434 protein-coding genes, 1 tRNA gene, 1 other RNA gene, 10 pseudogenes and 1 riboswitch (2 of these 447 running past the window's edge) are annotated in these 452,501 nt (G+C 62.1%); of the genes and pseudogenes, 168 read left to right on the forward strand and 278 right to left on the reverse strand.

The features are described 5' to 3' along the window. A protein-coding gene (locus tag D5400_RS18205) for a peroxidase family protein (RefSeq protein ID WP_126011429.1) crosses the window boundary here: on the forward strand, window positions 1-2,112 show its final stretch. Its footprint begins 5,331 nt before the window's first position; the window shows 2,112 of its 7,443 coding nt (coding positions 5,332-7,443); its start codon lies off the left edge, out of view; the stop codon is at window positions 2,110-2,112. A gap of 255 nt (window positions 2,113-2,367) precedes the next feature. On the opposite strand, the gene D5400_RS18210 is transcribed toward D5400_RS18205, so the two are convergent. The 11 genes from D5400_RS18210 to D5400_RS18260 form a co-directional block, all read right to left on the reverse strand. Beyond that, complete coding sequence (locus tag D5400_RS18210; protein WP_126011431.1) at window positions 2,368-3,429, reverse strand: aldo/keto reductase; 1,062 nt, start codon at window positions 3,427-3,429, stop codon at window positions 2,368-2,370. 10 nt (window positions 3,430-3,439) lie between these two features. Continuing rightward, window positions 3,440-4,048 carry a DAK2 domain-containing protein gene (locus D5400_RS18215; RefSeq protein WP_126011433.1) on the reverse strand — a complete coding sequence of 203 codons (609 nt, stop codon included), beginning with the start codon at window positions 4,046-4,048 and terminating at the stop codon, window positions 3,440-3,442. A gap of 11 nt (window positions 4,049-4,059) precedes the next feature. After that, window positions 4,060-5,058 (reverse strand): dihydroxyacetone kinase subunit DhaK, encoded by a 999-nt coding sequence (locus tag D5400_RS18220; RefSeq protein WP_126011436.1) that lies wholly within the window; start codon window positions 5,056-5,058, stop codon window positions 4,060-4,062. Window positions 5,059-5,080: 22 nt separating this feature from the next. Beyond that, the gene (locus D5400_RS18225; RefSeq protein WP_126011438.1) at window positions 5,081-6,094 is read right to left on the reverse strand and encodes an ABC transporter permease; all 1,014 of its coding nucleotides are present in this window, start codon (window positions 6,092-6,094) and stop codon (window positions 5,081-5,083) included. Further along, window positions 6,091-7,581, reverse strand: coding sequence for a sugar ABC transporter ATP-binding protein (locus D5400_RS18230; RefSeq protein WP_126011440.1), 1,491 nt, complete (start codon window positions 7,579-7,581; stop codon window positions 6,091-6,093). Before D5400_RS18230 ends, D5400_RS18225 begins: the two co-directional genes overlap by 4 nt. Window positions 7,582-7,645: 64 nt before the next feature. Further along, entirely contained in the window at window positions 7,646-8,641 is a 996-nt protein-coding gene (locus tag D5400_RS18235) for an autoinducer 2 ABC transporter substrate-binding protein (RefSeq protein WP_126011442.1), read from the reverse strand. A gap of 44 nt (window positions 8,642-8,685) precedes the next feature. Further along, window positions 8,686-10,188 (reverse strand): FGGY-family carbohydrate kinase, encoded by a 1,503-nt coding sequence (locus tag D5400_RS18240; RefSeq protein ID WP_126011444.1) that lies wholly within the window; start codon window positions 10,186-10,188, stop codon window positions 8,686-8,688. Further along, window positions 10,185-11,285 (reverse strand): M42 family metallopeptidase, encoded by a 1,101-nt coding sequence (locus tag D5400_RS18245; protein WP_126011446.1) that lies wholly within the window; start codon window positions 11,283-11,285, stop codon window positions 10,185-10,187. Before D5400_RS18245 ends, D5400_RS18240 begins: the two co-directional genes overlap by 4 nt. Further along, on the reverse strand, window positions 11,282-12,265 hold the full coding sequence (locus tag D5400_RS18250) for an ABC transporter permease (RefSeq protein WP_126011448.1): 984 nt from the start codon (window positions 12,263-12,265) through the stop codon (window positions 11,282-11,284). The genes D5400_RS18245 and D5400_RS18250 overlap by 4 nt, the downstream gene beginning before the upstream one ends. A gap of 4 nt (window positions 12,266-12,269) precedes the next feature. Further along, window positions 12,270-13,079, reverse strand: a complete 810-nt coding sequence (locus tag D5400_RS18255; protein WP_126011450.1) for a BtpA/SgcQ family protein — start codon at window positions 13,077-13,079, stop codon at window positions 12,270-12,272. Continuing rightward, window positions 13,076-13,894: a DeoR/GlpR family DNA-binding transcription regulator gene (locus tag D5400_RS18260; RefSeq protein WP_164527949.1), complete on the reverse strand. Its 819-nt coding sequence runs from the start codon at window positions 13,892-13,894 to the stop codon at window positions 13,076-13,078. Before D5400_RS18260 ends, D5400_RS18255 begins: the two co-directional genes overlap by 4 nt. A 161-nt stretch (window positions 13,895-14,055) precedes the next feature. On the opposite strand from D5400_RS18260, the gene D5400_RS18265 reads away from it, so the two are divergent. From D5400_RS18265 to D5400_RS18290, 6 genes are all read left to right on the forward strand, one after another. Continuing rightward, window positions 14,056-14,796 (forward strand): FadR/GntR family transcriptional regulator, encoded by a 741-nt coding sequence (locus D5400_RS18265; protein ID WP_126011454.1) that lies wholly within the window; start codon window positions 14,056-14,058, stop codon window positions 14,794-14,796. Window positions 14,797-14,838: 42 nt separating this feature from the next. Then, entirely contained in the window at window positions 14,839-15,828 is a 990-nt protein-coding gene (locus D5400_RS18270; protein WP_126011456.1) for a TRAP transporter substrate-binding protein, read from the forward strand. Between the two features lie 73 nt (window positions 15,829-15,901). Then, window positions 15,902-16,369, forward strand: a complete 468-nt coding sequence (locus tag D5400_RS18275; protein ID WP_126011458.1) for a TRAP transporter small permease — start codon at window positions 15,902-15,904, stop codon at window positions 16,367-16,369. A gap of 5 nt (window positions 16,370-16,374) precedes the next feature. Beyond that, window positions 16,375-17,652 carry a TRAP transporter large permease gene (locus D5400_RS18280; protein ID WP_126011460.1) on the forward strand — a complete coding sequence of 426 codons (1,278 nt, stop codon included), beginning with the start codon at window positions 16,375-16,377 and terminating at the stop codon, window positions 17,650-17,652. 21 nt (window positions 17,653-17,673) lie between these two features. Beyond that, window positions 17,674-18,120 (forward strand): ribose 5-phosphate isomerase B, encoded by a 447-nt coding sequence (gene rpiB, locus D5400_RS18285; protein WP_126011462.1) that lies wholly within the window; start codon window positions 17,674-17,676, stop codon window positions 18,118-18,120. Window positions 18,121-18,290: 170 nt separating this feature from the next. Next, window positions 18,291-19,262, forward strand: a complete 972-nt coding sequence (locus tag D5400_RS18290; RefSeq protein WP_280988288.1) for an NAD(P)H-binding protein — start codon at window positions 18,291-18,293, stop codon at window positions 19,260-19,262. Here the strand turns inward: D5400_RS18290 and D5400_RS18295 are convergent, their stop codons facing one another. Next, window positions 19,263-19,874 carry a ferric reductase-like transmembrane domain-containing protein gene (locus D5400_RS18295; RefSeq protein ID WP_126011466.1) on the reverse strand — a complete coding sequence of 204 codons (612 nt, stop codon included), beginning with the start codon at window positions 19,872-19,874 and terminating at the stop codon, window positions 19,263-19,265. It lies immediately after the preceding gene. A 5-nt stretch (window positions 19,875-19,879) separates the two neighbouring features. Then, on the reverse strand, window positions 19,880-20,377 hold the full coding sequence (locus tag D5400_RS18300) for a peptidase associated/transthyretin-like domain-containing protein (protein ID WP_126011468.1): 498 nt from the start codon (window positions 20,375-20,377) through the stop codon (window positions 19,880-19,882). Window positions 20,378-20,673: 296 nt separating this feature from the next. On the opposite strand from D5400_RS18300, the gene D5400_RS18305 reads away from it, so the two are divergent. Beyond that, on the forward strand, window positions 20,674-20,943 hold the full coding sequence (locus tag D5400_RS18305; protein WP_126011470.1) for a DUF982 domain-containing protein: 270 nt from the start codon (window positions 20,674-20,676) through the stop codon (window positions 20,941-20,943). Between the two features lie 103 nt (window positions 20,944-21,046). Here the strand turns inward: D5400_RS18305 and D5400_RS21300 are convergent, their stop codons facing one another. The 11 genes from D5400_RS21300 to greA form a co-directional block, all read right to left on the reverse strand. After that, the gene (locus tag D5400_RS21300; RefSeq protein ID WP_164527950.1) at window positions 21,047-21,199 is read right to left on the reverse strand and encodes a hypothetical protein; all 153 of its coding nucleotides are present in this window, start codon (window positions 21,197-21,199) and stop codon (window positions 21,047-21,049) included. 211 nt (window positions 21,200-21,410) lie between these two features. Continuing rightward, window positions 21,411-21,557: a hypothetical protein gene (locus D5400_RS21305; RefSeq protein ID WP_164527951.1), complete on the reverse strand. Its 147-nt coding sequence runs from the start codon at window positions 21,555-21,557 to the stop codon at window positions 21,411-21,413. Then, complete coding sequence (locus D5400_RS18310) at window positions 21,550-21,846, reverse strand: hypothetical protein (RefSeq protein ID WP_126011472.1); 297 nt, start codon at window positions 21,844-21,846, stop codon at window positions 21,550-21,552. Before D5400_RS18310 ends, D5400_RS21305 begins: the two co-directional genes overlap by 8 nt. Continuing rightward, on the reverse strand, window positions 21,843-22,103 hold the full coding sequence (locus D5400_RS18315) for a hypothetical protein (RefSeq protein ID WP_126011474.1): 261 nt from the start codon (window positions 22,101-22,103) through the stop codon (window positions 21,843-21,845). Before D5400_RS18315 ends, D5400_RS18310 begins: the two co-directional genes overlap by 4 nt. Before the next feature lie 339 nt (window positions 22,104-22,442). Beyond that, window positions 22,443-23,729 carry an extracellular catalytic domain type 1 short-chain-length polyhydroxyalkanoate depolymerase gene (locus D5400_RS18320; protein WP_126011476.1) on the reverse strand — a complete coding sequence of 429 codons (1,287 nt, stop codon included), beginning with the start codon at window positions 23,727-23,729 and terminating at the stop codon, window positions 22,443-22,445. A gap of 36 nt (window positions 23,730-23,765) precedes the next feature. Next, window positions 23,766-24,185 carry a CopG family transcriptional regulator gene (locus D5400_RS18325; protein ID WP_126011478.1) on the reverse strand — a complete coding sequence of 140 codons (420 nt, stop codon included), beginning with the start codon at window positions 24,183-24,185 and terminating at the stop codon, window positions 23,766-23,768. Window positions 24,186-24,371: 186 nt separating this feature from the next. Further along, a complete protein-coding gene (locus tag D5400_RS18330) occupies window positions 24,372-24,752 on the reverse strand; it encodes a DUF6481 family protein (protein ID WP_126011480.1) in 381 nt (126 codons plus the stop codon). Window positions 24,753-24,788: 36 nt separating this feature from the next. Continuing rightward, window positions 24,789-25,013: a hypothetical protein gene (locus D5400_RS18335; RefSeq protein ID WP_126011482.1), complete on the reverse strand. Its 225-nt coding sequence runs from the start codon at window positions 25,011-25,013 to the stop codon at window positions 24,789-24,791. Window positions 25,014-25,142: 129 nt separating this feature from the next. Then, window positions 25,143-25,352 (reverse strand): cold-shock protein, encoded by a 210-nt coding sequence (locus D5400_RS18340; RefSeq protein ID WP_126011484.1) that lies wholly within the window; start codon window positions 25,350-25,352, stop codon window positions 25,143-25,145. 227 nt (window positions 25,353-25,579) lie between these two features. After that, window positions 25,580-26,053, reverse strand: coding sequence for a DUF427 domain-containing protein (locus D5400_RS18345; RefSeq protein ID WP_126011486.1), 474 nt, complete (start codon window positions 26,051-26,053; stop codon window positions 25,580-25,582). A 55-nt stretch (window positions 26,054-26,108) separates the two neighbouring features. Next, entirely contained in the window at window positions 26,109-26,591 is a 483-nt protein-coding gene (gene greA / locus D5400_RS18350; protein WP_126011488.1) for a transcription elongation factor GreA, read from the reverse strand. A gap of 254 nt (window positions 26,592-26,845) precedes the next feature. Between greA and D5400_RS18355 the strand changes: the two genes are divergently transcribed. Next, on the forward strand, window positions 26,846-27,313 hold the full coding sequence (locus tag D5400_RS18355; protein WP_425364937.1) for a fasciclin domain-containing protein: 468 nt from the start codon (window positions 26,846-26,848) through the stop codon (window positions 27,311-27,313). Window positions 27,314-27,389: 76 nt separating this feature from the next. On the opposite strand, the gene D5400_RS18360 is transcribed toward D5400_RS18355, so the two are convergent. From D5400_RS18360 to D5400_RS18395, 8 genes are all read right to left on the reverse strand, one after another. After that, the gene (locus D5400_RS18360; protein ID WP_126011492.1) at window positions 27,390-28,391 is read right to left on the reverse strand and encodes an acetamidase/formamidase family protein; all 1,002 of its coding nucleotides are present in this window, start codon (window positions 28,389-28,391) and stop codon (window positions 27,390-27,392) included. A 39-nt stretch (window positions 28,392-28,430) separates the two neighbouring features. Beyond that, on the reverse strand, window positions 28,431-29,147 hold the full coding sequence (locus tag D5400_RS18365; RefSeq protein ID WP_126011494.1) for an ABC transporter ATP-binding protein: 717 nt from the start codon (window positions 29,145-29,147) through the stop codon (window positions 28,431-28,433). Further along, on the reverse strand, window positions 29,140-29,859 hold the full coding sequence (locus D5400_RS18370) for an ABC transporter ATP-binding protein (RefSeq protein ID WP_126011496.1): 720 nt from the start codon (window positions 29,857-29,859) through the stop codon (window positions 29,140-29,142). Before D5400_RS18370 ends, D5400_RS18365 begins: the two co-directional genes overlap by 8 nt. Continuing rightward, a complete protein-coding gene (locus tag D5400_RS18375; protein WP_126011498.1) occupies window positions 29,859-30,956 on the reverse strand; it encodes an ABC transporter permease subunit in 1,098 nt (365 codons plus the stop codon). Before D5400_RS18375 ends, D5400_RS18370 begins: the two co-directional genes overlap by 1 nt. Continuing rightward, a complete protein-coding gene (locus D5400_RS18380) occupies window positions 30,956-31,828 on the reverse strand; it encodes an ABC transporter permease subunit (protein ID WP_126011500.1) in 873 nt (290 codons plus the stop codon). The genes D5400_RS18375 and D5400_RS18380 overlap by 1 nt, the downstream gene beginning before the upstream one ends. Window positions 31,829-31,902: 74 nt before the next feature. Further along, on the reverse strand, window positions 31,903-33,147 hold the full coding sequence (locus D5400_RS18385) for an urea ABC transporter substrate-binding protein (protein ID WP_425364938.1): 1,245 nt from the start codon (window positions 33,145-33,147) through the stop codon (window positions 31,903-31,905). Between the two features lie 33 nt (window positions 33,148-33,180). After that, entirely contained in the window at window positions 33,181-33,834 is a 654-nt protein-coding gene (locus tag D5400_RS18390; RefSeq protein WP_126011504.1) for an ANTAR domain-containing response regulator, read from the reverse strand. Then, a complete protein-coding gene (locus D5400_RS18395) occupies window positions 33,831-35,033 on the reverse strand; it encodes a transporter substrate-binding domain-containing protein (RefSeq protein ID WP_126011506.1) in 1,203 nt (400 codons plus the stop codon). The genes D5400_RS18390 and D5400_RS18395 overlap by 4 nt, the downstream gene beginning before the upstream one ends. Window positions 35,034-35,393: 360 nt before the next feature. Between D5400_RS18395 and D5400_RS18400 the strand changes: the two genes are divergently transcribed. Beyond that, window positions 35,394-36,155: an SDR family NAD(P)-dependent oxidoreductase gene (locus D5400_RS18400; RefSeq protein WP_126011508.1), complete on the forward strand. Its 762-nt coding sequence runs from the start codon at window positions 35,394-35,396 to the stop codon at window positions 36,153-36,155. Window positions 36,156-36,426: 271 nt separating this feature from the next. Then, a complete protein-coding gene (locus D5400_RS18405; protein WP_126011510.1) occupies window positions 36,427-37,818 on the forward strand; it encodes an NAD-dependent succinate-semialdehyde dehydrogenase in 1,392 nt (463 codons plus the stop codon). Window positions 37,819-37,899: 81 nt separating this feature from the next. Here the strand turns inward: D5400_RS18405 and D5400_RS18410 are convergent, their stop codons facing one another. The 9 genes and pseudogenes from D5400_RS18410 to D5400_RS18450 all read right to left on the reverse strand — a co-directional run bounded on the left by D5400_RS18410 (window position 37,900) and on the right by D5400_RS18450 (window position 46,690). Beyond that, window positions 37,900-38,193, reverse strand: coding sequence for a YgaP family membrane protein (locus D5400_RS18410; protein ID WP_245451353.1), 294 nt, complete (start codon window positions 38,191-38,193; stop codon window positions 37,900-37,902). A 16-nt stretch (window positions 38,194-38,209) separates the two neighbouring features. Then, the gene (locus tag D5400_RS18415; protein ID WP_126011512.1) at window positions 38,210-39,067 is read right to left on the reverse strand and encodes an intradiol ring-cleavage dioxygenase; all 858 of its coding nucleotides are present in this window, start codon (window positions 39,065-39,067) and stop codon (window positions 38,210-38,212) included. Between the two features lie 5 nt (window positions 39,068-39,072). Beyond that, entirely contained in the window at window positions 39,073-40,857 is a 1,785-nt protein-coding gene (locus D5400_RS18420) for an FAD-dependent oxidoreductase (protein WP_126011514.1), read from the reverse strand. A 2-nt stretch (window positions 40,858-40,859) separates the two neighbouring features. Then, entirely contained in the window at window positions 40,860-41,948 is a 1,089-nt protein-coding gene (locus D5400_RS18425) for a branched-chain amino acid ABC transporter permease (RefSeq protein ID WP_126011516.1), read from the reverse strand. An 11-nt stretch (window positions 41,949-41,959) separates the two neighbouring features. After that, window positions 41,960-42,822 (reverse strand): annotated as a pseudogene (locus D5400_RS18430) (branched-chain amino acid ABC transporter permease). Then, a complete protein-coding gene (locus D5400_RS18435) occupies window positions 42,819-43,529 on the reverse strand; it encodes an ABC transporter ATP-binding protein (RefSeq protein WP_126011518.1) in 711 nt (236 codons plus the stop codon). Before D5400_RS18435 ends, D5400_RS18430 begins: the two are co-directional and overlap by 4 nt. Continuing rightward, window positions 43,529-44,248, reverse strand: a complete 720-nt coding sequence (locus D5400_RS18440; RefSeq protein WP_126011520.1) for an ABC transporter ATP-binding protein — start codon at window positions 44,246-44,248, stop codon at window positions 43,529-43,531. The genes D5400_RS18435 and D5400_RS18440 overlap by 1 nt, the downstream gene beginning before the upstream one ends. A gap of 53 nt (window positions 44,249-44,301) precedes the next feature. Next, the gene (locus D5400_RS18445) at window positions 44,302-45,576 is read right to left on the reverse strand and encodes an ABC transporter substrate-binding protein (RefSeq protein WP_126011522.1); all 1,275 of its coding nucleotides are present in this window, start codon (window positions 45,574-45,576) and stop codon (window positions 44,302-44,304) included. 43 nt (window positions 45,577-45,619) lie between these two features. Continuing rightward, on the reverse strand, window positions 45,620-46,690 hold the full coding sequence (locus D5400_RS18450) for a maleylacetate reductase (RefSeq protein WP_126011524.1): 1,071 nt from the start codon (window positions 46,688-46,690) through the stop codon (window positions 45,620-45,622). 103 nt (window positions 46,691-46,793) lie between these two features. Between D5400_RS18450 and D5400_RS18455 the strand changes: the two genes are divergently transcribed. Continuing rightward, window positions 46,794-47,744, forward strand: coding sequence for a LysR family transcriptional regulator (locus D5400_RS18455; RefSeq protein ID WP_126011526.1), 951 nt, complete (start codon window positions 46,794-46,796; stop codon window positions 47,742-47,744). Window positions 47,745-47,781: 37 nt separating this feature from the next. Here D5400_RS18455 and D5400_RS21655 read toward each other — a convergent pair whose 3' ends face one another. Further along, window positions 47,782-48,429 (reverse strand): BA14K family protein, encoded by a 648-nt coding sequence (locus D5400_RS21655; RefSeq protein ID WP_245451354.1) that lies wholly within the window; start codon window positions 48,427-48,429, stop codon window positions 47,782-47,784. 182 nt (window positions 48,430-48,611) lie between these two features. Here D5400_RS21655 and D5400_RS18465 point away from each other — a divergent pair, with 182 nt between their 5' ends. From D5400_RS18465 to D5400_RS18475, 3 genes are all read left to right on the forward strand, one after another. Beyond that, a complete protein-coding gene (locus tag D5400_RS18465; RefSeq protein ID WP_126011528.1) occupies window positions 48,612-49,064 on the forward strand; it encodes a DUF3429 domain-containing protein in 453 nt (150 codons plus the stop codon). Further along, window positions 49,061-50,038, forward strand: coding sequence for an NAD(P)/FAD-dependent oxidoreductase (locus tag D5400_RS18470; protein WP_126011530.1), 978 nt, complete (start codon window positions 49,061-49,063; stop codon window positions 50,036-50,038). Before D5400_RS18465 ends, D5400_RS18470 begins: the two co-directional genes overlap by 4 nt. Window positions 50,039-50,130: 92 nt before the next feature. Next, on the forward strand, window positions 50,131-51,306 hold the full coding sequence (locus D5400_RS18475) for an acetyl-CoA C-acyltransferase (protein ID WP_126011532.1): 1,176 nt from the start codon (window positions 50,131-50,133) through the stop codon (window positions 51,304-51,306). Window positions 51,307-51,501: 195 nt separating this feature from the next. On the opposite strand, the gene D5400_RS18480 is transcribed toward D5400_RS18475, so the two are convergent. The 17 genes from D5400_RS18480 to D5400_RS18555 all read right to left on the reverse strand — a co-directional run bounded on the left by D5400_RS18480 (window position 51,502) and on the right by D5400_RS18555 (window position 67,420). Then, a complete protein-coding gene (locus D5400_RS18480) occupies window positions 51,502-52,464 on the reverse strand; it encodes a 2-hydroxyacid dehydrogenase (protein ID WP_126011534.1) in 963 nt (320 codons plus the stop codon). After that, the gene (locus tag D5400_RS21310; RefSeq protein WP_164527952.1) at window positions 52,461-52,619 is read right to left on the reverse strand and encodes a hypothetical protein; all 159 of its coding nucleotides are present in this window, start codon (window positions 52,617-52,619) and stop codon (window positions 52,461-52,463) included. The genes D5400_RS18480 and D5400_RS21310 overlap by 4 nt, the downstream gene beginning before the upstream one ends. 25 nt (window positions 52,620-52,644) lie before the next feature. Next, window positions 52,645-54,006: an amidase gene (locus D5400_RS18485; protein WP_126011536.1), complete on the reverse strand. Its 1,362-nt coding sequence runs from the start codon at window positions 54,004-54,006 to the stop codon at window positions 52,645-52,647. Further along, window positions 53,999-55,414, reverse strand: a complete 1,416-nt coding sequence (locus D5400_RS18490) for a TRAP transporter large permease (RefSeq protein ID WP_126011538.1) — start codon at window positions 55,412-55,414, stop codon at window positions 53,999-54,001. Before D5400_RS18490 ends, D5400_RS18485 begins: the two co-directional genes overlap by 8 nt. Beyond that, window positions 55,411-56,028 carry a TRAP transporter small permease subunit gene (locus D5400_RS18495; protein ID WP_126011540.1) on the reverse strand — a complete coding sequence of 206 codons (618 nt, stop codon included), beginning with the start codon at window positions 56,026-56,028 and terminating at the stop codon, window positions 55,411-55,413. Before D5400_RS18495 ends, D5400_RS18490 begins: the two co-directional genes overlap by 4 nt. Before the next feature lie 84 nt (window positions 56,029-56,112). Continuing rightward, the gene (locus D5400_RS18500; protein WP_126011542.1) at window positions 56,113-57,249 is read right to left on the reverse strand and encodes a TRAP transporter substrate-binding protein; all 1,137 of its coding nucleotides are present in this window, start codon (window positions 57,247-57,249) and stop codon (window positions 56,113-56,115) included. A 367-nt stretch (window positions 57,250-57,616) separates the two neighbouring features. Then, window positions 57,617-57,808, reverse strand: coding sequence for a hypothetical protein (locus tag D5400_RS18505; protein WP_126011544.1), 192 nt, complete (start codon window positions 57,806-57,808; stop codon window positions 57,617-57,619). A gap of 152 nt (window positions 57,809-57,960) precedes the next feature. After that, complete coding sequence (locus D5400_RS18510) at window positions 57,961-58,971, reverse strand: formate dehydrogenase subunit gamma (protein ID WP_210210785.1); 1,011 nt, start codon at window positions 58,969-58,971, stop codon at window positions 57,961-57,963. A gap of 67 nt (window positions 58,972-59,038) precedes the next feature. After that, a complete protein-coding gene (gene fdh3B, locus D5400_RS18515; RefSeq protein ID WP_126011546.1) occupies window positions 59,039-59,635 on the reverse strand; it encodes a formate dehydrogenase FDH3 subunit beta in 597 nt (198 codons plus the stop codon). A gap of 15 nt (window positions 59,636-59,650) precedes the next feature. Next, window positions 59,651-62,602, reverse strand: a complete 2,952-nt coding sequence (locus D5400_RS18520) for a formate dehydrogenase subunit alpha (protein ID WP_126011548.1) — start codon at window positions 62,600-62,602, stop codon at window positions 59,651-59,653. Between the two features lie 12 nt (window positions 62,603-62,614). Further along, window positions 62,615-62,821: a hypothetical protein gene (locus D5400_RS18525; RefSeq protein WP_126011550.1), complete on the reverse strand. Its 207-nt coding sequence runs from the start codon at window positions 62,819-62,821 to the stop codon at window positions 62,615-62,617. A 110-nt stretch (window positions 62,822-62,931) separates the two neighbouring features. Continuing rightward, window positions 62,932-63,546: a TorD/DmsD family molecular chaperone gene (locus D5400_RS18530; protein ID WP_245451355.1), complete on the reverse strand. Its 615-nt coding sequence runs from the start codon at window positions 63,544-63,546 to the stop codon at window positions 62,932-62,934. 283 nt (window positions 63,547-63,829) lie between these two features. Further along, window positions 63,830-64,549: a DUF3306 domain-containing protein gene (locus D5400_RS18535; protein ID WP_126011554.1), complete on the reverse strand. Its 720-nt coding sequence runs from the start codon at window positions 64,547-64,549 to the stop codon at window positions 63,830-63,832. A 16-nt stretch (window positions 64,550-64,565) separates the two neighbouring features. Then, window positions 64,566-65,069, reverse strand: coding sequence for a DUF3305 domain-containing protein (locus D5400_RS18540; protein WP_126011556.1), 504 nt, complete (start codon window positions 65,067-65,069; stop codon window positions 64,566-64,568). A 40-nt stretch (window positions 65,070-65,109) separates the two neighbouring features. Further along, window positions 65,110-66,114, reverse strand: coding sequence for a DUF6352 family protein (locus tag D5400_RS18545; RefSeq protein ID WP_126011558.1), 1,005 nt, complete (start codon window positions 66,112-66,114; stop codon window positions 65,110-65,112). A 5-nt stretch (window positions 66,115-66,119) separates the two neighbouring features. Further along, the gene (locus tag D5400_RS18550; RefSeq protein ID WP_126011560.1) at window positions 66,120-66,677 is read right to left on the reverse strand and encodes a DUF6505 family protein; all 558 of its coding nucleotides are present in this window, start codon (window positions 66,675-66,677) and stop codon (window positions 66,120-66,122) included. An 8-nt stretch (window positions 66,678-66,685) separates the two neighbouring features. After that, window positions 66,686-67,420, reverse strand: a complete 735-nt coding sequence (locus D5400_RS18555) for a biotin/lipoate--protein ligase family protein (protein ID WP_164527954.1) — start codon at window positions 67,418-67,420, stop codon at window positions 66,686-66,688. Between the two features lie 119 nt (window positions 67,421-67,539). Between D5400_RS18555 and D5400_RS18560 the strand changes: the two genes are divergently transcribed. Continuing rightward, window positions 67,540-69,588 (forward strand): 4Fe-4S binding protein, encoded by a 2,049-nt coding sequence (locus D5400_RS18560; RefSeq protein ID WP_245451356.1) that lies wholly within the window; start codon window positions 67,540-67,542, stop codon window positions 69,586-69,588. Window positions 69,589-69,592: 4 nt separating this feature from the next. On the opposite strand, the gene D5400_RS18565 is transcribed toward D5400_RS18560, so the two are convergent. The 8 genes from D5400_RS18565 to D5400_RS18600 all read right to left on the reverse strand — a co-directional run bounded on the left by D5400_RS18565 (window position 69,593) and on the right by D5400_RS18600 (window position 80,819). After that, on the reverse strand, window positions 69,593-70,858 hold the full coding sequence (locus D5400_RS18565) for a c-type cytochrome (RefSeq protein WP_126011564.1): 1,266 nt from the start codon (window positions 70,856-70,858) through the stop codon (window positions 69,593-69,595). Between the two features lie 77 nt (window positions 70,859-70,935). Beyond that, the gene (locus D5400_RS18570) at window positions 70,936-71,619 is read right to left on the reverse strand and encodes a response regulator transcription factor (protein ID WP_126011566.1); all 684 of its coding nucleotides are present in this window, start codon (window positions 71,617-71,619) and stop codon (window positions 70,936-70,938) included. Continuing rightward, complete coding sequence (locus tag D5400_RS18575) at window positions 71,616-73,820, reverse strand: sensor histidine kinase (RefSeq protein WP_126011568.1); 2,205 nt, start codon at window positions 73,818-73,820, stop codon at window positions 71,616-71,618. Before D5400_RS18575 ends, D5400_RS18570 begins: the two co-directional genes overlap by 4 nt. Window positions 73,821-73,883: 63 nt before the next feature. Further along, window positions 73,884-75,242, reverse strand: coding sequence for a surface lipoprotein assembly modifier (locus D5400_RS18580; protein WP_164527956.1), 1,359 nt, complete (start codon window positions 75,240-75,242; stop codon window positions 73,884-73,886). Window positions 75,243-75,329: 87 nt separating this feature from the next. Next, window positions 75,330-76,415 carry a transferrin-binding protein-like solute binding protein gene (locus D5400_RS18585; RefSeq protein ID WP_126011571.1) on the reverse strand — a complete coding sequence of 362 codons (1,086 nt, stop codon included), beginning with the start codon at window positions 76,413-76,415 and terminating at the stop codon, window positions 75,330-75,332. Window positions 76,416-76,598: 183 nt separating this feature from the next. After that, window positions 76,599-77,681 (reverse strand): lipocalin-like domain-containing protein, encoded by a 1,083-nt coding sequence (locus D5400_RS18590; RefSeq protein WP_126011573.1) that lies wholly within the window; start codon window positions 77,679-77,681, stop codon window positions 76,599-76,601. After that, entirely contained in the window at window positions 77,671-80,169 is a 2,499-nt protein-coding gene (locus D5400_RS18595) for an FtsX-like permease family protein (RefSeq protein WP_126011575.1), read from the reverse strand. The genes D5400_RS18590 and D5400_RS18595 overlap by 11 nt, the downstream gene beginning before the upstream one ends. Further along, window positions 80,166-80,819 carry an ABC transporter ATP-binding protein gene (locus D5400_RS18600; protein ID WP_126011577.1) on the reverse strand — a complete coding sequence of 218 codons (654 nt, stop codon included), beginning with the start codon at window positions 80,817-80,819 and terminating at the stop codon, window positions 80,166-80,168. Before D5400_RS18600 ends, D5400_RS18595 begins: the two co-directional genes overlap by 4 nt. Window positions 80,820-80,994: 175 nt before the next feature. Here D5400_RS18600 and D5400_RS18605 point away from each other — a divergent pair, with 175 nt between their 5' ends. From D5400_RS18605 to arsB, 3 genes are read left to right on the forward strand one after another with little or no spacing between them, the layout of a single operon-like run. Further along, a complete protein-coding gene (locus D5400_RS18605; protein WP_126011579.1) occupies window positions 80,995-81,327 on the forward strand; it encodes an ArsR/SmtB family transcription factor in 333 nt (110 codons plus the stop codon). A 9-nt stretch (window positions 81,328-81,336) separates the two neighbouring features. Continuing rightward, the gene (locus D5400_RS18610) at window positions 81,337-81,858 is read left to right on the forward strand and encodes an arsenate reductase ArsC (RefSeq protein WP_126011581.1); all 522 of its coding nucleotides are present in this window, start codon (window positions 81,337-81,339) and stop codon (window positions 81,856-81,858) included. Window positions 81,859-81,876: 18 nt separating this feature from the next. After that, entirely contained in the window at window positions 81,877-82,956 is a 1,080-nt protein-coding gene (gene arsB / locus D5400_RS18615) for an ACR3 family arsenite efflux transporter (protein ID WP_126011583.1), read from the forward strand. A gap of 21 nt (window positions 82,957-82,977) precedes the next feature. Here the strand turns inward: arsB and D5400_RS18620 are convergent, their stop codons facing one another. Then, the gene (locus D5400_RS18620) at window positions 82,978-84,564 is read right to left on the reverse strand and encodes a S8 family serine peptidase (protein ID WP_245451357.1); all 1,587 of its coding nucleotides are present in this window, start codon (window positions 84,562-84,564) and stop codon (window positions 82,978-82,980) included. Between the two features lie 179 nt (window positions 84,565-84,743). Here D5400_RS18620 and D5400_RS18625 point away from each other — a divergent pair, with 179 nt between their 5' ends. Beyond that, complete coding sequence (locus D5400_RS18625; RefSeq protein ID WP_126011585.1) at window positions 84,744-85,289, forward strand: RNA polymerase sigma factor; 546 nt, start codon at window positions 84,744-84,746, stop codon at window positions 85,287-85,289. Next, the gene (locus D5400_RS18630) at window positions 85,286-86,053 is read left to right on the forward strand and encodes an anti-sigma factor family protein (RefSeq protein ID WP_126011587.1); all 768 of its coding nucleotides are present in this window, start codon (window positions 85,286-85,288) and stop codon (window positions 86,051-86,053) included. The genes D5400_RS18625 and D5400_RS18630 overlap by 4 nt, the downstream gene beginning before the upstream one ends. A gap of 3 nt (window positions 86,054-86,056) precedes the next feature. Here the strand turns inward: D5400_RS18630 and D5400_RS18635 are convergent, their stop codons facing one another. The 11 genes from D5400_RS18635 to pcaD form a co-directional block, all read right to left on the reverse strand. Beyond that, window positions 86,057-86,869 carry a class I SAM-dependent methyltransferase gene (locus D5400_RS18635; protein WP_126011589.1) on the reverse strand — a complete coding sequence of 271 codons (813 nt, stop codon included), beginning with the start codon at window positions 86,867-86,869 and terminating at the stop codon, window positions 86,057-86,059. 99 nt (window positions 86,870-86,968) lie between these two features. Then, the gene (gene tsaA / locus D5400_RS18640; protein ID WP_342635449.1) at window positions 86,969-87,460 is read right to left on the reverse strand and encodes a tRNA (N6-threonylcarbamoyladenosine(37)-N6)-methyltransferase TrmO; all 492 of its coding nucleotides are present in this window, start codon (window positions 87,458-87,460) and stop codon (window positions 86,969-86,971) included. Beyond that, the gene (locus tag D5400_RS18645; RefSeq protein ID WP_126011591.1) at window positions 87,460-87,951 is read right to left on the reverse strand and encodes a hypothetical protein; all 492 of its coding nucleotides are present in this window, start codon (window positions 87,949-87,951) and stop codon (window positions 87,460-87,462) included. The genes tsaA and D5400_RS18645 overlap by 1 nt, the downstream gene beginning before the upstream one ends. A gap of 58 nt (window positions 87,952-88,009) precedes the next feature. Next, window positions 88,010-89,074 (reverse strand): 3-carboxy-cis,cis-muconate cycloisomerase, encoded by a 1,065-nt coding sequence (locus tag D5400_RS18650; protein WP_126011593.1) that lies wholly within the window; start codon window positions 89,072-89,074, stop codon window positions 88,010-88,012. Between the two features lie 85 nt (window positions 89,075-89,159). Continuing rightward, on the reverse strand, window positions 89,160-90,365 hold the full coding sequence (pcaF, locus tag D5400_RS18655; RefSeq protein WP_126011595.1) for a 3-oxoadipyl-CoA thiolase: 1,206 nt from the start codon (window positions 90,363-90,365) through the stop codon (window positions 89,160-89,162). After that, entirely contained in the window at window positions 90,358-91,173 is an 816-nt protein-coding gene (locus D5400_RS18660; RefSeq protein ID WP_126011597.1) for a CoA-transferase subunit beta, read from the reverse strand. Before D5400_RS18660 ends, pcaF begins: the two co-directional genes overlap by 8 nt. Continuing rightward, entirely contained in the window at window positions 91,170-92,027 is an 858-nt protein-coding gene (locus tag D5400_RS18665) for a CoA transferase subunit A (protein ID WP_126011599.1), read from the reverse strand. The genes D5400_RS18660 and D5400_RS18665 overlap by 4 nt, the downstream gene beginning before the upstream one ends. Window positions 92,028-92,051: 24 nt before the next feature. Continuing rightward, window positions 92,052-92,666, reverse strand: a complete 615-nt coding sequence (gene pcaG, locus D5400_RS18670) for a protocatechuate 3,4-dioxygenase subunit alpha (RefSeq protein WP_126011601.1) — start codon at window positions 92,664-92,666, stop codon at window positions 92,052-92,054. Continuing rightward, complete coding sequence (gene pcaH, locus D5400_RS18675; protein WP_126011603.1) at window positions 92,666-93,406, reverse strand: protocatechuate 3,4-dioxygenase subunit beta; 741 nt, start codon at window positions 93,404-93,406, stop codon at window positions 92,666-92,668. The genes pcaG and pcaH overlap by 1 nt, the downstream gene beginning before the upstream one ends. Before the next feature lie 9 nt (window positions 93,407-93,415). After that, entirely contained in the window at window positions 93,416-93,817 is a 402-nt protein-coding gene (pcaC, locus tag D5400_RS18680) for a 4-carboxymuconolactone decarboxylase (RefSeq protein ID WP_126011605.1), read from the reverse strand. Then, a complete protein-coding gene (gene pcaD / locus D5400_RS18685; RefSeq protein WP_126013570.1) occupies window positions 93,814-94,617 on the reverse strand; it encodes a 3-oxoadipate enol-lactonase in 804 nt (267 codons plus the stop codon). The genes pcaC and pcaD overlap by 4 nt, the downstream gene beginning before the upstream one ends. An 87-nt stretch (window positions 94,618-94,704) precedes the next feature. Here pcaD and pcaQ point away from each other — a divergent pair, with 87 nt between their 5' ends. Further along, on the forward strand, window positions 94,705-95,625 hold the full coding sequence (pcaQ, locus tag D5400_RS18690; protein ID WP_126011607.1) for a pca operon transcription factor PcaQ: 921 nt from the start codon (window positions 94,705-94,707) through the stop codon (window positions 95,623-95,625). Here the strand turns inward: pcaQ and D5400_RS18695 are convergent. Next, the gene (locus tag D5400_RS18695; protein WP_126011609.1) at window positions 95,622-96,353 is read right to left on the reverse strand and encodes a LuxR family transcriptional regulator; all 732 of its coding nucleotides are present in this window, start codon (window positions 96,351-96,353) and stop codon (window positions 95,622-95,624) included. The genes pcaQ and D5400_RS18695 overlap by 4 nt on opposite strands. Before the next feature lie 226 nt (window positions 96,354-96,579). Here D5400_RS18695 and D5400_RS18700 point away from each other — a divergent pair, with 226 nt between their 5' ends. Continuing rightward, window positions 96,580-98,208 (forward strand): long-chain-fatty-acid--CoA ligase, encoded by a 1,629-nt coding sequence (locus D5400_RS18700; protein ID WP_126011611.1) that lies wholly within the window; start codon window positions 96,580-96,582, stop codon window positions 98,206-98,208. A gap of 9 nt (window positions 98,209-98,217) precedes the next feature. Here D5400_RS18700 and D5400_RS18705 read toward each other — a convergent pair whose 3' ends face one another. The 7 genes from D5400_RS18705 to D5400_RS18735 form a co-directional block, all read right to left on the reverse strand. Beyond that, a complete protein-coding gene (locus D5400_RS18705; RefSeq protein WP_126011613.1) occupies window positions 98,218-99,075 on the reverse strand; it encodes a DMT family transporter in 858 nt (285 codons plus the stop codon). A 101-nt stretch (window positions 99,076-99,176) separates the two neighbouring features. Then, window positions 99,177-100,529: a putative bifunctional diguanylate cyclase/phosphodiesterase gene (locus D5400_RS18710; protein ID WP_126011615.1), complete on the reverse strand. Its 1,353-nt coding sequence runs from the start codon at window positions 100,527-100,529 to the stop codon at window positions 99,177-99,179. Between the two features lie 107 nt (window positions 100,530-100,636). After that, window positions 100,637-101,911: a glycerate kinase type-2 family protein gene (locus tag D5400_RS18715; protein WP_126013573.1), complete on the reverse strand. Its 1,275-nt coding sequence runs from the start codon at window positions 101,909-101,911 to the stop codon at window positions 100,637-100,639. Window positions 101,912-101,996: 85 nt separating this feature from the next. After that, window positions 101,997-102,908 carry a metal ABC transporter permease gene (locus D5400_RS18720; RefSeq protein ID WP_126011617.1) on the reverse strand — a complete coding sequence of 304 codons (912 nt, stop codon included), beginning with the start codon at window positions 102,906-102,908 and terminating at the stop codon, window positions 101,997-101,999. Continuing rightward, window positions 102,908-104,137, reverse strand: coding sequence for a metal ABC transporter permease (locus D5400_RS18725; protein ID WP_126011619.1), 1,230 nt, complete (start codon window positions 104,135-104,137; stop codon window positions 102,908-102,910). The genes D5400_RS18720 and D5400_RS18725 overlap by 1 nt, the downstream gene beginning before the upstream one ends. 5 nt (window positions 104,138-104,142) lie before the next feature. Next, entirely contained in the window at window positions 104,143-104,922 is a 780-nt protein-coding gene (locus D5400_RS18730; RefSeq protein ID WP_126011621.1) for a metal ABC transporter ATP-binding protein, read from the reverse strand. A 21-nt stretch (window positions 104,923-104,943) separates the two neighbouring features. Beyond that, window positions 104,944-105,942 carry a metal ABC transporter solute-binding protein, Zn/Mn family gene (locus D5400_RS18735; RefSeq protein WP_126011623.1) on the reverse strand — a complete coding sequence of 333 codons (999 nt, stop codon included), beginning with the start codon at window positions 105,940-105,942 and terminating at the stop codon, window positions 104,944-104,946. Window positions 105,943-106,092: 150 nt separating this feature from the next. Here D5400_RS18735 and mutL point away from each other — a divergent pair, with 150 nt between their 5' ends. Together mutL and D5400_RS18745 are read left to right on the forward strand one after the other, a co-directional pair. Continuing rightward, window positions 106,093-107,925, forward strand: a complete 1,833-nt coding sequence (mutL, locus tag D5400_RS18740) for a DNA mismatch repair endonuclease MutL (protein WP_126011625.1) — start codon at window positions 106,093-106,095, stop codon at window positions 107,923-107,925. A 195-nt stretch (window positions 107,926-108,120) separates the two neighbouring features. Further along, window positions 108,121-108,342 carry a DUF2093 domain-containing protein gene (locus D5400_RS18745; RefSeq protein WP_126011627.1) on the forward strand — a complete coding sequence of 74 codons (222 nt, stop codon included), beginning with the start codon at window positions 108,121-108,123 and terminating at the stop codon, window positions 108,340-108,342. A 16-nt stretch (window positions 108,343-108,358) separates the two neighbouring features. Here D5400_RS18745 and lpxK read toward each other — a convergent pair whose 3' ends face one another. The 6 genes from lpxK to D5400_RS18775 are packed head-to-tail and all read right to left on the reverse strand — an operon-like array spanning window position 108,359 to window position 113,990. Then, complete coding sequence (lpxK, locus tag D5400_RS18750; RefSeq protein ID WP_126011629.1) at window positions 108,359-109,396, reverse strand: tetraacyldisaccharide 4'-kinase; 1,038 nt, start codon at window positions 109,394-109,396, stop codon at window positions 108,359-108,361. Window positions 109,397-109,402: 6 nt separating this feature from the next. Then, window positions 109,403-110,728 (reverse strand): lipid IV(A) 3-deoxy-D-manno-octulosonic acid transferase, encoded by a 1,326-nt coding sequence (waaA, locus tag D5400_RS18755; protein ID WP_126011631.1) that lies wholly within the window; start codon window positions 110,726-110,728, stop codon window positions 109,403-109,405. Next, window positions 110,725-111,468: a lysophospholipid acyltransferase family protein gene (locus D5400_RS18760; protein WP_245451359.1), complete on the reverse strand. Its 744-nt coding sequence runs from the start codon at window positions 111,466-111,468 to the stop codon at window positions 110,725-110,727. The genes waaA and D5400_RS18760 overlap by 4 nt, the downstream gene beginning before the upstream one ends. A 46-nt stretch (window positions 111,469-111,514) precedes the next feature. Further along, complete coding sequence (locus D5400_RS18765; protein ID WP_126011633.1) at window positions 111,515-111,775, reverse strand: DUF4170 domain-containing protein; 261 nt, start codon at window positions 111,773-111,775, stop codon at window positions 111,515-111,517. A 60-nt stretch (window positions 111,776-111,835) separates the two neighbouring features. Continuing rightward, entirely contained in the window at window positions 111,836-112,666 is an 831-nt protein-coding gene (locus tag D5400_RS18770; protein ID WP_245451360.1) for a 3'(2'),5'-bisphosphate nucleotidase CysQ, read from the reverse strand. Continuing rightward, window positions 112,653-113,990 carry a TldD/PmbA family protein gene (locus D5400_RS18775; protein WP_126011635.1) on the reverse strand — a complete coding sequence of 446 codons (1,338 nt, stop codon included), beginning with the start codon at window positions 113,988-113,990 and terminating at the stop codon, window positions 112,653-112,655. Before D5400_RS18775 ends, D5400_RS18770 begins: the two co-directional genes overlap by 14 nt. 193 nt (window positions 113,991-114,183) lie before the next feature. Here D5400_RS18775 and D5400_RS18780 point away from each other — a divergent pair, with 193 nt between their 5' ends. Then, entirely contained in the window at window positions 114,184-114,609 is a 426-nt protein-coding gene (locus D5400_RS18780) for a VOC family protein (protein WP_126011637.1), read from the forward strand. 20 nt (window positions 114,610-114,629) lie between these two features. Here the strand turns inward: D5400_RS18780 and D5400_RS18785 are convergent, their stop codons facing one another. The 3 genes from D5400_RS18785 to D5400_RS18795 are packed head-to-tail and all read right to left on the reverse strand — an operon-like array spanning window position 114,630 to window position 117,938. Further along, window positions 114,630-115,535 (reverse strand): patatin-like phospholipase family protein, encoded by a 906-nt coding sequence (locus D5400_RS18785; protein WP_245451361.1) that lies wholly within the window; start codon window positions 115,533-115,535, stop codon window positions 114,630-114,632. Continuing rightward, window positions 115,532-116,104: a 16S rRNA (guanine(966)-N(2))-methyltransferase RsmD gene (gene rsmD, locus D5400_RS18790; protein WP_126011639.1), complete on the reverse strand. Its 573-nt coding sequence runs from the start codon at window positions 116,102-116,104 to the stop codon at window positions 115,532-115,534. Before rsmD ends, D5400_RS18785 begins: the two co-directional genes overlap by 4 nt. Then, window positions 116,085-117,938 carry a pseudouridine synthase gene (locus D5400_RS18795; protein ID WP_126011641.1) on the reverse strand — a complete coding sequence of 618 codons (1,854 nt, stop codon included), beginning with the start codon at window positions 117,936-117,938 and terminating at the stop codon, window positions 116,085-116,087. Before D5400_RS18795 ends, rsmD begins: the two co-directional genes overlap by 20 nt. Window positions 117,939-118,001: 63 nt before the next feature. Here D5400_RS18795 and D5400_RS18800 point away from each other — a divergent pair, with 63 nt between their 5' ends. Then, the gene (locus D5400_RS18800; RefSeq protein ID WP_126011643.1) at window positions 118,002-118,457 is read left to right on the forward strand and encodes a nucleoside deaminase; all 456 of its coding nucleotides are present in this window, start codon (window positions 118,002-118,004) and stop codon (window positions 118,455-118,457) included. 16 nt (window positions 118,458-118,473) lie between these two features. On the opposite strand, the gene D5400_RS18805 is transcribed toward D5400_RS18800, so the two are convergent. The 4 genes from D5400_RS18805 to D5400_RS18820 form a co-directional block, all read right to left on the reverse strand. Further along, the gene (locus D5400_RS18805) at window positions 118,474-119,103 is read right to left on the reverse strand and encodes a hypothetical protein (RefSeq protein WP_164527958.1); all 630 of its coding nucleotides are present in this window, start codon (window positions 119,101-119,103) and stop codon (window positions 118,474-118,476) included. Between the two features lie 160 nt (window positions 119,104-119,263). After that, on the reverse strand, window positions 119,264-122,281 hold the full coding sequence (gene ileS / locus D5400_RS18810) for an isoleucine--tRNA ligase (protein ID WP_126013585.1): 3,018 nt from the start codon (window positions 122,279-122,281) through the stop codon (window positions 119,264-119,266). 281 nt (window positions 122,282-122,562) lie between these two features. Further along, complete coding sequence (locus tag D5400_RS18815; protein ID WP_126011647.1) at window positions 122,563-123,567, reverse strand: bifunctional riboflavin kinase/FAD synthetase; 1,005 nt, start codon at window positions 123,565-123,567, stop codon at window positions 122,563-122,565. 10 nt (window positions 123,568-123,577) lie between these two features. Then, window positions 123,578-124,426, reverse strand: a complete 849-nt coding sequence (locus D5400_RS18820) for a TIGR01459 family HAD-type hydrolase (RefSeq protein ID WP_126011649.1) — start codon at window positions 124,424-124,426, stop codon at window positions 123,578-123,580. Window positions 124,427-124,681: 255 nt separating this feature from the next. On the opposite strand from D5400_RS18820, the gene groES reads away from it, so the two are divergent. Both groES and groL read left to right on the forward strand, forming a co-directional pair. Then, window positions 124,682-124,978 carry a co-chaperone GroES gene (gene groES / locus D5400_RS18825; RefSeq protein WP_126011651.1) on the forward strand — a complete coding sequence of 99 codons (297 nt, stop codon included), beginning with the start codon at window positions 124,682-124,684 and terminating at the stop codon, window positions 124,976-124,978. Between the two features lie 61 nt (window positions 124,979-125,039). Then, complete coding sequence (groL, locus tag D5400_RS18830) at window positions 125,040-126,686, forward strand: chaperonin GroEL (RefSeq protein WP_126011653.1); 1,647 nt, start codon at window positions 125,040-125,042, stop codon at window positions 126,684-126,686. Between the two features lie 85 nt (window positions 126,687-126,771). Here the strand turns inward: groL and D5400_RS18835 are convergent, their stop codons facing one another. Then, the gene (locus tag D5400_RS18835) at window positions 126,772-127,197 is read right to left on the reverse strand and encodes a winged helix-turn-helix transcriptional regulator (protein ID WP_126011655.1); all 426 of its coding nucleotides are present in this window, start codon (window positions 127,195-127,197) and stop codon (window positions 126,772-126,774) included. Between the two features lie 86 nt (window positions 127,198-127,283). Between D5400_RS18835 and D5400_RS18840 the strand changes: the two genes are divergently transcribed. Both D5400_RS18840 and D5400_RS18845 read left to right on the forward strand, forming a co-directional pair. Beyond that, a complete protein-coding gene (locus tag D5400_RS18840) occupies window positions 127,284-127,874 on the forward strand; it encodes an NADPH-dependent FMN reductase (RefSeq protein ID WP_126011657.1) in 591 nt (196 codons plus the stop codon). A gap of 162 nt (window positions 127,875-128,036) precedes the next feature. Beyond that, complete coding sequence (locus D5400_RS18845) at window positions 128,037-129,266, forward strand: NAD(P)/FAD-dependent oxidoreductase (RefSeq protein ID WP_126011659.1); 1,230 nt, start codon at window positions 128,037-128,039, stop codon at window positions 129,264-129,266. A 7-nt stretch (window positions 129,267-129,273) separates the two neighbouring features. Here D5400_RS18845 and D5400_RS18850 read toward each other — a convergent pair whose 3' ends face one another. Together D5400_RS18850 and D5400_RS18855 are read right to left on the reverse strand one after the other, a co-directional pair. After that, entirely contained in the window at window positions 129,274-130,419 is a 1,146-nt protein-coding gene (locus tag D5400_RS18850) for a GGDEF domain-containing protein (RefSeq protein ID WP_126011661.1), read from the reverse strand. Between the two features lie 129 nt (window positions 130,420-130,548). Next, window positions 130,549-131,253: a glutathione binding-like protein gene (locus tag D5400_RS18855; RefSeq protein WP_126011663.1), complete on the reverse strand. Its 705-nt coding sequence runs from the start codon at window positions 131,251-131,253 to the stop codon at window positions 130,549-130,551. A gap of 241 nt (window positions 131,254-131,494) precedes the next feature. Between D5400_RS18855 and D5400_RS18860 the strand changes: the two genes are divergently transcribed. The 3 genes from D5400_RS18860 (at window position 131,495) to D5400_RS18870 (ending at window position 134,246) form a co-directional block, all read left to right on the forward strand. Then, window positions 131,495-132,271, forward strand: coding sequence for a sulfite exporter TauE/SafE family protein (locus D5400_RS18860; RefSeq protein ID WP_126011665.1), 777 nt, complete (start codon window positions 131,495-131,497; stop codon window positions 132,269-132,271). A gap of 89 nt (window positions 132,272-132,360) precedes the next feature. Then, window positions 132,361-133,752 carry a class II fumarate hydratase gene (fumC, locus tag D5400_RS18865; protein ID WP_126011667.1) on the forward strand — a complete coding sequence of 464 codons (1,392 nt, stop codon included), beginning with the start codon at window positions 132,361-132,363 and terminating at the stop codon, window positions 133,750-133,752. Between the two features lie 107 nt (window positions 133,753-133,859). After that, a complete protein-coding gene (locus D5400_RS18870; RefSeq protein WP_126011669.1) occupies window positions 133,860-134,246 on the forward strand; it encodes a DoxX family protein in 387 nt (128 codons plus the stop codon). Window positions 134,247-134,429: 183 nt separating this feature from the next. Here the strand turns inward: D5400_RS18870 and hisG are convergent, their stop codons facing one another. The 4 genes from hisG to D5400_RS18890 form a co-directional block, all read right to left on the reverse strand. After that, on the reverse strand, window positions 134,430-135,119 hold the full coding sequence (gene hisG, locus D5400_RS18875) for an ATP phosphoribosyltransferase (protein ID WP_126011671.1): 690 nt from the start codon (window positions 135,117-135,119) through the stop codon (window positions 134,430-134,432). Then, window positions 135,116-136,252, reverse strand: a complete 1,137-nt coding sequence (locus tag D5400_RS18880) for an ATP phosphoribosyltransferase regulatory subunit (protein WP_126011673.1) — start codon at window positions 136,250-136,252, stop codon at window positions 135,116-135,118. Before D5400_RS18880 ends, hisG begins: the two co-directional genes overlap by 4 nt. Window positions 136,253-136,259: 7 nt before the next feature. After that, on the reverse strand, window positions 136,260-137,798 hold the full coding sequence (hisS, locus tag D5400_RS18885) for a histidine--tRNA ligase (protein ID WP_126011675.1): 1,539 nt from the start codon (window positions 137,796-137,798) through the stop codon (window positions 136,260-136,262). A gap of 104 nt (window positions 137,799-137,902) precedes the next feature. Beyond that, entirely contained in the window at window positions 137,903-138,361 is a 459-nt protein-coding gene (locus D5400_RS18890; protein WP_126011677.1) for an SRPBCC family protein, read from the reverse strand. 63 nt (window positions 138,362-138,424) lie between these two features. Here D5400_RS18890 and D5400_RS18895 point away from each other — a divergent pair, with 63 nt between their 5' ends. Beyond that, the gene (locus D5400_RS18895) at window positions 138,425-138,748 is read left to right on the forward strand and encodes an ArsR/SmtB family transcription factor (protein WP_126011679.1); all 324 of its coding nucleotides are present in this window, start codon (window positions 138,425-138,427) and stop codon (window positions 138,746-138,748) included. Between the two features lie 84 nt (window positions 138,749-138,832). After that, window positions 138,833-139,318, forward strand: a complete 486-nt coding sequence (locus D5400_RS18900) for a hypothetical protein (RefSeq protein ID WP_126011681.1) — start codon at window positions 138,833-138,835, stop codon at window positions 139,316-139,318. 7 nt (window positions 139,319-139,325) lie between these two features. On the opposite strand, the gene D5400_RS18905 is transcribed toward D5400_RS18900, so the two are convergent. Then, window positions 139,326-139,964 (reverse strand): DNA-3-methyladenine glycosylase I, encoded by a 639-nt coding sequence (locus tag D5400_RS18905; protein ID WP_126011683.1) that lies wholly within the window; start codon window positions 139,962-139,964, stop codon window positions 139,326-139,328. A 176-nt stretch (window positions 139,965-140,140) separates the two neighbouring features. Here D5400_RS18905 and D5400_RS18910 point away from each other — a divergent pair, with 176 nt between their 5' ends. Together D5400_RS18910 and D5400_RS18915 are read left to right on the forward strand one after the other, a co-directional pair. Then, window positions 140,141-140,911: a L,D-transpeptidase gene (locus D5400_RS18910; protein WP_126011685.1), complete on the forward strand. Its 771-nt coding sequence runs from the start codon at window positions 140,141-140,143 to the stop codon at window positions 140,909-140,911. Window positions 140,912-141,013: 102 nt separating this feature from the next. Next, window positions 141,014-141,712: a L,D-transpeptidase gene (locus D5400_RS18915; RefSeq protein ID WP_245451362.1), complete on the forward strand. Its 699-nt coding sequence runs from the start codon at window positions 141,014-141,016 to the stop codon at window positions 141,710-141,712. A 166-nt stretch (window positions 141,713-141,878) separates the two neighbouring features. On the opposite strand, the gene mnmA is transcribed toward D5400_RS18915, so the two are convergent. Then, window positions 141,879-143,063, reverse strand: coding sequence for a tRNA 2-thiouridine(34) synthase MnmA (gene mnmA / locus D5400_RS18920; protein ID WP_126011688.1), 1,185 nt, complete (start codon window positions 143,061-143,063; stop codon window positions 141,879-141,881). Window positions 143,064-143,317: 254 nt separating this feature from the next. Between mnmA and sciP the strand changes: the two genes are divergently transcribed. After that, the gene (gene sciP, locus D5400_RS18925; protein WP_126011690.1) at window positions 143,318-143,593 is read left to right on the forward strand and encodes a CtrA inhibitor SciP; all 276 of its coding nucleotides are present in this window, start codon (window positions 143,318-143,320) and stop codon (window positions 143,591-143,593) included. A gap of 208 nt (window positions 143,594-143,801) precedes the next feature. Continuing rightward, window positions 143,802-144,392, forward strand: coding sequence for an acyl-CoA synthetase family protein (locus D5400_RS18930; RefSeq protein WP_126011692.1), 591 nt, complete (start codon window positions 143,802-143,804; stop codon window positions 144,390-144,392). A 99-nt stretch (window positions 144,393-144,491) separates the two neighbouring features. On the opposite strand, the gene D5400_RS18935 is transcribed toward D5400_RS18930, so the two are convergent. Beyond that, window positions 144,492-144,848: a flagellar export protein FliJ gene (locus D5400_RS18935; RefSeq protein WP_126011694.1), complete on the reverse strand. Its 357-nt coding sequence runs from the start codon at window positions 144,846-144,848 to the stop codon at window positions 144,492-144,494. Between the two features lie 474 nt (window positions 144,849-145,322). Between D5400_RS18935 and ctrA the strand changes: the two genes are divergently transcribed. After that, window positions 145,323-146,024, forward strand: coding sequence for a response regulator transcription factor CtrA (gene ctrA / locus D5400_RS18940; protein ID WP_126011696.1), 702 nt, complete (start codon window positions 145,323-145,325; stop codon window positions 146,022-146,024). Window positions 146,025-146,090: 66 nt separating this feature from the next. Here ctrA and D5400_RS18945 read toward each other — a convergent pair whose 3' ends face one another. After that, a complete protein-coding gene (locus D5400_RS18945; protein ID WP_126011698.1) occupies window positions 146,091-146,456 on the reverse strand; it encodes a response regulator in 366 nt (121 codons plus the stop codon). A gap of 143 nt (window positions 146,457-146,599) precedes the next feature. Continuing rightward, entirely contained in the window at window positions 146,600-147,241 is a 642-nt protein-coding gene (gene chpT, locus D5400_RS18950; RefSeq protein ID WP_126011700.1) for a histidine phosphotransferase ChpT, read from the reverse strand. A gap of 241 nt (window positions 147,242-147,482) precedes the next feature. On the opposite strand from chpT, the gene D5400_RS18955 reads away from it, so the two are divergent. Both D5400_RS18955 and D5400_RS18960 read left to right on the forward strand, forming a co-directional pair. Next, a complete protein-coding gene (locus tag D5400_RS18955) occupies window positions 147,483-148,025 on the forward strand; it encodes a DUF1134 domain-containing protein (protein WP_245451581.1) in 543 nt (180 codons plus the stop codon). Window positions 148,026-148,276: 251 nt separating this feature from the next. Further along, on the forward strand, window positions 148,277-149,473 hold the full coding sequence (locus tag D5400_RS18960; RefSeq protein ID WP_126011702.1) for a coiled-coil domain-containing protein: 1,197 nt from the start codon (window positions 148,277-148,279) through the stop codon (window positions 149,471-149,473). Window positions 149,474-149,496: 23 nt separating this feature from the next. Here the strand turns inward: D5400_RS18960 and D5400_RS18965 are convergent, their stop codons facing one another. Continuing rightward, window positions 149,497-150,339, reverse strand: coding sequence for a TrmH family RNA methyltransferase (locus tag D5400_RS18965; protein WP_126011704.1), 843 nt, complete (start codon window positions 150,337-150,339; stop codon window positions 149,497-149,499). Continuing rightward, complete coding sequence (locus D5400_RS18970) at window positions 150,336-150,728, reverse strand: hypothetical protein (protein ID WP_126011706.1); 393 nt, start codon at window positions 150,726-150,728, stop codon at window positions 150,336-150,338. The genes D5400_RS18965 and D5400_RS18970 overlap by 4 nt, the downstream gene beginning before the upstream one ends. Window positions 150,729-150,770: 42 nt before the next feature. On the opposite strand from D5400_RS18970, the gene D5400_RS18975 reads away from it, so the two are divergent. Together D5400_RS18975 and rpoH are read left to right on the forward strand one after the other, a co-directional pair. Further along, window positions 150,771-151,808: an RluA family pseudouridine synthase gene (locus D5400_RS18975; protein WP_126011708.1), complete on the forward strand. Its 1,038-nt coding sequence runs from the start codon at window positions 150,771-150,773 to the stop codon at window positions 151,806-151,808. Between the two features lie 200 nt (window positions 151,809-152,008). Then, complete coding sequence (rpoH, locus tag D5400_RS18980; protein WP_126011710.1) at window positions 152,009-152,914, forward strand: RNA polymerase sigma factor RpoH; 906 nt, start codon at window positions 152,009-152,011, stop codon at window positions 152,912-152,914. Window positions 152,915-152,937: 23 nt separating this feature from the next. Here the strand turns inward: rpoH and D5400_RS18985 are convergent, their stop codons facing one another. The 4 genes from D5400_RS18985 to D5400_RS19000 form a co-directional block, all read right to left on the reverse strand. Then, on the reverse strand, window positions 152,938-153,525 hold the full coding sequence (locus tag D5400_RS18985) for a YceI family protein (RefSeq protein WP_126011712.1): 588 nt from the start codon (window positions 153,523-153,525) through the stop codon (window positions 152,938-152,940). 33 nt (window positions 153,526-153,558) lie between these two features. Beyond that, window positions 153,559-154,137: a cytochrome b gene (locus D5400_RS18990; protein ID WP_126011714.1), complete on the reverse strand. Its 579-nt coding sequence runs from the start codon at window positions 154,135-154,137 to the stop codon at window positions 153,559-153,561. Window positions 154,138-154,200: 63 nt separating this feature from the next. Beyond that, window positions 154,201-156,732 (reverse strand): procyclic acidic repetitive family protein, encoded by a 2,532-nt coding sequence (locus tag D5400_RS21410; protein ID WP_205665487.1) that lies wholly within the window; start codon window positions 156,730-156,732, stop codon window positions 154,201-154,203. A 69-nt stretch (window positions 156,733-156,801) separates the two neighbouring features. After that, the gene (locus D5400_RS19000; protein WP_126011716.1) at window positions 156,802-158,100 is read right to left on the reverse strand and encodes an adenylosuccinate synthase; all 1,299 of its coding nucleotides are present in this window, start codon (window positions 158,098-158,100) and stop codon (window positions 156,802-156,804) included. A gap of 214 nt (window positions 158,101-158,314) precedes the next feature. Between D5400_RS19000 and D5400_RS19005 the strand changes: the two genes are divergently transcribed. Beyond that, window positions 158,315-159,202, forward strand: coding sequence for a DMT family transporter (locus tag D5400_RS19005; protein ID WP_126011718.1), 888 nt, complete (start codon window positions 158,315-158,317; stop codon window positions 159,200-159,202). Window positions 159,203-159,212: 10 nt separating this feature from the next. Here the strand turns inward: D5400_RS19005 and D5400_RS19010 are convergent, their stop codons facing one another. Then, entirely contained in the window at window positions 159,213-159,710 is a 498-nt protein-coding gene (locus tag D5400_RS19010; protein WP_126011720.1) for a GNAT family N-acetyltransferase, read from the reverse strand. Between the two features lie 293 nt (window positions 159,711-160,003). On the opposite strand from D5400_RS19010, the pseudogene D5400_RS21940 reads away from it, so the two are divergent. Both D5400_RS21940 and D5400_RS19015 read left to right on the forward strand, forming a co-directional pair. Further along, a pseudogene (locus tag D5400_RS21940) lies at window positions 160,004-160,351 on the forward strand (cache domain-containing protein); the annotation flags it as partial. A 147-nt stretch (window positions 160,352-160,498) separates the two neighbouring features. Next, a pseudogene (locus D5400_RS19015) lies at window positions 160,499-161,851 on the forward strand (methyl-accepting chemotaxis protein); the annotation flags it as partial. 75 nt (window positions 161,852-161,926) lie between these two features. Here D5400_RS19015 and D5400_RS19020 read toward each other — a convergent pair. From D5400_RS19020 to D5400_RS19055, 7 genes are all read right to left on the reverse strand, one after another. Then, window positions 161,927-162,160, reverse strand: a complete 234-nt coding sequence (locus D5400_RS19020; RefSeq protein WP_126011722.1) for a hypervirulence associated TUDOR domain-containing protein — start codon at window positions 162,158-162,160, stop codon at window positions 161,927-161,929. 101 nt (window positions 162,161-162,261) lie between these two features. Continuing rightward, a complete protein-coding gene (locus D5400_RS19025) occupies window positions 162,262-162,699 on the reverse strand; it encodes an FKBP-type peptidyl-prolyl cis-trans isomerase (RefSeq protein WP_126011724.1) in 438 nt (145 codons plus the stop codon). 214 nt (window positions 162,700-162,913) lie between these two features. Further along, on the reverse strand, window positions 162,914-164,509 hold the full coding sequence (gene serA, locus D5400_RS19030; protein WP_126011726.1) for a phosphoglycerate dehydrogenase: 1,596 nt from the start codon (window positions 164,507-164,509) through the stop codon (window positions 162,914-162,916). A gap of 86 nt (window positions 164,510-164,595) precedes the next feature. Beyond that, window positions 164,596-165,771 carry a phosphoserine transaminase gene (locus D5400_RS19035; protein WP_126011728.1) on the reverse strand — a complete coding sequence of 392 codons (1,176 nt, stop codon included), beginning with the start codon at window positions 165,769-165,771 and terminating at the stop codon, window positions 164,596-164,598. Between the two features lie 164 nt (window positions 165,772-165,935). Further along, the gene (locus D5400_RS19040; RefSeq protein ID WP_126011730.1) at window positions 165,936-166,145 is read right to left on the reverse strand and encodes a hypothetical protein; all 210 of its coding nucleotides are present in this window, start codon (window positions 166,143-166,145) and stop codon (window positions 165,936-165,938) included. A gap of 83 nt (window positions 166,146-166,228) precedes the next feature. Next, window positions 166,229-166,438, reverse strand: a complete 210-nt coding sequence (locus D5400_RS19045; protein WP_126011732.1) for a hypothetical protein — start codon at window positions 166,436-166,438, stop codon at window positions 166,229-166,231. Between the two features lie 474 nt (window positions 166,439-166,912). Then, window positions 166,913-167,125, reverse strand: a complete 213-nt coding sequence (locus D5400_RS19055; protein ID WP_126011736.1) for a hypothetical protein — start codon at window positions 167,123-167,125, stop codon at window positions 166,913-166,915. A gap of 240 nt (window positions 167,126-167,365) precedes the next feature. Between D5400_RS19055 and D5400_RS19060 the strand changes: the two genes are divergently transcribed. Then, window positions 167,366-167,593: a hypothetical protein gene (locus tag D5400_RS19060; RefSeq protein ID WP_126011738.1), complete on the forward strand. Its 228-nt coding sequence runs from the start codon at window positions 167,366-167,368 to the stop codon at window positions 167,591-167,593. Window positions 167,594-167,672: 79 nt separating this feature from the next. Here D5400_RS19060 and D5400_RS19065 read toward each other — a convergent pair whose 3' ends face one another. The 11 genes from D5400_RS19065 to tolQ all read right to left on the reverse strand — a co-directional run bounded on the left by D5400_RS19065 (window position 167,673) and on the right by tolQ (window position 180,050). Then, window positions 167,673-168,371 carry an outer membrane protein gene (locus tag D5400_RS19065; RefSeq protein WP_126011740.1) on the reverse strand — a complete coding sequence of 233 codons (699 nt, stop codon included), beginning with the start codon at window positions 168,369-168,371 and terminating at the stop codon, window positions 167,673-167,675. Window positions 168,372-168,588: 217 nt separating this feature from the next. Beyond that, window positions 168,589-169,371: an outer membrane protein gene (locus D5400_RS19070; protein ID WP_126011742.1), complete on the reverse strand. Its 783-nt coding sequence runs from the start codon at window positions 169,369-169,371 to the stop codon at window positions 168,589-168,591. Between the two features lie 201 nt (window positions 169,372-169,572). Then, window positions 169,573-170,925, reverse strand: a complete 1,353-nt coding sequence (gene glmM, locus D5400_RS19075; RefSeq protein WP_126011744.1) for a phosphoglucosamine mutase — start codon at window positions 170,923-170,925, stop codon at window positions 169,573-169,575. 177 nt (window positions 170,926-171,102) lie between these two features. Next, window positions 171,103-173,034 carry an ATP-dependent zinc metalloprotease FtsH gene (gene ftsH, locus D5400_RS19080; RefSeq protein ID WP_126011746.1) on the reverse strand — a complete coding sequence of 644 codons (1,932 nt, stop codon included), beginning with the start codon at window positions 173,032-173,034 and terminating at the stop codon, window positions 171,103-171,105. A gap of 90 nt (window positions 173,035-173,124) precedes the next feature. After that, complete coding sequence (gene tilS / locus D5400_RS19085) at window positions 173,125-174,501, reverse strand: tRNA lysidine(34) synthetase TilS (RefSeq protein WP_126011748.1); 1,377 nt, start codon at window positions 174,499-174,501, stop codon at window positions 173,125-173,127. Next, the gene (gene ybgF, locus D5400_RS19090) at window positions 174,501-175,490 is read right to left on the reverse strand and encodes a tol-pal system protein YbgF (protein ID WP_126011750.1); all 990 of its coding nucleotides are present in this window, start codon (window positions 175,488-175,490) and stop codon (window positions 174,501-174,503) included. The genes tilS and ybgF overlap by 1 nt, the downstream gene beginning before the upstream one ends. Before the next feature lie 161 nt (window positions 175,491-175,651). Further along, the gene (pal, locus tag D5400_RS19095) at window positions 175,652-176,191 is read right to left on the reverse strand and encodes a peptidoglycan-associated lipoprotein Pal (protein WP_126011752.1); all 540 of its coding nucleotides are present in this window, start codon (window positions 176,189-176,191) and stop codon (window positions 175,652-175,654) included. A gap of 185 nt (window positions 176,192-176,376) precedes the next feature. Further along, on the reverse strand, window positions 176,377-177,705 hold the full coding sequence (tolB, locus tag D5400_RS19100; protein ID WP_126011754.1) for a Tol-Pal system beta propeller repeat protein TolB: 1,329 nt from the start codon (window positions 177,703-177,705) through the stop codon (window positions 176,377-176,379). Window positions 177,706-177,726: 21 nt separating this feature from the next. Further along, window positions 177,727-178,848 (reverse strand): cell envelope integrity protein TolA, encoded by a 1,122-nt coding sequence (locus D5400_RS19105; RefSeq protein WP_126011756.1) that lies wholly within the window; start codon window positions 178,846-178,848, stop codon window positions 177,727-177,729. Window positions 178,849-178,858: 10 nt separating this feature from the next. Beyond that, window positions 178,859-179,308, reverse strand: a complete 450-nt coding sequence (gene tolR / locus D5400_RS19110; RefSeq protein ID WP_126011758.1) for a protein TolR — start codon at window positions 179,306-179,308, stop codon at window positions 178,859-178,861. Window positions 179,309-179,333: 25 nt separating this feature from the next. Further along, on the reverse strand, window positions 179,334-180,050 hold the full coding sequence (tolQ, locus tag D5400_RS19115) for a protein TolQ (protein ID WP_126011760.1): 717 nt from the start codon (window positions 180,048-180,050) through the stop codon (window positions 179,334-179,336). Window positions 180,051-180,393: 343 nt separating this feature from the next. Here tolQ and D5400_RS19120 point away from each other — a divergent pair, with 343 nt between their 5' ends. Further along, entirely contained in the window at window positions 180,394-181,848 is a 1,455-nt protein-coding gene (locus D5400_RS19120; RefSeq protein ID WP_245451363.1) for a TrkH family potassium uptake protein, read from the forward strand. Window positions 181,849-181,864: 16 nt separating this feature from the next. Here D5400_RS19120 and ybgC read toward each other — a convergent pair whose 3' ends face one another. After that, the gene (gene ybgC / locus D5400_RS19125; RefSeq protein ID WP_425364891.1) at window positions 181,865-182,314 is read right to left on the reverse strand and encodes a tol-pal system-associated acyl-CoA thioesterase; all 450 of its coding nucleotides are present in this window, start codon (window positions 182,312-182,314) and stop codon (window positions 181,865-181,867) included. Between the two features lie 139 nt (window positions 182,315-182,453). Between ybgC and D5400_RS19130 the strand changes: the two genes are divergently transcribed. The 3 genes from D5400_RS19130 (at window position 182,454) to D5400_RS19140 (ending at window position 185,559) form a co-directional block, all read left to right on the forward strand. Further along, window positions 182,454-183,674, forward strand: coding sequence for an NAD-dependent epimerase/dehydratase family protein (locus D5400_RS19130; protein WP_126011762.1), 1,221 nt, complete (start codon window positions 182,454-182,456; stop codon window positions 183,672-183,674). Window positions 183,675-183,839: 165 nt separating this feature from the next. Next, a complete protein-coding gene (locus D5400_RS19135; RefSeq protein ID WP_126011764.1) occupies window positions 183,840-184,661 on the forward strand; it encodes a glycosyltransferase in 822 nt (273 codons plus the stop codon). Window position 184,662: 1 nt separating this feature from the next. After that, window positions 184,663-185,559: an NAD-dependent epimerase/dehydratase family protein gene (locus tag D5400_RS19140; RefSeq protein WP_126011766.1), complete on the forward strand. Its 897-nt coding sequence runs from the start codon at window positions 184,663-184,665 to the stop codon at window positions 185,557-185,559. 15 nt (window positions 185,560-185,574) lie between these two features. Here D5400_RS19140 and D5400_RS19145 read toward each other — a convergent pair whose 3' ends face one another. From D5400_RS19145 to ruvC, 4 genes are all read right to left on the reverse strand, one after another. Further along, complete coding sequence (locus D5400_RS19145) at window positions 185,575-185,895, reverse strand: hypothetical protein (RefSeq protein WP_126011768.1); 321 nt, start codon at window positions 185,893-185,895, stop codon at window positions 185,575-185,577. Window positions 185,896-185,954: 59 nt separating this feature from the next. Beyond that, window positions 185,955-186,995, reverse strand: coding sequence for a Holliday junction branch migration DNA helicase RuvB (gene ruvB, locus D5400_RS19150; RefSeq protein WP_126011770.1), 1,041 nt, complete (start codon window positions 186,993-186,995; stop codon window positions 185,955-185,957). Between the two features lie 78 nt (window positions 186,996-187,073). Then, window positions 187,074-187,688 (reverse strand): Holliday junction branch migration protein RuvA, encoded by a 615-nt coding sequence (gene ruvA, locus D5400_RS19155; protein WP_126011772.1) that lies wholly within the window; start codon window positions 187,686-187,688, stop codon window positions 187,074-187,076. A 19-nt stretch (window positions 187,689-187,707) separates the two neighbouring features. Then, window positions 187,708-188,220 carry a crossover junction endodeoxyribonuclease RuvC gene (gene ruvC / locus D5400_RS19160; RefSeq protein WP_126011774.1) on the reverse strand — a complete coding sequence of 171 codons (513 nt, stop codon included), beginning with the start codon at window positions 188,218-188,220 and terminating at the stop codon, window positions 187,708-187,710. 167 nt (window positions 188,221-188,387) lie between these two features. On the opposite strand from ruvC, the gene D5400_RS19165 reads away from it, so the two are divergent. Both D5400_RS19165 and D5400_RS19170 read left to right on the forward strand, forming a co-directional pair. Next, on the forward strand, window positions 188,388-189,392 hold the full coding sequence (locus D5400_RS19165; RefSeq protein ID WP_126011776.1) for an LLM class flavin-dependent oxidoreductase: 1,005 nt from the start codon (window positions 188,388-188,390) through the stop codon (window positions 189,390-189,392). A gap of 124 nt (window positions 189,393-189,516) precedes the next feature. After that, on the forward strand, window positions 189,517-190,164 hold the full coding sequence (locus D5400_RS19170) for an SH3 domain-containing protein (RefSeq protein ID WP_164527961.1): 648 nt from the start codon (window positions 189,517-189,519) through the stop codon (window positions 190,162-190,164). Between the two features lie 78 nt (window positions 190,165-190,242). Here D5400_RS19170 and D5400_RS19175 read toward each other — a convergent pair whose 3' ends face one another. Continuing rightward, a complete protein-coding gene (locus D5400_RS19175; RefSeq protein WP_126011780.1) occupies window positions 190,243-190,989 on the reverse strand; it encodes a YebC/PmpR family DNA-binding transcriptional regulator in 747 nt (248 codons plus the stop codon). Window positions 190,990-191,208: 219 nt separating this feature from the next. Here D5400_RS19175 and D5400_RS19180 point away from each other — a divergent pair, with 219 nt between their 5' ends. Then, window positions 191,209-192,048, forward strand: a complete 840-nt coding sequence (locus D5400_RS19180) for an MBL fold metallo-hydrolase (protein ID WP_126011782.1) — start codon at window positions 191,209-191,211, stop codon at window positions 192,046-192,048. Between the two features lie 65 nt (window positions 192,049-192,113). Beyond that, a complete protein-coding gene (locus D5400_RS19185; protein WP_126011784.1) occupies window positions 192,114-192,611 on the forward strand; it encodes a pyridoxamine 5'-phosphate oxidase family protein in 498 nt (165 codons plus the stop codon). A 112-nt stretch (window positions 192,612-192,723) separates the two neighbouring features. Here the strand turns inward: D5400_RS19185 and D5400_RS19190 are convergent, their stop codons facing one another. From D5400_RS19190 to D5400_RS19200, 3 genes are all read right to left on the reverse strand, one after another. After that, window positions 192,724-193,485 (reverse strand): TerC family protein, encoded by a 762-nt coding sequence (locus D5400_RS19190; RefSeq protein WP_126011786.1) that lies wholly within the window; start codon window positions 193,483-193,485, stop codon window positions 192,724-192,726. 83 nt (window positions 193,486-193,568) lie between these two features. Beyond that, on the reverse strand, window positions 193,569-194,396 hold the full coding sequence (locus D5400_RS19195; protein ID WP_126011787.1) for a TIGR00282 family metallophosphoesterase: 828 nt from the start codon (window positions 194,394-194,396) through the stop codon (window positions 193,569-193,571). Window positions 194,397-194,405: 9 nt separating this feature from the next. Then, the gene (locus D5400_RS19200) at window positions 194,406-194,999 is read right to left on the reverse strand and encodes a 5-formyltetrahydrofolate cyclo-ligase (RefSeq protein WP_245451364.1); all 594 of its coding nucleotides are present in this window, start codon (window positions 194,997-194,999) and stop codon (window positions 194,406-194,408) included. A gap of 110 nt (window positions 195,000-195,109) precedes the next feature. On the opposite strand from D5400_RS19200, the gene D5400_RS19205 reads away from it, so the two are divergent. Continuing rightward, window positions 195,110-195,439, forward strand: a complete 330-nt coding sequence (locus tag D5400_RS19205; protein ID WP_126011789.1) for a helix-turn-helix domain-containing protein — start codon at window positions 195,110-195,112, stop codon at window positions 195,437-195,439. Between the two features lie 26 nt (window positions 195,440-195,465). Here D5400_RS19205 and ssrS read toward each other — a convergent pair. The 3 genes from ssrS to D5400_RS19220 form a co-directional block, all read right to left on the reverse strand. After that, window positions 195,466-195,622: non-coding RNA, 6S RNA (gene ssrS / locus D5400_RS19210), on the reverse strand. 73 nt (window positions 195,623-195,695) lie between these two features. Continuing rightward, window positions 195,696-196,055 carry a cell division protein ZapA gene (locus tag D5400_RS19215; protein ID WP_126011791.1) on the reverse strand — a complete coding sequence of 120 codons (360 nt, stop codon included), beginning with the start codon at window positions 196,053-196,055 and terminating at the stop codon, window positions 195,696-195,698. Window positions 196,056-196,119: 64 nt separating this feature from the next. Then, a complete protein-coding gene (locus D5400_RS19220; RefSeq protein ID WP_126011793.1) occupies window positions 196,120-196,392 on the reverse strand; it encodes a DUF4164 domain-containing protein in 273 nt (90 codons plus the stop codon). Window positions 196,393-196,706: 314 nt separating this feature from the next. Here D5400_RS19220 and tkt point away from each other — a divergent pair, with 314 nt between their 5' ends. The 6 genes from tkt to D5400_RS19250 all read left to right on the forward strand — a co-directional run bounded on the left by tkt (window position 196,707) and on the right by D5400_RS19250 (window position 205,386). After that, window positions 196,707-198,698 (forward strand): transketolase, encoded by a 1,992-nt coding sequence (gene tkt, locus D5400_RS19225; RefSeq protein ID WP_126011795.1) that lies wholly within the window; start codon window positions 196,707-196,709, stop codon window positions 198,696-198,698. Between the two features lie 66 nt (window positions 198,699-198,764). After that, entirely contained in the window at window positions 198,765-199,766 is a 1,002-nt protein-coding gene (gene gap, locus D5400_RS19230) for a type I glyceraldehyde-3-phosphate dehydrogenase (protein ID WP_126011797.1), read from the forward strand. A 375-nt stretch (window positions 199,767-200,141) separates the two neighbouring features. Continuing rightward, the gene (locus tag D5400_RS19235; RefSeq protein ID WP_164527962.1) at window positions 200,142-202,055 is read left to right on the forward strand and encodes a potassium/proton antiporter; all 1,914 of its coding nucleotides are present in this window, start codon (window positions 200,142-200,144) and stop codon (window positions 202,053-202,055) included. 79 nt (window positions 202,056-202,134) lie between these two features. Next, entirely contained in the window at window positions 202,135-203,331 is a 1,197-nt protein-coding gene (locus D5400_RS19240; protein ID WP_126011799.1) for a phosphoglycerate kinase, read from the forward strand. Window positions 203,332-203,446: 115 nt separating this feature from the next. Then, window positions 203,447-204,472, forward strand: coding sequence for a class I fructose-bisphosphate aldolase (locus D5400_RS19245; RefSeq protein WP_126011801.1), 1,026 nt, complete (start codon window positions 203,447-203,449; stop codon window positions 204,470-204,472). A gap of 110 nt (window positions 204,473-204,582) precedes the next feature. Further along, a complete protein-coding gene (locus D5400_RS19250) occupies window positions 204,583-205,386 on the forward strand; it encodes an SGNH/GDSL hydrolase family protein (protein WP_126011803.1) in 804 nt (267 codons plus the stop codon). On the opposite strand, the gene D5400_RS21315 is transcribed toward D5400_RS19250, so the two are convergent. After that, complete coding sequence (locus D5400_RS21315; RefSeq protein ID WP_164527963.1) at window positions 205,370-205,528, reverse strand: hypothetical protein; 159 nt, start codon at window positions 205,526-205,528, stop codon at window positions 205,370-205,372. The genes D5400_RS19250 and D5400_RS21315 overlap by 17 nt on opposite strands. 241 nt (window positions 205,529-205,769) lie before the next feature. Here D5400_RS21315 and D5400_RS19255 point away from each other — a divergent pair, with 241 nt between their 5' ends. After that, a complete protein-coding gene (locus D5400_RS19255; RefSeq protein WP_126011805.1) occupies window positions 205,770-207,053 on the forward strand; it encodes an MFS transporter in 1,284 nt (427 codons plus the stop codon). Between the two features lie 3 nt (window positions 207,054-207,056). Here the strand turns inward: D5400_RS19255 and D5400_RS19260 are convergent, their stop codons facing one another. From D5400_RS19260 to D5400_RS19280, 5 genes are all read right to left on the reverse strand, one after another. Further along, window positions 207,057-207,704 carry a tetratricopeptide repeat protein gene (locus tag D5400_RS19260; RefSeq protein WP_245451365.1) on the reverse strand — a complete coding sequence of 216 codons (648 nt, stop codon included), beginning with the start codon at window positions 207,702-207,704 and terminating at the stop codon, window positions 207,057-207,059. Window positions 207,705-207,831: 127 nt separating this feature from the next. Then, window positions 207,832-207,957 (reverse strand): type B 50S ribosomal protein L36, encoded by a 126-nt coding sequence (gene ykgO / locus D5400_RS19265; protein ID WP_065998194.1) that lies wholly within the window; start codon window positions 207,955-207,957, stop codon window positions 207,832-207,834. Between the two features lie 163 nt (window positions 207,958-208,120). After that, entirely contained in the window at window positions 208,121-209,200 is a 1,080-nt protein-coding gene (locus D5400_RS19270) for a 5-(carboxyamino)imidazole ribonucleotide synthase (protein WP_126011807.1), read from the reverse strand. Continuing rightward, on the reverse strand, window positions 209,197-209,721 hold the full coding sequence (gene purE, locus D5400_RS19275) for a 5-(carboxyamino)imidazole ribonucleotide mutase (protein ID WP_126011809.1): 525 nt from the start codon (window positions 209,719-209,721) through the stop codon (window positions 209,197-209,199). The genes D5400_RS19270 and purE overlap by 4 nt, the downstream gene beginning before the upstream one ends. Before the next feature lie 10 nt (window positions 209,722-209,731). Next, the gene (locus D5400_RS19280) at window positions 209,732-209,935 is read right to left on the reverse strand and encodes a YdcH family protein (RefSeq protein ID WP_126011811.1); all 204 of its coding nucleotides are present in this window, start codon (window positions 209,933-209,935) and stop codon (window positions 209,732-209,734) included. A 218-nt stretch (window positions 209,936-210,153) separates the two neighbouring features. Here D5400_RS19280 and D5400_RS19285 point away from each other — a divergent pair, with 218 nt between their 5' ends. Continuing rightward, window positions 210,154-210,330, forward strand: coding sequence for a YdcH family protein (locus D5400_RS19285; protein ID WP_126011813.1), 177 nt, complete (start codon window positions 210,154-210,156; stop codon window positions 210,328-210,330). A 39-nt stretch (window positions 210,331-210,369) separates the two neighbouring features. Here the strand turns inward: D5400_RS19285 and D5400_RS19290 are convergent, their stop codons facing one another. From D5400_RS19290 to D5400_RS19300, 3 genes are all read right to left on the reverse strand, one after another. Then, window positions 210,370-210,630, reverse strand: coding sequence for an ArsR/SmtB family transcription factor (locus D5400_RS19290; protein ID WP_126011815.1), 261 nt, complete (start codon window positions 210,628-210,630; stop codon window positions 210,370-210,372). 105 nt (window positions 210,631-210,735) lie between these two features. Then, window positions 210,736-212,379, reverse strand: coding sequence for an acyl-CoA synthetase (locus D5400_RS19295; RefSeq protein WP_126011817.1), 1,644 nt, complete (start codon window positions 212,377-212,379; stop codon window positions 210,736-210,738). Window positions 212,380-212,451: 72 nt separating this feature from the next. Then, window positions 212,452-213,225 carry a sulfite exporter TauE/SafE family protein gene (locus tag D5400_RS19300; protein ID WP_126011819.1) on the reverse strand — a complete coding sequence of 258 codons (774 nt, stop codon included), beginning with the start codon at window positions 213,223-213,225 and terminating at the stop codon, window positions 212,452-212,454. Window positions 213,226-213,324: 99 nt separating this feature from the next. On the opposite strand from D5400_RS19300, the gene D5400_RS19305 reads away from it, so the two are divergent. The 6 genes from D5400_RS19305 to D5400_RS19330 all read left to right on the forward strand — a co-directional run bounded on the left by D5400_RS19305 (window position 213,325) and on the right by D5400_RS19330 (window position 218,871). Next, entirely contained in the window at window positions 213,325-213,984 is a 660-nt protein-coding gene (locus D5400_RS19305; RefSeq protein ID WP_126011821.1) for a thiamine phosphate synthase, read from the forward strand. Window positions 213,985-213,992: 8 nt separating this feature from the next. Continuing rightward, a complete protein-coding gene (locus tag D5400_RS19310) occupies window positions 213,993-215,144 on the forward strand; it encodes a tetratricopeptide repeat protein (RefSeq protein WP_126011823.1) in 1,152 nt (383 codons plus the stop codon). A 159-nt stretch (window positions 215,145-215,303) separates the two neighbouring features. Next, window positions 215,304-215,867: an elongation factor P gene (gene efp / locus D5400_RS19315; RefSeq protein WP_126011825.1), complete on the forward strand. Its 564-nt coding sequence runs from the start codon at window positions 215,304-215,306 to the stop codon at window positions 215,865-215,867. Between the two features lie 36 nt (window positions 215,868-215,903). Continuing rightward, the gene (locus tag D5400_RS19320) at window positions 215,904-216,710 is read left to right on the forward strand and encodes an inositol monophosphatase family protein (protein ID WP_126011827.1); all 807 of its coding nucleotides are present in this window, start codon (window positions 215,904-215,906) and stop codon (window positions 216,708-216,710) included. Between the two features lie 79 nt (window positions 216,711-216,789). Then, on the forward strand, window positions 216,790-217,836 hold the full coding sequence (locus D5400_RS19325) for a MotA/TolQ/ExbB proton channel family protein (RefSeq protein WP_126011829.1): 1,047 nt from the start codon (window positions 216,790-216,792) through the stop codon (window positions 217,834-217,836). Between the two features lie 3 nt (window positions 217,837-217,839). Further along, a complete protein-coding gene (locus D5400_RS19330; protein ID WP_126011831.1) occupies window positions 217,840-218,871 on the forward strand; it encodes a peptidoglycan -binding protein in 1,032 nt (343 codons plus the stop codon). Window positions 218,872-218,897: 26 nt separating this feature from the next. Here D5400_RS19330 and D5400_RS19335 read toward each other — a convergent pair whose 3' ends face one another. After that, complete coding sequence (locus D5400_RS19335) at window positions 218,898-220,697, reverse strand: ABC transporter transmembrane domain-containing protein (protein WP_126011833.1); 1,800 nt, start codon at window positions 220,695-220,697, stop codon at window positions 218,898-218,900. 198 nt (window positions 220,698-220,895) lie between these two features. Here D5400_RS19335 and rpmE point away from each other — a divergent pair, with 198 nt between their 5' ends. Then, entirely contained in the window at window positions 220,896-221,117 is a 222-nt protein-coding gene (rpmE, locus tag D5400_RS19340) for a 50S ribosomal protein L31 (protein WP_126011835.1), read from the forward strand. A 128-nt stretch (window positions 221,118-221,245) separates the two neighbouring features. On the opposite strand, the gene rcdA is transcribed toward rpmE, so the two are convergent. Then, window positions 221,246-221,761: a protease adaptor protein RcdA gene (rcdA, locus tag D5400_RS19345; protein ID WP_126011837.1), complete on the reverse strand. Its 516-nt coding sequence runs from the start codon at window positions 221,759-221,761 to the stop codon at window positions 221,246-221,248. A 446-nt stretch (window positions 221,762-222,207) separates the two neighbouring features. After that, complete coding sequence (locus D5400_RS19350) at window positions 222,208-222,396, reverse strand: DUF1192 domain-containing protein (RefSeq protein ID WP_126011839.1); 189 nt, start codon at window positions 222,394-222,396, stop codon at window positions 222,208-222,210. 108 nt (window positions 222,397-222,504) lie between these two features. On the opposite strand from D5400_RS19350, the gene D5400_RS19355 reads away from it, so the two are divergent. After that, a complete protein-coding gene (locus D5400_RS19355; protein WP_245451366.1) occupies window positions 222,505-223,500 on the forward strand; it encodes an NAD(P)H-quinone oxidoreductase in 996 nt (331 codons plus the stop codon). A 135-nt stretch (window positions 223,501-223,635) separates the two neighbouring features. Then, entirely contained in the window at window positions 223,636-224,646 is a 1,011-nt protein-coding gene (locus tag D5400_RS19360; protein ID WP_245451367.1) for an alpha/beta fold hydrolase, read from the forward strand. 103 nt (window positions 224,647-224,749) lie between these two features. Here the strand turns inward: D5400_RS19360 and pyk are convergent, their stop codons facing one another. Then, entirely contained in the window at window positions 224,750-226,189 is a 1,440-nt protein-coding gene (gene pyk, locus D5400_RS19365) for a pyruvate kinase (RefSeq protein WP_126011843.1), read from the reverse strand. Then, the gene (locus D5400_RS19370; protein WP_126013615.1) at window positions 226,186-226,653 is read right to left on the reverse strand and encodes a DUF1036 domain-containing protein; all 468 of its coding nucleotides are present in this window, start codon (window positions 226,651-226,653) and stop codon (window positions 226,186-226,188) included. Before D5400_RS19370 ends, pyk begins: the two co-directional genes overlap by 4 nt. Window positions 226,654-226,876: 223 nt before the next feature. On the opposite strand from D5400_RS19370, the gene D5400_RS19375 reads away from it, so the two are divergent. Continuing rightward, on the forward strand, window positions 226,877-227,200 hold the full coding sequence (locus tag D5400_RS19375; RefSeq protein ID WP_126011845.1) for a DUF1244 domain-containing protein: 324 nt from the start codon (window positions 226,877-226,879) through the stop codon (window positions 227,198-227,200). A gap of 128 nt (window positions 227,201-227,328) precedes the next feature. Then, a complete protein-coding gene (locus tag D5400_RS19380; protein WP_126011847.1) occupies window positions 227,329-227,589 on the forward strand; it encodes a DUF2312 domain-containing protein in 261 nt (86 codons plus the stop codon). 98 nt (window positions 227,590-227,687) lie between these two features. Here D5400_RS19380 and D5400_RS19385 read toward each other — a convergent pair whose 3' ends face one another. The 3 genes from D5400_RS19385 to D5400_RS19395 all read right to left on the reverse strand — a co-directional run bounded on the left by D5400_RS19385 (window position 227,688) and on the right by D5400_RS19395 (window position 232,153). Beyond that, complete coding sequence (locus tag D5400_RS19385; protein ID WP_126011849.1) at window positions 227,688-228,191, reverse strand: TIGR00645 family protein; 504 nt, start codon at window positions 228,189-228,191, stop codon at window positions 227,688-227,690. Window positions 228,192-228,379: 188 nt separating this feature from the next. Next, a complete protein-coding gene (locus D5400_RS19390; protein ID WP_126011851.1) occupies window positions 228,380-230,260 on the reverse strand; it encodes a peptidoglycan L,D-endopeptidase MepK in 1,881 nt (626 codons plus the stop codon). A gap of 330 nt (window positions 230,261-230,590) precedes the next feature. Further along, complete coding sequence (locus D5400_RS19395; RefSeq protein ID WP_126011853.1) at window positions 230,591-232,153, reverse strand: sigma-54-dependent transcriptional regulator; 1,563 nt, start codon at window positions 232,151-232,153, stop codon at window positions 230,591-230,593. 195 nt (window positions 232,154-232,348) lie between these two features. On the opposite strand from D5400_RS19395, the gene D5400_RS19400 reads away from it, so the two are divergent. The 8 genes from D5400_RS19400 (at window position 232,349) to hemH (ending at window position 241,527) form a co-directional block, all read left to right on the forward strand. Continuing rightward, window positions 232,349-234,184 (forward strand): M3 family oligoendopeptidase, encoded by a 1,836-nt coding sequence (locus D5400_RS19400; protein WP_245451582.1) that lies wholly within the window; start codon window positions 232,349-232,351, stop codon window positions 234,182-234,184. A gap of 52 nt (window positions 234,185-234,236) precedes the next feature. After that, window positions 234,237-234,527, forward strand: coding sequence for a CopG family ribbon-helix-helix protein (locus tag D5400_RS19405; protein ID WP_126011857.1), 291 nt, complete (start codon window positions 234,237-234,239; stop codon window positions 234,525-234,527). Window positions 234,528-234,530: 3 nt separating this feature from the next. Then, window positions 234,531-234,818 carry a type II toxin-antitoxin system RelE/ParE family toxin gene (locus D5400_RS21910; RefSeq protein WP_126011859.1) on the forward strand — a complete coding sequence of 96 codons (288 nt, stop codon included), beginning with the start codon at window positions 234,531-234,533 and terminating at the stop codon, window positions 234,816-234,818. Then, the gene (locus tag D5400_RS19415) at window positions 234,707-235,717 is read left to right on the forward strand and encodes a heme-dependent oxidative N-demethylase family protein (protein WP_126011861.1); all 1,011 of its coding nucleotides are present in this window, start codon (window positions 234,707-234,709) and stop codon (window positions 235,715-235,717) included. Before D5400_RS21910 ends, D5400_RS19415 begins: the two co-directional genes overlap by 112 nt. Window positions 235,718-235,824: 107 nt before the next feature. Next, on the forward strand, window positions 235,825-237,270 hold the full coding sequence (locus D5400_RS19420; protein ID WP_126011863.1) for a homospermidine synthase: 1,446 nt from the start codon (window positions 235,825-235,827) through the stop codon (window positions 237,268-237,270). Between the two features lie 194 nt (window positions 237,271-237,464). Next, window positions 237,465-237,848 (forward strand): outer membrane lipoprotein Omp10, encoded by a 384-nt coding sequence (gene omp10 / locus D5400_RS19425; protein ID WP_126011865.1) that lies wholly within the window; start codon window positions 237,465-237,467, stop codon window positions 237,846-237,848. A 195-nt stretch (window positions 237,849-238,043) separates the two neighbouring features. After that, window positions 238,044-240,296 (forward strand): 5'-nucleotidase C-terminal domain-containing protein, encoded by a 2,253-nt coding sequence (locus D5400_RS19430; RefSeq protein WP_126011867.1) that lies wholly within the window; start codon window positions 238,044-238,046, stop codon window positions 240,294-240,296. Window positions 240,297-240,507: 211 nt separating this feature from the next. Next, window positions 240,508-241,527 (forward strand): ferrochelatase, encoded by a 1,020-nt coding sequence (gene hemH, locus D5400_RS19435; protein ID WP_126013618.1) that lies wholly within the window; start codon window positions 240,508-240,510, stop codon window positions 241,525-241,527. Window positions 241,528-241,599: 72 nt separating this feature from the next. Here hemH and D5400_RS19440 read toward each other — a convergent pair whose 3' ends face one another. Further along, window positions 241,600-242,595, reverse strand: coding sequence for a KpsF/GutQ family sugar-phosphate isomerase (locus D5400_RS19440; protein WP_126011869.1), 996 nt, complete (start codon window positions 242,593-242,595; stop codon window positions 241,600-241,602). Window positions 242,596-242,750: 155 nt separating this feature from the next. On the opposite strand from D5400_RS19440, the gene D5400_RS19445 reads away from it, so the two are divergent. Next, window positions 242,751-244,190, forward strand: a complete 1,440-nt coding sequence (locus D5400_RS19445; protein WP_164527964.1) for an outer membrane beta-barrel protein — start codon at window positions 242,751-242,753, stop codon at window positions 244,188-244,190. Window positions 244,191-244,202: 12 nt separating this feature from the next. Here the strand turns inward: D5400_RS19445 and galU are convergent, their stop codons facing one another. Then, on the reverse strand, window positions 244,203-245,081 hold the full coding sequence (gene galU / locus D5400_RS19450; protein WP_126011873.1) for a UTP--glucose-1-phosphate uridylyltransferase GalU: 879 nt from the start codon (window positions 245,079-245,081) through the stop codon (window positions 244,203-244,205). Between the two features lie 266 nt (window positions 245,082-245,347). Between galU and D5400_RS19455 the strand changes: the two genes are divergently transcribed. After that, window positions 245,348-246,562: a lytic murein transglycosylase gene (locus D5400_RS19455; protein ID WP_126011875.1), complete on the forward strand. Its 1,215-nt coding sequence runs from the start codon at window positions 245,348-245,350 to the stop codon at window positions 246,560-246,562. 136 nt (window positions 246,563-246,698) lie between these two features. Beyond that, window positions 246,699-248,036: an SGNH/GDSL hydrolase family protein gene (locus D5400_RS19460; protein WP_245451368.1), complete on the forward strand. Its 1,338-nt coding sequence runs from the start codon at window positions 246,699-246,701 to the stop codon at window positions 248,034-248,036. A 66-nt stretch (window positions 248,037-248,102) separates the two neighbouring features. On the opposite strand, the gene D5400_RS19465 is transcribed toward D5400_RS19460, so the two are convergent. Both D5400_RS19465 and gltB read right to left on the reverse strand, forming a co-directional pair. Beyond that, a complete protein-coding gene (locus D5400_RS19465) occupies window positions 248,103-249,557 on the reverse strand; it encodes a glutamate synthase subunit beta (protein WP_126011877.1) in 1,455 nt (484 codons plus the stop codon). An 81-nt stretch (window positions 249,558-249,638) separates the two neighbouring features. Further along, complete coding sequence (gene gltB, locus D5400_RS19470) at window positions 249,639-254,381, reverse strand: glutamate synthase large subunit (RefSeq protein ID WP_126011879.1); 4,743 nt, start codon at window positions 254,379-254,381, stop codon at window positions 249,639-249,641. A gap of 518 nt (window positions 254,382-254,899) precedes the next feature. Here gltB and D5400_RS19475 point away from each other — a divergent pair. Together D5400_RS19475 and D5400_RS19480 are read left to right on the forward strand one after the other, a co-directional pair. Continuing rightward, entirely contained in the window at window positions 254,900-255,949 is a 1,050-nt protein-coding gene (locus tag D5400_RS19475) for a threonine aldolase family protein (RefSeq protein ID WP_126011881.1), read from the forward strand. A 101-nt stretch (window positions 255,950-256,050) separates the two neighbouring features. Next, a complete protein-coding gene (locus D5400_RS19480; RefSeq protein WP_126011883.1) occupies window positions 256,051-256,494 on the forward strand; it encodes a DoxX family protein in 444 nt (147 codons plus the stop codon). Between the two features lie 77 nt (window positions 256,495-256,571). Here D5400_RS19480 and D5400_RS19485 read toward each other — a convergent pair whose 3' ends face one another. Beyond that, window positions 256,572-257,033: an Hsp20 family protein gene (locus D5400_RS19485; protein ID WP_126011885.1), complete on the reverse strand. Its 462-nt coding sequence runs from the start codon at window positions 257,031-257,033 to the stop codon at window positions 256,572-256,574. Window positions 257,034-257,496: 463 nt separating this feature from the next. Between D5400_RS19485 and D5400_RS19490 the strand changes: the two genes are divergently transcribed. Beyond that, a complete protein-coding gene (locus tag D5400_RS19490) occupies window positions 257,497-258,483 on the forward strand; it encodes an alpha/beta fold hydrolase (RefSeq protein WP_126011887.1) in 987 nt (328 codons plus the stop codon). On the opposite strand, the gene hisN is transcribed toward D5400_RS19490, so the two are convergent. Next, entirely contained in the window at window positions 258,473-259,252 is a 780-nt protein-coding gene (gene hisN, locus D5400_RS19495) for a histidinol-phosphatase (RefSeq protein ID WP_126011889.1), read from the reverse strand. The two genes, D5400_RS19490 and hisN, sit on opposite strands and share 11 nt — an antisense overlap. Window positions 259,253-259,522: 270 nt before the next feature. Next, a complete protein-coding gene (locus D5400_RS19500; protein ID WP_126011891.1) occupies window positions 259,523-260,365 on the reverse strand; it encodes an N-formylglutamate amidohydrolase in 843 nt (280 codons plus the stop codon). 304 nt (window positions 260,366-260,669) lie between these two features. Here D5400_RS19500 and cpdR point away from each other — a divergent pair, with 304 nt between their 5' ends. Both cpdR and D5400_RS19510 read left to right on the forward strand, forming a co-directional pair. Next, window positions 260,670-261,029, forward strand: coding sequence for a cell cycle two-component system response regulator CpdR (cpdR, locus tag D5400_RS19505; protein WP_126011893.1), 360 nt, complete (start codon window positions 260,670-260,672; stop codon window positions 261,027-261,029). 93 nt (window positions 261,030-261,122) lie between these two features. Then, a tRNA-Val gene (locus tag D5400_RS19510) sits at window positions 261,123-261,197 on the forward strand. Window positions 261,198-261,763: 566 nt separating this feature from the next. Here the strand turns inward: D5400_RS19510 and D5400_RS19515 are convergent. Beyond that, on the reverse strand, window positions 261,764-262,135 hold the full coding sequence (locus tag D5400_RS19515; RefSeq protein ID WP_126011895.1) for a PRC-barrel domain-containing protein: 372 nt from the start codon (window positions 262,133-262,135) through the stop codon (window positions 261,764-261,766). A gap of 232 nt (window positions 262,136-262,367) precedes the next feature. Between D5400_RS19515 and D5400_RS19520 the strand changes: the two genes are divergently transcribed. Continuing rightward, window positions 262,368-262,685, forward strand: a complete 318-nt coding sequence (locus D5400_RS19520) for a DUF982 domain-containing protein (RefSeq protein WP_126011897.1) — start codon at window positions 262,368-262,370, stop codon at window positions 262,683-262,685. Beyond that, the gene (locus D5400_RS19525) at window positions 262,666-262,944 is read left to right on the forward strand and encodes a DUF982 domain-containing protein (RefSeq protein WP_164527965.1); all 279 of its coding nucleotides are present in this window, start codon (window positions 262,666-262,668) and stop codon (window positions 262,942-262,944) included. The genes D5400_RS19520 and D5400_RS19525 overlap by 20 nt, the downstream gene beginning before the upstream one ends. Before the next feature lie 110 nt (window positions 262,945-263,054). Here D5400_RS19525 and D5400_RS21320 read toward each other — a convergent pair whose 3' ends face one another. The 6 genes from D5400_RS21320 to D5400_RS19550 all read right to left on the reverse strand — a co-directional run bounded on the left by D5400_RS21320 (window position 263,055) and on the right by D5400_RS19550 (window position 268,309). Then, the gene (locus D5400_RS21320; protein WP_164527966.1) at window positions 263,055-263,231 is read right to left on the reverse strand and encodes a hypothetical protein; all 177 of its coding nucleotides are present in this window, start codon (window positions 263,229-263,231) and stop codon (window positions 263,055-263,057) included. 296 nt (window positions 263,232-263,527) lie between these two features. After that, window positions 263,528-264,457 carry a branched-chain amino acid ABC transporter permease gene (locus D5400_RS19530; RefSeq protein WP_425364939.1) on the reverse strand — a complete coding sequence of 310 codons (930 nt, stop codon included), beginning with the start codon at window positions 264,455-264,457 and terminating at the stop codon, window positions 263,528-263,530. A gap of 61 nt (window positions 264,458-264,518) precedes the next feature. After that, the gene (locus D5400_RS19535; RefSeq protein ID WP_126013624.1) at window positions 264,519-265,406 is read right to left on the reverse strand and encodes a branched-chain amino acid ABC transporter permease; all 888 of its coding nucleotides are present in this window, start codon (window positions 265,404-265,406) and stop codon (window positions 264,519-264,521) included. Between the two features lie 142 nt (window positions 265,407-265,548). After that, window positions 265,549-266,763, reverse strand: coding sequence for an ABC transporter substrate-binding protein (locus D5400_RS19540; RefSeq protein WP_126011903.1), 1,215 nt, complete (start codon window positions 266,761-266,763; stop codon window positions 265,549-265,551). Window positions 266,764-266,811: 48 nt separating this feature from the next. Then, window positions 266,812-267,561, reverse strand: coding sequence for an ABC transporter ATP-binding protein (locus D5400_RS19545; protein ID WP_126011905.1), 750 nt, complete (start codon window positions 267,559-267,561; stop codon window positions 266,812-266,814). Then, a complete protein-coding gene (locus tag D5400_RS19550; protein ID WP_126011907.1) occupies window positions 267,554-268,309 on the reverse strand; it encodes an ABC transporter ATP-binding protein in 756 nt (251 codons plus the stop codon). The genes D5400_RS19545 and D5400_RS19550 overlap by 8 nt, the downstream gene beginning before the upstream one ends. Window positions 268,310-268,450: 141 nt before the next feature. Between D5400_RS19550 and D5400_RS19555 the strand changes: the two genes are divergently transcribed. Both D5400_RS19555 and D5400_RS19560 read left to right on the forward strand, forming a co-directional pair. Beyond that, entirely contained in the window at window positions 268,451-269,200 is a 750-nt protein-coding gene (locus D5400_RS19555; protein WP_164527967.1) for an IclR family transcriptional regulator, read from the forward strand. 10 nt (window positions 269,201-269,210) lie between these two features. Beyond that, window positions 269,211-269,699, forward strand: coding sequence for a MaoC family dehydratase (locus tag D5400_RS19560; RefSeq protein WP_126013627.1), 489 nt, complete (start codon window positions 269,211-269,213; stop codon window positions 269,697-269,699). Window positions 269,700-269,704: 5 nt separating this feature from the next. On the opposite strand, the gene D5400_RS19565 is transcribed toward D5400_RS19560, so the two are convergent. Genes D5400_RS19565 through D5400_RS19580 form a run of 4 tightly spaced genes read right to left on the reverse strand, consistent with a single transcriptional unit; the run spans window position 269,705 to window position 274,882 of the window. Next, complete coding sequence (locus D5400_RS19565; protein ID WP_126011911.1) at window positions 269,705-270,277, reverse strand: sarcosine oxidase subunit gamma; 573 nt, start codon at window positions 270,275-270,277, stop codon at window positions 269,705-269,707. After that, window positions 270,270-273,287, reverse strand: coding sequence for a sarcosine oxidase subunit alpha (locus tag D5400_RS19570; RefSeq protein WP_126011913.1), 3,018 nt, complete (start codon window positions 273,285-273,287; stop codon window positions 270,270-270,272). Before D5400_RS19570 ends, D5400_RS19565 begins: the two co-directional genes overlap by 8 nt. Beyond that, complete coding sequence (locus tag D5400_RS19575) at window positions 273,284-273,607, reverse strand: sarcosine oxidase subunit delta (RefSeq protein ID WP_126011915.1); 324 nt, start codon at window positions 273,605-273,607, stop codon at window positions 273,284-273,286. Before D5400_RS19575 ends, D5400_RS19570 begins: the two co-directional genes overlap by 4 nt. A gap of 21 nt (window positions 273,608-273,628) precedes the next feature. Next, window positions 273,629-274,882, reverse strand: a complete 1,254-nt coding sequence (locus D5400_RS19580) for a sarcosine oxidase subunit beta family protein (protein WP_126011917.1) — start codon at window positions 274,880-274,882, stop codon at window positions 273,629-273,631. A 272-nt stretch (window positions 274,883-275,154) separates the two neighbouring features. Here D5400_RS19580 and rpsU point away from each other — a divergent pair, with 272 nt between their 5' ends. Together rpsU and D5400_RS19590 are read left to right on the forward strand one after the other, a co-directional pair. Further along, on the forward strand, window positions 275,155-275,445 hold the full coding sequence (gene rpsU / locus D5400_RS19585; RefSeq protein WP_342635451.1) for a 30S ribosomal protein S21: 291 nt from the start codon (window positions 275,155-275,157) through the stop codon (window positions 275,443-275,445). A gap of 177 nt (window positions 275,446-275,622) precedes the next feature. Continuing rightward, the gene (locus D5400_RS19590; RefSeq protein WP_425364892.1) at window positions 275,623-276,480 is read left to right on the forward strand and encodes a tetratricopeptide repeat protein; all 858 of its coding nucleotides are present in this window, start codon (window positions 275,623-275,625) and stop codon (window positions 276,478-276,480) included. Between the two features lie 107 nt (window positions 276,481-276,587). On the opposite strand, the gene D5400_RS19595 is transcribed toward D5400_RS19590, so the two are convergent. The 9 genes from D5400_RS19595 to D5400_RS19635 all read right to left on the reverse strand — a co-directional run bounded on the left by D5400_RS19595 (window position 276,588) and on the right by D5400_RS19635 (window position 288,968). Continuing rightward, window positions 276,588-277,988 carry an NAD(P)(+) transhydrogenase (Re/Si-specific) subunit beta gene (locus tag D5400_RS19595; RefSeq protein WP_126011921.1) on the reverse strand — a complete coding sequence of 467 codons (1,401 nt, stop codon included), beginning with the start codon at window positions 277,986-277,988 and terminating at the stop codon, window positions 276,588-276,590. A gap of 11 nt (window positions 277,989-277,999) precedes the next feature. Continuing rightward, window positions 278,000-278,413, reverse strand: a complete 414-nt coding sequence (locus D5400_RS19600) for an NAD(P) transhydrogenase subunit alpha part 2 (RefSeq protein ID WP_126011923.1) — start codon at window positions 278,411-278,413, stop codon at window positions 278,000-278,002. A 1-nt stretch (window position 278,414) separates the two neighbouring features. Next, window positions 278,415-279,614 carry a Re/Si-specific NAD(P)(+) transhydrogenase subunit alpha gene (locus D5400_RS19605; RefSeq protein WP_126011925.1) on the reverse strand — a complete coding sequence of 400 codons (1,200 nt, stop codon included), beginning with the start codon at window positions 279,612-279,614 and terminating at the stop codon, window positions 278,415-278,417. Window positions 279,615-279,715: 101 nt separating this feature from the next. Then, on the reverse strand, window positions 279,716-279,940 hold the full coding sequence (locus tag D5400_RS19610) for an aa3-type cytochrome c oxidase subunit IV (RefSeq protein ID WP_126011927.1): 225 nt from the start codon (window positions 279,938-279,940) through the stop codon (window positions 279,716-279,718). 130 nt (window positions 279,941-280,070) lie between these two features. Next, window positions 280,071-280,814, reverse strand: a complete 744-nt coding sequence (locus D5400_RS19615; protein ID WP_126011929.1) for an N-acyl amino acid synthase FeeM domain-containing protein — start codon at window positions 280,812-280,814, stop codon at window positions 280,071-280,073. A gap of 149 nt (window positions 280,815-280,963) precedes the next feature. Further along, window positions 280,964-283,321 carry a putative bifunctional diguanylate cyclase/phosphodiesterase gene (locus tag D5400_RS19620; protein WP_126011931.1) on the reverse strand — a complete coding sequence of 786 codons (2,358 nt, stop codon included), beginning with the start codon at window positions 283,319-283,321 and terminating at the stop codon, window positions 280,964-280,966. 113 nt (window positions 283,322-283,434) lie between these two features. Then, window positions 283,435-286,905, reverse strand: a complete 3,471-nt coding sequence (locus D5400_RS19625; protein WP_126011933.1) for an indolepyruvate ferredoxin oxidoreductase family protein — start codon at window positions 286,903-286,905, stop codon at window positions 283,435-283,437. 177 nt (window positions 286,906-287,082) lie between these two features. Beyond that, entirely contained in the window at window positions 287,083-287,883 is an 801-nt protein-coding gene (locus D5400_RS19630; RefSeq protein ID WP_126011935.1) for an SDR family NAD(P)-dependent oxidoreductase, read from the reverse strand. Then, window positions 287,883-288,968 carry a TRAP transporter substrate-binding protein gene (locus tag D5400_RS19635; RefSeq protein ID WP_126011937.1) on the reverse strand — a complete coding sequence of 362 codons (1,086 nt, stop codon included), beginning with the start codon at window positions 288,966-288,968 and terminating at the stop codon, window positions 287,883-287,885. The genes D5400_RS19630 and D5400_RS19635 overlap by 1 nt, the downstream gene beginning before the upstream one ends. Before the next feature lie 146 nt (window positions 288,969-289,114). On the opposite strand from D5400_RS19635, the gene D5400_RS19640 reads away from it, so the two are divergent. Then, window positions 289,115-289,885, forward strand: a complete 771-nt coding sequence (locus D5400_RS19640) for a gamma-glutamyl-gamma-aminobutyrate hydrolase family protein (protein ID WP_126013633.1) — start codon at window positions 289,115-289,117, stop codon at window positions 289,883-289,885. Here the strand turns inward: D5400_RS19640 and D5400_RS19645 are convergent. From D5400_RS19645 to D5400_RS19655, 3 genes are all read right to left on the reverse strand, one after another. Beyond that, window positions 289,882-290,862 (reverse strand): 2-hydroxyacid dehydrogenase, encoded by a 981-nt coding sequence (locus D5400_RS19645; RefSeq protein WP_164527968.1) that lies wholly within the window; start codon window positions 290,860-290,862, stop codon window positions 289,882-289,884. The genes D5400_RS19640 and D5400_RS19645 overlap by 4 nt on opposite strands. Window positions 290,863-290,887: 25 nt before the next feature. Then, window positions 290,888-291,907 (reverse strand): LacI family DNA-binding transcriptional regulator, encoded by a 1,020-nt coding sequence (locus D5400_RS19650; protein WP_126011939.1) that lies wholly within the window; start codon window positions 291,905-291,907, stop codon window positions 290,888-290,890. Window positions 291,908-291,994: 87 nt separating this feature from the next. Beyond that, window positions 291,995-292,486, reverse strand: coding sequence for a MarR family winged helix-turn-helix transcriptional regulator (locus D5400_RS19655; RefSeq protein ID WP_126011941.1), 492 nt, complete (start codon window positions 292,484-292,486; stop codon window positions 291,995-291,997). A gap of 114 nt (window positions 292,487-292,600) precedes the next feature. Here D5400_RS19655 and D5400_RS19660 point away from each other — a divergent pair, with 114 nt between their 5' ends. Next, on the forward strand, window positions 292,601-293,443 hold the full coding sequence (locus D5400_RS19660; protein ID WP_126011943.1) for a creatininase family protein: 843 nt from the start codon (window positions 292,601-292,603) through the stop codon (window positions 293,441-293,443). A 3-nt stretch (window positions 293,444-293,446) separates the two neighbouring features. Here D5400_RS19660 and D5400_RS19665 read toward each other — a convergent pair whose 3' ends face one another. Further along, complete coding sequence (locus tag D5400_RS19665) at window positions 293,447-294,652, reverse strand: FAD-binding domain-containing protein (RefSeq protein WP_126011945.1); 1,206 nt, start codon at window positions 294,650-294,652, stop codon at window positions 293,447-293,449. A 147-nt stretch (window positions 294,653-294,799) separates the two neighbouring features. Here D5400_RS19665 and D5400_RS19670 point away from each other — a divergent pair, with 147 nt between their 5' ends. The 4 genes from D5400_RS19670 to D5400_RS19685 all read left to right on the forward strand — a co-directional run bounded on the left by D5400_RS19670 (window position 294,800) and on the right by D5400_RS19685 (window position 299,849). After that, a complete protein-coding gene (locus D5400_RS19670) occupies window positions 294,800-295,927 on the forward strand; it encodes a CobW family GTP-binding protein (RefSeq protein ID WP_126011947.1) in 1,128 nt (375 codons plus the stop codon). A gap of 4 nt (window positions 295,928-295,931) precedes the next feature. Continuing rightward, complete coding sequence (locus D5400_RS19675; RefSeq protein WP_126011949.1) at window positions 295,932-296,906, forward strand: WD40 repeat domain-containing protein; 975 nt, start codon at window positions 295,932-295,934, stop codon at window positions 296,904-296,906. A gap of 244 nt (window positions 296,907-297,150) precedes the next feature. Then, window positions 297,151-298,386: a putative DNA modification/repair radical SAM protein gene (locus D5400_RS19680; RefSeq protein ID WP_126011951.1), complete on the forward strand. Its 1,236-nt coding sequence runs from the start codon at window positions 297,151-297,153 to the stop codon at window positions 298,384-298,386. Between the two features lie 2 nt (window positions 298,387-298,388). Further along, window positions 298,389-299,849 (forward strand): UdgX family uracil-DNA binding protein, encoded by a 1,461-nt coding sequence (locus D5400_RS19685; RefSeq protein WP_126011953.1) that lies wholly within the window; start codon window positions 298,389-298,391, stop codon window positions 299,847-299,849. Between the two features lie 66 nt (window positions 299,850-299,915). On the opposite strand, the gene D5400_RS19690 is transcribed toward D5400_RS19685, so the two are convergent. Together D5400_RS19690 and odc2 are read right to left on the reverse strand one after the other, a co-directional pair. Further along, window positions 299,916-300,491, reverse strand: a complete 576-nt coding sequence (locus tag D5400_RS19690; RefSeq protein WP_126011955.1) for a GNAT family N-acetyltransferase — start codon at window positions 300,489-300,491, stop codon at window positions 299,916-299,918. A gap of 109 nt (window positions 300,492-300,600) precedes the next feature. Further along, window positions 300,601-301,734, reverse strand: a complete 1,134-nt coding sequence (gene odc2 / locus D5400_RS19695; protein WP_126011957.1) for an ornithine/lysine decarboxylase — start codon at window positions 301,732-301,734, stop codon at window positions 300,601-300,603. Between the two features lie 563 nt (window positions 301,735-302,297). Here odc2 and D5400_RS19700 point away from each other — a divergent pair. From D5400_RS19700 to D5400_RS19710, 3 genes are all read left to right on the forward strand, one after another. Further along, the gene (locus D5400_RS19700) at window positions 302,298-303,197 is read left to right on the forward strand and encodes a LysR family transcriptional regulator (protein WP_126011959.1); all 900 of its coding nucleotides are present in this window, start codon (window positions 302,298-302,300) and stop codon (window positions 303,195-303,197) included. A 102-nt stretch (window positions 303,198-303,299) separates the two neighbouring features. After that, on the forward strand, window positions 303,300-303,959 hold the full coding sequence (locus D5400_RS19705) for a DUF1007 family protein (RefSeq protein ID WP_126011961.1): 660 nt from the start codon (window positions 303,300-303,302) through the stop codon (window positions 303,957-303,959). Continuing rightward, window positions 303,953-305,041 (forward strand): nickel/cobalt transporter, encoded by a 1,089-nt coding sequence (locus D5400_RS19710; RefSeq protein ID WP_126011963.1) that lies wholly within the window; start codon window positions 303,953-303,955, stop codon window positions 305,039-305,041. The genes D5400_RS19705 and D5400_RS19710 overlap by 7 nt, the downstream gene beginning before the upstream one ends. 39 nt (window positions 305,042-305,080) lie before the next feature. Here D5400_RS19710 and D5400_RS19715 read toward each other — a convergent pair whose 3' ends face one another. Both D5400_RS19715 and D5400_RS19720 read right to left on the reverse strand, forming a co-directional pair. Beyond that, on the reverse strand, window positions 305,081-305,302 hold the full coding sequence (locus D5400_RS19715; protein WP_126011965.1) for a hypothetical protein: 222 nt from the start codon (window positions 305,300-305,302) through the stop codon (window positions 305,081-305,083). Beyond that, window positions 305,299-305,997 carry a GNAT family N-acetyltransferase gene (locus D5400_RS19720; RefSeq protein ID WP_126011967.1) on the reverse strand — a complete coding sequence of 233 codons (699 nt, stop codon included), beginning with the start codon at window positions 305,995-305,997 and terminating at the stop codon, window positions 305,299-305,301. The genes D5400_RS19715 and D5400_RS19720 overlap by 4 nt, the downstream gene beginning before the upstream one ends. Window positions 305,998-306,091: 94 nt before the next feature. Between D5400_RS19720 and D5400_RS19725 the strand changes: the two genes are divergently transcribed. Beyond that, window positions 306,092-307,261, forward strand: coding sequence for a pyridoxal phosphate-dependent aminotransferase (locus D5400_RS19725; RefSeq protein ID WP_126011969.1), 1,170 nt, complete (start codon window positions 306,092-306,094; stop codon window positions 307,259-307,261). Here D5400_RS19725 and D5400_RS19730 read toward each other — a convergent pair whose 3' ends face one another. The 3 genes from D5400_RS19730 to D5400_RS19740 all read right to left on the reverse strand — a co-directional run bounded on the left by D5400_RS19730 (window position 307,262) and on the right by D5400_RS19740 (window position 310,426). Continuing rightward, entirely contained in the window at window positions 307,262-309,040 is a 1,779-nt protein-coding gene (locus tag D5400_RS19730) for an SLC13 family permease (RefSeq protein WP_126011971.1), read from the reverse strand. Window positions 309,041-309,135: 95 nt separating this feature from the next. After that, complete coding sequence (locus D5400_RS19735; protein ID WP_126011973.1) at window positions 309,136-309,984, reverse strand: hypothetical protein; 849 nt, start codon at window positions 309,982-309,984, stop codon at window positions 309,136-309,138. 10 nt (window positions 309,985-309,994) lie between these two features. Further along, window positions 309,995-310,426: an abscisic acid-deficient protein Aba4 family protein gene (locus D5400_RS19740; protein WP_126011975.1), complete on the reverse strand. Its 432-nt coding sequence runs from the start codon at window positions 310,424-310,426 to the stop codon at window positions 309,995-309,997. Between the two features lie 103 nt (window positions 310,427-310,529). On the opposite strand from D5400_RS19740, the gene D5400_RS19745 reads away from it, so the two are divergent. Beyond that, window positions 310,530-311,168, forward strand: coding sequence for a TetR/AcrR family transcriptional regulator (locus D5400_RS19745; RefSeq protein WP_164527969.1), 639 nt, complete (start codon window positions 310,530-310,532; stop codon window positions 311,166-311,168). Window positions 311,169-311,186: 18 nt separating this feature from the next. Here the strand turns inward: D5400_RS19745 and D5400_RS19750 are convergent, their stop codons facing one another. From D5400_RS19750 to D5400_RS19760, 3 genes are all read right to left on the reverse strand, one after another. After that, window positions 311,187-311,978, reverse strand: a complete 792-nt coding sequence (locus D5400_RS19750) for a tellurite resistance TerB family protein (RefSeq protein WP_126011979.1) — start codon at window positions 311,976-311,978, stop codon at window positions 311,187-311,189. Window positions 311,979-312,063: 85 nt separating this feature from the next. Further along, window positions 312,064-312,702: a 2-dehydro-3-deoxy-phosphogluconate aldolase gene (locus D5400_RS19755; protein ID WP_126011981.1), complete on the reverse strand. Its 639-nt coding sequence runs from the start codon at window positions 312,700-312,702 to the stop codon at window positions 312,064-312,066. A 108-nt stretch (window positions 312,703-312,810) separates the two neighbouring features. Beyond that, window positions 312,811-313,713 carry an N-acetylmuramidase domain-containing protein gene (locus D5400_RS19760; protein WP_126011983.1) on the reverse strand — a complete coding sequence of 301 codons (903 nt, stop codon included), beginning with the start codon at window positions 313,711-313,713 and terminating at the stop codon, window positions 312,811-312,813. 129 nt (window positions 313,714-313,842) lie between these two features. Between D5400_RS19760 and trhO the strand changes: the two genes are divergently transcribed. Then, window positions 313,843-314,796, forward strand: a complete 954-nt coding sequence (gene trhO / locus D5400_RS19765) for an oxygen-dependent tRNA uridine(34) hydroxylase TrhO (protein ID WP_126013639.1) — start codon at window positions 313,843-313,845, stop codon at window positions 314,794-314,796. A 9-nt stretch (window positions 314,797-314,805) separates the two neighbouring features. Here trhO and D5400_RS19770 read toward each other — a convergent pair whose 3' ends face one another. From D5400_RS19770 to D5400_RS19795, 6 genes are all read right to left on the reverse strand, one after another. Next, entirely contained in the window at window positions 314,806-316,167 is a 1,362-nt protein-coding gene (locus tag D5400_RS19770; protein ID WP_126011985.1) for a GH1 family beta-glucosidase, read from the reverse strand. A 151-nt stretch (window positions 316,168-316,318) separates the two neighbouring features. Further along, entirely contained in the window at window positions 316,319-317,278 is a 960-nt protein-coding gene (locus D5400_RS19775) for an ABC transporter substrate-binding protein (RefSeq protein ID WP_126011987.1), read from the reverse strand. A 45-nt stretch (window positions 317,279-317,323) separates the two neighbouring features. Then, the gene (locus D5400_RS19780; protein ID WP_126011989.1) at window positions 317,324-318,334 is read right to left on the reverse strand and encodes an ABC transporter permease; all 1,011 of its coding nucleotides are present in this window, start codon (window positions 318,332-318,334) and stop codon (window positions 317,324-317,326) included. Beyond that, entirely contained in the window at window positions 318,327-319,880 is a 1,554-nt protein-coding gene (locus D5400_RS19785; protein WP_126011991.1) for a sugar ABC transporter ATP-binding protein, read from the reverse strand. Before D5400_RS19785 ends, D5400_RS19780 begins: the two co-directional genes overlap by 8 nt. Then, window positions 319,877-321,043, reverse strand: a complete 1,167-nt coding sequence (locus tag D5400_RS19790) for a Gfo/Idh/MocA family protein (protein WP_126011993.1) — start codon at window positions 321,041-321,043, stop codon at window positions 319,877-319,879. The genes D5400_RS19785 and D5400_RS19790 overlap by 4 nt, the downstream gene beginning before the upstream one ends. Window positions 321,044-321,068: 25 nt before the next feature. Then, on the reverse strand, window positions 321,069-322,124 hold the full coding sequence (locus tag D5400_RS19795; protein WP_126011995.1) for a sugar phosphate isomerase/epimerase family protein: 1,056 nt from the start codon (window positions 322,122-322,124) through the stop codon (window positions 321,069-321,071). Between the two features lie 215 nt (window positions 322,125-322,339). Between D5400_RS19795 and D5400_RS19800 the strand changes: the two genes are divergently transcribed. Beyond that, complete coding sequence (locus tag D5400_RS19800) at window positions 322,340-323,377, forward strand: LacI family DNA-binding transcriptional regulator (protein ID WP_126011997.1); 1,038 nt, start codon at window positions 322,340-322,342, stop codon at window positions 323,375-323,377. A 31-nt stretch (window positions 323,378-323,408) separates the two neighbouring features. Here the strand turns inward: D5400_RS19800 and xylA are convergent, their stop codons facing one another. The 3 genes from xylA to D5400_RS19815 are packed head-to-tail and all read right to left on the reverse strand — an operon-like array spanning window position 323,409 to window position 327,248. Further along, entirely contained in the window at window positions 323,409-324,719 is a 1,311-nt protein-coding gene (gene xylA, locus D5400_RS19805) for a xylose isomerase (RefSeq protein ID WP_126011999.1), read from the reverse strand. After that, window positions 324,716-326,170, reverse strand: coding sequence for a xylulokinase (gene xylB, locus D5400_RS19810; protein ID WP_126012001.1), 1,455 nt, complete (start codon window positions 326,168-326,170; stop codon window positions 324,716-324,718). Before xylB ends, xylA begins: the two co-directional genes overlap by 4 nt. A gap of 52 nt (window positions 326,171-326,222) precedes the next feature. Further along, a complete protein-coding gene (locus D5400_RS19815) occupies window positions 326,223-327,248 on the reverse strand; it encodes a LacI family DNA-binding transcriptional regulator (protein WP_126012003.1) in 1,026 nt (341 codons plus the stop codon). 267 nt (window positions 327,249-327,515) lie between these two features. Here D5400_RS19815 and D5400_RS19820 point away from each other — a divergent pair, with 267 nt between their 5' ends. From D5400_RS19820 to D5400_RS19875, 12 genes are all read left to right on the forward strand, one after another. Beyond that, on the forward strand, window positions 327,516-328,472 hold the full coding sequence (locus tag D5400_RS19820) for a zinc-binding metallopeptidase family protein (RefSeq protein WP_164527970.1): 957 nt from the start codon (window positions 327,516-327,518) through the stop codon (window positions 328,470-328,472). A gap of 238 nt (window positions 328,473-328,710) precedes the next feature. Continuing rightward, window positions 328,711-329,577 carry an ectoine/hydroxyectoine ABC transporter substrate-binding protein EhuB gene (ehuB, locus tag D5400_RS19825; protein WP_126012007.1) on the forward strand — a complete coding sequence of 289 codons (867 nt, stop codon included), beginning with the start codon at window positions 328,711-328,713 and terminating at the stop codon, window positions 329,575-329,577. Between the two features lie 98 nt (window positions 329,578-329,675). Next, window positions 329,676-330,347 carry an ectoine/hydroxyectoine ABC transporter permease subunit EhuC gene (gene ehuC, locus D5400_RS19830; protein WP_126012009.1) on the forward strand — a complete coding sequence of 224 codons (672 nt, stop codon included), beginning with the start codon at window positions 329,676-329,678 and terminating at the stop codon, window positions 330,345-330,347. Between the two features lie 3 nt (window positions 330,348-330,350). Continuing rightward, complete coding sequence (gene ehuD, locus D5400_RS19835) at window positions 330,351-331,046, forward strand: ectoine/hydroxyectoine ABC transporter permease subunit EhuD (RefSeq protein ID WP_126012011.1); 696 nt, start codon at window positions 330,351-330,353, stop codon at window positions 331,044-331,046. Next, a complete protein-coding gene (ehuA, locus tag D5400_RS19840) occupies window positions 331,043-331,822 on the forward strand; it encodes an ectoine/hydroxyectoine ABC transporter ATP-binding protein EhuA (protein WP_126012013.1) in 780 nt (259 codons plus the stop codon). The genes ehuD and ehuA overlap by 4 nt, the downstream gene beginning before the upstream one ends. 169 nt (window positions 331,823-331,991) lie before the next feature. After that, window positions 331,992-332,450: a MarR family winged helix-turn-helix transcriptional regulator gene (locus tag D5400_RS19845; protein WP_126013643.1), complete on the forward strand. Its 459-nt coding sequence runs from the start codon at window positions 331,992-331,994 to the stop codon at window positions 332,448-332,450. 96 nt (window positions 332,451-332,546) lie between these two features. Next, complete coding sequence (locus D5400_RS19850; protein ID WP_126012015.1) at window positions 332,547-334,700, forward strand: thiamine pyrophosphate-dependent enzyme; 2,154 nt, start codon at window positions 332,547-332,549, stop codon at window positions 334,698-334,700. A 1-nt stretch (window position 334,701) separates the two neighbouring features. Next, window positions 334,702-336,255 (forward strand): indolepyruvate oxidoreductase subunit beta family protein, encoded by a 1,554-nt coding sequence (locus tag D5400_RS19855; RefSeq protein ID WP_126012017.1) that lies wholly within the window; start codon window positions 334,702-334,704, stop codon window positions 336,253-336,255. Window positions 336,256-336,324: 69 nt separating this feature from the next. Continuing rightward, a riboswitch (cobalamin riboswitch) is annotated at window positions 336,325-336,530 on the forward strand. 188 nt (window positions 336,531-336,718) lie between these two features. Next, window positions 336,719-338,677 (forward strand): TonB-dependent receptor plug domain-containing protein, encoded by a 1,959-nt coding sequence (locus D5400_RS19860; RefSeq protein WP_164527971.1) that lies wholly within the window; start codon window positions 336,719-336,721, stop codon window positions 338,675-338,677. A gap of 38 nt (window positions 338,678-338,715) precedes the next feature. Continuing rightward, window positions 338,716-339,528, forward strand: coding sequence for an ABC transporter substrate-binding protein (locus tag D5400_RS19865; protein ID WP_245451369.1), 813 nt, complete (start codon window positions 338,716-338,718; stop codon window positions 339,526-339,528). Then, window positions 339,525-340,526 (forward strand): FecCD family ABC transporter permease, encoded by a 1,002-nt coding sequence (locus D5400_RS19870; protein WP_126012021.1) that lies wholly within the window; start codon window positions 339,525-339,527, stop codon window positions 340,524-340,526. The genes D5400_RS19865 and D5400_RS19870 overlap by 4 nt, the downstream gene beginning before the upstream one ends. Continuing rightward, window positions 340,523-341,293 carry an ABC transporter ATP-binding protein gene (locus D5400_RS19875; protein WP_126012023.1) on the forward strand — a complete coding sequence of 257 codons (771 nt, stop codon included), beginning with the start codon at window positions 340,523-340,525 and terminating at the stop codon, window positions 341,291-341,293. Before D5400_RS19870 ends, D5400_RS19875 begins: the two co-directional genes overlap by 4 nt. A gap of 13 nt (window positions 341,294-341,306) precedes the next feature. Here the strand turns inward: D5400_RS19875 and D5400_RS19880 are convergent, their stop codons facing one another. From D5400_RS19880 to D5400_RS19890, 3 genes are all read right to left on the reverse strand, one after another. Next, entirely contained in the window at window positions 341,307-341,534 is a 228-nt protein-coding gene (locus tag D5400_RS19880) for a hypothetical protein (protein WP_126012025.1), read from the reverse strand. 20 nt (window positions 341,535-341,554) lie between these two features. Then, window positions 341,555-342,106, reverse strand: coding sequence for a DUF3320 domain-containing protein (locus tag D5400_RS19885; protein WP_164527972.1), 552 nt, complete (start codon window positions 342,104-342,106; stop codon window positions 341,555-341,557). A 105-nt stretch (window positions 342,107-342,211) separates the two neighbouring features. Further along, on the reverse strand, window positions 342,212-342,562 hold the full coding sequence (locus tag D5400_RS19890) for a hypothetical protein (RefSeq protein ID WP_126012029.1): 351 nt from the start codon (window positions 342,560-342,562) through the stop codon (window positions 342,212-342,214). A gap of 200 nt (window positions 342,563-342,762) precedes the next feature. Between D5400_RS19890 and D5400_RS19895 the strand changes: the two genes are divergently transcribed. The 4 genes from D5400_RS19895 (at window position 342,763) to D5400_RS19910 (ending at window position 345,148) form a co-directional block, all read left to right on the forward strand. Then, the gene (locus D5400_RS19895; RefSeq protein ID WP_126012031.1) at window positions 342,763-343,329 is read left to right on the forward strand and encodes a hypothetical protein; all 567 of its coding nucleotides are present in this window, start codon (window positions 342,763-342,765) and stop codon (window positions 343,327-343,329) included. Then, a complete protein-coding gene (locus D5400_RS19900) occupies window positions 343,326-343,721 on the forward strand; it encodes a phage holin family protein (protein WP_126012033.1) in 396 nt (131 codons plus the stop codon). The genes D5400_RS19895 and D5400_RS19900 overlap by 4 nt, the downstream gene beginning before the upstream one ends. Next, the gene (locus D5400_RS19905; RefSeq protein WP_126012035.1) at window positions 343,718-344,725 is read left to right on the forward strand and encodes a DUF3618 domain-containing protein; all 1,008 of its coding nucleotides are present in this window, start codon (window positions 343,718-343,720) and stop codon (window positions 344,723-344,725) included. The genes D5400_RS19900 and D5400_RS19905 overlap by 4 nt, the downstream gene beginning before the upstream one ends. Window positions 344,726-344,881: 156 nt before the next feature. Then, window positions 344,882-345,148, forward strand: coding sequence for a hypothetical protein (locus tag D5400_RS19910; protein WP_126012037.1), 267 nt, complete (start codon window positions 344,882-344,884; stop codon window positions 345,146-345,148). Here D5400_RS19910 and D5400_RS19915 read toward each other — a convergent pair. After that, a complete protein-coding gene (locus D5400_RS19915; RefSeq protein ID WP_126012039.1) occupies window positions 345,145-346,050 on the reverse strand; it encodes a hydrogen peroxide-inducible genes activator in 906 nt (301 codons plus the stop codon). The two genes, D5400_RS19910 and D5400_RS19915, sit on opposite strands and share 4 nt — an antisense overlap. Before the next feature lie 200 nt (window positions 346,051-346,250). On the opposite strand from D5400_RS19915, the gene katG reads away from it, so the two are divergent. Continuing rightward, window positions 346,251-348,479: a catalase/peroxidase HPI gene (katG, locus tag D5400_RS19920; protein ID WP_126012041.1), complete on the forward strand. Its 2,229-nt coding sequence runs from the start codon at window positions 346,251-346,253 to the stop codon at window positions 348,477-348,479. Window positions 348,480-348,538: 59 nt separating this feature from the next. Here katG and D5400_RS19925 read toward each other — a convergent pair whose 3' ends face one another. The 7 genes from D5400_RS19925 to glf form a co-directional block, all read right to left on the reverse strand. Further along, a complete protein-coding gene (locus D5400_RS19925) occupies window positions 348,539-349,138 on the reverse strand; it encodes a class I SAM-dependent DNA methyltransferase (RefSeq protein ID WP_126012043.1) in 600 nt (199 codons plus the stop codon). Further along, window positions 349,111-349,827 (reverse strand): PIG-L deacetylase family protein, encoded by a 717-nt coding sequence (locus D5400_RS19930; RefSeq protein ID WP_126012045.1) that lies wholly within the window; start codon window positions 349,825-349,827, stop codon window positions 349,111-349,113. The genes D5400_RS19925 and D5400_RS19930 overlap by 28 nt, the downstream gene beginning before the upstream one ends. Continuing rightward, the gene (locus D5400_RS19935) at window positions 349,824-350,879 is read right to left on the reverse strand and encodes an acyl-CoA dehydrogenase family protein (RefSeq protein WP_164527973.1); all 1,056 of its coding nucleotides are present in this window, start codon (window positions 350,877-350,879) and stop codon (window positions 349,824-349,826) included. The genes D5400_RS19930 and D5400_RS19935 overlap by 4 nt, the downstream gene beginning before the upstream one ends. Then, the gene (locus tag D5400_RS19940; RefSeq protein WP_126012049.1) at window positions 350,869-351,975 is read right to left on the reverse strand and encodes a glycosyltransferase family 2 protein; all 1,107 of its coding nucleotides are present in this window, start codon (window positions 351,973-351,975) and stop codon (window positions 350,869-350,871) included. Before D5400_RS19940 ends, D5400_RS19935 begins: the two co-directional genes overlap by 11 nt. A 117-nt stretch (window positions 351,976-352,092) precedes the next feature. Next, window positions 352,093-352,260: a hypothetical protein gene (locus tag D5400_RS21325; RefSeq protein WP_164527974.1), complete on the reverse strand. Its 168-nt coding sequence runs from the start codon at window positions 352,258-352,260 to the stop codon at window positions 352,093-352,095. A gap of 61 nt (window positions 352,261-352,321) precedes the next feature. Then, window positions 352,322-353,467, reverse strand: coding sequence for a glycoside hydrolase family 1 protein (locus tag D5400_RS19945; protein WP_126012051.1), 1,146 nt, complete (start codon window positions 353,465-353,467; stop codon window positions 352,322-352,324). After that, window positions 353,460-355,649: a UDP-galactopyranose mutase gene (glf, locus tag D5400_RS19950; protein ID WP_126013649.1), complete on the reverse strand. Its 2,190-nt coding sequence runs from the start codon at window positions 355,647-355,649 to the stop codon at window positions 353,460-353,462. The genes D5400_RS19945 and glf overlap by 8 nt, the downstream gene beginning before the upstream one ends. A 305-nt stretch (window positions 355,650-355,954) precedes the next feature. On the opposite strand from glf, the gene D5400_RS19955 reads away from it, so the two are divergent. From D5400_RS19955 to D5400_RS19985, 7 genes are all read left to right on the forward strand, one after another. Beyond that, a complete protein-coding gene (locus tag D5400_RS19955) occupies window positions 355,955-356,401 on the forward strand; it encodes an RrF2 family transcriptional regulator (RefSeq protein ID WP_126012053.1) in 447 nt (148 codons plus the stop codon). 102 nt (window positions 356,402-356,503) lie between these two features. Next, window positions 356,504-357,523, forward strand: coding sequence for a sulfate ABC transporter substrate-binding protein (locus D5400_RS19960; protein WP_126012055.1), 1,020 nt, complete (start codon window positions 356,504-356,506; stop codon window positions 357,521-357,523). A gap of 6 nt (window positions 357,524-357,529) precedes the next feature. Continuing rightward, entirely contained in the window at window positions 357,530-358,390 is an 861-nt protein-coding gene (gene cysT / locus D5400_RS19965; RefSeq protein ID WP_126012057.1) for a sulfate ABC transporter permease subunit CysT, read from the forward strand. Further along, window positions 358,380-359,255 carry a sulfate ABC transporter permease subunit CysW gene (gene cysW / locus D5400_RS19970; protein WP_126012059.1) on the forward strand — a complete coding sequence of 292 codons (876 nt, stop codon included), beginning with the start codon at window positions 358,380-358,382 and terminating at the stop codon, window positions 359,253-359,255. The genes cysT and cysW overlap by 11 nt, the downstream gene beginning before the upstream one ends. 28 nt (window positions 359,256-359,283) lie before the next feature. Beyond that, window positions 359,284-360,342 (forward strand): sulfate/molybdate ABC transporter ATP-binding protein, encoded by a 1,059-nt coding sequence (locus D5400_RS19975; RefSeq protein ID WP_126012061.1) that lies wholly within the window; start codon window positions 359,284-359,286, stop codon window positions 360,340-360,342. After that, window positions 360,320-361,732 carry an FAD/NAD(P)-binding protein gene (locus D5400_RS19980; protein WP_126012063.1) on the forward strand — a complete coding sequence of 471 codons (1,413 nt, stop codon included), beginning with the start codon at window positions 360,320-360,322 and terminating at the stop codon, window positions 361,730-361,732. Before D5400_RS19975 ends, D5400_RS19980 begins: the two co-directional genes overlap by 23 nt. A 56-nt stretch (window positions 361,733-361,788) precedes the next feature. Further along, window positions 361,789-363,525 (forward strand): SLC13 family permease, encoded by a 1,737-nt coding sequence (locus D5400_RS19985; RefSeq protein WP_126012065.1) that lies wholly within the window; start codon window positions 361,789-361,791, stop codon window positions 363,523-363,525. Between the two features lie 206 nt (window positions 363,526-363,731). On the opposite strand, the gene D5400_RS19990 is transcribed toward D5400_RS19985, so the two are convergent. The 5 genes from D5400_RS19990 to D5400_RS20010 form a co-directional block, all read right to left on the reverse strand. Beyond that, entirely contained in the window at window positions 363,732-365,462 is a 1,731-nt protein-coding gene (locus D5400_RS19990) for a recombinase family protein (RefSeq protein ID WP_126012067.1), read from the reverse strand. A 126-nt stretch (window positions 365,463-365,588) separates the two neighbouring features. Continuing rightward, complete coding sequence (locus D5400_RS19995) at window positions 365,589-366,002, reverse strand: type II toxin-antitoxin system VapC family toxin (RefSeq protein WP_126012069.1); 414 nt, start codon at window positions 366,000-366,002, stop codon at window positions 365,589-365,591. Next, window positions 365,999-366,271 (reverse strand): type II toxin-antitoxin system VapB family antitoxin, encoded by a 273-nt coding sequence (locus D5400_RS20000; RefSeq protein ID WP_126012071.1) that lies wholly within the window; start codon window positions 366,269-366,271, stop codon window positions 365,999-366,001. The genes D5400_RS19995 and D5400_RS20000 overlap by 4 nt, the downstream gene beginning before the upstream one ends. 104 nt (window positions 366,272-366,375) lie before the next feature. After that, window positions 366,376-366,663: a hypothetical protein gene (locus tag D5400_RS20005; RefSeq protein WP_126012072.1), complete on the reverse strand. Its 288-nt coding sequence runs from the start codon at window positions 366,661-366,663 to the stop codon at window positions 366,376-366,378. Next, window positions 366,650-366,868 (reverse strand): helix-turn-helix transcriptional regulator, encoded by a 219-nt coding sequence (locus D5400_RS20010; protein WP_126012074.1) that lies wholly within the window; start codon window positions 366,866-366,868, stop codon window positions 366,650-366,652. The genes D5400_RS20005 and D5400_RS20010 overlap by 14 nt, the downstream gene beginning before the upstream one ends. 460 nt (window positions 366,869-367,328) lie before the next feature. Here D5400_RS20010 and D5400_RS20015 point away from each other — a divergent pair, with 460 nt between their 5' ends. Continuing rightward, the gene (locus tag D5400_RS20015; protein ID WP_126012076.1) at window positions 367,329-367,646 is read left to right on the forward strand and encodes a PRC-barrel domain-containing protein; all 318 of its coding nucleotides are present in this window, start codon (window positions 367,329-367,331) and stop codon (window positions 367,644-367,646) included. A gap of 325 nt (window positions 367,647-367,971) precedes the next feature. Here D5400_RS20015 and istB read toward each other — a convergent pair. The 6 genes and pseudogenes from istB to D5400_RS21660 form a co-directional block, all read right to left on the reverse strand. Next, a pseudogene (gene istB, locus D5400_RS20020) lies at window positions 367,972-368,798 on the reverse strand (IS21-like element helper ATPase IstB); the annotation flags it as partial. Next, window positions 368,746-369,320, reverse strand: a pseudogene (locus D5400_RS20025) (hypothetical protein); the annotation flags it as partial. The pseudogenes istB and D5400_RS20025, both read right to left, overlap by 53 nt. Window positions 369,321-369,810: 490 nt before the next feature. Continuing rightward, window positions 369,811-370,404 (reverse strand): energy-coupling factor transporter transmembrane component T family protein, encoded by a 594-nt coding sequence (locus tag D5400_RS20030; protein ID WP_126012077.1) that lies wholly within the window; start codon window positions 370,402-370,404, stop codon window positions 369,811-369,813. Then, a complete protein-coding gene (locus tag D5400_RS20035; protein ID WP_126012079.1) occupies window positions 370,401-371,066 on the reverse strand; it encodes an energy-coupling factor ABC transporter ATP-binding protein in 666 nt (221 codons plus the stop codon). The genes D5400_RS20030 and D5400_RS20035 overlap by 4 nt, the downstream gene beginning before the upstream one ends. 16 nt (window positions 371,067-371,082) lie before the next feature. Beyond that, entirely contained in the window at window positions 371,083-371,652 is a 570-nt protein-coding gene (locus D5400_RS20040) for a biotin transporter BioY (RefSeq protein WP_126012081.1), read from the reverse strand. A 173-nt stretch (window positions 371,653-371,825) separates the two neighbouring features. Then, window positions 371,826-372,068: pseudogene (locus D5400_RS21660) on the reverse strand (integrase core domain-containing protein); the annotation flags it as partial. A gap of 231 nt (window positions 372,069-372,299) precedes the next feature. On the opposite strand from D5400_RS21660, the gene D5400_RS20050 reads away from it, so the two are divergent. The 5 genes from D5400_RS20050 to D5400_RS20070 all read left to right on the forward strand — a co-directional run bounded on the left by D5400_RS20050 (window position 372,300) and on the right by D5400_RS20070 (window position 379,419). Next, window positions 372,300-373,754, forward strand: coding sequence for an aldehyde dehydrogenase family protein (locus D5400_RS20050; protein WP_126012083.1), 1,455 nt, complete (start codon window positions 372,300-372,302; stop codon window positions 373,752-373,754). 11 nt (window positions 373,755-373,765) lie between these two features. Then, window positions 373,766-375,508: a thiamine pyrophosphate-binding protein gene (locus tag D5400_RS20055; protein ID WP_126012085.1), complete on the forward strand. Its 1,743-nt coding sequence runs from the start codon at window positions 373,766-373,768 to the stop codon at window positions 375,506-375,508. Window positions 375,509-375,711: 203 nt separating this feature from the next. Continuing rightward, window positions 375,712-376,458, forward strand: a complete 747-nt coding sequence (locus D5400_RS20060; protein WP_126012087.1) for a class II aldolase/adducin family protein — start codon at window positions 375,712-375,714, stop codon at window positions 376,456-376,458. A 119-nt stretch (window positions 376,459-376,577) separates the two neighbouring features. Further along, window positions 376,578-377,474 carry a TAXI family TRAP transporter solute-binding subunit gene (locus D5400_RS20065; RefSeq protein ID WP_245451588.1) on the forward strand — a complete coding sequence of 299 codons (897 nt, stop codon included), beginning with the start codon at window positions 376,578-376,580 and terminating at the stop codon, window positions 377,472-377,474. A gap of 31 nt (window positions 377,475-377,505) precedes the next feature. Continuing rightward, window positions 377,506-379,419 carry a TRAP transporter permease gene (locus D5400_RS20070; RefSeq protein WP_164527976.1) on the forward strand — a complete coding sequence of 638 codons (1,914 nt, stop codon included), beginning with the start codon at window positions 377,506-377,508 and terminating at the stop codon, window positions 379,417-379,419. Between the two features lie 65 nt (window positions 379,420-379,484). Here the strand turns inward: D5400_RS20070 and D5400_RS20075 are convergent, their stop codons facing one another. The 4 genes from D5400_RS20075 to D5400_RS20090 are packed head-to-tail and all read right to left on the reverse strand — an operon-like array spanning window position 379,485 to window position 382,812. Beyond that, window positions 379,485-379,922, reverse strand: coding sequence for a hypothetical protein (locus tag D5400_RS20075; protein WP_126012093.1), 438 nt, complete (start codon window positions 379,920-379,922; stop codon window positions 379,485-379,487). A 23-nt stretch (window positions 379,923-379,945) separates the two neighbouring features. Further along, window positions 379,946-380,935 carry an ABC transporter substrate-binding protein gene (locus D5400_RS20080; protein WP_205665492.1) on the reverse strand — a complete coding sequence of 330 codons (990 nt, stop codon included), beginning with the start codon at window positions 380,933-380,935 and terminating at the stop codon, window positions 379,946-379,948. Beyond that, window positions 380,922-382,124, reverse strand: coding sequence for a Gfo/Idh/MocA family protein (locus D5400_RS20085; protein ID WP_126012095.1), 1,203 nt, complete (start codon window positions 382,122-382,124; stop codon window positions 380,922-380,924). The genes D5400_RS20080 and D5400_RS20085 overlap by 14 nt, the downstream gene beginning before the upstream one ends. Continuing rightward, window positions 382,114-382,812 carry a PDR/VanB family oxidoreductase gene (locus D5400_RS20090; RefSeq protein WP_245451370.1) on the reverse strand — a complete coding sequence of 233 codons (699 nt, stop codon included), beginning with the start codon at window positions 382,810-382,812 and terminating at the stop codon, window positions 382,114-382,116. Before D5400_RS20090 ends, D5400_RS20085 begins: the two co-directional genes overlap by 11 nt. A 406-nt stretch (window positions 382,813-383,218) precedes the next feature. Here D5400_RS20090 and D5400_RS20095 point away from each other — a divergent pair, with 406 nt between their 5' ends. The 3 genes from D5400_RS20095 to D5400_RS20105 all read left to right on the forward strand — a co-directional run bounded on the left by D5400_RS20095 (window position 383,219) and on the right by D5400_RS20105 (window position 386,074). Then, window positions 383,219-384,502 carry a Rieske 2Fe-2S domain-containing protein gene (locus D5400_RS20095; RefSeq protein WP_126012099.1) on the forward strand — a complete coding sequence of 428 codons (1,284 nt, stop codon included), beginning with the start codon at window positions 383,219-383,221 and terminating at the stop codon, window positions 384,500-384,502. 106 nt (window positions 384,503-384,608) lie between these two features. Further along, window positions 384,609-385,532, forward strand: coding sequence for a DMT family transporter (locus tag D5400_RS20100; protein WP_164527977.1), 924 nt, complete (start codon window positions 384,609-384,611; stop codon window positions 385,530-385,532). An 8-nt stretch (window positions 385,533-385,540) separates the two neighbouring features. Then, entirely contained in the window at window positions 385,541-386,074 is a 534-nt protein-coding gene (locus D5400_RS20105; RefSeq protein WP_205665493.1) for a MarR family winged helix-turn-helix transcriptional regulator, read from the forward strand. Window positions 386,075-386,083: 9 nt separating this feature from the next. On the opposite strand, the gene D5400_RS20110 is transcribed toward D5400_RS20105, so the two are convergent. The 6 genes and pseudogenes from D5400_RS20110 to D5400_RS21675 all read right to left on the reverse strand — a co-directional run. Then, on the reverse strand, window positions 386,084-386,992 hold the full coding sequence (locus D5400_RS20110; protein ID WP_126012103.1) for a DMT family transporter: 909 nt from the start codon (window positions 386,990-386,992) through the stop codon (window positions 386,084-386,086). Between the two features lie 103 nt (window positions 386,993-387,095). Continuing rightward, window positions 387,096-389,006, reverse strand: a complete 1,911-nt coding sequence (locus tag D5400_RS20115; RefSeq protein ID WP_126012105.1) for a TRAP transporter permease — start codon at window positions 389,004-389,006, stop codon at window positions 387,096-387,098. Continuing rightward, complete coding sequence (locus tag D5400_RS20120; RefSeq protein WP_280988299.1) at window positions 389,003-389,998, reverse strand: TAXI family TRAP transporter solute-binding subunit; 996 nt, start codon at window positions 389,996-389,998, stop codon at window positions 389,003-389,005. The genes D5400_RS20115 and D5400_RS20120 overlap by 4 nt, the downstream gene beginning before the upstream one ends. A gap of 315 nt (window positions 389,999-390,313) precedes the next feature. Beyond that, a pseudogene (locus D5400_RS20125) lies at window positions 390,314-390,472 on the reverse strand (IS3 family transposase); the annotation flags it as partial. Further along, window positions 390,462-391,447 (reverse strand): annotated as a pseudogene (locus D5400_RS21915) (transposase). The pseudogenes D5400_RS20125 and D5400_RS21915, both read right to left, overlap by 11 nt. 229 nt (window positions 391,448-391,676) lie before the next feature. Next, window positions 391,677-391,913, reverse strand: a pseudogene (locus tag D5400_RS21675) (transposase); the annotation flags it as partial. Between the two features lie 225 nt (window positions 391,914-392,138). Here D5400_RS21675 and D5400_RS20140 point away from each other — a divergent pair. Continuing rightward, window positions 392,139-392,906 (forward strand): citryl-CoA lyase, encoded by a 768-nt coding sequence (locus D5400_RS20140; RefSeq protein WP_126012111.1) that lies wholly within the window; start codon window positions 392,139-392,141, stop codon window positions 392,904-392,906. Between the two features lie 11 nt (window positions 392,907-392,917). On the opposite strand, the gene D5400_RS20145 is transcribed toward D5400_RS20140, so the two are convergent. Next, window positions 392,918-393,745 (reverse strand): IclR family transcriptional regulator domain-containing protein, encoded by an 828-nt coding sequence (locus D5400_RS20145; RefSeq protein ID WP_126012113.1) that lies wholly within the window; start codon window positions 393,743-393,745, stop codon window positions 392,918-392,920. Window positions 393,746-393,889: 144 nt separating this feature from the next. On the opposite strand from D5400_RS20145, the gene D5400_RS20150 reads away from it, so the two are divergent. The 9 genes from D5400_RS20150 to D5400_RS20190 all read left to right on the forward strand — a co-directional run bounded on the left by D5400_RS20150 (window position 393,890) and on the right by D5400_RS20190 (window position 402,965). Continuing rightward, the gene (locus tag D5400_RS20150; RefSeq protein WP_126012115.1) at window positions 393,890-395,077 is read left to right on the forward strand and encodes a CaiB/BaiF CoA transferase family protein; all 1,188 of its coding nucleotides are present in this window, start codon (window positions 393,890-393,892) and stop codon (window positions 395,075-395,077) included. 42 nt (window positions 395,078-395,119) lie between these two features. Further along, window positions 395,120-395,659 (forward strand): acetyl-CoA carboxylase biotin carboxyl carrier protein, encoded by a 540-nt coding sequence (locus D5400_RS20155; protein WP_126012117.1) that lies wholly within the window; start codon window positions 395,120-395,122, stop codon window positions 395,657-395,659. Then, window positions 395,659-397,023 carry an acetyl-CoA carboxylase biotin carboxylase subunit gene (locus D5400_RS20160; protein WP_126012119.1) on the forward strand — a complete coding sequence of 455 codons (1,365 nt, stop codon included), beginning with the start codon at window positions 395,659-395,661 and terminating at the stop codon, window positions 397,021-397,023. The genes D5400_RS20155 and D5400_RS20160 overlap by 1 nt, the downstream gene beginning before the upstream one ends. A 17-nt stretch (window positions 397,024-397,040) precedes the next feature. Continuing rightward, a complete protein-coding gene (locus tag D5400_RS20165; protein ID WP_164527979.1) occupies window positions 397,041-398,504 on the forward strand; it encodes a biotin carboxyl carrier protein in 1,464 nt (487 codons plus the stop codon). Window positions 398,505-398,579: 75 nt separating this feature from the next. After that, the gene (gene dctP / locus D5400_RS20170) at window positions 398,580-399,566 is read left to right on the forward strand and encodes a TRAP transporter substrate-binding protein DctP (protein ID WP_126012123.1); all 987 of its coding nucleotides are present in this window, start codon (window positions 398,580-398,582) and stop codon (window positions 399,564-399,566) included. 96 nt (window positions 399,567-399,662) lie between these two features. Next, window positions 399,663-400,184, forward strand: coding sequence for a TRAP transporter small permease (locus tag D5400_RS20175; protein WP_126012125.1), 522 nt, complete (start codon window positions 399,663-399,665; stop codon window positions 400,182-400,184). Then, on the forward strand, window positions 400,177-401,487 hold the full coding sequence (locus D5400_RS20180; RefSeq protein WP_126012127.1) for a TRAP transporter large permease: 1,311 nt from the start codon (window positions 400,177-400,179) through the stop codon (window positions 401,485-401,487). The genes D5400_RS20175 and D5400_RS20180 overlap by 8 nt, the downstream gene beginning before the upstream one ends. An 11-nt stretch (window positions 401,488-401,498) precedes the next feature. After that, window positions 401,499-402,260 (forward strand): SDR family NAD(P)-dependent oxidoreductase, encoded by a 762-nt coding sequence (locus tag D5400_RS20185; protein WP_126012129.1) that lies wholly within the window; start codon window positions 401,499-401,501, stop codon window positions 402,258-402,260. Window positions 402,261-402,272: 12 nt separating this feature from the next. Continuing rightward, complete coding sequence (locus D5400_RS20190; protein WP_126012131.1) at window positions 402,273-402,965, forward strand: isochorismatase family protein; 693 nt, start codon at window positions 402,273-402,275, stop codon at window positions 402,963-402,965. On the opposite strand, the gene D5400_RS20195 is transcribed toward D5400_RS20190, so the two are convergent. The 16 genes from D5400_RS20195 to D5400_RS20270 all read right to left on the reverse strand — a co-directional run bounded on the left by D5400_RS20195 (window position 402,931) and on the right by D5400_RS20270 (window position 418,730). Continuing rightward, the gene (locus D5400_RS20195) at window positions 402,931-403,668 is read right to left on the reverse strand and encodes an SDR family NAD(P)-dependent oxidoreductase (protein ID WP_164527980.1); all 738 of its coding nucleotides are present in this window, start codon (window positions 403,666-403,668) and stop codon (window positions 402,931-402,933) included. The genes D5400_RS20190 and D5400_RS20195 overlap by 35 nt on opposite strands. After that, complete coding sequence (locus tag D5400_RS20200) at window positions 403,665-404,660, reverse strand: PdxA family dehydrogenase (protein ID WP_126012135.1); 996 nt, start codon at window positions 404,658-404,660, stop codon at window positions 403,665-403,667. Before D5400_RS20200 ends, D5400_RS20195 begins: the two co-directional genes overlap by 4 nt. Window positions 404,661-404,695: 35 nt before the next feature. Further along, window positions 404,696-405,538 carry an alpha/beta fold hydrolase gene (locus D5400_RS20205; RefSeq protein ID WP_245451373.1) on the reverse strand — a complete coding sequence of 281 codons (843 nt, stop codon included), beginning with the start codon at window positions 405,536-405,538 and terminating at the stop codon, window positions 404,696-404,698. A 165-nt stretch (window positions 405,539-405,703) separates the two neighbouring features. Then, window positions 405,704-406,744 (reverse strand): 4-hydroxy-2-oxovalerate aldolase, encoded by a 1,041-nt coding sequence (gene dmpG, locus D5400_RS20210; RefSeq protein WP_126012137.1) that lies wholly within the window; start codon window positions 406,742-406,744, stop codon window positions 405,704-405,706. A 1-nt stretch (window position 406,745) separates the two neighbouring features. Continuing rightward, window positions 406,746-407,672, reverse strand: a complete 927-nt coding sequence (locus D5400_RS20215; protein WP_126012139.1) for an acetaldehyde dehydrogenase (acetylating) — start codon at window positions 407,670-407,672, stop codon at window positions 406,746-406,748. Between the two features lies 1 nt (window position 407,673). Continuing rightward, on the reverse strand, window positions 407,674-408,477 hold the full coding sequence (locus D5400_RS20220) for a 2-keto-4-pentenoate hydratase (RefSeq protein WP_126012141.1): 804 nt from the start codon (window positions 408,475-408,477) through the stop codon (window positions 407,674-407,676). A 4-nt stretch (window positions 408,478-408,481) separates the two neighbouring features. After that, on the reverse strand, window positions 408,482-408,802 hold the full coding sequence (locus tag D5400_RS20225) for a Rieske 2Fe-2S domain-containing protein (protein WP_205665494.1): 321 nt from the start codon (window positions 408,800-408,802) through the stop codon (window positions 408,482-408,484). Between the two features lie 52 nt (window positions 408,803-408,854). After that, a complete protein-coding gene (locus D5400_RS20230; protein ID WP_126012144.1) occupies window positions 408,855-409,823 on the reverse strand; it encodes an amidohydrolase family protein in 969 nt (322 codons plus the stop codon). 80 nt (window positions 409,824-409,903) lie between these two features. Beyond that, entirely contained in the window at window positions 409,904-411,112 is a 1,209-nt protein-coding gene (locus tag D5400_RS20235; RefSeq protein WP_126012146.1) for an NAD(P)/FAD-dependent oxidoreductase, read from the reverse strand. Beyond that, window positions 411,105-411,860: a sulfite exporter TauE/SafE family protein gene (locus D5400_RS20240; protein ID WP_164527981.1), complete on the reverse strand. Its 756-nt coding sequence runs from the start codon at window positions 411,858-411,860 to the stop codon at window positions 411,105-411,107. Before D5400_RS20240 ends, D5400_RS20235 begins: the two co-directional genes overlap by 8 nt. 5 nt (window positions 411,861-411,865) lie before the next feature. Further along, complete coding sequence (locus D5400_RS20245) at window positions 411,866-413,821, reverse strand: TRAP transporter permease (RefSeq protein ID WP_126012150.1); 1,956 nt, start codon at window positions 413,819-413,821, stop codon at window positions 411,866-411,868. A gap of 133 nt (window positions 413,822-413,954) precedes the next feature. After that, window positions 413,955-414,971, reverse strand: a complete 1,017-nt coding sequence (locus D5400_RS20250) for a TAXI family TRAP transporter solute-binding subunit (RefSeq protein WP_126012152.1) — start codon at window positions 414,969-414,971, stop codon at window positions 413,955-413,957. A gap of 48 nt (window positions 414,972-415,019) precedes the next feature. After that, window positions 415,020-415,532, reverse strand: coding sequence for an aromatic-ring-hydroxylating dioxygenase subunit beta (locus tag D5400_RS20255; RefSeq protein ID WP_126012153.1), 513 nt, complete (start codon window positions 415,530-415,532; stop codon window positions 415,020-415,022). Between the two features lie 28 nt (window positions 415,533-415,560). Next, window positions 415,561-416,886, reverse strand: a complete 1,326-nt coding sequence (locus D5400_RS20260; protein WP_126012155.1) for an aromatic ring-hydroxylating oxygenase subunit alpha — start codon at window positions 416,884-416,886, stop codon at window positions 415,561-415,563. Between the two features lie 75 nt (window positions 416,887-416,961). Continuing rightward, window positions 416,962-417,816 (reverse strand): VOC family protein, encoded by an 855-nt coding sequence (locus D5400_RS20265; RefSeq protein ID WP_126012157.1) that lies wholly within the window; start codon window positions 417,814-417,816, stop codon window positions 416,962-416,964. Beyond that, on the reverse strand, window positions 417,813-418,730 hold the full coding sequence (locus tag D5400_RS20270; protein WP_126012159.1) for a VOC family protein: 918 nt from the start codon (window positions 418,728-418,730) through the stop codon (window positions 417,813-417,815). Before D5400_RS20270 ends, D5400_RS20265 begins: the two co-directional genes overlap by 4 nt. Before the next feature lie 143 nt (window positions 418,731-418,873). Here D5400_RS20270 and D5400_RS20275 point away from each other — a divergent pair, with 143 nt between their 5' ends. Next, complete coding sequence (locus D5400_RS20275; RefSeq protein ID WP_164527982.1) at window positions 418,874-419,647, forward strand: IclR family transcriptional regulator; 774 nt, start codon at window positions 418,874-418,876, stop codon at window positions 419,645-419,647. Between the two features lie 220 nt (window positions 419,648-419,867). Further along, window positions 419,868-421,125 (forward strand): annotated as a pseudogene (locus D5400_RS21920) (IS3 family transposase); the annotation flags it as partial. Window positions 421,126-421,378: 253 nt separating this feature from the next. Here the strand turns inward: D5400_RS21920 and traA are convergent. Then, window positions 421,379-424,546 (reverse strand): Ti-type conjugative transfer relaxase TraA, encoded by a 3,168-nt coding sequence (gene traA, locus D5400_RS20290; protein ID WP_126013661.1) that lies wholly within the window; start codon window positions 424,544-424,546, stop codon window positions 421,379-421,381. A 182-nt stretch (window positions 424,547-424,728) separates the two neighbouring features. On the opposite strand from traA, the gene D5400_RS20295 reads away from it, so the two are divergent. Further along, entirely contained in the window at window positions 424,729-425,079 is a 351-nt protein-coding gene (locus D5400_RS20295; RefSeq protein ID WP_205665600.1) for a conjugal transfer protein TraD, read from the forward strand. A 1-nt stretch (window position 425,080) separates the two neighbouring features. Further along, a complete protein-coding gene (locus D5400_RS20300; protein WP_126012167.1) occupies window positions 425,081-425,302 on the forward strand; it encodes a conjugal transfer protein TraD in 222 nt (73 codons plus the stop codon). A 124-nt stretch (window positions 425,303-425,426) separates the two neighbouring features. On the opposite strand, the gene D5400_RS20305 is transcribed toward D5400_RS20300, so the two are convergent. From D5400_RS20305 to D5400_RS20320, 4 genes are read right to left on the reverse strand one after another with little or no spacing between them, the layout of a single operon-like run. After that, the gene (locus tag D5400_RS20305) at window positions 425,427-426,404 is read right to left on the reverse strand and encodes a toll/interleukin-1 receptor domain-containing protein (RefSeq protein WP_126012169.1); all 978 of its coding nucleotides are present in this window, start codon (window positions 426,402-426,404) and stop codon (window positions 425,427-425,429) included. Beyond that, on the reverse strand, window positions 426,401-426,928 hold the full coding sequence (locus D5400_RS20310; RefSeq protein WP_126012171.1) for a hypothetical protein: 528 nt from the start codon (window positions 426,926-426,928) through the stop codon (window positions 426,401-426,403). Before D5400_RS20310 ends, D5400_RS20305 begins: the two co-directional genes overlap by 4 nt. Window positions 426,929-426,935: 7 nt before the next feature. After that, the gene (locus D5400_RS20315) at window positions 426,936-427,187 is read right to left on the reverse strand and encodes a DUF2188 domain-containing protein (RefSeq protein WP_126012173.1); all 252 of its coding nucleotides are present in this window, start codon (window positions 427,185-427,187) and stop codon (window positions 426,936-426,938) included. Window positions 427,188-427,203: 16 nt separating this feature from the next. Next, window positions 427,204-427,845 (reverse strand): PaeR7I family type II restriction endonuclease, encoded by a 642-nt coding sequence (locus tag D5400_RS20320; protein ID WP_280988302.1) that lies wholly within the window; start codon window positions 427,843-427,845, stop codon window positions 427,204-427,206. Between D5400_RS20320 and D5400_RS21755 the strand changes: the two genes are divergently transcribed. After that, window positions 427,738-427,962, forward strand: coding sequence for a hypothetical protein (locus D5400_RS21755; protein WP_280988311.1), 225 nt, complete (start codon window positions 427,738-427,740; stop codon window positions 427,960-427,962). The two genes, D5400_RS20320 and D5400_RS21755, sit on opposite strands and share 108 nt — an antisense overlap. On the opposite strand, the gene D5400_RS20325 is transcribed toward D5400_RS21755, so the two are convergent. The 3 genes from D5400_RS20325 to D5400_RS20335 all read right to left on the reverse strand — a co-directional run bounded on the left by D5400_RS20325 (window position 427,945) and on the right by D5400_RS20335 (window position 433,201). After that, the gene (locus tag D5400_RS20325; protein ID WP_205665495.1) at window positions 427,945-429,576 is read right to left on the reverse strand and encodes an Eco57I restriction-modification methylase domain-containing protein; all 1,632 of its coding nucleotides are present in this window, start codon (window positions 429,574-429,576) and stop codon (window positions 427,945-427,947) included. The genes D5400_RS21755 and D5400_RS20325 overlap by 18 nt on opposite strands. Before the next feature lie 226 nt (window positions 429,577-429,802). After that, complete coding sequence (locus D5400_RS20330) at window positions 429,803-430,738, reverse strand: ArdC family protein (RefSeq protein ID WP_126012177.1); 936 nt, start codon at window positions 430,736-430,738, stop codon at window positions 429,803-429,805. A 219-nt stretch (window positions 430,739-430,957) separates the two neighbouring features. Further along, window positions 430,958-433,201, reverse strand: a complete 2,244-nt coding sequence (locus tag D5400_RS20335) for an AAA family ATPase (RefSeq protein ID WP_164527983.1) — start codon at window positions 433,199-433,201, stop codon at window positions 430,958-430,960. A gap of 419 nt (window positions 433,202-433,620) precedes the next feature. Here D5400_RS20335 and D5400_RS20340 point away from each other — a divergent pair, with 419 nt between their 5' ends. Both D5400_RS20340 and D5400_RS20345 read left to right on the forward strand, forming a co-directional pair. Continuing rightward, window positions 433,621-434,814 (forward strand): Fic family protein, encoded by a 1,194-nt coding sequence (locus D5400_RS20340; protein ID WP_126012181.1) that lies wholly within the window; start codon window positions 433,621-433,623, stop codon window positions 434,812-434,814. Window positions 434,815-434,818: 4 nt separating this feature from the next. Continuing rightward, window positions 434,819-435,592: an integrase gene (locus D5400_RS20345; RefSeq protein ID WP_126012183.1), complete on the forward strand. Its 774-nt coding sequence runs from the start codon at window positions 434,819-434,821 to the stop codon at window positions 435,590-435,592. Between the two features lie 995 nt (window positions 435,593-436,587). On the opposite strand, the gene D5400_RS20350 is transcribed toward D5400_RS20345, so the two are convergent. The 4 genes from D5400_RS20350 to D5400_RS20365 form a co-directional block, all read right to left on the reverse strand. Continuing rightward, the gene (locus D5400_RS20350; RefSeq protein WP_126012185.1) at window positions 436,588-437,478 is read right to left on the reverse strand and encodes a hypothetical protein; all 891 of its coding nucleotides are present in this window, start codon (window positions 437,476-437,478) and stop codon (window positions 436,588-436,590) included. Window positions 437,479-437,566: 88 nt separating this feature from the next. After that, window positions 437,567-441,307 (reverse strand): anti-phage defense-associated sirtuin Dsr1, encoded by a 3,741-nt coding sequence (gene dsr1 / locus D5400_RS20355; RefSeq protein ID WP_126012187.1) that lies wholly within the window; start codon window positions 441,305-441,307, stop codon window positions 437,567-437,569. A gap of 94 nt (window positions 441,308-441,401) precedes the next feature. Beyond that, window positions 441,402-442,241 carry a hypothetical protein gene (locus tag D5400_RS20360; RefSeq protein WP_126012189.1) on the reverse strand — a complete coding sequence of 280 codons (840 nt, stop codon included), beginning with the start codon at window positions 442,239-442,241 and terminating at the stop codon, window positions 441,402-441,404. 46 nt (window positions 442,242-442,287) lie between these two features. Further along, complete coding sequence (locus D5400_RS20365; RefSeq protein ID WP_245451374.1) at window positions 442,288-443,262, reverse strand: DUF2971 domain-containing protein; 975 nt, start codon at window positions 443,260-443,262, stop codon at window positions 442,288-442,290. 256 nt (window positions 443,263-443,518) lie between these two features. On the opposite strand from D5400_RS20365, the gene D5400_RS20370 reads away from it, so the two are divergent. Continuing rightward, complete coding sequence (locus D5400_RS20370) at window positions 443,519-444,913, forward strand: nucleotidyl transferase AbiEii/AbiGii toxin family protein (RefSeq protein ID WP_126012191.1); 1,395 nt, start codon at window positions 443,519-443,521, stop codon at window positions 444,911-444,913. A gap of 38 nt (window positions 444,914-444,951) precedes the next feature. Next, entirely contained in the window at window positions 444,952-445,674 is a 723-nt protein-coding gene (locus D5400_RS20375) for a hypothetical protein (protein WP_126012193.1), read from the forward strand. 208 nt (window positions 445,675-445,882) lie between these two features. Here D5400_RS20375 and D5400_RS21680 read toward each other — a convergent pair whose 3' ends face one another. After that, window positions 445,883-446,092, reverse strand: coding sequence for a transcriptional regulator (locus D5400_RS21680; RefSeq protein ID WP_126012195.1), 210 nt, complete (start codon window positions 446,090-446,092; stop codon window positions 445,883-445,885). Between the two features lie 158 nt (window positions 446,093-446,250). Here D5400_RS21680 and D5400_RS20385 point away from each other — a divergent pair, with 158 nt between their 5' ends. The 4 genes from D5400_RS20385 to D5400_RS20400 all read left to right on the forward strand — a co-directional run. Next, on the forward strand, window positions 446,251-446,952 hold the full coding sequence (locus D5400_RS20385) for a hypothetical protein (RefSeq protein WP_126012197.1): 702 nt from the start codon (window positions 446,251-446,253) through the stop codon (window positions 446,950-446,952). A 306-nt stretch (window positions 446,953-447,258) separates the two neighbouring features. Next, the gene (locus D5400_RS20390; protein ID WP_126012203.1) at window positions 447,259-448,395 is read left to right on the forward strand and encodes a hypothetical protein; all 1,137 of its coding nucleotides are present in this window, start codon (window positions 447,259-447,261) and stop codon (window positions 448,393-448,395) included. Window positions 448,396-449,796: 1,401 nt separating this feature from the next. Further along, window positions 449,797-451,419 carry a peptide chain release factor 3 gene (locus D5400_RS20395; protein ID WP_126012205.1) on the forward strand — a complete coding sequence of 541 codons (1,623 nt, stop codon included), beginning with the start codon at window positions 449,797-449,799 and terminating at the stop codon, window positions 451,417-451,419. Further along, a protein-coding gene (locus tag D5400_RS20400) for a TCP-1/cpn60 chaperonin family protein (protein ID WP_126012207.1) crosses the window boundary here: on the forward strand, window positions 451,371-452,501 show its 5' portion. Its footprint extends 468 nt past the window's final position; 1,131 of the gene's 1,599 nt are visible here — the first part of the coding sequence; the start codon lies at window positions 451,371-451,373; the stop codon falls past the right edge of the window. The genes D5400_RS20395 and D5400_RS20400 overlap by 49 nt, the downstream gene beginning before the upstream one ends.

Genomic DNA, 452,501 nt, shown 5'->3' on the forward strand with positions numbered 1-452,501 from the left:
AGCGAGACGGTCTTCTCCGGACCGACGCAGGTCGTCGGTGATAACTGGACGGGCATCCCGCTGCTCAGCACAACCTTCAACGGCACTGCTGGCGATGACATCGCAAATGGCGCCGATGCCGGATTTTTGGCCAACGACACCATCAACGGCAATGGCGGCAACGACATCCTCAACGGACGTAACGGCAACGACACGATCAATGGTGGCGCCGGCGACGATGTCATCAATGGCGGGGCCGGCACCGATCGGATCAACCAGCTGAGCACCGACGGGCGCGATCGCATCGATGGCGGCGCCGGGACCGACACCTACGCACTGACCGGTGTGGCAGGAGCGGAAACCTTCCGGATCTACGCCATGACCGGCGGCCAGAACGCTGGTCTTGCTGGTTCGCTTGGGACGAGCTTTGCAGCAACGACGGAAATCGTGATCACCCGTACCGTGAGCGGCGTCGAGAGCGTCGTTGCCGAACTCGACAACATCGAGGAAATCATCGTCAACACGCTCAATGTGACGGCGAACAATGGCGGCGGTCTGGATACCGGAACCACTGGGGGCGACACGATCGCGGTTTTCGGCAATTTCAACACGACGAGCCTGAATTTCTCCACCATCACCATCGATGGCGGCACCGGCAACGACACGGTGGACATTTCAGCCCTCACTTCCGCCCACCGCATCGTGTTCCGCTCCAATGGCGGCAGCGACACGATCATCGGCGCACTCCGGCCGCAGGATGTGATCGAGCTGCCCGCAGGCACCACGATCGCCGACTTCGGTGTGGAGATCGACGAGAGCGGCGTCACGACCCTGACCGGTCCCGACGGGCGCTCGATCTCCTTCTCCGCTCCGAATGGCATGCCCGGCTTCACGGCCTTGCCGTCACACGACGATGAGGATGAAGACGAGGACGAGGATGATCACGGCCAGGGCAGCGGCGATGAAGACGACGACGATCAGGACGATGACGACGATCACGGCCAGCACGATGATGATCATGACGACGAGGATTGCGACGAAGACAGCGACGATGCCGGAGCCGGAACGGGTTCGGGGACTGGCGCGGGTACAGGAACGGGGACTGGTACCGACTCCGGATCGGGCAACGGCACAGGCAGCGGCGTAGGGGCTGGGTCGGGCAGCGGATCCGGAACCGGCACAGGAACAGGCACTGGCACCGTTACGCCTCCGCCTCCTCCGACCACGCCGAGCGTACCGCCTGTCGTTGTCATCGGCGGGACAAATCCCGGCGAGATCATCGGCACGGAAGGCGCCGATATCCTGGTGGGACGTCCGCAGGCCGATACGATCATCGCGCTTGGCGGCAACGACACCATCACGGCCGGCGACGGTGAAGATGCGATCTTCGGTGGCGATGGCGACGACATCATCCATGCCCATGGCAACCAGGACGACGTCTTCGGCGGCGCGGGCAACGACCGGATCGATGCTGGCTGGGGCCACGACACGGTCTATGGCGAGGATGGCGACGACGTTCTCATCGGTGCCGAAGGCAGCGACAAGCTCTTCGGCGGCGCGGGCAAGGACCTGTTCGTCGCGACCGTTGGGGATGATGCCGACATCTATTGGGGTGGCGAAGGCATCGACACGATCGACTACGCCGCACTCACCGAAGCCCTGACGATCAATCTCGGCAACGGTCTGAACGAGCGGGGCAGCGTGACGACGGCATCGGGTGTCCGCGACGTCATCTATTCCATCGAAAACGCGATTGGCGGGGGCGGCAACGACACCATCATCGCCAGCGACGCGATCAACGTGCTCGACGGTGGGGACGGAAGCGACACGTTCCGCTTCGTTTCGGCGAAAAGCGCCAATGGCGACACGATCGTCAATTTCCAGCCAGGCGATCGGATCGACATCTCGGCGATCGACGCGAATGTGATAGCCGGCGGCAAGCAGAACTTTTCGCTCACCAGCGGCACGACCTTTACCGCCGCCGGTCAGATAACCTTCGAGCACGTGATCCGCGACGACGGTGAATTCACGATCGTGCGTGGCAACATTGATGCCGACAACGCGGCTGAATTCGAGTTCGGCCTGAAGGGTCGGATCAACCTGACGGAGGACGACTTCATCGGGCTCAATTGAGCCCGCCGAGACTGCCTGCCGGCAAGAAGCGCCGGCAGGTCGATAGGCGGTATCACCGGCCTTGTGCGTGTGATTGGAGGAACTAGCCCTTCAGGCTGCGGCAGCGATAGGTCGCAGCGCTCCGGTTGCCACGCTTTCCCCCTGTCCGGTGATGCCGCCGCCCCGTTTCACATCGACTTGGCCGCAAGGCCAAGTTCGTGTTTTCAGGGCAGCGCAACGCCCGAAGCCTCCCCGTAGACCAGACGTCCCAAAAGCTCAGATCTTGCCCAGATCGCGATAGCTGTCGTGCAGCGCCCAATCGGCGGGGCTGAACCGGTCGGCTGCGAAATTGTGCTGGTGCCAGTAGGGATAGATGTAGGGCGGGCGGCTGACCTGGTTCAGGCGTTCCAGTTCCTCCGGTGTCAGTTCCACCGAGGCAGCGGCGATGTTTTCCTGAAACTGCTCCGGTGTCAGTCCGCCGGTGACGAGCGTTGCGATACCGGGACGCGACAGCGTCCATGCCAGCGATATCTGTGCTGCCGTCAGCGAACGCTCGGCGGCAATCTCGCGCAGAACGTCGACGATGGCCCAAAGGCGCTCCTGGTCGCGGATCGGCGGCTCGGACCAGCCTGCGGCCTGACGCGAATCCTGCGGGAACGTATCGCGGGTGAACGCGCCCGACAGGAGACCGGCCGCAAGCGGCGACCAGATCATCACGCCGACGCCCTGGTCCACCGCGATCGGCAGAAGCTCGTATTCGGCCTCGCGGGCTTCCAGCGTGTAGTGGATCTGCTGGGCCGCGAAACGCGGCAGGCCGTCTCGTTCAGCGATGCCGAGGGCCTTCATCAACTGCCAGCCGGCATAGTTCGAACAGCCGGCGTAGCGGATCTTGCCCTGCGCCTGCAGAGTTTCGAACGCTGAAAGTGTCTCTTCGAGTGGCGTGAGACCATCCCATTCATGCATCAGATAAAGATCGATGCGATCGGTGCGCAGGCGCTTCAGGCTGCGCTCGCACTCGCGGATGATGTGATAGCGCGAAGCGCCCTCGTCATTGATCCCAACGCCGATCTTCATGCGCGCCTTGGAGCAGATCAGCACCTCGTCGCGCTTGCCCTCCAGCACCTCGCCCAGGATCTCTTCGGAGCGCCCGAGTGAATACATGTTGGCGGTGTCGAAGAGATTGATGCCACCGTCGATGCAGGTGTCGACGAGACGACGCGCTTCCGCGACGCCCTGATTGGCGACCATGGCAAAGTCACCTTTGCCGCCGAAGGAGAACGTCCCCATCGCGATGGCGGAAACCTTCAGGCCCGAGCGGCCGAGCGTGCGATACTGCATGTGGTGTTTCCTATTTGGCCGCTGGAACGGCTGCTTCGACGATGCGAAGAAACGCCAGTTGGCCGGGGTCGTCGAGTTCGGCGCTCTTTTCGGTGAACATGCGGGCGCGGCCGAGCTTGCAGGGTTTGCCCTTGAAGTCCTGCAGCGTCTGGCGTGCGGCGGCGACGGCCTTGGTGCCCATCTCGGCGGAGTCGGCGCCTTCGATCGCCCTGACACAGGCATCGAGGCTGTCGAGCACCGACTTGGCGCCGAGCTCGCCCTTGCCGCGCGCCATCATCGCGTCCCGCGCTGCAGCGACCAGCGCCGGGATCGCGGAGGCATCAAGGCTTTCGGAGCCCTTTGCGCTCTTGGCAGCCGCCATGAAGCCGGTCGCGACCAGCGTGCCGTAGGAGGAGGACGACACGCGCTGGAAGGCTTTCGAGCATTCCAGGAAGGCCATGCCGAGATCGCTGGGAAGGTCAGCCTCCGCCGCCGCGGCGAAGCCCTTGGAGACCGTGATGCCGAGATCGCCGTCGCCGAGCTGGCCGTCGGCTGCATTGAGTTCGGCCGCAGCGGCTGCCGCGCCTTCCGCCACCCGCTGCAGGGCAGCCTTGAGACGTGCGCTATCAAGTGTCGCCATGCTCTTCGCCCTCACCCGACGCGCCAATAGGCACAGGCAGCCGGCGCCTTCAGGTAGCGTTCGAGCTCTTCATCCAGAGCGATTGTCGTGATTGTGGCGCCGGTCATCTCCATCGAGGTCGCGTAGCGCCCGACGAGCGGCATGACGATCTCGGCACCGATGTCGTCGAAGCGCTGCTTGACCTTGCGGTACATGATGTAGAGCTCTTCAAGCGGCGTGGCCCCGAGCGAATTGACGAGGACGGAGAGCCGGTCGCCCTTCGAAAAGGGATGATCGGCAAGGATGCGGTCGATCATCTCGTCGACGATCTGGTCGGCCGGGCGCAGCGCATCGCGCCAGATGCCGGGTTCGCCATGGATGCCCATGCCCATTTCCATCTCGTTCTCGCCGAGCTCGAAATTGGCCTTGCCGGCCTGCGGCACGATGCAGGGGGTCAGCGCCATGCCGATCGACCGACACGCATCGGCGGCCTTCTGCGCCACGCGCGTGACCTCATCGAGATCGGCTTTCGTGTCGGCACAGGCGCCGGCGATCTTGAACGCATAGATCATGCCGGCGACGCCGCGGCGCTTTTCCGCCTCGTCTTTGCCGGCGGACACGATGTCGTCGGCCAGAAGCACGGTCGTGGTGCGAATGTCGTTTTCCATGTCGACCATTTCGCCGGCCATGTCGAAATTCATGACGTCGCCGCCATAGTTTCCGTAAAGCCGCAGCACGCCGGCGCCGCCATCGGCATGGCGGATGGCGCTTGCCATCTGCTCGGCGGACGGGCTCGCGAACACGTCGCCGACGGCGCAGGCATCGAGGAAGCCCGGGCCGACATAGCCGGCGAAGACCGGCAAATGGCCCGATCCGCCGCCGCTCACGATACCGACCTTGCCGCTCGTCGCGCCCTCCGGCCGCGCGATCACCCGCCGCTCGGGCTGGGCGTAGAACTCCGGATGCGCGGCAACGAAGCCCTCCAGCATCTCCTCCACGTAATCAGCCGGATTGTTCAGAATCTTCTTCATGAGTTGGGCTCCTTCCCGAAATTCAGACCGCTGCCTGTGCCAGGCGCTCGCGGCGCTTGGCCAATCGATCGATGACGATCGGCAGGCCGGTGCCGATGATGATGAGCGCGCCGACGACGACGCGCTGCCAATAGGACGGCACGCCGGCGCTCAGCAGCGACGTGTTGATCATGGTGATCAGAAGCGCGCCGAGCAGTGTGCCCGTGACCGTGCCATGGCCGCCGGTGATCCGTGCGCCACCGAGCACGACGGCGGCGATGACGTTCAGTTCCATGCCTACGAGATCGAATGGGTTGGCCATGCGCGACAGCGTCATGTGGGTCATGCCGGCGAGGCCGGCGATCGCACCGACGATCACGTAGATGAGCACCTTGGTGCGGCCTACCTTGATGCCGATCCGTCGTGCGCCCTCCTCCGAGCCGCCGATCGCGTAGATGGCGCGGCCGAACTTCGTGAGATTCATGATGATCGCGACGAAGGCGGTGACGCCGACAAGCACGACGAAGGACAGCGGCAGCGAAGCGAGCTGGCCGACCGCGTTCTCCATGCGCACGATCATCGTGCGAGCGAACGAGATGACGTTGCGCGGCACGTTGGTGATGTAGGTCGTGCCGACGAATGTCAGAAGCGCGCCGCGAAACAGGCTGAGCGTGCCAAGCGTGACGATCAGCGTCGGCAGCCCAAGCCCGCCGATGAGGATGCCGTTGACCAAGCCCAGCGATGCGCCAATGGCGGCACTGACGACGAACAGCGCAATGATCGGCACGTCGAAATCAACACCGAGCACAAGCGACATCGTCGTGTACATGGCAAAGGCGCCGATCGCCGGAAACGAGACGTCGATGCCGCCCGAAGCCAGCACCATCATGACGCCGAGCGCGAAGATCGCCGTCACCAGCGAATTGCGCAGCAGATCGATAACGGTCGCCAGCGACAGGAAATTGGGATTGATGAAACCGACGACGAGCGCGAACAGCAAGGCTGCGATCAGCACCACGCTTTGCGGCGACATGAACATGCGTGTAGCGGCATTCATCGTGCCGGTGCCTCCTCGGTCACGGCAAGCGACAGCCGTTCCTCGTCAATCTCGTCGGCCGTGAACTCACCCGTGATCCGTCCGCGTACCATGACCAGGATGCGGTCGGAAAGCGCGAGCGCTTCGCCGAGATCGTCGGTAACGACGAGCACTGCGGTGCCGCTCTTGCGCAGATCCAGCAGAATTTCGTGGATCTCGCGCTTTGAGCCAATGTCGACGCCGACCGTGGGGCCGTTGAGGATCATCAATTCGGGGTTGCGTTCCATCCAGCGTGCGAGAACGACGCGCTGCTGGTTGCCGCCGGACAGGGTCGCGACCGAAGGTTCGATGCCGGGCGTCTTGATACGCAAGCGCTTGACGGCCTCGCGCGCACGCTCGCGCAGCGCTGAGCGATCCACGATGCCGGATTGCTTGAGGGACGCAACGGAGATGTTGTCGCCGATCGGCTGGTCGAGGAACAAGCCCTCCGTCAGGCGATCTTCGGGCACATAGGCGATACCGGCGTCCATCGCTTCCAGCGGTTCGCGGAAGCGGCGAACAGTGCCTTTGAACTCGATCGCGCCTTCGTCCGGCTCGATCTGGCCAAAGAGCGACAGAGCCAGTTCCGTGCGCCCGGAACCGAGCAGGCCGACAAGCGCGACGATCTCGCCCGGCGCGATCGATAGATCGACATCGGAATAGACGCCATGGCGCGTCAGGCCACGCGTCGCCATGATCGGTGCAGCGCGTGGCGCAAGTTCGCGCGGCAGACGATGGGTCTCGATATCGCGGCCGGTCATGTCGCGGCCGAGGCGATCGGCGTCGAATTCGGCCGCATTACCTTGAGAGACGACGCGGCCATCGCGCAGCACGGTGATGGTGTCGCAGAAGGCGAAGATCTCTTCTGTCTTGTGGCTGACGAAGAGGAAGGCGACCCCGTCCTTTTTCAGCGCCTCGATGATGCCCTGCAGGCGCTTCACTTCGCTGCGCGTCAAAGCGGTCGTCGGTTCGTCCATGACGATGATCCGTGCGTCATTGGCAAGCGCACGCGCGATGGCGATCAGCTGCTTGGAGGCGACCGGCAAAAACTCAACCGGCTGCGACGGATCGATGTCGACACCCATGCGCTTCAGCGTGTTGAGAGCAAGCTGCCGATCGCTGCCACGTTTGTGCCAGCGCTCCCCATGGGCGACATTGCGCAGGAACGCGATGTTCTCGGCCACGGTGAGATTGGGGAAGAGCGAGAAGTCCTGATAGATCACCGACAGTCCGGCATTGATCGCCGCCGCCGGATCATTGGAAAGCTCCTGGCCGGCGATGCGGACCGTCCCCGCATCCTTCGGCACCACGCCCGACATGATCTTGATCAGCGTCGACTTGCCGGATCCGTTTTCGCCGGCAAGGCAGCGCACTTCGCCCGCATGCAAGGTCAGCGCCACATCGGCGAGCACGCGAACGGGACCATAGGCCTTGTGAATGCCGTCGATCTGCAGAACGGGGTCGGACATCGGGGCTCCGAGTCAGATTGGTGGTACGGGGCCGCCGCGGATGCGGCAGCCCCTTGTTGTCCGCTTAGAAGTCGTATTCGTCGAGATTGTCGGCGTTCACGTCGACCCATGCCTGGCCGTAGATGACCTTACCGTCGACGCGGACTTCGTTGTAGCCTTCCACGCCGAGATCAGCCCCGGTTTCGATCGTCTCGCCGTTCAGGGCCTTTTCGGCCAGCACGTTCATTGCGTAGCCGGCAAGAGCCGGATCCCAGAACGAGATGAGATCGATTTCACCTGTTTCGACATACGGTCCCGCAACCGACGGCAAGCTGGTTCCGACGATCGAAACTTGGTCGGAGAGACCCGCTTCCTCGACGGCGAGTGCTGCGCCAACCACGTCTTCACCGGCCGAACCCTGCATGCCCTTCAGGTTGGGGTAAGTGCGCAGCAATTCGCGCATCTTCTGGTATGCGGTCTGCTGCTGCTCGGCAGATTCCTGCTTGCCGCCGACGAGCGTCATGTTCGGGTAATTTGCTTCCTGGTAGGCGATCGCGGCATCGACCCACTCATTGTGCGTCACCGATGTCAGATAACCGACAAATACGGCATACTCGCCCTCGCCGCCCATCTTCTGCGCCAGCGCCTCCATCAGGTGCTCACCATAGGCGGCATTGTCGAAGGCTTCGAGATCGTAGGTCACGTTCTGAAGCGTCGCGCCTTCATGGCCGATGACGACGATGTCGTTTTCAAGCGCACGCGCCAGAACCGGCTCGAGCGCCTGGGGCGAGTTCGGCACCACGGTGATCGCGTCGACGCCGCGGGCGATCAGATCTTCGATGAGCTGAACCTGAAGGGCGGCGTCAGCCGTTGCCGCACCGACCTGGGTGGCATTGTTGCCAGTCGCCTCGGCATATTGCTGCACACCCTCTTCCATACGATTGAACCATGCGATGCCCGACAGCTTCACGACGGTGACGATTTCGCGGGTGTCCTGCGCATTGGCAGTGATCGCAACGCCACCTGCCAGGACGGAAACGGCTGCCGCTCCCATCAGCAACTTCTTCAAACCAAACGCCATGTTCACTCTCCCTGTTGTGGCCTTTCGGGAAGGCCGTTCCCCATTCATGCGCTGCGCTCGGCGTGCATGAAGCTCCGCGTCGCCTCGTAGAGGCCACGATATGTCTTGAACCCGTCGTCATAGAGCGGCGCCAATGTGCGGTTCGCATCGATATGCCCGGCGGGTGGGTTCCATGTGTCGATGTCGCCCTCGCTGGCCGCGCCGGTGCCGATCGCTGCAAGGAAGGCGCTGCCGTAGCTCGCTCCGAAGCTTTCGCGGCGCAGCGTCTGCGCGCTGCCGGAAATGTCGGAGACAGCCTGCAGCCATACGGCGTTGCGCACACCGCCGCCGACAGCGGTGATCGCGGAAGGTGCGTTGCCGGTTCCGCCATAGGTTTCCAGCACGTGCCGGACGCCATAGGCGATCCCCTCGAGCACCGCGCGGTAGATGTCGCCGCGCTCATGCGTGAGATCGAGGCCGAAGATCATGCCCTTGGCATGGGGATCATGGATTGGCGTGCGTTCGCCCGAGAAATAGGGAAGCACGAAGAGCCCGTTGGCGCCTGCCGGCGTCGCGGCCGCCTCCTCGGCAAGCATTCGCATCGCGTCTTCAGCCGGCAGTTCCCGCGCAAAGCGATCGCGGAACCAGTGCGTCAGCGTTCCGCTCGTTGCCAGGCCGGACATGATGGCGTGGCGGCCCTCGAAAAGCCATGGTGCATACCACAGGCGTGCGTCCTGCGACGGCTTGTCGATGACCATGATGATGAAAATGGTGGAACCATACATCAGCATCATCTCACCGGGGCGCGAGACACCGACGCTCAAAGCCTCGGCAGCTGCATCGATCGTGCCCGCGATGACGGGCGTGCCCTCGGCCAGACCGGTTTCCTCGGCAGCCCATTTGGTGACGCGGCCGGCGATATCGGACGACCAGAGAAGCCGCGGCAGGCGCTCGCGCTCGACGATGCCGTCCATGAGATCGTCGGCCCAGTCGTTGGTCTCCACGTCATAAAGCGGCGAGAAGCTTGCCGCCGAATAATGATCCAGCACACGTTCGCCGGTCAGCCGCTCGACGAGGAAGGTGGAGGAATTCACGAAGCCGGCGGCCTTTTCGTAGATCTCCGGCCGGTTGCGCTTCAGCCACAGGATCTTCGGCCCCACCGACTGCGACGTCAGACCGTTGCCGGTGCGCCGCAGCAGCGTCTCTTCGCCGATCTTTGCGGTGAGATCTTCGATTTCGGCATGGGCACGCGTGTCGACGCCGTAGAGCACCGCGTTCATCAGCGGCGCGCCCTTCTCGTCCACCGGAAGCATGCAAGGTCCGATGCCGCTTGCCCCGACGCCTGCGATTGCTGATGCGGGAAGCCCGGACGCCGCGATCACCTCGCGCGCGATATCGCGAAATTCCTGCCACCAGGTCTCCTCGGCATCGTGTTCGGCCCAGCCGGCGCGCGGCACGATCATGCGATGTGCACGGCGGGCCGACGCCAGGATCACGCCCTCGTCCGACACGACTACGCCTTTGGTCTCGAAGGTCCCGATATCGATCCCGAGGAAGGCGCGGCTCATGTATAGCTGTCCCGGTCGAGATCGAAGCCGGTTCCCATGCGGATGATGGCCCCGGTGACCAGCGCGGTCAGCCCCTCGAGATCGCGCATGTCGCAGACCTCGAGCGAGGTGTGCGTGTAGCGGCTGGGGAAGCAGAGATCGACGCAGGCGACACCTTCGCCGACCAGCTGGACGTAGGAGGAATCGGTCAGCGCGCCGACATGGGCGGTATGCTGCAGCGGGATTCCGTCTTCGCTGGCCGTGCGTTGAACGGCGTCGACGACCGCCGGATGTGGGATCGTGCCGTTCAGCGTGCCACGTCCATGGAACGAGTAATGCGAGATCGCCGGGCCCTCGCCCATCACCACCTCGCCGCGATGGGCCATGTCCGGGGTATCCGACGTCAGCACGAGATCGAGCTGGATTGCGATATCGGGCTTCAGCGCCTGCGCTGCGACCATGGCGCCGCGCAGGTTGAATTCCTCAAGGACGGCGAAGACGAAATGAATAGTCGGGCGCGACGCTTCGTTCTTCAACCGGCGTGCGGCTTCAACGATGACGGCGCAGCCGGCCCGGTCGTCGACCGACGTGCCGGCAACGCGGTGCTCGCCGAGATCGAAGACGTTGGGCTCGTAAACGACCGCCGTGCCGATCTCGATGCCGAGCTTGCGCACGGAGTCGGCGCTTTCCGCGCCTATATCGATGAAGAGCTCGGCGTAGGGCGTGACCTTGTACTTCTCTTCCGGCGGGGTGGCGTGGTGGCTCTTGTTGGCGATGATCCCCTTCACGTCGCGGCCCTCACCGACGCAGAGAAGAACGCTCTGTGCCGGCAGCGCCTTCTCGGGAATGCCGCCGAGCCGCTCGACGCGGATCAGACCGCTCGCCTCGATCTTGCGCACCACAAAGCCCAGCTGATCGGTGTGAGCAAACAGCATCACGCTCGGCGCACCCTCGTCGCCATCGAGCGTCGCGATCAGGTTGCCGAGCGTATCGGTGCGGCAGTCGAAGCCTTCCTTTTCCATAAGGGCGCGCAGATGACGGCGAACCCGGTCCTCGTGGCCGGAAAGGCCCGGAATGAGCATCAGGTCGTGGAGGTCTTTGCGCAATTGCTGGGTCATGTCTGCCGTCTTGAGATGAGCGTCCTGAAATCGCCCAGCCGGCCTTCCGCTATGACGCGGATCGACATGATGGCGATGAGCAGGCCGCCGAAGAAAAGGTCACGGGTGAAGGCCGTGAAGGCGAGGAAGTTGAGGCCGGACGAAATGAGCTGCAGCGTGATCACCGCAAGCACGACGCCCATGGTGGACCCGACGCCGCCGAATGGGCTGACGCCGGCGAGAATGTTGATGAGGATGACCAGGAGCAGGTAGGACGCTCCGTAATCGGCGGTTGCCGAATTGGCGCGCGCCAGGATCACCAGACCGGCGATCGAAGCGATGACGCCGGCGGTCGCGTAGATCTTGATGACGAGCTTGCGCTCCTGAATGCCGACGAAGCGTGCCGCAAGCGGATTTGCGCCATAAAGCCTGGCGCGCATGCCGGTGGCGGAGAAGCGCAGGAAGAGGCCCATGCCGATTGCAACGATGGTGAAGACGATCAGGGGCACCGGCAAAAACCCGCCGATCGACCAAGTTCCCCAGGCGCTATACCAAGCAGGCAGGCCGGTGATCGATGGCCCGCCGGTGATGACGATCGCGATGCCGCCGAAGAGTTGCAGCGTACCGAGCGTCGCCAGGATCGGAGGCAATCGCAGATAGGCGATGAGGCAGCCGTTCAAGACCCCGCAAGCGAGGCCGGTGAGGAGTGCGGCGGGGATCGCCAGCAACGCGTATTCGGGCCCTGCCCTCAACAGGAGTGCCGCGACGATCGATGCCAGATTGGCAATCGCGACCACCGACAGATCGATGCCGCCGGTGATCATTGCCGGGAGCAGCCCAAGCGCCAGCAGGCCGAACTCCGGGAATTGCGAGCCCATCGAATTGAGATTGGCGCGCGAGAGAAAGTTGGGGGCGTAGAAGGTCAGCGTCACGAAGATCGCCAGCGCGAGAACGCCCAGGCCGATCGTGTATTGGGTCGTCGTGTCGCGCCTGGCATTCATGCCATCAGTCTCCCCGAGCAGCCTTGGCAAGCCGCATGAACTCGGCAGCCCGTGCGGCATCGACGGCTTTCCACGTGTCGCCGTCGACTTTCAAAGATGACCCGACGATGCAGCCATCCGCAACCTTGAAGACATCGGCAATGGTGGAATGTTTGACCCCGGTGTTGGCAAGAACCGGTGTGTCGGGAAGAACCCTCTTCACCGCGACGAGGTCGGCCATCTCGGCTGCTTCCCCGGTGATGGCGCCGGAAACGAGGATCGCATCAGGGATCGACGAGAAGACTGCGGAACGGGCCCGATCGGCGAGGTCGCGCCGGTCGAGCGAATAGGCAAATTCCGCCGAAACATTGGCGAGCATCACGAGATCGGACCGGTTCAGCCGATCGCGATAGCGCATGGCCTTGCCGGCATTGGGCGTCCAGGGCCCCATGTCGGACGCATAGGTGCCCGTCAGAATTTCGCGCATGAAGGATGCGCCGGTCGCGGTCGCAAGCGCGACGGACGCCATCGGGTCCCACAGGACGTTGACGCCGAACGGCTTCTGGATCTCCTTGCGCAACTGGCCGATCACGAAGGCCATCGTGGCGGTGGAGGCCGTGTCGACCTCGAGTTCATAGGGGCGATCGTTTTCGTTGCCGAACATCACCGCATCGACATCGGCATCCTGCAGTGCTTTGAGATCGCGGCGTGCGGCTTCGACGATCGCCTCGACACCGCCTTCGGCATCGTAAAGCGGCGTGCCCGGCATGGGGGCGAGATGTACCATGGCGATGACGGGTTTGGTGCCGCCGAACAGGGCGCTGAACTTTTTCATGCTTTTGTTTTTCCTTCTTTGCCCAGTCCAGGGCTGCACAATTCCACTCGGGTCGTTGCACCTGCAAAGGCTTGAGCGACGGCGCCTGAGTGGCGGTCAGTGATAAACAGGTCGATGGCGCTCCAGGCGCACACCTCTGCCGGCTCGCGCCGGTCGAGTTTGGTATGGTCGGCGATCAGGACCGTGCGTTTCGCATTGGCGATGGCCGCACGCTTCACGCGCGCCTCTTCGATGGTGACGTTGGACACACCGTTGCCGTCCACCGCGTCGGCGGAAAGAAGGAAGATGTCGGCCTTTGGCTGAGCAGCGATCGCGGCTGCGGTCTCCTCGCCGACGATGCCGAAATAGCCGTTGCGCACCATGCCGCCGGCAATGATGACTTCGGTCTCACCGGTGGCGGCCGCTTCTGCAGCCTTGATATCGGTAGCAATCATCCTGATGGCTCTGCCCGCCAGAAGCCGCGCCAGCGCCAGAGCCGTCGTACCGGAATCGAGCATGACCCGCATGCCGTCTTCGACCTGGCGCGCGGCCGCTTCTGCGATGCAAATCTTGGCTGCTTGCTGCCGGCGCAGCTTTTCCATGAAAAGCGGTTCCTGCCCCGCCGCCCTGTCCGACGCGGTGACGCCGCCATGGGTGCGCACCGCGATTCCGGCTCGCGCAAGAAAGTCGAGATCCCGACGCACCGTCGGCCCCGACACCGCAAATGTCTCGATGAGTTCGTCCACACTGATGTGGCCGCGCAGCGCAATGAGATCCGCCATCTTGCGATGACGTTCCTGCGGAAACCGAACCTCCCGTCTGCGCTCTTCCTCCATGTCATGATCATTAGTGATTGTTTTGGTCGCAGTCAATCGGCCGCTCTGTGGATCGTTCGGTCGATCTCGAAAGCGAAACATTCGTTGACTTGACAGAAGGGCAGGAGTTGAGGAATCAGTGGTCAGACCACAGTAAGGCCACTGGGAGGGGCTTGCGGGCGATGTCGACCATGCTGGCCGAAAACAGCGACGTTTCGGGTGCCGAAAAGGTGTTCGGCTTCTTCCGCGATGCGTTGCTCGACGGCTCGCTGAAGCCCGGCGAGCGTCTGCTCGGCGAGCGTGAACTCGCCCTGTCGCTCGGCATTTCGCGGCCGCTGCTGCGCGAAGCTTTGCGCTCGCTCGCCATGCTCGGCTTTCTCGATATTCGTCATGGCAAAGGTGCCTATGTCCGCCAGGCCGACATCACTGTGCTTTCGGACTTCTTCACCTTCAGCCTCGCCCAGCAGCCCGACATTCTCGACGATGTCATGCAGGCCCGCGTCGCGATCGAATGCCAGGCCATCCGGCTCGCCTGCTCGCGCGCGACCGAAACCGATCTCAAAGGCATCGGCTCCAAACTGAGCCGGCTGATGGACACGCTGCACGACCCGGTCGAGGGTGCTGCTGCCGACTTCGCGTTCCACCACGCGATCGTCGAGGCGAGCCACAGCGAGGCGTTGACCACGCTGTACGGCGCAATCGGCGAATTGCTGCGTCGCAGCCACGTGCAGCGGCGTGAGGTGACGATCTCGGAACCGGGCATCGTCGACTACCTGGTCGAGGCGCATCGGGAGGTATTTCTGTCCATCGTTGACAGGGATGCGGATGCGGCCGACCGCAAGCTCAGGGACCATTTCTCGATCGGCGACGAATTCCGGCGCCGCAGCCTCATCTCGGCCTTCACCAGAAGGCCGCAGACCTAAGCCGCTACTCAACTGGCATGAACGAATGGGAGGATTTTCACCATGCTACACAAGTCCATCATCAACCTTCTAACCGGCGCAGCCTTTGCGCTGACCTTGACCGGCGCCGCTTCTGCTGCCGAACTGCGCTATGCGCATGTGGGCGCCGAAGGCGACATCCAGACGATCTTCGCGGCCCAGGCGGCCGAGGGCATCGATGCTGCCACCAACAGTGAAGTGACCGTCTCGGTTTATCCGGCGAGCCAGCTCGGTGGCGTGGCCGAAATGGTCGACGGCGTGCGCATGGGCTCCATCTCCATGGGGCACCACGATTTTGCGTCGCTCGCTCGCCTCGTTCCCGAAGTGGCCGTGTTCAACGCGCCCTTCATCTACCGCGACGGCGCCCATGCGCTTGCCGCAACCGACCCGGAAACCTCACCTGCGCTGCAGGCCATCAATGAGCAGCTCGTTGCCCAGGGCGTGCGCATCATCGGCCGCATCTATCGCGGCGACCGGCACATTTCGTCCAACTTCGAAGTGAAGACGCCCGAAGACCTGTCCGGCAAGCCGTTCCGCGCCGTCCCGCTCGAGCTCTGGGTGTCGATGATCAAAGGCTTCGGCGCCATTCCGACGCCGGTAGAAGTCGCCGAACTGCCGACCGCTCTGATGACGGGCGTCGTCGTCGGCCAGGAAAACCCGCTGACCATGATCGCGTCGAACAACCTCAACGAGGTCCAGTCGCATGTCTCGATGACCGGCCACATGCGCGCCGTGCTGGCCGTCTTCGTCAACGAGGAAGTCTGGCAGGGCCTCACGGAAGAGCAGCGCACCGCCATCACCACGGTGCTCGATGAGGAAGCCGAAAAGTCATTGCAGATGGCGACCGAAGGCGAAGCCGAGCTCGTCGAGGAACTGAAGGGTCGCGGCATGACCATTCTCACGGAAGCCGATGGCCTCGACCTCGACGCGTTCCGTGAGGGCGTCAGCGCCCAGATCGCGCAGGACTTCCCGAACTTCACGCCGCTTATCGAGCAGATCCAGGCCGTCGAATAATCGGCTGATTTCTGACGGTCCCCAAAAATGCCTGGCGGCTACCCGTCGCCAGGCATCCGATGGAGCACGACCCATGCGTCTTCCCGAACGTATCCTCACCACCTTCGTGGTGATCATCATGGCCGGCCTAGTCCTGGTGCCCACGGCACAGGTGATCATGCGCGGCGTCTTCGTCCTGCCGTTCATCGGTGCGGAGGAATTCACACGCTTCCTGCTCATCTGCCTGATCTTCTGCGCCTATCCCCTGGTCGTGGAGCATGGCGAGAACATCGTCATGGGCGAGTTCAAGGCAGCACTTCCGGATCGTGCGCGGCGGATGCTCAATCTCTTCATCTCGCTTTGCGCCATCGGCGCGACCGGGTTCATGGGCTACGTGACGGCGACGAACATCTCGCGCAACCTCACCAACGCGACGCCGACGCTCGGCATCCCGTTCTGGATATTCCTTGGGGCAGCGCTCTTCGGCTTCGCCGGAGCCGCCATCGTCCACCTTTTGCACCTGCGCAAGCCGCCGCAGGCTGACACCAATATCGCGGTCTGATCATCATGGGTTTCATCGTCGTCATCGCCTTCCTGGCGCTCTTCATGATGGGCTTCCCGGTGGTCTACGCCATCCTGCTGCCATCGATCGCCTATGTCCTGATCGAAGGTCTGCCGCTTGGCCTCCTGGCACAGCGCGTCACCTATGCGCTGGATTCATTCCCGCTGGTGGCCGTGCCGCTCTTCATTTTCGTCGGCAATCTTATGAATTTGTCGGGCATCACCGACCGCATCTTCCGCTTCGCCTATACACTCGTCGGCCGCATCCCGGGCGGGCTCGCGCAGGTCAACGTCTTCGGCAGCCTGGTCTTTTCCGGCATGTCGGGCGCAGCACTCGCCGATATCGGCGGGCTTGGCCGCATCGAGATCGATGCCATGAAGAAGCGCGGCTTCGATCCCGCATTCGCCGGCGCGGTCACCGGCGCTTCGGCAACACTCGGCCCGATCTTCCCGCCCTCGATCCCGCTCATCGTCTATGGTTCGGTGACGAGCGTTTCGATCGTGCAACTGCTCGTCGCGGGCATCATGCCGGCGATCCTCTGCACCTTCCTGCTGATGCTGACCGTGTTCATCGTCGCGACGCGCCACAGGCACCCACGTGCGGAGCGCTGGCCAACCGCCGGCGAGGCGATCATGAGCTTCCTGCCGGCACTGCCCGCAATCGCTGCGCCGGCGCTGATGATCGCCGGCATGACCTACGGCGCCTTCACGCCCACCGAAGCGGCTGCGATGACGGCCGTCTACGTCATCCTGATCAGCGCGCTTCTCTATCGCGAACTGACGCTCCAGCACCTCTGGACGTCGGCCATCCTGACGGCGCGCAGTTCCTCGGCGATCCTGATCATCGTGGCTGCTGCAGCGCTCTTCGGCTGGATCCTCGCCGTCGAGCAGATCCCGCAGACCTTTGCGGCAGCGCTGCTGACGCTCTCGAGCGATCCGATCATGCTGCTGATCATCGCAAACCTGATCTTCTTCATCGCCGGCATGTTCCTCGATTCAACGACGGCGACGCTGCTTCTCGTTCCCATCATCGCGCCGCCGCTCGTCATGGCCGGTGTCGACCCCGTGCAGCTTGGCATCGTTACCATCTTCAACCTGATGCTCGGGCTTCTCACACCGCCGATGGGCCTGTCGCTCTTCCTCGTCGCCGACATCGCGAAGGTGTCGATCCGACAGCTGCTCAAGGCTCTTCTGCCCTTCTACATTCCGCTGCTGACCACACTTGCGATCCTCACCTTTGCGAAGGATTTCACGCTGTGGCTGCCCCGCATGATCGCTCAGTAACTTCCGGAGATCTTCCCCACAATGCGCATCGTCATCGGTTCCGACCACGCCGGCTTCCCGCTCAAGGCAACCATCATCGAACACATCAAGTCGCTCGGGCATGAAGTTCACGACGCCGGCTCCTACGATCCGGAGCCGGTCGATTTTCCCGATATTGCCAAGACCGTCACCTCCTCCATCATCGACGGCAAGGCCGACCGGGGCCTGATGGTCTGCGGCACCGGCGTCGGCGCCTCGATTGCGGCGAACAAGGTGAAGGGCATTCGCGCAGCCGTCTGCCACGACATCCATTCGGCGCACCAGTCTGTGGAACACGACGACGTCAACGTCATGTGCATCGGTGCCCAGATCGTCGGCGCCTGGCTCGCCAAGGATCTCGTAACGTCGTATCTCGAAGCCGAATTCTCGACTGACGAAGACTTTCGCCGCCGGGTGCGAAAGCTGGCCGAAATGGACGGCGAACGCTAATCAGACAAGCGCTGGAGAGGCCCGTCGCGTGCGGGCCTTTCCTGCACTGAGCGGAATTGAGCTCGTCTTCGGCAGCAGCTAGGATCGATGTCGTTCTTGGCGCTCGGGTGACGATGACCAACGCAATTCCGCCCTCGGCACCGATTTCCCCCAAACCGAAGCGCGTCATGGTGCTGGGTGCCACCGGCACGATCGGCCAGGCCACCGTGCCGGCACTGGTCGCTGCCGGCCACGACGTCGTCTGCTTCCTTCGACGCCCTGCCCACAACCCTAACCTGCTGCAGCCGATAAAGACGCTGACGGCCTTGCGTGGTGCGAGCCTGCGCTACGGCGACATCACCGACCCCCGGTCCATCGAGCAGGACGGATTCGCCGGAGAGCGGTTCGACGCCGTCGTCTCCTGCCTGGCTTCGCGAACCGGGGTTCCTAGGGACGCATGGGCGATCGACCACACGGCGAACGTTGACGCGCTTGCCGCCGCGCAGACATCCGGCGTCTCGCATTTCGTGCTTCTATCGGCCATCTGCGTGCAGAAGCCGCTGCTCGCGTTCCAGCAGGCGAAGCTCGCCTTCGAAACTTTGCTCATGCAATCCGGCATGACCTATTCGATCGCCCGCCCGACCGCGTTCTTCAAGTCGCTCTCCGGCCAGATCGATCGGCTGAAGAAGGGCAAGCCGTTCCTCCTCTTCGGCGATGGCAAACTGACTGCCTGCAAGCCGATCAGCGACGGCGATCTCGGCGCCTACCTTGCGCAGTGCCTCGACGACGAAAACCTGCATAATCGCGTGCTGCCGATCGGCGGGCCGGGCGAAGCCATCACGCCAAGGCAACAGGGCGAGCATCTCTTCATGCTGCTCGGCAAGGAACCGAAATTCAGCCACGTGCCGGTGGCGCTGCTCGATGCGATCATCAAGACTTTGAGCGTGTCCGGGCGCATCGTGCCGTCGCTCGCCGACAAGGCGGAGCTTGCCCGCATCGGTCGCTACTACGCGACGGAATCGATGCTCGTGCTGGATCCCGAGAGCGGGCGCTACGACGCGGCCAAGACCCCATCGACCGGGTCCGAAACATTGTTCGATTTCTATGGGCGAATCATCGCCGGTAAAGTTTCGGTCGAGCGCGGCGACCACGCGGTGTTCTGATCACCGCCTTGCGCGGGTGAGCAAGGTCCATGACCTGAGATCGAGAACCACTTTCAGCGTGGCGGCCAGCACGAGGGCGCACAGGAGCACTTTAGAGCCCGTGCCCATGGTGCCTTCGATCAACAGGGCGTGGACGACACTGCCAATCACGGTGACCACGGCAAGGCCCGTGTGCCCCAACCGCCAGATCCTGGGCGAGAGCCGCAGGCGGAGGCGCAAAGCGGCCAGAATGGCGGCCGCGAAAACTGCCCACATGGCGAGGACGCCCCAGACAGAAAACGGCGTCGGCGAGCGAAAGAGAAGCGCATCGACCACATCCGGTGGGCTGGTGATCCAAAGTCCGACCAGATGAACGAGAACCGCTGTCACGAGCAGCACCCCAACGAAGGAATGGACCCGCCTGCCCTTGCGGATCGACACTTCCGGAAGATAGCCGCCCGCAAGCAATGGCTGCGCAAACACCAGAGCCAGCGCGACAATCCCGGCAAAGCAGGCTGCGATATAGATCGGATCGCGCCATTGAAGCAACGGGCTCGCTGCCGCAACGGCGATCGGAACGGTCACGGCAAGCGCAACGCCAAGCCAGATCAGAACGGCACGCACTGAACCCACGCGGATCAAGCTGGCTGAAGAACGAAATCCGCGCTGAGGCTCGTATCGCTGGCGCTCGCCATCACGGGTCGCAGGAAGACCGTCTCGAACGTCTCGTCGTCATAGGCCAGATGGCCATGGGGCTGGCCGAACACCGGCACGATCTGCGGCATTTCCAGCCGGAACGTTCCGTCGGCGGCCGTCAGTGTGGCGCCATGGCTGTGCGGATCGTTCTCGCGGCCCTCCGTCGTGTGGGCCCAGATCTGGATGCGGATGCCTTCCAGAGGCGCACCATCGCCGGACCGGCGCACGGTGCCTGTCATCCAGAAGCCGCCGCCGCCAATGCGCTCGACGATCGGAGCGCCGGGCAAGTAATTGTTGGCACCACCGCGCATCGTCTGCGTCGGCGCAAGGCCTTGCGCGCGTGCCGGGACCGTCAAACCGGGCAACCCGGGCATCGCCATTGCACCAGCGGCAGCGCCAGCCAGAACGAGAGTGCGACGGGAGATGGGATACAGCGTCATCGAAGGTCTTCCTTCTCGGATCGTTGGGCTCCGTGAGCCAGGAAGCGCTTGGGCGTTGCCGGCAAAGGTAGTTTCTCACGCTGTCAGGAGCAATCACAGCGAAGGCAAACGCAGCCGCGATTTCGTGATGGCCGACATCACTACAGATGTTAGGTGAAGGGTAATGTCAGCGGTTCTGCGCGGGTCCTGACAATCTTTCCGCAACCGTGATCGTTTGAAAGCCCGGCCGCGCGGTGTCGCACGACACGCACGCCCTATTTCCTCGCTTATTGGCTCGGACTGCCGTAAGAGCGGCAATGCAAAAAGATCAATTCGACACCCCCATCATCGTCAAGGTGGATGCGGCGGGCACTTTGCTCACGCTCAAAACCGCCCGCGATACCTCCGAATTTCTGCTCAACCAATGGCCGGGCAAGCGCACCGAGAAGCATCGTGCCGCCATCCAGGCCTGCTCCGATGTGGTGAATGCCGGCAAACCTCCGATGGGCGCGCGTCGAGCATTTGTCGCCGCGGCCCGCGAAGCAGGCGTGTTCGTCGATCCGAAGACGATGCCCGCTTCGAGCTGAAGTTATCCCACTCTACGCCGAAGCGCTTAATCGCTTTCAGTTTTCTGACAGGGCACGTTCGTTCAATAGCGGTGAGGCGGTGTGCGCTTCACCTGGAAATGCTCTAGTCCTCGGATTGCTCGTCTGATCCGGTGGCAGTGCCGTCGCCATCCCGCGTCTTGGCGGCGGCCTTTGCAGCGAGCTTTTCCGCCTTCTTGTTCGCCTTCGCGCGGTCGCGTTCCTGACGTTCGTGATTGTAGTTTGGCGCTCTGGGCATTTCATCGTCTCCTTATAACGTCCTGCGCACGGTCATCTCGTAGGCAATGCAATGCGTGCGGGCATGCGAGCTGCAGTCATGGCCGGAAAGCCACTGCAGCGCGGGTATCTGCTCGTTCTGAAGCAAAGCCTCATCGCCATTCCTCACCTCGCACGACGACGACCCGCGGCATCAGCAGCGGGCTTGGCGTCGGCGGAAAAATGTTGGCGATCTAGCCTTTCGACTTCTTGGTGGTCGCACCAGCGCCGGAAGCCGTCTTCATCTGGCTGCCGAACGTGCTTTCGGTCTTCGGAGCAGCCGATTTGTCTTTCTTCGGCTTCCTGATTTCCTTGTTGCTCTTCATCTGTCCCTTAGCCATGTCCGAAGGTCCTTTCACTGAGCGTTGATGTGTTCTGCTGGTCGTCCGCCGCTTCGATATCGTCCTGCGTCACAACACGCTCATGGCGCTCTTCGTCGTTGCGAATGCGGTACTGCAGGGAATTTCCACGGGGCGGAAGCGTGGCGGTGACGTGATAGGTGGTGGCGGGCGTCTGCGAGCGAGCAAGGCCGCTCTTGATCTGAACGACTTGCCCGATCACGAAGCGATGCGCCGCGACCTGTCTTTGCACCTGACGGGCCTGTGGCCGCCCGATCGATGGAGTTGTCATGGTTGCTGATCCTTGTGTTGCATTGCTTCGAGGGCGGCCGGATCGACCGGGACCATTTGTTGTGTGGCCGCATTTACCCCGATAGCAGGGAGATGAATGAAAGCGCCGACACGGCGCCATGCAAGCCTGGAGCCCGCTTCGAGCAGTTCCTCGTCATAGTCGACACGGTACTGGCCGGCTGGCTGGACGGCATCGAAACCGGGCAGCCTGAAAGGCGCCTCGAAGCGGAAGACGGTCTGGCTGGTGCGCGTTGTCATGAAACCGTTCCTCCGCATTGGCACGCGTTTGCTGCCAAGTTTTCGCGCCGTACCTGTCATTCGCCGATAAGAATGCACCGGCGTTTCGCAAGGCTTCCGTAGCAACGGCGCACATGGCGACGTCTCACGGCGGAGCGCGCTTTAAGCTGTCGAAAATTCGGAGGAAATCGGCAGCCCAATGAGGTCGGCACTGCGGAAGCCAAAGTGGCCAAATCTGCGAAGCTTCACCATGCGCCTCTATTGCGTTTCAATCAAGGCGCATAGGCTAGCCGAAAGGGCGAAAACACGTGTTTTACAGGCAATTTCCGAGGCTGAGGGACGCGGAGAAAGCGTCGCCGGTCAGCGAGACGCATGCAGGAAGAACCGGACCATTTCGCGCGACGCATCAGGCCCCTTCGGATCGGCATAAGAACCCCTTGCATCGCCACCCGACCAGGCATGCCCGGCGCCATCGATCATCCAGCATTCCGCAACGGTCCGCCCTGCCCCGTCCTTCACTACCTTGCACTCGAAGCTTCGCCCGTCGCTGGAGCGACCGTGGGAAGCCTGAGCGTCTTGGCTTTCCATTCGCGATGTCGCCATGGCCATAATGCGTTCTGCATTGGACGCATGGACCGTGTGATCTGCCCGCCCTTGAAAGACGATGACGCGAACGAACTGCGTGGTCTGCGCGTGATTGCTGGCAACCGTCGGCGCTCGGCCGGCATCACCGCGCATCGCGGCGAAGGCTGAAACGACATCGTTTGCCGAACCATGGGCAAGGCCGGAATGAACGCCTATAGCCGCAAAAACATCGGGATAGGTCTCACCCATGATGGCGGCCATTGCGCCTCCGGCGGAAAGACCGGCGATGAAGGTGCGATCGCGCCCCACCCCGAATTCCTTGGCGAGCTCCTGCGTCAGGCCTCCGAGGATGGCAGGTTCGCCACGGTCCCGCATCTGGTCGCCCGGGCGGAACCAATTCCAGCAGGACGAGGCGTTATGGCTGGATGTCTGGCCGGGATAGACCACGATCAGGTCTTTCTCTTCCGCCAAAGCGTTCATACCGGTGCCGACGGCGAAATCATCGGGATCTTGCTTGCAGCCATGCAGCATCACGATCAGCCCGTTCGGCGCACCGGACAGCGAAGCGGGACGGTAGAGTTTGTAGGTCCGCGTGCCAGCCCGGCATGCAAACGACCGCGTCTCAAAAGCTTCACCAGCCGGAATATCCACCGAGACCTTCGCCTGACGTCCGAGCGGCGCGAATGCGCTGGAGAGGTCGGGAGCACCGAAGCCTGCTTTCCCGTCGCGCAACACGCGCAGCGTATCGGCAAGAGGCATTCTCATCCGCGGCGGCCTTGCGGCGGTCGGTGCTGCCGAGAGAGTATCTGCGGCGGCCGGTTGCGCAGGCTTGGGCGTCGATACCGCTTCAGGTTCGATGATTTCGGCGTTCGGATCGGCCTTGAATGGTGTGCGTGCGTTTTGAGTGGCGGCGGGGACGATGTCGGCTTTGGTCTCGTCACTGGTCGGACAGCTCGAGCGACCAGCAAGCGCCGCCTGGATGATGCGGGTCGCTTCAGTCAGATTGGCCGCCCGCGTGTGCTCTGTTGCCTGGCGCATGGCCGCGGCGAAATTCTCGTTCATGGTGCTGGCCTTTTTTTCCACGGTGGCGACGCGCGCCTACCGGATACGGTCCGCCAATGCGGCCTTGAGCTTGGCACTGGCTTGAAGAGCACCCAGTACCGTTATCGATCCGATCGTCGCCAAGGCGAGATCTGGGGTGACGTCATCGGCAATGCGAACCAGGCCGATGACCTTGATATGGAGCCGTTCCCCTTCGGCCCTCGCCGCTTCGAGCGCGGCCTTGTCGAAGACGCGCAGCCCGAGTTCCAGCGTGTGCCGCTCGATCGTCTGCGCCACGGTGCTGTGATGCACCTCGATCTGATTGCGGATCGCGGTGCGGATAAAATCGGCGCGGTTGGAATAGAAACCTTCTCGAACGAGGAGATCGATCCGCCCCAGGTCGACATAGCCCAGATTGACGGTGATCTTCTCCATCTCACCCGACTTCTCATTGGCAGTGCTGGCGCGCCTTGGCATCGTTCACATCCTTATGGATGGTATGTGGATGGTTTAGAGATGGTTTGCAAGGGGGCAGGCATTGCGCTGCGTCGGATTTTGATCGCGCCGCTTCCACACCGCTGGCGGTGATGTTCGGACATAAAAAAACACCCCAAGGCCGTTTGCTGGCCCCGGGGTGTTTCGAAAACTTGATGGAAGGTTGGTCTAGCGCTGGCGCGCCTTGCGGTTGGCATAGCGCCGGTCGCGCTCGGCCTTCCGTGCAGCCTCGTCTTCGAACACGCGCGAGATGCGATCCTTCTCGGCCTTCTCGCGGGCTTCGGCCTCTGCATTGGCCAGTGCCTCGGCTTCTGCCTGACGGGCGGCCGCTTCGGCTTCGATGCGTTCTTTTTCTTCGCGCTTCAAACGCTCACGCTCAGCCTTGCGCTCTTCGCGCGCGGCGGCGATCGCAAGCCGCTCGGCCTGCTTTTCCTGCAGGTTCGGCTCAGCTGCCGCCTTTATCGCGCGGTGTGCTTCGAGAAGGGCCGCCTTTGCCTTGTTGGCAGCCTCGCGGCGGTCTGCGAGATCATTGCTTCTGCTGTTCTTCAAAATCTTTGTTCCGTCGAATGTGTCGTTGTCGGCCGGTCAGGCCTTTTTGCCGCTCTTCTTGGAAGTTTCACTCGCTTCTGCGGCGAGATCCTGCATCTCTTTTTCCAAGCGGGCCTTCTTCAGTCGTGCCGTTTTCTGCTCGCGCGCCTCAGCGACGGTATCGAGCTCTTCTACGACGCGGGTCTTACCAAGCGAATGCGAACGCGCCTTGTCAAAGGCGATCTCGGCCTGTTGGCGAGACTTGGAGAAGATCTGGGTCATGATCGTCGAATTCCCGTGTGGCGGTCAATCAGCGGCACAAAAAAAGGCCAGGCAAATTGCCTGACCTCGTCGGTATCATGCTTTCAACAATGCCAGTACATCCGTGGTCAAAGGAAAGCGGACCCCGAATTAAGCAGCCTGCAGGTTGCAAGCCGACATCTTGCCCGACTTCTTGTCGCGCTCCAACTCGTAAGCCAGCTTCTGGCCTTCGACGATTTCGCGCATGCCGGCGCGCTCGACAGCCGAAATGTGGACGAACGCATCGGCGCCGCCATCGTCAGGCTGAATGAAGCCGAAGCCCTTGGTGGAATTGAACCATTTTACTGTGCCAGTGGTCATGATGAACCCTTTCATAGCGCATTGAGATACCGCAACGCAGATGCGGTGCGGAGGAGAACGATTTTTGAAAGGGAGATCCGTTGAGAACGCGGTGCCAATCGCGCGATAACCAAAGCTCGGCAAGCAAATATCGATGCCCGGAAGATAGACGACAGATCGTCGCTTGTCAACTTTTGGTTTTCAAGCCACCCGATCTGTAAATTCTGGTTGTACCATCGAAAGAATACCTACCAATGCGTTGTGCCGGGCGCGCCTTTGATCCGACCATCCAGGTTGGACGTGACCCAGCCACCATAGAAGCTGCCGGGCTGCGGCACGACGCGTTCCGATCCGACCCAGGCTTCATCCATCAGACCGGCATAGAAAGCGGCAAAGCCGGCGATGGCTTTGAAGCGGTCCGTCGGACGATCATAGGCCCAGGCGGCCTTCAGGGCGATCTTGTCGCCGGCGATGACGTCGAAATACCGGGCAGCCCCCTTCCACTCGCAGAAGCTTTGACCGGCAGCCGGTCGCAGCGTCGCTGTCACGTCGTCGGGCGGAATGTAATAGGTGGGCGCGTGGTGCGTTTCCAGCACGCGCATTGCCCGGTTCGTATCCGCAACGACTGCGCCGCCGAGGCGGATCAGGATCCGCTGGGGCACAGGCTGGAGGGCCGGAGGACGAGGATAGGATTGAACGTTTTCGCGCGGGAGATCGGTCATTCCGCCTATATTGGGCGGTGCGGCTTGCCATCAATGCCAGCGAGAACTCTCTCGGCTAGACGATCGCGATGATCTCGAGTTCATCCTTGCCCAATTGCACCACATCGCCGACGCCTTTGCCGAACATTGCCATCGCAACCGGCGACCCATGAGAGATTGTGCCTTTCGCAGGATCGGCCTCATCCTCGCCCACGATGCGGTAGGTTTGCGTGCGACCATCGTCGCGCTCGAAGGTCACGGTGTGACCGAAGGCCACCACATCAGCGTTCGCCGGTGGTGGTGTCAGCTGCGCGGTTCTCAGGCGTTCGGAGAAATACCGTAGATCGCGCGCAGGCACCGCCGTCTGCCTTCGGCGCTCATTGATGTCGTCGAGCGCGTTGGCCGTATCGAGAGCCTGTTGCGCTTCCGCATAGGCGTTCTGCAGCATCTTCAGACCTTCTTCGGTCACAAGATTGATGCGGTCCGAGATCGGCCGGGCGGGCAGCACGGTTTCCGATGCAGCCTCGGCACTTTCTTCCTTGACGAATGCGACGCTCATGACAGCACCTGAACCGGTTCGATTGAGTTGGGCTCATAACAGAGTTGATCGGCATAACCGACAGTATCCTCCGAAGTTCACTGCCCTCTCTGCAACTGCATGACATTTTTTTGGCAATCCGGATCAAAAACGGCTGACACAGACGTGATGGCGGATCGCAGTATCTGCCCAAACCAGCCCATTCAAAGGCTCGTAACGGTGGCCAGAGACGATCATGACGATCGCTCCCAACCACAGACGAGGACCTCGCTATGCTGAAGACCCTTCTCATTGCCGGTGCAAGCGCCATCACGATGACGACGTCGACCTTGGCCGCTGATATTGTCGACACCGCCGCCGAAGCCGGCACGTTCACGACGCTGATCGCCGCAGTCGAAGCAGCCGGCCTCGTCGATACCCTGAAGGGTGAAGGCCCGTTCACCGTGTTCGCCCCGACGGACGAAGCCTTCGCCGCCCTGCCCCAAGGCACGGTCGAAAACCTGCTGCTTGAGGAAAACCGCGACCAACTGGTGTCGATCCTGACCTATCACGTGGTCCCGGGCGCGGTTGCCTCGTCCGACCTGACGGAAGGCATGACCGCTGCAACCGTCGAAGGCAGCGATGTGACCTTCACGCTGGAAGGCGGCGCGAAAGTCAACGAAGCCAACATCACCCAGGCCGATATCGCAGCCGACAATGGCGTCATTCACGTGATCGACGCCGTGATCATGCCAGGCATGTAATCGCTCACGGCACGCGCACATCAAGCGGCCGGACCCGATTTAGACCAGGTCCGGCCGTTGTCTTTTCTGGCATTGCCTAGCCCTGATAAGGGCCGGCGATCGATTTGAGGATCGAGGCGCCCATCGTATATTTGGGGTCCACCATGTTGCCGAGGCGCATGCGGCCGCACTGGGTCAGCAGCATGTAGGCATCCAGCTCCTCGAAGCCGAAATCGGCTGCGAGCCAACGGGTGAGTTCACGGTAGGCCTGGCGTGCCGCGTCCTCGAGCGGGCGCGACGAACCGATGGTCATGTAGAACTGCTCGTTCTCAAGACGCGGGGTCTTGATCGTCCATCCCTTGATCAGGTCCACTTGGATCGTCGTCACGGTCGGGTGCTCGACCGCGACGCCGCACAACTCACCGTCGCCTTGGGCTGCATGGCAGTCACCGAGATAGAGATAAGCGCCCTTGGTGTTCACCGGCAAATAGACGACCGCACCGGGTGCGACATCCGGCAGATCCATGTTGCCGCCGTAATAGTCCGGGACGAGCGAGGAGATCGCTTCGATTTCGGGCGATGTGCCGATGGTTCCGATGAACGGCTCGTAGGGCAGCGTGATGCGGTCATTCCACTTCACGCCCTTCTCCGCATCGACGTAGAGCTTCTTCACGCGCTCCGGCAGAGGCGGGTTGAGCATGGCCGTGTCGCCCGTCGCGACCAGGCCACCGAATTCGGGCAGCAGCACGGTGGTGCCCGACGGCTGTTCGCCCCGCGGCTTGATCTCCCTGATGTAGACGGCGAGCGTGTCGCCCTTCTCGGCACCCTCGACGTAGATCGGCCCGTTCTGGGGGTTGAGATAGGGGAAGTTCAGAATTTCGGACGGCTTGTCGGTCTCATGCTTGATCTTGCCTTCGAATGCATCGTGCGTTTCCGCCGAGATGACGGCGCCTGGCTGGACGTGCAGCTTCGGCTCGACGAAAGCGCCGTAGACATAGTGATAGATGCCCTGCTCCGCCTCGGTGATGGTGTGGTGCTCACCGGGCTTCCCCTTGGCGACGGCCTTCCGTGCCATGATGGACTCGTCAAACCAGCTCATTGGCGTCCTCCTTCAGACTGCTTTTCTCGTTCAAATCGTTCACACCGCCAGATAGCGCCGCACCGTTTCGCGGCTATCCAGCATTTGGGGCGTCAGTTCGGCCGTGATGCGGCCCTTGTCCATGACGTAGCAGCGCTGCGCCATTGCTCGGATCATGTCGATGTTCTGTTCGACGAAGGCGATGGCGACGCCAGTCGACCGATTGAGTTCGACGGCGATGCGGGCAATGTCCTGCACGATGGATGGCTGGATGCCTTCCGACGGCTCGTCGAGCAGGACCAGCGACGGGCGCCCGACAAGCACCCGACCGATCGCCAATTGCTGCTGCTGGCCACCGGAAAGCGTTCCCGCGCGCTGGGTGCGACGTTCGGCCAGGATCGGGAAGTACTGGTAGATCTCGTCGTAGATCGCCGGGTCCACCTTCGCGCCCGGCGCGATCGACGCACCGACCTTCAGGTTTTCCTCCACCGTCATGCGCGGGAAGACATCGCGGCCCTGCGGCACGTAGCCGATGCCGAGGCGCGCACGCTTGTGCGCCGGCAGCTTGCGGATATCCGTATCCCCAAAGGTGATGCCGCCCTTGAAGCTCGGCAGCAAGCCGATCAGGCTCTTCATCAGCGTCGACTTGCCGACGCCGTTGCGACCGATGACGGCGACGATCTCGCCTTTGCCGATCGCAAGATCGACACCCTGCAGCACGGGCTTGCCGCCATATCCCGCCCAGAGGCTGTCGGTCTTCAGGAGAATGTCAGTCATGGTGGCCCTCGCCGAGATAGATCGCCGCGACGCGCTCATCGGCGACGATGTCGTCAATCGTGCCCTGGGCGAAGATGCGGCCGAAATGCAGGACCGTGACGCGCTGCGCGATCTGCCGAACGAACGCCATATCGTGTTCTACGGCGAGAACCGTCACGCCATCGGCGTTCAACCTCTGCACCATCTCGCCGGTTGCGAAGGTCTCGTCCGGCGTCATGCCGGCGGTTGGTTCGTCGAGCAGCAAAAGCTTTGGCTTGAGGCTGATCGCCATGCCGATCTCGAGCCACTGCTTCTGGCCGTGGCTGAGATTGCCGGCGAGCTGATCGGCAGCATCCGTCAGGTTGAGAAACTCGAGCAGACGATCGATTTCCTCACCGAGCGAATGGCCTTCGAGATGGTGCTGAAGGGCGATTTCCAGGTTCTGACGCACCTTCAGCGCCTTGAAGATACCGGGCACCTGGAACTTGACGCTGATGCCCTTGCGGATGCGCTGGAACGGCTTGGCCGTCGTGATGTCGGTGCCATCGTAGTGGATCGTGCCACTGGAGGGCAGATGCTCGCCGAGGATCAGGCGGAAGAGCGTCGACTTGCCTGCCCCGTTTGGTCCGATCAGGCAATGGATCTCGCCGGGCTGCAGATCGAAGTTTACGTCGTTGGTGACGTGCAGCCCGCCGAAATGCTTGTTGAGACCGCTGGTCTGCAGAAGCGCCATCAGACCGCCTCCCCTTTTTGCGACCGCGCCCTCAGCCGCGCCGGCAGCTTGGCGATGGCGGCGATGATGCCTTCCGGCGCAACGAGCACGGTCACGACCAGCAGCGCACCCATGACGATCAGCGCATATTGGCTGCCATAGATGGTCAGCGCCTGGAAGCCGCCGAGCACCACGAGCGTGCCGACCAGCGTCGCCGTCAGGTCGGAGCGACCGCCGACGGCGACCCACACGATCGGGAGTGCCGCTGCCGTAATGCTCATGCTGGAGGGCGTGATGTACTGCCCCCAGGCCGTGTAAAGCACACCGGACAGGCCGGCGAGCATCGCGCCGATGACGAAGGCGCCGAGCTGGTATTTGCGGATGTCATAGCCCAGCATCTCGGCCCTCTCGGGGTTCTCGCGGATTGCCACGAGCACATTGCCGAAGCGCGAATTCACCAGCATGCGCAGGCCGAGATAGACGAGAACGACGAGACCCAGCACCACGTAGTAGAGCGTGACGTCCGGATAGAGCACGATGTCGCCGGACGGCCATGGGATGGTGAGCGGCGGCATGCCGCTCATGCCGTTGTAGCCGTTGAGCCGGGCCGAGCCGATCGCCCATTGCGGGCCGGCCGTCTGCGCCATGAACCGCTCGAAGACGAGCGTGATGGAGAGCGTCACGATGCCGAGGAAGACGCCTGTGATGCGGCCGAAGAACAGGAAGTAGCCGATGAGCGCCGCCAGCGCCCCGGCAACCAGCATTGCAAGCAGAAGGGCGACGAGCGTGAAGCCGTATTCTGCACCGATATTAATGGTCAGTACGCCATAGGTGTAGCCGGCAAGACCGAAAAATGCCGTCTGTCCAAAGGAGAGCGCGCCGCCATATCCCCAGATCAGGCTAAGCCCCATGGCCATGAAGGTCCATGTGAAGAAGTAGACCGTGTTGCCGACGGTGTACCCGTCGGAAAAGAGCGGGTAGGCGGATGCCAGGGCGACCACGATGAGGAAGCCTGCCCAGAAGCCCGGGCCCCGCCCCATCGTCTGCGGGCCTTCCAGCCGGCTGAATGCGGCGGCAAGGCGTGAGCGCCGCCGGGGTTGCACGTCACTAAACGTCATCAGGCACGTTCCTTGAGAATGAAGCCGGAAATGCCGCGCGGCAGCAGCCGGATGACGATGACCACGGCAATGAGAAGCGCGATTTGTCCGAAGAGCTGGCCCTGCCAGGATGTCATGCCGGCTTTCACCACCGCGAGGACGACGGCGGCCGGAGCCGTGCCGAGGAAGACATCCGCGCCACCGACGACCACCGTCACGAAGGCTTCAACGATGAAGGTCGCGCCCATGGTGGGTACCATCGTCATGGTCGGCGCGTAGAGGCCGCCGGTCAGGCCCGCGAGTGCTGCGCCGAGACCGAAGGTCAGCGCGTAGACGTGCCGGGTGTTCACCCCGAGGCCTTCAGCCATGTGCGGCACCTGGATGGTCGCGCGGGCGAGGATGCCGAAGCGCGTCTTGTTGAACAGCAGGTAGAGCCCGCCCAGCACGGCCAGCGCTGCGAAAATGAGGACGATGCGGTAAGTCGAGAAGGACAGATTGCCGACGACGAACGAACCGAGCGGCGTTCCGACGCCCTGCATGGTGGATCCCAGCACGATGAGCGTGCCCTGCGTCGCGATCAGGCTGACGCCCCAGGTGGCCACGATCGTGTCGAGCGGACGGCCGTAGAGGTGGCGGATCACCAGGCGCTCCAGCGCCATGCCGATGATGCCTGCCACGAGCGACCCCAGAAGAATGGAAAGCGGCAAGGGTATGCCCGCGCGTGTCGCCATCACGGTCACATAGGCGCCGCACATGATGAACTCGCCATGGGCGAGATTGATGACGCCCATCATGCCGAAGATGATGGCGAGCCCGCAGGCCGACAGCACCAGAAAGGCGAAGGCGTCGCCGAACTGGTAGAAGGCGGCAAAGATTGAAGTGAAAAATTCCATGAACTGACACGTCCCAAACGGCCTGGAGGCAGGTCGCGGCCCGGCGATGGGATGCCGGGCCGCTTTTCAAGCGATCAGTTCGCGGCAGTCGGAGGGCTCGACGGCGTGTACTGCTCGCTCGGGTCGCTGACCGTCAGGTCGCAACCGGCATCGCCAAGCCAGTAGGGCTTGATGTCTTCCCACACGGTCGGGAAGGAGATCGAGTGATCCTCCTCGACCTTGGCCAGATAGATCGTGTGGGACATGTGCTGGCTCTTCGGGTCGATGCAGACATTGCCGGACGGACCGTCGAAGCAGACATCGCCTTCAGCGATCACAGAGCGCAGTTCTTCGCGATCGGTCGAGCCTTCGGCGCGTTCCACCATCTGCTTGTAGAGATTGAGCGCGATGTAGGAGTTGGCCGCTTCCTGGTTGATGTAGGGCTCATCCGGGAACTTGGCGCGGAAGCGCTCGAGGAAGTCCGCGCTTGCGGGTGTGTCGACTTCTTCGATGTAGTTCGTCGTCACGAACATGTTGGCGAGCGACGGCGGCGTGAAGCGCTTGTGCTCATAGCCCTGGCCCACGTTGACCGACGATGCCATCGGCAGGCCGAGATTGGCCGAAGCAGCCTGTTCGTAATAGGAGGCCTGCGCGGTGCCAACGAGCAGCGTCACGACGAAGTCCGGCTGAGCCGCCTGGATGTTCTGGATGGTCTGCGAGAACTGCGAGACGCCGAGCGGAATGAACTCTTCGCCTGCCATCGTGCCGCCGTTCTCGGCGACGATGTTGCGGACCCATTCGGCCGAGATCTGACCGAAATTGTAGTCGGCGGCGATCGTGTAGACGTTCGGGCCGAATTCTTCCATCATCCACGGAATGAGCGTCGAGAACTGCTGCTCGGGCACTGCGCCTGTGACCACCATGTTCGCGTCGCAGACACCGCCCTCATACTGGTTGTTGTAGAAGGCGAAGCCGTCGAACTGGTTGACGATCGGCCGGTAGGCCTCGCGCGAAGCGGACGAGAAGCCGGCGAAGACCACATCGACTTGGTCGCGCTGCAGCACGCGGCGCATGAATTCCTGGTAACGCGTGTTGTCGGACTGCGTGTCGTAGATGACCAGTTCGATCGGGCGGCCGGCAATGCCGCCGGCTTCGTTGATCTCTTCGGCGGCAAGTTCGATCGCGTGCACCTTGACCATCGTCGCGGCGGCAAAATCGCCCGACTGATCCTCGAGCACGCCGACCTTGATCGGCTCCCCTTCCTGGGCCAGCGCCGCGGTGGGCAAATGCCCTGAAATCAAGGCGAGCGAACCCGCCGCCGCGAATGCGACGTTTTTCATTCTTCCGTTCATTTACAGTCTCCTCTTGGGGTTTTACGTCGCGATCTCGCGCCTTCTGTCGGGGCTTGAATCGCGCGGGTTCACCATCGCCCGCATCCGGACGAAGTGTTCGCAGAAGTCTTCCACGCTCACGCGGTTGCGCATGCTCATCCGGCGAAGCCGCGCGTAGGCTTCGTCGTCGTCCACATTGTCGGACCGCATGATTTCGATGACCGCCTTGATGACGTAACGGCGCTGGCGCCGCCGCGTTTCGTGCGTTTCCAGGCACTGTTCGAGCGTCTGCTTGCGGTTGAACGCGTTTACGCCGAGCACCAGTGCGGAATAGACCGTCGCGCCATGGACAGGCTTGCGAAGATAGGCGCTGGCGCCCATCTGCACGAGCTGCCGCAGGCGGCTGGGCGCCTCGACGCCGATGAGACCAACCACCGGCACGATCGGGTTCTCTCCGACCGTGGTGACGGGAATATCGAGCGGGCTGTCGAGATCGCCATCGACGAAGAGAATGTCCCGCCCAGCTTCGAGCGTTTCCGCGCCGAGATTGGCCTTGTCGCCCTCCAGCACCGCATAGGAGACCGACAGGCCGAGCTTCATCAAAGTGCGTTCGAGCATGTCGAGCGCGCGGGCATCGCGCGATACGATGGTCGCCCGGCATTGACTGAAATTCTGCACGAAGCGGGGAGCGGTCATGGCACAATCCTCAAATGCGGCCTCAGATTGGGCCTTTGGGTGGGCCCTGTGGATCGTCCTTGAGGTGAAACGGCGGGAGCTTGCTGCAGGGGCTGCGACGCGCGCACCATGTAGGGGTCGGGCCGAACGGCCGCGCGCGCTTCGGCAACGATGTCGAAGGCGCCGTCGGCTCGCGACCGGCCGAGGCGTGGCGTGAGGAAGGCGTGGTGGGTCTCGCGGTCAATCGCGACCCGGCCCTGTGGCGCCTGCATGGCGAGACCTGCGACGGCGGCATAGACATCGCCACACGCCTCCGATCCGGCAATCGCAAGCGCCTTGGCGAGCAAATGGGTTGCGATATAGGCCGCCTCGCCTTCAGCAGAGATCGCCGGCCCTTGTGGGAACCGAGCGCGATAATTTTCGACGAAGCGCGTGTTTTCCGCGCTTTCAAGCGTGGCGAAATAGACGCTGGAGCTTAGATGGCCGTCACGGCAGTCGACGGCGATTTCCGACAGGTCGGGTTCGGAGAGATTGCAGCTGGCGACCGGGTAGCGGGCGACCTGGTCGATGCCGCGCTCGACGCAGGCACGGCGGAATTTCTCGAAGAACGCGTAGGCCGAGCCGCCGATCAATGTGTTGAACACGAAGTCCGGCTCGCTTTCGAAGATCATGTCGATCACCTGGTCGACATCGCATTCGCCGACAGCCAGATAGCGCTCCGCAATCGTTACGCCGCCCTTGGCGTGGATGCAGTCGCGCAGGATGCGGTTGCTTTCCCAGGCCCAGATGTAGTTCGAACCGACGCAGAACGCCCGGGCGCCGTGATTGTCGATCAGATAGTCCACCAGCGGCGACATATGGTGATTGGGTGCAGCACCGGTGTAGACGACGTTGGTCGAGCTCTCGAAGCCTTCGTAATGGGTCGGATACCAGAGCAGCGCATCGTGCTTCTCGACGAGCGGTATGACCTCCTTGCGGCTCGACGAGGTGTAGCAGCCGACGATATGGCGCATCCCTTCATCGATCATCGCCTGGGCCGCGTCCGCATAGGCTGCCGGCTGCCCGGCTGGATCGCGGTGCACAGGCTCGAGCCTGATGGCGCCGTCGGCATTCACTTCGGCGCAGGCGAGCAATGCGCCGTTCAGCATGGAGCGTCCGACGGTGCCATAGGTACCGGTCGTCGAAACGAGTATGCCAATCGGGTATGTCGGAACCGTCATTCGCAATCCCAAAACAAAAATAGCCCGCCAGCACATGTGCTGCGGGCGGCATCGCCATTATCCTGATGTGAAAGCTTTGGCGCAAAATTGAGCATCCTTGCTCTGCGCCTAATATTCAGCTTCTCGCAACATCGTGATCTTGTCAAGCAACCCTTGGGTAAGATTTGCAGCGAAAATGCGCGCCAGGCGACACTTGCTTCCATGGGCGATTTCGCGGACATTACCCGGATTGCGGCTGCGACTTGCATCCGTCATCGGCCCAACGCTGTGCCGTCCGCACCAGAGCCCGCGCCTCGCGTCGGCGCTCTCGATGCAGGAACCGAACCATCAAAATCAGAACATTTTCAGAGGGAGATCATCATGGATCTGGGCTTGAAGGGACTGCGCGCCATCGTCACCGGCGGCACCAAGGGCATTGGCAGGGCAATCGCCGAAACACTGGCAGCCGAAGGTGCCGACGTCGCAATCTGCGCGCGCAGCGCCGGCGACATCGATCCGACGGTTCAGGCGTTGAAAGCAAAGGGCGTTCGCGCGACAGGGTCGGCTGTCGACGTGTCGGACGGCCCTGCGCTTCGGGATTTCGTCGCTTCCGTCGCCTCAGAGTTGGGCGGCGTCGATATCGTCATCGCCAATGTGAGCGCGCTCTCCATCGGGCCGGATGAGGAAAGCTGGCGCAAGTCGTTCGAGACGGACATGCTCGGTACAGTCAATCTGGTCGATGCGGCAATGCCGTATCTCGAGCAGAGCGGCAAGGCATCGATCATCACGATTTCGAGTGTCTCGGGCCGCGAGATCGACTTTGCCGCTGGCCCCTACGGCACAATGAAAGCGGCGATCATCCACTATACGCAGGGGCTCGCCTATCAGCTCGCCGGCAAGATGATCCGCGCCAATTCGGTATCGCCCGGCAACACCTATTTCGAAGGCGGTATCTGGCAGCAGATCGAGACCGGCAATCCAGAGTTGTTCAAGACCGCGCTCGGCCTGAACCCGACAGGGCGGATGGCGACGGCGCAGGAAATCGCGAACGGCACCGCGTTCCTCGCCAGCCCCGCCGCGAGCTTCATCACCGGAACCAATCTGGTTATCGATGGGGCACTGACGCGCGGCGTCCAGTTCTAAGCCCACAGATCGCCGCGAATTGACTTCAACGAAATACGCCTTCTGAGGCCTACGAGACGGCGCGTTCGTGAAGAGCGCGCCGCTTCTCGTTGTTGAGGCTCCCTACCCCGCCCCGTGGCACCGCAAGCATTCGTGTACCCCGCATACGCGCAAAAGTGGTGGGCGAGCTTTGCTGGAACCGTTTGAAGCCCTTCGTGTTGCTCACCCACCCCGACACGAAGGACGGCCCGTCTGTGATTGCTTGCCGGCTGGTCGATACAATGGAGACTTCATGAACGACCGCACGATCAAAACCGTCAATCCGCTCACGGGCCAGGAAATCGACAGCTACACCTACATGACGGACCATGAGATGACTTCAGCGCTCGAAGCCTGTCATGCAGCATTCGACCAATGGCGCCTGCGGCCGCTGGCCGATCGCGCCAAGATCATCTCGGCCATTGCCGACCGGCTGGAGCAGTCGACCGACGCGCTCGCTCAGTTGATGACCGACGAGACCGGCAAGTTGCTGAAGGACAGCCGCGACGAGGTGGCGCTTTGCGCTGCGATCTGCCGCTGGACGGCAAAAAAGGGTCCGGAAGCGCTGGCCGACGAGGAACGCGCGCTCAACGACGGGCGTCGCGGTGTGGTCAACTACAGCCCGATCGGCGTCATCTACGGAATCCAGCCCTGGAACTTTCCGGCGTACCAAGTCGTGCGGTATGCGATCGCAAACCTCATGGCCGGCAACGGCGTGCTGCTCAAGCATGCCGAAATCTGCACGGGCTCGGGCCTGATGCTGCGCGACATTTTCGAGGACGCCGGCCTGCCCAAGGGGCTCTTCACCGTTATGATCATCGACCATGACCAGTCCAACACCCTGATCGAACAAAAGCTGGTTCGGGGCGTGACACTGACCGGCAGCGAGAAGGCCGGACGCGCGGTCGCCGAAAAGGCCGGCAGCGAGCTGAAAAAGACCGTGCTCGAGCTTGGATCGAACGATGCCTATGTGGTTCTGTCCGATGCCGATCTCGAACTCGCCGTCGAGACCTGCGTTCAGGGCCGCATCTACAACAACGGCCAGACCTGCGTGAACGCCAAGCGGTTTGTCGTGGTCGACGCGATCCACGATGCTTTCGTCGAACGTTATGTCGAGAAGATGAAGAGCATCGATCTCGGCGACCCGAACGAGAAAGCGACGGGTCTCGGGCCCATGTCGCGCGAAGATTTGCGCGATGAGCTGCACGAACAGGTCAAGAAGAGCATCGACAATGGCGCGCGCTGCCTTACCGGCGGCGAAGTGCCAAAGCAGGACGGCTTCTTCTATCCCGCGACGGTTCTCGTCGATGTTGCGCCCGGCCAGCCTGCCTATGATGACGAGCTGTTTGGACCGGTGGCTTCGATCATCCGCGCCAAGGATGACGAGGACGCGATGCGCATCGCCAATGACAGCCGTTATGGCCTAGGCGGCGGCATCTTCTCCAAGGATGAGGCTCGTGCGCTCGAGCTCGCCCGCGACCATTTCGACACGGGCATGGTGTTCATCAACAACTTCAACGTCGCGACGCCGGAAATGCCCTTCGGTGGCGTCAAGGCGTCCGGCTATGGCCGCGAGCACGGCGGCTTCGGCATGAAGGAATTCGTGAACATCAAGGCGATCACGCTGCCCGCGAAAGCAGCCTGATCCGATTGTCCAAACCTGCGGGGCCGGCGATTGAACCGGCCCTGCCTAATCTTCTCCGGATCCAGTCCGTTTCGCGATCGATCAAACTGTCCGTGACGTCTTGATGCCCAGCAGGCTGTAGAGTGGGCATGTGCCGACCAGCGCCGTTACTGCAAAAATCGTCGCGATGGCGATCGACACCCAGTAGACTCCTCCATCACCCAAAGACTGAGAAACAAGGGCCACATAGAAGAGCGCGGCTGCCACGATGAGGCGCAGCGTGCGGTCAATCGTTCCCATGTTGGTCGTCATGTCGGTCTCCCGTTCTAGCTGTTCGGAAGACAAGTCTGACACGACGCTTGTCTGCGGATGATGCGTCAGATCAATTTCGCTCATGCGAATTGGGCCTGCTTCAGGCCTGCCTCTCCATCACGAAATCAAAAGTCGATCGCCAGTCGGTGTCGCCCTGCGCATTTTTCTCGATCGCCGCGATGAGCGATGCCTTGACACCGAAGACGGCGTCCGATGTCAGCCATTCGTCCCCTTCGACAAAGGTGTGGGTGACGATCGTTTCGTATCCGGGCGCAGTCACGATGAAGTGCATGTGCGCCGGGCGATTGGGGTGGCGGCCAAGGGCCTTCAGCATCTGGCCGACTGGTCCGTCGTCGGGGATCGGATAGGAGACCGGGCGAATGCCGCGAAAGCTGTATGTGCCGTCCGCACCGGCCACGAAGATGCCGCGGTTGTTCCACTTTGGCTGGATATCGGGCTGCTGGACGTCGTAATAGCCCTCGGCATTGTCGGACCAGACATCGATCGTCGCACCTTCGATGGGCTTGCCATCGAGATCGACGACCCTGCCTTCGAACAGGCAGGTCTCGCCCTTGCCGTCGAGGCAGATATTCGCGCCCATGTCGTAGCGCGGCGCATCTGGAACATGGAACGGGCCAAGCACGGTGTTTTCCGTAGCGCCCGAGGCTCGGCGATGGTTGATCGCGTCGACCAGCATGGAGACGCCGAGCACATCGCTCAGCAGGATGAATTCCTGCCGGTTGCCGTCGCACATCTGGCCGGTCCGCGTCAGAAAGTCGATCGCGGTCGCCCATTCGCCCTGCGTCAATTCCACGTCCTTGGCAAAGGCGTGGAGGTGCTTGACGAGCGAGGTCATCACGGTCGCCAGGCGTGGATCGATGTCAGCTGCCATGCGGGTGTTGACGACCTCCACCGAACGGGCTTCGGTGAAATAGTCGATACCGGTTTCTTCGCTCATCGAAGTCACTCCGCTGCCTGGCGCATCGCGATGCTGTTTCGATCGAGGATGGTCGACAGCACCCGCGTCAGTTCGCCCGCCGGGTCGGCGACCATCTCCTCGGCCCGCCAGGCGACGTGGTGGTCTGGCCGCACGAGCACGCAGCCACTGTCGCCCACTTCACGGGCACGCGCCCACTCGCCTTCATGGTCGACGAAAGCCCGGCGCGGGCCGATGACGACTGTTGCGATGTCGATGCCAAGCGCCTTGCCGGCCTTGGCCGCTGCAACGGCCCAGCCTTCGCCGGAAATACCGGTGAGGATCGTGAAGCGGCCCTTGCCGGTGAGATCGAGCGTCGAGTGCTTCTTGCCGGCATGGTCGTAGATCCAGCAATGGGGAATGCGCGCACCCGGCCAGGTGGTCGGCTGGTAGTGCAGTTCGGAATCGAGTTCGAAGGCCGGCTCCATCTGGCCTTCCGTCACCGCCGCGCTCGATTTGTACCGCTGGTTCATCTCCACGCCGTGCGCATCGAACTCGTACTTCTTGAAGGCGATCGCCTGGCGGATCGCTTCGCGCTGCCGCTCGGCCTGGGGTGTCGCGTCGCAGCGCGCATCCATCGAGGCCTGGATCTTCTCGACGTCGGTGCCGCCGGTCATGCCGAGCGCCTCGAAGATCGGGCCGAACTCGCCGATCGACTGGTTGGCGCGCGTCACGATCTGCTTGGCAATTGGCGCGCGTTCAACGGAGAAGGTCTCGAGGAGGCCGGGACCCGCTTGGCCCTTGACCACGGCGGCGAGCTTCCAGGCCAGGTTGAAGCCGTCCTGGATCGAGGTGTTTGATCCCAGTCCGTTCGATGGCGGATGCCGGTGGGCGGCGTCACCCATGATGAAGACGCGGCCCTTCTGCATGTGGGTCGCGTACATGTTGTTGACGGTCCAGGTGTTGGCCGAGATCAGCTCGATCTCAAGCTCCGGATCGCCGACCAGCTGGCGCGCAACTTCGGTGGCAAAGGCGTCGTCGACCACCGGGGCGGGCTGGTTGATGTCGTAGCCCCAGACGATCAGCCACTCATTCCACGGCCGCACCATGCGCACGAGACCCATGCCGATGCCGCCGACATCGGCGCCGGGCTGCATGACCCAGTAGAGCACCGAAGGTCGGTGCGCGACATAGCGCGAGAGATCGGCGCGGAAAAGGATGTTCATCGATCCGCCGACGCCCATCTGGCCCTCGAAAGGCAGGCCGGCATGCTCGGCCACGCGCGAATTGCCGCCATCGGCGCCGACGAGATATTTCGAGCGGATGGTGATTTCCTTGCCCGTCAGCCGGTCGAGGCAAGTGGTCGTTACGCCGTCTGCATCCTGCTCGTGGCGCAGATATTCCGTCGACATGCGCGGCTGCGTGCCGCGCGAGCAAGCCGTCTTGAAGAGGATCGGCTCCATGTAGGTCTGCGGCAGGTCGTTCATCATGCAGGGCGAGGACAGCTGGTGCTCGGCGCGCGAGAGCGGGTGGTTGCCCCAGCTCTTCATGCGGCCGATCTCCTCGCCGGCGAGGCTCTCGCAGAAGATGTTCTCGCCCATCAGCTCCTGCTCGGTGCAGTGCAGATAGGCCTCCGCCTCGACCTCGCGGCCGAGATCGCGCAGCACTTCCATGGTGCGCTGGTTGGTGATGTGGGCGCGCGGCGTGTTGGCCAGCCAGCGATAGCGGTTTACCACCATGTTTTCGACGCCATAGGTCGAGAGCAGCGCCGCGGTCGCCGAGCCCGCCGGGCCGGTTCCGATCACGAGCACGTCGGTCCTGATGTCAGCCATGTCTATTCCTCCCTGGAGGCGGATGGTTTGGGTGCGATGTCGCCGACGACGAGGCGCCGGCGGATGGGAAAGAGCTGCAAGCCGGTGCGATCACTGATCAGGCCCCATATGCCGCGGGGCGCAAACAGCATCACGACGATGCCGATGGTGCCGAGCGCGATCAGGTACCAGGTACCGTGTTGGGCCAGCATCGACTGGAGCAGAAAGAATACGATGACGCCGATGATCGGCCCCTCGATCGTGCCGATGCCGCCGATGACGACGATGAAGATGACATAGGCCGTCCAGTCATTGACCGAGAAGGCGGCGTCCGGCGAAATACGCGCCTTCTGCAGGTAGATCAGCGCGCCGGAGAGGCCCGTGCCGAAGGCGGCTGTCAGGAACACGAACCATTTGATGGGCGCGGCATCGACACCGACGGAGCGCGCCGCTTCGGAATTGTCGCGGATGGCTGCGAGCGCAAGACCGCGCTTGGTGCGGAGCAGCCAGTAGATGCCGCCTATGGCTGCAACCGCGAGTGCCAGCGCCAGCCAGTAGGCGAGGATGTCGCGCGCTGCGGGGTCGCGCACGTCGAAGAGCGTCGCGATCGCGCCGACAAACGGGATGGCATCCGTTGCCTCGCGCGGCAGCGAGGTGCCGGTGCCGCCGCCGACCGCACGCCACTGCGCGACCGAGAGGCGGACGACTTCGGCGAGCACCCAGGTGCCGATGGCAAAATAGGCGCCGTTCAGGCGAAAGGCGAAAAAGGCGAAAGGCACGGCGAGCACGAGCGCGGCCACGCCGCCGATCAGGATCGCCGTCAGCGGATCAACCGCACCGAGGATGACGGAGCCGAACAGCGCGTAGGCGCCGATGCCGACGAAGGCCTGCTGGCCGATCGAAACCAGCCCCCCGTAGCCGGCAAGCAGGTTCCAGAACTGCGCGAGAGTCAGCATGGTCAGGATGAAGAAGAGCTCCTGAACGAGGCGGCGCGAGGCAAAGGCGGGAAGCACGATGGCGACCGCGATGATGAGGACAGCGACCACCAGGGCGATGGTGGATGCGCGGGTGCGGGTTTCGACGGTGTAGGCGGGCATTGCGTGCATGGTCATGATGCGGCCCCTCAATCCACCGCCCGTGGGAATAGCCCGCGCGGCTTGACGAGCAGCACCAGCAGGAAGGCAATGTGGCCTGCCAGGATTTGCCATTCCGGATTGATCGCCGCTCCTACCGTCTGCGCGACGCCGATGATGACGCCGCCCGCCAGCGTACCCCACAGCGAGCCGAGCCCCCGATGATGACCGCCTCGAAGGCGTAGATCAGACGCGCTGGACCGATCGACGGATCGAAATTCGCACGCATGCCGAGATAGAGCGCGGCGATCGTAACGATCACCAGCGCGATCCCCGTGGCCTGCGCAAAGATGCGCGACGGGCGGATGCCCATGAGGCTTGCCGTCGTCGCGTCGTCCGACGTGGCGCGGAAGGCGCGGCCGAGCGCGGTGCGATAGAATATCTGGTTGAGGACGACGATTACCAGGACGGCCGAGGCGAAGGTCAGGAGCGGCATGACTCCGACATTAAGGCCTGCGACCTGCAGCGAGGCGGTGCCCATCTCGCCCGGAGGCAGCCGGCGCGTGTCGGCCGAGAAAGCCTCCTGCATGGCGTTCTGCAGCACGACCGAGATGCCGAAGGTGACGAGTAGCGGCGGCAGGATGTCCTCGCCGAGCACGCGGTTCAGCACCACGCGCTGCAGCACGTAACCGATCGCAAACATCAGCGGCAGCGCGATGGCGACCGCAAGAAACGGAGAGATGCCGAGCACCGAGACGATGACGAGGATGAGATAGGCTGCGAGCACGATCAGGTCGCCATGGGCGAGATTGACCAGCCGCATGATGCCGAAGACGAGGCTCAAACCCGCGGCGAAGAGAGCATAAAGTCCGCCCAGCAGAACGCCCTGCACGATCGTGTCGAGCCAGTTCATGCGTGCTGCACCCCGAAATAGGCGACGTGGATCGCCTCGCGCGTCAGCTCCTCGGGGCGGCCGGTCAGTGTGACCCGGCCTTCAATCATGCAATAGACCCGGTCTGCAACCTTCAGGGCCTGGCCAATATCCTGCTCGACGATGATCATCGAGGCGCCGCTTTCGCGGATGAGCGGAACGGCCTTGTAGATGTCCTTGATGACGACCGGCGCGAGCCCGAGCGAGATTTCGTCGCAAAGAAGCACATCCGGGTTGGCCATCAGCGCGCGACCGATCGCGACCATCTGCTGCTGGCCGCCCGAGAGCGCCGTTCCGGGATTGCGACGGCGCTCGGCGAGTATCGGGAAGAGCGCGTAGATGCGCTCCAGTGTCCAATAGCCGGAGCCCTTTCGCACTTGCCCGCCGATCAGGAGGTTTTCCTCGACGGTCAGCGACGGAAAGAGCCGCCTGCCCTCCGGCACCATCGAGATGCCGCGCTTCATCACTTCGTCGGCGGGCAGCGCGCCGATCTCCTCGCCGCGCAGGCGCACGGAGGCCGGTGCGTTGCGCAGGACGCCGGAGATGGAGCGCATCAGCGTCGTCTTGCCCGCTCCATTCGAGCCGATGATCGCGACGCACTCGCCCTCCCCCAATTCAATATCGACGCCGAAAAGCGCCTGGAACTGGCCGTAATGGGCGGTGAGACCGTGGGTGGAGAGAAGTGCCATCAGACCTCGATCCCCAGATAGATTTCGCGCACTTCGGCCGACGCCATGATCGCCTCCGGCTTGCCGATGCCGATGACCTTGCCGAAATGCAGGACCAGCAGGCGCTCCACCACCGAATTCAGCGCATGGAGCACATGCTCGATCCAGATGATGGTGACGCCCTGCGCGTGGATCGCCTTGATCGTCTCCACGAGCTCACCGCATTCGCCTTCCGTCAGGCCGCCAGCGATCTCATCGAGAAGAAGCAGCTTCGGATCGGTCGCGAGCGCGCGGGCAAGTTCGAGCCGCTTGCGCTCCAGAAGCGAGAGCGAGCCCGCAACGGTGTTGGCCTTGGCGAGCAGCCCCGTCTTGCGCAGCACCTCGGCGCAATCCTGCGCAACGTCGGCCTCCGACCGGTTGCGCCCGAAGGCACCGGCGACCAGCAGGTTTTCGAACACCGTCAGCTTGGAAAAGGGCTGCGGAATCTGGAAGGAGCGGCCCATGCCGGCGATGCAGCGGCGCATGGCCGGCGTCTTCGTAACATCTTCGCCCATGAAGCGGATCGTGCCGCTATCGGGCGCGATGTTGCCCGCGATCAGATTGAAGAGCGTGGACTTGCCCGCGCCATTCGGGCCGATGATGCCCAAGGCTTCGCCTTCCGCGACGTCGAAGGTGACGCCGTCGGCAACGGTGAGCGCGCCGAAGCTTCGATTGACCCTGTCGAGCGAGATGAGTGCCATGATGCCCTTCCGGCCTGATGCCCGGACGCACGATGCGTCCGGGCGTCTGCAATTCAGCCGATCGCTTCCATCGTGCCGGCGGTCGGGATGTCCGTCTGGCCGGTGTTGTCGACGATGACGAGGTCGTAGCCACCGCCATCGCGCAGGCGCCACTGGCCACCGACAAGCGGGGTCTTCGACACGTTCGCCTGGGCAAAGGGCGGCAGGCCGGCCCCATCAAAAGCGATGCGGCCGACGATCGTCTGCAGGTCGGATGCGGCGATGGCCTCGGCGACCGCATCGCGATCGGCGACATCGCTCGTCCGGCCCATCGCGTCGACGGCAAGTTCCAGGAGCGCATGGACGAAGCCGATCGGCTGGGTCCACTGGCGGCTGGTCGCTTCCGTATAGGCGGCCGCGACCTCACCTGCGGACAGGCCGTTTAGCGAGGACTTGAACGGATGGTTCGGCGACCACCAGACTTCCGACGACAGATTGTGCCCGGCATCGCCCAGCGCCTCGACAGCCTGCGGGAAGAGGATCGCCTTGCCGATCGACGCTGCCTTCGGGTTGAAGCCCTGCTGGCGCGCCTGCGTCCAGAAGGTCGTGAAATCGGGAGGGATCGGCACGCCGGTGACGATCTCGACATTGCCCTGCCGGAACGCGTTGATCTGCGCCGAGAAATCGTCCGTCAAATTCTGGTAGCGGCCCGGATCGATGAGGGTGAAGCCCTGACTTGCCAGCACCGGCGGGAAGCCGTTCTGCGCATCGCCCCAGGCGTTCCCGTCACCGTCGTTCGGGAACAGACCGCCGACGGTCTTGTTGGTCTCGAGCTGGTTCCACATGGCCGTGAAGACAGAGATGACGTCTTCCAGACCCCAGAAGAAGTGGAAGCCGTAGTCGAAAGGCCGCCAGCTGTCCGGCGCACCGGGGTTTCCTTGCTGGCCGATGAACCAGGGCTGCCACGGCGCGACGGTCGAGATGACCGGAATGCCTTCGGCCTCGGCGGTCGTCGTCACCGGGTTCGTCGTTTCCGGCGTGGAGGCGACCAGCATCAGGTCGACCTCGTCGGAGATGATGAGTTCCTGGGCAACTTCGGCGGCACGGTTCGGGTTCGACTGCGAGTCGCGCACGATGATCTCGAAATCAGCGGCGGCCGCGCTTTCTGCGAAGTTCGCGAGGATGAAATTGTCAGCCTCGGCAAAAGCGGCAAGCGGGCCGGTCTGCGGGCTCACATAGCCGAGCTTGATGCGCGCCCCCTGCGCGATTGCGGGCATGGGAAAGCTGCTTGCCGCGGCAAGCAGGCCGGTCGTGGCCGACGCCTTCAACAATGTGCGACGCGTAATCATGGTTTGGTTCTCCTCCCAAAAATGACTTGCCAAAGATGTTCGGTCAGAAAGCTGGCGGGTCTCCTGCCCAGGCAGCCTCCAGCAATTTCAAGATCTCGTCGCGGCTCACGGGCTGCGGGTTCCAGTAGGGCTTGGCCGCAGCAAGATCGGCGGCGCGCGGGAGATCGGCCTCCTTCATGCCTATCTCGCGCAGGCCAAGCGGCGCACCGAGCGATTTGGCAAAATCATAGAGCGCCTGCCCCGGTCTATCGCCGCCGAAGATGCGCGACACGGGTTCCAGCTCGCGACCCGCGGCGCGCGCGTTGAAGCCTATCGCATGGGCCAGCACGACCGCGTGCGTTTCGGCGTGCGGCAGATCAAACGAACCGCCGAGCGTGTGGCAAAGCTTGTGATGCAGCGCCATGCCGACCTGGCCGAGCACGGTGCCGCAAAGCCAGGCCCCGTAAAGCGTCGCTCCGCGCGCTTCGAGATCGTGCGGGTTGCGCATGACGTCAGGCAGCGACGCCGCGAAGGCTTCGAGCCCTTCGATCGCCATCAGCGTCGAGACCGGGTTCCGGTTTTGCGCATAGAGACCTTCAACGGCATGGGCCATGGCATTGAGCGCGCTCGTCACTGTCATCGCGACGGGCAGGCTGCGCACCAGCTCGGCATCGTAAAGCACGACTTCAGGCCGCACCTTGGGATCGGTGATTGTGGTCTTCTCGCCCTTTTCCGTCTGGCCCAGGATCGCCGTGACCTCGGAACCGGCATAGGTGGTGGGGATCACGATCTGCGGGAGTTCGGTGCGCAGTGCGATGGCCTTGCCGAGACCGGTCGTCGAGCCGCCGCCGATCGCCACGACGCAATCGGCGCGTACGTAACGGGCATGCTGCACGGCTTCCTCGGTGATCGCGACCGGCGTGTGCATGGCCGCTTTGGTGAAGACGCCGACCGCCGCATCGCCGATTTCCTGCGCCATCTCCATGGCCGCATCCGCCTGCGGCGGGGTCGAGAGCACCAGTGCGCGCGAGCAGCCGAGACGAGCGATTTCCTCACCCGTGCACCGACGGACACCCGGCGCAAAGCGGACGCGCACCGGCTGGCCCTCGAAAGCGAATTCTGGCTGGAAATGCATCCGATCCTCCTGCGCCGGTCCTCCAACCAGCACATGGGTAAACATTAGCGTAAACTACATACCAGCTTGATCAGTTTGCCGGTACATAACATAACTCGTTGCTATGAAACTTGACCCTCGTCATCTCGAAATCATTGCTGCCATTGTCGATCAGGGCGGCCTGACTGAGGGCGCAACGGCGCTTGGGCGCACCCAACCCAGCGTCTCGCGCACCGTCGCGATGCTGGAACAGCGCATAGGCGCACCGCTCTTCGAAAAGGGTCGGCGGCCGCTCGTACCGACCGAACTCTGCCAGGCACTTGCCGTCGAGGGCCGCAAGATCGGCGGGGCGGGCAAAACCGCATCCGCGATCGTCGGAACTTACAAGGCCGGACACCGCGGCATTGTGCGCATCGGAGGAACGCCAGTCTTCATGGATGGGGTGGTGTCATCGATCATCGCAGAGTTCCAGCGCGCTTCCCCACAGGTGCGGATCGAGCAATCCTATGCCTATGCGGCCGAGCTGATGTCCCTGCTCGATGCCGGCACGTTGGATCTCGCCGTCTGTCCATTGAACCCCGCCGCGGTTCCTGCCGGATTTTCATTCCAGCCGGTCCTGCCGGGCCGCAATGTCATCGCCTGCGGCATCAACCATCCGCTCCTCATGAAGCGACCGTTGCGCCTGACCGACATCGCTCCCTATGCGTGGATCGCCCCGCCTGCTTCGAGCCCGCTTTACCAGGACATGCGCCATGTTCTGGGCGAGATCGGCGTCACGGATTTCAAGATTTCATTTTCGGGTGGGTCGTTGGCATCGATCACCAACATCCTGTCGCAGTCGGATGTCCTAACCGTTCTGCCCTATTCCGTCGTGTTCATGGCACGTCGGCAAAAAATGCTGGCTGCGCTGTCTGTGCGGATCGGACATCCCGAACGAAGCCTTGGAATACTGACGAAAGGCGATATGGAGGTGCGGCCAGCCATCCGGCGCTTCAAGCGTTTCGTCGAAAGCGAGTTTCGAAACCTTGCCCAGCTGATCATGCAGCAGGAGCAGAATTCGCTCTGGCGAAGTTGACGGTCCGAGCTTTACTGCCGACCCGTCAACCTCTGCATCAGCATTGACGGCGCGGGCCGCCACCATAGGGCTGATAGGAATTGTCGGAGACGCGATAGGAACGGTAACGGCTTTGGCAATCGCTGATATGGCTCGCACTCAGACCACTGGCTATCCCTGAGATGCTGGCCGATTGAATAGCCGCCTCGCCGGATCGGTCGCCGACCTGCTCGTCGGCATAGGGCGATACGCATGTCTGCTCACCACCGCTATACGGCCGGTAGGTGTTCGTTTCTTCGCGATAGGAGCGGTAGCGATTGGCGCACCAGGCAACGTGTGCAGCTGGCAGTGCGGTCGGCTCGGATTGCTCAAGCTCGACGTCGCCCGAAAGGCTCGCCATCTCGTAGGAGCCGTCAGCACTTCCGCCGTCGAGCGACGGTGAACTGGCATCCGTTAGCGTGCCGGTGCTGGCCATCGCCATCATCACCTCATCGGGAGCCGCAACCGGGTCACCGATCCGCTCGTAATCCTGAGAAGCTGTGTCGACGCGACGCGGCTCGAGGGTCCAGATTTCAGCAACGTCACCGGCACGGGCAGGTTCGGCGACTGGATCGACTGCGAGGAAATAGGTTGCGACGGCGAGACCACCAACAAACATGCCGAGCGAAACAGTAAATCCTCCGAATATCGCGAGTAGATTTTTCATGGCGCATTCCCCATCAGTTTTCTGGAGAATGCACGCCAAGCGGGTCCGTTCCGAAATTTTTGGACCAATTTTCGACCGGGAGAAGTGCGCTGCAGTCAGGCGGAATCCGGCGCCTTGCACGGTGACGATGAAAATTCGGTCAACCGACTGATCGACCTTGCACATCCCAGCGTAATGCGGCCATGCAGACAGGTTCAGCCAACCCTCCGCTCCACGACTCTCAAACCCGCCTCATTGCCGTCGGGCTCACGGCCGCCGGCGGGTTGCCTTATGCGGGGGGACTCTTGGATGTGCTGATCGGCGACAGCGCTTGGCTGATGACGGTGCAGATTTACGGTGCGGTCATCGCATCATTCGTTTCGGGCATACACTGGGGCGCGGCGCTGTTCGCTTCGCCGCGCATGGCACCGTCGCTGCTCGTGGCAAGCAATGTCACGGCGCTGCTGGCGTGGATCGGCGCCCTCGTTGCACCCCAGCTCGGCTTCATTCTCCTGGCCGCCGTCTTCATCACGCTGCTTCTGATCGACCGGTTGCTTTACCGCGACGGCATATTGCCTCCTTGGTTCTTCCGGCTTCGCGTCGCCATTACCGCTGCCGTCGCCACGGCGTGCATTCTGCTTGGAGTGACTGCATGAAACGCATCGCCATCGTTGGTGCCGGCATCGGCGGGCTGACGCTCGCCCATGCCCTCAAGGAGCATTTCGCCGTCACCGTGTTCGAGAAGGGTCGCGGCGCCGGCGGGCGGATGTCGACGCGGCGGGAAGGCCGGTATGCATTCGACCACGGGGCGCAGTCCTTCACCGTTCGCACCCGGGCATTCGCCGACTGGCTCGAGCCGCTGCGTCACCGCAATCTGGTCGAGGAGTGGCGAGGACCACTCGTGACGCTTTCCCACGGCAAGGTGCTTGGACCGCGCCGGTCGAACGAAACTCACTACGTTGCAGTGCCGGGCATGAATGCCATCGCCAAGGCGCTGGCCGATGGTGTCGACCTTAGAAGCGGCGTCGATGTCGCGCCCATCACCTCGCAGAGTGGTCCTCACACCCTTCTCGATACAGAGGGAACAGTGCTCGGCGACTTCGACCTCGTTGTCTCGGCATCGGTCGCCCGCCACGCCCGGATGCTTTTCCCGGCAGCAGGCAAGGACACGCCGTTCATGACGGACGTCGCCATGCGGCCATGCCATGCCTTGATGGTGGCCTTCGACCAACCATGGACCGAGGACTGGATCGCAGCGCGCATCATCGATGGCCCGCTCGACTGGCTGTCCGTCGACAGCACCAAGCCCGGCCGAGACCGTTCGGTCACCACGTTCGTGGCGCAGACGAAAAGCGACTGGTCGCGGCACCACGTCGACATCGCCGCCCCCAATCTTGCGCCGCTGCTCTATGCGGCGCTCAAGGCTTCGCTGCCCGTCGACCTCCCGGAGGCGGCGCTCCTGAAGGCGCATCGATGGGGTGCAGCCTTCACCGACATGCGACAGCGCAGCGGTCCATGGCTCGATACCACGCAAGGCTTGGCAGCCACCGGCGACTGGACGGCGACGAACCGGATCGAGGACATTTGCCTCTCGGCCCTGGCGCTCGCGGAGCGGATCAAGGCCGCCTGACCATCAACGATTGGCCCCGCCAGGCCATCTGGTCACTCGGCGCCGCCGCGTCTATCTTCTCAGCCAATGGGTAGCCTGTGCTTGGAGAAGACATGACTGCAGATCCGATCGTGATCGTTTCGCTGGCGCGCACGCCGATGGGTGGCTTCCAGGGCGAACTTTCAAGCGTTGCCGCACCGGCGCTCGGCGCGACTGCCATCCATGCGGCCGTCGAACGTGCAGGCCTGGAGCCTGCCGACATCGACGAGGTGCTGATGGGCAACGTTCTTTCAGCCGGCGTCGGCCAGGCGCCAGCGCGCCAGGCGTCGATCGGCGCTGGGCTTCCGGAGAGCACGCCGGCAACCACGATCAGCAAGGTCTGCGGGTCCGGCATGAAAAGCGTGATGCTCGGGCACGATCTGATTGTTGCCGGCAGCGCGAACATTGTGGTCGCTGGCGGCATGGAGAGCATGTCGAACGCGCCCTACCTGCTCGACAAGGCGCGCAGCGGCTACCGGCTCGGGCATGGCCGCATGGTCGACCACATGTTTCTGGACGGCCTGGAAGATGCTTATGATAAGGGCCGGCTGATGGGGACCTTTGCCGAGGATACGGCGGAGCACTATCAGTTCACCCGCAAGGCACAGGACGACTACGCGCTCGCGTCGCTGGAACGGGCGCAGGCTGCCATCCTGGCCGGGCGCTTCGACGGCGAGATCGTGCCCATCGAAACCAAAGCGGGCAACGTTGCGATCGACGAGCAGCCCGGCAAGGCCCGTCCCGACAAGATCCCGTCGCTCAAGCCGGCCTTCCGCAGCGACGGAACCGTAACCGCTGCCAATTCATCCTCGATTTCGGATGGTGGCGCGGCGCTCGTCTTGATGCGGCGGTCCGAGGCAGAGAAGCGTGGCGTCGCGCCGCTTGCGGTCATCGTCGGCCACGCGGGCCACGCACGCCAGCCTCAATGGTTCACGACGGCACCCGTGGGTGCCGTGCAGTCGCTGCTCGACAAGATCGGCTGGCAGGCGGGGGACGTCGACCTCTACGAGATCAACGAAGCGTTTGCCGTCGTCGCTTTGGCCGCGATGCACGAGCTCGACCTCCCTCACGAGAAGGTCAACATCCATGGCGGCGCCTGCGCTCTTGGGCACCCGATCGGCGCGTCCGGTGCGCGCATTCTCGTCACCTTGCTGGCCGCCCTCCAGACCCACGATCTGAAAAGGGGCGTGGCGACGCTCTGCATTGGCGGCGGCGAGGCAACGGCAATCGCGGTAGAGCGCGTTTCCTGATCGATCATGGTTACTGCCAGCTGAACGGGCGCACGCCGCATGTTGCAACTTTGCAGCTTTTGAACCAAATCGATCCCGTTGGGGTTTGAACCCATTGCTTTTGAGCCCGATCCGACAACATTGTTGCTCATCAGCTTGGGGGCTGGGCAGAGAGGCTGGGGGCGTCTTTGCTGAGGGTCGAGCCGGCAGGAAACGTCAAGCGACGCGATCTGCCGGCTCCCTTCCCGCAAAAAATGCATCGAGATTATCCAACGCACGGTTGCCCATCGCGTCACGCGTCTCGAATGTCGCCGAGCCGATATGAGGCAGCAGGAACACGTTGTCCAAGGCCGCAATCTCGGGGTTGCCGCCCGGTTCGTCCTTGAAAACGTCCAGTCCGGCCGCGAACAATTTGCCTGATTTCAGCGCCTCGACGAGCGCGCGCTCATCGACCAGCGCGCCACGTGCCGTATTGACCAGGATCGCGCCGTCCGGCAGCAGCGCCAAGCGTTCGGCGTTGATCAGATCGATGCTGTCCGGTGTCGTCGGGCAATGCAGCGACAGCACGTCGGCCACGGCCAGCAACGATTCCACGCTGTCGTGGAAGATCGCTCCCTTTTCCAGCTCGACCGGGAGCCGGCGGCGATTGTGGTAGTGAATCTCCATGCCGAAGCCACGGGCGCGCTCGGCAGCCACCTGCCCCACGCGCCCCATGCCGAGCACGGCAAAACGCTTGCCGGTGACCTGACGCCCCACCATGAAAGCCGGCGACCAGAAATTCCATTTGCCTTCACGCACCATGCGGTTGCCCTCGGCGCCACGCCGCGCGGCGCCCAGCATGCACAACATTGCGATTTCCGCCGTTGCGTCCGACAAAACGTCGGGCGTGTTCGTGACGACGATCCCGCGCTGTTTCGCTGCCTTCAGGTCGACATGGTCAGTCCCGACGGAATGGTTGGCAATGATCTTCAGGCGATCGGGCAGTTGCGCCAGCACGTCGGCGTCGAACCGCTCCGAGTGGCAGGGCAGCACCGCGTCCACGCTTTGGCAATGGTCGAGCAGTTCCTCGCGCGAGAAGACATGGTCGTCTGCGTTGAGCTGTACGTCGTAGTCACGCGCAGCACGCTTAAGCACGGCATCCGTCAGCCGCCGCGTGATGAGGAGCGATGGCTTGCTCACCGGGCGCGATTGGAAGGCTTGAAGAAATCGTAGACGGCCAAAATCAACGTGAAGACGATGAGAATACCGAGATCCAGACGCGGCACTTCAAACAGCAAGATGCCCAGAAAGGCGCAAAGCGCGACGATCGCTATGAGTGCCACCAGCTTGCTCATGAACTTCTTTCCCTTTTCTTCGACATCAGGCAGCATCTGCCTGTTTGACGTGCTCGACAAGCCAGCGCGCGGTCCTGAGCAGCCTGCCGTCTCCGTCGCGTGGTCCGACCAGCTGCAGGCCCATCGGGAGGCCGTTGCCGGCGGCAAAGATCGGTATGCTGACCGCAGGTGTGCCGCAAAGCGTCCACACGCTGTTGAAAATCGGATTGCCCGTCGTTTCAAAGCCCTTCGGCGCGGGGCCGGTGGCCGCCGGCATGATCATGGCGTCGCACCGTTCGAAGATTTCGCCGAGCGCACCGTTCAACAGCGCCGTCCAGTCAAGTGCGGCGATGTAGTCGCGCGCTGGCAGCGATTTGCCCTCGCTCATCAGCGTCTTCACGGAAGCCGGAAGATTATCTCCACCGCGCTTTTCATAGGGGTAATACCATTTGGCCATCTCGGCGGCGTAGATCGTGCGGTGTTGCTGGAGCGCTTCTTCGAATGCCCTCGGGAGCGCGACTTCGAAACACTGCTCGCCCAGGAACTCCACAAGCTCCACCACCGCCTCCTGCATTTCCGGCTCAGCCTGATCCCAGCCAAACGGCCGGACGAAGGCGAAGACCGGCTTTAGTGGCGGCTTGGCACTGGCTGTCTCGTAAAGGCGCGGCGAAGGGATCGGGCTTGTCGCAGGATCGAGAGGATCGTGCCCCGCCAGCACATCGGCGAGCAACGCGGCATCTTCGACCGAGTGGCCGTAAACTCCGATTGTATCGAGCGTTGGTGCAGACCGCAGGACGCCGGTACGCGGCACCATGCCGAAAGTCGGCTTGAACGCGGTGACGCCGCAATAGGAGCCGGGCCGGATGATCGAGCCACCGGTTTGCGTACCGATCGACAGCGGAACCATGTTGGCGGCAACGGCTGCGGCGGATCCGGACGACGACCCACCGGGTGTGTGCTCGGAATTGTGCGGGTTGGTCGTCTTGGCAGAGTTCAGGAAGGCAAGTTCGGTCGTGACCGTCTTGCCCATGATGACGGCGCCCGCCTGCTTCAGGCGCGCGACGATGAAGGCATCCTCCCGCGGAACCCGCCCACGATCAAGCGCCGTGCCGTTTTCCGTAGGGATCTTGGCCGTGTCGATGATGTCCTTCAGGCCAACCGGCAAGCCGTGAAGCGGCCCGATGGGACGCCCTTGTTTTCGCTTCAGATCGAGAGCTTCGGCTTGCTTCAAGACGTGGTCGGAGTCGAGCCAGGCCCAGGCCTGAACCTCCGGCTCACGCGCCGCAATTACTTCGAGGCAGGCAGAAGCCAGATCGACGGCCCGCAGAGCTCCGCTTGCCAGCCGATCTCGCAGGGCAACTGCTCCCAAAGCAATCAATGCTTCGGGAGCTGCTTTACGCTTAACCATAGACGAGACCCGGCAGCCAGAACACGATTTGCGGGAAGACGTAGACCAGCACCATCGCGATGATGACCATCACGAGATATGGCATGCATCCCTTGAAGATCTCCGTCAGCTTCACTTGAGCAGGCGCTATGCCTTTCAAGTAATAGGCGGACATGGCCATCGGTGGTGTCAGGAACGATGTCTGCAGGTTCAGAGCCACGAGAACGCCGAAGAAGAGTGGGTCCACGCCGAACTGATCCAGCAACGGCAGGAAGATCGGAACGAAGATGATGATGATTTCCGACCACTCCAGCGGCCAACCCAAAAGGAAGATGATGAGCTGCGCCAGGATGAGGAAGGTCACCGGGCTCAGGTCCAGACCTTCGACGAAGTGAGCGATCAGGTTTTCACCGCCGAGATAGGAGAACACCGACGAGAAGGTGTAGGAGCCGACGAACAGCCAGCACACCATCGCCGTCGTGCGGACGGTGAGGTAGACGGACTCCCGCAGTCTCTGCCATGTGAGCGCACGGTAGACGACGGCGAGAAACAGGCCACCCAAAGCACCGATGGATGCCGCTTCCGTCGGGGTCGCCAAGCCAAACAGGATGGAGCCCAACACCGACAGGATGAGGAAAGCCAGCGGCACGAATGACGTGAACACCATGACCAGAAGCTTGCCGAGCGGCACTTCCGGAATTTCACCGGGCGCAGGTTTCGGCGCGACATGCGGCTGGGCGATCGACCGGCTGACGACGTAGATCAGGTAAAGGCCCGTGAGCAGCAGACCAGGCAGAAGCGCGGCTGCATAAAGACGGACGATCGAGACACCAGATGCCGCCGCATAGACGATCAGCATGATCGATGGCGGAATAAGGATGCCGAGCGTTCCACCGGCGCAGATGATGCCCGATGCGAAGGAGTGGTCATAGCGGGCGCGCAACATGGCAGGCAGTGCGAGCAGGCCCATCAGCGTGACAACGGCGCCGACGATGCCCGTTGCAGTCGCGAAGAACATGCAGGTGATGAGCGCCGCGACGCCCAGCGACCCTGGAATATTCTTGGCTGCGATGTTCAGCGTGGTGAACAGCCGCTCGACGATATTCGCGCGCTCGACGATGTAGCCCATGAACAGGAACAGCGGGATCGCCGTGAGAACCTCGTTCGACATGACCGTATAAGTCTGGTTGACGAAGAGGTCGAAGATCCGGTTCGTGAAGAACCCGTCTATCCATAAGCGTATCTGCTCGAAGATGCTCGCATCTTCCGCAAGGCGATTATAGGTGCGCCACATGCGGGACGGATCGAAATAGGCGTAGTAGCCAAATCCGATGCCCATCGCCATAAGCGTGAAGGCGATTGGAAATCCAAGGAACACCAGGAAAATAAAAATTCCCAGCATCGCGATTGCAATTTGGGGGTCGGTCATCGAGCCGCTCCATCGGGGCCAACGCTTGGCGTTTTATCGACCGAAGTGAGATTCGGATTGGTTTCACGCGCGAGGAGTTGTTCGGTTTCCATCACGTCTTCTTCTGGCTCGCGCCAGTAGCCTTCCCGTCGGCACAAGATGCAACGGCAGACCTGAGCGATACCCTGAATGAACAGAAGGATGCCGGCTGCGACGATGATGGTCTTGAACTGGTAGATCGGGATACCGGCCGGGCTGTTGATGCTGACCTCGCCATAGCTCCACGAGCGCGAGGCGTATTTCCAACCGGCGAGAATGAGAGCCAGGATGCCCGGAAAGAAGAACAGGAAATAGAGAACGAGCTCGACCGTCGCCTGGGTCTTGGGCGTCCATGTCCGGTAGACGAAGTCGCCCCGCACGTGCCCGCCACGGGACAGTGTGTAGGCCCCGCCCATCATGAACAGCGCGCCATACATGATGAACGACACGTCGAAGGCCCAGGGCGTCGGGCTGTTGAACATGTATCGAACCAGAACTTCGTAGCCCATTCCGAATGACATCATGATGATCAGCCAGCCGAAAGCCTTGCCGAACCATGCAGATAACGCATCGGCGAAATTGATGAACCGAACCATGGGATTCCCCGGAAGGTGGGTTGAAGAAGCCCGGCAAGGTGCGAACACGATGCCGGGCTTCGATATCTTCAAGATTGCATTGAACTAGATGGCGAGCTTGCCCGGGAAGTAATGATCGTAGGCCAGACGATAGTCCGGCGCGTTCATCAGCTCGTAGTAGGTGACGCGCTCGACCCAATCGCGCTGGCTCTGCAGAACGCGCGCGATGAACTCGTCGGTCTCAAGCTGCTCTTCGATGACCCGATCCCAGCCGTCGAGCTGCGCCTGAAGGATTTCGCTCGAGGTGCGGTGAACGGTGACGCCGCCGGTCTGCAGTTCGGCAAGGTCGCGCGAGTAATTGTCGAGGGCCTTGGCGGTGTTGGCGGTGGCCGATGCTTCGACCGCATACTGAAGGATCGCCCGCAGATCCTCGTCGAGATCTTCGAAGAACGGACGGTTGATGATGAACTCGAACTGCTCGGCCGCCTGGTGATAGGAGGCGAGATAGTAGTTCTTGGCAACGTCCTGAGCGCCGAAGCGACGGTCAGACGTCGGGTTGTTGAATTCGAACGCGTCGATAACGCCACGCTCCATGGCGGGAACGATTTCGCCGCCCGGAAGCTGCGCGACGCTCATGCCCATGCCCTGCAGCAGATCGGCAGCCAAGCCCACGGTGCGGTATTTGAAGCCCTGGATGTCGCTGACGGTGTTCACTTCGTTCTTGAACCAGCCGAAGGGCTGCGCCGGCATCGGCATGCCGAGGAAGCCGACCACATCGAGACCGAGGATGTCCTGCGTCAGTTCGCGGTAGAGTTCGTCACCGCCACCGGCGTAGAACCAGGACAGCAGCGTGGTTGGGTTTCCGCCGAGAACCGGGCCCGTTCCGAACATGGAAGCACCCTTGTGCTTGCCGTACCAGTAGGCCGAAACCGAGTGTGCCATGTCGATGACACCGTCGGAAACACCGTCCATCACCTGGAAGGCGCCGACGACTGCGCCGGCTGGCAGAAGGTCGATCGAGAGACGACCACCGGACATGGCCTCGACGCGATCGGCGTAATCCTGGGCCATTTCCTGCCAGATGTCCGAGGATGGCCACGAGGTCTGCATGCGGACGACGAGCGGCGCCTGCGCGAGCACGGCCGGCGCAGCGAGCGTTGAACCGGCAGCTGCACCACCGATGACCGCAGTGCCCTTAAGGAACCGACGGCGCGATACGGTCTTTGAATCTGTTGAAGTCATTTCTCTCTCCCATTGAAGCAAGCAAGCTGTTCACGTTGTTCTTCTTGTTGGCGGCGATCATAGTCATCGCCCCTGATCAATCAACTATTTTCGCTGGCTTTTCCGCGCCAAACGCAGTGCAACCAAAGTCGTAGACACAAAGGCAGAGATCGCTGCACTGCACAAAATTCACGGCGAAGGCGATCATTTACTTCAACCGATTGAATCAACAATAAAGTCAGGAACGATTTTGTAGGAGAGAATATAGAAAGGAGCTTTGCTCGACTTTCGATGCGCGCCGCAGCATTGCAGAGCGTGAAATTTACTGCAGCGCAAAAGGGCCGCGCCCGCACCGCCTGTTTGGCGGTGCGGGCGTGATGAAGAAAACTTAGCTGTCCCGTTCGGATTCGGCCGCAGCAGGCCAGTCGGCGCCGACCAGATTTCCACCCGGATCTCCAACGCGCGCGCCGGAGGTCGTATAAGCGGTGGCCGACGTTGCCTGCCAGTTGCTGTTCAGGATGAAATTGGCGCCATAGGCCAGAACGCCAGCCGTAATCGCAGCCAAAAGGAATGTTTTCATGGTCTGTGTCCTCTCGCGGTCAATGAGGCACCGAAGCCTGGACTGACCGAACCCCCAAGATCGGTGCTGCACCCGCGCAACCGATACCATCACTGCGGAGGACCATCGCGCGACGGTCCTCCATTCATCAATAGACCATCGCCGCGGGCGACTTATTCCGCCGGAGCGACGTGTCCGCGCGGCTCACCTTCGACTGCAGTGTCACGCTCGGCGACCCAGAGCGAATGGTGTTCGCGCGCCCAGTTTACATCCACTTGCCCACTGCCCATCGCATCGAAAGCGCCTTCCATGCCGAGCGTACCGATATAGATGTGCGCCAGAATGACGGCCGTCATGACGGCTGCGATGATCGCATGCGCCAGCTGTGCCAGCTGCCAGTTGCCGGGCTCGCCCGCCAGCTGCGGAAAGAGGAGGAGCACGCCCGTGAAGGACAGGGCCGCTCCGCCGAGCACGACGGACCAGAAGATGATCTTTTGTCCGGCATTGAAGCGCTTGGCAGGCGGATGACCGCCACCCTTCAGCATACCGCCGCCGGCCTTGATCCAGTCGAGATCGATACGGCCGGGGATGTTGTCCTTGATCCAGACGACCAGCATGATCGCGATGCCGAGCATGAACGGCCAGGCGATGTAGTTGTGAACCACCTTGCCGAGTTGCGTCGCCGTGGCAAACGTGTCCGCGCCGAAAAGCGGGATCAGCACGTATCGGCCGAAGATCAGGTTGAGGCCGGTCAGAGCCAGCAGGATGAAGCACACGGCGGTCAGCCAGTGCGCAAAACGCTCGAACGAATTGAATCGCTTGATCGTGCGCCCGGCAAAGCCGTGCTCGAGGCGGATGCGTCCGCGCACGAAATAAAACACGGTCAGAAGAGCCAGCATGCCGAGAACGACGGCGGTCGTCGTCCAGTAGACCGTGCTATTGTGCGTGCCCGACCAGTTGCGGCCTTCCGGCTTGATCAGGTCGGCGGCACGCTGGTCGGGGATCGACACGCGGCCCGAGATGGCGTTACCACCCTGCAGCGCTTCCAGCAATTGCTGTTCCTGCACGGAGCGGGCCGTTGGATTGACGGGTTCCTGCGCGCCGGCCATCGGCGCTGCGAAAAAGAGAGCTGCCAGCATCGCAAGCGTGAGCGTGATGCGGGCGAAATAAGATTGAGCGACCATTTCCGGTCTCCTTACAGCCTTGCCTGGTGGCCGGTCGCGCGGGTGGCGCGGCCGGCACGCACGCGCCTTAGACGTTGATGCTTTCCTGGTAGGCCGTCTGCCAGCCCCAGGCGCCCGAACCGTAACCACGGGTGGTCACGCGCTCACGATAGATTTCGGCGATGATGTCGCCGTCGCCAGCGAGAAGCGCCTTGGTGGAGCACATCTCGGCGCACAGCGGCAGCTTGCCTTCCGCCAGACGGTTGGCACCGTATTTTTCATACTCAGCCATCGTCATGTCGGCTTCCGGACCACCGGCACAGTAGGTGCACTTGTCCATCTTGCCGCGCGACCCGAAGTTGCCGACCTTGGGATATTGCGGTGCGCCGAACGGGCAGGCGTAGAAGCAATAGCCGCAGCCGATGCACAGATCTTTGGAATGCAGAACGACGGCATCCGCAGTCGTGTAGAAGCAATCCACGGGGCAGACCGAGGCGCAGGGTGCATCGGTGCAGTGCATGCAGGCCATCGATACCGAGCGCTCGCCCGGCAGGCCGTCATTGATCGTCACGACGCGGCGGCGGTTGATCCCCCACGGCACTTCGTGTTCGTTTTTGCATGCGGTGACGCAGGCGTTGCATTCGATGCAGCGGTCCGCGTCGCAGAGAAATTTCATTCGTGCCATTTGTTCATCCTCCCCTTACGCGGCTTCGATCTGGCAAAGCGTCGCCTTGCCTTCGTGCATGCCGGTGACCGGGTCGTAACCGTAAGTCGTTATGGTGTTCACGCTTTCGCCAAGCACGATCGGGTCGGCCCCTTGCGGGTAGTTGCCGCGCTGATCTTCGCCCTGGAACCAGCCGGCGAAGTGGAACGGCATGAAGGCGACGCCCCGGCCGACACGTTCCGTCACCAGCGCCTTCATGCGGGCCCGGCTGTCGTTTTCAGGTCCCCTCACCCAAACCCAGCTTCCGTCGGCAATGCCGCGGTCGGAAGCGTCGGCCGGATTGATCTCGACGAACATGTCCTGCTGCAATTCGGCCAGCCAACGGTTCGAACGGGTTTCTTCGCCGCCGCCTTCATATTCGACCAGACGGCCGGAGGTGAGGACGATCGGGAAGGCCTGCGCGATGTTGCGGTCGACTGCTGCCTGCTGAAGCGTGCGGCCGATATTCGGCACGCGGAACTCGCGAGCGTCGTCGCGGGTCGGGAACTCGGCGACGAGATCGGGGCGCGGCGTGTAAATCGGCTCGCGGTGTTGTGGGACCGGATCGGGCAGGTTCCACGCTACAGCGCGGGCCTTGCCATTGCCGAATGGCACGCAGCCGTGAAGCATTGCCACACGTTGGATACCACCGGAGAGATCGGTCGACCAGGAAACGGCATCGACATTGGCGCCGCCCTGACGCTCGATCTGCGCCAGTTCCTCGGCTGTCAGATCAGCATCCCATCCAAGTTCGCGCAGAACTGCCATGGTGAACTCGGGGTAGCCGTCGTCGAGCTCGGCGCCCAGCGATGACGTGCCTTCCGCAAGGAGCGTCTGGCCTTCGTACTCCAGCCCGAAGCGCGGACGGAAGTTGCCGCCGCCATCCATGACGTGAAGGTTGGTGTTGTAGAGAATGTGCGTCCCGGGGTGGCGAACTTCCGGCGTCCCCCAGCAAGGCCAGGGCAGACCGTAATAGTCGCCGCCGACTTCCGGATCGTCCGCCGGCGCGCGCAGCGTCACCAGGTCGAACTTGTCCTGATTGGCCATGTGCGCCTTGAGCCTTTCCGGCGACTGGCCGCAATAGCCGGTCGACCAGCCACCGCGGTTGATTTCCCGCATGACGGATTCCGGCTGCGGCTCGGGGCCGAACTTGCCTTCGACCAGTTCGATGTTCTTGAACATCTCGTCGGCGACGCCGAGTTCCTGAGCCAGGCGATAGAGAATCCAGTAGTCGTTTGCCGATTCGAAGACCGGCTCCACGACCTTTTCGTACCACTGGATCGAGCGGTTCGAGCAGGTGCGCGAGCCCGAGCATTCGAACTGCGTCGCCGCCGGCAACAGATAGGTGTTGTCCGGCCGCGCATGCAGCGAAGCAAACGATGTCGGATGCGGGTCAACGACCACGAGAAGATCAAGAGCCTCAAGACCGGCCTTGACTTCGGCCTGGCGCGGCACGGTGTTGCCGCCATGGCCGAGAACCATCATTGCGCGAATGTTATCGCGCTGGTCGACCTGGTCCGGATCGATGGTCGCGGCGTCGAACCAGCGGGTCGAGGGAATGCCCGGCGTCTGCATGTTCTGCTCGCGCGTGCGACCCTCGCGGCCGTCTTTCGCCGGCACTTCGTCGAAGCGCGAGACGAAATACTCGTAAGGCACATCCCAGACGCGGGACCAGTGGCGCCAGCCACCCTCAGCCAAGCCGTAATAGAGCGGCAGGTTGGTGATATCGAGGCCGAGATCCGTCGCGCCCTGCACGTTGCAGTGGCCACGGAAGATGTTGGCGCCCATGCCGTTGCCGCCGACATTGCCCGTTGCCAGAAGCAGGTTGCAATAGGCGCGCACATTGGCCGTTCCGACCGTGTGCTGCGTGCCGCCCATGCACCAGATGAAGGTGGAGGGCTTCTGGGTCGCGAAGGTTTCAGCGACCCGGCGCAGCTGCTCGCCCGGGATGCCGGTCACGCGCTCGACGACTTCCGGGGTCCACTTGTCGCATTCGGCGCGGATCTGGTCCATGCCGTGGACACGGGCATCGATGAAGTCCTGGTCTTCCCAGCCATTGGCGAAGATGTGGTGCATGATGCCCCAGATCACCGCGATGTCGGTGCCGGAGCGCATGCGTACATATTCGGTTGCGTGAGCGGCGGTGCGCGTGAAGCGCGGATCGAGAACGATCACGTTCGCGCGCTGCTGTTCCTTGCCCGACAGAATGTGCTGCAACGAGACGGGGTGCGCCTCGGCGGCGTTGGAGCCCATGAAGATGATGGTCTTGGAATTGCGGATGTCGTTGTAAGAATTCGTCATCGCGCCGTAGCCCCAGGTGTTGGCAACACCTGCGACCGTGGTGGAGTGACAAATGCGCGCCTGGTGGTCGACCGAGTTGGTGCCCCAGAAGGCCGCCAGCTTGCGGCAGAGATAGGAGCCCTCGTTCGAGAACTTCGCCGAACCGAGCCAGTAGACGGAATCAGCACCAGACTCTTCGCGGATCTCGCCGAGCTTCGCGCCGATTTCGGAGAAGGCGTCATCCCAGGAGACGCGCACCCATTCGCCGTTCTGCTTCTTCATCGGATATTTGAGGCGGCGGTCGCCATGGACCAACTCGCGCACCGATGCACCCTTGGCGCAGTGGGTGCCGCGGTTGATCGGGCTTGCCCAGGATGGCTCCTGGCCCGTCCACACGCCGTTCTGCACCTCTGCCGTGACCGTGCAGCCGACCGAGCAGTGCGTGCAGATGTTCTTGCGGACTTCGATTTCCACGCCTTCCATCGTCGGGCCGGCTTGCGCCTTGCGGATCCCGCCCGCGCCGAGCGATCCGATGGCTGCAAGGCCGCCGACGGCGATGCCCGAGCGCTTCAGGAACGACCGTCGGTCGAGTGCGGCGGATGCGAGCCCGGCCACGACGGATTGCAGTTTGCTGCGCGAAGCTGCGCCGGCTTTACGTTTGACGAGCATGACGCCCTCCCCTCAGTAGCGGTTGGTGCGGTAGAAAGCCTTGACGTGGTCGGTTTCCTGATAGCGCGCCTTGCGCTTCTCATCGTCCGCTTCCTGTGCAGCGGCTTCCTGAACGCCACCGGTGCCAACGGCAACCGCGGCAGCAGCGGCACCCACACCGGCAAATGCGCCGAGGAAACCGCGGCGCCCGAGACCCTTCTGGTCGTCCTGGATCGTCATCTCAATCTCCCATCGGGGCTCTTGCCCCACAGTTCAAGTTCAGTCTTTTGGGCCGCTTTCGCGACCGGTCGAGTTCAGTCTTTTAGGCCGCATTCGCGGCCGGCACTCAATCAGGCGGCGTCCATGGCGAAGGCTTCGCGCTCCACGGCCATGAAGACAGATCCGACTTCCGCCACGTGACGGTAAAAGAATGCTGAAGGCGCGGTCTTCAGATCGGCGAAAAACTGATCAACCCACGGCGCCAGATGCCAGCGAAAGAAATCGACCTCGCTGACAGCATCGGCGGGGACGTCACCGGTCGCCAGCGCCGCCATCACGTCGCACAGCGTCGCGATGTGGTCTTCCGGGTCGAAGAGACCCTCAGCCCGCTCCAGGCCGAGCTTGGCCATGTCGTGGCGCACCGCGGCGAGCGGGCGCTCGTTCAGGAACCCGGTGAGATAGAACGACCCGTAGGGCAGAAGCTCGCCACGACCGACGCCGACGAAGAGCGAGAAGAACTCGCGGTCGACAGCAATAGGATCCGCCTCATTCGCAGCCGAAGCCAGCGCGGTATGGGCCGAACCGAGCGGCGTCTCGTCGCCGCGCAACTGCGAAAGGTCCGACAGCAGGTCGGCGCTGGGCGCACCACGCAAAAGCGCCGCGAGTAGCCGGTATTCCTGCGCGCGCAGAAAATCGACTTCGTCGGCTTTGACGTTACCCGCCCGTGTTCTTTCGACTGCGCTCAACGCGCCGCGCTCCTCTAACCCTGGAAGATCGGGATTCGATCCCAACCATTTCTTGTTGTTACAAAACATGAGGGAACGCAACGCCGCGTGCAACCATTGCGGCAATGCGTCAAGTCCGTGAAATTCCTGATAAAAACGCACAGGATTTAGGTCTTATACGATTGCTTCAGCGGAAAACGACATCGCATAATCCTGCAAACTCCTGCGATTCATCCGGTGTTTTCCTTAGAGCAGCGTTCGACGTAGAGCGTGCATGACCAGACATATCGCGAGTGTTCACTGATCAGCGCGGAATGGCGCTTCCATGTCGTCTCCGGGGGGCAATATCGCCTGGAGCGCTGTCAGTGTCCGGCACGGTCACCTCGGCATCTGCGACGAAAGTCGTATCCTGTGGATTATTGGTGACAGTGTCCGTTTCCGCCTGATCCTGTGGAAATTCAATGGTCGTTTCTATCTCTTCGGCTGCATCTTCGGCGACCTGCGGTGATTTTTCGCTCAGCGAAGGCTCATCCGCTGGTTCCGGCTTCTTCTGCAGGAACTTGTCGACCATTCGCAGTGCTTCGCCTGGCGACAGTGTTCCGGAGTTGCCCGGCACGCCGCCTGCGACATTCCAGTCATAGGCGTAGTCGCGAGCGACATCGAGATAGCCGGAAATCTTCGGATTGAGCATCCAGACCTTGCGCAAAGCGGCCTGCCGCAGAGCTTTGGGCACGCCCTTGCGCAGGAAGAGCTGCAATTCCTCACGCGATGTGACCGTGTCCAGCGGCGGAAGCGCCTCGATCTCTTCCTGGGTTAGGGTCTCTTCTGGAGCCACATCGCCGGCAAGTGGCGCATCAGCCTGCCCTTCGACCTGGCCCCGGATCACCGTACCATCCGTCTCGGCGCCGCCGGCGTCGTTCGACCCGACCTCAAGATCGGTGGCAGGCTCTTCCTCGACCGCTGCACCGCGCTTGCGGCGCGACCAGCGTGACAGGAAGCCGCCGTCCTCGTCCTTGCCGCTCATCGCCTCTTGCTCCCGGTCATGGCAGAAATTCGTCCTTGTCTAGCACGCGCTTGCCGCCGCGGGTCAGCGCATCGGGATCGGCGCGCTTGCGCTTGCGCTTCACGAAAACCTCTTCCTTGTAGTGGAGCGACATGAAGCCCTCCACCCACAGGGCGACGCTCGGCGGCATCGGCAATGCAGCAACGACGAGTGCTTCGTCACCAGCCCGGGCCTCGCCTTCGTAGGGATCGGCGGTCAGCATCACGACACCCTTCGGGTCGTCGGGGCGCATCGCCACCCACAAAGTCGGCTTGGCGAACAGATTGTCGCGATAATGCGCCGCTTCGCCCGAATAGAGCATCAGCTGAAAGTCGCCCGCATAATAGAGCTCGACGTCGCCGGGCGGGCTCAAGCGTTCGCCCGCTGGCGTCGCCGGCACGTCGGGAAGGACCGAGTGCGGGGCGAAGCCTCGCTTGCCCCATCGTGTCACCGGCTTCCTGGACACGGTGACGATGCCGAGACGACAGAAGAGCTTTGGCATGGGTCTCCTTTCCGACAGCGACGGTGTCGCTGTGTCATGTTCACGCGGCCGGCCGGTCCTCGGCGAGCGGCAGACCGGTGACGAGATTTTGAGGCTTCAGCCGCACGGTCTTATCCGGGCTCATCGTCATCAGAAGATAGACCGGCCCTTCCGACTGCCTTTGCTCCCCCTCGTCCTCGGCAAAATCCAGCCGGAACAGGCCGATCAGGCGCTCTGTCAGATCCGATGGTACCTCTTCGCCGCGCCAGAGCCGATTTCCAAGTGCCGTGGCATCCTGATCGAGACCGACGAACCAGCGGAAGTCCACTTCCTTGACGTCGATCAAAGGCTCGATCGTCACCTTCGTCCCGAGCAGATGGTGGATGAAGACGGTGAGTGCGACGGCAAGGCCCGTGCGGCTTTTCGGATCACCCCCGAAATTGAGCGCCATGGAGTGCGCGTCGGATCGGCTCCAATAGGTCCAGGCGTTGTCTTCGTCGAGCACGTCGAGTTCGCTTCCCGGCTCACCGGCGAACATCGCGGCCAGGGGCTTGTCGTGCTGCTCGCGCTCGCGCTCTTCGACCAGCTCCTGATCGGCCAGCAACAGTGCACCCTCCCGCACGGACGCGCGCTGCGGCCTGAACATCAGTTCGGCGGCGCGCAGCACGTAGGGGTCGCTACAGCCTTCCAGCGCATTGCGCAGGATGAGATGGACCAGCTGGTTCAGGAAGAGCGGCGGCACCGGCATGCGCTCCCTGACGATCGCCAGATAGGCGCCCTCGATGGTCTCCTCCCGAATGAGGAGGTCGCGGTAGGCGATGAGGAACTGCCAGTTCTCACGCGCATCGGCATCCGCGATGGAGGCGATCGTTGCGGCGTCGACTGCTGCGCGCGGTGAAGCCTTCAGCTGCTGATAAAGCGCGCGCTCCACCACGCACGCATCTTCCGGCGGCACGATCTCCGGCCGCGCCAGATAGGTCAGCAGCAACTCGTCGGTCACCGAAAGCCGCCCATCGTCGCGACGCCGCACCATGTGATGGCCGCTGGATACCCAAAATTCCCGCACGTACTCTATTCCTTTCCAAGCGACAGAAGATCGACTTGCTCTTCCGGCTGGTCTTCGTCGTCATCCGTTTCGATCACCAGGAAGGCGCGATCAAGACCCTTCAGCCCTGGCCCCGCCATCGTCGTTTCGGCGCGTGGACGCAAGGTGCGGAACCGCTCGCGGATCTGGCCGTCCTCTTCCGCGCGGTGAAGCGCCAGCAATGTGCCGATCGCATGGTCACGGCAGAGATCGGCTGCAAAAGCGATTTCTTCCCGCGCAGCCGGCAGCGCCACTTCCAGGCTCGGCGCCCCGCATTGGCTGACGAGTTGCGCGGCAAGGCTGTGGGTCGCCTCTTCCACCTCGTTGTCGACAACCTCCGAAACGACCGCAAGCGTCGAGTGGCCGAAGCTCTCGATCCCGAGAAAGCCCGCCCGAAAAGCGGTGCGCTGCTTGGGTCCAAGATCGGCGATCTTCGCGCCATGGAACAGAAACGTGCCCGCGACCGCCCATTCGCCGGGCTCCGCCGCCTTTGCGAACACGAAGGTATCGGACGGATCCATCCGGATCGTGCGGGGCAGCTTCATCGGTGCGCTCATAGAAGCGGCGCCTTGCGGACAGGGTCGTACCAGCGACAGGCGGCGAGGCCGTTCGACAGGCTTTGACGGGTCGGCGCAGCACCGGGCTCGCCACGCTGCAGGAGATCGCCGCGGCCGTCGATCATCCAGTCGCGGTCGGTATTGGCCTGCAGGCGCTCCAGATAGGCCGTCGTCACGGCGGACATGCCCTCGGTCGCCATTGCGTCGAAAGCGCGCATCAGGTGGCGCGTGAAGCTCTCGATGATCGCTTCCGGCGGATCGAACTCTTCTTCGACGAGCGATGTCGAGCCAGGATAGGCCCCCGGATCGGCAAGGCTCGGCCGGGCATGGATCAGTTCGACGGAAAAGACCATCCACTCCGGCACATCGTCATCACCGGTGCCTTCAGGCGCGGCGAGCCGCGCTCCACCCAAGCGGGCGAGGTCGAAGAGAAATTCATCCGGCCAGGCGAAAGCGACCTGCCGTTCGGGCACGCAATGGAAGGCAAGCGAATCACCCATCGCAGCCATGCCGGCGAAAAAGGCGAGGCGCGCAGCGACCAGCGGCTTGTCCGGTTCGAGCACGATAGCCAGTGCCACTGTTTCCTCCGAGATCGCATAAACCAGCGTTCCGGCGCCCGATTGCGCGGCAATTCGGCACGCATGGGCATGGACGTCGCTTGGATCAGCGATCAAAACGGCTTCGAAAAGCGGCGGGAGGACCAATGCACCCTCCCCGGCTGCACTCAGCATTCGTGACATTCCTCTGGGGCTAAGTTAGAACCGCTCAAAAGTAAGGGTGCCCGATGGGGCAATGCAAGGCCGGAACCGGCGTCATCGCACGCGGACGACTGGCCTGGAGGTTTGACGGAATGACAGAGACGAGGCGCCGCGCTTCAGAGCGCCGTGTATTCATCTGCTCGTGCGAAAAGACAATGGCGCTGGACGAAGGATCGATCGCGCGCGGATGCGCAGGCAGCTTCGAGCGCGCAGACCAGTTGTGCCGTCACGAGAGCACTCGGTTTGCTGCGGCTCTGCAAGATGGCGGTCCCATCACCGTCGCCTGCACACAGGAAGAGCCGCTCTTTGCCGAAATGGCCGAGGATGCCGGGTTCACCGGCGCATTGTCCTTCGTCAACATCCGCGAACAGGCGGGTTGGTCCGCCGAAGGACGCCAAGCAGGCCCCAAGATGGCAGCACTTCTCGCCGCTGCGGCGGTCGACATGCCGCCCATTTCGACGGTGTCGCTCGAATCGCAAGGGGTAACGCTCGTCCTTGGCCGCGACGAAACCGCGATCGAGGTGGCGGCACGGCTTGCCGATCATCTCGACATCACCGTGCTCCTCGTCGATCCGAAGGACGTGACGCCGCCGGCAAAAACGGTGTTTCCCGTGCTGAAGGGCCGGGTTCGCAATGCGTCGGGTCATCTCGGCGCGTTCGAGCTCACCATCGACGACTATGCGCTTCCGTCGCCCTCATCGCGCTCGAAGCTGATCTTTGGTGTCGCGCGCAATGGCGCGGAATCCAGCTGCGACCTCATCATCGATCTGACGGGCGACCGGCCTCTCCTTTCCGCGGACGACCTGCGTGACGGCTATCTCCGCGTCGATCCGCGCGACAATGCGGCCATCGAGCGGCTGATCCTCAAGGCATCGGGCCTTGTCGGCATCTTCGACAAGCCGCGTTACGTGACCTTCGATGCGTCGATCTGCGCCCATTCCCGCTCGACGATCACCGGATGCACCCGCTGCCTCGATCTTTGCCCGACCGGCGCGATCACGCCGGCCGGCGACCATGTCGCGATCGACGCAGCAATCTGCGCCGGATGCGGCCAGTGCGCCGGCGCCTGCCCGACCGGGGCCGTTTCCTACGCGCTGCCGCCTGTCGATGCCGTCACGGAGAAACTGCGCGTCATGCTCTCGGCCTATTTCAAGGCCGGCGGCACGAGGCCCGCGATCCTGCTGCATGATGGCGACCACGGCGCCCCGCTCATCGATGCGCTTGCGCGCTTCGGCCAGGGCTTGCCGGCGCGGGTGATCCCGCTGCTTGTCAACGAGATCACGCAGGCCGGTCCGGAACTTCTGGCTGCTGCCGTCGCCTATGGCGCAGACCGTGTGTTCCTCGCATCCCGGGCCAGGCCGAAGCACGATCTGTCGGGCCTGACGGCCATCCTGGCGATGACCAACCGCATCTTCTCCGAACTTGGATACGGCGATGATCTTGTCCAGCTGATCGAGACGGATGATCCGGACCAGCTTGGCGAGGCGCTTGCAGCCCCTGGTGCGATGCCCGCCCGCACGGCGGTGCCGGCGAGTTTCCTTCCGCCGCCGGAGAAGCGCGGGCTGCTCGAACTCGCTTTCCGCGAACTGCATCGCGCAGCGCCCTCACCAGTCGACGTGATCGCACTCGAGCGCGGTGCGCCTTTCGGCGGCATCGAGGTGGATGTCGATGGCTGCACGCTATGTCTCTCCTGTGTATCCGCCTGCCCCGCCAATGCGATCACCGACAATCCCGACCGTCCGACGCTGCGCTTTTCCGAAAGCCTCTGCGTCCAGTGCGGGCTTTGCGAAGCAACCTGCCCGGAAGATGTCATCACGCTTGCGCCGCGGCTCGATTTCACGGCCTGGGCAGAGCCCAAGCGGCTGCTGAAAGAGGAAGAACCGCATCACTGCATCGAATGCGGCAAGGCATTCGGCACGCGCTCGACGATCAATCGCGTGATCGAGAAGCTCGAAAGCCACTGGATGTTCTCAGGACCGGAGGGCGAACAGCGCCGTCGGGTTCTGGAAATGTGCGAGGACTGCCGCGTGGCAGTCGTCGTCAAGGAAAGCTTCGATCCGCACCAGGCCGAGACGCGTACGGTCCGCACCACGGACGACTATCTGCGCGAACGCGAAGAGCGGAACCAGAGCCGGCATTGAGAGGCTACCGGGTCCGCTCCTCCAGAAACTCCATGAGCGCTGCGCGATCGGCGGGATCGGTGATCCGCTGCTCGGGCATCTTGGTGCCGGGCGTGTAGTGGTTTGGGCCGACATCGAAGAGCTCGGACACCGTTTCTGGGGTCCAGACGATGTCCATGCCTTTGAGTGCTTCTGAATAGTTGTAGCCCTCGGCAGTGCCGATGCGGCGACCGAAAATGCCGTGCAGCGTGGGGCCGGCGCGATTGCCGGCATCCTCCGACAATGTGTGGCAGGCCTGGCAGGCGGCAAAGACCTGTGCGCCTCGGCTGCCGCCGAAATCCTCGGTCGTTTCGCCTGCTTCGGTCCGGTTCAGCCGCTCCCCGGTCGCCGCATCCCACTGGCGGATGACGCGGTCCCCGCCGCCTGCAAAAAGACTGCCGTCGCCGGGATCGAACGCCAGCGACCACACCGGGCTGTCGGCGCCCTGCAGCGTGAGGCGCACCGAGCCGCTTGCCCGGTCCACCAGCCAAATCGAGCCGTCGATCGCGGCGGAGGCGATCGTTGCCTCGTCCGGCGAAATGGCAAGTGCCGTTACGGGAACAGGCGTTGTCTCGATCTCGTGGAGCGCGCCGTCCAAGGTTCGGATCCGAAGCCGACCATCGACACCGGCGGCGACGATCGTTCCGTCATTTGAGATCGCGAGCGCATTCAGCGGTGCATTGACCGAGATCACTTCCGCAGGCCCATCCTGCATCGGCCATATCCGCAGTGTTGCATCATATCCCGCCGTCACCGCCCGGCCGTCGGGCAGGAAAGCGACTGCGTTCACGTTGCCTTGGTGACCGGTCAGCGAGCGATAAGCACTGCCGTCGAGTGGCGTGAGCCGCGCCGTTCCGTCCCACGACGCCGAGGCGACGATCCTGGAGTCTGCCGACAGGGCGAGGCTCGCCACCGGGCCATCATGCCGGCCAAGCTTGCGCGGTTCGCCATCGGCATTCCAGACGACGAGGCGGCCATCCTGGCCGCCGGTGACCATGCCGCCGCCGGGCAACAGCGCGACCGTGTTGACCGATTCGTCGTGGCTGCGGAGCACGGACACAGCGGCGCCTGTGTCGCGGTTCCATAAGATGGCGGTCGTATCGAACGAACCGGATAGGATCTGCGATCCATCGGTCGAGACGGCCAACGCTCGTATCGACCCGCCATGGCCGCGAAAATCGGCGGCCGCCGGCAAGGTCAGAAGCGGTGTTGCCAAAAAAACGGCCACAGCGGCCCCGACGATCCATCGCATTGCGCATATCTCTCCGAAAGACGGCATGTTGGCCGGCTGGCCGCGCGCGTCAACCCTGGGGCTGCCGCTACCTTCGGTCAGTGTTCGCGCTGAAGAAGGCCGCGGTCGCGAGCGGCGAGGGCTGCCTCGGCCCGCGTCTTGATGTTGAGCTTGCGATAGATGGACTTCACGTGGGTGGATGCGGTGTTTTGCGAAATCGTCAAAGTCTTCGCCACCGCGTTCAGCTGAAACCCCCGGCCCAGAAGGGTGAGCACCTCCTCCTCGCGCGCGGTCAGCGCTGCATCCGGCACCATGCGCGCGTTCAGGGATTGCAGCGCCGTCATGACGTGGCGCGCGACGGCGGGCGAAAGCGGCGGCTCGTCGTCGATGATGCGCTTCATCAGCTGGATGAACCGTTCGGTGTCATGGTGCTTCAAAAGGTAGCCCCGTGCACCGGCGGAAATCGCATCGAAGATCTGCTGCGCGTCATCGAAAATCGTGGTGATGACAGGCGCGCAGTGGCTGTCGCATGCGTTGATCTCCTCGATGAGATCGATGCCCGATCCATCCGGCAGGCCGATATCGATCAGGACGAGATCGAATGCTCCGGGAAGTCCATGCGCCCGCGCCCACGCCACGGCATTGCGCAGGCATCGCCGCGCATCTTCAAGACACGTCGCCTCGCTGACCTGCGCGCCTGGGAACCCGGCAGCGACACACTCCACCATCCATTGCCGGGCGCGGGCGTTGTCCTCGATGACCAAAACCCGCTCTACCTTCATGCGGCGACGGCTCCAACCGAGACCGGCAGGCTGATGGTCGCGATGAAGGCATTCGGCGTGACCTGATAGTCGAATTGGCCGCCGGTCTGGCGGGCGCGCGCGGCGATGTTTTCAAGGCCATTGCCGGAGAACGCCCGTCGGTTTTCCTGCGACGCCGCGCCCGGCAGCGTGTTTTCCACCGTGTGCACGAGACGATCGCCGAGAAGCTGCGTCGTCACGGCGATATCCGCGCCCGGCGCGTGCTTGATGACATTGGTCACAAGTTCGCGGTGCGCCGAGGTGAAGTTGCGGAACACCAGATAAGGCAGGACGAGACCCGAACGGTCGGCCTCGGACAGCGGCCATTCGACGGTGCCGTCATCCAGCCGTTCCATCGTCTCGGCGCGCAGTTCCGCGATGATGTTTGCCAGCGTCTCGCGTCGGTCCGAAAGGCCTCCGACGATTTCGCGGATGTCGCCAAGCGCATTGCGCACCATCTGGCGTGCATCCGTGTCGTCGGTGGCGCGCAGGCTCGACAGAAGCCGTGCACCGACACTGTCATGCAGATCGCGGCCGATGCGCCCGCGCTCTTCCTTCACGCCCCGATCATAGGCATCACGCTGTTCTTCCGCCGCTGCGACCAGCCGTGCAAAGTCCTCGACGACCGCAAGATGCGGCGCTCCGAAGAGGGCGCGGCCGCGCTTAGGGTGACGCAACCGCAGCGGAGGCGACCAGTCATAAGCCGGTAGGACGAGTGTCGCCCCGTCATCCCCGATGACAGGCCGTTGCCCGAGATCCTCCGGCGTATCCGCGTGCAGCGGCTCGAAATAATCGACCAGCGCCTGCCGCCACCGCTCGGCACGCGCTTCGCCCGAGGTCTGCAGCGCGATTTCCGTCGAGGCACGATAGAGCGCCAGCGGATCCAGTTCCTTGCGGGCCATGTACCGGGCCATAAGGAAATTGCGCACAGGCAGGTAAAGCAGTCCGACGAGCACCGCCGTGATGCCGAGCGATACCGCCGGCGTCAGCGCCAGCATGCCGATCAGGGTAAAGTCGATGGCGGCGAACAGAAACGCGGCGAGCACGTAGGTGAAGATCGAAAACGCCCAGCGATCGAGCTCGAAAAGCCGGTACCGCGTCAGCCCGAGCGCGACACCGAGATAGATCAGGACGAAAAACCCGAATGCGTAGCCTTGCGGCAGAACGACGTTCAGCCCCACGAGCAGCGGTACCGCGACGAGCAGAACGAAGGCACCAGCGCCCAGGATGACACTGACGCCCAGCCATGTGAGCGCACGGCGGGCCGGCAGATCGCGCCGCGTCGCGACATATTGCGCGCCGGTCAGAACGATGATCGCAATCATCTCGCACAGGATACCGAGGTAGCCGACCGTGCCGAGGCCGACGTCGTAGAAAATCCGCAGATGGGTCGCGAAGATCCACAGGACGAAGAGGCCGATCAGACCGTTGGTGAGACGCGCGATTTTCAGATCGACCGGATAGCGGGCGAAAAGCCCGATCATGCCGATGCCGAACGACATCGCGCCGATGTTGTTCAGGATGGTTAGGCTGCGAAAGACCGGTTCGGACAGCGCGATTTCACGGGTCGAATAGGCGGCCGCGCTGAAGACAGCCAGACCGACCCCATATCCGGCGAAGGCGAAGAAGCGGACTTTGCCGTCTCTCGGACTGAGGCACTGGACCCAGGCTCCGATGACGCAAATGATGACGGCGCAGGCGATCTGGTACCAGAAAGCGAACGGCAAAGCCGATATCGGTCGCCATGCGGTTGCCTGAACTGCGATCGATCGCTGTTCCTGACCCGGCTCGGCAACCGTTACGGCAACCGGTCCGGCGGACAGCACGCCATGCAGTTCACCCTGCCGATCGACGAAGCGATCATAGGTCGCATAATCGAGGGTGTCGGGCTCATCGATCAGGTCAAGCGGCTCGAGCAGGATCGCGGCCGCCGGATCGTCGACGGGTGCGATCGAAATCAGCCGCAAACCGGGTGAGATGCCTGCAACTGCGGCTGGATTGCTGGAGCCTGCAACCAACACGGCGCCGGCGTCGTCTTCCAATTCGAGAAGCAACCCGAGATACGGATTGCGCATGGCGACAAGCATTGTCAGCGCTGTCACCAGCGCGACGATCGTCAAGGCCAGTGAAAAGCGCTGAACCAGCGTCACAAGCGAAATACGGCGCCCCGGCACCGCCCCCAATCAATCCCCAATTCGAAGTCTAGAGCCAACACTTGCGACCACTCAACTGAATTCTCGCATTTTCTAAAATTCCTTGGTCAACGTAATGTCGAAGCCGAGCTTGTCGTAATCGTAGAAGACCACGTTGCTTGACTGGTCGTAGTAGCTGATGGCCAGTTGGGGGGTGAAACCGTGGAACTGCCAGTCCCGCTTCACGAAGCCGCTGCGCAGCTCGAAGTAGTCGTCCTTGCGCGGCTCGGTCATTCCGGGAAAATCGGCTTCATAGTCACGCTTGCCGACCTTGGCCTGCAGGGATGCGGTGATGCCGTAGGCAAACTGCCGGGTCGTACCGATTTCTACGAAGGCGCCGTCAAAGGCGTTGTGGGGCCGCCCGTCCACCTCTTCCCACTCGCCGCCGGCTCCCGCGAAGACCGAGAATGCGGCGCTTGAATAGTAGCTCAGCCTGCCGCTTGCCCGGACCGTCTCGGCTGCCGCAGATGGGATATCGTCATAGGTTCGATCGATGAAGAGCAACTCGCCGGACGCGATCAGCTTGGGCATCAGAGCCTGGCTGCCGAAGATGCGGCCGCCCATGCCGTAATCCGACGGTGTGGTCGAAAGCCAGCGCCGGTCGGCGATGAACTCCGCGCTCAACATGCGGCTTGCCGTGCGGTAGCGCATGCCGACGCGCAGATCGCCGACCAAAGTGTCGAAATCCTTGCCGGAATAATCCGAAAACACGGCCGATCCAGCGGTGTAGAGCGTGAACTGCTCGTTCAGCGCATGCGAGTAGCCGGCATTTAGACCGGCGCGAACGCCTATGCCTGACTGCGCCCGCCCGCCTTCATCGATCGTGAAGGGCAGGCCGCCGAGCATGACCTGCGTGCCCGAGCTTCCATTGTTGACATTGGTGCTGGGCGCAAAGGAGATGAACCCGCCCACAGTGAACGGCCGGTTTGCGTCCAGTGCGTCGATGAAGCTTTCGAACCGTTCGCGGGACGTGCGGTCGCTGCTGGATTCCGCAAGCAGGCGAAGATGATAGGTGGCCCCGGTCGCATTGCCCTGCCGCGCGAGAATGCGTGCAAGATGCATCCGAACGAGATCGAACTCCGGCCGTTCCGCGAGGATCGTCCGCGACAGCTGTTCCGCTTCGGCAAGTTCGCCTCGTCGCTCCAGAACGATCGTCTGAAGAAAGGCTGCCTGATAGCCGAGGTCGCCTTCATCGAAGCGGGAGTTGGCGAGCAGCAACTGCGCGGTATCCAAATCCCCCCGCTCGATAAAACCACGAATGGCCTGAATGCGCTCGGCCTGGGTGAGGTCGCCGTAGCGCGCGGCAGGCGAAGGCGAGGCGGTCGACCCGCCTTCGCCTGCCACTTCCCCCGGTGTCGCCAAAGCGAGCGGAATGGTGACGAACAGGACGATCAGCACCCAGATGCTGAGCATCCGGACGCTGCCGCGCGGCAGCGTCCTCGTTCTGCGCGGGCACGGTTTGTGAAGGGTGGCGGCCACGGCCATGGGCCCCGCTTGCCGCTACTGCTTCACCGCGCCGATCACGCCCTGGAAGACATAATCGCTCGCCCCACCCTCGAGCGTGGCATTGCCTTCGATGGACACCGCGGCCACCGTCTCGCGGCCGGCATTGCCGAAGAAGCTGCCAATGGCCTCGCCATTCGATACGGTGCCGACCGCCGCTCCCTGCGCATCGACGAGCCGCGCGGTGCCCGCATAATCGGCACCGGTGATCGTGGCGTCGATCGCCATGCCCGTGATCGTCGGCGCCACATCGACGACGTTCTGGCCGAGATTGGTGAAGGCCCGCAATTGGCCGCCGGTGATGCCGCCGGTCACCTTGCCGGCTGCGAAATCGGCAGCGAGCGCGACGGTGGCGTTGTTGTCGAAGCCGAAATTCTCGACCGAGCCATCCGGTCGCGTATAAACCGACTGGCCGCTTTCGAAAAAGCCCTTGTAGCTCGCCGTGCCTGAGGTCGGCATGTTGGTGGTGGCATTGCCGACATAGCCAACGCCGTAGTTCGCCGCCGTATCGCCAGCGTTGCCGTCGCGGTAGCGGATGGTGGTCGCGTCCGACAGCACAATCTGCTCGGTGGCGCTGACATTGTAGACGCTGACGCTGCTGATCGCCGCGTTGGCGCTTTCAACCTGCGGATCGCCAAAGTTACCATTCTCGAAATAGACGTTGCCCTTGGCATCGGTCAGGCCGATGATCGCTGCACCGCCGGCGAGGGTTCCGTCAGCCGATGCGGAAATCAGGGCCGGTGGTGCGATACCGGCGGCGCCCTGGTTGTTGTTGGGGCTCGGATCTTCTTTCGCAGAGCCCGAAATACCTACACCGCCAGCGGCGGTGCGATCGAGCGCCACGGCCGAGGTGGCAGGCGTATCGAGCTGCGGCAGCTGATTGAACGAGCTGACGGTCGAAGTGACATTGGCTGGAAGGCGCACGGCGAGCATGCGGCCTTGTGCCGTGATCGGCAGCGAGCCACCGGCGGATGCACCTCCGCCACCGCCTGCTCCCGCTCCACTGCTGCTGCCGGAACTACTGCATGCGGCCAATGCCGATGCCATCCCGAGAACCAAAAGTCTTGCCACTGGCTTGTTCATCCATCTGCTCCTGTTGATTGTTTCAAGCAGGTGGATTCATGCAATTTCCCCAGCCCCCTGCCCGGCTGCGCCTGCTCGACGATCTATCGAGGTCGGCGCTGCCATTGGCGGGAATACAATCACGGCGAAAATCGACCCGCTATCACCTGAACAGGTGAGGTCGGCGAGGAATGGCGCATCCGCTCAGTCGGCGTCGTACCCGGTCATTTCGAGGTAGCCCTTGCCTTCATGGGTGCCCGAGAACCGGATCGGGCCTTCCCAATAGGCAAACGTCGTCGCCATCCAGCTCTGCGGGTTGAGCGCCTCGGTGATGATTTCGAAATCGCGCGACGGAATTTCGAGACGCCATTGCGTCGGCACGATGCGCCCGTCGATACCGGTCGTACCGAGCGGCGTCATGGTGATCGCGTCATTGGCGAGCGGCGACGCGGTGCCATCCGGGGTGAACCAGGTGCCGGAATAGTAGCTCGATCCATCTTCCGACCGCACCTGAAACAGCATCAGCTTCTCATCGCCCGGCAAATGCAGCGAGAACCAGTCCCAGCCCTCCTGGTCGTCCGCCAGCGGCTGGCTCGACCATTCGCGGTCCAGCCACGCGGTGCCCGTGACGGGGATCTCTTCACCGTCTACGGTGATCGTCCCTTCGGCCCGATAGAATGGCTGGCTGTAATAATAGGATGCCTGGCCGGCATCGGATTTGACGCTGTACCCGGCCTCGCCTTGGAGAACCGGCGGGCGCTCGGTGCGCAGCGTCATTGCGTAGCTGAAATCGTCTCCGGTCGCATTGACCGAGACATTCGCCATCGTGTCGCCGTTTGGTGCCTGTTCGGCAGCAACATCTCCGGCGAGCGCCCAATCATCGATGAACGCCTCGAATGGAGCGGCAACGACACCGGCCTGGCCGATGCCGCCACGGGCAAATTTTTCGGCGCTGAAATGGCGCTCTCCGGTCGTCAAGCCAGCATGGCCCATCCAGAGCGCGCTGCTTTCCCAGCCCTCGCCCTCTTCGCCGGGCGCCAAGGCCTGGCGGAACAGGGTCCATTGCAGGCCGTAATCGTTACCGTCCGCATCCTCCAGATTGGCGGTGACGTACCACCATTCGATGCGAAAACCCTCATGTGGGCCGTGATCGGTCGGGAACGAGAAGGTGCGGCCGGGTTCGACGCTCCGGTAACCTGCCGCATCGGTGCCAAGCCCCGCAAAACCCTGCGCAAATGCGGGTGTGGAGAGAGCGAGCAGCATGACCAGCAAGGCTCTAACGTTCATCGGCGAACACCTTGAGCAGTTTCGTTGGCGGCATGCGGCGCAGGCTGAGGGCTGGCCATGCGGCGGCAGCGATTGCCGTGATCAGCGCCAGAACGATGAGCCGAAGCCATTGTTCTGGAAAGACGTAGACCGGCAACTGCCAGCCGAACGCTTCTACGTTGATGACATTGGTGAGGATCCAGGCCACCGCCAGACCGAGCGGGATGGCAAGCAGCGCCGTCAAAAGGGCGAGCGTCGCGGCCTTAACCAGTTCCATCCCCGCGAGCTTCCGCCTCGTAAGGCCCAGAGCCCAAAGCGGTGCAAGCTGCGGAAGCCGCGCATCGGCGAGCGTCAGCAGGCTGGCCAGAAGCGCGATGCCGGCAACGATCAGCGTCAGCGTATTGAGCGCGAGCGTGACGGCGAAGGTGCGATCGAAAATGCGCTGCGAGATATCCTTGATGGTGCGCTGGTCGACCACTTCCACCGAGCCCGCACCGAACGCCGCCGTCAGATCGTCCATGACGGCATCGACAGCCTCCGGCGCAACGCGCACGGCGAAATTGCCGCGCTCGGCGTCTGGAAAGCGGGCGACGAGTTCGTCCACCGCGATCATGATCTGACCGCGCGGATTGCCATAGTCCGAATAGATCGCCGCAACGGTGCCTGCCCAGTCGCCACCGGGCGCGGCAATGTCGATCGGGTCGCCGGGGGCCAGCGCAAAGCGGCGTGCCAGTTGTTCGCTGACAAGCACCGCCCGCCCGGCCTCCGCCTCGCTCCAGGCATCGGGAAGGCTCGCCAGTAGCGGCCAATGGTCGGAATAAGTCGGGTGGTTGGAGAAGCCGAAGACCTCGACAGGAAAGCCTCGGTAGCGTGTTTCCGCATCCCAGACGGGCAACACCGCATCGATGTCATCCCGCGCCTCGAGCCAGTCGGCAATGTTTGCGGCGCGGGCAGGGTCTCGTGCGCCGACATAGAGTTCGGCGGCAAGGCGCTGGTCCAGCCAGCCGGTGAAGGTCTGGCGGAAGCTGTCGACCATCGTGCCGACGCCGATATTCACCGCCAATGCCACCAGCAGCGCCATCAAGGCAAGCGACAGGCCCCCCGACTGCTGGCGGGCATCGGCAAAGAACCATTGCGCCACCGGCCCGCGCACAAGGCGCTGCGCGATGGCAAGCAGCCCGACCAGAGCCGAAGGCAGCAACAATGCAGCAGCGAGCAGTACGGCGCCCATCAGCACGAAGCCCGCCACCAGGCCCGAGCCCTTAAGCAGCACGCCGATCGCGGTCGCTGCGAGAAATACCGCCGCAGCCAGTTGCCAGCGGCGCGCCCGCGCTTCGGCACCGGCCCAGGCTTCCGGCTGTGCCGTGGCGAAGAGTGGCAGACGCCAGGCGCGATAGAGGCTCGATCCCGCGGCGACGAGAGCACCGATGACGCTAATCGCGACGCCGGCCAGCCACCAGCTCGGCTGCAGCGACAGTTCCCCCGCAACACGCGCCCCGTAAAGACCACGCAGGCTTGCCGCCACGTCCGGCAGCAAAGCCGAGGCGATGACATAACCGGCAACCGTGCCGATAATGCCGGCCAGTGCCGAGATCGTCGTCAGTTCCAGGAGCATCACGGATGTCAGCGCGCGCGCCGAGACGCCACACGCGCGCATGGTGCGCAGCATCGGCCGGCGCTGTTCGAAGGCGAGCCCGATCGCACCATGGACGATGAACAGGCCGACGAGAAATGACAGGAAGCCGAAAGCCGTGAGGTTTAGGTGAAAGCTGTCTGTCAGCCTTTCCAGATCGCCCTGGTCGTCCGGTTCGACCCGTTCCAGCGCGCCGCCGGTCAGGTCTGCCAGCGATTGGGAGCTCGTTTCAGGCGCAGCGGTCAGGATCAGGCGAGACAACCGCCCCGGCTGATCGAGGAGCGCCTGCGCCACGCCGACATCCGTCACCAGTGTCTCGGGCGGCAGGGAAGCGGCGACGACGAGCGGCGGCAGCTGTCCGCCATTTCCGAGCGTTGGTCGCGTATCCACGCCGCCCAGCGCCGCAACCGTCTCGGCATCCCCAAGCGCGAGAGACGGCGCCGTCAGCAGGCGCACGGCACGGCTCTCGCCGCTTCCGTCGGCAGTCTCGGGACCATCATCCAGCGCATCGCGCGTGATCGGGCCGGCACCCTGCGGCAGCGTGACCGGATCGATGCCGACAATGCGGATGCTTCTGTCGGCGATGCGCACATCGCCTTCGATGACAGGCGAAACATCCCAGCCGGCGCGCCGAAGCACGACGTAAAGGGCCTCGTCGAAGTTCGTCCCGTTGGTGGGCCTAAGGCTCGCGAACGCGTCGCCGCCGATCAGTCGTGCGGCCTGATCATAGCTTTGCCGTGCCTGCACGTTCAGCGCCTGCACGCCGCTCCACAGCGCTGTTGCGACCGCAAGCCCGATGACGAGCGTCATCAGTTGAAACGGACGCCTCCGCCAGTGCGACAGCAGAACCGCCAGGGTCCAGAGATGACGCTTCACGCGAGCCGGCCCGCGCTCAAGTGAATGCGCCGTCCAAGCAGGCCTGCCAGACGGGGGCTATGCGTTACCATCAGAAAGGCACTTCCGGTCTGCTCGACGAGATCGAGGCAGAGTTTCAGCACCGCATCGCTCGTCTCCTCATCGAGATTGCCCGTCGGCTCGTCTGCGAGAATGAGATCCGGTCGGCAGGCGAGCGTGCGGCCGATGGCGACGCGTTGCTGCTGGCCACCCGACAATTGCTCGGGATAACGGTCGACGAGTGTCGAAAGGCCAAGCTTCTGCGTCAGGCTCTCGACCCAGGCCGGGTCATGCCGGCCGGCGATGCGCGCCTGGAATGCGAGATTTTCACGCACCTTCAGGCTCGGCACCAGATTGAACTGCTGGAAGACGAGGCCGATGCGTTCGCGGCGCAACTGGGCACGCGCGCTGTCGCCCATGCCGACCAGGCTCTGGCCCGCAACGACGATCTCACCGCCATCGGCAGCGTCGAGCGCCGCGGCAAGGTGCAGAAGCGTACTCTTGCCGCTGCCGGATTCGCCGGTCAGCGCCAGCGTCTGCCCCGCCGGCAGATCAAGATCGATACCGCGCAGGACGTGAACGGGCCCCTGCGCCGATGGGTAGGCCTTTGAAACATTCCGGAGGGTCAGCATCTGGCTCTTTCGCATGCACATGTGAAAGATAGGGTGCGCCAGGCGCGAAGGCCATGGATTGCGGTGTCGCATGGCTCAGCCGACCGGCCGCGCCAAGCGCGGATCGGCAATGATCGTCACTTGCGTGTCACCGAACGACCTGCTATTTCACCAATAGTTCTAGAAAGCTGGATATATGGACAAGTCATCTGCACTCGTAGCACTTGCGGCACTCGGCCAGGAAACGCGGCTCGATGTGTTTCGCCTTCTGGTACGCGCCGGCGCCGAGGGGCTGCCGGCCGGTGAAATCGCTGCGCGGCTTGGTGCGGTTCAAAACACCTTGTCTGCCCATCTCAAGATTCTCGACCATGCCGGGCTGGTGACGGCGGAACGCCAGGGGCGTTCGATCCTCTATCGTGCGGATTTCACCGGCGTTCGCGATCTTCTGGCTTTCCTGATGGAGGACTGCTGTGCCGGATCGCCCGAACTCTGCCAGCCCGTCATCGAGGCCATCACCTGTCATTGCTGAGAGAGCGCCATGACCCACCGCAGCTTTAACGTTCTTTTCCTTTGCACCGCCAATTCCGCCCGCTCGATACTCGCCGAAGCGATCCTCAACAGGATCGGGAACGGGCGCTTCCGTGCCTTCTCAGCGGGATCGCAGCCGCGCGGAATGGTCCACCCCTACACCTTGTCGCTGCTGGAACACTCCGGCTTCGACACTGGCTTTGCCCGCTCCAAGAGCTGGGAGGAGTTTGCGGCCTCGGATGCTCCCGTAATGGATTTCGTATTCACGGTCTGCGACAACGCCGCGAACGAGCAGTGTCCCGTCTGGCCGGGCCAGCCGATGACCGCGCACTGGGGCGTGCCGGATCCGGCGGCCGCGACCGGAACGGATGCGGAAAGACACCTCGCTTTTGCAGACGCCTTCCGCATGCTGTCCAATCGCATTTCGGTGTTCACGGCCCTGCCCTTCGCGTCGCTCGACCGCCTGTCAATTCAGCGGCAGATCGAGGCCATCGGGCGCACTTCCGCCGACGACGCGCTGCGCGCATCCTGACCGCCTGAAGGCTTGCCCATGTCCATCAATACCCCTGCCGCGACGCCGGCTCCGACCGGCATCGGGCCGTTCGAGAAATGGCTTTCAGTCTGGGTCGGTGCCGCCATCCTCGCCGGGCTGCTGCTCGGCAATCTCGTTCCTGGACTTTTCCAGCGCCTGGCGGCGTTCGAATACGCCTCGGTCAACCTCGTGGTGGCCGTGCTGATCTGGGCGATGGTCTACCCGATGATGGTGGGCGTCGACTTCAAGAGTCTGCGCCAGGTCGGCGCCAAACCGAAGGGCCTCGTGGTGACGATCGTCGTCAACTGGCTCGTGAAGCCATTCACGATGGCAGCGCTCGGCGTTCTTTTCTTTGAGTATGTCTTCGCCGACCTAATCGCGCCGACCGATGCCGAGCAATATCTGGCCGGTCTGATCCTGCTCGGGGCAGCGCCGTGCACGGCCATGGTGTTCGTCTGGAGCCAGATGACCCGCGGCGACCCGAACTACACGCTCGTCCAGGTCTCGGTGAACGATGTCATCATGGTGTTCGCATTCGCCCCGATCGTCGCGATGCTGCTCGGTGTCACCGATCTCGTCGTGCCATGGATGACGCTGCTGCTCTCGGTCGGACTTTATATCGTCATCCCGCTGCTAGCCGGCGCGTTGACGCGCATGAAGCTTGGCCAGGGCACGCGAAGCAAGCTAGAGGAAGACGCAGCCGTTGCCCGCTTCAGTGCCCGCGTGAAACCGGCATCCGTCTTCGGGTTGCTGGTCACCGTCGTGCTGCTGTTCGGCTTCCAGGCAGAAGTCATTCTCGATCAGCCGCTGGTGATCCTTCTCATCGCCGTGCCGCTTCTCATCCAGTCCTACGGCATCTTCTTCGCCGCCTATTTCGCGGCACGGGCGTGGCGCCTGCCCTTCACCATCGCGGCTCCCTGCGCACTGATCGGCACCTCGAATTTCTTCGAACTCGCCGTTGCCGTCGCCATCAGCCTCTTCGGGCTGGGCTCGGGCGCCGCGCTTGCGACCGTGGTCGGCGTGCTCGTTGAGGTACCGGTGATGCTTTCGCTGGTCGCTTTCGCAAACCGCACGAAGCACTGGTTCCCGGCCGACTGAACGGTCCTCTTCCGGGGAGCTTTAGCGAACCCCGCTCGCCCTGCCGCCGGTTGCCGGACCGACATTGGGATCGGCGCCCGCAACCATATCGCCAGCACCCCCTTCCGACGCGGAGATCAGCAACGGCGCGTCGTCTTCCGCCTGCGTCGCGGTGACGGCGCGACACAGTGCGGGTGTGTTGAGCAGGCCCCAGCCGAAGACGGCGTCGCGGCCAGGATCACCGAGATCATCGGCGCTCGCTTCCAAATGATCCGCGATCATCGCCGCATCCATAGTGGGATCGATGGCCTTGGCGAGCGCGATCGCGGCCGTCACGAATGGCGCGGCGAAGGAGGTGCCTGTCTTCGGTCGGGCGCCTGAAATCGACGCAGCCGTCCATATCTCCACGCCAGGTGCGGCGATATCGATGTGGTCGCCCTGCCCCGCGCGTCGGTAGGGTCGCCGGCTGCGATCGACGGCTGTCACGGCGATTACATTCTCATAGGCTGCAGGATAGGCCGGTGGCGCACTCGGCCCATCGTTGCCCGCCGCTGCCACCAGGATGATTCCGTTTTCAGCAATGGCTGCAACGGTGCGCTCGAGCAGTTCGTTCGCCGGACCGGCGAGACTGAGATTGAGGACGGCGATCTCTTCGCGTGCGACCCGGTCGATGGCGCGCACGAGATCGTAGACGGTCGCCCTCGTATCGGCGCCTGCCGTCTGGAATGCATCGACCGCAACCAGGTCGGCGCCGGGAAGAAGGCCGGACGTGCGCTCTTGCTTCGATCCGACGAGAAGCGCTGCAACGGCGGTGCCGTGTTTCAGATCGGAGGTCTCCTCGGCCTGGCCGACACGATCGAGGACCGTGACAGAGCCGGCGGAGAATGCTTCATGGTCCGGGTTGATCCCGGTGTCGATCAGTCCGATCCGTGCCGGTACCACGCACGCGTCCTCGGTCGCCGCAAAGTGCCAGTCGATGAGCTCGGTCGCCGGGCAGTTCATGCCTTCGCAGTCTTCGAGCGGGCGGGCCTCGGGCCGGTAATAATGGTTGAAATCCACCGCCGATGTGGCGTTGAGGCCGACGACGGTGGCACGCGCATCGTCCAGCGACACGCCGTCCGGCGCAACGAGACGCACGAGTTCCCCACCGAGCAGTTCGATCAGCACCCGCTCGTCAACGGCAAAGCCCTGGGCCTCGAGTGCCGCCACGTCATCATCGTCCAGGCCGAGTGCCGTCAGTTCGCGTTCGGCACGGTCCGGCAAGGGTGCCGGCTGCGGTGCTGCCCGGCGGGCCTGCCTCGGCGGCGGCGATCCCTGATCGAACAGAGAGCGCAGCGTGCGCAATGGTCGCCGAATGAACTCGGGTGCCTGGCCGCTGCCGCCGCGAAACTGCCGGCTTTCGCCATCGCCGCCCGACCGTCCACCGCCGCTTGAGCCAGCACCACCGCCGCCACCGCCGTCATCGTCCCCGCCATCGTCACCGTCATCGCCTTCCTGAGCGAAAGCGGGAGCGGATGCGTGAACGAGGGCTGCGCCGGCAACCAGCGCGCCCGTGCCGACAGAGGCATTTGGCATGGCGGCTGTAACGGCCAGACCGCAAGCGGCAATGAACCTGACGATGCTGATCACAATCGAAAATCTCCGTTCGATGCGCTAATTGGCGTGGTTCATTCGGGCGGCAAGTTGATCTGCTTTTTATGCTTGCGTGACGCGAATTTCAGTTGCTGCTTTCAAAACCATATGCTGCATAACGGCCGCGGCGCCCACTTATTCCAGCTCCATCATGAACTTTTCAGGATCGATAACGCGTGACGGATGCGAAAGATGATATCGGGCGACAGCTCATCGGCTTCCTGCCCAATATGCGCCGGTTCGGCTATACGCTGACGCGCAACCAGGACACAGCAGACGACCTTGTGCAGGCCGCATGCGAGAAAGCGCTCGCCAACGCATCCGGCTTCACGCCAGGCACACGGTTCGATTCATGGGTGTTCCGCATCATGCGCAATCTCAGGATCGATCAGATCCGGAAGGGCAAGTCAGCCGGACAGGCCGAAGAGATCGACACGCAGATCGATCTCGTTGGCACGGACGGCGTGCGGGAAGCGCATGCACGCATGGATCTCGGCGACGTGTCGCGCGCCATCGCTGCGCTGCCTGACGACCAGCGCGAAATTCTGCTGCTCGTCTGCGCCGAAGACATGTCCTACAAGGAAGTGTCGGAGCTCCTCGGCATTCCGATCGGCACCGTGATGAGCCGGCTGGCACGAGCGCGCAAGAAACTTGTCGAGGGCGGTGGAATAAACGCCGACGCCCGACGTTCTCAGCCTGAAGAGGACGGGCATGGATCATGACGACACACGATTTCAGCGACGAGACATTGATGGCCTTCGCCGATGGCGAACTTGACGACGCCGAAATGGAGCGCGTCGAAGCTGCCATGAACGACGATCCGGCGCTTGCCGAGCGCGTTGCGCTCTTCATGGAAGCGCGCGAACTGGCCGAGGGCGTGTTTGCAAGCCAAGTCGCTCAGCCCGTGCCGCCATCGCTGCAGGGGGCAGTCGAGCGGATGATTGCCTCACCTGCTGCACCGGCGACCGTCCTGCCCTTCCGAGAGAAGGGTCGGGTCCCTGCAGCAGCCAACGAAAACCGGCGTGGCTTTGCGCGGTTTGCCATGGCTGCCGCCGCATCCGTCGCCATCGTCGCTGCCGGTCTTGCCGGCTACATGGCCGGCCAGGGCTCGGCGCCTGCCGGTTCCGCACAGGTCGCATTGATCGACGTTCCGGGGCTTGATGACGCGCTGCTGACGACGGCATCGGGCGACACGACCGAAATCGCGGGCGCCGGCACGCTGACGGCCGTCTCGACCTTCACAGATGGCGCAGACCGTGTCTGCCGCGAGTTCGAACTGGCTTCCGAGCAGGCATTCGTCGGCATCGCATGTCGCGCGACCGATAACTGGCAGCTCACCTTCGCCATGGGAACCGGCTCGGCCGACGGAACCGGCTATCAGCCGGCCTCCTCGCTCGACACGCTCGATGCCTACCTGACGGGCATCGAGGCCGGTGCGCCGCTTTCGCTCGAAGACGAAGCGGCGGCGCTCGCGGCTTTGCGCTGAAGTTCAGCTCTTGCGCGCAATGACCAGATGGCCGGGCACGGGCGTGCCCTGCTCGTGGCGCACGACGATCGGCTCGGCCAGCAGCCGATCGAAGCCATTCGCGGTGAGCAGGCGATCGATGTAGCTGAGCGGATGAGCGAAACGCTGATGCGGACCGACGGTAAAATCGGCTCCGCCAAAGGCCTCATCCGGCAGTGTCTCGCTGGAAAACGCGAGCAGGCCGGCAGTCGTCGTATGCTTCGCAATGCCTGAGAAGAAGCTTTCGAGCTTGCCCATATAGGGCAGCACGTCCGCAGCCACGACGAGATCGAAAGGCAGTGCTTCGCTCTCCTCGAGAAAAAGGCCGATCTCGGCGACATAAAGCTCGTCATAGACTTCGCGCTCGTCGGCGATCTCGATCATGCGTTCCGAGAGATCGACACCCACGGCATGGTCGACACTGTCGTAGAGGGCTTCGCCGACGAGGCCCGTGCCGCAGCCGAGGTCGAGCAGGCGGGCCGCACCGTCGGGCAGGAACGCCGGAAGTGCGTCGCCCAGCATCATCGGGACGGAATAGCCGAGCTGGTCGACGAGCACGCTGTCGAACACTTCCGCATGCTGGTCGAACAGGGTCATGACGTAGGCATCGGGCGCCTTGTCCGGCGCGGGCGCAAGGCCCATGGAAGCAAGCCGTACGGCAGCGCCTCCGTGATCATCGGGATCGAGCTCCAGCGCGCGCCGATAGAAGACTGCGGCCTCCTCGCGACGACCGGCCTTTTCAAGGTCCAGCCCGCGATTATAGGCCTCGGCCAGTGCATCCTCGTCGAAATCGCTCATCGCTTCAAACATCCCATCGGCTGATGACGGCGCTGGCCGCCTTTTCTCGCGCGGTCCTATCGGCAGGAACGCCGTGCGGCAAGGGTGCTGGGACGGCGATCAGGCGTGACAGGGTTTTCGCCCGCCGGTAAATTCCGGCTTGATGTCGATCAGCGGCGTGCCATCGACGCAGTCCAGCCCCCGCACCGTCAGCGTCGCGCCACCGATCCTGATCAGCCGAACGATAGAGAGCGCGATCGGGTTGGGGCGGACCGGCGAACGCAGCGCGAAGGTGCCAGCGAGTCCGCCATCGTGCTTGGGGTTCTGGACCAAAAGGTCGCGCCGCGCCTGGTCCATCCAGTAGAGCACGGCGATGTGTTCATAGGCATCCACGCCTCTCAGAGCGTCGACAAAGCGGGCGTCGAGCTCGATCGTACAGACGGGTCCCTGCTCCGGATCGCCCCTGCGCGGGCACTCCGCCCGCGTCTGGAACGGCGTGTGGATGCGACCGATGAAATAGACAGAGGCGTCAAACTGATCCGGCATCATCCCCTGGATCTCGCCTTCACGAATGCCGTCGTGTTTTTTGGAAGCCTCTGTCATGTCACTCATCACGCCAATATCAGAAAGATGAAAAATATCGGCCAGACGAAGACGAATATCAGCGGTATGTACGCTGCACGGACGGGAGATAGATCCCTTTTTCTGATCGGCTCGTTCAAGCCTTTCGGATGCGGATAGAAACTAATCTCCTTTGCATCCGCGAGATCGACACTCTTCATATCCCACAGCTTGCCGAGCGCGTCTAAATTATCTCTTGCTTGACCAAGCATCCTGTAACAAGCCAACCCCACGTAGACGCCGGTCAAAGGAATTAGAATAAAAGACACATAAAATATCGCGTCTCGCAGACCGGGACTTGTTGAGTACTTTGCCTGCAGTATCAATCCGAGTGTAGCGAATAAAAATGCTTGCATGGTGATAAGCCAGATAATTCGCTGATTATACAGCTCGTTCTCAGATCTGATCTGTTCTCGAACTTTGTCATAAAAAATCTCGATGGCGGCTTTCTTTTCAACCGATACAGACTCGACGATCGCCATTCACCACTCCCCAGCCAGTTGACACACTATTGTGCAGCTGGCGGAGCAATAAATCCACTCATTCCGCCGCGCCGAGACGTTCGATGGCATCGAAGAGTTCGGCGCCGAGACGTGTCGAGGCGCCGGCTGCCACCACCATCTGAGGCAAAATCATCCATTCCAGTGACCATGCGGCGCCGGAGCGTTCCTGTTCGTGGACGAGTGCGTGGTGGATGCCCGAGAGCTGGGTGGCGTTGAACCGGGCGAGCGCCACAAGTGTTTCGGCGCGCACCGGGTTCTGCTTGTGCGGCATGGCGGAGGAGCCGCCACCGCCCGTCATGGCGATTTCGCCGATTTCGTTCTGGGCCATCAGTGCGATGTCCTGGCCGATCTTGCCGAGTGCGCCGGAAATCAGCGACAGCCAGTTGGCGAAACGGGCGATGGAATCACGCTGCGTGTGCCAGTTCGTCTGCGGCACGTCGAGATCCAGCAGGAAACCGATGCGCGCCGCGACGCCGGCGGCGTCGTCGCCAAGCTTTTCCAGCGTGCCAGCGGCTCCACCGAACTGCAACTGCAGAAGTTCCGGACCGATGTCTTCCAGTTCGTCCAGCGCGCGCGACAGTGGCATCATCCAGGCGCGCAGCCGTGCGCCCACCGGGATGGGCATCGCCGCCTGCATGCGGGTGCGGCCGATCAGATGGTTGTGGCCGAAGCGCTCGTCGAGGTCCTGCAGGGCAGCGATCAGGTTTTCCAGTCGCGCCGCCAGCATGGGAAGCACCATCTTGAGCCTAAGGACGAGGCTCGTATCGATTACGTCCTGGCTGGTCGCGCCGAAATGCAGATGCGCCGCGTGGGGCTCCGGCACGGTCTTGCGTAATTCGCGGATGAGTTCGGGCACGATGAGCCCGTCGCGGGCGACGCCCTCGCGCAGCGCATCGAAATCCGGCGCGAAGTCCTCGCAGGCTTTTGCAATGGCAGCGGCGGCTTCCGGAGCGATCAAGCCTTCATGGGCCTCCGCTTCCGCCAGCGCCATTTCGAAGGTCAGCATGGTGGAGATTTCAGCTTCCAGCCGAAAATGGGCGGCGAGCGCGTCGTCCCCGAAATGTGCGGCGAGCACGGGGTGCTCAAAAAGCGACAGCGACATCGATACCTCCCGGCAGTCAAGATGGCCGCCTTATAACGCCAAAGGGCCGGCGATGACACCGGCCCTTTGAGCTAAGTTCGATGGCTCAGACGCGTTCAAGCGCTATCGCGATGCCCTGGCCGACGCCGATGCACATCATGGAGAGCGCGCGCCTTGCGTTGCGTTCGGCGAGTTCGAGCGCCGCCGTGCCGGTGATGCGCGCGCCCGACATGCCGAGCGGATGGCCAAGCGCGATGGCGCCGCCATTCGGGTTCACGCGCTCGTCGTCATCGGCGATGCCGAGATCGCGCAGCGTCGCCAAGCCCTGGCTCGCAAAGGCTTCGTTGAGCTCGATCACGTCGAAATCGCCGGCGCCAAGACCGAGGCGAGCGAAGAGCTTCTTTGCGGCCGGTGCAGGCCCAAAGCCCATGATGCGGGGCGCAACGCCCGCAGTCGCACCGCCGAGGATCCGGGCGATCGGGGTCAGCCCGTGTTTGCGGGCCGCTTCTTCCGATGCGACGATCAGCGCTGCCGCGCCATCGTTGACGCCGGAGGCATTGCCGGCCGTGACCGTGCCACCTTCGCGGAACGGGGTCGGCAGCTTGGCTAGCGCTTCCAGAGTGGTGTCGGGGCGCGGATGCTCGTCGCGATCGACGACGATCGGGTCCTTCTTGCGCTGCGGGATCGAGACCGGCGTGATTTCCTTTGCCAGCCTGCCGTTTTCCATGGCGCGGCCGGCTTTCTGCTGCGAGCGCACGGCGAACTTGTCCTGGTCCTCGCGGCTCACCTGCCAGTCGGCGGCGACATTTTCGCCGGTCTCCGGCATCGAGTCGACGCCGTATTGCTTCTTCATCAACGGATTGACGAAGCGCCAGCCGATCGTCGTGTCGTAAACCGCATTGTCGCGCGAAAAGGCGCTTGTCGCCTTCGGCATCACGAAGGGCGCGCGCGACATGGATTCCACGCCACCGGCAATCGCAATGTCGATCTCGCCGGCCTTGATGGCGCGGGCGGCGGCGATGACGGCATCCATGCCGGATCCGCAAAGCCGGTTCATGGTGGTGCCCGGCACTTCGACCGGCAGGCCGGCCAGAAGCGACGCCATGCGCGCGACGTTGCGGTTGTCCTCACCGGCCTGGTTGGCGCAACCATAGATGACTTCGTCGATCGCAGCCCAGTCGACAAACGCGTTGCGCTCTATTAGCGCTTTCAGCGGCACGGCGCCCAGATCGTCGGCACGCACGGACGAAAGCGCGCCCGCAAAGCGACCGATCGGCGTGCGGATGTAATCACAGATATAGGCTTCAGCCATCGCGCTGGCTCCCGAATTTGTTCTTGCCACGGCCGGTTCCTTCGTGGGCGGCCTTCGTTCTTGCCTGAAGATCGCGCAGCGTCTTCAGTTCCGTCTCGTCCGGCGCCGGCGTGACCTCGACCTGATCGGCGAACTTCACCGGCCAGCCGCAGGTTTCCTGCACCTGCTCGCGCGTCACGCCCGGATGCATCGAGACGACCGTAAATTCCTTGGTCTCGGAATCGGGCTTCCAGATCGCCAAATCGGTGATCAGCAGCGTCGGGCCCTTGGTCTTGATGCCGAGATTTTCACGGTCCTTGCCACCGGTTCCATGACCGAAGGACGTGAAGAAGTCGATCTTGTCGACCATGCCGCGTTTCGTCTGCTTCATGGTGATGTAAATCTCACCCGAAGACGAGGCGATTTCCGGCGCGCCGCCGCCGCCAGGCAGGCGGGTCTTCGGCGTCTCGTAGTCGCCGATGACGGTCGTGTTGATGTTGCCGAACTTGTCGAGCTGCGCGGCGCCAAGGAAACCGATCGTGACGCGACCGCCCTGCAGCCAGTAGCGGAACATCTCCGGCACCGACACCGTGGTGACGGCCGTGTCGCAGAGTTCGCCGTCGCCGATCGAGAGCGGCAGCACGTCCGGCGCCGTGCCGATCGTGCCGGATTCATAGATCAGAGTGATGTCCGGGGCATGCGTCAGCCGCGCAACGTTGCAGGCAGCCGATGGCGCACCGATGCCGACGAAGCACACGTCGTCGTTCTTCAGCGCGCGCGCCGCAGCAATCGTCATCACCTCATCGGGCGTAAAACCAAGATCGCTCATTTGGCGCTCCTCAAATGCTCGACGCGTCCAGCAAAGTCTTGTGGACCGGCGTTCAACACATTGTCCTGCATCCACGCCTGGAAACTATCCCGCTCCGCGGCGATCTTGTCCCAGTCGAGATAGCTCTTGTTGTCACGGTCGTAGTAGCCGTGCGCGTAGGAAGGATGAGCGCCGCCCGGCACTTCGCAGATCGCGCTGACCGTCCATCGGGGCAGGATGCAGGCGTTCGGATGCACATCGTCGAAATCCTCGACGATTTCCTCGACCGTCACCACGGCACGCTTGGCGGCAAGCACCGCTTCCTTCTGGATTCCGATGATGCCTTCGACGAGAACGTTGCCCTTCCGGTCCGCCTTCTGCGCGTGGATGAAGGTCACGTCCGGGCGCACCGACGGAACAGCCGCCAGCATTTCGCCGGTGAACGGGCATGCGACGCGCTTGATATTCGGATTAACCTGCTCGAGCCCGGCGCCGAGGTATCCGCGGAAGATTGCGCATGGCAGGCCGCTTGCGCCCGCCTCATAGGCATTGGCCATCGCCGCATGGCTGTGTTCTTCCACTTCCGGCCGGTTCGGCCAGCCGTTTTCAACCGCATCGCGCAGCCGGCGCAGAAGGCCAACGCCCGGGTTGCCGGCGTATGAGAAGACGAGCTTCTTCGCCATGCCCATGCCGATCATCTGGTCGTAGATGACATCCGGTGTCATGCGCACGAGCGTCAGGTCTTTCCGGCCCTGGCGGATCGCTTCGTGGGCCGCCGCATGCGGTATCAGATGGGTGAAGCCCTCGAAGGCCACCACATCGCCGTCATGGAGATTTTCCGCGACGGCGGTCTTCAAATCCTGGAACGTCGCCATGGATTTCCTGCCTGTTGGTTGTCGTCAGATATCGAGGAAGACGGTTTCGTCGTCGCCCTGCAGGTGAATGTCGAAGGTCACGACATCGCCGTCGCGCTGGCCGATGAGCGTTGCGACGCGGTGGCGGTGCTCGATCCGGTTGAGCAACGGATCGTCCGCATTGGCCTTCTCCTCGTCGGAAAAATACATGCGGGTGTGAAGGCCGATATTGATGCCGCGTGCGACAATCCAGAGCGTGACATGCGGTGCCTGCATCCGGCCATCAGGATAGGGAACCGGACCCGGCTTGATCGTCTCGAAGACAAACTCGCCGTTTGCCATATCGGTCGCGCAACGCCCGAAGCCGGTGAAATACGGATCGGCCGAACCGCGCATTTCGGAGGGCGAATTGAAAAGCCCTGCCGCATCCGGCTGCCAGATTTCGACCAGTGCATCCTTCAGCGGCGCGCCTGTTCCGTCAAAGATGTGTCCCTTGATGGTGATGCGTTCGCCACTGGCATCGTCAGTCAGCATGCGACTGCCAAGATCATCGGCATAGACTCCACCAATCTCCGCGAAATTCGGCGTCAGCCCAATATGCACATAAGGACCAGCCGTCTGTGACGCGGACTCCTTCAGGTGGTTCAGCGATTGCGGCATCAGTTCCCCTCCATCCGGTTCTCGAACATGGTCGAGCGGCGGCCGCGCAGGACGATGTCGAACTTGTAGGCGCTGGCGTCCATCGGGATCGTGTTCGCCATGTCGAGTGGCGCGATCAGGTCCTCGATCGCCTTTGGGTCGGCGATGGTCTTCACGATTGGGCAGAGCGGGATCAGCGGGTCGCCTTCGAAATACATCTGGGTGATCAGCCGCTGGGCGAATCCGTGGCCGAAGACGGAGAAATGGATGTGGGCCGGGCGCCAGTCATTCACCCCGTTCGGCCAGGGATACGGCCCCGGCTTGATGGTGCGGAACGAGTAATGGCCGTCCTCATCGGTGATGGTGCGCCCGCAGCCGCCGAAATTCGGATCGAGTGCGGCGACGTAGCCCTCCTTCTTGTGGCGGTAGCGGCCACCGGCATTCGCCTGCCAGAATTCGAGCAGCGCGCCGCCGACGCCCCTGCCCCGCTCGTCCATGACGCGGCCATGGACGATGATGCGCGGACCGATCGCGCTTTCACCGGGCTTGGCGAAATTGTGGATGAGGTCGTCATCGAGTTCGCCGAGGATGTCGTGGCCGAAGACCGGGCCGGTCATCTCCGACAGGGTGTTGTTGATGGACAGAAGCGCCTTTTGCGGCGAGCGGAGCACGCTCGTCTTGTACCACGGCGTATAAGCGTCCGGTTGCCAGGCGCGATCGCGCGGAAAGAAGGCACCGGTTTCGGGTTTCCTGTTCGACATCGTCGCTCCTCAGGCCGCCTCTTCGGCAGCCATCTCCTTCAACGTCTGCTTGGCGATCTTGAAGGCGTGATTGGCGGCCGGAACGCCGGCATAGATCGCCACATGCATCAGCGCCTCGCGGATATCGTCTTCGCTCGCGCCGGTATTGGCGGTGGCGCGCACATGCATCGCGACCTCGTCGTCATGGCCGAGTGCTGCAAGCAGCGCGATCGTGACAATAGAGCGCTCGCGCTTCGTCCAGTTCGGCCGCGACCAGACGGTCCCCCAGGCGCCCTCGGTGATCATCTCCTGAAAAGGCGCATCGAATTCCGACTTCGCCGCCTCTGCCCTGTCGACATGTGCATCGCCGAGCACCGAGCGGCGCGTCGCCATGCCTTCGATGTGGCGGGGAGATTTCGTCGTGGCGCTCATTTGCCTTCCTTCGTGATCTTTTCGACGAACAGCTTGATGGCGTCCGTCAGAACCACCGGCTGCTCGATGCAGGGCAGATGGCCAGCCTGCGGGATTTCTTGGTAAAGCGCACCGGGGATCAGCCGGGACAGCTCGCCTACGAGTTCTGGCGGTGTCGAGCCGTCTTCGGTGCCGACAACGCACATGGTCGGCACGTCGATCAGCTTCGCAGCTTCGGTGAAATCGGCGTCCCGGATCGCGGCGCAGGTGGCGGTGTAGCCATCGCGCGGCGTGCGGATCAGCATATTGCGGTAACCGGTGAACTCGGCGTTGTCGGGCTTGCGGTAATCGACGGTGAACCAGCGCTCGAGGATCAGGTCGGCGATCGCCTCGATGCCTTCTTCGTAGATCGCGCGGATGCGGGCATCCCACATTTCCGCCGTTCCGATCTTGTGGGCGGTGTCGCAAAGAACGAGGGCGCTTACCAGATCCGGGCGCTTGTGGACGAGGCCCTGCGCGATCAGCCCGCCGACCGAAAGCCCGCAGATGACAGCCTTGCGCACGCGCAGATGGTCGAGCAGGCCGGACAAGTCGTCGACGTGATCGTCGATTGTGTAAGGCGTCTCGCCGACATCGGACAGTCCGTGGCCGCGCTTGTCGTAGAGCACGATCGCGAACTCGCCGACGAGCCGGACGATGACATCACGCCAGATGCGGAAATCGGTGCCGAGGGAATTCGCGAAGACCAGCACAGGGCGCCCTTCGGGCGCGCCGATCAACTGATAATGCAGTGTGACGCCGTTGACCTTGTGAAACTGCATCGAATTCTCCCTCAGGCTTTCAAAGCAAATTGTATCGGTATGGTAAAATGATATTCTCGGCTTGATCCATAATCTTTTCGGTATGCGATGGACCAGCAGATCAAGTTTCGGCATCTCCAGACCTTCATGGAGGTAGCCCGCCAGAAGAGCGTGAGCAAGGCAGCGGACGTGCTGGCGCTGACACAGCCGGCGGTCACGCGCACGATCCGCGAGCTCGAAGACGCGCTCGGCGTGCGACTGTTCGAGAAAGATGGCCGCGGCATTCGCATCTCGCGCTTCGGCGAGGTGTTCCTGCGTCATGCGGGCTCGAGCGTTGCTGCGCTCAGGCAGGGCGTCGATTCCATCCAGCAGGCTTTACGCTCGGAAGGGCCGCCGGTCCGCATCGGTGCCCTGCCCACTGTTTCTGCACGGATCATGCCCGATGCGGTGGCGCAGTTCCTGAAGGAGAACACGGGAAGTCCAATCACGGTGGTGACAGGCGACAATTCCGTGCTTTTGGAACAGCTGCGCACCGGCGCGCTCGATCTCGTCGTCGGGCGCCTTGCGCCGCCGGAGATGATGATCGGCCTCTCCTTCGAGCCGCTCTACTCAGAGCACGTCATTTTTGCCGTTCGAACGGGCCACCCGCTGATGAGCAAGCCCAATTTTTCGCTCGGCGAATTGCGCGACTATACGATCCTGATGCCGACGCCGAACGCCGTCATCCGCCCCTTCGTCGATCGCTTCCTCGTCACCAACGGGATCGCCGAGCTGCCGGTGCGCATCGAGACCGTGTCAGACGCATTCGGGCGCGCTTACATCCGGGCACATGATGCGATCTGGATCATATCGGAGGGTGCTGTCGCCAACGACATTCGCGACGGGCGCGTCGCTCGCCTGCCGATCGATACGAGCGAGACCGTCGGCTCGGTCGGCCTGACGACGCGGGGGACCGGAGACCAGTCGCTGGCGCTCTCCATCTTCATGCAATCTGTCCGCGCCGTTGCACGGCAGACGGCGGACGGCTAGCGAATAAGGCTGCGGCGGAGCGCCTTTGCCACCGCCTGGGTGCGGTTGACCGTATCGAGCTTCTTGGTTGCGCGGTTCAGGTAGTGATTGACCGTGTGTTCGGAGAGTTCGAGGATCTGCGCGATGTCCGCGCTCGTCTTGCCCGCCGCCGTCCATGTCAGGCATTCGAGTTCGCGTTCGGTCAGCGGCTGCTCGAGTTTCGCCGAGCGCTGAGAGACTTCGCCCAAGCGCTGGAAGAGGTGAAGCGTCAGCAGCATCAATTGCGCGATCGCGTCGTTGTCGAGCGGCTCCCGTTCGCCGGCGAAGACGACGGCACAGCGGTCGCCTTCCACACTCTGGACCGGCAGGCAGATGCCATCGACCAGGCCGAACTCTTCATAGAGCTTGGCAGCCAGCAGCGCATCCTTTGCGCTTCTGCCGGCGACGAAGTCGGCATAGCGAAAGGAGAACGGCACGATGGACGTCCGCAAACGGGCGAACAAAGGGCTGCTGCGCATCAGCTTCTGGCGATCGAACGCGCCCAGAAATTCAGCCGGGAAATTGGTGATGATGGAGTTTTCGGCAAGGTCCAGTGAAGTGGGTGGCGGAAGGCGCAGCACCAGGAAGCACCGGTAGCCATACAGTTCCACAGTCTTCTTGAACTGGCGAAAGACCTCGAACTGAGTTTGAAGAGTCGTGATTTCCTTCAACTGGTCGAGAGGCGCGTCGCCGGATAGGCCTGACTTCATGATGGAGGCGCCCGGGTGGCTGAAGTGAGTCGATTCTTGGGTCTCGTTCGTGCCGTGAATCAATCCTTATAGGAGCCACTATCAGCAAACAAGAAACTTCCCTTGATGCGGATCAATGCTTGCCATCCACACCCTCGACGAAAGGCCCATCTTTCATAATGCGCCCCACCGCTCCATAGTCCGCCAAGAACACAGCGAGGAGGCTGTGGGGAACGGAGGAACGTGCATGCTGGGACTGATGCAGGAATGGCCGCTTCTCTGTCACAAGGTCATCGATCATGCGGCACACTATCACGGTGGCCGGCCTGTCATTTCCCGATCGGTGGAAGGCCCGATCCATCGCACGGACTACCTCACCGTTCGTAACCGCGCACTTAAATTAGCCAAGCGGTTGGACATGGAAGGCATCGCGCTCGGCGACCGGGTGGCGACGCTTGCCTGGAACACGTGGCGACACCTGGAGGTCTGGTACGGCACGCTCGGCATCGGCGCCATCTACCACACGCTCAATCCCCGGCTCTTTCCCGACCAGATCGCCTGGATCATGAACGATGCGGAGGACCGACTTCTCTTTGTCGACTTGACCTTCCTGCCCATCGTCAAGGCCATCGCACCCCAGGTGCCGAGCCTGAAGCGGATCGTCATTCTGACCGACGCAGCGCATATGCCCACTGATCTTCCCTTCCCTGCCGTCGCCTATGAAGACTGGCTTGCCGAAGCGGATGACGACTTCCGATGGAAGGACTTCGATGAGCGCACGGCCGCAGGCATGTGCTACACGTCGGGCACGACCGGCGACCCGAAAGGCGTCGTCTATTCGCACCGCTCGAACGTGCTGCATGCCATGACGGCGCTCCAGGCGGACATGCTGGGCATCGCCTCGCGCGACGTGATGATGCCGGTTGTTCCGATGTTCCACGCCAATGCGTGGTCGACAGCGTTCTCGACACCGATGGCCGGCGCGACGCTGGTCTTTCCGGGACCGGGCATGGACGGCAAGTCAATCTACGAGATGCTCACGAACGAGAAGGTGACGATCACGGCCGCGGTCCCGACGGTCTGGCTGATGCTGCTGCAGCATCTGGAAAAGGAACACGGACAGTTGCCCGATCTCGAACGCGTCGTCATCGGCGGCTCGGCCTGCCCGCGCGCGATCACTCAGGCCTTCCAGGACCGCTACGGCGTTCACGTGATGCACGCCTGGGGCATGACCGAGATGAGCCCGCTCGGGACGGTCTGCTCGATCAAGCCGGACTACGCGCATCTCACCGGGGAGGCCAAGCTCGACCTGCAGGTGAAGCAGGGCCATCCGCCCTTCGGCGTCGAAATGAAGATCGTCGACGACGAGGAACGCATCCTGCCCTGGGACGGCAAGACCTTCGGGCGCCTGAAGGTGCGTGGTCCCGCGGTGTCGTCCAGCTACTACAAGGGCCGCGGCGCCGAGCAGTTCGATGAAGACCTCTGGTTCGACACGGGCGATGTCGGCCATATGGACGCACACGGCTATCTGCAGATCACCGATCGGGCCAAGGACGTCATCAAATCGGGCGGCGAATGGATTTCGACCATCGATCTCGAAAACCTGGCCGTGGGTCATCCAGATGTTGCCGAAGCCGCCGTCATCGGCGTCGCTCATCCGAAATGGGACGAGCGGCCTCTGCTCGTCGTCGTGCTCAAGGAAGGCCGTCAGCCAGACAAACAGTCAATCCTCGATTTCATGTCGGGCAAGATCGCCAAGTGGTGGATGCCGGACGAGGTCGTCTTCACCGATGAAATTCCCCACACCGCAACGGGCAAGATCAAGAAGACCACGCTGCGCGAGCAGATGAAGGACTTCCGGTTCACAGACGGCTGACAGGGCAGCTCAGGCTTTTTGGCGGGCAGCGATCGCAAGGGCGAGGCCCGAGAGGATGAGCATGCCGGCGAAAACCAGTTCAATGGTTAGTGGCTCGGCCAGCAACAGCACGCCGGCGGCAGCAGTAATGACCGGCACGGACAGCTGAACGATCGCTGCGGCTATAGCCGCCAGATGCGGCAGAACGCGGTACCAGACCACGTAGCCGGCGGCGGATGCGAGAACGCCCGAGGCGACGGCCAGCCCTATGCCCCTGCCCGACAGTGTGCCCGCGGGATTGTCCTGGACCAAAATGGCGAAAGCCAGCAGAGCCAGGGCGAGTGGCATGGTGCGGATGAAGTTTCCTGCCGTATCGTCAATCGGATCGCGGCTGCCGCGACCTCGCAACGAATAGACGCCCCAAGCGCTGCCGGCCGTGATCATAAGCGTCGTCGCAACCGGATCCGGCCGCGTCAGGGCCGGCGAGACGAGATAGACGAAGCCTGCAAGCGCCATGACGATACCCGCCCACTGCATGACACGTGGTCGTTCGCCACGCACGATGCCCCAGCCGATCATCGTCAACTGCACCGAGACAAACAGGACGAGCGCGCCGGTCGCAGCGCCGAGCTGCACATAAGCAAAAGAGAAAGCGATCGCGTAGACAAAAAGTGCCAGCGCGGACAGCCAACTCCCTGGCACGACTTTTCCTTTGGCCGTCCGCCGCAGGGCAAGAACGAGCGCAAGCGCTACGGCGCCCGATGCGAGACGCAATCCGGTGAAAGCAGCAGCATCCATGGCGCCGTCTGCCAAAGCTTCACGCGCAAGGATCGAGTTCGCCGCGAAGGCAATCATGGCGATGGCGGTGAGAAACGCTGTCATTGGCATGAAGTCTGATCCAGCAACCGAATTTGGCCGACGGCGCAAGACTAGCCTCCGGGTGAGGCACTGCAACCACCCGGAAACCCGACAATGGTCTTGATTCTGGATCAGGCGATAGCGATAGCTTCCAGCGGCCGGGCGTTGGCAGCGATCAGGCGCAGGGTGTCGGATGCCTTGATCGGCTTTCCGTAGAGATAGCCCTGTCCAAGCCGGCAGCCGAGTTGGATCAGCTTTGCAGCCTGCTCCACCTCTTCGATGCCTTCGGCGATGACGGCGAGATCCATGCCCTCGCACATGGCCAGAATGGCCTTGATGATATGTTCCGACGGACGGTCGCGGGTGATTTCCGAGACGAAAGCACGGTCGATCTTCACCTTGTCGAAGGTGAAGTCGCGCAGGCGGCCGAGGCTCGATTGTCCCGTACCGAAATCGTCGAGCGCAATCTTGATGCCGACAGCGCGGAGTTCGGTGACGATCTTCTGCGCCATGTCGGGATCCGACATCATCGCAGTTTCGGTGATTTCCAGCTCGAGCCGGCGTGGGTCGAGGCCAGCGCGATTGAGGATGGCAAGGATCGACAGGCTCGTCATGGGATCGACGAGCTGCGCCGAGGACAGGTTGAAGGACAGGTACATGTCCTCCGGCCAGCGCAACGCCGTCGCGGCGGCCTTCTTCAGCAGCACTTCAGTCAGGAGGTCGATGAAGCCGCGTTCCTCGGCGAGCGTGATGAAGACGTTCGGCGGCACGAAGCCGAGTTCGGCATCATGCCAGCGCGCGAGCGCCTCGAACCCCATGATCTGGCCATCGGCCAGGCGCACGATCGGCTGGAAATGCACGGCGACATCGTCTGCGATGATCGCGCGGCGCAGCGCCTGTTCCAGCTCGGTCGCGCGGCGGAATTCCTCGGCGATCTCCTGCGAATAGACCGTGATCTGGCTGCGCCCGCGCCTTTTGGAGCGGTAGAGCGCTGTTTCGGCGCAGCTCATCAGACTGTCGAAATCGGTTCCGGCGAACGGATAGACCGAGAAGCCGAACGATGCGGTCAAACGCACCGTGCGGGCACCGAGATCGAAAGGTGCCGACAGAACATCCTTGATCAGGCGCGCCATCTTTTCGGCGCCGCGGGAATCGAACACCAGCGGCAGCACGAAGCCGAATTCGTCGTTGCCAAGTCGAACGACAGTCGCGCCATCGGGCATGCAGGCCTTCAGCCTGTGTGCAACCTGAGTGAGGATGACGTCGCCGGCGCCATGGCCGAAGAGGTCGTTGATGGGCTTGAAGCCGTCGAGATTGGCAAGACCGATGGTGAAGGGTGCCGGATCCTCGGCGCGCTCGGCTGCGAGGCCTTCAACCTTTTCGCGCATGCGCCTGCGGTTGCCGAGACCGGTCAGGGCGTCGGTGTGGGTCAACACGGCTTCGCGGGTGCTTTCCACCTCATCGGCGCCCAGCTGCGGCATCATCAGTCCAGTTCTGAAACATTCTGGCGAGTCATCAGAATGCAAGATGGGCGCTGGTTCCTTAACAATTCATCTTCAACGGCCTCAAGATACCGTAATCGGCGGTTCCCTCAGCCCTTAGGCGCGATCAGGATCAGCCGCAGATCGTTGACATTTGTCCGCGTCGGCCCGGTCACGATGAGGTCGCCGGAGGCTTCGAAGACGCTGTAGGCATCGTTGCGCTCCAGACATTTTGCTGGGTCGAGGCCGGAAGCGCTAGCCCGCGCGAGACTGTCCGGATCGATCACCGCACCGGCATTGTCCTCGCTGCCATCGATGCCGTCCGTGTCTGCCGCAAGCGCGTGGATGCGCAGATGTCCGTCGAGTTCCAGCGCAAGTGACAGGAGATATTCACCGTTGCGGCCGCCGCGCCCCGACCCGTCGCCGCGCACTGTCACCGTGGTCTCGCCGCCGGAAACGATCAGCAGCGGCGTGTCGCGGTGTTCCTCGGCCATCTGCAGAGCCAGGCGCGCATGCTCCCTGCCGATGTCGCGTGCCTCGCCTTCAATATCGGCACCGAGCGACATCACCTCGATGCCATGGCGTTTCGCTTCGGCGACGACCGCCTCGACCATGTCGGCGGGCCGCGATGCCATGCGGAATTCCGTGTTGGCGAAAATAGCATCGCCGGGCTTCGGCGTCTCGGAGCTGCTCTTCTCAAGGTGCGCCAGAACATGCGCTGCCGCGGTGATGTTGTAGCGCTCAAGAACGGCCTTGGCGTCGGCAAGCGTCGTTGCATCGGGAACCGTCGGCCCGGATGCGATCACCGACGGATCATCGCCCGGCACGTCCGAAATGCCGATCGTGACCACGCGCGCCGGGTAGGCGGCTTCGGCAAGCCTGCCTCCCTTGATCGCCGACAGGTGCTTGCGCACGGTGTTCATGGCACCGATGGGCGCACCGGATGCCAGGAGGCTCTTGTTGATGGCCTTCTTGTCGTCAAGAGTCAGGCCCTCGGCGGCAAGCGCAAGCAGCGCCGAGCCACCGCCTGAAATCAAACACAACACGAGATCGTCAGGGCCCAGGCCGCGAACGGTATCCATCAACCGGGCGGCTGCCTGCTCTCCCCGATCGTCCGGAACCGGATGGGCCGCCTCGATCACTTCGATCCTGCCCGCTTCGAGGCCATGCCCGTAGCGGGTCACGGCTATCCCCTCGAGCGGGCCTGACCAGTTTTCCTCGACCGCGCGCGCCATCGACCCAGCCGCCTTGCCGGCGGCGACGAGGATCGTACGCCCCTTGGGCAGTTCAGGCAGCAGGGGCGGCACGCATTCCGCGGGATCGGCACTTCGCACGCCGGCGTGAAACAGATCGATCAGAAAACGTCTTTCGCCGAGCACGCGCATCATCCATCAAGGTCAATCGGTGGTTGGATGCGGACCCTAAAGGCTCAGATGCGGCATTGGAAGCACCTGGCTTCCCTCAAGTTGTTCAGGCGCGTGCGCCGAGCCGCCGTGGCCCGAACAGCGCCGCGAGGGCGAGGATCAGGCCGGACACCGTCGCGATCATGCCGGCAGCAGAGACCGCGATACCGGAGACAAAGAGCGCCACGCCGGCACCGGCGGCGAGATATCCGAAGATTGCGGCGATCGCCGCGAAGACGACGCTCAACAGCAGTTGCCGCACCAGATCGTCGGTCATCAGCCGCGCGGCGGCTGGTGGGCAGATCAGCATCGCGATGGTGATGATCGCCCCCACTGCTTCGAAGGCGGTGACGGCAACGATGGCGACGAGCGCAATGAGGGCGCCATCCACCAGGCGCACCGGCACGCCGCTTGCCGCAGCAAAAACCGGATCGAAGGTCGCGATCACGAGCGGACGCCACGCGATGCACAGAAAAGCGATGACGACCACCAGCGCGGCGGTAACGCGCGGCAGTTGCGGCGGCAATTCGGCCAAAGCCGCGGGATCGGTGAGCGCACTCCATTCGAGGCCAGCGAGCCAGACGAGGCTTTCCAGATTGCCGTAGAGCGCATGCTCCACGTCAAAGTGGATCGCACCGGTGTCGGTCTGCTCCAGAAGCACGATGCCGAACGCGAAGAGTGCCGTGAACACCACCCCCATCGCAGCGCCCGGTTCGACTTTGCCGAGCACGCGGATGATCTCGATCAGCACCGCGGCGACAAGCGCGGAGATCGCAGCACCGATCAGCATCGGACCGGCATCCATCGAGCCGGTCGTGACGAAGGCGACGACGATGCCAGGAAGCACCACATGGCTGACGGCATCGCCCATCAGGCTCTGGCGCTTGAGCACGAGGAAGTTGCCAAGCAAGGCTGCCGCTACCGCTGCCAGCAGTCCGATCAGAATGGGAACAATCGTCAGGCCGAGATAGACCGCCATCAAGCCATCGCCTCCACCATCTGCCTGGTCGCCGCGTAATGCCTCAACCGCAGGGCGTTGATCTCGCCTGCACCGAGCCGTTCCTCGATCGGATCGAGCAGCATGCCATGGGCGCGGTGCAGCGAATCCGGATTTTCGCGCAGATAGAGCGACCAGAGCGCCTCTTCTTCCGCTGCCAGTTTCGCAGCGACGACACCCGGTGGGGTGATCGAGCCGTCGCGTCGCATGAAGCCTTCGGCAAGCAGCACGAAGATGGTCTTCCTATCATAGATCGCTTCGCCGCGATTGAGCGCGAGCAGGCCCTGACGGCGATGCACCTTCCAGGAGAAGGCGCGGGCGCGGTAGAGCCCGGAGAAAACGCCGCGAACGGGTGCAAAAAGCAGCGACACTGCAAACAGTCCGGTCGCGACGAGGACGATGATCGGTCCCGTCGGCAGATCGTCGATCGAAGCGGAAAGCGCAGTCCCGAGATACCCGGAAACCGCCCCGATTCCTGCCGAGATCAAGAGCATGTGGTCGACACGCTCCGTCCAGAACCGAGCGGCGACAGGCGGGATGATGACGAGCGCGATGATCAGCACCAGCCCGACGATCCGAAGACCCGTGACCGTAACGGCCAGCACCAGCAGCATCAGGAGGAGATCGCTGCGGCGAATGGAGATGCCGCGGGCGCGCGCAAAGGTTTCGTCGAAGGCGACGAGCGTCAGCGTCCGGCGCAGGAAGAAGACGGCCAGCGCCGTGCCGCCGGCGAGAATGGCAAGCGTGATCGCTTCCGAGCGCAGCATGCCGGAGGTGGAACCGAGCAGGAAGCTGCCGATCCCGGCCTGCTGGCCGATCTGGACGGACTGGATGACCGTCAGAAGCACGATGCCGAAGCCGAAGAAAACCGAAAGCACCGCGCCGATCGCGGCATCGGCCTGGAGCCGCGTGCGTCGCGTGATCCATTCGACGGTCGCCAATCCAGCAAGCGCGCTCAAGGCAGCGCCTAGAAGAAGGCCCGGAAGAAAGCGCCCCGTGCCGCCGAGCGACGCCATGACGAGAAATGCGATGCCGACGCCCGGCAAAGTCGCGTGGCTGAGGGCATCGGAGACGAGCGAGCGGCGGCGCAAGAGCAGGAACGTGCCGACCATGCCGCCTGCCCATCCGAGAAGGATCGCGCCGATCGTGACGATCGTGGTGTTGTAGCCGGCCTGGAACGTCAACGCGGAAAGAAATGCCTCGACGTCCATCGGTCTTACGCCTCGACCTTGGCGCCAGGTACCGGAGCCGGCAGGCCAGCTCCGACGAGGCGCCCGCCATAGGCATCGGCGAGCTTTTGCTCGGTGAAGGTGTCCACCACCGTGCCGTTTGCAACGGTTCGGACATCCATGATCAGGACATCGTCGTAATAATCGCGCACCGTCGAAAGATCGTGGTGAACCGTGATGATTGCCGAGCCTTCGCCGGCCAGCTTCTTCAGAAGCGTCACGATGGTGCGCTCCGTCGCGGCATCGACGCCTGCCAGCGGCTCGTCGAGGATCAGGAGATCGGCCTTCTGGGCGAGCGCACGGGCGATGAACACGCGTTGCTGCTGGCCGCCCGAGAGCTGTCCGATCTGGCGATCGGCCAAGGGCTCCAGATCAACCTCGCGCAGACAATCGCGCGCCTGGTCCCTGTGCTTTTTCGCGGCGAAGCGGAATGGGCCGAGTTCGCCGTAAAGACCCATCATCACCACATCGATGACCGAGGCCGGAAAATCCCAATCGACACTCGCCCGTTGGGGCACATAAGCGACGCGATTGCGGGCAGCCGCCAGCGGCAGGCCGAAAAACTCCACCTTTCCGGTGATCAGGGGCACCATACCCATGGCGGCCTTCAAAAGCGTGGACTTGCCGGCACCGTTCGGGCCGATCACCGCACTCATCCGGCCCTGGTGGAACACGGCATCGACGGCGGAAAGAGCCGGCTTGTCGCCATAGGCGACCGAAAGACCGGAGATCGACAAAGCCGGCGGTTGATCGACGCGGTTCAGCATGGCGTTCGGTCCGGCCTCTTCTCAGCTTTCGCCCAGCTGGCCGGCCATTCCGCCAGCGGGAGCGTTGCCGCCCAGGCTGCGCGTAATGGTGGTCACATTGGCGTCGATCATTCCGATATAGGTGCCGGCATAGGTTCCGGCAGGACCCATGGCATCGGAATAGAGCCGACCTCCGATGGTGACTTCCTGGCCGCGGGCAGCCGCACCCTCTATCAGCGCGCGCACGTTGCGTTCCGACACGGATGTTTCGACGAAGATCGCGTTGATATCGTGCTCGACGATGAGGAAGACCAATTGATCGACCTGCCGCAGGCCCGCCTCGCTCTCGGTCGACAAACCCTGGATGCCCAGCACTTCGAAGCCATACGCGCGACCGAAATAGCTGAAGGCGTCATGCGCGGTGATCAGCATGCGCTTGTCTTCGGGCACGGTGGCAAGGCTGGCTTGGGCGTAAGCCTCCAGTTCGGCCAGATCGGCGAGGCTTTGCTCGGCATTGGCCTGGTAGATCTCCGCACCTTCGGGGTCGAGTTCAATGAGCGCATCACGGGCACCTTCGACCACATAGCGCCAGAGCGAAGGATCCATCCAGATATGGGGATCATAGCGGTCGGCGTAATCGGCGTTGGCGATGCGCTTTTCGACAGGCACGTTTTCGCCGAGCGCGAAGACCGGTCGATGCCGGGACAGTTGCTCAAGAAATTCCTCAAGCTGTGCTTCGAGATAGAGCCCGTTCCAGAAGACGGCGTCTGCGCGGGCCATGGCGGCCACGTCCGCCTGGGTCTGGCGGTAGAGATGGGGATCGACCCCCTCACCCATCAGCGTCTGGACATCGGCGCGATCCCCGGCGACGGAACGAACGGCATCTCCGATCATCGACACCGTGGCGACGACCTGGAGCTTCTCGCGATCAGCGCCCTGGGCACTGGCGCCTACAGACAGCGCGAGGATCGCAACAGCGACCATCGCGCAAAGTTGGAGCAGCCCTCTGGATACAAGTGTCACGCGGGAAGCACCCGACATGTCGCCACCTTCAATTGCAACTCATTCTCATTTTAAGGTAGGAGCTCAACCCGTCGCTGTCAATTGCGAATGATTTGCAATAGCGATGATCGGGCGGGATAGCTGCCTGTCTGATCTTCCGCCACGCAGGCGAATCCGCGAGAGTGGGACATGGCCATCCACCAACTATCCGAAACGCTGATCAACCAGATCGCCGCCGGCGAAGTCGTCGAGCGTCCCGCCAGCGTGGTGAAGGAGCTGGTCGAGAATGCGGTCGATGCTGGCGCGACCCGCATCGAGATCGCCACGTCAGGCGGCGGTAAGACGCTGATCCGCGTGACCGACAATGGCTCCGGCATGGCGCCGGATGATCTGGCGCTGGCCGTGCGCCGGCATTGCACCTCGAAAATCACGGACGACCTCCTGGACATTCGCACGCTTGGTTTTCGTGGCGAGGCCCTACCGTCCATCGGCTCGGTCGCGAGGCTGAAGATCACGAGCCGGACGGCCGACGCCGACATGGGTCACGAGATCGTCGTCGAGGGCGGGCGCCACTGCGAAGCTCGGCCCGCCGCCGCAAACCGCGGGACCATCGTGGAAATGCGCGACCTCTTTTTCGCGACACCGGCGCGGCTGAAGTTCATGAAGTCCGAGCGCGCCGAAGCGAGCGCGATCACCGAAATCGTTCGCCGCATGGCGCTCGCCTTCCCGCATGTGCGCTTTCTCTTGAGCGGCACCGACCGGACGACGCTCGATTTTCCGGCGACCGGCGAAGACCGGCTGGCGCGCATCGCGCAAATCCTCGGCAAGGATTTCACCGAAAACGCTATTGCGCTCGACGCCTGGCGCGAAGGCGTGGAACTGACTGGCCATGCGGGCGTGCCGACCTTCAATCGCGGCAACGCGCTGCACCAATATGCCTTCGTGAACGGACGCCCCGTGCAGGACCGGCTGCTCGCATCGGCCCTGCGCGGCGCCTATGCCGAAACCGTCCCGCGAGGCCGCCATCCGGTTGCGGTGCTGTCGATCGCGCTCGATCCGGCGCTCGTCGACGTTAATGTTCACCCGGCGAAATCTGATGTGCGCTTCCGCGATCCGGGCCTCGTGCGCGGACTGATCGTCGGCGCGATCCGCGAAGCGCTTGCCATGGAAGGCGACCGCGCCTCCACCGTCGCGGCACGTTCGATGGCAGCCTCTTTCTCCATGGGTGCGCGTTCGACAAACGGGCATTCCGGTGCCTATGGCTATCGGCCCACTACCGCCGCCGCCAGCTATGATGTCGCCCACTCGCCCTACCGGCCGCTTGCGAGCGCGCCGCCCCAGGGTTTCTCCGCGGGCGAGCAAGCGCCGTTCGACGCTTTTTCCATGCCCTCCGCTCGGCCATCCGCACCCGTAACCGCTTCACCGAACGCGGCGGACCATCGGCTCGGCGCGGCGCGGGCGCAGGTGCATGCCAACTACATCGTATCCCAGACCGCCGATGGTCTCGTCATCGTCGACCAGCATGCCGCGCATGAACGGCTGGTCTTCGAGGCCTTCCGCAAGACGCTGCTTGCCGGCGACCAACCACTGGCTTCCCAGGGCCTGCTCATTCCCGAGATCGTCGACCTTCCCGAAGAGGATTGCGACCGGCTGATCCAGCATGCCGACGAACTGGCGAAGCTCGGCCTCGGCATCGAGCGCTTCGGACCCGGGGCGATCGCCATTCGCGAAACGCCGGCAATGCTTGGCGAGATCGATGCCGTGGCGCTGGTCCGCGACCTTGCGGACGAGATGGCGGAGTGGGACGATGCCAGCGGACTTGCCGCACGTCTCGATCATGTGGCGGCAACAATGGCCTGCTATGGCTCGGTCAGATCCGGCCGCGTCCTGCGGCCCGAGGAGATGAACGCGTTGCTCCGGCAGATGGAGGCGACGCCAGGCTCGGGCCAGTGCAACCACGGCCGGCCGACCTATATCGAACTGAAGCTTGCCGACATCGAGCGGCTGTTCGGGCGAAGCTGAAGCGTTTCCGGTTGAAGTGGATACCGGTTCATCGTTTGGAAGCGCGAAGCCGATCGAAAATGGACTGTCCGGAGCGAGGAGCCAGCCATCGCGAGGCGTGGAAGACCGGGACGCGGGCAAAGGACGGTTGTGCGCCGCTCCTCGGGCTTGCTATATCCCGTCATCGACAGGTCGAAAGCAGGAAGCCAGAACGTGATGAACCGCTTCGAGGGAGCGGGCGCCAGGCCCGCAAAGCTGCGCTATCTCGATGGCGACTTTCAGGTCGTCGTGCCCGGCACCTATGTGCTGTGTGCCATCACGGGCCAGCAAATTCCGATCGACGAGCTGAAATACTGGAGCGTCGCGCGCCAGGAAGCCTATGTGGACGTCATCGCGTCCGTCGAAGCCGAAAAGCGGGCCGGCACGCTGCCCGCCTGATCCGGCCATTGGCTTTTCAGCCGAACGGCGCCGACAGCCGCTTGTCCTTGAAGGTCGCGATTGCCTTTTCCACGATCGATGTCGGGATGCTCGGCTGGTCGAACACCATGTCGATCAGGAGCGCGTCGGTCTTGGCAAGAAGCTCTTCAGCGAGACCATGGTGGCCCTTGAGCCGCGTCACGTCCTTTTCCGTCGCCACCAGTTGCAGATCGTCCTTGGCGGCATCGGCGATCAGGTCGCGCATCTCTTCATCGGTGAAGGGATGGTGGTCGCCGAAGGAGCGCTTGCGCACGATCTCGGCCCCAGCCTCTTCCAGAGAGCGGAAAAAGCGATGCGGATCGCCGATGCCGGCATAGGCAAAAACGCGCTGGCTGCTGAACCGGCCCGGATCGCGCGGAACGATGCGCGCCTGATGGATTGGCTTGCCCGCGCGTGATGCACGCCGCACCATGTCGGAGGCGGCAGCACCGGAGCCGACCGTCAGGAGCGCGGTGGCATGGCGCAGCTGATCGATCACGGGCGCGCGCACGGGGCCGGCCGGGATGACATGGCCGTTGCCGAGGCCGCGGCCGGCATCGATCACCAGCAGCGCATAGTCGTTTTCGATCTGCGCACTTTGAAAGCCGTCATCCATGATGATCATGTCGACACCGCTTGCGATCAGCATCTCGGCGCCGCGGCGGCGGTCTCGCGAAATTACGGTCGGCGCGTGCGTCGCGAGAAGCATCGGCTCGTCACCGACATCCTTGGCGCGGTGGTGATGCGGGTCGACGAGAACCGGGCCGTCCATCGAGCCGCCATAGCCGCGCGACAGGATGCCGGGCTTTCGACCCTTGGCGACGGCCGCCTTCGCCAGCGCCATGGCCGTCGGCGTCTTGCCCGCACCGCCCACGGTGAAATTGCCGACGCAGATGACGGGGACGGGCAGCCGCAGACGCTGGCGGCGGTCCATGATGCGCCGCGCGATCGAGCCATAGGCCCAGGCGACCGGAGCGAGGCCCTTGGCGCGCCAATCCGCGTCATTCCACCAGAAGGGAGGTGCCTCGCTGACCATGGTCCGTCACTCCTCTTGTCGTTCCATCTCGTAGGTCTGCAGCCGCGCCTTGACCGCAAGCGGGCTGATATAGGGTTCCAGCGCCCGGATCGTGAGGGCGAGCGCTCCACGCATGTCATGGACCGTCCGCTGGCCGGCCTTGATCATGTCCTGGCGGACCTTGTCGTTGGTCAGAAGATAATGCACGGCCTTGGACAGCATGTCGCCGTCGCGAACGATGCGGCCGCCGCCATTCTTCAAAAGCTTCTGATAGGTTTCGCGGAAATTCTGCACGTTGCGACCGGACAGAACCGCCGCGCCCAGCATGGCCGGCTCGAGCGGGTTCTGCCCACCTTCGCCGGTCAAAGAACGTCCGACGAAGACGACTTCCGTCAGGCGGAGATAAAGCCCCATCTCGCCGATCGTGTCGCCGAGGAACACGTCCGTCGTCGCGTCGATGACGTCGCCGCGCGACCGACGCGCGACCTTGAGCCCCCGCTGAACCAGCATCGCCTCCACCGCGTCGCCGCGTTCAGGGTGCCGCGGCACGATGATCGTCAATGCATTGACGTGAGGACGCACAAACTCATGGGCATCGGCGGCGAGCGCCTCCTCGCCGTCAAATGTCGAGATCGCCGCCCACGTCGCCCGATCGCCGACCTGCGCCTGAACCTCGGCCAGTTCATTCGGATCATAGGGCGGGGCGTTCGTATCGACCTTCAGATTGCCCGAGATGGTAACAGGCCTGGCGCCGAGCTGGCGAAACCGTTCCGCATCGATGTCGGTGCGCGCGATCACGTGAGAGAAGTGCTCGAACAGCGCTTCGGCAAGCGAACTGCGGCGCTTCCAGCGCTCGAAGGATTTGTCGGACAACCGACCATTGACGAGGATCTGCGGGATCCGGCGCGCGCCAAGCTCCAGGATCGTCATGGGCCAGATCTCGGACTCGGCGAAGATCGCCACGTCCGGTCGCCAGTGATCGAGGAACCGGCGGATGGCCGGGCGCAGGTCGAGCGGCACATATTGGTGATGGATCGCCGGATCGAGCCGGTCGCGCGCGATGGTCGCCGACGTGACCGTGCCTGTCGTCAGGACGATGGAGATGCCGCGTTCGGCGACCGCTTCGATGAGCGGAATGACCGCCATGGTTTCGCCGACGCTCGCCGCATGGAACCAGACAAGTGGGCCTTCCGGACGGGGCGCACTGGCGTAGCCATAGCGTTCCCGGCGGCGCGAACGCTCTTCCTTGCCGCGCGCGGCGCGCATGGAGATATAGCCGCCGATGAAGGGATAAACGGCTGCACCGGCAAGGCGATAGCCGGTCAGCACGACACGTGCCCAGCCTCCGCTCATCTGCCTGCCTCCGCCGCTTCGTACGCCGCCGCCGTCACCCGGTTCAATTCGGCCGTCACTTTCTGGCGCGCGGCCTCCAACTCGTCCGGACCTGCATCCGGCCCCACATGGATGGGCGCGCCGATTCGCAGACAACGCCGTCCGAACGGCAGATTTATGGTCATCTTGTCCCAGGCCTTCTCGACCACATGATAGCGGCTCGTTGCCAGCGCCAGCGGAACAATCGGCCGACCGCTGACCTTGGCGAGCCGCACAACGCCCTCGCCCGCCTGGCGCGGGGCACCTTTCGAGATATCGGCGATCATCACCACGTGCCGCCCGCGCCGCAGCGCGTTGCGCAGCGCGATCAACGCCTGCGCTCCGCCCTTGCGGCTTGCTGCTTCGCGCTCGCGTCCGCCTGAACCGCGCACCACTTCGTTGCCGGCAAGCAGGATCACCCGCGCGTTGATTTCCGCATCGACGCTACGGGAGACGAGGCTCGCAACTTTCTCGTTTTCGGGACGCGTGAACTGCACGAGCGATTGCTGTCCGTGCCAAAGTGCGATGATCAGCGGACCGTCGCTTTTTGCGATCATCGCGAGATCTTCGGACGACGCCACGGGACGGTTGGTCTTGTAGATGAACCACAAGATGCCGTGCAGAACGCGCGCGGCGACCGCCTGGAAAACCGGCGAGGACAGGATCCGGCGACCGAGCCTTCGTTCAGGCGGCGTTACCCGCCTGCCGTTCCCAGAGGACACGGCAGGGTCCACGCGCTGATTGTCGGGAACCGGCAAGGTAACGGCTTCAGATCGTCGATTTGACTGCGGTGACGATATCGGTCTCCGGATCGAGCAGCCTGTGCATGTGCACGATGAAATAGCGCATGTGCGCGTTGTCGACCGTCAGCTGTGCCTTCGACTTCCAGGCAGCCAACGCCGACTGGTAGTCGGGGAAGATGCCGACGATGTCGAGCTTGTCGAGATCGCGGAACTTCACTTCCTTCAACGTGGCGAGTTCGCCGCCGAAAACCAGGTGGAGAAGCTGTTTCTGTCCTGCTTCAGACATTGGGCGGTTCCTTCGATAGATCGGAAATCCAAAGCGGTTTCGAACAATTCGCCGTAAAGGTCAATGCTCGGCGGCCGGCGCGTGGAGTGCAGCCACAGCATGCGCAAGGCCCGGCATCAGCGCTGCCTGACCTGCGACGAGGATGCCATGGTCGGTCTCGGCGCGATTATAGGCGATCGTTTCGGCCGAAAGCGTCATCACCTGACCGCCGACACGCGACAGAATGAGATCGGCCGCAGCGATATCCCAATCACGCGCCTTGGCGCTGACGAGCGTCGCATCCAGCCGGCCATCTGCCACCATGGCCAGACGATAAGCGAGCGAGGGGATGTGCGGCATGCGCGAAACGTTGCGCCCGAGGCGCTCTGACAGGCCCTCGACCAGCGGCTTGGGCGCAGCGAACCGCAAGGGTTGGCCTGCATCCACTGCAGTGCCGACCATCACCTGACCGTTCTTGCGCGCCTGGCCCGCCTGCGATGCGGAGTAGGTCTCCGCCAGCGCCGGTGCGACCAGAACGCCGGCCACCGGAGTGCCGTCGGACACGATCGCTATGGAGACGCACCAGGTATCCATGCCTTCGATGAAAGCGCGCGTGCCGTCGATCGGATCGACGACGAAGACGTTGCGATGCGTCAGTCGATCGGCGGCATCCACCGTTTCTTCCGACAGCCAGCCGTAATCGGGTCGTGCTCCAAGCAGTGCGTCCTTCAGAAAGCTGTCCACCGCCATGTCTGCGGCCGAAACCGGCGAGGTTCCGCCGTTCTTGTACCAGACATCCGGCGCATTGCGGAAATGGCGCATGGCGATGCGCCCCGCCTCCTCGGCCGCACCAAAGATCAGGTCGAGATCGGCCGTCCAGGTGGCGGCATCGCGGGCATCATCGGCCGGCAAGCGTCATTCCTTCGATTGCGATCGTGGGAGCGGCGGTCCCGAACTTGCGGTCGATGTCATTGGCGGGCGTCAGCCGCATGAACATGTCCTTCAGGTTCGAGGCGATGGTGACTTCCGCGACCGGATAAGCGATCTCGCCATTCTCGATCCAGAAGCCGCTGGCCCCGCGGCTATATTCGCCGGTCAGCATGTCGACGCCGTGGCCGATGAGTTCGGTGACGTAGAAGCCGGTGCCGATCTGGCGGATCATGTCTTCCGGCGACATGCCTCCTGGCTCCAGCGCAAGGTTTGTGGAGCCAGGGTTGACGATGCTGCCGCTGCGCACGCCGCGCCCGTTGGTCTTGAGGCCGAGTTCGCGTGCCGTCGAGCTGGAGAGAAACCAGTTTGCCAGCACGCCATCGTCGATCATCGTCATCCGTTGACCACGCACGCCCTCGCCGTCGAATGGCTGCGACGCAGGACCACGATGGATTAGTGGATCGTCCGTGATCACGGTACCGGCCTTCATGACCTGCTGGCCCATCTTGTCGCGCAGGAAGCTCGTCTTGCGCGCGACGGATGCGCCATTGATGGCGCTCGCCACATGACCAACGAAGCCTCGTGCCACACGCGGATCGAAGACGACGGTTATGTTGCGACCGGTCTCGGCCTGGCGCGGTCCCACTCGGCGAACAGTCCGCTCGCCGGCCCGCTTCCCGATGGTCTCGGGGCTATCAAGTTCGGCGGCGAAGAGCCGGCTGTCGAAATCGTAATCGCGCTCCATCTTGGTGCCTTCGCCGGCGATGACGCTGACGGAGCGGCCGAAGCGCGTGGCCATGAAGGAACCCGAGAACCCGTGCGAGGTGACGAGCACCATGCCGCCCATGCCGGCCGATGCACCGGCGCCGGACGAGTTGCTGACACCGTCAACGGCGAGTGCTGCCGCCTCCGCGGCCAGCGCCGCTTCGGTCAGTTCGCTCGCAGAGATTTCCGTCGGATCGAAGCGATCGAGATCAAGGATCTCATGGGCGAGGCTTTCAGGATCGGCGAGGCCCGCATAGGCATCTTCCGGCGACACGCGGGCCATGGCAACCGCGCGCTCGGCAAGTTCCGCCAGATCCGCACCAGGGCCTGCTGAGACGCTCGCGACCTTCTTGCCGACGAAGACCCGGAGCGAGAAATCGTCGCTTTCGGCAGCGTTCGTGCCCTCGACCTTGCCGAGCCTTACCGACACCGATTTTGAGCGTCCGCGCGCCACGACCGCGTCTGCCGCATCCGCACCGGCGCTCTTGGCCAGTTCGACCAGCCTTGCGGCTTCTCTTTCCAGCGCGCTGGTATCGATCATCGGAACTCCTGAAGCGTTGTGCGATCCCGGCAGCTTGTGTGCGGCAGGACTTGGCGGGCGGAAATGGCGGTACGGCGAACCGCCTCTCTCATGTATTGCGCCTGCTGCAACGCATCAAGGCGCCAGCTCCCTGTTCAACGCGCCACGAACCGCATAGACAGGCCGTCGGTTTTTCATCTCGAGGAGAGCATTCATGGCCGGGCCCTTTCATCTCGCCTTTCCGATCCGCGATATCGAGGAGACGCGCAGTTTCTATCGCGACGTGCTCGGCTGCGCGATCGGCCGCGAATCGGAGACCTGGATCGATTTCGATCTCTTCGGCCATCAGATGTCGGGCCATGTGCGTCCGTCGGCGCGCGACACCGGTGCCGAAGGCAGTGGCACGGTCGACGGCAAGGCTGTGCCCATCCCGCATTTCGGCGCCGTGCTGACGATGGACGAATGGCGGGCGCTCGCCGAGAGGCTGAAGGGCGCGGACGGCATCGACTGGCTCCTGGAGCCGCAGATCCGTTTCGAGGGCCAGCCGGGAGAACAGGCGACGCTTTTCATTCGTGACCCGTCGGGCAACGCGCTCGAATTCAAGGGCTTTGCCGACATGGACGCCGTGTTCGCCGCCTGAGGCGATCAGGCCTGCCGCGATCAATGGCCGCGGCGGGCCTTCGCATGGCTCTCGAAAGCCTCGTCGAGAGCAAATTTCAGCTGATCGCGCACCGGCGCCGAAGCGGCCAGTATCTCCGCGACCCGGGGGAAATCGAGCACACGGAACCGGCTGACATCAGGCCGCAGGAAGATATCCGGCGGGCAAGCCTTCAGTTTCATCGAGATGATCGACTGCATCATCAGCTGGTTTGCACCGAAAATCGCGTCGACACGCGACGGGATACGGGTTTCGTTGCCGCAAGGGCCACCCGTGACATCGATGGCAATGACGATGTCGGCAAGACCCAGCAGATGATCGTAGGGCACAGGATTGTAGATGCCGCCATCGATCAGCACGCGTCCGCCGCGTACGACCGGGCGAAAGACGGCGGGAATGGCAGCTGAGGCACCGATGGCATTGTAGAGATCACCGGTGTCGCAGATCCGCTCGCACTGGGCATAGTAGTCGGTAACAACGATCTTGGTCGGTATCTGCAGGTCGGCGAAATCCTGCGGGATCGCCTGCGGCAGGAAGCCATGGAGAATGCGCTCGATGTCGAACTGGCCGAACTGGCCACGCTTGCGGCGAAACATTTCGGCGATCGTCTGCGGGCGCATCTTCCACAGGCGGCTTGCCACTTCCGACCAGTTACCGACGGTGGCGAGCGCAAATTCGCTGATTTCGCGGCCACGCATACCGGCTGCCATGGCCGAACCAATGATCGCGCCGATCGATGCTCCGGAAATTGCGACCGGCTGAATGTCCAGGTCGTTCAGGGCCTGCACGACATGGATGTGCGCAATCCCACGCGCGCCACCACCGCCAAACGCGACGGCAACCGTCGGCTCGGAGGTCCGACGCCGCATGTCAAGCGTCATCGCTGATGGCTCGTTGACGATGCTCATGATCCGTTTCGTCCCGGCTCGTAACGATAGAAATGGATGCTCGTTTCTCCGAATACACGGGATTCAAGAGGAAAAAATGAACGAGCCAATTCGGGGCTCTGATCGGACCGTTCCTCGAGCAGCACGAGCGCACCGTCGGCGATCCATCCGTCCGCCGCCGCGCCGTTCAACGCGGCCTCCCCGAGCCCCTTGCCGTAGGGCGGATCGGCGAAGATGAAGCTGTAAGGCTCGAGGTTCCGGCAGGCGCCGAGCGCCGTGGCGTTGCGCCTGAAAATCTTGGTGCGGCCCATCAGGCCGAAGGCCTCGATGTTGGCCTGGATCAGGGCGCGGCCCTCGACCGATTGCTCCACGAAGATTGCTGATGACGCCCCGCGCGATAGGGCTTCGAGCCCGACGGCGCCGGTGCCTGCGAAGAGTTCCAGCACGCGCGCGCCTTCGACCGCGCCCGGATAGGCGTGGGCGAGAATGTTGAACAGGCTTTCACGGGTCCGGTCGCTGGTCGGGCGAATGGCGTCGGTACGGGGCGCCTTCAGTGCCCGGCCGCCGAATTCACCGCCGACGATCCGCATTGCCAGGTCCTTTCGATCCGCCCGCACCGCGTGGGCCACCACCCGGCTTGCCATCTCTCGGCTTGCCGCCCGGTCTCGTACCGCCCGGCTTGCCGTCTCTGGGCTTGCCATCTCGTGCTTTGTTGGCACCTGCAGGCCTGCCACCCGAAGGACGGCCACCAGCACCCGGCTTCTCCCCGAAGCTGCGACCAGCCCCTGCCGGCTTGCCTGGACCACCTGCAGGACGCGGACCACGCCCGGCTGGTTTTTCCGATGCACTGCTCGGTGCGCTGCGCCCCTGACTTCTCGGCCGGCCTTCGCCGGTCGATGGCGATCGGCTGCCTTCCGTACGGGCGCCTGCGCCTCTCGCGCCAGGGCCTCTGGCAGCGACCGATCCTTCCGGACGATCGGCACGGCGCGGGCGTTCGTCCCTGCGCGGACGTTCGCCATCGCGCGGCGCATCGCTTCGTGCGCGATCGGATCCGGCGAATGCGGGCTTCGCGCCTCGCGTGGGACGCGCACTCGCATCGCCGCTTTCGCGACGGGGGCGAGCGCCTGCCCGATCTCCACGCGACTCCCGCTTGGCGTCGCGCTCGGCCTGGCGGCGATCGGCATCTTCCTTCTCTGCGGCGCGCTTCGGGCCCATCGGCCGCGCGCCGGCCGCGATCCAGACATTGCTCGATCGACGCACCTGCGGCGTCACCGGCTTGCGCGGCCCATCCCTGCCGCCAGCGTCCTTGCCACGGGGACCATCCTTGCTGCGGGGCCCGTCTTTCCCACGGGGCCCATCTTTACTGCGGGAAGCGTCCCTGCTCCGCGATTCGTCCTTGCTCCAGGCGGGCGCCTCGCGCTTGGTGTCGAGACGGCCGCGCAGCCGCTCGTTCCGTTCCGCCGGCTTTTCGCCGAAGGGCTTCGGCTTCGCGCCTGCTTTCTGCCTGCTGTCGTCGGCTTCATCGGCACCATCGGTCTGGTGCACAATGGGTGCATCAAAATCCGCACCGGCTTCTTCGATGAGGCGCGGTCCAAGCTGATCGCGCAGCATGCGGCCGCGCACTTCCACGACCTGGCCTTCCGGCAGATCCTGCAACTGGAACGGGCCATAGGAGATGCGGATCAGGCGGTTGACATCGAGGCCGAGCGCGCCGAGCACGTTCTTGATCTCGCGATTTTTGCCCTCGCGCAGCCCCATCGTGATCCAGACATTGGCCCCCTGCTGGCGGTCGAGCGTCGCCTCGATCCCGCCGTAGAGCACGCCTTCCACGGCGATCCCGTCTTTCAGCGTGTCGAGCTTTTCCTGACTGATGTCGCCATGGGCGCGCACGCGGTAGCGGCGCAGCCAGCCGGTCGTCGGCAACTCCAGAACGCGGGCAAGACCGCCGTCATTGGTGAGCAGCAGCAGGCCTTCGGTGTTGATGTCGAGACGCCCGATGGACATGACCCGCGGCAGCGCCTTCGGGAGCCGTTCGAAAACGGTCGGACGGCCTTCCGGATCGCGATTGGTCGTCACGAGGCCGGCCGGCTTGTGGTAGAGCCAAAGCCGCGTGCGCTCGATGCCGTTGACGGCTTCGCCATCGACTTCGATCGCATCGGCGAAGGTGGCGTTGATCGCCGGCGTGTCGAGGACCTTGCCGTTCAGCCGAACGCGCCCCTCGGCAATCATGCGCTCCACATCACGCCGCGAGGCGATGCCGGCGCGGGCGAGAAGCTTGGAGATGCGCTCGGGTTCGGCAGGCGCAGTCGCTGCGCCCGTTTCGGCCACGCTTGCCGCTGCGGGCTTGGCTTTCCTGTCGCGAACCGGCGGCTTTGAACGGGGGGCCGCGCCGCCCTTGCCCTTGGGTTTGTCTTTGAAGCTCATTGTGAGATTTGCCTTTTGTCGGGCGCTTTCCTATCAGGTTGCCCGATCTGGATTAAGAGAAAAATGGCTGGACAAGAGCGCCCGACATTCATGGACCACGCGCTGGCTGCTGCGGAAGCGGCCGGTCAGCGCGGCGAAGTGCCGGTCGGCGCCGTTATCGTGCATGAAGGCACCATCGTCGCTCAGGAGGGCAATCGCACGCGCGAGTTGCGCGACGTGACGGCCCATGCCGAGATTGCCGCCATTCGCGCCGCTGCCCGTGTCCTCGACAGCGAACGGCTTTCAGACTGCGATCTCTACGTGACGCTCGAGCCTTGCGCCATGTGCGCAGCGGCGATTTCCTTCGCGCGCATCAGACGGCTCTATTTCGGCGCTTCAGATCCGAAAGGGGGCGCCGTGATCAGTGGCGGCCGCTTCTTCGACCAGCCGACCTGCCACCACGCTCCCGACGTTTATGCCGGGATCGGCGAAGCCAGCGCCGCACGCATCCTCAAGGAGTTCTTCGCGCTCAAGCGATAGCCTTACGGCGCTCCGATTAGAACGGCAGCCACCGCTGCCGCAGGGACTGCCCGCGCTGCGCTTCCTGCAGACGCCGGCGCTCCTTCGTCCGCTCCGATTCGCCCATATCGCCCACGGGGGCGGTCGCGATCGGCTGGCGATATTCGAGCGGCGGCTCAGACAGGAAGTTGCGCGTTGTGGGATCGGCAGAGCGCGCGATCTCCTGGCGGGCGCGGTAATCGGCCTGTGCTTCCGCACCCGAAAGCCCGCTCGGAAGTCCGACAGGGCCACCAACGGGGCCACGGCGAGGATTGGGCGCCTCACGCCCACGACCGCCGCCGACTTCGCGCTGGGCGAGTGGAGAACTGAAGCTGCCGGTACCGCCCGAGAGATCGGCTTCGGCCCGCAGGCGCGCGCGGGTTTCCTCGGGCGATTCCGGCCAGGCCTGGGTCCGCGACAGGGCAGTCTGCGGCGCCGGCAGCGCCGACGTGTCGGTCGGCTGCACCAGATCGGGCCTTGGCTGATAGGCGATATCGCCGCCCTGCTGGGGACGAATGGACGCAACGTCGCCGATATCGTTGAGAAACTGCGTGGTCGCATCCGTGCCGGTGCCGTAGGTCGGGCTGCCGAGACAGCCCGAAAGCGCCATGGCCACACCGCCCAGCATCGCGGCCCTCATGGCCAATCGCACATGCATTCCCATTGTCATCAGGATCTTTCCCCGCCTTATCGGCCGTGAAACTCAAAGCTCGCCCATGCGTCAAGAATCCGACCATTTCCGGGCACGGTCATAGCGAATAGTTAATGCTTGAGCAATCCGGCCGCCCCTAGAGGCGGCCGAGTTGCGCCAGTTCCTTCAGCGCCGCCGCATCGCGCGCCGACACATCCGGATAGGCAGGATCGGAACCGACATCGTCGGTGATGCGCCAGGAGCGCGCGCATTTGCGCCCGCTCGCCTCGCGCGGCACGACCGCAACGCTCGCCACATCATCCAGGCGGAACGCGTCGTCCGGTCCCTCACCTGCAACGAGCTCGATGCCCGACGTGATGCAGATCTCGGAGAAATCGAGGCCGTCGAGCGCGTTCAAAAGCGCGGGCTCGTCGACATAGACGACAGGTGCGGCTTCGAGCGACGAGCCGATGCGCTTCTCGCGGCGCTCCACTTCCAGTGCGCCGGTGACGACGCGGCGGACGGTGCGGATCTTCTTCCACTTGGCGGCAAGCACCTCGTTTTCCCAGTCGACGGCAAGCCGCGGGAACTGCTCCAGATGCACCGATGTCTTGGACGGATCGCGCGACAGCCACGCCTCTTCCATCGTGAAGGGCAGCATCGGCGCCATCCAGGTCACCAGGCAGTCGAAGATCTGGCGGATGACGTGCAGCGATGCCTTGCGGCGCAGGCTCGACGGCGCGTCGCAATAGAGCGCGTCCTTGCGGATGTCGAAATAGAAAGCCGACAGTTCCACATTGGCGAAATCGATCAGCGCGCGCGAGATGCGCTTGAAATCGAAATCGTCGTAGCCCTTGCGCACCACGCGATCGAGTTCCGTCAGCCGGTGCAACATCAACCGCTCCAGTTCCGGCATGTCGTGCAGCGCGACATCCTCGCTCTCGTCATGGGCGAGCGTGCCGAGCATCCAGCGGATGGAGTTGCGCAGCTTGCGGTAGGCATCGATGTTGGTCTGAATGATCGCCTTGCCGAGACGCTGGTCCTCGCCGTAATCCGTGGTCATCACCCAAAGCCGGAGAATATCGGCGCCCGACTGGCTCATCACCTCCTGCGGGGTGACGGTGTTGCCCTTCGACTTCGACATCTTCTCGCCCTTCTCGTCCATGGTAAAACCATGGGTGACGACGGTGTCGTAGGGGGCGCGACCACGCGTGGCGCAGCTTTCGAGCAGCGAGGAATGGAACCAGCCCCGGTGCTGGTCGGAACCTTCGAGATAGACATCGGCTGGCCACTTCAGATCCGGGCGATCCTCGAGCGTGAAGCTGTGGGTCGATCCGGAATCGAACCACACGTCGAGAATATCTTTCACGAGGTGCCAGCGGTCATGATCGTGATCGTTGCCGAGGAAGCGTTCCTTGGCGCCTTCGGCGAACCAGGCGTCGGCACCTTCCGCCTCGAAGGCTTCGAGGATGCGGGCGTTGACCTCATCGTCGACGAGGATTTCGCCCTGGTCGTCGGCGAAGATCGCGATCGGTACGCCCCAGGCGCGCTGACGGGATAGCACCCAGTCCGGACGATCCTCGATCATGGCGCGCAGGCGGTTCTGGCCGGCGCCCGGCACGAAACGGGTCTGGTCGATGGCGGAGACGGCACGGGTGCGCAGCGTCGAGCCATCCTCGTACGCTTTGTCCATGTGGACGAACCATTGCGGCGTGTTGCGGAAGATCACCGGCTTCTTGGAGCGCCAGGAATGCGGATAGGTGTGCTTCAGCCGGCCGCGCGCAAAAAGGTTGTTCGCGGCGATCAGCGCCTCGATCACGCGCTTGTTGGCATCGCCCTTCTTGCCCTTGTCGTCGATGACGCGGGCCGCGCCGCCTTCCGCTTCAGGCCCGAAGCCCGGTGCGTCAACCGTGTAGAAGCCGCCATCGTCGACGGTAAACGGGATCTTTGAGGAGATGCCGCGCGCTTCGAGTGCACGGGCGTGGTCCATCCACACGTCAAAGTCTTCGCGGCCATGGCCGGGGGCGGTGTGAACGAAGCCCGTACCCGCATCATCGGTGACGTGATCGCCGGCCAGAAGCGGCACGGCGAATTCATAACCACCGCCGAAGCCCTTCAGAGGATGTGCGCAGACCGTGCCTTCAAGCTCGGCGGCGGAGACCGGGCGCAGCTTCGTCAGGGTGATCTTTGCCTTGGCGGCGCAATCCTCGGCCAGCGTTTCGGCGAACACCACCTTGTCGCCCGGCTGCGGCCCGAAATCGTTCTCGGCTGCCGCCACTTCGTAAAGCGCATAGGCGACGCGCGACGAATAGGAGATTGCCCGGTTGCCGGGCATGGTCCAGGGCGTGGTGGTCCAGATGACGATTGCAGCGTCCAAGAGATCGGACGAGTCCGACGCGCGGTCGGCGATCTCGGCCTCGGACGGACCCTTCAGATGACCATCGGCGCCGACATCGACCGCCGTGCGGGCCGGTGCCGCTGCCTGCATGATCGGGAACTTCACCCAGACCGTGTCGCTCTCGTAGTCCTGGTATTCGACTTCCGCTTCTGCCAGCGCGGTGCGCTCGACGACCGACCACATGATCGGCTTGGAGCCCCGGTAAAGCTGGCCCGACTTCGCGATCTTCATCAGCTCGCCGGCGATGCGCGCTTCGGCGTGGAAGTTCATCGTCGTATAGGGCTGATCGAAATCGCCCTCGATGCCGAGGCGCTTGAACTCTTCCGTCTGAACCGCGATCCAGTGCGCAGCGAAATCACGGCATTCCTGGCGGAACTCGTTGACCGGCACCTTGTCCTTGTCGAGGCCCTTGGCGCGATATTGCTCCTCGATCTTCCACTCGATCGGCAGGCCATGGCAGTCCCAGCCGGGCACGTAGTTGGCATCGCGCCCGCGCATCTGAAACGAACGCGTGATCACGTCCTTCAGGATCTTGTTCAGCGCATGGCCGATATGGATGTTGCCGTTGGCATAGGGTGGGCCGTCATGCAGCACGAATTTGTCGCGCCCTGCGCCCGCTTCGCGAAGCTTGCGGTAAAGCTGCATCTCCTGCCAGCGCTTAACAAGTTCAGGCTCTTTCTGGGGAAGGCCCGCGCGCATGGGAAATTCGGTCTGCGGCAGATAGAGCGTCGTGGAATAGTCCATCGCTTCTGCGCTAGTCGTCGCCTGGTCGTTCATGATGTCCGCTTTTCGTGCGTTGCCGGTCGCCTGGATCCGGCTGTCCGTCTTTCGATCGAGACTGGGAAGATCGACGCCTGCCGCCATGGTGAAGGTGCTTCCCTTCAGGCAGAGACGCATGCCGCGCTACCCGGCCCTTCGGCGCTTCGCTTTTCAAGCGTGCGCGCGAAAAGCCGGGCCCGTAATTCGCAGCAATCTGTGCGCATTATCGCTCGACATGGCGCCGCTTCTATCAAGCGAAGCCCAGCGAATAAAGCGCTTTCTGAAAGAGGGTTACCGGCTCAAAAATTCAGAGCTTCGTCGATGATCCCGAGCGGTTGCACCGATGAAAGAAGCGCCCGCGCCTCTTCCTCGTCGCGGCGCATCTGCACCACCAGTTCGTCGAGCCCGTCGAATTTCAATTCCGGACGGAGATAGCCGAACAGCGTTACTGAGCAGGTCTCTCCATAGAGATCGCCTGAGAAATCGAAAACGTAGGTTTCCAGCAGCGGCTCGCCCGTCGACGTGACCGTTGGCCGGTACCCGTAGCTTGCAACACCATCGTAAAGCGTCCCGTCGGCTCGCCTGAACCGCACAGCATAAATGCCAGGCGCAAGCGTCGCCTCCGGCGGTAAGGCCATGTTGGCGGTCGGATAGCCGAGCGTGCGGCCAAGCTGCTTGCCGCCGATCACCGTTCCCTCCACCTGGAACCGATACCCGAGCAGGCCTGCAGCCAATGTCACGTCGCCTTCGGCCAGTGCCGATCGGATGCGGCTCGATGAAACGATGTCGCCGTTCTCATCCGCGAAGGCCTCGACGAGCGTGACACCGAAGCCAGCCCTGTCGCCGGCGCTTGCGAGAAAGGCCGGTCCACCTTGGCGGCCCTTGCCGAAATGGAAGTCGTGACCGGTGACCACATGGCGGGCGCCGAGTTGATCGACGAGGATTGTCTCGACGAATTCCTGCGCCGTTTGTGCTGCGAAGTCCTTGTCGAATGCGCATTCCACCACGCCGTCGCAGCCGGCGAGTTCCAGCAGCTTGGCGCGCAGCGGCGATGGCGTCAGCCGAAACACCGGCTCTGCCGGCTTGAAGAAACTGCGGGGATGCGGCTCGAAGGTCAGCACGATGGTCGCGCAACCCAGTTCGGCGCCCTTTTCGAGCGCTTCGCACAGCACCGCCTGATGACCCCGATGGACGCCATCGAAATTGCCGATCGCAACCACCGCGCCATGCAGCGCGGAGGCGACGGGCTCGCCCGGCCGCAGCACCGCCGTGACGAAGGCTCGTTCGTGACCGCTCCGGTTCATCCGCCCCACCTCATCCGAGCGCGGGCATCCAGTAGTGCGGTCGTGCGGAATTGTCTTCCAAGAATGAAGCGAGCCGGCCCGCATCGATGCGCCCGGCCTCGGCGTAGTCGCGCGCATGGATGCCGTTGGCGATATAGAGCAGGTCGAGGCCGTAATCCTGGGCGCCCTTCACATCGGTCGGCAGGCCATCGCCGATGGCGATCGCGCGCGGCGCGGCCACATCGGGCTTCAGTTCCGAAACGAATGCCAGCGCGGCATCGTACATGGCGGGATAAGGCTTGCCGGTGATGCGCGTCTCGCCGCCCATCTCGGCGTAGACGGCTGCGAGCGCTCCCGCACAGAGAACAAGCCTGTCGCCGCGTTCCACGATGAGGTCCGGATTGGCGCAGATGAACGGTACACCGCGCTCGATCCAAGGCGCAAACATGTCGCGATAGTCGTCAGGCTTGTCAGTCTCGTCGTCATAGGGGCCGGTGCAGACCACGGCCTGCGCCTCGTCCTTGTCTACGACTTCGACGCCAAGGCCCTCGAGCAGCGTCAGGTCGCGATCGAGACCGAGAAAGAAGACCTTCTTCGGACCGGCTTCGATGAGCTTTCGCGTGACATCGCCCGACGTCACGATGCGATCATAGGCGCCCCGCGGCACGCCGATGCCGTCCAGCTGCAGGATGACTTCCTTGTGCGGGCGCGGCGAGTTGGTGATCAATACGACCGAAAGCCCGTCCGCGCGCGCCCGGCTGAGTGCCTCGCAGGCATCAGGCCATGCCACGACGCCATTGTGCAGCACGCCCCACACATCCGACAAAACCGCATCATAGGCCTGATGCAGGCTCGCGAGATTTTCGATTTGCTGAACCATAGGGGCGATGATGCTCCGCAATGTGAACTCTGAGAAACGATGGGCTCGCGGGTGACATCGCGCAGACTGCACGGGAAAACAAGGGGGATCGGGGACGTGAAGTTCATACGTCGTGCCTCGGCAAATGCCTTGACAGTCCCTCAAGCCACGCCTATCTCCGCCTCCAGTTAGCACTCCCCGAGTGTGAGTGCTAACTCCCCAGCGCGGCCTCGCATGGGCTGCGCAATCTCATGTCATTCGACCGAGGGTAAGACAATGGCAAGCACCAATTTCCGTCCGCTGCACGACCGCGTCGTCGTCAAGCGCGTCGAATCCGAACAGAAGACTGCAGGCGGAATCATCATTCCGGACACCGCCAAGGAAAAGCCGCAGGAAGGCGAAATCGTCGCCGTCGGCTCCGGCGCTCGTGACGAAAGCGGCAAGCTCGTCGAGCTCGACGTCAAGGTTGGCGATCGCGTGCTCTTCGGCAAATGGTCGGGCACGGAAGTCAAGATCGGCGGCGAAGACCTTCTGATCATGAAGGAAGCCGACATTATGGGCATCATCGGCTGAGCCGACGTCCATTCGACCCCATTCAATGCATCCAATCAGGGCATAGCCCGGGAGTTCTACAATGGCTGCTAAGGAAGTAAAATTTGGCCGCAGCGCGCGTGAGCGCATGCTGCGCGGCGTCGACATCCTCGCTGATGCCGTCAAGGTCACGCTGGGTCCCAAGGGCCGCAACGTCGTCATCGAAAAGTCCTTCGGCGCACCGCGCATCACGAAGGACGGCGTGTCGGTCGCCAAGGAAATCGAACTTGAAGACAAGTTCGAGAACATGGGCGCCCAGATGGTCCGCGAAGTTGCTTCGAAGACCAACGACGTCGCCGGCGACGGCACCACGACTGCAACCGTTCTCGCTGCCGCCATCGTCAAGGAAGGCAACAAGGCCGTTGCCGCCGGCATGAACCCGATGGACCTGAAGCGCGGCATCGATCTCGCTGTCAAGGAAGTCGTCGAGAAGCTGGCAGCTGCTGCCAAGCCGATCAACACTTCGGCTGAAGTCGCACAGGTCGGCACCATCTCCGCCAATGGCGACAAGCAGGTCGGCGAAGACATCGCTGAAGCCATGCAGCGCGTCGGCAACGAAGGCGTCATCACCGTCGAAGAAGCCAAGACCGCCGAAACCGAACTCGAAGTCGTCGAAGGCATGCAGTTCGACCGCGGCTACCTGTCGCCTTACTTCGTGACCAACCCGGAAAAGATGGTCGCCGAACTCGACGACGCCTACATCCTTCTCCACGAAAAGAAGCTGTCCAACCTGCAGGCGATGCTTCCGGTTCTCGAAGCCGTCGTCCAGTCGGGCAAGCCGCTCGTCATCATCGCTGAAGACGTCGAAGGCGAAGCTCTTGCAACGCTCGTCGTCAACAAGCTGCGTGGCGGCCTCAAGATCGCTGCCGTCAAGGCGCCTGGCTTCGGCGACCGCCGCAAGGCCATGCTCGAAGACATCGCGATCCTGACCGGTGGCCAGGTGATCTCCGAAGACATCGGCATCAAGCTCGAGAATGTTACCCTCGACATGCTCGGCCGTGCCAAGAAGGTCTCGATCACCAAGGAAAACACGACGATCGTCGACGGTGCCGGCCAGAAGGCTGAAATCGAAGGCCGTGTTGCCCAGATCAAGCAGCAGATCGAAGAAACCTCTTCGGACTACGACCGCGAAAAGCTCCAGGAGCGCCTGGCCAAGCTCGCCGGTGGTGTTGCTGTCATCCGCGTCGGCGGCTCGACGGAAGTCGAAGTCAAGGAGCGCAAGGACCGCATCGACGACGCGCTGAACGCAACGCGTGCAGCTGTCCAGGAAGGCATCGTGCCTGGCGGTGGCGTCGCTCTCCTGCGCGCTTCGTCCACGCTCACGGTCAAGGGTCAGAACTCTGACCAGGACGCTGGCGTCAACATCGTTCGTCGCGCTCTGCAGGCTCCGGCCCGCCAGATCGTCGAGAACGCTGGTGAAGAAGCTTCCATCGTCGTCGGCAAGATCCTCGACAAGAACGACGACAACTATGGCTACAACGCCCAGACCGGCGAATATGGCGACATGATCGCCATGGGTATCGTCGACCCGGTCAAGGTCGTTCGCACCGCACTTCAGGACGCAGCCTCGGTTGCCGGCCTGCTCGTCACGACAGAAGCCATGATCGCCGAAGCTCCGAAGAAGGACTCCCACGGCGGTGGCGGCGGCATGCCGGACATGGGCGGAATGGGCGGCATGGGCATGATGTAAGACACGCTTTAAAGCGTGTCGGCATCACCTGCCGATCAATGGACAAGGGCGGCCTTCGGGTCGCCCTTTTTCGTTTGGCCCCGTGTCAGCCGAAACGGATCCTGGAGGCTTCGACATTCTCGGCATCGAAGCGCGCTTGCGCCGCCTCGACGCGCTCCCGGTTCGCAACCGCCCATTCGCCGAGCGCACGCAGCGGCACGAGCAGTTCGCGGCCGAGATCGGTGAGTGCGTAATCCACGCGCGGAGGGATCGTCGGCGTGACTGCTCGGGTCACGTAGCCATCGCGTTCGAGGCCACGAAGCGTCGTCGTCAGCATCTTCTGCGAGATCCCGTCGATTGCGCGCCTCAGTTCGGAAAACCGCATCGTCCCATTGCCGAGATAACTGACCACGAGCACGGACCACTTGTCGCCGATGCGGGAGAGGATCGCGTTCACCGGCCGGCAGGCATCCGATACTTCGAAAGGCGCCACGGCTTGCCCGCAGGTTACGTCCGGGTGAGCAGGTTTCATCAAAGTGCCTCCTTGAAGAATGGACCTCAGGTGACAGATATAGAGCTAGTCACCATTGGTTACCAGCGCACTTAAGGATACTGGAAATGAGCAAGCTCAAACTCGCCGTCGTCATCGGCAGCACACGCGAAGGCCGCTTCGCTGAAAAGCCGGCACACTGGATCGCGGACCTGGCGAAATCGGACGGCGCTTTCGAGGTGGAAGTGATCGACCTGAAGGATTATCCGATGGCCTTCTACGGCGATCCGGCAGCGACCACGGAACAGAGCGAAACGGCCGCCAGGTTCAAGGCGAAGGTTCAGGAATTCGACGCCTACATCTTCACCGCCGCCGAGTACAACCACGCTCCGACCGCGGTTCTGAAAAACGCGATCGACCACGGCGCGTGGGTCCGCAAGCCCGTCGCATTCGTCGGTTATGGCGGCGTTGGCGGTGCGCGCGCGGTCGAGCAGCTTCGCCAGATCGCCGTCGAGATGGAAATGGCGTCGGTCAAGACTGGCACGCATATTCTCTTCCCGGAATATCTCGCCATCGTCAAAGGCGAGAAGCAGATTTCGGATTTCGCGCACCTCGTCGATGCGGCCAAGACGATGCTCGGTCAACTCGCCTGGTGGGGCAAGGCGCTGAAATCCGCCCGTGACGAAGAGGCGAACGCCTCGCTCGCAAAGGCCTCCTGATCTACCCATAATTTCGTCCATCGCGGCACCGATAACGGTCGCCGCGATGGCCCATATCATGGGCGTGCATGCGCTCCCATTTTGCCGCAGGGACCTTCCGGAACCAAAAGCGGCTCGGGCCATTGTGGGCGATACTTCCTCATTCTCCCGGGCAACCTTTCCATGGCCGACGACACTCTGACGCGCCAACGCGATCTGCGCGAGGCCGAACCTTTGTGGGCGCAGACACCGCGCATCACGCTCATGTCGCGCAAGGCTGTGCCGGTGCGTCACTTCGATGTCGTCATCGTCGGGGCAGGCATCAGCGGCGCGCTGATGGCCGACGCACTCGCGGATGGAAAACGGTCGGTCCTGGTCATCGACCGCAGGCGCGCCGTCCACGGCAGCACGATGGCGTCCACCGCGATGATCCAACACGAGATCGACGTGCCGCTGCACAAACTGTCCGGCATGATCGGAACGGCGAAGGCAAACCGCGTCTGGCGCCGCTCGGCATCATCGGTGGATGCGCTGGCCGAGCGCGTGGAAGAACGCGGCATATCCTGCAGCATGAAGCGCAAGAAGACGCTTTATCTGTCAGGTGACGAATTCGATGCCGATGCGCTCGCCAAGGAGTACGACGCGCGCAAGAAAGCAGGCCTCGACGCGGAACTGCTCGACCGCGACGAGGTCGCGGCACAATTCGGTCTGGATCGCGAGGCCGGCATCGTCAGCGATGCATCCGCATCGGGCAATCCCGCACAAATGGCTGCGGGCTTTTTGCGTGAATCCTTCAAACGGGGTGCCGAGCTCGTCGAAGGCATCGAGATCACCGACCTGCGCGAAACGAGCGATGGTGTGGTGCTCGCCACCAGCGACGGTAGTTTGATCGAAGCCGGACACGCCATCTTCTGCACGGGATACGAATTCCTCGAAACGCTCGCCAGCCAGAACCACGACGTCGTGTCGACCTGGGCGCTCGCTTCCGCTCCCGGGCTGACGCTGCCGGACTGGCTGTCGGACCACCTCGTCTGGGAGGGCTCCGACCCCTACCTCTATTTTCGCTCCACCCGCGACCAGCGACTGATCGTGGGTGGGGAGGACGAAGACGACGGCGAAGCCTTCGCCGATCCCAAGAAACTCAAGACCAAGACCACCACAATCACCAAGAAGATCGAAGCCTTGCTCGGCATGAAGATCGGCGCACATGATGCCGCCTGGGCGGCGGCATTCGGCACGACGAAGGACGGCTTGCCACTCATCGGGCGCGTGCCGGAGATGAAGCACACCTTCGCGGTCATGGGGTTCGGCGGCAACGGGATCACATTTTCCAAGATCGCCGCCGAAATCGTTTCCGCCGAGATCGCCGGTCAACCGGATCCTGACGCCAAGCTCTTCGCATTCAGCCGTTGATCGGGCGTCAGGCGGCGAGCGTCTCGGCCCGATTGCGACCGTTGCTCTTGGCCTTGTAAAGCAGTCGGTCCGCTTGAGCGACGACCGTGTCGAAGTCGGCGGCACCGTCGCAATGGAGCATGCCGGCCGAGACGGTGACCCGGATCGCGCGTCCGCCGTAGCCCATCGTGCATTGGGCGATCGCTTCGATCAGGCGTGAGAGGCGCCGCTCGGCGTCACTTGTGTTCGCCCCCTCGAAGAAAAGCGCGAACTCCTCGCCCCCGACACGGGCAACGAGATCGCCTTCGCGCGCGTGGTCCCGGAAGATACGAGCGCAGGTGCGCAGTACCGCATCACCGGCCGCATGTCCGTGCTGGTCGTTGATCGCCTTGAAGTGATCGATATCCAGAAGCGCAAGCGCAAAGGGCTTCGCGACCCCGGCAGCGCAACGGGCACGCAACTTCTGCTCGAAAGCGCCGCGGTTGAGAAGCCCGGTCAGGAAATCGTGGGAAGCCGCCTTCTTCAGTTCGGCGGCATTGCGCTCATAGGCCAACGACAGAGCAAAGGTGCCGGATGCGGTGATGTAAACCGTGGAGACGATGAGGTGGGCGAGAAGAGCCAGATCCCGCGGCACGGTGTTGAGCATCGAACTGCCCTCGACGAGGCCTTGCACAACGCGCAAGCCGAAGGACAGGCTGATCAGGCAATAGGCGAATGCGAGACCATATCGAGACCACAGTCGGTCCTGATGATCGCGAAAGAATTCCCAGGCGGTGAGAACGGCAAGCGTCGTCAGCGCGATGTTCACCAGCGTGTAGACGATGCCGTAAGCATTGACGAAGGGCGGGAGAAGGCAAAGCAGGAGGAAACCTGCAGCCGGCCCGATCACGACGAGATTGGAAACGGCGCGGCCGGAGAATTCCCGCGCCGCCCGCCAGCGCAGACCAAACCCGAGAATGAGCATGAGGTTGGGAAGCAGAACCCCGATGCTTCGCGGCAGCAGATCCTGAACGATGAACGACGCAAGACCGACGCCGAGAATAAGGCTCGACAGCCACCAGGACGTCCAATAACGCTCCTGTTGCCTGAAGCCCGCTACGAAATAGACGGCGGCGAGCACCAACAGCATCGTCGCGTTGACACCGAAGATGACCTTGGCGATCAACTCAATCATAGGCTTTCGGCCCCCCAGAAGCCATGGGAGGGCAGCCCCACCTGCCCTCTCTCAGCTATCTGGCCTGCGCTTACCTACGATTGTGTTACCATGATTGTGTAAACCGGGCCGCAGACGCAAAACTCGGCGTCAGTCGGCAGCAGGGATCTTGAAGCCCGTTTGGCTGGCGGGGCGACTCATGCAGCGATCGAGCCACGCCATAACGGCCGGAAATTCCGCGAGTTTCAGATGATCCTTTGCCTCGTAGAAGAGGTCGAGGGTGCGGACCCAGGGAAAGAGTGCGATGTCGGCGATGGTGTAATCGTCGTCCATCATGAAGGTGCGGGACTGGAGCCGGGTTTCGAGCACCGACAACAGACGTCGCGCTTCGTTGCCGTAGCGCTCGACCGGATAAGGATCCTTCACCTTGTCGGCGGCGAATTTGTAGAAATGCCCGAACTGGCCGAACATCGGCCCAACGCCGCCCATCTGGAAGTAAACCCATTGCAGCGTCTCGATGCGCCTCGCGGGATCCTGCGGCAGGAGCTTCCCGGTCTTTTCGGCGAGATACTGAAGGATTGCGCCCGATTCAAAAAGCCCGATCGGCTCGCCGCCAGGGCCGTTCGGATCGATGATCGCGGGGATCTTGCCGTTGGGGTTGAGCGACAGGAATGCGTCCGTCTTCTGATCATCCTTTCCGATGCGAACCAGATGTGCCTCGTAAGGAAGCCCCAGTTCCTCCAATGCGATCGATACTTTGACGCCGTTGGGCGTGGCGAAGGAATAGAGTTGGATCGCATCGGGTTGCGTGGCCGGCCACCGCTCGGTGATCGGAAAATCTGAAAGCTGCCGCATCAGGTGAAGCTCCTTGCTTTTTTCATGGACGATCTGTCAGGCCATAGGTGGTCTCTCCTTGAGCCATTGCCAGACCCGGCAACGACAACGCGCCGTCCACGGCAAAGCGCCAGCCGCGATTGCGCAGGGAACGTCCATGGCGCAAAGCTGTTCGCCGCGATGCCGCGATGACGCAATTGTGGTGCTTTCGGGAAGCGGTCGGCAGCCCTAATGTCCGGCGACCTCAGGCTGGAGATACCAGGTGCTCGACTTTTTCACTTTCGCTCTCGTCGGCTTCCTCGCCCAGGCAGTCGATGGCGCGCTTGGTATGGCTTATGGTGTCATCTCCTCCACCGTGCTGCTCGGCGTTGGTCTGCCGCCTGCCCAGGTGTCCGCATCGGTCCACGCTGCAGAACTCTTCACCACCGCTGCGTCTGGCAGCGCACACCTCTATCACCGCAACATCGACTGGAAACTTTTTGCCCGGCTCGCTCCGTTCGGCATCATCGGCGGCGTGACCGGCGCCTATGTGCTGACCTCGATCGACGGATCGGCGATCAAGCCCTTCATCACCACCTATCTGGCCGCGCTGGGCGTCTGGATCTTCGTTCGCTCCTTCCGCAAGCTTCCGAGCAAGCCGGTCAGCGGCAAGCTGGTGGCGCCGCTTGGCCTCACGGGTGGCTTTCTCGATGCCTCGGGCGGTGGCGGCTGGGGGCCCATCGTGACGACCGGCCTTCTGGGAGCCGGCGGCGCGCCGCGCTATGTGATCGGCACCGTGAATGCGAGCGAGTTCCTGATCACCCTTTCGGTGTCGCTGGCCTTCCTCATCGCGCTCATCACCGGCCATTGGGAGGATGCTGGCGACCTTTCCAACCATCTTGCCTCCATCGCCGGGCTGATCGTCGGTGGCCTGATGGCAGCGCCGCTCGCCGGCTGGATGGTCCGCCACATTCCGGAGAAAGTCCTTCTGCGCGCCGTCGGCGTCGTCATCTGCACACTCGCCATCACGCAGACGATCCAGCAGCTTTTCGGCAGTTGAGCCGGCGTTCAGTAGCCTCTCCGGTTGTCATGCCTGTCGCCTGCCCCCATCTCCAGACAAGCCCACGTCATGAGCAACAAGGAGACGGCATGACCGCCACCCGCACGGAAACCGACACGTTTGGCGCCATCGACGTTGCCAATGACCGTTACTGGGGCGCGCAGACCGAACGCTCGCTCATGAACTTCAAGATCGGCGGGGAGCGGATGCCTGCGCCTCTCGTACACGCGCTCGGCACCGTCAAGCAGGCCGCGGCGGAGACGAACATGGCGCTTGGCCGGCTGGATCCGGCGATCGGCAAGACAATAGTGCGCGCCGCCGCCGAAGTCGCCGCCGGCAAGCTCGACGACGAATTTCCCCTGGTGGTCTGGCAGACCGGTTCCGGCACGCAGTCCAACATGAACGCCAATGAGGTGATCTCGAACCGGGCGATCGAACTGCTTGGCGGGACGCTTGGCTCGAAGACGCCGGTTCACCCGAACGACCACGTCAATATGAGCCAGTCGTCGAACGATACGTTTCCGACAGCCATGCACATCGCCGCCGCTGTGGAAACGCGCAAGGCGCTCATTCCCGCACTCGACCATCTCGCCGGAGCGATCGGTGCGAAGGCCGCCGAGTTCGACGATATCGTGAAGATCGGCCGCACCCATACGCAGGATGCGACGCCTCTGACGCTGGGCCAGGAATTCTCCGGCTACCATGCGGCACTCGTGCGTGCCCGCCACCAGATCGAGACATCGCTCAATGACGTGATGCTTCTGGCGCAAGGCGGCACCGCCGTCGGCACCGGTCTCAACGCACCGGAAGGGTTCGACACCCGTTTTGCCGCCGAGGTCGAAAAACTGACCGGCCTTCCGTTCCGGACCGCGCCGAACAAGTTCGAGGCGCTCGCATCCCACGGCGCGCTCGCCCATTTCCACGGCGCTCTGGCCGCGCTTGCCGGCGATCTCTTCAAGATCGCGAACGATATCCGTTTTTTGGGATCCGGCCCTCGGTCCGGTCTTGGCGAGCTCTCTCTGCCGGAGAACGAGCCGGGCTCGTCGATCATGCCGGGGAAGGTCAACCCAACCCAGGCCGAAGCGCTGACCATGGTGGCGGTGGAGATCCACGGCAACAATGCGGCTGTTGGTTTTGCCGCGAGCCAGGGCCATTTCGAACTCAACGTGTTCAAGCCCGTCATCGCCTTCAACGTTCTGCGCTCGATCCGGCTTTTGACGGATGCGATGCGTTCCTTCGCCGACAATTGCGTTGCCGGCATCACCGCCAACCGCGATCATATCGCCGATCTCGTCGGGCGTTCGCTCATGCTGGTCACGGCGCTTGCTCCAACCGTTGGGTATGACGCTGCTGCCGCGATCGCCAAAGCTGCGCACAAGAACGGAACGACGCTGAAAGAAGAAGCCATCAAGAGCGGCAAGGTCACGGCGGAAGATTATGACCGCCTGGTTCAGCCCGCCGACATGGTGCGCCCCGGCTAGTCCGGCCCATTGTTCACTTCAGGAATACGATCTGTCGTTGTTCGTTCATCTATGTTAGGATCTGAACTTCTGTCATTGGAGGCTGAACCGCATCTCAAGGACCTCCCATGCCCAACAGCACTCTCGTACTCGTCGCGCGCGTTTTCCTCGCGCTTCTTTTCATCGCCGGCGGCTATGGCAAGCTTGCTGGTGGCCCGGCCGGATTTGCCGGATATCTTGGTTCGCTCGGTTTCCCGGCACCGCTCTTGTTCGCCTGGGCAACGATCGCCGTTGAACTGATCGGCGGCATCTTCGTTCTCGTCGGTTTTCAGACACGCCTTGCTGCCTACGCCTTGGCTGCATTCTGCGTCGCCTCGGCCGTCGTCGCGCATTTCGACTTCGCCGATCAGAACCAGATGACGCAGTTCCTCAAGAATCTCGGTCTTGCTGGCGGCTTCCTGCTGCTCGCTGCAACCGGCCCCGGCACCCTTTCGGTCGACGGCCGTCGCCGATGATTTTTTCGGGGCGGGTCAGTGATCCGCTCCGATCAGGCCGCGTATTGATCATCAGAACGGCAGCCATCCTCCCCCGATCTCCAGCCGTTCCCTCCTGCCGGGCGTTCCCCGACAACCCGGCACCCAAAAGGCCGCCTCCCCCTCCCGGGAGTGCGGCCTTTTCTATTTCCGACAAGATTGATGTCAGGCGCCGAACCGCGCGGCGAGCGCCTCGGCGGCTTCTCTGCGGGTTGGGTCGGTGGTCAGGGCGCGCACGAGGCAGGCTTCTGAACGCAGGATGACGCCGTCTTCCAGTACCTTCAGATGGTTGGCCTTCAGCGTCGAGCCGGTCGAGGTGATGTCGACGATGATGTCGGCAGATCCCGCAGCCGGTGCCCCTTCCGTTGCGCCCAGGCTTTCGACGATCCGATAGAGCTGGATGCCGTGCTTGGCGGAGAAGAAATCGCGCGTGAGGCGCCAGTATTTCGTGGCGATCGCCAGCCTTCGGTTGTGGCGCTGGCGGAAATCGGCAGCGACGTCGCCGAGATCGGCCATGGTCTCCACATCGAGCCAGATCTCGGGCACGGCGACGATGACATCCGCATGGCCGAAGCCGAGACGTGGCCCGATCGCGACGCGCCGCGCGACGTCGGGGATCGTTTCGCGGACGAGATCTTCGCCCGTGATGCCGAGATCGACACCGCCATTGCCCAGCTCGCGAGCGATCTCAGATGCGGAAAGAAAGGCGACGTCGATGCCGTCATCGCCGACGACCCGGCCGCGATAGGAGCGCTCATTGCCCACCATCTCGATCGCAAGCCCGGCCTTGGCGCAGGCCGCCAGCGCATCGTCCTTCATCCGGCCCTTGGAGGGCAACGCAAGCGTGATCGTCATGCCGCACCCCCGGCTTTGCCATCGGCCTGGCGCACCGCGGTGATCCGATCGAGCCAAAGCGAGAAGCCGACGGCCGGAATGGGCTTCGCCGCGCCAAGAAGCGTCAGCATGCGGTCATAGCGCCCGCCGCCGGCAAGCACCTGGCCCGCAGCGCCGATTTCGAAGACGAGGCCCGTATAGTAATCGAGCGGCCGGCCAAAGGCGGCGCGATAGCGCATGGCCGAAACGTCGCCACTTCGGTTGCGGATCGCCGCCACGCGGTGGTCGAAGCGCGAGAGTGCGGCGCGCAGATCCAGCCCCGCGGCATCGGCGAAGCTGGCAAGGGCTGCAGGCGCTTGCGCCAGTTCAACGTCGAGCGCCAAGAATTCCGTTAGAACGGAGAAGGCATGAGCTTCGAGCCGCGCTTCCGACAGCTCATGCTTTTCCAGAAGCCGGTCGGCGATTTCTTCCGGCGTGCGGCTTGCATTGGAGGAATAGCCGGTCGCGTCCATGAGGTCGGCGATATGGGCGACGAGCCCTGCCCGGTCGTTGGCTTCCACGAGACGGCTTGCCTCGCTCGATCCATTGCCCGCCTCTCCGCGCGACAGGGACGACAGCATCGCGTCGAGAGCGGCACGATCGCCGAATGCGCGGACGAGACGCCGCTTCCAGCCCTCAGGCAGACCGAGCGCGGCGAGCACGGCCTCGAACACCGTCTGATCACCGATCGTCACCGCAAGGCCGGAATCTTTGGCGAGAAGTGCCCGCAGCACCTCCAGCGCATCCGACACGGCGCGCGCATCGGCTGCGGCCACGTCGTGATCGCCGAGATCCTCGATGCCCGCCTGATAGAATTCGTTCGGACCTTCGCGGCGTTGCCGGAAGACCTCGCCGAGATAGGCATAGCGCTTCGGCGTGCCGGCATTGCCCTCAATGTGGCCCATGCAGACGGGGATCGTGAATTCAGGCCGCAGGCACAGCGCTTCGCCCGTCTCGCTTTCCGTCGTGAAGATGCGCCGCCGCAGATCCTCCCCCGCCATATCGAGAAAGGGCGCAGCCGGCTGGATCACCGGGATCGTCACCAGTTCGGTGCGACGCCCGGCCAGATCCTTGAGCAGCGCATCGGTAAAATCCGGAAGGTTCAGAAGCGGCATGAAACCCTCATGCGCCGCCCATCCGGTCTTTGGCCCGGTCCTCATCCTGCGCGGCGAGCATTTCGCGCACTTTGGCGACAAGTTCGCTTTCGGGCACGGTCACCTGCGCGACGCGGGCTTCGCGCCACGCGGCATTGTCCTCGATGCCTTCCGAGGCACGCTTGCCCTCGATCAGGTCCTTGATCTGGATAACGCCCTGTTCCCGCTCGTCGCCGCCTTGAATGATCGCGATCGGACAATCGCGGCGGTCGGCGTATTTCAGCTGGTTGCCGAAATTCTTCGGGTTGCCCTGAAACATCTCGGCCCGGATGCCGGCATTGCGCAATTCCTGGGTGAAACGCTGATAACGGCCGAGCGCCTCGATGTCGCGGTCCATGACGGTGACCAGCACGGGCGCGGCGACTTGGTCCTGGCCGAGCTTGCCGAGGTTTTTCAGCGCCGTCATCAGGCGCGAAACGCCGATGGAGAAGCCTGTCGCCGGAACTGGCTGGCCCATGAAGCGCGAAACGAGCCCGTCATATCGCCCGCCGCCGCCGACCGAGCCGAAGCGCACAATCTCACCCTTCTCGTTGGGAATTTCGGCCAGCAGTTCCGCCTCGAAGACGGGGCCGGTGTAATATTCGAGGCCGCGGACGCAGGAGGGATCTATGCGGATGCGGTCCCCGCCGTACTGAGCACTGTAAAACAGAGTGCTCATATCCTTAAGTTCCTCCAGGCCTTCGAGGCCACGAGAACTTGAAGCAATCGTGGTCGCCTCAAGGTTTGCGAAAAATGTTTCGGTTCCGCCGTGCTGAGCCGCAACTATGAAGTCGACCAAACGCTGCTGCTGCTCCTCATCCAGCCCCGCACCTTTGGTGAAATCGCCGCTCTCGTCCTTGCGGCCTGCGCCCAGCAATTGCCGCACGCCTTCAACGCCGAACTTGTCCAGCTTGTCGATCGCACGCAGCACCGTCAGCCGGCGTTCGGCATTCTCGTCGCCGCCGAGACCGATGGCCTCCAGAACGCCATCCAGCACCTTGCGGTTGTTCACGCGGATCACGTAGTCGCCGCGCTTGATCCCCAGCGCTTCCATCACGTCGGCCATCATCATGCACATTTCGGCGTCGGCCTGAACGCCCGGAGCGCCCACCGTGTCGGCGTCGAACTGCATGAACTGGCGGAAACGGCCGGGGCCGGGCTTTTCGTTGCGGAACACCCAGCCGGCGCGGTAGGTGCGGTAGGGCAACTGGATGTCGTTGAAGTTCTCGGCCACGTGGCGGGCGAGCGGCGCGGTCAGGTCGTAGCGCAGGCTCATCCACTGCTCGTCGTCGTCCTGGAGCGAGAACACGCCCTCGTTCGGCCGGTCGCTGTCGGGCAGGAACTTGCCGAGTGCGTCGGTGTATTCGAACATCGGCGTTTCGACCGGATCGAAGCCGTAGCGCTCGTAGACGGCCTTGATCTTCGCCACCATCTCGTCGGTCGCGCGGATGTCGGCGGGAGAACGGTCGCCGAACCCGCGCGGCAGGCGGGCCTTCAGCTTCTGCGGCTTTTTCTTCTTATCGGACATGGGGAACCTGGCGACGAATGCGTCACGTTTGACTTCAGCTTTTCAGTCGCGGTTCCTAAAGGATCGGAATGGTTGCCGCAAGTTCGGCCGCCCGCATGGCAGCGCTACTTGAACATCCCGTCGCGCAGATTGATGCCGTGTTCGACATAGGCCTTCAGCGAGCACAGCATCTGCATCCAGCCGCCGCAATTGCTGTAGGAGTTCTTCACGCCTTCCGCCGTCTCGAGCCAGCCTTCCTCGGAAATGGTCACGAGCGTGCGGTCGCCATCGAGCGGTGCAAATGTCATCGTCACGGTCGTGTCATAGGGTCGGCCAGCCTCGTCCCTGTCGGCTGCCTCCCACCGCAGCACGATGCGTCGCGGCGCGTCCATTTCCTCCACCTTCACGGGGAACGCGCCGGGAAAATCCGCGAAATCCCAGGTTACCGTGGCGCCGGCCTCGAGGCGCCCCTTGGCGCCGCCTGTCGTGAAATAGCCCGACAGCTTGTCGGGGTTGGCGACGGCTTCGAACACGTCGTGGATCGGGCGCGCTATGCGGCCGGACACCTTGAATCTGAGATCCATCCTATCCTCCATCGGTCTTGGGATCCGCTTGTCGATCAATCCATTGTGTTATAAAAATATAACATGTCAAGCGAATCGAAATCCGACCTCGTTTTCAAGGCTCTGGCCGCCCCGGTTCGCCGTCAGATCTGCGACATGTTGAAGGACGACCCGAAGACCACGGGAGCGCTTTCCGAGCTTCTGCCGAAGCTCGACCGCTGCACGGTCATGCAGCACCTAAAAGTGCTCGAGGCGGCCGAGCTCATCATCGTTGAACGCCGAGGCCGGGAACGGTGGAATCACCTCAATCCGCTGCCGATCAAGCACATTCACGACCGCTGGATCGGTCCGCATGCAGCAAGCGCGGTCGAGCGGCTGGCACGGCTGAAATCGACGCTGGAAGCATGAGCGCGGGCGGCCGCGTTTAAGCAGCTTCTCAACTATCACGGGAAGGCGTATGATCGAGGAAGTCATCGAACAGGAGTAATATCCATGCTTTTCGGAATGACTGCCTTCACACTCTTTCACGTGGTTCTGAGCCTGGTCGGCATCCTCGCCGGCTTCGTCGTGTTGCATGGCTGGCTGACCGCACGGCGCCGCGAGCACTGGACCGAGGTGTTCCTGATCTCGACCGCCGCGACCGTGATCACCGGCTTCCTGTTTCCGATCGCCACGATCACACCAGCTGTCGGCGTCGGCATCGCATCCACCGTGGTGCTCGTGGTGGCGATCTTCGCCCGTTACTGGAAGCATGCGGCGGGGCACTGGCGCGAGACCTACATCGTCTCGGCGCTTATCGCGCTCTACCTCAACAGCTTCGTGCTGGTGGTCCAGGCTTTCCAGAAGGTGCCGGCCTTGAACGCGCTGGCCCCGACGGGCACGGAACAGCCTTTCGCGCTGGCGCAGGGCCTGCTCCTGGTGTTCTTCATCTTCGCGGGCTTCCGGTCGCTGCAGCGCTACCCGATGCTGCCGGCCTAGATTTGGATTACGCCGGACGGGCGAACGCCGCCCGTTCTCGCTCCACCTCGTCGCGCATGCAGCAGCCTTCGATATGGTCGTTGACGAGGCCCATGGCCTGCATGAAGGCATAGACGGTGGTCGGGCCGACAAAGGTCCAGCCGCGCTTTTTCAAATCCTTCGACAGGCGCTTGGAGGTCTCCGTCGTCGGGTTGGCGATCAGCGTAGCGTGGTCTAGCCGTGCCGGGCGGCTTGCCGCATCGGGCTCATGCGACCAGAAATAGGCGGCGAGCGACCCGAACTCGTCGCGCATCTCGATCGCGCGGGCGGCGTTGTTGATGGTCGAGACGATCTTTCCGCGGTGGCGCACGATGCCGGCATCGCCTAAGAGGCGCGCAATATCCCCGTCATCGAACCGGGCGACTTTGTCGAAATCGAAACCGGCGAAGGCGTTGCGGAAGTTTTCGCGCTTGCGCAGGATTGTCAGCCAGGACAGGCCCGACTGGAACCCCTCCAGGCAGATTTTCTCGAACAGGCGCTGGTCGTTGGCGACCGGCCTTCCCCACTCGGTATCGTGGTAATGGGTGTAGTCCGGCAGATTGCCGTGCCAGAAGCAGCGCGGGCGGCCGTCCTCGCCCTCAAGCAGTCCATCTCGCGCCGTTTCCATTCGTCGTCCTCTCTTTAACGCACCGCTAACCGCATCGCTCAACCCGGCGCTAACCGTCTTGCGCGATGGATCGAGCAAAGCCCGCTCGAACGCCACCCGATTTACCATTGGTCATCACGCCGGTGCCAGGATCGTTCCAGTTTTAGGCACTTTTCCTCCGGCTGGAGATATCACCGATGAAAACGACCGTCTGCCTGTTCGCGCTACTGGCCAGCGCTGCCGCCTGCCTGCCCGCCCAGGCGCAGGACCGCTACGCCACCCGGCCGCCCGTGGTTTTGAGCCCCGACCTTTCGGCACCCTGGGTCATGCAGTTGCACAGTGCGGGACCTGTCCACACCAATCGCGGCCTGTTCCAGCGCCGCCGCCTGCCCAATGCGGCAGCCGTCCAGATTCCGCGCGAACGCTCCGAGCCGCGCCGCTTGCGCGCCCAACCGCAGGTTCAGCAGGCGTCGGCAGCAGGCCAGGCCGTGCAGGCCCCGGTCGGCACGCTCGATCCGAAATTCCTGCCGCAGACGGTCGCCTATACCGGCGGCCATGCGCCCGGCACCATCGTCATCGATACGAGCCAGCGCTTTCTCTATCATGTGGAAGCAGGCGGCCAGGCGCGCCGCTACGGTGTGGGTGTCGGCAAGGAAGGTTTTTCCTGGCGCGGCAGCGAGAGGGTAACGCGCAAGGCCGAATGGCCGGGCTGGACGCCGCCGGCGCAGATGATCGCGCGCGAGCGTGCCAAGGGCCGCATCCTGCCGGCACACATGCCCGGCGGCCCGGAAAATCCGCTTGGAGCACGCGCACTCTATCTCGGCTCCACGCTCTATCGCATCCATGGCACGAACCAGCCCTACACGATCGGCCAGGCCGTTTCGTCCGGCTGCATCCGCATGCGCAACGAGGATGTCATGGAGCTTTACGAGCGCGTGTCGGTCGGTACCCGCGTGGTGGTTCTGTAGGCGAAAATAAACCATCACGCGGTATATTCGCGCGTCATGCAACTTGAACGCAGATCGTGCGTTCAAGTGCAGATGCTGCTCAAGAGGCTGGGGATACCGCCAATGTCGTTCACCATGAAGCTTACCCAATCGGTTGCCGTATTGGCGATCGGCGTGACGCTTGCTGCGCCGGCCGGCGCGTTCGTGCGCAGCCCCCATGCGGTTCCGGAACCGCAGCCCTATCAGGCGCGCGCCAGCCAGCCGAACATGCCGGCGCCGCAGTTCCAGCGTGCCCAGGTCGCGTTCCAGACCAGCGAGCGACCGGGCACGATCATCGTCGATACGTCGTCCAAATATCTCTACTTCGTCGAAGGCAACGGCATGGCGACGCGCTATGGCGTGGGCGTCGGCAAGGACGGCTTCGGCTGGTCGGGCACCGTCAGCATCGGCCGTAAAGCCGAGTGGCCAGGCTGGACGCCGCCGGCCGCCATGCGCGAGCGCGAGCGCGCCAAGGGCAACATTCTTCCGGCCTACATGGAAGGTGGCCCGAACAATCCGCTCGGTGCGCGCGCCATGTATCTCTACCGCGGCGGACAGGACACGATCTACCGCATCCACGGCACCAACCAGCCCTGGACGATCGGCCAGAACATGTCCTCCGGCTGCATCCGCATGATGAACGAAGACGTGACCGACCTCTACGCAAGAGCCGGCGTCGGCACCAAAGTCATCGTGACGGCAACCGGTGCCGGAAACCTCTATTCCGACCTCGGCACGCCGCAGACCAGCAGCAACACCGGCTTCGGCTTCTTCGGCGGCTGAACGTCGACCTCACGGCCAAGGCCTCGCGTCAAACTCGAATCACGCGAGGCTTGGGCTCAACCACGCACGATGCCCCGTGGGTCACCACCGGTAGATCCTCGGGACGAGCCCGAGGATGACGCGTAGGAGAGTTTGAGGTTTCGCCGCAGGCTTTCCCGTAATTGCTTCAGGCGAGCGCGTGCTCGCCTGGCATCAGGGCCTTCAGCATCGCTTCGGCGGCGGGTGAGCGTTCGCTGCGCTCGATGAAGCCGCCGCCGTAAACGCGCGCGTCATTACCCGGCGCCGAGTAGAGCACGCAGGCCTGCCCTGGGGCAACGCCGGTTTCACCATCAAGCAGATCCACCACCGCGCCGCCATTTTCCAGCGTCAGCCGAGCAGGCGCCGGCGGGCGGGTGGAGCGCACCTTGGCAAAGCACTCGAGGCCTTCCGCCGGGATCTCGGCAAGCGCGCCGTCGCCGAGCCAGTTCATATCCCGCAGGATGAGGCGGCGCGTTTCGAGCGCTTCGCGCGGGCCGACCACGACGCGGCGCGAGCGGGCGTCGAGGTGAACGACGAAGAGCGGCTCCCCTGTCGCCACGCCCAAGCCCCTGCGCTGACCGATCGTGTAGTTGATGATCCCGTCATGGCTGCCGAGCACGCGCCCGTCAACGTGCACGATGTCGCCGGCAAGGGCTGCATTCGGGCGCAGCTTCGCGATCACATCCGTATATTTGCCCTGCGGCACGAAGCAGATGTCCTGGCTGTCGGGCTTGGCGGCGATTTCGAGCCCCATTTCGGCCGCGAGCGTCCGTGTTTCCTGCTTGGACAGGCCGCCCAACGGAAAGCGCAGGTAATCGACCTGCTCCTGCGTCGTCGCAAACAGGAAATAGCTCTGGTCACGCTCCGCATCGACCGGACGGTGCAACGCGCGATGTGCGCCGTTCTGGCGCGAGCGGATATAGTGCCCGGTGGCCAGCGCATCGGCACCGAGGTCGCGCGCGGTTTCCAGCAGGTCGGCGAACTTGACCGTCTGGTTGCAGGCTACGCACGGGATCGGCGTTTCCCCCGCCACGTAGCTTTCCATGAACGGATTGATCACCGCGTCGCGGAAGCGCTTCTCATAGTCGAGCACGTAATAGGGAATGCCGAGCCGATCGGCGACGCGGCGCGCATCGGCAATGTCCTGACCGGCGCAGCAGGAACCGGCGCGCTTTACCGCGGCGCCGTGATCATAGAGCTGCAAGGTAATGCCGATGACGTCGTAGCCCTCGCGCTTGAGAAGGCCGGCCACCACGGAGGAATCCACGCCACCGGACATGGCGACGACGACCCGCGTATCGGCGGGCGCCTTTGGAAGGTCGAGGCTGTTCATATCCACAATCTTTCGCGTTCAAGGGCGTTCAAGGCGCCGATCAATGCGGGCTGCCCGCAGAAGCGTTCAAGCAGCCTTCAGCGGTCCTATAGGCACAAAACTGGCCCAAAACAAGCAATGGCGGGCTGCCACGAATCACCCAGGTCGCCAATCGTTTACAATTCCTAACGAATTGTTTCGTTTCGCTTAGGTAATTTTTAAACGTCGCGGTCTAGATTTGAATTTCAGGTCACGTGTGTGTGTAGAGAGTCCGAATGACCGATATGGTACGGCCCCGCGTCAAGTATGTCATCGGCCCCGACGGGTCGCCGCTGACGGTTGCCGATCTTCCACCCGCCAATACGCGGCGGTGGGTGATACGGCGCAAGGCTGAAGTCGTCGCTGCCGTTCGCGGCGGCCTGCTCAGCCTGGAAGAAGCGTGCGAGCGCTATACCTTGACGGTGGAAGAATTCCTGTCTTGGCAAGCTTCTATCAACGATCATGGCCTTGCCGGCCTGCGCACGACCCGCATCCAGCAATACCGCCACTAAGTCCAGTCAGCCTCGTCCGCTCCTCGATCACGGCCGCCCAATCATGCGTGGCCGTGACGACCGTTCGCAGCCAAAGCGAACCGGTGCGGCATGGGGCAACGTCTCTTCCTGACATCCTGAACGAAGCCTGAACCGCACCGTTCGCGGTCGATTCAGCGTGGCTTTGCTATCTCCCGATCATCGACACGATGAAACCAAGGAGATGGACATGACTGTTTCGAAGACGCGCAACCTGATCGCCATCGGCACCGCCCTCACCCTCGGTGCGAGCATTGCCGCCGCAACGCCGGCGCTGGCCCAGAGCGGCTGGTTCACAGGCGATCGCGATCAGATCACCCGGCAGATGAACGAGGTCGCGGCGCGCTACGACCTGCAGCCGGTCGCTTACATCGAAGCCGATGATGACGAGTTCGAGGCTTATACCCAGGACGCTCAGGGCAACCGTGCCAAGATCGAACTCGACCGCTACGGCAATGTCGACGAGGTCGAGATCAAGTTCGAGCGCCGCGCCAATTTCGTCGGCAATTATGCCAGCGAAAGCGAAGTGCGCCGGTCGATCGAGGATGCGGGCTACGAGTTCGTCGCGCTGGTCGATCGCAAGAAGCGCCACTACGAGATCATGGCACGCGGCGCCAATGACGAGATGGCCGAACTGCACGTCGATTTCGGCGGGGCGATCTCGAAGGTGAAGTATGAGCCTGCCAAATTCGGATCCGAACGGGGATGGGCCCCCGAGGGGCCGCGCGAACGCGCTGAGCGCCAAGGTGAACCTGCTGCTGGCTTTGCGCGAGGCAACTGATCAAGCTCAAACCTGATCGACACGACAATGGGCGCCCCGGCTCGGGGCGCCTTTTCCCATTTTCGACCGGCGACTTCGTGTCGCCGAACGGTCTATCCGTTACCCGGCCCGGCCGAGACGCTGCCCCGCGTCGCGCTCTTCCAGCGCAGCAGCCTTGGCATAATCGGCGTCGGCTTCCTCGACGGCCAGTTCAGCGGCATCCCGCTGGACCTTCAATTCCCGCAGCGATCCGAGAAGATTGTCCGCCCGTTTGCGCGCAGCCTTGGCGAAGGTCGGATAGGCGAAATGGTTGGTGTCGGTAATGCCCGCCTTCTTCTCTTCAGCAACGATCTGCTGCTCCAATTCCGCGCACATGCGCTCCAGCTCCCCCATCATGGTGCCAATCTGGGCCAGCTGGCGGCGTTTCTCGTTCAATTGAAATGCCTTCAAACGAACAAGACTCTCACGTGATTTCATGACGCAATACTCTCCGAACACGAGGCCTCTGCGCCAATGGCGCCACCGACCGAAAGTGCGCCGGTGCGGGTATTCCCCACCGCCCCCGATGCCACATCGCCCGCCGCCGAAAGAAATCTCCGAAATCTTAACAAAAACCTGACCTCGGTAACGTTTCGTTTACGGGCATCGTTAATCATAAGGACGACCATTTAAGGCTCGGTAAATGGCGGCGGCGAATGAGCGCCAGTTCGTCATTCACGAGTCGGTAGAGTCACTTAGCGCAATTCGCTCACATGAACGGTGAGCGGTCGCGGGAATATTTCCTATTAGAATTCAGTGCTCTGATGCTGAATTTTAACAGGCAGGAAACCGGTTGCCAGACTGAATCGGAATTTGTTAACCATTCGCTGGCAATCTTGGACACAGGCAACGACTGGATCCGTTCCGTCTCGGCTTGGCCAGGGCTGCGGGGCGGCGGAAAAGGGGATAAATATGCGGGTTCTACTCATCGAGGACGACAGCGCGACAGCGCAGAGTATCGAACTGATGCTGAAGTCCGAGAGCTTCAATGTTTACACGACCGATCTCGGCGAAGAGGGCGTCGACCTCGGCAAGCTGTATGATTACGACATCATCCTGCTTGACCTGAACCTGCCCGACATGTCCGGTTACGAGGTGCTGCGCACCCTGCGTCTGTCCAAGATCAAGACGCCGATCCTGATCCTTTCCGGCATGGCCGGCATCGAAGACAAGGTTCGCGGTCTCGGCTTCGGCGCTGACGACTACATGACCAAGCCGTTCCACAAGGACGAACTGGTTGCCCGTATCCACGCGATCGTGCGTCGCTCCAAGGGTCATGCACAGTCGGTCATCACGACCGGCGACCTGATCGTCAATCTCGATGCCAAGACCGTCGAAGTTGCGACCCAGCGCGTGCACCTGACGGGCAAGGAATACCAGATGCTGGAGCTGCTTTCGCTCCGCAAGGGCACGACGCTCACCAAGGAAATGTTCCTCAACCACCTTTATGGCGGGATGGACGAGCCGGAACTGAAGATCATCGACGTCTTCATCTGCAAGCTTCGCAAGAAGCTCGCGACTGCTGCCGGCGGCAAGAACTATATCGAGACTGTCTGGGGTCGCGGCTACGTGCTGCGCGAGCCGGATGACGCGGAAATCCGCGAAATCGCCTGATTTCTCCGCCGTCTCAATACATCGAAGCCGCCTTCGGGCGGCTTTTTTGCGTCGAGGGGACGGTGTTTAAGCGACGGCCTTGCTCAGATGTCCGAAAACGGATGTCAGGATGCGGCGATCGAACGGCTTGATCAGGAAGTCGTCGGCACCGGCGCGCTTGCCCTGCATCATCGACTTGAGATCGGCTTCGACGAGGCAATAGTAGATCCGAACGGCGGCGCCGCCGGGCAGCTGACGCACTGCGCCGATGATTTCCAGCGCATCGGGCATGGTTGCATCGACGATCAGGATATGGGGCAGCTGCGCCTGGCAGTGCATCAGGGCCTGGTGACCCGTATCAGCTTCGGACACGAGAAAATCGAGGCCGGAGAGAATGCGCTTGGCGACTTTCCGGATGACGGACGAATCATCGACGATCATGAGACGCTGCATGGCACGATCCCTTTCTGTCGGCTTTGGACCTGAACCGTCCAGCCGTTCTTGATGGATCGTACCTTAGCGCGCTCTTGCGAATATTCTCTCAACGTACAGGCTTAACGGTTGCTTGCCGTAGCGGGGCGAGCAACCGACCGGGTTCAGACCGGTTCGGCGACGAACGTGACCGCTTCGCCATCGGACGAGGCGCTGATTCGCATGCCGGCCTCGTCGGCGAGGAGAACAGTGTAATAGGGCTGGATCGAATGGGCATCGACCGGCTCGTCGAGTTCGCCGGAATGGATCTCCAGGAATTTCGGCGGCACGCGGACCATGCGGCCCTTCGAGATCAGACGGAAGCGCGGGGTCGTCTCGAGATCTTCCAAATGGATGTCGATGTTGCCACCACGCGGGATCGCGCCATAGGCCACGAGGAACAGGTTCAAGAGCAGCTTGACCTTGTTCTTGGGGATGATGGCACGCGGTCCGTTCCATGTGATCGTGGTCTTTGCGTCGGCGCCGACATAGTCTTCGGTCGCCTTCTGCGCTTCGCCGGTGTCGATTGAGGCACCGACAGAACCGGACGCGCCGAAGGCCAGGCGGGCAAATTTCAGGCGAACCGATGCATTGAGCGCGCTTTGGCGAATGAGATCCATCGCCTCGACATCGGCACCGCCCTCGTCGAGAAGTTCCAGGCCATTGTTGATCGCACCCACCGGCGAGATGATATCGTGGCACACCCGGCTGCAGAGAAGCGCGGCGAGATCCGGCCCGGCAAGTGTGAGATTCGGATTTCTAGACATATCTTCTCCATGCGGCGTGGCGACGATCAGATCGGGGCGCGGCCGAAACCTAGTGCGCGAAGCTGGTGCCAAGGTGACGCGTGGCGCTCTTCCCCGTCACCCCCTTTGATCCGATTTTAGGTAAACCGTTTCTTAATCTGACGCGACGAAAATGCCGCTTCGTCCCTTTCCGGGTCCATCGAAGGAGAGTTTGATGTCGAGGATGCTTCTCGTCGCCCGCCGGGTTCTGTTCGCCATCGCGATGATCGCCGGCGCGTTCGCTTATTCCTTGCCTGCCAACGCACAGCAGCAGCAAGATTCCGGTGAATACAGCATGCAGGAGATCGTCGACGCCGGTCACGATTTCTTCGGCTCGACCTCCGGTGGTCTCGCCAAGGTCATCGAGCAGGCGTTCCAGTCCTATGGCCTGCCCAATGGCTACGTGCTTGGCGAGGAAGCCGGCGGCGCCTTCATCGGCGGCCTGACCTATGGCGAAGGCCAGCTGCACACCAAGAACGCCGGCAGTCACAATCTCTTCTGGCAGGGCCCGTCCCTCGGTCTCGATTACGGCGGCCAGGGCGCTCGCACGATGATGCTCGTCTACGACCTGCCGAGCATCAACGGTGTCTACGGCCGCTTTGCCGGCGTCGGTGGGTCGGCTTTCGTGGTTGCGGGCGTCGGCATGCAGGTGATGCGCCGCGATCAGGTTCTGCTGGTTCCGATCCGCACCGGCGTCGGTGCGCGCCTCGGGCTGAACATCGGCTACCTGAAACTGACATCGTCGCCGACCTGGAATCCGTTCTGAGGCTTGGCTGTTTACCCGACGCTTACCATTGAAAGCGTTATGGCGGGACGGAGCGAGCCCGCGTGGGGCTCGCAGCTGCGCCAGTTGGCGTTGCAATTATTGCCTTGAAAACAGTGCGGTAGCGGTAAGCCGCTTGCCGGGTTGGGGATTAACCTAAACCGACCCTCACCTTTCTCGGTGATTTCTTTTGAAACCGTTTTGCGATAGACCAGTTTCGGGTAGGGACACCCTCTTATTGGTCTGACGCAACCATGGTCGAGTTTGTATTGCTCTTTGCATTGGGCTTCTTGTCAGCCCTGCTGCTCGGCCTCGTCCTGGCGCCGGCCGTGTTCGGCCGAGTCGTGCGCTACACCGAAAAACGCGTTTACGCGACCGTCCCGATCAGCAGCCGTGAACTCAAGGCCGCCCGCGACATGGAGCGCGCCGCGTTTGCGGTCGAGAACAGCCGCGTCTCCATTTCTCTTCGTAACGAGCGCGATCGGCGCGTGGGCGAATCTAAAAGAGCGGACGAGCTGGCGAGCAAAGTGGGGGCTATGCGCGGCGAGATTTCCGAGCTCACCCAGCAGATCAACTCCTTGAGCATCGACGCTGCCGATCTTCGGTCTTCCAACCGCCAGGAGCGTGAGCGCGCGGATGCGCTGCGGCTCGCGCTATCGGAGACGGAAGAGCGGCTTTCACGCGTGGAAGAAGAGCGACGCTCGCTCAGCAGCAGCACACGGCGCCTTTCAAGCGATCTGGAGGCAATGCGCATCGATCTTGCCACCCGCGAGACCGAAGTGGAGAGCCTCCGTTCCTCGCTCGATATGGCTGTCGAAGAGCGTCGGCGTCTGCGCGACGCGACAAATGCCGCTGAAACCCGCAGCAAGGATCTGCAGTTTCGCCTTGAGCGCGAAGAAGGCCGCAGCGCTGCGCTCGAGGCTCGTCTCACCGAAAACCTCGCGAAGATCGTCGATCAGGAAAGCACGATCGAGCGGCGCACTGCCGAGATCGCGCGCCTTCGCGACCGGCTCAAGACTGCGACGGCCGATCTGCGTGCACTCGAAAAAGCCGGCCAGAAGCTCAATGAGGAAAGCCGCGTGGCGCTGAACGGCACCGAACAATCAAAGGGCCTGCCGATGGAGATCAACGGACAGTCGAACGACGCTTCCAGCGAAGACAGCGCGCAGGCCTCCAAGATCGCCATCAGCCAGCGCGTCGAACGCCTGCGTGCACGCCACACGGCTCTCGTCGACCGGCTCGTCGCTGCGAACGATAGCGACGGCGACCAGGAACTGAGAAGCGAGATCAAGGAAATCGCGGCCAGCATGATCAGCCTGACGGCTGCCCGTGAAGGCGCGTCCTCTCCGATCTATGCGATCCTTGGCAATGTGGAAGCCGAACAGGGCGGGAATTTCGACGCTGCACGCCAGAGCCTTGCGACCCGGGCTGCGGCCCAGCTTCACGAATAATCCTCGAACGGCTTCCCGGTCGGCTAACCCAGCCGTCCCATCTTCAAAGCGAGATCGTGGAGCGCCAGCGCGGCTGCCGTCGCCAGATTGAGGCTGTCGACGCCCGGCGCCTGGCGAATGCGAACGCTCGACGTGCGACTTAGGAGCGCAGCCGGCAACCCCTCACCCTCGGTGCCGACGACGATCGCCATGCGCCTGGTTGACGCGACGGCCTCGATCGTCGTTTCCCCACGAGGAGACAGGGTGAGAATCGCGAAATTCTCCGCTGCCAGTTTTCCCAGCAAGGCCTCAGGCGTTTGCTCGCGCGCAAAAGGCACACGCAGCGCATGTCCGACCGATACGCGGATCGCCTTGCGGTAAAGCGGGTCGCAGCTTTGCCCATCCAGGAGCAGCGCGTCGGCGCCGAAGGCGGCAGCGTTGCGAAACAGTGCACCCATATTGTCGTGGTTCGAGATGCCGACCGCGACCAGCACCAACGCGCTTTCCGGCATTGCGGACAGGAGAGACGCGCCTGTGACCGGGTCAGGTACGCGTCCAAGTGCCAGGACGCCACGATGCATGGGAAATCCCGTTATTTCATCCATCACGGGGCGCGGAACGACCATCAGCGGCACGTCGTCTGGAAATCGGTCGAGCAGGCTCGCGATACCGGCGAGCCGGTTTTCAAGAACGAGCAGCATTTCAGCCGATGGCCGTCCGGGCTTGCCGTGGACATCCGCCAGCACGTTGAGCACCACGGTGCCTTCCGCCACGAAGCGCTGCTCGCGCCCGACCAAATCCCGTTCGCGGATATTGCGAAACGGCGCGACACGGGGGTCGTCGGCGTCCTCGATGCGGATCAGACGCCGGCCGATCGACGCGTTCATTGACCGATCGAGATCTCTGCCACGATGCGATCCTCGACGATGTCGAAGACATAGGCCATCGATGCGCCTTCCCCGCTCGTGCCGAAGAAGAGAATGCGGCTTCCGTCGAGCGAAACCGTGGAAACCGTGAAGCCATCCGGCAAGGTTGCTTCCGCTGTCGCGACCGCACCTTCGGCAGGGAAGATCGTGTCTCCGGACGACGGCATCGCCACCTCCGCCTCGTCCGTTTCGGAAATCCGATAGACAATGGCGACCAGCACGGCCATAACGCCGATGAACATGATGCCGATGGATACGGCAAGGAGGCGCACCATCTTGCGCCGAACCTTTTCAACCTCCGGATCGAGCGGCTGTTCTTCAAGCTCCGGCGGCGTTTCCATCTTCGACATCGTCAACCCTTCACGCGGCCAAGCCGCCTTTCAATCAGTGTCATGGCCGAACCCTTTAACGAAGCGACATCCGATAAGAAAGTGCTGACGGCGGGCGAAGAGGCCAGCGGACGGCTGGATGTCTGGCTTGCCGCCGAGTTCGGCGACGACCTTTCTCGCAGCCGCCTAAAGGCGCTGATCAAGGAAGGCGCGGTGACGCTGAACGGCCAGCCTGCCACCGATCCGCACAAGAAGATCAGACCCGGCGACACCGTCGTGGTCGACATCCCGCCGGCGGAAGATCCCGAGCCGCAGGGCGAAGCGATCCCGCTCGACATCCTCTACGAAGACGACGATCTCATCGTCATCATGAAGCCGGCGGGCCTCGTCGTTCATCCGGCGGCCGGCAACTGGACGGGCACTCTGGTCAATGCGCTGATCCATCACTGCGGCGACAGTCTTTCCGGCATTGGTGGCGTTCGCCGGCCAGGCATCGTGCATCGGCTGGACAAGGACACGACCGGCGTGATGGTGGTCGCCAAGAACGACGCCGCCCACAAGGGTCTCGCCGCACAGTTTGCAGACCACGGCCGCACGGGCAGCCTCGAGCGCGCCTATGTGGCGCTCGTCTGGGGTCAGCCGGACCGGATGGCGGGCACGATCGACGCGCCGCTCGGACGCAGCAATGACCGCGTGCGCCGCGCCGTGCGCAAGGATCTGAGCGGCGACGCCCAGGAAGCGATCACGCATTTCCGCGTCACCGATCGCTTCGGCGCCGCCAATGACGCCACCGCTCTGGCGAGCCTCGTCGAATGCCGCTTGGAAACTGGTCGCACACACCAGATTCGCGTGCACATGACCCATATCGGCCATCCGCTGATCGGTGACCAGGATTATGGCGCTGCGATGCGGACGAAGTCGAACCGGCTGCCAACAGATCTCAAGGTTAAGGTCGACAGCTTTCCCCGCCAGGCGCTCCACGCCTTCCTTCTGGCGTTCGAACATCCCGTGACGGGTGAGGACTTGCGGTTCGAAGCGCCCGTGCCCGCCGATCTCGCCGGGTTGATCGACGCGTTTCGGCAAATTCCGCGAGCCAGCTGAAACAAAGCACGCGATCGGCGGTTACCGTCACGACCATTGACGGAGCGTTCACGCATTTGCGTTTGCGGTAACACCGCTTGATCCGCGTTTCGGCCGTATTTATCTCTAAACTCAAAGCGTGTCGGTCGACAGACGACATGACATAATTGGCCTGCCCAAGCGTATGTGGGGGCCAAAAAACATTTGGAAAGGGTGCTCATATGGCCCGCAATACATTGCCATCCATTTCTTCCGGTGAAGGCGGCCTCAACCGCTACCTCGAAGAAATCCGCAAGTTCCCGATGCTGCAGCCGCAGGAAGAATACATGCTCGGCAAGCGCTATCAGGAGCATGGCGACCGCGAAGCTGCCCACCGATTGGTGACCAGCCACCTTCGTCTAGTGGCGAAGATCGCGATGGGCTACCGCGGTTATGGCCTGCCGATCGGCGAAGTCGTTTCCGAGGGCAATGTCGGCCTCATGCAGGCCGTCAAGAAGTTCGATCCGGAGCGTGGGTTCCGCCTGGCGACTTACGCCATGTGGTGGATCAAGGCGTCCATTCAGGAGTATATTCTGCGTTCGTGGTCGCTCGTGAAAATGGGCACGACCGCCAACCAGAAGCGGCTTTTCTTCAACCTGCGCAAGCTTAAGGGCAAGATGCAGGCACTGGAGGAAGGCGATCTGCGGCCTGACCAAGTTTCCCACATTGCGACGACGCTCAACGTCTCCGAGGACGAGGTCGTCTCGATGAACCGCCGTCTTTCGGGCGATGCGTCGCTCAACGCGCCGATCCGCGCAACAGAAGGCGAATCCGGTCAGTGGCAGGATTGGCTCGTTGACGACAGCGAAAGCCAGGAAGACATGCTGATCGAGCAGGACGAGCTCGACGATCGCCGCTCCATGCTCGCCGGCGCGCTCAACGTGCTGAACGAGCGCGAGCGTCGTATTTTCGAGGCCCGCCGGCTTTCGGAGAACCCGATCACGCTGGAAGACCTTTCCGGCGAGTTCGACATCAGCCGCGAACGCGTGCGCCAGATCGAAGTCCGTGCTTTCGAGAAGGTGCAGGAGGCGGTGAAGAAGACCGCCGCCGAGCGCGCCAAGGCTCTCCGCGTCGTCGAAGACGCTTAAACACCCACTAAGCGATGCGCCGCTCAGCGGCGCATCGTCTCCAGTTGCATGTCGAAGCGGACGACGTTCGAATAGATCGGCGTGCCGACTTCCATGCCGAAAGGCGACCGCATGATGTCGCCCGTTACCCGAAACTGCAGCGACCCCGGCCCCTCGCCTGTGAGCGCCACGTCGAAATCGGCTTCGGCGCTCTTGCCGCGTGCCGTGACGATGCCGTGGACGACCGCCGTATCTGGCCCGGTCAGCCTGACGTCGATCGATCGGAAACTCACGACGTCATAATTTGCGGTATCGAACACCGCAGCCGAGCGCAGAAAGTCATCGATACGCTGCTGGCCGGTCGACACACTTTCCGGATAGAGATCGAAGATCACGACCGAGCGGGATGGATCGGCGGCATTCAGTTGCAACGTTCCGGTGAATGTCGCGAACTCGCCGGCAATGCCGCCGCCGCCAACCTGGCCGACCGAGAACCGGATCTGCGAATTGTCGGCCACCCGGTAGCTGCCCGCTGCCTCTTCCAAAGTGATCGCGAATGACGGTGAGACGGCGGTAGGGCCGTATAGCGTCGCACCGGCGACAGCCATTGCTCCGATTACCCACGCACGCATGGCAGCATCCTCCAGAGCTCAATCCCGTTCGTTCTACCGGTCGTTTCCGGCAGATTGGCGGCACCGCGGCAGCATTCGCGCCATCGTGCCATCCCGCCACCGGAAATGATGCATGAGGGCGGCAGCGATGTGGATGGCGACGACGATCGCCGTGCCATAGGCGAGCCAGCGATGCACGGCGATCGCCCGCCTTTCCGCATCGTCGCCGGGAACGAGTGGCAGATGCGGCACGACGAAAAGGTTGAAGGCGAAGGTCGGGACGGCCAGCGGCGAAACCGACACGATGATCCATCCTGCAAACGCGATGAGGATCGGGGCAAAGAGCAGGGAGCGATGCACCACGTGTGCCGCCAGCACCGAACCGCGAACATTCAGGTTCACTGGCCTTGTTTCAACCAGCACCCAAACCAGTCGTAGCGCGCTCAAGAGAAGAAGCAGAAGGCCGAAGCTCTTGTGCCACTGATAGGCCCAGAACGTCGCGACAGCCGTTTCCGGCAAAATTCGCGTCATGACAACGCCGAGCAGGATCTGCGCCAGGAAAACGAGTGCGATCAGCCAGTGAAGGCCGATCGACACGCTGCCGTAACCCGCTCGGTCGTTCCGCAACCGCATGACGCACAGCCTTCAAGCACTGAAGCTCGTTCAGCGACCGGCCATGTCCAGGCGGTACCGGTCTTAGCCGGCGGAGCTGCCGGACCGGCGCTGCCAGATCTGGATGGCGCGATTGAAGACGTCGGCGCCGGCCGTGCCCTTGTCGAGCGTCAGCAAAGCACGGCGGCCATTGCCGTAGACAACCGGAATGTCGATCCACTCGCGCTCGCGCATGAGCTGCAGATTGGTCGCGACGGCCTCAGCATAGTCGTTCAGCGCCACCATGAAGAAGTCGTCGGTGATGCGTGCCGGAACGGCGATCAGTTCGTTGCCACGGTCCTGCTCAGACTCCTTGAAAGCAACGCGCTGGACCGACTCGATGCCACCGCCTTCGAAGGTGGCGGGCAGCGAGAAGACGAGTTCGATCAGGTGGCTCGCCGGCAGCGAAGGGTCCGCGTTGCGGCGAATGGTGATGAGCGCGGTCAGCTCTTTTTCGGGAACCGAAATCTCGCCGCGTATGGCTTCTTCCGGCTGTGCGTCACCGCCAGGTGATTCCGTCACGATGCTCCAGACGACGTTGCCCTCGAGTGCCGTCGGTCCGCGTTGGCCGATGCGCTCCTCGTAAAGAAACATGGACTGGCCGACGCTTGGTTGACCGTCGTTTTGCTGAGCCACTTCCTCTGCATCGCTTGGCTGCGTGGCGGCATCGGCAGCGGCATCGCTCTGGGCGACCTCCTCGGGTGAAATCTCGTCGGCAAGCGACTCCAGATTTTCCGGCGTGCTCGCTTCGGTCTGCAGCGCGACAGAGCGGCCTTCCGGCGTTTCCTCAGGCTCTCCGCCAGGGCCTTCCTGCCGCTCGCTGCCATCGGTCATCAGCCGCTGCGTGAACTTCTCCACGCCTACCGCCTGTGCCGGCTCTTCCTGGACTGGAGCAGGCGCGGTCGCGACTTCTTCCTCGGCGGGCGCCACTTCGGTCTCGGGATCGGTGGCGATTTCCGGCTCTGCGGGGGTCTCGGTCGTCTGGGTATCGCCGCCGTCGAAGAGCGCAACGAGAGCGTCGCGCTGAGTATATCCGGCAAAGGCCAGGCCCGCGACGATTAGAAGCGCGACCACGGCGATAATCAGTGGTCGCTTGCTGCCGCTTTTCGGAACGGCGCGATGGGCACGGCGCGGCTGGACGGGCGGCGTCGTCGGCGACGTCCGCTCCTCGCCTGCCGCGACGGTCAATTCCTCATCCAGCCTGGCAGCAGGCCGCAGCTCGGGCTTCGCGCCCGTTCGCGTCGGCTCACCGAGAGGCTCCTCGCCTTCGGCGCGCGCCTGCGCTTCCCATTCGGTCGCAAACAGGTCTTCGGCGGGCTGCTCGGTGTTGCGCGATGCGTTGTCCGGCCGGCCTGCCTCCGCTTCAAGCCACTGGTTCAGCACATCGTCCTGTGACTGGGCAGGCGTCCAGGCTGCGGCTGCCGCTGCGGCCACAACAGGAATGGCAGGAGCCGGGGATTCCGATTTTTCGTCTTCGATGGGTTCGTCAAGCCCCGTCTCGAAAACCGGCTCGGCAGGCGGCGGCGCAGCGATTTCGTCCGTCGACGCGGCTGTCACCTCGTCCACAGGCTCGATGGCGACGGGCTCGACGTGTTCCGGGATCGGCGGGGTCGCGTCGATCGGTTCAGGTGCAGCTTCGACGGCGACCTGCTCGACCGGTTGTTCCTCGTCCTTGCGCGCCGTGGGGAAACCGGACTGATAACGGCTCGGCCGGAAGCCACCTTCGTTCACCGGCTTCTCGGCAACCGGCTCGAACCCACGCGGCGGCATCGGAAATGTCGGCGCGCGCCCTATCGCGTAGCTGCCGAAGGGAACCGGCGTGGGCTGAACGGCTTTCGCCGTCTTCTCGCTCTCGACTGGAACCTGAGGAGCGGGCTGTGCAGGCTCTTCCGGAGCCGCATCGACTGGTGCGGCTGGCGCCTCGGAAACCGGTGTGTGCCATTTCTCCTCAGCCACCACGGCCGGCTCGTGCACCGGCTCCGGCTGATGCTCCTGCTCGACGACAACTGGTTCGGGTTCGACGGCAGCCACCGGCTCAGGCTCAGGCTCAGGCTCAGGCTCAGGCTCGGGCTCAGGCTCGGGCTCGGGCTCGGGCTCGGGCTCAGGCTCAGGCTCAGGCTCAGGCTCAGGCTCAGGCTCGGGCTCGGGCTCGGGCTCGGGCTCGGGCTCGGGCTCGGGCTCGGGCTCGGGCTCGGGCTCGGGCTCGGGCTCGGGCTCGGGCTCGGGCTCGGGCTCGGGCTCGGGCTCGGGCTCGGGCTCGGGCTCGGGCTCGGGAACCTCTTCCACTGCTGGCCCCGCCGCAAGCGGTTCCTGCGGCGCGTTCCAGTCCTCGTCGGTGAAGACCAGGTCTTCCTCGTTCAGGACCGGCTCGGCGTAGTCGGCTTCCACCTTTGCGACGGCATCTTCGAGCTTTGCAAGCTGGCTTTCAATCGCCTGATCGGAAGGCCGCGGCGACATGTTTTCGAGCTGCCGCCGAACAGCGGTTCTTGCCTTGTCATAGACACGCGCGCGCATGTCCGGCGACTTTTCCGCCAGACCGTCAACGGCACGTTTGATGACTGCTACGAAGTCCGCCATTCGGAAGCTCTGTCTTTCTTGTCGGCCGCCGGTAAATCCGTGCGACGCACTGCGTCCCTGGTCCGCAAACTAGTCTTCAAACGGATCGGTCACAAGTATCGTGTCATCGCGTTCCGGGCTGGTGGAAAGAAGAGCGACAGGTGCACCGATAAGTTCTTCGATGTGCCGCACGTATTTCACTGCCTGCGCAGGAAGATCGCTCCAGCGCCGTGCGCCGACCGTCGATTCTTTCCAGCCTTCGAGCGTCTCGTAGATCGGCTTGACCCGAGCCTGAAGGCCTTGGCTGGCCGGCAGGTAATCATAGGTTTCACCATCAAGCTCGTAGCCGACGCAGATCTTCAGTTCATCGAGACCATCGAGAACGTCGAGCTTGGTGAGCGCGATGCCGGAGATGCCGTTGGTCGCAACGGACTGGCGCACGAGCACGGCATCAAACCAGCCGCAGCGGCGCTTGCGCCCCGTGACGGTGCCGAACTCATGGCCGCGTTCGCCGAGAAAGTTGCCGATCTCGTTTTGCTGTTCGGTCGGGAACGGGCCCTCACCGACACGGGTCGTGTAGGCCTTGGTGATGCCGAGCACATAGCCGACGGATCCCGGCCCCATGCCCGATCCGGCAGCAGCCTGGCCGGCCACCGTGTTGGACGAGGTGACGAACGGATAGGTGCCGTGGTCGATGTCGAGCAGCGTTCCCTGCGCGCCTTCGAAAAGGATACGCGCGCCGCGGCGGCGCTCACGGTCGAGAAGCCGCCACACGGCTTCGCTATAGGGAAGCAAGCGCTCGGCGACAGTCTTCAGTTCGTCCAGGATGACATCCTGGCTCACTTCCGGCTGACCGAGGCCACGGCGCAGCGCATTGTGGTGCGTCAGCAGACGATCGACCTTGCCGGGCAGGCTTTCAAGATCTGCCAGATCCAGCACGCGGATTGCGCGACGGCCAACCTTGTCTTCATAGGCCGGGCCAATGCCGCGGCGCGTCGTGCCGATCTTGGTACCAGTGTCGTTGGCCGCGTCCTCGCGCAGACCATCCAGTTCGCGGTGCAGCGACAGGATGAGCGTCGCGTTCTCGGCGATGCGCAGGTTCTCAGGCGTAATCGTCAGGCCCTGGCCGGCCAGTTTGTCCATCTCGCTCAGCAAAGCGTGTGGATCGATGACGACGCCGTTGCCGATGACGGCAAGCTTGCCCTGGCGCACGACGCCGGAGGGCAGAAGCGACAGCTTGTAGACCTTTCCGTCGATGACGAGCGTATGGCCGGCATTGTGCCCGCCCTGAAACCGCACGACGATATCAGCTCTCTCGGAGAGCCAGTCCACGATCTTGCCCTTGCCCTCGTCGCCCCATTGCGAGCCGACCACAACCACATTCGCCATCGGAACCCTTTCAGCGGTACTGGCGGCCGAGAATCCTCGCCGCAGCCAAATCGCCGCATCTATAGTCACTCGGATACGGGAAAGCGACCCCATGCGGCAGGCTCTCCCGGATTGCAACTGTGTTGGACATCTGCCCTTCCCTCAGGGGCACTGAAGCGTCTAGAAGACGCCCACACAGTGCGGTTCCGAAGACCGCGTCCAAGGACAGCCACCCGTGCAGCGTCGCGCTTATATCCTTTTGACATTGACCGCATTGATCTGGGGCGCAAATGCCGTTGCCGGCAAGCTCGCGGTCGGCCATGTGAGCCCGCTGCTCCTCACGCTTTTCAGATGGCTGTTTGCGCTTCTGGCGGTTCTGCCCTTCGCCTGGCCGCACATCAGGCGCGATCTGCCCGTCATCCGCGAGAACCTGACCTATCTGATGCTGCTTGGCGGCGCAGGCTTCACGGGCTTCAATGCAACGCTCTATCTCGCGCTCAATTACACCAGCACCATCAACGCGGTGATCGAGCAGGCCGGCATGCCGCTCATCATCTTCGCCGCAAACTTCATCCTGCTGCGCATCGCGGTCAGCAGCCTGCAGATCATCGGCTTTGCCTTGACGCTGGTCGGTGTCGCCGTGACCGTGTCGGGCGGCGATTTCAACGCGCTTCTCGCCTTGCAGCTCAACCGGGGCGACGCGTTGATGCTGGTCGCCATCGTCTTCTACGGTGGCTACACGGTTGCGCTTCGCTGGAAGCCGCCGATCCACTGGCTGAGCCTGATGGCGGTTCTCTGCCTCGGAGCAGCGCTCGGTGCGCTGCCGCTCGCCATCGCGGAAGCGGCAACCGACAGCATGATCACGCCGGATGCGACCGGCTGGGCAATCATTCTGTTCACGGCGATCCTGCCCTCACTCGTGGCGCAGGCGCTCTATATCCGCGGAAACGAGATCATCGGCGCCAACCGCGCCGGCCTGTTCGTCAATCTGGTGCCGATCTTCGGAACGGTGCTCGCGGTCGCCGTCGTCGGTGAACAGCTTTATCCGTTCCACCTGGTCGGGCTGGGGCTCGTTCTCGGCGGCATCGCGATCGCCGAAAAGGGCAAGCCCAAAGTCGCGTAAGGCCTGACGATCAGGCTCGGCGCTCCATGTAGATCGCGTCGTCGCCATAGCTTGCGATGCCGTCGGGTCCCGCTTGCGGCTCCAACGGCTCAAAGCCCTGGGCGCGCCAGAAACCGCCTGCGCCATTGACCGCCACCAGCGCCACGTCGTCCAGGCCTGCTGCCCGCGCCGCTTCTGCCGCAAGCTGCACGGCTTCGCGTGCCGCGCCAAAGCCGCGTGCCTCTTCCAGCAGACTGAGATCATGGAGGTACCAGCAATCCGGACGTTCCGGCAGCGTGCCGATCGTCTGGTTTAGCGCCGGCGGGCGGCCCTTCATCCATGGGTGCCCGACCAGATAACCGACGATCACTCCATCCATTTCCATCACAAAGCAGCCACCCGGCGCCAGCGCGAGAAGCTCGTGGAAAATCGCTGGTTCCTCCGGATATCCCGCAAGCGCGATGGACGAAATTTCGGCGATGTGCGGGACGTCATCGGGCACGGCGCGGCGCCACTGATAGTTGGGCATTTTTGGATAGTCCTGTGCAAAGCTTCACTGGTCGGGTCGATTACAAGCGTTCTTATATGTCCACGAGTAAGACCGCCAATTTGTAGATGGTGCGATAAGCGTTGATTAACCGGAATCCATAAGATTGCGGTCTCTACCATCAAGGGGTCGGGATCGTGAAATCATTGAAAATTGGGGCACGCATCTATCTGCTGGCGTGCCTGGCACTCGTCATCATGGCGGCGGCTGTCGCCTATCAAACCTATGTAGGCTTTAATTCCACCGTCGAGGAGCGCAAGGCAAAACTTGCGCAGATGAACGACGCCGCCATCACCATCATCCAGAATTTTCACGCTGCCGAACAGTCCGGCGCGATGAGCCAGGAAGAAGCGCAAGCGGGGGCTCTGCGCGCTGTCATGGCCGTGCGTTACGGTGCCGACGGCTATTTCTGGGTCAACGACATGAACCACATCATGGTCGCACACCCAATCAACGAGAAACTCGTGGGTCAGGATGTCAGCGGCATGCAGGACCCGACGGGAAAGTATTTCTTCCAGGAGTTCGTGGACGTCGTTCAGGCCAATGGCTCGGGCTTCGTCGAATATTACTGGCCAAAGCCTGGGTTCGAGGAAGCGGTTGAGAAATACTCCCATGTCGCCGGCTTCGCGCCTTGGGGTTGGGTTGTTGGAAACGGCGTCTATGCGGACGACCTGCAGGCGCTTCTCGTGCAGGAGACCTCGGTTGCGGCAGGGACCATCCTCTTTGCAGCGCTTCTTACGCTCGCCAGCGCCTTCTTCATCAGCCGCTCGATCGCCACGCCCGTCATGGAACTGAAATCGGTCATGCGTGAAGTGGCGGAGAACAATACGTCGACGGACGTGCCGCACATCGACCGTCGGGACGAGATCGGCGAGATGGCCAAGGCGCTCGTGCTGTTGCGCCAGTCGGTCATCGACCGCAACCTGCTGGAAAGCAGCAAGGCCGAACAACAGGCGCAGATCGACGCCGAGCGCAGCGACAACGAACTGACCCGCCGTCGCCACGCAGAAGAGGTGCAACTCGCCATCGACGGCATCGGTCAGGCGCTGAGCGAACTTGCCGATGGCAATCTGCTCTATCGCATCGACACCCGGTTCAGCGGCCAGCTCGATGTGCTGCGCGAGAACTTCAACCACTCGGTCGCCAAGCTCGATGACGCGATGCGGGCGGTTGGCGAGAATGCGCGCGGCATCGATGCCGGTTCGCGCGAGATCCAGTCGGCGGCTGACGATCTGTCCCGCCGCACGGAGCAGCAGGCAGCCTCGGTCGAAGAAACGGCAGCGGCTCTTGAAGAAATCACGACCACAGTCAAGGACAGCGCACGCCGCGCCGAAGAGGCACGCCAGCTGGTGGCGCGCACCAAGGACGGTGCCGAGCGCTCGGGCGCCATCGTGCGCGATGCCGTGCACGCGATGGAAAAGATCGAGAACTCATCGGTCGAGATCGCCAACATCATTGGCCTGATCGACGACATCGCGTTCCAGACCAACCTGCTTGCACTGAATGCCGGTGTTGAAGCGGCCCGAGCCGGTGATGCCGGCAAGGGCTTTGCCGTCGTCGCCCAGGAAGTGCGGGAGCTTGCCCAGCGCTCCGCTTCGGCGGCCCGCGAGATCAAGACGCTGATCAGCTCATCCGGCGATCAGGTCAAGCAGGGCGTCGATCTCGTCGGCCGCACCGGCGATGCGCTGCAGGCAATCGTGACCGAGGTTCAGGAGATCAACGCACATGTTGCCGCGATCGCGGAGAGCGCCAAGGAACAATCGATCGGGCTCGGTGAGATCAACAGCGCCGTGAACACGATGGATCAGGGTACGCAGCAGAACGCCGCGATGGTGGAGCAGTCAACGGCTGCAAGCCATAATCTCGCCCGGGAAGCGGCCGAGCTGAACGCGCTGCTTTCACAGTTCAGGATGGGGGACGACGCTGCATCCAAGCTTGCCCCGAGCCAACCCACGCCGTCACGGGTCGCCAAAGCCAGGGGCCCTGCGCATGTCAGCGCCAGCACGAACTCACGTCCCTCACCTGCTCGTGCGCTCGGACGGCGACTAGCCGGAGCGTTTGGCGGTGGCGCAGCGACGGCAGCTGCGGCTCGTCCGAGCGAGGAGAACTGGGAAGAGTTCTGAGAAGAGATGCCTCGGCTAGACCGATCAGTGAGTGAATAAATACGGCGCGCTCCTCATGGGGCGCGCCGTTTTGCATCAGGAGGCCTTCTTCAATTCGCTGTGGCCCTTCAGCACGCGGTCACCGTCTTCCTGTTCGATGAGATAAGCCGGATCGTCCTTGGACGCATCGCGGGTGATCTTCTCGCCCTTGATCGTGCGCGTGACTTTTTCGGTGAAGCTTTCGGCGACCTTCCCCGTGCCCTTGCCGTTGCCCCACTTCCACTCGACCTTGGTGCCCTTGCGGTATTTTTCCACGTCACTTGTCTCCATGACTTGATCGTGGCGATCAACGTGAGGTCACGGTCGTGGTTCCCATCCAACAAAAAAGGCCGGCAAAGCCGACCTTTTGAAAAGCACGCCGTCAAACCAGATCACGCAGCCTTGACGATCTCCACCAGCTCGACCGCGAAGACGAGATCACGGCCGGCCAGCGGATGGTTGCCGTCCACCGTCACGCTGTCCTCGTCGACTTCGACCACCGTCAGCTGAACGGTTTGGCCACTCTGCGTCTGAGCCTGAAGCTGCGCACCGGGCTGTATGTTCACTTCCGAGGGGATCGCGTCGCGCGGAACCTGCTGGATGCTCTGCGGATCGTGCGGGCCATAGGCCTGCTCGGCCGGGATCGTGACCGTCGACTTTTCACCAACCGCCATGCCCTGCACTTCCTGATCGAGACCGGGGATGATCTGGCCAGAACCCACCGTGAATTCCAGCGGATCGCGACCTTCGGAGCTGTCGAACTGGGTGCCGTCGGTCAGCGTACCCGTGTAGTGGATGCGTACGAGATCGCCGGTTTTTGCCTGTGCCATGCGCAGACCTTTCTCTTGCGGAACGCGGCTCGGGAGATCGCGCTTGAGAACGATCACCGCGTTGTTTCGTGTGAATTCGAACCCACAAGATAGGCATTCATGCGCAGATTGAAACATTTCGCGCGATAAAATCGGACAACCGGCCGTCATGTACCGCGCAGAATGGGCATTTTCGGTCGCCGGCAGCTGGACCGCCGGCGACCATGGTTGAAGATCAATCGACGTTGAACTGCAGGGCCTTGGCGGACTGAACCTGCGGATGGCTGCGCAGTTCGTCCAGAACGCTCTCGTCCACCGGTCCGTCGACATAGAGAAGCGCAATCGCATTGCCGCCGGCGACATCGCGGCCCAGCTGGAAGTTCGCGATGTTGACGCCGGCCTTGCCGAAGATGGTGCCGAGGAGGCCGATGAAGCCCGGCTTGTCCTCGTTCGTGGTGTAGACCATGTGGCGGCCGATCTCCGCGTCGAGATTGATGCCCTTGATCTGGATGAAACGCGGCTTGCCGTCGGAGAAGACAGTGCCGGCGATCGAGCGGGTCTGGTTCTCCGTCTTGACGGTGAGACGAATGTAGCCGTCGAAAATGCCCGACTTGTCGCGCTTCACCTCGGAGAAGAGAATGCCGCGCTCCTTGGCCATGATCGGCGCCGAAACCATGTTGACGTCGGCGACCTGCGCCCGGATCAGACCGGCGAGAACTGCGGACGACAGGGCCTTGGTGTTGAGTTCGGCCGTGACGCCGTCATAGAGAACCTCGACCTCCTGGATGGAGCTCTCGGTCGCCTGCCCCACAAAGGCACCGAGCATATCGGCGAGCTTGACGAAAGGCTTGAGGCGCGGTGCTTCTTCCGCCGAGATCGACGGCATGTTGATGGCGTTGGTGACGGCGCCCTTCAGGAGATAATCGGCCATCTGCTCGGCCACCTGCAGCGCGACGTTTTCCTGGGCTTCCGTCGTGGAGGCGCCCAGATGCGGCGTGCAGACCACGTTTTCGAGGCCGAAGAGCGGGCTTTCCGTCGCCGGCTCGGTTTCGAACACATCGAAGCCAGCCCCGGCCACCTTGCCGGATTTCAGCGCTTCGGCGAGATCGGCTTCCACGACGAGACCGCCACGGGCGCAGTTGATGATGCGCACGCCGTCCTTCATCTTGGCGATCGCCGCCGCATTGATGATGTTGCGGGTCTTGTCGGTCAGCGGCACGTGCATGGTGATGAAGTCGGCGCGGGCAAACAGCGTGTCCAGATCGACCTTCTCAACGCCCAGCTGGTCTGCACGCTCGGGCGACAGGAACGGATCGAAGGCGACGACGTGCATCTTGAGGCCGATGGCGCGGGTCGCGACGATCGAACCAATGTTGCCGCAGCCGATGACACCGAGGGTCTTGCCGGTGATTTCCACGCCCATGAAGCGGTTCTTTTCCCACTTGCCGGCTTGGGTGGAAACGTCGGCCGCGGGCAGCTGGCGGGCGACGGCGAACATGAGCGCGATGGCGTGCTCGGCCGTCGTGATCGAATTGCCGAAGGGCGTGTTCATCACGATGATGCCCTTGCGGCTTGCTGCAGGGATATCGACGTTGTCGACGCCGATGCCGGCGCGTCCGATGACCTTGAGGTTGCCAGCGGCTTCGATGATCTTTTCGGTCACCTTGGTGGCCGAGCGGATGGCGAGACCATCATAGTTGCCGATGATCTCGAGTAGCTTTTCCTTGTCCTTGCCGAGCTTCGGCTGGAAATCGACGTCGATGCCCCGATCCTTGAATATCTGGACGGCGGTTTCGGAGAGAGCGTCGGATACGAGTACGCGCGGTGCCATGTCTGGCCTCCTGAAATGATGAACGAATTTTTGGATGTGTGCGGATCGGCCAGCGCTCGGGAACGCTGGCCGTATCGATCAAGCGATCAGGCGGCAGCCTTGAGCGTCGCCTTCTCAGCCTGGAAAGCCCAGTCGAGCCACGGCATCAGCGCTTCGAGATCGGAGGTCTCGACGGTTGCGCCACACCAGATGCGAAGACCGGCCGGCGCATCGCGATAGGCGCCGATGTCATAGGCGACGCCCTGCTTGTCGAGAGCGGTGACGATGCCCTTGGCGAAGGCAGCCTGTTCGTCGTCGGAGAGCGCGGTGACGTCCGGATCGGCGATCGTCAGGCACACGGAGGTGTTCGACCGGGTCTCGTCGACCTTCGCCAGATTGGCGATCCACGGCGTCTCGGCGACGAAATCGAAGATCACCTTGGCGTTTGCGTCGGCGCGCGCCACAAGCGCATCGAGACCACCGAGGGACTTCGCCCATTTCAGCGCATCGACATAGTCCTCGACGCAGAGCATCGACGGGGTGTTGATCGTTTCACCCTTGAAGATGCCTTCGATGAGCTTGCCGCCCTTCGTCATGCGGAAGATCTTCGGCAGTGGCCAGGTGGGCTGGTAGCTCTCGAGCCGTGCGACAGCGCGGGGGCTGAGGATCAAGACGCCGTGACCGCCCTCGCCGCCTAGAACCTTCTGCCAGGAGAAGGTGACGACATCGAGCTTGGCGAAATCGAGCTTCTGGGCGAATGCCGCGGAGGTCGCGTCGCAGATCGTCAGGCCCTGGCGGTCGGTGGGGATGAAATCGGCGTTCGGCACGCGCACGCCAGAGGTCGTGCCGTTCCAGGTGAAGACGACGTCGCGATCGAAATCGATGGACGCCAGATCCGGCAGCTCGCCATAGGCAGCTTCGATCTTGCGGGTGTCGGCGATCTTCAGCTGCTTGACGGCATCCGTCACCCAGCCGGCGCCGAAGCTTTCCCAGGCGACCATGTCGACACCGCGCTCGCCGAGCAACGACCACATGGCCATTTCGACAGCGCCCGTATCGGAGGCCGGAACGATGCCGATGCGGTAATCGGCCGGCACCTGCAGCACTTCGCGCGTCAGGTCGATCGCCTCGGCGAGGCGCGTTTTGCCGATCTTGGAACGGTGGGAGCGGCCGAGCGTGTCCGTGGACAACCGGTCCAGCGACCATCCGGGTCGCTTGGCGCAAGGGCCTGAGGAGAAATTGGGGTTTTGCGGACGCAACTCGGGCGTCGGGAAATTGCTCATCGCGGTCTATCCTTCCAGATAGTAAGCCTCTCGGTGGGGAGAGGTGGCCCGCGACGGGAATTACTGCAGAGCGCATCACTCTGCAAGAGGCCGCTAAAAAGAAAAGCCGCCGCTCCAGGGAGAGCGACGGCTTTTGGAGGTCAGATGCTCAGTGACGCCAATGATTACTGGCGGACGACCGGACCCGAGAAGTCGTTGAAGCGGGCTTCATCCGTTGCATAGCTTGCCGGTGCGTTCATCGTCACGACGCCAGAAGCGGCATTGTAGTCGTTTGCAACCGGGCCGCGGAAATCGGAGATCGAGGTCTGGGCGGCTGCGACCGTGGCGGTGGTTGCGACGATGGCGGCTGCGAGTGCGAGTACAGAGTTCTTCATGTTCAAGATCCTTATGTTTTTGGTCACCACGCCAGTGACGGGGAGATACTCAACCCGTCACGGCCATGAGGGAAGTTCGACGATTACTGGCGGACGACCGGGCCGGAGAAGTCGTTGAAGCGACCTTCATCGGACATGATCGAGGCAGGAGCATCCATGCCGATGGCGCCCGAAGAGGTGGTGTAATCATTGGCGAGCGGGCCACGGAACTCAGAAATCGGGGTCTGAGCGGCAGCAACCGTTGCGGTCGTTGCGATGATGGCGGCGGCAAGTGCAAACACAGAGTTTTTCATGATCGTTTTCCTTTTTTCTTACGTTTGTTCACTCGGCAGAGGACGGTTCATCGCCCGCCGCCGAGAGATCCTTCTGATTGGTCGCCTTACTGACGGACGACAGGACCAGAGAAGTCGTTGAAGCGGTTTTCGCTACCGAAGGTGCCGTAAGCACCATCGACGCTTGGGCCAGCCGAGTAGGTTGTGGCATCAGCACCTACGGGTCCACGGAACTCGGAGATTGGCGTCTGAGCAACGGCGACCGATGCAGAAGCTGCAATGACGGCGGCGGCAAGTGCAAACACAGAATTTTTCATTTTAGTGGCCTTTCTATTCTTCTTCTTTGATCAGTGAGCGTAACAGAGGGCTCAAAGCTTTTGCCCTGCTCCATGACTGTAACTTGGTGCGCCTCTGGGAGGATTGTCAGTGCGCAAACTGTGAACGCTGTGTGACGACTTTCTTTTGAAACTTTTTCGAGAGCGCGATGTGAGCCAGTCAGCGACCGACCGCACCGGACGTGTGATAGAAGCGCGGCGCATCGTTGAAATTGCCGTAGTCGGCTTCCATCCGGGTTGGCGCGGCATAACTTGCGTGATTGTCGGCAAACGTCCCGCGCGGGGCGCACAGCAGGCCCTCAGCGGATGCGGACTGGTGGTAAAGGGTGGCTGCCAGCAAAGCCGCGACAACCGCAAACACAGAATTCTTCATGAAGATGGTCCTTGGAATTTTCTTGTTTTTGACAGGCATGCGCGCCGAGGCGCTGCTCGCTGTTGGCGACCATGTGGTTTGTGGCAGGCTCGGTCGGAAGAGCCGATATTGTGAACGCTGTGTGACAGCGCTCATGAAAACAATCGCGTGATCGCGCTTTCGAAGACGTGAGGCGAGACACCTTGCCTTGCAGGCAACGAACGCGCAAAAAGCGCGGTGAGAAGCACAGGGAGCAGCCATATGCGGCCATCATTCTTACCCCGGCTCGCCGGGCTCATCGTTCTGACAGGTCTTGCAGCCGGCTGCAGCAGCGGTGGCGGCTATGCCGGCTACACCGAATATCGTGTTGCCCCCGTCAAGACGGAGCTCGAGATCCGCCAAGAGCAGGCAGAAGCGCGGCAGCGCAGCAGTACGAACCGTGGACGTATCGTCGACACGGGCGGGACTGGAATTCTTTTCGGCAAGTAAGCGTTACCTGGCCCACCAAGCCAATAAAAAAGGCGGCTGAGGTATCCTCGCCGCCTTTCTGTTTAATGCGTGGGTCCGACTACCAGAGAGAGTAGCGCAGACCTGCGCGAACTTCGTGACGCGTGAACCCATCGTCGTCGAGGGTCCCCGCAAGCGTATCGACCACGGCGCCCCCATCGACATCCATATAGCGATAGCCGAAATCGACCTTCAGGCTTTTCGAGACGTCGTAGGACACGCCGGCCATCAGGGCGTAGGTGAAGCGCCAGTCGTCTCCGCCGCCGAAGCGGGCAAGGCCAACGTCCACGTCGTCGAAGCCAGCATAGGTGTAGCCGGCGCCGGCGCCGACGTAAGGCGTGAAGCCGGCGATTGTGCCTAGGTCAACATAGGCGTTGGCCAGCAGCGCAAAGGCATCGTAGCCGCAGGGCTGAGCGACGTTGCAGAAGCCACCGGCCACCACACCTTCGGCATCACCCTTCATGTAGTCCGCCGTCAGATCGGTGCGGATAAGATCGGTCCACTGATACCCGACGCCCAACCCGCCGGATACTTCTGACTTCATGCGGAAACTGTCGAAATCGCCATTGCCGGTCTCATCGTCAACCGCATAGCCGATGTCGCCACGCAAGTACCAGCCGTTGCCGATTTCGACAGGGCGGGTGCGATCGATTTCCGGGGAATAGATGATCCTGTCCAGATCGGCTGCCGCGCTCGTACCGGAAAAACCAGCGATCACCGCTGCGGATACGACCAGAGAAGAGATGATGTGCTTGACCATGGATTGCCTCTCAAAATAGCCGCTCACAGGAAAGCCGGTGGCCTTTGCCGGTCTCGGGCTTGATGGTGCAATCATGAGTGGAGAGTGGTTAAGTCCCGGTTAAGCATGTTCATTAAGTATGTTTTTTAACCGCCAGGGCTTGTGAGCGGACAGCAAAAACCCCGCCTCGGTGCGAGACGGGGTTTGATTGTGCCCTGCCCTGACAGCAGTGATCGGATCAGTGGAATGCGTAACGGACGCCGACCTTGAAGTCATGCGAGCTGATGTCGCGGAATTCCATCGGGTTGACGATGTTGTTCGTGCCATCGAAGGTCGTGATGTCGCCGCTCTGGCCATCACCCAGATGGACATAGGAATAGCCGAAATCGACCGTCAGCTGGTCGGTGACTTCATAGCCGACACCGGCGTGCAGCGCCCAGGCAAGGTCCCACTTGCTGTCGGCATCCGCATAGGCGAGCGTGGGCGAACCTGTTGCCGGGTCGATGCCAGCGTCGCGGAAGGAGTGGATCGAGTTGCGCGAAGCACCGATACCGGCTCCGACGTAAGGCACGATGCCGTTGAAGTTGCCGAGATCGGCGTAGAGGTTGGCGAGGAACAGCCACTCCGACTTCTTGGCTGTGTAGTTGTTGAACCGGGCATTGCCTCCAGCGTCGGTGAAGGTATCGAGGCCGTGGAAGCCTGCCTCGCCGCGATATTCGGCCGTTGCGTCGAGACGCAGCCAGTTGTTGACGGCATACCCGACGCCGCCACCACCCAGTACACCGGCTTCGAAGTTCTTGTCGCGGATGACGAGATCGGCGGTCGTATCGAAGAGCACGTTGTAGAGCGAGCCAACGCGCTGGTTGCTCATTCCCAGATAACCCTTGAGGTAGAACCCGCCGAGTTCGATCTTGGGAGCCGGTTCATAGACCGGCGGTACATAGATATCGGCCGCCTGCGCAGGCAGGCTGACGCCGGCAAACAAAGTTACGACCGCGGTCGCCGTTGCCCATCGCAGCATTTTGTCCATCCTTCACAAATAAACCGGCACGGCCGGTCGCTGTCTCGGAATGGATCATGATTTCGAATGGTTAAATTGGATTTAACCACGTCTGTTTACCAGGATTATTATCAGTTTTCTCACCATGACAAAGACAAGACCCCCGACCTGGAATGGATCGAGGGCCTTGAGCAATTCGATGCTTGATTGATCGTTAAGAAGTTAGGCGGCCTGCCGCACACCTGCAATGACCCCGACGAGATCATCGACGATCTTTTCGATCTGAGCGCGGTCGTCGCCTTCCGCCATCACCCGGATCAGGGGTTCGGTGCCGGACGCACGGATGACGAGCCGGCCGGAATTGTCGAGCGCCGCCGTGGCATCGGCGATCGCCTCCTGGACGGACTTGTCCTCGAGCGGCTTCCCGCCGGTGACACGTACGTTCCGCAGCAATTGCGGGACGGGCTCGAAGCGACGGCAGACTTCGCTCACCGGCTTGTTCATGCGCTTGACGCAGGCCAGCACCTGCAGCGCGGCGACGAGTCCATCCCCGGTCGTTGCAAAATCTGACAGCACGATATGGCCGGACTGCTCGCCGCCGACGTTGAAATTGTGGCTGCGCATATGCTCGACCACGTAGCGATCCCCCACCTTGGTGCGCTGGAGCGACAGGCCCTTGTCACCGAGGAAGCGCTCCAGGCCGAGGTTCGACATGACGGTGGCAACGACGCCGCCGCCGACGAGTCGCTCATCGGCTGCCCAGGATTCGGCGATCACGGCCATCAGCTGGTCGCCATCCACCACCGTGCCGTTCTCGTCGACGATCAGCACGCGGTCTGCGTCACCATCGAGCGCAATGCCGATATCGGCACGAACTTCGTGAACTTTCTTGGCGAGCGCCACCGGGCTTGTCGACCCGCAATCGAGATTGATGTTGCGGCCATTGGGTTCGACGCCGAGCGGCACGACTTCGGCGCCCAGTTCCCAAAGTGCTGCCGGTGCCACCTTGTAGGCTGCACCATTGGCGCAATCGATCGCAATGCGCAGCCCGTTCAGGGTGACGTCGCGCGGCAGTGTGCGCTTCACGAACTCGATGTAGCGATAGATGTCGCCATCGACGCGCTTGGCCCGTCCGATCTTGTCGGCTGGTGCCAGCAGCTTCGCCATGTCGTCGTCGATCAGGCTTTCGATCGTCGCCTCGACATCGTCGGACAGCTTGTAGCCGTCCGGGCCGAAGAGTTTTATCCCGTTGTCCTGATAGGGATTGTGCGAGGCGGAGATCATCACACCGATGTCGCAGCGCATCGAGCGGGTCAGCATCGCGACGGCAGGCGTCGGGATCGGACCAAGCAAGAAGACATCGAGCCCGGCCGCCGTGAAGCCCGCGACCAGCGCGTTTTCCAGCATGTAGCCCGACAGGCGCGTATCCTTGCCGATCACTACCCGATGCCGATGGTCGCCACGGCGAAACAGCGTGCCAACGGCCAGACCGACACGCATAGCGACGTCGGGTGTCATGTTGCCGGTGTTGGAGGTGCCCCTGATGCCATCGGTGCCAAAGTAACGACGCGTCATGAATGTCCCGCTTTTTCTAAAATACCGCTTCACGAACCCGGAGTGAGTGCTTGGTGACGGCTCTTCGCATCAGATTATGCGCAGTTATGGTCATAATAGGTTGATTGAAGTCAAAAGGCCGCCCATGAGGGCGGCCTTTCCACAGTTGTGGTAAAAGAAGTCAGGCAGCGAACGCCGTTATTGCGGCTGCGGCTCCAAGCCACCTTCGGGCTCGCCACCCTTCTTCGGCTCTTTCTTCGGGCCTGCCTTGGGAACGGACGATCCACGGGTCGGCGGCGTGTCGTCGCCGATATCGCGGGCCGGCTTTTCGCCGCGGATGATCGCCTTGATCTCTTCGCCCGTCAGCGTTTCGTATTCCAGAAGACCTTCGGCGATGGCGACGAACGCCTCGTGGCTGGTCGTCAGAATTTCCTTCGCCTCGGTGTAGGCCGCATCGATCAGTCGACGGATTTCGCTGTCGATCGTCTGCGCGGTCGATTCCGAGACGTTCTTCTGCTGCGACACGGAGTGACCGAGGAAGACTTCCTGCTGGTTTTCGCCATAGGCGACGTGGCCAAGCTTGTCGGAGAAGCCCCATTGCGTGACCATCGCGCGGGCAAGCTTGGTGGCCTGCTCGATGTCGGATGACGCGCCGGAGGTGATGTTCTCTTTGCCGAAGGTGATTTCCTCGGCAACACGTCCGCCCATCATGATGGCAAGGCGCGAGACCATCCACTTGTAGCTCATGGAGTAGCGGTCGCCTTCCGGCAGCTGCATCACCATGCCGAGCGCGCGGCCGCGAGGCACGATGGTGGCCTTGTGGACCGGATCGGCGACGGGCACCTGCATGGCAACGATCGCGTGGCCGGCCTCGTGGTAGGCGGTCAGCTTCTTTTCTTCCTGCGTCATGGCGTTGGAGCGGCGCTCCGCACCCATCATGACTTTGTCCTTGGCATCCTCGAACTCGGCCATGGTGACCAGCCGCTTGTTACGGCGGGCAGCCATCAAGGCAGCTTCGTTCACGAGGTTCATCAGGTCGGCACCGGAGAAGCCCGGTGTGCCACGTGCGAGGGTGCGCAGGTCGACGTTCGGTGCAAGCGGCACGTTGCGCACGTGCACCTTGAGGATGCGCTCGCGGCCGGCAACGTCTGGGTTCGGCACGACGACCTGACGGTCGAAACGGCCGGGACGCATCAGCGCGGGATCGAGAACGTCGGGGCGGTTGGTCGCCGCGATGAGAATGATGCCCTCATTCGCCTCGAAGCCGTCCATTTCGACGAGCAGCTGGTTGAGCGTCTGTTCGCGCTCGTCATTGCCGCCGCCAAGGCCTGCGCCACGGTGGCGGCCGACAGCGTCGATTTCGTCGATGAAGATGATGCAAGGCGCGTTCTTCTTGGCTTGCTCGAACATGTCCCGCACGCGGCTTGCGCCCACGCCGACGAACATTTCGACGAAGTCCGAACCGGAAATCGTGAAGAACGGCACATTCGCTTCCCCGGCGACCGAACGGGCGAGAAGCGTCTTGCCGGTTCCGGGCGGGCCGACAAGCAGCACGCCACGCGGAATGCGGCCGCCAAGGCGCTGGAACTTCTGCGGGTCGCGCAGGAACTCGACGATTTCCTCGAGATCTTCCTTGGCTTCGTCAACGCCGGCGACATCTTCGAACGTCACGCGGCCATGCGCTTCGGTGAGAAGCTTGGCCTTGGACTTGCCGAAGCCCATCGCGCCGCGCGAGCCACCCTGCATCTGGCGCATGAAGAAAATCCACACGCCGAGAATGAGCAGGATCGGCAGCCAGGAGATCAGATAACCGAAAAGGGTGTTGGAGCTGTCAACTTCAGGGCGCGCCGTGATGGCGACATTTGCGTCTTCGAGACGCTGCACCATTCCGGTATCGCCCGGAGAGTAGGTCTGGAAAGCGCTGCCATTCTCGGTATAGACGCCCGAAATGCGCTCGCCCATGATCGTCACTTCACGAATACGGCCCGAGTCCACATCCTGCAGAAATTGCGAGTAGCTGATGTCGCGCGCGTTCGCCCGTTCCGTGGGTTCCTGGAACATGTTGAAAAGCGCGATCAGCAAAAGCGCGATGATCGCCCAGAGGGCGAAGTTGCGGAAATTTGGGTTCATTGAACTCCCCAGGGCGGCATTGGCTCGCCGGTCAATCGAACTGCTCGTCGAGAGCTAACATAGGTTTGGCGCAGCCCCTTGCCAAGGCGGCTATTGTCGCATCATTCGATCAAGGTTCACAGTGCCAAGCGGTGGCGCCGGATAAAGCTCCAAACCCAGCAATCGCGTCAGCGAACGACCAATTGTCCGCTCGAATACCGGCAGAAAGGTGTCGTAGCGCGCGATCGCCGGAATTGGCTGGATACCTCGCCCATGGCCCCTGCTCTCACCGAGTTCGGGCGACGTGAAGTGCGCCCTTGGCAGGGCTGAACGGGCTGCTGCCGCGATGGAAGCCGTTGCGGCATCGGGAACGTCCAAATCCTCGCTGTCAGTCATGGGCGCCATCCGGGTGATCAGGACTGGGCGGTCTGTTGGATTTTCGACGCGAAACCTCCCGTCCCACAACCCGACGCTCCGCGGCTCAACGATCAGATCGGCAAAACCCCGATCCTCGCGCCAGATGAGAACATTGCCCGCGCGACGCATGACGATGCATCGGCCCAGCGCCAGTCGGCTGCCCGGTTTGGCCTCATCCAGAAATGTCCGTAGCTTCACTATCTTCGGGCCGGCAATAGGATAGACGAGCCCACCGGCGAGCGCGATTAGTTCAGCCACGACCTCGGCGAATAGGGATCGGCTCAATGTGCCGTCGTCACGCATGACGAACAAGGCGCAGCGCCACTGGCTGGCATGGGCCTCGATCGCAGCGGCAACCAGCTCGGCGCGATCGCCGCGCATGACTGCGGCAGTCTCGGTCCGACGCAGAAACTCCCCCACATCGGTATTGTTGAGCGGTGCCTTGCTCCGTTGCCGCACGCGTTCGTAGCGGTGGTCTGCATTGCTTGGATCGTCGATCCAGTCCACGCCCTGCGCCTCGAGATAATTCCGGAGGTCGGCGCGCCGACAGTTCAGGAACGGGCGGACGACCCAGGTTTTCTTCTCGAACAGCATCTGTGGTGCCATGCCGGCGGATCCGAATGCATCGGTGTCGCCTTGTCGGTCGGCGCGCATCTGAATGGTCTCGAACTGGTCGTCGATCGTGTGCGCCGTCAACACTGCGCCCGCACTGATCCGCCCTGCTTCATCTGCAAGCAGACGGTAGCGGGCCAGGCGCGCCGCGGCCTGGATGCCGCTTGACGGTTTTGCGCCGATCCAAGGCAGGATACGATGATCGATGCCCAGGCTTGCGCAGAAAGCGGCGACCGCTGCAGCTTCATCTGCGGCTTCGGCACGCAGGCGGTGATCGATAGTGGCCGCTGAAATGCGGATCGCAGGATACGCGCGCGTCACCGTTCGGTGAAAGGCGAGGAGCATCGCCATGGAATCGCTGCCGCCGGAAACGGCCAGGAGCAGCGGGCGCGATGGGTCGATCACATTCTCGAGGCAACGCGCAGCGGCAAATTCAGGTGCCGGACCGCGCTCCGCCATCAGCAACTGGCGTTGGACTGCTCGCGCGTCACTTTGTCTCTGACCGTTGCCGGAGCGTCCGGATAGCGCGACAGCACTTCACGATATGTCGCACAGGCCGTGTCCCGGTTGTCGAGCGCGGCCAGCGACATGCCGAGCTTCAGCAGCATTTCCGGAGCCTTGTCCGCCTGGGGAAAGTTCTGGTGCGCATTGAGGAACGTGCGCGCGGAATCGCTGAAGCTACCTTGCGAGAACTGGCTTTCGCCCAGCCAGAAATGCGCGTCGGCGATCTGTCCGCCATCCGGAAAAATATCGATATAGTCGCGGAATGCCGCCTCGGCGTCCGCGTAATCGCCAGCGAGAACGAGGTTGTAGGCATCGCGGTAGAGCGCATCGGGATCATCAAGCGACAGCGATGCCATCTGCCCGGTACCGGCCGCATTGGCGCCGCTCGTGGCCGTGTCCAGCGTGCGGGACAGATTGCCCTGCTCATCGAAGGTCAAGGAGCCCAACTGCGTTTCACCGGGCGCGACCGTGGATGACGGCTGTGTCGGCGGTGTGGGCGCGGCGGCGACATCCGGCTGGATCCCCGGAAGATCGGCCGAAGCGCCATCGTTACTTGAAGCGCCCGTTCCATTGGTGATGCTGTTGGTCCGGGTCGCATCGCCCGACGGCGCCCCGCCCTCGAGCGCCTGGAACCGGAACTCGTTGTCTTCCTGCACCTGGCGCATCTGCTCCTGGATCTGCAGCATCTGGAAGCCGAGCTCTTCGATGCGGCCATTCAGGCGGCGGATCTCTTCCTGGAGCTGACCGATCTGGTACTGAGCGTCAGCGCCCTGCACCTGAACGATCTGTGCGCCGCCCATGCCGGGCGCGGTTCCAACAGGTGCCGGTGGCGCGGGCCGCATGAGAAAATCGAGCGGTCCGGCCTGTGCTGCGGACGCCGTCATCACCGCCGTCAGCGCGACGACAGAAGCACGCAGAAATGAAGTACGAGATACGACAGCCATTGTCAGTCAATCCGCTTTGTGGGCCGCGTTGGTCGAGAGAGACCAACACCTTGTATAACCGGCGCACAGCATTGCAAGCAGAGTTCGGCCAAAGTTTGAAACACAATGAATCGGGCGGCCGAAATGGCCGCCCGATTGAAACGACTTGACTGGAGCGTCGCTTAGCTGCCGGCGCCGCCGAGCACCGTTACCGCACGGCGGTTCTGGGACCAGCAAGAGATGTCGTCGCAGACCGCGACTGGGCGTTCCTTACCGTAGGAAATCGTTCGGATACGGTTTGCTGGCACGCCGCGCGAAGCGAGATAGTCGCGAGCGGCAGCGGCACGGCGGGCGCCGAGCGCAAGGTTGTACTCGCGCGTTCCGCGCTCGTCGGCGTGACCTTCGACCGTGATCGAATAGTTCGAATACTGTGCCAGCCACTGCGCCTGGCGATCGAGCGTCTGCCCGGCCTGCTGGGTGATGGAGGACGAGTCGGTCTCGAAGAAGATGCGGTCGCCGACATTGACCGTGAAGTCCTGGGTCGAGCCTGGCGATGCGACGCCGCCCACGCCACCGATGCCACCTGCACCACCGGGGCCGCCAAGGCCGAGGTCAGCAGAGCTGTTGGGCATATTGTTGCGGGATGCACAGCCGGAAAGGACCAGCATGGCGACGAGAGCGATTGCGCCGGGCGAGCGAGCGAACGATTCCAAACGGCGCATGGCCGATCTCCTTGAAGGTCTCCATGGTTTCCGAATTATGACCGGAAACCCTAAATGTGGTTACTATGGAGCTGGTTAACGGACCATTACCGGCCCGGTGATTCGCTGTTTGCCGCCCCGGTTTTCAGCTAGGGGCTCAATGCGGCGGGAAGGCGGCAAAATCGTGCCGCCTTAGCCGTTTTGCCTCAGCCTTCGAGCAGCGGCGACCAGGCTGGATCCGAGCCGTAGTTCGGCGTCTGGACAGGCTGTTCGTTGTAGCCCGTCAGGTCGATCGAATAGAGCTGCGGACCACCGGAGCCCGCCGGCTGACGGAAGAACATGAGCACGCGGCCATTGGGGGCCCAGGTCGGACCTTCGTTATGGAAGCCTGATGTCAAGATGCGTTCGCCGGAGCCGTCTGGACGCATGACGCCGATCGAGAACCGGCCGCCCGACTGCTTGGTGAAGGCGATGAGATCACCGCGTGGCGACCAAACCGGCGTCGAATAGGATCCATCGCCGAACGAGATGCGCTGCTGGTTGGAGCCATCGGCGTTCATTACGTAAAGCTGCTGGCGACCGCCGCGATCGGACTCGAACACGACGCGGTTGCCGTCCGGCGAATAGGAGGGCGAGGTGTCGATCGCGGTCGTCGAGGTCAGCCGTGTCGTCTGACGTGAGCGCAGGTCCATCGCATAGATGTTGGCGTTGCCGTCCTGCTGCAGGCTCATGATAACGCGCTGACCATCGGGCGAGAAGCGCGGCGAGAATGTCATGCCGGGGAAATTGCCGACGATCTCGCGCTGACCCGTTTCCAGTTGCAGCAGGTAGACGCGGGGCTGACCGCCCTCGAACGACATGTAGGTGATTTCCTGGCGGCTCGGCGAGAAGCGTGGCGTCAGCACAAGCTCGTTGCCCTGGGTTAGGAAGCGCACATTCGCCCCGTCCTGGTCCATGATGGCGAGGCGCTTCTGGCGGGAATCCTTCGGACCGCTTTCGGAGACGAAGACGACGCGGGTATCGAAATAGCCCTGCTCGCCGGTCAGACGCTCATAGATCGCATCGGCGATGATGTGCGCGACGCGACGCCAGTTTTCCGGCTGCGTGAAGAATTGCTCGCCCACCAGCTGCTGGCCGGCGACCGTATCCCACAGACGAAACTCTGCTTTCAGGCGACCATCCGGCTCGCGCGATACCGCGCCCGTGACCATCGCGTCCGCGCCGATTACGCGCCAATCCTCAAAACGCGGCGTCGCGTTCGGATCGGTGATCTGCTGAATGAAAGCCGACGGGTTGACCGGGTTGAACAGGCCCGAACGGCGCAGATCGGCCGTGACGACGTCAGCCACCTGCTGGCCGAGGTCGTCGGTCGACTGGAAACGCGTCACCGCGATCGGCAGGGGCTCGATGTTGCCCTGATTGATGTCGATCTCGACCTGCGCCCTTGCAGGGACGATCACCGCAACGAGTACGGCGAGCGTATAGAGGAACGATCGGAGAAACGTTGCACCTTGCGGCAATGAGATGGTGTTCATGCGCATTCAGCCTTTCAAAGCTCAGAACATCTGGCTCGGATCGAAATTCACGACCACTTCGGACCAGGTCTCGTATTTTTCCGCCGGAAGCGAATAGGGCGCGCAGCGGAGCACGGCGCGCAGTGCGCTGCCGGACAGCGTGCGCTGCGCCATGTCGGATCCACCGCTTGCCGACACGCTCGGCTGCCCCTGAATAGTGCCGTCCGGCGCAAGCCGCATGCCCACCCGGATGCGGACATCGGTCGCGTCGGCCATGCCCGGCACGACGTTCCAGCAGCGCTGGATCTGGCCGCGCAAGGCATCGAGCTCGCTCTGCGACAGCGATTCGCCGCCGGTCGTCTGCTGGCCACCGAGGGCTGCCTGCTGATTTTCGGCCTGACGCTGGCCACCGCCGGATGGTGCCTGCTGGTTCAGCAGGGCAGCGATCTGGTCGGCGTCGAATTCGCTTTCGCGCTCGGTCGTTTCCTGCTGGGCCTGCTGCGGCTGCTGAGGCGGCGTTTCCTGAGGCCGCTCGGCGGGCTCGGGTTGTTGGGCGACCTGTGGCCGCGGCGGTTCGGGCCGCGACATGGGCGTCGGAATGTTTTCGGGCAGTGCCGCGACTTCAGGCTCGGCGGGGGCAGCAGCCTCCGGAGCTTCCGGCAGCGGCTCGGCTTCCGGGGCTTCGGCTTCGGCCGGCTCGGGCAGAGCGGCGATTTCAGGTTCGGGCTGCGGCTCTGGCGCTTCGGGTTCGGGCGGCGGCGGCGCTTCGGCGGGTTCTACAGGTTCCGGCTCGGGCTCGGTTTCCGGTACTGGCTCCGGCTGAGGCACAGGCTCCGGTGTCGGCGCAGGCGCTGCCGCCTCTTCGACCGTCTCGGGCCGGGCCTGCGGCGTCGGGGCGCTGTCGAGATCGACAGTGTTGTTGCCGACGTTCTGCGCGTCCGGCTCGGGTGCGTCCGTCTCGACCGGCTCAGGCGCAGAGGTTTCCGCGATTGGCGCGGTGCGCTCGCCCTGCTGGATCTGGGTCAGCTCGGAGATCGGCACGATGTCGACCGGCAACGTCTCCATGATGCCCGCGTCCAAGCGCTCGGGGCCGCTCAAGGACAAGAGGCCCCAGCTCAGCAACACTACGTGGACTGTCGTCGATGTCGCGAGAGACTTTTTCATCGCGGTCCGGTCAGTTGACCTGCTCCTGGAGCGAAACGAGGCCCATATTGGTGAAGCCGGCGGCGGAAATGCGGCCCATGACCTGGATCACGGCGCCGTAATCGGCGCTCTGATCGCCGCGCACGTAGATGCGCTCTTCATAGCCAGTCTCGGCGATCGCCTCGAGGCGCGGCACGATCTCGTCCATCGTCACTTCGGTTTCCTGGATGAAAACCTGGCCCTCGGCGTTGATGGAAACCGTGATCGGCTGGCTTTCGCTGTTCAGCGCGTTGGCGCGGCTCTCCGGAAGATCGATCGGGACTCCAACCGTAAGCATCGGCGCGGCCACCATGAAGATGATCAGCAGCACAAGCATGACGTCGACGAACGGCGTCACGTTGATTTCGCTCATCGGGGCACGCTTGCCGCCGCGCCTTCTGCGCGAACCACCACCACCGGAATTTCCGACCGACATGCCCATGGATCGAGGTCCTTAATCCAATGCCCTATTCGGCCGCCTGGCGCGGCTGAAGCTTCTCGTCAATCTGACGCGAAAGAATGGCGGAAAACTCGTCGGCAAAGGCTTCCATGCGCCCGGTGATCTTGTTGGCGTCGCCGCTGAGCTTGTTGTAGCCGATGACGGCGGGAATAGCGGCGAGAAGGCCGATGGCCGTTGCGAGAAGCGCTTCCGCGATACCGGGCGCGACGACCGCGAGATTGGTGGACTGCGAACCGGCAATGGCCTGAAACGATGTCATGATGCCGACGACGGTACCGAACAGGCCGATGAAAGGTGCTGCCGAACCGATGGTCGCAAGCGAGCCCAGACGCGACTCAAGCTCTTCCGATTCGCGGGCGAGCGTCACGTCCATGGCCTTTTCGATGCGCTGCTGCAGACCGATCGGCGTACGGGCGCCGCGCTCGAAAGACTTCTTCCATTCGCGCATGGCGGCCACGAAGATCGCGCCCATGCCGGTGGTTTTCTGCTCGGACAAGGTGCGATAGAGCTCTTCGAGAGACTGGCCGGACCAGAAGATTTCTTCGAAATTATCGAGGCGCCGGCGAACGCGGCCATAGCTCATGGTCTTGTCGACGATGATGGCCCAGGTCCAGATGGAGGCTGCCACCAGCCCCACCATCACAAGCTTGACGACCAAGCCTGCTTCCATGAACAGCGACCATAGCGTCACGTCGCTCGTTGCCGCCAAACCCACCTGTTCCATCAATACCGCCCTCGAATTGACCTAGCCCGCAAGCGATGTTCACGAACGATACGCTTGTACGGGCGGCGCCGACTTCAACATTTCATGCTCGAAAGAAGACCCGGCTTTATCACAAGGTCTTTCCGAAGAGCCCCGTGCGCCTGAACCTGCCTTCTTGCCAGTAAATTTGGTCAAAGGAAGGCGTTACGCGCATGGTTTCATCCATTCGTGCGCCATTAAGCATTCGTTATGGTTAAGCCTTCGTTAGCGCCGGAAACGTCCAGCGGATATCTTTGTGCGGCGCATTCCCGAGGGCGCCGCACTGGTATAAAACCAAGGCGCATCGACATCCGGTTCATAAGCCTTGAACAACTCCCCCCTCGCGGCGACTGCCAATGTTGCAGGCTATTTCTGCCTGTATCTCGCGGTCTTCATGCTCCTGCCCATGCTGGCCGATCTGGTGGCCGGTAACGAGGACTGGCAGGTCTTTGGCATATCGGCCGTTCTGGTCGGTGGTCTTTCGCTCACCGTCATAGCCATGACACAGGGTGCAACGGTGCGGTTTTCCCCGCGCTTCGGATTCATGCTGCTCAACGCGCTCTGGCTTTCGACGTCGCTCGTGGCCGCAGTGCCGCTTTATTTCTCGTCGCTCGACATGACCTTCGGTGAAGCGTTCTTCGAGTCGGTCTCGGGCCTCACGACGACCGGTGCGACGGTGATCGTCGGCCTTGATAATCTTCCGCCCGGCATCTTGTTATGGCGCTCGATCACCCATTTCGTCGGCGGCATCGGCGTCGTGGCCATGGGCCTTCTGCTGCTGCCGTTCCTCAATGTCGGCGGGATGCAGATCTTCAAACTGGAATCTTCGGGCGCAACCGACAGCCCGTTTCCGCGCGTCAGGCAGTTTTCGATCGCCCTAATCGGTTTCTACGTCTCGATCACGCTCGCCTGCGCGCTTGCCTATAACGCAACCGGCATGTCGAGCTTCGATTCGCTCAATCACGCCATGGCGACCGTTTCGACCGGCGGCTTTGCCACCACGGACGCCTCGTTTCGGAATTACAGTGAAGGCGCCCTCATCGTCGGTACCGTCTTCATGCTGATCGGCGCGATGCCCTTTGCTGCCTTCATCCGGGCGATCGTGCTCCAAAGCCCCAGGCAAGCTTTTGACCCGCAGATGCCAGTGCTGCTCGGCATCATCGCGCTCGCAACCGCGACAATCACGATTCTCGCTCTCGAGCATGTGGATGGACCACGCTGGGCAACCGTCATCCATGCTGCGTTCAACGTCGTGTCGATCATCACGACAACTGGCTTCGTCTCCGCCGATTACGATCTGTGGGGGCCGCTCGCGATCATGCTAATCTTCTTGCTCACATTTCTCGGCGGCTGTTCCGGCTCTACGTCCGGCGGCATCAAGACCTATCGACTGATGGTGCTTTTCGATGCGCTCCGCGTAAACCTGGCGCAGATGATCCGCCCGAACGCGGTCCGACCCGTGCGCTTCGGTCGCCAACCCGTCACGCCGCGCGTGGTGCAGTCGGTTGCCGTCTTTGTCGGCGTCTATTTCGCGATTTTTGTCGCGGTCAGCGTCGCGCTCGCCGCGACGGGCCTCGACTTCACCACCGCCGTTACCGGTGCCATCACGGCCCTGTCCAATGTCGGACCGGGGTTTGGCTCCATCATCGGGCCCGCTGGTACCTTTGAACCGCTGTCCGAGGCGGCGAAGTGGATCCTGTCGGTCGCCATGCTGCTCGGGCGTCTGGAAATTCTTGCCGTGTTGATTCTGTTCAGTTCGTCGTTCTGGAAGAATTTCTGAGACATTTCAGAAGACGTCAGCGCGGAGCGAAAGCCTTTGCGACATCGACAGGCAGTCGACGAGGCCTGCCCTGCCCGTCGATGACAGCCACATCGACTGTTGCTTCAATCAGCACGGTGCCGCCGCGATTGATCGTCTGGGACAGCGTCAGCCGCGCACCACGCGCCTCGTTGGTTTTTGTATCGATAGTCAGCACATCGTCCATGCGGGCCGGCTTCTTAAAATCGATCTCCATGCGGCGAACGACGAAGGTGAGGCGCTCGGCTTCCGACATGGCGCGCTGGGCAATGCCCAGGAGGCGCAGATAGTCCGTGCGTCCGCGCTCCATGAAATGGAGGTAGCGCGCATGGTAGACGACGCCGGAAAAATCAGTGTCTTCGTAATAGACGCGCTGAAGAAGCCGGTGCCCGAACGGGGTCAACTCCCCGGCCAAAACCATCGGCAGTCTCGTGTCATGCGCATCCATTCGGCAAAATCCTCGTCTGTCCAGTGGAGACTTGTGGAGCAACGCGCTCAGCCTTACAAGCACGGCCACCTCCGTTATAGTGCTGACACAGAGCTGGCCTAACGGACGACGCATTACAGCGATTACGGAGTTTCCTCGCATGAAGATTGCGGTACTTGGCGGCGATGGCTTCGTCGGCTGGCCCACTTGCCTTCACCTCTCGGCACAGGGCCATGAGGTTCACATCGTCGACAATCTCTCGCGTCGCTGGATCGACACGGAACTGGGCGTCCAGTCGCTGACGCCGATGGATTCGATCCAGGAGCGCACCCGCATCTGGCATCAGGAAACCGGTCATCGCATCCGTTTCCACCTGATCGACATCGCGCGCGATTATGATGTCTTCAAGCACTGGCTGATCGAACATCGCCCCGATGCCGTGATCCATTTCGCCGAACAGCGCGCTGCGCCCTATTCGATGAAGTCGGACCGGCACAAGAACTACACGGTCAACAACAACGTCAACGCCACGCACAACCTCCTGAACGCGCTGGTCGAGACCGACATCGACGCCCACCTCGTCCATCTCGGCACGATGGGCGTTTATGGCTATTCGACCATCGGCGCGGCGATCCCGGAAGGTTACCTGCCAGTCGGCATCGAAACGCTGTCCGGGGAAACGGTCAGCCAGGACATTCTCTATCCGGCCAATCCCGGCTCGATCTACCACATGACGAAGTGCCTGGATCAGCTGCTGTTCCAGTTCTACGCCAAGAATGACGGTCTGCGGATCACCGACCTTCACCAGGGCATCGTCTGGGGCACGCACACGGACCAGACGCGCCGCCACGCGCAGTTGATCAACCGGTTCGACTATGACGGCGACTACGGCACGGTGTTGAACCGCTTCCTCATCCAGGCGGCGATCGGCTATCCGCTGACGGTCCATGGCACCGGCGGCCAGACGCGCGCCTTCATCCACATCCAGGATTCGGTGCGCTGCATCGAAATCGCGCTGAAGAACGGCCCGTCGCGCGGCGACAAGGTCAAGATCTTCAACCAGATGACGGAAACGCACCGGGTGCGGGATCTCGCCGAGATGATCGCCAAGATGACGGGCTCCGAGATTGCCTACCTGCCCAATCCACGCAAGGAAGCGCCGGAGAACGAACTGATCGTCAAGAACGAGCAGTTCCTCGCACTCGGCCTCAACCCGACCACGCTGGCCGAGGGGCTGCTTTCGGAAGTCGTCGACGTGGCGAAGAAATTCGCCTACCGCGTCGACCGCAGCCGCGTGCCGGCCGTCTCCGCCTGGACAAAGGACATCGCCCCGACGCTCAACCGCGACCCGGAAGGCAAGAAGCTGAAGAGCGTTTCCTAGAGCAGAAAGCGCTGTCGCGAGTGGCGTCGCCCGCCCCAAGACGTCAGGGTCGGGCTTGTCCCGACCCTCTACGATGGCGCCGGTTCAGCAGACCCTCGGGACAAGCCCTAGGGTGACGGCTGTTAAGTATCGGTCGCAGCAGTAAGCCGTGTCACGAGAGAGCTGATGCCCCTTCCCTCCCCCTACGCCTACGTCACCCTGGTCACCAATCGGGACTATGCGATGGGGGCTACGGCGCTCGTTCGGTCGCTGAAGCTAACCGGCACGGCCGCCGACCTGGTGGTCATGCATACGGGTGGTGTCGATCCGCAGGCGCTCGAGCCGCTCGTCGAGCTTGGTGCGAAGCTCTATCCGGCCGAGCTGCTCGATTGTTCGGATGCGTTCAACGAACGACATAGCCGAGCCCGAATCCATGCGGATGCGCCCTTCACCAAGGGGCGCAAACCGGCCTTTCATTCGCCGCTCGACAATTTCTGCAAGCTGCGGCTCTGGCAGATGACACAGTATGAACGCGTCGTCTTCATCGACGCCGACGCGGTCGTCCTCCGCAACATCGACAAGCTCTTCGCCTATCCGGAATTTTCCGCCGCGCCGAATGTCTATGAGAGCGTGGCTGACTTTCACCGGCTGAACTCCGGGGTGTTCGTGGCAAAACCTTCGGAGGCGACGTTCGATGCGATGCTGGCGCGGTTGGATGAGCCGGACGCGCACTGGCCGCGCACGGATCAGACCTTCCTGCAAACCTTCTTTCCCGACTGGCACGGCCTGCCGGTCACGATGAACATGCTGCAATATGTGTGGTTCAGCATGCCGGCGCTCTGGCACTGGGGTTCGGTCAACGTGATCCACTACCAGTATGAAAAGCCCTGGGAGACCGACCATCCGAAGGCGGATCGGTTGCGCCCGCTGATCGACCTCTGGCAGGCTTACTATACCGGCGAAAAAATTCCGGATATTGCGTCGCTCCCCAATCCCGCGGACGCCTGACATGCGCGTTCTGGTGACCGGCGGCACTGGGTATGTCGGACGCTTCATCGTCGAAGCGATGCTGCGAGAGGGCTTCGAGGTCATCGTCGCCGGCCGGCAACCGCCGCGGTCCGATCTCTTCAGTGCGCCGGTAGCCTTCAGGCCGCTCGACCTCGATCCCGATACCGACCAAACCGCCCTCCTCGAGGGTGTCGACTGGATGGTGCATGGCGCGTTCGATCATGTCGCGGGCAAGTATCGAGGCGGCGAAGGCGATGATCCGACACGGTTCATCCGGCTCAACCGGGAGGGCAGCATCGCGCTTTTTGAGACAGCAAAGGCCCATGGCGTCCGCCGCGCCCTCTTTCTTTCGAGCCGCGCCGTTTACGGGCCACAGGGCCGACCAACAGTGCTAACCGAAGAAACTCTCGCCAAGCCCGATACGCGCTATGGCCAGGTGAAGCTCGACGTGGAGCGCGCGCTGTCCGATCTCGCTTCGGAAGACTTTGTCGCAGCAAGCCTCAGGGTGACAGGTGTCTATGGCGCCCACTGCGCTGGTGCGGACCACAAGTGGCAGAGGCTGTTTTCGGATTTCCTCGCTGGTCGCAGCATTGCGCCGCGCATTGCCACAGAGGTGCACGGGGACGATGTCGCGCAGGCGGCGCTGCTGCTTCTTCGGCACGAAACTGCCGGCAGCGTCGCGGGTCGGACCTTCAATGTGTCGGACATCCTTCTCGACCAACGCGATCTACTCGCTCGCGTGGCCTCGCTGCTCGATGTTCCAATCCAACTGCCGCCGCCCGGCGATCCGGCAAGCGTGGATGTCATGGATTGCACGGCAATCCAGGGGCTTGGATGGCGGCCGGGGGGCTTCGAGAAACTCTATGCCGTTCTTCCAGACCTTGTGCGGACGCTCTGAACTGGCGGTCCCTTGTCAGGCGTCGAGCGCCTTCTTTTCCTTCTCCGCCCAGTCCTTGCCAGCCTCGCCACCCCAGAGAAGCCAGGCGACGTAGCCTGCTGAAGGGTTGTCGTCATCGCCGAAATTCTTGGCGCGCTTATCGACCTTATGGCGGGCGAAATAGCTGGCCATGCGCTTCACTGTGTCATCAGAGAGCGACTTGCGGTTCTTCAGGTCGCGAGCCCTGGCAACACCGACGTCGGTCCCGCCGCGCTTGAACTTTGCGCGAAGGTCGAGACCCTTTTCGGCTGCATCCGCCACTGCCTTCGGCGGTACATGATCGGTTGTCTTCGCCATATGATGCTCCTTCATCCTGATCGTGGAGCATCAACTCAAAGGCGCGAAAAAGCGTTCCGTCAGTCCTCGTCGAACTGAATGCGGAACTGCGTCGCCTCCAGGTCTTTCGGAGCATTGAGACCAAGGTGCTTCCAGGCGTTGGCGGTCAGGACGCGGCCACGCGGCGTGCGCTGGATGAAGCCCTGCTGGATCAGATAGGGCTCGATGATGTCCTCGATCGCGTCGCGCGGTTCAGACAAGCCAGCGGCAATCGTCTCGATGCCCACCGGGCCGCCACCGAAGTTCTTGGCGATCATGAAGAGATAACGCCGGTCGAGCTGGTCGAGGCCGAGCGCGTCCACTTCAAGGCGCGTCAGCGCCTCGTCGGCGACCTTGCGGTCTACGGCTTCGGCGCGCGCGACCTCGGCGAAATCGCGCACTCGGCGCAGCAGCCTGCCGGCGATACGCGGCGTGCCACGGGCGCGGCGGGCGACTTCCAGCGCGCCATCCTCGGTCATCGGCAAGCCCATGATGCGGGCGCCACGCCGGACGATGCTTTCGAGTTCCGCCACCGTATAGAAGTTGAGCCGCACCGGAATGCCGAAGCGGTCGCGCAGCGGCGTGGTCAAAAGCCCAAGCCGTGTCGTTGCCGCCACCAGCGTGAATTTCGCCAGATCGATCTTCACCGACCGCGCGGCCGGACCTTCGCCGATGATGAGATCGAGCTGGAAGTCCTCCATAGCCGGATAGAGAATTTCTTCCACCGCCGGGCTCAAACGATGGATCTCGTCGATGAAGAGCACATCGCGCTCTTCGAGATTGGTCAGAAGAGCAGCGAGATCGCCGGCCTTGGCGATGACGGGGCCGGACGTCGCGCGGAAATTGACGCCGAGTTCCTTGGCCATGATCTGCGCGAGCGTCGTCTTGCCGAGACCGGGCGGGCCGACGAAGAGCACGTGATCCAACGCCTCGCCACGTGCCTTGGCAGCCTCGATGAAGATCTTGAGGTTCGCGCGCGCTTCTGCCTGGCCGGTGAAATCATCAAGCGTCTGCGGCCGCAGCGACGCCTCCGCATCCTCGCCACGCTTTTCCGGGTCAATCAGACGGGCGGGATCACTCATGGGCGTTGGCCAAGGTCGGTAAATGGGTCATGCCGTCGGTGTAGTCCAGCCGCCCCGCGCCCGCAATCGCACCGCAGCTCACCGCGCCAGCTCCTTCAGCCCCAGCCGGATGAGCTTGGCGCTGTCGGCGTCTTCGCCGGCAGTCCTTACCGCGGCGGCGACGGCGCTGGCGGCCTGGTCGCGGGAATAGCCGAGATTGGTGAGCGCGGAGACAGCGTCCGAGATGGGTGCGGAGGCGACGCCTTCGCCGAGTTCTTGCTTGAAGCCGATCGAGCCCGCGGCATCGCCGGCGAAGGCCGGCGCCTTCGCTTTCAGTTCCGTGACGATGCGCAAGGCGACCTTTGGGCCGATGCCGGGTGCGCGCGCCACGGTCGCTTTATCCTGCAGCGCAATGGCATTGGCGAGCTCGGATGCCGTCAGCGTGGTCAACACAGCAAGCGCCACCTTGGAGCCGACGCCCTGCACGCTTTGCAGCAGGCGGAACCATTCGCGCTCCAGCATGCTCAGGAAACCATAGAGCCGGAACACATCCTCGCGCACATAGGTCTCGATATGGAGGATCACGGCTTCGCCGACGGTCAGTTTCGACAATGTGCGGCCGGAGCAGTAGGCGACATAGCCGACGCCATGCACGTCGATGACGACATGGTCCTCGCCGATTTCGTCCACCGTGCCTTTCAGTTTTCCGATCATCGAACAGCTATCCGGTTCTCTAAGCGCTCGCGAGCCTCAACCGGCCGGCTGCGCTCTGGCGATGGTGGGCGTGGCAGATGGCGATGGCAATCGCGTCCGCGGCATCGTCGGTGTCGAACGTCGCCTTGGGCAGCAGCACCTTCACCATCATGTGAATCTGCGCCTTGTCGCCGTGGCCGACGCCGATCACGGTTTTCTTGACAGCATTGGGCGCGTATTCGGCGACCGGCAGGCCGGCAAGCGCCGGCACCAGCATGACGACGCCACGCGCCTGGCCGAGCTTCAGGGTCGCGACGGCATCCTTGTTGACGAAAGTCTGTTCCACGGCGGCTTCATCGGGCTTCATGTCATGAAGAATGGCGGCGAGGCCTTCGTGCAGTTGCTTGAGACGGGTCGCCAGATCGCATTTCTCGTCAGACCTTATCGTGCCTGATCCCACGAAGCGCAGCGAGTTGCCGAGCGCATCGACCATCGCCCAGCCGGTACGGCGAAGGCCCGGATCGATACCCATGATGCGAATCGTCTGTTGCATGCGCGAAACCCTAGCTGCTGATGCCCTGTTCTGCCACGTATCTCGTGAACAAAAGAGAAACAAAATGGGGATCGAATCGCGGACATCGATCGACGATGGTGGCGGTGGCGTGTCGCAGCACCTAAATTCCTTTCAACACACACGCTTCCGCTGCCAAAGGACCAGTCATGGTACCCCTTTCCATTCTCGATCTTTCGCCCATCGCCGAAAACCAGACGCCGGCCGATGCGCTGAAAGGCTCCCTGAAGCTTGCCCAGAAAGCCGAGGCGCTTGGCTATAATCGCTTCTGGCTTGCCGAACATCACAATATGCACGGTATTGCGTCCGCCGCGACGGCCGTCGTGATCGGCCATGTCGCCGGTGGGACGAAGACGATCCGCGTCGGCTCGGGCGGCGTCATGCTGCCGAACCACTCCCCGCTCGTGATCGCCGAACAGTTCGGCACGCTGGAGGCCCTCTATCCCGGCCGCATCGATCTCGGGCTTGGCCGTGCTCCCGGCACCGACGGTCTGACCGCACGGGCGTTGCGCCGCAACCTCGATGCCGGTGCGGAGAATTTTCCGAACGACGTGGTGGAATTGATGACGTTGCTCGGACCTGCGCAGCCCGGCCAGCGCGTGCATGCAGTGCCTGGAGAGAACTCGAACGTGCCGATCTGGCTCTTGGGCTCCAGCCTCTATTCCGCGCAACTCGCGGCCATGCTCGGCCTGCCATTCGCCTTCGCGTCGCATTTCGCGCCGGATTCGCTGATGCAGGCGCTTGCCATCTACCGCGAGAAGTTCCAGCCCTCCGCCGTGCTGGACAAGCCCTATGCCATGGCCGGCGTCATGGCCGCACCTGCCGAGACCGACGAGGAAGGCGCGTTTCTCTTCACCTCGGCGCAACAGCAATTCGTCAATCTGCGGCGCGGCACGCCGGGACGGACACCGAAGCCGGTCCACTCTATGGACGACATCTGGACCGCGCACGAGAAGATCGGCATCGAGCACACCTTCCAGTACGCGCTCGTCGGTTCGCCCGAGACGGTGCGCGAAAAGACCGATCGGTTCCTTGAGCTGACCCAGGTGGACGAGCTGATCGTTTCCTTGCCGATCTACGATCTCGACAAGCGGCTGCGGGGCCTCGAAATCCTGGCCGGCATGCGCGACCAGATGGCGAAGCACGCTGCCTGAAACGCTGATGAACGGCGTATGAACCGGCGGTCCATCCTTGGTTCAGGATGGGCCCGCTAAATCTCTCTCCATGCTTCGCCCCTGAATGCATCGCAGAGCCGAAAAAGGCCGCAAGGAGAGTGAGATGAAAAAGTTCGTAATCGCCGCAGCTGCATCGCTGGCCGCACTGGTCGCATTGCCGAGCATCGCGTCCGCAGCGCCAGGCTTTGTCACGACCAATCTGAATGTGCGGTCCGGTCCCGGCACGCAATATCCCGCCGTCACGGTCTTTCCGGCCGGCGCCCGCGTCGAAGTCATCGGCTGCACGGCCGGCCCCGGCTGGTGCGACGTGCAGGGCGGCGGCGTACGCGGCTGGGTTTCGGCCAGCTACCTCGATCTCGCTTATGACAATAGCCGCGTCCGCGCGCCGAGCTATGTCGCACGCATCGGCATCCCGACGGTCACCTTCTCCATCGGCAATTACTGGGACCGCCACTACCGCGGCCAAGGTTTCTACCGTGACCGCGGGCGTTACGAAGGCCGTCCGGTCGTTGTCCGTCCCGATCGGCCGGGCCGCCCAGTGATCGTGCAGCCTGACCGCCCGGGTCGCCCCGGCGTTGGCAATCCAGGCCGCCCTGATCGGGTCGAGCGCCGCGAAGACCGTCGCGAGTTCCGTCAGGATGCCCGCGAGGATCGCCGCGAGTTCCGCCAGGAACGGCGCGAGGATCGCCGGGAATTCCGACAGGAGCGTCGTGAAGATCGCCAGGAGCGCCGCGAATTCCGGCAGTTTTGATGGGCATATGACAGAGATCAAATGAAAAAGCCCGCATCGGGGAACCGATGCGGGCTTTTGCAATCAAAATGCGATGGTTCAGGCAGAGAGCTTCGCCATGACCTCGTCGGAAATTTCAAAGTTAGCGTAGACGTTTTGAACGTCATCGTCATCGTCGAGCACATCGATGAGCTTCATCACCGATACGGCCTTTTCCTCGTCGACAGGCGTCGAGGTCTGTGGCTTCCAGATCGCCTTGACGGACTCGGCTTCACCCAGCTTTTCTTCGAGCGCCTTGGACACTTCGCCGATGTCCTCGAAGGCGCAGATCACCACGTGGCCGTTCTCGTCGGAGACGACGTCCTCGGCACCCGCTTCGATCGCGGCTTCCATCACCGCGTCGGCATCGCCGGCCGCCGACTTGTAGACGATTTCGCCAACGCGGTTGAAGCTGAAGGCCACCGAGCCGGTCTCGCCGAGCGCGCCACCGGATTTGGTGAACGCCGCCCGCACATTCGATGCGGTGCGGTTGCGGTTGTCGGTCAGCGCTTCCACGATCAGCGCGACGCCGCCCGGGCCGTAGCCTTCGTAACGAATTTCTTCGTAGTTCTCGGCGTCGCCACCGGATGCCTTCTTGATGGCACGCTCAATGTTGTCCTTGGGCATGGACTGCGCCTTGGCGTTCTGGATCGCCAGCCGCAGGCGCGGGTTCATCGCCGGGTCCGGCAAACCGCCCTTTGCCGCCACGGTGATTTCGCGCGCGAGCTTGGAGAACATCTTGGAGCGCACCGCGTCCTGGCGGCCCTTGCGGTGCATGATGTTCTTGAACTGTGAATGGCCTGCCATGTCGCCTCGCCTTGTTCTTTGTCTGTCGCCCCGCCGCTGGCATCGTGGATCGGGCTTTGCCGCGCTTATAGAAAAAGCGCTGCCCGTCGTCCAGAACCTCCAATCGCGTTGTCTCGTCTTCGATCGCATTCACGATGCCGTGACCGTTGCGATGGCCGGTGGACGTTCGTCCGTTTGACCGTAGTCTTGTCCTCCAGGCATTTCAGCTGAGGGCAGGTCATGATGACGAACGTGCTTTCGATGTCTGTCGTGGCGAGCCTTCTCGCCTCAGCGTTCCTCATCTCGCCCGCCATCGCACAGGAACAAATGGCGGTGAGCCAGTGCCAGGCGGTTGCGACGCGGCTTCCAGCAGCGCAGTTCACCAGCCTCGATGGTGCGGACAGTTTTCTCACCCTTGCCCAGTCGTCTGCCGAGGAGGTGCGGATCACCTTCGTTGCCCATTCCACTTATCTGATCGAAACGCCCGGCGGCGTGTCGATCGCCACGGATTTCAACGGTTATACGGGCGCGGCGGCAACCCCGACGGTGGTGACGATGAACAAGGCCCATTCCGGCCACTACACCGCCAGTCCCGACCCGGCCATCGAGCATGTGCTGCGGGGCTGGAACCCGGAAGGCGGGGCGGCCGACCACGATATCGTGGTGGGTGATACCTATATCCGCAATGTCACCACCGACATCCGCGCGGGCTATGAGGGGATGGAGGCGGATGGCAACTCGATCTTCATCTTCGAGGTCGCCGGCCTTTGCATCGGCCACCTCGGCCACCTGCATCACGCACTCACCGACGAGCACTACGGAGAAATCGGCCGGCTCGACATCGTGATGGTGCCGACCGATGGCGGACTGACCATGGGTGCGGAGGAGATGAGCCAGGTCGTGCGGCGGCTGCGCTCATCGCTCGTCCTGCCCATGCACAGGATGGGACCATCGCTCAGCGCCTTCATCGAACTGATGGGAGAAGACTGGGCAAGAGAGTATGTCGCCGAAACGGGCATCACAGTCTCGCTGCGTAGCCTGCCTGAACGACCGACCGTGATGATCCTTCAAGGCATGTGATCGGAACCCGTTTTCGACCCCAGCGTTTGTTTGGGTGATTCCAACAATAGAAGCCGGAGCAATTAATGGCCGATCTCAAGAAAGCAGAAACCGATCCGAAGACCCAGCTCTTCGACGAAATCGACGATCTTCACGCCGGCATGCTGGGCGTCGATGGGTCGGGCTTGCACATGCAACCGATGGCTCCGCAGCTTGATCGCAACACCAACTCGATCTGGTTCTTCACCAAGAGCGATACGGATCTGGTGCAGGCGATCACTGCGGGAGCGCACGCGCATTTCTGTGTTGTCGGTAAGGACCACGACTATCACGCCTGCGTTTCTGGACCGATCAGCGTCAATCTCGATCCGGCGAAGCGCGACGAATACTGGAACAGCGTCGTCGAAGCCTGGTTCGATGGCGGCAAGGATGATCCGAAGCTGACGATGCTGCAGATGAAACTCGTCGACGGCAAGATCTGGGCTTCCACAGACAGCAAGATCAAGTTCGGCTGGGAAATCGCCAAGGCAAACCTCACCGACGACATGCCGCATGTCGGCGTGACGAAGGACGTTCGGTTCTGATCGCCTGAGGCTTCGATACAAAGCGCACAATGCAAAAGGGGCTGGTCCACGGACCAGCCCCTTTTTTTGTGCTTGGAAATGGCAGCGCCCCGACCCGGGCGCTGCCGAGGCTTCAACGAGCGGCCGGTGCGCCGGCTGCGTTCTTGCGCTGGCGGGCGCGGCGGGCCAGCATGTTGAGCGCTTCGACAAGGCCCGAAAACGCCATGGCGGCGTAGATGTAGCCCTTAGGCACATGGAAGCCGAGGCCTTCGGCGATCAGCGTCATGCCGATCATCAGCAGGAACGACAGTGCCAGCATGACGATCGTGGGGTTATTGCCGATGAAGCGCGACAGCGGGTTGGCCGCCAGCAACATGACGGTCACGGCGCCAATAACGGCGATCACCATGATCGGAACGTGATCGGTCATGCCGACGGCGGTGATGATCGAGTCGACCGAGAACACGAGGTCGAGCAGCAGGATCTGAACGATCACGCCGGAGAAGGTCACCGTTGCGGCCTTGCCGATCATGTTGTCCTTGGAGTCCTCCACATCGACCGTGTGATGGATTTCCTTGGTCGCCTTCCAGACCAGGAAAAGACCACCGACGAGCAGGATGATGTCACGCCATGAGAAGTCCTGGCCGAAGGCGGAGAATACCGGTTCGGTCAACTGCACGATGAAGCTGACGAGCGACAGAAGGCCGAGACGAAGGACGAGCGCGAGGAGAATGCCGATGCGCCGTGCCCGCTCGCGCTGGCCCTCGGGCAGTTTGTTGGACAGAATAGAAATGAAAATCAGATTGTCGATGCCGAGAACGATTTCCATGACAAGGAGCGTCGCAAGCGCCACCCATGCCGCAGGATCGTTCATGAAAGAGAACCAGTCAGCCATTGGCATATCCGTTCTTGATGATGGCGTGAGAAACAGAAGTCGAAGTTAGTGCTTGAATCAACGCCCAAGAACGAGGGACCCGTTCATGCGTTCCAAAAGGATGGAATGGATTCCGCCAAGCGCGGCCCTAGGCGCAGCGGCGCCACTTTCTCGGCCAATCCGGTGCGATCGGAAATGTCCACGGCCACACCGCAAATCGTGGCCTCCCCTGCCGCAGCCTCGAAGCGACCCTTGGGCATCTTGGAGAGGAACCGGTTGAGCGGCTCTTCCTTGTCCATACCAAGCGAGGAATCGTAGTCCCCGCACATGCCGGCGTCCGACATATAGGCCGTGCCGCCATTGAGGATCTGGCAATCGGCAGTCGGCACATGGGTGTGCGTGCCAACGACGAGGCTTGCCCGTCCGTCGACAAAATGGCCGAAGCACTGCTTTTCGCTGGTCGCTTCCGCGTGGAAATCAAAAATGACCGCGTCGGCCTGCTCGCCGAGCGGACATGCCGAAAGGATCGCCTCGGCTGCCTGGAACGGGTCGTCCAGGTCCGGATGCATGAAGACGCGGCCCATGATGTTGGAGACGAGGACCTGGGCTCCATTGCGGGCCCGGTAGAGATTGGCGCCGCGGCCCGGCGTTCCGGCGGGGAAATTGGCAGGGCGAAGAAACCGCTCCTGGCGCTCGCAAAATTCGATGGCTTCGCGCTGATCCCAGACGTGGTTGCCGGTCGTCATGACGTCCGCTCCGGCCTGCAGCGTCTGCAGAAGGATTTCCTCGGTCACGCCGAAGCCACCGGCCGCGTTCTCGCCGTTGACGATGACGAAATCGAGCCGGAAATCCGAAATCAGTGCGGGAAGTCGATCATAGACGGCCGTGCGCCCGCTGCGCCCGACCATGTCGCCAAGGAAGAGAAGCCTCATGGACCGCCTCTATACCTGAGGCTTCGCGGCGTGCAAGCCGGTCTCGGTGAGGATGGCATCGAGCGAAACATCATGTGGCTCGTCCGGCACCCGGTCGACGCGCTGGCTGTCGAAGGCGATGCCGACGAGGCGAGGCTTGAGCCCCCTCTCCTGCAGTCTCGCAATCGCGCGGTCGTAATGACCGGCACCGTAGCCAAGTCGATGGCCCCTGGCGTCGAAAGCCGCCAACGGCACCAGCATGACGTTCGGATCGAGCACTTCGGCTTCCGGACCGGGGCCGACGGTGCCAAACCCGGTATCGACCAGCGGCGCGTGGCGCAGTAATTCGCGAAAGACGATCTCCTCGCGGCTGAGGATGGCCGGCACGCAAATGCGTGCGCCGCGATCGCGCAGGTCCGCCATGAGTGGACGAATGTCGACTTCAGAGCGAATGGGCGAAAAACCCGACACGATTGCGCCGCTTGGCAGATCGATCAAAGTCCGACCGAGGTCGGCGATCGCGATGCTGGCTTCGATGCGTTCTTCGATCGACATGGCATCCCGGCGTGCCAGCGCCTGTCGTCGCAAATCAGCCTTGTCCGCAGCGCCCGCGTTCATGCCCATGTCGCCTGATCCTCACGTCTTATTTTCCGTCGATGCGGGGTCATCTTGCAACCATAGGGGGATGGCCGGCCAGACTTTCCGTTCTGATAAGTCGACATCGCTAAAACACAATGCAAATTGAGCGCCGCCGGACAGCACAATATTTAGCCGACGCCGCTTTTGATGCGCGTCGGTCGCTTCCGGCATCTTCACTTGCCGGGGCGTCGGGGGCAGCGGAGACTGGTGAAGGAATGCTTTCGGACATTGAAGCGGGCTATCTGAGCCGCATTGCGCGCGGCCAGACGGCAGAGGACATTGCCGCAGAAGACAAAATATCGGTGCAGGTCGTCCAGGATGCGCTGAGTGCAGCGGAAACGAAGCTGGGTGCGATGAACCTGATGGACGCCGTGACCAAGGCGGCCCGACTCGGACTGCTGAAGGATGACAGCAGCCTTCCTTGAAGCAACGTCAGTGCTGGAAAAGAAAAGTGCGATCCACGGCGACCGATGGAGTTTTACGATCCCGGGTACCTACAAAGTAGGTGGGTGCCGTATAACCGAACCCACGGGTCCAGTCAGGGACAGCTCCCTTGGATCGCGTATGGCCCCGGGGAATGTTGTTCCTGTCGAGAAGCGCAGACCGCATGCTCAATATATGTCGAGCCGGTGCCTTTAGCCAGTGGCTCTCACCATCGCGAGCTCACATAAATATCCCGCCTCAGCGGGCCGTCAGGCGCTCCGAAAGCTTCTCGACATGATCGGTCACTTCGTTCAAGGCGAGCGCCAGCTGGTGGTCGGCGGTTTCCGACCGGGCGAGTGCCGCGTCGCGGGTCTTGCGCAGGGTTTCGAGCTCGCCGCGCAGGGATTGGATCGTGCGCTCGTTCTCGGACAGTTCGTCCATCACCATGATTGCCGACATGACGGTGAGCCGCAGGTCGCCGATTTCGCCGAACTGGTGCTTGAGGTGCGAAACGTAGCGATCGAACCGCGTCGCGAGGGTTGTCAGGTGTTCTTCCTGGCCCTCCTCGCATGCCATGCGATAAGCCTTGCCGTCGATATTGACCGTCACCTGTGACATTGCCGAGGCCCTTTCGTCCGGCTGTCACTGCCGCGCAAGGGCAAGCGACTGGCCAATACCGCATTCATCGGTCGAGAACCGCCCGGATGGTTTCCATCGATGTGACCAAACGGCGGGACACTTCGCGATTGGCTTCTTCCAACCGGTTCGCGCGGTCCTCGGCCTTGTCGAGGTCTTGCGCCAGACGGGACCGGTCGGCGTTCATGCGGGCAACTTCCGCCTCGGCGGCGCCGAAATCCTGTTCGTGTTCGAAACGATGCTCGATCGCATCATCCAAACCTGCCAGCGCCCGCCGCAGTCGTTCCAACGCCGCACCAACCTCGGACTCGCTCGTCATGGCTCCCCACACTCCGCAACGCCCGGACGCTTCGAATCATAGCGGCTCCCGACGTTTAGGCCTTGGAGTTTAGGCGTCGTGCCAACCGAGCGTCAATCAAGGGGAAAGACGTTCTCCCCTGCAAATCCAATCCTCTAACCGCAATTCACGCCCAACTGCATTCCGGACTTTCCCTTCCGCCTCCAACCGACAGGCAGCGTTGGATGGGCGCCGGCCGCTGTCTGGCCGCAGTTTGATTGACTCAAGACCGCCAACTGCTATGTGTCACGCGCCTTCGGGGGAGCCCGCTTTTTCGTCAACGAAGCAGAGAACCAATGACCTCACGCGACAAGCACAACAGCATGGCCAATGCGATCCGCTTTCTTTCGATCGATGCGGTCGAGAAAGCCAATTCCGGTCACCCCGGATTGCCCATGGGCGCAGCCGATATCGCGACGGTTCTGTTTACCCGCTATCTCTCGTTCGATCCGAAGAACCCGAACTGGCCCGACCGTGACCGGTTCGTTCTTTCGGCCGGACACGGCTCGATGCTGCTTTATTCGCTGCTCTATCTGACCGGCTACGAAGACATCGACATCTCCGATATCGAGAATTTCCGTCAGATGGGCTCGCCGACCGCCGGCCACCCGGAATACGGCCATGCGGCTGGCATCGAGACAACAACCGGGCCGCTTGGCCAGGGTCTCGCCAATGCCGTGGGCATGGCAATCGCCGAGCGCAAGCTCGAAGCCGAATTCGGTTCCGACCTTCAGGATCACTACACCTATGCGCTGGTTGGTGATGGCTGCCTCATGGAAGGCATCAGCCAGGAAGCCATTTCGCTGGCCGGTCACCTCAAGCTGAACAAGCTGATCGTGCTTTGGGATGACAACGGCATCTCGATCGACGGCGCGATCAGCATTTCCGACTCCACCGATCAGATCAAACGCTTCGCTGCGTCCGGCTGGCACACGCTTGCCGTCGACGGTCATGATCCCGAAGCGATCGGCCGCGCCATCGAAGAGGCGCAGAAGAGCGAGCGCCCGACCTTCATCGCCTGCAAGACGACGATCGGGTACGGCTCGCCCAACAAGGCCGGCAGTTCCAAGGCGCACGGTTCGCCGCTCGGCGCAGACGAGATCGCGCTGACCCGCACGCAGCTTGGCTGGAGTGACGAGCCCTTCGTCGTTCCCTCCGAAATCCTCGACGCCTGGCGCCTCGCCGGCCTGCGGTCCAACAAGGAGCGCAAGGCATGGGAAGATCGTCTTGCCGGAAAAGACGCCGAGATCCGCTCCACCTTCGAGCGCCGTTTCCGCGGCGAGCTGGCGGGCGCGTTCGAACCGGCGATCGAGGCCTACAAGAAGAAGCTCGTCGCCGACAAGCCGAAGGTTGCGACCCGCAAGGCATCCGAAATGGTGCTGGAAGTGATCAACGGTGCACTGCCGGAAACGCTTGGTGGTTCGGCCGACCTCACCGGTTCGAACAACACGAAGACCAGCCAGACCCAGCCGATCACGCCGGACGACTTCTCCGGCCGCTATCTGCATTACGGCATCCGCGAGCACGGCATGGCTTCGGCCATGAACGGCATCGCTCTGCATGGCGGCCTTATTCCTTACGGCGGCACGTTCCTCGTGTTCTCCGACTATTCGCGCCCGGCGATCCGCCTTGCGGCTCTTATGGGCATCCGCGTCATCCATGTGCTCACCCACGATTCGATCGGCCTTGGCGAAGACGGCCCGACCCACCAGCCGGTCGAGCATGTCGCGGCACTGCGTGCGATCCCGAATTTCCAGATGTTCCGCCCCGCCGATGCGGTCGAGACGGCGGAATGCTGGCAGTTGGCGCTCGAAAGCGAGAACAAGCCGTCTGGCCTTGCGCTCACCCGCCAGAACCTGCCGACGGTTCGCAACGACCATGTCGAGGACAATCTCTGCTCGTTCGGCGCCTACGACCTCGCTCCGGCATCGGATGCGGACGTGACGATCTTCGCGTCGGGCTCGGAAGTCGAAATCGCGCTGGAAGCCAAGGCGCGGCTGGACGGCATGGGTCACGCAACGCGCGTCGTGTCCGTGCCCTGCTTCGAGCTCTTCGAAGAGCAGACGGAAGAGTACCGCTCCGCGATCATCGGCCGTTCCAAGGTGAAAGTCGCCGTGGAAGCCGGCATTCGACAGGGCTGGGATGCGTTCATCGGTTCCGACGGCATCTTCATCGGGATGAATGGCTTCGGTGCTTCGGGTCCCTACCAGGAACTTTACAAGCATTTCGGCATCACGGCCGATGCGATCGTCGCAGCGGCCGAAGCTCGGCTTCACGGCGATCAGTAAGCCAGCATCGTCGGCCAGTTACGAAGGCCCGTTTCCAATCGGGCTTCAAGCGGAAGAGGAAATGTCATGACAGTGAAAGTCGCCATCAACGGTTTCGGACGGATCGGCCGCAACGTTCTGCGGGCCATCGTCGAGTCGGGCCGCACCGATATCGAAGTCGTTGCCATCAACGATCTCGGCCCGGTCGAGACCAATGCGCATCTGGTGCGCTACGACAGCGTGCACGGCCGTTTCCCGGGAAAAGTGACGGTCAATGGCGACACGATCGATGTCGGCCGCGGCCCGATCAAGGTAACGGCGGTCCGCGATCCGAAAGACCTGCCCTGGGGCGATGTCGACATCGCCTTGGAGTGCACGGGCATTTTCACCGATCGCGACAAGGCGGCACTGCATCTGCAGAACGGATCGAAGCGCGTGCTCGTCTCCGCGCCGGCGTCTGGTGCCGACAAGACGATCGTCTACGGCGTCAACCATGATGCGCTGACGAAGGACGACCTCGTCGTTTCCAACGCATCCTGCACGACGAACTGCCTCTCCCCGGTTGCCTACGTGCTCGACAAAGCCATCGGCATCGAGAAGGGCTTCATGACCACGATCCATTCCTATACGGGGGATCAGCCGACGCTCGACACGATGCACAAGGATCTCTACCGCGCCCGCGCGGCGGCGCTCTCGATGATCCCGACCTCGACCGGCGCCGCAAAGGCCGTCGGCCTCGTCCTGCCGGAACTCAACGGCAAGCTCGATGGCGTTGCGATCCGCGTGCCGACGCCAAACGTCTCGGTGGTGGACCTGACCTTCATCGCCAAGCGCGCGACGTCGGTTCAAGAAATCAACGATGCGATCCGCAGCGCCGCCGACGGCGAACTGAAGGGCATTCTCGGCTACACCGACGAGCCGCTCGTTTCGACCGACTTCAACCACGACCCGCATTCGTCGGTCTTCCACATGGACCAGACGAAGGTGATGGAAGGCACGATGTGCCGCATCCTGACCTGGTACGACAACGAGTGGGGCTTCTCCAACCGTATGTCGGACACGGCCGTTGCCATGGGCAAGCTCATCTGAGCCGAGCAAGCCCGCCCGGCAGAGCCGGATATGTCAAAAGTTATAGAAAACGAAGCGCCCGACCTTTTCTCGGGCGTTTCGCGTTCTTAGATTGGGTTGGTGACCTGCCCCTTCAGTCAGGCTCGCTTTCCACCAATATGAGGGACTGTCGCATCGCAATCGACGCCTTCGGCAACAGCATCAAGCCGCAATCTCGGCCAAGACGACTGCTCCGAAGATAGACAAAGCGTTTCGATCTAAAGCGCTGCCATGCAGCGTCGACCTCACGTGGTTCCGAGCCGTGCTGACGGCCCTGGACCGTTTCCCGTCAGCGGAGCCCAGTGTCGTTTCCCGGCCGGTCCATGGATTGGATGACCAGGCTGGAGACCCGAACGCATGATGCTTGAAGCGATGTATCTCGTAATCCTTATCGGGACGCTTCTGGTTCTCATATCAGCCTTTTCGAGCCTTCTCGCCTTTCGCTTCGGCGCACCGCTCTTGTTGCTCTTCCTCTGCATCGGGCTAGCAGCGGGCGTCGACGGCCTCGGCATCAATTTCAGCAATGCATCTGCGGCCTATTTCATCGGTTCGCTCGCGCTAGCGATCATCCTGTTCGATTCGGGTTTCGGAACGTCGATCCAGTCCTTCAGGCAAGCGGCCGCGCCGGCGATCGCGCTGGCGACCATCGGAGTCGTGTTCACGACACTGTTGTTTGCGCTTGCCGCCCGGTTCGTCTTTGACTTCACGTGGCTGGAAGCGCTTCTCTTCGGCGCAATCGTCGGTTCGACGGACGCCGCCGCCGTCTTCTTCCTGCTGCGCATCGGCGGCATCAATATCCGCGACAAGGTCCGCTCTACGCTGGAGATCGAATCCAGTTCCAACGATCCGATGGCGATCTTCCTCACGATCACGCTGGTCGAACTGATCGCCAACGGAACGCCGCTCGGCGAAATGGGCGTTGATCTGCTGATCAGCTTCGGCCTGCAGATGGGCGTCGGGCTGCTTGCCGGTTTCATCGGCGGCATGATCATCGTCAGCCTGGTCAACCGCCTCAATCTGGAGCGAGGGCTGACGCCAATCTTCGTCATCGCCTTGTCGCTGCTCGTCTTTTCTGCAACCGGCGTTGCCGGCGGCTCGGGCTTCCTCGCCGTCTATGTGGCGGGTCTCTATGCGGGCAATCGGCAGATCCGGTCGGCACCGACGTTGAAGCGTTTCCAGGACGGCATGACGTGGCTGGCGCAGATCCTCATGTTCCTGCTTCTGGGACTTCTGGCGACGCCGTCGCAGTTTCCGGCCATCGCAGTGCCGGCGATCGCCATGGCGGTCTTCCTGATCTTCATCGCCCGGCCGCTTGCGGTGTGGCTCACGCTTCTGCCCTTCGACTACAAGCGCGAGGAAACCGCTTTTGTCTCATGGGTGGGATTGCGCGGCGCAGTCTCGATCCTGCTCGCGATCCTGCCGCTGCTCGGCAATCTCGAGAACGCGACGACGTTCTTCAACGCCGCCTTCATCATCGTTCTGGTGTCGCTCATCGTGCAAGGCTGGACCATCAATCCCCTCGCCCGCCGGCTCGGGCTCGTGGTTCCGGCGCGGATCGGTCCAGTCGACAAGGTCGAACTTGAGCTGCCGGGAACCGCGCTTCACGAACTTCTCGCCTACCGCGTCGTGCCGGACAGCCCCGTGGCGACCGGCGAGCGCATACCGCGCTGGGCGCGGCCGTCGCTCGTCATCCGCGATGGCAAGTCCATGCGCTATCAATATGCCGGCCGCCTTCAGGCGGGCGACTATGTCTATCTCTTCATCTCGTCGCGCTATCCCCGCCTGCTCGACCGGCTTTTCGCCAGCCCACTGCCGGTGCAATCCGACGATGCGGAATTCTTCGGCGAGTTTTCGATCGATCCGCAGCGCCCCGCCAAGGACCTACATGCGGCTTATGACATTGGACTTGCGAAGGATGAGCTGGATCTCAGCATCGATGCGTTGCTGACGAAAAGGCTTGGAGGCAAGGCCGAGTTCGGTGACCGTGTGGTGCTCAAGAATGTCGAGATCATCGTGCGCGATGTGGACGATCAGGGCCGGACCACGAGCGCTGGCCTTTCGCTCGATCCGGAAGCAAGCCGGCCGAACATCCCCGTCTTTCTTTCCGCGCGAGAGATCGCGGCGCTGTTGCGCCAGCGCGTGAAGCGCAGGCAACCGCCGGCCAAGACACCGCTCGGCCCGCCGCCCTCATCATTGACGCCCGCGACAGACACGACTGACGACCGGCAGCCACAGTCGACTCCCAGCGAGAAGCAGGCGGCAAGCGATTAGCATTGGGCGGCCCATGGTCCGACTTGCGTCAGCGCAGGGCATTTGTATTGTCTCCCGCGCCACATAAGGGGAATTCACGATGCCGGCCTTCCGCACTCTCGACGATCTCACCGATGTTTCGGGCAAACGCGTTCTGGTCCGGGTGGATCTCAACGTGCCGATGGAAAACGGCGATGTCAGCGACATGACTCGCATCGAGCGGGTGCTGCCGACGATCGAGGAACTGTCCGGCAAAGGCGCCAAGGTCATCCTGCTGGCGCATTTCGGCCGCCCGAAGGGCAAGCGGGTGGACGACATGTCCCTGGCTCCGGTTGCCCACGCTCTGGAAGAGGTTCTGGACCACGACGTGGTCTTCGCCACCGATTGCATCGGCGAAGCCATGCAGAAGGCCATCGCAAAGATGGACGATGGCGACGTGATGCTGATGGAGAACACCCGCTTCTACGCCGGCGAGGAAGCCAATGATCCGGCATTCACGGACGAACTTGCCGCTCTTGGCGACATCTACGTGAATGATGCGTTCTCCGCCGCCCATCGGGCGCATGCTTCTACCGAGGGTCTTGCCCGGCGCCTGCCCGCCTATGCGGGACGGACGATGGAAGCGGAGCTGAAGGCGCTTGAAAAAGGTCTCGGCAATCCGGAAAAGCCGGTCGTGGCGATCGTCGGCGGCGCCAAGGTGTCGACGAAGCTCGATCTCCTGATGAACCTCGTGAAAAAGGTCGACGCGCTCGTCATCGGCGGCGGCATGGCCAACACGTTCCTTGCGGCGCGCGGCACCGATGTCGGCAAATCACTCTGTGAACACGATCTTGCGGCGACGGCCAAGCAGATCATGATCGAGGCCGCTTCCGCCGGCTGCGCGATCGTCCTGCCCGTCGATGCCGTGGTTGCGCGCGAGTTCAAGGCCGGCGCTGCAAGCGAGACCGTGGATATCGCCAATGTGCCAGCCGACGCAATGATCCTCGATGTGGGCCCGCGCTCGGTCGAGGCGATCAATGGCTGGATCGACCGGGCGAAGACGCTCGTCTGGAACGGCCCGCTCGGCGCGTTCGAGATCGAGCCATTCCACAAGGCGACGGTCAGCGCTGCGCGCCACGCCGCCGAGCGCACGCGCGATGGCAAGCTGGTGTCCGTCGCCGGCGGAGGCGATACTGTCGCGGCGCTGAACCAAGCGGACGCGACCGCCGAATTCACCTATGTGTCGACGGCCGGCGGCGCCTTTCTGGAGTGGATGGAAGGGAAGGACCTGCCAGGGGTCTCTGCACTCAAAGTTTGAAGCCAACTTTTAAACGATTGAAATTTTTTCAATCGTTTAAGGCGTTTCGGGTGTCATTTCCTCGTCGGGACTAGTCTGCTAACGGCTTAGCCAATTCGAACAGGAGACGTCTGGAATGGTTGAAAAGCTTCAGGATATTGCGGCTGCAATGGTGGCTCGGGGCAAGGGCATTCTTGCTGCGGACGAGTCGTCGGGCACCATCAAGAAGCGGTTCGACACGATCGGCCTCACCTCCACTGAAGATGCGCGCCGCGATTACCGCGAGATGCTGTTCCGCGCGGAGCCCGCGATGAGCCAGCGCATCTCCGGCGTCATCCTCTACGATGAGACGCTGCGCCAGAAGGCTGGCGATGGCACGCCGCTCGTCGAGCTCATCCGCAATGCGGGTGCGGTGCCCGGCATCAAGGTCGACATGGGTGCCAAGCCGCTGGCCGGCTATCCGGGCGAAACGGTCACCGAAGGCCTCGACGGTCTGCGCGAGCGGCTCGCCGAATATTATGAACTCGGCGCGCGCTTTGCCAAATGGCGCGGCGTGATCTCGATCTCCAACGATCTGCCGACGAAAGGCGCTATCCACGCCAACGCTCATGCACTCGCCCGCTATGCGGCGCTCTGCCAGGAAGCCGGCATCGTGCCGATCGTTGAGCCGGAAATCCTGATGGACGGCACGCCGGGCGACCATTCTATCGACCGCTGCTATGAGGTGACCGACGCGGTGCTGAAAGCCGTGTTTGCGGAACTCGACCTCGCACGCGTCGCGCTCGACGGCATGGTGCTGAAGCCCAACATGGTCATCGACGGCAAGAACGCCCGCAAGGCTTCTGTCGAGGAAGTCGCCGAGAAGACCGTGAAGTGCCTCAAGGCGAATGTGCCGAGCGACGTTGCCGGCATTGCCTTCCTGTCGGGCGGCCAGTCGGACGAAGAGGCAACCGCGCATCTGTCCGCCATGAACGCCGCCAACGATCTGCCTTGGCCGGTCACGTTCTCCTACGGTCGCGCCTTGCAGGCTGCGGCACTGAAGGCTTGGGGCGGACGCTCGGAAAACGTCGCTACCGGTCAGCGCGCGTTCAGCCACCGTGCCGAGATGAACGGGCTCGCCGCGATCGGCAACTGGAAGCGTGAGCTGGAAACGGCGGCCTGACCTTCTAGACCGGCCTTAGCCGAAGCGTTTGATTGTGCATTGCAAGATGTGACCGCCCGCCGCCCCTTCCGAGGGTGGCGGGCGGTTTCATTTTGTGAGACAGGATCGGAATGCGTTATCGGTACAACGGCCTCCTCAGCTGGCTGCTTTCGCCCATCGCCCTCGCGCAGGGCTTCGGCGTACGTCGACGCACGCCGCGCCTTTCTCCGCCGCCTGGGCGCACCGCCGGTCAGGTCGGGTCGCAATCGGAGCCTCGCTTCCACATTCTCGTCATGGGCGACTCGTCGGCGGCCGGCGTCGGTGCCGATCACATGGACGAGACGCTGGCACCCAAGCTTGCCGCACGGCTTTCGGAGCATTTCGGCACGTCGGTGAAGTGGCGCACGATCGGCGCCAACTCGGCCACCACCGAGGAACTGCGCGATCACGTCATCCCGAACATCAGGCGCGAGCCCTTCACGCACATTCTGGTGCTGGCCGGCACCAACGACATGAAGGATTTCGTCCCACGGCGGCGCTTCGACGATGGGTTCGGCGGGATGCTGTTTGCGCTGCACGCCAAATGGCCCGATGCGACGCTCATCTGGTCGCCGATCATCGACATGCGCACCGTGCCGGCTTTGCCGAAACTTCTCGGCCAGATTCTCGAACTGCGCGTCGCGATGATCAACGAGCTTGGCCACCAGCTTTGCCGCGAACGGTTTACGATCGCCGCGCCACGCCTCACCGCCCATGACCGCGAAGGCTTTGCCATCGACGGCTTTCACGCGAGCGCGAAGGGCTACGGCTACTGGGCGGACCTGGTGGCAGGCGTCATCATCGAATCGGAGACGCGCCGCTCCCGTGGCCTCTTCCCCGTCCGCGACGCAGAAGCGGAAACGCCGGAACCCGACATCGCTATGTTGGGCGAATAAGCACCGTCGCCATCGTGACGGCGAGCGCCACCACCGCGATCTTCCAGAAGTCCTTGCGGCGTTTGAGGCCGGGGAGCCCGAGTGGACGAATGATGTGAACGATCATCGCCAGCAGGAGCAGAATCGAGATCGCCTTCGACATGCATCGTCTCCTCAATCAGAGTGCCGTACGCCCGCCAGGGCGCTCCGAGCCGCTCCGATTCATTTCAGAACGAGCATCGGAATCTCCGACAATCGAATCCCATCGCCGGGCCAACGCCGTGGCACAGCCATAAAGCAGCGCCCGCCTGGGTCAACCGCATCGCATTTTTGAACGTGATGGGTTTTCCTTACCGGTGAAGTTCTGTATCCGGCGGCTATCGGAATGGATGACGGACTGAGTGATGGCCCGCAACCTGCTACCCATCTTCGCCCTTCTCCTGGGCACGGCCTTCCTGCTTGCCGGCAATGGTCTTCACGGCCTTTTGCTGCCCATGCGGGGCTCGATGGAGGGTTTTTCCTCCGCCAGCCTTGGTCTTCTCGGCACGTCATGGGCCAGCGGCTTCGTGCTCGGCTGCCTGCTCGCTCCGCGGCTCGTGAAGCGAATCGGGCATGTGCGGGCATTTTCCGCCTTTGCAGCCGGTGCGGCGATCGTGGCCTTGCTCACCGGCCTCCTCGTCGACCCGATCGCCTGGATCGTGCTTCGGGCGCTCACGGGCTTTTCGATGGCCGCCGTCTTCATGGTTATCGAAAGCTGGCTCAACGAGCGCTCGACCAATGACAGCCGCGGCATGGTGTTTTCGCTCTACATGACGATTACCTATGTGGCGATCGTCGCAGGGCAGATGTCGATCGCCACCGGCGACATCTCGACGCCGACATTCTTCATGATCGCCGGCATACTTTATTGCATGGCATTGCTGCCAACTGCGGTTTCGAGCGCCGTCAGTCCTTCCCCCCTCAGGGAAGTGCGGCTCGATCTCAAGGGGCTCTATCGGAATTCGCCGGTTGCCTGCGTCTCGATCTTCCTGATCGGCGTCGCCAATGGTGCATTCGGCACGCTAGGGCCGGTGTTTGCGGCACAGGTTGGCCTTGCGGAAGGCGCAGTTGCCTCGCTGATGAGCGTGACGATCTTTGCGGGTGCCGTCGCCCAGTTTCCAGCCGGCCGCCTGTCGGACCGTGTGGATCGCCGCTACGTGCTAGCCGCCGTCGCTGCACTTGCCGGCACAGTCGGCATTTTGATGATGGTGACGGTCGCGACCGATCTCACCGTGCTGTTCGTGCTAATCGCGCTTTATGGCGCCGCGTCCTACACGCTCTACCCGATCGCCGTCGCCCACGCGAACGACTTCGCCCGTCCGGAGGATTTCGTGAAGGTGTCGGGTGGCCTGCTGCTGCTTTACGGCATCGGAACCATCGTCGGGCCGACGATCGGAGGCCCGGCGATGGATGCCGGAGGGCCGCATGCGATTTTCGCCATCACCCTCGTCTCGCATCTGTCGATCGCGGTCTACGCCATCCTCAGATCGCGCCGCCGTGCTGCAGTACCAGACGCCGACAAGGAGGCGTTCAAGACGCTTCCTTCGGTACGCGTTGCGACACAGCAGGGCATCCACCTCGACCCGAGGGCGAATTTGGACAGCCCATCGGAGCCCGGACCGAGCGACCGACAGTCATCCGCAGCTTGAAGATCAGACAGGGTCGCCTTCGATCTTGTCTTCGATCTCGACGACTTTGCCCTGTGCGTTGCGGTCGGACGGATAGATTTCGAGAACGCGCTCATAGGCACGCAGCGCCAGCCGGTCGTTGCCCGCTTCGGTCATGATCGCCGCCATGCCCGACAGAGCGCCGAAATGGCGCGGCTCGAGCGACAGCACACGGTGGATGTCGGCCAGCGACTTGGCATGATCGTCCATCATGAAATGCAGCGTGGCACGCTTGTTGAACCCTTCAGGAAAGTCCGGCTTCAGCACGGTGACCTGATCGAGCAGATCCAGTGCAGTGCCGTAGCGCTCGTCCTCCATCGCCTCGGTCGCCCATTGCATCAGGACGTTGACCGTTGCGCTGCCGGAATCACCCCATTCAGCCCAGATTTCCCTGACGATGCGCCTGCCTTCGGCCGGGTCGCTCACGCGCTTGAGATTGGCGAACAGCCCGTCCAGTGGATCGGCGTCGCTGATTTCGCCGGTCAAGGCGGCTGCCTGAGGGGAAGTTGGCTGCGCAACCGCGGGACTGTCGGCGGGTGACTGACTGGCGGCCTGCGCATGCGCGAGCGTGCAGGGCACGACGATCAGCGTCGCGGCGAGCAGAGCGGTTCGGGCGGACAGGGTGCGTTGCATGGGAAGAGGGTAGAACAGACCCTCCGATTTGCAATCGCAAAATATCGTGAGGACCCGCAAGCGTCAGCTGCGAGCCCTCTGATCTTTCAACAACAATGACATCGCCCCACGAGAGGGCGACGCGCAATCAGCCCTGACGGGCCTTGAAGCGCGGGTTCTGCTTGTTGATGATGTAGACTCGGCCCTTGCGGCGAACCAGGCGGTTCTCGCGGTGACGGGTCTTCAGCGACTTGAGCGAATTCTTGATCTTCATCTTACTCTGTCCGCAAAAGGCCCGCTCGACTGCCTGAGGCAAGACCGGGCTTTAAACAATCAAAACGCGCCCAATGAGGCGCGCCGGAAACGTTGGGCGGGGTGTATATCCTCCCCCGGAACGTGTCAACCGATGGCAGCCACGTAATCCTGGAAAATCCGGATCAAAGACGCGGTTTCACCCGCGTATAATGTCCCATCTTGCGGCCTGCCCGCGCTTCGCCCTTGCCATAGATATGAAGCGAAACATCCGGTTCGGCGGCGAGATGAGCAATCTCGGCAACTTCGCGGCCGAGCAGATTGTGCATCTCGCAGTCGCTGTGGCGCGCCGTCGAGCCAAGCGGCAAGCCGGCAACCGCGCGGATGTGATTCTCGAATTGCGAGATCAGGCAGGCGGCCTCGGTCCAGTGGCCGGAATTGTGGACGCGCGGCGCCATCTCGTTGGCAATGAGGCTGCCATCGGCGAGCACGAAGAATTCGATGCCGATGACACCGACATAGCTGATGCTTTCCAGCACGGCAGAGGCGGCAGCGATCGCAGCGTCGGCCGTAGCCGTGGAAATGGAAGCCGGAACGGTCGACGTGGCCAGAATACCGTCACGATGCACGTTTTCAGCGGGATCGTAGAAGACCATCTCGCCATCGCGGGCGCGCACGGCGATCACCGACACTTCGCGTTCGAACGGCACGACCGCTTCGAGGATCGCCGGCACCGCGCCAAGATCGGCGAAAGCGTCGTCGGCGACATCATCTTTGGAAAATCGGCGCTGTCCTTTGCCATCATAGCCGAGGCGGCGCGTCTTCAAGATGCCTTCACCCTCAAAGTCCGCCAGTGCCGCTTCCAGCATCTGCTGGTCGTCGACGACGCGGTAAGGTGCAGTGGCGATACCCGCCTTTTCGAAGAACCGCTTCTCGGCCAGCCGGTCCTGCGAGACTTCCAGGGCGCCCACCGGCGGGAAGACCGGTACGGAGCGCGACAGATGCGTCAAGCCGCCAACAGGAACATTCTCGAACTCATAAGTGAGCACATGGGCAGAGGACGCCAGTTCTTCCAGCGATTCGAGGCTATCGTAAGCGCCGATGATCTGGCGGTTGGCGACCTGGGCTGCCGGGCAATCGGCCTGCGGCTCCAGCACCACGGTGCGATAGCCGAGCTTTGCTGCCGCCATGGCAAGCATGCGCCCAAGCTGACCACCGCCGACGATGCCGATGGTGCTGCCGAGCGGCAGATGGACGGTGCTCATGGATGCTTGCTTTCACTGGCCGGCTGGGAATCGTCGACCGGGCGCTCGGCAACGGCCTCGGTTTGTTTGCGGCGCCATGCGTCGAGGCGGTCGGCAAGGGCGGCATCGTTAAGCGCAAGAACGGCGGCTGCCATCAAGGCGGCGTTGACCGCGCCGGCCCGGCCGATGGCAAGCGTTCCAACCGGTATGCCAGCCGGCATCTGAACGATCGAGAGCAGGCTGTCCTGGCCGGACAGCGCTTTCGATTCGACCGGCACGCCGAACACGGGCAGCGGCGTCATGGCAGCTGCCATGCCCGGCAGATGCGCCGCGCCGCCGGCACCGGCAATCACGACCTTGAAGCCTGCATCGCGGGCACCCTTGGCAAAGGCGACGAGGCGATCGGGCGTCCGATGCGCGGAAACGATGCGCGAATCATAGGCGACATCCAGGGCATCGAGCGTTTCGGCCGCGTGGCGCATGGTTGCCCAGTCAGACTGGCTGCCCATGATGATGGCGACGGGCGTCCCTGCGGCGCTCATGGCCTGCTCCTCACGCAATGATGTCCGGTATGATCTGGTCCTCGATCTGCGAGATCCGGTCCTTGATGATGAGCTTTTTCTTCTTCATACGCTGGATGCGCAGCGCTTCGCAGCCGATCTGGATCATGGCCTTGATGGCGACGTCATAATCTTCGTGCTCTTGCCGCAGCCGCGCCGCCATGAGGCGCAGTTCACTTTGATCCTGATCGGACATGCCCTTCCCCACTCGACACCGGAAAAGCCACGCTTTGCGCAGCAGCCACAGTGCATTTTCGGGGAGGCTCGTACCACACATTCGGGCGTAACGGGAAGTTATCAATGGTCATGAAATCACCTTCGACAATCCACATTTCCCATGGCACACTTCCTGTTTCCGCAACCGGCGCTCGCGTCCCAGACGGGGCGTCGATAACCGAAGGAAGGAAGTTGTACATGACCGTTGAGGCTCATCTCGCAACACTGAAGCAGAAGCATGGCTCCCTGGAGGAACAGCTTCACGCCGAGAGGACCAGACCTTCCGGAAAAGATCAGACGATTGTCGAACTCAAACGTCAGAAGTTGCGTCTCAAGGATGAGATCGAGCGGTTACAGGCAAAGATGAGCCACTAGGCTCGTCATCCGCTTTCCAAAGGATCACGCGATAGGGGTTCAAGCCCAGAATTGATCGAGCCAGATGTTCAGGCGCATAAAGCCTGCATTGTCGATCGCGTAGATCCGCCGCGTGCCCTGCGGCTTCACGACGACCAGTCCGCTGTCCAAAAGCGCCTTGAGGTGCTGCGAGACGGCGGGCCGGCTGATTGGCAGCCCCTGCGCCAGCTCATTTACCGTTTGAGGCGCGCGACGAAGCTCCTCCAGCAGATGGCGGCGATTCGGATCGGCAATGGCTGCAAACGGATCCAGGGTCGGCATGGCGTGACGGTAAGTCAAAGCCGATTTGCGGGCAAGCGATTTTGTGCACTGCAGCGAAGATGTTCAGTGCGAAATACTTTCCCGCTGCTCGAGCGCATATGCAGCTTAAAGAGCTTTGGCGCGATCCCGTAGAACAAATTTCTGGATTTTGCCGGTCGATGTCTTCGGCACCTCACCGAAAACGATGCTTTTCGGGCACTTGAAGCGTGCCAGATGCTGCCGGCAGTGTTCGATCAATTCTTCTTCCGTTGCTGCGCGGCCTGCTCGCAATTCGACGAATGCGCAAGGCGTTTCGCCCCATTTGTCATCCGGACGCGCCACGACGGCCACCGCCTGCACAGCCGGATGCCGATAAAGCGCATCCTCGACTTCGATCGACGAGATGTTTTCGCCCCCGGAAATGATGATGTCCTTGGACCGGTCCTTCAGCTGGATGTAGCCATCCGGATGCATGACGCCGAGGTCGCCGGAGTGGAACCAGCCGCCCGCAAAGGCTTCGTCGCTTGCCTTGCGGTTTTTGAGATAGCCTTTCATCACGATGTTTCCGCGAAACATCACCTCCCCAAGCGTCTCGCCGTCGGCCGGCACGCGTTCCATCGTCGATGGATCGATGACGGCCAGATCCTCGAGCGCGTTGTAGCGCACGCCCTGGCGGGCCTTTTTCGTGGTGCGGGCCTTCGGGTCCAGATCGTTCCAGTCGCCCTTCCACTCGTTGACGACCGCCGGACCATAGGTTTCCGTCAGTCCGTAGAGATGCACGACCTCAAAGCCTGCATCCGCCATGCCGGACAGAACCTGCTCCGGCGGTGGCGCAGCGGCCGTGTTGAAGGAAACCGTCTGCGGAAAATGGCGTTTGTCTTCCTCGGGCGCGTTGATCAGCGTCGACATGACGATCGGCGCGCCGCAAAGATGCGTAACGCCGTGATCGGCAATCGCATCGTACATCGCCTTCGCCCGCACCCAGCGCAGGCAGACATGCGTGCCGGCCACCACGCCCAGCGTCCAGGGGAAGCACCAGCCGTTGCAGTGGAACATCGGCAGCGTCCAGAGATAGACGGGATGCTTGCCCATGCCGGACGCGACGACGTTGGAGTAACCCATCAGCGCGGCACCGCGATGGTGATAGACGACGCCCTTGGGGTTTCCCGTGGTGCCGGACGTGTAGTTCAGCGAGAGCGAGTCCCACTCATCCTCGGGGCCCGACCAGTGATGGTCGGGATCGCCGGATTGAAGGAACTCCTCGTAGTCGATCGTTCCGAGGCGCGCGCCTTTCGCCGCTGGTGCATCATCGGGGTAGTTCGGGTCGTCATAATCGATGATCGTCGGCTGCACGGTGGCAAGCTTCAGGGCATCGGCGACCAGACCCGAAAATTCCCGGTCGACGATCAGCACCTTGCTGTCGGCATGATCGAGCTGAAAGGCGACGATGGCCGCATCCAGCCGGGTGTTGATCGAATGCAGGACGCCGCCGGACATCGGCACGCCGTGATGAGCCTCCAGCATGGCCGGCGTGTTCGACAGCATCACCGACACCGTATCGAAGCGCTTGATGCCGGCAGCCTGAAGCGCGGAGGCGAGCTTGCGGGAGCGTTCGTAGAAGCTCCGATAGTCCATCTTCATGTCGCCATGGATGATGGCGATGTGATCGGGATGGACGTAGGCGGCACGCGCGAGATGCGCAATCGGCGTCAGTGGCTGGTAATTGGCCGGGTTGCGATCGAGATCGGTCTCATAGGCACTGCCGCTCATTGACGTCTTTCCTCCCCTTCGGCCGCGCTCCCCGCTCGGCTGACGCACACGATATTGAGATTGTCGCCGCGATCAAGCGAGGAGGCCGCCAAGGCCGTCCCAGATCAGTTTCAGCGCAGCCAGGAAGACCATCCCGTACATGAACGGGTAGAAGCGTTCGGCCCGGATGCGGCGCACGATCGCGGCGCCGGCAAGTGTGGCGATCGGCGCGAGCGGCAGGAGCACGAGTGATGCCTGCAGATTGGAGGCATCGAACTGCCCGAGGGCCAGATAAGGCACAACCTTGACGGCATTGACGACGGCGAAGAAGCGCACGCTAGTGCCCACATAGGTGCGCGGTTCCTGACGCAGCGCCAGGGCGTAGACCTGATAGGGCGGGCCGCCGGCATGCGAGATGAAACTGGTGAACCCCGAGACCGTGCCCCAGAACGCACCTTTGACGCGATTGTGCGGCCGCTCGCCCGAAGGCGCACCGCCGCGCAGCTGCCAGGCACGGCGCGCATAGTCGAGGGCGAAGATGAGCGCCACGACGCCGACCAGCAGCTTGATCATGGCATCGGTAACGAAAGCGGCGGTCATCCAGGCGATGCCGATCCCGACCATTGCTCCGGGCAGCATGATCTTCAGGGTCATGCGATCGTTGTGATGGCGCCACGACCACAGGCCCACCATGTCCATGACGATCAGGATCGGCAGAAGGATCGCAGCCGCCTGAACCGGCGGGACGACGAGCGACATCAACGGCACGCCGAGCAATGCCATTGCGCCGCCAAGCCCACCCTTGGAAAGGCCGACCAGCAGGACAGACGGGATTGCGGCGGCGTAGAACCAGGGATCGGAAAGCATCGGCGACCAGTTGAACCTTTGTTGCCACGCGTCTATCCGAGATCGGCGGGGATTGCGAGCGGCGACCAGACGGCCCACCCGCGCACAAGGAGCCCAGGCGTGAGCAAGGCAGAGTTCGAAGACAGATGCAGATTGGTTTTGGTGACGCAGCCCGGCGACGACGTCGACGCGCAGGGTGAGGCGCTCTCACAGGCGCTTTCCGGCGGCGACGTCGCAACGGTGATCGTCCCGCAGGCCGGCCGCGACAATGACCTCTTCCAGACGCTCGCCGAAAAGCTCGTTCCGATCGCACAGGACAAGGGCGTTGCCGTCATCATCGCAGGCGACAGCCGCGTGGCCGGGCGCGCCCGCGCCGATGGACTCCATGTGGAAGGCGCCACATCGGATGCGGCCGAAGCGATCGAAAAATTCTCACCCAAGCTCATCGTCGGCATCGGCAATGCCAAGGACCGGCATGGCGCGCTGGAGCGTGGCGAATTGCGGCCCGACTACATCTTCTTCGGCAAGCTCGATGGCGACATCAAGCCGGAAGCCAATCCCAAGGTTCTCGATCTTGCCGAATGGTGGTCGGCCATGATCGAGATCCCGTGCATCGCCATGGGCGGCACCGCCGTATCCTCCGCGCTGGAAGTCGCTGAAGCCGGCGGCGAGTTCGTCGCTCTCGGCAAAGCGATCTTCGATCATCCTTCCGGTCCCGCTGCCGCCGTTCAGGAAGTGAATGCCCTGCTCGCCGAAAAAGCGCCACGGTTCAGCGATTGATGCCGCTCATGGGGCATGTCGGAACGCCAAGGATCGATCGAGCCGAACGACGCGGCATTGCGGCGCTTGTTGCCCTGTCGCTGGTTGCTGCCCTTGGCCTTGGGCAAGCATCGGCGCAAGACGCCGAAGGGGCTCCGCCGGCTGAGGACACGCAGGCGGCGCCGACCACGGACCGTCTTCTCGGCAATGGCGAAACCGACATCCAGCCCGGCGAACCGGGATTTCTGATCGAACGGCTTGCCGGCGAGCAGCGCCCCATCGGGCTCATCGGCGGTGCAATCCTGCCGGCACCAAGCGTCGCGGCCTTGCCGGCCGATTTTATGACCGACCCGACACCCGCCAAGGCCTATGCCGCTTTTCAGCGGGGCTATTATCTGACCGCCATGGACATGGCGCTTCCGCTGGCCGGAGATGGCGACGCGGCTGCGCAGACGCTGGTGGCGGAGCTGTTTTCCGAAGGCTTTGCCGTCCCGCGCGATCTCGAACAGGCTGCGTTCTGGTATGGGCAGGCTGCTGCCGGCGGCGATCGCGAAGCTCAGTTCAAATACGCGATGATGCTTCTGGCGGGGCGCCACACTGAAGCCGATCCAGAGCGCGGCCGGGAGCTGATGAAGCAAGCGGCGGACGCCGGGCATCCCATGGCATCGTTCAACTACGGCCAGCTTCTCGTCGATCAGCAGCGGGGTCAGGCGGGACTGATCGCGGCAATGCCCTACTTCGAACGCTCGGCGGCTGCGGGCGTGGCAGACGCGCAATACGCGCTGTCGCAGATCTATGTGAATGCCCGGGATCTCGATGAAGCGCAGCGCGACACCGCGCGCGACTGGCTGGCGCGTGCTGCCGCTTCCGGCTTCGACACCGCGCAGCTCGATCTCGCCATCTGGCTGATCGACGGTATCGGCGGCGATGTCGATTACGAGGAAGGGTTCCGCTGGATGCAGATCGCTGCCAATCGCGGCAATGTGGTTGCCCAGAACCGCCTGGCGCATCTCTACATCAACGCGATCGGCACCCGCCCCAACCCGGTCGCGGCCGGTCGCTGGTACGTGCTGTCGCGGCGGGCGGGCTACAACGACCCGGTCCTCGACGACTTCTTTCGCGGCCTGACCGACGAGGAACAGCGCCAGGCAATCGAAGCAGCAAACCGCTTCCTGGGCTGAGCATTCCGCCCTTCAGGCAGCGCCCTGACCGGCACCGGGCTTGAAAGCCGGCCGCATTTGTGGTCTTGAGGCGCGCAATCCCGGAAAGCGCGCTCCGAGCGATCGCAATCGGACCCATCCGACGTCTTCCGGTCGTCCAGATGTCAACGGAAAAGACTCATGAAGATCAACGGCAACGAAATCCGTCCCGGTAACGTCATCGAGCACAATGGCAGCCTCTGGGCCGCGGTGAAGACCAACGCGGTCAAGCCAGGCAAAGGCGGCGCCTTCAACCAAGTCGAACTGAAGAACCTCCTCGACGGCACCAAGCTCAACGAGCGGTTCCGCGCTTCCGAAACGGTCGAGCGCGTGCGCCTGGAGCAGAAGGACTTCCAGTTCCTCTACGAGCAGGGCGACATGCTCGTGTTCATGGACAACGAAACCTACGAGCAGCTGGAACTGCAGAAGGATTTCGTCGGCGATCGCGCCGCCTTCCTGCAGGACGGCATGATGGTGACCGTTGAACTGTACGAAGACAAGCCGATCGGCATCTCGCTGCCGGATCAGGTGGTCTTGGCGATCGTAGAGGCCGATCCGGTCGTGAAGGGCCAGACGGCGGCGTCGTCCTACAAGCCGGCCGTCATGGAAAACGGCGTGCGCGTCATGGTGCCGCCCTTCATCGAGTCCGGCGAGCGCATCCTGGTCGATACCAACGAGATCACTTATATCCGCCGCGCCGACTGATCAGGCCGCCCACTCCTCTTCCCGAAAGCTTTCCCGATGGCCCGCTCCGCCCTCTTGAACGTCATGGTCCAGGCCGCAATGAAGGCCGGGCGCTCGCTGTCGCGAGACTTCGGCGAAGTGCAGAATTTGCAGGTTTCGCTCAAAGGCCCGGGCGACTATGTCAGCCAAGCCGACCGCAAAGCCGAAGAGATCATTCACTCCGAGCTTCTGCGTGCCCGCCCGACCTACGATTTCCTCGGTGAGGAGGGCGGCGAGACGAAGGGCACCGACGGTGCGCATCGCTGGATCGTCGATCCGCTGGATGGCACGACGAACTTCCTGCACGGAATTCCGTTCTTCGCGGTCTCGATCGCGCTGGAGCGCAATGGCGAGATCGTCGGCGCAGTGATCTTCAACCCGGCCATGGACGAGCTCTTCACCGCAGAACGCGGCGGTGGCGCCTTCCTCAACGATCGTCGCCTGCGCGTTGCGGCGCGCAAGAAGCTGTCGGATTCCGTCGTTGCGACCGGCATTCCGCATCTCGGCCGCGGCCACCACGGCAAGTTCCTCGTGGAGTTGCGCAATGTCATGGGCGAAGTCGCCGGCGTTCGCCGCACCGGCTCCGCAGCACTCGACCTTGCCTATACGGCTGCAGGACGGTTCGACGCCTATTGGGAAAAGAACATCGCTGCCTGGGACATCGCAGCCGGCATGCTTCTGGTGCGCGAGGCCGGGGGCTACGTCACCGACCTCGAAGGCGGCAACCGGATGTTCGAGAGCGGAACGGTTCTCGCCGGCAACGAGTACATCCACAAGGCGCTGAAGGACGTGGTGCACCGCCCTGCTCCTGCAATCGGCGGTTAATCTTCCGGCACACCGCGGCTTTCTTTCCGTCTTGATTCTCGGTTACTGTCCGACCCTATGACGATTGGAGCTGCTTTTCATGGCAGGATTGAAATTCTCGGGCTGGGGCATCTCTGACGACGGCACCGGCGCCGATCCGCATAAATTATCGAGCCCGCTCGTCTTCTTCTGGAGCATGCTGATCTTCCTGATCATCGTCGGTTTCCTGGCGGCGATCCTCTATCGGCAAATCCAATCGGCTTTCGTGACCAACCCCGGCCTCAATGGCCTGATCTTCGGCGTGCTGCTGATCGGCGTCCTGCTCGCCTTCAACCAGGTGCTGCGGCTTCGCCCCGAAGTGCGGTGGGTCAACTCCTTCCGAGCCGCCGGCAGTGCCGAGAAAGCCGGGCGTGAGCCGGTGCTTCTCGCACCGATGCGCGCGCTGATCGGGCGCCGCCAGGAGATGGCGCTGTCCACCTCGTCGCTCCGGTCTATCCTCGATTCCATCGCGACGCGTCTCGATGAATCCCGCGACACGTCTCGCTATTTGATCGGCCTGCTCGTCTTTCTCGGCCTGCTCGGCACGTTCTGGGGCCTTCTCGGCACCATCGGCTCGATCAACAACACGATCCAATCGCTGGATCCTGGGTCGGGCGACACGGGCGATATTCTTGCATCGCTGAAGGCAGGCCTCAGCGCTCCGCTCGGCGGCATGGGCACGGCATTCTCGTCCTCGCTCTTCGGCCTATCGGGGTCCCTGATCCTCGGCTTCCTCGACCTGCAGGCAGGGCGCGCGCAGAACAGGTTCTACACGGAGCTGGAAAACTGGCTCTCGACTGTGACGGACATGGATTCCGAAACGATCGTCAACGAGATCGGGCGCGGCACGGGTTCGACGGAAGAGCTTCGGCTGCTTTCAGAACGGCTGCAGGCCATGTCGCAGGAAAACGGCATGTCGCAACGCTCCACCACCGCCATGGCCAATCTGGCCGAAGGCATACAGGGGCTTGTGAAGAACATGCGGTCCGAGCAGCAGATGCTGCGCGACTGGATCGAAGCGCAGCAGCGGGAAACGCGTGCTCTGCGCGAGACGCTGGAGCAGATCTCGACGCGCATCGATCCAGACCGCCCTCGGAAAGAAGGCTGATCCATGGCCCTGGCGCGCAACAGGCGGCGCGAGCGGTCCGTCGATTACTGGCCGGGTTTCGTCGACGCCCTGTCGACCCTGCTGCTCGCCATCATGTTCCTGCTGTCCGTCTTCGTGCTGGCGCAGTTTCTGCTCAGCCGCGAGATTTCCGGACAGGACGAGGTTCTGAACCGGCTGAACAGCCAGATCAATGAGCTGACACAGTTGCTGGCGCTCGAACAGGCCGTTGGCCAGGACGCAGAGGATGCGCTCGCCAATCTGCGCGCGTCGCTCGCCCAGTCCGAGCAGGAGCAATCGCGTCTGCGCGAGTTGCTGAGCTCCAACCAGGGCGTCTCGGCCGAAGCCGAAGCGCAGATCGGCATGCTGGAAGGCACGCTCGACGACGAGCGGCAGGTCAGCCAGCGAGCACTGAATCAGGTCGAATTGCTGAACCAGCAGATTTCCGCACTGCGCAGCCAGATCGCGGCTCTGGAAGGCGCGCTCGACGTCTCCGAAGCGCGTGACGCGGAAGCGCAGACGCAGATCGCCGATCTCGGCCGTCGCCTGAACGTCGCGCTCGCGCAGCGCGTGCAGGAGCTGAATCGCTACCGCTCCGATTTCTTCGGCCGTCTGCGGGAGATCCTGTCCGACCGCGAAAACATCCGGATTGTCGGCGACCGCTTCGTTTTCCAGTCGGAAGTGCTGTTCCCTTCCGGTGGTGCCGAACTCAATCCGGAGGGCATCGATCAGATGGGTGAACTGGCGACGGCCGTGCTGGAGCTCGCACGCGAGATCCCGTCCGACATCAACTGGGTGCTGCGCGTCGATGGCCACACGGACAATGTGCCCTTATCCGGCACCGGCCGGTATGTGGACAATTGGGAGCTTTCGTCGGCCCGCGCGACCTCGGTCGTCAAATACCTGATTTCGCAGGGTGTCCCAGCCGAGCGGCTGGTTGCGGCGGGCTTCGGCGAGTTCCAGCCGATCGCGGAAGGCGACAGCCCGGAAGCGCGCGCCACCAACCGGCGCATCGAGCTGAAGCTGACGGAGCGCTGATAGCTAGCGTTGCGATGTGAGAGAGCTTACTTCGCCGCCTGGATGAATTCGGTCTGCCCGTGATCGAACTGCAGGCGCGCCAGCCGCGCATAGACGCCGTTGCGCTCCACCAGAGTGCGGTGCGTGCCCTCTTCCACGATGCGCCCGCGATCCATGACGACGATGCGATCCGCCTTAAGCACGGTGGCGAGCCGGTGCGCGATGACGAGTGTCGTGCGGCCCTTCATCAGCCGCTCCAAGGCCTGTTGCACCAGTTGCTCGCTTTCGGCATCGAGCGCGGAGGTGGCCTCGTCGAGAATGAGGATCGGCGCATCCTTGAGAATGGCGCGGGCAATCGCGATGCGCTGGCGCTGTCCACCGGAGAGCGTGATACCCCGCTCGCCCACCATCGTGTCGTAGCCGTCGGGCAGCGCGGCCACGAAGATATCCGCGTGCGCTGCCTTTGCCGCCGCCGGAATATCGCCCTCGCTGGCACCCGGCCGACCAAACGCGATGTTGTCGCGCACGGTTCCCTGGAAGATCGTCACATCCTGCGGCACGATCGCGATGCGCGCACGGACCTCTGCAGGATCGGCCTTGGCGATGTCGACACCGTCGATGCGCACCGTGCCCGACACCGGGTCGTAGAAGCGCAGCAGCAGGGCAAAAAGCGTGCTCTTGCCCGCCCCTGAAGGGCCGACGACGGCAACGCTCTCACCTGGCTTCACCTGAAGATCGAAATCATCGAGCACCGGCATGTCGTCGCGTGCGGGATAGGCGAAGGCGATGTGATCGAACTCGATGGCGCCCACCGGGGGCACCGGCATCGCGATCGGGTTGGCCGGCGCGCGGATCTCGGGCACCTCGTCCAGCAGTTCCGAAAGGCGCTCGGCGGCGCCGGCGGCTTGAGAGATCTCGCTCCAGACCTCGGACAAGGCTGCGAGCGCACCAGCGGCAAACAGCGAATAGAGAAGAAATTGGCTCAGCGTGCCTGGCGACATCGTGCCGTCGAGCACGCGTTGCGCGCCGAACCACAAGACGGCGACGACGCTCCCGAATGCCATGCAGATCGCAAAGCCGGTCAACACGGCGCGCGCGCGCACGGCGTCGCGCGCTGCGGTGAAAGCTGTTTCGATCGCGTGGGAAAACAGGCCGTTGGCGGTCGGTTCGTTGTTGTAGGACTGAACGGTGCGGGTCGCGCCGATCGTCTCGCTCGCATAGGCCATGGCGTTAGCGAGCGTATCCTGGGCAGCGCGCGAGCGGCGGCGCACGGCGCGGCCGAAAGCCACGATCGGGAACACGATCAGCGGAATTGCGGCCAGCACCAGGCTCGACAGGCCCGGGCTGGTCACGATCATCATGCCGATAGCGCCGATGCACAGGATCATGTTGCGGAGCGCCAGCGATGCCGTCGCGCCGACCGTCGACTTGATCTGCGTGGTGTCCGCCGTCAGGCGCGAAACGATCTCACCGGACTGATTGACGTCGTAGAAGCCGGCAGAGAGGCGCGTCACATGCGAAAAGACGTCGCGGCGAAGGTCGGAGACGACCCGCTCGCCAAGGGTAATAACGAAATAGTAGCGAAAGGCGCTCGCCAGCGCGAGCAGCACCGCGATCACCAGGAGCATGATGAAGTAGGTTTCGATGAAGCCAGCATCGGATTCGGAGAAGCCGTGGTCGATCATGCGACGGACAGCCAGCGGCAAGGTCAGCGTCATGCTCGCGGCGAGAACGAGAAAGATCAAAGCTCCGGCGACCAGCCCGCGATAGGCCAGCACATAGGGCAGCAATCTCGCAAGCGGTCGCAGCGAGCGCCGCTTGTTCACGCTAGGGGCCGTTTCCGCCACGCTTTAACTCTCCTACTCCCGCCAGGCCCCATTTTCCCCCAGGGCTCTTGTTATCGATTTGCCCTTCCTGTATAGGCTCGCCAACAAATTAGGAAGCTGCGAGCCTTCATGGCGGCGCTTTCATTTCCCATTTGAGCCGATTTGACGCAACGCCTATTTCGTCACGGCGGCTCGCCAAGCAGTCAGGAAGCCAGGACGATGAAAGCCGACATTCATCCCAACTACCACACCATTAAAGTCGTCATGACGGACGGCACTGAATACACGACGCGCTCCACCTGGGGTTCGGAAGGCGATACGATGAACCTCGAGATCGACCCGAAGTCCCACCCGGCCTGGACCGGCGGTGGCCAGCAGCTCATGGACCGTGGCGGCCGTCTTTCCAAGTTCAAGAAGCGCTTCGAAGGCCTCGGCCTCTAAGTTTCGATTTCTCAGGAGATCAACAAAAAGCCCGGTCGCGAGACCGGGCTTTTTTCGTTTCGATGGTGGTTGCAGTCGCAGTCAAGAGAAGGAGAGAACGGCAGTTTCCCTCCTTCCGAAGAGGCGTGTCAGTGGTGGCCGAATGCCGTCTGCAGCAATGAAAGCTGTGCCTTCACGCTGTTCTCGTTATCGGCGAATGCCGGCATCACTTCGGGCCGGTAGATTTCGCGATCAAGCAGCGCAACGCGCGCCTGAAGACGCAGCGAACGGGCCACGAGGTCGCGGAACTGCTCGGGAAGATCGTCCCAGCCCGGCGCGTTGGCATCGATGGTGAAGCTGTCGATCCGCACCTTGTTCTTCTCGGACATCACTTGGTCGCGGCTCATCTCGCCGTTGTTGACCGCGCGCTGCAGCAGAAGCCACGAAGCAAGCTGCATCAGACGCGTTGTCAGCCGCATGGACTCCGCCGCGTAGAGAATGGACGCAAGACGCGGCAGGTCTTTGGATGCAATGCGACCCGGACCGTCGAGATAGCTTGCCGTTTCTTCCACCAGACCCATGCCGTCGGCATACAGTGTCTTGAATGGGTTGGACGTCGCCATGTGACCGGCAAAGCTGATCATGTTGCTGGACGTTTCGCTCATGTTCGAATTCCGCCTCGATATCAGTTGACCCGCCGTGCCGCATTCTGCGGTTCTCGCCTGCAGGCTGTGTCGCGTCGGCACATCATGGCCGTCGCATTCTTGAATGCTGTAACACTCCAGGCAGAATCAGGTTCCGTTCCGCCGTCATGGGGTGATCGATCTCTACCCGCAGAATGGTACGTCGACAGGGCTTTGCGCAAGATCGTTCTTAAGAAAGGGTTAATGTCCACATGTGCGGCAAATGCGCCGTCCCTTCCTGCGACGAAAAAAAAGAGCCGCAAAAGCGGCTCTCGAGAGTTTAACAGGGAGGCGTCAAACAGAGTGACCAGCAGTCAGTCTGCAATCGTCCAGAAGCTCCGGACATGAGCATTAGACACTATTAACCGTTAATGCCTGGTTAATGGGCCGGGCCCCCTGCCTCTTTTCGAGAATCCGAGCGATCTCCATCAGCGAAAAAACCGCTCTGCCGCCGCCTTGCTGGATGTCTTCATCTCGATTTCCTCTTCCAGCCGCGCAATCTCGCTGCGCAGCGCATCGATGCGTTGCCGCAGCTCGTCGGTGGAAAGAAGCGCCAGATCGGCGCCGATCTCATGAACGGGTTTGCGCGTCGGCGGCATGTCATCGAAAATGGCCATCGGCTCATCACTCCTTACGCTTCACGCTTGGACCGAATGCGAGGATCGCTCGCCCTCAGCGGACCGAGCCAGTATAACCCCGTGACGAAAAACAGAAATGGAAAAGCCATGCCCGAGACGATGCGCGCCGTGGAGATCAGCCAGCCGGGTGGTCCGGAAGTTCTCAAGCTCGCCGAGCGCCCGGTTCCGGCCCTAAAGTCCGACGAGGTGCTGATTGCCGTCAAAGCCGCCGGCGTCAACCGGCCCGACTGCCTGCAGCGGCAAGGCGCCTATCCACCACCGGCCGGCGCCTCCGACATTCCGGGGCTCGAGGTCGCAGGCGAGATCGTGGCGCTCGGTGACGGCGTCACGCGCTGGTCGGTCGGCGATCGGGTTTGCGCTCTGGTGACGGGCGGCGGATATGCCGAACGCTGCTCGGCACATCAGGACAGCGTGCTTCCCGTGCCGGACGGCTTTTCCATGGAAGAGGCAGCCGCCCTGCCCGAGACCTATTTCACGGTGTGGCACAATGTCTTCCAGCGTGGCGGATTGCAGGAAGGTGAAACATTTCTGGTGCACGGCGGCACGTCCGGGATCGGCACGACCGCCATCCAGCTTGCAAAGGCGTTCGGCGCGACCGTTTTTGCGACTGCGGGCTCGGATAAAAAATGCCGCGCCTGTTTCGAATTCGGCGCCGATCACGCCATCAACTACCGCGACGAAGATTTCGTGCAGGCGGTCAGGACCCTGACCGATGGCAAAGGCGTGAACGTGATCCTGGACATGGTCGGGGGCGATTATATCGGCCGCAACTATGACGCTGCGGCAATCGAGGGGCGCGTGGTGCAGATCGCTTTCCTCAACGGGCGGAAGGCCGAGGCGGATTTCTCCAAGCTGATGATGAAGCGGCTGTTTCACACCGGCTCCACGCTGCGCGCGCGCGACAGCGGCTTCAAGGGGAAGCTTGCGGCGGAGCTGAAGGAAAAAGTCTGGCCGCTGCTGACAAGCCGCCGCGTTGCTCCGGTGATGGACAGCGTCATCCCCTTTGCCGATGTGGTGGAAGCCCATCGTCGCATGGAAGGCAGCAGCCATATCGGCAAGATCGTGCTGAAAATCAGCGATTGAGGATGAGAGGGAGCGGGCGGCGCAACCAAACCGGCGCGGCGGACGTATAGGTCTACTGCCGTCACCAGTGCCCGTCATCGACGACTGTCGCCCGCCTCCTGCTCATTCCAATCGAACCCTCAGCTTATGCGTCCCATGATCATCGTCGTTCTCGTTCTTGCCGCCGTGCTTGCTCTTCTGGCCGGCTACACGGCTTACCAATCGCGTCAGATCGAGGCGCGCTTTCCGCCGATCGGGACGTTCCACGAGGTCGACGGGGTTCGCCTGCATGCGGTTCACATTCCCGCAGGGCCACAGGCCGATCTCCCTCCTCTCGTCTTCCTGCATGGGGCGAGCGGCAATCTGCGTGACCAGTTGGTTGCCTTCGGCGATCCGCTGAAGGGCCGCGCCGAGATGCTGTTCGTCGACCGGCCCGGCCACGGTTATTCGGAGCGCGGCACTGCCTCCAATTCCAATCCCGATGGTCAAGCGGACATGGTCGCCGGCCTGATGGCGAAGCTCGGCATCGACAATGCCATCATCGTTGCCCATTCCTTCGGCTCGGCGATTGCGGCGAGCTTTGCGCTTCAATATCCGGAGCGCACGGGTGGCCTGCTCTTTCTCGCGCCCGCGACCCATCCTTGGCCTGGCGGGGTCGCCTGGTTCTATTCGGTCGCCCGTGCACCGGTGATCGGCCCTCTTTTCAGCAATGTCGTTGCGCTGCCGGTGGGATCGGCACGCGTCGTGTCCTCGGCCGCCTGCGTCTTCGCCCCGAATCCCATGCCGTCCGATTATGTGGAGTTGACGGGGCCGCAACTGGTGCTGAGGCCGAAGGCTTTCCGTGCCAATTCAACCGATGTCGCCAATCTGAAGGACTACGTGGAGCGCATCTCGCTCCGCTACCCGGAGATCATGGCGCCGGCCGTCGTCATCACCGGCAATCGTGACGAGATCGTTCTACCGGAAATCCATTCGCAGGGGCTCGCGCGCGATCTTCCGAACTCAGAGCTCGTCGAGATCAACAATCTCGGCCACAAGCCAGACTATGTCGCCCGGGACATCGCCATCGCGGCCATCGAGAAACTGGCAGGCGGTCAGGCGGACCTGCAGGCGATGGTGCGCGCCCTCGAAGAGCGCATCGCCGATGATGCGGAGGTTTGTGGCTAAGCGTTTCCAGATGAAGTGGCTACCGGCTCATCGTTCGGAAACGCGCCAAATCAGTAACTTAGAAAGCAATTGAGCGAAGCGAAGTTGCTTTCGACGTCCCTGCTCAGACGGCCGACTGCCCGTCGGACGAGATATAGGCGATGCGCAGCATGTTGGTCGCGCCGGGTGTGCCGAGCGGAACGCCTGCGGTCACGATCACGCGGTCGCCCGCGGAGCCAAAGCCTTCCCTGTGGGTGATGCGGCAAGCACGATCGACCATGTCGTCTAGATCGTGGGCATCTTCCGTCACCACGCAGTGCAGGCCCCAGCAGACCGACAGGCGACGCGCGGTCTGGATCACCGGTGACAGCGCCAGGATCGGCGTCTGCGGCCGCTCGCGCGAGGCGCGCAGCCCGGTGGTGCCAGAAGATGTGTAGCAGACGATCGCAGCGAGGTTCAGCGTTTCGGCGATCTGGCGCGCGGCAAGCGAGATTGCATCGGCGCCGGTCGGTTCGGGCTGCGGGCGCTGCGCGTAGATGATGCCCGAATAGTTCGGGTCCTTTTCGACCTTGCGGGCAATGGCGGCCATGGTGGACACGGCTTCGACCGGATAATCGCCGGCAGCCGATTCCGCCGACAGCATCACCGCATCGGCACCTTCAAAGACTGCGGTTGCGACGTCCGACACTTCTGCGCGGGTCGGCACCGGAGCCGAAATCATCGATTCGAGCATCTGGGTCGCGACGACGACCGGCTTGCCGGCCTTCCGGCAGGCGCGTGTCAGCTGCTTCTGGATGCCGGGCACGGCTTCGATCGGCATTTCGACGCCGAGATCGCCACGCGCCACCATCAGGGCGTCCGAGAGCTCGATGATCTCGTCGATCCGCTCCAGCGCCTGCGGCTTCTCGATCTTGGACATGAGGCCTGCGCGGCCGCGCACGATCTTGCGCACTTCGGCGACGTCTTCCGGACGCTGGATGAAGGACAGCGCGATCCAGTCCACCTCTTCGGTGGCGATCGCCGCATCGATATCCTTGCGGTCCTTTTCCGTGAGCGCCCCGGTGGCCAGCGTCGTATCCGGCAGGCTGACGCCCTTGCGGTCCGAGATATGCGTGCCGGAGATCACCTTGGTGACGATCGACTTGCCGTCCACCTTGACCGCTTCCAGCTGCAGGCGGCCATCGTCGATCAGGAGACGGTGCCCAACCTGCACGGCTTCGAGAATTTCCTTGTGCGGCAATTGCACCCGCGTCGCGTCGCCCGGCTCGGGCTTGTCGTCGAGGGTGAACGTGTCGCCCGCCGACAGTTGAACCTTGCCTTCGGCGAACTTGCCGACCCGCAGCTTGGGCCCCTGGATGTCGCAAAGAATGCCGATCGGGCGACCAACTTCCTTTTCGACGTTGCGGATGCGGCCGATGAGATCGCGCATGATCTCGTGGCTGGCATGGCTCATATTGATGCGGAACAGGTCTGCACCCGCCTCATGAAGCTTGCGGATCATGGCCTCGTCGGAGGAGGCCGGACCGAGCGTCGCCAGGATCTTGACTTTGCGCTGGCGTCTCATTGGCTGGTGCCTTCCGTGCTGTCAGGTGTCGCGTTGGGTACTGTCGTCGGCGATGCGGGCGGGGCTGGCGTGTCGGAAAGCTGAACCATCCAGCTGCCCTGTCGTCCCGTATCGTATTCCTTGAATTCCATGCGCTGGTAGCCGCGTGCGACGCAGTCGTTGACGCCGACGATTTTGAACTCGTTGTCGGCGACGCACATGTTGATGTTGCCGGCCCAGCGTCCACCACGGGCGGCATCCTCGGCATAGAGGTAGTAGAAGCGCGACTGGAGCTGGCCTTCGATGAGCGTCGCGCAGGACGTGGCGGGAATCTGCCACCACCCTTCGGATATCCAGCCTTCCTGGGCCCGATAGCCGATTGCGACGCCAACGAGGTTCTGCGTTCCATTGCAGACGCGGAAATCGGCGCGCGCCGTTTCGGTGCCACCGAAAAGGGCCGCGGACCCCGCCAGCAGGAACAGCATTTGGAGGCTCAAGAGACGCGATGTGAAGCGATTTTTCGCAGGCACGGTGTCTATCGTTTCTCCATTGATCACTGCTTCGGTTGTGCGATGCGAACCCGACAATGTCAACGAAGCTGAGCCTTTAGTGGCATCTCTTCCGTCAACTTGACCCATGGCTTCGGCGACGCCTAGAATCGGCCACCATCGATCACCATTTCCGGGACGAGTCCTCAGGAGGCCAACCATGCACCAGACATCGCCCGAACAGAAGCTCAGCGCCGAGCAGCGCACCGCACTCGAGGCAGCCGCTTTCCGCCGGCTGGTCGCGCATCTGCGCGAACGGACCGACGTGCAGAACATCGACATGATGAACCTCGCCGGCTTTTGCCGGAATTGCCTGTCGAACTGGTACAAGGATGCGGCCGAGGCGGACGGCATCGCGCTCACCAAGGACGAATCACGCGAGATCGTCTACGGCATGCCCTATGATGCATGGCGGGAACGCTACCAGATCGAGGCAACCGACGCGCAGAAAGCCTCCTTCGCAACCAAGGCGAGCCATGGCTGATGCGCATTCGGCGCATCACGCAGGGAATGCGGCGCGGCCGCAAGGTTTGACTTGACGTCAGCCGCGCCGCGCGGCACCTGACACGCTTAAAATTCGACCTTCTTGGAACGAGACAACAGGAGTAAGCGATGTCCGACACAGGCGGCGTCGCACGCGACCAACTGCGTGCATTCGTCGAGCGTATCGAACGCCTCGAAGAAGAGAAAAAGACCATCGCGGACGACATCAAGGACGTCTATGCGGAAGCAAAAGGCACGGGCTTCGACACCAAGGCCCTTCGCCGCGTGATCTCGCTCCGGAAGATCGACAAGGACGAGCGGATGGAACAGGAAGCGATCCTGGACACCTATCTGCACGCGCTCGGTATGGGCCCTGCGCCGGAAGAGTGAGCCTCCTCCAGCTATTTTGACATTGAAGGCCGTCGGTCGGCACAACCGGCGGCTTTTTCATGTTTGGGGTCAAGAAACCTCAAGTCCAGGCCGCGCGATCAGGCCTTCAGCTTCGTCATGATCTGCTCCAGGAATCCGAGCAGCAGCGCCGAGACGACGAAGGCGAGGTGGATCAGCGTCGCCCACATCAGCCGTGTGCCGTCATATTGCTGCATGTTCAGGAAGATCTGCAGCAGGTGGATCGACGAGATCGCGACGATGGACGACGCGACCTTGATCTTGAGACTGCCCGCATCGAGCTTGCCCAGCCATGAGATCTCGTCGTTATCGGTCTTGTCGAAGCGGCTGACGAAGTTCTCGTAGCCGGAAATCATGACCATGACGATGAGGCTCGCAACGAGCGCTGCATCGATGAGGCCAAGCATCGCGAGGATCATGTCGGAATCGTCGAGGGTGAAGACATCCACGGCCACCTTGGCGAGCTTGTAGATGAACGACACCGCATAGATCGCCAGCGCCGCGGCAAGCCCCACATAGAAGACGACAAGGATCCAGCGTGCCGAGAGAATGACACGCTCGATCAGCAGTTCCATCGATTTCATGGGGCGAGGTTCCTTGGGGACGATGACGTGTCGATAGATACGCTTTCGCGACTGCGCAAGATGCCGGGGACGTACGGCGTCCGGCATCGCGCTGGCAGAGGCACAGAATAGCGGGTCCTGCGAAAAGCAGAAGGCCGCCGATCGAGGCGAACGGCGGCCTTCACGAGGATGTCAGTGGAAGGTTGGGCCTACTGCGGCGCCTCGAAGCGGGCGACGCTCAGGAAGTTCACGGCGGCACCGGTGAAGCGGTTGGCTTCAACCGTCTCGGCTGAGAACCCGGTCGTGTAGACCACCTGGGGAGCGGCACGCAGTTGCTTGTCCACAAAGCGCGGCGACTTCACCGGCTGCGAGACGCTGGCAAGGCGCGTATGATCGAGCGCCCAGCTCGATACCATCGTATCGGTGAGCTTCGGCTCCGTGCGGATTGCCCGCTTGGCCGTGCCGGTCGCTTCGCGCTCCGTCGGGCGTGCGCCCTTGAGCGGTGTTGCGCCGAGGGATGCAGCCATGCGGTTCGCCAGACCTTCTGGCTCGCCCGCAGCGGTATCGTTGCCGGCGGACGTGCTGGAACCGCTGGACGCGTCGCTTGCCGCCCTTGGCGAAGGCGTGAGCGAGGCAACCCGGATTTCATCGGGAGCTGCGATCGGTGCCGGAACTTCAGCAACGGCAGCGGCGGCCGGCGCTTCTGCCGCGGCAGTCGTACCCGTCGTGACGGAGGCTGTGCCCTGCCCGGTCGCGGCAGCGATCGCCGCGATTTCAGGACGCGCGATCGGTGCTGGCACGAGCGCAGTCTGCAGCGCGGAGGACGTTGCCTCGCCCGATGCCGCACTCGGCGTCTCCGGGGTTGCCTCAGCCATCAGGATGTCGGTGACTTCCTGGCCATCGAAAGCAGGCGCATCGTTGGCTGCGAAGACCGAGATACCCGAACGGTCGACGAATTCCGGAACCGGCACGGACATGCCTGAGAGATCGGCGAATTCACGCACTTCCGGCATTGCCGGTGCTTCCGTGGGCGATGGCGGTTCGACTGCCGCGACTTGCGGAATGGCTGCCGGCGGCGTGTTGGCGGCATTGGCCGGCAAGGTCGCGTTCGCCATGCTCATGCCGGCAGGCGGCGCGGCTGGAATGGGCGCTGCGGGAACCGGAGCGGCCGGAGCCGGTGCAAGAGCAGCCATCTGGGGCTGTGCTACGGCTTCGAGGACAGGTCGGGCGACCGGAACGGGTGCACGGATCGGAGCAACGCTTGCGATCTGCGTCTGCGGTGCGGCCTGAGGCGCTGCCTGCTGCGGCACGGCTGCGGGCGGTGCGCCGCGCTGTGGTGCAGCTGCAGGCGCTGCAATTGCTTCTGCATCTTCGTCTTCGTCACCATTGTTGCCGAAGAGCATTGCGATCAGGTTCCGGCGGCTGCCGCCGCTCCTGGCGCCATCGCTGTTGCGCGAGCCACCGCCGGCAACTGCGATTTCCGAAGCGCCGACGCGACGCTGATAATCGGCGAGTGCCTGATCATAACCAGCGAGCTTGCGGCCGTCCGGCGGCAGGTGGATCGTCTTGCCATCGGGGAACAGCGCGAGGAGTTCCTGGCGGCTCATGCGCGGCCAGGCACGAACGCTGCCGACATCGAGGTGCACGAAGGGCGAGCCGGAATTGGGATAGAAGCCGACACCGCCGACCTGAAAACGCATGCCGATTTCACGGACGCGCTTCACCGGCACGTCAGGCAGGAAGAAGTCCATCGCCTTGCCGAGCGTGTGCTGGCTGTTCTTTGCCACGCCCGAAGAGCGCGAACGCAGCATGTTGTTGGTGTTGGGCGAACGGTAAGCCGAAACGACGTGGATGTACTCACGCGATCCCGATGCCTGGTAGACTTCCCAGAGCAAATCGAACAAGCGCGGATCCATCTTGGTCGGCTCGTTGCGACGCCAGTCGCGGAGGATGTGATTCAGTTGGTTCAGGCCTGCCTGGTCGTAACGCCCATTGCGCTTGAAGACGATCTCCGCGCGCTCTTTCGTATGGGTGAAATGGATCTTCAGGCTGCGCGTTTGCGCAGACGCTTCGGCTGTGGCGAAAGACATGATCGCGACGGTAAAAACCGCGACGAACGCCCAGCGAAGGGATTGAGAGAAGCAGCTCGTCACGGACCGAAGAAGGCCCTGCGCAGCAGCTGCGCTTTCGATGCACCCCGAATTGACTGCCAAAATCATCCCCACAAGCAGGTTCGTTTTTTAGTCAGATCCCCGGCCGCCCCAAACGAAGCTGCAACCGTGGCCCGCCGGCAACAGGGCCGGCCAAGGGTGCAATGTAGTGAATGAATAACTAACAACACCTAAACAGTCAAAGCGATCGCCCCGATTTATCCGGTGGCTGGCTTGAACATGCACTGGATTTGCTGCGAAAATCCCCGTTCAGGCCTCAATTTCGAATGTCTTCCCGGCGTCGATACCATAGTCCTTGATCTTGCGGTAGAGCGTCGAGCGACCGATTCCGAGACGGCGCGCAACCTCGCTCATCTGTCCCGAATAGAACTGCAGCGCGAAGCGGATGACCTCTTCCTCGACCTCGTTGAGGGTGCGCAATTCACCGTCATCGCCGATCGCATTGATCATGCCGCGGGCAGCACTGCCCGTCTTTGCCGTTGCCCCGAGGTCGCCGAGCGACAGGCCGCTCACGACCCGTTGCTGGCTTTCGGCAAAACCACGCTGCAACGGGACGTCCGGCATGGAGAGTGACGGCGCGTCGGACACCGCGACCCGTTGGCCCGCGCCGGCCTCGCGCACATCGTAGCCCGGCAGCTGCGCGGCGATCTGAGGGAAGAGATCGGGCGTCAGCAGGCCATCGTCGCAAAGCACGACCGCGCGGAAGACAGCATTTTCGAGCTGCCTGACATTGCCCGGCCAGTCATAGGCCGTCAGCATCGCAAGCACTTCCGGGCTGATCGACACCGGCCCGCGAAGCCCGTGTTCGCGACCAAAGCGGTCGGCGAAGCTGCGCACCAGCATCGGAACATCTTCTTTGCGATTGCGCAGCGGCGGTACGGTGATCGGGAACACGTTCAGCCGGTAATAGAGGTCTTCACGGAAGCGGCCCGCCTTCACCTCTTCGATCAGGTTCTTGTTGGTCGCGGAGATCAGCCGCACATCGACCTTGGCGCTTTGGCGCGCGCCGACGGTTTCAATCTCGCCATCCTGCACCGCGCGCAGCAGCTTGACCTGGATATCGGGCGACAGATCGCCGATCTCATCCAGGAACAGCGTGCCGCCATTTGCTTCCATGAACTTGCCACGGTGCTTTTCGGTGGCACCGGTGAACGCACCACGCTCATGGCCGAAGAGGACGCTTTCCACCAGCTTGTCGGGGATGGCCCCGCAATTGACGGTGACGAAGGGCTTGTGGCGACGATCGCTGGCGCGCTGGATGGTGCGCGCGATCTTTTCCTTGCCGACACCCGATTCGCCTTCGATGACGACCGGGATCAAAGATGCCGCGGCGCGTTGCGCCAAATGCATGACCCGCTCCATGGCCGGGCTTGCCGAGACCATGCCCGTACCCGGATCCATTCGGAAGCCCGCATGGCGCTCTTCGCTTTGATCCACCTTCAACGCGTTTCGGATCGAAACCGCGAGACGCTCCGGCGCCACCGGTTTGACCACGAAATCGAAGGCCCCTGCCCGCATAGCCTCGACGACCGTTTCGATGCCGCCATGGCCGGTCTGCACGATCACCGGCACTTCGATGCCGGATTGCGTCATGCGCCGCATGACCTCCAACCCGTCCATCCGCGGCATTTTGAGGTCCAAGACGACAATGGCGATCGGATCACGCGTGGTTGTCAGGAACTCCAGCGCGATGTCGCCGTCCTCGGCCATGAAGGCGTTGCCGCCCATATGCTCGACGGCGGCCTTCAAAAGGCGCCGCTGGACGGGATCATCGTCGACGACGAGGACATTGGGGCTTGCTGTCTGGTCCATGTTCGCTAGGACTCTTCTCTTGAAGGATCGGACGCTCGACCGGAGAGTCCCACAGGAGCTTCAAGATCAGCTTGCCGGAAAGGCTCGCATTTTAACGGTCGCGTTTCAGAACGGCGCAAACGGCGTTCGACGGTGTCGGACCGTTTCATTGGAGGACATCTATCGATGACGAATGTCGTGGCGAAACAAGTGTCTATGGCGAGCGAAGCGGCAGCGGCGCGGCGTCCTGCTGCCGATCTCGGCGCATTGCCGACCTGGCAGCTTGCGGATCTTTATCCGAGCCCGGACAGTGAAGCGTTGAAAAGCGACGTGGCGCAAGGGCTTGCCGATGCACAGGCCTTCGCCGCGCGCTGGAAAGGCAAGCTCAGCGAGGCGGCTGGCAAAGACGGCGACGATGGTCTTGGTGCTGCGATCGCCGCCTATGAAGCGATTGAAGAGCGGCTGGGTCGCATCATTTCCTATGCGGGCCTTCTGTATTTCTCCGACACGAGCAACCCAGCAAACGCCAAGTTCTACGGCGACATGCAGGCAAAACTGACGGATGCCGGCTCGCATCTTCTGTTCTTCACGCTCGAATTGAACGCGATCGAGGATGCGCGGGTCGACGCAGCCATGGATCGGGACCAGCTGACGGGTCACTACCGTCCATGGATCGTCGATCTCAGGCAGGACAAGCCTTACCAGCTGGAAGAGCGGGTCGAGCAGCTGTTTCATGAGAAAAGCATGACGGCTTCCGGCGCCTGGAACCGTTTGTTCGACGAAACCATGTCGGCGCTGCGGTTTACGGTTGATGGCGAGGAGATGAGCCTCGAGCCGACGCTCAACCTTCTGCAGGACCATGATCGGGCGAAACGCGAAGCGGCGGCGAAGGCGCTTGCCGAGACGCTGGGGGCCAATCTCCGCACGTTTTCGCTGATCACCAATACGCTGGCGAAGGACAAGGAAATTTCCGATCGCTGGCGCGGGTTCAAGGACATCGCCGACCAGCGCCATCTCGCCAACCGTGTCGAGCGGGAAGTGGTGGACGCGCTCGTGGAAGCCGTCCGGCGCGCCTATCCACGGCTGTCGCACCGCTACTACGCCATGAAGGCAAAATGGCTCGGCATGGAACAGATGGAGTTCTGGGACCGCAACGCGCCGCTTCCGGATACGCCACAGACAGCAATCGGTTGGTCGGAAGCCCGCGATACCGTGCTTTCAGCCTATGCCGGCTTTGCGCCTGAGATGGCGGACATCGCCAAACGCTTCTTCGACGACAACTGGATCGATGCGGAAGTGCGGCCAGGCAAGGCGCCAGGGGCGTTTGCCCATCCGACAGTGCCATCCGCTCACCCCTACGTGCTCGTGAACTACATGGGCAAGCCGCGCGACGTGATGACGCTTGCCCACGAACTCGGCCACGGCGTGCACCAGGTGCTGGCCGGCCGGCAAGGCGCGCTCATGGCCTCGACGCCGCTGACACTTGCCGAGACAGCATCGGTCTTCGGCGAAATGCTTACCTTCCGGGCGCTTCTCGACAAGGTGAAGGACAAGCGCGAGCGCAAGGCGATGCTCGCCCAGAAGGTGGAGGACATGATCAATACGGTCGTGCGCCAGATTGCCTTCTATCAATTCGAGCGCAAGGTTCACGCGGCGCGCCGCGAGGGCGAACTGACGGCCGAGCAACTCGGCGAATTGTGGCTGTCGGTGCAAAGCGAAAGCCTTGGACCGGCGATCCGGATCTCTGAGGGATACGAGACCTACTGGGCCTATATTCCGCACTTCATCCATTCGCCCTTCTACGTATACGCCTATGCGTTCGGCGATTGCCTCGTGAACTCGCTCTATGCCGTCTACCAGAACGCGGAGACGGGCTTTCAGGAGAAATATTTCGAGATGCTGAAGGCCGGCGGCACGAAGCATCACTCCGAATTGCTCGCTCCCTTCGGCCTCGATGCATCCGACCCCGCCTTCTGGGACAAAGGCCTGTCGATGATCGAGAGCTTGATCGACGAGATCGAGGCATTGGAGAGGGACGAGCAAGCGCTTTGACGCCAGCCCTCATCGGTCTTACATTGTCATACAATGACGGACGGAGGATGTGATGTCGGATGACACTTCGATGCTCTCGATCAGGTTGCCAAATGATTTGCGAGACGAGATAGACCGCGTTGCACGACAACAGCACCGATCGCGCTCCTTCGTGGTGAAGGAAGCGATCAACGCCTATGTCGAGGAGCAGAGGGCCTATTACGCGGCCATCGACGAAGCTCTTGCCGAAGTCGATCAGGGCAAGGTGGTCGATGGTGGCTCCGTCGCCAGTTGGCTGCAAAGCTGGGGAAGCCAGGCGGAGAGCGCGACGCCCGAAAGCGAGCGGTCAGATCGAGACGTCTAGCCTGTGAAAATCGAGTTCACTCGGGCGGCCATCCGCGACCTCCAGTCGCTTCGCCAGCACATAGGTGGCAACGATCCGATGGCCGCGCGACGCGTTGGCGAGCGCATTCTGCAAGCAGTCGACATCGTCAGAAAGAATCCTGGGATCGGACGGCTGATCGATCGAGACAACGTGAGAGAATGGTCTATCCCGGGACTACCCTACGTGATCCCCTACCGCGCTTCGAAAGATCAACTCGAAATCCTGCGTGTCTTCCATGTCAGGCGCAGAAGACCGGACCATTGGCTGTGACCGGCCCCACTCCCGCTCACACCCCCTATGATGGTTCTGCCGAGCCCTTCACGATCGGCCTGCGTCAGCTCGATCCTGCTGACTGGATCGAAGTGGATGATCGGCTCGATGTGTATCTGGCGGAAAAGGATCGGCTCGAAGGCGAAGACCCGTCACGCGTGTTCGTGGAGACGCCGCAGTCCCGGCAGGCTCAACACGAAGTTCTGGCGATGCTGACGCAGCATCTGCCCGATTGCTTCCCGCACATCTATCGCATCGATGGCAATGGGATGCGCATCGGCGCGGATCGTGTCGTTGATGTCACCGACACATCCGTGCCGCCATTGAAGCGGGCCGCACGGCTGGTGCAGGAAGACCTCGTCATCATGCAAAAGGTCGATAACGCATGGCGGCTAACGGCCGCGTCGCTTTCCTTTCCTTCGTCCTGGTCGCTTACCGAGAAATTCAATCGCTCGATGGACGAGATCCATGCGCCGGTTCCGGGGTTTCAGGCGGGCACGCGCAATGCAGAACTGATTACTCGAATGTTCGACAATCTTCGGGTCGAGCGGCCGGTCTGGCGCCTCAACTGGTCGATCTATAGTGATGACCAACTGCATCATCCGCACGCGCAGCCCTATGACGGGGCGCCGTTTGCCGATCCTTTCGCGGCATTCGTTCGGGTGGAACGGCAGACGTTGCGCAAGCTGCCCGAAACCGGCGGCATCATCTTCACGATCCGCATCTTCGTGGATCCTCTCGAGGCATTGAAGCGGCACGGCGATGGGCCCCGTCTTGCTGCCGGGCTCCGGCGTCAACTTCAGGCGCTGCACGGGAGCGAGCTCGACTACAAGGGCCTGCGGCTGCGGCGCGATGAGCTTGTCAATGCGCTTCAGCAGCTGGAGACCGCCAAGGCGTAAACCGTCTCGCCCTTTATTGTGACGGGAAAACATGCTTTAGCGCGGTCCAACAGGAACAGACGGACACGAACACCGCGTCCCGCTATTGCGCTGAGGAGCAGCTCACCATGTCAGGCAAGGATTATCCCGTTTACGGCGAAATCACGGGACCGATCGTCATGCTCGGTTTCGGATCGATCGGGCGGGGCACGCTTCCTCTCATCGAGCGGCATTTCAAATACGACAAGGACCGCATCGTCGTCATCGATCCGCGCGACGACAATGCCGAAATTCTCAGCAAGCACGGCGTCAAGTTCATCCAGTCGGCCGTGACCAAGGAGAACTACCGCGAGCTCCTGTCGCCGCTGCTAACTGAAGGCGAAGGCCGTGGCTTCTGCGTCAATCTTTCGGTCGACACCTCCTCGCTGGACCTCATCAAGCTCTGCCGCGAGTTGGGCGTGCTTTACATCGACACCGTCGTCGAGCCCTGGCTCGGCTTCTATTTCGACAAGACCGCCGACAATTCCACACGCACGAACTACGCGCTTCGCGAAACCGTGCGCGAGGAAAAGCGCAAGAATCCAGGCGGCATCACCGCCGTTTCATGCTGTGGCGCGAACCCCGGCATGGTTTCGTGGTTCGTCAAGCAGGCCGTCGTCGATCTCGCCAAGGAACTGAATGTCGAGTTCGATGAGCCGGAAGCGGCCGACCAGCGCGGCTGGGCCAAGCTGATGAAGAAGGTCGGCGTCAAGGGCATCCACATCGCCGAGCGCGACACCCAGCGCACCAAGAACCCGAAGCCGATGAACGTCTTCTGGAACACCTGGTCGGCGGAAGGCTTCATTTCGGAAGGTCTGCAGCCGTCGGAACTTGGCTGGGGCACGCACGAAAAGTGGAAGCCGAAGAACGCCAAGAAACACAAGTCGGGCTGCAAGGCCGCGATTTACCTGGAACAGCCCGGCGCCAACACGCGCGTGCGCACATGGTGCCCGACGCCTGGCGCCCAGTACGGCTTCCTCGTCACGCACAATGAATCGATCTCGATCGCGGATTTCTTCACGCTGCGCGACAAGAAGGGCGAGGTTTCCTACCGCCCGACCTGCCACTACGCCTATCATCCGGCCAACGATGCCGTTCTTTCGCTGCATGAGATGTTTGGCAATGGCGGCACCCAGCAGCCGAAGCTGCACGTGCTTGATGAGGACGAACTGGTCGACGGCGTCGACGAACTCGGCGTGCTGCTCTACGGCCACGACAAGAACGCCTATTGGTTCGGCTCGCGCCTGTCGCTCGAAGAGACGCGCGAATTGGCGCCCTACCAGAACGCCACGGGCCTGCAGGTAACCTCCGCCGTGCTTGCGGGCATGGTCTGGGCACTGGAGAACCCGGAAGCGGGCATCGTCGAAGCCGACGAGATGGACTACAAGCGCTGCCTGGAAGTGCAGCTGCCCTATCTCGGACCGGTGGAAGGCCACTACACCGACTGGACGCCGCTCGAAGGCCGCCCGGGCCTCTTCCCGGAAGACCTCGACGAGAGCGATCCCTGGCAGTTCCGCAATATCCTCGTACGCTGATCGGGCGCAGCGGCGCGCACTTGCATAAGCCGATTGCGCGCTGCATCCTCGACAAGCTTCAGCACGGCAGCGACTGTGGCGTAAGCGCCACAGCGCCAAAGCCTTGCAGAGGTGCAGGAACCAACATGGCGCATGCGCATTCGCCACAGCGGGGGCTAACGACAAGCCCGCTATCAACGGGAGACACCAATTACATGAACCGCCTCGTCCGCATCTCATCCATCGCCGGCTTGGCTGCACTTCTGGCAGCGTGTCAGGCAGTCAATTACAGCCCGGCTCCCGTGCTGCGCGAGGCGCCGCAGCCGCGCGACCAGTTGCAGGGCACCTGGGTTGATCCGAACGGCATCGTTTCGAGCTTCAACAACGGCCGGTTCGAGACCCGCACGACGGACACCAACAGCCTGCTGGCCGATGGCAACTACCAGTTCCGCTCCGATCGCCTGGTCGAGATCCAGCTGACGTCGCGCGTTCGCGGCACGACGTCGACGGTCAACTGCGCGATCGTCAGCCCGACGCAGCTGAACTGCACCTCGGATGCCGGTGCACAATTCTCGCTCGCCCGTCAGGCCGTCGGCTGATCGAATTCTTTCCAGCCGGCGCCCCAGCGGCGCCGGTTAACGCTCTCTGAGGTTTCGCCGGGATTTTGGCCGGAACGCCTGTTCTTTGCGCTTGCGCTCCTATGGCCATGATGAAACCATTGGCCCGACGAGCTGTCATAAAAGCTATGCACCAAGCTGGCAGCAAGCAGCGGAATTCACAGGGAGCTTTCTTTCATGTCAAAATTCTTTCGCCGCGCGGCGATCTCGGTCTCTGCGCTCGCCCTCTCCGCGGGCGCGGCCCATGCCGATTTCACTCTCGACATCCTGCACATCAACGACCTGCACTCGCGCATCGAGGCGATCAATTCGTCGGACGCGACGTGTTCTGCCGAGCAGGCCGAGGCCAATGAATGTTTCGGTGGTGTCGCGCGGCTGAAGACGAAGATCGACGAGCGGCGCGACGCGCTGACCGGTGAAGGCGCCAATGTGCTCGTGCTGGACGCGGGTGACCAGTTCCAGGGCTCGCTGTTCTACACGACCTACAAGGGCGAAGCCGAAGCCGAATTCATGAACGCCATCGGCTTCGACGCAATGGCGATCGGCAACCACGAATTCGATGATGGCCCCGAAGCGCTAGACGCCTTTATCGGCCTCGTCGACGTACCGCTGCTTTCAGGCAACACCGTCGCTGCCGAAGGGTCTCTGCTGGCCGGCAAGTACGAGCCCTATCTGATCAAGGAACTTGGCGGCGAGCGCATCGGCATCGTTTCCGTCCTTGCCACCGACACGGACGAGACGTCTTCTCCTGGCGACGACATCTCGTTCGAAGACGAGATCGAGTACCTGACCGGTGCCGTTGCCGAGCTTGAAGCCGAAGGCATAAACAAGATCATCCTCCTGTCGCATGTCGGCTATGTGCGCGATCAGGAAATCGCCGCTGCCGTCGATGGCATCGATGTGATCGTCGGCGGTCACTCGCACACGCTTCTATCCAACACCGAGGAAGGTGCCGCCGGCGCCTACCCGACGATGGTCGCCAACCCGTCGGGCACAGACGTGCCGATCGTTCAAGCCTACGCCTACTCAAAGTATCTCGGCGAATTGCGCGTCGAATTCGATGACGAAGGCAATGTCACATCGGCATCCGGTGATCCGCATCTCCTCGATTCTTCCGTCGAACCCGACGCGGAAGTTGCCGCGCGCGTCGCCGAGCTTGCCGAGCCGATCCAGGACCTGATGCTGGAGCGCGTTTCCGAAGCGACGACCGCGATCGATGGGTCGCGCGAAACCTGCCGCGCAGGCGAGTGCGAGATGGGCAACCTCGTCACCGACGCGATGCTCTGGCAGACGGCCGATCAGGGCGTGCAGCTGGTCATCCAGAACGGCGGCGGTCTTCGTGCATCGATCGACGAAGGCGAGATCACGATGGGCGATGTGCTCGGCGTGCTGCCCTTCCAGAATACGCTGGCGACGTTCCAGCTTTCCGGTGCCGGCGTGGTCGCCGCGCTGGAAAACGGCCTCAGCCAGTATGAAGAACAGGCCGGCCGCTTCGCCCAGGTTGCCGGCATGCGCTACACTTTCGATGCCACGCAGCCAGCTGGAAGCCGCATCGTTTCGGTTGAAGTCGCCGACGGCAATGGCGGCTTCGCGCCGATCGACGAGGCAGCGACCTACCTTGTCGCGACCAACAACTACATGCGCGGCGGCGGCGACGGCTACGAGATGTTCGCGACCGAGGGCGAGAATGCCTATGACTACGGTCCGGGCCTCGAGCAGGTGGTCGCAGACTATTTGGCTGAGAACGAGCCCTACGAGCCCTTCCTCGAAGGCCGCATCATCGACGCCAATGCATCCGGCGAAGCTGCACCTGCAGAAGAGACGGCCGCTCCGGTGGAAGAGGAGGCAGTCGCTCCGGCTCCGGCCGAAGAGATGACCGCAGAGCCCGCCACGGAAGCCGAGGCTCCGACCGAAGAGCCTGCACCGGCAGCCGAAGAGGCAATGGAAGCCGAGACACCGGCGCCTGAAGCTCCTGAAGCTGCCGAGACGACTGCACCGGAAGCTCCGGCGACCGAGGCTCCGGCAGCGGAGGCACCGATGACCGAAGAGGCCGCGCCTTCCGAGACACCGGCTGACATACCGGCCGAAATGCCGGCCACGGAGGAAGATGCTGCAGAAACGGAGCCTGCTCCGGCTCCTGCCCCGGCGGCACCGGCAGAAGAGCCGGCTGAGCCTGCCGACACAGCCGAGGAAGCACCCGCTGCAACACCTGCGCCCATGGCACCGGAGGCAACCGAGGAAGCTGCTCCCGCCGCGGATGATGCCGGCGAGCGCACCCACACGGTCGCCCGTGGCGATACGTTCTGGGATATCGCCGAAGAGTATTACGGCGACGGCACGCTGTGGCAGGTGATCGCGGATGCGAACCCCTCGCAGGAAGCTCGGGATCTGGACATCGGCACCGAGCTGGTCATCCCGGCTCGGCCGTAAGCATCCGGCGCGATAGCCTTCCAAACATCAAAAGCCCGGATCCTCGTATCCGGGCTTTTGTTATGCAGTCGTTTCGTGCGACAAATTGGAATGATTGAAAATTGGCGCGTCGCCTTTATGTGAGAGGTCATTCCAGGTGGATGCCGAGACAAGGGTCGCCCCAACCATGAACCAGCACGTCAATCCCGTTTTCGAAGTCGCCGCGCCCAAGATGGCGCTGCCGACCGATCATCCGCCGGTCAAAATCGGTAAGGTCGGGGTGTTGCTTGTCAATCTCGGCACGCCTGATGCGACCGATCCCGTGTCCATGCGCCGTTACCTCAAAGAATTCCTGACTGACAAGCGCGTCATCGAATGGCCTAAGGCGCTCTGGTACCCGATCCTGTTCGGCATCGTCCTCAACACGCGGCCGAAGCGCGTCGGCAAAGCCTATGAAGAGATCTGGAACAAGGATCTCGACGAGAGCTATCTCAGGACCTACACGCGCAATCAGTCCGAAAGCCTGGCGCAGTCGCTTGCTATGCATCCGAACGTGCATGTCGATTGGGCCATGCGCTACGGCAAGCCTTCGATCGCTGAGCGCGTGGATGCATTGAAGGCGGAAGGCTGCGATCGCATCCTGGTCTTCCCGCTCTACCCGCAATATTCCGCGACGACGACGGCAACGGTGAACGACAAGGTGTTCGAGGCGTTACTCGCCATGCGCTGGCAGCCGGCGCTGCGCACCGTGCCGTCCTACCACGACGATCCGGTCTATATCGACGCCATCGCGACCTCGATCGAGAAGCATCTGGCGACGCTCGACTGGGAGCCGGAAGTGGTGCTTGCATCCTTCCACGGCATTCCGCAGTCCTATTTCAAGCGCGGCGATCCCTATCACTGCCAGTGCCTGAAGACCGGGCGGCTGGTTCGCGAGCGGCTCGGCTGGACGAAGGAGCGGTTCCGGCCGACCTTCCAGTCACGTTTCGGGCCGGAAGAGTGGCTGCAGCCCTATACGGACAAGACGGTCGAGCAGCTGGCCAAAGATGGCGTGAAGCGCATCGCCGTGCTCAACCCCGGCTTCGTTTCGGATTGCCTGGAAACGCTCGAGGAGATCGCGGGCGAGGCCCACGAGATCTTCGAGGAGCATGGCGGCGAGAAGTTCACGCACATCCCATGCCTCAACGATTCGGCGGATGGCATGCGGGTGCTCGAAAGCGTCGTCCGGCGCGAGCTCCAGGGTTGGATCTGATCGCAGACCAGGCTTCATCAGTACAGTTAATGAACCGGCGTTGGGCTCGACCCAGCGCCGGTTTTTTGTAGGTCAGGCCGCGCCGACGCGCAGCAGATCGTGGAAATGCACGATACCGACAGGGCGACGGTTTTCGTCCGTCACGAAGAGCGCACTGATGTTGTGATCTTCGAGCAGCGCGAGTGCGCTTCCCGCGAGCACCGAACCCGCGACCGTCTTCGGATTGACCGTCATCATTTCCTCGACGAGGAGGCCGCTCAGGTCGCGCGCTAGGTTTCGGGCAAGGTCGCCATCGGTGATGATGCCGACGAGCCCACCGCCCTCGCCCACGATGCCGACGCAGCCGAACCGCTTTTCGGAAAGTTTCGCGACTGCCTCCGGAACGCCGGTGCCGATCGGCACCAGCGGCAGACGATCGCCGCTGTGCATCAGGTCCGACACATGGGTCAGCATCGAGCCGAGCTTGCCGCCCGGGTGGAAAACCCGAAAATCGTTGGCCGTGAAGCCGCGCGTTTCCAGAAGCGCGATCGCGAGCGCATCACCCAGCGCAAGCTGCATGATCGTCGAGGTCGTCGGCGCCAGCCCGTGCGGGCAAGCCTCCTGCTCCTTCGGCATGATCAGCGCCACATCAGCTTCCTGGGCAAGCGTGGACTCCGCGCCCGACGTCAGGCCGATCAGCGGGATGCGGAAACGCTTAGCGTAAGCGATGATGCCGCGCAGTTCGGCGGTTTCGCCGGACCACGACATGGCGATGATCAGGTCGTCCTGCGCGATCATGCCGAGATCGCCGTGATTGGCCTCGACGGGATGCACGAAGAAAGCGGGCGTGCCCGTGGAGGCAAGCGTTGCCGCAAGCTTGGAGCCGATGTGTCCGCTCTTGCCAACGCCAGTCACGATCACGCGCCCGGTCGCTGCGCGCACAGACTCCACCGCTTCGCGGAACCGGTCGCCCAGGCCGTTCGCCAGTGCTGCCTGCAGTGCGGCCAAGCCGGCACGCTCGATCTCGAGAGTTCGTAGTGCCGAAGCGGTGATCTCGCTCGGCGCGTCCTGTGTATTCGTCATCGACATGGCGTTTCCGTTAGACCGTTTGGGCCCGGGTGTCCATGCGAAGACCTTCCAGGAGCGCCGCGCAAGAAAGCGTTAACCACGAGCGTTTACGATTTGGCAATCACAGTGGCGGTTCGCGATGCGCCGTCATCCATTCGATCCATGCAAGGCGGTTCATGCGGGCTTACCCGATCAGGGCGGAAAAACGCAGCGCACCGATCGGTCGCCGGTCGTCGCTGCTTGCCGCCCTTTTGCTCGGCACGATGCTCGCCGGGCCTGCCTGGGCCCAGGTATCGGACACACCCGATGCCGCCACTGCATTTGGAAGCCCACTCACCACCGAAGCCGCCGATGCGGTTACCGACGATCCGACCATCGAGGCGTTGATCGCGGAGGAATTGCGCCCATCGCAGCCGGCCGAGCCCGTTCGCATCGATGGACGGCAGAACCCGCGTGCCGAAACGGTGGGCGGCCAGCTGCGCCGCCGGGCTCCGGAGCCGGCGGAGGCCGATGGCATCCGGCTCGGGACATTCGTTCTGCGGCCTTCGCTTTCACAACGCATCGTCAGCGAACAGCAATCGAGCGGTGACGACCGCGTGTTCACCCAGACCGACGGCCGGTTCGACCTGCGCTCCGATTGGTCGCGGCATCAGTTCTCGGTCATCGGCGGCGGCGTCTTCCAGGAAAATCTCAGCGGTCGGGGCGCGACCGACCCCAGCGCGGAAATCGATGCGGTTCTGCGCCTCGATCTCGGTGGCCCGACGACGGCGACGCTGCGTGCGGGTTATGATTTCGAGCGTGAGGACGATACCGATCCGAACGCTTTGATCGGCGCCGACACGCAAGCTTCGATCCACGAGTTTTCCGCAGGCGCCGGCATTGCCCGAGAGTTCGGACTGATCCGAGGCTCGGTTGACGTGGACGCCGTGCGATCGCTTTACGGAAGCGCGCGGCTGGCCGACGGGTCGAATGTCGCGCTGGACGACCGCGACCAGACGAGCTTCTCGCTGCGCAGCCGGCTTGCCTATGCGGCCTCGGCGATCCTCTCGCCGTTCATCGAAAGCCAGGTCACACGCACGGAATTCGACGAGGAGATCGATCGTTCCGGTTTCGAGCGGTCCGCCACGACGTATGGCCTGCGCACCGGGCTCGAGATCGATCTCGGAGAGAAATGGTTCGGCGAGATCGCCGCCGGATATGCCATGCGCGATGTCGACGATGCGCGTCTGGCGTCCATCGACACCTTTACGCTCGACGGCTTGCTGAACTGGTCGCCTAAGCGCGGGACCGATGTGCAGTTCGGCGCGCTGACGGAGATCGAAAGCTCCACCACCGCCGATCTCTCAGGATCGGTCGCGCAACGCTTCTACATCAATCTGACGCATGTGGTGCGCGACAACTTGCTCGCGCGGCTTGGCGGTGGCCTCACCCTGCGAGACTATTACGGCTTCGATATCGCAGACCAGTACATCTACGATGCGTCGGCCGGCCTCGTCTGGTCGCTCAACCGACATCTGGATGTCGAGGCCGACATCGCCTACGAGCGGACGACGCAGAGCGGTACGGCCGACTACGACACGGTGACGATCGGAGCCGGCCTGACGCTGAGACGTTGACCAGGGCACTGATCAGCCGATCAATGCCCTGAGATCGTCTTCGATCAGGGCGCGAATGTCGTCACGTGCCAGCGCAAAGGCGAGGTTCGCCTTGATGAAACCGTCCTTGGAACCGCAATCGAAGGTGTTGCCACGGAAGCGATAGCCGGCAAATTCCTGGCTTTCGGCGAGACGCAGCATGCCGTCGGTCAGCTGGATCTCATTGCCGGCGCCACGCTCCTGCGTCTCCAGAATGTCGAAGATTTCCGGCTGCAGAATGTAGCGGCCGTTGATGAACCAGTTCGATGGCGCAGTGCCCTTAGCCGGCTTCTCGACCATTTCGGTGATCTTGAAGCCTTCGCCGACTTCGTCGCCCATGCCGACGATGCCGTATTTGTGCGCGAGATCGGGATGGCACTCCTCGACCGAAACAACGTTGCCGCCGGTCTGCGCGTAGAGATTCATCATGCCGCTCAGGCAGCCCCGGGCGTCCTGCATCAGCATATCGGGCAGGAGCAGCGCGAAGGGCTCGTCCCCGATAATGTCGCGTGCGCACCACACCGCGTGGCCGAGGCCTAGCGGTTCCTGCTGGCGGGTGAAGCTCATGGAGCCGGCCTTCGGCAGCATCGCCTTGATGTTGGCGAGCTCGGCCGTCTTGCCGCGCGCTTCGAGCGTCTCGTTCAACTCGAACTGAATGTCGAAATGATCTTCGATGACAGCCTTGTTGCGACCGGTGACGAACACAAAGTGCTCGATGCCGGCGGCAGCCGCTTCCTCGACGACATATTGCACGACGGGCTTATCGACGATGGTCAGCATTTCCTTGGGAACGGCCTTGGTGGCCGGCAGGAAACGTGTGCCGAGACCCGCAACGGGAAGCACGGCTTTTCTGACCTTTTTGACTGTCGACATGGACTTTCGTTCCCTCGCGATCGGTTGCCTAACAAATACCTTAGACCAAACGCCACAATGTTGCTTCGCGTCGCTTTCAGCGCGAGGCAGAAAATGACCGGTCAAGATTTCATGGTAAAGACTTTATTGACTTCATCGACGTAGCATTCGGCCTTCGGATGTAAACCGGCCGCAAACAATACGGTTCGCGGCCTTTGAAGACACGGATCAGGCGGTAACGGCCGAAAGGCCAGCGAGTTGCAGTCGACGGTTCAGGAGGACGAGATATGAAGCGAATTTTGAGACAGACGTCGGCCTGCCTGGCTCTGACGCTCGCCCTTGGAGTGATGAGCCCTGAAGTAGCCCGCGCCGATGCTGGCTTCCAGCAATGGATTCGCGATTTCGCGAGCGTGGCACAGCAGAACGGCGTCAGCCGCGCCACCTATGACCACGCGTTCGAAGGCGTGACGATTCCGGACCCGGAGGTTCTGCAGAAAGCGGCCTATCAGCCCGAGTTCCGCTCGGAAATCTGGGATTACCTCGATAGCCGCGTCAATCCCTTCACGGTGCGCAAAGGCCAGGAGATGGCCCAGCGCCACGCCCAGACGCTCGCCCGGATCGAGCAGCGTTTTGGCATCGACCGCTCGGTACTGCTGGCCATCTGGTCGATGGAATCGAACTATGGCGACGTTCTTGAGCGTCCCGAGCGACTGCATTATGTGCCGCAGGCTCTCGCCACGCTCGCCTACAAGGACAGCCGCCGCGCGAAATTCGGGCGCACCCAGCTGCTGGCCGCGCTGAAAATTCTCGAGACCGGCGATATCCGGCGTGAACAGCTGAGCGGTTCCTGGGCCGGCGCCATGGGACACACCCAGTTCATCCCGACGAGCTATCAGGCCTACGCGGTCGATTTCGACGGCAATGGGCGCCGCGATATCTGGACCTCCGTTCCGGACGCACTGGCAACGGCCGCGAACCTGTTGTCCTCCAATGGCTGGCAGACCGGCAAGACCTGGGGCTATGAGGCTGTCGCGCCTGGCAATGGCGGTTCTTACAACGGCCAGACGAAGACGCTTGCAGAATGGGAGCGGCTTGGCTTCCGGCGGCCCAACGGCCAGGGCTTTCCTCGCGGCGAAGACCGCGCGGAGCTGAAGATGCCAGCAGGCACCAACGGCCCGGCCTTCCTGATGGTGCGCAACTTCTTCATCATCAAGCGCTACAACAATTCCGACTCCTATGCGCTCGCCGTCGGGCTTCTTGCCGACCAGATCGCCGGCCATGGCGGCATGAGCCAGCGCTGGCCGCGTCCGGCCGGCACGCTGTCGATGGAGGAGAAGTTCGAGTTGCAGACGCGCCTGAAGTCGCTTGGCTATTATGGCGGCGAGATCGACGGCAATCTTGGCTCGGGATCGCAGGAAGCCATCCGGCAGTTCCAGTCCCGCGTGGGTCTCGATGCCGATGGCCAGCCGTCTTCGAACGTGCTGCAGCGGCTGCGGCAGTAGGAAGTCGATTGCAAGGCCGCAGCAGCCGGCCTAGGATTTATCCATCGACCGGGCGCCGATCACTCGGCGCCCGTTTGTCGTTGAAAATCGGCCAGGAGATCACGTGACGGGCAGATGGGACCGGATAGTTCAGGCCTTGCAAAAACCCTTGCGATCCATCGCGGGCCTGCTTCTGCTTGCCGCAGTCTCATCCGCACTTCTCATGGTGATGCCTGTTTCGAGTTTATCGGCGCAGGAGCGTTATGAGCGTCGGTCCGTGATCGACCTGATCTTCGGCCCCCGGCGCTCGCAGGAATTCCCGCCGCCACCGCCGCCGCGCGCGCAACCGGCGCCGCAACAGCAGCAGCCCGCCCGCCGACGCGCATCGCCGCAGGCGCCGAGTGGCGGTCAGGCCCGCCAGGCGGCCACGCCTGCCGCACCGATCGTCGAGAAGGCCGAGGACGCGCGGACAGTCCTCGTCATCGGCGACTTCATGGCGTCGGGTCTGGCGGAAGGCCTCCAGGAAGCTTTTGCAACCTCGGCCAATGTGGTCGTCGTCTCCAACACGAACGGCTCATCGGGTCTGGTGCGGGACGATTTTTACAGCTGGCCGGCCAATCTTCCGACGATTCTCGAGGACACCGAGCCGGCGGCGCTTGTCGTCATGCTGGGATCGAACGACCGGCAGCAGCTCCGTACGGCCAATGGCGCTGCCGATCTTTTGACAGATGCGTGGAAGCGGGAATATGCGGCGCGCGTCGATGCGCTCGCCGCCATTGCCGAAACCGCAGAAGTGCCGCTCATCTGGGTCGGCGCGCCGGCATTCCAGTCACCGCGCATGTCGGCCGATATTTTGGCGATCAACCAGATTTACCGCGACCAGATGGAAGCCGCAGAAGCCGATTTCGTCGATATCTGGGACGGCTTCGTCGACGAGGGCGGCGCTTTCATCACGACCGGTTCAGACATTCAGGGCCAGCAGGTGCGCCTGCGTGGATCCGACGGGATCAACATGACGGCCGCCGGCAAGCGCAAGCTGGCCTTCTATGCCGAGCGTCCCCTCCGCCGGCTGCTGGAGGGCACCGTCAGCGCCACAGTCGAGGACATCATCCGCGCCGACGATGCGCTGATCGGCGAAGTCGAGCGTCCGCGCATACCCGAACTCGTCACCCGCACCGCACCGATCAGCATCACCGATCCGGCGCTCGATGGTGCGACCACGCTTCTTGGCAATGGCGAGACCTACGCGGAACCGGAGTTGCGCAGCCCGCGCGACCGGCTGGTCGAGGAAGGCTTGGCGGCGGCACCACCGGCCGGCCGCGCCGACGATTTCCGCTGGCCGCGTCGCGCTGCCACGACTCCATCAGCAACGCCGTCGGTGCGAGGGGCGGATGCGCGCCCGACACCAGTCGACGCTGCCGGCCGAAGCGATGAGCGCGCCGCGGCAGCAAGCGATATCGGACCGGGCCGTTCCGAAACGATCACAGCCAACTGATCAAACGCAAAAAGCCGGCACTCCCTGGGGAGGCCGGCTTTCTTGTTGGTCGAATGCGCAGCCAAATCAGCGCGGAAGGATGGTCGCGCCCATCAAATCCAGATCGATCGCGCGTGCGGCCTGACGGCCTTCGCGGATCGCCCAGACGACCAGCGACTGGCCGCGGCGCACATCGCCCGCTGCCCAGACCTTGTCGACCGACGTGCGGTAGTCCTGATCGTTCGCCTCGACGAAGGTGGCGCCACGGCGGTCCTTGCCGATCTTGAGCTGACCCTCGAGTTCGCTGACAACGCTGTCCTCGAACGGACCGCGGAAACCGATCGCGATAAAAGCAAGATCGGCCTTGATGACGAATTCGGAACCGGCAATCGGATTGCGCTTTTCATCGACCTGGCAGCACTTCACGCCCGTGAGCTTGCCGTCCTCGCCGACGAACTCCAGCGTGCCGACCTGGAACTCCCGCTCGGCACCTTCAGCCTGGCTCGAAGATGTCCGCATCTTGGTGGCCCAGAACGGCCAGACGGCGAGCTTGTCCTCCTTTTCCGGCGGCCGTGGGCGGATGTCGAGCTGCGTGACGCGCACGGCACCCTGGCGGAAAGCGGTCCCGACGCAGTCCGACGCGGTATCGCCGCCGCCGACGACCACAACGTGCTTGGCGCCGGCGACGATCGGTTCGGACGGCCAGCCGATACTATCGATGTTGCGGCGCGCGACGCGCTTGTTCTGCTGCACGAGATAGGGCATCGCGTCATGGACGCCGTGCAGTTCGACGCCCGGGATGCCTGCGTCGCGCGAGGTCTCCGAACCGCCGGCGTAGAGCACTGCATCGTATTCCGCGCGCAGATCCTCGACCTTCTTGTCGACACCGACATTGACGCCGCAGAAGAAGGTGACACCCTCGCCCGACATCTGCTCGACACGACGGTCGATGAAGTGCTTCTCCATCTTGAAGTCCGGAATGCCGTAGCGCAGCAGCCCGCCTGGCTTGTCTTCGCGCTCATAGACGTGAACTTCATGGCCGGCGCGGCCCAGCTGCTGGGCGGCAGCAAGCCCGGCCGGGCCGGAACCGATCACCGCAACCTTCTTGCCGGTCTTGCGCGATGCGGGCTGCGGCACGATGAAGCCGCGCTCGTAGGCTTTGTCGGCAATCGCCTGTTCGATCGTCTTGATCGCGACAGGTGCATCTTCCAGGTTCAGCGTGCACGCTTCCTCGCAGGGCGCGGGGCAGATGCGGCCGGTGAATTCCGGGAAGTTGTTGGTCGAATGCAGGTTGCGGATCGCCTCGTCCCAGTTGTCGGAATAGACGAGGTCGTTCCAATCCGGGATCTGGTTGTGCACCGGGCATCCTGTCGGGCCATGGCAATAGGGAATGCCACAATCCATGCAGCGCGCAGCCTGCTTGGAAATCTCCGAATCCGACATCGGGATGACGAATTCCTTGAAGTGACGAATGCGGTCGGATGCCGGCTGATACTTCGCCACCTGCCGGTCGATCTCGAGAAAACCTGTTACCTTGCCCACGGCTTAAATCCTTGAATTCGATCGATGAGGGGAAGATGGGCGCGATCTGTCGCGCGCCCGATCCTCGCTCTTTGCTGTGCCTTATTCGGCAGCGACGCCCATTCGCATGCGCTCCATGTCTTCGAGCGCGCGACGGTACTCGACGGGCATGACCTTGCGGAATTTCGGCCGGAAGTCCGCCCAGTTGTCGAGGATCTCCTTGGCCCTCGTCGAACCGGTGTAGTGCATGTGGTTCGAGATGAGCTGCACCAGCCGCTCCTCATCGTGGCGGGTCATGTCGCCCGACACATCGACACGGCCCTTGTGGGCGATATCGCCGCCGTGGTGGTGCAGCTTCTCGAGGATGTCGTCTTCTTCCGGCACGGGCTCGAGCTCGACCATCGCCATGTTGCAGCGGGAGGCAAAGGTGTTGTCCTCGTCCAGAACATAGGCGACGCCGCCCGACATGCCGGCTGCGAAGTTGCGGCCGGTTTCGCCGATGACGACGACGATGCCGCCGGTCATGTACTCGCAGCCATGGTCGCCGACGCCTTCGACGACGGCTGCCGCACCAGAGTTGCGCACGGCAAAGCGCTCACCCGCGACACCGCGGAAATAGCACTCGCCCTCGATCGCGCCGTAAAGCACCGTATTGCCGACGATAATCGACTTTTCGGCCACGACGCGGGAGTTTTCAGGCGGACGGACGACGATGCGGCCACCCGACAGGCCCTTGCCGACATAGTCGTTGCCGTCGCCGACGAGATCGAACGAAATGCCATGGGCGAGGAACGCGCCGAAGGACTGGCCGGCGGTGCCGCGCAGCGTGACTGCGATCGTGTCGTCTGGCAGACCGCGGTGGCCGAAGCGCTTGGCGACTTCGCCGGCGAGCATGGCACCCACGGACCGGTCGACGTTGCGGATCGGCACCTCGAACTGAAGCGGCTTGCGGGTTTCAAGCGCAGGCATCGCCTGTTCGATCAGGTTGCGGTCGAGCACGTCGTCGATCGGATGGACCTGGCGTTCCGTCCAGCGGATCGCCGACTTCGGGGCATCGGGCTTGAAGAATACGCCGGTGAAGTCGAGACCCTTGGCCTTCCAATGGTCGATCAAATCGTCCTTGTAGAGCAGGTCAGACTGACCGACGATCTCGTCCAGCTTCCGCACGCCGAGAGAGGCGAGGATCTCGCGGATCTCCTCGGCGACGAAGAAGAAGTAGTTGATCACATGCTCGGGCGTGCCCTTGAAGCGCTTGCGCAGAACCGGATCCTGCGTCGCTACGCCGACGGGACAGGTGTTCAAGTGGCACTTGCGCATCATGATGCAGCCGGCGGCGATCAGCGGCGCGGTCGAGAAGCCGAACTCGTCGGCCCCGAGCATCGCCCCGATGACAACATCGCGGCCGGTCTTCAGGCCACCATCGACTTGCAGGGCGATGCGTGAGCGCAGGCCGTTCAGCACCAGCGTCTGGTGCGTTTCGGCAAGACCCATCTCCCACGGGCTGCCGGCATGTTTCAGCGACGTCAGCGGCGAAGCGCCGGTGCCACCATCGAAACCGGCGATGGTGATGTGGTCGGCGCGCGCCTTGGCCACACCTGCGGCAACCGTGCCCACACCAACTTCGGAGACGAGCTTGACGGAGATGTCCGCTTCCGGATTGACGTTCTTCAGGTCGAAGATCAGCTGTGCCAGATCCTCGATCGAATAGATGTCATGGTGCGGCGGCGGTGAGATGAGGCCGACGCCGGGCGTGGAATGCCTGGTCTTGGCGATCGTCGCATCGACCTTGTGGCCGGGCAGCTGACCGCCTTCACCGGGCTTGGCGCCCTGTGCGACCTTGATCTGGATCATGTCGGCATTGACGAGATATTCCGTCGTCACACCGAAGCGGCCGGATGCGACCTGCTTGATGGCCGACCGCTCGGGATTGGCCTTGCCACCGGGAAGCGGAAGATAGCGATCGGCTTCCTCGCCGCCCTCGCCGGTGTTGGACTTGCCGCCGATTTGGTTCATGGCGCGCGCCAGCGTCGTGTGCGCCTCGCGGCTGATCGAGCCGAAGGACATGGCGCCCGTGGAGAAGCGCTTGACCAAGTCCTGTGCGGGCTCGACTTCCTCGATCGGCACGGGCGTGCGACCCGCCTGCTCGGCAGTCTTGATCGCGAACAGTCCGCGGATCGTGTTCATCCGCGATTCCCGCTCGTTCACCATCTTGGCGAAAGCGCGGTACTGATCCTGGGCATTGCCGCGCACGGAATGCTGAAGCGTGGCCACCGCATCGGGTGTCCAGGCGTGGCCTTCGCCGCGCAGGCGGTACATGTATTCGCCGCCGATCTCGAGCGAATGGGCGAGGACCGGATCGGCGCCGAATGCCGCATCGTGGCGGCGGGTCGTCTCTTCGGCGACTTCCGCCAGGCCGACGCCTTCGATCGTCGTGGCGGTGCCAGTGAAGTAATCCTTCACGAACCCGCTGGACAGGCCGACCGCATCGAAGATCTGCGCGCCACAATAGGACTGGTAGGTCGAGATGCCCATCTTGGACATGACCTTGAGGATGCCCTTGCCGATCGCCTTGATGTAGCGCGAGACGACTTCGTGGCTTTCCACTTCCGGCGGGAACTCGCCCCGCTTGTGCATGTCCAGCAGCGTATCGAAGGCGAGATAGGGGTTGATCGCTTCCGCGCCGTAGCCCGCGAGGCACGCGAAGTGATGCACTTCCCGCGGCTCGCCGGATTCCACAACGAGGCCGACGGAGGTGCGCAGGCCCTTGCGGATCAGGTGATGGTGCACGGCTGCCGTCGCCAAAAGCGCCGGGATAGCGATGCGGTCCGGACCGAGCTGACGGTCCGAAAGAACGATGATGTTGTAGCCGCCATTGACGGCCGTTTCGGCACGCTCGCAGAGACGATCGAGCGCCGCCTTCATGCCCTCGGCGCGCTCATCCACCGGGAAGGTGAGATCGAGCGTCTTGGTGTCGAACAAATCTTCCGAATGGCCGATGGAGCGGATCTTTTCGAGATCGCCATTGGTCAGGATCGGCTGACGCACTTCAAGACGCTTCTTCTTCGAGGCGCCCTTGTGGTCGAGAATGTTCGGCCGCGGACCGATGAAGGATACGAGGCTCATGACGAGTTCTTCGCGGATCGGGTCGATCGGCGGGTTCGTGACCTGCGCGAAGTTCTGCTTGAAATAGGTGTAGAGCAGCTTCGACTTATCCGACATCGCCGAGATCGGCGTGTCCGTTCCCATCGAGCCGATGGCTTCCTGGCCGGTCGTTGCCATGGGAGACAGAAGGATTTTCGTGTCTTCCTGCGTGTAGCCGAACGCCTGCTGGCGATCGAGCAGCGACACGTCGCGGCGCAGCGCGCGCGGTTCGACCGGCTTAAGCTCTTCCAGGATGAGCTGGGTGCGCTTCAGCCAGTCCTTGTAGGGATGCATCGTCGCGATTTCCGACTTGATCTCGTCGTCGGAAACAATGCGACCCTTTTCCATGTCGATCAAAAGCATGCGGCCCGGCTGGAGGCGCCACTTCTTCACGATCTTCTCTTCCGGCACAGTGATGACACCGGCTTCCGAGGCCATGATGATGCGGTCGTCGTCCGTCACGATGTAGCGTGCCGGACGAAGGCCGTTGCGGTCGAGCGTCGCGCCGATCTGCACGCCATCGGTGAAGGCGACGGCGGCCGGGCCATCCCACGGCTCCATCAGGGCTGCGTGATATTCGTAGAACGCCTTCCGCTCGGCGGTCATGAGCTGGTTGCCGGCCCAGGCTTCCGGAATGAGCATCATCACGGCATGGGCGAGCGAATAGCCACCCTGGACCAGGAACTCGAGCGCGTTGTCGAAGCAGGCGGTGTCCGACTGGCCTTCATAGGAAATCGGCCACAGCTTCTCGATGTCCTTGCCGAAGAGCGGCGAGGAGACCGAAGCCTGGCGGGCGGCCATCCAGTTGACGTTGCCGCGCAGCGTGTTGATCTCGCCGTTATGCGCGACCATGCGATAGGGGTGCGCAAGCTTCCAGGACGGGAATGTGTTGGTCGAGAAGCGCTGGTGCACGAGGGCGACCGCCGAGGTGAAGCGCTCGTCGGCCAGATCCTTGTAATAGGCCTTCACCTGGAAGGCGAGAAACATGCCCTTGTAAACGATGGTCCGCGACGACAGCGACACGAAATAGAAGCCGTTGTCGACGCCGTTCGTCTCCGCGTAGATGCGGTTGGAAATGACCTTGCGCAGAATGAAGAGACGGCGCTCGAATTCCTGCACGGACACGAGTTCTGGATTGCGGCCGATGAACACCTGGCGGTGACACGGTTCGGTCGCGGCAATGTCCGGCGCCTTGGACAGCGACGAGTTGTCGACCGGCACGTCTCGGAAACCGAGCAGAACCTGGCCCTCGGCCTCCACGACATCGGCGATGATCGCCTCGATATGCGCGCGCAGCGCCTCGTCCTGCGGCATGAAGACGTAGCCAACCGCGTAATTGCCTACTTCCGGAAGGGTCACGCCCTGCGCGGCCATGTCTTCACGGAAAAGCGCATCCGGGATCTGTACGAGCAGGCCGGCACCGTCACCCATCAGCGGATCGGCGCCCACGGCGCCGCGGTGCGTCAGGTTCTCGAGCATGGCGAGGCCGTCGGACACGATCTGGTGCGACTTTTCGCCCTTCATGTGGGCGATGAAGCCAACGCCGCAGGCATCATGCTCGTTGCGCGGATTGTAAAGCCCCTGCGCGGCCGGCAGTCGTCGTGGCGCAACCGGTTTGTCTTTGGCACGCGAAGACGTCTCGGTTGCAGCCGTCTGAACGGCGCTCGTCGGGATCATGTCTTCAGATGGCGAAAACGTCGTCATCGTGCCTTCCTCCTGCCGCAGCTGCGGCGTTCCTTGCATTGCCATTCAGCCCGGCAACGTGTCTCGGGCCGTCAATCGAGCGGGCGTTTTCGCTTTATCGAAAATGCCGTCTTCATTCAGTTCAATTCGTCTGACTGGGCGCCCGCCTGGCCGTGCGTCGGTTCACCCCCGCGCCGGCCGCATGGCACCGCCATCCCGGCCATTATAGTGCTGTCGCGCGGCCATGACAGGCCTCGGTTCGAGCAGGTAAGGCCGCGCCGAAAATAGGACAGCAAACCTGTCCTATCGCAGCGGTGTATGCCAGAAAGCTCCGGGCGGCGCAAGTTGCGCAACGGGAAATAATGACGCATGGCGACAATTCCTTGCCAGTCCGCCGACTTGCGTGAAACTTTATGTCGCACAGGCATGTCTCGCGGACAGAAAGCGCTTTTGCGTGCCTCCGTGTTGCCGCACTCGCCATCTCACCTTAAGGCTGCTCGCCAAGATGATCGTCACTGTCCGCAAAGGTAGCTCAGCCCATGATTTTCAGTTCCGACAACTGGGCGGGTGTCCACCCGCGCATCGCTGAAGCTTTGCACCGCAACTCCGACGGCTTTGCCGCATCCTACGGGGCAAGCGACCTCGACAAGGAGATCGAGGCGAAGTTCAACGAGGTGTTCGAGCGTGAGGTGGCGGTGTTCTTCGTCGGCACGGGCACAGCGGCCAATTCGCTGGCGCTGGCGAGCGTCAACCGGCCAGGCGGCGTCTCCTTCTGCCACCGCGAGGCGCATGTGATCGAGGATGAATGTGGGGCGCCGGAATTCTTCACCCATGGCGCGCGACTGGTGCCGGTCGACGGCGGGAACGGCAAGATCGACCCGGACGAGCTGCGCTCCGAGTTGAAGCGCTTCCCACCCGGCTTCGTCCATGCCGGCCAGCCCATGGCGATCTCGATCACCCAGGCGACCGAGATCGGGACGGTCTATGCGCCCGAGGAAATCGATGCGATCGCTGAGATCGCGAAGGCGCACGCCCTGCCCCTCCACATGGATGGCGCCCGGTTTGCCAATGCGCTGGTCGAACTCGACGTCACGCCGGCGGAAATGACCTGGAAGCGCGGCGTCGACGTCCTCTCCTTCGGCGCGACGAAGAACGGTTGCTGGTGCGCAGAAGCGCTCGTTTTCATGGATCCCGAAAAGGCGCGCGACCTGCCCTTTATCCGCAAGCGCGCAGCGCAGCTCTTTTCCAAGAGCCGCTTTATCGCGGCGCAGTTCCACGGCTATTTCGAGGACGATCTCTGGCTCGATCTCGCGCGGCATTCGAATGCCATGGCCGCCCGCCTGCAGGACGGGCTGAAATCATCGAACCGCGCGCGTGCGGGCTGGACGTCGCAGACGAACGAGGTCTTCGCCATCGTTCGCAAGGCGGATGCCGAGGCCGCACGCGCAAAAGGCGCCGCGTTTTACGATTGGACGCCACCGCGCGCGTTGAACGGCATGATCGCGGAGGACGAGGTATTGACCCGCCTCGTCACCAGCTTCGCGACCCGCGATGAAGACGTGGACGGTTTCCTCGAACTCGTCGCCTGATCTTCTCTGGCTGTTTGCGATCTGGCTGTTTGCGATCTGGCGATCCTGCTCTATCTCCCGCGCGGGAGGTCAATAACGACAAGGGCAAGGATCGACATCACATGGCTCAGCCAGACCAGCAGAACCTCATCATACCCGCACTGCGTCCGCTCTATTCGGGCCTCTCCACCACTGCCGAAACGGTTCTGCGCCTCGTCGCAGGCCTTGCGATGGTGACACATGGCTGGCCCAAGATCACCAATCCGTTCGGCTCGGTGGGGATGGTGGAGAGCCTCGGCTTCGTGCCGGGAGCGCTCTGGTCGCCGCTGCTGGCGGGTACGGAATTCTTCGGCGGCATCCTTCTCGCCATTGGCCTTTTGACGCGCCCAGCAGCATTTGGCTGCTTCATCGTCCTCTGCGTCACGACCTACTTCCATTGGGTTGTGCAGGCTGAAGGCTATTCCGGTGCCGAAAAGTCGATCCTGTGGGCTGCGATGATGCTCTTCTTCGTCATCCGCGGCGGCAACGCCCAGTCTGTCGACGCGAAGATCGGCCGCCAGTTCTAAGCATTCGGCGTCTGTAACGAAAAACGGCGCCCGCAAGGGGCGCCGTTCCATTAAGCCACTCGAATGGCTCTAGCGGATTAGGCGGTTTGCGCCTCGATCTGCTTTGCGCTCGTCGGGCTCGCCTGGATGGAGATCCGGCGCGGCTTCATTGTCTCGGGGATCTCGCGCAGAAGATCGATGTGCAGCAGGCCGTTCTTCAGCGAAGCGCCGCGAACCTCGACGTGATCGGCAAGCTGGAAGCGGCGCTCGAAGGCGCGCTTGGCAATGCCACGATAGAGGAATTCGCCGGCATCGCTGGCATCATCGGCCTTTTCGCCCTTGACGGTCAGCGTGTGCTCGCGCGCTTCGATCGACAGTTCGTCTTCACTGAAGCCTGCGACCGCCATGGTGATGCGGTAGGCGTTATCGCCGGTACGCTCGATATTGTAGGGCGGGTAGGTCTGGCCCTGGTCCGGCTGCGCAAGGCTGTCCAGCATGGTGAACAGGCGGTCGAAGCCAACGGTCGAGCGATAGAGGGGGGAGAAGTCTACATGACGCATTTTAAAGTCCTCCTTGAAGCGACTTGTTCGTCTGATCGATTGTCTGGCCTCACACCTGTTCCCGCTTGGCGGCGAAAGGCTTGAAGAGACCAGCGGACCCGTTCTGGCGTCCGCAAAAAGAAGATGGGAAACGCGCATTCGCCGTTCAAGAGGTGCCCGCACCCGCAGAATGCAGTTCTCATCTCTGCAGGGAATAGACCGGCCCCTCGGTCGTTAGGCACATGAATGCGAGATGAATGTCAGGTTCGGATCGCGTTCAGATGCACTGGACCATATTGGCCAGCGTCGGGACAAAGAAATCCTGACTGGCTGGAGTGTAACGTCCCTTCCCTTCAGCCATCGGCCGGAGGCGCGCGAAACCCACATATCGCTCTCGCGCCTCCGGTCTCTTTTTTCGCATCACCGTTCTTTGTGGGCAGACAGGTTCGATGCTAAGTGCCTGCTTTGAAGCCGGCGCTGCGTGATGCAAGATATTCTTTATCAGACCCCAAACAACCCGTTCCCCGATCCGACCGGCAACCGCCATGTTGCCGGTCATTTCCGCACGCGGGATGGCAAATCCTTGCGCTACGCACTCTTCAAATCCGACGCCCCGCGCGCCAAGGGCACGATCGTGCTCGCTCATGGCCGCAACGAGTGCATCGAGAAATATTACGAGACGATCTCCGACCTTCTGAAGACCGGCCTCTGGGTGGCGACGTTCGATTGGCGCGGCCAGGGCGGCTCCGAGCGGCTCTTGCCCAACCACAGCGCCGGCTACGTGGAGCGGTTCGTCGACTACGAACACGATCTTGAAGATTTCCTGACCCAAGTGGTGCTGCCGGATGCGCGGCTGCCGTTCTTCCTCGTGGCGCATTCGGCCGGTGCCCTTGTCGCACTTGCAGCCGCACCGCGGTTGACGACACGGATCGAGCGCATGGTGCTCTGCGCGCCGTTCATTGCGCTTGGCGGCCAGAGGCTGGGGCAGCGCGGGGTGCGCCTTCTGACGAATGTCATGAGCCGGGTTGGGCTGAAGCGCATGATCGTTGCCCGTAACCGGCACAATCAGCCCTTTGAGGACAACCGCCTTACCCATGACGAGCGGCGCTTCCGGCGCAACCAGGCGATCTTCGGCTCGGCGCCTCTGCTCTCGCCCTCGAGCCCGACGGCCCGCTGGATCAGCGAAGCGCTCGGCCGGATCGATGTCGTTCGACATCAGGACCATCTTGCGGCAATCCAGATACCGACGCTTGTCCTGGCAGCAGGCGGCGACCAGATCGTTCCGCTGCGGGCCATCGAAAAGCTTGGAACGCTGTTTCGCGCCGGGCGGGTAATCACGATCGACCAGGCGCGCCACGAGCTGTTTCAGGAAAGCGATATTTACCGGGAACCGACACTGGCCGCGATCAAGGCCTTCCTGCCGGGCGCAGATGCTGAAGGCGAACAGAACGCGCTGTCGATCAGTTCTTGAGGAGCGCCAGCGCCTCTTCGTGCACACGCCTGCTGCCACAAGCCACGATGTCGCCCCCGCCTTCGGGCCGACCGCCATCCCAGGTGGTGATCACACCGCCGGCATTCTCGATGATCGGGATCAGCGCCGCGATATCGTAGGGCTTGAGGTCCGATTCGACGACGATATCCGCATGGCCGCTGGCCAATAGCGCATAGGCGTAGCAATCGCAGCCATAGCGGGCGAGCCGCACGGACTGTTCCACACGCTCATAACGGCCGACATGGGCATCGGAGAAGATCTTCGGCGACGTCGTGAATAGCGTGGCGTCGGCAAGCGTTTCGCAGGCGCGCACCTTGAGTGCTTCCTGCCCTGCCGATCGGCCGAAATATCGGGATTCGCCATGACCGGCGACAAAGGTTTCGCCGATGAACGGCTGGTCCATCAGCCCCATCACGGCGCGGCCGTTATGATAGAGGCCGATCAGCGTTCCCCAGACGGGAAGACCTGAAATGAACGCACGGGTGCCGTCGATGGGGTCGATGACCCATAGGTATTCCCGATCGGTGCCATGGCTGCCGTGCTCTTCGCCCAGAATGCCATGATCGGGATAGGCCTGCATGATCAGGTCGCGGATCGCCGTCTCGGCTGCCTTGTCGGCCTCGGTCACCGGATCGAACAGACCGGCACCCTTGGTCTCGACGGCCCCATTCTGGCGGAATCTCGGCAGCGTCTGTTCAGCCGCCGCAGCTGCCAGTCGGCGCAAGAAATCGAGATCGGGTAAGGCCATGAATTCCACTATGACTGACGGACAACACTGCTCATAGATTTATTGCAACTGCGAAGACCCATCAATCTAATCGATTGACTTTTGTGCGACGCAACAATAGCTTCGAGGTGCAGTTCGCTGCAATGCCCATTTGGGCGTTTCCTCCCTAGACTTCTACCGCGTCCCAACGGGCGCGGTTTTTTTATGGACTGGAGCAATAGCTCCGGCTCTTTGATTTGTCGCGTTGTCCAACGGTGAACCGCTATCCACTTCACCTGGAAACGCTCCGAGCTATTCGGCGGCGAGCGGCACTTCCAGCATGTCGCTTTCGACAAGCGCGATCAACGCATCGATGAAATCTGTCAGATCGGCGTGCAGCCGGTCGAAGCCCGGCTTCTTCTCGAGCCGCTCCTCGTCAAAATAAAGCCCGCGATTGACCTCGATCTGCAAGGCATGGAGGCCATGCGCCGGCCGGCCGTAATGTTCGGTGATGAACCCGCCCGCATAGGGTTTGTTGCGGGTCACCGCATAACCCATTTCCTGCAGAATCAGGGCGGCCGAGCGGGTCAGGTCCTGCGATGCGCTGGTGCCGTAGCGGTCGCCGATGATGAAGTCCGGCCTCACCGGTGAAGCGGGAGAGCGCACGCTCGCCGGCATCGAGTGACAATCGACCAGCACAGCCATGCCATAGGTCACGCGAGTGCGCGCGATCAGCCGGCGCAGGCACGCATGATAGGGGCGGTAAATGCCCTCGATGCGCTCCAGCGCTTCGGCGACCGGCAGACGATGGCTGTATATCTCGACATTTTCGGCCACCAAACGAGGAATCGTGCCGAGACCGCCGGCAACCCGCGTCGACGAGATATTGGCGAAGGGCGGCAACGCTCCCTCGAACATGCGCGGATCGAGTTCGTAAGGTTCGCGATTGACGTCGAGATAGGCGCGCGGAAAGTGGGCGACCAGCATCGGCGCACCGGCCGGGACCGCATGGGCGAACAATTCATCGACGTAGAAATCTTCTGATTTGCGGATGCGGCGCGCGTCGAGCCGCGACTGGGCAAGGAAGGAAGCGGGATAGATTCGCCCGCTGTGGGGCGAGTTGAAGACGAGAGGGGTTGTCTGGCGGGGCGCCATCCGGACCTCGAATGGCTCAGAATCAAACACCAGCGCTGCCAATTCGCCTGCACTCCGTTGCTTGTCGATCGAGATGGTGGAAGCGATGCGAAAAAGCCCCGCATCCCTTGAATTCGACGGCCCAAATCATGTTGCCAGTTGCCTCAACCCGTGTCCATAGCCCATAAAAATAGGCTTGTACCTGCCTGAGTCGAGCGCGCTCCTTATTCGGCTTTCACCGGATGTTTACGCAAGTGTTGTTTCTGTGGCAGCGAGAGGTGCGCGCTTTATGACAGCCGACGACGACATTTCAGGACGACAGAGAATGAAGATTCTTCTTGCCGAAGACGACAATGACATGCGCCGCTTCCTGGTGAAGGCGCTGGAAAAGGCCGGCTATGAGGTCCGCGCCTTCGACAATGGCGCCAGCGCCTATGACCGGTTGCGCGAAGAGCCGTTTTCGCTGCTCTTGACGGACATCGTGATGCCCGAGATGGACGGCATCGAGCTCGCCCGTCGTGCGACGGAACTCGACCCGGACCTGAAGGTCATGTTCATCACCGGCTTTGCCGCCGTGGCGCTGAACCCGGATTCCAACGCACCGAAAGATGCCAAGGTTCTGTCCAAACCCTTCCATCTGCGCGATCTGGTGGATGAAATCCACAAGATGCTCGAGGCTGCCTGAGGCCCGTTCCAGGCCCTTTCGAAAAGCAGGTAATTTCGCTTTCGACACTATTGACGCGGCAAAGCCATTTATGGTCTATGCCGCTCCACGGATGGGCGTGTAGCTCAGCGGGAGAGCACTACGTTGACATCGTAGGGGTCACAGGTTCAATCCCTGTCACGCCCACCATCCTTTTCAAGCACTTAGCTTCAATTCAAGCAGCGCACGACCGGTCCACCGACCTCGGGCGCTGCTTGTTTCTGCCTCATGTCATTGGTCGTCGTCGCGAACCGCCAGAGCCCTGCCTACTGCCAAGGGTTTGGGGTCAATCCGCCCGGTCATTCCTTGGGGCCGGAAGAGGTAGACGTTCGCCGGTCGATGCTTGGACTGAGGTCCGTTTCTAACACCCGATCAGTGCTTTACGTTGACCTGACGTCCTTCTGGGGAGGACGGGAGCTGCGCGTGACCAACCGCCCCCGGTGGTCACGCGCAGCTCCACCGATCAAACGGTCGAATCGCGCCGTGTGGTTGGCGCGGCGTTAAGAGCAATCTGCGATATTTGATAGGTGCGGTGGAGCGCAGCGCTGGATACAAGGCTGTTGGCCCCTTGTCTCAACCGGGGCCAGGGTCGCGGTTCGTTATTCAGGCCCCCCAGCCCCAACAGCCGCGACCCACGGGATTTCCGGGCCTATTTCCCACAAAGAGGCCCGCATCCTTTCGGATACGGGCCTGAAATCAGACGCTCTGTGGAAAGATTAGTCTTCCCAACGATCCAGAGCTTCAACCTGTTCCTGTGTCATGTCGACCTGAAGGTTGTCGCCATTGAGCGTGACCTGATCGAACGGGATGACGACATCGGTGTCACCGACGCCCAGGAAGCCGCCAACTTCAGCCGAAAATGCCGTCGGCGTACCGTCATCGGTGCCAAGCACTTCTTCGACTTCGCCGATCGTCTCGCCAGCTGCGTCCAGGATGTTCATGTCTTCCAGCTGCTCGACCGTCAGATTGAACTCGCTGACCATCTGGCTGTCGGATTCGATTTCGATCAAGCCGGCCGGAGCCTGAGCCGAAGCGGCGGCGACAAAGCCGAACATCGAGAGGGCGACGAGTGAAGCGGTCTTTTTCATTATGGTACTCCGTGTTGGAACTGGCCGAATAACCCGCGCCGCCCAAATCGGTTCCACATCTTCCAGCCGATTGCAACGCTCACCGTGCGGGTCAGCCTTCGCTCATGTCGTGGCGATGTTCGTTCTCAGGAAACGTCATCGACCGGTGGAACACTGCGAGCCGCTCCTCGTTTTCAAAGCTCCGCGGGCGCAACAAGGGCGCCCAACCCATCTGACAGGAGCTGTACGAGAAATGAGTGCTCGTCCGTTTTCGCCCGTTTGGGTCACCCTACCCGGCCGGCCACCACGCCGAGTCGACAGCGCCTTCGAGGCGCTGGAATGCCTGATGGGCGGCTGGCCCATCACGACGCATTCCACATATCGCCGAGCGGTTCAGGCCTGCCGCGATGCAATCGATGGCTTCGTTCCCGCCACGAAAGCGCGCGAGGCATTTCTTGCCGCCGCGCGAACGATCGGCGCAACGACCTCAACCAAACCCGCCAAACATCACGACATCGCGGCGGCAGCCCGCGCATCCAAAGGAGCCTTCGATGGCATCGTCCAGCTTTGATCACACCGTGCACGTCTTTGCCGGCCTCGGCTTCATCCAGGCCATCAAGAGCCCTGCAGCCGCACTCTCCTACCTGGAGGCCATGCCGGGCTGGCGCAAAGACAAGCGCCATACGGCGGCACACAAGGCATGTCGGGCTGGTATGAGTGGTGGCGCCCAGACGGCGGCCGCGCGTGCCGCCTTCGAAGACTTCATGCTGCATGCCGGCTTGCTGGTGCAGAATTCGCCGCAGGTCGATGAATTGACGACGGCGGCTTGAAGAGTCGGATCGTTCCGAAACTCTCTCTAGACAATTGCGCCGGCATCACTTCAGGCCGGCGCATCTTCAGCTTCACATCATCCCGGCTATCGGAGCCGAGGCTATTTCGCTCAGTTCGGTTCGACGAGATGAACGGCAGTGTTCTCGTAGGCAGTTGCCGGCGTCGGGATCACGCCAGCGACATTGGCGAAAAGGAACGATGCGATGATGATCTTTGCAGCGACGACGACCATGACGACCGGACGAAGGCTCTGAGCGACATTTTCGCTGGTGTGGCTTGCGGACATTTTGTTGTTCTCGTTCGAGTGGTTGATCTCGGGAATCTGGACGATGTTTATCAAGCAAACCCTGCCCTGGACCTGCCGTGGCAGATGGGGACTTTTTGCTCCGACCGGTTCGCGGCAGGACTTGCTTCTGTGGCCGCAGCCACGGAAATTCAACCATCAAATCGTTACGAGGTTCCAACCATCCCGGCATTTCGGGAGAGGAAGTTTGCAATCCAAGATCGATGTCGCAGAAATGTAACACCGGCGCCCATGGGGACGCCGGTGTTACACGATAAGCGATGGATGAAAGGGTTCGCTCAGAGCGGTTTCTTGATCCAGCGTGCCAGCACGCCAATGATTCCTTCTCTAAATAGAAGCACCGCCAGCACGAAGATGATGCCCTGCATGATCAGCACCCAGGCGCCGAACGAAGCGAAGTAGTTCTGCATGGCAACGATAATGCCGGCGCCGAGCAGCGGCCCAAACACCGTGCCCATTCCACCGAGCAGCGTCATTAGAACGACCTCGCCGGACATCGTCCAGTAGACGTCGGTCAGCGACGCAAGCTGGAACACGAGCGCCTTTGTGGCGCCTGCCATGCCGGCGAAGGTTGCGGAGATGACGAAGACTGCCAGCTTGTAGCGATTGACGTGATAGCCGAGCGAGATGGAGCGCGGCTCGTTCTCACGGATCGCCTTCAGCACCTGTCCGAACGGCGAATGGATGATGCGATAGATCGCGAGCACACCGCCAAAGGTGATGGCCAGAACGACATAATAGAAAGTGCGGTCGGGGCGCGTGCTCAGAATGCCGAAGAGATCGCCGCGCGGCACGGCCTGGATGCCATCCTCACCCCCGGTGAACGGCGCCTGCAGGGCGAAGAAGTAGACCATCTGCGCGAAGGCAAGCGTGACCATGGCGAAATAGATGCCCTGGCGGCGGATGGCGAGCGAGCCGATCGCAGCACCCAGCACCATTGCCACCAGCGTACCCGAAAGGATCGCGAGCTCGGGTGTCAGCCCCCAGACCTTTGCGGCGTGGGCGGAGACATAACTCGCCATGCCGAAATAGGCGGCGTGGCCGAAGGACAAGAGACCGCCAAAGCCCAGCAGCAGGTTGAAAGCAGCCGCGAAGAGCGCGAAGCACATCACCTTCATGAGGAAGACGGGGTAGAGCACAAAGGGCGCCACCAGCATCGCGGCGAACAGCGCGATGAAGATCATCATGTGATGGCGCGGCATGCCCATGGTCTTGTCGCGCGGCTGCGCAACGACGTGGCTGACGGTATCGGTATCGGTCGTGGTCATGTCAGGCGGTCCTTCCGAAGAGGCCTGCCGGCTTAACGAGCAGAACGATGGCCATGATGACGAAGATCACGACGGCGGAGCCTTCCGGGTAGAAGACCCGGGTGAGACCCTCCACCAGCCCGAGGCCGAACCCCGTGATGATGGCACCGAGGATCGAGCCCATGCCGCCGATGACGACGACGGCGAAGACGACGATGATCAGCTGCTCGCCCATGTTCGGATTGACCGAATAGATCGGTGCGGCGAGCACGCCGGCGAGCGCGGCAAGGCCCACGCCGAAGCCGTAGGTAAGCGTGATCATGCGCGGCACGTTGATGCCGAACGCGCCGACAAGCGTCGGGTTTTCCGTCGCGGCACGCAGATAAGCGCCAAGCTTCGTCTTCTCGATCATGAACCAGGTGCCGAGGCAGACGACGAGAGAGGCGACAATGACCCAGAGGCGGGAATTCGGCAGATACATGAAGCCGAGATTATGCCCGCCCTGCAGAAGCTCAGGCGCCGCATAGGGTATGCCTGACACGCCGTACTGATTGCGGAAGAGGCCCTGGATGATGAGCGCGAGGCCGAAGGTCAGAAGCAGGCCGTAGAGATGGTCGAGATGGTAGAGCCTCGAGATCATCAGCCGTTCGATGACGATGCCGGACGCGCCGACGATCAGCGGCACCAAGATGAGGGCGGCCCAGTAGTTGATGCCGAAATAGGTCAGCAGCATCCAGGTCACGAAGGCGCCCATCATGTACTGCGCGCCGTGAGTGAAGTTGATGATGTTCAACAGGCCGAAGATCACCGCCAGGCCAAGGCTCAGCATGGCGTAGAAGGATCCGTTGATCAGGCCGAGCAGAAGCTGCCCGAAAAGTGCCTGCGGCGGTATGCCCAAAAGCTCGAACATGGCTGGCTGGTTCCAGATATGAAGACGGTCGGTCTTGAGATTTGGCGCGTCTCCGAACGGTGAACCGGTATCCGGTTCACCTGGAAACGCTTCAAGGTGACCGCGACGCCCGAAGGCGACGCGGTTCATGCCTTAAGCGCTGTTACTGCGCGGCAGCTTCCTCGACGAGCGAGCAACCGCCATCGGCGAGCGGGCGGAATGCCTGGTCGGCCGGGATGGTCTCAAGCAGCTCGTAGTAATCCCACGGACCTTCCGACTGGTCGGGCGCCTTGACGCGGAACAGATACATGTCGTGGATCTTGCGACCGTCTTCGCGGATTTCGCCCTGACCGAAGAGCGGGTCGTCGGTCGGGTTCGCCTTCATCCATTCCATGACGGCTGCGGTTTCATCCGTGCCGGTTGCTTCGACAGCCTTGAGGTAGTGCAGCACCGAGCCATAAACGCCGGCCTGAACCATCGTCGGCTTGTCGCCTGCCTGTTCCTCGAAGCGGGCCGACCATTCGCGCGTCTGGTCGTTCAGATCCCAGTAGAAGCTTTCCGTCAGGACGAGGCCTTGGGCGGTCTGCAGGCCGAGCGAATGCACGTCGGTGAGGAACACGAGCAGACCGGCAAGCGACTGGCCAGCCTGGGTGATGCCGAACTCGGACGCCTGCTTCACGGCGTTGATCGTATCGCCACCGGCATTGGCAAGGCCGACGACCTTGGCGCCGGACGCCTGAGCCTGCAGCAGGAACGACGAGAAGTCGCTGCCCGGGAACGGGTGACGCACCGAGCCGACGACCGTGCCGCCGGACTTTTCGACGAAGGCCGTCGTGTCGCGCTCGAGCGCATGGCCAAACGCGTAGTCGGCGGTGATGAAGAACCAGCTGTCGCCGCCCTGCTCCACCATCGCGCCGCCGGTGCCGTTGGCCAGCGCCCAGGTGTCATAGGTCCAGTGAACGGTGTTTGGCGAGCAGGCCGAGCCGGTCAGATCCGACGTGGCGGCGCCGGAGTTCATGAAGATCTTGTCCATCTCGCGGGTGATCTCATGCACGGCGAGCGCGGCCGACGAGGTCGGCACGTCGAAGATCGCGTCGACATCTTCTTCGCTGTACCACTGGCGCGCAATGTTGGATGCGACGTCCGGCTTGTTCTGGTGGTCGGCCGAAACGATCTCGACCGTGATGCCCTTCTCCTCGGCACCGAAATCCTCGACCGCCATCTGCGCGGCGATGACCGAGCCTTCGCCCGACAGGTCGGCATAGACGCCGGAGCGGTCATTTAGAACGCCGAGCTTTACGCTCACGTCCTGGGCGAGGCCCGGCGTTGCGGCCAGCATGGCGAATGCCGACGTGGCCAGTGCGAGTTTTTTCATCATTGCAGTTCTCCTCCCGAGAAAGGCACGTTTTTTCGTGCCGATTGCATTCTAAACGCCGAGATAGCGATGCAGTTTGTCGATGTTGGCGTCGAGTTCGGCGTTTTGGATCGTGTCCACCACACGACCCTGCTCGACGATGTAGTGCCGGTCCGCGACCGAAGCGGCGAACCGGAAATTCTGCTCCACAAGAACGATGGTGAAGCCCTGGCTCTTCAGCTTTGCGATGGTACGTCCGATCTGCTGCACGATTACCGGCGCGAGCCCCTCCGTCGGCTCGTCCAGAAGCAGCGTCTTGGCACCTGTTCGCAGGATACGCGCGATTGCGAGCATCTGCTGCTCCCCACCCGAAAGCTTCGTGCCCTGGCTGGACAGACGTTCCTTCAGGTTGGGGAAGAGTTCGAAGATCGTGTCGAGCGACAGACCGCCCTCGCGCACTTTCGGCGGCAGCATCAGGTTTTCCTGCACCGAGAGGCTGGAAAAGATGCCGCGTTCTTCCGGGCAATAGGCGATGCCCGCCTTGGCGATCTTGCGGGCCGGCAGCTTGATCAGTTCATTGCCTTCGAAGGTCACCGACCCGGTGCGCTTCGCCAGAATGCCCATCACGGCTTTCATCGTGGTGGTCTTGCCGGCGCCATTGCGGCCGAGCAGCGTGATGACTTCGCCCTCTCCAACGGCAAAGTTGATGCCGTGGAGGACATGGCTTTCGCCGTACCAGCCCTGCAGGTTCTTGACCTCGAGCAACGGCTTCACCGGCGCCGCCGGCGCGACCGGCCTTTCCATCGTCGTTGGCTCAACCATGTCCGGCTCCGATATAGGCGTCGATGACCTTGGGATCCTTGGAAACCGTGGCGTAATCGCCCTGCGCCAGCACCTCGCCGCGCGCCAGAACGGTGATGTGATCCGAAAGGTTGGCGACGACCGACAGATTGTGCTCGACCATCAGGATCGTGCGGTTCGTGGCGATCCGGCGGATCAGCGCTGAAATCCGCTCCACGTCTTCCTGCGTCATGCCGGCCATCGGCTCGTCGAGAAGCAGCATTTCTGGATTGAGCGCCAGCGTCGTCGCGATTTCGAGCGCGCGCTTGCGGCCGTAGGACAGTTCGCCAGCGCGTTCGTCGGTGAATGCGGTCAGACCCACATCGGCGATGTGCGAGCGCGCTTCATCGTCATATTCGCGCAGCACCGTTTCGGAGCGCCAGAAATCGTAGGAATCGCCGCGCCGCCGCTGCAGGGCGATGCGAACATTTTCCAGAACCGTCAAGTTCGGGAACACTGCTGAAATCTGGAACGAACGCACCAGACCGAGCCGTGCAATATCGGCTGAGGACAGGCCCGTAATGTCGCGACCATTGTAGGTAATCGCGCCCGATGTCGGCTGCAGGAATTTCGTCAGCAGATTGAAGCAGGTCGTCTTGCCTGCTCCGTTCGGCCCGATCAATGCATGGATCGACCCGCGACGCACGTCGAGGTCGACATTGTTGACCGCAACGAATCCCTTGAATTCCTTGGTGAGTCCGCGCGCGGACAGAATGGCGGCTTCCGTCATGTTCCTCCCACACGGTTCCGGCCGAGAGCCTCCCTGCCCTCGACTTCAACGCTATTGAAGCGGATTCGCCCTGTCAACGGATTTCAATTGGCAAGAAGAAAGTTCACGTATATGAACAAGATGGGATTTGGGAGGGATCGCATGCGTGTGCGACAGGTGGACAATGCACTCGATCTTTTCGAGCTTTTCGCGCGCGACAAGCGTCCGCTGACACTGACGATCATCGCCGACGAGCTCGGCATGCCAAAATCCAGCGTGTTTAATCTGATAGAGACGCTGCTCGCCCGCGGGCTGATTTACGAGACCCGGCAGCGCGGTGGATACTATCCAACGCCACGGCTCCATGAAATCGCGACATCGATCATGGAAGGCGATGTCTTCCTTCAGCGCATCCACGGCGAAATGGAGGATCTGGCGCGGTCAGCCGGCGAAACGGTGCTGCTCGCTTCCAGGCAGGGCGCCGAGGTGCTCTATATCGACGTGGTCGAAGCGGCGTCGCCCATCCGGTATTTCGCCCGCTGCGGCGAGCGGCGCCCGCTCTATACGACCTCCACCGGCAAGGCGATTCTCACCTCCTACGACCCGCAGGAGCGGGCGCGCATCCTGGAGCAGGTCGATTTCGTACGCCATCAGGCCACGACCTTCACCGATGCCGGCAAGCTGATGGAAGAACTGGACGCCGCCGTGGCGCGCGGATGGACCGAAGACCGTGCGGAATTCACGCCCGATGTCATGGGCATCGGCGTGCCATTGGTGCATGGAACGCGGCGGTTCGGCCTTGCGATCGCCGGGCCGCTCTACCGCATGGATTATCAGCGCGAGGAGCTAGCGGCCAAACTGCGCGCTGCCGCCGAGCGCATGCAACGGATCATGGAAAATGCCGACCACTGACACCAGCGAACTGGCCACGACGATTTCGCTCGAAGATCTCGTCGCTCAGGTCGGAACGGAGATTGGACTGTCCGACTGGATCACGGTCGACCAGCCCATGATCGACCGCTTCGCCGCAGCGACGAACGACCACCAGTTCATCCATGTGGACCCGGAGCGCGCGGCGGCAGAAGGACCGTTCGGCGGCACGATCGCGCATGGCTTTCTCACCGTCTCGCTGCTCTCGGCGATGAATTACGACTGCATTCCGGCCGTCGAGGACCAGCAACTCAGCGTGAATTACGGCTTCGAGAAATTGCGCTTCATGGCGCCTGTGAAGGCCGGCAAGCGCATCCGCGGCCGCTTCGTGCTGTCAGAAGCACGCCGGCGCGGCCAGCAGATGATGATGCTGCGCTACCAGGTAACGGTAGAGATCGAGGGCGAGACGAAGCCGGCGCTCACCGCCGACTGGCTGACACTCATTCAGATGGATCCGGCCGCCTTGGACGCGCTCGGATAGGTCTTTCAGGCCTTCGCGTCCCGCGCAGCTTCACTCAAGAAAGCGAAGGCATAGTCGGAATAGGAGCGCCAGCACTCGACGCGGAACATGTCGTCGGCCATGCGCCAGAGCACGATTTCGATCTTGCCGAGCACGGTGCGCGAGCAGGCATTGACCGGAAACGCCTTCAGCGACAGATCCTGCGGACAACCAGCTGCAAGCGTTTCGGCAGCCGCCTCGCCGGTGACCATGATCGCTGTCTGGCGATGAGAGACATCGACGGCAGAATGCAGAGCCCCGGTTTCGGCGAGCGCTTTCACGAGATCGGCAGAGCCGCCATGTTCGCCGTCGTCGATGACCAGCCATTCGTCCGGCCCGAGCCAGAGCGCCGAGCGCGTGCCGTCTGCGTTGACCACGGCCGTTTTCGGCCGCGCCGGCAGATCGAGGCCGAGGCTGCCGGACAGTGCTGCGACCGCGTCAGGTTTGGCGCGCAGCGAAATCCGCACCGCCGCTTGCGCCGGCGTCAGTCCGACGGCGGCTCCACCGCCGCGCCGGCCGTGCAAGGGATGGAGGCGTTCGACGCCGACGGGGCTATCCATTGAGCCGTTCTCCCTGCTTGTCGAAGAACACGGTGTCGGTGACTTCAACCTCGATCGTCCTGTCGGGCATCGGCACGTAAAGCGTGTCGCCCATCCGGTTGCGGCCACCGGCGACGACGCCCATGGCGATCGATCGGCCGCAATTTTCCGACCAGTAGGACGAGGTGACGTGCCCGATCATCGTCATCGGAATCTTCTCGTTCGGATCGGCGACGATCTGCGCCCCCTCTTCCAGCACGAGGGTCGGGTCCTTCGTCTTCAGCCCCACGAGTTGCTTGCGATCCGGCCGTTGCAGGTCGAAGCGTTTCAGACCAGCGATGCCCACGAAATCGGGTTTTTTCTTCGCCACTGCCCAGTTGAGACCCGCATCGTCGGGCGTCACGGTGCCATCGGTATCCTGGCCGACGATGATGTATCCCTTCTCGGCCCGCAGCACATGCATCGCCTCGGTGCCGTAGAGGCAAGCGCCCATCGCCTCGGCGCGCTCCCACAGGGCCTCGAACACCGACTGCCCGTAATCGGCAGGGACGTTGATCTCGAAGCCGCGCTCGCCGGTAAACGACATGCGGAAGAGCCGGGTCGGAACGCCACAGATTTTGCCCTCGCGTACCGACATGTGCGGCATGGCCTCATCGGATATGTCGATGCCGTCGACAAACGGCGCGATGATGTCGTGGGCCTGGGGCCCCTGCACGGCGATGACGGCCCATTGCTCGGTGATGGAGGTCAGCCAGACATCGAGATGCGGGAACTCTGTCTGGAGATAGTCCTCCATGTGGTGAAGAACGCGCGGCGCACCACCGGTGGTCGTCGTGACGTGGAAGCGGTCGGCGGCAAGGCGGCCGACCACGCCGTCATCGTAGATGAAGCCGTCTTCGCGCAGCATGATGCCGTATTTGCACCGGCCGGGCTCCAGCTTGTCCCAAGCGTTGGTGTAGAGAAGGTTGAGGAAGGCTGCCGCATCCGGGCCGACCACCTCGATCTTGCCCAGCGTGGAGGCATCGAACAGGCCAGCAGTCTCGCGCACCGTTCGGCATTCACGCGAGACGGCGGCGAGCATGGTTTCGCCGGCGCGCGGCAGGTACCAGGCGCGCTTCCACTGGCCGACATCCTCGAAGACGGCCCCGTTCGTGACCAAGCATCCGTGCAGCGGCGTCTTTCTTGCCGGGTCGAACAGCACGCCCCGGCTCTGGCCGACGATCGTTCCGAACGTCACCGGCGTATAGGGCGCGCGGAACGTCGTCAGGCCCACTTGCGGGATCGGCTTGCCGAGCGTCTCGGCGGCGATCGCAAGGCCGTGCATGTTGGACGTCTTGCCCTGGTCGGTCGCCATGCCGTTGGTGGTGAAGCGCTTGACGTGCTCGATCGAATGCATGCCCTCACGCACCGCGAGCCGGATATCCTTGGCAGTCACGTCGTTCTGGAAATCGACGAAGGCCTTGCCGGACTCGGGCGCACCGACGGCGCCAACGAGGCCTGCCGACCAAGAGCCGGCATCGATGCCTTCATGATCGATATCGATGACCGGACGTCCCGACATTTCCGAGCCGGCTCCGTTGGCGGCATCAAGACCGGCCTCCACAGCCTGTTCGACGAGCGCCACGGGATCGTCGGTCCCGGCACAAGCGCCGATCGACACGCAGTCTTGCGCATTGACGCCCGGCAGGAACCGGCCGCTTTCCGCATCCCAGGCCACCTTGCCGCGAGACTGCGAGAAAAGATGCACCGATGGCGTCCAGCCGGCGGACGTCATCAGCGCGTCCACCTCGATATCGCGGCCCTTGCCCGATGCGCCGGCCGGAACGACCGCGATGGACGAGACGCGCAGCCTGCCCTTGGTCGAGGCAATTGCATGGCGGGTCAGAACCTCGATACCGCGCGTGCGAGCCTCTTCCAGAAGCGATCCGCCCGGCCTGTCGCGCGCTTCGACGATAACAGGGATGCGAATGCCCGCATCCTGCAAATCAAAGGCTGCCGCATAGGCGCTGTCGCAAGCCGTGTAGACGGCCACCTTCGCTCCGATGGCGACGCCGTAATGGTTGAGGAAGGTGCGAGCCGCCGAAGCCAGCATGATGCCCGGGCGGTCGTTGCCCGGAAAGACCATGTGCCGCTCGATGGCGCCCGTCGCCAACACCACGCGCTTGGCGCGGACCTGCCAGAGCCGTTCGCGCGGCTGGTCCGGCGATGGAAGCGCAAGATGGTCGGTCACGCGCTCGGTCAGGCCGACGAAGTTCTGTGCGTAATATCCAAACGCCGTCGTGCGCGTCAGAACCCGGACATTGTCCATGAAGGCGAGACGGGCTGCGGTTTTCTGCGCCCAGTCGAAGCCGGTGTCGCCGTTGACGGCGATACTGGTGTCGAAATGGAAAGCGCCGCCCATTTCGGGCTGCTCGTCGCAGATGATGACACTTGCGCCCGACTCGGCCGCCGCAAGCGCTGCCGACAGGCCTGCCAATCCGCCGCCCACGACGAGGACATCGCAATGGGCATAGCGCTGCGCGTAATGGTCGGGATCGGCCTCTTTCGGTGACTCACCGAGGCCAGCTGCCCGGCGGATGACCGGCTCGTACAGCTTGTTCCAGGCAGCACGCGGCCACATGAAGGTCTTGTAGTAAAATCCGGCCGAAAAGAGCGGCGACAGCGCGTCATTGATGGCGCCGACATCGAAGGCGAGCGATGGATAGCGGTTCTGCGAGGAGGCCCTGAGTCCGTCGAAGATTTCCTGCACCGAGGCTCGGACGTTCGGCTGATAGCGCGCCGAATCGCGCGACACCTGCATCAGCGCGTTCGGCTCTTCGGCGCCGGCCGAGAGCACACCGCGCGGGCGGTGATATTTGAACGACCGGCCCATGAGGTGGATGCCGTTAGCGATGAGTGCGGAAGCGAGTGTATCGCCCTCGAGCCCCGTCAGCATACGGCCATCGAAGGAAAAGCGCACGGTCTTGGCGGGCGTCAAGCGCCCCTTTCCCGGTAGGCGGTTTGCGCCGCCCTGATACGCGTTGCCGCTCATTGGCCGCTTCCTTCCGTGGCTGCTGCTTGCGCCTGCGGATCGGGAAGCGCGGGCCGCGGCTCGCCGGCCTTGTAGGTCATGAGAAAGCGATCGGTCACCGTGTTGCGCACGGCATTGAAGAAGCGCCCGCAGCCATGAATGTGGCGCCAGCGCTCATAGACGTCGCCCTTTCGGTTGTCGCGCAGAAAGAAATAGCGCTCGAACTCCTCGGGCGTGAGATCGGCCATCTTGTCCGCGCGCACGATATGGGCCTCGCCGGCATGGCGGAACTCGATTTCCGGGCGGTCTTCGTCGCAATAGGGGCAGCGGATCAGCAGCATTTCTGTCTCAGGCCTCTCGTCTCAGTGCGCGACAGCCGCCGCGGCGGCCTCGTCGATCAGCCGGCCGGTGCGGAACCGCTCCAGCGTGAAGCCCTCGTTGATCTTGTGCGGCGCATCGTTGGCGATCGTGTGGGCGAACACATGGGCAGAGCCCGGCGTAGCCTTGAAGCCACCCGTACCCCAGCCGCAATTGACGTAGAGACCCTTGACCGGCGTCTTGGCGAGGATCGGCGAGCGGTCCGGCGTAACATCCACGATACCGCCCCAGGAGCGCAGCATCTTCATGCGGCTGAAGATCGGGAACATCTCGCAGATCGCATCCAGCGTGTGCTGGATGATGTGTAGACCGCCGGTCTGGGAATAGGACGTGTACTGGTCGGTCCCGGCCCCGATCACCAGTTCGCCCTTGTCGGACTGGGAAATGTAGGCATGCACCGTGTTCGACATGACGACGCATGGGAAGATCGGCTTCACCGGTTCCGACACCAGTGCCTGCAGCGGGAAGCTTTCGAGCGGCATGCGGATGCCGGCCATATCCATCAGCACCGAAGTATGGCCGGCGGCAACGACACCGATCTTCTTGGCTCCGATGAAGCCGCGCGCGGTGTCGACGCCGGTCACGTCTCCGTTCGCGCCGCGACGGATGCCCGTCACTTCGCAATTCTGGATGATGTGGACACCCATATCGGCTGCGGCGCGCGCATAGCCCCAGGCGACTGCATCGTGCCGGGCAACGCCGCCGCGGCGCTGCAGGGCGGCGCCCATGACGGGATAGCGCGCATTGCTTGAGATATTGAGCGGAGGGCAGAAAGCCTTTGCCGCATCGGGCTCGAGCCATTCATTGTCGATGCCGTTCAGCCGGTTGGCATGGATGTGGCGCTTGGCCGACTGCACGTCATGCACATTGTGCTGCAGCATCATGACGCCGCGGGCAGAATACATGACGTTGTAGTTCAGCTCCTGCGACAGGTTCTCCCACAGGTTCAGCGCATGGTTATAGAGGCCCGCGCTTTCGTCATAGAGATAGTTGGAGCGGATGATGGTGGTGTTGCGGCCGGTATTGCCGCCGCCGAGCCAGCCCTTCTCGATCACGGCGATGTTCTTGAAGCCGTGTTCCTTGGCTAGGTAATAGGCCGTACCCAGACCATGCCCGCCGGCACCCACGATCACGATGTCATAGGACGAACGCGGCTCGGGCGACGACCACTGCTTGTCCCAACCCTTGTGGCCACGCATGGCTTCTCGGGCGATCGCGAAGATGGAATATTTGCGCATGCATGCTCCCCGGCCTGTGGCGCATCGTAAGCACTGGACCTATCCAAGCCATGTCAAATTGAAAAGATCGACAATGGTCGTTTTGCGACCTTCAACGACGCGTAGAGCTAGATGGCCGATCGTGCAAATTCATGGCAGGCATGGCCCGCGCCGTGCTCCGTGAAAAGTGACGGAACGCCTGCATTTCGGTGCTTTTCCAACTGGACGACCGAAATCCTTTCTGCTAGTTACCACGCCGATCGTTCGGTGGCTCGCTGCGCGAACGAAATGTCATGCGACGACGTGCAGTATCGTCAGCCACCGAATTAGAACGAAGGAACGGGATTAACGTGCAGGTTCTTGTCCGCGATAACAATGTTGATCAGGCGCTGCGAGCGCTGAAGAAGAAGATGCAGCGCGAAGGCATCTTCCGTGAAATGAAGATGCGCGACTTCTATGAGAAGCCGTCGCAGAAGCGTGCTCGCGAAAAGGCCGAAGCCGTTCGCCGCGTGCGCAAGCTTGCTCGCAAGCGCGCTCAGCGCGAAGGCCTGCTCGGCGGCCGCGCCGCTCCGACACGCGGATAAGGTGCTTCGGCACGCCCGGATCTTTCTGCCGGGATAGAGATTTTGATGGGCGGGCGCGAAACTTCGCACCCGCCTTTTCTTTTTGCCAGCAGACCGTAATGTTGCCGGGCTTCTTCGCTAGCTGATGAACGCGGCGATTCGATTGCCGGCTCTATCGATCGACAAGGGATCCTGACATTGGCCATCGCATCATTTTCGCTCCAATCCCGCACCGCGCGTCGTCGGGCTGCGCTTGCCGGCACGCTCCTCAGCGCAATCGTCCTTGCAAGCTGCCAGTCGGCCGGCATGCCGAACGCGGATATGATCCGGCTCGACGCCGCCCAGGGCAGCGAGCAGAACATCGCGTCGCTCACCCAGGTCATCCAGAACAATCCGCGCGATCCTGAAGCGTACAATGTGCGCGGCTCAGCCTATGGCCGCGGTGGGCAGTTCGAACTGGCCATCGCCGATTTCGACCAGGCGCTCGCACTCAATCCGCGCTTCTACCAGGCCTATGCCAACCGGGCGCTCATCCACCGCAACCTCGGCAATCGCGAACAGGCCATCGCCGACTACAATGCTGCGGTCCAGATCAACCCGAATTACGACGCCGCCTATGTCGGGCGCGGCAACATCTACCGCCAGGCTGGCATGCTTAACGAAGCCTATGCGGACTATAACCGCGCCATTCAGCTCAACTCCACCGACGCCCGCGCCTATCACAATCGCGGGCTCATCCAGCAGCGCCGCGGCAACCATGTCGAAGCGATCGAGGACTTCTCGCGATCGATCTCGATCTCGCCGCGCTCGCCGGAGCCCTATAACGGTCGCGGCCTGTCCTATTTCGCAGTCGGCGACCAGGACAACGCCTTCACGGACTTCAACCGTGCGATCCAGCTCGACGAGAACGTTGCGGAGTCTTGGGCCAACCAGGCGCTGATCTACGAACAGCGTGGCGAGAACGATCGAGCCGCCCGTTCCTACGCGCGCGCCGCCCAGCTCGACCCGAACTATCAGCCGGCAAAGGACGGCCTCAGCCGGACGCGGGGCATCTGACGCAGCTCCCAGGCTGCAGCCTCGCAGCTTGCTCTTCGAGAGAATGAAAAAGGCCCGCCCGGACATCTCCGGGCGGGCCTTTTTCATTGGTTCAGCCGGCTGGCGGCTCAGTGTTCGTGCAGTGCCTTGACGATGTCTTCCGTCATCTTCTTGGCATCGGCCAGGAGCATCATCGTGCCATCCTTGTAGAACAGCGTGTTGTCGATGCCGGCATAGCCGGAGCCGAGCGAGCGCTTGACGAAGAGGCAGGTCTTGGCCTTGTCCACGTCGAGGATCGGCATGCCGAAGATCGGCGACGACGGGTCGTCGCGCGCAGCCGGGTTGGTCACGTCGTTCGCGCCGATGACGTAAGCGACGTCCGCCTGGGCGAATTCCGAGTTGATATCCTCGAGTTCGAAGACTTCGTCATACGGGACGTTGGCTTCGGCCAGGAGCACGTTCATATGCCCGGGCATGCGGCCGGCGACCGGGTGGATCGCGTACTTTACCTCGACGCCTTTTTCCTTCAGCGAGTCGGCCAGTTCGCGCAGCGCGTGCTGTGCCTGTGCCACCGCCATGCCGTAGCCGGGCACGATGATGACCTTGCCGGCATTCGCCATCAGGAAGGCGGCATCGTCTGCCGAGCCCTGCTTGATGGTACGGTCGATGTCGTCGGCAGCGCCGGCAACCTGTTCGCCGCCGAAGCCACCGAGAATGACCGACACGAAGGATCGGTTCATGCCCTTACACATGATATATGACAGGATCGCACCCGAGGAGCCGACGAGAGCACCGGTCACGATCAGGGCGAGGTTGCCGAGCGTGAAGCCGATGCCGGCTGCGGCCCAGCCCGAATAGGAGTTCAGCATCGACACGACGACGGGCATGTCTGCGCCGCCGATCGGGATGATGATGAGCACGCCGAGCGCCAGCGACGCGATGACGATCAGCCAGAAGACGAAATGGCTTTCCGTGCCGACCAGGATCGCGATCAGGATCAGGATCGTCGCGGCGAGACCGGCATTGATGACGTGACGCCCGGGCAGCATGATCGGCTTACCGGACATGCGGCCGTCGAGCTTCAGGAAGGCGATGATCGAGCCGGTGAAGGTGATCGCACCGATGGCGACGCCGAGCGACATTTCAATCAGCGCGGTTGCACCGATCGAGCCGACGAGGCCGATGCCGAAGGATTCCGGCGCGTATAGTGCTGCGGCAGCGACGAGAACGGCTGCGAGACCGACCAGCGAGTGGAAGGCGGCAACGAGCTGCGGCATCGCCGTCATCGGAATGCGCTGGGCGATCACGGCGCCGGCACCACCGCCGATGGCGAGGCCGAGCACGATCAGCATGAAGCCACCGAAGGACGGCGCTGCCAAAACGAGCGTGGTCAGGATGGCGAGACCCATGCCCACTATGCCGAATGTGTTGCCTTGGCGGCTGGTCGTCGGATGGGAAAGGCCGCGCAGTGCCAGGATGAACAGCACTGCGGACACGAGATAGAGGACGGCTGCGAAACTCTCAGACATGGATCAGCCCCTCACTTCTCTTTTTTCTTGTACATGGCCAGCATGCGCTGGGTGACGAGGAAGCCGCCGAAGATGTTGACCGATGCCAGGATCAGCGCAACGAAGCCAAAGCCCGTGGCGATGCCGCTGGTGGAAATGCCGACTGCGAGCAGTGCACCGACGACGATGACCGACGAGATCGCGTTGGTGACGGACATCAGGGGCGTGTGAAGCGCAGGCGTCACCGACCAGACGACGTAGTAGCCGACGAAGATCGCGAGAAGGAAAACGGCGAGCTGGAAGACGAAGGGATCGATCGCGCCGGCGGTCGCACCGTGCGCTGCGGCGCCCGCAGCGTCGAGGATGCCGGAGCCGGCCGCATCGCGCACGCTCTGAGCGGCCCGGTCGAGATCGTCGAGCGCCTGTTCGAGTGCTGGAGTGGCCATATCAAGCGTCTCCCTTGTTCGTCGCGGCAACCGCCTCGGTTGCCTGCGGTGGTGGTGCCGGCGTGGGCGCTGGCGTGCCGCCACCGAAATTCGGATGAATAACCTTGCCACCATGCGTCAGCGCGGTGGCCTTCACGAGCTCATCGTCGAAATTGATCGCGATGTCGCCATCCTTGATCATCGTCTGGAGGAACGTGAGAAGGTTCTTGGCGTAGAGCAGCGATGCGCTGGCTGCGATGCGGCCCGGCACGTTGTTGTAGCCGATGATGCGCACGCCGTTCTTGTCGACGACTTCACCTGCAACCGCGCCCTCGACGTTGCCGCCGCGCTCGACCGCGAGATCGACCAGGATCGAACCCGGCCGCATCGAAGCGATCATGTCGGCCGTCACGAGACGTGGCGCCGGACGACCCGGAATCAGCGCCGTGGTAATGACGATATCCTGCTTGGCGATGTGATCGGCAACGAGCGCCGCCTGCTTCGCCTGGTACTCCTTGGACATTTCCTTGGCGTACCCGCCGGCGGTTTCGGCCGCCTTGAACTCTTCGTCTTCGACGGCGATGAACTTGCCGCCGAGCGATGCGACCTGCTCCTTGGACGCCGGGCGCACGTCGGTTGCCGAAACGGCCGCTCCGAGACGCTTGGCGGTTGCGATCGCCTGAAGACCGGCAACCCCTGCCCCCATGACGAAGACCTTGGCGGCCGGCACGGTGCCGGCGGCGGTCATCATCATCGGCATGGCGCGGTCGAAGGCGGCAGCCGCATCGATGACGGCCTGATAGCCGGCAAGGTTCGCCTGCGACGACAGGACGTCCATCGACTGCGCACGGGTGATGCGCGGCATCAGTTCCATAGCGAAGGTGGTGAGGCCCTTGGAGCCGAGATCGGCGATCAGGTCATTGTGGCCGTAAGGGTCCATGATGGCGATGACGATGGCGCCGGACTTGTAGCCGGCGGCTTCTTCCGCATCAGGGCGGCGCACCTTCAAGACGACATCGGCGCGCGCGGCATCGGCAGCGGTGCCGATCGTCGCGCCAGCCTTTTCGAACTCTGCATCCGGAATGCGCGACTGGCTGCCGGCATCGGCTTCGACAACGACTTCGAGGCCGGCGGCGACCAGTTTCTTAACGGTATCAGGCGAGCCGGCGACGCGGCTTTCGCCGGGTGCCTTTTCCTTCGCGATAAACAGCAGCTTGGCCACTCAAACCTCCCTCTCGACCGCGCACGATGCACCCACGGTCCCGCCGGTGCGTTCGCACGCTCAAATAGCGCCGCCCTTATGGGCAGCCATGGCGACCCAACCTAGCGCAGCAGGAAAAACGCGCCGATGTTCAGGACGATGAAGAGTATCGTGGCTGAGAAGAAGCCGGCCGTGGTGAAGAAGCCGAAGGCCATGGCAATGAGAAGCGCCACACAGAAGACGGTGCCCCATTTGGTGGCTGACAGGAAAAACGCATAGGTGCGATCGTGCTCGGAGTAATCCATCTCGGCGCCCATTTCGAGCGGGCCGGACTTTTCTTCGGACATGGGTCTAACTCTCCATCAGGCTTATTGGGCACGGCATACACAATGCGTGATCGAAGAGCAATGCGCCATGCGGCCCCTTCCCCGCCTTCGGCAAGCGGGGCAGGAGCAGGCGATCATCCGGCAAATGAACTCAGGCGGCGGCGCTTCTGCGCGCTTCGGCCAGCGCAAACCGCGCGGTCGGACGTACCGTCAGAGGCGTCACGCCGAGCTGCTCGGCAGGCGCGAACAGCAGCTCCCGCTCGCGCGGTGTCGAGCGGAAATAGGGATAGCGATCCATGAGACGCGTGTTGCTGGTGACCAGGCGACCGGCAAACAGGCCGACTGGATAGAGAATGCCTTCGTGCATCCGCTCTTCAGCCAGCTGCGTCGCGCCAAAATAGCGTCGGTAGAAAGCGTAGTGCGCCCGTTTCACGGGTGCGAGGCAGTAATTGGTGTTGAAGTACTCGGTCGCCATCGCGCCAAGCCGCAGGGTCAGGAACGGCAGCGGCAACTCGCCCATCAATTCGGGATCACTGGCATGGCGCACCGGATCGATGAAGGACATGCCCTGGTCGAGCAGCGGGTTGAGGATGTCCGGAAAGATATCGACCGAGGTGCCGTAGCGATGCTCCGAAACCACATGATGAAGTCGAATGGTCGAAATCATCTGTTCCCGATAGTAAATGGCAAAGACATGAGCGTGGCTGTGATGATCGATTTCATCAATGATCGGCCCTTTTCGGTCCATCACCTTATGTGCGCGGTAAGCTTTGGCGCGCAGCATCCCGACATCCTCGAGATCTTCTGCCGTATCAACCCGGCGATACTCGATCTCGTCCATAAGTTGCAGGTATTGTTCCGCCAGCCGCATCCGTGTCTGGAAGTCTTCGGCCATGTTGCCCTCGCACGATCCGCCTTTAAATAAAATCTTAATCAAAATGCGCGGACTGGCAACGCTAAGTAGTGCTTTGGGGCCTAGGCTTAAAGATTATGGTTAACGGGCGGGATCACGCGGCTCCGGGAACCGGGCGGTGAGCGATCCTCTCAACGACGAATGCGGGATGCCGAGGTGGAGCCTTTCGGCACGACCGTGGACGCGGGCTTGGTATCCGCGACGGACTTCGCTGCAAGCTCACGGATGCTGCTCTTGGGCAGCGGCTTGCCGAAAATGAAGCCTTGGATGAGGTCGACATGGCCAGTCGCGCAGACCATGCGCAACTGCTCTTCGGTCTCGACACCTTCGACGGTGACTTCCAGATCCATCTCGCGGGCGAGATAGACGATGCCGCTCAGGAGCTTGAAGTTCTTCGAGCTCTTCGTCACGTCGCGCACGAAGGATCGATCGATCTTCACCTTCGTGACCGGCAGGCTGTTCAGGTAGGAAAGGTTCGAATAGCCGGTGCCGAAATCATCGATGGCGATGGTGACGCCAAGCATCCGCAGCTCGTTGAGGATATCGCGGGCGGCGACGGCGTCCTCCACGAAGGCGCTTTCGGTCACTTCGACCTCGAGCCGCTCCGGCGCAAGCCCGGATGACCCGAGCGCGTCGGTGACCAGACGCACAATATCGCGGTTGCGCAGATCGAGCGCCGACAGGTTGACCGAGACGGCAAGATTGCCCGGCCAGCTTGCGGCATCGCGACAGGCCGTCTGCAGCATGAAATCGGTGATGAGCGGAACGATGCCCATTTCTTCGGCGAGCGGGATGTAGTCGCCCGGCGAGATGGGGCCGAGCGTCGGATGCTGCCAGCGCGACAATGCTTCGCAGCGGGCGAGGCGCAGTCCGTCGGCGCTGAACATCGGCTGGTAGACGAGCGTCAGCGAGCGCTGCTCGATCGCCAGTCTCAGATCCTTCTTGAGTATCTGACGCAGGCGATATTTCTCGTCCATGGATTCGGCAAAGACCGTCCAGGTGTTCTTGTCGCGCTTCTTCGATTCATGCAGCGCCAGATCGGCCTTGATCTGCAGTTCGTCGAGCACAAAGCCCGACCGGCGTGCCAGCACGAGACCGGCGCTGACGCTGGCAAACAGCTTGTTGCCCTGGACGATATAGACACCCGACAGCGCATCGAAGATCGCGCCCATGACCCGCGAAACATCGGTTGCGGTATCGGCATCCCGGATCAGGAGGACGAATTCGTCGCCGCCGAAGCGCGAGGAAATGATGCGATGCGGCTCGACGAGCTTGAGCCGCGAGGACAGTTCGCACAGCAGGCGATCACCGGCGACGTGCCCGAGCGTGTCGTTGACGTGCTTGAAATCGTCGATGTCGATGACGACCAGCGCCACCATGTCGGAGCCGTCCATGCCGGCAAGCTGGTCGCGCACGAGGTCGGCGAAATGGTAACGGTTCGGAAGGCCGGTGAGGCTGTCGTAACGGGCCAGATAGTTGATCTTCTCGTCGGCCTTGATGCGGGCAGTGACGTTTTCGAAGATCAGGACGACGCCATCGCCGCCGGAGCGGCGCCGGGCGGAGAATTCGAGATAGAGATCGTCGGAAACCTTGATCAGACAGCGGGATCGGTGGCCGTCATAGAGTTCGTCGATGCTGTTCAGGATCTGATTGGACAGTTCCCGCGTGATCGCACCGCTGCGGACGGCATGACGAAAGACCACCGACAGCTTGCGGTCATGGACCACTTCGGGGCCCTTGAGATTGAAAAGGCGCGCGACCTTGCGGTTGGCCAGGACAATGCGCCGGTCCTCGTCGAGCATGACGAGGCCGTGGGACATGTTGTTGAGCGCCATGTCGAGCCGTTCGGCCATGACGAGAACGGCGCGCTTGCCGAGCACGGTCTGGTAGAGGAAGTCGCGCACGCCGTTCGCCATGGACCGTGTCGTTAGGACCAGCGGGATGACGAGGACGGCGAGAAGTGCACGATAGGGATCGCCTGTCATGATCAGGCCAACGGCGATCGGCCCGAACAGCAGGAGCGACATCAGGTTGACGGTGATGCGCGAGCCGTAATTGCGGCCAACTACGGAAATCATAGCCGCCAGACCAAGCGCGATCGAGGCGATTTCGGCGAAATATTCCCGTACCGCAAACGAGCTGTATGCCGCCATCGAGCCGAGCACGAGCGACACGATCGCGGTGCCGACAATGTAGCGGAATTCCCACTTCCAGATGAAAGCGTGGTCTGCGCCGGTGAAATCGACCGTGTCGAAGACGCGCATCAGCGCCACGCGGCCGGCACCGACCGCGGCGAACATCGCCGCGAAGGCGATGAACATCGGATCGCCGACCTTGGTATAGATCGCGAGCGACACGATGATATGCGTTGCTATGCCGGCGACGGTGGTCGAGCGATTTCCGTATAGCGAACGCACGAACGAGAGATAGACGTCCGTGGGCAACCGCTCTTCGCTCTTTGCCGTTTCAGGCCGTTCTGCGTTCCACATGCGCAATCTCTAGCAGCCAAGGCTTAAGGAACGCTTGCGCAATCCCAGCGAGAATTGAGGGCTAATGACCCCGAGCAATAGCGCAGGACACCTTGCGCGGGCCTGACATATCTCTACTCCGCGGCAATCGGGAATGCTTCCCCTTTTCTGTCGAAAGCTGTGCGCAAAGAAGCGGCACGTGGAGCAGTCTTTCGGATGCTTTCCTCTCGGACATGCCCGTAGCCACGTACAGCCTGCGGCCAGGCAAGAAGTTCCGCCGCCGCCGCAAGGTTCGGCTGGGTCAGCTTCGTCGCGACGTGGTCCATTTCCGCCTCGAAGTCGACAAGCATCTTGCGTTCGCGCTTGCGTTCTTCCGTCCAGCCGAAGACATCGATGGCCGAACCACGCAACCCGCGAAGCCGGGCAAGGAGCCTGAACGCCGACATCATCCAGGGTCCGAAGCTGCGCTTGGCAGGATGGCCGTCGCCGGACTTCGGACCGGGCATCAGCGGCGGCGCCAGATGAAACTCCAGCCGCTCAAAGCTCGCGAATTGCCCGGCCAGTTGCCGCTCGAAGCTTCTATCGGTGTAAAGACGGGCGACTTCATACTCATCCTTGATCGCCATCAGGCGAAAGAGCGACGCGGCCGCCTGGCGGGTGACGTCGCCGGGCGCGCCCGCGATCGCGGCTTCCGCCGCCGCCACCTGGTCGATCCGTTTGCGGAAGCGCGCCGCATAGGCCTGGTCTTGATAATCGACGAGAAACCGTTCCCGCCGCGAAATGTCGGAGGCGAGATCATCCTCGGTCTCTGGTTTCGCGGCCGTGTTGAGGCGTGCAGCCAGCGCGGGATCATGGGCAAGCGCCCTGCCCCAGCGGAACGCGGCAATGTTCATGGCTACGGCCTGACCATTCAGTTGGATCGCCCTTTCCAGTGCGTGCGCGGAAAGCGGGATACCGCCGCGCTGGTAGGCGAGGCCCAGCATCAGCATGTTGGTTGCGAGCCCGTTGGCGAACAGCGCGTTCGCAGCCGATGATGCATCGACCAGAACGGTCTTCGCGTCGCCGGCCGCCTGCCTGATCGCTCGCTTCAGCCGCTCCGCCGGCAGGCTGAAGTCGGCATCGCGGGTGAAATCGCCCGGCATCACCTCGGCGGTGTTGGCGACGACATGCGTCCGGTTCTCGCTGATTGCCGCGAGCACCTTGCGCGAACCGGTCACGACTAAATCGCAGCCCAGAACGAGGTCGGCCTTGCCGGCCGAAACACGGATTGCCGAGATGGCTTCGGGCGATTGGGCGATGCGGACATGGCTGAAAACGGCACCGCCCTTTTGCGCAAGGCCGGCCATGTCGATCATGCCGCAGCCCTTGCCCTCCAGATGGGCTGCCATGCCGAGGATTGCGCCGATGGTGACGACGCCGGTTCCGCCGATACCCGTGACGATGCCAGCCCAGCCATTCTCATCGAGCGCGAAGGTGCTTGGCTCCGGAACGTTGGCCAGCGGATCGCCGAGCGCCTTGGCGCCGCCCTCGGCCTTCTTCAACTTCGCGCCGTGAACGGTGACGAAGGACGGGCAGAAGCCGTCGAGGCAGGAGAAGTCCTTGTTGCAGTTCGACTGGTCGATCCGCCGCTTGCGCCCGAAGGGCGTCTCGACCGGCTGTACGGACACGCAGTTGGACTTGACGCCGCAATCGCCGCAGCCTTCGCAGACCAGCTCGTTGATGATCACGCGCTTGTCGGGATCGGGATAAAGCCCGCGCTTGCGGCGGCGGCGCTTCTCGGCAGCGCACGTTTGATCATAGAGGAGCACCGTCACGCCCGGCAGGGCCGCGAGTTCCCGCTGCACGCGATCGAGATCGCCGCGATGATCGATCGTGGTGCCGTCCGGAAACTTCACCGATGGCGGGTATTTGTAGGGCTCGTCTGTGACGACGGCGATGCGCTCGACGCCTTCGGCGCGCACTTGCCTCGCGATGGCATCGACGCTCAGGCCACCTTCATGCGACTGGCCGCCGGTCATCGCGACGGCGTCGTTATAGAGGATCTTGTAGGTGATGTTGGCCTTAGCCGCGACGGCGAAGCGAAGCGCCAGCACGCCGGAATGGTTGTAGGTGCCATCCCCCAGATTCTGGAAGATATGGCAGCGCTTCGTGAACGGCGCCTGGCCTACCCACTGCGCGCCCTCCCCGCCCATCTGCGTGAAGCCTGCCGTGTCGCGGTCCATCCAGAGCGCCATGAAGTGGCAGCCGATCCCGGCTGCCGCAACGGCGCCTTTGGGAACCTTGGTGGAGGAATTGTGCGGACAGCCGGAACAGAAATGCGGACGCCGCACCGCAACGTCGCCGGTTTCGGCGAGCATCGCCTGCCTCTGTTTGAGCCGCGACAGCCGCCCTGCAACCGCCTCGTTGAAGCCGATCGTACTCTGCACGCGCTCACCGATCGCAATCGCGATGTCGTTCGGATCGAGCGCGCCTTTTATTGGCAGAAGCCAGTCGCCGCGCTCGTCCCTTTTGCCGACGATGACCGGCTGGTGCGCGGTTCCATAGAGCGCTTCACGAATTTGGCTCTCGATGAGCGAGCGCTTCTCTTCCACCACGATCAGCGTTTTAAGCCCTTGGGCGAAATCGACGATGTCTTCGCGGTCGAAGGGCCAGGGTGCCGCGACCTTCATGAGGCGGATGCCGAGCCGCGCCGACTCCCGCTCGTCGATGCCGAGATCGGCAAGCGCCTGGCGCACATCGAGATAGGATTTGCCGACCGTCACGATGCCGAGGCTGGCATCCCGTCCGCCGGAGAAGACGACGCGGTTGAGACGGTTGGCGCGGATGAAGGCTGCGGCGGCGGCACGCTTGTACTGGTGCATCCGCTCTTCCTGGCCGAGGAAGTCGAGATCATTGCTGCGAATGTTGAGGCCACCGGGCGGCATGTCGAAGTCTGGGATCACGACCTGGAAGCGGTCGAGCCCCGCTTCGACGGAAGCGGTGGATTCCACATTGTCCTTCACGCATTTCAGCGCCGTCCATGTGCCGGCAAAGCGTGACAGTTCGTAGCCGATGACGCCGTAGTCGATCATCTCCTGCACGCCGGCGGGATTGAGGATCGGGATCATCGTGTCGACGAACTGGAATTCGGTCTGGTGCGCATTGGTGGAGCTTTCGGCGGTGTGGTCGTCGCCCATCAGCGCCAGAACGCCGCCATGGCGCGACGAACCGGCGAGATTGGCATGCCGGAACACGTCGCCGGAACGATCGACGCCCGGACCCTTGCCATACCAGAGCGCGAAGACGCCGTTGTGCTTGCCGAACCCATCGAGTTCAGTCTGCTGCGTGCCCCAGATTGCCGTGGCGGCTAGCTCTTCGTTGAGACCCGGCTGAAAGACGATGTCGTTTGCCTGCAGGAGGCGGTTTGCGCCGAACAGCTGCTGATCGAGCCCTCCGAGCGGCGATCCGCGATAGCCCGAGACGAAGCCGCCCGTGTTCAGCCCGGCGCGCCGGTCGAGCTCCTTTCGGGTCAGAAGAACCCGAACGATCGCCTGGGTTCCCGTGACGAAAATGCGCGATTTGGTCAGGTCGTATTTGTCGTCGAGCGACACGTCATGCAGCGTCATTCAAATCCTCCCCCGGCACGCCGCCCTCCTGCGGCGCGCCTTGGTCTTGCATTGTGAAGCTAGAAGGCCTGGGGTCAAACGCTTTCGATTGTGCGCTGCAGCGGTGCAACTTCCTGTCGCCAATACGCTTTTGAACGACAAGAAGCATCGCCTGATTGCCTTATGGCGCAATCAAGCTCAGCTGATCGACTGGCCACCATCGACGGTGATCGTGGTGCCGGTGATGTAGCTGCCAGCGTCCGAAGCGAGAAGGAGCGCTGCACCGGCGAGATCAGTATCCCGCCCGAGCCGCCGCATGGGGTTCGTTTCCGCCAGCACGGCACCTGCACGGCCGCCGAGGAAAGGCTCCGTCATGGGCGTTGGAAACCAGCCGGGTGCGATCGCATTCACCCGGATGCCGTGACGCGCCCATTCCAAGGCCAGGCATCGGGTCATCTGTTCAAGCGCGGCCTTGGACGCCGCATAGGCAACCGTGTTGCGCACCGCCTTGTCGGCAAGGAAGCTCGACAGGCCGATGATCGAACCGCCGGTGCCGGCATCGATCATGCGCCGCGCGGCCTCCTGGCTCACCGCGAAGGTAGCCTGCGTGTTGATGGCGGCGATATCGGCCCATTCCGACGCTGCCGTCTCCAGAGCCGGCTTGCGGAGGCCGATCCCGGCGGCATTGACGAGGATGGTGGCCGGGCCGAAGCGGGCCTCGCATCGCTCAAACATCGCGGTGACATCTTGCGGGTCCGTGATGTCTGCCCGCGCCACTTCGAGAACGCTCTGACAGGCCCCCAGCCTGCAGGGCGCGCTGTCCACTTCCGCCGCATGACGACCTGCAACGAGAACGCGAGCGCCATTGGCAAGCAACGCTGCTGCGATGTCGCGCCCGAGCCCGCTCGTGCCACCGGTCACGATCGCGACGCGGCCGGAGAGATCGAACAGCTGCGCAGCCTTCAGGCGCGATGCGGTTGAAAGGTCGATGTCGGCCATCAGAGGCGGCCGCCGCGGTCGAGGATCATCATGTAGGTGTCGAACGCGTAATCCGATCGGCGCATCCAGGAATAGGCAGTGCGGCGATAAGCGGAATAGCTCTCCCAGAGCTCCGCGAAGGCTTCATTCTCGCGCGAAAAGGTGCGGTAAGCCTGTTCGGCGGCCGAGAAGCAGGCGTCCATGATGTCGTTGCTGTAGGGCCGGACGATGGTGCCCGCATTCTCGAGTGCCGCCAGTGCCGGCGGGTTGAGGATGTCGTAGCGGGCCATGATCCGCGTGTTCACCACCGCCGATGCGTGGCGAAGAGCGACTTGGTATTCAGCCGGCAAGGCATTGAAAGCATCGAGATTGATCATCGCCATCAACGCCACGCCGCCTTCCCACCATCCCGGATAATAGAGATAGCGTGCCACCCGCGGCAGGCCGAGCACGGTGTCCTCGGCGGGACCGGCAAATTCCGCGGCGTCGATCTCATTGGCTTCGAAAGCCGCGACTAGTCCTTCTGGCGGTGTGTCCTGCGGAATGACGCCGATGTCCTGGACGATGCGACGCCCGAAACCACCGATGCGGAAGCGGATACCGGCGAGGTCCGCCAGCGCATTGATCTCGCGATTGAACCAGCCGCCCATCTGCGCGCCGGTGTTGCCGGCCGGAAACGCCAAGATGGACCTTCCACCGAGATAGGCATTGAAGATGTCGAGCCCGCCGCCTTCCAGCAGCCAGGCATTAGTCAGGCGCTGGTTGAGGCCGAAAGGCAGACCCGAACCGAAAGCAAAAGCCGTATCGCGCTCCGAGAAATAATGGGGCGCGGTGTGGAGCATCTCGACCGAGCCGGCCGAAAGCGCATCCAGTTGTTCGAGTGCGGGCGAACTGGCCTCTTCGACGGTGATTTCGAAACGACCGCCCGTTGCTTCGGCTACCGCATCGGCCAGCATCTGTGCAGCACCGAACAGCGTTTCGAGCGTTGCCGGGAACCCGGACACACAGCGCCAGCGCACCGGCGGCGCAGTCTGTGCGATCGAGGGCGCGGCCAGGCTCACGCCGCCCGTCAGTGCTGCAATCTGGATGAACCGGCGCCGTTCCATGTCTTCTCCGTACTCAAAACGGCCAAACCGGCCTTGCGCGCGTGGCTTTCGTTGTACCCGTTATGCTTGCCCGGACAAGGCTCTTGCGCCAAAGAAAAATTCGCGCCAATCGTCGATCATCCGAATTTTCAGCGAGTCATATCAGCATCATGAAGCCCATCGTTGCCGTGCCGGCCGATAACCGCCATTTCGAAGGCTATGACTGGCATGCTTCGCCGAACCAGTACATCTCGGCGGCGGCAGAAGGCGCCGGCGTGATCCCGCTCATCGTGCCCGCGCTCGATGCGCTGATCGATGTGGACGCCGTGCTCGATCGCGTCGATGGCGTTCTGATCACCGGCTCGCGCACCAATGTTCATCCGAGCCTCTATGGCGAGAAGGAAACGCCTGAGCACGGCCCCTTCGATCCGGCGCGCGACACGGTCAGCCTAGCGCTCATCCACGGTGCCATCGAGCGCGGCCTGCCGCTGCTCGCCATTTGCCGGGGCATTCAGGAGCTCAACGTCGCACTCGGCGGAACGCTCGCCACCGAAATCCAGACGCTTCCCGAGCGCATGGACCACCGCAAGCCGGTAACGGAAATCGCGGACGAGGCCTTTGCGGTGCGCCACCCGGTGCAAGTGAAAGAAGGCTCGTGCCTGGCCGGCATCGTCGGTGCCGGCGCGGTTTCGGTGAATTCGCTGCACCGACAGGCAATCAGCGCGCTGGCGCCCCGGCTGACGGTCGAAGCGGTGGCCGACGACGGCACGATCGAGGCCGTTTCGGTCATCGATGCCAAGGCCTTTGCGGTGGGCGTGCAATGGCATCCGGAATACTGGTTCCGCACGGACCAGCCATCTGGTGCGATCTTCCGGGCATTCGGCGAGGCGGTGCGCTCACGGCTTTCCTTCGCGCACCGGCTCAAGGTTTCAGCTTAGGCATTTTTCGCTGACGCGCGGGCAGCGACGTCGGCGCATTCCGGCACTGGCGTCAGCGACCTGCCCTCGTCGAACCATGCAATGAGATTGTCGGCGACGAGATCGGCCATGGCGTTGCGCGTCGCGACCGAGCCCGATGCGATGTGCGGCAGCACCGAAACGTTCGGCAGCGCAAGAAGCGCATCCGGCACGTTCGGTTCATGGGCAAAGACGTCGAGGCCGGCGGCGGCGATCGTCCCGCTCTGAAGCGCCTCGATCAGCGCTTGCTCGTCGATGACCGAACCGCGGCCGATATTGATGACGACGCCCTTTGCGCCAAGAGCCTTGAGGATCTCCGCATCCACCGACTTTTCCGTTTCCGGCCCGCCGGGCACGGCGATCACCAGCGTGTCGACGGCTTCAGCCAGGACCTTCAACGTCGGGGCGTAGCCGTAGCGCACGCCCGTCTTCTGCGAGCGGGCGTGATAGCTGATTTCGACCCCGAAGCCTTCCATTCGCTTAGCGATTTCGAGCCCGATACGGCCGAGGCCATAGATCCCGACATGGCGGCCGCGCAGCGTGAGCGGCGAAAGGTGAAACGCGCCCTCCTTCGCCCAGCGACCTTCGCGGAGATATGCCTCCGCGTGCGGCAGTTCGCGCAGCGTGTTGATGAGGAGCCCGATCGTCACGTCGGCCACCTCTTCGGACAGCACGTCCGGCGTGTGGGTGACGACGATCCCCTTTTCCGCGGCATAGGCGGCATCGATAGTGTCGTAGCCGACGCCATAGGAAGCGATGATCTTCAAATTCATCATCCGGTCGATCAGTTTGCGGTCGATCCGGCCCCAGCCTGCGAAACCGTCGAGGCTTGCCGCTTCTTCGTCCGAGATCCCATCGAGCTTGTCGGCATAGACGACATCGAACCGCTCGGAAACGCGCGCCTTCAGGTGATCGAGCATGTGCGAGGGCACGAGAATGCGATGGGCGGACCGTGTCATGGACCAGGTTCCTTCTTGTCTAATGTCAACGTGGGTGGAGAGGAGCCGTCGATTGCCGGATGCGCATCTCTGGCTTGATCAGGTGGAGATAATCTTCGGCATGGCTGCCGGCGAGCTTGTCGAGCAGTGCGCGCGCCGCCATGCGGCCGACCTCGGACTGGCCGTTCCAGACGGTCGTCAGCGCCGGCGTCGCGATGGATGCCTCCTCGAGATCGTCGTAGCCTGTTACCGAGATATCCCGGCCGGGCACGAGGCCGGCGCGCTGGATGCCATTCATCAGGCCGATGGCGACGAGGTCGTTCCAGCAGACGGCGGCAGTGGGTTTTTGCGGCATTGAGAGGAAATTCACCGCCGCTTCGAAGCCGCCCTGCTTCGTACGCGGACCGGGGATGCGCAGCGCCGGATCGACTTCGATGCCGGCCTTCTTCAACGCATCTACATAGCCCTGATAGCGGTCGCGGCCGGTCGAGGTCTGGTCCGTGCCGCCGATCATGGCGATGACGCGATGACCGAGGCCGATGAGATGGTTCGTGGCAAGCGCGATCCCGTAGGCATCGTCGCCGCGGAAGGTCGGCACGTCGATATCCGGCACCGAGCGCGCAATGAGGATCGTCGGCATGCCGTTGTTTTCCGCAAGCAGCAGATCGTCACGCGGGGTGCCGATGGCAGGCGACATGATCACGCCATCGCTGCCGAGCTGCAGCAGCGTTTCCAGGAAGGTGCGCTGCTTTTCGACCGAGTCGTAGTGGTTCGACAGGATGAAGGTCTGACGGTTGCGATCGAGCTCGCTTTCGATGGCGCGCAGAATTTCCGCGTAGAACGGGTTCATGATGTCGTGGACGACGACGCCGATGATCCCGGAGCGCGATGTGCGCAGGCTCGCCGCACGGCGGTTGTAGATGTAGCCGAGCGCGCGTGCCTGGTCCTTGATCTTCTCGCGCGTCCTGTCGGCGACGAGGGGACTGTCGCGCAAGGCAAGCGAGACGGTTGCCGTCGATACGCCCAGCGATTCAGCGATCGTCGAGAGTTTGATCTTCTGGGCCAACCGGTCTCCACCCCTGTGACATGATTTAAAGTGTTTAAATAAACAGATTGAACGCGCGGCGACAATGGCGTTGCACTCGCGTGGCGATCAAGCCTGCGGCGCAGTCGTCTCAGAGATGTTTTCCTCCAGCTTCTTCAGAAGCTTTGCCAGCTGGCGGGTCTCCTTGCCGCTGAGGCCCGCCAAAAGAGCCTGCTCGACACCCGCCGTCGCCTGCCTGATCGAGGACAGCGTCTCCTGGCCGCGCGCAGTCAAGGAAATTTCTGTGCGGCGGCCATCGCTTCCATTGTCGCGCTTTTCCACAAAACCCTGCGCCATCAAGCGATTGACCGTCTTGGTGATGGTCGGTGCTCGCACACCGAGTTCGGCAGCGATGACGCCCGGCGATTTCCCGTCGGCTTCCGCCAGCGACAGGATCACCATTTCCTGCCCGGCATAGAGACCGTGGTCGACGAGATCGCGGGCAAGCAGGGTGCGCATGGCGCGGGCCGTCTGCATCAATGTGGTCGACAGCGTGCCATCGGCCACTGTCTCCTGGTCGCGCTTTTTCTTGCCCTTTTCAGGCTTGTCCTTCTTCGCCATCTTCAGCGATCTCCCCTCAGCCGCTTGCATCCTCTCCCTTTGGCCCTTTATTGCAGGGCAAGCGAGCAGGCATTCTTTTGCCGGCTTATGTTATCAAGGCGCGAAGGCGAGACAATGGGCATTCCTCCGGCCACTCCTGGGGACACGCCTCGGGCCATTCCCGAGCGTTTCCTCAGCGCCGATCTGCGTGACATCGAAGGCCGCGCGACGGAACCGGCCGATCGTGCCGACTGGATTGCCGTTCTGCCGCTCGGGGCGCATGAACAGCATGGGCCGCATCTGCCGTTCGAGACGGATACGATCATCGCGGACGGGCTTGTCCATCGCATTGTGGCGCTTCTGCCGGATAATCTTCCCGTCACCATGCTTCCGGTGGAGCCGGTCGGTTATTCGATCGAGCACATGGACGTGGCGGGTACGCGCACGCTCGGTTACCAGGAGGCCATCGAGCGATGGCTCGGCATCGCCGCCGACCTCAACGCTGCGGGCATTCGCAAATTCGTGATGCTGAATGCCCATGGCGGCAACGCGCCGCTGATGACAGTGATCGCCACCGAAGCCAGGGTGCGCTTCAACATGCTTGCCGTGGCGACAAGTTGGACGCGGTTTCCCCTGCCGGAAGGTGTGATCTCGCCAGCCGACAAGCCCTTCGATATCCATGGCGGGCTGATCGAAACGTCGATCATCCTGGCGCTGAAACCCGAAACGGTAGCGATGGACAAGGCGGAGAATTTTCCCTCCTTCCAGCGCGAATTGGCCGGAAACATGCGCCATCTGCGCGCCTACGGCCCGCATGCCTTCGGCTGGAAGGCGAGTGATCTCAATCCCCAAGGCGTGGTGGGCGATGCTGCGAGCGCCGATGCCGAGGCGGGACGGCGCATCATCGACCATGCGGCGGCGCAGTTCATCGAGCTTCTGGACGACGTGCACCGCTTCGACGCGGCCCGCCTGACGTAAGGATCAGGCACTGCGCCTCGCCATCAAGGCCAGCATGTCCGGGATGACCGATTTCATCGCAAAGAAGCCCTTCGTCGCATGCGGCCATGCTTCGCGGTCATAGGCGCGGATCGGCCGGACCATCGAGATCTCGTGACTTTGCAGCGTTTTCGCGATGCGGTTAAGGGCATCGTTGACCGGGCCGACCGGAGCATGAGGCGCGACGACCTGGCGGGCACCGGACTGCACGATGCGGGCGACGATGCGCTCCGAATCCGTCTCGGGCGAATTATCGCCCCCCGCGCTATGAGCAGCGAGGGAATCCACAAGCGCTTCGCGCGTGAATGTCGCTGCCAAATTGCCCCTCTCGCCTGGCGAACGTCCCGCGGATGCATCGAGCGCCATCACATCGACGATCTCGCCCGATAGCGCGTCAAAGGGTGGCGCAAGGCAATCGTCGTCGTGGAGCAGAAGAACGCTTGGAACGGCCGCAGGATTTTCACCAACCGGCAGTTTCGAAGGGCGCGGCGGTTCTGGCCCATCGAGCGGTGGTGCGTTTTCGTTGAGGCCCTTGGAGTTGAAACGCCCATTCGTATAACGGCGAATGTTGTCGCGCGTGGCGAGATAATTCTTGCCGCGGGTGTGCAGGCCCCCGACCCAGCGCCAGGAGAGCGTGTTGGAGGCCGGGTCGCCATCCATCAGATGGCGCATGAAGAAGTCTGCACCAAGTTCCCACGGCAGCCGGAGTGTGAAAATCCAGATCGATGCGAACCACATGCGCGAGTGGTTGTGGAGATAGCCGGTCTCCACCAGCTCCAGAGCAAAAGCATCGAAAGCATCCATCCCAGTCGTGCCCGCAACGGCCTCATCGTAAGCGGTGGCAAGCCCCTTATTCGCCGAGAGCGCGGCGAGCGATCGGTCGCGCGCCGTCTCATAGTCGCGCCAGACCTGCGGGCGCTGCTCCAGCCAACCCTTGAAGTATGTGCGCCAGTAAACTTCCTGGATGAACTTCTCCGCATCGCGCGGAGAATGCCGTTCAAGGACTGCCGTCAAGACCTCCTCTTCCGAGACAAGGCGGTGACGCAGATAGGGCGACAGCATCGAAACGGCATTGCGCGCAGGATCGCCGAAATCGGTGTTGCGGTCGCGGGCGTAGCGTTCGCCGGCGTCATCGACGAATTCCGCCAGGCGCTGCAATCCTGCTTCTCTCGTCGCCACCAATGCCGCCATCTCGTCGCGCTCCCTTGTCCAGACGAGCGGGAGATAGATGGCGAGGCGGGAAAGGAAAGGCGCCGGGGCAGCACTTCCGTCCGGGTACCCTTGGCAGAGCCCGCGTGGAAGGCCTATATCCCGGTCAACGAATGAAAGGTTCCCGCCATGAGCGACGCTCAGACGCAATCCGCCCTGAACCCTGCCTCCTCCGCTGCCGCCAAGCCGATCCCCGTGACGGTGCTGACGGGCTATCTCGGTGCTGGCAAGACCACGCTCCTCAACCGAATCCTGTCGGAAAACCACGGCCAGAAATACGCGGTTATCGTCAACGAGTTCGGCGAGATCGGCATCGACAACGACCTCATCGTCGAGAGCGACGAAGAGATTTACGAGATGAACAATGGTTGCGTCTGCTGCACGGTGCGCGGCGACCTGATCCGTGTGGTGGAAGGCCTGATGCGCCGCCCCGGCCGCTTCGATGCGATCATCGTGGAAACGACCGGGCTTGCCGATCCGGCCCCGGTCGCCCAGACCTTCTTCATGGACGAGGACGTGCGTTCCAAGACGCAGCTCGACGCCGTCGTCGCGCTCGTCGACGCCAAGCACCTGCCGCTGAGGCTCAAGGATTCCCGCGAGGCCGAAGACCAGATCGCCTTTGCCGACGTCGTCATCCTCAACAAGACCGACCTCGTCGACGAAGCCGAACTGCGCAAGATCGAGGCGACGGTGCGCGCCATCAATCCCTCCGCACGCATCCATCGCGCCGAACGGGCCAAGATCGATGTGACCCAGGTGCTCAACCGCGGCGCGTTCGATCTGCAGCGGGCGCTGGAGAACGACCCGCATTTCCTCGACCAAAAGGACCATGATCACGACCACGATCATGTTTGCGGGCCGGACTGCGATCATGATCATCACGACCACACCCATCATGACCATGATCACCACGGGCACGACCACCATCATCACCACGGCGAAGCGTCCGACATCCACGATGCGACGGTGCAGTCGGTGTCGCTGCGCGCGGGCTCCATGGACCCGAAGAAGTTCTTCCCGTGGATCGAGAAGATCACCCAGATGGATGGACCGAACATCCTTCGGCTCAAGGGCATCATCGCCTTCGAGGGCGACGAGGACCGCTATGTCATCCAGGGCATCCACATGCTGATCGAAGGCGATCACCAGCGGGCCTGGAAGGACGGCGAGAAGCGCGAGAGCCGCATCGTCTTCATCGGCCGCGAGCTCGATCGCGAAAAGCTGGAACGCACCTTCCTCGCCTGCCAGGCCGGCTGAACGGATGCCGACAGTCGCTCCTCTCGACCTTGACGGGTATTGCGTCGCCGCGCGCTTCGTCTCCGGCATTCCGACATTCGCCATGGCGGACGGCACGGTCCATCGACTCGATCATGGCCACAAGACCGTGGAAGCGCATGACGGGCTGCTGGTGGCCAGTCTGTCTGGCGACGGCAAGACCCTTCTGACGGGCGGCGAGGATGGCAAGGTAAGCCGCATCTCAGCCACGGGCGAGATCGAGACGCTCGCCGAGATCGGTCGCAAATGGATTGGCCAGATCGCGTCCGGGCCTCAAGGGGTGATCGGCTTTTCCTCCGGGCGCACTGCCTATGTGCGGCTGGCAGACGGAACGCTCAAGGAGATCGCCTGCGAGCGAACGGTCGAGGGCATAGCCTTCGCGCCGAAGGGCCTGAGGGTGGCGCTTGCCCGCTACAATGGCGTGACCCTCGTCTGGGCCGGCATGGATTCCAAGCCCGCGGAACTTGAATGGAAGGGCAGCCACACCGGCATTACCTTCTCGCCCGACGGCAAGTATCTCGTCACCACGATGCAGGAACAGGCGCTGCATGGCTGGCGTATGTCCGACCTGCACGACATGCGGATGTCTGGCTATCCGGCCAAGGTGAAGTCGCTGTCCTGGAGCTTCAAAGGCAAATGGCTTGCCTCATCCGGCGCGCCGGCCGCGATCGTGTGGCCCTTCGTCGGCAAGGATGGCCCGATGGGCAAGCCGCCGCTCGAACTCGGCACGCGGGGCGACGCGCTTGCCACCATCGTCGCCTGCCACCCGGCACAGGATGTAGTCGCCATCGGTTTCAATGACGGCATGATCCTTGCTGCACGCATGGAAGACGGCAAGGAAGTGCTTTTGCGCCGCCCCGGCAAGGGCGCCCTCTCCTCGCTCGACTGGAGCCGAGATGGTCACCAGCTCGTCTTCGGCTCCGAGGCCGGCGATTGCGGCGTGGTGGATATCACTGCTTGAGCGCAGCATCGGGTGCGGCGGCTCCGCACTCGACGCCAACTCCACCTCATCCTGAGCCTGTCGAAGGACGATGTGGCCCCGTCCTGCCACGCGCTCGTGGTTCGACATGCTCACCATGAGGGCTGCGAGAGATCATGCTGCGCCCTCGCCCTCGGATAAAGACCGATCGGCGGCTCTCAAATGAACTCCCAGTTTTACAATAAAAGACATAGACGCCGGCCGCCTGCGAACATAGCATGAACGCATGGCTCAGCTATCGACGTTGGAAAAACTGGCGATCCTTTCGGATGCTGCAAAATATGACGCCTCGTGTGCGTCCTCCGGATCGACGAAGCGCAACTCGCTTGGCACGGGTGGCATCGGGTCGACCACCGGGGCCGGCATTTGTCATTCCTATGCGCCGGACGGGCGATGCATTTCGCTCCTGAAAATCTTGCTGACGAATTTCTGCATCTACGATTGCGCCTATTGCATCAACCGATCGTCGTCGAATGTCCGGCGCGCCCGCTTCACCGTGCAGGAAGTCGTCGATCTGACGCTCGATTTCTACAAGCGGAACTACATCGAGGGGCTTTTCCTCTCCTCCGGCATCATTCGATCGCCGGACGAAACGATGGGGCAACTGGTGGAAGTCGCGCGGCAGTTGCGCGTCACGCATCGCTTTGCCGGCTATATCCACCTCAAGACCATCCCCGACTGCGACCCGCTGCTGCTCGAGGAAGCGGGCCGGTTCGCCGACCGGCTCTCGATCAATGTCGAATTGCCCACCGATGATGGCGTCTCGCGCCTTGCCCCGGAAAAGCGGCCCGCGGAAATCCGGAAGGCGATGGGCAATCTTCGGATGAAGATCGAGGAGAAATCCGAGCCGACGCTGCGCACCAAGAGAAAAGAACGCTTCGCGCCGGGCGGGCAGTCGACGCAGATGATTATCGGCGCCGATCCCGCCAATGACGACACGATCCTGAAAACCAGCGCCCGGCTCTATTCGAGCTATCATCTGAAGCGCGTCTACTACTCCGCCTTCAGCCCGATACCGGATGCGAAATCGTCGCTGCCGCTTATCCAGCCGCCGCTGATGCGCGAGCATCGGCTGTACCAGGCCGACTGGCTGATGCGCTTCTATGGCTTCGAGCAGAACGAGATCCTGGCGGGCCAGAGCGACGGGATGCTCGATCTCGCCGTCGACCCCAAGCTTGCCTGGGCGCTCGCCAATCGCCAGCGTTTTCCAGTCGATGTCAACCGGGGCGATCGGGAATCGCTGCTGCGCGTGCCGGGGCTCGGCACCAAGGCCGTGGCGAAGATCCTGCAGGTGCGGCGCTACCGGACGCTCAGGCTCGAGGATGTCGGCCGGCTTTGCCAGTCGGTCAACAAGGTGCGGCCGTTCATCACCGCGCTCGATTGGCAACCGGGCGGGCTGACGGATAATCCTTCGCTCAAAGCGCGCATGACGCCGCAACCGGCGCAGTTGTCATTGTTCTAGCGATGTACGCCGTCACCCTCGCCGATCAGACAGATTTCGACGGGTGGCGCCACGCGGCCCGGCAGCTGGCGCTGGCCGGCGTCGAGCCGGGCGACGTCCGGTTCAGCGTGGTTGGGCAGACGGCGGAAGACCTTTTCGAGGATGCGTCATCGCTTCTGCCGGAACCGCCGGCCGGTGCGGAATTCACCGTGCCGCGCGAGGTGGTCAAGCGGCTCGAACAGGTGATCCATCACCGCGATCCGGATCGCTTCTCCTTCATGTACCGGCTGCTCCTGCGGGTTTCGCGCGAGAAAAACCTGCTCCGCATCGCATCCGACCCGGACATCCAGCGGCTCGAACGGATGGAAAAATCGATCCGGCGCGATGCCCACAAGATGCATGCCTTCGTGCGATTCCGGAAGATCGATGTGGCGGGCGAAGAATGGTTCGTCGCCTGGTTCGAGCCGGAGCATTATATCGCTGAGCGTGAAGCGGGCTTCTTTCGCGCGCGGTTCACCGGCATGAAATGGACGATCCTGACGCCTTGGCGTTCGATCTCCTGGGACGGTGCGGACATCACGGTGATGCCGGGCGCCAGCAAGGAGGATGCACCGGCGGACGATGCGGCCGAGGATCTCTGGCGCACCTATTTCACGTCGATCTTCAATCCCGCCCGGTTGAAGGTGAAGGCCATGCAGGCCGAGATGCCGAAGAAATACTGGCGGAACCTGCCCGAGGCGCCGCTCATTCCAGGCATGATCGCCGGCGCCGGCAAGGCCGCGGAAGAGATGATCGCGCGCGCGCCCTCCCTTTCCGCGCCCCACCACGCCCGCATCCAGGAACAGTATTGGGAGCCGAAGAAGATGGGCGGCATGGCCGAGGAAGAGATCGCCGAAACGCTCGATGCGCTGGAGAAACAGGCCGAGGGCTGCCGACGTTGCCCTCTCTGGAAGGATGCGACGCAGACCGTCTTTGGCGAAGGGCCACGCGATGCGGATGTCGTCTTTGTCGGCGAGCAGCCGGGCGACCAGGAGGATCTGGCGGGAAAACCCTTCGTCGGGCCAGCCGGACAGATGTTCAACGCTACGCTGGAAGAGGTCGGAATCGATCGTCAGCGCGTCTATGTCACGAATGCGGTGAAGCACTTCAAGTTCGAGCCGCGCGGCAAACGGCGCATCCACTCCAAGCCCAATTCCGGAGAAGTGCAGGCCTGCCGCTGGTGGCTCGACCAGGAACTGACGCTGATCCAGCCGAAGCTTACCGTGGCGCTTGGCGCAACAGCGCTCACCGCCTTGTCCGGCAAGACGTTGCCGGTAACGAAGAACCGGCGGCAGATCGTGACGACCGAGAGCGGGCTGCGCGTGTTCGTCACCGTGCACCCGTCCTTCCTGCTGCGCATTCCGGATAAGGAGACCGCTGCCCGCGAGCGCCGCCTCTTTGCGGAGGATCTTGCCGCCGTGCGGGACCTGATGAACGCGGCCTGAGGCGCCAAAACGAAAGGGCCGCTCCGGGATGGAGCGGCCCAACGCATTATCGATTGGAAAATCTTGTCAGGCCTTGCTGCCGGAAGCGCTGACAAAGCCTGCAGCACCGTCCAGATGACCGGGCTTGAGCTCCAGCGCGAGAAAGCGGTCGCGCTCGAACGGGCCAGGCAGCATCAGCGTCGCCGTCTTTTCGCCCGTGAAGCCAAAGCGCTCGTAATAGGGTGCGTCGCCAACGAGTAAAATCGCGCCATGGCCATAGCGCCGCGCCTTTTCGATCGCGCGCAACATCAGGCCCGTACCGATGCCGGCTGCCTTGGCCGATGGATCGACAGCGAGCGGGCCGAGCAGAAGCGCCGGCACGGCGCGCCCTTCCCGGTCGATGCCGGCATAGATGTCCCAAAGCCGCACCGTGCCGAGGATGTGGCCCGCACGGTTCTTGGCGACGAATGCGAGGCCGGCGGCCGGCAGGCGGCCGTGGCGCAGCTTCTCCGACGTCTTCGTGCGCCAGTCGGGCGCCATGGCGCGCGCAAGCAACGCATTGCGCTCGTCGATTTCATATGCAGCTTCCGCGCGGATGGTGATCAGATCCTCAGCGGCGAGGCCGGCTTTGGCGGTGTCGATCTGGTGGAACAGCGTGGTCATGGGCATGACTTTCGGGACGAATGGAGAGCACGCGACTGCGCATCCACCCTGCGGTGGGCGCTGCAGCCAGTGGCAGACCTGTCGAGGGCTTAAACCCAGCCCCCGGCGGTCAGATGACGTAGGATCGGAGCGGTTCGAAGCCGTTGAAGGCCACGGACGCGTAGGTCGTCGTGTAGGCGCCGGTGCCTTCGATCAGAACCTCGTCGCCGATCGTCAGAGAGACGGGCAGCGGATAAGGCGCCTTTTCATAGAGCACGTCGGCGCTATCGCAGGTCGGGCCGGCGATCACGCAGTTTTCCATGTCGTCCGCGTCGCGGGCCGTGCGGATCGGGTAGCGGATCGCCTCATCCATCGTCTCGGCGAGACCGCCGAACTTGCCGATGTCGAGGAAGACCCAGCGCAGCTGATCGGTGTCGGCCTTCTTGGAAACGAGCACGACTTCAGCCTTGATCACGCCGGCACTGCCGACCATGCCGCGGCCCGGCTCGATGATCGTCTCCGGCAGGTTGTTGCCGAAATGCTTGCGCAGCGCACCAAAGATCGCCTGGCCGTAGGCTTCTGCCGTCGGCACGTCCTTCAGGTACTTGGTTGGGAAACCGCCACCCATATTGACCATCTTGAGCTCGATGCCCTGCTGGGCGAGCTTTTCGAAGACACGGCGCGCGTCGGACAATGCTGCATCCCAGGCGTCGAGCTTGGTCATCTGCGAACCGACATGGAACGAGACGCCATAGGAGACGAGGCCGAGCTGGTGGGCGTAGACGAGCACGTCGACAGCCATTTGCGGCACGCAGCCGAACTTGCGCGACAGCGGCCATTCGGCACCTTCGCCATCGGTCAGGACGCGGCAGAACACGCGTGCGCCGGGGGCGGCACGGGCGACCTTCTCGACTTCCTCATGGCTATCGACGGCAAAGAGGTTGACGCCAAGCGCATGAGCACGCGCCACGTCGCGCTCCTTCTTGATCGTGTTGCCGAAGGAGATGCGGCGTGCGGTTGCACCAGCATCCAGGGCCATTTCGATTTCGGCCACGGAGGCGCAATCGAAGTTGGAGCCCATGGAAGCGAGAAGCTTCAGGATTTCGGGCGCAGGGTTGGCCTTGACGGCATAATAGATGGAGCTGTCAGGCAACGCCTTCTCGAAGGCGCGGTAATTGTCGCGCACGATGTCGAGATCGACGACGAGGCAAGGGCCTTCGGGACGTCGGGTTGCGAGGAAATCGCGGATACGGTCAGTGGTCATCGGGGTCGCTCCCATTTCCATGCCCGGCTTGAAAAACCGGATGACAAAGGACGACGCCAGCCCGAAGGACGACGGCCGATGGAGGACCGCAGTTCCGCAAGACTTGCGACGCAATGGCTGAACCAGCGCCCGCCCGGGCGATGATTCGGACTTTGTCTGCCTTGGATTGGATGGGGGTGTCCCAACCGCACTTTCGGCAATGAGGGTGTGCCTCTTCAGTAACCCCGGCATTTGGACAGCCGGCAGACACCAGAAAGGCCCGCACCGTCGTTGCTTCAAGATGTCCTCGCTCTTTCCGGTTGGCCGGAGAAGCGACTGGAGGGGTTAGTTCCAGGTACCTTACCGAATTTCCTCACCATTCGAGGGTTCGGCGGACACCCACAGGCACGTGCGACTTTGGGCAGCACCGGAAATAGTGAGTCGCGCTGTCACAATCAAGAGGTTTTTGCATGGGGTCGCGTCGAACACGTAAGCGTCATTCGGCCCCAGAATGCCGTTCTGCCCCTTGCGATCGCGGTATCCGACAACATATGCGGCTGAACTAAAGCAAGGACCTCCTTACATTGGATACATTGACGCGCATTCGAGCCTTCATAGACGTGGTCGAGGCAGAGGGCTTTTCAGCAGCATCGCGCAAGATCGGCCGGTCTAAGGCGCTGCTTTCAAAATATGTCCGAGAGCTGGAAGACGAGCTCGGCGCCCTTCTCTTGAACCGCACGACGCGGCAATTCTCTCTCACCGAGGCGGGTCACACCTATTACAAGAGCGCGTCTGAAATCCTGAAGGAAATCGACAGCCTCGCGGACCTGGTTCGCGAGAACAACAGCGATCTGAAAGGCCGACTGCGGATTTCGGCCCCTCGCACCTTCGCCGACGCGGATATCGGTGCATCCCTCGTTGATTTCGCCGTCGATCACCCCGACCTGACGCTCGATGTCGTCGCCGATGACCGATTCGTCGATCTGGTGGAGGAAGGCTTCGACATCGCGATCCGCATCACACGGCTTGAGGATTCGGGCCTGATCGCCCGAAAGCTCGGGCCCTTCCGCATCCTCGTTTGCGCCTCGCCGGCGTTCATCAAGGATCACGGGCCGCTGAACGACCCGACCGATCTCGCGCGCCTGCCCTGCATTCTCGACACCAATGGTCGCTCGCTCAGCAACTGGCGGTTCCAGCGCGCCGATGGCAGCCAGTTCACGGTCAACGTGAATGTTCGCATGGAGGTCAACAGCCCGATGATGGCCATGCGCGCTGCGATCGGCGGGCTTGGCGTGACGATGCTGCCGGACTTCGTGGCGAAGTCCGCGCTCGACAGCGGCGAACTCGTCTCGCTCTTTGAGGAAAACGGCATCGACGATCGCGGCATCTACGCGATCTATCCCCACCGCCGCTATCTGCCTGCCAAAGTTCGCGCCTTCGTCGACCATCAGACCGCATGGTTCAGGAAGCTGCATCAGGGCTGAGAGGCCTGTTTCGCGAAAGCTTGCGGTGCCACGGTCGAATTTCAGCCGCCTTTTCAAGGCAAGCGGTGGCTATCGGGATTCGGGACAGTGTCAGGGGCATCGATGAAAACGACGCGGAAAAGCGGATTGGCGCGCCTGGCGTTCGCCGGGATCTGCCTGCTGGCCCTGCCGACGTCTGCCGGCGCTCATCCTCATATCTTCGCCGAAGCACGGCTCGAGGTGATGCTCGGCGACGATGGCAAGGTGGAAGAGCTTCGCCATGTGTGGCGTTTCGACGAGTTCTTTTCCTCCACCGTGATGCTGGAATTCGATGCGAACTCCAACCTCGAACTCGAGCAGGAGGAGTTGGAGGCGATCGGCGAAACCGTGAAGCAGTCGCTGGGCGATTTCGACTATTACACCGCCATTCACCGAAACGGCGTCGATCTCGGCGTCCAGGCGCCCGATCGCATCTTCGCCAATTTCGAGAACGGCCAGCTTCTGATGTTCTTCGCGGTCAAACCCAAGGATGACGCACCGCTCGATGGCAAGCTGACCTTCGGCGTCTACGATCCGACCATGTATGCCGCGATCGACTTCGTGAATGACGGCGACATGGTCGTCATGGGCAATGCCGGCGGATGCGAGAGCGCAGTGGTGCGGCCCGATCCCGATCAGGTGCTTGCCGAAATGCAGGGCAGCCTGACGGAAGCCTTCTTCAACGATCCCGAGGGCTACGACATCTCGCAGCTCTTCGCGACCCGGCTGGAGGTGACATGCTGAAGGTCTCGACCAGATTTGTCTTGCCGGTGTGCCTCGCCTGCATCGCCGCAGGCCTGTTGATCGCGCCGGCGCTCGCGCAATCGCCGCTCGGTATCGGCACAGCCGAACCATCGATCAACACCGGCGGTTTCATGAGCGGCTTCTTCGGCTGGATCAACGCGCTGCAGCAGGATTTCTATCGCTCGCTAACGAGCGCGCTGCGCGACATGCGGGAAGATCCGTGGAAGCTCTCCGGCCTGATCGGCCTGTCGTTTGCCTATGGCGTCTTCCACGCGGCCGGACCGGGGCACGGCAAGGCGGTCATTTCCGCTTACATGGTCGCCAACGAGGTTGCGCTGCGTCGCGGCATCTTCCTGTCCTTCGCGTCGGCTCTGCTTCAGGGCGTCATGGCGGTTCTGGTGGTGGGACTCACCTATCTCGTGCTGCGCGGCACGGCGATTTCCATGACGGACGCGACCCGCAGTCTCGAAATCGCAAGCTTTGCCGTCATCACTGCCTTCGGCGCGTGGCTGCTCTACCGCAAGCTTGCCCCCGCCCGCCGACGCCCGGCGACGCTGTCGGCCGCAGCGGTTGCGCCCGCCCAAGGCCATCACCAGCATGACCATCATCACCATGATCATGGGCATCACGACCATCATCATGGTCATCACCATCATGATCACGGTTCGCATAGCCATTATCAGGATCATGCACATGCCGTCGGCGACGCGTGCTCGGTCTGCGGTCATTCCCATGCGCCCGATCCGGCCCTGCTTGCAAAGGAGCGCCTTTCCACGCGCGAGGCCTGGTCCGCCGTGCTGGCCGTCGGTCTGCGGCCCTGCTCCGGCGCTCTGATCGTCCTGACGTTTGCGCTTCTAAACGGCCTCTATCTCGGCGGCATTCTCTCGGTCTTCGCCATGTCGATCGGAACCGCCATCACCGTTTCGGTGCTTGCGTGCCTCGCGGTCGGCGCGAAAGACGTCGCGATCCGCTATTCCGGCAGCGGCAGCGCCGTGCGGGTGACGAACGGCATCGAGATTTTCGGCGCGCTCTGCGTATTCGTCATCGGCGCGCTGTTGCTCACGGCCGCACTTGCCGCCTGATTTCGTCCGCTCGGTCTAGCGGAGGCTTAACGGCTCGGTCTAGCGACTTGGGCCCGAGCGCTCGTTGCGGCGCTGCTGCCGGGCGCGCAGCCAGAAGATTGCAAAGAAGGCGAGGACGAACAAGACCGCCACGCCATAGGCCAACCAGGTCGAGATTTCCGACAACTGGATCATCAAAGGCGGCATCACGAAAAAGCCGAGGCCTACGAATGCGAGGATAGCGGCGGCGGCAAGTGCCGAATTGCGGTCCGACTTATTCAACGGTCTGTCCTTTCGCCCGCTATGAGAGCGGCGCGTATGTCTTCCAGCGTCTGCCGCTGGTTTCCGGTTGGATCAAAGTTGTCAGTGCTCAGCCAGGCTTCCAGAGCCTGACGGATCACCGGCCAATCCTTGTCGATCATGGCATACCACGCGGTGTCGCGGTTCCTGTCCTTGGAGATCATGTGCTGGCGAAAAACGCCCTCGAATGTGAAGCCGAGACGCTTGGCCGCGCGCTTGGAGGGCTGATTGTCGTTGTGGCACTTCCATTCATAGCGCCGATACCCGAGATCGTCGAAGACGTGCCGCGCCATGAGATAGTGCAGTTCGGTGGCTGCGGGTGTTCGCGCCATTGCCGCGCCATGGGCGACTGCCCCCACCTCGATCGAGCCGTTCGCGGCATCGATGCGCATGTAGCTTGCCATGCCGAGGACGCTTCCCGTCGCCGCATCGACCGCCACGAGCGTGCGCCAGTTTTCCTGCACGCTTTCGAGCCAGCCGATGAAGTCCGCGACGGAATGATAGGCCGGGTTCGGGAAGTAGTGGAGGCGATCGTTGATCGCATCGGCACCACCCAAGGCATCCCAAAGCGCTTGTCCATGGGACGCCGCATTGAATGGCTCAAGCGTCACGAACCGGCCCTTGAGCCGCACGTTTTCAGGGGTCTTGCAGCCCGTCCAGTTCTCCAAATCGCGCATGAACTTTCGCTTCATTGATCTTCGCGGCCGGATAAGACATCAACGTCTCTCAAAATACAACGCGACACGATCGCCGACAGGGAGAGAGACTGAGATGATCGCAACGGTGCCCGCATTCGACAGGATGGGCGAGGAAAATGCCTTTGCCGTGCTCGCGCGGGCAACCGCGCTTGCCAATGAGGGACGCGACATCATCAATCTCGGGATCGGCCAACCGGACTTCAAGACGCCCGAGCACATCGTCGAAGCGGCGATCAAGGCCCTGCGTGACGGCCATCACGGCTACACGCCGGCGACCGGGTTGCTGGCGACCCGCGAGGCGGTTGCGCGCCGCACGCTGTCGACGACGGGTGTCGAGGTGTCACCCGAAAATGTCATGATCATGCCGGGCGGCAAGCCAACCATGTATGCCGCTATCGTCATGTTCGGCGAGCCGGGCAGCGAGATCCTCTACCCGGATCCAGGCTTCCCCATCTATCGCTCCATGATCGAGTTCACCGGCGCAACGCCCATTCCGGTTCCCATCCGCGAGGAAACGGGCTTTGCATTTTCGGCGGAAGAGACGCTGTCGCTGATCACGCCGAAGACGCGGCTCCTCATCCTCAATTCACCGGCCAACCCGACGGGCGGGATCACGCCACGCGCCGAGATCGAGAAGCTGGTCAAGGGTCTCGCCGACCATCCGCATGTGGCGATCATGTCGGACGAGATCTATGACGTGATGACCTATGACGGCGAAAAGCACACCTCGCTCCTGGAGTTTCCCGAGATCCGCGATCGTCTGATCGTGCTCAATGGCTGGTCGAAGACCTGGGCGATGACCGGCTGGCGCATGGGCTGGTCGATCTGGCCAAATGGGCTCTACGACAAGGTGCGCAAGCTCGCGGTGAATTGCTGGTCCTGCGTCAATGCGCCGAGCCAGTTTGCCGGCATCGCCGCAATCGATGGGCCGCAGGACGCCGTGGACGAAATGATGGCCGCCTTCGACCAGCGCCGCAAGCTCGTGGTGGATGGCTTGCGCGCCCTGCCCGGCATCGATTGCGCCACGCCGAAGGGTGCGTTCTACGCGTTTCCGAACGTCAAGGAGACGGGCTGGCCTGCCAAGAAGCTGGCAGCAGCGCTTCTCGACGAGGCCGGTGTCGCGCTCATCGGCGGACCGGATTTCGGCATTCTGGGCGAGGGCTATATCCGCCTTTCCTACGCCAACTCGGCTGAGAACATCGAACGCGCGCTGGAGCGCATCGGTGATTTCCTCAGCCGCTGATCAAAGACCGAAAAACACGACGATCGCAGCGCAGGTGGCGAGGCCGATGATGATGTTCATCGGCACGCCGATCTTCAGGAAGTCTGCGAAGGTGTAATTGCCTGCGCCGTAGACGAGCGTGTTTGTCTGGTAGCCGATCGGCGTGGCGAAGCTCGCGCTCGCCGCAAACATGACTGCGACGACGAAAGCTCGAGGGTCGATGCCGAGACTTTCAGCCAGCCCGATGGCCAGCGGCGTGATGATGACGGCGACCGCGTTGTTGCTGGCGACTTCGGTGAGGAACGAGGTCAGTGCATACACGGCAACAAGCGCGATGATGGGCGACATCTGCGCGATCCAGGGTGATATGAGCGAAACGACGAGCTCGATGGCGCCGGTGTTCTGAAGGCCCGTGCCGATAGCCAGCATGGCGAAGATCAGGATCAGGATCGAGCCATCGACAGCGCTCCAAGCCTCATCGGAATCGATGCAGCGCAAAAGCAGGATCGCAACGACGGCAATGAAGGCCAAGGCCTCGATGGGCATCACGTTGAAGGCGGCAAAACCCACGACCGCCATCAACGCGGCAATGGCAATCGGCGCTTTGCTGCGCCGGAAGGACCGCTCTTCAGACGCGGTGATGGAGACAAGGTTCGCCTCCTCCGCAAGACGCGAAATCCCCTCCTCCTGTCCTTCGATCAGCAGCCGGTCGGCCGGGCGCAACCGTACGCTTGCCATATCGGCGCCGGCATTGTGGTTCGGCCGGTGGATGCCGAGCACGCGCGCTCCGAAGTGACTGCCGAGACCCATCTCGGCGAGCGTCCGGCCCACGCTGTGACGACGCGGCGCCACAAAGGCCTCCACGACCACGCCGTCTTCCAGCTTGCGAATCCCGCGCCGGGGGCCAACGCGGAACCCGTCTTCTTCGTTCAGCGTCAGGATTTCTGAGGCCGGGGCCTGAATGACCAGGCGGTCGCCTGTCGTCAGGAGCACGTCGTCGAGGTCCTTCAGCTTCTGCCCGCCACGCATCACAGACACGATCCGGATCGACTCACGGTTCAAGGCAGCAATGTCCTTCAGCGGTTTGTTCTCGATCTTCGCGGCGGCCGTGATCATGACTTCGCTCAGATAGACCGGATCCGCCGACTCTACGGTTTCGGCACCGCCGCCTTCCCGGTGCGGGAGAAGCAAGGGACCGAGAACGAGGAGGGAGCCCCAGCCTACGAGGACGACGACGATGCCGACCGGCGTAATTTCGAAGATCGAGAATGGCGCCAGTCCGTTTTCGCGCGCGACGCCATCAACCAGCAGGTTCGTGGAGGTTCCGATCAAGGTCACGGTTCCACCGAAAATCGCCGCGTAGGAGAGCGGGATCAGAAGACGCGTCGAAGCGATCTTCATGGCGGATGCGAGCTTGATGATGATCGGTATGGTGACGAGGACGACCGGCGTGTTGTTTACGAACGCCGAGGAGACGGAAACGATCGCAAGGAGGAGCAGCAGCGCCAGCATGGGCCGTTTGCCTGATAGCGCGATGACCTTGTTGGAGATCGTCTCCAGAACGCCGGTGCGAACGAGCGCCCCGGACAGAATGAACATGGCAGCGATCGTGAGCGGTGCAGGATTGGAGAAGACATCCAGCAACTCGTCGGCCGAGACGAACCCGATGATGACGAAGACGACCGCGCCCGCAGCTGCGATCACATCGGGGGGATAGCGTTCCGTGAAGAAGCCGACAAACATGCAAGCAAGCAGGCCTAACGCGATGTAGGCCTGGTAGTCGACGATGAACGCGGTCATGAAGTCCCCTCAAGCAACGCCGCAAAACGGAAGCACGGCGGTTCTGTTCCGCCGCGCCTTCCGTTTGTCGCTTAGCATTACCGAGCGACAGAAGGCTAACCCAGGAAGGGCAGAAAGGGGCGGCCTTGGAGCGCCTGCCAGAAGACGAAGACAACGAAGACAATGTAGAGCAGTGCCGACAAGCGGAGAGCCCAGATCGCCTTCAGTCCCATCCAGGCAGAGATGGCAAGACCGGCAAGCGGGACGAAATGCAGGGCATGGGTCGCGAAGAAATGCGGCACCCGAAGGTCACCGCCGTCGCGCGCCCATCCGAGGACCGCAAGGTTGATCGAGCCGGTACCCGTGCCGACGAAATGGCCACCCGTGCCGCTCATGTAGCCGGCGGTGACGGCTGTCATGGGCAGCACCATGGCGAGACCGAGCACGATCCCCTCCTTCAGCACCCGGTTACCGCCAGGCGCGGGTCGCAAAGCAATCTGCCAAGCGTAATAGGCCGAGGCGCCCGTGAGCCAAAGCGCGAGGATGCCCATCAGCCCGTAGAGAATACCGCCCACGCCATCCATGTTGAAATGGGACCGCGTGCCGAGCATGGCGGCTCCCCCCACCCAGACCATTTCCGCCATGATCGCCGCGACGATGCTTGCGGCATAGATGCGATAGCTGCGACGCGCGGTCAGTCCTTCCGGCAGGTATCTGGCGAAGAAAGCCAATGACAGCAGATAGACGCCGAGCGCGAACTGGAACTTGAGCGGCTTGATCCATCCCGGAACGCCGGCCCAGTCCCGCGTGTCGATCAGCAACGCGGCGCCCGTCGGGATCATGAGGGCGAGCAGAAACAGACCGGCGGCCGTGAACAGCGGCTCGTCGCGGCGCAGCCGGGACAGGGAAGCGACGTGAGCCCAGGACGTCATTGGCATTTGCGGATCGAGTACGGACGCGTTCATCTGAGACCTCTCAAGCAAGATCGAGTTTGTGGAATCGCGCCAGGCGCAGCGACTGGAACAGGAGATAGCCGACCGGCCCGAACAGGAAGGTCAGGGCGAGGATGGGCAACAGCAGTGCAAAGGGCAGGCCCTCAACCTCATTGGCACGCACGATCCAGGCGCCGATCAGGAGGTCGAAGGCGAGATAGTGCAGCCAGCCGGCGAACAGTATTTCCGGGGTCCGGAAGAGCAGCGCTACGTCGGCCAAGGACGAGAAACCGCCCTCGGCGCTGGTCCAGAACGCCAAGATAATTGCGGCATAGGCGGCCGAAAGAAGCAGCGGAACAATAATTTCGGGATAGGGCCTGATCCAGCGCAGCCGGCCGAAATGGGACGCGGCGAGCGTCACCCACCCTGTCATTGCCAACGTGCTGGCAGCTGAAAACGCATCCTCGACCATCATGCCTCTCCTTTGATCTAGACAGCGTCAGGATTGAAGAATGGCATGCATCTTTCTGTTGTCAAGTTTATTTTGACGCCGTAAAGATGGGAAGTCTTTGCGGAAAGTGAGGAGAATTGTCGTTTCCGAGAAAACCACGCCAGCCAAACCCTATCACCACGGCGATCTGCGCGCGGCGCTGCTGGAGGCGGCAGAGCTCGTGCTTGCCGAAAAGGGAATCGAAGGTTTTACGTTGCGGGGCTGCGCCAAGCGCGCAGGCGTTTCCCATGCGGCACCGGCTCACCATTTCGGCGATGCGGCCGGATTGCTGACGGCACTCGCAGCACAGGGCTTCGAGCGGTTCATCGAGACGCAAAACCGGGTGAAGGCAGCGGCACAGCCTGTCGACGCGCGGGCCAATCTGCTGGCCGCCGGGATCGGCTATCTCACATTTGCGCGGGAGAACCAGGCGCTGTTTCGGCTGATGTTTTCGTCGGAGCGGCGCGATGACAGCGACGCCCATCTCGCTGCGTGCGCGCAGGCCGCCTACATGCAGCTCGCCGCCGATGTGGCTGCAGTGCGGGGGGATGCGAAAGCGCCGCCGCGGCCGAATGATGTGGATGTCATCGCCGCTTGGGCGATGGTCCACGGGCTATCGGATCTGATGATCTCCGGCCGGATCATGCTCGATGGGCTCTCGGAGACGGAGCGCCAAGCGGCGCTTGAAAGCATCATTGCCCGCGTCATGCCCGAAGCTCGACCATGACGCAGGGACGATCAGGCCTCAGGCTGTCTTGACGCCGGACACAGTCGCTTCGATGTGATCCACCAAGGCATCCGGCAATCCGAGACGGCCGGCGAGCAAATCCAGGTAGCCGCGCTCGGCGCGCGTGTCCGGATCGATGGCCAGGCGCGAGGCGGTGTAGATCTCCACCTTCTGCTCCTCGGTCTTTGCGGCTGCGACGATCGCGTCGACATCGACGGGTCCGTCCAGTTCCTTCTGCAGGAATGCAAGTTCCTCGGCGTCGAGCCCGTCTTCGGAAAGCTTGCCGACAATGGCCGCCCGTTCGGTGGCATCGATATGGCCATCAGCCTTGGCGGCGGCGATCATGGCGCGCACCATGGCCAGCGCGAAATCATCGCTGGTCTGCTGCGGATCCAGATCGAAACCGCTTCCGGCCGGCGGCGGCAAAACTTCCTGCTGCGGCTGGCCGGCGATCGTCGTCGGAGCCTTACCAGCCTGGTAATTGCGATAGGCGAGATAGCCGAGGCCGGCGATCGCGGCCATGCCGCCGACCTTCAAGGCCGAGCCGCCGAGCTTGCGACCCGTCTTGGTGCCGAGAAGCGCCGCCATGACCGCGCTTGCCGCCATGGGGTTGTTGCGGGCCATGTCGGCCACCTGGCCTGCCTTGCCCGAAAGAGCACCGCCGCCCTGCCCGGCAAGACCGCCAAGATTGCCGAGCGCGCCACCCTGACCCGCAAGCCCACCGAGCTTGCCGAGAATATCGGACCCGGAGGACGAGCCCCCGCGGGAAGATCCGAGGAACTGTTCGAGAAGCTTTTTGGGGTCGAGCATGGCGTCTACCTTCTGCGGAGCATATGCGTTGCTCGGCAGATAATGACGGCGGAACCCGAATTCAAATGTCGCTTGACGTCAGCCGCTATTGAGCGAGCAGCATCGCTTCGGATGCCAGCCGGGTGATCCCGTCCCAATCGCCGGCCTCGACCATGGCTTTCGGCGCGACCCAGGAGCCACCGACGCAGACGACGTTCGGCAACGAGAGATAGGTCCGCGCATTCTCTGGCGAAACGCCTCCGGTCGGGCAGAAAAGGGTTCCAGCCAGCGGCGACGACAGCGCCTTCAGATAGGCGGCACCGCCGGCCTGCTCAGCCGGGAAGAATTTCAGGACGTCATAGCCTTCTTCGCGCAGCGCCATCACTTCGCTGGACGTGGCAGCACCCGGCAGGAGCGGTACGGAGGATGAACGCGCGGCATCCAGCAGCTCCTGCGTCGTGCCGGGCGACACGATGAACTGAGCACCGGCATCGACGGCTTCATCGTAATTGCGCGCGTTGAGGATGGTGCCTGCGCCGGTCACCGCACCTTCGACCTCCTGAGCGACCAGGCGGATCGCCTCGAGCGCTGCAGGCGTGCGCAACGTGATCTCGATCGCCTTCAGCCCACCAGCGACCAGCGCGCGGGCAAGGGGAACCGCCGCGCGCGCGTCGTCAATGACCAGCACCGGAACGACGGGCTGCAGCTTCAGCGTTGCCAAAAGGCGATCGGTCTTGTCGTTCATCGCGTCGGGTCTTCCCTGGTCAGATTTCGGCTGTATCACGGCGTCTCGAAAGCCGCCAAGAATGGCTTCAGGGATTACCGATTTTGCCACCCCTTGTCCATTGACGCTTCAAATCCACGGGTTCAATCGATTGAGTAGTGAAATCAGCCAGGACCAAGGCTGCACAGCATCGTGCTTTGGCGGAACTTGAGCGACACGCTCAAGTGCAGCCCATGTCAGCGGACCCGCAATGCCGTCGGGTGTCAGCCCAGCCCCAAGCTGAAAGGCTTTGAGGGCAGCGAGTGTCTGCGGACCGAAGACCCCGTCCACGGCGATCGCGTCATGCTGGTCCGGCGAAATTGCCAGCAAATGGCGCTGCAGCGCCGCGACATCCGCGCCGGACATGCCGAGCCTCAGCAGGCGAGGAGAAGGCGATCCCTCACCGGGCGAGCCTGCCAGCCGTGCATAAGCAGCCGCCAACCGCGTGTGATAGCCGTGGCGGGCATAGGCAGGGCCGTTATAGGCCCGGGCAAAGGCGGACCAGTCGCGCCTGCGCACGGCATCCGTCAGGCCCGCCTTCTCGATATAACGCAGCATGAGACGCAGTTGGCCCGCAAAGCCTGCGCGCGCTTCGGCGACCATCGCATCGACGCTTGCGTAACCCAGCCAGCACCAGTGCTCGCCCATCACCTGCCCGAGACCCCAGGAGGTGGAGGCATAGGCCGCATCGCGATCGATTTTCATCGCGCGGTTCAGCAGCGCCCATCTGGCGGTCTGCGACGCCGGATTGGCAACTGCGCCGGCCCGAGGCGAAGCGAGACCTTCCGCCCTGGCTTTTGCCCTGTTGCCCGGGCTTACGAGCCGATCGAAATAGTGACCTTCGAACCGGATGAGCGGCTCGGCGCGACCGGAAACGATCGCGTGCGTCCGGCCGCCGCTTTCGATCTCGATGATCGCCATCAACGCGGCGGTCTCCACGCGCAGCCGCTCCGCCTCACGTTTCACCACATCCTTTTCGGATTGTGTGAGCATTCCAACCCTCCATCACCGATCAGCAAACCGACGAGGATGCGGCCGTTTTACGTGGCGGGTACGCTGCGCGTGAATTTCAACCGCGCCAGGATAATTGCGAAAGCGGCAGTGAAGCGCTATCTGGCCGCCATGAGCACGAAAAGCCCCGAAAACCTGATCCCTGCCGAGGAAGCCGCGAGGCCGTTTCTCGTCGCCGCGCTCTATCACTTCGTGAATTTTCCCCGTTTCGAGAGCTTTCGCGAGCCACTGGAAGCGATCTGCCGCGAAAACGGCATTCGCGGGACGTTGCTCCTGGCGCATGAGGGCATCAACGGCACGATCGCAGGCAGCGATCACGGCATTGCTGCGGTACTCGAGTATCTGCGCGCGCAGCCGGAATTCTCAGGCCTGATGCACAAGGAAAGCCGGGCGAGCGCCCAGCCCTTTCTGCGGCTCAAGGTGCGGCTGAAGAAAGAGATCGTCACCATGGGCGTGACGGACATCGATCCGCAGCGCGACGCAGGGACCTATGTCAATCCCGCCGAATGGAACGATCTCATTTCGGATCCCGATACGATCGTGATCGACACGCGCAACGACTACGAAGTCGCCATCGGCACGTTCCGCGAGGCGATCGATCCGAAGACCAAGTCTTTTCGCGAGTTTCCGGAGTGGGTGCGCGCCCATCCGGAACTGAAGGACAAGACCAAGATCGCCATGTTCTGCACCGGCGGAATCCGCTGCGAAAAGGCATCGGCCTTCATGAAGAAGGAGGGCTTTGGCGAGGTCTATCATCTGAAGGGCGGCATCCTGAAATATCTGGAGGATGTGCCGGAAGAGCAGAGCCTCTGGGAAGGTCAGTGCTTCGTCTTCGACGAGCGCGTATCGGTCGGCCATGGGCTCGACGAGGGCGACCTGAAGCTTTGCCGCGCCTGCCGGCATCCGCTTTCACCCGAAGACCTGGTCGCTTCAACTTATGAGGCCGGCGTCTCCTGCCCGCAATGTTTCGATGTGCGCAGCGAGGAAGACCGCTCGCGGTTCCGCGAACGGGAGCGTCAGATCGCGCTCGCCAAAAAGCGTGGCGAGCGGCATCTGGGTGAGTGAGCCAGGCGGCTAGTTGCGCCCGCTATGGGCCGTGGCAAGTTCGGCATACCAATGGCCTGATGCCTTCACGGTGCGGATTTGCGTCTCGTAATCCACATGCACGATACCGAAGCGCATGCGGTAGCCTTCCGCCCATTCGAAATTGTCCATCAGGCTCCAGGCGAAATAGCCCTTGATGGAGAACCCTTCGTCGATGAGATCGGCAAGCACGGACAAATGGCGCGCGATGTAGTCGAGGCGCGGCTGATCGTCGACCGTGCCGTTCTCGACGCCCATATTGTAGCAGGCGCCGTTCTCGGTGATATAGAGATCGGGGAGATCGTAGCGCCGGTTGAGTTCGCGGATGATATAGGCGAGCGCTGACGGATCGATCTCCCAGCCGATATCTGTCTTCGACACGTTCTCGGGCGCAACAGACACGGCGGCAGGGAATTCGGCACCCTTCGACGCGTCGTGCTTCACGCGCATCGGCGTGTAGTAGTTGAGCCCCCAGAAATCGAGCGGGGCGGAGATGGCATCCATGTCGCCCGCCTCGATCGTCGGCATCCTCTCGCCAAGCGCCGCCATGAAATCGTCCGGATAGGCGCCATCGAAGAGCGGGCCGAAAAACACGCCATTGTGGAACGAAAAAGCACGCTCGGCGGCTTCCTGGTCCACTTCGCTGTCCGTCAGCGCCAAAGTCGCATGGGCGTTGATGACGATGCCGATGGGCAGATCAGGCCTTGCCGAACGAAGGGCTGCAACACCGAAGCCGTGCGCGAGGTTGGTCATGTGCAGCGCATGAAGCGCCGCATCCATGGATTGCTCACCCGGCGCATGGATGCCGTAAAGGTGACTGAGCCACACCGAACACCAGGGCTCGTTGAAGGTGGCGACGCTGTCCAACCGGTCACCAAGACGGCGGGCGACGACATCGGCATAATCGGCAAAAGCGTAGGCGGTGTCCCGGCTTGTCCAACCGCCATCGCCCATCAGTGCCAAGGGCAGATCCCAATGGTAGAGCGTCGCGAAGGCCTTGATGCCCCTCGCCTTCAGCCCGTCGACCAGACGTTCGTAGAATTCAAGCCCCTTCTCATTCACCTCGCCGCGTCCGTCTGGAAAGATCCTGGGCCAGGCGATGGAGAAGCGATAGGCATCGACACCGAGATCGCGGATCAGATCGAGATCGGCATCCAGCCGGTTGTAATGGTCGCAGGCAACATCCCCGTCATGTCGACCGAAGGTGCGGCCCGGCATTTTCGAGAACGCATCCCAGATGGACGGCCCCCGCCCATCGACCTTTGCCGCCCCTTCGATCTGAAATGCTGCGGTTGCCACGCCGAAGAGGAATTCTTCCGGGAAACGGGCGGCGAGAGTTTTTGTCGGTGTCATAAGGGCTTTCTGGAAGTTCGGACGTCCACATCGCACGATTTGGCATCGGGCCTCGATGGAGCGAAACTACCATTGGGTGATGCGCTACTCAACGCAAAGCGGCCCCGTCTCCGGGGCCGCTCAAGCTGTTCAGGTCCGCCGTTGAGTCGGATCAGAACGGGCTGTCAGGGTAGTAGTACTGCTCGGCATTTTCCGGCGTGATCAGGACCGAACCGATGATGAAATCGCCAGATACCGGTGCGTTGCCGACAAAGTTCAGCGCCGTCAGTTCGATCGCGGTGCCGATCATGGCAGGCGGATAGGTGACGTTTGCCGGCACCTGCTCATCGCCTTCCATCACGCGCTGGATCATTTCCTTCATGCCTGCGCCGCCAAGCACCCACATGTCCGCTTCGCGGCCGGACTGCGCGATGGCTTCGATCGCTCCGACAGCCATGTCGTCGTCGGAAGCCCAGACGGCATCGATTTCAGGATAGCGCGACAGGAAGTCCTGCATGACTTCGAAAGAGTCGTCGCGGTTCCAGTTGCCGTGTTCCATGCCGAGGATTTCGATGCCCGAGCCTTCGATCGCTGCTTCGAACGCTTGGACACGCTCATTGTCGATGGTGGTCGGAATGCCGCGTAGAACGACGATCTTGCCGCCTTCCGGCATGCGCTCGACGAAGAACTCGCCGGCGACACGACCGAAGCCCGGATTGTCACCGGCAACATAGAGGTCTTCGATGTTTTCCTGGGCGAGACCGCGGTCGACGACCGTGACCCACTTACCGGCTTCCTTGACGCGAGAAACCGGGCCCGTCAGCGGCTCGGACTCGAACGGCAGGACGACGAGCGCGTCGATGTTGCGGGTCGCCATCATGTCTTCGATGTCGGAGACCTGCTGGCCCGGATCCGATGCCGTCGAAAGGACGAAATCAAGGTTCTCGTAACGCTCTTCCAGGGCATCGATGGTTGCCTGGGCATGGAAGTTCATGCCGCCTGCCCAGCCATGGGTCGCGGCGGGAATGGAAACGCCGATCACGGCCGTTTCCGCGTCCTGTGCGCTTGCGCCAAGCGGCATCATCATCATGGTGCTGAGCGCGAGCGCTCCTGCGAAATGCTTCAAGTTCATGGTCTCTCTCCCGTGTTGAGCTCTCATTAGAGCGATGACTGGCCGTCAGCGTTGAGCCTTTTTCTGTCGCTGCAACACGACGGCCAGAATGATGATCACGCCCTGGATCGCACCGTTCAGATACGGGCTCACCAAATCCGTGAGGTTCAAAAGATTGTCGATGAGGCTGAGGATCAGCACGCCGACGACCGTGCCCCAGACGCGACCGAAGCCGCCCTTCAGCATGGTTCCGCCGATGATGACCGCGGCGATGGCTTCCAGTTCCCAAAGCACGCCCGTCGAGCTCGAAGCCGAGCCGAGACGCGGCACGTACATGATGGTGGCGATACCGACGAGAATGCCGAGAAGCACATAGGTCATCAGACGGACGCGATCGACATGGACAGCCGAATAGCGCGCGACCTGCTCGTTCGATCCGATGGCGGCGCAATGGCGGCCGAAGGCGGTATGGCGCATGACGATTTCGCCGATGATCGCGATGACGGCGAAAACGATGATGGGCCATGCAACGCCGAAGAGGCCCGAATAATAGACGGGGCGATAGAGTTCGCGCACCGTGTAGTCGAGCGACAGCGTGCCGCCATCGGCAAGCCAGGTGATCAGCGAGCGGAAGATGCCCATCGTGCCGAGCGTGACGATGAAGGCCTCGATGCGGGCCTGCGTGATCAAGAGCCCGTTCACAAGGCCCGCCGCCAGCCCGACCACGAGCGCGCTCGCCATGCCGACGAGAACGATGCCGATGCCCACCCCCATCGACGGCACCAAAGCGTTCATGATGAGGATCATCACGCCTGCGATGAACGCGGCCATGGAGCCGACCGACAGATCGAGCCCGCCAGACGTGATGACGAAGGTCATGCCGACCGCGATGATGCCGATGAAGGCCGAGCGGGCGAGCACGTTCGTCACGTTACCGTAGCTCAGAAAATTCGGGTTCATCATCGCCCCGGCGACGACGAGCACGACGAGGGCGATGACCGGGCCCCAGATATGGAAATCGATCTTGAAGCCCGACGACGACGTCGTCTTGGCGGGGGTGGCGGCGTGATCACTCATGACTGTCGAACTTTCTGCCTTCCAGGCCCATCGCGTAGCGGACGATCACGTCCTCGTTCACATCCGAGCCCTGGACTTCGCCGGTGATGCGGCCGGAGCGCATGACGTAGACGCGGTTGGCGAGACCGATGATCTCGGCCATTTCCGATGAGATGACGATGACGCTTTTGCCTTGCCCGGCGAGCGCGTGGATGAATTGGTAGATTTGCTGTTTGGTGCCGATATCGATGCCGCGGGTGGGCTCGTCGATGATGACGATCTCCGGCTCGGCCAACATCGTCTTGGCGAGCAGCAGCTTCTGCTGATTGCCGCCCGACAGATTGCCGACGAGGACGGAGCGCGTCGGTGCGCGCACGTCGAAGTCTTTGATCGCCTTGTCGAGGGCCGCCTCTTCCGCTTTCCCGTCGATCATCGTCTTGCCAAAGCGATCGAGCGCCAGAAGCGTCAGATTTGGGCGCATGCCCTGCGTCAGGATCAGGCCGCGGCCCTTGCGATCTTCGGTCAGGTAGACGATGCCGGCGCGGCGCGCGTCCTTGACCGAGCCGACGCGGAAGGGCTTGCCACCGATCTCGACGGAGCCCTCAGCGTCGCGCACGCCGATCAGACCTTCCATCAGTTCCGTCCGGCCGGAGCCGACGAGACCTGCAAAGCCCAGAACTTCGCCACGCTTCAGCTCGAAGGAGGCATCGCGCACGATCGACCCGACCGTGAGGTTGCGCACCGACAGCACGGTTTCGGCCGAGCCGACCTCATGTTTGACCGGAAAAATGTTCGACAATTCGCGGCCGACCATGGCCTGCGCCATCTGGTCTTCGCTCATCGTACCCGCGTCGACATTGGCGACGCGGTGGCCATCGCGCAGCACCGTGATGTGATCGGCAAGACGCGCGATCTCGTCGAGCTTGTGCGAAGTGTAGAGAATGGCCGTGCCGTTGGCCTTGAGCCGCTCGATCTGGCGAAAGAGGATTTCTGCCTCGCGATTGGTGAGAACCGCCGTCGGCTCATCCATGATCAGCACGCGGGTGTTGCGCGACAGGGCCTTGGCGATCTCGACCATCTGCTTGTCGGAGACGGAGATCTCGGAAATCTTTGCCGTCGGCGAAACCTTGGTTTCCAGTTCGCCCAGAAGCCGCTGCGTTTCCGCGCGCATCGTCTTATGGTCGAGGAAAAAGCCTTTGCGGATCTCGCGGCCGAGAAAGACATTCTGCTCGACGCTCAATTGTTCGGCGAGATTGAACTCCTGGTGGATCAGGATCACGCCGGCATCTTCGGCCTCGTCGCTGGAGGCGAAATCGACGCGTCTGCCGTCCAGTTCGATATGACCGCCCGTCGGCGACAGGTACCCCGACAGGATTTTCATCAGGGTCGACTTGCCGGCACCGTTCTCGCCGATCAGCGCATGAACCTCGCCGGCCTTCAGCTCGAAATCCACATCGAAGAGAACCTGGACCGGCCCGAAGGACCGCGACGCGGCGCGCGCGGCGAGCACGGTCTGGCCTTTCGACACGGTTACGGTTTCCTCGATGCGGCGCGCAGCTTGGCTCATGGCTTTACCCAGGCGCCGTTCTTCTTGGCGGACTTCACGCACGCCTCGACAAAGGCGATGCCGGCGACGCCATCGTCGACGGTCGGGAAGATCACGTCCTTGTCGACCGACTTCTTGTCCTGCTTGGCGCGGATCGCGCGGGCGGCTTCGGCGTAGATCGTCGCGAAGCCTTCAAGGTAACCTTCCGGGTGGCCGGGCGGGACGCGACTGACGCGTCCCGCCGCGGCCCCGGCCCCCGCCCCGTTGCGGGTGATCAGGCGCTTGGGCTCGCCAAAGGGGGTAAACCACAGATAGTTGGGATCTTCCTGGCCCCATTCGAGGCCGCCCTTGTCTCCGTAGATGCGCAGCCTGAGGCCGTTCTCGTTGCCGGGCGACACCTGGCTGGCCCAGAGCATGCCGCGGGCACCGCTCGAAAAGCGCATCATCACATGGGCGTTGTCGTCGAGGCGGCGCCCTTTCACGAAGCTCTGCAGATCGGCCGACAGCTCGGACAACTCAAGACCGGTGACGAAGCTCAGGAGATTGTAGGCGTGGGTGCCGATATCGCCGAGCGCACCGCCGGCGCCAGACTGGGCCGGGTCGGTCCGCCAGGAGGCCTGCTTGGATCCCGTCTCCTCGACCGCCTCGGTCAGCCAGTCCTGCGCGTATTCGGCCTGAATCACGCGGATCGTGCCGAGATCGCCGCGCGCGATCATCTCGCGCGCCTGCCGGATCATCGGATAGCCGGTGTAATTGTGGGTCAGAATGAAGAGTGCGTCACTGTCATGGGCAAGCTTCTGCAGCTTCTTCGCATCCGCCATGGTCGAGGTCAGCGGCTTGTCGCAGATCACATGGATGCCGCGCTTCAGAAACTCGCGCGCTGCCGGATAGTGCATGTGGTTTGGCGTGACGATCGCGACGGCATCGATGCCGTCCTTCCGGCGCGCTTCGCGAGATGCCATTTCCTGGAACGAACCATAGATGCGCTTCTCGTCGAGGCCGAGTGCCCGGCCGGATTCCAGCGCGCGCTCCGGCGTCGACGACAGCGCGCCCGCCACGAGCTCGAATTCACCGTCGATGCGGGCGGCGATGCGGTGGACACCGCCGATGAAGGCATCCTTGCCGCCGCCCACCATGCCGAGCCTGAGCTTGCCGGCGATCTTTTCGTTGCGTCCCGAAACCATTGTCGTCCCTCCTCCCCTTCGCGGTTCAATCCAGCCCGAGCATGCGGCGGTTCGCCGCCTCGTCGGTGCCGCCATCGGCGAAGTCGTCGAAGGCCTTTTCGGTGACGCGGATGATGTGATGCTTGACGAATTCCGCGCCTTCGCGGGCTCCGTCCTCAGGATGCTTCAAGGCGCATTCCCATTCGACGACGGCCCAGCCATCGAAGTCATTTGCGGTGAGCTTGGAGAAGACGGCTCCGAAATCGACCTGGCCGTCGCCCAGCGAACGGAAGCGGCCGGCGCGGTTCACCCAGCTCTGGTAGCCGCCATAGACGCCCTGCCGGCCGGTCGGATTGAACTCCGCATCCTTGACGTGGAACATGCGAATCCGGTCGGCATAAATGTCGATATTGTCGAGGTAATCGAGGCACTGCAGCACGTAGTGCGACGGATCGTAGAGCATGTTGGCGCGGGCATGGTTGCCGACGCGCTCCAGGAACATCTCGTAGGTGATCCCGTCATGCAGGTCTTCGCCCGGATGGATCTCGTAGCAGACGTCGACGCCGCATTCCTCGGCATGGTCGAGGATTGGCTTCCAGCGCTTGGCAAGTTCGTCGAAAGCCGTTTCGACCAGCCCCGCCGGACGCTGCGGCCACGGGTAAATGTAGGGCCAGGCAAGCGCGCCGGAGAACGACGCCATGGCCGTCAGGCCCATATTGTGTGACGCCGTCAGAGCCTTCTTGACCTGGTCGACGGCCCATTCCTGACGCGCCTTGGGGTTCCCGCGCTTCTCAGGGATCGTAAAGCCATCGAAGCCCTCGTCGAAAGCCGGGTGAACGGCGACAAGCTGGCCTTGAAGGTGGGTCGAAAGTTCGGTGACCTCGACGCCGTTTTCACGCGCCTTGCCCCGGAACTCGTCGCAATAATCCTTGGAAGATGCGGCCTTCTCAAGGTCGATGAGGCGGCCATCCCAGCTTGGAACCTGCACGCCCTTATAGCCGCAGTCGGCGGCCCATTTGGTGATGGACTCCCATGAGTCGAACGGTGCTTCGTCACCGGCGAATTGGGCAAGAAAGAGCGCGGGGCCCTTGATGGTCTTCATGCGACTGATCCTCCCGGAGCCGAAGCTCCCCATTTCCTCTGCGCCAGCCCCGCCCTTGGCGGATGCTGCTCCTTGCGCATGTAATCGATTGCAATTGCGTCCAAATGCGTATGTAATCGATTACAGGCACGATCACCGATCTCGTGACGCGAGTCAAGTTTGCTCTTCGATAGAATTTCGCGCAGAGAACGGACGACAGGAATCGCGACAGATCCATGAACCGCCACGACCCCAACTTCAGCCCCAAGATCATCGACGTGGCGCGCGCAGCGGGCGTGTCGACCGCGACGGTCAGCCGCGCCATCACCAACCCGACCATGGTCACCGAAGCGACGCGCGCGGCGGTCATGGCGGCGATCGCCGAGACCGGCTACATCGTCAACCACGCGGCCCGAAACCTGCGCCGGCAGCAGACCGGCGGCATCGTCGTGCTCGTCCCGAACCTCTCCAATCCGTTCTTCTCGCAGATCCTGTCGGGTGTCGCCGCCGTCATGTCGGAGGCGGGTTTCAACGTGCTCGTGGCCGACACGCAGCAGCCGAAGGGTGCCGATCTTCAGATCGCGCAATATCTCCACAACAACCGCGCCGATGGGCTGATCGTGCTCGATGGCGCGATCCCGGAAAGCCTGTTTGCCGACTACCGGCGCACCCGCTCTCGCCCGCCGGTCGTCTTCGCCTGCGAATGGGTGGAAGGGTTCGGCGAGCCGTCGGTCACAATCGACAATGCCGAAGGCGCCATGCTGGCGGTCAACCACCTGATCGACCTCGGCCATCGAAAGATCGGCCATGTGCTCGGCCCGCTCGACAACGTGCTGACCATCAAGCGCCGTGAAGGCACGATTTCGGCACTGGAGGCCGCCGGGCTTCCGGTCCATCCCGACTGGTTTTTCGAAGGCGATTTCTCTCTGGCTTCCGGCGTCGTCGCAGCGCGCGCCTGGCTCGCCACCTCCGACCGTCCGACCGGCGTCTTTTGTTCGTCCGATGCCATGGCCTGCGGCTTCATGGCTGAGCTGCACAGTCACGGCGTCCGCGTTCCCGAAGACGTGTCCGTGGTCGGCTTCGACGACATCGAAATCGCGCAGCATTTCATTCCGAAGCTCACGACGATCCACCAGCCGCGCACCGCGATCGGCGAGGCCGCTGCGCGCATGCTGCTTGCCCGGCTTTCCGGGAACAGCGATGATGTCGACAGCGTGCGCCTGACGGTCGAACTGGTGCGCCGCGACAGTACGGGCGCACCTCCCATTCGCTGATGGGTTTTCAACCGACGGGCGCAGCGCGCTCTCAGACATAGCGGTTCACCAGGTTCTCCAGATATTCCTGGCGACCGGACCGCGGCTGCGGATCGATCTTCTCATCGATCACGCGCTTCTCGATCGATTCAAGCGTCATCGATCCATCCAGCATCGACTTTGCTTGCGGCTTGTCCCAGCCGGCGTAGCGTTCGGAAAGCGGCCCAGCGAGCGCCTTGTCCTCGATCATTCGAGCAGCGGCCTTCAGGCCGCGGGCGCAGCAGTCCATGCCGCCGATATGAGCGATCAGCAGATCTTCCGGATCGAGCGACTGGCGGCGCAGCTTCGCGTCGAAATTGGTGCCGCCGGTCGTAAAGCCGCCGGCCTTCAGCACTTCGAGATAGGCGAGTGCCATTTCCGGCACGTTGTTGGGGAACTGGTCGGTGTCCCAGCCGGACTGATAGTCGTTCCGGTTCATGTCGATCGAGCCGAAGATGCCGAGAGCTGCCGCAAGCGAGAGTTCGTGCTCGAAGGAATGGCCGGCGAGGATCGCGTGGCCCTGCTCGATATTGGTCTTCACCTCGTTTTCGAGCCCGTAGCGCTTGAGGAAGCCGTAGATCGTGCCGACATCGTAGTCATATTGATGCTTGGTCGGCTCCTGCGGCTTCGGCTCGATCAGGATCGTGCCCTTGAAGCCGATGCGATGCTTGTAGTCGACCACCATGGAGAGGAAACGGCCCATCTGGTCGAGTTCGCGGCCCATGTCGGTGTTGAGCAGCGTCTCGTAGCCTTCACGCCCGCCCCAGAGCACGTAGTTCTCGCCACCGAGGCGCTGGGTCACGTCCATGCAGCTCTTCACGGTCGCTGCCGCATAGGCGAAGACGTCCGGGTCAGGATTGGTCGCGGCGCCGGCCATGTAGCGACGATGCGAAAAGAGATTGGCCGTGCCCCAGAGCAGCTTGATGCCCGAGGCATCCATCTTCTCCTGAAAGTAGTCGGCAATCGCGTTCAGCCGGTCGCGGCTTTCGGTGAAGGTGTCCGCCTCCGGGCGCACATCGGCATCGTGGAAGGTGAAATAGGGAACGCCGAGCGCCTCGAACATGTCGAAAGCGACATCGGCCTTCTTCCTGGCGAGTTCCATCGTGTCGCCGAACCACGGACGTTCAAAAGTCTGGCCACCGAAGGGATCGCCGCCTGGCCAGACGAAGGAGTGCCAGTAGCAGACCGCAAAGCGCAGATGGTCTTCCATGCGCTTGCCGAGAACCATTTCGTTCGGATCATAGAAGCGGAACGCAAGGGGATTGGTGCTGTCCTTGCCCTCAAAGGGGATCTTGTCGATCGCGCCGAAGAAACCTGTACTCACTGAAACACTCCTTTGATCGCGGGATAGGCCTTGCGGTAGCGCGCGAAGCCCTCATCGAATGCGGATTGAAGCTTGGCGACGGGTTCGATCGTCCTTGCGATCGCCGGTGCCAGGCAGATGGATGCAGGGTCGGCGCCCTCGGCAGCAATCAGGCCCAGACGAGCAGCACCGAAGGCCGCACCGAAGTCGCCATCGGCTGGAATATCGACCGGAACGCCGAGCACAGTCGCGAGCGCCGTCAGCCAGTAGTCGGAGCGCGATCCCCCGCCGATAGCGGTCACCCGATCAAGCTTGGTGCCAGCGGCCTCCAGCGCATCCCGGTTGTCGCGGAAGGCGTAGGCGACCCCCTCCATGACGGCGCGGGTCATGACGCCGCGATCGCTCTCATGGCCGAGCCCGAGGAACGCGCCGCGGATCGCGGCATCGTTCAGCGGTGTGCGCTCGCCGGAGAGATACGGCAGGAAGATCACCGACGATGGCGCCTGAAGCGCGCCGCCGACAGCCCCCGTCAACTCGGCAGGCTTGACGCCGACGACCGACGACAGCCAGTTCATCGCATCGGTGGCGGACAGGATGACGCCCATCTGGTGCCAAGTGTTCGGCAGCGCGTGGCAGAAGGTGTGAACCGCGCTCTCTGCATTCGGCCGATAGCTGTCGGTGGCTGCGAAGAGAACCCCGGACGTTCCGAGCGACAGGAACGCCGAGCCCGAGGCGACCGTGCCCATGCCACAGGCGGACGCCGCATTGTCGCCTGCCCCTCCGGCCACGACGATGCCGGCCGGCAAACCGAGTTCTGCCGCGAGATCTCCGCGCAGCCGCCCGGCCGGTGCGGTGCCTTCGACGAGCACCGGCATGTGCGAACGGTCAAGTCCGCATGCTGCGAGAAGCGCATCCGACCAGTCGCGCCGTGCCACGTCGAGCCATGCGGTGCCGGCCGCGTCCGACATCTCGGAGATGAATTCGCCCGTCAGCCAGAACCGCAGATAGTCCTTCGGCAGCAGGATCTTTGCCGTTGCCGCGAATATTTCCGGCTCGTTCTCGCGGACCCACAACAGCTTCGGCGCGGTGAAACCGGGGAAGACGATGTTGCCCGTCAATTGCCGAAACTGCGGATCGGCATCGAGTGCAGCGGCTTCACGGTGGCTGCGCGTGTCGTTCCAGAGGATTGCCGGGCGCAGAACTTTGCCCGCCTTATCGAGGAGCGTCGCGCCGTGCATCTGGCCAGACAGGCCGATGCCGCGCACTGCACCCATTTCCGCCGGATGGCTGTCACGCAGGCTCAGAAGCGCGATCCGGGTCGCCTCGACCCAGTCGGCAGGATCCTGCTCCGACCAGCCGGGATGGGGCCGCGATACCTCGAGCGAAGCGTTGGCCGACGCCACGACCCGCTGGTCGCCGTCGATCAGCAGCGCCTTTACACCCGAAGTGCCGAGGTCAATCCCTAGAAACATGCGTTACGTACCTCAAAAATGAATGCTGTTTGTGCGGGGAGAAGGGCATCGATCACGGCAGATTGTCCCGCAGAAAGATGTCGATGCGAATGCGCTCCTGTCCGTCGACGAGGTCGACGCCATCGGCCAAGGCCTTCATCACGCGGATTGCGCTGCGCACCTCATGGCCCGCATCCTGATTGATGACGGCCGCGAAGACGCCGTCGGCCAAAGCCTGGCGTGCGTGGTCGGTCAGCTCGTGCGCGACGACCTCGATCTTGCCGTTCAGCCCCCGGGCCTTCAGCGCTGAAATCAATCCGCGATTACCGGCGCCGAGACTGTAGATGCCAACGACGTCCCGTTCGCGATCCAGCATTTCGCCAACCAGCCGCTCCGCGGTCTCGGCCTCGTCTCGACCCTCGATGACAGGCAGGACTTCGAGGTCCGTGAATTCCGCACGCATCACCTGATCGAAGCCCAGGCGACGCTCCACATGATCTCGGACCAGCATCGAGCCGGCCAGAACCGCGACTTTGCCGGGCCGATGAGACAGGAAACGACCGAGAAGGCTCGCTGCGGTGCGACCGGCAGCAACGTTGTCGATGCCCACATAATGGCGTCGTCGCGCGCTCGGAAGGTCGGATACGAGCGTCACGATCGGCACGCCGGCATCGGCAAGCCGCGCCACGGACCGGCGCACTGCGGGCGATTCCGTCGCCACGAGCGCAACACCGGCGAGGCCCTCAATGTTCAGGCCATCGAGTGCATACGCCAATGCACCTTCATCGAAGGGCGGCACCGTCAAAAGTCTGATGTCCGTGCGCTCGACAGACGAGCGCCGGCGCGCTTCGTGCACCGCCATTTCCAGCCCGCGCATGAAGCTGTTTTCGCCTTCCGGAACCACGAAGACGAGCGGGTAGACACGGGATTTGGCGAGATTGGCTGCGGCGAGATCGCGCTGGTAGCCGAGAGAGGCGATCACCTGCTCGACGCGCAGGACAGTTTCGGCGCGCACGCCCTTACGGCGGTTCAGCACGCGATCAACCGTGGCAAGGCTGACGCCCGCTTTTTCAGCGATGTCGTGGACCGTCGGCCGCATGCGAATTCCTCCCAAAATCGACGTAGCGAGATTTCTGATGTACGTAAATCAAAAAATGTGCTGCGCTGCGCAAATAGATATGGCGATCGAAGACAGGGGCGATGATCGCGCAACCAAACGCGGTGCCAAGCATTAGGGACCTTGCGGGCATCGACGTCCTGTATTTCCTTATTTCGCGACTGCCGCTCCCGATCTCCATCGCCGGCCGTGTCGCCCTACGCAAAGTGCCTCATGCGCCCCTTCCCCTGCCCGACATGCCAAACTCAGGTGTTTTTCGAAAACACGCTTTGCACCGCCTGCGGATCGACGATCGGATATGAGGCGGAAGAAAACCGCTTCGTCTGCGTCGATGCCGACCATGACAGCCTGTCCTTCTGCGCCAACCACATCCATTCGGGGTGCAATTGGACGGTGCGTGACGCGGGGCGCTATTGTCTTTCCTGCGACCTCAACGAGATGATCCCGCCGGTCGACGATCCGGAGCAGCGGCGTCGCTGGGCAGACGTCGAGGTGTCGAAGCGGCGCTTTCTCTATAGCGTGATGCGCATGGACATTCCGATCTACCCCAAGCGCCACGACCCGACGGGACTGTCGTTCCGCATTCTCGTCGATGCCGAACATGGCGGCGCCGGAAATGTGACGATGGGGCACCAGAACGGCGTGATCACAATCGACGCGACGGAAGCCGACGCGCATCTGCGCGAGTTTCGGCGTGCCGAACTCGACGAGCGCTACCGAACCCTGCTCGGCCACATGCGGCACGAGTCCGGACACTATTTCTGGGAAAGATTGCTGCTCATCGAGGGCTTCGACACGGAATTTCGCGCGCTCTTCGGAGATGAGCGGGAGGATTATGGCGAAGCACTGAAGCGCTATTACAAGCAAGGAGCGCCGGCCGACTGGCAGGAGAAACACATCTCCGCCTATTGCACGGCACATCCCTGGGAGGACTGGGCCGAGACCTTCGCGCATTACATGCACATCGTCGACGGCGTGGAGACCGTCGAGGCCTATCGCCAGGCGAAAGATGACGAGCCTTTCGACCCCTATGACCGCGACGTCTTCGCGCTGACGCTCCAGCGCTGGATGTCCACTGCGCTGTTGATGAACGCGATGAACCGCAGTCTAGGTCATCAGGATTACTATCCTTTCGTGGTCAACGAAAGCGTCGCCGACAAGATGCGTTTCATAGATCAATGGATGGGCAAATTACGTGCGAATTGATGCGCGCCGCTCGCGAGTCTTGTCGACCAGAGCAGACCGATGAACTGCCAAAATTTCGCCGCATCTCTTGATCCGCCAGCGCGAAGGGCGTTAGGTTAGGCATTAAGGGGCCGATATTCTTGCCATATTAGCTGCAAGTCAGCCGCTTCATTTTCACCAGCTTCGCAGACAGGAGCACACCCGCACGTCCGATTTTCGGGCTCATCACCAAACACCACCATGTTGGGAGACAACATCCATGTCGACATTCTCCAAAGCCTTTGCCGCCACGCTTGCCACCGGCGTCGCCCTTTTCGGAATAGCCGGTCAAGCACAGGCAGCATCGCTCGAAGACATCCAGGCAAGTGGGACGATCCGCATCGCTGTGGCGAACGAGATCCCCTACGGCTATGTCGACCCGAATGGTGAGGCGATGGGCGCCGGCCCGGACGTTGCCAAGAAGATCGCCGAAGAGCTCGGCATCGAGAACATCGAGTGGGTGACGACGCAGTTCTCCTCCCTGATCCCTGGCCTTCAGGCAGACCAGTTCGACGTCGTCGCCGCTGAAATGGCGATCCTGCCCGATCGTTGCCAGCAGGTGGTTTATTCCGAGCCGAGCACCTCTTACGGTGAAGGCCTTCTGGTCGCGGCCGGCAACCCGGCGGACGTGCACTCCTTTGCCGATTTCGCCGAGCGTGACGACATCACCGTCGCGATCATGGCCGGCGCCGACCAGCTCGAGATGCTGCAGGCACTTGGCGTTCCAGAAGACCGCATGGTGACGATCCAGTCGAATTCCGATGCGATTTCCACCGTCTCCACCGGCCGCGCCGATGCCTATGCCGCGACCGGCCTGACCGTCGGCGAGCTCGACAACCAGAGCGAACAGGTCGAGGCAGCCGCAGAATTCGTCGATCCGGTCATCGACGGCGAAGAAGTCCGTTCCTGGGGCGGCTTCACCTTCGCTTCCAACAACGAAGGCCTGCGCGACGCCTGGAACGAAGCACTGTTGACGTTCAAGGAGACCGACGAGTGGCGCGCGATCCTCTCGGGCTACGGCTTCACGGAAGCCGACATCGAGGGTTCCTTCAATGCGACGACGGAAGAACTCTGCGCCGCAGAATAATCCAGACTGAACCATGGTCCTGCCCCGTCCGGCGATAAACCGGGCGGGGCAAGCGCTATCCGCACCACACTTCTCGACGGGCGACCGAAAGGACAGGTATGGAATGGACTGAGTATTTCGCGCCCCTCATGCGCGGCGCGTGGGTTACGATCCAGCTCACCGTCTGGTCAACGATCTTCGGCGCGATGCTGTCGTTCGCCGCAGGCATCGGCAAGGTTTCCGGCAACGGCTTCGCCCGCTGGATCTCCGTCGTCTACATCGAGATTTTCCGCGGCACGTCGCTTCTCGTCCAGCTGTTCTGGCTCTTCTTCGCGCTACCGGTCGCGGGGCAGGCGATCGGCGTTGATCTGCGCATGTCGCCCGTGGTCGCAGGCGTGCTGGCACTGTCGCTCAACATCGGCGCCTATGGCGCGGAAGTGGTGCGCGGCGCCATCCAGTCCGTGTCTCATGACCAGTACGAAGCGGCCAAGGCGCTGAATTTCACGCCGCGCCAGGCGCTGTGGCGTATCGCCCTGCCCCAGGCGATCCCCGAGATGATGCCGACATTCGGCAATCTCGCCGTCCAGAACCTCAAGGACACCGCCCTCGTCTCCCTGATCACGCTGCAGGATCTGGCGTTTCGCGCCGAGCAGCTGCGCAATTTCACCCAGGACAGCACGACCATCTTCACCATCGTGCTCTTCATGTATTTCGGCATGGCGCTGGTTCTGACGGCCATCATGAAGCTTCTCGAGCGCTCGGTCGGGCGCTGGAAGACTGCGAGGGCGTAGGCGATGCTGTTCGGATATGAATGGGATACGAGCGCCGGCCCGCTGGTTTTCGCCTGGTCGATCCTGCCAATCCTCCTCACCGGCGTTCTGGTGACGATCCAGGCAGCCGTGCTCGGCTTCGGCATCGCTCTGGTGCTCGGGCTCGTGCTGGCTGTTCTCAAGGCTGCGCCCTCGCGGCTGATCTCATGGCCGGCCCATGCGGTGGCGGAATTCGTGCGCGACACGCCGCTCCTGATCCAGCTTTTCTTCCTCTATTACGTGCTGCCCGAGTACGGGCTCGTGCTACCGGCGTTCATGACGGGGGCACTCGCGCTCGGCATCCAGTACTCGGCCTATATGGCGGAGGTGTACCGCGGAGGCATCGAAGCGGTGGCGCGGGGCCAGCGCGAAGCAGCGCGCGCGCTCAATCTTTCGTCCGCGCGCACCTTCACCCATGTCGTCCTGCCGCAGGCGATCCCGCGCGTCATCCCGGCGCTTGGCAACTATCTCGTCTCGATCATGAAGGACGTGCCGATCCTTTCTGTCGTCACCGTCATGGAGCTTCTGAACGTCGCCAAGATTATTGGCGACCGCACCTTCAATTACATCGTGCCGCTGTCGCTGGTTGGACTGATCTACCTGATCATGACGCTGATTGCCGCCGGCGGCGTTCGCTATCTCGACAAAACCCTGCCCAAGAAAGGGATCGCGCTCAAATGACCGAACCGATCATCAAATTCGACAAGGTCGTCAAACGGTTCGGGTCCCACACCGTGCTCGACCATCTCGATTTCGAGGTGAACCCGGGCGAGATGGTCACGATCATCGGGCCGTCCGGATCGGGCAAGTCGACCGTGTTGCGCATCCTGATGACGTTGGAGCAGATCCAGGATGGCGTCGTGACCGTGGAAGGCGAGCCTCTGTGGCACGAGCGCAAGAATGGCGATCTCGTTCCGGCTTCCGAAAAGCATCTGCGCAAGATGCGCGAGAAGCTCGGCATGGTGTTCCAGCAGTTCAACCTCTTTCCGCACATGACGGTGCTGCGCAATCTGACGGAAGCGCCGCGGCAGGTGCTCGGCCTGTCCAAGAAGGATGCGACCGAGCGCGCGGAGGAACTGCTCGAGCGGGTCGGTCTTTCCGATCAGGCAAGCAAGTTTCCGCATCAGCTTTCGGGCGGGCAGCAGCAGCGCGTGGGCATCGCAAGAGCGCTTGCGATGCGGCCGAAGATCATGCTGTTCGACGAACCGACCTCTGCGCTTGATCCGGAGCTGGTCGGCGAGGTGCTCAAGGTCATCCGCCAGCTGGCCAACGAGCACGAGCTGACGATGCTGCTCGTCACGCACGAAATGCAGTTTGCCCGGCAAGTCTCAGATCGCGTCTGTTTTTTCGACAAGGGACGGATCGAAGAGCAAGGGCCGCCGGATGAGCTCTTCACCAACCCCAAGCGCGAACGGACCCGCGAGTTTCTGAAAGCCGTCCTCGATCCGGATGCATGAACTGGAAACTATCGTTGCAGTAGCGGCCCGCTCCAAACTTGACTAGAAAGCCCCGGCAACGAAAACGATGCGCCGACCATCAGGACGGCGACGCCAAGGGTCGGGAAGCACCATGGAGCAGACGGAAGCACCGGAGCGTGTGGAAGATCGCGATGATGCCGTCGAACACATGGAGTCCGGCAGAACGCTCGGTGAAATCGGCCTGCAGCGCTTCGCGCCCTACCTGATGAACCGCATCATGGGGCGCTACAACCAGGCGCTTCGGGAAGACCTGACGGCGGCGAACATCACCACGCCGAAAATGCGTGCGCTTGCGGTGCTTTCTATCAATGACGGCCTGCGCATCAACGAGCTTGCGGTCTATGCGGTGGTGGAGCAATCGACGCTCAGCCGCGCGCTGGACCAAATGGAATCGGAAGGGCTCATTCGCCGCGAGAATGCAGCCGACGACAACCGCGTGCGCAACATCTTCATCACCGAAGAAGGGCGCCAGCGTTTCTCAGGCGTCTGGCCGACGATGCTGGCCGCCTATGAAGCGATGTTCGTCGGCATCGATCCGTCGGAGCGCGAAGTCTTCATCGCCACGCTGCACAAAATTCTGAGGAACATTCGCCGCCACGACTTTTGAACGGAGACTGCCCTTGACGGCATGGGCTGCGCGCATGAATATGCATTTGCATATTTTATTGTTCCAGCTGCCCATGCCGAAAAGGACTGACCCTCAATGGCCGAGCGTTCATTTGCCAAGGAAGTGCAGAAGCTGCGCATGGGTGCGGGCGAGACGTTCCACGGCGAAGGCATTCTGGCCATCACCAAGGCGCTTCTCGAAAATGGCGTCGGTTATGTCGGCGGCTATCAGGGCGCGCCGATCAGCCATTTGATGGACGTGCTGGCCGACGCACAGGACATTCTCGGCGAGCTCGGCGTGCATTTCGAAGCAAGCGCTTCTGAGGCGACGGCAGCTGCGATGCTGGCGGCATCGGTGCACTATCCGATCCGAGGCGCGGTCACCTTCAAGTCGACGGTTGGCACCAACGTCGCTTCTGATGCGCTGGCAAACCTTGCATCCGGCGGCGTCACCGGCGGCGCGCTCGTTATCGTCGGCGAAGATTACGGCGAAGGCTCCTCCATCATGCAGGAGCGCAGCCACGCCTTTGCCATGAAGAGCCAGATCTGGCTGCTCGACCCGCGCCCAAACCTGCCATCCATCGTTGAGACGGTCCGCCACGGGTTCGAACTGTCCGAGGCATCGAACACGCCGGTCATGATGCAGGTGCGCATTCGCGGCTGCCATGTGCATGGACGCTTCACCGCGTCCGACAACAAGCGGCCGGGCATGAGCGTGCGTGACGCGCTGGAGAATCCGCGCCGCGACACCAACCGCATCGTGCTGCCGCCCGCCTCGTTCCTGCACGAGCAGGAAAAGATCAACAAGCGCCTACCGCAGGCGATGGACTACATCCGCAAGAACAACGTCAACGAGTTCTTCGGACCGGACGAAGCCAAAGTCGGCATCGTTCTGCAGGGCGGCATGTACAACGCGGTGCTTCGCGCCCTGCAGCGCATCGGCCTTGCGGACATCTACGGCGAGACGAAGGTTCCGCTTTATGTCCTGAACTGTGTCTATCCGCTTCTGACCGACGAATTCCTGGACTTCTGTGCCGGCAAGGACGCAGTGCTCGTCGTGGAGGAAGGCCAGCCAGACTATATCGAGCAGGCCTTCGGCTCGATGCTCTACAAGGCTGGCGGAACGACGAAGCTGATCGGCAAGGGCCCCTTCCCTATGGCCGGAGAATATACCGGCCAGGTCATGCTCGACGGCATCCGCACCTTCCTGGACGAGCATGGCGGCGGCATCCTGCCTTCGAAGGGCCGCGCTCCGAACACGCCGCTGCCGACCGACAGCATCCAGCAACTGCAGACGAAAGTGCCGATGCGGCCGCCGGGCTTCTGCACCGGTTGTCCGGAACGTCCGATCTTCGCCGCCACCAAGCTCGTCGAACAGGAACTCGGCAAGCACCACATCGCCTCGGACATCGGCTGCCATCTGTTTTCGATCAACGCGCCGTTCGAGCTCGGCGCGACGACGATGGGTTACGGCCTTGGCCCGGCGTCGGCTTCCGCCTTCAACGACAAGAACGCGGAACGGCGTTCGATCTCTTTCGTCGGCGATGGCGGCTTCTGGCACAACGGCCTCACCTCCTCAGTCGGCAACGCGGTCTTCAACCGCAATGACGGCGTCATCGTCATCGTCGACAACTATTATTCGGCGGCGACCGGTGGTCAGGACGTTCTGTCGTCGCGCGCCGACAACCGCTCCAAGTCGACCAAGCACCCGATCGCCAAAGCTGTGAAGGGCATGGGCGTCGAATGGGTGCGCCAGATCGACCGCACCTATGATGTCGGCAAGCTCAAGGCCACGCTGAAGGAAGCGCTGACCACCGAGGAGAGTGGCCCAAAGGTCATCATCGCCTCGTCGGAATGCATGCTGAACCGCCAGCGCCGTGAAAAGCCGCTCAAGCAGGCCGCGCTCAAGGCCGGCGAACGGGTCGTGCGGCCGCGTTTCGGCGTCGACGAGGATGTCTGCACGGGCGACCACGCATGCATGCGGCTTTCGGGCTGCCCTTCGCTTTCGGTCAAGCAGCTCGACGATCCGCTGCGCGACGACCCGGTCGCGAGCATCGATCAGAGCTGTGTGGGTTGCGGCAATTGCGGCGAGGTGGCTGATGCCGCCGTGCTCTGCCCGTCCTTCTACCGCGCTGACCTGATCCAGAACCCGACAAGTGTCGACCGGTTTGCCGACCGTCTGCGGCGCAAGGTCATCGGCTGGCTCAAGAACCGCCGCGAACGCAGCCGCCTCGTTTTCGCGGAGAATTGAGATGACCATTCACCGCCTTCCCGACCTTCCAACCGACGGCGTCGACGCCACCACGTCGATCATCAAGATCGCGATCCTGGCCGTTGGCGGCCAGGGCGGCGGCGTGCTCACCGACTGGGTGATCGATCTCGCCGAACATGCGGGCTATCGTGCGCAATCGACATCCGTTGCGGGCGTTGCCCAGCGTACGGGCGCGACGATCTACTATGTGGAAATGACCCCCGATGGCGGCCGCGATCCGGTCTTCTCGCTGAGCCCGGCTCCCGGCGACGTCGATATCCTCATTGCCGCGGAGCTGATGGAAGCCGGGCGCGCCGTCATGCGCGGCTTTGTGACGCCGGATCGTACGACCCTCATCGCCTCGGCCCACCGTGTGCTCGCAGTTTCCGAGAAGATCGTGCCGGGCGATGGCCGCGCGGACTCACCTGGCGTGACGGAAGCCGTTGCCGCCGCCGCTCACCGCCTCGTCTGTTTCGACATGGAGCAGGTCGCCGTGGATGCCGGCAGCGTGATTTCCTCGAGCTTGTTCGGGGCGCTCGCCGGCAGCGGCGCCCTGCCCTTCGAGCGTGAAGCCTATGAGGCCACCATCCGGCGCTCCGGCCGCGGCGTCGAAGCGAGCTTGCGGGCGTTCAATGCGGCCTGCGACCTCGCCCTTGCGGGCGGAAAGACGCCGGCTGTTGCCGTTCCCGAAGCGGTCAAGGCCGAAGCGCGCGATCCGGAGGGCCCGGAAGCGCTCGTTTCCGAATGGCGCGCACTGCGCTCCATGGTCGGCGATCTTCCTGCCCCCGTGCAGGACATGGCAGGCCGTGGTCTGCGCAAGGTCGTGGATTACCAGGATCTCGCCTACGGCCGCGACTATCTCGACCATCTGAAGAGGGTCATCGCCATCGACGATGCCGCGCATGAATGGCGGCTGTCGATCGAGGCGGCCAAGTACATCGCCAATGCGCTCGTCTATGACGACATCATCCGCGTGGCAGACCTGAAGACCCGCGCAAGCCGCGAGGCGCGGCTGCGGCGCGAACAAGGGATCGGCGGCGACGCCATCGCCCATGTGACGGAGTATTTCCATCCGCGTATGCAGGAAATCTGTGGCACGCTGCCCGTCCGCCTAGGACGCTGGATCGAGAACAGCCCGAAGGTGTTCGGCGCGCTCGACAAGGTGTTCAACCGCGGCCGACGCATCCGCACCGACGGCATCGTCGGCTTCGGCATGCTCTACGGGATTGCCACGTTGAAACCCGCGCGTCGCCGCCTGCTCCGCCACGAGGTGGAGATGAAGCACATGGCGCAGTGGCTGGAAACGGCGCTGTCGGTCCGCGACATTAACTACGATCTGGCCGTCGAAGTGCTGAAATGCCGGCGCCTGATCAAGGGTTACTCCGACACGCATGAGCGCGGCCTGTCGAAATATCGACGCGTGATGGACGGCCTGCCGATGATCCGCCACCGGGAAGATGCGGCCGACTGGCTGCGGCGCCTGCGCGAAGCCGCCCTTCTCGATGAGGAAGGCAAGGCGCTGGATGGCGCTCTGAAAACCATAGAGACGCTCTAAATATCTTTCGGAGAGAAGATTTCCCAGCATGGGCGAGCCTGTGGATTGACCCGCAGAACGCCCGCCCCTACACGAGTGCTCGGAACGGGTTTCACCTTCGGGTGGATGAAAAGGGAATGCGGTTCGGCCATTCGGCCAACTCCGCAACTGCCCCCGCAACTGTAGCCGCCGAGCTTCCTTCCACGATGCCACTGGATGTGTTCGCACATTCGGGAAGGCGGAAGACGAAGCGTTGACGCGGAAGTCAGGAGACCTGCCTGTTCCAGTCACCCATGCGTGGACACGGGGTGTGGTCCATGCGCGGTCGTCCGTGGCGGTGACATTTGAAAGAGTGTTGCCGCACGCCGGGTGCGACCTTTGGTGAGCCTTTGTGCATATCGCCTCTGCCGTCCGTCCGTCTGCGGTTTCTGATGAAACCGGGAGCGCGCCACCGAGCCGTTCCACGACCCGAAGGGCAGACCCATTGCTTAAAGCGTTCATTCCAGCAGGCGCGATCCTGCTGGCAGCTGCCGGCGTTGCCGGCGCTCAGGATACCGAGACCACCACCGTTCTCGACCGACTGCTGGTCACCGACGGGCTGACGCCGGTGGCAGAGGAAAAATCCGGCCGTGCCTTCACCGTCATCACCGCCGAAGATATCGAGCGAAGCCAAGTGACGTCGGTTGCCGATATCCTGCGCACCGTTCCCGGATTGTCGGTTTCCCGCATGGGATCGATCGGTGCACAGACGCAGGTGCGGGTGCGCGGCGCCGAAGCCAACCACGTCATCGTCATGATCGACGGCGTGGACGTCAGCGACACGGCAGCCGGCGAATTCGATTTCGGCAGCCTCATGACGTCCGACATCGAACGCATCGAAGTCCTGCGCGGGCCGCAGAGCGCGTTTTACGGCTCCAACGCGCTCTCGGGCGTCATCAACGTCATCACCAAGCGCGGCGAGCGTGGCGGCTTCAGGACGAACGTACGGAGCGAGACCGGCACGGACGGCACCGTTCTCGGCGGCGTGACGCTGAGCGGTGGGCGCGACGATTTCGATCTGTCGCTCGGCGCCACGTTCCGACGCAGCGACGGCTACAATGTCTCGCCGTTCGGCTCGGAGAAGGACGGCGACCGCAATGCCACGCTCAACGGCCGGTTCGCCTATGACCTGATGCCGGGGCTGACGCTCGACGGCACGCTTCGCTACGTCAATCGCCGCAGCGAACTTGATCCGCAGAATTTCGAGACGCTCGGACCGCCGGACTTCCTGCCCGGCCCCTTGGTCGGTCTGGTCGTAGATGGCGACGAGGAAACGGCGACGAAAGAGCTTGTCGGCTCGCTCGGGCTCACGCATGAATCTGCCGATGGCGCCTGGACGCAAAATCTGCGCATCTCCGGCAACGACACGTTCCGTGAAAACTTCACCGATGGAGCGCTTGCAACATCCAGCGACGGCAACCGTGTCACCGCTTCCTATCAGGCGACCTATGCGTTCGACACGCCGAACTTGCTCGACGCCACGCACAAGATCACAGGCGGGTACGAGTTCGAGCGGGAAACCTATCTGCCGTCGCACCTGACCGAACGCCAGAGCCGCGATGGGAACTCGTTCGTTGCCGAATATCGCGGCGAGTATCTCGGGCAGTTCTTTCTCAATGGTGCCATCCGTCACGATCTGAACGACCGCTTCGCCGATTCCACGACGTTCAGCCTCAGCGGTGCCTGGGCCGTTCCAGGCACACTCACGCGTCTGCACTCCTCGATCGGGACGGGCGTCACCAATCCCACCTTCATCGAGCAGTTCGGCTATGATCCGGAGAGCTTCGTCGGAAACCCCAATCTCGTTCCGGAAGAAAGCATCGGGTTCGATATCGGCATTGAACAGGGCTTCCTCGGCGGGGCACTCATCGTCGATCTCACCTATTTCAACCAGGACCTGACGAACGAGATCGCAACGGTGTTCGGACCGGCGCCGACCTATGCGTCGACGCCGATCAACCTCCTGGGCGAAAGCCGTCGTCAGGGCATCGAGATCGCTGCGACGTTCGATCTCGGATCGGGGCTCTCGGCCAGGGGCAGCTACACCTATCTCGATGCCAGCGAGCAGAGCCAGAGCGGGGGACCGCGCCTTGCCGAAGTGCGCAGACCCCGCCACTCGGGATCGCTCGGCCTCACCTATCGCTTCATGGAAGAGCGCGCGTCGCTCTTCGGCGAAGTGATCTTCAACGGCGAGATGGAGGATGTCGCTTTCGTTCCGACGCTGCCCAGCCGCGTGACGCTCGACGCCTACCAGACGGTCAATATCGGCGGCAGCTACCGGTTCAACGAGACGTTCGAGGCCTATGGCCGGGTGGAGAACCTGTTCGACGAGGAATACCAGGAAATCTTCGGCTACAACGCGCAAGGCCGGACGGCCTTCGTTGGATTGAGGGGATCGTTCTGACGCTTGGCGCGCGCAGCTTTCTGCTGAGCCTAGTCGGCGTGGTGGCCGTTGCCGCCGCGCCGACAGCCAGCGCCGAGACCATGCCGCAACGCGTGGTGTCAATGAATGTCTGCACCGATCAGCTTGCCATGCTGCTTGCCGCCGACGGCCAGCTGATCTCGGTTTCAAGCCTTGCCCGTGACGCCGATTATTCCATGCTGGCCGAAGATGCAGCAGCCTATCCGATCAATTACGGGCGCGCCGAGGAAATCCATCAGCTGAACCCGGATCTGGTGCTTGCCGGAACGTTCACCACCCGCAGCACAGTTGCGATGCTCCGCCGGCTCGGCATCCGCGTCGAGGAATTTGCACCGGAAACGTCGCTCGATGACATCCGGTCAAACCTTCAGCGGATGGGCGAAATTCTCGGGCGGGAAGACGATGCTGCGGAGCTTGTCGCCGCATTCGATGCGCGGCTAGCCGGCTTGGCCAGCGACCAGTCGAATCTCGATGTCGCCATCTACGAGCCCGACAGCTATGCGCTCGGGCCCGGCACGCTTGCCCATGCGGTGGTTGAAGCCGCCGGTCTCACCAATGTTGCGGATGCGCTCGGCGTGACGGGCATGGGGCGCGTGCCGCTCGAGGTCATGGTCATGCAAGCGCCCGACATTCTCGTGACGACCGATGACGGCGACGAAGTGCGCGTGCGTGCCGAGGAAAACTTCGCCCATCCCGCCTTCCGGCGCGTGGCTGCGACCAGCCGAACGCTTTCTTTGCCCGGCCCGCACTGGGTGTGCGGCGGGCCCTTCACCCTCGATGCGATCGAACTCCTGCAGAATGCTGCAGCCGACATCGCGGTTGGCCGGCCATGACGCGCCCAGCCGGCACCAAGGCGCTGCTCGGCGGGCTCTCCGTGCTCGTGCTTATGCTGTTCTTCCTGTCGCTTCTGACCGGGCCGGCCGATATCTCGCCGGTCGACAGCCTTCGCGTGCTCGTCTCGCCCGACGACAGCGCGCTGACACTGGTCATGTGGGAAATCCGCCTGCCACGGGCGCTTCTCGGCCTGATGATCGGCGCCTCGCTCGGGCTTTCCGGGGCGGTGCTGCAGGGCTATCTGCGCAATCCGCTGGCCGAACCCGGCCTGCTCGGCGTCAGCGCATCGGCCTCGCTCGGCGCGGTCGTCGCGATCCATAGCGGCCTGGCAGCGGCCTTTGCACTTGCCCTGCCACTGATGGCGCTTGTCGGTGCGCTTGCCTGCGTCGTCGCTCTGCATCTGCTTGCTGGCCGGATGGGCAGCGCCCTGACGGTCATCCTGGCGGGCGTTGCACTCTCGAGCCTTGCCGGAGCGATGACCTCGCTGGTGCTCAATCTCTCGTCCAACCCGTTCGCCGCGCTCGAAATCGTCTTCTGGATGCTGGGCTCGCTTGCCGATCGATCGATGGTCCACGTCTATCTGGCAGCGCCCTTCATGCTCGCCGGCTGGGCCTTGCTCGCGGGCCTTGGCCGCATGCTCGACACGCTGACGCTTGGGCCGGACACGGCCGCCAGCATGGGAACAAGCATGCGTCGGGTGGGCCTGCTGGCAACATTCGGCACGGCGTTGAGCGTTGGAGCAGCGACGGCCGTGGCAGGCGCAATCGGCTTTGTCGGGCTCATCGTCCCGCACCTTCTGCGCCCGCTCGTCGGTTCGCAACCATCACGCTTGCTGCCTGCAAGCGCACTCGGCGGCGCATGCCTGCTTCTGGCGGCAGATGTGGCCGTGCGCCTGATCGCGCCGGAGCGCGACCTGAAGCTCGGTGTGCTAACGGCCGCGATCGGTGCTCCCTTCTTCCTGTGGCTCGTGATCAAGCACCGCAGGAGCGCTGCATGAGCGGGCTTGTCGTTCAGAACCTGTCGGTGCGGCTCGGACGGCGTGCGGTGCTCGATGGCGTCTCCTTCACCGCGACAAAGGGCGAAATGATCGGGCTTGTCGGCGTCAATGGCGCGGGGAAATCGACGCTTCTGCGTGCCCTTGTCGGCCTGTTGCCCAGCCATGGCACCATGGAGGTCGATGGCGTCGATCTGCGGCGCATAAGTGCCGGCGAACGCGCCCGGCGCATCGCCTATCTTCCGCAGGAACGTGAGATTGCCTGGCCCATCGCCGTCGCAGATCTCGTCGCGCTCGGTCGCACCCCGCACCGCAAGCCCTTCGCACCGCTTGCGCATGCGGATCTCGAGGCGATCGATCGCGCAATGGCACGGATGGATGTGGAACATCTGCGCGCCGTGCCGGCAACCGAGCTTTCGGGCGGCGAGCGCGCCCGCGCGCTGATCGCCCGGGCGCTTGCGCAGGAAGCGCCGCTGCTCCTCGTGGACGAACCGACCGCCGGGCTCGATCCCGGGCATCAGATCGATCTCATGCAGGTATTGACCGATCTGACCGCAGGCGGCACGACCGTGCTCGTCTGCATTCACGATCTGGCGCTGGCCGCCCGCTGGTGCAGCCGCATTCTTCTGGTCGACGCTGGAACGATCAAGGCCGACGGGCTGCCCGAAGACGTGCTGAGCCACGAGATGCTCGGCAGCATCTATGGCATCACTGCCCATATTGCCGAAGTGGACGGCCGGACCATCATCCAGCCGCTTGGCCGCGTTTAGAACGTTTGAGCGATCAATCGTCGTTCGAAGCGTTGAGTTCGCCGGGATGCAGGCATTCCTGCCCGGCAAAGCGCGCCTCGTCCCGCGCTTTCAGGGCCGCGGAGAGCTTCGACACCAGTTCGTCGTTCAGTTGCAACACGAGGTCCTGCCCATCCGCCGCCTCGCAACTCAGCACGATCTCTCCGCCCCTGTCCTGAATGTCCAGCGCGTTGATGATGATCGGGCGAGCGTCTGCGCGCATATCGATAGGTATCCTCTTGATTACCGACTTTGCGCCTGTTCGATGGCCGCGTCCAGTCGCGCACGGCTCGGTGCGGTCAGCCGGCTCAACCCGATCATCCGGGAAAATGCCAATGCCGGATCTTCGGCTTCGACGAGCTTAGGGTTCTCGCGTACCAACGCTGCGAGCTCGACGAGCGCAATGTCGCCGACGGACCGTCTGTCGTCCTCGGTGGCGTGGTGACGATAGGCGATCGGCTCGTTCTGTTGACCATCACGCCATAGAAAGCGGCCACCCTCTTCGGTCGAGGATTCCACAGTCTTGAGGTGGCGCTCGATGTGGCTACGGATCGCCGCTCCCGTTCGCTGCCAGCCATGGGCGCGTGCGATGCGCTGGGCAAGCACGTCGTCGCGCACCGGTGCTTCCGCCTCGAGCACGGCCTGCACCATCGCGCGGACGGTCTGCGAATAGGCGACGTCGTAGAAGCGGTCGGGCTTCGGCTGGAAGACGGATAGATCGGCGCGTCGAAAAAGCGGGCGATCGCCGTCCGATTGCGAATTGCCGCCACCGGTCTCCAGGCTATCCATAGTCATCCGCTGCAGTCCTTCCCTGCTGGTCCACATCTTGGAGACGCGTTTTCGCGCCCGTGAGCAGCAGGGTCAAGGCGCAGGTAACAAGGTGCGGTTTTGGTCGCAGTGTCAGTCGATGCGCACGCAGTTGAAATTGTCGCCGGTCGCCGAGGACAGCCAACCCATGCTTTCGCTGGTGAAGCCGGAGAGGGAGATGAAATAATCGTCCTCGATGAAAAGCGCGTAGGACCCGTCCGTCCCCTCCTGGATCTCGATGATCGGCAGATCCTCAGAGCCATTGTTGTAGATCGTTTCGGTGAAACTCATGACAGCAACCTCGCAGTCCCATCGCCCGATGAAGGGATAGGGCTCGGCGCCATCCTTTGAAACACCGTCGGCGATTGCCATTCCGGTCGAAGCCGACATGAGGCCAAGAACAGTCATCAACCCGACCACTCGACAGCGGATAAGCACGTTCATTTTGATCCTCCCAAGGCAGTGCATGATCCTTTTCCTCCCTCCGCACCCCTCTGTCGATCGAATTGCGTTCCAAGAATCCGCAAAAATAAACTCGGTGCCGGCCACGGAACATTCGTGGCCTCCAGAGCTTCGCCCTGCACTGAAAAGGACGCACACGTTCGGAACCGCCGGCCGTGACGACCCAGAAGCAGGAGCAGACAATGGACGATAATGACAAGATTTCCGGCAATGCCGGGCCAAGCCTGTCCAGCAACCCAATGAACCCAAGCAGACACGGAACCGGGGCCCCGTCGCCACTGCAGTCGGCCACGGACACGATCAAGGACGAAGCGACATCCGTCGGCGACAAAGCGCGCGCGCTTGCCGAAGACAAGGCCGAGTCGATCAAAGGCGACGCGGCATCGCACATGCACGGTTTTGCCGACGCTCTGAAAAGCGCAAGCGAAACACTGAAGGACAAGCAGGCCGGACCGGCCGCCGAGATGGTGTCCCATGCGGCTTCCGGCCTGGAGCAGCTTTCGCGCTCGCTTGAAGGCAAGTCCACTGGCGCAATGGTCGATTCCGTCCGTCGCTTCGGTCGTGAAAACCCGATCGGCTTCTTGGCGGGTTCCATGCTCGCCGGCTTCGCGCTCGTTCGCTTTGCCACAGCTGCGCCCTCCAGCGACAGCCACACCAACACCACCGGTTCCAATCCGCGGACAACGGGTTACGGCAGCCAGGCCGGCGGCATAACGTCAACGACCAGCAGCGAGAGGTTCCAGCGATGATCGACGATAGAGACAACCGTTCGATCGCGACGCTCGTGTCCGATCTCGTGCAGCAACTCTCGACCCTCGTTCAGACCGAAGGTCGGCTGCTGCGCAGCGAATTGAACGAGAGCGCCCACAAGGTCGGCAACGGCGCGATGGAAGTCGCCGCAGGTGCCCTCCTCCTGCTTGCTGCACTGATCGTGCTGCTGCAGGCGCTGATCGTCGGTCTGGCCAATCTCGGCCTCGGCGTCGGCTGGGCTTCCCTTCTGGTTGGCGTGCTCGTCGCAGCCGTTGGCGCCATGCTCGTCAAACGCGGCTCGACCAACATGTCGCCGTCCGAACTCGCCCCCAATCGCACAGCGCATCAATTGCGCAAAGACGCCGATCTGGCGCAGGAGCAAGCACGATGAACACCAATTCACCCGCCGATATCGAGCGTGACGCCGAACGCGTTCGCGCCGAAATCGCCAACACCGCCGAGCATCTGAAGGCCAAGGTATCGCCCGGCCAGCTCATGGACGAGGTCGTCGACTACTTCAAGGCAGGCGACGCCAATGTGTTCGTCGGCAATCTCAAGCGACAGGTCCGCGACAATCCCCTCGCCCTCGGGCTGATTGGCGGCGGCTTGGCCTGGCTCATGATGGGTTCAGGCACACCGTCGCTGTCGCGCTCGTCCAACACGGGCTACCGCGGCACGGGGCGTCCCACATCGACCGATTTCTCGTCAACCGATTACGACACGGCTTCGGGGAGCACCCTCGGCGGCTCCACGACAGGTGGTTCCATAGTAGGCCGCACCGGCACACACTCGTCTGCAAGCACCCATTCCTCGTTAGGTGTCCTGGACAAGGCATCAGGCGCACTCGGTGCCTCGGCTGACGCAGCAAGGCGCACGGCCCATGACGCCGCCGACAGCGCTTCGGCTGCCTGGGGCTCGGTGCGCGATACGGCAAGCCACGGGCTATCGGATGCGGGCGAGAGCCTGTCCCATGCGGCCGACCGTGTGGGCGAAGCCGGCATGCGCATGCGCCGCAACGTCGTCGACGTCCTCGACCGCGAGCCGCTCGTGCTTGGCGCGATCGGCCTTGCCGTCGGTGCTGCGATCGCCGCAATGTTGCCGACGACCCGCACTGAGGAGCAGTACTTGGGCGACGCGAGCCGGAAAGCGCAGGATCGCGCCAAGGACCTGGTGAGCGAAGGCTATGAAAAAGCGAAGCACGTTGCCGACGATGCCTATTCGGCTGCAAAGGAGGAAGTGAAGTCGCAGGTCGACACCAAGTCTGATGACAAGCCCGCCACGTCGTCGACGACTTCGCCTCAGGCATCCAATGAGACGTCCGGCCCGAAGGTGACATCGACGACATCGTCGACGCCCTCTCCCGCGCCGACGTCCCGCACGCTCTCAGGCAACTGATCTTGACATCGGATCGCCCTGAGAACGGTGCGATCTGCCATTCGATCGAAATCCACCCGGCCAGCCAGCCGGGTGGATTTTTTCATATGAGGAGCTGCGCGGAACCCTCGCGAACGCATGCAGTTCTCTTCCCATCACGGAAGAGAGGCGGTGGCGATGATCGAAACACATGACGCATTGATGGGTCGGATCGAGGCACAACGGCGTCTTCTGCTGTGGCTGTTTGCGAATTTCGATTTCGAACGCGCTGCACTGGAAAAACTCGTCAGGGAGATGGACGAGCCTTATCCCCCCGTCGATCATCAGGAAGATCCGGGCGCGGTACCGACAGCTGCTTTTGGCGACTTCGCGGCGCATGCGGCGGAGATGAGACTGCTTCTGGAGCCCGTGCGGCAGCGCCTTGCCGAACTGGATAAAACCTAGGCTTGCGCCTGAATGTCACTGCCGGCCAGACGCACGATGTCCGCGATCTTTTGCAGCTGAAGTCCAAGCGGGCTCGTTTTGCGCCAGACCATGCCGATCGTTCGAGAAGGCTGCGGGCCTTCGAAGCGGTTGATCGCGACGTCGGCCGACCGCGTTTCGACGGAAACGGCCATTTCGGGGATCAGCGTCACCCCGATGCCGGCGCTTACCATCTGCACCAGGGTCGACAACGAGCCGACTTCGAGCAGTTCACGCGGCGGCGCTGCATGCAGATTGCAGAAAGAGAGCGCCTGGTCCCTGAAGCAATGACCCTCCTCCAAGAGAAGCAGTCGCATCTCCTTCAGAGCGTCGCGATCGGGAACAGGCTTGTCCGCGTCCGCCCGCGGCCGAACCAGCACGAAATTCTCTGAAAAGAGCGCAACCTCCGTCAGCGAGGGCTCGGACACGGGCAGCGCGACGATCGCGGTGTCGAGACTGCCGTTTTCGAGGTCCTGCACCAGCGTCGTGGTCAGCGTTTCCCGCACATGAATGTCGAGCCCCTCGTGCAGCCTGGACAGGCGCTCCATGACCGACGGCAGCAGATAAGGCGCGACTGTCGGGATGATGCCGATCCGCAATTGTCCCACCAGCTGCGCCTGAGATGCCCGCGCGAGGTCGCCTAGTTCATCCACCGATCGTAAAATGTCACGAACACGAAGTGCGAATGCCTTTCCGACATGCGACAGCCGTACCTGGCGGGCGCTGCGGTCGAAAAGCTCGGCTCCGACACCCTCTTCAAGCTCCTTGATCTGGACAGAGAGCGCCGGCTGGGAAATCGAACAGGCATCAGCAGCACGGCCGAAATGCCCGTGCCGGGCGAGCGCCTCGAAATAGCGCAGTTGCTTGAGCGTGAGGTTTTTCATAACCCCAGCTTATCGCAACAATCAGAAATTCCAAATTTATTTGATCGACCTTCTCTGGTACGACGCTGCCACCAGAAAAAGGACCGTGCCCATCGCCTCAGACTTAGAGGCACGTCCTGCAACGCTCTTTTAAGCGCCGCTTACATGCGGTGTCACGCAAGACGTGAGACGCTCACGCCATTCAGGGAAGGACGCACACTATGGACGCCAAAGTCGATAAGGCCGGCAAATGCCCGGTCATCCACTCGCTCTCGCAGGCGAAGACGCTACGGGACTGGTGGCCGAACCAGCTGAACCTCAGCATCCTTCACCAGAACTCCCCGCTCGGAAATCCGATGGGCGAGAAGTTCGACTATGCCGAAAAGTTCGAAAAGCTCGACTACAAGGCGCTGAAGCAGGATCTGACGGCGCTGATGACGGACTCGCAGGACTGGTGGCCGGCCGATTACGGCCATTACGGCCCGTTCTTCATCCGCATGGCATGGCACAGCGCCGGCACGTACCGCACGGGCGACGGCCGTGGCGGCTCGTCTTCCGGCACGCAGCGCTTCGCGCCGCTGAACAGCTGGCCGGACAACGCCAATCTGGACAAGGCACGCCGCCTTCTGTGGCCGATCAAGCAGAAATACGGCAACAAGATTTCCTGGGCCGATCTGTTCATCCTGACCGGCAACGTCGCCCTGGAATCCATGGGATTCAAGACGTTTGGTTTCGCAGGTGGCCGCGAAGACATCTTCGAGCCCGAGCAGGATATCTTCTGGGGCACGGAAGAAGAGTGGCTGGCACCTTCGGATGCCGCAAAGAGCCGCTATTCGGGTGAGCGCGAGCTCGCCAACCCGCTGGCCGCCGTCCAGATGGGCCTCATCTACGTGAACCCGGAAGGTCCGGACGGTCGTCCCGATCCGCTGGCTTCCGCCAAGGACATCCGCGAGACCTTCGGCCGCATGGCCATGAACGACGAAGAGACCGTCGCCCTCGTCGCCGGCGGCCACACCTTCGGCAAGATGCACGGCGCCGGCGATGCCTCGCTGGTCGGCAAGGATCCGGAAGGCTCCGACATTGCCGATCAGGGCCTTGGCTGGACGAGCACGTTCGAAAGCGGCCGTGGCATCCACACGATCACCAGCGGCCTCGAGGGCCCGTGGACGGCCAACCCGATCCAGTGGGACAACGGCTATTTCGACGTACTGTTCGGCTATGACTGGGAACTCGACAAGAGCCCGGCCGGTGCCTGGCAGTGGCATGCCCGCGATCTTGCCGAAAAGGATCACGCACCGCAGGTCGATGGTTCGGGCAACCGCGTCAAGCTCGTGATGTCGACCGCCGACATGGCGATGAAGATGGACCCGATCTACGGCCCGATCTCCAAGCGCTTCCACGAGAACCCGGATCAGTTCGCCGACGCATTCGCGCGTGCCTGGTTCAAGCTCACCCACCGCGACATGGGTCCGCGCGTGCGCTACCTCGGCGAGGAAGTGCCGCAGGAAGTGCTGATCTGGCAGGATCCGATCCCAGACGTCGACCATGAGTTGGTCAACGATGCGGACATCGCGGACCTGAAGTCGAAGATCCTCGCTACGGGTCTGACGGTTTCCGAACTGGTCTCGACCGCCTGGGCATCGGCCTCCACCTTCCGTGGCTCGGACAAGCGCGGCGGCGCCAATGGCGCACGTGTTCGCCTGGCTCCGCAGAAGGACTGGGAAGTCAACGACCCGGATCAGCTCGCCAAGGTGCTGAGCGCGCTGGAAGGCATCCAGTCGTCGTTCAACGCGTCGCAGACGGGTGGCAAGAAAGTGTCGCTCGCCGACCTCATCATGCTCGCCGGTGTGGCAGCGGTCGAAAAGGCAGCCCGTGACGGTGGTCATGATGTCGACGTGCCGTTCACGCCCGGCCGCATGGATGCGTCGCAGGAGCAGACCGATGCGGCGTCCTTCGAGCCGATGGAACCGAAGGCCGATGGCTTCCGCAACTATCTCGAGGTGGACTTCTCTATCCCGACCGAGGAACTCCTGATCGACCGTGCGCAGCTTCTGACGCTGACCGCTCCGGAGATGACGGTGCTGGTGGCTGGCCTGCGCGTTCTCGGCGCAAACCACGGCAACTCCAAGCACGGTGTCTTCACCGATCGGGTCGGCACGCTCTCGAACGACTTCTTCGTCAACCTGCTCGACATGAACACGGCCTGGAAGGCTGTTTCGGAAGCGCAGGACGTCTTCGAAGGCCGCGACCGCAAGTCGAACGAGGTCAAGTGGACAGGCACCCGCGTGGATCTCGTCTTCGGCTCGAACTCGCAGCTGCGCGCACTTGCCGAGCACTATGCGCAGGACGACACGCAGGACCAGTTCGTGCGTGACTTCGTGAAGGCTTGGACGAAGGTCATGAACGCCGATCGCTTTGACCTGAAGCGGGACCACTGGTCCAAGTCGTAAGACACACGAAAGGGCGGCAGAGATGCCGCCCTTTTCTTTTGGGGCCGAAGCACGCTCGCTCAATGGCGATGTCCGGCCACCAGCGCCGCGACGCAGAAGCGCCCGGTGCGGGCCGAGCGGACCAGCGTCATTCTTTTTCGCAGCAGCCTGACGAAATCCCGATGGGCGTGTTCCGGATTGACCGACGCATCTGGAAAATTGAGGTGATGGTGGAGCACCACCACCCGTCCTCCGGGTGCGACGCGATTTGCCACGCTTTTAGCCAGCTGCCGGGCAGCGATGCTGCCGAGATAATAGACGATCTCGGAAACGACGATCAGGTCGAAGCGCTCTTTCGGCATGCCTTCCGGCAGATTTGCATGCAGCAGCCGCAGACGACTGATCTTGCCCAGCCGCGCTTGCGCCTGGGAGATCGCGGTTAGCGATCCGTCCAACGCCGTGACGCGCAAGCCCACATTCATCAGTGCTTGCGTGGTGACACCATTCGCGCAGGCCAGCTCGAGCACGCGGCCGCGTGGACTGAGGCCGGCATGCCTCAAAAGCACCGATCGCTTATGCGCCTCGAATGCCGAGGTTTCGTAGTCCCAGGGATCCGGATCGCATTGGAACAGGTTCTCGAAGCCGTCGAGGTTTATGGGCCGGGCCATCGGCTGACCCAATAGTTCTCGGTTTGGCCGACGAGCCGCGCGATGGTCTTTGGTGATAGCGCAAAGCCGCTCGGGTCGTCATCGACCACCAGGCCCAATTGAGACCGATGCGCTTTGAGCGCGTGGTGCTTGCGCTCCATCACCATGGAAATGTCGAGTGATGCGTCCGAGACCTCTCCATCGCCCGGCCAGTCTTCCGCCTGGCCGTTTTCTGCGAGCCAGATCTGATATTCCAGCAGCGTGACCTGCATCCCATTGCCCCGAACCGCATCCATCGCAATGCGCCAGCTGATGCGGTGGTCCGTGTGCGGGTCGCGCCGCCATGGCACCACGACGGTTTTGAACCTCGATCCCGAGACGAGTTCGGAAACGACATCCAACGCATCGCGATAGGCATGCTTGCCAGGAGGGGGCATGCGCCCATCGCGCAGTTTGAGGAATGAGCGCGGCTGGTGCTCTGCGCCGAGCCGCTTGAGCGCCTCTTCTGCTTCCGCCGCACGGATTTCGGCCATCACATCCGGTGGATGGGTCTGCGACGCGCGATGCGACGCGCTGCCATCGGTGACGAACAGCGTGTGGACTTCAATTCCGGCTTCGGTTGCCAGCGCGATCAGCCCGCCACATCCAAGCGTCTCATCATCGGGATGAGGCGCCACGACGAGGATCGGCCCGTCGAGATCGGTCACGACGAAGTTGGTCATGGCTCGACACCTCCGCGGCCTGGAGCCCAGTTCAGGTCGGCGACCGACTTCCCGAGAATGTCCGCCGCCCCGTCGGGGTTCGGCTGCCTCAAATAGGTGCGCAGGTCGCGCACCAGGCGCTCCAGCGGGTGCGGCGCGATCATGCCTGCGGCGCCGACGGATTTTTCAGCGAGATCGAGCACGAGCACGGCTGCGCTTTCGACCGCACCGCGCGCCGCCGCCGTGGATGGGGTTACGGTGTCCGCAAAGCCTGTCTGCCCCCACTCGCGCCCCACGCGATCGAGCCACAGATACCCGGTCTCAACAGCGGTCGCCATCATCGCCAGCCGCTGTTGCTGGAGGCGGTCTTCGGATCTTGACGAGCGCCGAAGGTGGTCGATCGCAACATCCAGAACGGCATGCATGCCGCCCACCTGGACGGCGACGAAGCGGATTGCTCCGGCCGATATCCAAGGCTCGCGCGTATAGTCGCCAGGCGATCCGACCGCCCAGTCGTCCTGAACCCGCAGTCCGGTGAAGTCGACGACGTGGCTGCCTGAGGATCGCATGCCCATGGGTTTCCACCACGTACGGTCGAGCGGCAAATCTTCCACGGGCGCTAGCCACATCATGCGTTCGGCCATGCTGCCGGTGGTGACGATCGCATGGCTCAATCGCTCCACGCCGGAGGCGAAATTCTTCTTGCCGGATAGAACGCCGTTCTCAATCGTCAACGGGTCCTGCGGCGCATCGGTGTTCCACACACCGAACATGCCTCCCGAAGCAAGCAGCCGATTGGCCCTGTCCAGCGCGGCGCCCTGCGCAAACTGGCGCGCGAGGATCACCGCGTTGACATGCCCCTCGTAAAGCCGGCCCGTGCTCAGGTCGCCGCGGCCAATAGCTGCCAGAAGCCTGAGCAGTTCAGGCGTCGCGTCGGCGTCCACCGGTGGTCGCGCCAGAAGATCGGCTTCCTTCAGTGCCGCAAATGCCGCCTCGGGGAAGCTGCCCTGTGCATCGCATTCCGCCGAACCAGCGCCAATCGCCCTGGCCAAGCCCGACAAATCAACCGGCATGCACGAGCTCTTCGGTTGCTGCGCACTCGTCATATCCGCGCATAACCCGCTCGAACTCGATAAGGGCGATTTCAACTGGGACTTCGCATGCATCGAGATCGTCCTTTGCGAGCAGCTCGATGGCGGCGGCCCTTGCGGCGCGCTCGCATGTGGGCAACGCCACATGGATCATACCCGCCGCCCGCAGGCAGGCGATGATCTCGAACCTGTCCGCGGCGCGCAATTCTCGGCGCAACAGGAAGCGCGCCACGGTCTTGTCGGGATCCTCCACGAGCAACGGATCTCCGCGTTCCGCCTCGACCTTCCAGCGCGCCAGGCTCTGGGACATCCCTTCCGGTGCCCGGCCGCATGTGCGCGCAGATACGGTCACCACCGCATCGACGCTGTGCCGCACACTATACCCCGATGCCCTCACCTTCGAGACGAATGCCAGGTCTTCGCGGTAGGCCAGCGGGTCGATCCCGCCGACCGCAGCGTAGACATCGCCGCGAACGGCCAAGCTGCCGGCCATCTCGAAGAGATGCTTTGGCCAGGGATCGTGATCGATCGGATCCAATAGGGAGCCCAGAAGGCTGCGCGCGCGGCAGTAGGCGTCGAAGGAACGGCTGCGCCTGATCAGCCCGATGCCGAGCAGCGCCTCCTCCGATGGATCAGCAACGATCGTCCCCGCTACGAGATCAGCGCCCGCATGAGCTGCTTTCAGATTGGCAGCGACCCAGTCTTGATCTGGCTCCGCGTCCGCATCCGTGGTCAGCAGCAGCGTCGATGAGGCCGATGGCGCTAATGCAAGCGCAAGGTCCATGGCAGTGCGCCGCGCCATTCCCACGGTCGCCTCATCAGGCGCAAAGGTAACCGCTCGGACGGTCAGAGCGACCTGCTCCAGTCGGGCTCCGAGCTCCGTCGCAAGCTGAAAGGAGCCGTCGCTCGAATTATTGATCAGGAGAAGTACCGAGAGCCGGTCATCGGTCGGCAGACACTGTCGCTCCAGCGCATCGAGCACGCGCGGCAGCCTCGCCTCTTCGTTTCGGGCGGGTATCGCGATGACAGGCTTCAGTTGAGGCGAGCATGGGTCAAACGAGCCAAGCGATCTACCCATGGGTCACGGTATCCTTGGGGCTGAAGCCACGGATTGCTCGGCTGGCAGCGTTCTCGACCTTCACCTTGTACCATGGAAGACACAAAAGCCGCAGTCGCGATGAGAGCGGCTCAGGCATCAGAAGCCGAAGGAATAGGCAAGCAGCGGACCAAGCATCATCAGCGTGGCCACCGCCGCGCCAGCGACATCCTGGCTCTCGAAAATCGCGCCGCTTCTGTGGGCGACGCGCGACGTCGGTTGTCTGGTTAGATCGTCGCCGACGAGAGTGTCTGAACGGTAGGTCATGAGTGGAACTCCTGTTTGGATGTCTCCTGGCCCAACCAGCCGCGCACCGGCATGTTCCATCTCACCAAAGCGGCAGTCGCTGGCGTTGCGCATGCAATACCTGCTCGAGCGGCGCATGGGTCCGGCGGGCCCCGTCCGACATCTCGATCGAGAGCAATCCGCTCTCGCAGGCGCGCTCGTCGTCCCAGCCCACGTGGTCGATGATCGGGTAGAGACAGATGCCCTGCACATCGATGCCATCGAACAGCGCGCGTTCGACTTCGTCCGCGATCATCGTGAACCACCCGGCACGCTGGTCGGCCTCGGCGCCCGTTTCGGAGACGACGACGGGCCGGCCGTAACGTGCGGCGACGTCGGCGAGGATGGTGCTGAACGGCACACGCAAGGGATGGCCCTGATGCAGCGCTTCGCCTTCGTAGTACCACTGGTTGTTCGGGTAGTAGTTGACGCCGACGATATCGAGAAAGGAGGGATCGCCGCCAAGCTGCGGCCAGAGTGCGCCGGAAAGCATGTCCCAGGCCTGGTACTGGGCGTTTTCATAACCGATCGCGTGTTGGACATCGTCCGGATGGTCAGGCTTGGGAAATATCCGCACGACCGGATCGCAGTAGAGAAACCGCGCACGGGGATCGACCGCACGGATCGCTTCGGTCGCCTCGAGCGCGGCGCGCACGAGCTGCACCTTCAGCTCGAAGCTACGGCCTTCCGCCATCGGGTTCATCAAGGCGCTATCGCCACCGGCCCAGGAGAAGAACGAGATCTCGTTGATGGGACAATAGAACGGGACCCGATCGGTCTCGCTCCTCACAAGCCGCGCTGTCGCGGCCGCGAAAGCCGCAAACCGACGGACGAAGTCAGGCTTCCAGATATCCACGTCATCCGGCCAGCCATAGTGCATCAGGTCCCAGATGACCTCCACGCCGGTTTCCCGCGATGCCCGCAGCATCGGCAGGAAACTGTCCCAGGTCCGGCCTGTGCTGCCGGCCGCTTCGATGAGGTGCCACCGCACGCCATCGCGCACCGTCTTCATGCCCAGCGACTTCACCTGCCTGTAATCGGCAAGACAATGCGCGGCATGACCCGTGGCCTGCAGGAGATCGAGCCGATTGCCATCGGCGCGACGATGCGTCGAGCATTCGAAGCCTGCCTGGAAAAAGCTCGCAAACACCCTCTCCCGGTCGAGGCTTGGGGCGACGGCCTCACGCAACGGCCATCTCCTTGACTGCTTCGAGCTTGCGGTAGGTTGCAAGTGCCTGGCCGACGACCTGATCCATATTGTAGTAGCGATAAGTGCCGAGACGACCGATGAAGCTCACATCGTGGCGGGTGGCCGCGAGCGCTTCATATTTCTTGTAGAGCGCCTGGTTGGCCGGGCGTGGGATCGGATAATAAGGGTCGCCTTCGCTGCAGGGATATTCGTAGGAGATGCTCGTCTTCGCGTGGCTCTGGCCGGTCAGATGCTTGTACTCGGTAATGCGGGTGTGCGGGATGTCCTCCGATGGATAGTTGACCACGGCCACCGGCTGAAACTGCATCCTGTCGATCGTCTCGTGCCGGAATTCGAGACTGCGATAGGGCAGCGCGCCATAGCGAAAATCGAAGAACTGATCGATCGGCCCGGTATAGATCGTGTGCGCGGCCAGCTTCTCGCTGCTGAGATCGTCGTAGGAGACGCCGAGTTCGATCGTGATGTCCGGGTGGTCCAGCATGTTGCCGAACATGTGGGTGTACCCCTTGAGCGGCATCGCCTGGTAACGATCGAGGAAGTAGCGATCATCCGTCGATGTTCGCGTCGGAACGCGGGACGTGACCGACTTGTCGAGCTCGCTCGGATCGAGCCCCCACTGCTTGCGCGTGTAGCCCTCGAAGAACTTGCGATAAAGATCCTGGCCGACCTGCGATATGACGACATCGCGTGACGTGCGGATCACATCCACCGGCTCGGCGATCTTCGCCAGAAATGCGGCGGCTTCTTCTTCGCCGGCGAGCCTCAGGCCGTAGAGCGCATTCAACGTCTGCCGGTTGATCGGCATCGGCAAGAGCTTATCGCCAACCGATGCCAGAACGCGGTGCTCGTAGGGACGCCACTCGGTGAAGCGGGAGAGATAGTCGAAAATATCGGCGCTGTTGGTATGGAAGATATGCGGCCCGTAGCGGTGAATGAGAACGCCGGCGGCATCATGCATGTCGTAGGCGTTACCGCCGATATGCTCCCGCTTGTCGCAGATGATCACCTTCTTGCCGGATCCTCTCGCGAGCCGTTCGGCCAGCACGGCGCCGGCGAAACCGGCTCCGATGATCTGATAGTCGAAGGCTGGAGGGCGGCTTCGGTAAGGGGTGGGGAATGAGGGTTGCGACTGGACTGTCGGGCGCTCGGTGACGCGCGCCAGATGCTCCGTCATCTCCGATACGATACGGTCCCACGACCCTTGTGCAATCAGTCGGTCGACGGGCCCGAGCCATTCGGTTCGGCTGGCGAGCTCGAGCGCTTCATCGCAGGCTGTGGCGAAATCGGCAGCGCTGTCGGCGATCCAAACGCCTTCGAGATCACCATAGTGTCTCTCAACGTCACGGATGCGCGTCGACACGACAGGCCGTCCGCCGCTGAGGTATTCCGGCGTCTTCGTGGGACTGATGAAGCGCGTCGCATCATTCAGTGCGAAAGGCATGAGCGCGACATCCCAGCGAGCCAGGCATCGGGGCAGGTCGCGGTAGGACACCGCGCCTGGATAAGAAATGTTGGCGGCTTGCGGAAGCGACGCGGGATCGATCTTTGCCACGGGCCCGACCATCTCGAAGCGATAGGAGGGCCGCAGCCGCGCAACCTCTGCAATGAGGTCCAGATCGATCCGCTCGTCCAGCACGCCGTAATAGCCGAAGACGGGTGTTTCCTGCGCTTGGCGCTCGCTCAGTCGTGCCTGTGCGAAATGCTCGGCGTCGACGCCGGACGGAAAGGGATGGATGTCGTCATGCAGGTGGCGCTTTGCCTCGTAAAGGCTGTGGCCGCCGGTGAAGACCAGATCCGCTCGTTCCAGTAACTCGCGCTCGCGCTCGATGAGCCGCGGCGGGGCGAAGCGAAATTGGGATAGTTCGTCCATGCAATCGTAGACGACGGCCATGGGGCTCACGCCGTTTACCCATGGCAACATCATCGGCGTATAGAACCACACGATCGGGTTCCGAATGGCGCTCGCGTTGCAGAAGCGCGTGATCAGCATCTGCAGTCGCTCGTCGCGCTCGTCCTCGGACAGTGTTTCGGCGATGCGCGGACGGATCACCGTGACCCCGTCGAAACGCGTGGGGTGGTACTCCAGGAAGTCGCCGCCTTCTTTGCAGTCAATCGGTTCTTCGAAGAAATAGACCGGATGCTCCGTTGCGAGCCGCGTCATGATGTGCTGCGGCCGCTGGAAGACGAAATCCCAACGCAGGTGAGAGAAGCAACAGATTGGCGTTTTGACCGCTTGCTCTGGTTTGGCGGGTGAAGCGCCATCGATTGCAATGTTCAAGATCGGGTCCTTCAACTGATCGTGGTCGGCTCTCCGACACCGGTCGGGCGCGGCCTGGGGCTCACCGAACCGGCAATCAGTCGTCATGTTCCCTTTGTGTATTGCTTTCGACGAAACCCTCCCGACCGAGACCGAGACTTTGCCGAACGGTGCCGATCCATTATAGCTACGGCAAAAGGCGGCCTTCGATGATCTCTCAGAAATCCAAATACGCTTTGCGGGCGCTGGTGGCACTGGCGCGTGCCGCGCCAGACGAGCCCGTGATGATCGGACAGATCGCCGAGGAACAGGACATCCCGAAGAAATTCCTGGAGCAGATTTTGCTCGACCTCAAGCACCACGGTATCGTCGTCAGCCGACGCGGCAAGATGGGCGGGTATTTGCTGCTGAGAGACGCGTCGGATATTTCGTTTGGCGAGATCCTGCGCATCATCGACGGACCGCTGGCGCCGCTCCCCTGCCTGAGCCGCGTCGCCTATCAGCGTTGTGACGATTGCACGGACGAAGCGACCTGCGAAGTTCGGCGCGTCTTCGAGAAGGTCGCGGTCGCCACCCGTGGCGTGCTCGACAACACGACCATTGCCGATAGCCTCGGCGCCCCTGTCGAAACGTTCATTGCGCGAAAGCTCGCCTGAACGGCAAAGCGTTTCTCGCAGCAGATTGCCAACAGTGGAAAACTGCGTTCTTATACACGACCAAACCGATAGAGTTTAAAGGCAATCCACTCGGAGGTTCCTATGCGCACTCGGTTTTCTAAGATCTTCACTGCCGCCCTTTTGGCCGGCACCGTCCAGTTCGGAGCGCTGGGCATGGCGTTTTCGCAGGAGACCCTGATCAATGTCTCCTACGATCCTACCCGCGAACTCTACCGCGAATTCAACGCCGCTTTCATTGCGAAGTGGAAGGCTGACACGGGCAACGACGTCACCATCCAGATGTCGCACGGTGGCTCCGGCGCTCAGGCCCGCACGGTGATCGACGGACTGGCCGCTGACGTCGTCACACTCGCACTTGAAGCGGACATCAACGCCATTGCCGAGGAATCCGGCAAGATCCCGGCTGACTGGCGCGGCACGCTCGAAAACAACAATGCCCCCTACACGTCGACCATCGTGTTCCTCGTGCGCAAGGGCAATCCGAAAGGCATCGAGGACTGGGACGATCTGATCCGCGACGACGTCGAGGTCATTACCCCGAATCCGAAGACCTCGGGCGGCGCGCGCTGGAACTTCCTTGCGGCCTGGGCATGGGCGCGGGCCGAATTCGGCAATGAGGACCAGGCAAAGGAGTTTGTCGGCCAGATATACCGCAACGTTCCCGTGCTCGACACCGGCGCCCGCGGCTCAACGACGACCTTCGTCCAGCGCCAGATCGGCGACGTGCTTCTGGCCTGGGAAAACGAGGCTTATCTCGCAATCGAAGAACTCGGCCCCGACGCCTTCGACATCGTGACGCCCTCGATCTCCATCCTGGCCGAGCCGCCGGTCGCGATCGTCGACGGCAATGTCGACCAGAAAGGCACCCGCGAACTCGCCGAAGCCTATCTCGATTATCTCTATTCGGACGAAGGCCAGGCGCTCGCCGCCAAGCACTTCTACCGCCCCTTCCGTCCGGAGACAGCAGCAGCCGAAGACATCGAACGCTTCGGTGACGTCGAGCTGGTCACCATCGAGGATTTCGGTGGCTGGGGTGAAGCGCAGCCCTTCTATTTCGGTGACGGCGGCGTCTTCGACGAAATCTATCGTCCGGGCCAATAATCAACGATGGCATTATCTGCAACCGCATCCGGTTGGAGGTTCAAGCAGCCGAGCGTCATCCCAGGATTTGGGCTGACGCTCGGCTTCACGCTGACCTACCTAACCCTCATCGTCCTCATCCCGCTTGCGGGCCTCGGCGTTCGGTCCGCGGCCCTTGGCTGGTCGGGTATCTGGACCATCGCCACCGATCCACGCGTCGTTCAGGCGCTGCGGGTCAGCTTCAGCACCTCGCTCATTGCGGCCCTCGTCAACGCTGTTTTCGGCGTGATCGTCGCATGGGTTCTGGTGCGCTACCGTTTCCCCGGCCGCCGCATCCTCGATGCGATCGTCGACCTGCCCTTTGCGCTGCCGACGGCCGTTGCGGGGATCGCGCTGACAGCGCTCTATGCGCCCAACGGATGGATCGGCCAGTATCTTGCGCCCTACGGCATCCGGCTGGCCTACACGCCGACCGGTATCGTCATCGCGCTGATCTTTATCGGCCTGCCCTTCATGGTCCGGACCGTTCAGCCGGTGATGGAAGAAATCAGCCGTGAAGTCGAAGAGGCTGCCGCGACGCTCGGCGCAAACCGCTTCCAGACGATCAGCCGCATCATCCTGCCTGGGCTCGCGCCCGCGATCCTGACGGGCTTCGCGCTCGCCTTCGGTCGGGCAGTCGGCGAGTATGGCTCGGTCATCTTCATTGCGGGCAATATTCCCTACGTTTCGGAAATCGCACCGCTGCTGATCGTCATCCGGCTGGAGGAATACAACTACGCCGGTGCGACCACCATTGCCTTGATCATGTTGATCTTCTCCTTTGCCGTTCTTCTGGCGATCAATCTCATTCAAGCCTGGAGCAGGAGGCGGTTCGGCTATGGCAACTGACATCACCCCCGCCGCTGCAGATCGGCGCCGCGGCTGGAGCGATCCCGTCGCGGAACGGCCGATCGCCAGGGCAATCCTCATCGGGATCGCGCTCAGCTTCCTGGCGCTGGTCTTGGTGATCCCGCTGGTCGCGGTGTTCACCGAGGCGCTGCGCAACGGTCTCGGTGCCGCGCTTGCGGCGCTTCGCGAGCCGGATGCGCTGGCGGCCATCAAGCTCACCTTGCTCGTCGCAGCCATTGCGGTGCCGCTCAATCTCGTCTTTGGCGTCGCCGCAGCGTGGGCAATCGCGAAGTTCGAATTCAAGGGCAAGGCGTTTCTCATCACGCTGATCGACCTGCCCTTCTCGGTCTCGCCCGTCATCGCCGGATTGATCTACATCCTGCTGTTTGGCGCAGGCAGCGTTCTCGGCCCCTATCTTCAGTCCTACGGGGTCCAGATCCTCTTTGCAGTGCCCGGCATCGTGCTGGCCACGATCTTCGTGACCTTTCCCTTCGTCGCGCGCGAGCTCATCCCGCTCATGCAGGACCAGGGAACGGGCGAGGAAGAGGCTGCGATCTCGCTTGGCGCCAATGGATGGCAGACCTTCTGGCGGGTGACCCTGCCGAACATCAAATGGGGCCTGCTCTACGGCGTTCTGCTCTGCAATGCCCGCGCGATGGGCGAATTCGGCGCTGTGTCGGTCATTTCAGGGCGCCTGCGCGGCCAGACCAACACGATGCCGCTTCATGTCGAGATCCTCTACAACGAGTATAATTTCTCGGCCGCCTTTGCCGTGGCTTCGCTGCTTGCGCTGCTCGCGCTGGTAACGCTCGTCCTCAAGGCCCTTCTCGAACTTCGATACAGCCGCGACAGCGTCGGCCACTGACGCCTCATCGCGACAAGGAACAGCATTCATGGAACTGAGAATTGACAAGGTCCGGAAGGAATTCGACCGCTTTCCTGCATTGCATGAGACGTCGCTCGACATCCGATCCGGCGAACTGATCGCACTGCTCGGCCCCTCCGGGTCAGGCAAGACGACCCTGCTGCGTCTGATCGCTGGGCTGGAACAGCCGACGGACGGCGCGATCTTCTTCGGCGACGAGGATGCCTCGCACCGGTCCGTGCAGGATCGCAATGTGGGCTTCGTCTTCCAGCATTACGCGCTCTTCCGGCACATGACGGTGCTCGACAACATCGCCTTCGGGCTCAATGTGCGCCCTGCTGCGATCCGCCCGCCCAAGCGCGAGATCGAGCGGCGGGTGCTCGAGCTCCTGGATCTCGTCCAGCTGCCGGGACTGGAGAAACGCTATCCGAACCAGTTGTCCGGCGGCCAGCGCCAGCGCGTGGCACTGGCGCGCGCGCTTGCCATCGAGCCGCGCGTCCTGTTGCTCGACGAGCCATTCGGTGCGCTCGACGCCCAGGTGCGCAAGGGCCTGCGCAAATGGCTTCGCGAGATCCACGACAAGACCGGACATACGACCGTGTTCGTGACGCACGATCAGGAAGAAGCGTTGGAACTTGCCGACCGCGTCGTGGTGATGAGCCAGGGCAGGATCGAACAGGTCGGAACCGCCGACGACATCTACGACCGACCGACGTCGCCTTTCGTGTTTTCCTTTATCGGCGAATCCAATGCGCTGCCGATCCGGATCGAAACCGGTCAGGCATGGCTTGCAGACCGGCCGCTCGGCATCGACGTGTCCGGCGAAGCCGACGGACCGGCAACCCTCTATTTCCGTCCGCAGGACATCGAGATACTGTCCGACACCCCCGGCGGCGGTCTTGCCGGCCCCGTCGCGGCGCAGCGGCGCGTCGCTGGAACGCGCCATCTGGAACTGGAGATCGGCGGCGACCGGACGCGCGTCGAAATCGAGGTACCTGCAGATTACCCGATCGGCGAAACGGGCCGCGTGGCCTTCAAGCCAAAGCGGTGGCGGCTTTACCGCAATGATGGAGCAAGCGGCAATTAGCGGCATGAGCGGCGGCGCAGCAGCTGGTCCCCGATCGTCGTCCCGCCCTTACCGGGTTGCGATCGTCGGCGGGGGGTTCACCGGCGCTGCCGCCGCCGTTGCGATTGCCGATGCTATCAATACGCCGGCAGAGTTGCTTCTGATCGATCCGTCGCCCGATTTCGGGAAGGGATTGGCCTATGGCCGGGCGCGGGCCGGCGAGTTGCTCAATGTTCGCAGCCGCGATGCGAGCCTTTTTCCCGATCGGCCCGATGATTTTCTGAGCTGGCTCAGCGCCCGCGATCCAGTCGGCTCACCTTCGCCGGACCATCTCGGCGACACCTTCATGCCCCGCGCGACCTATGGCGACTATGTCTCGGAGCGGGCGATGGCAGCTCTCAGCCACGCACCGCTGGCGAGCCGCTTCATCCAGGCGCAGGCAACGGCTGTCGAACGCAATGCGGATGGCCGGATCGTCGTGAAGGCCGGCTCCGAACACTTCGGTGTCGACGTCATCATCATCGCGACCGGCTATGGCGTCTTCAGCCCGAAGGCACGCTTTGGTCGAGCCGCCTTCTCAAACCTTGACGATGCTGATCTCGACTATGGCTGTCACGCCGTCCTCGTCGGGACTGGCCTGACCATGGTGGACATGCTGTTCCTGCTTCGTGACATGGGCTTTCAAGGCACGATCGACCTCGTGTCTCGCCGCGGCATTCTGCCGGCGCCGCACACGGAGCGCGCCGTTCAGGCCATCCCGTTCAGGCCGGATGCCGACGACGATCGGCCGAGCGACATCCTCCATGCCTTTCGCCAGCAAGCCCGCGAGGCCGTTGCCAGAGGTCAGAGCTGGCAGGGCCTGATGAACGGGTTTCGCCCGATCGCCCGACAGACATGGCAAGCGCTCGGCACGGCAGAGCAGAACGCGTTTCTTCGGCACCTGAAGCCCTACTATTTCTCCCATCGCCATCGTCTTCCCCTAGCCTCGGCCATACGCCTGCAACGCGAGCTTTCACGGAACGACACGTGCATTCGCCGCGCCGCGGTGATGGAGGTCGCAGACGACGTGGTCGTCTTGAAGGATCAACGGACGGGCACAAGCAGGCGCATAACGGCGGACCTCGCCATCGATTGCAGCGGCCATCACGCGTCTGCGCAAACTCCGCTGATGAAAAGCCTGCTGGAGAGCGGGCTGGCGCGCCGCCCGCGCGCCGGCGCCGGGATCGATGTCACACCCGACGGGCGGGTTCACGCATCAGACGGCAGGCCACAATCGGACCTCTTCGCGCTTGGACCGCTGGGTCAGGGGGCGCTTCTTGAAATCACCGGTATCCGCGAGATCGTCGACCAGTCCCGCGCGATGGCGGGAATCATTGCGTCCAATGTGGTAAGAACGTTGAACGCCGATTAGCACTTGCCGTTGACCGGCAGCCCTGTAACCCTCGCCGCCAGTAGCGAGGGGAAAGTATGAGTTTTGAACAGGTCGGGATCATCGCCATCCTGCTTGGGATGCTCGGCTGCTTTGCACTGGAGCGGCCGAGGATCGAAGTTACCGCTCTCTGCGGCCTCGGCCTTTCCTTCCTCATCGGCATCGTTCCAGCCGAGACGATCTTTTCCGGCCTTTCCAACCCGGCTGTCATCACCGTCATCGAGATCCTGATCATCGTCCAGGTCATCGGGCGCACGCCGCTGATCGACGTGCTCTCCGCGCGCATTCAGCGCCTTGGTGCAAGCACGTTGCGGATCACGCTCTCGCTCTGCGCGCTCACGGCGGCGATTTCGGTCTTCGTCAACAATATCGGTGCCTTCGTCATGATGGTCCCCATTGCGCTCAGCGTCGCGCGTTCCACCGGCATGGATCCGCGGCAATTGATCATGCCGATCTCCTTTGCCGCCCTGCTCGGCGGCCTCGGCTCGGTCATCGGAACACCGGCGAACCTCATCGTCAGCAACGCTCTATTCGAGACAACCGGCGCGGGCTTCGCCTTCTTCGATTTCGCCTGGGTGGGCGTGCCCGTCGCCCTGGCCGGCCTTGCGGTGGTGGCGCTCTGGTCGGCGCCGCGCATCGCCGGCTTTCGGATCGATCAGATCGCGCTCGGCGCGGTCGATCGGGCCGTGACCACTGAAGTGACGATCACGCCAGCTTCATCATTGGTCGCGATGACGCCGCGCGAATTGCAGGCAGCCCATGAGGCGCAGATCTTCGCGGTCATCAGAAATGGGCAGCACGTATTCGGACGGGCCGATACGATCACGCTTGCTGCTGGTGATGTCTGCGTCATGCGCATTGCGCACAGTCGGTTGGAAAAAATGATCGACGCAGGCCAGCTCGGTTGGACGGGCTCCATTCGGGCGCGGGAGATGGCGGAGATGGTGGTGACGCCAGGTTCTCTCCTCGTTGGTTCCTTGCCGCGCACCGCCGCAGTCTTCCGGGAATTTTCTGTCAGCGTTCGGGCCATCGCAACACGCAGCACGCGCGTAGAGGGGCGCCTGTCGGACATGCGCCTGTCGGTAGGCGACATCCTCTATGTCGAGGGAGATCGTGCCGCCATCTTGTCGGTGGTGGACGAAGCCGAAGCGCTGCTGCTAGCGCCTGCCAGGCGATCGACCGGCCCTTCCGATGGCTCCCTGATGCCGCTCGCCTTCTTTGCTGCCGGCATCGCATGTGCGGTGAGCGGCCTCGTGCCACCCGAAATCGCATTCGGCGCCGCCATTCTCGCCATGCTGATCGGCGGCCATCTCAATTTGCGCACGGCGCTCGCGGAGCTCGACTGGCCGATCCTGATCATGCTGGCAGCCATGATCCCGCTTGGGAACGCAGTCCACGAGACAGGCACTGCCGATCTCATCGCTGCAGGCATCATCGACCTGCTTCCGGGTACACACGAACTCTATCTTTCCATCGCCATGCTCGTCGTCGCCGTGATCATCACGCCCTTCGTCAACAACGCATCGACAGCAATCATCCTCGCCCCCATCGCCCTCGAACTCAGCGCGCGCACGGGTGCCGCGCCCGAGCCGCTGCTCATGGCAGTGGCGATCGGCGCTTCCATCGATTTCATGACGCCCTTCGGGCACCACAACAACACACTCGCCATGAGCCTTGGCGGCTATCACTTCCGAGACTTCGTGATCGCGGGTGGCCCCGTGACGGTGTCCACGTTCGTCATGGCGATTCTTGCGATAGGGGTGTTCTGGTTGTGAGCGACCGAAGCGCTGAGACATCCTCGGCCAAATGCAACGTCAAGAATGAGTTGCGTATTTGGACCGGTTCAGGCATCCGCGCCTCCCGGGTGAGCCGCGATTCTATTGTCTAGCGAGTACAGAATGCAAAAAGCCCCATGCGGGATGCTGGGGCTGTGTTGAAGGCTAGGCTATCGCGGCAAGCTTTTGACCTGCCTTCATCGCGGTCAGGGCCCAGGTGCACGTCGAGTTCTACCGCGGCGACCATTCTGCGGCAGCGGCGATGCTAAGATTGTATGATGTTTGGTGATTTGGTTGCGGGGGCTCGCAGCCACAGCTGGCATAAAAAGGGCGTCGGAATCGCCCCCCTCCTTCGCATTGGCTAAGCTTAGAATCCCCATCAGTTCACCGCGTAGAGTGGCATGCACCTGACCGCGTTTCTTGCCCGGCATCAGCACGATTTCACCGATGAGGGAACGCAGCGCTTCTGCCGCCTGCCTTCCTCCGTCCGGGTCCTGGAGTGCTTCGGCAAAGCGTTCGACCCATCGCCGATAATTGTCGGCGATGTTCGGATGGACCTCGGGGATGGTGGCGGTCGCCTTTGACAAGCGTCTTGAGATTTCCGCCTTCTGCTGCTCGAGCTCGTCCATCCTGGCTTTCATGGATGGCTGGTACATCCCATCCTCGATCGCCGATAGAATTCCTGCGATGGCCCGTTCCACCTTGGCCAGGGCTTTCTCATCTCCTTGCGCCTCGACCCGACGATCCCGGCTCAGCCGGTTCATTTCCTCGCCATAGCTGCGCACAGCTTCTGCGACCGCTTCGGACGACACGAGCCGCTCCTTGAGGCCAGCAAGAACGCGGGCCTCGATCTTGGCGCGGGTAATCGTCCTGTTGTTGTCACAGGTGGCGCGGCGATGATGGTTCAGGCAGCCATAGCGGTTCGGCAGGATGATCCCGTATTTGCCGCCGCAGCACCCGCAGGTGAGCAGGCCGGAGAGAAGAGCGCCCGGCCGATTGGCGAGATGAAGACGCTTCATCCGGCCTTCTCGCGTGTTGGCATCATTCGGTCCGAAGATCGTCGAGATCTGCTGCTGGCGTGCGCGGACTGCATTCCAGAGTTCATCATCGACGATCCGAAGATGCGGGACTTCTGTACTGATCCATTCTGATTGCGGATTGGGACGCGAGACGCGCTTGCCCGTGCTTGGGTCCTTGACGAAGCGCAGGCGGTTCCAGACGAGCATGCCGGTGTAGAGCTCGTTGTTGATGATGCCGGTGCCGCGCGTTTTGTGACCGCGAATGGAGGTATCGCCCCAGGCGCGACCAAGCGGGCCCGGGATGCCTTCCTTGTTCAGATCTGTTGCGATTGACTTGGGACTTTTGCCTGACGCAAACTCCCGGCAGATGCGGCGGACCGTCTCGGCCTCTTCGGGGATGATCTCACGATCGCCTCGAAGAGGGTCGCCATTGGCATCGAGCTTCTTGACGACCTTGTAGCCGTAGCAAAGACCTCCACCTGCCTTGCCCTTCTCCACCCTGCCCCGCAGACCACGACGGGTCTTCATGGCAAGGTCTTTGAGGAAGAGCGCATTCATCGTGCCCTTGAGACCGACGTGCAGCTCGGAGATCTCACCCTCTGCCAGGGTGACGATGGTGACGCCTGCAAACTTCAGATGCTTGTAGAGCGTCGCGATGTCGGCCTGATCGCGGCTGATGCGGTCAAGCGCTTCCGCCAGAACAATATCGAACTCGCCGAGCTTTGCATCCCGCATGAGGCGCTGAATGCCGGGGCGCAGGATCGTGCTGGCGCCGGATATGGCCGCATCCTCATAGGAGCCCACCGTCTCCCATCGCTCCCGTCTTGCATGATCGCGACAAAGCCGGAACTGATCCTCTATCGATGCCGCGTTCTGCTGGTCGGATGAGTAGCGGGCATAAAGGGCTGTGCGGGTCATGCGCATACCTCTCTCAGCATTCGGGCCTGACGACCGGGTCTCATGCACGGGCGCTCTGATCTTCGGCACTGGCGCTCCGATCTTCGGTATTGCTTCTGAGCCTCTCCACCGGTCAGAACATTCAGATCATGGGGCGAGCACCGCCTGGATGTCTGTCATCAAAAAGTCGTTGCCGACATAAAGCAAGGGCGCCGCATTCTGCTTAGCCAATGCATAGGCAAAGCAGTCGCCGAAGTTGAGGCCGCCCTTGGTGCCGAAGCCCTGACCATACTCGATCCTCGCCCGCATCGCCGCACGCGCCTGTCGGCCATCGACGGATGCAATGTCGATATGAAAGTCGGTCAGGAAAGCGTCGAGGTCGGCAATCGCCGACCGGCGGTCTCCACCCTTGATCCTGCCAGCCATCACCGTGCCGGTCTCGACATAGTTGACGGCGGAGATCAGACGCGGTTGCGCTTCCTGGAGAGCATGCATGCAGGCGGACGCTTCTGGCTCTTCGAACAGGATTGCGATGATGGCGGACGAGTCCACCACGATCATCGGGCAAGACCGAGCATCTCGGGTGTATCGCCGACAGCGTCATCCCATTCATCCTTGGAGACCGGCCGCCGATCGTAGCGATCAGCACGATCGCGGACGAATGCCTTCATGCGCTCCGCATAGTCGGCATTTGTCTCCCGCTCAGCGCGCAACCGCTCCAGTCGCTCGCTCATCGCTTTGGTGATCGCGTCGGTCATGGTCTCTCCGGTAAGCCGCGCGAGCTCCCGTGCCAGTCTGTCGGCTTCTTCAGTTTTGATGCTGAGCGCCATAGCGACCTCGCTGTCTATACATGCCTTCTAGATAGCACGAACGCCACCTCGTCTCAAGCAAGATGGCCGCTTTTGATGCGGAGGCTCCGCCAGCGGCTTCCCGCTCAAACATCATCCTCCTTGTCGGTCTCCGTGCGACGCACGCTTGTCATCCTGCCCACCCCTGCCGACGACTCATTATCGTTGGCAGGCTGTGATGCGTTGAAGTCTTCGCGGGCCATGCGGCGACCGATCAATCGGGCGATGGACAGCACAACCTTATCCAGGCGTTCAGACGCAACAGCCTTGGATTTCGGATCTGGCTGCTTGAGCGACTGCTCGTATAACCCTTCAGGCGACCGATTGTCATTTGCCGGCCTCTCTCTTGAGAACCGCTCCTCATCGCCGGCCATGGCCGACCTCTTCTTCTGGGCGCCATACAACAGGATTGGCGATCCAGCGATTGATGTCGGACTCACGCCATCCGGCACCATGTGTGCTGATCTTCAGCTGGGCCGGGAATGTACCCTCGGCGATCTTGCGATAGATCGTCGACCGGGACAGCCCGGTGCGACCAAGGACGGTGTTCATTCGGATGATGCGGTCTGGCGCGGCCATGATGGCGATGCCTCCTGCTGGTTCTCTCTGACAGTTCGAGAGCCACGACAGGACGTTCCGTCATGCGCGCGCAAGGAGGAATCTCAGGGAGCAGTGTTGCGTCGTATAAAGGGCGGCAAATCGGAAAGATCGCCGCTGGATACCTGAAGCAGAAAGCCACGTTCTGATCGGAGCCCAAAAAGCACGTTTGTCGAGGGCCGAATGTCGCCGGAACCAATTTGCCCCTAAAATCTTATGGGACCACACACGCAGAATGCCCCAGCAAGAGGGCCTTGCAGCTATCGAGAATGTAACGTCCCTTCCTTCTCGATAGCTGCAACTTCATTTGCCATCGCTTGAAACCACTGATAGCCCCGCTGAGGCTCGATCGCGTGATAACCCGGTGACGCTGGAAGTGTGGCGTCGGCCATGACGAAGGATCGCCTCGGTGAGGCCGATCTTCGAACCTAGAGGCGAGCCCATGGATAAAGCCACAGACGTTCGGTTGATCGACATGGAGATTACCCGTCGCAATCTCAAAGGCGCTCGAGTTTACGGTGCCAATGACGAGGCGGTAGGAACAATCGTTCACCTTCACGGTGTTGGACCAAACAGCCAGGTTGTCATCGATATTGGTGGCTTTCTGGGATTTGGATCCAAGTCGGTGGTGGTGCCCGCACGTGACCTGGACATCATGCGCGATGAAAACGGTGACGTTTTTGCTTCGACTAATTTGACGGAAGTCGAGCTCAAAGAGATGCCTGAGCATCAAGAACCCGGCAAGCCAAGCAAAACTTGAATTGTCAGTCCGTTCTGCGCAGGCCCCTTAGCATGCGTTTGTGTTGACCATCGGCTTTCCATCACATCGCCTTTGCCGGTTCAAAAATGCCGTGACCCGGCGATATCCATAGATTGGTCGCTAACCGCCATCTTTCCGGTCGCCTGCGCCATACAGGCCTTACAGCCCAAACGGATCGACGACGAGTGTAAGGTCCACCCGCAAGGGGGCTTAAGTTACGCTCACCGCGCCAGTGTCTATAGAGCGACAATCTGGATGAGATTCTGGCTTCGCGGTTATCGGCGACGGTATCATCGTGATTGTCGCTGGCAAGGGCTTCGTCGGGTTCTGATTGTCGCGCTGCGTCAATCTCAGCGGTGTTTTTGGTTGTCGCGAAGGAAGCCGGCCGGCCGCGTTGGCGTTTGGCTTCCATCGCGGATCGACGACGGTAGCTTTCGACATTCATCTCAAAGATGGTCGCGTGGTGGACGAGACGATCGACGGCGGCGAGCGTCATGGCGGGATCGGGGAAGACCCTGTTCCATTTGCCGAAGGGCTGGTTGGCGGTGATCATGATGGATCGCCGCTTGTAGCGGGCTGAGATGAGCTCGAAGAGCACGCTCGTTTCCGCCTGGTCCTTGGTCACATAGGCGAGATCATCAAGGATGAGCGAATCGAATTTGTCTAGCTTGGCGATGGCGGATTCGAGCTGGAGCTCGCGCCGCGCCACCTGAAGCTTCTGAACGAGCTCGGTCGTGCGCGTGAACAGCACCCGCCAGCCGCTCTCGATCAGCGCCAGGCCAATTGTAACGGCGAGATGGCTCTTGCCGCCACCGGGCGGGCCGAACAACAGGATATTGGCTCCCATGGCGAGCCAGCTATCGCCGGCGGCGATCGCCATCACCTGCGCCTTGGAACCATCGGCACGGCGTCGAAGTCAAAGCTGTCGAGCGTCTTTCCCGGTGGCAATCGCGCCTCGGCAAGATGGCGTTCGATGCGGCGGCGATCGCGTTCGGCGAGTTCGTGCTCGGCAATCGCGGAGCGCGCCGCTGGCCACCCTTCCTTGTCGGCCCGTTTGGCGAAATCTGGCCAAAGGACCTTGATGGCTGGCAGGCGGAGTTCATTGAGCAGCGTGCTGAGCCTGGCAGCGTAGATGGCAGGAGCGTTTCTCATGCGGCGTCCTCCAGGTGGCGCCCTCATAGCCGTGAAGGGAGGCAAGACGGACGTTAACGGTCCGCACCTGCCCCGGATCGGGTGCGAATGCGGTCCTTAGCGCGACGATTTCTGGCAGTTCGCCCGCATCGAGGATTTTGGCAAGCCGCCTGCCAGCTCCCGCTCGCAGCCCCGATCGTGGGCCAAAGCCAGGAGCTCGACGGTGATCTTGCAGGCCTGTTTGTCGGAAAGCCGGTCCATGAGAACCTCAAAGACCCTGCGGTATTCCTGCCGTGGAAACAGCTTTTCGCGATAGACAAACTGAAGCAGCGCCATCGGCTTTTTGCGCAGCGAATGGATGACATGCCGATAATCGACCACCTGGTCGTGCTTGCCGCTGGCGTGCGCACGTCCTCTTTGGAGCGCCATCAGATGCGTGCCGCCGATAAAGACGTCGAGACGGTCGTCGGAAAGGCGCACGCGCAGCCGGTGACCGATGAGCCGTGATGGCACAGTGTAAAAGACATTACGCAAGGTGAAGCCGCATCGCTCGGTCGAACATCCAGGCCGGAATCTTCAGCCACCGATGTAATGACTGGCCAGAAAGGGTGCATCGGAGAACCACCGCACCTTTTTGTCGATTACCTCGTGGATAAAGACTTTCCGCTCGGCCCAGGGATGCCACGGGTAAAGAAGCTCGCGTTCAAATCCGATCGCGGGGGTGTACCGTCGTCGAGTTGTATAACGAGATCCATCCACAATCAGCGCTCAAGATGGCTTCCCCCCAGGCGGTTCATCCGAGCAAAATCAAACTAGCCGACTTGTCCAGTGAAACGGGGAGCACTCCAGGCTCACACCGAACCAGTTTGGAACCCGGTCCGGATTTGACCACAAACTGAACAGAGCTAGCCCATGAATGGGGACATTCAGGCGAGCACGTCAATGCTCCGGCTGGGACCGCCCGAACCACCCTCGGACGCGCGAGGTAGGACGAGCTACCTAATCAGTAGAGATGGACATCTGGTCTTACATCTCAATAAGGTGATCGTGCCTGGATTGCCTCAGCTATCTCATCGCCGGTTTTCAGTGTCCGCACGACCAGGGGCACCAAGAGCGCCTTAATGCTTCGATCGAGGCCGCGCGCTCTCTGCGCCATTCTGACTTCCTCCAAGGTCGATCTGATCAATGGAATGAAGCGTAACGCGAGCGAGATAGCCAGGGCGATCTGATCGGCAGGAACCCACGAAGGGGCGTGGCGAAGGCCGGCAAGAATGCCTTCAACGAACTCGCTCGTTTTGGTGGTCATGGTGATGAGTGAAGCCGCTAAGATCAAAATGCAAAACCTCAAGACAACGAAGATGGCAAGCTCGACCCCGACCAAAAAGATTTGCGCCACGAATATAATGGCCAGAATCCACAATGCGGGCCGGATAGCCTGATAAGCTCGCGAAATTCCGATACCTGCAACCCCAAACCCGATAGCCACAAACGCGGCTCCAACGGAGAGCGGAATCCAACCGGGAATGAGAAACAGGAGCGTGCAAAACAGCAATAGGGAAAGGATCTTGTAATCTGGCGGTAGTTGATGGACCGGGCTGTCTCCGAAGACATAGAGATCAACGATCATTCCGACCTCGCAATATAGTCGTCGATGACGGCGTTTGGCTCGCCATCACCAACAATGCGGCCCGCCTCGATATGGATGACCCGATCGAATTGCCTCAAAAGATCGAGATCATGCGATATGAGTACTACATGCTCTTGCAGGTCTGTGATCGCCCGCATCAGTCGCCGCTTGTTCCAGAGATCAAGCAATGTGGTCGGTTCATCGAAAATAATCATCTGCGGCTGCATGACCAACACCCCAACGAGCGCCACCATTTGACGCTCTCCGCCACTAAGCTGGTGGGTCAATCGGTCTTGCAGGTGCTCAATCTGGAAACGCGCCGTTACTTCCGCGATGCGCTCTTCAATTGCGGTCTTAGACAGTTTCATATTTTTAAGACCGAAGGCGAGATCCTCGCCTACGATCGGATAGACGATCTGATTATCGGGATTTTGGAACACGAAACCAACCTTGCCGCGTAAGTCCTTCGGTTCGGTTGAACCATCGAAGCTGATCGTACCCGAGGTCGGCTTTTCCAGCCCGTTAAAGAGCCGGGCAAATGTGCTTTTGCCCGACCCATTACGTCCTATGATTCCGACGCGCTTTTCATGAAGTTCCACATTGATATCGCGCAGGATCACCCGGTCGCCTTTCTCGACAACCACTTTCGAGAAAGAGATCATCGTAAGGACCTGCTCCCTATCGGATCGTCGCAGCATGACGCTTGTATGGCGTGATGATCGGATAGGATCTCTTCACAATCACGATGACGACCGCAGCGATCAAGCACTTGATGATATCGCCGGGAATAAACGGCAATGAACCAATAAATGCGGCCGCGAACGAGATTTGCGCAACCGCTGCACTCCAAGGAATACCGATGGCGTAAAGGAAGACGATGCCTCCTGCCACAGACGCTAAAAAGGCGTTGAGATAGTTGAGCTGATGCCAGAAGCGTTCTACGAGGAAACCGACCACGATTGCAGTCGCGATCCAGCCGAAGAGGTAACCGCCGGTCGGCCCTAAAAAGACTCCGACCCCCCCTCGGCCACCCGGCAACAAGGGAAGGCCGACCGCGACGAGCAGCAAGAAAAGAACGATAGACAGGCCACCGCGCATTGCTCCCAAGACGCCACCGGCGAGAATGGCGCCAAGAGATTGGGCTGTGATTGGCACGCCGACAACGGGTAGAGTGATCGGTGGGAAGACCGCCAATGCAGCCGTAATTGCCGCAAAAAGAGCGATGAAGACGATATCACGCGTTTCCATAATAGTTCCTTTGGTGTCTAAGAATTTGTGGCTTAGCGGATCGTCAGGCGCTTGTCTCAATCGGTGAGTTACTGACCTGCGACTGACTATCATGCAGCTGCGATTAGATCCTAGACCGTTTTGCTCTGATCCCATTCTTTGGACCGCCCGAAGGTTCAGTTTCCCCGCTTTTTCTACGAAGGCGGGCTGGTGGCGCCATCGAGATTGAGCAACGAAATCGGCCTCTGGTACCGCTCGCCCCATTTGGGCGAACCTCGTTATAGTGTCTGCGCCAATCTTCATCTTTTTGACCACATCGGCCACGGAAAGGACCAGAGGGCGTTCAACCACCTTGCCCGGAAGCGGCCGTTGAATGCTTCGATTTTGGCGTTGTGGGTCGGTTTTACCATCCGGCTGAAGTCGAGCGTCACGCCTTTTGTCCCCGTCTGCGATCAAGCATTGGAGGAAGCCCGCTGCGCCTTATCGCCTGCCCCCTCGGAGACATCAGAGACCGGTCCGAAACTAGCGGCAACAAGTCGCGAAACGTGTGTTTGATGCTTGGGCCAAATCCTTCGATACCCTCGACGCTATAACGACGGGTACATCTATATATTTGACTAATCGTTCCTGACACGCAATTCCTCTCCTGTCATCAGGGAGGCAGTCTTATGGAGCGGATCACTCAGGCCGAGCGCATGCTCATCGGCGGGGAACTGGTCGAGGGTGGAGGCGGCGAATGGTCGACTTCGGTCAATCCAGCAACTGAAGAACCGATCGGCCGCGTGCCCGTTGCGACGCGCGATGACGTCGAGCGCGCAGTGGTCGCCTCAGAGAAGGCGTGGCCCGAATGGGCGGCGCGCACGCCGATGGATCGCGCCCAGGTCATGAACCGATTTGCCGACGCGATTGCGGCCCGGGCTGACGAGATCCTGCGCGTCGAGGTGACGGACACCGGCAACACGATCCGTCCGATGCGGATGATCGACGTTCCGACCGCGGTGGAATCCTTGCGCTACTATGCCGGCCTTGGTCCGGATCTCCGCGGCGAAACGATTCCCGCCACGCGCGATCATATCCATATGACGATGCATGAGCCCTATGGGGTCGTGGCGCGCATCGCGCCATTCAACCATCCCGTGATGTTCGCCGTCGCGCGGACTGCCGCAGCATTGGCTGCCGGCAACGCCGTGATCGTCAAGCCGCCGGAGACGTCGCCGCTATCGGCCATGATCCTTGCCGAGATCGCCAAAGAGGTTCTTCCGGCCGGTCTGTTCAATATCGTTACCGGCGACGGGCGCGGCGCCGGCGATGCCATCGTTCGGCATCCGCGCATCAAGCGCATCGCCTTCATCGGATCGCCGGTCACGGGCCGCGCCATCCAGCGCGCCGCAGCTGAGGTGACGGTCAAGCACATCTCATTGGAGCTCGGCGGCAAGAACCCGATGATCGTCTTTCCCGACTGCGATCCGGAGAAGATCGCGGATGCAGCCGTCGCCGGCATGAACTTTTCCTGGCAGGGGCAAAGTTGCGGATCGCTCAGCCGGCTCCTTCTGCACGAGGACATTCACGACCGAGTGCTCAAGGCGGTGGTCGAACGGGTGTCGGCGCTTAAGCTCGGCGATCCCTTGAGCGAAACCACGGATGTCGGACCGGTCAATTCCGAGGTCCACATGAAGCGTATCCTCGAGCATTGCGCAGCCGCTGATGCCGATGGAGCGCGCAAGATGCTCGGCGGCGGAAGGCCGGTCGGCAAGCAATTCGAAAAGGGCTATTGGGTCGCCCCGACCGTCTATGCCGACATCACGCCAGCGCACCGGCTTTGGCAAAACGAAGTGTTTGGCCCGGTGCTCGCCGTCAGCAAATGGAAGTCCTTCGACCAGGCTGTGGAAATGGCCAATTCCACCGAATACGGGCTGACCGGGGCGATCTGGACGAACGATATCCGCGATGCGCTCCGCATGGCGCGCAAGGTCCGCTCGGGTCATTTGTGGATCAACGGGGCGAGCATGCACTTCCTCGGCGTCCCATTCGGCGGGATGAAAACCAGCGGCGTCGGTCGCGAGGAAGGTCGCGAAGAACTTTACAGCTACACCGAGACGAAAACCATCAACATCATGCTCTGACGGGATCGGCCATGCAGGACAAGACACAGAACCAGACGCCTGAATGGGGCTCCGACGTGATCGCTGAGACGCTGCGCGCGCTCGACATGCGCTATATCGCGCTCAACCCGGGCGCCAGCTATCGCGGCATTCATGACAGTCTGGTCAATTTCACCAGCGACGACCCGGAAATTCTCCTTTGCATCCACGAGGAAGCAGCTGTCGCGATCGCCCACGGCTGGGCCAAGATCACGGGCCGGGCTATGGCCGTCGCGCTTCATTCGAATGTCGGGCTGATGCACGGGTCCATGGGGATTTTCAACGCGTTCTGTGACCGGGTGCCAATGATGGTGATCGGCGCGACGGGACCACTCGATGCCGCCAAGCGGCGGCCTTGGATCGAGTGGATTCATACCGCTCAGGACCAGGGCGCGCTGGTGCGCGATTTCATCAAGTGGGACGATCAACCCGGCAGCGTCGCGGCGGCACGCGAAGCCTTGCTCCAGGGCACAGCGATCGCGGAGACCGCGCCGCGCGGCCCGGTCTACGTCAATATCGATGCGGCGCTTCAGGAAGAAAAGGTCGGGACGGCCCTCGCTCCCATCGATGTACGACGCCGCGGCGCACCCGTGTCGACGGACCCGGCCGCTGAGCTCGTTGCGTCGGCTACGGCAATGCTTGGAGATGCCAAAAGCATCGTGATGCTGATGGGTCGCATGTCGCGCGATCTCGACGACTGGAACCGCCGCGTCGCGTTGGCCGAGCATCTCGGGGCCCGAGTCATCACCGACTTCAAGACCGGATCCACATTCCCGACAACGCACGCGGCGACCATTGGCAAAGCAGGCTATTTTCCAGATGCCGATGCAAAGGCTGCGATTGCGGCGGCCGACGTGATCGTCAATTTCGACTGGCTGGATTTCGGCGGAACATTACGGTCGGTCTTCACCGATGGCGTCGTGCCCGCCAAGATCATATCGGCATCGCTCGACAGTTACGCGCATCGCGGCTGGTCGAAGGATGGCGGCGCGCCGTTTCCGGCAGACATCGCCTTCATGAACGAACCGGACCGAGTGATCGCGGCGCTTGCTGCGGCCCTCGGCCTGGCCAAAGCGACCTTGCCTGGCCTTCCGTCACAACCGGAACTGCCGACAGGCGATATCCTGACGCCACAGGACATCGCCGCCCTTCTCCGTTCCAAGCTCGACGCTCACAAGCCCTGCCTCATCCGCGGACCGCTGAGCTGGACAGGAGCGGACTGGCCGGTGGATCATCCGCTCGGGGCGCTTGGCTACGACGGTGGCGGCGGTATCGGCTCGGGCTGCGGCATGGCCGTGGGCGCAGCGCTTGCGCTGCGCGACACCGAAAGCGACCGTCTGCCGTTGGCTGTTCTCGGCGACGGGGATTTCCTGATGAATGCTTCGGCACTCTGGACCGGTATCAACAAGAAGGTTCCGCTTCTCGTCATCGTCCTCAACAACCGGTCGTTCTACAATGACGAGGTGCATCAGGAGACCGTGGCGAAGCACCGTCGCCGTCCTCCTGAAAACAAGCATGTCGGCATCGTGATGAATGACCCGGATATCGACATCAGCGCCATTGCGCGCGGGTTCGGAGCTTTCAGCCCGGGACTGGTTCGTGGCGCGGACGCACTGCTTCAAACGATTGACGGGGCACTCGCCGTCGTTGCGGATGGAGGAACCGCGGTCATCGAGATCGATACGGCGAAAGGCTATGCGCCTTCCATGGTCGGGGCTCTGCGAAGCGGCTCCTGACCCTTCAATCCGCGGGTCAGCTCTTCCATCAGCGATACCTGGAAATGGAAGAGCTGCTTGCCCCTTCGCCTGACGAGATAGACCGGGACGCGCAGTTCAAAGAGCGCAAAATAGCTTCCGGGCTATAGTTGGATAGGAATTATATATTCGATACCAGGCAGGCGGCAAGTTAGGATCTCTTCAGTAGATGGAGGGCCACCAGCATGAACCAGCAAATCACGCGTCAGGGCGACGCAGCAGTTTTGGACGCGACCTTGACCGCTCTGGTCATCGCGAACCGGATTCTCGCGCGAGAGGACGTCATCGACGATTTCGGGCATATCAGCGTCCGCAATCCGCTCAATCCGAATACATATTTTCTGTCGCGGTCGCGCAGCCCTGCCGTCGTGACCCGCGGCGATATCATGGAATTTACGCTGGACGGCGAACTCGTCGGCGACGATCACCGCCGGCCATATGCCGAGCGTCACATCCATGGCGCAATCTACAAGGATCGCCCGGACGTCAACTCGGTGACGCACCACCATGCCCGGTCGGTTCTGCCGTTCACGATGGTCGACATCTCTCTGCGGCCGATGTTTCACATGGCATCGGTCATCGGCAAGGATATCCACACCTGGGACAGCCAGGACGAATTCGGCGACACCAACATGCTCGTCGACAGTATGGAAATGGGCCACTCGCTGGCGCGAACGCTCGCGAACAGCCGCGTTGCGCTCTTGCGTGGCCACGGCTGCATCTGTGCCGCCGCCGACATTCGCTCGGTCATCATGATTTCCATCGCGCTGAAGGATAACGCCGCACTCATCCAGCAGACTAGGCAACTGGGAGAGGTGACGTACCTGACCGATGGCGAGATCGACATGGCCAGCAAGATGCTGCTCAGCGAAATGCCACTGGCACGCGCCTGGGACTACTGGGTCGGCCGCGCCGGTTTCAGCGGTCTTTAGAGAATGAAGGCCGCTGGATGGGAGATCCGCCGGCCGATCTTGGAAACATGGAGGAGACCAACATGAACTATCACATTCTTTCGGGCGTTTGCTTCGCGGCAGGCCTTACGTTGACCGGCATGGCGCATGCACAGTCGCTCGGCATCGGCGCTGGCACCCAGGGCTCGCAGAATTATGCAGTGAATGCTGGCTTCGCCGAGTTCCTGTCACAGGAACTCGGTCTGGACGTGCGCGTGCAAGCGTATGGGGGTTCAGGTCAGTCCATGCCGCTCATCGATGCCGGCCGCCTGGATCTTCAACTGGTCCCCAGCCCCGACTTCGCTGCTGCAGCGTTCGGTGATGAGCCCTTCGAAGGCCGTCCACTCGAAAACATCCGAGCGATTGGGTCGCTGAGCTCTTCGGCATATGGCTTCATGGTACGCGCTGATTCCGACTACAGAACAGTCTCCGACATCGAGGGGCTGACGATCACCTATGGCTTCGCTGCGCAACCGACACTTCGCCTACAGGTCGACGGCATTCTCGCCGCTGGCGGTCTCTCGATCGACGACATGAGTGCAAGCAATGTACCCTCGGTGCCAAATGGCGTCGACGACTTGATCTCGGGGAATGTGGATGTTGCATTCTTCGCACTCCAAGGGGGAAAAACCCGTGAAGCCGACGCAGCAATCGGCATTCGCTGGCTTGCCGTGGAGGAAACGCCTGAAGCTGAAGCCGCGATGCAGAAGTTCGTCCCGACGTCATACATCAAGGTTGTGCCAGGTGGATCTGCACCAGGGGTCGAAGAAGACACACCCATGATGGGCTACGATTACGTGCTGACCGGCGGGGCCCATCTCGACGACGACGTGGTGCGCCAGATTGTTGAGCTTCTGCATGACAACCCTGACAAGGTGCGTGGAATCCTCAATACATTTGCCGAGTTCGAACCGGCTGAGATGGCACCGCAATTCGAGGGCATCGAATATCATCCGGCAGCGTCTGCTTATTACCAAGAAATCGGCTTGGTGGACTGAGGCTTAGGCGATGTCGCTGGAAGAGAGCAACGTGGAAGCGCCACATCGTGGACCGCTTCTCTGGCTGGAACGCTTGAGCGGCACGCTCATCGTCCTCCTTTCGATCGGGTATGCAGGCGACCTGCATCGCTATCTTGGCGTCTCTATCTATGATGCACAGCTTCTGGCGGCAGGTCTGACATTGGCACTGACCACCGGCTTCCTGGCGATCGCCAGGACGTCGGTGGGCAGCTTGTTGAAAGTGGCAAGCCTGCTCGCCGCCGCCGTGACACTCGGCGTCGGCTTCTATCTCGCCATCGACTACATCAACATCACAATGGAAGCGCCCTACCTGCCTTTCTGGCTGGTCGCGCTCTCTGGTGTCGTGTTGGCGGCGCTCATGCTCAACGTCGTGCCATCAGTCGGCATGGGCATCTTCGTCGTCGTACTCCTTTTCATGGCATATGGCCTATTCGGACATCTGATGCCGGGCGAGTTTCGCAGCCGGGAGACGATGTTTTCTGAGCTCGCAATCTATTTGGCAACGGACGCCAATGGCATGCTTGGTCAGGCACTCAAGGTCGCCGTGGTCATCGTCGTCCCTTACCTGCTGTTCGGCAAGCTACTCTCGGCTTGTGGTGCTGCCAACTTCTTCAACGACGGTGCGCTCGCGCTTATGGGACGATATCGCGGGGGACCCGCCAAAGTCGCTGTTACAGCTTCATCGCTGTTCGGCTCGATCTCGGGCAATGCGGTCGGAAACGTTGTCGGAACCGGCGTCGTCACTATCCCTATGATGAAGCGCGCGGGCTTCTCGCCTGCCTATGCCGGAGCCGTTGAAGCGACGGCCTCCACCGGCGGACAATTGGTGCCGCCGGTCATGGGCGCGGCCGCCTTCATCATGGCCGACATGATTCAGGTCGACTATGTCGACATCATGCTAGCCGCGCTGCCTGCCGCCATCCTTTATTACGTTGCGATCTTCATCAACGTGGACCTCCGGGCTGGAAAGCGTAACCTGCTGGCCGTACCAGCAGACGCCATCCCGAGCGGCTGGGGCGCATTAAAGGCCGGCTGGCACTTCATCATTCCCTTCGCGGTTCTCTTTTATGCGCTCTTTGAGCTCAACATGCGGCCGGAACGGGCGGCAGTTCTGGCGACGATCGTGCTGCTCGTGGTCAGTTTCGTGATGGGCTACAAGGGTCAGCGCATGAAGGCGCGCGATATCCTGCCGCTCATCGCCGATACCGGACGGTCAGCGCTCGATCTGATAATTGTCTGCGCCGCGGCAGGCATCATCATCGGCGTTCTCAACATCTCTGGCCTTGCCTTCAACCTGACGATGAACATCGTCGCGGCTGCAGGCAGCAACGTCATCGTGCTCGCGGTCATCACCGCGCTGATCAGCGTGGTGCTAGGCATGGGCATGCCGACGGTCGGCGTCTACATCCTCCTGGCAACCCTCGTCGCACCCGCCCTGGTGGAAGTCGGCGTGCCGGTCATCGCCGCGCATTTGTTCGTCTTCTATTTCGGTCTGCTGTCGATGGTGACGCCGCCGGTGGCGCTCGCCTCCTTCGCGGCGGCAAACATCGCAGGCGCATCATCCTGGGCGACGAGCATCGAATCCATGAAGCTTGCCTGGCCGGCCTACATCGTGCCGTTCCTGTTCATTTTCACACCGGCGCTGATCTTCGACGGCACTTGGCTCGAAGTGATCTGGACCTTGGCCACCGCCATCCTCGGCATCTATATGGTGACCGCGGGGATCGTCGGCTTTTTCCGACGGTCGGTGACGCTGGCCGAACGGGGGATGCTGGTTGTGGCGGGCATTCTTGCGCTGCTGCCGGCGAGCATCCTGCCGGGCTTTATCTGGACGGATGTCGTTGGAGTGATCGGCTTCGGAATCCTATGGGCGATGATACGACCCGTCGCGCAAGCGGAGCCGGCAGAAGCCCGCGCAGGCTGACTGAACGAACAAAAAATGGCCCGCCGGTAAGCGACGGGCCATTTCCGTTTAGATCGTCTAAACGCTCAGGCCTCAGCGAGCCGCTCCAGCAACGTTCGCGCGGTCATGACTTCGCGCATTGGCATGCTGTCAGTCGCCTCCCGCGGCTCCACATCGTAGCGCAGGCCCTCCCCATCCCAGTACCACCAGTAGGCGATCGCGCCGGCCTTATCCCGGATCGGCGTCTTAAAGGTCGGAAAGTCCCTGTCGCTTTCCGGAATTGCGGCACGGCCGATCCGTTCGCCGGCCACTGCACCACGATCGAGCATGCTTCCTAGAGGCAGAAGCGCGCTGAAAAGCGTGGCTGTAGCGGCGATTTCTTCGATATCTGATGGCCGCTCCTGGTAAAGGCCTTTGAGCGCGCGTACGACTTGCGGATAAGACCGATGGTCGTGCGTCACCTGCACATAGGCGAGGCCCTTGTCAGTGCTGATTTCGACAATGTCGCCGGGGCTCAATCCCATTTCGGTCCGCTCCATGTTAGCGCTCAGAGGCTGTAGGCTTCCAGCGTGGCTGGGTGGAACAGCTCCTCGACCTCAACCTTCCGCGGGGAAAGTCCCTGGCGGTAATGATAGTCGAGAAAGGTGGCGAGCGTCTGGCGGTTGCCGTTTAGGCCATAGGTCCAAATATCGGACCCCATAAGCGTACCGGCGCGGCGCAGATTGTCTTCCACGAAAGGCATCGTCACCTTGGTCGCCGATGTATCGGACAGCGCTTTCTGGGCCATGGCCTTTGCTTCCGTGAAGGCTTTCAGCAATGCCCCTGGAAGAAACGGCTGGGCGTCTGAGAGAGAGCGACGCATGCCCAGAACATGCATGATCGGAAAAACGCGCGTTTCGCGGTACCATTCTTCGGCCGCGCAAGTGTCGGGAAACAGCCTGTCGACCTTGTCGAAACCCTCGTCGAAACACATCGGCGCACGCGGGCCGATAAAGCCGTCGATGGTGCCGTCGATCAGCATCTGGTTGAGGGTGGCTCCTTCGGGCGCAGCCTCGATCCGGACGTCGACCGGCAGATCGACTTTGATCTTCTCGGGTCTTCCCGGCGTGTTCATACCGCCGCGCACCCAGCAGATGTCGGACGGCTTCACGCCATAGGCATCCTCCAGGATGCCGCGCACCCAGACATTCGCGGAAAGCTGGTATTCGGCGATGCCGATCCTCTTGCCCTTGAGGTCTGCCGGCTTCTCGATGCCCTTGTCGGTGCGTATGTACACTGAGGTGTGCCGGAATGCGCGTGAAAGGAAGACCGGGATCGCCACGTAGTGCGGATCACCACGAGCAACCGATATGGAATAGGAAGACAGCGACAACTCGCTGACGTCGAAGGCTTGGTGGCGGAAAGCCCGGAAGAACATTTCTTCAGGCGAAAGCAGCATGCAGGTGGGATCGACGCCGTCGATCTTCACGCGTCCATCGGCGATCGGTCGCGTGCGGTCGTAGTCGCCCATGGCGAGCGATAGTTTAAGGTCGGTCATCTCGTCCCTCTTCCCCTGTAACTGAAACTTGATGGCGCAGGTCGACCGGCAGTCCGGTCTCCGCCGATTGCAAGATGGCGTGGCAGACTTCCAGGCTGGCTAGCCCCCAAGCGCCGGTTTGAGCCGGCGGACGGTCGCCGCGAACAGCGTCGAACAACGCATCGGCGACCTCGGCGCGCGGTACGGCGACCGGCGCTGCCGAGTGGAACGTGCGTTCCTCGTCGCCATAGACATGAACGCCCTGTGGCGTCAGACGCAAATCCCCCCGATCGCCGCATATGATGATGGGGCCGAAATGCTCGTGATGGTCCGCCACGGGTGGCTCCGAACCGGTGCCGAATGTCCTCGCCGTTTTAAGCGCTGCCTCTTCCTGAGCGGAAGCAACCTTCGCGAGCGCGCGTCTGGCGCCACCATATTGGGCGGGGTCCTTGCGGTGACCCAACTCTCCGGTCCAATCCATCCATTCATCGCTGTCGAAATGGGCATATCCGGAATAGGTGAACGCGGCGAAGGCGCCGCCTTCGAAAGTCATCAGCGCCGAATAGGCGCCTTCGGTCGGCCGCCGGGCATCCCATTTTCCGGTCATGGCCGTGACGCTTCTCCCGCGTCCCCCAGCCAGAAGCCGAACGATATCGATCTGATGAACGCCCTGCGAGAACACGACGCCACCGCCTTGGCTGGTATCGAGTTCTTCCGGCCGTCGCGGACGGTAGAGGAAGTCGGTGAAGTTCCATGCGTTGATCATGCGCACCCCGCCGATCGCGCCTTCGTCGATCAGGCGCTTGGCCTGCACGACGGGGCCATCGAAACTGTGGCTTGGACCAACGATCAGATGAACACCGGCGTCGCGGCAGGCCTTTACCATCGCCGCGCCGTCTTCCAGCGAGATGGCGAGCGGCTTGTCGACCAGAACATGTTTGCCGGCGCGAGCGGCGGCGATGACATGATCGCGATGCATCTGATGCGGCGTCGCCACGTAGATCGCTTCTACAACGGGATCGGCGCACAGCTCTTCGATCGTTTCATAGGCGCGGCCGCCGAACTCGTTCTCGAAAGCTTGCCTCGATGCCTCGCGCGGTGCAGCTGCTGCAACAAGTTCAATGCGCTGATCGGCACGAAACGTCGGCAGCATGAGCATGAAGGCACGGCCGAGCCCGACGACACCAAGGCGGATCGGTTCAGAGGTCAAGAACGAGGTTCCCGTCTTTTGCCCGCGACACGCAGATCATGATGTAGTCGTCCTTTTCGTCGTCCATCAGAACCATGTCGCGATGATCGGGATCGCCGGCGACCAACCCGCATTTGCAGGTGCCGCACGTTCCACTTTCGCAGGAGCTGACGGTAGGAATGCCGGCGTCGCGCACGGCTTCAAGGATCGACCGATCCGCAGGAACCGTGACCGTCTTACCGCTTTTGGCCAGTTCGACCTCAAATGGCAGATCGTCGGCGCGTACAATCTCGACCGGCTTGAAGTCCTCGAAGTTCACCCGCCCTTCAGGCCAGTGGCCGGAGATGGCCTTGATCTCTTCCATGAGGGGCTGGGGCCCGCAGCAATAGACATGCATGTTGCGGGCCTCCTCGAAATGATCCCAGAAATCGTAGATCTTCTCCGGATCGCCGTCGTCATGATGGATTTGGAGGCGATTGCCGAAAGCTGAGCGCATCTCTTCGAGATAGGCGGTCTCGTCGGCACTTCGCGTGCAATAGATGATCTGGAAGTCCTTGCCCTTCTCCGCAAGCTCCGTCGCCATCGCATAGATCGGGGTGACGCCTATGCCTCCCGCAATCAGCAGATAGCGCGGCGCTTCTTTGAGCGGGAAATCGTTCTCGGGCGATCCGATGGTAAGGGCGGTGCCTATCTGGGCATCTACGTGCATTGAGTGAGACCCGCCACGTGATTGCGCCTCCCTCTTCACTGCGATCCTGTAACGGGCTGGCGATTGCCCTGAACCTAGGAGCGAGTAACGCCGCATCGCACCCGCCGGCGTTTCGATGGTTACGTGAGCCCCGGCTCCAAACGAAGGGAGCGCTCCACCGTCTACCGGTTCGAGCGTGAATTCGGTGATCGCAGCGGTCAAATCCCGTCGATCAACGACCTTCACAACCAGTTTTTGTTCGCTCGGTCCCATGGCGCGGTCGCTTTCTCCAGCTTGTTACAAGGCGCGGTCTCCCCGCGAAGAGTGACAATTTACTTAGTAACCTAATTATATTGTGTCAACGTCTGGACGCTGGCGGACAGCCACGGTATGTTCAGTTAGCAAACTAATTGATGGAGTCATGTGGATGCTTACGCATGAGGAAAACGAACTGCTGACGCGGGTAACCGGCGGTGCGCCGATGGGCAGGCTGATGCGCCAGCATTGGACTCCGGTCTGTCTGACTGAAGAGGTGACGGAGCGCGACGGCACACCGCTGCTCGTCGAGGTCCTCGGCGAGCGGTATGTGGCATTCCGCGACACCGACGGGCGCCTCGGCCTGCTCGACGAGCTGTGCCCGCATCGACGGGCCTCGCTGGTATTCGGCCGCAACGAGGAGTGCGGGCTGCGTTGTCTTTATCACGGATGGAAAATGGACGTTGACGGCAATGTGGTCGCCATGTCTTCCGAACCTGAAGGAAGTCCGCTGCTGAACAAGGTCAAGCATCGCGCCTATCCGGTGAAGGAATGGGGCGGCTTTGTCTGGGCCTGGCTCGGCGAAGAGGACAACGTGCCGGAGTTCGATCCGCCGGCCTTCGCGCCTACGGAAGACACGCAGGTCGCGATCGTCAAGATACGCATTCCCTGCAATTGGGCTCAAATCCATGAAGGCCAGATCGACAGCGCGCATTCGTCGTCGCTGCATTCATCCGACATGAAGCCCGCGCGCGTCGAAGGCGCTTCCGCTGACGAGCAGGCGTGGTATCGGCCCTCCACCGACAAATCGCCGCGCATGCAGACACAGACGACGAGCTACGGCTTCCACTACGCCGCGATCCGCAAGCCGATCAAGAACGCGGCCACACACAATTACCTGCGCATCACCGAGTTCATCGCGCCTTACATGTCGCTAATCCCGCCGAACAACAACTACAACGTCGCAAGCGTCATCGTTCCGATCGACGACGAGACGACGGCGTTTCACTTCGTCGCCTGGGGCGGTCAGAAGTGCCCTTCGACAGAGGAATGGCGGCGGTTCAACCATGCCCAACCGGGCGTCGATTTGGACGACAAGTGGAGGTCGCGGCGAACGCTGGAGAACCACTTCTTGCAGGATCGCCAGGCAATGAAACAAGGTAGCTTTACCGGCGTACCGGGTATTCCCAACCAGGACATCATCATGTGGGTGTCGATGGGCAAGATCGTCAATCGCACCGATGACATTCTCGGCGCTTCCGATCTCGCGATCGTGGAATTTCGGCGTCTGATGGTGGATGCAGCGCGCAAGGTCGCAGAGGGCGGCGAGGCGATCGGCACGCAAGAGCCGCGCACTCCGCATGCCCGCATCGCATCGCGCGAAGGCGTGTACCCGAAGACGGTCGACTGGCGGACGCTGGTCGACACGTCGGAAAACCGTGAAGCAGCCGAGTAACGAACCGACACTGTGGTCGGACCTTTGATCCCCGCCCAAGCGGGGATCTTTCAAGATCTCCCCACGCCGAAAGGCAGTGACCCCCTCAACAGTGATGGTGATGTGCATGGCGGTCGCGCCCTCGGACAAACCACGACCCGCGATCTATATCTTCGCCGTGATGCCACCGCTTTTCTGGGCGGGGAATTTTCTGGTGGCCCGCCTCTTTCACGAGGAGATACCACCATTCCAGATGTCGTTCTGGCGCTGGCTGCTCGCGCTGGCAATCATTGTGCCGTTCTCGCTGCGGGCATTGGTCGCTTCGCGACCGATCATACGACAAGAGCTCGGCTTCCTCTTCCTTCTGGGCGGCATCGGGATCGCGGCGTTTAACTGCTTCATATACGTCGCATTGCAACACACCAGCGTCGTCAATGCCGCGCTGATCAATTCGCTGATGCCGGTAGTGACCTTTCTGCTGGCATTGATCTTCATCGGGGACGGGCTTGCACCGCGCCAGATCGTCGGTGTGGCGGTGTGCGTTGCCGGCGCGCTCTTCATCGTGCTGCGCGGGCAAATATCCAATCTCGGGGCTCTGGTCATCAATGTCGGCGACATTCTGGTTCTTGCGGGCCTGACCTTTTGGGCGCTCTACACGGTGTTGATCCGCTGGCGCAGAACGGCCCTGCCGACGAGCGTTTTCCTGACAGTGACCATTGCCTTTGGCGTGATCATCCATTTGCCGTTCGTGATCTGGGAAGTCGGCCAGCGCGGGACCTTCTCGGCAAACGGGGCGAACATAGCAGCCCTCGTTTATCTCGCCATATTTCCATCGCTGCTCGCCTACATTTTCTGGAACCGCGCAGTCGCTGCGCTCGGTCCGGGCAAAACAGGTCTTTTCATGTACCTGATGCCCATCTTCTCCACGGTGCTCGCAGTGCTTTTGCTCGGTGAAACTTTCCGGTCCTACCACCTCGTCGGCATGCTGCTGATCTTCATGGGGATTGCACTCGTCACCCGCCCAGCGCCTCCGGTCTTGGCGATGCGCTGAGCTGCGCCTTGATCTTCATCGGCCAGCGGGTATTGCTGCGCCTGGACGCCTGCCAGCAAGGATCGAGGATGAGCCGCATGACCAAAAGCCGATCGACCGGGACCGTGCTGCCGTTGGAGACGAGCCTGGGCTATCAGATTCGGGCGACCCACCGGCTGTTCCAGCGCTATCTACAGGGCAAGATCGAACCTTTCGGCGTCTCTCTTGGCATGTGGTATTTCCTGCGCGTGCTTTGGGAAGAGGATGGCTTGACCCAGCGCGAGCTTTCGCAGCGTGTCGGAACCATGGAGCCGACGACATTGACGGCTCTGAGATCCATGGAACGCAGCGGCTTCATTCGCCGTGAGCGCAACGCCGACGACGGGCGCAAGATCAATGTCTTTCTCACCGAAGAAGGCCGGGCGCTGCAAAGGAAGCTGCTGCCGCTCGCTCGCGAAGTCGTCGAGGACGCCGCCTCCACGCTGACGAGCAGTGACAAAGAGGCGATGCTGGGACTGCTCGCGAAGGTGCAGTTGAACCTTTCGGCGAAGATCGACCGCTAAGCCCGGCATTCACGGCAAAGCGACGAGGACGACACCGATCGTGGCAACCAACGAGGCGACGATGATCCGACCTTCGGGCGGCCCCTCGGTCCGGAACACATAGGCCGCCAAGTAAATGCCGAGGAAGACCTCGAGCGATCCGATGATCGCGACGACGGCGACGTCGGCATGGAGAAGCGCGAAGAACTGTGCCATCTGCCCGAACGACATCGACGACGCGGCGATGAATTGCCACTTCCCCATGCCGCGGAGCGACGTTGCGACGACGTTTCTGTAGTTGCGGCTGACCACGCTGCCGCCGGCGTACCAAGCGATACCCGTCAAGGCGCCGATGAAGGTACCCAGCATCGGATCCGGGATTGCCGACATGCCGAGCTTACGCGCACTGTAGGAAGCACCGTACGACGCAGCCGACAATGCGCCGAACATCCGGCCGCGGCCGAGCGCGCGAGACCTCTTTTCGGCATCGTCCCATCTCCCGCCAGTTGCACCACGCACGGTCATGACCCCCATGAGGCTGGCGAGAATGATCGCCATGCCGGCGCCTGCCAGCCAGCCGATCGTCTCGCCGAGAATGATGAAGGCGAAGAGCGTTGCGAAGATCGGAATCAGCCGTCGAAACAGCCCGGCATTGATCGCTCCGGCGAGGATGACGGAACGGAAAAGCGTCAATCGTCCGATGACGGTCGCCAGCATGCCGCTCGCTGCAAAGAAACCAAGGCCGGTCAGAAACTGCCCGTCCATTGTCGGCAGCGCCGGACCGAGCAGAAGCCAGAGGCTGCCGGACAAAACAGATGTCATCACGATGGAGAGAAAGGCGCCGTTATTCTTTTCGCCCTCATGCGCGCCCTTGGCGATAGCGACATTGGCGAGCGCAAAGGCAAAAGCACCGAAAAGGGCGAAGAGAGCACCAATCATCAAGACGTTCTGTTGCTCCGGCCGCTCGGCCCGGCGGAGAGCTGTCGCGTGTGGTCGTTCCGCTCCCGCTTCCGTGTTTTTCCGGCGGCGGGAGCGGCGATGGTCAACTGTCGGACCGAACCGCGATTTCACCCGGGGTCCGGATGAGCGGCAAGGTCCCTCTTCGCCACCAGATGACACCGAGAACAGCTGCGCCGACAATGATCGGCACCGACAGTTCCAGATAAGGTGCCATGGCAGCGCCTGCCGCCACAAAGCACAGCAGACGGAGCCAATGGGCCATTTCGCTCTCCAGCGCCAACGCGAGGATGACGACCGCGACGACACCCCCCAACGCGGCAATCGCGATGTTCAAGCCCGCCCCCTGCCACAGCAACGCCTCGTTCCAAACGAAGAAGAACGGAACGATGAAGCCGAATGCCGCAAGCTTTACCGACGTCACCGCGATTTTCAACGCATCCTCGTCGGCGATCGCCGCGGCGGCGAAGGCAGCGACCGCGATGGGCGGGGTCAGCGCAGAAAGGACGGCGTAGTAGAGCAGGAACATGTTGGCCGGCAGCACGGGGATATCCGCTGCGACAAACGCAGGCCCCACCAGGACCGCACCGAGGATGTAGGCGCTTGGCGTGGGCATGCCCATGCCGAGCAGAATGGCAATCGCCGCGCCGAACAAGAGGAGCGGAAGAGTCCCCGAACCAGCGACCAGCATGACGATATTGGACGCCTTCATCGCCAGCCCGGTCATCGTCAGCCCGCCGATCACGAGACCCGCAGCGGCACAGGCACCAGCCACGGGTAGCATGCGCAACGTCGTCTCGCCCAGACCCTCCATGACGCCGCGCGGTGTCATGCGCGTCCGCCTCGTGAAGAATGAAGCGATGACCAGGGCGACCGTCGCGTAAACGGCGACATAGGTCGGCGTATAGCCAACCAGCAAGGCCCAGACGATCACGGCGAGCGGCAGAACGAAGACCCAGCCCGACTTTAGCGTTTCCAGGATGGGATCGGCTTGATCGATGCCGCGCAGTCCCTGGCGAACGGCGCGAAAATGCACCTGGAGATAGACGGCGAGATAGTAAAGCAGCGCCGGGATCAATGCGGCGATAACCACGTCTCGGTAGTCGATACCCGTATACTCAGCAAGGATGAAAGCCGCCGAGCCCATCACGGGCGGCATGGCGGAGCCGCCGGTGGAAGCAGCAACTTCGACGGCACCCGCGAACCGCGCCGAATAACCTAAGCGCTTCATGATCGGAATCGTCACCGCTCCGGTCGTCGCGACATCCGACGTCGGGCTTCCCGAGATCATGCCGTACATTCCGGATGAAACGACCGCAATCTTGGCAGGGCCGCCGGGAGATTTGCCCGTGAGCGCAGCCGCGAGCTGGAACATAAAATCTGCACCGCCTGCCTTGGACAGCAACGCGCCGAACATGACGAAGAGGAAGACATAGCTCGCCGCGACCTGGATCGGGACGCCGAAAACGCCGTCGGTCGTGTACATGAGCGTATCGATAAACGAGCCGAAATCGATATAGCCGTGGCCGAAAGGCGGCGGCAGAACGTGCCCGTAGAGATTGTAGGCCAGGAAGACGAGAACGACGATCGTCAATCCCGGTCCAGTCGTTCGACGGGTCGCCTCGAGCGTCAGGGCGAGCAGTACAGCACCGAAGAACAGCTGGTCCGCGCCAAGCGGGTTCAGCAGCGTGATGTGGTTGGCAAGGTAACCGCGGATCATGAAGAAATAGATGCCGCATGCGACGCTCGCGGCCGACAGAACCCAGTCGAACACGCTTGGTATGGCGGGCGAGTGCCGCGACGCGCCGACCGCCAGGAAAAGCAGCGAATAGATCCCACAGACGAACAAGATCCCGATAAGGAGCGCATCGGGTAGCGCAAAAATGTTTGCGTAAACGACCCCAGTAGCAAACACCGCCGAGGCCGCAAAGAGCCAGAACCGGAAGGCGCCGTCGAATTGGCGGCGCCTCCCGGTGTCGAACAGTCGGCCAATCATTGCATCAGGCCTGCTTCACGGTATGCGCGAAGTGCACCCTCATGAAATGGAACCGCGGTCTCACGCACGAGGAGTTCCGTGGTGAGATCAGCCATGGCGGGATGGACTGTCTGGATCTCCGCGACATTTTCGAGGATCGCTTTGGTCAGCGTGTAGGCGTCTTCCTCGGACATGTCTTCGCTTGCAACGAGCACAGCGCCAAGCGCCACAGTCTCGATAGCTTCAGGCTGGTTCTCGTAGGTTTCCGCAGGAATTGTGAACTCGCCGATAGAAAACTCCTCCGCGACGCTCTTGCGCACATCTTCCGGAATATCGAGAATCTTGATGTCCAGGCTGTTCTCAATTTCACGGATCGAGCTGTGACCGACAAAAACACCGTTGGTGTAGACGTCCACGCGTCCGTTAAGGAGTAGACCGCTCTGTTCTGAGGAGCCCGCCTGTACAACGCTTCCGCCCCATGCTGCGATCGCTTCGTCGTCGGCACCTGCAGCGGCCATCATGGCAGACGCAACCTGCCCCGTGATGTTCCCAGCGCGGTTGATCGTGATCCGAACGGGCGCTTCCTTCTCGACCAAATCAGCGAGTGACGTGATGCCGTATTCGTCGCTGAAGCTCTTGTTCACGACAAACTGCATTGGCGCCCAGTCATAAAGGTAGCCAATGGTTCGCAAGTTCTCGATCGGCTGCTGGAACGGCTCGCCGCCGGCAACCGCTATGGCCAGCTCAGCGTCGTGAATGAGGCCGATTTCGGCGCGTCCTTGGCTGACCATGGCTGCATTGGCAAAGCCCCCACCCGTTGTTTGATAGGTGACGGAAGATCCTGGCGCTCCTTTCTTCAAGGCGGCGTCCAGACCAGCGCCCATCAGTGTCCAAAGCCCGCCCGGGCTTGCACCGGCAAGCGTGAGATTGAGCGATTGCGCAGAGGCAGGAACCTGCGTTCCCAGCAGGCATGCCATTGCAACGGCGGATGCGATCTTCCGTGAGTAATTCATGATGTCCTCCCATTCAGATTGATCAATCCGAGGCCTCGCTCCTTCAGCGCCCACAGATTAATTAGTTTGGTAACTAATGTTAGACCTAAAACTTTCTTTGCGTCAATCGCCGGCATTCGGTGGGCAGGAAGAGGCTGACACAGGGGCTACCTCCAAGAGCCTGAATCAGCAGATTGCTTGGATTTCATTGTCTTGGCAGCCGCCGGGTCAACAGGCGTAATTGGCGATGAATATCCATGCATCGGCTGAGGCGATCGTCCGCTGAAATCTCGGATCAGTCTGCGGCATCGTCCAAACTAGGAGGAGTTCGGTCTAACGTGCGTCTTCCCGAGCCCGGTTGCTCGGGTTCTTCATCCAGACTGAGAGGCCACTTGGCCGGATACGCAGGCAGCGGCACATCGCCCGCACCGTGAATTGCTGGCGATGCTCGGCAACAGACGCTTTTCTCACTTTGGATCCTTGGCTAAATACGCGGTGGCTTCCTATTAAACACACCCGGCAGCGGGAATGGAGCCAACGAACATCCAATCGACTTCTTATGTCGCGCGTCATCTTCTGCGCCACCCGGATCACGATAGATCATGCCGAACCGCAGCGTATTGTAAAACAGCACCGCGATCTTGCTTGCAGTCGCGGTGACCGCCTTTTGTTTACTGATCCGTTCAGAGAGGCGTCGGTAGAACGCGCCGAGTGCCGTGTCGCTTCGTCCGATCGTGACGGCCGCCAATCGTAGCAATGCGGCTGCGTTGCTAGACGATCGGCGCGTTCGGGATGAGAGCAACTTGCCACCTGAGACTTTATTGCCCGGCGCGAGGCAAAGCCAGGATGTAAAGTGCTTCGCGCTCGGCCATGCCTGCAAATCCGAGCCGCACTCGCCGACCAGCTTGAGCGCCAGAGAGGGACCGAGACCATGGATGTGAGTCAAGTCGACGCCAAGAACACAGTAAAGTGCAGATCGAACGTCGAATGACGGTTCATTCACCTGTCTGGTAGTCGTCCTTGTCTTCGGTAGAGGTGGCAACTGCTGTTCGGCGCGAACCGTCAGGTCCGAGATGGCGGCCAATAGCTTGCGGTCACATTCCAGCATCTTCTGCTGGTAGAAGTCATAGAGTTCCAGCGACTGCGGAAGGGCGAGTACGTGCTCTTCGCGAGCATTGCATACCGGGCACTTACTAGGATCACCTCGATGCCGTGTTGTTCGAGGATCTCGAAGGCAGGGATCCAATAGACGCAGGTGGACTCCATCGCGACACTGGTTACGCCGCAAGACTGGAACCACTCGGCCAACTCATGCAGGTCTTGCGTAAAAGTACCGAACGCGCACACCGGCGTATCATCACTATCGGGGTTCACGGCAGCCACATGCTTGGTGGAACCAATGTCGACTGCGGCAGATCCGGGATTGACCATCTTCAGGCCGGATTTGTCACCCTCATCGGACTTCATCATAGCGCCTCCTCCGTTCGGGTTGGAGGGGCTGGGCAATGCAAGTCGGTCTTCTTCCTATCCGGGATTACCACCGACGCGGCGTCACCGTTCTCAAGAACGGATCAGCCCATGTGCCACGTTTTTTTAACGGGGTTGTATGCCTCCAATAAGCCATCGGCAGCTCCCCTCCGCGTGCCCGAGTAACAGGTGTTTCTACCGCGCACAGGCTGGCGGCGGCCCTCCAACGGTTTTTTAAGATGTCGCGTTCCTCGGTGACGCGCGCCAGCTCCTTCTTCAGACGACGTATCCCTGCCGCCTGATCCCCATCGCCTCCTGATGGCTGCGAGAACTTCTTCTTCCACACGTAGAGCGAGTGTTGGCTAACGCTAAGCCGCTGCGACACCTCTGAAACCGGACAGCCCCGCTCGGTGATCTGCGCGACAGCATCGCGCTTGAACTTGTCACTGTAATTGCCAGTCACCATCATGACCTACCTGCCTCGAAATTAGGAAGAAGGCGTCTACAAATCCGTGTTCTATTCAGTTCTCGACCCCACATGAAGTTGATGCCCACGCGCCCGTCCAAGTGAATAGTGCGCTCCGCGGCGACGACCAGGGCAAAGCTAGGACATGTTGACAGCCCGGTAAAAATCACAAACTGAATTGCAGCGCTCGCAGCTTGTTTGCAGTGCACACACTTGAAGGGATCTGAAATGTCGCACAGCCAAAGACAACTGAAGTCGGAATTGGGGCGGAGCACGTCGGACACGGTGACCGTCCGCGGCTTTGACCTGCCTCAGGAGTTGATGGGCCATATCAATTTCGGAGACATGGCCTTCCTTCAGATCACCGGGCGCAGGCCCGCCCCGTCGGAATCGATCATCTTCAACGCCATGCTCGTCTCGCTGGTCGAGCATGGCATGACGCCGTCCGCCATCGCCACGCGCATGGTCCTGGCCGGTGCACCCGAAGCACTGCAGGCAGCGGTCGCCGCCGGGCTGAATGGTCTCGGCAGCCGTTTTGCGGGGACCATGGAGGGAGCAGCCCGCGTGCTTCAGGCTGCCCTGCCGGACGCGACGCAGCCAGGCGACATCAAAGCCATCGCGAATGCTGTCGTCGAGGATCATGCCGCGCGGCGTCATTTTGTGCCGGGTATCGGGCATCCACTGCACAAGCCGATCGATCCGCGCGCCGAGCGGTTGCGCGCCATCGCGCAGGATCAGGGGTTCGCTGGACCATATGTCGAACTGATGTGGGAGATCAGCGCGAGTGCAAGCGAGACCTCCGGCCGGGTGCTGCCGGTCAACGTCACCGGCGCCATCGGCGCGCTTCTCTGCGAACTCGGGCTGGACTGGCGTCTTGCGCGCGGCATGGCGGTCATGAGCCGCGCCGTCGGATTGGTCGGTCATGCCTGGGAGGAAATCAACACGCCGATGGCCGACGAAGTCTACCGGCGGATCGAAGACGAGGTTGCGCGCTAGCGCCTTGACGCTCAGTCGGGCCCCGGATCCAGCATGTCGCGCATGTTTCGGACCTGCAAATGGTTCCAGACGCCGCTGATTTCCGCGGCGGCCCGGCGCACCTCCGGCAGGAATTCGGCGACCACGTCCCGCTCCCGGTCGAAGGCCGACTGGGTCGTGAGATTGAGGGCCGCCACGGTCGTGCCTTGAGCCGAGACGATCGGGACAGCGAGCACCTTGATCCCGGGACCCAGTTCCCCCTCGACGACGCAATAGCCGTCGGCGCGCACAGTCTCGATCGCCGCGCGGAATTTGGAAGGCTCCGTGATCGTCGCCTCGGTGACCGGTTCGAGCCGGGCAGCGCGCAACCACACCTCGAAGTCCTGGTCCGAAAGGGCCGCGAGCAGGACGCGGCCCATCGCGGTTGCATAAGCGGGCAGCCTCTGTCCGACATTGATGTGCACGCGCAGCGGCCCCGATGCCGATGCGCGCGCAACGTAGATGATCTCTTCGCCGTCGAGCACCGAGATGCTGGAGGAACGCCCCGACAAATCGCGCAGGCGTCGCAAGATCGGCTGCAACGCATCTCCCACGCCGTGCGATGACAGATATGCCGTTCCGAGTGCCAGCGTCTTCGGTGTGAGGAAATACTGGTTGCCATCGGAGCGCGCAAGATAGCCGAGCGCCTCCAATGTCATGGCGATCCGGCGCGCCGAAGCGCGCGACGTACCGGACAGCTTGGCTATCTCAGATACTGCAAGAGCAGGTTTGGCGCTGCTGAACGCGTTGATGACATTGAGCCCGCGTTCGAGCGAAGAAATGAACCAACGCTCATTCCTTAGATCAATAAGCATTGACATTCACATGGACCTCACCCTAACCTGATCACATAGCGTACATAATGTGCGCTATGCGCACAAGACATATTCGGCGAGGCGTCGGGAGCGCCATCGCCGTCGTTGCAGTCGAAGGCGACCTTCGCCGATGCGATCGGGAGGAACTAGGTGTTCGACAATCGGAGCATGCTCGCGGGGATCCGTGTGGTCGAGATGGCGAATGTCATCAGCGGCCCCTTCGCGGGCATGCTATTGGCCGATCTGGGCGCCGATGTCGTCAAGGTGGAGATGACCGGGACCGGAGACCCCTTCCGTATCTGGGCCGGCGAAAGCGCGGCGATTTCACCCGCCTTTGCCGCCTATAATCGCGGCAAGCGCAGCATCGAACTCGACATCAAGACGCCGAGGGGACGGGAGAACTACCTGCACCTGGCGGCCAACGCCGATGTCGTTATTGAGAATTTCCGGCCCGGCGCACTCGATCGCGCCGGCGTCGGTTACGAGGCGTTGAAACAGCGCGCGCCGGGTCTGGTCTACTGCTCGATCTCCGGCATGGGCCAGAGCGGGCCCTACCGCGACCTGCCCACCTTCGACGGCATCGCGCAGGCGATGTCGGGCCTTTGGAGCCAGTTGGTCGACATGGAAACGCCCGACCCGGTTGGGCCGCCGATCTCTGACCAGCTCACCGGGCTCTATGCTGCCTACGGCGTGCTCGGGGCGCTCGTCTCGCGCGGCACGACTGGCCTTGGTCGGCGCATCGACGTCAGCATGCTCGGCGCGACCATCGCCTTCCAACCACACGGCGTCGCAGAATATCTCCTCACTGGCGCAATCGCCGACAAGTCGTCCCGGGCCCGCGTCTCGCAATCCTTTGCCTTCGTCTGCGCCGACGGGCTGCCGCTCGCCATCCACCTTTCCTCGCCGCCAAAATTCTGGCTGGCGCTTCTCGCGGCGATCGATCGCAAGGACCTTGGCGATCACCCCGATTATGCAACCAAGTCCATGCGCGAGCGCAACTATGAGCGGTTGCGTCAGGAACTGGCGGCGGTGTTCGGAACGCGGGACCGGTCGCATTGGCTTGAGCGGCTGATCGCCAGCGACGTGCCCTGCGGGCCGTTGAACACGGTGGCCGAGGCGATGACCGATCCGCAGGCGAAGGCGCTGCGTATGGCGCGCACCTTCGGCAAAGGCGAGCGGGCGCTGCCGCTGGTCGGCTACGCGATCGACGATCCCCACCGTCCCGAGGACGAGGCGGACCGGCCTGTACCGCTCCTCGGCGAACACACGGCACAGATACTCGAGGAACTGGGCCTTTCGGACGCAGCCAACTCCGCGTCCCTTTCTTCAACAAGTTGATCAAGGCGCCCGGTTCGACGCCGGCATAGTCGGGAAAGAAAAATGGCACGCTACCTGGACAGCCCCCTCTCCGCAGATGACCTGCGCCAGATCCTGGAGCTGGTGGAGAATTCGAAATTCGAGAGCATCGATCTGCAGATCGGCGACCTGCGCCTGTCGGCCAGCATGACCGGCGCCTTGCCTGCTTCGGCGCCTATCGATCGCGCTTTTGCTCCAGCACCTTCACCCGCTCCAGCGTCTTCGCCCGCCCCCGCGGCAGCGTCCTCGCCGGCGGCGCCAACCCCGGCTTCAAACACCCAGCCGGGCCATAAGGCATCCGGCCCCGCTGACTCGGATCTGGTCGAGATCACCGCGCCGATCGTCGGCATCTTCTATACGGCCCCCGAGCCCGGAGTGCCGCCTTTCGTGGAAATCGGCACCGAAGTCGGCCCAGATACCAACGTAGGCCTAATCGAGGTAATGAAAGTCTTCAACGGCATCAAATCGGGCGTTGCCGGTACGATCGTGGAGCGCTTAGTGGAGGACTCCGGGTTCGTCGAATTCGGCCAGCCGCTCTTCCTTGTCCGTCCGAAGGCCTCGTGATGCCTCTCCGCCGGGTCTTCATCGCAAATCGCGGCGAAATCGCCGTTCGGATCATACGGGCCTGTCTCCAGCAGGGCATCGAGACCGTCGTCGGCGTCTCGGTGCCGGACCGCGAAAGCATGGCGGCATCGATGGCTGATCGCGCGGTATGTATCGGTCCCGGCTCGGCCTCTGCCAGCTATCTGAGCCAGGAGCGCCTGATATCGGCTGCACTTGGAACGGGATGCGACGCGGTTCATCCCGGCTACGGCTTTCTGGCCGAGAACGCCGATTTCGCGCAGCTTTGCAGTGACAACGATCTCATTTTCGTCGGCCCGACTCCCGACAACATCCGCTCCATGGGCAACAAGCTCGAGGCACGCGCGCTGGCCAGGAAATTTGAGGTGCCTCTCGCCGAAGGGTCTGTGCGCATTACAGATTTCACCCATGCCGAGCAGATCGCAGGCGAGATCGGCATGCCACTCCTGTTCAAGGCCGCAGCCGGCGGTGGGGGCCGTGGTATCCGCATTGTCAACCAGCCAGCAGATCTGCGCAGCGCCTTCGACCAGGCTGCCGCCGAGGCGCAGGCCGCTTTCGGCGACAAGGCGTTGTTCATGGAGCGCTACATAGAAAATGCCCGTCATGTCGAGGTCCAGATCTTGGCCGATACGCTGGGCGATGTCGTCCATCTGGGCGAACGCGATTGTTCATTGCAGCGCCGCTACCAGAAGATGGTCGAGGAAGCGCCGTCCGTCGGCCTGAAGGATAGTCTGCGCAGCGCCATCCACGAGGCGGCGGTCAGGCTCTCCCGCAATATCGGATATGTCGGCGCTGGCACGGTCGAATTCATCGTCGATCTCGACCGCGAGGATTTCTACTTTCTTGAAATGAACACGCGCGTTCAGGTCGAGCATCCGGTCACCGAGATGCTGACCGGAGTCGACATCGTTGGTGAGCAACTGCGCGTCGCCGCTGGCCTGCCGCTGTCGATCCGCCAGGAGGACGTCAGGCTTGACGGACATGTCATCGAATGCCGGATCAACGCGGAATCGCCGGCGAAGGGATTTCAGCCCTCGCCCGGCCGCATAACAGCATGGACGCCGCCGAAAGGTGCCCAGATCCGCCTCGACACCCACGCATATGTCGGTTGGACCGTCTCGCCTTATTACGACTCGCTGCTCGGCAAACTGATCGTCCGCGGCTCCGACAGAGCAGAGGCCTTGGACAACATGGCGGCGGCGCTCGCAGACTTCGAAGTGGAAGGGCCGGACACGACCCTGCCCTTCTTGCGCCATGTGCTCAGTGCGGAGGACTTTCGCGCCGGACGTTTCAATACACGCTGGCTCGAGGCGTTCGCGCCCAGCTTCCAGGCATTACCAGCATGACGGGCGAGGTAAGCGGAATGTCGAAATCCATCTCCATTATCGATACGACCCTGCGCGATGGCCAGCAGAGCCTCTGGGCCATGAACATGCGCACCGGCGTCATGCTAACGGCGCTTGAACATCTCGACCGCGCCGGCTTCGAAGCCATGGAGTTCTATGTACCAGTCGTCCAGATCAAGAAGATGATCCGCGATCTCGGGGAAGACCCCTTTCAATGGCTTCGACTGGGCGCCAAGAAGGCCAAGCACACGCCGCTGCGCCTTCATGCCGGCTATCGCAGCGGTCTCGGCAAGATCCCCGAATCGGTGGCCAAGCTCCTTGTCCAGGTGGTTATCGACAGTGGCATTTCGGTCGCCCGCATCTCCGATCCCTGGAACGATTTCGACCACTTGAAGGAGGAGCATGACGGGCTGCGTGCCATGGGCATGGAATCGGTCATCAACCTCATCTATTCCGTCTCGCCGCGTCATACCGACGACTACTTCATTGACCGCGTAAAAAAGGCCGCAGCGCTCAACCCCTACCGGCTCTGCTTCAAGGATGTAGGCGGCTTGCTGACGCCGGACAGGATCGACACGATCCTGCCGCGGATCAAGGAAGCCGCCGGCGGCATACCGATCGAATTTCATTGCCATTGCAATAACGGCCTTGCACCCTTCAACGTCGTGAAGGTGCTGCAGCATGGGTTAACGCATATCCACACCGCCGTGCCGCCACTCGCCAATGCGTCGTCGCAGCCTTCGGTCTTCAACGTCGCGGCAAACATCCGTGCGCTTGGATTCGATCCCGGCCTCGACGAGGCGCCGCTGAAGCAGGCCGAGACGTTCCTGACCGGCGTCGCCAAGCGCGAAGGTCTCGCAATCGGCCAGCCGTTCGAATACGACGCGTCGCTTTATCGGCACCAGGTGCCCGGTGGAATGATTTCCAACCTGCGCTACCAGCTCACCAAGGTGAAGCAGGAACACCGCCTGCCGGAGGTGCTGGAGGAAGTCGTGCAGGTCCGGGCCGATTTCGGCTATCCGATCATGGTCACGCCGCTATCGCAGTTCGTCGGGACCCAGGCCGCCGTCAACGTCATGGTCGGCGAGCGGTACCGTCAGGTCACAGACGAGACGATCCAGTATGCGCTTGGGCATTGGGGCAAGGAAGCGCTTCAGCACATGGACCCGGATGTGCGCGATCGTATCCTGGACCGGCCGCGCGCCCGCGAACTGGCCGCCGTCGAATATCCCCAGCCCAGCCTCGCGGAAGTTCGCCGCCACTATGGCGAGCGGCTGAGCGACGAGGAACTGCTGCTGCGGGTCTATGTCGGCGAGGACGCCATCGAGATCGCCCGCAATGCCCCGAAGCCGTCGGAATACTCGCTGTCGGGAACATCGTTCGTGGCGCTGATTCGGAGCCTGACGCGGATCAACGACAAGGCGCATGTCTCGTTCGCCAAAAGCGACATGCGCATCACGCTCAGCCGCAGGGAGGGCTGAAACGTTCGGCGCCGGAAAAGCGCGACCGAACCTGGTCTACGGGAACGTCAATCGATTTGAGGAGGAGAACATCAAATGCGTCATCTGCTTTCGGGACTGCTCATCACGACCGCCATCGCCATCTCGGCACCGCAGGCAATTGCGGAGGACTTCCGGATGCTGACCGGCTGGGACACCAGCTACGCACCCGTCACTGCCGTGCTCGATCCCTTCATGCAGCGCCTGCAGGAGGAATCGGATGGAAACGTCAATATCACCCGCTCCGGCCCGGAAACGATCCCGCCCTTCGAGCAGCTCGACCCGGTCTCTCGCGGCCTGTTCGACATGCTCTTCACCAACGGGGCCTATCACTACAACGAAACCTCCATCGGCATGACGCTCGACGCGGTTTCGGCCGATCCGACCCAACTGCGCGAGTCCGGTATCTGGGGTTATGTCGACGAGCAGTATCAGACGCTCGGTCTCAAGCTGGTCGCCGTGCTCTACGACATGAACGGCTACAACATCATCCTGAAGGAGCCACTTGGCGACAACGCGCTCGAGGGTCGTCGGGTCCGCGGCACGCCCATCTACCACCCGCTGATCGAAAAGCTGGGCGGCGCGCCTGTCGTGCTTCCCGCCAGCGAGATCTATCCCTCGCTCGAACGCGGGGTCGTCGAGGGCGCCGCATGGCCAACGGTGGGCGCCGTTGGCTTCCGCTGGTTCGAGGTCGCCGACTACATGATGCGGCCTTCCTTCGGTCAGGTCGGACATGTCGTGCTGATGAATCTCGACCGCTGGAACGCACTGGATGACGAGACCAAGGAACTGATCGAGCGCGTGGCGGGCGAATTCGAAATGGAAGCCATCGACATCTTCAACGACGTTGTCGCCAAGGAAGAGGAAACGCTGGCCAGCGAGGGCATGCAAGTGACCGAACTGGAAGGCGAGTTCCTGCCGCTCATCGGCGAGACCTGGTATGAGGGCGCCATGACGCTGGCGGCAGAGCAGAACGCTGAGGCGATCGCCGAGGTCAGGCGGCTGGCGGAAGAAGCCGGCCTGACCGGTGCCGAAGGCGAGTAAATCCGACCAAGCGACATCCCTTCGCGCGCCTCCGCTCGCGATGGGATGTCGTCTTCGTAACTGACCGACCGCTGATCCGGAATTAGGGGAAATACGGTGTCGAACCTCACGAAGGCGCTGCAGCCGCTTCTGCGGCTTCAGGACGCTATCTCGCTTGTCGGCCAATGGCTTGGCGGTCTTTCGCTCGCACTGATCGTCGTCATCTACGCCTATGAGGTATTCGTCCGTTACCTGATGGGCGCGCCCACGTCATGGGCAAGCGACTTCGTCAGCTTTCTTCTGCTGATCTCGGTCTTCACGGTGCTGCCATGGTTGACGCGCGAGGGCGGCAACGTGGCCGTGACCCTCCTGCCCGACTACATGCCCGCACGCGGTGGCCAGCTGCTCCTGCGTTGCGGCTTCGTCGTCGCAGGCATCGCATGCTTATGGGTGACCTATATCGGCGTACAAGAAACACTGCTGCTGTTCCAGCGCAATACGATGACGCTGACGACGGTGCGTATTCCCAAATGGCCCCTCCTGGCGCTGATCACCTTCGGCCTCTTCAATTCGGGTCTCTATTTCTTTCGGCTTGCCGCGCGTCCAAACCAGGCAGCTCACGGGGGTATCCATGCTTGAGGGAATTCCAGCCGTCGCCACCGGCATTGGCCTGCTGCTCGGGCTGATGATGCTCGGCCTGCCGGTCTTCATCGCCTTCCTCCTCGTCAATCTGATTGCCATCGGCATCATGCTTGGCCCGGCCGGCTACGGCATGTTTGTCAACTCGATCTACGAGACCACCACCACCGGGTCGCTGGTGACCATTCCGATGTTCATCTTGATGGGAGAGATTCTCTTCCGCTCAAACGCGGTCAACGTACTGTTCCATTCGATCGACACGATCGTCGGCAAGGTGCGCGGCCGGCAATACGTGCTGATCGTCCTACTGGCGACGATATTCAGCACGCTCTCGGGTGCGGCGATGGGCGTCGCGGCGATGCTCAGCCGCTCGTTGTTACCGGCGATGATCGCAAGGGGTTACGACCCGAAGCTTTCAATCGGCAACATCCTTGCGGGCGCGAGCCTCGCGCCCCTTATCCCGCCGAGTGTGCTCGCCATCATCGTCGGCACCCTTGCCGGTGTCTCCATTTCCGGACTTCTGATCGCCGGTATCCTGCCGGGTCTCTTCTTCGCCTCCCTCTTTCTTGCCTACACCTTCATTCGCGTTTGGCTGAACCCCAAGCTCGCCCCGGCCGACGATGGCCTCGTATCCACGCCATCGACTCGCGACGTCGTCATGGCGCTCGTCCGGCTGATACCGTTCTCGATCGTGATCTTGAGCGTCATGGGTCTCATCCTGATGGGAATCGCGACGCCGACCGAGGCCGGTGCTATGGGCGTTCTCGGCGCACTCATTACTGCCGCCATCTACCGGAAGTTCAGCCTCGGCCTGATCGTTGAATCGGTGCTCGCTTCGGCCAGCATCTCGGCGATGATCCTGATCATCATGGCGACGTCCAAGCTTTTCTCGCAACTGCTCGCCTTCACCGGCGGCGCCACCGCGCTGACGCAGATGGTCGCCGGTCTCGATCTATCGCCCTGGCTCATGCTCCTTGTGCTGATGGGCCTGCCCTTCATCCTTTGCATGTTCATCGACCAGATCGCGCTGATGCTGATAATGGTGCCGATCTACATCCCGATCGTGTCGTCGCTTGGCTTCGACCCGCTCTGGTTCTGGCTTCTGTTCCTGGTGAACATCACGGTCGGCGGCATGACCCCGCCCTTCGGCTATACCCTCTTTGCGGTAAAGAGCGGCTGGAAGGAGGGGGCATTGTCGACTGTGTTCTCCGCAGCGTGGCCCTTCGTGCTGCTGTTCGTCTTCGGAATGGTAGTTCTTGCGGTCTTTCCGGCAATGGTCACGTTCCTGCCAAGCCTTCTCTAGGAGAAAAAGACATGACGCAGACCTCTCGCAAGGGTGCCGTGATCGTCACCGGTGCCGCACAGGGATTGGGGCGCGCCTTTGCCCGCAGGCTGGCCGAAGACGGCTACGCGGTCTGTCTGTCCGACATTGCCGGCGACCATGTTGCCGCGGCGGCCGACCAACTGGAAAAGGATGGTCACGCGGCGCTGGGCCTGGCGGTCGACGTGACGGATGAGGCGTCGGTCGACGAGATGGTCGCGGCGGTCGTCGATCGCTTCGGCTCGGTCGACGGTCTCGTCAACAACGCGTCGATCTTCTCGACCCTGCAGATGCGTCCCTTCTTCGACATTCCGCTTGCCGAATGGCGCAAGGTCGTCGACGTGAACCTGACCGGCGTCTTCATCTGCAGCAAGGCCGTCGCCGCGCCGATGCGGGTGCAGGGACACGGGCGCATCATCAATATCTCGTCGGCCGTCGTGCCCATGGGACGGCAGAACTACCTGCACTATGTTGGCTCGAAAGCCGGTGTCGTCGGGATGACACGGGCCATGGCCCGCGAACTTGGCGAATGGAACATCACGGTGAACGCCATCCTGCCGGGCGCCACGGACACGGGCATCGAGCGCGCGACCGTCACGCAGCAGCAGCGCGATGCGCTGATCGCCATGCGGTCCATCAAGCGGACCCAGGTTCCCGACGATCTTTGCGGCGTGGCGAGCTTCTTGATGTCGAAGGACAGCGCATTCATGTCGGGCCAGAGCCTGATCGTGGATGGCGGCGCCTGGTTCTCGTAGGTGGAGGGATCGATGAACGCCAACGTCAAACAGACAGAGGGAAGCGGCACGTTCGGCCGGCGTCTCGGCTTCGGCGCCCGGCCGCTCCTGCTCGTCATCGATATCGCGCGTGCCTTCACGGAAGAAGGCCGGCCGCTGGCGGCAGAATGCAGCGCGGTCATCGAGCAGACCAACTGCCTCGTCCGTGCCGCGCGCCATGCCGGCGTGCCGGTCATGTACACGGTGGTGGCCTATGACGACGCGAACCTCTCCGACGCCGGCCTCTGGGCCTTGAAGATCGGTGGCCAGGCCGACCTTTTGGCCGGAAGTTCCGGCGTCGAACTCGATCCGCGTCTCGACCGCGACCCGTCCGAGCCCATTCTCGTCAAGAAATACGCGTCCTGCTTCTTCGGTACCGACCTATCAAGCCGGCTGGCCGCGTCGGGGCGCGACACGGTGGTCATTGCCGGATTGACGACGAGCGGCTGCGTCCGCGCGACCGCCGTCGATGCCATCCAGTCGGGCTTCCGGCCCATCGTCGCCCGCCAAGCCGTGGGCGATCGCTGGGCCGATGCCCATGCGCAGTCGCTAAGCGACCTTCAGGCAAAATACGCCGACGTCGTCGATGTGGGCGAGGTACTGGACTATTTCACCGACCTTGGCCGGCCGGACGATACCTCCAAGACGCCGGTCAGCGTAGCATCGCACCGCCATCCACCTGTATAGCGGTGCCCGTCATCCAGTTGGCCTTGCTTGAGACGAGGAAGGCGATCAGCTCGGACACGTCCTCGGGCTCGCCCGCCCGGCCCAGCGGAAAATCCTTGCCGCGGCTGGCGAGCAGCGCGTCATAGGCCTCGCCGCTCATGCCGGCCTCCAGCCAGATGCGGCTCCGCACGAGCGCGGGCGCAACCACATGCACCCGAATTTGGCGCGAGGCGACCTCGGTAGCCAGAGCCGTGGAGAACCGCTCGATGGCACCTTTCGTCGCCGCATAGAGGGCGCTGCCGGGGCGCGGCCGGGAGGCGAGCGTGCTCGACAGGTTGACGATCGTGCCGCCGTCGCTCATCAGCGGCAACAGCGCACGCGTGACACGCAATGTGCCGAAGACGTTGACCGCGAAAAGCTGCTCCATGTCCGCATCGGACGTTTCGACGAAGTTCTTCCGCGGCAACACTATACCCGCGCAATTGACGAGCGCCGCGACGGCCCCGTGGCGATTACGCACCGTCTCGACGAGCGAGGCGACCGATAGCGCATCGGCGACGTCGCATTGTTCGAGGGTGATGCCGGCGCCAAGCAGTTCCTCGGCCGCATCGAGACGCCGGGCACAGCCAACGACCCGCCACCCTTCCCGCACCAGCACCTCGGCGACCGAACGGCCGATGCCGGCGCTTCCGCCGGTGACGACGGCAACGCGGGGAGCGCTCATCGCGCCTCGCCTTGCGTGTCTGTTGGCGCGAGGAAGCCGCGTCCGCTCGCCAGCATCGATGCGGTGCGGATCGCCGCCGTCATCGAGCCGTGCTGCGCAAAGCCCTTGCCCGCAATATCGAACGCGGTGCCGTGCGGCACAGAGAGATGAACGTAGTCGAGCCCGAGATAGACGGTGCATGCACCTTCGAAAGCAGCGGTCTTGAGAGCAATCTGGCCCTGATCGTGGTACATCGACACAATCGCATCATAGTTCCCCTCGATGCATTTGCGAAACACCGAATCCGGCGAGATCGGACCCTCGATCGTCAATCCCTCTGCGCGCAGCGCCTCGACCGCCGGCGCGATGATATCGCTGTCCTCCTCGAACATCGCGTGCGGATTGAGGCCCGCGACGGCTAGGCGGGGCGTATCCAGTCCCCAGCGCCTGAGGTGCCGGTCGGCCAGCCGCGCCACATGGCAGATGCGCTCATGGGTCACGGACGCGGCGATATCGCGGATACGCAAATGCTCGCCGATCGGCACGACGCGCAACGGCCCGCTCATCCGCAACATGAACGTGTCCTTCGGCTGGAGATCGTCGAGATCCTCGACGACACGGGCCATGCGCATCGATTGGGTGTTGATCGGTCCCATGATCCAGCCATCGAGCACGCCCTGCTGCGACAAGGCGGAAGCACGATCCATCCACGCCTTCACCGCCCGGCCCGAGGCAGCCGAAGGTTTACCGATCTCAAAGTCGCCTGCCTGAAGCGCGCCGCAGGCGATGACGGGAATGATCGCACGGCCTCTCGCCTCCTCCGGCGTCTCGACCGCGACCACCGGAAGATTGGCGCCGACCGCCCGCGCCGCCGCCTCGACGGCGGCAACATCGCCGACGAGGACCGCATCTCCGTCCTGCCGGGACGCTGCCGCGAGAAGCGCCTTCACGGAGACTTCCGGGCCGATGCCTCCCGGATCGCCAATCATCACACCGATTTTCGCAGTCTTCATGCGCCTCTCCCGTCAGTCCTACCGTCCTCGGATGCCTATTCTCTCAGAAAGAAATCGCGCACTAGGGCATTGAATTCGTCCTTCTTTTCGATCTGCGTCCAGTGGCCGCAATTGCCGAAAATATGCAGGTTGGAATTGCGCAGAAGGCGGTTGTAGCGAAGACTGGTTTCCATCGGCACGACCTTGTCGTCCCTTCCGTGCACCAGCAAAGCCTCGTGCTCGATGAGGGCGATGCGTTCCTCCGGCGTCGCGAGCGCTTCGATGTGGCGCTGTCGCGGCGCAGGGAACATCGCCGAAAAGCTCTCCTGGAATCCGGGACGCACGCTTGCCTCGTATCGCGACTTAACCAGATCGTCCTTGATCAGCGTTTTGTCGAAGGCGAAATGCTCCTGCATCATGTGGCGCATGTTCTCCACCGACGGCTCATAGCCCCAAACGGCATCGAGCCCCTCGGTCAGGTCGAATTTGAGGCCGGCGGCACCCATCAGCACGAATTTGCCAACCCGTTCGGGATGGCGATCCGCCAGCGCGATGGTCAGCGCCCCGCCGAAGGAATTTCCGACGAAATGCGCTTTCGGCACGTCGACGACGTCGAGAAAGGCCGTGATGTGCTCCAGCCAGGCATCGAGCGTGTATTGCTGGCCCTGTCGCCGTTCCGTGTAGCCGAACCCGGCGGCGTCGGGCGCAATCACCCGAAAATGCTCGGCCAGCGCCGGGATGGTTGCCCGCCAGTTGGCATAGCCGGTAACGCCCGGACCGGAACCGTGAAGCAGCACGACCGGGACGCCCGAGCCGCTTTCGAGATAGTTGGTGCTGAGGCCGGCGGCTTCGACCGACTTGCCGATTTCGGGATTGCCGTCTCGCTTTACGTCCATCATGTCTCTCCCATTGAAGCGTTCGCAGGTGGCGGTAACGATCCGTCCGCCCTGCTCAAGGTGCTGTAAATCGTCGGGCGCGACGCGCCTGTTCGCGGCAGGCCAACTCACCCGGCGATGACGGCTCGGTGCCGACGCCGGACGGCTGCGTTCAGGGCGCCGGATGGATCATCCCGTGCCGTCGCGCGCGAGGTCGCCTTGGCGCAAACGGACGAGATCGAGCGCGACGTCGACGATCATGTCTTCCTGCCCGCCGACCATCTTCCGACGTCCGAGCTCGGTCAGAATAGTCCTGGTGTCGATTCCGTGTATCCGGGCCGCATGCTCCGCATGGCGCAGGAAGCTCGAATAGACCCCCGAGAAGCCAAGCGACAGGGTTTCCCGATCGACCCTGACCGGCCGATCCTGCAGCGGCCGCACCAGTTCCTCGGCCGCATCCATCAGTGCGTAGAGATCGCAGCTCAGTTCATAGCCGTCACGAAGCGCCGCCGCGACGAAGACCTCCAGCGGTGCATTGCCCGCACCTGCGCCCTGTCCGGCCAGCGAGGCATCGACACGTTCGGCACCCTCCTCGATCGCGGCGATCGAATTGGCGACGCCCAGCGACAGGTTGTGATGCGCATGAACGCCGACCTGCGTATCCGGCTTCAGCGCGTCGCGCAGCGCACGCGTACGTTCGCGCATGCCGCGCGTCGTCAGCGCGCCTCCGGAATCCGTGACGTAGACGCAATGCGCACCGTAGTTTTCCATCAACTTCGCCTGTTCGGCGAGAGCATCCGGAGCGGCCATATGCGCCATCATCAGGAAGCCCGCGACGTCGAGATCCAGTTTGCGGGCATGCTCGATGTGCTGACGCGAAACGTCCGCTTCCGTGCAATGCATCGCGATCCGCACGGAGCGCACGCCGGCATCATGCGCGGCGCGCAGATCCTCGACGGTGCCGATGCCCGGCAACAGCAGCGTCGTGAGCCGCGCGGTCGTCAGCACCTCCGCCGCGGCCGCAATCCACTCCAGATCGCTGTGCCGGCCAAAGCCGTAATTGAAGCTGTCGCCGGCCAGTCCGTCGCCATGCGCGACCTCGACGGCGTTGACGCCGGCCCTGTCCAGCGCGCGGGCGATGTCGCGGACCTGATCGAGCGTATACTGGTGGCGGACGGCATGCATGCCGTCGCGCAGCGTGACGTCCTGGACGTAGATATTCTTTCCCATGTCAGGCAACCTCGGCAAGCGAAGCGACCATGCGCTCGCCGGTTCGCAGCGCCGCCGACGTCATGATGTCGAGATTGCCGGCATATTTGGGTAGATAATGGCCCGCTCCCTCGACCTCGAGGAAAACGGTGACCTTGGTCGGCGACACCAGCGCGGCGTCTCGCCGGGCGAGCGTCGCCCTCGACAGGCTTTCGAACTGGACCGTCTGCTTGAGGCGATAGCCGGGCACATATTTCTGGACAGCCTTGACAATGCGCTCCACCGATGCGGCAATCGCCTCGCGATCGTCGCTGTCGACCAGGCAGAACACCGTGTCCCGCATAATCAGCGGTGGCTCGGCCGGGTTCAGGATGATGATCGCCTTGCCCCGTTGCGCTCCGCCGACGGCTTCGATGGCGCGGGCGGTGGTTTCGGTGAATTCGTCGATATTGAGCCGGGTACCTGGACCTGCCGAAACCGAGGCGATGGAGGCCACGATCTCCGCATAATGCACCGGCGTCACCTGCGCGACGGCGGCGACGATGGGGATCGTCGCCTGTCCGCCGCAGGTCACCATGTTGACGTTGCGCGCATTGCGGTCCGCTTTGAGATTGACCGCCGGAACGACATAGGGACCGATCGCCGCCGGCGTCAGGTCGACGACCGATTTGCCGTCCGCCAGCAACAATTCGCTGTGACGGGCATGCGCCTTCGCCGACGTGGCATCGAAGACGATCTCGATATCGCGATAGGCCGGCATGGCACGCAGACCGTCGATGCCTTCGGCTGTCGTGGCCACGCCGAGCCGGCGCGCGCGGTCCAGCCCGTCGGACTGCGGGTCGATGCCGACAAAGGCCGCCATCTCCAGGCTTTTCGATACCCGCATCACCTTGATCATCAGGTCGGTGCCGATATTTCCGGTGCCGATAATCGCTACCTTCGTCGCCATGTCAGGTCTCCGAAATCGTGAAGGACACGCAGCCGAGAGCGGAAATTTTGGCCATGATCCTTCCGGATTGTTCAAGGGCGAACATCGGTCCGAGCGCACCCGACAGGATGATCTCTCCGGCGCGAAGCGGCTGGCCCATGGCCTGCATTCGCCCTGCAAGCCATGCGACGGCATTAAGCGGATTGCCCATGCAGGCCGCGCCGCTGCCCGACGACACGACCCGGTCCTCGAGCCGCATCTCCATCGCACAGCCGGTAAAGTCCACGCCGAGCGGCGACCGGGCCGGCGTTCCGAGCACGAACATGCCGGACGAGGCGTTGTCGGCGATGGTGTCGACCAGCCGGATGTCCCAGTTGGACACCCGGCTGCCGACGATTTCGATGGCGGGCATGACGCACGCCGTGGCGCGCAGGACATCGGCGACATTCGGCATCGCGACGTCAAGATCGCTGCCCAGCAGGAAGGCGATCTCCGCCTCGGCCTTGGGTTGCAGGATCCGCCCCGGTGGCAGCGCACAGCCGTCGCCGAGGATCATATCCGACAGCAACGCCCCGAAATCGGGTTCGTCGACGCCGAGCTGTTTCTGCACCGCGAAGGCAGTCAGGCCGATCTTGCGGCCGATCAGCCGCAGCCCCGCCTTCCGTTTCCGGTCGATGTTGATCTGCTGAACGCGATAGGCCGCATCGGGACCGCCATCCGCCAGGAGGTCGCGGACCGGCTCGCAAGCGCTGCCGGTCTCCTCGGCTTGCCAGAGGCGGTCGGCCGCCTCATTGATCCGGTCGGCCCGGGGGTGTGTTCGTGTCATTGCTTCAACCATGGTGTCTCTCAATCTCCACGAGTGTGACGAGATCAGCGTAGACGTCGCCGTCGAGGACGCTGGCGGCGTAAACGGTGAGCGGCTTCGTGCATGGCGCCGACTCGACGCGGCCGTCCCTTATGTCGAAGGCGCCGAGATGCAGGCCGCATTCAATGATGAAGCCGTCGAGCATTCCGCCGTCGGTCAGCGAGGCCTGGCCATGCGTGCAGGTGTCGTCGGTGACGAACACCTTGTCCTCCACCAGCCAGACGGCGAGCGGCGATCGATCAGGAAACTCGACCTTCAGACCGTCGTCTTCCGGGATATCGCTCACGGCGCATATCCGGGTGGATGCGTGCTCAAATTGCGGCAATCGTCTCTCCATGTTACAAAAGCCCGCGCGGTCCCGACAGGACTCCGTCGGCGCTCTTGCCGAGAGCATCGCGCACAAAACCAGCCGGATCCGCCTGCATGACCGCAAAGGGATAGTCCGAGCCCAGCACGACGCGTTCCACGCCCATCATCTTCACGAGATAGCGGAGTGTCCGGGCATCATAGACGACGGAATCGACATGGAAGCGACGCACGAGATCGGCGGGTTTCGCATTCAGCCCGGAAAGATGGGCAAGCTTCATGCGCCTTGCCTGCTCCAAACGCGGCATCAGCATGCCGATCGACCCGCCGCCGTGGCAAAGCAGGATATCGAGATCCGGAAAGCGCTCCGGCACGCCTGAGACGACGAGGGACAGCGCGGCGAGCGACGTCTCCACCGGAAACATCGAGACGGCCACGTCGGGTGTGCCCCCGACCCGTTCGATACCGACAGGATGGAGCGCATGGACCATGATCGTCATGCCCTCCCTCTCGCAGGCTTCGTAAAACGGATCGAGTGACCGGTCGCCCAGCGCGACGCCATTGACATGGCTGCCGATCTCGACTCCGAGCGCCCCCGTAGAGCGCAGTTCGCGAACCTGTGCCGCCGCGGTCTCGGGCGCCTGTAGCGGAACCATTCCGAAAGCACGAAACCGCTCGGGCCGCGATGCCGCCATCGCAACGATCTGCGTATTCATCGCCTCGCAGAATGCCGCGCCGTCGCGTTTGTCGAACCAGTAGGACAGGAGCTCCGGCATGGGAGACAGAACCTGCACGTCGATCCCGTCCGCATCCATGTCGCGGCATCGAACCTGCATGTCCCAGCTGCGCCGGTCGATTTTGCGGAACACCCTGCCGGCGATCATCACGTCCGCCATGCCGTCATCGCGCAGTTCGACCGACGGCCACCGCGGCTCCGACGCAGGCGCCGACGCAAGACGGTCCGGCACTACATGCGTGTGATAATCGACGGTCTGTGACATCTACTCTCCCCTGCGCCACACTAGGGAACCAGACGTGTCGGAGTAAAGATATCGAGAACCCTCATCTCGGTATTCAAGAATCATCGCAGCAGCCTCTTCAAGTCGGCGCCCGGCGCCAGCAGCACGGCAGGATCGACGGTTGCGCCCCGCCCGATAGCCTTGCGTGCGATGGTCGCTAGTTTCGGATTGTCGAGAGCGATGCAGCCCGTCACGCGTCCGTCCGCGTGATACACCCACACGGGACCGCCTCCGGCCTGATCGATGAACACTTCGTCGCCGCTGCAGACCCCTTCGCCTTGCAACCGGCTGCCGAACTGGTCGGACCAGAAGCCCGGCACCTCCGAATATTTGGTGGATTCGCCTAGAAGGGCCGCCGCAACGGCGCGGGCATGCCGGTCCGCATGCCGCCAGGTCTCCTGCCGGACGGTTGTCGGGCTCCACGAAACGGGGTGACGCGCAACGTCGCCGACCGCCCAGACATGCGGCGCGGAAGACCGTCCCGCGCCATCGACGATGACGCCGTCCTGACAGGCAATGCCCGCCCGGCGCGCCAGATCGTCATTGGGCACGACCCCGATGGCGACGACCACGACGTCTCCTTCGAGCGAAGTTCCCTTGCTGGTGGACAGAACGACGCCCGCCTCCACCCATCTGGCGCCGACGACGGACTGCCCGAGATGGAAGCGCGTCCCCGCCTCCTCGTGCCGGCGCTGCAGCACGCGTGAGACGGCGGGGCCCACCTGGCGCGCCATGACGCAGGGCGCCGTTTCCACGACATCGACCTCCACATTCATTGCCCGCGCACTGGAGGCAAGCTCGAGACCGATGACGCCGGCACCGACAATCACCAGCCGTCGGCCCGGACGCAGTTTTTCGCGGAGAGACAACGCATCGGCCTGGGTACGCAGATAGGAAATGTCCGGTCCACCCTCGCCGAGCGGCAGGCGGCGCGCGCGGGCACCCGTGGCGATCACCAGGTCGTCAAACCGCAGCGTTCCCCCGTCGCCCAGTTCGAGCAGCCGTTCCGGCAGCCGGATTGCCGTTGCGGCGACGCCGGAGCGCACCTCGATGTCGCGGGCATTCCAGATGTCTTCCGGCTCGAGATAGAGACTGTCAAGCGCATCGGCGCCGGTGATGATGCCCTTGGAGAGCGGCGGCCGCTCATAGGGCGGATGGGGCTCGTCGCCGATGATGGTGATGCCGCCGCCATAACCGCGTTCGCGCAGGCTGAGCGCAACGCGTCCGCCCGCCTGGCCGCCACCGACGATTGCGATTCTGCTTTCAGGCACCGGCGACTCCTCTGACGATCATCGCAAACCCAAGGAGGATCAGGATTGCGTTGAGGATATTGCGAAATCTGGAATCATCGATGCCCCGTATCATCCGCGCCGCAAGCATCAGGCCGATCATTGCCGGGATGACGGCGAGCAACGAGGCGGCCATCACCGGGGGCGTCACCGCACCGAAGATCAGCAGTCCCGCCACATAGGGCACGGCCCCGAAGAAATAGACGACGGAAATGGCGGTCAGGAATTCGGTTCGACCAAGCCCGAGACTTGAAAGATAGATGATGATCGGGATGCCGAAAAGGGAACTGACGCCGCCGAGCGCGCCGGCGGCAACGCCGGTCGCAATCCCGGCGGGCAGTTCCAGATGCGGTGGCAACTTGTACCCTTTCGCGAGAGTCAGAACGACGATGGAAGCGATCAGTATGAGGCCGGCCAGGATCAGAAGGGTGGAGTTATCGACGCGCACCAGCAGACTGGCCGACAACAACAACGAAATCGCCATCGTGAGCTGAAGCGGCCAGAATCTGCGCACGACGATGCGCAGTGCCCCGTTCGTCATTGCCTGCCAACCGTTGGATACGATGATCGGCGCCATGGTCAGGGCCGCCGCGGTCGGCACGCTGACTGCGAACGACAGGATCGGCAACGCGACCATCGGCAGGCCGACACCGGAGACCCCTTTGACGAGGCCGCCGGTGAAGAATGCCGCGACGACGACCGCCAGCACCCAGACCTCGGGATCCGTCACCGGCATCACTCCGCGGCCGACGGAAGAGAATCCCGGCTGCTGACGCGTCCTGCCTTCGCAAAATAGTGCCAGCCGAGAACGGCTAGGGAAAGAACCGCAGCCACAGCGGACACGACGGGCACCGCCACGCCGAAGAGCGCCACCGCCGCCAGGACCATCAGCACCACGCGCAGCCATCCGGCGATCGACGAGGTAAAATAGCCCATCGATGCCGCGGCGAGCGTGAACATCGCCGCCGTCGTCATCAGGAGATCGACCACGATCGTGGCGACGTCGGCCTGCATGATCAGGCCTGGACGCAGCATGAAGGCGAAGGGAATGAGGAAAACGACGATGCCAAGCCGCGAGGCCGTCACCGACGTCTTCATCGGCGGCGCTTCCGCGATAGTCGCTGCGACATAGGCGCAGACGGCGACCGGCGGCGTGAGATGCGAGGCCACCGCGAACCAGACAAGGAAGAGATGGGCCTGCAGGACACCGAACCCGGCCTGGATCAGCCCCGGCGCCAGCAGGATGGCCGCCAGCGCATAGACCGCGGGCACCGGCATACCCATGCCGAAGATGATCGTCACGAGCGCCGCCAGGATCAGGATGAGGATCGGCATGCCGCCGGCCATCTCGAACATTTCGTAGGAGATCTTGGATCCGAGGCCGGTGACATTGAGAACCTGTTCGACAAGGCCCGCGGCGGCCACCGCCGCCACGAGCGGCGCCATCATCACCGCCGCGTCGGTCACCAGATTGACCAGGCGCACAGGCCCGAGCCGATAGTCGCGCTCTGGATTGAACCAGCTCAGCACGACCGTTCCCGCGATGGCGATCGCGACGCTGTATTGCGGCGTGAAGCCCGATTCGATGAGGTAAACCAGAACGATCATCGGCAGGACATAGACCCAGCCCGTGCGCATGACCTTGAAGAAGGTAGGAATCTTGTCTTCGTCGATCTGGCCGAACCCGTGCTTTGCCGAAAAGTGGTGAACCTGAAGGTAGAGGGTGAAATAATAGATCAGCGCGATGGCGATCGACGCCTTGACGACGTCGCCATAGGGAATGCCCGTGAACTCCACCAGGATGAAGACCACGGCCCCCATGACAGGCGGCAGGAAGCTGCCGCCGACACAGGCGACCGTCTCGATGGCGGCCGCGATATGTGCGGGATAGCCGAGGCGTTTCATCATCGGGATGGTGATCGTCCCGGTCGTGACGACATCCGACGTCGGGCTGCCCGATATCATGCCGAACAGACCGCTGGATACGACACCGACCTTGGCGACGCCGCCGACCCTGCGGCCGGCGACGATCGCCGCCACGTCGAAGAAGAACTGGCCGCCGCCGCTCGTCTGGAGGATCTTGCCGAACACCACGAACAGATAGACATAGACGGCCGCCGCCGCGACGGGAGTGCCGAAAAGCCCGCCATTCACGCTGATGATCGATTGCTCGATGATGTCGGCCGGCGTGAACTCGCGGTGATAGAGGAAACCGGATAGGAGATGTCCGAATGCAAGGTAGCCCATCAGGATCAGCACAACGGCGAGCATCCCAAGACCGACCCGGCGCTTGACCATGACGAGCGTGACGAAGATGAGGATAGCGCCGGCAACCAGCTCGATCATCGAGAATTCGCTGATGCCGAGCATCCAGGTTCCAAGACGCGGACTTTCGATCATCAGATAGCCGCCAGCGAGCGCGACGCTGACCGCCATGACGATCTCGAACCAGCCGGTTTTTTGAACACCTGTTACTCCGGAGGTCGTGAGGCATGCGACGATCAGCATAGGTATCATGAAAAACAGACCGAGCTGGATGGGCGTCACGATCCCGACGAAGGCCAACCAGAACTGGAAGATCGCAAGTGGCAATGCGAGCGCCGTGGCAATTGTGCGGGTCACCGGATTGAGCGGGACGCTGTCGCCGCCCGTCAGCACGTTTCCGACCAGTGTTGTGATACGCTTACCCATGCCGATGCGCCTCTCTCAGAAAGATGCCGACGGCCTTCATGGTCCGCCCATAAGCGAACGAGGCCAGATTTTCCGCTGGATTGTGCAATGCCAGAATGGGTGGCCGATCGAGGGGTCGGCCACCGGCGCCTGTTCAGCGACTTTCGTAATACGCTTTCGCGGCCGGATGCAGCGGAACCCCCGGCACATCCGGAACGATCGTATCGCTGGTGACACCCTCGAGAGCGGGGTGCATCGCGTGGTAGACGGAGAGCTGCGTATCGAGCGCCTTCGCCAGCTTATAGACCTGTTCGTCCGTGGCCGAAGGCCCGGCGATGATGTAATGCGTGCTGGCCGGCACGGTCAGGTCTTCGTCCTGGAACTCGTAGGACCCAGCCGGGATGGTGCCGACCGTCACACCCATCGCCTCGGCCGCGCCCTGGGCCTCTGCCTCGCCCATGGGCAAGAAGGCCACCGGCGTCACCGAATTCAGCTCAACGAGCGAACCGACCGGGATGAACCCGCCCGTGATCTCGATATCGGCGCGGCCACCCTTCATCAGTTCCATCGTGCCGCCGGTATTCTGCTCGATCAGCTGACCGCCATAGGAGACGATGTCGTCGGTCGTCATGTCGTACTGCGCAAGGATCGCATCGACATGGGCGCGCGCCCACAGATTGCCCGGCTGGTTGATACCGAGCCGCACCGGAATCTCGCGTTCCTTGACGTCGGCGAGGCTTTCGATCTGGTTCTCCTCCAGGAAATCCTTGCGGCCATAGACATGGGCCAGCGTCAGATCGGGGCTGAGCGCGGTGACAAGCCAAAACTTCCCGTCATACGATTCCGGGAACGGCGCCGCGCCGTCTTTGGCGAGATTCATCTCGATGACCGTCTCCAGCGCAAATTCGCGCTCACCATTGGCGACTGCCGCGAACGAACCGGCCGGATTGCCCGGTTCGTAGACGATGTTCGAGTTGGGAAACGCGCTGCGAACGACTGCCGCCTGGCCCTCGCCCAGAATACTCACCATGCCGCGTGCTGAGTAGCCGGCAATGGTCGCGACGATCGGCTCGTCGTCATCGAAAGCAATCTCCTGCGCAAAAGACACGCCGGCCGTCAGGATAATGCCCGCGCACAAAACGCCCAAGAGACTGCGCTTGAATTCGTACATTGTGTTTCCTCCCCAAAATATTTATTTCCAAACGTCCGATGTTCCGGTTCAAACCAGAAAAGTCAGGTTCATCATCGCCGTGTCATTGTTCACCATGAATACTTTCTTGCGCTTCATCTTGAAGCCGCTCGGCGTCATGACCAATGTGTGGTGGTTGCGTCCCAACCAGACGTTCTGCCTGTTGAGGCGCACGTCGCCGAGTACGAAGCAGGACGTGCCCGTTATCTCATCGGCCGAAGCGCTTTCGACTTCGACGTTGGACACGACGCGCACCACGCGTGATTTGGGCGACTGGGCGTGGGCGAACTTGCCCCGCAGGCGTTTGACCCGATCGCCGATCTCGGCGTGCCGCTCATAGACGAGGGACAATTCGCGCGTCGGGTCGACATTCTCCTCGTTGCAAGGGAGCCAATAGAGCGCATCCTCCGTCCACAGCGCATACCAGTCGTCGAACCGGTGCGTGTCCATCAGGCGCGCTTCCATGAAGATGAAATCTTCGAGCACGCGCCGGGGGTCCGCCCCAGACGCTGCCTGGGGTCGTTCAGTCAATGCCATCGTCATGCTTTCTCCTTGCGTCGGGCGACCCGATTTAGGCGTCCATCATCAATCGCTTCCACTCACGCATCTGTCCGCGTTGCGTCGTCTCATCCGAGATTTTGCCGACCCGCGTGCCGTCCTCGTCGATGATTTCGCGATGCAGGCCGCGCGAGATGTCGATCCATGGGTTGACCGTTGCCCGCATACCGAGTTGCGCCCGCTCGAAGATTTCCGCGTCGTCTGGCGAACCTGCGCTCGAGGGGCCGTAGAAGGATTCGTGCTGGCGCAGGCGGAGCGTATTGATCTCGTCCGGCACACCATCGAACATGACGGGAAACATCAGGATCTCCGTCTCCTCCGCCGCGATCGGGTTCATGATGCGAACCTGATTGCCGATGACCTGAAGGTTCGGGAAAATTCCCAAATGCGGGTCTCCTGCCAGGGACATGTTCCGTTTGCCCTGGTCTTCGCCATATGCATCCAGCATCGAGTCCACATAGGCGTTGCCGCCGGGCGTGCTGCGCAGAAACTCCAGATACTTGTCGATCGACGCCATGCGGTGCTCGCGGAAATCGAGCAGCACATGTCCGCGGCCGAGATCGCGGGTGCGCGTGAGGGCGTTGTCGTTGAACGGATCGTTCTTGTGCATCGCCGCGATGCCGGAATTCTCGTTCTCTTCCCAGCCGGAGATCACCGAGGCATGAACATAGTTGACGTGATAGCCGTCCATGCCGACGAGCTTCCAGTTGCCTCGGTACGACGTCTTGTTGACCCCTGCGTCGAGCCGAATTTTGCCGGTCGGCGATGCATCGATGAGGTAGTTCAGCAGATCGGCCGCCTGGCCGAGATGGTCCGCAAGCGGCGGCACGTCCTCACTGAGGCTGGCGAAGATGAACCCGCGATACTGATCGACCTTCGCCGGCCGCGAGAGACCGCCCTTTTTCTCGCAAAAGCCAGGCTCGTATCCCTCGTCGGCGGTGACTTGAACGAGCTTGCCGGAGGTGTCGTAGGTCCAGCCATGATACCAGCACCGAAAAAACTTCGTGTTTCCGGCTTCAACTTCGGCAACGACCGCGCCCCGATGCAAGCAACGGTTCATGAGGACGTTGATGCCGCCGTCGCGGCTGTTGACCAGGATGACCGGCTGTCGACCGATTTTGCGTAGCTTGAAATCGCCGGATTTCGGCACTTCGCTTTCGTGCCCGATATAAACCCAGGTGCGATAGTATATCCGCTCCAGTTCCAATTCGAAGATCTTCGGATCGGTATATATCGCGGAGTGCACTCGGCGATCGCTGACCAGCTCGTCCAGCCGATGGCCGCCCGTGACGATCTCTTGTCCCGCCAAGATTTCGGATGTCTTTACCTGTTCGTTCATATAGCTCTCCACGTTCGGTCGAAGCCAGGCGGGTAACCGCTTCCGGCGACTGGATGGATTGGTGTCGTCGGGACTCTACCTTCGGAAACTTCCCTTCGGCAGCGCCCCCCATTTGCACAAGCTCGTCGGCTCGAAGCCGAACTGCCGCGGCCGATGCCCCTCCTCGTCGGCGATCGCATCGACACCCACGGAATATTCAAAGACCATGTCGTCCGGTCCCTTGAAATAGAGGAACCGCGCACCGGATGTGGGATGCCGTCCCGGACCGAAGACGATCTCGACATTGCGATCCGCTAGAAAATAATAGGAGCGCAAGATGTCGTCGTTGGCCTGCACCTGATGGTTGATGTGCTGGATACCAGCCTTGTCGGAAACGAGCAGAGCGATCGTGTGGTGAATTTCATTCACCCTCATCAGCGGGATGTCGCCGATGCGGTCGCTGACTTTGGCGTTGCAGACCTGCGTCCAGAACTGCTCGTCCCTCACCGGATCGGTGGTGTAGAGGCCGATGTGGCTGAAGCCCGTTATCCCGGCGTCGCGCGTCGCGAAATAACGCTTGCCGCTCCGTTCGGGCCGAACTGCGAGCTCGATCTGGTTGCCGGTCGGATCGCGGAAGCGCACGAAGGATTTGACTTTCCGCAACGCGCATTCGGACGCGGTCCCCTGCTCGACGGGATGGCCGAGACGGTCGAGCGTATCGGCCGCCAGGCGTAGCGATATCTCGTCCTCGACTTCGAATGCGACGGTCTGGTCCACGGGATCGCCGTCGAAATAGCACAATGTGTGGCCGCGATCGTCCGATCGCAAATAGACTGCGTCTCGCGTTCTCTCGGCAATCTCAAGCCCGAGATAGCCAGTTGCAAAAGCGATGGCGCCTTCCATGTCGCGCGTACCAAGCCGCGCGTAACAGACGTCCTTTAGTTCGATCATCGCGCCGATCCCTCCCGTCTTTTGACCAATTCCAATGGCGCCAGTCCCACCGTGTTTTCGAACTCGTATTCCGGGACACCCTGCGGCTGCGAACCCCAGGCGCAAAGCGAGTTCGCGACCGCTGCGAATTGCCGGGGCCTGTGGCGCGCCGGATCGATCACGGTCGTATCGGTGACCAGGCGGTAGAGCAGGCCCTCGGGGCCCTCGATCGTGACGAAGACCTGACCGGATGCGGCGTCGCGACCCGGTCCGAGGACGATGCGAACCTGTCCCGCCTCAAAGAAATATTTGTTCTGCATGATGAGTTCGACGTCTTCGACGGCGAAGTTCACGCTCAGCACGCCCGCGCGGGCGGACGGGTAGAGTACGAGGCGGTGGTGAAGCTGGCCTATCCCGATATAGGCGATGTCGCCGACATGATCGCGTACTGTGAAGCCGAGGAGATCGCACCAGAAAGTCAGATCACGCTGCGTATCCAGCGAACGGATACCGATGCTCTGGACACCCTGAATTCCGTTGTCGCGGCGAGGAAAGAAACGTCGGCCGGAATGATGCGGGCCGACCACGAGATCAATCAAATTGCCGCTCGGATCCTGCGTCCGCAGACCGCTGCGCACGAATAGCCGATCGCATTCTGAGCGCTCCAAAAACGCGAAGGGATGGTAGGCGTCGGATAGCCGCTGAGCGACCGCCTCAAGCGCCGCCGCGTCGAAAAGGGCGATTCCAACGACACTGCTCTCGCGCTCGCCCTTAAAAAAAACGAGCGTGCGCCGCTGGAGATCGGAACGGAACCAGGCCTCGTTCTCGTCACCGTCGATCCGCTGCAGACCGATCACATCCGCGGCAAACAGGTCATGGACCTTCGTCATCGCGGTGCCAAAACGCAGATAGGCAATGGCGGCATCTTGCGACATTATTCCTCCGAAACGCCTGCCCGAGCCATATGGCAAACAGGAACGGCCGACCTCCCAACCGTGGCTCAACCATCACGGCAAGCCTGCCCCTTGTCAATTTATCTCATTTTTGTTCTCTATAACCGAGAAGCATGGAGGCATCTATGGCAACACCGATGAACGGCTCGGTTGTGAAGGCATTCAATCTCTTGGCAGCATTCAAGGACGCGCGAGATGGCCTGTCGCTCGTGGAGGCCGCCGAGCGGTCCGGCATGACCGTTCCCACAGCGCATCGATTCCTTAGAACGCTCCTGTCGACGGGAGCGCTCGATCTGTTGCCCAATCACCGATATGTCATTGGCTCGGCGCTACGGGGAATTGCTTTTGCCGATGCTGCCACTAACAGCGCGGCAGCCGTACTAGCCCACCATGTCCAGCAACTCGCCGCGCATGTCCGTGAAACCGCACATGTAGCAACACTCGACAAAGACATGGTTCGATACGTCGCTAAAGCCGAGACACAACGCAGCCTGAAAATCGTGACCCAGATCGGCACGGCCCTGGAAGCTTACTGCACTGGTGTCGGCAAGGTTCTATTGGCGCACAAACCCGGTGAATATGTTGAGCGCTATCTCAAGGGTGGCGATCTTATCGCATTGACTCCGCGCACCCTGACTCATCCCGATGCCCTCGTGGCGGAGCTCCGCAAAATTCGGGAACAGGGCTATGCGTTGGACGACGAGGAATTCGAGACGGGCCTGCGCTGCGTCGCCGCGCCGGTACGGGTTAACGGATCGACAATCGCTGCGCTGTCGTGCTCAGGGCCAACAACCCGCTTCACAGACGAAGTCTTGGCTTCACACATTTTAACGACAGTCCGTCGCGCACAGTTAATCGGCCAGGAACTCGAGCGGAAGCACCTGTACCGCATTAGCTGACAGCGAAGCGCAGGCCCAGCAGTCGATAGCGCTGGGGCCGAGAATCGTTTGATCGTTCTGATGATCGCGCTTGGGTGGAGGCGGAATTGAAGGACGTCGGATCAAGTTCTGATGGAATCTCTTGAGCTCGATCAATGCTATCTCGGCAGGCCCATAGAGAGTGCCGACGACTGAATGACAAGCGTCCGTGCCTTGGCGCTGCACTCGATGGAATGCCGCTATGTCCAAGAGTTCTGATGAGCCGTTTCAGCGGATCGAAGTGATCACCTCCGTGCAGCGCCGCTTGCGCTGGTCAGTGGCCGAGAAGGTTCGGCTGGTGGAGGAAGCCATACAGCCGAGAATGAGTGTTTCCTACGTGGCACGTCGTGCCGGCATTTCCCCCTCCCAGCTCTTCGCCTGGAAGCGTCGCATGCTCGAAGGTGGTCATGCCGCCGTTCACGCGGATGAAGACGTTGTCGGCGCTTCCCAGGTCCGCGAGTTGGAGAAGCGGGTGCGCGAACTTGAGCGCATGCTGGGCAAGTAGACCATGGAAGCCGAGATCCTCAAGGAAGCCCTTGAACTCGCTCGCCCAAAAACGTATGGCCGCCCCGGCTGCAAGTGACTTTTGACAGCGATTCAGTCTGCGCCAACGTATCCTGTCTCGGGGTATCATGTTCCCCGGCCAAGATAGAGCTTCACGCGTACCGGTCCTCATAAACAGAACGGCGTCGAACGCCATTTTTTGGTCAGGATTCCGGCACACCGTTTGACTGTCAGGCCATCTTTCGGCGTCTCCGGTCGAACCTGATCGAATGCATCAACCGTCCAAGCCACGCGGGTCTAATCGCAAGCCCGACGACATCGTTCTTCTGGCGGAGCTGCGGCCGATCATAGACCAGCGGCCAACCTATGGATATCGCCGGGTGGCGGCATTGCTGAACCGGCAGAGGCGACGGGATGGCCTGCCCACGGTCAACGCCAAGCGCGTGCTCAGGGTCATGCAGCAAAACGGGCTGACACTCCAAAAGCATACGGCTCTGCGGCCTACCCGCACCCACGACGGCGTCGTCGTTGCGCTGCGCTCCAACATCCGCTGGTGCTCAGATCATCTGGAGATCCGTGCCCGCAATGGCGAGGTGGTCCGCATTGTGTTCGTCATCGATGCCTGCGACCGGGAGATCATCGCCTGGTCAGCCGTGGCCAATGCCGGCATCTCTGGTGAAATCGTCTGTGATTTGATGATCGCGGCGGTCGAACGCCGCTTCAAGACCCTTAAGGTCCTGCACCGACTGGAATGGCTTTCGGACAATGGCAGCGCCTATATTGCCAGGCAGACCGCGCAGGTCGCCGCTGCCCTCGGCATCAATCTGCTCTTCACACCGGTTCGAAGCCCGCAGAGTAACGGCATGTCCGAGGCCTTCGTCAAAACACTGAAAAGAGACTACGCCTCGACCGTCATCCTCCCAGACGGCGACACCATCCTGGCCTTGCTGCCCGACTGAATCGACGACTACTTTGAGGTCCACCGCACTCCGCGCTCAGGTTCCGCTCGCCACCGAGTTCCTGCATCTTAGTGCCTAAACCCAACCTCCGACCGCCCGGTGAAACGGGATCCACTCCAGGGCATCATCGCAGATTGCCGAATCATTGAGACGCTTTCACCCCGTCCTTCGCCGGCTGATCTGTCTATGTTAGCTTCCGATTGGCGAATCGTAGACAAGTCTTTTTTCAACTGCCATACATCTTTCACTTTCATTGCAGCTCCAACCCCCGCCCCCGTCCCAGCCCAATCCCGTGATTGAACGCAAGCTCAACCCCAAGCCGGCGACCTGACTCGATCTCGATCCCAAGCGCGGCCTTGCGGTTGGCAAGCAGCGATTCCATCTGCGGGTCACGCTCAAGTCCTTTAGCCATGTCTGCCATTGCTGATCGGGTCGCCTTGTAGGCGGAGATGTCCCCGTCCTGATACTGACGCTGGCTCGTCTTGTGCAGCTTCTGCCAACGCTCGACGAAGAGATCGGCGCGCCGCTGCGGACCAGTGCGGATCTCGGTTTCGAGCTGCAGCGCGCGGACAGCGCGATTAACGTTGCCTCTGGCCGCCTCGCTGACAAACTCCGGGTTCTTGACGTAGCCGGCTTCCGCATCGCGCCAGCCATAAGGGCGTACGTCCTCGAACGATTTGCGGGCGTCGTTCAGCTCGCACATCTGTTCAGGACTACCGTTCCCGTCCGCGTCGCCGGTGGTGAGGATCGCGTCGATGGCGCGCGCGTGACGAATGAGCGCTTGGGTGCGGGCCCTGCGCAGTGCTTCTTCCACGTCCTCGGCGCTATCATGCTGCGTCTGCGGATCTGCCAAGACCGGTGCCGGCATCTCCGGCACTTGCCCCGTCGCCGCCGCTCGTTCAGTTCCCCTCTCCAGCTGCTGTCGAATTTGATCGCCATGCACGCCCGTGTCGGGAAGTCGAAGACCTTCGATCAGTCCGTCGATCCGCTCACGGATAGCCTCTCGGATCGTCTCCGGCACGACCCTGCGCACGATCTCGATGACACGCTGCCGGAAGGCGATGCCGCGCCGCTCGGCATAGTCTCTGGCCGGGTCCATTGCAGGATCGATCTGCATGTAGTCGGACGCCATGTCCTTTGCCCGGTCGCGCGACAATGTGCGGATGAGTTTGTCCTGCGTTGCGAAGTCGTCACGGCCATAATGGAGCTCCATGCCATCGCGGTGACGGGAGAGAGCGACATAACTTCCATGAGCATCGAGACCCGGTGTTGCCAGCACATGGGTGCGATCCACCGTCATCCCCTGCGCCTTGTGGATCGTCGCCGCATAGCCATGGTCGATGCGGTCATAGTCCTTGAGATCGAACGCAATAGATCGGCCATCGTCGGTGCGTACGGTCATGCTGCGGGTGCTGACGTCCTCGATGGTGCCGAGCGTGCCGTTCTTCACGCCCACACCATCGCCACCAAGTCCGCGTTCGTTCTGCAGGAACATGACGCGGTCTCCACTGGCAAAGTCACGGGCGCCGCGATCGACGGTGATGCGCACATCTTCACCGAGATCGCCGGCGTCTCTCATCCTGGCGCGCGCGCTCTCATTCAGCGCCCGCACCTCGTCATTGGTGTGGGTGAGGATGATGCGGCTTCGATCCGGCTCTGCCTGTCTGTCTTCGTCCCAGCGCTCGATCAGACTGGCGCGCGCCGCAAGGCGGCTGTCGGCGCCATGGACCATGCCGTGCCTGTCATAGGTACTGATGGCAGCATCGATCTTGCCGGTTGCGAGATCGCGTGTGGCATCACGCTGCCAGTCCTCTCTCTGGCGGCGCACCGTCCCGATCTCGACGCCGCCGTGACGCTCATGGAGCGAGCGAAAGGCGGCACCGGCTTCGATTGACTGCAGCTGCTGAGGATCGCCGACAAGGACGACTTTGGCGCCGGCGTCTACCGCATGAGAGAGCACGCGCTCCAGCTGGCGCGTGCCGACCATCCCGGCCTCGTCGATCACCAGCACATCGCGGGGTGAGAGCATGCCCCTGCCCTCACCCCAGCCGTGTTCCATGCTGGCGATGGTGCGTGAGGCAATGCCCGATCCGCTCTGAAGGTTCTCGGCCGCAATCCCGGAAAGGGCAACGCCACGAACCTCAAAGCCGGATGCCTGCCAGGCGTCCCGCGCGACACCGAGCATCGCGCTCTTCCCCGTCCCGGCATGACCGACGACGATGCCGAGACTTCGAGCATCGGTGACGTGGCTGAGTGCGTCGGCCTGTTCGTTCGAAAGCGACAGGCCGCGCTGTTCTGCACGCGCAAGTGCGTCCAATCGTACCTTGTCGCTCACCAAATGGCGGCTCTCCTCTGCCATGCGGTCGGCAGCCAGATGCAGCCGCTGTTCGGTCTCGATCATCTGGCGCGTGGTGAAGCGGTCGACACCGCGTCTGTCGGTGCCGAGTTCGACCAGATCGGGTGCATTGGCGATGGCGCCCATGACATCGTTGAACTGGTCGATGCCGTCGCTGTGGCGGTGGGCGAACTTCGCCATGTCGCGCCGGGTAAACGTCGATTGCTGATGGGTGATGGCATCCAGGGCAAGTGACGGATCGGCGATGATCCGTTCGCCATTGTTGCGGGCGATCTCGCGGTGCAGTTCGGCGCGATCGGCAACATCGGAAGCGAGCTTGATACCCGGTTCGCTTGCCTGCTCGATACCTCGTGCCTCAGCACATCGTGCCTCTAGACGTTGTGCCGGTGCACCGATCTGGCTCTGCGGCTCCAGTGCGATGCCCTGTGCTTCCAGGCTGCGGTGATCGATCCGGGCATCGATGTCGAGCTCCGCCAGACGCTCATTGGCAAGCTCAGCCCAGCGTACGCGCCAGCGCTCGACCATCTCGGTGCGGTTCCATTCTCGCACCTTTGGACCGAAGGGGGTTCTCTCTTCGTCCACGTCAGCCGATTGCCCCACTAGCCGCTCAACCGATCTCTCCACGGACCGCATTGTAAGCATCACATGGGCATGGGGTTTGGGCATGCCGTCCTCGCCGATGTCCCAGTGCAGATTGAGATCGGCGACCATGCCGCGATCGACGAACTCTGACTGGACGAAGTCACGGGCAAGCGCGATGCCCTGGCTCTCTGTCATCTCTCTCGGAATGGCGAACTCCACCTCGCGGGCAAGCTGGGCGTCCTTCCTGACTTCGAAGGCTTCGACGTCGTTCCAGAGCCGTTCGCGATCGGACCAATGCTCAGGCGCCCCATCGGGTAGCATCACCTCGGAATGGATGACGCCGCGCTTGGCGGTGAAGTCATGGCTGCGCTCGATCCGGTGATCACGCAGACGAGAGCCTGAGCGGTAGGCGGCAGATGCCACCGCGCTTGCGCCGGACTTCCGGCCAATGACTTTGACATGGAGGTGATAGATCGCCATCGCGGGAGCGATGATGCGCATCAGAAAGCCGACGTCGGAACGACGTATAAGCGCGCCCTCCCTCGAAAAATTCTCGGGATGGACCAACCCGTCGCAGGCCGTCCCGGCACCATTGGAGCCTTTCGGAACGGGCTCCTCTATCCTCTCTGCATCAACGGCAAACGAACGTGATGGAGACGACGATGCGCAAGCCACGGGACTATGATGCGGAGCTGAAGGCGCTGGAGGACAAGGCGAAAGAGCTCAAAGCCCGCAAGGTGCAGCAGCTCGGTGAACTGGTCATCGCAACCGGAGCCGATGCGTTCACACCGGAAGAACTGGCCGGCGCGTTGATCGTGATCGCCGAGACCAAAGACACCGCTAGGCGGGAGGCGTGGAGCAAGCGCGGTTCTGCCTTCTTTCACAGCCGCTCACGGCGATCTGCACCATCAGCCGATCGCGACTCTGGCAGCACAACTGACCGCGACACTGGCAGCGCTCAGACGCACCCGGGTGGCGCGCAACCGGCACCAGGCAGCGCGGGCGCGGCATGACATGCGGACCTGGGCAGTCGAGCGTCGCAGGCGCACGCGGCACCTGATCGAACTCGGTGGTCTCGTCGTCAAAGCGGGCGTCGTCGAGCTCACCAATGACGATCGCGCAATGATCTACGGAGCGCTCATCTGGATGGCGGAGACGCTCAGGAGTGAGGATGGCGAAGGGGCGCGGGAGCTTTGGGCCGGAAAGGGAGAGGAGGGATTTGGCAATGATGGTTGATGCCATGAGAAGGGGCGCAGAGGAGTTGCGATTTTGATCTTTTAAGGGTGCATACGAAGTACGAGCAGTTGTTCGTCTGTGCTGGCAGCAAGAAGGGACAGGCAATCGCTAAACCTAGTGGCCATCACTGAAGCGGCTTGATCAGCATAGACCAATAGAACTCAGAAGCGCCTTCGGCTGACAGCTTCATATCCCGCTCGCCACCTAGAAAGCGAATGCCCATCATGGGCGTCAAGTAGAGGTTCTGATCGTCGTGCTGGACGGAGAGATTTTCATTGATGCTGTTGTCCGATGCGTTTTCACTCTGCGAATAGCTGATACCGTTGCCAAACATGCCGCCCAAGACGATCTTGCACCGCGAGACCGCTTTTCCATCAGCATAGATGACCCCGGTGAAACGGTTTGCGTCGATTTGTCGGTAGCGCCCCTCAATGCCGGGGTTGCGCTCGGTCAGTTCCTGCAGTGAATTCTCGAAAAAGCGGTTCATGAACGCGAAGCAGTCGACAAGAAAATGCTCTTGATCGGCATCCGTGAAGGTTTTGCGTACACGTAAATTACTGGAGCGCATGATCGGTACAGATTGAGCTTGCTGTTCGTGGTGACGTGATCCGATGGTACCCGGGCCTGCCCCAGGTTTTTGGACTGCGCTCGTTTGACTATGGGGCTTCACCACCGCGATCGCACGGCGTATGTGCCCAGCGACATCCGTGTAAGCTTCGTCAATATCCGCCCAAGCCTTTATCGGCTTGCCGTCAGTCGGTGCCGCTAACAGTTTTGCGAAAGGCATTGTTTTCCAGTCGCAATGGCGGAGGATCACCGGAATGACGCGTGCCGTCCCTTCCCCGTGGCGTTCGAGTGCGCGGGCCATTTCGATATCGAAGCAGTAGCGCGAAGCAATGAAATCGGCGCTGACCAGAAGCAAGATGACATCTGCCTGTTCAAGATTGACATCAATCGCAGAGTCGATTTCGTCGCCTGCTGGAATGCGCCTGTCGTGCCAGGTGTCAATCAACCCTTCATGCTTTAACGCTGATAGGTGCTTTTCGAGGGTGTCTCGAAAACCTTCATCCGCGTGGGAATACGAGAAAAAAAGCTTCGTCATCGCCCCGCTGACTCCTTCCATTCAAAGCTTGCCACTTCGATCGGAGGTAAGAACCCATTGGCAGCGGGCATGGTGACGCGCCACTTCCCGAAAAAGGCTACACTACTCAACTGGTCAATCGGATTGATCAGCGTGCCATCCCGAAGATTGAGACATCCCTGACGCGGTCTGAAATCGGAATAATGTTCACGCACGCGCATCAGCCAATGTTCTTTGCTGCGGCTGACGACCCCGATTGCGCTGAACATCGTTTGAGCTTGTGCTTCGAACGGTCCAAACGGATCCACCTCGAGTGTGGGTTTGGCATCAAAGGCTATGACCTGAAAGCTATCCGGCTGCTGAACCACGTGATAAGCTGGCAAACCATCATCCAAAATGATCAAAGCTCGCGAATCCGGTTGATCGACAACGGTAGCTGCAAGGCCATGGAACCCTGCCAGTCCACTATGGCCAATACCGCGCACGAGCTGATTGGGTTCACATTCGGACAGCGCTTTGATAGAGCAGGCAGGGAAGATATGCATGGAGGTCCTATCCCTTCGATCCGCGAGGGTCTTTTGATCGGGGATAGGTTCTTTCTTCCTGGTATTCTCCGTCGATCTTTTGAATTTTGACGGAGCCGCCAACTTTGCCGAGCGTATCGGACAAAGCGCCACCCTTCGTCGCCTCGCCCTTCGTCTCAAACCGCTTGATCGCGCGGTCTGAACCATCTCTTTTGAGAACCCAATCGTCCTTCTTTTCGTCGTGAGACAGTGTGTATTTGGGCAGGCCCTTATCTGACATAGTCTATCTCCTCTCCTTATCCTCGGGCTGCCTCTACCGCGATGTGACCAGCAAACGACGTTATGAATGTTTTCAGGCTTGTCAGCTCTGATAGGCTTTCAAAGGCGCCATCGCTGACTGACGTTCTCGGCGAAGCGATAAGCGCGGCTTCAGAATAAAGCTGCTCCTGCACCAGCCGGCGACATAGAACTTCATAGCGCTTCAGATAGGATGCCTGCTTGAACTCACTGAACACCTGGAAATGCGGTGATCGGTCGGTGACGGGGCGGCGGGATTCCGGCGCATCTTCCACCATCATCATCCAGCCGATGAACGGCTTGGGATGATCTCCGAACGCTCCTTCGCGATAGGCTGTCCAAAAGTCGTGAGCGGTGCCGATCGCTTCCTCGGTCCGATTGTTGAAGTTATTGCCGAATGACGGTCCGACCTGGCTCTTCAACTCGATGGCTGCAATCAGCCGCTTTTCCAGCGTGATGATCAGATCCCATCGTTTGGTGGGACGGAAATAGCCCGGCAATGTCAGAACTGACACGGTGCGATGGATTTCGGCATGGCCGAGACCATTAGCTTCGATCAAATCGAAGATCAGCGCTTCAAAGCCGTCCATATTCTTGCCGGCTGTAACGCCGGCTCGCTCACCCTGATCGGGCTTGCCGATTTCCTGCTGCTTCTGCCGGGCTTTCTCGCGGTTTCCCCAGAAGGCCATCGTCGCCTCACGGGCCTTCCGCTCATAATCTGCCAAATCCAATGCCATGCGTCAGTCAGTTCCTTCTAGAGATGCGATCTCCTCACTCGTTAAGCCGTAGATTCTAAAGACCAGTTCGTTGCAGGCCGCGCGATTGCCGTTTTGGGCCGCTGCGATGAGCTGCTGCTGCATTACTTCCCCAAGACTTTGCCAGTGGGGAATGCGAATGCGACGAAGATACTGCGCCTGGAAGCGCAGATAGCCGCCACGCATCTTGGTCGAATAGGTTGAGACAAAAAGGCGGGCGATCCCCGACATCAGGATCGCCTGCATCGCTCTGACATCCCAGCTATCAGAGGTGATGAAATAGAGATTGTGGTGCGGATAGAGCCCGTCATTCTCATAGACGATATGGGCTTCGCCCTTGATATCGGGAATGAGTAGCTTCGGTTTGGCGGCTATCTCTGGATAAATCCGATCGATCGTCCGATACCAGTTAGTAGGCGCTTTCTGCGCAACATGCCGGCCGGCGATCTGGTCTTTGCGGGCTTCAAGATAGACTCGCAGTTTTGGATATCGAGCGAGATCGACCAGTCTGCCGCTATCGGCGAATGGGTTGATGACGCCATATCCCCGCCAAGCCACCTGCCCCCCAAGAATATCGCGTGTCATAACGAGTGGCAGTTTGCGATCATCCTCGACATCGAGATCGTCGAACTTGCCGATGAAGGCCTTATCAGCACCGGTCGCAACGCCGATCCCGACCTTACATCCTGCCTCTTCGAGCGTGGGCAGGCGCTCTTCAAGGCGACGAACCAGCGCGAGGCTGTCAGCCCCATGTAATATCCAGGGCTCGCTGCCTTTGACGATAGATGTGGTTTCGCGAACGGATGAGCCGATAGCAGGTTTCTCGGTGGAAAGAAGCTGGGTTGTCAGGCTGGCCAGATGCTCGGCGGTGATATCGGGACGCGCTGCAATGCGTGTCGCACCCGGTTGCTTGCGGGTGATGATGGTGATTGCCGGATAGGCGATCACATCCGAATGAAAGGCCGGCGTATCGACCATGTCGACATAGACGCTAAGATGAAAATCCTCGGAAACGAACTTACGGAGCGGCCCGCCATAGCGGTTTTTCATCCAACGGTCGGCACAGATAAAGCCGAGCCGGCCTTGCGGTTTAAGGAGCGACAAAGAGCGCTCAATGAAAGGGATATAGATGTCTGCACGGTCGTAAATCGTTGTGTAGCGCGCTCGGTATTCCGCCATCAGAATATCAGGGATCAGCTCCTGACGGACATAAGGCGGATTGCCGATTACAATGTCAAAGCTGCCCGGCAGTTTGGCGAGAAGAAAGTCACCATAGACAAACCAGCTGTCAACGATGGCGATCGCCTCATCGTCTGACAAGCCGGCTTCAGCCAGCATGGCGTGAACGCGCTGACGTGTGCGCATGAAGCTGCCTTTATGCAGCTCAACCGCCCGCACGGAATCGGCCAAAGAAACTTCGGAGCCGTCCCGTTTCCAAGCGACAAGCAGCCGCTCGATGGCGGGCAGGAGGAAGTCCCCATCTCCGAATGAAGGCTCAAGCAAGCGCATAGAGGCGAGTGGCTTGTCGCTCGTATAGCCGGAGAGATCGAGGATGAAATCCACAACCTCACGCCGTGTAAAGATCGCACCGCGCTCCTCCACACCGGCAAGAGCCATAGCGCTAACAGCCGCCGTTATGGGGCAGCCTGCAAACAGCGATGCCTGTCGGACATCCAATGTTAGAACAGGGCTATTCATGAGGGCATACCTGTCCCGCTAGCGCGGCAAGAGAATGGAGCTGTGATCGGATTAAACGCATAGAACAAATTGGGAATCATTCGAACAAGAACGTCAACCAATTTTGCAGTTCTATCCACATAAGAGCCGCAGGAAGAGATGCGGCTTATGCCGCATCTCGGGAAGAAACAGACTGCTCATGGGCAAGCAGCCACTGGGCGGCATCTGACGCTTTAGAGGCGGCAGTAAAGATTGCCTTCCGGTCGTTTTTGAGAACGGAGAGCCAGTTCTTGATGTAGCAAGCATGGTCTGCGCGCGGTTCAAGCGTGATGCCCAAATCACCGCAGAGAAAGGCGGCACTGAGTTCGGCAACCAGCTCTTCCATGGCATAGGCTTCACTACCAAAGCGACCCGACAGATCGCGGTCAAGTCGGGATGAAGCGCCGCTCCAATGGGTCAGTTCATGGCAGAGGGTGGAATAGAAAGCTTCGGCTGGTGATGACGTTTCACTGCCGGTGAAGCGTGTGCGCTCTGGTATGCGGATGATATCCTGGGAAGGAATGTAGCAGGCACGCTCCCCTCTCTCTTCGATGCGGGCGCCGGTCGCTGCTGCGAAAGCTTCGGCGCGGAAGATGGGATCGAAGACCGGAGCATCGCTTTCTGCCGGACCATCGCTTTCTGTCAGATTATGCGGAGCCTCATATCCTTCAGTCTGAGCGGCGTTAAAGACCCAGCTGGCGCGAGCGATGACACGTTCGCCGTTATCGCCATCATCGGCAGTCTGGTCCAACTCGACGGTAAAGGGCTTGTAGAAGACGATCAGCGAGGCTTTTTCGCCCTTGCGAACTTGGCAGCCCTTCGTCTGCCATTGGCGATAGGTGCCCCAGACGTTTGATGGAAACTCTTGCGCTATCGCCGAAACCCAGAGCGAGATGACGTTCACGCCATTGTAGGAATTGCCGGAAAGGGTGTTGATCGGTCTGGCGAAGCTCCCAGCGGTGCGGTTGATCCAGGGAAGCTGGAAGTCGCCGGCATGTTCAAGGGCATCAACGATGCGGTTGGTGATCTCCTGATGGACATCGAATTTAGATGCATGTGACATTGTTCTCTCCTTTTTGCCAAAGCCGCGACCATCGCGGCCTGATGGCGTCCAGAGAGACAGACGCAAACGGAGACCCTGCACCCCGAAGGGGCGGGCAAAGCGGAAAGACGGCATACGCCGTTGCGGGGGATCAGGTGTCTGTCAGGAAAGCCTGAGGAAGGCCCGAGTGGTTGTTGCTGTGCTCAAGAGAGACCGCATCACAGGATAAGATGGAGAACGTCAGCGGGTCGCTTCTAGCGCGCTATAATGGACGGGATCATGAGCCCGAACGGCATCCAGGATCAGCGTGACGATTCCCTGTGCTTCACTCATGTCCGGAAATTGCATGCCCGCTTCTCGTGTAAGCGTATGAGAATAGAAATGCATAAACTTGCGCGCACGCTCCGCGTCAATCGGATCGGTGATCAGACGGTCGATGCTGCTGTCAATGTTCGTATGTTCCAGAAACTTGAACGCTGCATAACCTTCGACAAACCGTCGGGCCATATTGCCTAGATTGAATATGATTTGGTGATCGTTCTGCGGATTTTCAGCGTAGCTGGCCATCTGATGAAACAGGAAGAGGTATTCAGATCGGTATCTCTGGATGCTTTCAGGGCATTCGATCAGCCGCGACGCAGTAAGCCCGTTCGCGTCCGTACGCTCGACCAGATAGACCCGATACATGGGATCAGTCATCTTTCGCATCCAGTCGAGCATTAGATGGAAAAATTCGTGGCTATGCGTCGAGATAAAGAGCTGCTTGGCCAGACACTCATGTCTAGTCGGTTTTGGCGCTCCCGGATTAAGGCGATAGAAGGTGTTCTTTATGAAAGCGCATACATGAAGCAAGTGATGCGCATCCAAGCTCGATATCGGGTCATCGATATAGACAATGGTTTGCGATAAATCGTTCCCGTTTTCGAGCAGCTTCGTGATGAAGTAGCAGAATGAAATCGCCGTTCGTTCACCTTCGCTGAGATTGCGGGCTGGCTCTTCGCCCCGCATCAACATGAAACGATCATTGTCTCTGACTTTGACCTGAATATCGGCTTTCCCGAAAAAGCGGTGCAATGTGTCGTTAATCGCCTCTGCACCCTTAGTTGCATTCGACAATTCAACTTGAATGTCGGTGATCTGCCCATCAAGAGTGGCAAGGGCTGACTGGGCATCCGCTTCAATCTTTTCCTGAGATGCTATCTCCTCTTCCAGGCTGAAGCGGTCAATCCGGCGCATAGCTTCGGCAGTGTAATGATTTTTCAGTACCGCGACCGCTTCGTTGCGCGATGACGCAAAGCGACGGGTTCTCTCGTTGCTGGTCTCGATTAATGACTGAAACTGCTGCGCAGCTTCGACCAGACGGTCAAGCTGCGGCTCAGCACCTTGCGCGCGCACGACGTCGAAAGGATTGCCTCGCTTAAGTTCCAAAGCATCGACGAGGGACTGGATCGCTGCATTGAGATCGTCTCTCGCCTGTGCAAGCGAACGACCGGTCTGAGCATGTTCATCGTGCAGATCGGTGTAGAAGCCGGATCGAGGATAGGCTGCTCCGGAGAATTCCATTTTGCGGGCATTCAGTGCGATTATTGCCTTTGCGATGCGGCCTTTCAGATTATCAAATGCATCGGAAAAGTGAGCGTTGAGTGCCTCTTTGCGATCGGCTCTCAACTCCCCCTCGCAGAATTCGCAATGGGATTTTCCTTCGTGAAGATGACGGCCTTCTTCAACCCAGGATGCGACGTCCGGGTTTTCAAGAAGCCTTGCGATCGTAGTCGATGAGTCGATTTGCTCATTCAAAAGAGCAAGGCTTTCGCTCCAAAGGGGATAAATGGGATCGGCACTTACGGCGAGGTCGGGCAAGATATCCTTCTGCTCGGCGCTGACCTTTGCGCGAGCCGCCTGAACCTCTTCTGCAGACAGGGCATCTGGCAATGTGCCGTTCCAAGCGGCGATGATGGGGCGGAGATTGGTCTTGTTGAACCGCCCGACATTGGGAAGCTCCCTGACGATCTGGGTGGCGCATTCAGTTTCGGTTTTGCTGATGATGCCATCGAGACGCTTAGCTTCAGTGGCGGCTGCCCTGCGCTGATCGTCAAGCTGTGTGCGCTTCGCTTCCTTTTCCTTCAGCTCATCGCGTTTAGCGATGTTTTCAGCGCCAAGAAGCAGGATCGGATTGAAGCCATCAGCATCATCCCAGCGAAGATGCGCTTTGCGGAAATCCTCGTTAAAGACGCGGACATTGCAGGGCGTGGCGAAGCCATGATCATGCTGAGTGCCATCGGTGTGCTGAATATCGAACCGGGCATTCGGATAGTCGGGGTGGAGCGCACCGGCTTCAAGACAGCGGAACAGCCGCGACAGTGTGGTTTTGCCGGAGTAATTCCAACCATAGATCAGATTGAACGGCGCGAATTCTGGAAGGGTGCCGCCCGTGAAGTTATTGAAAACACCAAAACTCCTAATGCTACCGATCCGTCGAAACAACGCAAATCCCCCAATACTGCCTGTGCGCCCACGCCTCGTCGCTGTCACAACAATTGCTATTCTAGGTTGATTCTAAGCAACTATTTCAACATTAGCCAGAATGAATTGATCGATGGCAGATCTGATGTCGGCGACATTACGCGGTTGCAGTATGGCGGAAGAGACAATCTCGCCCATCTGACACACGGACGATCGTCGGTTAAATCATCCTGCACCGGGCGCGCTACAGTTGCAGCTACGGATCATGTGCGGACCGGCTACGGAGCAGTTGCGGAACCGGCCACGGAACCGGCCACGGAACCGGCCACGGAACCGGCCATATTCGAGTACAAATTTCCCTACATTAAGGTGCACATATATGATATCATTATCTAATTTAATTCAACAATCCGGCCTTTAAACCGGCCAAGCAAGGTGACATGATCATTAGAGATGACAAAGAATCGATCGGTCTGTTTGAACCTCTGATAATCTCAGATAGTTCGAAAAGCCGTGCCGCACTCAACGACATGGCCCTTGAACTTGCCACCCGTTGCGAGGGCTTTCGGCGGAGCCTGCCCGCCTCTATCGCTGCGGCACTCGCCGATCTAGTGCGCTCGATGAATTGCTACTACAGCAACCTCATCGAGGGGCACAACACACACCCAATCGATATCGAGCGGGCACTGCGAGATGACTACAGCACCGACCTGGTGAAACGGAATCTCCAGCTTGAGGCCAAGGCACATATCACGGTCCAGAAATGGATTGATGACGGTGAGATGCAGATTGCGCCTACTGATCCCGTAGCCATTTGCGAAATCCATAGACGGTTCTGCGAGAAGCTCCCAGCCGAACTGCTTTTAGTCACCGATCCAACGACCGGCGAAGAAATCGACGTTGTACCGGGCGTTTTACGTGAACGGGACGTTCAAGTTGGAAAGCATGTTGCGGTCAGTCCGGGTGCTGTTCCACGCTTTCTGGAACGCATGCACGCGGCATATAGAAAGCTCGGACGGATTGACTCGATTCTATCTGCAGCTTCTGCACATCACCGTCTCCTGTGGGTTCACCCCTTCCTTGATGGCAACGGAAGAGTTGCTCGGCTGGTGTCCTATGCGATCCTTCGAAATTCGCTTGATACCCGGGGACTGTGGTCTGTCGCACGAGGACTGGCGCGCCAGGAGGCGAAATACAAACAGCATCTAGCCGCTTGCGATATGCCAAGACGGAACGATCTGGACGGCCGCGGCACCCTTAGCGAAGAAGCTCTCGCAGGTTTCACAGAATTCTTCTTGGGAAGCTGCCTCGATCAAGTTTCCTTCATGGAAAACCTGATGAAACCTGACCGCCTTCGGGATCGCATTATGATATGGGCGGAAGAGCAGATTCGAGCAGATATTCTGCCAGCGAAGTCAGACGTGGTGCTCAAAGCGGTGCTTTATCAAGGCGAACTGCACCGCGGTGAAGTCGCCTCGCTCCTTGGACTAAGCGACAGAGCAGCGCGACGAATTACCTCGGCCCTCTTGGACATCGGCGCGCTGACTTCAGAAAGCTCGCGCGCGCCGCTATTTCTGGCATTCCCGGCCAAATTCGCCGAACGCTGGATGCCTGGACTGTTTCCGGAGGCATGATCGCGTGGTTTCAGAGAAATTGACAGGTTTATATGCCGATTATCGGAAGGCATACGATAAACTTCCAGCAGATGGTCGACTTATGCCGTACGACTGGATCAATCTGCCATCCACTATGCCGGGTCGTTGGCTGCCATATTCGCAGATGCTGAATGAATTCGCCCGCGAGCTGGCAAACAGTATCAACGGGTTCACCGGTGACGTCAGGCGTCTCCGGGCATGGTCAGAGATCGTGCAGACGCTGTCAAACCCCGAGAAGCTGGAAGTGCTCCGCGAGTTCATCGATCCTCTGAGCATAAGCGCGATGATTTTCCCGTACGCAATCAAAGCACGTTTTGCCTTTGCCGTAGCTCATCTATCCCATCAGGCTAATCGGCTTCGGAGCGATGACTGGCTGGACGATCTGAAAGTGGATCATGAAATTCATTTCGGGATGGCCGATGCACATGCCGGAGGCTGGCGCAGCTACAAACGGTTCAAGCGGGCAGCAGAGGACATCAACAAGCGGCAGTTTCAGGAGGCGACAGGCGATTTCCGGAATGCCTACAATCACAGGTTCCCGCCGCGCATGATCATCGGGATTACAGGCATCGTGAAACGCCACGTTCCTGACGATGGAAGTCCGCCGTCCTACAGAATCGGGGGACTGCCACCGCTGGATCTGGCCGTAGTCGTAAAACTGCTCAAGCAAGAGCGCGATCGGTGCTACGTGACCTTTGATCAGTTTCGCGATCTAGTAAACGAACAGACGGAAGCGATCGCTGTTGATGGCGACTGATTTTTCGTCCGGTCCGGTGCAGGTGGAGAGGCATATCTCCAGATCCTGCTCGTGGGTTCAGGGCGGCGCGAAAGCCCCTTGATCGTGGTCCAGCTTCGACAAGCTGGCGGCATCCAATCGGCGGACGGTTGTCAGGTTTGCGCAAGGGCAGGAACGCTCTTTGCTCTATGGGTGCAGGGAGAGGCGACATCTCCATGCTCTCGATGAGCCATAGGGGTCCAGGGGGAGCACGGAGGTTCCGTCCTTGGTGGTGGTGCAGCGGCCAAACGATCTGCGAGGGATCAAACGCCGGTACGTTTGAATGGCACCGAAAGGCTCAATGCAGATGAGGAGCGCCACAGGCTGGGGGCTGCAACGGGGAAAGGGCGCGACAGAGCAGCACCATCTTCGATCGCCACAGCGGCTTCGGCATTCGCGGCGGCGAAAGGCACGCCTCATTCGCCCCTTCTTATCGGAAGGGTGGAAGCTCATCGCACGATGCCATGACGAACATGCCTCTGACCGCCATTACACGTCTTCGCAGCAACCGTCACCGCGGCCGCTTAGACGAAGAAGTCCTCCTAAAACGCGACCTTTCCATCCGCAATGCCGTTGATGCCCCTAAACCCACAAGGCGACGATCGTGCCGGTTGCCCGCTTACGGAAAGCGGGCATTTGGTCAGACGCTGGACAGCCGAAGCGGGGCCGGAAGCTGCCTGTCCGCTTTCGGAAGCTCAAACAATGAAGGCGGACATCCCAGGTTATAACGACCGCCTCAGTAGCCGTGGATGGTGAAGCCGGATTCGGTGTTGAGAAGTCACGCGCATGGGCACAGCCTCCATGCTGTTGACCGCCCTGAGATCGAGATCGACAAGCTCATCGGGTTGTGCGCCCAGCCAAGAGCCGCAGGACTTTGCTACTGCAAGCCAGAGACCGACGATCGAGCCTTCGAGAGCGCTTTCGCCATTCACTGCTGCTCCGGGTAAGCTGTTCCGCGCCGACCGGACGTCTGTCCGCTAGTAATCCCAATAATCTCCAATCTCGCTCCGCAATGCTGCCTCCTGCGCTGCTCGAAGATCCTCAAGAGGAACCTGGATCGGCTTGAAATCGAGGCGATACATGGGCACCTGCCATTGGTTGTACAGGTAGCGCAGCTGGTCTTGTTCGGCGTTTTGCGAAATCAAGCCTGCCGCGTGCAGTCGTTCCAGCATCTGCTGCGTGAGGCTGCGAGGAAGAGCATAGCACTCCACATCACCGATGAAATCGACGCTGCTCCAGACCTGAGACACGATATCCAACCCTGCCCGGCTGAAGGCCCCCATGTCGCTCAGGGCCTTCGCCACATACCAGATTGAGGTACGCTTGCCCCCGAAGGTCGCTTGCATCCAGTCCGAAGGTTCGCTCCAGATTGGCTCACCATCTTCATGCGTGACGATGTCGGCGTAGAGCCGGTTTTCACGAGCGAACAGCGTCGAGTTCGGCATAATGAATTCGCCGGCAAAGCCCTCGATGTCGTGGGAGCGTCGGCTGTTGTCGAGGTATTCCTGGAGCTGGTCCACCGTCATGGGCTTCCAGCTTTGGGCCTCGGCATAGAGCAGGCGCGGCAGATGGTCGTAGAACCACTTGAACATCTGGCCGACCAGCCCACTTCGGGCCTTCGGAGGGCAACGCACGATGTCCATTAGGATCAGTATCTTGGACAACTCCTCTGTCGCCTGCCCTATGAGGATTGCTGCTGCCCTAGGATGATCATCGAGTGCCTCAGCAGCCGTCATAAGTTCGTCAGCACTCTTGAGCAGGATCGGCAGCCCTTTAGCGATGATGTCGAGTTGCCGCGCAGGCGTAAGTTGTGCGAGGACGCGGCCTCGCTTCATGCCGATGTCTTCCGATTTCTGTGCCTCAGCCATTCTGGCGCCCCAGCAGGTTTGCGATCCTCATCCTGCTGTTAGGGGACCGCCCGGTAAAGGCGAAGCTGCTGGTGCTACTGGACCTGGTTTAGCCAATCTTCGATCCGTGTCGGCGCGCCATGGTCTCCAGCCTTAAATAGCGCGAATCTCCGGTCAACTCGGGAGCGGCGGCCCCGATTTCGCGCAGGCAGTTCGTGAATTCCTCGCCGACCCAGGAGATGTCCGGTCCCACTATGACATCGATCATTGCAAGAGCCTCATTGGGGTACTTTATGCAGTGCCCCGCTTCGTGCAGTTGACGCAGCAGATGGCCTGGGAACGGCTGCGCTTCCAGCCAGACACCAACAATTGAAAAGGCTTCCTGGAATTCCTCACCGGCGGCGATCGCCATGGTTGCCGCGGCGCCGGCGATGGCCGGGGTGCCAATGGCACGGGACTTCGGCCAGATGCGTGTCCAGTACGGCTTGACCCGGTTGCGCCAATACTCCTGACGTTTATCACCGGCAGCGCGCAGTCCGTCGGTGAGTACCGTCAGCGCGCGCACGAGCCCGCTCTCGGGCAACGCTGCAGTCGCTGTTCGAAACTCGGCGACGCTGAAGGGTTCGCCTTCTATCGCTGCGAACGTCAGCAGCCCAGCGTGGTTGTCAGCCAACTTGTCCAATTCACTATAGTGCTTCGACGTTTCCAGGAATTGCCGCCGGATGGCGGCCAGAAGCGAAGGATAGAAGCGTGGCGACCAGAGATATCCGGTCCATGCGAGGCGAGCCTCGTCCGGAGCGACCTCCCAATCGAACAGCGGCAGGACATGCTCCTCCGTCCACGCCCGGTCGACCCGGAACAGCGAAATGACATGTTGAGCCAGAAGCAATCGGCCATGTCGGTACGCCGGTACCGTCGTGTCGCACAGCAGGCCGAAGATCGCCGAGAAATCGCCCTCCCCCAAACCCTGATTGTCCTCCAGCCCGCTTCTGAACCACGCGCTGATCACGGCTTCAGTCACCAGCCCGACAGGGTGATTGATCGCGCTGAACAACGGTTCGTCGTCGCGCTGCGCCGGATCCTTCTTCGACAAGGCGAGTATCTTCCTCACCAGGAAAAATAATGACGGCCGATCTCCATCCGCGGTTTTACCGACCGCTTTCACCCACCACGCCAGCGTGCGGCGGATGCCCTCCAGGAAGTCCTCGGGCGCACCAATCAGCAATTGCGCCATAGAGTCCCAGGATCGATCGGCCAGTTTCGGTTCGGACCAGGCCTGCAGTGCCTGCGACCAGCGATCCACGGGCCATCGATCCTCCTCAGCAAGACGGCGAAGGGCCTCGCTCGTGCTTTCGAAATCGCTGCGGCACCGGTCGCGCCAGTCGTCCTGGAGGCGAATGTCGTCGGCATTAGGATGGGCGCGCAGCCAGTCGATCAACTCCGCTGTCGTCGCGGGAGTCATCGAGATCTGGCGCCATTCCCCTGCGTCACCCGACCAGACCGGAAAATCGTCGCGCTCGCTGGCCGACCTTCTATCTGGGTACCGTGCCGACAGCTCTGCCATTCGACGGCGGGCGCTGGTCGTCGGCTTGGCTCCGAAATCGAGCAAGGCGCTGAGCCGCAATCCGATCTCGCGATCCATCATCCGCTTCACGTCGACGGGATCGGTATCATCGCGATACATTTCCCTTGGTGGTCCAGACATGATGGCCTGCTGCAGCCGGCGTGACGCAGCCGCGTCGAGTTCGGGAGCTATCGAGCGCAACAACACCATGGCCTCGCGTTGAGTCTCGATCGACCACAGCCACCATCCCTCCTCGGCCATCAAGTACTCGATGGTCTCGCTCATCTCGAAGAGGTTCCGGCGCTCGGCAAGGGCGAAGAAGACGAACCGTCGGAATATCGGATAGCGGATTCCCGCCCAACGCCTCACCTCGAGGATCGCTCTTTCCGGAGTTGACTCGGTCGTGGCCACCCAACTGTCCCGCAGCAGTTCGATTAGCACGGTCCAGTCGCGATACTTCTGGTTTTGCTCGTGCTCGGCGATGGCCGCCTGCTGCCAATATGAATGGTCGTATCGGGAATCCGCTTGGCGGGTCTGTGCGAGCAGGTCAAATGCATCGATCAGGAGGGCGGTTGCAGTGTCGAGAAGGTGCGGCAGGGCTGCGTGCCAGGCACTGCTTCCTTTGAAGGCATCGAGCGCGGAATGAGCATGCTCGATTGCAAGTGCCAGTTCGATGTCGACCAAATCACCGGGCCTCGAATCGGGGTTCTCTGGCTTCGGGTCGTCGCCCTCGTAGCGATATGCCTGTCGAATGCGAAGGCGGGGAGCAAGCATGTCGCGCAGTTCGAGCCGCAGAAGCGGCGTCAGTCCAGCGGCATCCAGACGTTTGAGCCAGTCGTAGGGATCGAACCAGATGGAAGTCCCAGAGACCAGTCCTGCCAGGAGCAGCTGCCAAAGAATCTTCATGCCGGGACGAGGTGGACGAGCGTTCAGTTCTGCTTGGAGGAAATACCTGAAGTTGTCTTGGAGTTTGCCGCCGTCCGACACCGCCTTGAGCAGAAGCACGGGGTCGTCCAGATGGTTCAGAAGCCAACGCGCGATGTGGGGCATGACGTTGTCCCAACGCGGCGAACTGTCACCGAAGCGCCGGAAGAGGCGCATCCATGGAGCGAGCAGATAAGGAGCGGGTCGCGCAACGAGGCTGAAAGCAAGCACCTTGTCCTCGACCGAACTGGGTGTCACGCCAAAGCGCACGAGGTCGCGATGCCGGAAGCGGTTCTCGTCGAACGCCTCGAGCCACGCCAGGGAAGGCGTCGGCTTCGCATCGGAGAAGGTTTTCGCCGGAAGCCCGCTCGGATCGCACAGCGCCCAAAGCATCCGACCTACGAAGTCATCCTGCTTGGTGCTGCCGGTTGGTGCCAAACCGGCGTACCGGGCCACGATCGCCTCTTTGCCCCGCACGCCATCCCTGTAGGTCTCCGCCCAGGCCTGCAATGTGCGATGCAGCGCCGTGTGATCGTTTTTCCCGGGAGTTCGGTACAGGATTGGGATGACGTTTTTGGCCTTCCATTCGTCAGCCGTACGATCGTGATCGCGTTTGGTGGTCCCTCCGAATGCATAGACTTCGGTCGGCGCCTCCCCCAACTGCTGGTCGGCAGCGAGCGCATCCATCATGTAGCGCATCACGGGGTCGTTGAGGCTGTAGCCGACGAAGCAGACGGTGTGATTTCTGAAGAGTTCGCTGACGAAGCGCGCGGCCCACCGTTCGGTCAGGTAAGCCAGGCCAAAGTCCCCGCTCGAGATCACCAGTCTCTCCAACTCGGGATGAACGGGAGACACAGGGAGCTTGCCATGCAGGTAGACCAGCCCGTCCCACCGATTCTTGGGGACGGGCAGAAGCGGGGCAAGAAAGCTCTCCGGAGGGCGACCGACGATTTTGCCGGCAACATCGAACAGGTTGTCGAAGTTGGTGGTTATTAGCCTCAGGATTCCGAGGCGATTGCGCCCGAGCGTGAGCAGAGCTTCGTGCGTCTGCGTAGCACCCGGCAGCGTCAGGTCCGGGACCAGTGCTGCATGGAGAGCACTGCGAACTGCAGTTCGTCCGCCCATAACCCTGTTTTCGAGAAGTGATATCGTAGTGTCGTATTCCCCACGATCGAAGGCGGCGTTCTCAATTGCCGTGCGGCTCTCGCCCACGTTGCCGTAGATGCGATCCACCAATCCTCGGAATCCGGGGAGGCCAGCTGGATACGAGATCCCGGCGCCGCAGAAGAATACGACCTTGCCGTCCTCATGCGCCTGCAAGAGCTTTTCAGGAACATCCGGGCCGTTCTTTATAAACTGCATAGTCGAAATCCTCGGACGCGCGGTGTGCGATCTCCGTTTGGGGCGCTCTGAATTGGAGAATGGGCCTCCCTACTTGCGCCCAACGATGGTGCACTCAGACCTCCGAGGTGGTAGGCCCCTCATCGCCTGAGTCTGTCATCAGCTCGTAGGGCAAAGCCTTGGTGAAGCGGCCTAGGCTGCCGAGGACCGCAAAGACCCTTTCCGGCAGGGCGTCGATGATGTCGTCGCGCAGGTAGCATATCCAAGGGTCACCATTGGTCGTTGACCAAAAGAAGTACCGCTCCCAGCCGCGCTCCGCGATCAACTTGACGAAGGATTGGCGCTGGGCGATCGACCACTCGAAGCCGCCGTGGAACATCTGATTGCGATAATGGAAGAGAGCGGCCATCCAGTCCATGTAGTCTGGCCCGAGGAATGGAGAAACGCCCGACGCTTCGCAAAGCTGTCTTAGCCCTGAAATGATGTCGGTCTTGACCCCGGCCGTGGCGAAATACCTTTGAACATTCCAGCGTTCGGGGTGTTGTTCGGCACGGGTCCATCGCTTGTGTTGCGGGGGCGACATGCCCTTGGCCACGTACTTCTCGCCCAGCGCCTGGAAAGCCTGCGCAAAGATAGTCTCGATCATTGGCACTACCATTCCGATCGCGGACAGGCTGATCGCAGCGTCGCTGTATGACGACTGCCACATGGCATCAACATGCTCGTCCACAACGTGATAGTGGTATGGGCCGTCATACGTTTGGGCCGCCTCCTCCAAGTCTTTGATGTTGGCACTGACCCTGTCAGCCGCCTGTCGATGCTGCCGCAACACCGACCGGACGGCATCTAATTGTGCGTCCCAGTCGATATTCGAGATCAGCCGATACAGGTAATCACGGTCGTCCATCAGGTTTTCGAGGCCGAGCCTCAACCGCTCTCGGGCTTCTTCGTCCATGATGCCTCTCAGTTACGTGGTGGGACGTGTCCGGCGTTGCTGCATTCTAAGTTGCCGGCGGTGTCCTTGACTCAAGCGCAGCGAGGTCGAGATCCTCGAACATTTCCTGAGCATCCAGGTGACGTCGCGGCAGTTGCGTCAACAACTCGTCAGTGTCGAGCCGCCGTTTGGTAAGCCGGAATGTACCGAAAGGCCGAGGGACTTCGTAGAATTGTACCTGACGGCGGCGGTTATGAAGGGCCTTCACGATCGTATACTTCACAGTGCCAGGGCACCGCATGCCGAAAATCACTTCCTCAAGCTCCAGCGGCGAATCCTGAGATCCACGATTTCCCACGAGCCGCCACTCCTTCTCGTAGCGCCAGCTTGGCGCTTTCCTGAACAACGCGGCCTCATCCACCCGACGACGCGCGAGCACGTCGGTCTCCATTGCGTCCACGTCGCTCGCCTTGACGTTTCGGCGGCCGCCATAGGCAACTGGGAAAAGGTCGGCCGCCGTGCCTTCGGGCACCGAGTATCCTGCACAAATGCCACGATGCTGGTCACCATAATGGCTCCACATCAACGGGCATGTGGCTCGGGTCGCGAACGAGACGATGCCACGGTCGTAGCGTTTTAGCACCTCTGTCTCGATCTCGCTTCCGAGCAGAAACTGAAGTGCATCTGGCACGTCTTGATAGTATGGGTCGCAGGATCGATAGCGGACTTCATCGAGGAGCCGGTCAGCTCTGGCCTGGCTATGGCGATCGATATGCTCGATTGTACGCGGACCGGTATACCGGATCGACTTCGCAGCTTTGGTCATCTCGGCTCTGGTCCGCTCGACGACCAGACGCGTCAGCACGCGCTCCAGGTCCTCGACCGGCAGATCCGCTTCAAGGTTTGGTGTCGTGTCCAGCGGATCGTTAAAGCTTGACGGGTCGGCAAAATAGAGGTCGTCCATTACCAGCATATCGAGAACGCGATGGCTGAAGCCGCGGTACTTGTATATCCGCTCGGGTGGTGAGCCAGTCTTTGCCACTGCGCGTTAGCTCCAGGTGAGATCCCCATACCAGTACCGTTTGGCGACTCGTTCGCAAGTCTGGACTGATGCCGGACGCTGCTAATCCCGCTGCAGCTTGGTAGGATAGCTCCCGCATGGGGCGAAAAAGGGGGCGCGAAGTGGACCGATAGGCCAAGCGCTGATTAAAAGCAGCGTGAAGTCGCTCCGTACTATTTGGTGGAGGTCGCGCCCTCATACCTCGACGGGGGTGCCTAAGAATAAGTATGTTCGTCGAATGATCAGCACGAGTGAGATAAAGGCCAAGGCAGTTGAGTTTGACATTCATCATCCAAATGTCGAACGCGATTACGTCTTCGGGTGGCTGCTAAAATCAATCTACGAAAATGAGTACCTACGTACCCGCCTAGTGTTCAAGGGCGGCAACTGCCTGCGCAAAGCGTACTATCCCGACACACGGTTCTCGACCGACCTGGACTTCTCCGTTGGTGATGCAGTCGATGCCGAGCTGACGGCAATTGAAATCAACAACGCTTGTCTCAGTGCGCAGGCGGCATGCGGCGTGGAGTTTCTGATTGACCGAAACACCTTTGAGCCCGGTCCGATGGTGGACAGTACGCGCCATTCTTACAAAGGACGGGTCTACTTTACCGACTTCTTCGGCGCGCAAGACGACCTAACTATCAGTGTCAAAGTCGATGTGACCGATTTCGATCGCCTTCATCTGCCTCCTACCAGCCGCAAACTTATCCATCCGTACTCGGACGCAGAAGCTTGTTCGGCCGAGATCACCTGTATGGCGCTAGAGGAGGTAATTGCCAGCAAACTGAAGTGCCTCATCCAACGCCGTCACTCCCATGACCTCTTTGATCTGGTCTATTCGACGTTCATCGACCGTTCGATCGACCTAGACCGCGGACTGGTGCTGCGCACGTTCCTGAACAAGACCATTTTCAGTGCCAGCCCGGCCGCAGCAAAAAGCATATTGCTGGGCATTCCCATGACGTTTTTCGGCGGCGTTTGGGACAAGTACATCAAGTGTCCAAAAGCGACGCGCTTCGATTTCAACCGCGCGACCGAAGGGTTTAAGGATGCCATCGAGCAGCTGTTTAGTGATATTGGCACCGGCGGGCGGGAGGAGCAGCTTTACTACGGCCCGGAACACCGCAACCTTATTATGGATGCCGGCGCGGGGAGGAAACTTATGAAGATTCGCTACCATGGGATTGAGCGGGTAATCGAGCCGTATTCCCTTTCCTACAAGAAGGCGCAAGGAAAGCCGGCGCGGGAATACTTCTATGCCTGGGACAGGACGCGCGGACCCAGCATCAAGACTTTTTTGAACACTGATGTTGAAGCGCTGTCCGTTCTCGACGAGACCTTCGAGCCCCAATTTGAAATTGAACTGTCAAAGGCCGGCGAGGAGGCGCGCAAAGCCCATTTTGGCAAGCCCTTCAGCGAAGGCGCTCGCCGCGCGACAAGATCGACTCGGACGTCAACTCCGAGAGTGAAGGCGTTTCGAGGCTGGAGCAGTTTTGAGCAGACCTACAAAGTCCAATGCCCATACTGCCAGAAAATATTCACTCGAAAGACCCAGTCTCTCACTCTGAAGGAACACAAGTCCCCGGACGGCTATCGATGCGGCGGTCGCATGGGATACCGCGTATTTTGAGGCCGGCACAAAAATTCCCTGCCGGCTTGCAGGTCTTCGTGGATGAAAGCATCCATGATCGTGGATCCTTCATCGTCGTCGCTGCGGTGTGTTCCAAAGCCGATGTTCAAAAACAGGTCGTTCAGGGCCTGTTGGCCTGCGGCTTCGATCCTTCTCGGGACGAGTTCAAAAGCAGCATGACAATGCGTGACAACCCGGCCGCGCGAGAATTACGACAACGCCTGCAACTCATCCTGCGTCACTGCAAAATCGCATTGGCCGTTTGCCCTATCGCGGAGCGAGCGATACTCGCGACGCATCTTGCCACGCTCTTATCCAGCGTCGACCTTCCACCGGATACTCCCATCTCGGCAATATACCTCGACGAAGGGATGAAGCGAACAAATACTGAAATGCCTTCTGGTGCAGTTGTCACCTACGGCTGCGATTCAAGATTGGTCGCGGGAATCCAACTGGCAGACTGTGCTGCGCACTTGGCTGCTACGATGCTTCTTGAAGAGCTGGGTATCGTCTCAAAGACCGTGCCCGCGAGCACTGTTTACGACGGGCAGGACGGAGAGATTGAACTGGCATGGACCCTTTGGGCCAGCATTCGTTACGCGCTCTCAGGCAGAACGCCTGTAGGGGAAGTTGATGCTTACGGGTTTCCGGAACCCTTGATGAACCCGTTCGGACTAGTCGTATCTGATCGCTGCTCCGAGGCCCTAAAGACCGCAGCTGAAAGGCGACTTGGGACGGTGTGGATTGGTTGCATTCACTAGCAAGGTTACTGGGGATTGCTTTCGTGCGCCCCACAGCGGCGCTCGGATTGTCCGGAATTCTGGCCTATGTCCAACTGCCGATTGCCGCCCTGTCGATCCCCTAGCTCAGCACGGCCCGACGCCGGAATGCATAAAGTTGAAGGTCAGCTTTCAGGAAATCGCTGGGACGGCCCGAATGTCTTGAAACGGGGCGCAAAGTTGCCGATGCTCATTTCGTTGCTCGCTGTAGTCGCACGCCCACGCCGCCACCGTTCTCCGGAATGAATTCGATACCCGCAGCCTCGAAAGCGGCGCGTAGAGCGGTAATTGTAGAGGTGCGAAGCCGCTCACCCTTTTCAAACCGCACGACAGTTTGCGTTGAGACAGACGCCTCCCTGGCGAGATCTAGAACACCCCATTCAAGGGCTGCCCGTGCCATACGACATTGCGCCGGGCTCACACAATCACCATATTATGGCGATTTGTATTGCGCAAATGAGGCATGTCGTTTATCCTGCGCCTAGTATGAACGGTCAGGCAAGGTGTTCCAGCACCGTGCCCGACCTAACCGCGCCCAAGCTTTAGGGAGCTCGGATCATGGCTGATTCCGACCATAGCATGAACTGTGCCTGCGTCACCCGCCGCGCGACACTTCTTGGCGGCGTTGCTGCCATCGGCAGCGGTTGGCAATCTGCTTCGCAGCTTCTCCCAGTATCTCCTGCTGTTGCCCTTTTCCATTCCGATGCGCTCACTGCCCATTCCGACCCCGTGATCTCCCTCTGGCGCCAATGGCAAACAACCCACCTGCGCATCCAGCAACTGAGCGAGCGGCTTCAAGACCTGGAAGTCGAACTGGCAGAACGCTTCGACAGTTTCGGTACGATCGTTCCCGTCCCCGGAAGCGCCCTGGCGTGCGTCTATTCACTCCAAGACCTGCACTGGCTGTTTGGCGACCGGGGAGACATGGCGGGGGCCCTGTCGACGGCCGAGCGTGAGCTCGCCGCAAAGCCTGTGAACTCAAACGGCGTCTTGGAAGATCTCGGTTATTCCTCGACCATGGCCGCTGAACAGGCAGCTTTCACGGAGGCGAAGGCGAGCCTCGATCAAATGGCGAGCACTCAGGCTACTTCACTCGCCGGTGTGGTCGCCAAACTCGATGCCGTCGCTCGCTGGGGTGAGGCTTGGAACGAGCGTCCGAGAGAGTTCCCCTGGCCACACATCCGCTCCGCCCATGCCGATCTGGTAGCCATCGGACAAAGACTGCAGCCGGGCGCCATCTTCCCTGGCGTTCACGGCTGACCGCGCCGGGCGCCGGCCCAGACCCAACCCATGGCACCCCTCCGCCACTCTTGTCGCTGAGCTTGTGCCAAGCGGCAGTGAGCAGCTCCCCATAGCAGGCGAGCTGCCGCGTCGTGCACACACCCTTTTCTCGAACACCATTGGACCCCGCGGGCCGGCCCCCTGGCTGGTCTCCTTGTTGGCCTTCTGGCCTCCCGGCGCCATTCTGCGATAGAGCGTGCCTCACCACACAGAGAGACACGGGACGATCGCAGAATAAAGCAGGTCAAGCGCAGCGAACTCTATACCCTCGTCTGCAAGACACCTTTGAGCAGACTTGCACCCGAACTCGGCATCGATGGCGTCAAACTCGCCGCCATCTGCAGAGAGCATCGAATCCCGTATCCGGGATCTGGCTACTGGTCCCGGATTTCCATGGGACGGGATGCAGAGCTTCCACCGCTGCCGGAGATCGACGGGGAAGACCCGCTGATCACCATAGCGCCAAAGCCCCCAAAGCGTCCGCGCGCACCTGAAGCCATCAGCCCTCTTGCCCAAGTGAATGAGGCAACCGGCGATGAAAGCGCCTCACCCGTTGCGCCACAGGAAGCCCAGAGCAAGACGCCCTCACCCGCTTCGATGGTCAAGGACAGGCTCGTCAAACCGCATCCGCTGATCGCCGGCTGGATCGCGGACCATGAACGCAGGCGCCGCGAGGCAAAGACCAATCGCGACCCCTGGAGCTACCGAACCGCTCCGGAACCTCACACAGATCTCGATCGCCGGAGGTTCAGGATTCTCGATGCCCTATTCCGCGCGCTTGAGGCCCGCGGCGCAAAAGTGTCGGAGTCCGCCCAGGGACAGTTGTCCGTCACCATCGACGGTCAAACGATCGAGTTTCAGGTGCGGGAGAAGGCCAGGCAGGTGAAGGTGGTGGAGGGCGAAGGCCGATCCGCCTACACCCGCACAAAGCTCGTCGGGACCGGCAAGCTGACATTCGCGATCAAGACCTATCTGCGCGGCCGTCACAATGAAGAGCGCCTGGAGACCGACAAGAAGCCGCTGGAGACCCAACTGCCAGCAATCATCGACCGGCTTTTCGAAGGCGCTGTTATCCTGAAGGACTGGGAGGAAGAGCGCGCGCGCGAGCATCAACGCTATGAGGCGGAGCGCAAACGTCGCGCCGAACTGCAACGAGTCGCTGAAGAGAACGAGAAGCGTCAGGCCAAGCTCGCCGAGCTTGCCGGTAATTGGCAAACCGCTCAGACGATGCGAGCCTTCATCGAAGCTGTAAAGGCTGTGCCCCATGACGCCAATGCAACGATCGCCGACAAAAGCGTTGCGGATTGGCTGACCTGGGCTGAAGAGACAGCCGACAGTCTGGACGTTTCCGGGGGCGGCCCGCAGCGGCTGTTCGAGGTGCTTGGCACGGTTAAGGCCGCGCGTTCGGCCTGGTCTGTCTGACATAAGACCAAAGTCCTGAACGCAAAAAGCCGCCCGGAGGCGGCTTTTTGGTGTGATCAGATTTGAATTGTGAGTGTTTTATGTTGGAATTGGTTGCGGGGGCTGGATACCAGCGTTGTCGATGAGCTTGAGCTGGCATTGCATTGAGCGCCGGACCCACAGTACTACCGCCGTTCTTGGCTAGGAGCAGTCAGTCTCGTTGTCTAGAACCAACTCGTCATTACCGGCTGCTAGTCCCCGCTTTTGCGGCGATGATCCTTTACAGCGGATAAATTGAAGATCAGTTCGTCAAGATCAAGCCATCAGGCGGGCTTTCCGCGACTAGCTCCGAGACCTTCAACACGCCAGTTCTCGTTCGCTTAATGGTGGGGATGCGGCCGGCATTTCGCCAATGCCGCCGCGGACGCCTTGGTGGCGGCCGCGCGCCCTCTACCAGCATATATTGCAGAACGTCTCCCAGTTTTTGGCCAGTCAATTCTGCTGACGAGGCAATCTCCTTCATCCAGTTTACGACCTTGATTCACAAATTCAACGAGGCTGCGCCAACTGGTGAGCGAGACCCACATTTATCCGATTGCGAGGCAATCCACCCCATCAGCGGAAAAAAACTACTTCGGCCTACACACGGAATGCCAGATGTGCTAAGCCTCCCCCATCCCATAAAATTGGGTGGATATTTGAAACCGACAGCATCGGCTGTCCCGCTTTGCGGAACTTCGGTTGGTTTCATTACCTGGCAATTGCGCCAGGATGTATCCACCGAAGTTGCCGCCGCCGTGATTTACACGGGGTAACGCCGAAGGCTGTCCTTGATTTAACGGACGGAGCAAAATTTGAAGAGGCATTTTCAAAACCCACTTCACGCCATCAATCGCTCGGACGTGTTCAACCCGTACGGGTCTGGGCCAGTTCCGGAGGCCATGCCTTCGATTGATGCAGCTTCAAAAGGGCCATTGAATACATCCAGGAAGCTTTTGCTGAAGGCTGAAATCTCACGCAGGACTGCGGAGAGCGTCTGCGGTTACGCGGACTTATTCGGCTCAGGCACCGCCAAGATCCTCCCGTGCGGAACTCGGCTTGGGATGAAGGTCGCCAATGAACGCGATCGACATCTGATAGGGCAGCAATTTTCAGAATTATTCGAGGAAGATATCTCGGTATTTGAGCGATAACCATATTAGGCGTGCAGAAATGGATACGAAGAAGGACGTTAACCGGCTACTCAGCCGAATGGTCGTTGGAAAGCCGGATCTCACTTTGAGTGATGTTCGGCGCTTAGTTCCTCAACTCCGTTTGGAGGACGATGAGGCGCTCAAAGCCAAGCTGGCATCGATCAAAGGCCAGTCCAGGCGACCGTGAGAGTTCCAAGCATCACACCTTATTTTTAAAGGAGCTTGGACGATGAAGACTTTACGTACTGAATATTATTCCGACACCTCAGTAGAGGTGAGCGCGGAAAGCAGGCGCACGTTCGCCATCATCTCCCACCCCGACGCGGGCAAGACCACGATTACGGAGAAGCTGTTGCATGCGAGTGGCGCGATTCGCCTGGCTGGCCAGGTGAAGGCGCGTGGAGAGCGTCGGCGTACGCAATCTGATTGGATGGAAATCGAGCAAGCGCGGGGGATTTCCATTTCGAGTTCGGTGATGACATTTGACTGCCGAAACCTGACCTACAACCTTCTGGATACACCAGGGCACCAAGACTTCTCAGAGGATACCTATCGGACGCTCACTGCCGTGGATTCCGTCATCATGGTAATCGACGCCGCGAAGGGTATCGAAGCTCAGACATTGAAGCTTTTCGAAGTCTGTCGTCTGCGCGACATCCCGATCATCACCTTCATCAACAAATGCGACCGGGACAGCCGCGACCTCTTCGGTCTGTTAGACGAAATCGAGAGCACCTTGGCGCTGGAAGTCGCGCCGATCAACTGGCCTGTTGGTACGGGTAGTTTTTTCCACGGGTGTTATAATTTCAGAACGAATGTCTTTTCCAACTCCAGCATCGGCCGCGGCGCTCCTCATGATGCAGAGGTTCTCTGCGACGATATCAGAGACCGACGCTTCAAAGATTGCGTGATGCCGTCGGTCTACGATGAGTTTGTTGAAGAGGCCACATTGGCGTCCAGCGAATACGCTGAACTACAGCTCGATGCCTATCTTGAAGGGTATCAAACGCCGGTCATTTTCGGAAGCGGACTGAAAGACTACGGTATTCGTGATCTTCTCGATCTTTTGGGAGAAATTGCTCCATCGCCGCGCATACAGCCCGCCGAGCCTGCACCCGTCAGCCCGGAAGATGACGATGTGACAGGTTTCGTCTTCAAGGTGCAGGCGAATATGGATCCCAAGCACCGCGACCGGATCGCATTTCTCAGAATCTGCTCGGGCTCCTTCCTGCGGGGCATGAAGCTTCGCCATTCACGAACAGGAAAATCCCTGTCGGTTCACAACCCAATCTTTTTCTTTGCGCAGGACCGTGAACTGGCCGATCACGCCGCGCCAGGCGACATCATCGGCATTCCCAATCACGGGACCATTCAGGTTGGCGATGCTTTTACGTCGGGTCGAGAAGTCCGATTCACCGGCATTCCCAACTTCGCCCCGGAGATACTTTGTCGGGTGCGGCTGAAGGATCCGATGAAGGCCAAGCAGATGCGCAAGGCGCTTGAAGATCTATCGGATGAAGGGGTCGCACAGCTCTTCCGGCCCGTCATCGGCGGGCAATGGATCGTCGGCGTCGTCGGTCAGCTTCAACTTGACGTGCTGACATCTCGCATTGCGGTTGAATACGGCATCAATGTTGAGTTTGAGTTGGCACCGTTCAACACTGTCCGCTGGGTGACGTCTGAAAGCGAAAACGCCTTACAGGACTTCCTGTCGCGAAACCGAAGTGCTTTCGCCGAAGATCGGAATGATGCGCCTGTCCTCCTGGTCCGCAATCTGTGGGAACTTGATCGTCAAAAGACTGAATGGCCCATGATCAGCTTCTCGCGAACAAGCGAGCGCTCTTCGTCATGACGGTCAGGATTGATCAGGGGTTTGATGTGCGCAGACGTCTGCGCGATGGCGCCATGCAATGTGCGGATGCAGTCGGCGTCGCGTTTGGACCTAAAGGCCGGTTGATGATGATCGATCAGGAGCCAGGGCCACTCGCCACCAAGTCTGGTTTCGAGATCGCTCAGGCGCTTCAACTTCCAAACCCAACGGAGAATGTCGGTGCTGCGCTTATGGCTCAAGTAGCCGAGCATATGGAACGAAACCTTGGCGACGGCACATCGACGGCAGTGCTGCTGGCCGAGGCTCTGATGCGTGCAACAGTCAAACGAAACACCATGGACAACGATCCGGTCGCACTCGGCCGTGCGATCCGGGATGCATGCGGTGTGGTCGATACGAAGCTGCTGGAGATGAGCCGTCCCATAGAAAGGGACGACGAGTTATTCAACGTCGCATATGTGGCAGTTCATGGAGACGAAGCTCTGGCGCTCAGCGCCACGGAGATGTTCATGGCCGCGCGTGCCACATCTTCGGGCTCTTCCCGCTTATCGCCAGGGCTTCCGAACAGTGGCGCTTCAGCGTCCTTGTCGGTCGAGCTTATGGACATTCATCATGTCGCTCTCAAGAATGACCCAACTGAACCCTGCCGACTGTGCGAGCCGCTGATATTGTTATTGTCCTCGTCCGTCAGTCATGAGGGCATTCTCTTCCCTTACATTCGTCATGCACAGTCGCTGAGACGTCCGCTTCTGGTGCTTACACCCAATATCGACCCAGCGTTGCGCAGTTCTGTCGAGAGATACAGAGCGGCTTTTTCCGCAGAAATTGCTTTTGCATGTTTAGCAGGAAACGAACGGCAGCGATCGGTTTGGCTCAGGGAAATAGCTGCATTGACTGGCGGAACGCCGGCTGACCGAGAAGCTGTCGTCGCCAATGACATTGACGCGTTGGGAGGATGCCACACGGCTGTATTGACCCGAGATACGCTCCGGATCGTTCAAGCACCGTCGGGAGCGTTGACGGCGGGTCCCATACAACACCGATTTGTCGCTCTAGGCAGGCGAGGAGAAGGCACTCGTCACGACGTTTCATCGGAAACAGAG

Source organism: Georhizobium profundi, from assembly GCF_003952725.1.
Classification (GTDB): Bacteria; Pseudomonadota; Alphaproteobacteria; order Rhizobiales; family Rhizobiaceae; genus Georhizobium; species Georhizobium profundi.

Excerpts from the sequence above, each read along its gene's own strand:
- D5400_RS19870 (WP_126012021.1), top strand. The coding sequence starts at position 339,525 with ATGACGCGCCCAGCCGGCACCAAGGCGCTGCTCGGCGGGCTCTCCGTG.
- D5400_RS19395 (WP_126011853.1), bottom strand. The coding sequence starts at position 232,153 with ATGGACCAGACAGCAAGCCCCAATGTCCTCGTCGTCGACGATGATCCC.
- D5400_RS19000 (WP_126011716.1), bottom strand. The coding sequence starts at position 158,100 with ATGGCGAATGTGGTTGTGGTCGGCTCGCAATGGGGCGACGAGGGCAAG.
- D5400_RS18230 (WP_126011440.1), bottom strand. The coding sequence starts at position 7,581 with ATGTCCGACCCCGTTCTGCAGATCGACGGCATTCACAAGGCCTATGGT.
- D5400_RS20095 (WP_126012099.1), top strand. The coding sequence starts at position 383,219 with ATGCTTACGCATGAGGAAAACGAACTGCTGACGCGGGTAACCGGCGGT.
- D5400_RS18845 (WP_126011659.1), top strand. The coding sequence starts at position 128,037 with ATGGCCGACGACACTCTGACGCGCCAACGCGATCTGCGCGAGGCCGAA.
- traA (WP_126013661.1), bottom strand. The coding sequence starts at position 424,546 with ATGGCGATCTATCACCTCCATGTCAAAGTCATTGGCCGGAAGTCCGGC.
- D5400_RS18910 (WP_126011685.1), top strand. The coding sequence starts at position 140,141 with ATGAAAACGACCGTCTGCCTGTTCGCGCTACTGGCCAGCGCTGCCGCC.
- D5400_RS18225 (WP_126011438.1), bottom strand. The coding sequence starts at position 6,094 with ATGAATGCCGCTACACGCATGTTCATGTCGCCGCAAAGCGTGGTGCTG.
- D5400_RS19770 (WP_126011985.1), bottom strand. The coding sequence starts at position 316,167 with ATGACACCGACAAAAACTCTCGCCGCCCGTTTCCCGGAAGAATTCCTC.
- mnmA (WP_126011688.1), bottom strand. The coding sequence starts at position 143,063 with ATGAACAGCCTCGACCTTCCAAAGGCGCCCGCCGATACGCGGGTCGTC.
- D5400_RS19390 (WP_126011851.1), bottom strand. The coding sequence starts at position 230,260 with ATGTCTTTCGCCACAGCCGAAGCGTCTGCGCAAACGCGCAGCCTGAAG.
- D5400_RS18550 (WP_126011560.1), bottom strand. The coding sequence starts at position 66,677 with ATGAAGCTGCCCCGCACGATCCGGATGGATCCGTCCGATACCTTCGTG.
- D5400_RS19010 (WP_126011720.1), bottom strand. The coding sequence starts at position 159,710 with ATGCCCAACTATCAGTGGCGCCGCGCCGTGCCCGATGACGTCCCGCAC.
- pcaH (WP_126011603.1), bottom strand. The coding sequence starts at position 93,406 with ATGTCGAACAGGAAACCCGAAACCGGTGCCTTCTTTCCGCGCGATCGC.
- ruvA (WP_126011772.1), bottom strand. The coding sequence starts at position 187,688 with ATGATCGGAAAACTGAAAGGCACGGTGGACGAAATCGGCGAGGACCAT.
- D5400_RS19180 (WP_126011782.1), top strand. The coding sequence starts at position 191,209 with ATGATGACGAACGTGCTTTCGATGTCTGTCGTGGCGAGCCTTCTCGCC.
- D5400_RS18945 (WP_126011698.1), bottom strand. The coding sequence starts at position 146,456 with ATGCAGCGTCTCATGATCGTCGATGATTCGTCCGTCATCCGGAAAGTC.
- D5400_RS19190 (WP_126011786.1), bottom strand. The coding sequence starts at position 193,485 with ATGGCTGACTGGTTCTCTTTCATGAACGATCCTGCGGCATGGGTGGCG.
- D5400_RS19720 (WP_126011967.1), bottom strand. The coding sequence starts at position 305,997 with ATGCGCGATTTGGAGAACTGGACGGGCTGCAAGACCCCTGAAAACGTG.
- D5400_RS19960 (WP_126012055.1), top strand. The coding sequence starts at position 356,504 with ATGCGCACTCGGTTTTCTAAGATCTTCACTGCCGCCCTTTTGGCCGGC.
- D5400_RS20220 (WP_126012141.1), bottom strand. The coding sequence starts at position 408,477 with ATGACACGAACACACCCCCGGGCCGACCGGATCAATGAGGCGGCCGAC.
- D5400_RS18485 (WP_126011536.1), bottom strand. The coding sequence starts at position 54,006 with ATGGTTAAGCGTAAAGCAGCTCCCGAAGCATTGATTGCTTTGGGAGCA.
- D5400_RS18660 (WP_126011597.1), bottom strand. The coding sequence starts at position 91,173 with ATGAGCGATCTTGGTTTTACGCCCGATGAGGTGATGACGATTGCTGCG.
- D5400_RS19280 (WP_126011811.1), bottom strand. The coding sequence starts at position 209,935 with ATGTCCGATCAGGATCAAAGTGAACTGCGCCTCATGGCGGCGCGGCTG.
- D5400_RS18270 (WP_126011456.1), top strand. The coding sequence starts at position 14,839 with ATGCTACACAAGTCCATCATCAACCTTCTAACCGGCGCAGCCTTTGCG.
- mutL (WP_126011625.1), top strand. The coding sequence starts at position 106,093 with ATGGCCATCCACCAACTATCCGAAACGCTGATCAACCAGATCGCCGCC.
- D5400_RS20065 (WP_245451588.1), top strand. The coding sequence starts at position 376,578 with ATGGCGCATGCACAGTCGCTCGGCATCGGCGCTGGCACCCAGGGCTCG.
- D5400_RS19105 (WP_126011756.1), bottom strand. The coding sequence starts at position 178,848 with ATGAAAAAGTCTCTCGCGACATCGACGACAGTCCACGTAGTGTTGCTG.
- ykgO (WP_065998194.1), bottom strand. The coding sequence starts at position 207,957 with ATGAAGATCAAGAATTCGCTCAAGTCGCTGAAGACCCGTCACCGCGAG.
- cysW (WP_126012059.1), top strand. The coding sequence starts at position 358,380 with ATGGCAACTGACATCACCCCCGCCGCTGCAGATCGGCGCCGCGGCTGG.
- D5400_RS20395 (WP_126012205.1), top strand. The coding sequence starts at position 449,797 with ATGAAGACTTTACGTACTGAATATTATTCCGACACCTCAGTAGAGGTG.
- D5400_RS20215 (WP_126012139.1), bottom strand. The coding sequence starts at position 407,672 with ATGGCGACGAAGGTAGCGATTATCGGCACCGGAAATATCGGCACCGAC.
- D5400_RS20190 (WP_126012131.1), top strand. The coding sequence starts at position 402,273 with ATGAACGCCAACGTCAAACAGACAGAGGGAAGCGGCACGTTCGGCCGG.
- D5400_RS20010 (WP_126012074.1), bottom strand. The coding sequence starts at position 366,868 with ATGGCCGCGCCAGACCGCATCATCCGAATGAACACCGTCCTTGGTCGC.
- D5400_RS19525 (WP_164527965.1), top strand. The coding sequence starts at position 262,666 with ATGGCATCGTCCAGCTTTGATCACACCGTGCACGTCTTTGCCGGCCTC.
- D5400_RS19370 (WP_126013615.1), bottom strand. The coding sequence starts at position 226,653 with ATGCTGTTCCTGCTGGCGGGGTCCGCGGCCCTTTTCGGTGGCACCGAA.
- D5400_RS20270 (WP_126012159.1), bottom strand. The coding sequence starts at position 418,730 with ATGTCGCAAGATGCCGCCATTGCCTATCTGCGTTTTGGCACCGCGATG.
- D5400_RS19320 (WP_126011827.1), top strand. The coding sequence starts at position 215,904 with ATGGCCCGCTCCGCCCTCTTGAACGTCATGGTCCAGGCCGCAATGAAG.
- D5400_RS18715 (WP_126013573.1), bottom strand. The coding sequence starts at position 101,911 with ATGCGCGTGCTCGGCGAAAGACGTTTTCTGATCGATCTGTTTCACGCC.
- D5400_RS18710 (WP_126011615.1), bottom strand. The coding sequence starts at position 100,529 with ATGATGCCGCAGCTGGGCGCCGATGAGGTGGAAAGCACCCGCGAAGCC.
- D5400_RS19420 (WP_126011863.1), top strand. The coding sequence starts at position 235,825 with ATGTCAGGCAAGGATTATCCCGTTTACGGCGAAATCACGGGACCGATC.
- D5400_RS19045 (WP_126011732.1), bottom strand. The coding sequence starts at position 166,438 with ATGAAAAACTCTGTGTTTGCACTTGCCGCCGCCATCATCGCAACGACC.
- D5400_RS19710 (WP_126011963.1), top strand. The coding sequence starts at position 303,953 with ATGCTGAAGGTCTCGACCAGATTTGTCTTGCCGGTGTGCCTCGCCTGC.
- D5400_RS19555 (WP_164527967.1), top strand. The coding sequence starts at position 268,451 with ATGCGTGTGCGACAGGTGGACAATGCACTCGATCTTTTCGAGCTTTTC.
- D5400_RS19400 (WP_245451582.1), top strand. The coding sequence starts at position 232,349 with ATGGCGAGCGAAGCGGCAGCGGCGCGGCGTCCTGCTGCCGATCTCGGC.
- D5400_RS20185 (WP_126012129.1), top strand. The coding sequence starts at position 401,499 with ATGACGCAGACCTCTCGCAAGGGTGCCGTGATCGTCACCGGTGCCGCA.
- D5400_RS18645 (WP_126011591.1), bottom strand. The coding sequence starts at position 87,951 with ATGGCGATCGTCGAGTCTGTATCGGTTGAAAAGAAAGCCGCCATCGAG.
- D5400_RS18440 (WP_126011520.1), bottom strand. The coding sequence starts at position 44,248 with ATGGCACTCATCTCGCTCGACAGGGTCAATCGAAGCTTCGGCGCGCTC.
- tilS (WP_126011748.1), bottom strand. The coding sequence starts at position 174,501 with ATGGCGGAGCGCGGTCCGGCACCTGAATTTGCCGCTGCGCGTTGCCTC.
- D5400_RS21310 (WP_164527952.1), bottom strand. The coding sequence starts at position 52,619 with ATGAGCAAGCTGGTGGCACTCATAGCGATCGTCGCGCTTTGCGCCTTT.
- D5400_RS19140 (WP_126011766.1), top strand. The coding sequence starts at position 184,663 with ATGCGCGTTCTGGTGACCGGCGGCACTGGGTATGTCGGACGCTTCATC.
- D5400_RS18890 (WP_126011677.1), bottom strand. The coding sequence starts at position 138,361 with ATGGATCTCAGATTCAAGGTGTCCGGCCGCATAGCGCGCCCGATCCAC.
- D5400_RS19290 (WP_126011815.1), bottom strand. The coding sequence starts at position 210,630 with ATGCCGACCCTGGATCCGTTTGCAGCCATTGCCGATCCGAATCGCCGC.
- D5400_RS19845 (WP_126013643.1), top strand. The coding sequence starts at position 331,992 with ATGGAGTCCGGCAGAACGCTCGGTGAAATCGGCCTGCAGCGCTTCGCG.
- D5400_RS18275 (WP_126011458.1), top strand. The coding sequence starts at position 15,902 with ATGCGTCTTCCCGAACGTATCCTCACCACCTTCGTGGTGATCATCATG.
- katG (WP_126012041.1), top strand. The coding sequence starts at position 346,251 with ATGGACGCCAAAGTCGATAAGGCCGGCAAATGCCCGGTCATCCACTCG.
- D5400_RS20350 (WP_126012185.1), bottom strand. The coding sequence starts at position 437,478 with ATGGCTGAGGCACAGAAATCGGAAGACATCGGCATGAAGCGAGGCCGC.
- D5400_RS19490 (WP_126011887.1), top strand. The coding sequence starts at position 257,497 with ATGCAAGATATTCTTTATCAGACCCCAAACAACCCGTTCCCCGATCCG.
- D5400_RS19815 (WP_126012003.1), bottom strand. The coding sequence starts at position 327,248 with ATGCGGCCGACGGTCCACGACATCGCTGAAAAAGCGGGCGTCAGCCTT.
- D5400_RS18365 (WP_126011494.1), bottom strand. The coding sequence starts at position 29,147 with ATGACTGACATTCTCCTGAAGACCGACAGCCTCTGGGCGGGATATGGC.
- D5400_RS18475 (WP_126011532.1), top strand. The coding sequence starts at position 50,131 with ATGACTGCAGATCCGATCGTGATCGTTTCGCTGGCGCGCACGCCGATG.
- D5400_RS19385 (WP_126011849.1), bottom strand. The coding sequence starts at position 228,191 with ATGAAATCGATGGAACTGCTGATCGAGCGTGTCATTCTCTCGGCACGC.
- D5400_RS18455 (WP_126011526.1), top strand. The coding sequence starts at position 46,794 with ATGAAACTTGACCCTCGTCATCTCGAAATCATTGCTGCCATTGTCGAT.
- D5400_RS19240 (WP_126011799.1), top strand. The coding sequence starts at position 202,135 with ATGCCGGCCTTCCGCACTCTCGACGATCTCACCGATGTTTCGGGCAAA.
- rpoH (WP_126011710.1), top strand. The coding sequence starts at position 152,009 with ATGGCCCGCAATACATTGCCATCCATTTCTTCCGGTGAAGGCGGCCTC.
- D5400_RS18235 (WP_126011442.1), bottom strand. The coding sequence starts at position 8,641 with ATGGCGTTTGGTTTGAAGAAGTTGCTGATGGGAGCGGCAGCCGTTTCC.
- D5400_RS18520 (WP_126011548.1), bottom strand. The coding sequence starts at position 62,602 with ATGCTCGTCAAACGTAAAGCCGGCGCAGCTTCGCGCAGCAAACTGCAA.
- D5400_RS19760 (WP_126011983.1), bottom strand. The coding sequence starts at position 313,713 with ATGCTCACACAATCCGAAAAGGATGTGGTGAAACGTGAGGCGGAGCGG.
- D5400_RS18280 (WP_126011460.1), top strand. The coding sequence starts at position 16,375 with ATGGGTTTCATCGTCGTCATCGCCTTCCTGGCGCTCTTCATGATGGGC.
- D5400_RS18400 (WP_126011508.1), top strand. The coding sequence starts at position 35,394 with ATGGATCTGGGCTTGAAGGGACTGCGCGCCATCGTCACCGGCGGCACC.
- D5400_RS19515 (WP_126011895.1), bottom strand. The coding sequence starts at position 262,135 with ATGAAAAAGACCGCTTCACTCGTCGCCCTCTCGATGTTCGGCTTTGTC.
- D5400_RS20090 (WP_245451370.1), bottom strand. The coding sequence starts at position 382,812 with ATGCACGTAGATGCCCAGATAGGCACCGCCCTTACCATCGGATCGCCC.
- D5400_RS18765 (WP_126011633.1), bottom strand. The coding sequence starts at position 111,775 with ATGTCTGAAGCAGGACAGAAACAGCTTCTCCACCTGGTTTTCGGCGGC.
- D5400_RS18960 (WP_126011702.1), top strand. The coding sequence starts at position 148,277 with ATGGTCGAGTTTGTATTGCTCTTTGCATTGGGCTTCTTGTCAGCCCTG.
- D5400_RS18335 (WP_126011482.1), bottom strand. The coding sequence starts at position 25,013 with ATGACCCAGATCTTCTCCAAGTCTCGCCAACAGGCCGAGATCGCCTTT.
- D5400_RS19310 (WP_126011823.1), top strand. The coding sequence starts at position 213,993 with ATGGGGCATGTCGGAACGCCAAGGATCGATCGAGCCGAACGACGCGGC.
- D5400_RS20075 (WP_126012093.1), bottom strand. The coding sequence starts at position 379,922 with ATGGGATTGAGCCCCGGCGACATTGTCGAAATCAGCACTGACAAGGGC.
- D5400_RS18870 (WP_126011669.1), top strand. The coding sequence starts at position 133,860 with ATGCCCAACAGCACTCTCGTACTCGTCGCGCGCGTTTTCCTCGCGCTT.
- D5400_RS18425 (WP_126011516.1), bottom strand. The coding sequence starts at position 41,948 with ATGACCATGCACGCAATGCCCGCCTACACCGTCGAAACCCGCACCCGC.
- groES (WP_126011651.1), top strand. The coding sequence starts at position 124,682 with ATGGCAAGCACCAATTTCCGTCCGCTGCACGACCGCGTCGTCGTCAAG.
- D5400_RS19795 (WP_126011995.1), bottom strand. The coding sequence starts at position 322,124 with ATGAAGACCATCAAGGGCCCCGCGCTCTTTCTTGCCCAATTCGCCGGT.
- D5400_RS18470 (WP_126011530.1), top strand. The coding sequence starts at position 49,061 with ATGAAACGCATCGCCATCGTTGGTGCCGGCATCGGCGGGCTGACGCTC.
- D5400_RS19785 (WP_126011991.1), bottom strand. The coding sequence starts at position 319,880 with ATGAGCCAAGCTGCGCGCCGCATCGAGGAAACCGTAACCGTGTCGAAA.
- tolB (WP_126011754.1), bottom strand. The coding sequence starts at position 177,705 with ATGAACACCATCTCATTGCCGCAAGGTGCAACGTTTCTCCGATCGTTC.
- D5400_RS18260 (WP_164527949.1), bottom strand. The coding sequence starts at position 13,894 with ATGGAGGAAGAGCGCAGACGGGAGGTTCGGTTTCCGCAGGAACGTCAT.
- D5400_RS18435 (WP_126011518.1), bottom strand. The coding sequence starts at position 43,529 with ATGGCACTTCTCTCCACCCACGGTCTCACCGCCCATTACGGCCAGTTC.
- D5400_RS18525 (WP_126011550.1), bottom strand. The coding sequence starts at position 62,821 with ATGACGATCCAGGACGACCAGAAGGGTCTCGGGCGCCGCGGTTTCCTC.
- D5400_RS21325 (WP_164527974.1), bottom strand. The coding sequence starts at position 352,260 with ATGACCTACCGTTCAGACACTCTCGTCGGCGACGATCTAACCAGACAA.
- D5400_RS19185 (WP_126011784.1), top strand. The coding sequence starts at position 192,114 with ATGGCCGATCTCAAGAAAGCAGAAACCGATCCGAAGACCCAGCTCTTC.
- D5400_RS20180 (WP_126012127.1), top strand. The coding sequence starts at position 400,177 with ATGCTTGAGGGAATTCCAGCCGTCGCCACCGGCATTGGCCTGCTGCTC.
- D5400_RS19200 (WP_245451364.1), bottom strand. The coding sequence starts at position 194,999 with ATGGGCATGAACGCGGGCGCTGCGGACAAGGCTGATTTGCGACGACAG.
- D5400_RS19480 (WP_126011883.1), top strand. The coding sequence starts at position 256,051 with ATGGCTCAGCCAGACCAGCAGAACCTCATCATACCCGCACTGCGTCCG.
- D5400_RS19890 (WP_126012029.1), bottom strand. The coding sequence starts at position 342,562 with ATGAACGTGCTTATCCGCTGTCGAGTGGTCGGGTTGATGACTGTTCTT.
- D5400_RS20330 (WP_126012177.1), bottom strand. The coding sequence starts at position 430,738 with ATGTCACATGCATCTAAATTCGATGTCCATCAGGAGATCACCAACCGC.
- D5400_RS20005 (WP_126012072.1), bottom strand. The coding sequence starts at position 366,663 with ATGGCCGGCGATGAGGAGCGGTTCTCAAGAGAGAGGCCGGCAAATGAC.
- cpdR (WP_126011893.1), top strand. The coding sequence starts at position 260,670 with ATGAAGATTCTTCTTGCCGAAGACGACAATGACATGCGCCGCTTCCTG.
- D5400_RS18210 (WP_126011431.1), bottom strand. The coding sequence starts at position 3,429 with ATGCAGTATCGCACGCTCGGCCGCTCGGGCCTGAAGGTTTCCGCCATC.
- D5400_RS18935 (WP_126011694.1), bottom strand. The coding sequence starts at position 144,848 with ATGAAATCACGTGAGAGTCTTGTTCGTTTGAAGGCATTTCAATTGAAC.
- D5400_RS18895 (WP_126011679.1), top strand. The coding sequence starts at position 138,425 with ATGTCAAGCGAATCGAAATCCGACCTCGTTTTCAAGGCTCTGGCCGCC.
- D5400_RS19855 (WP_126012017.1), top strand. The coding sequence starts at position 334,702 with ATGACCATTCACCGCCTTCCCGACCTTCCAACCGACGGCGTCGACGCC.
- D5400_RS19260 (WP_245451365.1), bottom strand. The coding sequence starts at position 207,704 with ATGCAACGCACCCTGTCCGCCCGAACCGCTCTGCTCGCCGCGACGCTG.
- D5400_RS19380 (WP_126011847.1), top strand. The coding sequence starts at position 227,329 with ATGTCCGACACAGGCGGCGTCGCACGCGACCAACTGCGTGCATTCGTC.
- trhO (WP_126013639.1), top strand. The coding sequence starts at position 313,843 with ATGAGCACGAAAAGCCCCGAAAACCTGATCCCTGCCGAGGAAGCCGCG.
- greA (WP_126011488.1), bottom strand. The coding sequence starts at position 26,591 with ATGAGCGTCGCATTCGTCAAGGAAGAAAGTGCCGAGGCTGCATCGGAA.
- tolQ (WP_126011760.1), bottom strand. The coding sequence starts at position 180,050 with ATGGAACAGGTGGGTTTGGCGGCAACGAGCGACGTGACGCTATGGTCG.
- pal (WP_126011752.1), bottom strand. The coding sequence starts at position 176,191 with ATGCGCCGTTTGGAATCGTTCGCTCGCTCGCCCGGCGCAATCGCTCTC.
- efp (WP_126011825.1), top strand. The coding sequence starts at position 215,304 with ATGAAGATCAACGGCAACGAAATCCGTCCCGGTAACGTCATCGAGCAC.
- D5400_RS19070 (WP_126011742.1), bottom strand. The coding sequence starts at position 169,371 with ATGCTGCGATGGGCAACGGCGACCGCGGTCGTAACTTTGTTTGCCGGC.
- D5400_RS18965 (WP_126011704.1), bottom strand. The coding sequence starts at position 150,339 with ATGAACGCGTCGATCGGCCGGCGTCTGATCCGCATCGAGGACGCCGAC.
- fumC (WP_126011667.1), top strand. The coding sequence starts at position 132,361 with ATGACCGCCACCCGCACGGAAACCGACACGTTTGGCGCCATCGACGTT.
- D5400_RS19020 (WP_126011722.1), bottom strand. The coding sequence starts at position 162,160 with ATGGAGACAAGTGACGTGGAAAAATACCGCAAGGGCACCAAGGTCGAG.
- D5400_RS19880 (WP_126012025.1), bottom strand. The coding sequence starts at position 341,534 with ATGCGCGCAGACGCTCGCCCGATCATCATCAACGCGCTGGACATTCAG.
- D5400_RS18880 (WP_126011673.1), bottom strand. The coding sequence starts at position 136,252 with ATGCCGCTTCTGAACCTTCCGGATTTTACCGATGCGCTGCTCAAGGAT.
- D5400_RS19565 (WP_126011911.1), bottom strand. The coding sequence starts at position 270,277 with ATGGATAGCCCCGTCGGCGTCGAACGCCTCCATCCCTTGCACGGCCGG.
- D5400_RS19485 (WP_126011885.1), bottom strand. The coding sequence starts at position 257,033 with ATGCGTCATGTAGACTTCTCCCCCCTCTATCGCTCGACCGTTGGCTTC.
- rpsU (WP_342635451.1), top strand. The coding sequence starts at position 275,155 with ATGCGACGACGTGCAGTATCGTCAGCCACCGAATTAGAACGAAGGAAC.
- D5400_RS19940 (WP_126012049.1), bottom strand. The coding sequence starts at position 351,975 with ATGGGTAGATCGCTTGGCTCGTTTGACCCATGCTCGCCTCAACTGAAG.
- D5400_RS19130 (WP_126011762.1), top strand. The coding sequence starts at position 182,454 with ATGAAGATTGCGGTACTTGGCGGCGATGGCTTCGTCGGCTGGCCCACT.
- D5400_RS18395 (WP_126011506.1), bottom strand. The coding sequence starts at position 35,033 with ATGACGGTTCCGACATACCCGATTGGCATACTCGTTTCGACGACCGGT.
- D5400_RS18450 (WP_126011524.1), bottom strand. The coding sequence starts at position 46,690 with ATGCATTTCCAGCCAGAATTCGCTTTCGAGGGCCAGCCGGTGCGCGTC.
- D5400_RS20140 (WP_126012111.1), top strand. The coding sequence starts at position 392,139 with ATGTCGCACAGCCAAAGACAACTGAAGTCGGAATTGGGGCGGAGCACG.
- ctrA (WP_126011696.1), top strand. The coding sequence starts at position 145,323 with ATGCGGGTTCTACTCATCGAGGACGACAGCGCGACAGCGCAGAGTATC.
- D5400_RS18565 (WP_126011564.1), bottom strand. The coding sequence starts at position 70,858 with ATGCGATGGATCGTCGGGGCCGCTGTGGCCGTTTTTTTGGCAACACCG.
- D5400_RS18720 (WP_126011617.1), bottom strand. The coding sequence starts at position 102,908 with ATGGCGGTCTATCTCGGCCTGACGATTGTTCCCATTCTGATCGGACTG.
- D5400_RS20265 (WP_126012157.1), bottom strand. The coding sequence starts at position 417,816 with ATGATCGAACTAAAGGACGTCTGTTACGCGCGGCTTGGTACGCGCGAC.
- D5400_RS18975 (WP_126011708.1), top strand. The coding sequence starts at position 150,771 with ATGGCCGAACCCTTTAACGAAGCGACATCCGATAAGAAAGTGCTGACG.
- D5400_RS18650 (WP_126011593.1), bottom strand. The coding sequence starts at position 89,074 with ATGTCGCTGTCGCTTTTTGAGCACCCCGTGCTCGCCGCACATTTCGGG.
- D5400_RS20305 (WP_126012169.1), bottom strand. The coding sequence starts at position 426,404 with ATGACGAAGCTTTTTTTCTCGTATTCCCACGCGGATGAAGGTTTTCGA.
- D5400_RS18915 (WP_245451362.1), top strand. The coding sequence starts at position 141,014 with ATGTCGTTCACCATGAAGCTTACCCAATCGGTTGCCGTATTGGCGATC.
- ehuA (WP_126012013.1), top strand. The coding sequence starts at position 331,043 with ATGACCGAACCGATCATCAAATTCGACAAGGTCGTCAAACGGTTCGGG.
- D5400_RS20160 (WP_126012119.1), top strand. The coding sequence starts at position 395,659 with ATGCCTCTCCGCCGGGTCTTCATCGCAAATCGCGGCGAAATCGCCGTT.
- D5400_RS18580 (WP_164527956.1), bottom strand. The coding sequence starts at position 75,242 with ATGCTCAGCATCTGGGTGCTGATCGTCCTGTTCGTCACCATTCCGCTC.
- D5400_RS19595 (WP_126011921.1), bottom strand. The coding sequence starts at position 277,988 with ATGTCTGAGAGTTTCGCAGCCGTCCTCTATCTCGTGTCCGCAGTGCTG.
- dsr1 (WP_126012187.1), bottom strand. The coding sequence starts at position 441,307 with ATGCAGTTTATAAAGAACGGCCCGGATGTTCCTGAAAAGCTCTTGCAG.
- ileS (WP_126013585.1), bottom strand. The coding sequence starts at position 122,281 with ATGAACGACCAGGCGACGACTAGCGCAGAAGCGATGGACTATTCCACG.
- D5400_RS19325 (WP_126011829.1), top strand. The coding sequence starts at position 216,790 with ATGGCAGGATTGAAATTCTCGGGCTGGGGCATCTCTGACGACGGCACC.
- D5400_RS18725 (WP_126011619.1), bottom strand. The coding sequence starts at position 104,137 with ATGGACGTCGAGGCATTTCTTTCCGCGTTGACGTTCCAGGCCGGCTAC.
- D5400_RS19975 (WP_126012061.1), top strand. The coding sequence starts at position 359,284 with ATGGAACTGAGAATTGACAAGGTCCGGAAGGAATTCGACCGCTTTCCT.
- tolR (WP_126011758.1), bottom strand. The coding sequence starts at position 179,308 with ATGGGCATGTCGGTCGGAAATTCCGGTGGTGGTGGTTCGCGCAGAAGG.
- odc2 (WP_126011957.1), bottom strand. The coding sequence starts at position 301,734 with ATGACCACTGACCGTATCCGCGATTTCCTCGCAACCCGACGTCCCGAA.
- D5400_RS19725 (WP_126011969.1), top strand. The coding sequence starts at position 306,092 with ATGATCGCAACGGTGCCCGCATTCGACAGGATGGGCGAGGAAAATGCC.
- D5400_RS19215 (WP_126011791.1), bottom strand. The coding sequence starts at position 196,055 with ATGTCACAGGTGACGGTCAATATCGACGGCAAGGCTTATCGCATGGCA.
- D5400_RS19905 (WP_126012035.1), top strand. The coding sequence starts at position 343,718 with ATGAACACCAATTCACCCGCCGATATCGAGCGTGACGCCGAACGCGTT.
- D5400_RS19735 (WP_126011973.1), bottom strand. The coding sequence starts at position 309,984 with ATGAACGCGTCCGTACTCGATCCGCAAATGCCAATGACGTCCTGGGCT.
- D5400_RS20155 (WP_126012117.1), top strand. The coding sequence starts at position 395,120 with ATGGCACGCTACCTGGACAGCCCCCTCTCCGCAGATGACCTGCGCCAG.
- D5400_RS19165 (WP_126011776.1), top strand. The coding sequence starts at position 188,388 with ATGGTACCCCTTTCCATTCTCGATCTTTCGCCCATCGCCGAAAACCAG.
- D5400_RS19550 (WP_126011907.1), bottom strand. The coding sequence starts at position 268,309 with ATGACGGAAGCCGCCATTCTGTCCGCGCGCGGACTCACCAAGGAATTC.
- dmpG (WP_126012137.1), bottom strand. The coding sequence starts at position 406,744 with ATGGGAAAGAATATCTACGTCCAGGACGTCACGCTGCGCGACGGCATG.
- D5400_RS19675 (WP_126011949.1), top strand. The coding sequence starts at position 295,932 with ATGCCGACAGTCGCTCCTCTCGACCTTGACGGGTATTGCGTCGCCGCG.
- D5400_RS20205 (WP_245451373.1), bottom strand. The coding sequence starts at position 405,538 with ATGATGGACGTAAAGCGAGACGGCAATCCCGAAATCGGCAAGTCGGTC.
- ehuD (WP_126012011.1), top strand. The coding sequence starts at position 330,351 with ATGCTGTTCGGATATGAATGGGATACGAGCGCCGGCCCGCTGGTTTTC.
- pyk (WP_126011843.1), bottom strand. The coding sequence starts at position 226,189 with ATGAGACGCCAGCGCAAAGTCAAGATCCTGGCGACGCTCGGTCCGGCC.
- D5400_RS19620 (WP_126011931.1), bottom strand. The coding sequence starts at position 283,321 with ATGTGGAACGCAGAACGGCCTGAAACGGCAAAGAGCGAAGAGCGGTTG.
- D5400_RS19955 (WP_126012053.1), top strand. The coding sequence starts at position 355,955 with ATGATCTCTCAGAAATCCAAATACGCTTTGCGGGCGCTGGTGGCACTG.
- D5400_RS20295 (WP_205665600.1), top strand. The coding sequence starts at position 424,729 with ATGCGCAAGCCACGGGACTATGATGCGGAGCTGAAGGCGCTGGAGGAC.
- D5400_RS18990 (WP_126011714.1), bottom strand. The coding sequence starts at position 154,137 with ATGCGGTTGCGGAACGACCGAGCGGGTTACGGCAGCGTGTCGATCGGC.
- D5400_RS18385 (WP_425364938.1), bottom strand. The coding sequence starts at position 33,147 with ATGAAAAACGTCGCATTCGCGGCGGCGGGTTCGCTCGCCTTGATTTCA.
- D5400_RS18325 (WP_126011478.1), bottom strand. The coding sequence starts at position 24,185 with ATGCCAAGGCGCGCCAGCACTGCCAATGAGAAGTCGGGTGAGATGGAG.
- D5400_RS18840 (WP_126011657.1), top strand. The coding sequence starts at position 127,284 with ATGAGCAAGCTCAAACTCGCCGTCGTCATCGGCAGCACACGCGAAGGC.
- D5400_RS19655 (WP_126011941.1), bottom strand. The coding sequence starts at position 292,486 with ATGGCGAAGAAGGACAAGCCTGAAAAGGGCAAGAAAAAGCGCGACCAG.
- glf (WP_126013649.1), bottom strand. The coding sequence starts at position 355,649 with ATGACGCGGCTCGCAACGGAGCATCCGGTCTATTTCTTCGAAGAACCG.
- pcaQ (WP_126011607.1), top strand. The coding sequence starts at position 94,705 with ATGGACCAGCAGATCAAGTTTCGGCATCTCCAGACCTTCATGGAGGTA.
- D5400_RS18375 (WP_126011498.1), bottom strand. The coding sequence starts at position 30,956 with ATGACGTTTAGTGACGTGCAACCCCGGCGGCGCTCACGCCTTGCCGCC.
- hisG (WP_126011671.1), bottom strand. The coding sequence starts at position 135,119 with ATGACGATCACGCTTGCGTTGCCCTCCAAGGGCCGGATGAAGGACGAT.
- D5400_RS19135 (WP_126011764.1), top strand. The coding sequence starts at position 183,840 with ATGCCCCTTCCCTCCCCCTACGCCTACGTCACCCTGGTCACCAATCGG.
- D5400_RS19740 (WP_126011975.1), bottom strand. The coding sequence starts at position 310,426 with ATGATGGTCGAGGATGCGTTTTCAGCTGCCAGCACGTTGGCAATGACA.
- D5400_RS19500 (WP_126011891.1), bottom strand. The coding sequence starts at position 260,365 with ATGGCGCCCCGCCAGACAACCCCTCTCGTCTTCAACTCGCCCCACAGC.
- glmM (WP_126011744.1), bottom strand. The coding sequence starts at position 170,925 with ATGACGCGTCGTTACTTTGGCACCGATGGCATCAGGGGCACCTCCAAC.
- D5400_RS20315 (WP_126012173.1), bottom strand. The coding sequence starts at position 427,187 with ATGTCAGATAAGGGCCTGCCCAAATACACACTGTCTCACGACGAAAAG.
- D5400_RS18775 (WP_126011635.1), bottom strand. The coding sequence starts at position 113,990 with ATGATCGATACCAGCGCGCTGGAAAGAGAAGCCGCAAGGCTGGTCGAA.
- galU (WP_126011873.1), bottom strand. The coding sequence starts at position 245,081 with ATGTCGACAGTCAAAAAGGTCAGAAAAGCCGTGCTTCCCGTTGCGGGT.
- D5400_RS19220 (WP_126011793.1), bottom strand. The coding sequence starts at position 196,392 with ATGACGAGCGAGTCCGAGGTTGGTGCGGCGTTGGAACGACTGCGGCGG.
- D5400_RS20055 (WP_126012085.1), top strand. The coding sequence starts at position 373,766 with ATGCAGGACAAGACACAGAACCAGACGCCTGAATGGGGCTCCGACGTG.
- D5400_RS18300 (WP_126011468.1), bottom strand. The coding sequence starts at position 20,377 with ATGACGCTGTATCCCATCTCCCGTCGCACTCTCGTTCTGGCTGGCGCT.
- D5400_RS19170 (WP_164527961.1), top strand. The coding sequence starts at position 189,517 with ATGAAAAAGTTCGTAATCGCCGCAGCTGCATCGCTGGCCGCACTGGTC.
- D5400_RS20245 (WP_126012150.1), bottom strand. The coding sequence starts at position 413,821 with ATGGGTAAGCGTATCACAACACTGGTCGGAAACGTGCTGACGGGCGGC.
- D5400_RS21655 (WP_245451354.1), bottom strand. The coding sequence starts at position 48,429 with ATGAAAAATCTACTCGCGATATTCGGAGGATTTACTGTTTCGCTCGGC.
- xylB (WP_126012001.1), bottom strand. The coding sequence starts at position 326,170 with ATGTTTCTAGGGATTGACCTCGGCACTTCGGGTGTAAAGGCGCTGCTG.
- D5400_RS20300 (WP_126012167.1), top strand. The coding sequence starts at position 425,081 with ATGCGGACCTGGGCAGTCGAGCGTCGCAGGCGCACGCGGCACCTGATC.
- D5400_RS19440 (WP_126011869.1), bottom strand. The coding sequence starts at position 242,595 with ATGTCGATGACGAATACACAGGACGCGCCGAGCGAGATCACCGCTTCG.
- D5400_RS19850 (WP_126012015.1), top strand. The coding sequence starts at position 332,547 with ATGGCCGAGCGTTCATTTGCCAAGGAAGTGCAGAAGCTGCGCATGGGT.
- D5400_RS19645 (WP_164527968.1), bottom strand. The coding sequence starts at position 290,862 with ATGACACGGTCCGCCCATCGCATTCTCGTGCCCTCGCACATGCTCGAT.
- D5400_RS18340 (WP_126011484.1), bottom strand. The coding sequence starts at position 25,352 with ATGACCACTGGCACAGTAAAATGGTTCAATTCCACCAAGGGCTTCGGC.
- D5400_RS19245 (WP_126011801.1), top strand. The coding sequence starts at position 203,447 with ATGGTTGAAAAGCTTCAGGATATTGCGGCTGCAATGGTGGCTCGGGGC.
- D5400_RS19065 (WP_126011740.1), bottom strand. The coding sequence starts at position 168,371 with ATGGTCAAGCACATCATCTCTTCTCTGGTCGTATCCGCAGCGGTGATC.
- D5400_RS18500 (WP_126011542.1), bottom strand. The coding sequence starts at position 57,249 with ATGACTTCAACAGATTCAAAGACCGTATCGCGCCGTCGGTTCCTTAAG.
- pcaF (WP_126011595.1), bottom strand. The coding sequence starts at position 90,365 with ATGGCTGAAGCCTATATCTGTGATTACATCCGCACGCCGATCGGTCGC.
- D5400_RS19750 (WP_126011979.1), bottom strand. The coding sequence starts at position 311,978 with ATGCTCGACCCCAAAAAGCTTCTCGAACAGTTCCTCGGATCTTCCCGC.
- D5400_RS20100 (WP_164527977.1), top strand. The coding sequence starts at position 384,609 with ATGGCGGTCGCGCCCTCGGACAAACCACGACCCGCGATCTATATCTTC.
- tkt (WP_126011795.1), top strand. The coding sequence starts at position 196,707 with ATGACCTCACGCGACAAGCACAACAGCATGGCCAATGCGATCCGCTTT.
- D5400_RS19790 (WP_126011993.1), bottom strand. The coding sequence starts at position 321,043 with ATGGTTTCGGGACGCAACGAAAAGATCGCCGGCAAGCTCAGGCTCGGC.
- D5400_RS20165 (WP_164527979.1), top strand. The coding sequence starts at position 397,041 with ATGTCGAAATCCATCTCCATTATCGATACGACCCTGCGCGATGGCCAG.
- D5400_RS20015 (WP_126012076.1), top strand. The coding sequence starts at position 367,329 with ATGGATAAAGCCACAGACGTTCGGTTGATCGACATGGAGATTACCCGT.
- D5400_RS18705 (WP_126011613.1), bottom strand. The coding sequence starts at position 99,075 with ATGCCAATGACAGCGTTTCTCACCGCCATCGCCATGATTGCCTTCGCG.
- ruvB (WP_126011770.1), bottom strand. The coding sequence starts at position 186,995 with ATGAGTGATCCCGCCCGTCTGATTGACCCGGAAAAGCGTGGCGAGGAT.
- pcaC (WP_126011605.1), bottom strand. The coding sequence starts at position 93,817 with ATGAGCGCCACGACGAAATCTCCCCGCCACATCGAAGGCATGGCGACG.
- rpmE (WP_126011835.1), top strand. The coding sequence starts at position 220,896 with ATGAAAGCCGACATTCATCCCAACTACCACACCATTAAAGTCGTCATG.
- D5400_RS20080 (WP_205665492.1), bottom strand. The coding sequence starts at position 380,935 with ATGACCGACCTTAAACTATCGCTCGCCATGGGCGACTACGACCGCACG.
- D5400_RS18985 (WP_126011712.1), bottom strand. The coding sequence starts at position 153,525 with ATGCGTGCGTGGGTAATCGGAGCAATGGCTGTCGCCGGTGCGACGCTA.
- D5400_RS18265 (WP_126011454.1), top strand. The coding sequence starts at position 14,056 with ATGTCGACCATGCTGGCCGAAAACAGCGACGTTTCGGGTGCCGAAAAG.
- D5400_RS19060 (WP_126011738.1), top strand. The coding sequence starts at position 167,366 with ATGCGGCCATCATTCTTACCCCGGCTCGCCGGGCTCATCGTTCTGACA.
- D5400_RS18360 (WP_126011492.1), bottom strand. The coding sequence starts at position 28,391 with ATGAGCTGGTTTGACGAGTCCATCATGGCACGGAAGGCCGTCGCCAAG.
- D5400_RS19415 (WP_126011861.1), top strand. The coding sequence starts at position 234,707 with ATGGTCTATCCCGGGACTACCCTACGTGATCCCCTACCGCGCTTCGAA.
- D5400_RS20275 (WP_164527982.1), top strand. The coding sequence starts at position 418,874 with ATGGCAACACCGATGAACGGCTCGGTTGTGAAGGCATTCAATCTCTTG.
- D5400_RS18405 (WP_126011510.1), top strand. The coding sequence starts at position 36,427 with ATGAACGACCGCACGATCAAAACCGTCAATCCGCTCACGGGCCAGGAA.
- D5400_RS19670 (WP_126011947.1), top strand. The coding sequence starts at position 294,800 with ATGAGCGACGCTCAGACGCAATCCGCCCTGAACCCTGCCTCCTCCGCT.
- D5400_RS18805 (WP_164527958.1), bottom strand. The coding sequence starts at position 119,103 with ATGCTGGGCGGTGTGGCCATGGCGCTTTCGGGCTGTCTCGGCAGCCCG.
- D5400_RS18780 (WP_126011637.1), top strand. The coding sequence starts at position 114,184 with ATGGCCGGGCCCTTTCATCTCGCCTTTCCGATCCGCGATATCGAGGAG.
- D5400_RS19910 (WP_126012037.1), top strand. The coding sequence starts at position 344,882 with ATGATCGAAACACATGACGCATTGATGGGTCGGATCGAGGCACAACGG.
- D5400_RS18795 (WP_126011641.1), bottom strand. The coding sequence starts at position 117,938 with ATGAGCTTCAAAGACAAACCCAAGGGCAAGGGCGGCGCGGCCCCCCGT.
- D5400_RS20255 (WP_126012153.1), bottom strand. The coding sequence starts at position 415,532 with ATGACGATGGCATTGACTGAACGACCCCAGGCAGCGTCTGGGGCGGAC.
- gap (WP_126011797.1), top strand. The coding sequence starts at position 198,765 with ATGACAGTGAAAGTCGCCATCAACGGTTTCGGACGGATCGGCCGCAAC.
- D5400_RS19175 (WP_126011780.1), bottom strand. The coding sequence starts at position 190,989 with ATGGCAGGCCATTCACAGTTCAAGAACATCATGCACCGCAAGGGCCGC.
- D5400_RS18250 (WP_126011448.1), bottom strand. The coding sequence starts at position 12,265 with ATGAATGCCAGGCGCGACACGACGACCCAATACACGATCGGCCTGGGC.
- D5400_RS21320 (WP_164527966.1), bottom strand. The coding sequence starts at position 263,231 with ATGTCCGCAAGCCACACCAGCGAAAATGTCGCTCAGAGCCTTCGTCCG.
- D5400_RS18600 (WP_126011577.1), bottom strand. The coding sequence starts at position 80,819 with ATGCTGACCCTCCGGAATGTTTCAAAGGCCTACCCATCGGCGCAGGGG.
- D5400_RS20000 (WP_126012071.1), bottom strand. The coding sequence starts at position 366,271 with ATGGCGCTCAGCATCAAAACTGAAGAAGCCGACAGACTGGCACGGGAG.
- D5400_RS20145 (WP_126012113.1), bottom strand. The coding sequence starts at position 393,745 with ATGTCAATGCTTATTGATCTAAGGAATGAGCGTTGGTTCATTTCTTCG.
- D5400_RS18465 (WP_126011528.1), top strand. The coding sequence starts at position 48,612 with ATGCAGACAGGTTCAGCCAACCCTCCGCTCCACGACTCTCAAACCCGC.
- D5400_RS18850 (WP_126011661.1), bottom strand. The coding sequence starts at position 130,419 with ATGATTGAGTTGATCGCCAAGGTCATCTTCGGTGTCAACGCGACGATG.
- D5400_RS18905 (WP_126011683.1), bottom strand. The coding sequence starts at position 139,964 with ATGGAAACGGCGCGAGATGGACTGCTTGAGGGCGAGGACGGCCGCCCG.
- D5400_RS18955 (WP_245451581.1), top strand. The coding sequence starts at position 147,483 with ATGATCGCCGGCGCGTTCGCTTATTCCTTGCCTGCCAACGCACAGCAG.
- D5400_RS19235 (WP_164527962.1), top strand. The coding sequence starts at position 200,142 with ATGATGCTTGAAGCGATGTATCTCGTAATCCTTATCGGGACGCTTCTG.
- D5400_RS20115 (WP_126012105.1), bottom strand. The coding sequence starts at position 389,006 with ATGATTGGCCGACTGTTCGACACCGGGAGGCGCCGCCAATTCGACGGC.
- rsmD (WP_126011639.1), bottom strand. The coding sequence starts at position 116,104 with ATGCGGATCGTCGGCGGTGAATTCGGCGGCCGGGCACTGAAGGCGCCC.
- D5400_RS19545 (WP_126011905.1), bottom strand. The coding sequence starts at position 267,561 with ATGGTTGAGCCAACGACGATGGAAAGGCCGGTCGCGCCGGCGGCGCCG.
- D5400_RS19520 (WP_126011897.1), top strand. The coding sequence starts at position 262,368 with ATGAGTGCTCGTCCGTTTTCGCCCGTTTGGGTCACCCTACCCGGCCGG.
- D5400_RS18305 (WP_126011470.1), top strand. The coding sequence starts at position 20,674 with ATGCAAAAAGATCAATTCGACACCCCCATCATCGTCAAGGTGGATGCG.
- D5400_RS19195 (WP_126011787.1), bottom strand. The coding sequence starts at position 194,396 with ATGAGGCTTCTCTTCCTTGGCGACATGGTCGGGCGCAGCGGGCGCACG.
- D5400_RS18505 (WP_126011544.1), bottom strand. The coding sequence starts at position 57,808 with ATGAAAACATTCCTTTTGGCTGCGATTACGGCTGGCGTTCTGGCCTAT.
- omp10 (WP_126011865.1), top strand. The coding sequence starts at position 237,465 with ATGAACCGCCTCGTCCGCATCTCATCCATCGCCGGCTTGGCTGCACTT.
- rcdA (WP_126011837.1), bottom strand. The coding sequence starts at position 221,761 with ATGAGCGAAACGTCCAGCAACATGATCAGCTTTGCCGGTCACATGGCG.
- D5400_RS19285 (WP_126011813.1), top strand. The coding sequence starts at position 210,154 with ATGACCGTTGAGGCTCATCTCGCAACACTGAAGCAGAAGCATGGCTCC.
- hisS (WP_126011675.1), bottom strand. The coding sequence starts at position 137,798 with ATGTCCGATAAGAAGAAAAAGCCGCAGAAGCTGAAGGCCCGCCTGCCG.
- D5400_RS19755 (WP_126011981.1), bottom strand. The coding sequence starts at position 312,702 with ATGAACGACAAGACCGATCGCCTTTTGGCAACGCTGAAGCTGCAGCCC.
- D5400_RS18820 (WP_126011649.1), bottom strand. The coding sequence starts at position 124,426 with ATGGTTCAGCAAATCGAAAATCTCGCGAGCCTGCATCAGGCCTATGAT.
- D5400_RS20040 (WP_126012081.1), bottom strand. The coding sequence starts at position 371,652 with ATGGAAACGCGTGATATCGTCTTCATCGCTCTTTTTGCGGCAATTACG.
- D5400_RS18610 (WP_126011581.1), top strand. The coding sequence starts at position 81,337 with ATGACCCACCGCAGCTTTAACGTTCTTTTCCTTTGCACCGCCAATTCC.
- D5400_RS19350 (WP_126011839.1), bottom strand. The coding sequence starts at position 222,396 with ATGGCCATTTTCGATGACATGCCGCCGACGCGCAAACCCGTTCATGAG.
- D5400_RS20120 (WP_280988299.1), bottom strand. The coding sequence starts at position 389,998 with ATGAATTACTCACGGAAGATCGCATCCGCCGTTGCAATGGCATGCCTG.
- purE (WP_126011809.1), bottom strand. The coding sequence starts at position 209,721 with ATGAGCGCCGCAGGGACGCCCGTCGCCATCATCATGGGCAGCCAGTCT.
- D5400_RS18495 (WP_126011540.1), bottom strand. The coding sequence starts at position 56,028 with ATGGTTCGGTTCATCAATTTCGCCGATGCGTTATCTGCATGGTTCGGC.
- D5400_RS19985 (WP_126012065.1), top strand. The coding sequence starts at position 361,789 with ATGAGTTTTGAACAGGTCGGGATCATCGCCATCCTGCTTGGGATGCTC.
- D5400_RS19055 (WP_126011736.1), bottom strand. The coding sequence starts at position 167,125 with ATGAAGAATTCTGTGTTTGCGGTTGTCGCGGCTTTGCTGGCAGCCACC.
- rpiB (WP_126011462.1), top strand. The coding sequence starts at position 17,674 with ATGCGCATCGTCATCGGTTCCGACCACGCCGGCTTCCCGCTCAAGGCA.
- D5400_RS21410 (WP_205665487.1), bottom strand. The coding sequence starts at position 156,732 with ATGGCGGACTTCGTAGCAGTCATCAAACGTGCCGTTGACGGTCTGGCG.
- D5400_RS19375 (WP_126011845.1), top strand. The coding sequence starts at position 226,877 with ATGCACCAGACATCGCCCGAACAGAAGCTCAGCGCCGAGCAGCGCACC.
- ehuC (WP_126012009.1), top strand. The coding sequence starts at position 329,676 with ATGGAATGGACTGAGTATTTCGCGCCCCTCATGCGCGGCGCGTGGGTT.
- D5400_RS18745 (WP_126011627.1), top strand. The coding sequence starts at position 108,121 with ATGAACCGCTTCGAGGGAGCGGGCGCCAGGCCCGCAAAGCTGCGCTAT.
- D5400_RS18420 (WP_126011514.1), bottom strand. The coding sequence starts at position 40,857 with ATGGCTGACATCAGGACCGACGTGCTCGTGATCGGAACCGGCCCGGCG.
- D5400_RS19660 (WP_126011943.1), top strand. The coding sequence starts at position 292,601 with ATGGGCATTCCTCCGGCCACTCCTGGGGACACGCCTCGGGCCATTCCC.
- D5400_RS20370 (WP_126012191.1), top strand. The coding sequence starts at position 443,519 with ATGATCAGCACGAGTGAGATAAAGGCCAAGGCAGTTGAGTTTGACATT.
- D5400_RS18570 (WP_126011566.1), bottom strand. The coding sequence starts at position 71,619 with ATGAAGGTAGAGCGGGTTTTGGTCATCGAGGACAACGCCCGCGCCCGG.
- D5400_RS19035 (WP_126011728.1), bottom strand. The coding sequence starts at position 165,771 with ATGAGCAATTTCCCGACGCCCGAGTTGCGTCCGCAAAACCCCAATTTC.
- D5400_RS18220 (WP_126011436.1), bottom strand. The coding sequence starts at position 5,058 with ATGAAGAAGATTCTGAACAATCCGGCTGATTACGTGGAGGAGATGCTG.
- D5400_RS19145 (WP_126011768.1), bottom strand. The coding sequence starts at position 185,895 with ATGGCGAAGACAACCGATCATGTACCGCCGAAGGCAGTGGCGGATGCA.
- chpT (WP_126011700.1), bottom strand. The coding sequence starts at position 147,241 with ATGTCTAGAAATCCGAATCTCACACTTGCCGGGCCGGATCTCGCCGCG.
- D5400_RS19540 (WP_126011903.1), bottom strand. The coding sequence starts at position 266,763 with ATGATGAAAAAACTCGCACTGGCCACGTCGGCATTCGCCATGCTGGCC.
- D5400_RS18390 (WP_126011504.1), bottom strand. The coding sequence starts at position 33,834 with ATGACCGCTCCCCGCTTCGTGCAGAATTTCAGTCAATGCCGGGCGACC.
- D5400_RS20230 (WP_126012144.1), bottom strand. The coding sequence starts at position 409,823 with ATGTCACAGACCGTCGATTATCACACGCATGTAGTGCCGGACCGTCTT.
- D5400_RS19295 (WP_126011817.1), bottom strand. The coding sequence starts at position 212,379 with ATGAGCGGCAGTGCCTATGAGACCGATCTCGATCGCAACCCGGCCAAT.
- D5400_RS18535 (WP_126011554.1), bottom strand. The coding sequence starts at position 64,549 with ATGAGCGGCAAGGACGAGGACGGCGGCTTCCTGTCACGCTGGTCGCGC.
- D5400_RS19430 (WP_126011867.1), top strand. The coding sequence starts at position 238,044 with ATGTCAAAATTCTTTCGCCGCGCGGCGATCTCGGTCTCTGCGCTCGCC.
- sciP (WP_126011690.1), top strand. The coding sequence starts at position 143,318 with ATGACCGATATGGTACGGCCCCGCGTCAAGTATGTCATCGGCCCCGAC.
- D5400_RS19250 (WP_126011803.1), top strand. The coding sequence starts at position 204,583 with ATGCGTTATCGGTACAACGGCCTCCTCAGCTGGCTGCTTTCGCCCATC.
- waaA (WP_126011631.1), bottom strand. The coding sequence starts at position 110,728 with ATGAGCGGAGGCTGGGCACGTGTCGTGCTGACCGGCTATCGCCTTGCC.
- D5400_RS19445 (WP_164527964.1), top strand. The coding sequence starts at position 242,751 with ATGCGGGCTTACCCGATCAGGGCGGAAAAACGCAGCGCACCGATCGGT.
- D5400_RS19405 (WP_126011857.1), top strand. The coding sequence starts at position 234,237 with ATGTCGGATGACACTTCGATGCTCTCGATCAGGTTGCCAAATGATTTG.
- D5400_RS18735 (WP_126011623.1), bottom strand. The coding sequence starts at position 105,942 with ATGTCGGGTGCTTCCCGCGTGACACTTGTATCCAGAGGGCTGCTCCAA.
- D5400_RS21755 (WP_280988311.1), top strand. The coding sequence starts at position 427,738 with ATGGCCGAGACCATTAGCTTCGATCAAATCGAAGATCAGCGCTTCAAA.
- D5400_RS18320 (WP_126011476.1), bottom strand. The coding sequence starts at position 23,729 with ATGAACGAGAATTTCGCCGCGGCCATGCGCCAGGCAACAGAGCACACG.
- D5400_RS19665 (WP_126011945.1), bottom strand. The coding sequence starts at position 294,652 with ATGGCGGCATTGGTGGCGACGAGAGAAGCAGGATTGCAGCGCCTGGCG.
- hisN (WP_126011889.1), bottom strand. The coding sequence starts at position 259,252 with ATGGCCTTACCCGATCTCGATTTCTTGCGCCGACTGGCAGCTGCGGCG.
- ybgC (WP_425364891.1), bottom strand. The coding sequence starts at position 182,314 with ATGGATGCGCATGACACGAGACTGCCGATGGTTTTGGCCGGGGAGTTG.
- D5400_RS21680 (WP_126012195.1), bottom strand. The coding sequence starts at position 446,092 with ATGGCACGGGCAGCCCTTGAATGGGGTGTTCTAGATCTCGCCAGGGAG.
- D5400_RS19875 (WP_126012023.1), top strand. The coding sequence starts at position 340,523 with ATGAGCGGGCTTGTCGTTCAGAACCTGTCGGTGCGGCTCGGACGGCGT.
- D5400_RS19690 (WP_126011955.1), bottom strand. The coding sequence starts at position 300,491 with ATGACCACGCTGTTCCACCAGATCGACACCGCCAAAGCCGGCCTCGCC.
- D5400_RS18930 (WP_126011692.1), top strand. The coding sequence starts at position 143,802 with ATGACTGTTTCGAAGACGCGCAACCTGATCGCCATCGGCACCGCCCTC.
- D5400_RS18665 (WP_126011599.1), bottom strand. The coding sequence starts at position 92,027 with ATGGCGACGTTCCAGGATTTGAAGACCGCCGTCGCGGAAAATCTCCAT.
- D5400_RS19040 (WP_126011730.1), bottom strand. The coding sequence starts at position 166,145 with ATGAAGAACTCTGTACTCGCACTCGCAGCCGCCATCGTCGCAACCACC.
- D5400_RS18245 (WP_126011446.1), bottom strand. The coding sequence starts at position 11,285 with ATGACCCAGCAATTGCGCAAAGACCTCCACGACCTGATGCTCATTCCG.
- D5400_RS19990 (WP_126012067.1), bottom strand. The coding sequence starts at position 365,462 with ATGACCCGCACAGCCCTTTATGCCCGCTACTCATCCGACCAGCAGAAC.
- D5400_RS19685 (WP_126011953.1), top strand. The coding sequence starts at position 298,389 with ATGTACGCCGTCACCCTCGCCGATCAGACAGATTTCGACGGGTGGCGC.
- D5400_RS18215 (WP_126011433.1), bottom strand. The coding sequence starts at position 4,048 with ATGGCGACACTTGATAGCGCACGTCTCAAGGCTGCCCTGCAGCGGGTG.
- tsaA (WP_342635449.1), bottom strand. The coding sequence starts at position 87,460 with ATGAGTGACATGACAGAGGCTTCCAAAAAACACGACGGCATTCGTGAA.
- ruvC (WP_126011774.1), bottom strand. The coding sequence starts at position 188,220 with ATGCAACAGACGATTCGCATCATGGGTATCGATCCGGGCCTTCGCCGT.
- serA (WP_126011726.1), bottom strand. The coding sequence starts at position 164,509 with ATGGCACCGCGCGTACTCGTATCCGACGCTCTCTCCGAAACCGCCGTC.
- D5400_RS19255 (WP_126011805.1), top strand. The coding sequence starts at position 205,770 with ATGGCCCGCAACCTGCTACCCATCTTCGCCCTTCTCCTGGGCACGGCC.
- D5400_RS20030 (WP_126012077.1), bottom strand. The coding sequence starts at position 370,404 with ATGATCGTTGATCTCTATGTCTTCGGAGACAGCCCGGTCCATCAACTA.
- D5400_RS20050 (WP_126012083.1), top strand. The coding sequence starts at position 372,300 with ATGGAGCGGATCACTCAGGCCGAGCGCATGCTCATCGGCGGGGAACTG.
- D5400_RS19355 (WP_245451366.1), top strand. The coding sequence starts at position 222,505 with ATGCCCGAGACGATGCGCGCCGTGGAGATCAGCCAGCCGGGTGGTCCG.
- D5400_RS18730 (WP_126011621.1), bottom strand. The coding sequence starts at position 104,922 with ATGCTGAACCGCGTCGATCAACCGCCGGCTTTGTCGATCTCCGGTCTT.
- D5400_RS18785 (WP_245451361.1), bottom strand. The coding sequence starts at position 115,535 with ATGAGCATCGTCAACGAGCCATCAGCGATGACGCTTGACATGCGGCGT.
- arsB (WP_126011583.1), top strand. The coding sequence starts at position 81,877 with ATGTCCATCAATACCCCTGCCGCGACGCCGGCTCCGACCGGCATCGGG.
- D5400_RS20310 (WP_126012171.1), bottom strand. The coding sequence starts at position 426,928 with ATGCATATCTTCCCTGCCTGCTCTATCAAAGCGCTGTCCGAATGTGAA.
- D5400_RS18970 (WP_126011706.1), bottom strand. The coding sequence starts at position 150,728 with ATGTCGAAGATGGAAACGCCGCCGGAGCTTGAAGAACAGCCGCTCGAT.
- D5400_RS21300 (WP_164527950.1), bottom strand. The coding sequence starts at position 21,199 with ATGCCCAGAGCGCCAAACTACAATCACGAACGTCAGGAACGCGACCGC.
- D5400_RS19580 (WP_126011917.1), bottom strand. The coding sequence starts at position 274,882 with ATGCGCAAATATTCCATCTTCGCGATCGCCCGAGAAGCCATGCGTGGC.
- D5400_RS19680 (WP_126011951.1), top strand. The coding sequence starts at position 297,151 with ATGGCTCAGCTATCGACGTTGGAAAAACTGGCGATCCTTTCGGATGCT.
- D5400_RS20325 (WP_205665495.1), bottom strand. The coding sequence starts at position 429,576 with ATGGCTCTTGCCGGTGTGGAGGAGCGCGGTGCGATCTTTACACGGCGT.
- D5400_RS20385 (WP_126012197.1), top strand. The coding sequence starts at position 446,251 with ATGGCTGATTCCGACCATAGCATGAACTGTGCCTGCGTCACCCGCCGC.
- D5400_RS19570 (WP_126011913.1), bottom strand. The coding sequence starts at position 273,287 with ATGAGCGGCAACGCGTATCAGGGCGGCGCAAACCGCCTACCGGGAAAG.
- D5400_RS18900 (WP_126011681.1), top strand. The coding sequence starts at position 138,833 with ATGCTTTTCGGAATGACTGCCTTCACACTCTTTCACGTGGTTCTGAGC.
- D5400_RS19775 (WP_126011987.1), bottom strand. The coding sequence starts at position 317,278 with ATGAACTTGAAGCATTTCGCAGGAGCGCTCGCGCTCAGCACCATGATG.
- D5400_RS18380 (WP_126011500.1), bottom strand. The coding sequence starts at position 31,828 with ATGGAATTTTTCACTTCAATCTTTGCCGCCTTCTACCAGTTCGGCGAC.
- D5400_RS18370 (WP_126011496.1), bottom strand. The coding sequence starts at position 29,859 with ATGGCGCTTCTGCAGACCAGCGGTCTCAACAAGCATTTCGGCGGGCTG.
- D5400_RS21315 (WP_164527963.1), bottom strand. The coding sequence starts at position 205,528 with ATGTCGAAGGCGATCTCGATTCTGCTCCTGCTGGCGATGATCGTTCAC.
- D5400_RS19270 (WP_126011807.1), bottom strand. The coding sequence starts at position 209,200 with ATGAGCACCGTCCATCTGCCGCTCGGCAGCACCATCGGCATCGTCGGC.
- D5400_RS19625 (WP_126011933.1), bottom strand. The coding sequence starts at position 286,905 with ATGACGCTGCATGACGTGTCGCTCGACGACAAATACGACCTGACCAAA.
- D5400_RS18635 (WP_126011589.1), bottom strand. The coding sequence starts at position 86,869 with ATGAGCGATTTCGACGAGGATGCACTGGCCGAGGCCTATAATCGCGGG.
- D5400_RS19455 (WP_126011875.1), top strand. The coding sequence starts at position 245,348 with ATGAAGCGAATTTTGAGACAGACGTCGGCCTGCCTGGCTCTGACGCTC.
- D5400_RS19995 (WP_126012069.1), bottom strand. The coding sequence starts at position 366,002 with ATGATCGTGGTGGACTCGTCCGCCATCATCGCAATCCTGTTCGAAGAG.
- D5400_RS19800 (WP_126011997.1), top strand. The coding sequence starts at position 322,340 with ATGAACCGCCACGACCCCAACTTCAGCCCCAAGATCATCGACGTGGCG.
- D5400_RS20250 (WP_126012152.1), bottom strand. The coding sequence starts at position 414,971 with ATGTACGAATTCAAGCGCAGTCTCTTGGGCGTTTTGTGCGCGGGCATT.
- D5400_RS18510 (WP_210210785.1), bottom strand. The coding sequence starts at position 58,971 with ATGGTCGCTCAATCTTATTTCGCCCGCATCACGCTCACGCTTGCGATG.
- D5400_RS18815 (WP_126011647.1), bottom strand. The coding sequence starts at position 123,567 with ATGAACCGGAGCGGTCACGAACGAGCCTTCGTCACGGCGGTGCTGCGG.
- D5400_RS18240 (WP_126011444.1), bottom strand. The coding sequence starts at position 10,188 with ATGAGCCGCGCCTTCCTCGGGATCGATATCGGGACCTTCGAGACCAAA.
- D5400_RS18855 (WP_126011663.1), bottom strand. The coding sequence starts at position 131,253 with ATGCGGCAGCTTTCAGATTTTCCGATCACCGAGCGGTGGCCGGCCACG.
- D5400_RS19630 (WP_126011935.1), bottom strand. The coding sequence starts at position 287,883 with ATGGCCGACATCGACCTTTCAACCGCATCGCGCCTGAAGGCTGCGCAG.
- D5400_RS18835 (WP_126011655.1), bottom strand. The coding sequence starts at position 127,197 with ATGAAACCTGCTCACCCGGACGTAACCTGCGGGCAAGCCGTGGCGCCT.
- D5400_RS20340 (WP_126012181.1), top strand. The coding sequence starts at position 433,621 with ATGATCATTAGAGATGACAAAGAATCGATCGGTCTGTTTGAACCTCTG.
- ehuB (WP_126012007.1), top strand. The coding sequence starts at position 328,711 with ATGTCGACATTCTCCAAAGCCTTTGCCGCCACGCTTGCCACCGGCGTC.
- D5400_RS21305 (WP_164527951.1), bottom strand. The coding sequence starts at position 21,557 with ATGGCTAAGGGACAGATGAAGAGCAACAAGGAAATCAGGAAGCCGAAG.
- D5400_RS18590 (WP_126011573.1), bottom strand. The coding sequence starts at position 77,681 with ATGAACGTTAGAGCCTTGCTGGTCATGCTGCTCGCTCTCTCCACACCC.
- D5400_RS19780 (WP_126011989.1), bottom strand. The coding sequence starts at position 318,334 with ATGAGTGATCACGCCGCCACCCCCGCCAAGACGACGTCGTCGTCGGGC.
- D5400_RS19610 (WP_126011927.1), bottom strand. The coding sequence starts at position 279,940 with ATGTCCGAAGAAAAGTCCGGCCCGCTCGAAATGGGCGCCGAGATGGAT.
- dctP (WP_126012123.1), top strand. The coding sequence starts at position 398,580 with ATGCGTCATCTGCTTTCGGGACTGCTCATCACGACCGCCATCGCCATC.
- D5400_RS18605 (WP_126011579.1), top strand. The coding sequence starts at position 80,995 with ATGGACAAGTCATCTGCACTCGTAGCACTTGCGGCACTCGGCCAGGAA.
- ybgF (WP_126011750.1), bottom strand. The coding sequence starts at position 175,490 with ATGGCTGTCGTATCTCGTACTTCATTTCTGCGTGCTTCTGTCGTCGCG.
- D5400_RS19730 (WP_126011971.1), bottom strand. The coding sequence starts at position 309,040 with ATGACCGCGTTCATCGTCGACTACCAGGCCTACATCGCGTTAGGCCTG.
- groL (WP_126011653.1), top strand. The coding sequence starts at position 125,040 with ATGGCTGCTAAGGAAGTAAAATTTGGCCGCAGCGCGCGTGAGCGCATG.
- D5400_RS19705 (WP_126011961.1), top strand. The coding sequence starts at position 303,300 with ATGAAAACGACGCGGAAAAGCGGATTGGCGCGCCTGGCGTTCGCCGGG.
- D5400_RS19535 (WP_126013624.1), bottom strand. The coding sequence starts at position 265,406 with ATGTTCGAGCTTTTGGGCATACCGCCGCAGGCACTTTTCGGGCAGCTT.
- D5400_RS18630 (WP_126011587.1), top strand. The coding sequence starts at position 85,286 with ATGACGACACACGATTTCAGCGACGAGACATTGATGGCCTTCGCCGAT.
- D5400_RS18700 (WP_126011611.1), top strand. The coding sequence starts at position 96,580 with ATGCTGGGACTGATGCAGGAATGGCCGCTTCTCTGTCACAAGGTCATC.
- pcaD (WP_126013570.1), bottom strand. The coding sequence starts at position 94,617 with ATGCAGTTTCACAAGGTCAACGGCGTCACACTGCATTATCAGTTGATC.
- gltB (WP_126011879.1), bottom strand. The coding sequence starts at position 254,381 with ATGACGACGTTTTCGCCATCTGAAGACATGATCCCGACGAGCGCCGTT.
- D5400_RS19885 (WP_164527972.1), bottom strand. The coding sequence starts at position 342,106 with ATGACTATGGATAGCCTGGAGACCGGTGGCGGCAATTCGCAATCGGAC.
- D5400_RS18310 (WP_126011472.1), bottom strand. The coding sequence starts at position 21,846 with ATGACAACTCCATCGATCGGGCGGCCACAGGCCCGTCAGGTGCAAAGA.
- D5400_RS18555 (WP_164527954.1), bottom strand. The coding sequence starts at position 67,420 with ATGCTGAGTGCAGCCGGGGAGGGTGCATTGGTCCTCCCGCCGCTTTTC.
- D5400_RS19615 (WP_126011929.1), bottom strand. The coding sequence starts at position 280,814 with ATGGCCGAAGACTTCCAGACACGGATGCGGCTGGCGGAACAATACCTG.
- D5400_RS19900 (WP_126012033.1), top strand. The coding sequence starts at position 343,326 with ATGATCGACGATAGAGACAACCGTTCGATCGCGACGCTCGTGTCCGAT.
- D5400_RS20110 (WP_126012103.1), bottom strand. The coding sequence starts at position 386,992 with ATGATTGGTGCTCTCTTCGCCCTTTTCGGTGCTTTTGCCTTTGCGCTC.
- D5400_RS18345 (WP_126011486.1), bottom strand. The coding sequence starts at position 26,053 with ATGACCGATCTCCCGCGCGAAAACGTTCAATCCTATCCTCGTCCTCCG.
- D5400_RS20060 (WP_126012087.1), top strand. The coding sequence starts at position 375,712 with ATGAACCAGCAAATCACGCGTCAGGGCGACGCAGCAGTTTTGGACGCG.
- D5400_RS20200 (WP_126012135.1), bottom strand. The coding sequence starts at position 404,660 with ATGAAGACTGCGAAAATCGGTGTGATGATTGGCGATCCGGGAGGCATC.
- D5400_RS18540 (WP_126011556.1), bottom strand. The coding sequence starts at position 65,069 with ATGCCAAAGCTCTTCTGTCGTCTCGGCATCGTCACCGTGTCCAGGAAG.
- pcaG (WP_126011601.1), bottom strand. The coding sequence starts at position 92,666 with ATGCCGCAATCGCTGAACCACCTGAAGGAGTCCGCGTCACAGACGGCT.
- D5400_RS19205 (WP_126011789.1), top strand. The coding sequence starts at position 195,110 with ATGCAAATTGAGCGCCGCCGGACAGCACAATATTTAGCCGACGCCGCT.
- D5400_RS19475 (WP_126011881.1), top strand. The coding sequence starts at position 254,900 with ATGATTTTCAGTTCCGACAACTGGGCGGGTGTCCACCCGCGCATCGCT.
- D5400_RS18415 (WP_126011512.1), bottom strand. The coding sequence starts at position 39,067 with ATGAGCGAAGAAACCGGTATCGACTATTTCACCGAAGCCCGTTCGGTG.
- D5400_RS18315 (WP_126011474.1), bottom strand. The coding sequence starts at position 22,103 with ATGACAACGCGCACCAGCCAGACCGTCTTCCGCTTCGAGGCGCCTTTC.
- D5400_RS20360 (WP_126012189.1), bottom strand. The coding sequence starts at position 442,241 with ATGGACGAAGAAGCCCGAGAGCGGTTGAGGCTCGGCCTCGAAAACCTG.
- D5400_RS19025 (WP_126011724.1), bottom strand. The coding sequence starts at position 162,699 with ATGGCACAGGCAAAAACCGGCGATCTCGTACGCATCCACTACACGGGT.
- D5400_RS18585 (WP_126011571.1), bottom strand. The coding sequence starts at position 76,415 with ATGAACAAGCCAGTGGCAAGACTTTTGGTTCTCGGGATGGCATCGGCA.
- D5400_RS18410 (WP_245451353.1), bottom strand. The coding sequence starts at position 38,193 with ATGAGCGAAATTGATCTGACGCATCATCCGCAGACAAGCGTCGTGTCA.
- D5400_RS19980 (WP_126012063.1), top strand. The coding sequence starts at position 360,320 with ATGATGGAGCAAGCGGCAATTAGCGGCATGAGCGGCGGCGCAGCAGCT.
- D5400_RS18695 (WP_126011609.1), bottom strand. The coding sequence starts at position 96,353 with ATGAAGTCAGGCCTATCCGGCGACGCGCCTCTCGACCAGTTGAAGGAA.
- D5400_RS18800 (WP_126011643.1), top strand. The coding sequence starts at position 118,002 with ATGGCTGGACAAGAGCGCCCGACATTCATGGACCACGCGCTGGCTGCT.
- D5400_RS18255 (WP_126011450.1), bottom strand. The coding sequence starts at position 13,079 with ATGAAAAAGTTCAGCGCCCTGTTCGGCGGCACCAAACCCGTCATCGCC.
- D5400_RS19915 (WP_126012039.1), bottom strand. The coding sequence starts at position 346,050 with ATGAAAAACCTCACGCTCAAGCAACTGCGCTATTTCGAGGCGCTCGCC.
- D5400_RS19530 (WP_425364939.1), bottom strand. The coding sequence starts at position 264,457 with ATGGGCATGCCGCGCCATCACATGATGATCTTCATCGCGCTGTTCGCC.
- fdh3B (WP_126011546.1), bottom strand. The coding sequence starts at position 59,635 with ATGGCACGAATGAAATTTCTCTGCGACGCGGACCGCTGCATCGAATGC.
- D5400_RS19935 (WP_164527973.1), bottom strand. The coding sequence starts at position 350,879 with ATGCCGGTTGATTTGTCGGGCTTGGCCAGGGCGATTGGCGCTGGTTCG.
- D5400_RS20195 (WP_164527980.1), bottom strand. The coding sequence starts at position 403,668 with ATGAGCGCTCCCCGCGTTGCCGTCGTCACCGGCGGAAGCGCCGGCATC.
- D5400_RS20035 (WP_126012079.1), bottom strand. The coding sequence starts at position 371,066 with ATGATCTCTTTCTCGAAAGTGGTTGTCGAGAAAGGCGACCGGGTGATC.
- D5400_RS18490 (WP_126011538.1), bottom strand. The coding sequence starts at position 55,414 with ATGACCGACCCCCAAATTGCAATCGCGATGCTGGGAATTTTTATTTTC.
- D5400_RS19635 (WP_126011937.1), bottom strand. The coding sequence starts at position 288,968 with ATGGAACGGCGCCGGTTCATCCAGATTGCAGCACTGACGGGCGGCGTG.
- D5400_RS19600 (WP_126011923.1), bottom strand. The coding sequence starts at position 278,413 with ATGGCCACTCCAGCACTCGAACAGGCGCTCGACGATCTCGACCGGGCC.
- ftsH (WP_126011746.1), bottom strand. The coding sequence starts at position 173,034 with ATGAACCCAAATTTCCGCAACTTCGCCCTCTGGGCGATCATCGCGCTT.
- D5400_RS19930 (WP_126012045.1), bottom strand. The coding sequence starts at position 349,827 with ATGACCAACTTCGTCGTGACCGATCTCGACGGGCCGATCCTCGTCGTG.
- D5400_RS20260 (WP_126012155.1), bottom strand. The coding sequence starts at position 416,886 with ATGAACGAACAGGTAAAGACATCCGAAATCTTGGCGGGACAAGAGATC.
- D5400_RS19330 (WP_126011831.1), top strand. The coding sequence starts at position 217,840 with ATGGCCCTGGCGCGCAACAGGCGGCGCGAGCGGTCCGTCGATTACTGG.
- D5400_RS18560 (WP_245451356.1), top strand. The coding sequence starts at position 67,540 with ATGACAGAGACGAGGCGCCGCGCTTCAGAGCGCCGTGTATTCATCTGC.
- D5400_RS19360 (WP_245451367.1), top strand. The coding sequence starts at position 223,636 with ATGATCATCGTCGTTCTCGTTCTTGCCGCCGTGCTTGCTCTTCTGGCC.
- lpxK (WP_126011629.1), bottom strand. The coding sequence starts at position 109,396 with ATGGTCAGCGAGGCACCTCCCTTCTGGTGGAATGACGCGGATTGGCGC.
- cysT (WP_126012057.1), top strand. The coding sequence starts at position 357,530 with ATGGCATTATCTGCAACCGCATCCGGTTGGAGGTTCAAGCAGCCGAGC.
- D5400_RS19575 (WP_126011915.1), bottom strand. The coding sequence starts at position 273,607 with ATGCTGCTGATCCGCTGCCCCTATTGCGACGAAGACCGCCCGGAAATC.
- hemH (WP_126013618.1), top strand. The coding sequence starts at position 240,508 with ATGGCGCTGCCGACCGATCATCCGCCGGTCAAAATCGGTAAGGTCGGG.
- D5400_RS19895 (WP_126012031.1), top strand. The coding sequence starts at position 342,763 with ATGGACGATAATGACAAGATTTCCGGCAATGCCGGGCCAAGCCTGTCC.
- D5400_RS18445 (WP_126011522.1), bottom strand. The coding sequence starts at position 45,576 with ATGATTACGCGTCGCACATTGTTGAAGGCGTCGGCCACGACCGGCCTG.
- D5400_RS19300 (WP_126011819.1), bottom strand. The coding sequence starts at position 213,225 with ATGCTTTCCGATCCCTGGTTCTACGCCGCCGCAATCCCGTCTGTCCTG.